442 protein-coding genes, 21 tRNA genes, 7 rRNA genes, 1 other RNA gene and 7 pseudogenes (2 of these 478 only partly in view) are annotated in these 461373 nt (G+C 30.2%); 248 read left to right on the top strand and 230 right to left on the bottom strand.

What is annotated here, in order from left to right; translation table 11 throughout:
• Positions 1–840 carry the 5' portion of a methyl coenzyme M reductase-arginine methyltransferase Mmp10 gene (gene mmp10 / locus METOK_RS04900; protein ID WP_048058051.1) on the bottom strand. It extends 438 nt beyond the left edge of the window, so the window shows 840 of its 1278 coding nt (coding positions 1–840); it begins with the start codon at positions 838–840; the stop codon falls past the left edge of the window.
• Positions 841–1245: 405 nt separating this feature from the next.
• Here mmp10 and mcrB point away from each other — a divergent pair, with 405 nt between their 5' ends.
• The 13 genes from mcrB (at position 1246) to mtrH (ending at position 11878) form a co-directional block, all read left to right on the top strand.
• Entirely contained in the window at positions 1246–2577 is a 1332-nt protein-coding gene (gene mcrB / locus METOK_RS04895; protein WP_013867114.1) for a coenzyme-B sulfoethylthiotransferase subunit beta, read from the top strand.
• 110 nt (positions 2578–2687) lie between these two features.
• Positions 2688–3194, top strand: a complete 507-nt coding sequence (mcrD, locus tag METOK_RS04890; RefSeq protein ID WP_013867113.1) for a methyl-coenzyme M reductase operon protein D — start codon at positions 2688–2690, stop codon at positions 3192–3194.
• 21 nt (positions 3195–3215) lie between these two features.
• A complete protein-coding gene (mcrC, locus tag METOK_RS04885) occupies positions 3216–3812 on the top strand; it encodes a methyl-coenzyme M reductase I operon protein C (protein WP_013867112.1) in 597 nt (198 codons plus the stop codon).
• Positions 3813–3823: 11 nt separating this feature from the next.
• The gene (gene mcrG, locus METOK_RS04880) at positions 3824–4606 is read left to right on the top strand and encodes a coenzyme-B sulfoethylthiotransferase subunit gamma (protein ID WP_013867111.1); all 783 of its coding nucleotides are present in this window, start codon (positions 3824–3826) and stop codon (positions 4604–4606) included.
• A 98-nt stretch (positions 4607–4704) separates the two neighbouring features.
• Positions 4705–6363, top strand: a complete 1659-nt coding sequence (gene mcrA, locus METOK_RS04875; protein ID WP_013867110.1) for a coenzyme-B sulfoethylthiotransferase subunit alpha — start codon at positions 4705–4707, stop codon at positions 6361–6363.
• 359 nt (positions 6364–6722) lie between these two features.
• On the top strand, positions 6723–7625 hold the full coding sequence (mtrE, locus tag METOK_RS04870) for a tetrahydromethanopterin S-methyltransferase subunit E (protein ID WP_013867109.1): 903 nt from the start codon (positions 6723–6725) through the stop codon (positions 7623–7625).
• A 43-nt stretch (positions 7626–7668) separates the two neighbouring features.
• Positions 7669–8376, top strand: a complete 708-nt coding sequence (gene mtrD, locus METOK_RS04865; protein ID WP_013867108.1) for a tetrahydromethanopterin S-methyltransferase subunit D — start codon at positions 7669–7671, stop codon at positions 8374–8376.
• A 104-nt stretch (positions 8377–8480) separates the two neighbouring features.
• Complete coding sequence (gene mtrC, locus METOK_RS04860) at positions 8481–9272, top strand: tetrahydromethanopterin S-methyltransferase subunit MtrC (RefSeq protein WP_013867107.1); 792 nt, start codon at positions 8481–8483, stop codon at positions 9270–9272.
• 106 nt (positions 9273–9378) lie between these two features.
• Positions 9379–9687 (top strand): tetrahydromethanopterin S-methyltransferase subunit B, encoded by a 309-nt coding sequence (locus tag METOK_RS04855; RefSeq protein ID WP_013867106.1) that lies wholly within the window; start codon positions 9379–9381, stop codon positions 9685–9687.
• Positions 9688–9698: 11 nt separating this feature from the next.
• The gene (mtrA, locus tag METOK_RS04850) at positions 9699–10424 is read left to right on the top strand and encodes a tetrahydromethanopterin S-methyltransferase subunit A (RefSeq protein WP_013867105.1); all 726 of its coding nucleotides are present in this window, start codon (positions 9699–9701) and stop codon (positions 10422–10424) included.
• A gap of 10 nt (positions 10425–10434) precedes the next feature.
• Positions 10435–10638 (top strand): tetrahydromethanopterin S-methyltransferase subunit F, encoded by a 204-nt coding sequence (locus METOK_RS04845; RefSeq protein WP_013867104.1) that lies wholly within the window; start codon positions 10435–10437, stop codon positions 10636–10638.
• 20 nt (positions 10639–10658) lie between these two features.
• Positions 10659–10907, top strand: a complete 249-nt coding sequence (gene mtrG, locus METOK_RS04840; protein ID WP_013867103.1) for a tetrahydromethanopterin S-methyltransferase subunit MtrG — start codon at positions 10659–10661, stop codon at positions 10905–10907.
• An 11-nt stretch (positions 10908–10918) separates the two neighbouring features.
• Positions 10919–11878: a tetrahydromethanopterin S-methyltransferase subunit H gene (mtrH, locus tag METOK_RS04835; RefSeq protein WP_013867102.1), complete on the top strand. Its 960-nt coding sequence runs from the start codon at positions 10919–10921 to the stop codon at positions 11876–11878.
• Positions 11879–12020: 142 nt separating this feature from the next.
• Here the strand turns inward: mtrH and METOK_RS04830 are convergent, their stop codons facing one another.
• From METOK_RS04830 to METOK_RS04815, 4 genes are read right to left on the bottom strand one after another with little or no spacing between them, the layout of a single operon-like run.
• Positions 12021–12548, bottom strand: a complete 528-nt coding sequence (locus tag METOK_RS04830) for a DUF2096 domain-containing protein (protein ID WP_013867101.1) — start codon at positions 12546–12548, stop codon at positions 12021–12023.
• A gap of 12 nt (positions 12549–12560) precedes the next feature.
• Positions 12561–12857, bottom strand: a complete 297-nt coding sequence (locus METOK_RS04825; protein ID WP_013867100.1) for a DUF749 domain-containing protein — start codon at positions 12855–12857, stop codon at positions 12561–12563.
• A 59-nt stretch (positions 12858–12916) separates the two neighbouring features.
• Positions 12917–13675 (bottom strand): YchF/TatD family DNA exonuclease, encoded by a 759-nt coding sequence (locus METOK_RS04820; protein ID WP_013867099.1) that lies wholly within the window; start codon positions 13673–13675, stop codon positions 12917–12919.
• A gap of 42 nt (positions 13676–13717) precedes the next feature.
• Complete coding sequence (locus METOK_RS04815; protein WP_013867098.1) at positions 13718–14185, bottom strand: RNA-binding domain-containing protein; 468 nt, start codon at positions 14183–14185, stop codon at positions 13718–13720.
• Between the two features lie 464 nt (positions 14186–14649).
• Between METOK_RS04815 and METOK_RS04810 the strand changes: the two genes are divergently transcribed.
• The 8 genes from METOK_RS04810 (at position 14650) to METOK_RS04775 (ending at position 22063) form a co-directional block, all read left to right on the top strand.
• Entirely contained in the window at positions 14650–15180 is a 531-nt protein-coding gene (locus METOK_RS04810; protein ID WP_013867097.1) for a pyruvate ferredoxin oxidoreductase subunit gamma, read from the top strand.
• An 89-nt stretch (positions 15181–15269) separates the two neighbouring features.
• On the top strand, positions 15270–15527 hold the full coding sequence (gene porD / locus METOK_RS04805) for a pyruvate synthase subunit PorD (protein WP_013867096.1): 258 nt from the start codon (positions 15270–15272) through the stop codon (positions 15525–15527).
• 175 nt (positions 15528–15702) lie between these two features.
• Positions 15703–16866: a pyruvate synthase subunit PorA gene (gene porA / locus METOK_RS04800; protein ID WP_013867095.1), complete on the top strand. Its 1164-nt coding sequence runs from the start codon at positions 15703–15705 to the stop codon at positions 16864–16866.
• A 124-nt stretch (positions 16867–16990) separates the two neighbouring features.
• Positions 16991–17887 (top strand): pyruvate synthase subunit PorB, encoded by an 897-nt coding sequence (gene porB / locus METOK_RS04795; protein WP_013867094.1) that lies wholly within the window; start codon positions 16991–16993, stop codon positions 17885–17887.
• A gap of 112 nt (positions 17888–17999) precedes the next feature.
• Entirely contained in the window at positions 18000–18512 is a 513-nt protein-coding gene (locus tag METOK_RS04790; RefSeq protein ID WP_013867093.1) for a 4Fe-4S dicluster domain-containing protein, read from the top strand.
• Between the two features lie 52 nt (positions 18513–18564).
• Positions 18565–18981 (top strand): 4Fe-4S dicluster domain-containing protein, encoded by a 417-nt coding sequence (locus METOK_RS04785; protein ID WP_013867092.1) that lies wholly within the window; start codon positions 18565–18567, stop codon positions 18979–18981.
• Between the two features lie 258 nt (positions 18982–19239).
• The gene (locus METOK_RS04780) at positions 19240–20631 is read left to right on the top strand and encodes a TldD/PmbA family protein (RefSeq protein WP_048057888.1); all 1392 of its coding nucleotides are present in this window, start codon (positions 19240–19242) and stop codon (positions 20629–20631) included.
• Between the two features lie 157 nt (positions 20632–20788).
• On the top strand, positions 20789–22063 hold the full coding sequence (locus tag METOK_RS04775) for an amidohydrolase (RefSeq protein ID WP_013867090.1): 1275 nt from the start codon (positions 20789–20791) through the stop codon (positions 22061–22063).
• A gap of 97 nt (positions 22064–22160) precedes the next feature.
• Here METOK_RS04775 and METOK_RS08460 read toward each other — a convergent pair whose 3' ends face one another.
• The 3 genes from METOK_RS08460 to METOK_RS04765 form a co-directional block, all read right to left on the bottom strand.
• A complete protein-coding gene (locus METOK_RS08460) occupies positions 22161–22502 on the bottom strand; it encodes an ABC transporter substrate-binding protein (RefSeq protein ID WP_269595619.1) in 342 nt (113 codons plus the stop codon).
• 18 nt (positions 22503–22520) lie between these two features.
• On the bottom strand, positions 22521–23432 hold the full coding sequence (locus tag METOK_RS04770) for a hypothetical protein (RefSeq protein WP_083810050.1): 912 nt from the start codon (positions 23430–23432) through the stop codon (positions 22521–22523).
• A gap of 81 nt (positions 23433–23513) precedes the next feature.
• Positions 23514–24782 carry an ABC transporter substrate-binding protein gene (locus tag METOK_RS04765; protein ID WP_013867089.1) on the bottom strand — a complete coding sequence of 423 codons (1269 nt, stop codon included), beginning with the start codon at positions 24780–24782 and terminating at the stop codon, positions 23514–23516.
• A gap of 335 nt (positions 24783–25117) precedes the next feature.
• Between METOK_RS04765 and wtpB the strand changes: the two genes are divergently transcribed.
• Together wtpB and METOK_RS04755 are read left to right on the top strand one after the other, a co-directional pair.
• The gene (gene wtpB, locus METOK_RS04760) at positions 25118–25918 is read left to right on the top strand and encodes a tungstate ABC transporter permease WtpB (protein ID WP_048057887.1); all 801 of its coding nucleotides are present in this window, start codon (positions 25118–25120) and stop codon (positions 25916–25918) included.
• Positions 25919–25949: 31 nt separating this feature from the next.
• Positions 25950–26891 (top strand): ATP-binding cassette domain-containing protein, encoded by a 942-nt coding sequence (locus tag METOK_RS04755; RefSeq protein ID WP_013867087.1) that lies wholly within the window; start codon positions 25950–25952, stop codon positions 26889–26891.
• Between the two features lie 57 nt (positions 26892–26948).
• On the opposite strand, the gene wtpA is transcribed toward METOK_RS04755, so the two are convergent.
• The 6 genes from wtpA to METOK_RS04725 all read right to left on the bottom strand — a co-directional run bounded on the left by wtpA (position 26949) and on the right by METOK_RS04725 (position 32283).
• Entirely contained in the window at positions 26949–28022 is a 1074-nt protein-coding gene (gene wtpA, locus METOK_RS04750; RefSeq protein ID WP_013867086.1) for a tungstate ABC transporter substrate-binding protein WtpA, read from the bottom strand.
• Positions 28023–28223: 201 nt separating this feature from the next.
• Positions 28224–28508, bottom strand: a complete 285-nt coding sequence (locus METOK_RS04745; RefSeq protein ID WP_013867085.1) for an MTH1187 family thiamine-binding protein — start codon at positions 28506–28508, stop codon at positions 28224–28226.
• A gap of 17 nt (positions 28509–28525) precedes the next feature.
• Positions 28526–29197: a 2-phospho-L-lactate guanylyltransferase gene (gene cofC / locus METOK_RS04740; RefSeq protein WP_013867084.1), complete on the bottom strand. Its 672-nt coding sequence runs from the start codon at positions 29195–29197 to the stop codon at positions 28526–28528.
• A gap of 76 nt (positions 29198–29273) precedes the next feature.
• Complete coding sequence (locus METOK_RS04735) at positions 29274–29891, bottom strand: MBL fold metallo-hydrolase (protein WP_013867083.1); 618 nt, start codon at positions 29889–29891, stop codon at positions 29274–29276.
• A gap of 100 nt (positions 29892–29991) precedes the next feature.
• Complete coding sequence (locus METOK_RS04730) at positions 29992–30798, bottom strand: biotin--[acetyl-CoA-carboxylase] ligase (protein ID WP_013867082.1); 807 nt, start codon at positions 30796–30798, stop codon at positions 29992–29994.
• A gap of 87 nt (positions 30799–30885) precedes the next feature.
• A complete protein-coding gene (locus METOK_RS04725; RefSeq protein WP_013867081.1) occupies positions 30886–32283 on the bottom strand; it encodes a lactaldehyde dehydrogenase in 1398 nt (465 codons plus the stop codon).
• Positions 32284–32542: 259 nt separating this feature from the next.
• On the opposite strand from METOK_RS04725, the gene METOK_RS04720 reads away from it, so the two are divergent.
• The gene (locus METOK_RS04720) at positions 32543–33352 is read left to right on the top strand and encodes an isopentenyl phosphate kinase (protein WP_013867079.1); all 810 of its coding nucleotides are present in this window, start codon (positions 32543–32545) and stop codon (positions 33350–33352) included.
• Between the two features lie 118 nt (positions 33353–33470).
• On the opposite strand, the gene METOK_RS04715 is transcribed toward METOK_RS04720, so the two are convergent.
• Positions 33471–33950 (bottom strand): multiprotein bridging factor aMBF1, encoded by a 480-nt coding sequence (locus METOK_RS04715; protein ID WP_013867078.1) that lies wholly within the window; start codon positions 33948–33950, stop codon positions 33471–33473.
• Between the two features lie 362 nt (positions 33951–34312).
• On the opposite strand from METOK_RS04715, the gene METOK_RS04710 reads away from it, so the two are divergent.
• The 3 genes from METOK_RS04710 to METOK_RS04700 all read left to right on the top strand — a co-directional run bounded on the left by METOK_RS04710 (position 34313) and on the right by METOK_RS04700 (position 37970).
• A complete protein-coding gene (locus METOK_RS04710) occupies positions 34313–35539 on the top strand; it encodes a proteasome-activating nucleotidase (protein WP_013867077.1) in 1227 nt (408 codons plus the stop codon).
• Positions 35540–35643: 104 nt separating this feature from the next.
• Entirely contained in the window at positions 35644–36858 is a 1215-nt protein-coding gene (locus tag METOK_RS04705; RefSeq protein WP_013867076.1) for an NAD(P)-binding protein, read from the top strand.
• A gap of 137 nt (positions 36859–36995) precedes the next feature.
• On the top strand, positions 36996–37970 hold the full coding sequence (locus tag METOK_RS04700) for a radical SAM protein (RefSeq protein ID WP_013867075.1): 975 nt from the start codon (positions 36996–36998) through the stop codon (positions 37968–37970).
• A 75-nt stretch (positions 37971–38045) separates the two neighbouring features.
• Here METOK_RS04700 and flaJ read toward each other — a convergent pair whose 3' ends face one another.
• The 12 genes and pseudogenes from flaJ to METOK_RS09040 all read right to left on the bottom strand — a co-directional run.
• Entirely contained in the window at positions 38046–39725 is a 1680-nt protein-coding gene (gene flaJ, locus METOK_RS04695) for an archaellar assembly protein FlaJ (protein ID WP_013867074.1), read from the bottom strand.
• A gap of 18 nt (positions 39726–39743) precedes the next feature.
• Positions 39744–41378 (bottom strand): type II/IV secretion system ATPase subunit, encoded by a 1635-nt coding sequence (locus tag METOK_RS04690; protein ID WP_013867073.1) that lies wholly within the window; start codon positions 41376–41378, stop codon positions 39744–39746.
• Between the two features lie 65 nt (positions 41379–41443).
• Positions 41444–42136, bottom strand: a complete 693-nt coding sequence (locus METOK_RS04685; protein ID WP_048057886.1) for an ATPase domain-containing protein — start codon at positions 42134–42136, stop codon at positions 41444–41446.
• Between the two features lie 21 nt (positions 42137–42157).
• Complete coding sequence (locus tag METOK_RS04680) at positions 42158–42616, bottom strand: flagellar protein G (RefSeq protein ID WP_048057885.1); 459 nt, start codon at positions 42614–42616, stop codon at positions 42158–42160.
• Positions 42617–42686: 70 nt separating this feature from the next.
• Positions 42687–43094 (bottom strand): flagellar protein F, encoded by a 408-nt coding sequence (locus tag METOK_RS04675; RefSeq protein WP_013867070.1) that lies wholly within the window; start codon positions 43092–43094, stop codon positions 42687–42689.
• Positions 43084–43491, bottom strand: a complete 408-nt coding sequence (locus tag METOK_RS04670; RefSeq protein WP_013867069.1) for a FlaD/FlaE family flagellar protein — start codon at positions 43489–43491, stop codon at positions 43084–43086. Before METOK_RS04670 ends, METOK_RS04675 begins: the two co-directional genes overlap by 11 nt.
• Before the next feature lie 31 nt (positions 43492–43522).
• The gene (locus METOK_RS04665; RefSeq protein WP_013867068.1) at positions 43523–44545 is read right to left on the bottom strand and encodes a FlaD/FlaE family flagellar protein; all 1023 of its coding nucleotides are present in this window, start codon (positions 44543–44545) and stop codon (positions 43523–43525) included.
• Positions 44538–44726 carry a hypothetical protein gene (locus METOK_RS08910; protein WP_232210886.1) on the bottom strand — a complete coding sequence of 63 codons (189 nt, stop codon included), beginning with the start codon at positions 44724–44726 and terminating at the stop codon, positions 44538–44540. Before METOK_RS08910 ends, METOK_RS04665 begins: the two co-directional genes overlap by 8 nt.
• Before the next feature lie 96 nt (positions 44727–44822).
• Positions 44823–44885: pseudogene (locus METOK_RS08905) on the bottom strand (flagella accessory protein C); the annotation flags it as partial.
• Positions 44886–45102: 217 nt separating this feature from the next.
• Positions 45103–45960, bottom strand: coding sequence for a flagellin (locus METOK_RS04655; protein ID WP_013867067.1), 858 nt, complete (start codon positions 45958–45960; stop codon positions 45103–45105).
• A 41-nt stretch (positions 45961–46001) separates the two neighbouring features.
• Complete coding sequence (locus METOK_RS04650; RefSeq protein WP_048058049.1) at positions 46002–46652, bottom strand: flagellin; 651 nt, start codon at positions 46650–46652, stop codon at positions 46002–46004.
• A gap of 867 nt (positions 46653–47519) precedes the next feature.
• A pseudogene (locus METOK_RS09040) lies at positions 47520–47993 on the bottom strand (archaellin/type IV pilin N-terminal domain-containing protein); the annotation flags it as partial.
• A 351-nt stretch (positions 47994–48344) separates the two neighbouring features.
• On the opposite strand from METOK_RS09040, the gene METOK_RS04640 reads away from it, so the two are divergent.
• The gene (locus METOK_RS04640) at positions 48345–50000 is read left to right on the top strand and encodes a HEAT repeat domain-containing protein (RefSeq protein ID WP_013867064.1); all 1656 of its coding nucleotides are present in this window, start codon (positions 48345–48347) and stop codon (positions 49998–50000) included.
• Positions 50001–50295: 295 nt separating this feature from the next.
• Here METOK_RS04640 and nrdD read toward each other — a convergent pair whose 3' ends face one another.
• The 4 genes from nrdD to METOK_RS04620 all read right to left on the bottom strand — a co-directional run bounded on the left by nrdD (position 50296) and on the right by METOK_RS04620 (position 55674).
• Positions 50296–52602, bottom strand: coding sequence for an anaerobic ribonucleoside-triphosphate reductase (nrdD, locus tag METOK_RS04635; RefSeq protein ID WP_013867063.1), 2307 nt, complete (start codon positions 52600–52602; stop codon positions 50296–50298).
• 326 nt (positions 52603–52928) lie between these two features.
• Complete coding sequence (locus METOK_RS04630; RefSeq protein ID WP_013867062.1) at positions 52929–53693, bottom strand: sugar phosphate isomerase/epimerase family protein; 765 nt, start codon at positions 53691–53693, stop codon at positions 52929–52931.
• Positions 53693–54601, bottom strand: a complete 909-nt coding sequence (locus METOK_RS04625) for a radical SAM protein (RefSeq protein WP_013867061.1) — start codon at positions 54599–54601, stop codon at positions 53693–53695. Before METOK_RS04625 ends, METOK_RS04630 begins: the two co-directional genes overlap by 1 nt.
• Before the next feature lie 122 nt (positions 54602–54723).
• Positions 54724–55674, bottom strand: a complete 951-nt coding sequence (locus METOK_RS04620) for a nucleoside recognition domain-containing protein (RefSeq protein WP_048057883.1) — start codon at positions 55672–55674, stop codon at positions 54724–54726.
• A 230-nt stretch (positions 55675–55904) separates the two neighbouring features.
• Here METOK_RS04620 and METOK_RS04615 point away from each other — a divergent pair, with 230 nt between their 5' ends.
• The 3 genes from METOK_RS04615 (at position 55905) to METOK_RS04605 (ending at position 58413) form a co-directional block, all read left to right on the top strand.
• Complete coding sequence (locus METOK_RS04615) at positions 55905–56423, top strand: PadR family transcriptional regulator (RefSeq protein WP_013867059.1); 519 nt, start codon at positions 55905–55907, stop codon at positions 56421–56423.
• A 154-nt stretch (positions 56424–56577) separates the two neighbouring features.
• Positions 56578–57798 carry a bis-aminopropyl spermidine synthase family protein gene (locus tag METOK_RS04610; RefSeq protein ID WP_013867058.1) on the top strand — a complete coding sequence of 407 codons (1221 nt, stop codon included), beginning with the start codon at positions 56578–56580 and terminating at the stop codon, positions 57796–57798.
• Positions 57799–57960: 162 nt separating this feature from the next.
• The gene (locus tag METOK_RS04605) at positions 57961–58413 is read left to right on the top strand and encodes a universal stress protein (RefSeq protein ID WP_013867057.1); all 453 of its coding nucleotides are present in this window, start codon (positions 57961–57963) and stop codon (positions 58411–58413) included.
• Between the two features lie 132 nt (positions 58414–58545).
• Here METOK_RS04605 and frhB read toward each other — a convergent pair whose 3' ends face one another.
• The 6 genes from frhB to METOK_RS04575 all read right to left on the bottom strand — a co-directional run bounded on the left by frhB (position 58546) and on the right by METOK_RS04575 (position 64984).
• Entirely contained in the window at positions 58546–59394 is an 849-nt protein-coding gene (frhB, locus tag METOK_RS04600) for a coenzyme F420 hydrogenase subunit beta (protein WP_013866356.1), read from the bottom strand.
• Positions 59395–59414: 20 nt separating this feature from the next.
• Positions 59415–60101, bottom strand: a complete 687-nt coding sequence (frhG, locus tag METOK_RS04595) for a coenzyme F420 hydrogenase subunit gamma (protein ID WP_013867056.1) — start codon at positions 60099–60101, stop codon at positions 59415–59417.
• A gap of 62 nt (positions 60102–60163) precedes the next feature.
• Positions 60164–60718: a coenzyme F420-reducing hydrogenase, FrhD protein gene (gene frhD, locus METOK_RS04590; RefSeq protein ID WP_048058047.1), complete on the bottom strand. Its 555-nt coding sequence runs from the start codon at positions 60716–60718 to the stop codon at positions 60164–60166.
• Between the two features lie 173 nt (positions 60719–60891).
• Complete coding sequence (gene frhA, locus METOK_RS04585) at positions 60892–62121, bottom strand: coenzyme F420 hydrogenase subunit alpha (RefSeq protein WP_157198879.1); 1230 nt, start codon at positions 62119–62121, stop codon at positions 60892–60894.
• Positions 62122–62408: 287 nt separating this feature from the next.
• Positions 62409–63677, bottom strand: a complete 1269-nt coding sequence (locus tag METOK_RS04580; RefSeq protein ID WP_013867053.1) for an MBL fold metallo-hydrolase — start codon at positions 63675–63677, stop codon at positions 62409–62411.
• A gap of 95 nt (positions 63678–63772) precedes the next feature.
• Positions 63773–64984: an amidohydrolase family protein gene (locus METOK_RS04575; protein WP_013867052.1), complete on the bottom strand. Its 1212-nt coding sequence runs from the start codon at positions 64982–64984 to the stop codon at positions 63773–63775.
• Positions 64985–65224: 240 nt separating this feature from the next.
• Between METOK_RS04575 and METOK_RS04570 the strand changes: the two genes are divergently transcribed.
• The 3 genes from METOK_RS04570 to METOK_RS04560 are packed head-to-tail and all read left to right on the top strand — an operon-like array spanning position 65225 to position 68588.
• Positions 65225–65896 (top strand): thymidylate synthase, encoded by a 672-nt coding sequence (locus METOK_RS04570; RefSeq protein ID WP_013867051.1) that lies wholly within the window; start codon positions 65225–65227, stop codon positions 65894–65896.
• Positions 65897–65919: 23 nt separating this feature from the next.
• Complete coding sequence (locus METOK_RS04565; RefSeq protein WP_013867050.1) at positions 65920–67497, top strand: pentapeptide repeat-containing protein; 1578 nt, start codon at positions 65920–65922, stop codon at positions 67495–67497.
• A gap of 26 nt (positions 67498–67523) precedes the next feature.
• Entirely contained in the window at positions 67524–68588 is a 1065-nt protein-coding gene (locus METOK_RS04560) for a hypothetical protein (protein ID WP_013867049.1), read from the top strand.
• A gap of 1 nt (position 68589) precedes the next feature.
• Here the strand turns inward: METOK_RS04560 and METOK_RS04555 are convergent, their stop codons facing one another.
• The 3 genes from METOK_RS04555 to METOK_RS04545 all read right to left on the bottom strand — a co-directional run bounded on the left by METOK_RS04555 (position 68590) and on the right by METOK_RS04545 (position 70953).
• Positions 68590–70164, bottom strand: coding sequence for a carbamoyltransferase C-terminal domain-containing protein (locus METOK_RS04555; protein WP_013867048.1), 1575 nt, complete (start codon positions 70162–70164; stop codon positions 68590–68592).
• A gap of 168 nt (positions 70165–70332) precedes the next feature.
• On the bottom strand, positions 70333–70536 hold the full coding sequence (locus METOK_RS04550; protein ID WP_013867047.1) for a TOBE domain-containing protein: 204 nt from the start codon (positions 70534–70536) through the stop codon (positions 70333–70335).
• 198 nt (positions 70537–70734) lie between these two features.
• Positions 70735–70953 carry a hypothetical protein gene (locus tag METOK_RS04545; RefSeq protein ID WP_013867046.1) on the bottom strand — a complete coding sequence of 73 codons (219 nt, stop codon included), beginning with the start codon at positions 70951–70953 and terminating at the stop codon, positions 70735–70737.
• Between the two features lie 236 nt (positions 70954–71189).
• Here METOK_RS04545 and METOK_RS04540 point away from each other — a divergent pair, with 236 nt between their 5' ends.
• Both METOK_RS04540 and METOK_RS04535 read left to right on the top strand, forming a co-directional pair.
• A complete protein-coding gene (locus METOK_RS04540; RefSeq protein WP_013867045.1) occupies positions 71190–72131 on the top strand; it encodes a malate dehydrogenase in 942 nt (313 codons plus the stop codon).
• A 209-nt stretch (positions 72132–72340) separates the two neighbouring features.
• Positions 72341–72973 (top strand): HoxN/HupN/NixA family nickel/cobalt transporter, encoded by a 633-nt coding sequence (locus METOK_RS04535; RefSeq protein WP_013867044.1) that lies wholly within the window; start codon positions 72341–72343, stop codon positions 72971–72973.
• Between the two features lie 299 nt (positions 72974–73272).
• Here METOK_RS04535 and METOK_RS04530 read toward each other — a convergent pair whose 3' ends face one another.
• Both METOK_RS04530 and mfnF read right to left on the bottom strand, forming a co-directional pair.
• Positions 73273–74472 (bottom strand): argininosuccinate synthase, encoded by a 1200-nt coding sequence (locus METOK_RS04530; protein WP_048057881.1) that lies wholly within the window; start codon positions 74470–74472, stop codon positions 73273–73275.
• A 133-nt stretch (positions 74473–74605) separates the two neighbouring features.
• A complete protein-coding gene (mfnF, locus tag METOK_RS04525) occupies positions 74606–75601 on the bottom strand; it encodes a (4-{4-[2-(gamma-L-glutamylamino)ethyl]phenoxymethyl}furan-2-yl)methanamine synthase (RefSeq protein ID WP_048057880.1) in 996 nt (331 codons plus the stop codon).
• A 163-nt stretch (positions 75602–75764) separates the two neighbouring features.
• Here mfnF and METOK_RS04520 point away from each other — a divergent pair, with 163 nt between their 5' ends.
• The 6 genes from METOK_RS04520 (at position 75765) to METOK_RS04495 (ending at position 82188) form a co-directional block, all read left to right on the top strand.
• The gene (locus METOK_RS04520; RefSeq protein WP_013867041.1) at positions 75765–76901 is read left to right on the top strand and encodes a tRNA (guanine(10)-N(2))-dimethyltransferase; all 1137 of its coding nucleotides are present in this window, start codon (positions 75765–75767) and stop codon (positions 76899–76901) included.
• 261 nt (positions 76902–77162) lie between these two features.
• On the top strand, positions 77163–78020 hold the full coding sequence (locus METOK_RS04515; RefSeq protein WP_013867040.1) for a zinc metalloprotease HtpX: 858 nt from the start codon (positions 77163–77165) through the stop codon (positions 78018–78020).
• 65 nt (positions 78021–78085) lie between these two features.
• A complete protein-coding gene (locus tag METOK_RS04510; RefSeq protein WP_013867039.1) occupies positions 78086–78745 on the top strand; it encodes a DUF5612 domain-containing protein in 660 nt (219 codons plus the stop codon).
• A gap of 327 nt (positions 78746–79072) precedes the next feature.
• Positions 79073–80095 (top strand): type II glyceraldehyde-3-phosphate dehydrogenase, encoded by a 1023-nt coding sequence (locus METOK_RS04505; RefSeq protein ID WP_013867038.1) that lies wholly within the window; start codon positions 79073–79075, stop codon positions 80093–80095.
• A gap of 167 nt (positions 80096–80262) precedes the next feature.
• Positions 80263–80811, top strand: a complete 549-nt coding sequence (locus METOK_RS04500) for a hypothetical protein (protein WP_013867037.1) — start codon at positions 80263–80265, stop codon at positions 80809–80811.
• A gap of 183 nt (positions 80812–80994) precedes the next feature.
• Positions 80995–82188, top strand: coding sequence for a DUF123 domain-containing protein (locus tag METOK_RS04495; protein ID WP_013867036.1), 1194 nt, complete (start codon positions 80995–80997; stop codon positions 82186–82188).
• Positions 82189–82217: 29 nt separating this feature from the next.
• Here the strand turns inward: METOK_RS04495 and METOK_RS04490 are convergent, their stop codons facing one another.
• From METOK_RS04490 to METOK_RS04440, 11 genes are all read right to left on the bottom strand, one after another.
• Positions 82218–83084 carry a fumarate hydratase gene (locus METOK_RS04490; protein ID WP_157198877.1) on the bottom strand — a complete coding sequence of 289 codons (867 nt, stop codon included), beginning with the start codon at positions 83082–83084 and terminating at the stop codon, positions 82218–82220.
• A 96-nt stretch (positions 83085–83180) separates the two neighbouring features.
• Entirely contained in the window at positions 83181–84017 is an 837-nt protein-coding gene (locus tag METOK_RS04485; RefSeq protein ID WP_013867034.1) for a CBS domain-containing protein, read from the bottom strand.
• A gap of 227 nt (positions 84018–84244) precedes the next feature.
• On the bottom strand, positions 84245–85117 hold the full coding sequence (locus METOK_RS04480; protein ID WP_013867033.1) for a hypothetical protein: 873 nt from the start codon (positions 85115–85117) through the stop codon (positions 84245–84247).
• A gap of 112 nt (positions 85118–85229) precedes the next feature.
• The gene (locus METOK_RS04475; RefSeq protein WP_013867032.1) at positions 85230–85799 is read right to left on the bottom strand and encodes a CBS domain-containing protein; all 570 of its coding nucleotides are present in this window, start codon (positions 85797–85799) and stop codon (positions 85230–85232) included.
• A 157-nt stretch (positions 85800–85956) separates the two neighbouring features.
• Positions 85957–86460, bottom strand: coding sequence for a 6-carboxytetrahydropterin synthase QueD (locus tag METOK_RS04470; RefSeq protein WP_013867031.1), 504 nt, complete (start codon positions 86458–86460; stop codon positions 85957–85959).
• Positions 86461–86706: 246 nt separating this feature from the next.
• Positions 86707–87522, bottom strand: a complete 816-nt coding sequence (fwdC, locus tag METOK_RS04465) for a tungsten-dependent formylmethanofuran dehydrogenase subunit FwdC (RefSeq protein WP_013867030.1) — start codon at positions 87520–87522, stop codon at positions 86707–86709.
• 208 nt (positions 87523–87730) lie between these two features.
• Positions 87731–89434 (bottom strand): tungsten-dependent formylmethanofuran dehydrogenase subunit FwdA, encoded by a 1704-nt coding sequence (gene fwdA / locus METOK_RS04460; RefSeq protein WP_013867029.1) that lies wholly within the window; start codon positions 89432–89434, stop codon positions 87731–87733.
• A 28-nt stretch (positions 89435–89462) separates the two neighbouring features.
• Positions 89463–89852, bottom strand: a complete 390-nt coding sequence (fwdD, locus tag METOK_RS04455) for a tungsten-dependent formylmethanofuran dehydrogenase subunit FwdD (RefSeq protein WP_013867028.1) — start codon at positions 89850–89852, stop codon at positions 89463–89465.
• 133 nt (positions 89853–89985) lie between these two features.
• Positions 89986–90225, bottom strand: coding sequence for a 4Fe-4S binding protein (locus tag METOK_RS04450; RefSeq protein ID WP_013867027.1), 240 nt, complete (start codon positions 90223–90225; stop codon positions 89986–89988).
• A 110-nt stretch (positions 90226–90335) separates the two neighbouring features.
• Positions 90336–91403: a tungsten-dependent formylmethanofuran dehydrogenase subunit FwdF gene (fwdF, locus tag METOK_RS04445; protein WP_013867026.1), complete on the bottom strand. Its 1068-nt coding sequence runs from the start codon at positions 91401–91403 to the stop codon at positions 90336–90338.
• 2 nt (positions 91404–91405) lie between these two features.
• A complete protein-coding gene (locus tag METOK_RS04440; protein ID WP_013867025.1) occupies positions 91406–91870 on the bottom strand; it encodes a 4Fe-4S binding protein in 465 nt (154 codons plus the stop codon).
• Positions 91871–92200: 330 nt separating this feature from the next.
• Here METOK_RS04440 and METOK_RS04435 point away from each other — a divergent pair, with 330 nt between their 5' ends.
• The 4 genes from METOK_RS04435 to METOK_RS04420 all read left to right on the top strand — a co-directional run bounded on the left by METOK_RS04435 (position 92201) and on the right by METOK_RS04420 (position 95552).
• The gene (locus METOK_RS04435; protein WP_013867024.1) at positions 92201–92572 is read left to right on the top strand and encodes a 4Fe-4S dicluster domain-containing protein; all 372 of its coding nucleotides are present in this window, start codon (positions 92201–92203) and stop codon (positions 92570–92572) included.
• Positions 92573–92687: 115 nt separating this feature from the next.
• On the top strand, positions 92688–93314 hold the full coding sequence (locus METOK_RS04430; protein WP_013867023.1) for an OsmC family protein: 627 nt from the start codon (positions 92688–92690) through the stop codon (positions 93312–93314).
• A 139-nt stretch (positions 93315–93453) separates the two neighbouring features.
• Positions 93454–94854, top strand: coding sequence for a radical SAM/SPASM domain-containing protein (locus tag METOK_RS04425; RefSeq protein ID WP_013867022.1), 1401 nt, complete (start codon positions 93454–93456; stop codon positions 94852–94854).
• Positions 94855–94862: 8 nt separating this feature from the next.
• Positions 94863–95552 carry a DUF166 domain-containing protein gene (locus METOK_RS04420; RefSeq protein ID WP_013867021.1) on the top strand — a complete coding sequence of 230 codons (690 nt, stop codon included), beginning with the start codon at positions 94863–94865 and terminating at the stop codon, positions 95550–95552.
• A gap of 62 nt (positions 95553–95614) precedes the next feature.
• Here the strand turns inward: METOK_RS04420 and taw2 are convergent, their stop codons facing one another.
• Positions 95615–96373: a tRNA(Phe) (4-demethylwyosine(37)-C(7)) aminocarboxypropyltransferase Taw2 gene (gene taw2, locus METOK_RS04415; protein WP_013867020.1), complete on the bottom strand. Its 759-nt coding sequence runs from the start codon at positions 96371–96373 to the stop codon at positions 95615–95617.
• A 239-nt stretch (positions 96374–96612) separates the two neighbouring features.
• Here taw2 and METOK_RS04410 point away from each other — a divergent pair, with 239 nt between their 5' ends.
• Entirely contained in the window at positions 96613–97038 is a 426-nt protein-coding gene (locus METOK_RS04410) for a UPF0146 family protein (protein WP_013867019.1), read from the top strand.
• 36 nt (positions 97039–97074) lie between these two features.
• Positions 97075–97920, top strand: coding sequence for a TatD family hydrolase (locus METOK_RS04405; protein ID WP_013867018.1), 846 nt, complete (start codon positions 97075–97077; stop codon positions 97918–97920).
• 26 nt (positions 97921–97946) lie between these two features.
• Here the strand turns inward: METOK_RS04405 and flaK are convergent, their stop codons facing one another.
• Positions 97947–98642, bottom strand: coding sequence for a preflagellin peptidase FlaK (gene flaK / locus METOK_RS04400; RefSeq protein WP_013867017.1), 696 nt, complete (start codon positions 98640–98642; stop codon positions 97947–97949).
• 28 nt (positions 98643–98670) lie between these two features.
• Positions 98671–99276, bottom strand: a complete 606-nt coding sequence (locus METOK_RS04395; protein WP_013867016.1) for a class I SAM-dependent methyltransferase — start codon at positions 99274–99276, stop codon at positions 98671–98673.
• A gap of 312 nt (positions 99277–99588) precedes the next feature.
• Here METOK_RS04395 and METOK_RS04390 point away from each other — a divergent pair, with 312 nt between their 5' ends.
• Positions 99589–100764, top strand: coding sequence for an acetylornithine transaminase (locus tag METOK_RS04390; protein ID WP_394295980.1), 1176 nt, complete (start codon positions 99589–99591; stop codon positions 100762–100764).
• 122 nt (positions 100765–100886) lie between these two features.
• Here the strand turns inward: METOK_RS04390 and glmU are convergent, their stop codons facing one another.
• Positions 100887–102113, bottom strand: a complete 1227-nt coding sequence (glmU, locus tag METOK_RS04385; protein WP_013867014.1) for a bifunctional sugar-1-phosphate nucleotidylyltransferase/acetyltransferase — start codon at positions 102111–102113, stop codon at positions 100887–100889.
• Between the two features lie 331 nt (positions 102114–102444).
• On the opposite strand from glmU, the gene METOK_RS04380 reads away from it, so the two are divergent.
• Complete coding sequence (locus tag METOK_RS04380; protein WP_013867013.1) at positions 102445–103506, top strand: DHH family phosphoesterase; 1062 nt, start codon at positions 102445–102447, stop codon at positions 103504–103506.
• A 47-nt stretch (positions 103507–103553) separates the two neighbouring features.
• Positions 103554–103922, top strand: coding sequence for a dihydroneopterin aldolase family protein (locus tag METOK_RS04375; protein WP_013867012.1), 369 nt, complete (start codon positions 103554–103556; stop codon positions 103920–103922).
• On the opposite strand, the gene METOK_RS04370 is transcribed toward METOK_RS04375, so the two are convergent.
• The gene (locus METOK_RS04370) at positions 103917–104456 is read right to left on the bottom strand and encodes a hypothetical protein (RefSeq protein WP_013867011.1); all 540 of its coding nucleotides are present in this window, start codon (positions 104454–104456) and stop codon (positions 103917–103919) included. The two genes, METOK_RS04375 and METOK_RS04370, sit on opposite strands and share 6 nt — an antisense overlap.
• Before the next feature lie 195 nt (positions 104457–104651).
• On the opposite strand from METOK_RS04370, the gene METOK_RS04365 reads away from it, so the two are divergent.
• The 3 genes and pseudogenes from METOK_RS04365 to METOK_RS04360 all read left to right on the top strand — a co-directional run bounded on the left by METOK_RS04365 (position 104652) and on the right by METOK_RS04360 (position 108939).
• Positions 104652–105938, top strand: coding sequence for a tRNA (N(6)-L-threonylcarbamoyladenosine(37)-C(2))-methylthiotransferase (locus METOK_RS04365; protein WP_013867010.1), 1287 nt, complete (start codon positions 104652–104654; stop codon positions 105936–105938).
• A gap of 586 nt (positions 105939–106524) precedes the next feature.
• Positions 106525–106869: pseudogene (locus METOK_RS09025) on the top strand (ArsR/SmtB family transcription factor).
• Position 106870: 1 nt separating this feature from the next.
• Positions 106871–108939: pseudogene (locus METOK_RS04360) on the top strand (heavy metal translocating P-type ATPase).
• A gap of 176 nt (positions 108940–109115) precedes the next feature.
• Here METOK_RS04360 and METOK_RS04355 read toward each other — a convergent pair.
• The gene (locus tag METOK_RS04355) at positions 109116–111011 is read right to left on the bottom strand and encodes a threonine--tRNA ligase (RefSeq protein ID WP_013867008.1); all 1896 of its coding nucleotides are present in this window, start codon (positions 111009–111011) and stop codon (positions 109116–109118) included.
• A 296-nt stretch (positions 111012–111307) separates the two neighbouring features.
• On the opposite strand from METOK_RS04355, the gene METOK_RS04350 reads away from it, so the two are divergent.
• Positions 111308–112426 (top strand): APC family permease, encoded by a 1119-nt coding sequence (locus tag METOK_RS04350; RefSeq protein WP_013867007.1) that lies wholly within the window; start codon positions 111308–111310, stop codon positions 112424–112426.
• A 41-nt stretch (positions 112427–112467) separates the two neighbouring features.
• On the opposite strand, the gene METOK_RS04345 is transcribed toward METOK_RS04350, so the two are convergent.
• Both METOK_RS04345 and METOK_RS04340 read right to left on the bottom strand, forming a co-directional pair.
• Complete coding sequence (locus METOK_RS04345; protein ID WP_013867006.1) at positions 112468–112719, bottom strand: DUF4040 domain-containing protein; 252 nt, start codon at positions 112717–112719, stop codon at positions 112468–112470.
• A gap of 151 nt (positions 112720–112870) precedes the next feature.
• On the bottom strand, positions 112871–113146 hold the full coding sequence (locus METOK_RS04340; RefSeq protein ID WP_013867005.1) for a cation:proton antiporter: 276 nt from the start codon (positions 113144–113146) through the stop codon (positions 112871–112873).
• Between the two features lie 383 nt (positions 113147–113529).
• On the opposite strand from METOK_RS04340, the gene METOK_RS04335 reads away from it, so the two are divergent.
• The 4 genes from METOK_RS04335 (at position 113530) to ilvE (ending at position 117536) form a co-directional block, all read left to right on the top strand.
• Positions 113530–114654, top strand: a complete 1125-nt coding sequence (locus METOK_RS04335) for a pyridoxal phosphate-dependent aminotransferase (protein WP_013867004.1) — start codon at positions 113530–113532, stop codon at positions 114652–114654.
• A gap of 77 nt (positions 114655–114731) precedes the next feature.
• A complete protein-coding gene (locus tag METOK_RS04330; RefSeq protein WP_013867003.1) occupies positions 114732–115160 on the top strand; it encodes an RNA-binding domain-containing protein in 429 nt (142 codons plus the stop codon).
• 162 nt (positions 115161–115322) lie between these two features.
• Positions 115323–116474, top strand: a complete 1152-nt coding sequence (locus METOK_RS04325) for a GTPase (protein WP_013867002.1) — start codon at positions 115323–115325, stop codon at positions 116472–116474.
• Positions 116475–116672: 198 nt separating this feature from the next.
• Positions 116673–117536 (top strand): branched-chain-amino-acid transaminase, encoded by an 864-nt coding sequence (gene ilvE / locus METOK_RS04320; protein ID WP_013867001.1) that lies wholly within the window; start codon positions 116673–116675, stop codon positions 117534–117536.
• A gap of 67 nt (positions 117537–117603) precedes the next feature.
• On the opposite strand, the gene METOK_RS04315 is transcribed toward ilvE, so the two are convergent.
• Positions 117604–117891 (bottom strand): TIGR00304 family membrane protein, encoded by a 288-nt coding sequence (locus METOK_RS04315; RefSeq protein ID WP_013867000.1) that lies wholly within the window; start codon positions 117889–117891, stop codon positions 117604–117606.
• A gap of 143 nt (positions 117892–118034) precedes the next feature.
• On the opposite strand from METOK_RS04315, the gene METOK_RS04310 reads away from it, so the two are divergent.
• A complete protein-coding gene (locus tag METOK_RS04310) occupies positions 118035–118751 on the top strand; it encodes an SWIM zinc finger family protein (protein WP_013866999.1) in 717 nt (238 codons plus the stop codon).
• Positions 118752–118817: 66 nt separating this feature from the next.
• Here the strand turns inward: METOK_RS04310 and guaB are convergent, their stop codons facing one another.
• Entirely contained in the window at positions 118818–120296 is a 1479-nt protein-coding gene (guaB, locus tag METOK_RS04305; RefSeq protein WP_013866998.1) for an IMP dehydrogenase, read from the bottom strand.
• Positions 120297–120667: 371 nt separating this feature from the next.
• Between guaB and METOK_RS04300 the strand changes: the two genes are divergently transcribed.
• The 13 genes and pseudogenes from METOK_RS04300 to hemL all read left to right on the top strand — a co-directional run bounded on the left by METOK_RS04300 (position 120668) and on the right by hemL (position 131620).
• Positions 120668–122446 carry a bifunctional N(6)-L-threonylcarbamoyladenine synthase/serine/threonine protein kinase gene (locus METOK_RS04300; protein ID WP_013866997.1) on the top strand — a complete coding sequence of 593 codons (1779 nt, stop codon included), beginning with the start codon at positions 120668–120670 and terminating at the stop codon, positions 122444–122446.
• A 73-nt stretch (positions 122447–122519) separates the two neighbouring features.
• Positions 122520–123161 carry a MarC family protein gene (locus METOK_RS04295; protein ID WP_013866996.1) on the top strand — a complete coding sequence of 214 codons (642 nt, stop codon included), beginning with the start codon at positions 122520–122522 and terminating at the stop codon, positions 123159–123161.
• 92 nt (positions 123162–123253) lie between these two features.
• Entirely contained in the window at positions 123254–123970 is a 717-nt protein-coding gene (gene hisA / locus METOK_RS04290; protein WP_013866995.1) for a 1-(5-phosphoribosyl)-5-[(5-phosphoribosylamino)methylideneamino]imidazole-4-carboxamide isomerase, read from the top strand.
• Between the two features lie 5 nt (positions 123971–123975).
• A complete protein-coding gene (locus METOK_RS04285) occupies positions 123976–124929 on the top strand; it encodes a carbohydrate kinase family protein (protein WP_013866994.1) in 954 nt (317 codons plus the stop codon).
• 39 nt (positions 124930–124968) lie between these two features.
• A pseudogene (locus METOK_RS04280) lies at positions 124969–126464 on the top strand (sodium-dependent transporter).
• Positions 126465–126476: 12 nt separating this feature from the next.
• Positions 126477–126572 (top strand): MetS family NSS transporter small subunit, encoded by a 96-nt coding sequence (locus METOK_RS08640; protein ID WP_157198876.1) that lies wholly within the window; start codon positions 126477–126479, stop codon positions 126570–126572.
• Positions 126573–126917: 345 nt separating this feature from the next.
• Positions 126918–127262 carry a CBS domain-containing protein gene (locus METOK_RS08895; protein WP_232210785.1) on the top strand — a complete coding sequence of 115 codons (345 nt, stop codon included), beginning with the start codon at positions 126918–126920 and terminating at the stop codon, positions 127260–127262.
• Complete coding sequence (locus METOK_RS08890; RefSeq protein WP_232210783.1) at positions 127262–127870, top strand: CBS domain-containing protein; 609 nt, start codon at positions 127262–127264, stop codon at positions 127868–127870. Before METOK_RS08895 ends, METOK_RS08890 begins: the two co-directional genes overlap by 1 nt.
• A gap of 172 nt (positions 127871–128042) precedes the next feature.
• A complete protein-coding gene (locus METOK_RS04270) occupies positions 128043–128945 on the top strand; it encodes a methanogenesis marker 7 protein (RefSeq protein WP_013866993.1) in 903 nt (300 codons plus the stop codon).
• A gap of 131 nt (positions 128946–129076) precedes the next feature.
• On the top strand, positions 129077–129517 hold the full coding sequence (locus tag METOK_RS04265) for a hypothetical protein (RefSeq protein WP_013866992.1): 441 nt from the start codon (positions 129077–129079) through the stop codon (positions 129515–129517).
• A gap of 8 nt (positions 129518–129525) precedes the next feature.
• Positions 129526–129768: a hypothetical protein gene (locus METOK_RS04260; protein ID WP_013866991.1), complete on the top strand. Its 243-nt coding sequence runs from the start codon at positions 129526–129528 to the stop codon at positions 129766–129768.
• Between the two features lie 133 nt (positions 129769–129901).
• Positions 129902–130180 (top strand): EMC6-like membrane protein, encoded by a 279-nt coding sequence (locus METOK_RS04255; RefSeq protein WP_013866990.1) that lies wholly within the window; start codon positions 129902–129904, stop codon positions 130178–130180.
• A gap of 153 nt (positions 130181–130333) precedes the next feature.
• Positions 130334–131620: a glutamate-1-semialdehyde 2,1-aminomutase gene (hemL, locus tag METOK_RS04250; protein ID WP_083810067.1), complete on the top strand. Its 1287-nt coding sequence runs from the start codon at positions 130334–130336 to the stop codon at positions 131618–131620.
• A 45-nt stretch (positions 131621–131665) separates the two neighbouring features.
• Here hemL and METOK_RS04245 read toward each other — a convergent pair whose 3' ends face one another.
• The 3 genes from METOK_RS04245 to METOK_RS04235 form a co-directional block, all read right to left on the bottom strand.
• Complete coding sequence (locus tag METOK_RS04245) at positions 131666–132679, bottom strand: homoserine dehydrogenase (protein WP_013866988.1); 1014 nt, start codon at positions 132677–132679, stop codon at positions 131666–131668.
• A gap of 39 nt (positions 132680–132718) precedes the next feature.
• Positions 132719–133195 carry a hypothetical protein gene (locus METOK_RS04240; protein ID WP_013866987.1) on the bottom strand — a complete coding sequence of 159 codons (477 nt, stop codon included), beginning with the start codon at positions 133193–133195 and terminating at the stop codon, positions 132719–132721.
• Between the two features lie 109 nt (positions 133196–133304).
• Positions 133305–133841 carry a CDP-2,3-bis-(O-geranylgeranyl)-sn-glycerol synthase gene (locus METOK_RS04235; RefSeq protein ID WP_048057878.1) on the bottom strand — a complete coding sequence of 179 codons (537 nt, stop codon included), beginning with the start codon at positions 133839–133841 and terminating at the stop codon, positions 133305–133307.
• A 672-nt stretch (positions 133842–134513) separates the two neighbouring features.
• On the opposite strand from METOK_RS04235, the gene METOK_RS04230 reads away from it, so the two are divergent.
• The 10 genes from METOK_RS04230 to comE all read left to right on the top strand — a co-directional run bounded on the left by METOK_RS04230 (position 134514) and on the right by comE (position 145943).
• The gene (locus METOK_RS04230; RefSeq protein WP_013866985.1) at positions 134514–136490 is read left to right on the top strand and encodes a CoB--CoM heterodisulfide reductase iron-sulfur subunit A family protein; all 1977 of its coding nucleotides are present in this window, start codon (positions 134514–134516) and stop codon (positions 136488–136490) included.
• A 312-nt stretch (positions 136491–136802) separates the two neighbouring features.
• Positions 136803–137207 (top strand): F420-non-reducing hydrogenase iron-sulfur subunit VhuD, encoded by a 405-nt coding sequence (gene vhuD / locus METOK_RS04225; protein WP_157198875.1) that lies wholly within the window; start codon positions 136803–136805, stop codon positions 137205–137207.
• A 127-nt stretch (positions 137208–137334) separates the two neighbouring features.
• Positions 137335–138201, top strand: a complete 867-nt coding sequence (vhuG, locus tag METOK_RS04220; protein WP_013866984.1) for a F420-non-reducing hydrogenase subunit VhuG — start codon at positions 137335–137337, stop codon at positions 138199–138201.
• Positions 138202–138270: 69 nt separating this feature from the next.
• Positions 138271–139527 (top strand): F420-non-reducing hydrogenase Vhu subunit A, encoded by a 1257-nt coding sequence (vhuA, locus tag METOK_RS04215; RefSeq protein ID WP_013866983.1) that lies wholly within the window; start codon positions 138271–138273, stop codon positions 139525–139527.
• Between the two features lie 88 nt (positions 139528–139615).
• A complete protein-coding gene (gene vhuU / locus METOK_RS08885; RefSeq protein WP_083810048.1) occupies positions 139616–139753 on the top strand; it encodes a F420-non-reducing hydrogenase selenoprotein subunit VhuU in 138 nt (45 codons plus the stop codon).
• A gap of 235 nt (positions 139754–139988) precedes the next feature.
• A complete protein-coding gene (gene vhuB / locus METOK_RS04210) occupies positions 139989–141149 on the top strand; it encodes a F420-non-reducing hydrogenase associated-polyferredoxin VhuB (protein WP_013866982.1) in 1161 nt (386 codons plus the stop codon).
• Between the two features lie 81 nt (positions 141150–141230).
• Complete coding sequence (locus METOK_RS04205) at positions 141231–142538, top strand: formylmethanofuran dehydrogenase subunit B (protein WP_083810047.1); 1308 nt, start codon at positions 141231–141233, stop codon at positions 142536–142538.
• A gap of 336 nt (positions 142539–142874) precedes the next feature.
• Positions 142875–144104 carry an FIST signal transduction protein gene (locus tag METOK_RS04200; protein WP_013866980.1) on the top strand — a complete coding sequence of 410 codons (1230 nt, stop codon included), beginning with the start codon at positions 142875–142877 and terminating at the stop codon, positions 144102–144104.
• Between the two features lie 492 nt (positions 144105–144596).
• Positions 144597–145268, top strand: coding sequence for a HisA/HisF family protein (locus tag METOK_RS04195; RefSeq protein ID WP_013866979.1), 672 nt, complete (start codon positions 144597–144599; stop codon positions 145266–145268).
• 114 nt (positions 145269–145382) lie between these two features.
• A complete protein-coding gene (comE, locus tag METOK_RS04190; RefSeq protein WP_013866978.1) occupies positions 145383–145943 on the top strand; it encodes a sulfopyruvate decarboxylase subunit beta in 561 nt (186 codons plus the stop codon).
• Here comE and METOK_RS04185 read toward each other — a convergent pair.
• The 5 genes from METOK_RS04185 to METOK_RS04165 all read right to left on the bottom strand — a co-directional run bounded on the left by METOK_RS04185 (position 145933) and on the right by METOK_RS04165 (position 149624).
• Complete coding sequence (locus tag METOK_RS04185; protein ID WP_013866977.1) at positions 145933–146616, bottom strand: hypothetical protein; 684 nt, start codon at positions 146614–146616, stop codon at positions 145933–145935. The genes comE and METOK_RS04185 overlap by 11 nt on opposite strands.
• 98 nt (positions 146617–146714) lie before the next feature.
• Positions 146715–146924 (bottom strand): 4Fe-4S dicluster domain-containing protein, encoded by a 210-nt coding sequence (locus METOK_RS04180; protein WP_013866976.1) that lies wholly within the window; start codon positions 146922–146924, stop codon positions 146715–146717.
• Positions 146925–147098: 174 nt separating this feature from the next.
• The gene (locus tag METOK_RS04175) at positions 147099–148193 is read right to left on the bottom strand and encodes an ATP-binding protein (RefSeq protein ID WP_013866975.1); all 1095 of its coding nucleotides are present in this window, start codon (positions 148191–148193) and stop codon (positions 147099–147101) included.
• Between the two features lie 163 nt (positions 148194–148356).
• Entirely contained in the window at positions 148357–149346 is a 990-nt protein-coding gene (locus tag METOK_RS04170) for an RNA-guided pseudouridylation complex pseudouridine synthase subunit Cbf5 (RefSeq protein WP_013866974.1), read from the bottom strand.
• Positions 149347–149441: 95 nt separating this feature from the next.
• Complete coding sequence (locus METOK_RS04165; protein WP_013866973.1) at positions 149442–149624, bottom strand: AtpZ/AtpI family protein; 183 nt, start codon at positions 149622–149624, stop codon at positions 149442–149444.
• A gap of 299 nt (positions 149625–149923) precedes the next feature.
• Here METOK_RS04165 and METOK_RS04160 point away from each other — a divergent pair, with 299 nt between their 5' ends.
• Positions 149924–150976, top strand: a complete 1053-nt coding sequence (locus tag METOK_RS04160) for a FecCD family ABC transporter permease (protein WP_013866972.1) — start codon at positions 149924–149926, stop codon at positions 150974–150976.
• On the top strand, positions 150976–152103 hold the full coding sequence (locus METOK_RS04155; RefSeq protein WP_013866971.1) for a FecCD family ABC transporter permease: 1128 nt from the start codon (positions 150976–150978) through the stop codon (positions 152101–152103). Before METOK_RS04160 ends, METOK_RS04155 begins: the two co-directional genes overlap by 1 nt.
• Before the next feature lie 155 nt (positions 152104–152258).
• On the opposite strand, the gene METOK_RS04150 is transcribed toward METOK_RS04155, so the two are convergent.
• The 5 genes from METOK_RS04150 to METOK_RS04130 form a co-directional block, all read right to left on the bottom strand.
• On the bottom strand, positions 152259–153410 hold the full coding sequence (locus METOK_RS04150) for an ABC transporter ATP-binding protein (RefSeq protein WP_048057877.1): 1152 nt from the start codon (positions 153408–153410) through the stop codon (positions 152259–152261).
• A 192-nt stretch (positions 153411–153602) separates the two neighbouring features.
• Entirely contained in the window at positions 153603–154445 is an 843-nt protein-coding gene (gene nifH, locus METOK_RS04145) for a nitrogenase iron protein (RefSeq protein WP_013866969.1), read from the bottom strand.
• A gap of 79 nt (positions 154446–154524) precedes the next feature.
• Positions 154525–154983, bottom strand: a complete 459-nt coding sequence (locus METOK_RS04140) for a DUF5402 family protein (RefSeq protein ID WP_013866968.1) — start codon at positions 154981–154983, stop codon at positions 154525–154527.
• Positions 154980–156017, bottom strand: a complete 1038-nt coding sequence (locus tag METOK_RS04135; protein ID WP_013866967.1) for a peptidase U32 family protein — start codon at positions 156015–156017, stop codon at positions 154980–154982. Before METOK_RS04135 ends, METOK_RS04140 begins: the two co-directional genes overlap by 4 nt.
• Before the next feature lie 91 nt (positions 156018–156108).
• Entirely contained in the window at positions 156109–156561 is a 453-nt protein-coding gene (locus METOK_RS04130) for an ATP-binding protein (protein WP_157198874.1), read from the bottom strand.
• Between the two features lie 141 nt (positions 156562–156702).
• On the opposite strand from METOK_RS04130, the gene cobN reads away from it, so the two are divergent.
• Positions 156703–160425 carry a cobaltochelatase subunit CobN gene (cobN, locus tag METOK_RS04125; protein WP_013866965.1) on the top strand — a complete coding sequence of 1241 codons (3723 nt, stop codon included), beginning with the start codon at positions 156703–156705 and terminating at the stop codon, positions 160423–160425.
• Positions 160426–160543: 118 nt separating this feature from the next.
• Here the strand turns inward: cobN and METOK_RS04120 are convergent.
• Positions 160544–160617, bottom strand: a tRNA-Phe gene (locus tag METOK_RS04120).
• Between the two features lie 115 nt (positions 160618–160732).
• Between METOK_RS04120 and METOK_RS04115 the strand changes: the two genes are divergently transcribed.
• From METOK_RS04115 to METOK_RS04095, 5 genes are all read left to right on the top strand, one after another.
• A tRNA-Asn gene (locus tag METOK_RS04115) sits at positions 160733–160808 on the top strand.
• Between the two features lie 42 nt (positions 160809–160850).
• Positions 160851–160925: transfer RNA gene (locus METOK_RS04110), tRNA-Ile, on the top strand.
• Positions 160926–160935: 10 nt separating this feature from the next.
• A tRNA-Glu gene (locus METOK_RS04105) sits at positions 160936–161010 on the top strand.
• Between the two features lie 14 nt (positions 161011–161024).
• A tRNA-Leu gene (locus tag METOK_RS04100) sits at positions 161025–161109 on the top strand.
• A 72-nt stretch (positions 161110–161181) separates the two neighbouring features.
• A tRNA-His gene (locus METOK_RS04095) sits at positions 161182–161253 on the top strand.
• 596 nt (positions 161254–161849) lie between these two features.
• Here the strand turns inward: METOK_RS04095 and METOK_RS08730 are convergent.
• The 5 genes from METOK_RS08730 to METOK_RS04070 form a co-directional block, all read right to left on the bottom strand.
• Positions 161850–162026, bottom strand: coding sequence for a hypothetical protein (locus METOK_RS08730; RefSeq protein ID WP_013866964.1), 177 nt, complete (start codon positions 162024–162026; stop codon positions 161850–161852).
• A gap of 180 nt (positions 162027–162206) precedes the next feature.
• Positions 162207–162815: a CRISPR-associated CARF protein Csa3 gene (gene csa3, locus METOK_RS04085; protein WP_013866963.1), complete on the bottom strand. Its 609-nt coding sequence runs from the start codon at positions 162813–162815 to the stop codon at positions 162207–162209.
• 278 nt (positions 162816–163093) lie between these two features.
• Positions 163094–163342: a phosphoribosylformylglycinamidine synthase subunit PurS gene (gene purS / locus METOK_RS04080; protein WP_013866962.1), complete on the bottom strand. Its 249-nt coding sequence runs from the start codon at positions 163340–163342 to the stop codon at positions 163094–163096.
• A 25-nt stretch (positions 163343–163367) separates the two neighbouring features.
• Entirely contained in the window at positions 163368–164099 is a 732-nt protein-coding gene (gene purC / locus METOK_RS04075; protein WP_013866961.1) for a phosphoribosylaminoimidazolesuccinocarboxamide synthase, read from the bottom strand.
• Between the two features lie 154 nt (positions 164100–164253).
• Complete coding sequence (locus METOK_RS04070; RefSeq protein WP_048057875.1) at positions 164254–165246, bottom strand: 3-isopropylmalate dehydrogenase; 993 nt, start codon at positions 165244–165246, stop codon at positions 164254–164256.
• A 257-nt stretch (positions 165247–165503) separates the two neighbouring features.
• On the opposite strand from METOK_RS04070, the gene METOK_RS04065 reads away from it, so the two are divergent.
• Positions 165504–166172 (top strand): histidinol phosphate phosphatase domain-containing protein, encoded by a 669-nt coding sequence (locus METOK_RS04065; protein WP_013866959.1) that lies wholly within the window; start codon positions 165504–165506, stop codon positions 166170–166172.
• Between the two features lie 122 nt (positions 166173–166294).
• Positions 166295–167599 (top strand): coenzyme F430 synthase, encoded by a 1305-nt coding sequence (cfbE, locus tag METOK_RS04060; RefSeq protein ID WP_013866958.1) that lies wholly within the window; start codon positions 166295–166297, stop codon positions 167597–167599.
• Between the two features lie 55 nt (positions 167600–167654).
• Here cfbE and METOK_RS04055 read toward each other — a convergent pair whose 3' ends face one another.
• The 5 genes from METOK_RS04055 to METOK_RS04035 form a co-directional block, all read right to left on the bottom strand.
• Positions 167655–167819 carry a preprotein translocase subunit Sec61beta gene (locus METOK_RS04055; protein WP_013866957.1) on the bottom strand — a complete coding sequence of 55 codons (165 nt, stop codon included), beginning with the start codon at positions 167817–167819 and terminating at the stop codon, positions 167655–167657.
• A gap of 83 nt (positions 167820–167902) precedes the next feature.
• Positions 167903–169279 (bottom strand): PFL family protein, encoded by a 1377-nt coding sequence (locus METOK_RS04050; protein ID WP_013866956.1) that lies wholly within the window; start codon positions 169277–169279, stop codon positions 167903–167905.
• 200 nt (positions 169280–169479) lie between these two features.
• Positions 169480–170097, bottom strand: coding sequence for a dCTP deaminase (gene dcd, locus METOK_RS04045; RefSeq protein ID WP_048057873.1), 618 nt, complete (start codon positions 170095–170097; stop codon positions 169480–169482).
• A 131-nt stretch (positions 170098–170228) separates the two neighbouring features.
• The gene (locus tag METOK_RS04040; RefSeq protein WP_013866954.1) at positions 170229–170768 is read right to left on the bottom strand and encodes a tRNA (cytidine(56)-2'-O)-methyltransferase; all 540 of its coding nucleotides are present in this window, start codon (positions 170766–170768) and stop codon (positions 170229–170231) included.
• 140 nt (positions 170769–170908) lie between these two features.
• Complete coding sequence (locus tag METOK_RS04035; protein ID WP_013866953.1) at positions 170909–173515, bottom strand: STT3 domain-containing protein; 2607 nt, start codon at positions 173513–173515, stop codon at positions 170909–170911.
• A gap of 183 nt (positions 173516–173698) precedes the next feature.
• On the opposite strand from METOK_RS04035, the gene METOK_RS04030 reads away from it, so the two are divergent.
• Positions 173699–174610 carry an MraY family glycosyltransferase gene (locus METOK_RS04030; protein WP_013866952.1) on the top strand — a complete coding sequence of 304 codons (912 nt, stop codon included), beginning with the start codon at positions 173699–173701 and terminating at the stop codon, positions 174608–174610.
• Positions 174611–174667: 57 nt separating this feature from the next.
• On the opposite strand, the gene secY is transcribed toward METOK_RS04030, so the two are convergent.
• From secY to mfnE, 24 genes are all read right to left on the bottom strand, one after another.
• The gene (gene secY / locus METOK_RS04025; RefSeq protein ID WP_013866951.1) at positions 174668–176008 is read right to left on the bottom strand and encodes a preprotein translocase subunit SecY; all 1341 of its coding nucleotides are present in this window, start codon (positions 176006–176008) and stop codon (positions 174668–174670) included.
• A gap of 722 nt (positions 176009–176730) precedes the next feature.
• Positions 176731–177162 carry an uL15 family ribosomal protein gene (locus tag METOK_RS04020; RefSeq protein WP_013866950.1) on the bottom strand — a complete coding sequence of 144 codons (432 nt, stop codon included), beginning with the start codon at positions 177160–177162 and terminating at the stop codon, positions 176731–176733.
• A gap of 23 nt (positions 177163–177185) precedes the next feature.
• Positions 177186–177650 (bottom strand): 50S ribosomal protein L30, encoded by a 465-nt coding sequence (locus METOK_RS04015; RefSeq protein WP_013866949.1) that lies wholly within the window; start codon positions 177648–177650, stop codon positions 177186–177188.
• Between the two features lie 64 nt (positions 177651–177714).
• Complete coding sequence (locus METOK_RS04010) at positions 177715–178380, bottom strand: 30S ribosomal protein S5 (protein ID WP_013866948.1); 666 nt, start codon at positions 178378–178380, stop codon at positions 177715–177717.
• 22 nt (positions 178381–178402) lie between these two features.
• The gene (locus METOK_RS04005; RefSeq protein ID WP_013866947.1) at positions 178403–178987 is read right to left on the bottom strand and encodes a 50S ribosomal protein L18; all 585 of its coding nucleotides are present in this window, start codon (positions 178985–178987) and stop codon (positions 178403–178405) included.
• Positions 178988–179054: 67 nt separating this feature from the next.
• Positions 179055–179504, bottom strand: coding sequence for a 50S ribosomal protein L19e (locus METOK_RS04000; protein WP_013866946.1), 450 nt, complete (start codon positions 179502–179504; stop codon positions 179055–179057).
• Positions 179505–179543: 39 nt separating this feature from the next.
• Positions 179544–180005: a 50S ribosomal protein L32e gene (locus tag METOK_RS03995; RefSeq protein WP_013866945.1), complete on the bottom strand. Its 462-nt coding sequence runs from the start codon at positions 180003–180005 to the stop codon at positions 179544–179546.
• 9 nt (positions 180006–180014) lie between these two features.
• Entirely contained in the window at positions 180015–180563 is a 549-nt protein-coding gene (locus tag METOK_RS03990; RefSeq protein ID WP_013866944.1) for a 50S ribosomal protein L6, read from the bottom strand.
• Between the two features lie 78 nt (positions 180564–180641).
• Positions 180642–181034, bottom strand: a complete 393-nt coding sequence (locus tag METOK_RS03985) for a 30S ribosomal protein S8 (RefSeq protein WP_013866943.1) — start codon at positions 181032–181034, stop codon at positions 180642–180644.
• A gap of 25 nt (positions 181035–181059) precedes the next feature.
• A complete protein-coding gene (locus tag METOK_RS03980; RefSeq protein ID WP_013866942.1) occupies positions 181060–181221 on the bottom strand; it encodes a 30S ribosomal protein S14 in 162 nt (53 codons plus the stop codon).
• Between the two features lie 163 nt (positions 181222–181384).
• Positions 181385–181933, bottom strand: coding sequence for a 50S ribosomal protein L5 (locus tag METOK_RS03975; RefSeq protein WP_013866941.1), 549 nt, complete (start codon positions 181931–181933; stop codon positions 181385–181387).
• Between the two features lie 122 nt (positions 181934–182055).
• A complete protein-coding gene (locus METOK_RS03970; protein WP_013866940.1) occupies positions 182056–182799 on the bottom strand; it encodes a 30S ribosomal protein S4e in 744 nt (247 codons plus the stop codon).
• A 13-nt stretch (positions 182800–182812) separates the two neighbouring features.
• A complete protein-coding gene (gene rplX / locus METOK_RS03965) occupies positions 182813–183175 on the bottom strand; it encodes a 50S ribosomal protein L24 (protein ID WP_013866939.1) in 363 nt (120 codons plus the stop codon).
• A 49-nt stretch (positions 183176–183224) separates the two neighbouring features.
• Positions 183225–183623, bottom strand: a complete 399-nt coding sequence (locus tag METOK_RS03960; protein ID WP_013866938.1) for a 50S ribosomal protein L14 — start codon at positions 183621–183623, stop codon at positions 183225–183227.
• Positions 183624–183632: 9 nt separating this feature from the next.
• Entirely contained in the window at positions 183633–183962 is a 330-nt protein-coding gene (locus METOK_RS03955) for a 30S ribosomal protein S17 (protein ID WP_048057871.1), read from the bottom strand.
• Between the two features lie 186 nt (positions 183963–184148).
• The gene (rnp1, locus tag METOK_RS03950; protein WP_048058035.1) at positions 184149–184439 is read right to left on the bottom strand and encodes a ribonuclease P protein component 1; all 291 of its coding nucleotides are present in this window, start codon (positions 184437–184439) and stop codon (positions 184149–184151) included.
• Between the two features lie 196 nt (positions 184440–184635).
• Entirely contained in the window at positions 184636–184944 is a 309-nt protein-coding gene (yciH, locus tag METOK_RS03945; RefSeq protein WP_013866935.1) for a stress response translation initiation inhibitor YciH, read from the bottom strand.
• 149 nt (positions 184945–185093) lie between these two features.
• Positions 185094–185306, bottom strand: a complete 213-nt coding sequence (gene rpmC, locus METOK_RS03940) for a 50S ribosomal protein L29 (RefSeq protein ID WP_013866934.1) — start codon at positions 185304–185306, stop codon at positions 185094–185096.
• Positions 185307–185329: 23 nt separating this feature from the next.
• Entirely contained in the window at positions 185330–185989 is a 660-nt protein-coding gene (locus METOK_RS03935) for a 30S ribosomal protein S3 (protein WP_013866933.1), read from the bottom strand.
• Positions 185990–186075: 86 nt separating this feature from the next.
• Entirely contained in the window at positions 186076–186537 is a 462-nt protein-coding gene (locus tag METOK_RS03930; protein ID WP_013866932.1) for a 50S ribosomal protein L22, read from the bottom strand.
• Between the two features lie 106 nt (positions 186538–186643).
• Positions 186644–186868 carry a hypothetical protein gene (locus METOK_RS03925; protein WP_013866931.1) on the bottom strand — a complete coding sequence of 75 codons (225 nt, stop codon included), beginning with the start codon at positions 186866–186868 and terminating at the stop codon, positions 186644–186646.
• Positions 186869–186956: 88 nt separating this feature from the next.
• Positions 186957–187226: an elongation factor 1-beta gene (locus METOK_RS03920; RefSeq protein WP_013866930.1), complete on the bottom strand. Its 270-nt coding sequence runs from the start codon at positions 187224–187226 to the stop codon at positions 186957–186959.
• Positions 187227–187286: 60 nt separating this feature from the next.
• Entirely contained in the window at positions 187287–187451 is a 165-nt protein-coding gene (locus tag METOK_RS03915; protein ID WP_013866929.1) for a zinc finger domain-containing protein, read from the bottom strand.
• A 90-nt stretch (positions 187452–187541) separates the two neighbouring features.
• Positions 187542–188183 (bottom strand): [5-(aminomethyl)furan-3-yl]methyl phosphate kinase, encoded by a 642-nt coding sequence (mfnE, locus tag METOK_RS03910; RefSeq protein ID WP_013866928.1) that lies wholly within the window; start codon positions 188181–188183, stop codon positions 187542–187544.
• Between the two features lie 105 nt (positions 188184–188288).
• On the opposite strand from mfnE, the gene METOK_RS03905 reads away from it, so the two are divergent.
• The 7 genes from METOK_RS03905 to comD all read left to right on the top strand — a co-directional run bounded on the left by METOK_RS03905 (position 188289) and on the right by comD (position 192517).
• Positions 188289–188403, top strand: a tRNA-Trp gene (locus tag METOK_RS03905).
• 180 nt (positions 188404–188583) lie between these two features.
• Positions 188584–189129: a hypothetical protein gene (locus tag METOK_RS03900; protein WP_013866927.1), complete on the top strand. Its 546-nt coding sequence runs from the start codon at positions 188584–188586 to the stop codon at positions 189127–189129.
• Positions 189122–189397 carry a transcriptional regulator gene (locus METOK_RS03895; protein ID WP_048057870.1) on the top strand — a complete coding sequence of 92 codons (276 nt, stop codon included), beginning with the start codon at positions 189122–189124 and terminating at the stop codon, positions 189395–189397. Before METOK_RS03900 ends, METOK_RS03895 begins: the two co-directional genes overlap by 8 nt.
• A gap of 126 nt (positions 189398–189523) precedes the next feature.
• The gene (locus METOK_RS03890) at positions 189524–189742 is read left to right on the top strand and encodes a class III signal peptide-containing protein (protein ID WP_198005247.1); all 219 of its coding nucleotides are present in this window, start codon (positions 189524–189526) and stop codon (positions 189740–189742) included.
• Between the two features lie 66 nt (positions 189743–189808).
• A complete protein-coding gene (locus METOK_RS03885; RefSeq protein ID WP_013866924.1) occupies positions 189809–190027 on the top strand; it encodes a class III signal peptide-containing protein in 219 nt (72 codons plus the stop codon).
• Between the two features lie 28 nt (positions 190028–190055).
• Positions 190056–191885, top strand: coding sequence for a DUF6541 family protein (locus METOK_RS03880; RefSeq protein ID WP_013866923.1), 1830 nt, complete (start codon positions 190056–190058; stop codon positions 191883–191885).
• A 104-nt stretch (positions 191886–191989) separates the two neighbouring features.
• Positions 191990–192517 carry a sulfopyruvate decarboxylase subunit alpha gene (comD, locus tag METOK_RS03875; RefSeq protein ID WP_013866922.1) on the top strand — a complete coding sequence of 176 codons (528 nt, stop codon included), beginning with the start codon at positions 191990–191992 and terminating at the stop codon, positions 192515–192517.
• Positions 192518–192628: 111 nt separating this feature from the next.
• On the opposite strand, the gene METOK_RS03870 is transcribed toward comD, so the two are convergent.
• The 3 genes from METOK_RS03870 to fni all read right to left on the bottom strand — a co-directional run bounded on the left by METOK_RS03870 (position 192629) and on the right by fni (position 196301).
• A complete protein-coding gene (locus METOK_RS03870; protein WP_013866921.1) occupies positions 192629–193588 on the bottom strand; it encodes a polyprenyl synthetase family protein in 960 nt (319 codons plus the stop codon).
• 184 nt (positions 193589–193772) lie between these two features.
• Positions 193773–195119, bottom strand: a complete 1347-nt coding sequence (locus tag METOK_RS03865) for an RNase J family beta-CASP ribonuclease (RefSeq protein WP_048058033.1) — start codon at positions 195117–195119, stop codon at positions 193773–193775.
• A gap of 114 nt (positions 195120–195233) precedes the next feature.
• On the bottom strand, positions 195234–196301 hold the full coding sequence (gene fni, locus METOK_RS03860) for a type 2 isopentenyl-diphosphate Delta-isomerase (protein WP_013866919.1): 1068 nt from the start codon (positions 196299–196301) through the stop codon (positions 195234–195236).
• Positions 196302–196570: 269 nt separating this feature from the next.
• On the opposite strand from fni, the gene METOK_RS09015 reads away from it, so the two are divergent.
• On the top strand, positions 196571–197068 hold the full coding sequence (locus METOK_RS09015; RefSeq protein ID WP_013866918.1) for a helix-turn-helix domain-containing protein: 498 nt from the start codon (positions 196571–196573) through the stop codon (positions 197066–197068).
• 340 nt (positions 197069–197408) lie between these two features.
• Here the strand turns inward: METOK_RS09015 and nikR are convergent, their stop codons facing one another.
• Positions 197409–197834: a nickel-responsive transcriptional regulator NikR gene (gene nikR / locus METOK_RS03850; RefSeq protein ID WP_013866917.1), complete on the bottom strand. Its 426-nt coding sequence runs from the start codon at positions 197832–197834 to the stop codon at positions 197409–197411.
• A 428-nt stretch (positions 197835–198262) separates the two neighbouring features.
• On the opposite strand from nikR, the gene METOK_RS03845 reads away from it, so the two are divergent.
• Positions 198263–199138 carry a DUF2121 family protein gene (locus METOK_RS03845; RefSeq protein WP_013866916.1) on the top strand — a complete coding sequence of 292 codons (876 nt, stop codon included), beginning with the start codon at positions 198263–198265 and terminating at the stop codon, positions 199136–199138.
• A gap of 122 nt (positions 199139–199260) precedes the next feature.
• On the opposite strand, the gene cobS is transcribed toward METOK_RS03845, so the two are convergent.
• The 6 genes from cobS to ilvC form a co-directional block, all read right to left on the bottom strand.
• A complete protein-coding gene (cobS, locus tag METOK_RS03840; RefSeq protein WP_013866915.1) occupies positions 199261–200061 on the bottom strand; it encodes an adenosylcobinamide-GDP ribazoletransferase in 801 nt (266 codons plus the stop codon).
• 44 nt (positions 200062–200105) lie between these two features.
• Positions 200106–200786, bottom strand: coding sequence for a TIGR02253 family HAD-type hydrolase (locus tag METOK_RS03835; protein WP_013866914.1), 681 nt, complete (start codon positions 200784–200786; stop codon positions 200106–200108).
• Between the two features lie 113 nt (positions 200787–200899).
• Positions 200900–201181, bottom strand: a complete 282-nt coding sequence (locus METOK_RS03830; protein WP_013866913.1) for an energy-converting hydrogenase B subunit P — start codon at positions 201179–201181, stop codon at positions 200900–200902.
• A 191-nt stretch (positions 201182–201372) separates the two neighbouring features.
• Positions 201373–202848, bottom strand: a complete 1476-nt coding sequence (locus METOK_RS03825; RefSeq protein ID WP_013866912.1) for a phosphoadenosine phosphosulfate reductase domain-containing protein — start codon at positions 202846–202848, stop codon at positions 201373–201375.
• A 119-nt stretch (positions 202849–202967) separates the two neighbouring features.
• Entirely contained in the window at positions 202968–203795 is an 828-nt protein-coding gene (locus tag METOK_RS03820) for a sulfite exporter TauE/SafE family protein (protein WP_013866911.1), read from the bottom strand.
• Between the two features lie 319 nt (positions 203796–204114).
• Complete coding sequence (gene ilvC / locus METOK_RS03815) at positions 204115–205104, bottom strand: ketol-acid reductoisomerase (protein WP_013866910.1); 990 nt, start codon at positions 205102–205104, stop codon at positions 204115–204117.
• Between the two features lie 315 nt (positions 205105–205419).
• Between ilvC and cdhA the strand changes: the two genes are divergently transcribed.
• From cdhA to cdhC, 5 genes and pseudogenes are all read left to right on the top strand, one after another.
• Positions 205420–207744, top strand: a complete 2325-nt coding sequence (gene cdhA, locus METOK_RS03810) for a CO dehydrogenase/acetyl-CoA synthase complex subunit alpha (RefSeq protein ID WP_013866909.1) — start codon at positions 205420–205422, stop codon at positions 207742–207744.
• Between the two features lie 126 nt (positions 207745–207870).
• Positions 207871–208308, top strand: coding sequence for a carbon monoxide dehydrogenase beta subunit family protein (locus METOK_RS03805; RefSeq protein WP_013866908.1), 438 nt, complete (start codon positions 207871–207873; stop codon positions 208306–208308).
• A gap of 17 nt (positions 208309–208325) precedes the next feature.
• Positions 208326–208781 carry a 4Fe-4S dicluster domain-containing protein gene (locus METOK_RS03800; RefSeq protein WP_013866907.1) on the top strand — a complete coding sequence of 152 codons (456 nt, stop codon included), beginning with the start codon at positions 208326–208328 and terminating at the stop codon, positions 208779–208781.
• Between the two features lie 223 nt (positions 208782–209004).
• Positions 209005–211265: pseudogene (gene acsB, locus METOK_RS03795) on the top strand (acetyl-CoA decarbonylase/synthase complex subunit alpha/beta).
• A gap of 223 nt (positions 211266–211488) precedes the next feature.
• Positions 211489–212904 (top strand): CO dehydrogenase/CO-methylating acetyl-CoA synthase complex subunit beta, encoded by a 1416-nt coding sequence (gene cdhC, locus METOK_RS03790; RefSeq protein WP_013866904.1) that lies wholly within the window; start codon positions 211489–211491, stop codon positions 212902–212904.
• 281 nt (positions 212905–213185) lie between these two features.
• On the opposite strand, the gene METOK_RS03785 is transcribed toward cdhC, so the two are convergent.
• The 3 genes from METOK_RS03785 to METOK_RS03775 all read right to left on the bottom strand — a co-directional run bounded on the left by METOK_RS03785 (position 213186) and on the right by METOK_RS03775 (position 217847).
• A 23S ribosomal RNA gene (locus tag METOK_RS03785) occupies positions 213186–216163 on the bottom strand.
• A gap of 93 nt (positions 216164–216256) precedes the next feature.
• A tRNA-Ala gene (locus METOK_RS03780) sits at positions 216257–216329 on the bottom strand.
• A 49-nt stretch (positions 216330–216378) separates the two neighbouring features.
• A 16S ribosomal RNA gene (locus METOK_RS03775) occupies positions 216379–217847 on the bottom strand.
• A gap of 260 nt (positions 217848–218107) precedes the next feature.
• Between METOK_RS03775 and METOK_RS03770 the strand changes: the two genes are divergently transcribed.
• Positions 218108–218389 (top strand): DUF2098 domain-containing protein, encoded by a 282-nt coding sequence (locus METOK_RS03770; RefSeq protein ID WP_013866903.1) that lies wholly within the window; start codon positions 218108–218110, stop codon positions 218387–218389.
• 167 nt (positions 218390–218556) lie between these two features.
• Positions 218557–219624 (top strand): TIGR03576 family pyridoxal phosphate-dependent enzyme, encoded by a 1068-nt coding sequence (locus tag METOK_RS03765; protein ID WP_048057869.1) that lies wholly within the window; start codon positions 218557–218559, stop codon positions 219622–219624.
• 135 nt (positions 219625–219759) lie between these two features.
• Here the strand turns inward: METOK_RS03765 and argH are convergent, their stop codons facing one another.
• Entirely contained in the window at positions 219760–221223 is a 1464-nt protein-coding gene (gene argH / locus METOK_RS03760; protein WP_048057868.1) for an argininosuccinate lyase, read from the bottom strand.
• A gap of 157 nt (positions 221224–221380) precedes the next feature.
• Here argH and METOK_RS03755 point away from each other — a divergent pair, with 157 nt between their 5' ends.
• Together METOK_RS03755 and METOK_RS03750 are read left to right on the top strand one after the other, a co-directional pair.
• Entirely contained in the window at positions 221381–222466 is a 1086-nt protein-coding gene (locus tag METOK_RS03755) for a hypothetical protein (protein ID WP_013866900.1), read from the top strand.
• Positions 222467–222726: 260 nt separating this feature from the next.
• Positions 222727–224514: a DNA-directed DNA polymerase II small subunit gene (locus tag METOK_RS03750; protein ID WP_013866899.1), complete on the top strand. Its 1788-nt coding sequence runs from the start codon at positions 222727–222729 to the stop codon at positions 224512–224514.
• A 54-nt stretch (positions 224515–224568) separates the two neighbouring features.
• Here METOK_RS03750 and METOK_RS03745 read toward each other — a convergent pair whose 3' ends face one another.
• From METOK_RS03745 to METOK_RS03735, 3 genes are all read right to left on the bottom strand, one after another.
• The gene (locus METOK_RS03745) at positions 224569–225339 is read right to left on the bottom strand and encodes a geranylgeranylglyceryl/heptaprenylglyceryl phosphate synthase (protein ID WP_394295979.1); all 771 of its coding nucleotides are present in this window, start codon (positions 225337–225339) and stop codon (positions 224569–224571) included.
• 105 nt (positions 225340–225444) lie between these two features.
• Positions 225445–226530 carry a 3-dehydroquinate synthase II gene (locus METOK_RS03740; RefSeq protein WP_048057867.1) on the bottom strand — a complete coding sequence of 362 codons (1086 nt, stop codon included), beginning with the start codon at positions 226528–226530 and terminating at the stop codon, positions 225445–225447.
• A gap of 172 nt (positions 226531–226702) precedes the next feature.
• Positions 226703–227341: an SIS domain-containing protein gene (locus METOK_RS03735; protein ID WP_232210846.1), complete on the bottom strand. Its 639-nt coding sequence runs from the start codon at positions 227339–227341 to the stop codon at positions 226703–226705.
• A gap of 247 nt (positions 227342–227588) precedes the next feature.
• On the opposite strand from METOK_RS03735, the gene METOK_RS03730 reads away from it, so the two are divergent.
• The 3 genes from METOK_RS03730 (at position 227589) to METOK_RS08345 (ending at position 230482) form a co-directional block, all read left to right on the top strand.
• Complete coding sequence (locus tag METOK_RS03730; RefSeq protein WP_013866895.1) at positions 227589–228476, top strand: RIO1 family regulatory kinase/ATPase domain-containing protein; 888 nt, start codon at positions 227589–227591, stop codon at positions 228474–228476.
• Positions 228477–228610: 134 nt separating this feature from the next.
• Positions 228611–229708 carry a 2-oxoacid:acceptor oxidoreductase subunit alpha gene (locus METOK_RS03725; protein ID WP_013866894.1) on the top strand — a complete coding sequence of 366 codons (1098 nt, stop codon included), beginning with the start codon at positions 228611–228613 and terminating at the stop codon, positions 229706–229708.
• A 90-nt stretch (positions 229709–229798) separates the two neighbouring features.
• Positions 229799–230482, top strand: a complete 684-nt coding sequence (locus METOK_RS08345; protein WP_013866893.1) for a hypothetical protein — start codon at positions 229799–229801, stop codon at positions 230480–230482.
• Positions 230483–230525: 43 nt separating this feature from the next.
• Here the strand turns inward: METOK_RS08345 and truD are convergent, their stop codons facing one another.
• Positions 230526–231779, bottom strand: a complete 1254-nt coding sequence (gene truD / locus METOK_RS03715; RefSeq protein ID WP_013866892.1) for a tRNA pseudouridine(13) synthase TruD — start codon at positions 231777–231779, stop codon at positions 230526–230528.
• A gap of 533 nt (positions 231780–232312) precedes the next feature.
• On the opposite strand from truD, the gene METOK_RS03710 reads away from it, so the two are divergent.
• The 7 genes from METOK_RS03710 to METOK_RS03680 are packed head-to-tail and all read left to right on the top strand — an operon-like array spanning position 232313 to position 238262.
• On the top strand, positions 232313–232654 hold the full coding sequence (locus METOK_RS03710; RefSeq protein WP_013866891.1) for a hypothetical protein: 342 nt from the start codon (positions 232313–232315) through the stop codon (positions 232652–232654).
• 48 nt (positions 232655–232702) lie between these two features.
• A complete protein-coding gene (locus METOK_RS03705) occupies positions 232703–233257 on the top strand; it encodes a stage II sporulation protein M (RefSeq protein ID WP_013866890.1) in 555 nt (184 codons plus the stop codon).
• A 16-nt stretch (positions 233258–233273) separates the two neighbouring features.
• A complete protein-coding gene (locus METOK_RS03700) occupies positions 233274–233804 on the top strand; it encodes a YIP1 family protein (protein WP_013866889.1) in 531 nt (176 codons plus the stop codon).
• A gap of 4 nt (positions 233805–233808) precedes the next feature.
• On the top strand, positions 233809–235323 hold the full coding sequence (locus METOK_RS03695; protein ID WP_013866888.1) for a COG1361 S-layer family protein: 1515 nt from the start codon (positions 233809–233811) through the stop codon (positions 235321–235323).
• 21 nt (positions 235324–235344) lie between these two features.
• Positions 235345–236022: an ABC transporter ATP-binding protein gene (locus tag METOK_RS03690; protein ID WP_013866621.1), complete on the top strand. Its 678-nt coding sequence runs from the start codon at positions 235345–235347 to the stop codon at positions 236020–236022.
• A 1-nt stretch (position 236023) separates the two neighbouring features.
• Positions 236024–237112 carry an ABC transporter permease gene (locus tag METOK_RS03685; protein ID WP_013866887.1) on the top strand — a complete coding sequence of 363 codons (1089 nt, stop codon included), beginning with the start codon at positions 236024–236026 and terminating at the stop codon, positions 237110–237112.
• Between the two features lie 28 nt (positions 237113–237140).
• The gene (locus tag METOK_RS03680) at positions 237141–238262 is read left to right on the top strand and encodes an ABC transporter permease (RefSeq protein WP_013866886.1); all 1122 of its coding nucleotides are present in this window, start codon (positions 237141–237143) and stop codon (positions 238260–238262) included.
• A gap of 518 nt (positions 238263–238780) precedes the next feature.
• Here METOK_RS03680 and METOK_RS03675 read toward each other — a convergent pair.
• The 4 genes from METOK_RS03675 to rbcL all read right to left on the bottom strand — a co-directional run bounded on the left by METOK_RS03675 (position 238781) and on the right by rbcL (position 242648).
• Entirely contained in the window at positions 238781–239593 is an 813-nt protein-coding gene (locus tag METOK_RS03675; protein ID WP_013866885.1) for a hypothetical protein, read from the bottom strand.
• A gap of 34 nt (positions 239594–239627) precedes the next feature.
• Entirely contained in the window at positions 239628–240158 is a 531-nt protein-coding gene (locus tag METOK_RS03670) for a PUA domain-containing protein (protein WP_013866884.1), read from the bottom strand.
• A gap of 9 nt (positions 240159–240167) precedes the next feature.
• Complete coding sequence (locus METOK_RS03665) at positions 240168–241226, bottom strand: radical SAM protein (RefSeq protein ID WP_013866883.1); 1059 nt, start codon at positions 241224–241226, stop codon at positions 240168–240170.
• A gap of 144 nt (positions 241227–241370) precedes the next feature.
• A complete protein-coding gene (gene rbcL / locus METOK_RS03660) occupies positions 241371–242648 on the bottom strand; it encodes a type III ribulose-bisphosphate carboxylase (protein ID WP_013866882.1) in 1278 nt (425 codons plus the stop codon).
• 289 nt (positions 242649–242937) lie between these two features.
• Between rbcL and METOK_RS03655 the strand changes: the two genes are divergently transcribed.
• The 5 genes from METOK_RS03655 (at position 242938) to METOK_RS03635 (ending at position 248902) form a co-directional block, all read left to right on the top strand.
• Positions 242938–243213 (top strand): Gar1/Naf1 family protein, encoded by a 276-nt coding sequence (locus METOK_RS03655; RefSeq protein ID WP_013866881.1) that lies wholly within the window; start codon positions 242938–242940, stop codon positions 243211–243213.
• A gap of 165 nt (positions 243214–243378) precedes the next feature.
• Positions 243379–244389, top strand: a complete 1011-nt coding sequence (locus METOK_RS03650; protein ID WP_013866880.1) for a transcription initiation factor IIB — start codon at positions 243379–243381, stop codon at positions 244387–244389.
• Between the two features lie 16 nt (positions 244390–244405).
• On the top strand, positions 244406–246841 hold the full coding sequence (locus METOK_RS03645; protein ID WP_013866879.1) for an ATPase, T2SS/T4P/T4SS family: 2436 nt from the start codon (positions 244406–244408) through the stop codon (positions 246839–246841).
• 14 nt (positions 246842–246855) lie between these two features.
• Entirely contained in the window at positions 246856–248010 is a 1155-nt protein-coding gene (locus METOK_RS03640) for a type II secretion system F family protein (RefSeq protein ID WP_013866878.1), read from the top strand.
• A 4-nt stretch (positions 248011–248014) separates the two neighbouring features.
• Positions 248015–248902, top strand: a complete 888-nt coding sequence (locus METOK_RS03635) for a type II secretion system F family protein (RefSeq protein ID WP_013866877.1) — start codon at positions 248015–248017, stop codon at positions 248900–248902.
• On the opposite strand, the gene METOK_RS03630 is transcribed toward METOK_RS03635, so the two are convergent.
• From METOK_RS03630 to METOK_RS03610, 5 genes are all read right to left on the bottom strand, one after another.
• Positions 248899–249513, bottom strand: coding sequence for a TIGR00295 family protein (locus METOK_RS03630; protein ID WP_157198904.1), 615 nt, complete (start codon positions 249511–249513; stop codon positions 248899–248901). The two genes, METOK_RS03635 and METOK_RS03630, sit on opposite strands and share 4 nt — an antisense overlap.
• A gap of 197 nt (positions 249514–249710) precedes the next feature.
• Positions 249711–250310 carry a transcription factor E gene (tfe, locus tag METOK_RS03625; RefSeq protein ID WP_013866875.1) on the bottom strand — a complete coding sequence of 200 codons (600 nt, stop codon included), beginning with the start codon at positions 250308–250310 and terminating at the stop codon, positions 249711–249713.
• Entirely contained in the window at positions 250307–251521 is a 1215-nt protein-coding gene (locus METOK_RS03620; RefSeq protein ID WP_013866874.1) for an ATP-grasp domain-containing protein, read from the bottom strand. The genes tfe and METOK_RS03620 overlap by 4 nt, the downstream gene beginning before the upstream one ends.
• Positions 251522–251674: 153 nt before the next feature.
• Positions 251675–252616 (bottom strand): GTP cyclohydrolase MptA, encoded by a 942-nt coding sequence (gene mptA, locus METOK_RS03615; protein WP_013866873.1) that lies wholly within the window; start codon positions 252614–252616, stop codon positions 251675–251677.
• Positions 252617–252734: 118 nt separating this feature from the next.
• On the bottom strand, positions 252735–253967 hold the full coding sequence (locus METOK_RS03610; RefSeq protein WP_013866872.1) for an AAA family ATPase: 1233 nt from the start codon (positions 253965–253967) through the stop codon (positions 252735–252737).
• Between the two features lie 690 nt (positions 253968–254657).
• Between METOK_RS03610 and METOK_RS03605 the strand changes: the two genes are divergently transcribed.
• Positions 254658–255176, top strand: a complete 519-nt coding sequence (locus tag METOK_RS03605; RefSeq protein ID WP_013866871.1) for a MarR family winged helix-turn-helix transcriptional regulator — start codon at positions 254658–254660, stop codon at positions 255174–255176.
• Between the two features lie 522 nt (positions 255177–255698).
• On the opposite strand, the gene METOK_RS03600 is transcribed toward METOK_RS03605, so the two are convergent.
• From METOK_RS03600 to METOK_RS03590, 3 genes are all read right to left on the bottom strand, one after another.
• The gene (locus tag METOK_RS03600; protein WP_013866870.1) at positions 255699–256748 is read right to left on the bottom strand and encodes a helix-turn-helix domain-containing protein; all 1050 of its coding nucleotides are present in this window, start codon (positions 256746–256748) and stop codon (positions 255699–255701) included.
• 121 nt (positions 256749–256869) lie between these two features.
• On the bottom strand, positions 256870–258891 hold the full coding sequence (locus METOK_RS03595; protein ID WP_013866869.1) for an ATP-binding protein: 2022 nt from the start codon (positions 258889–258891) through the stop codon (positions 256870–256872).
• A gap of 31 nt (positions 258892–258922) precedes the next feature.
• Complete coding sequence (locus METOK_RS03590; RefSeq protein ID WP_048057866.1) at positions 258923–260443, bottom strand: cobyrinic acid a,c-diamide synthase; 1521 nt, start codon at positions 260441–260443, stop codon at positions 258923–258925.
• A 175-nt stretch (positions 260444–260618) separates the two neighbouring features.
• On the opposite strand from METOK_RS03590, the gene METOK_RS03585 reads away from it, so the two are divergent.
• The 7 genes from METOK_RS03585 (at position 260619) to METOK_RS03560 (ending at position 272413) form a co-directional block, all read left to right on the top strand.
• On the top strand, positions 260619–261635 hold the full coding sequence (locus METOK_RS03585; protein ID WP_013866867.1) for a potassium channel family protein: 1017 nt from the start codon (positions 260619–260621) through the stop codon (positions 261633–261635).
• A 348-nt stretch (positions 261636–261983) separates the two neighbouring features.
• Positions 261984–263452 (top strand): 16S ribosomal RNA (locus METOK_RS03580).
• Positions 263453–263501: 49 nt separating this feature from the next.
• Positions 263502–263574: transfer RNA gene (locus tag METOK_RS03575), tRNA-Ala, on the top strand.
• A gap of 93 nt (positions 263575–263667) precedes the next feature.
• Positions 263668–266645 (top strand): 23S ribosomal RNA (locus tag METOK_RS03570).
• A 52-nt stretch (positions 266646–266697) separates the two neighbouring features.
• Positions 266698–266812: ribosomal RNA gene (gene rrf, locus METOK_RS03565) — 5S ribosomal RNA — on the top strand.
• Positions 266813–266959: 147 nt separating this feature from the next.
• Positions 266960–267197, top strand: an RNA gene (gene rnpB, locus METOK_RS08360) — RNase P RNA component.
• A 125-nt stretch (positions 267198–267322) separates the two neighbouring features.
• The gene (locus METOK_RS03560) at positions 267323–272413 is read left to right on the top strand and encodes a DNA-directed DNA polymerase II large subunit (RefSeq protein WP_013866866.1); all 5091 of its coding nucleotides are present in this window, start codon (positions 267323–267325) and stop codon (positions 272411–272413) included.
• A gap of 90 nt (positions 272414–272503) precedes the next feature.
• On the opposite strand, the gene METOK_RS03555 is transcribed toward METOK_RS03560, so the two are convergent.
• Positions 272504–273622, bottom strand: a complete 1119-nt coding sequence (locus METOK_RS03555; RefSeq protein WP_013866865.1) for an AAA family ATPase — start codon at positions 273620–273622, stop codon at positions 272504–272506.
• Between the two features lie 315 nt (positions 273623–273937).
• Between METOK_RS03555 and METOK_RS03550 the strand changes: the two genes are divergently transcribed.
• The 6 genes from METOK_RS03550 (at position 273938) to METOK_RS03525 (ending at position 278341) form a co-directional block, all read left to right on the top strand.
• Positions 273938–274777, top strand: coding sequence for an SDH family Clp fold serine proteinase (locus METOK_RS03550; protein ID WP_013866864.1), 840 nt, complete (start codon positions 273938–273940; stop codon positions 274775–274777).
• Positions 274755–275093 carry a DUF192 domain-containing protein gene (locus METOK_RS03545; protein ID WP_013866863.1) on the top strand — a complete coding sequence of 113 codons (339 nt, stop codon included), beginning with the start codon at positions 274755–274757 and terminating at the stop codon, positions 275091–275093. The genes METOK_RS03550 and METOK_RS03545 overlap by 23 nt, the downstream gene beginning before the upstream one ends.
• Positions 275094–275176: 83 nt before the next feature.
• Entirely contained in the window at positions 275177–275989 is an 813-nt protein-coding gene (gene mtxX, locus METOK_RS03540) for a methanogenesis marker protein Mmp4/MtxX (protein ID WP_013866862.1), read from the top strand.
• 35 nt (positions 275990–276024) lie between these two features.
• A complete protein-coding gene (gene uppS / locus METOK_RS03535) occupies positions 276025–276816 on the top strand; it encodes a polyprenyl diphosphate synthase (RefSeq protein ID WP_013866861.1) in 792 nt (263 codons plus the stop codon).
• A gap of 9 nt (positions 276817–276825) precedes the next feature.
• Complete coding sequence (locus METOK_RS03530; RefSeq protein WP_013866860.1) at positions 276826–277368, top strand: hypothetical protein; 543 nt, start codon at positions 276826–276828, stop codon at positions 277366–277368.
• A gap of 166 nt (positions 277369–277534) precedes the next feature.
• Positions 277535–278341 (top strand): MBL fold metallo-hydrolase, encoded by an 807-nt coding sequence (locus tag METOK_RS03525; protein WP_048057865.1) that lies wholly within the window; start codon positions 277535–277537, stop codon positions 278339–278341.
• Between the two features lie 16 nt (positions 278342–278357).
• On the opposite strand, the gene METOK_RS03520 is transcribed toward METOK_RS03525, so the two are convergent.
• The 5 genes from METOK_RS03520 to gatE form a co-directional block, all read right to left on the bottom strand.
• Positions 278358–278927 (bottom strand): zinc ribbon domain-containing protein, encoded by a 570-nt coding sequence (locus tag METOK_RS03520; RefSeq protein ID WP_013866858.1) that lies wholly within the window; start codon positions 278925–278927, stop codon positions 278358–278360.
• Positions 278902–279420, bottom strand: coding sequence for a hypothetical protein (locus METOK_RS03515; protein ID WP_013866857.1), 519 nt, complete (start codon positions 279418–279420; stop codon positions 278902–278904). Before METOK_RS03515 ends, METOK_RS03520 begins: the two co-directional genes overlap by 26 nt.
• Before the next feature lie 18 nt (positions 279421–279438).
• A complete protein-coding gene (locus tag METOK_RS03510; RefSeq protein ID WP_013866856.1) occupies positions 279439–280269 on the bottom strand; it encodes a YkgJ family cysteine cluster protein in 831 nt (276 codons plus the stop codon).
• A 113-nt stretch (positions 280270–280382) separates the two neighbouring features.
• Positions 280383–281879: a helicase HerA domain-containing protein gene (locus tag METOK_RS03505; RefSeq protein WP_013866855.1), complete on the bottom strand. Its 1497-nt coding sequence runs from the start codon at positions 281877–281879 to the stop codon at positions 280383–280385.
• A 180-nt stretch (positions 281880–282059) separates the two neighbouring features.
• Complete coding sequence (gatE, locus tag METOK_RS03500) at positions 282060–283979, bottom strand: Glu-tRNA(Gln) amidotransferase subunit GatE (RefSeq protein WP_013866854.1); 1920 nt, start codon at positions 283977–283979, stop codon at positions 282060–282062.
• A 260-nt stretch (positions 283980–284239) separates the two neighbouring features.
• Here gatE and METOK_RS03495 point away from each other — a divergent pair, with 260 nt between their 5' ends.
• The 4 genes from METOK_RS03495 (at position 284240) to METOK_RS03480 (ending at position 286336) form a co-directional block, all read left to right on the top strand.
• The gene (locus tag METOK_RS03495) at positions 284240–284674 is read left to right on the top strand and encodes an Sjogren's syndrome/scleroderma autoantigen 1 family protein (RefSeq protein ID WP_013866853.1); all 435 of its coding nucleotides are present in this window, start codon (positions 284240–284242) and stop codon (positions 284672–284674) included.
• A gap of 213 nt (positions 284675–284887) precedes the next feature.
• Entirely contained in the window at positions 284888–285466 is a 579-nt protein-coding gene (locus METOK_RS03490) for an adenylate kinase (RefSeq protein WP_013866852.1), read from the top strand.
• A 93-nt stretch (positions 285467–285559) separates the two neighbouring features.
• Complete coding sequence (locus METOK_RS03485) at positions 285560–286156, top strand: EMC3/TMCO1 family protein (protein WP_013866851.1); 597 nt, start codon at positions 285560–285562, stop codon at positions 286154–286156.
• Positions 286157–286249: 93 nt separating this feature from the next.
• Positions 286250–286336, top strand: a tRNA-Ser gene (locus METOK_RS03480).
• Between the two features lie 500 nt (positions 286337–286836).
• Here the strand turns inward: METOK_RS03480 and METOK_RS03475 are convergent.
• Positions 286837–287298, bottom strand: coding sequence for an acylphosphatase (locus tag METOK_RS03475; RefSeq protein ID WP_013866850.1), 462 nt, complete (start codon positions 287296–287298; stop codon positions 286837–286839).
• Between the two features lie 320 nt (positions 287299–287618).
• On the opposite strand from METOK_RS03475, the gene METOK_RS03470 reads away from it, so the two are divergent.
• The 3 genes from METOK_RS03470 to METOK_RS03460 all read left to right on the top strand — a co-directional run bounded on the left by METOK_RS03470 (position 287619) and on the right by METOK_RS03460 (position 288813).
• Entirely contained in the window at positions 287619–287888 is a 270-nt protein-coding gene (locus METOK_RS03470) for a 50S ribosomal protein L34e (protein ID WP_013866849.1), read from the top strand.
• A gap of 28 nt (positions 287889–287916) precedes the next feature.
• Positions 287917–288456: a (d)CMP kinase gene (gene cmk, locus METOK_RS03465; RefSeq protein ID WP_013866848.1), complete on the top strand. Its 540-nt coding sequence runs from the start codon at positions 287917–287919 to the stop codon at positions 288454–288456.
• A gap of 123 nt (positions 288457–288579) precedes the next feature.
• Positions 288580–288813 carry a 50S ribosomal protein L14e gene (locus METOK_RS03460; RefSeq protein WP_013866847.1) on the top strand — a complete coding sequence of 78 codons (234 nt, stop codon included), beginning with the start codon at positions 288580–288582 and terminating at the stop codon, positions 288811–288813.
• Positions 288814–288942: 129 nt separating this feature from the next.
• Here the strand turns inward: METOK_RS03460 and METOK_RS03455 are convergent, their stop codons facing one another.
• From METOK_RS03455 to METOK_RS08875, 6 genes are all read right to left on the bottom strand, one after another.
• Positions 288943–289344: a pyridoxamine 5'-phosphate oxidase family protein gene (locus METOK_RS03455; RefSeq protein ID WP_013866846.1), complete on the bottom strand. Its 402-nt coding sequence runs from the start codon at positions 289342–289344 to the stop codon at positions 288943–288945.
• A gap of 99 nt (positions 289345–289443) precedes the next feature.
• A complete protein-coding gene (locus tag METOK_RS03450; protein WP_269595617.1) occupies positions 289444–289698 on the bottom strand; it encodes an AIM24 family protein in 255 nt (84 codons plus the stop codon).
• Between the two features lie 173 nt (positions 289699–289871).
• Positions 289872–290552 carry an ABC transporter ATP-binding protein gene (locus METOK_RS03445; protein WP_013866845.1) on the bottom strand — a complete coding sequence of 227 codons (681 nt, stop codon included), beginning with the start codon at positions 290550–290552 and terminating at the stop codon, positions 289872–289874.
• Positions 290552–291742, bottom strand: a complete 1191-nt coding sequence (locus tag METOK_RS03440; protein ID WP_048057864.1) for an ABC transporter permease — start codon at positions 291740–291742, stop codon at positions 290552–290554. The genes METOK_RS03445 and METOK_RS03440 overlap by 1 nt, the downstream gene beginning before the upstream one ends.
• A gap of 86 nt (positions 291743–291828) precedes the next feature.
• Positions 291829–292404: a hypothetical protein gene (locus tag METOK_RS08635; protein ID WP_013866843.1), complete on the bottom strand. Its 576-nt coding sequence runs from the start codon at positions 292402–292404 to the stop codon at positions 291829–291831.
• A 186-nt stretch (positions 292405–292590) separates the two neighbouring features.
• The gene (locus tag METOK_RS08875) at positions 292591–292845 is read right to left on the bottom strand and encodes a hypothetical protein (protein ID WP_232210793.1); all 255 of its coding nucleotides are present in this window, start codon (positions 292843–292845) and stop codon (positions 292591–292593) included.
• Positions 292846–293152: 307 nt separating this feature from the next.
• On the opposite strand from METOK_RS08875, the gene METOK_RS03430 reads away from it, so the two are divergent.
• Positions 293153–294382, top strand: coding sequence for a COG1361 S-layer family protein (locus METOK_RS03430; RefSeq protein ID WP_013866842.1), 1230 nt, complete (start codon positions 293153–293155; stop codon positions 294380–294382).
• 93 nt (positions 294383–294475) lie between these two features.
• Here METOK_RS03430 and METOK_RS03425 read toward each other — a convergent pair whose 3' ends face one another.
• Together METOK_RS03425 and pyrB are read right to left on the bottom strand one after the other, a co-directional pair.
• Entirely contained in the window at positions 294476–294874 is a 399-nt protein-coding gene (locus tag METOK_RS03425; protein WP_013866841.1) for a 30S ribosomal protein S8e, read from the bottom strand.
• Between the two features lie 255 nt (positions 294875–295129).
• Positions 295130–296035: an aspartate carbamoyltransferase gene (gene pyrB / locus METOK_RS03420; protein WP_048058022.1), complete on the bottom strand. Its 906-nt coding sequence runs from the start codon at positions 296033–296035 to the stop codon at positions 295130–295132.
• 147 nt (positions 296036–296182) lie between these two features.
• Between pyrB and METOK_RS03415 the strand changes: the two genes are divergently transcribed.
• Complete coding sequence (locus tag METOK_RS03415; protein ID WP_013866839.1) at positions 296183–296542, top strand: DUF2304 domain-containing protein; 360 nt, start codon at positions 296183–296185, stop codon at positions 296540–296542.
• Positions 296543–296563: 21 nt separating this feature from the next.
• Entirely contained in the window at positions 296564–296758 is a 195-nt protein-coding gene (locus METOK_RS03410) for a hypothetical protein (protein WP_013866838.1), read from the top strand.
• A 70-nt stretch (positions 296759–296828) separates the two neighbouring features.
• Here the strand turns inward: METOK_RS03410 and cobM are convergent, their stop codons facing one another.
• The 4 genes from cobM to METOK_RS03390 form a co-directional block, all read right to left on the bottom strand.
• Positions 296829–297602 carry a precorrin-4 C(11)-methyltransferase gene (gene cobM / locus METOK_RS03405; protein WP_013866837.1) on the bottom strand — a complete coding sequence of 258 codons (774 nt, stop codon included), beginning with the start codon at positions 297600–297602 and terminating at the stop codon, positions 296829–296831.
• 97 nt (positions 297603–297699) lie between these two features.
• Positions 297700–299010, bottom strand: coding sequence for a phosphoadenosine phosphosulfate reductase domain-containing protein (locus tag METOK_RS03400; protein WP_232210842.1), 1311 nt, complete (start codon positions 299008–299010; stop codon positions 297700–297702).
• Positions 299011–299103: 93 nt separating this feature from the next.
• On the bottom strand, positions 299104–300519 hold the full coding sequence (gene recJ, locus METOK_RS03395; protein WP_048057863.1) for a single-stranded-DNA-specific exonuclease RecJ: 1416 nt from the start codon (positions 300517–300519) through the stop codon (positions 299104–299106).
• 107 nt (positions 300520–300626) lie between these two features.
• A complete protein-coding gene (locus tag METOK_RS03390) occupies positions 300627–301361 on the bottom strand; it encodes an acyl-CoA dehydratase activase (RefSeq protein WP_013866834.1) in 735 nt (244 codons plus the stop codon).
• A 291-nt stretch (positions 301362–301652) separates the two neighbouring features.
• On the opposite strand from METOK_RS03390, the gene METOK_RS03385 reads away from it, so the two are divergent.
• Entirely contained in the window at positions 301653–302867 is a 1215-nt protein-coding gene (locus METOK_RS03385; RefSeq protein ID WP_013866833.1) for a cation diffusion facilitator family transporter, read from the top strand.
• A gap of 103 nt (positions 302868–302970) precedes the next feature.
• Here the strand turns inward: METOK_RS03385 and METOK_RS03380 are convergent, their stop codons facing one another.
• Together METOK_RS03380 and METOK_RS03375 are read right to left on the bottom strand one after the other, a co-directional pair.
• On the bottom strand, positions 302971–303804 hold the full coding sequence (locus METOK_RS03380) for a F420-dependent methylenetetrahydromethanopterin dehydrogenase (RefSeq protein WP_013866832.1): 834 nt from the start codon (positions 303802–303804) through the stop codon (positions 302971–302973).
• A gap of 270 nt (positions 303805–304074) precedes the next feature.
• Entirely contained in the window at positions 304075–305271 is a 1197-nt protein-coding gene (locus tag METOK_RS03375) for a methanogenesis marker 16 metalloprotein (RefSeq protein ID WP_013866831.1), read from the bottom strand.
• A 214-nt stretch (positions 305272–305485) separates the two neighbouring features.
• Between METOK_RS03375 and asd the strand changes: the two genes are divergently transcribed.
• On the top strand, positions 305486–306532 hold the full coding sequence (gene asd / locus METOK_RS03370; protein WP_013866830.1) for an aspartate-semialdehyde dehydrogenase: 1047 nt from the start codon (positions 305486–305488) through the stop codon (positions 306530–306532).
• Positions 306533–306656: 124 nt separating this feature from the next.
• Positions 306657–307952, top strand: coding sequence for a Glu-tRNA(Gln) amidotransferase subunit GatD (gene gatD / locus METOK_RS03365; RefSeq protein ID WP_013866829.1), 1296 nt, complete (start codon positions 306657–306659; stop codon positions 307950–307952).
• Positions 307953–307995: 43 nt separating this feature from the next.
• Here the strand turns inward: gatD and METOK_RS03360 are convergent, their stop codons facing one another.
• The 8 genes from METOK_RS03360 to cysS all read right to left on the bottom strand — a co-directional run bounded on the left by METOK_RS03360 (position 307996) and on the right by cysS (position 318102).
• Positions 307996–308472, bottom strand: a complete 477-nt coding sequence (locus METOK_RS03360) for a deoxyuridine 5'-triphosphate nucleotidohydrolase (protein WP_048057862.1) — start codon at positions 308470–308472, stop codon at positions 307996–307998.
• 61 nt (positions 308473–308533) lie between these two features.
• Entirely contained in the window at positions 308534–309319 is a 786-nt protein-coding gene (locus METOK_RS03355; RefSeq protein WP_013866827.1) for a dihydroorotate dehydrogenase electron transfer subunit, read from the bottom strand.
• Between the two features lie 136 nt (positions 309320–309455).
• Positions 309456–309737, bottom strand: coding sequence for a hypothetical protein (locus tag METOK_RS08870; protein WP_232210840.1), 282 nt, complete (start codon positions 309735–309737; stop codon positions 309456–309458).
• A gap of 83 nt (positions 309738–309820) precedes the next feature.
• The gene (locus METOK_RS03350; protein ID WP_013866825.1) at positions 309821–311443 is read right to left on the bottom strand and encodes a S16 family serine protease; all 1623 of its coding nucleotides are present in this window, start codon (positions 311441–311443) and stop codon (positions 309821–309823) included.
• Positions 311444–311615: 172 nt separating this feature from the next.
• Positions 311616–314969, bottom strand: a complete 3354-nt coding sequence (rgy, locus tag METOK_RS03345) for a reverse gyrase (RefSeq protein WP_013866824.1) — start codon at positions 314967–314969, stop codon at positions 311616–311618.
• Positions 314970–315168: 199 nt separating this feature from the next.
• A complete protein-coding gene (locus METOK_RS03340; protein ID WP_013866823.1) occupies positions 315169–315660 on the bottom strand; it encodes a hypothetical protein in 492 nt (163 codons plus the stop codon).
• A 144-nt stretch (positions 315661–315804) separates the two neighbouring features.
• Positions 315805–316533 carry a KaiC domain-containing protein gene (locus tag METOK_RS03335; protein WP_013866822.1) on the bottom strand — a complete coding sequence of 243 codons (729 nt, stop codon included), beginning with the start codon at positions 316531–316533 and terminating at the stop codon, positions 315805–315807.
• Positions 316534–316671: 138 nt separating this feature from the next.
• The gene (gene cysS / locus METOK_RS03330) at positions 316672–318102 is read right to left on the bottom strand and encodes a cysteine--tRNA ligase (protein WP_013866821.1); all 1431 of its coding nucleotides are present in this window, start codon (positions 318100–318102) and stop codon (positions 316672–316674) included.
• Between the two features lie 377 nt (positions 318103–318479).
• Here cysS and pheT point away from each other — a divergent pair, with 377 nt between their 5' ends.
• On the top strand, positions 318480–320156 hold the full coding sequence (gene pheT, locus METOK_RS03325; protein ID WP_013866820.1) for a phenylalanine--tRNA ligase subunit beta: 1677 nt from the start codon (positions 318480–318482) through the stop codon (positions 320154–320156).
• A gap of 33 nt (positions 320157–320189) precedes the next feature.
• Here pheT and METOK_RS03320 read toward each other — a convergent pair whose 3' ends face one another.
• The 4 genes from METOK_RS03320 to METOK_RS08725 all read right to left on the bottom strand — a co-directional run bounded on the left by METOK_RS03320 (position 320190) and on the right by METOK_RS08725 (position 324152).
• Complete coding sequence (locus METOK_RS03320; protein WP_013866819.1) at positions 320190–320924, bottom strand: ABC transporter permease; 735 nt, start codon at positions 320922–320924, stop codon at positions 320190–320192.
• A 146-nt stretch (positions 320925–321070) separates the two neighbouring features.
• The gene (cofF, locus tag METOK_RS03315) at positions 321071–321934 is read right to left on the bottom strand and encodes a coenzyme gamma-F420-2:alpha-L-glutamate ligase (RefSeq protein WP_013866818.1); all 864 of its coding nucleotides are present in this window, start codon (positions 321932–321934) and stop codon (positions 321071–321073) included.
• Positions 321935–322096: 162 nt separating this feature from the next.
• Positions 322097–323221 carry a site-2 protease family protein gene (locus METOK_RS03310; protein WP_048057861.1) on the bottom strand — a complete coding sequence of 375 codons (1125 nt, stop codon included), beginning with the start codon at positions 323219–323221 and terminating at the stop codon, positions 322097–322099.
• Between the two features lie 331 nt (positions 323222–323552).
• Complete coding sequence (locus METOK_RS08725) at positions 323553–324152, bottom strand: arsenic resistance protein (RefSeq protein ID WP_198005241.1); 600 nt, start codon at positions 324150–324152, stop codon at positions 323553–323555.
• 790 nt (positions 324153–324942) lie between these two features.
• Between METOK_RS08725 and cfbA the strand changes: the two are divergent.
• Positions 324943–325388, top strand: a pseudogene (gene cfbA, locus METOK_RS03300) (sirohydrochlorin nickelochelatase).
• 83 nt (positions 325389–325471) lie between these two features.
• Here the strand turns inward: cfbA and METOK_RS03295 are convergent.
• On the bottom strand, positions 325472–326545 hold the full coding sequence (locus METOK_RS03295) for a TRC40/GET3/ArsA family transport-energizing ATPase (protein WP_013866814.1): 1074 nt from the start codon (positions 326543–326545) through the stop codon (positions 325472–325474).
• Between the two features lie 377 nt (positions 326546–326922).
• Positions 326923–327585 (bottom strand): DUF116 domain-containing protein, encoded by a 663-nt coding sequence (locus tag METOK_RS03290; RefSeq protein ID WP_013866813.1) that lies wholly within the window; start codon positions 327583–327585, stop codon positions 326923–326925.
• Between the two features lie 127 nt (positions 327586–327712).
• Between METOK_RS03290 and comB the strand changes: the two genes are divergently transcribed.
• On the top strand, positions 327713–328525 hold the full coding sequence (gene comB, locus METOK_RS03285; protein WP_048057860.1) for a 2-phosphosulfolactate phosphatase: 813 nt from the start codon (positions 327713–327715) through the stop codon (positions 328523–328525).
• Positions 328526–328594: 69 nt separating this feature from the next.
• On the opposite strand, the gene METOK_RS03280 is transcribed toward comB, so the two are convergent.
• The 5 genes from METOK_RS03280 to yhbY all read right to left on the bottom strand — a co-directional run bounded on the left by METOK_RS03280 (position 328595) and on the right by yhbY (position 331098).
• Positions 328595–328750, bottom strand: a complete 156-nt coding sequence (locus METOK_RS03280; RefSeq protein WP_013866811.1) for a 50S ribosomal protein L39e — start codon at positions 328748–328750, stop codon at positions 328595–328597.
• Between the two features lie 114 nt (positions 328751–328864).
• Positions 328865–329461: a DUF7411 family protein gene (locus METOK_RS03275; protein WP_013866810.1), complete on the bottom strand. Its 597-nt coding sequence runs from the start codon at positions 329459–329461 to the stop codon at positions 328865–328867.
• A 63-nt stretch (positions 329462–329524) separates the two neighbouring features.
• The gene (locus METOK_RS03270) at positions 329525–329869 is read right to left on the bottom strand and encodes a DNA-binding protein (RefSeq protein ID WP_013866809.1); all 345 of its coding nucleotides are present in this window, start codon (positions 329867–329869) and stop codon (positions 329525–329527) included.
• A gap of 51 nt (positions 329870–329920) precedes the next feature.
• Positions 329921–330367: a 30S ribosomal protein S19e gene (locus METOK_RS03265; protein WP_013866808.1), complete on the bottom strand. Its 447-nt coding sequence runs from the start codon at positions 330365–330367 to the stop codon at positions 329921–329923.
• Between the two features lie 323 nt (positions 330368–330690).
• Positions 330691–331098: a ribosome assembly RNA-binding protein YhbY gene (yhbY, locus tag METOK_RS03260; RefSeq protein ID WP_013866807.1), complete on the bottom strand. Its 408-nt coding sequence runs from the start codon at positions 331096–331098 to the stop codon at positions 330691–330693.
• 314 nt (positions 331099–331412) lie between these two features.
• Between yhbY and mmp3 the strand changes: the two genes are divergently transcribed.
• The 5 genes from mmp3 to METOK_RS03235 all read left to right on the top strand — a co-directional run bounded on the left by mmp3 (position 331413) and on the right by METOK_RS03235 (position 337099).
• Positions 331413–332918: a methyl-coenzyme M reductase-associated protein Mmp3 gene (mmp3, locus tag METOK_RS03255; protein ID WP_013866806.1), complete on the top strand. Its 1506-nt coding sequence runs from the start codon at positions 331413–331415 to the stop codon at positions 332916–332918.
• A gap of 295 nt (positions 332919–333213) precedes the next feature.
• Positions 333214–334386: a homocitrate synthase family protein gene (locus METOK_RS03250; protein ID WP_013866805.1), complete on the top strand. Its 1173-nt coding sequence runs from the start codon at positions 333214–333216 to the stop codon at positions 334384–334386.
• Between the two features lie 121 nt (positions 334387–334507).
• Positions 334508–335071 carry a hypothetical protein gene (locus METOK_RS03245; RefSeq protein WP_013866804.1) on the top strand — a complete coding sequence of 188 codons (564 nt, stop codon included), beginning with the start codon at positions 334508–334510 and terminating at the stop codon, positions 335069–335071.
• Positions 335072–335342: 271 nt separating this feature from the next.
• The gene (locus METOK_RS03240; protein ID WP_013866803.1) at positions 335343–336116 is read left to right on the top strand and encodes an ABC transporter permease; all 774 of its coding nucleotides are present in this window, start codon (positions 335343–335345) and stop codon (positions 336114–336116) included.
• Positions 336117–336322: 206 nt separating this feature from the next.
• Positions 336323–337099: an ABC transporter ATP-binding protein gene (locus METOK_RS03235; RefSeq protein WP_013866802.1), complete on the top strand. Its 777-nt coding sequence runs from the start codon at positions 336323–336325 to the stop codon at positions 337097–337099.
• Between the two features lie 40 nt (positions 337100–337139).
• On the opposite strand, the gene METOK_RS03230 is transcribed toward METOK_RS03235, so the two are convergent.
• Complete coding sequence (locus tag METOK_RS03230) at positions 337140–337691, bottom strand: CRISPR-associated endonuclease Cas6 (RefSeq protein WP_332247755.1); 552 nt, start codon at positions 337689–337691, stop codon at positions 337140–337142.
• 513 nt (positions 337692–338204) lie between these two features.
• On the opposite strand from METOK_RS03230, the gene METOK_RS03225 reads away from it, so the two are divergent.
• From METOK_RS03225 to METOK_RS03155, 15 genes are all read left to right on the top strand, one after another.
• The gene (locus METOK_RS03225; RefSeq protein WP_013866801.1) at positions 338205–339056 is read left to right on the top strand and encodes a PhoU domain-containing protein; all 852 of its coding nucleotides are present in this window, start codon (positions 338205–338207) and stop codon (positions 339054–339056) included.
• Positions 339057–339097: 41 nt separating this feature from the next.
• On the top strand, positions 339098–339505 hold the full coding sequence (locus METOK_RS03220; RefSeq protein WP_013866800.1) for a CopG family ribbon-helix-helix protein: 408 nt from the start codon (positions 339098–339100) through the stop codon (positions 339503–339505).
• Between the two features lie 20 nt (positions 339506–339525).
• Positions 339526–339789 carry an ATP-binding protein gene (locus METOK_RS03215; protein WP_013866799.1) on the top strand — a complete coding sequence of 88 codons (264 nt, stop codon included), beginning with the start codon at positions 339526–339528 and terminating at the stop codon, positions 339787–339789.
• Positions 339790–340239: 450 nt separating this feature from the next.
• Positions 340240–341901, top strand: coding sequence for a hydroxylamine reductase (gene hcp, locus METOK_RS03210; protein ID WP_048058021.1), 1662 nt, complete (start codon positions 340240–340242; stop codon positions 341899–341901).
• A 99-nt stretch (positions 341902–342000) separates the two neighbouring features.
• Positions 342001–342354, top strand: coding sequence for a cupin domain-containing protein (locus METOK_RS03205; RefSeq protein WP_013866797.1), 354 nt, complete (start codon positions 342001–342003; stop codon positions 342352–342354).
• Positions 342355–342413: 59 nt separating this feature from the next.
• The gene (locus METOK_RS03200) at positions 342414–342608 is read left to right on the top strand and encodes a 4Fe-4S dicluster domain-containing protein (RefSeq protein WP_013866796.1); all 195 of its coding nucleotides are present in this window, start codon (positions 342414–342416) and stop codon (positions 342606–342608) included.
• Between the two features lie 146 nt (positions 342609–342754).
• A complete protein-coding gene (locus METOK_RS03195) occupies positions 342755–343102 on the top strand; it encodes a hypothetical protein (protein ID WP_013866795.1) in 348 nt (115 codons plus the stop codon).
• Between the two features lie 76 nt (positions 343103–343178).
• Complete coding sequence (locus METOK_RS03190; RefSeq protein WP_013866794.1) at positions 343179–343937, top strand: TatD family hydrolase; 759 nt, start codon at positions 343179–343181, stop codon at positions 343935–343937.
• Positions 343938–344122: 185 nt separating this feature from the next.
• The gene (locus tag METOK_RS03185; RefSeq protein ID WP_013866793.1) at positions 344123–344713 is read left to right on the top strand and encodes a V4R domain-containing protein; all 591 of its coding nucleotides are present in this window, start codon (positions 344123–344125) and stop codon (positions 344711–344713) included.
• Between the two features lie 17 nt (positions 344714–344730).
• Positions 344731–345111: an arsenate reductase/protein-tyrosine-phosphatase family protein gene (locus METOK_RS03180; protein ID WP_013866792.1), complete on the top strand. Its 381-nt coding sequence runs from the start codon at positions 344731–344733 to the stop codon at positions 345109–345111.
• 210 nt (positions 345112–345321) lie between these two features.
• The gene (locus METOK_RS03175) at positions 345322–346119 is read left to right on the top strand and encodes a DUF166 domain-containing protein (RefSeq protein ID WP_013866791.1); all 798 of its coding nucleotides are present in this window, start codon (positions 345322–345324) and stop codon (positions 346117–346119) included.
• 83 nt (positions 346120–346202) lie between these two features.
• Positions 346203–346880 carry a 4Fe-4S binding protein gene (locus tag METOK_RS03170; RefSeq protein ID WP_048057859.1) on the top strand — a complete coding sequence of 226 codons (678 nt, stop codon included), beginning with the start codon at positions 346203–346205 and terminating at the stop codon, positions 346878–346880.
• A gap of 181 nt (positions 346881–347061) precedes the next feature.
• Positions 347062–348288 carry an FprA family A-type flavoprotein gene (locus METOK_RS03165; RefSeq protein ID WP_013866789.1) on the top strand — a complete coding sequence of 409 codons (1227 nt, stop codon included), beginning with the start codon at positions 347062–347064 and terminating at the stop codon, positions 348286–348288.
• Between the two features lie 172 nt (positions 348289–348460).
• Positions 348461–348889, top strand: a complete 429-nt coding sequence (locus METOK_RS03160; protein ID WP_013866788.1) for a ferritin-like domain-containing protein — start codon at positions 348461–348463, stop codon at positions 348887–348889.
• A 150-nt stretch (positions 348890–349039) separates the two neighbouring features.
• Complete coding sequence (locus METOK_RS03155; protein WP_013866787.1) at positions 349040–349483, top strand: bacteriohemerythrin; 444 nt, start codon at positions 349040–349042, stop codon at positions 349481–349483.
• A gap of 59 nt (positions 349484–349542) precedes the next feature.
• Here the strand turns inward: METOK_RS03155 and METOK_RS03150 are convergent, their stop codons facing one another.
• Positions 349543–349965 carry a winged helix-turn-helix transcriptional regulator gene (locus tag METOK_RS03150; protein WP_013866786.1) on the bottom strand — a complete coding sequence of 141 codons (423 nt, stop codon included), beginning with the start codon at positions 349963–349965 and terminating at the stop codon, positions 349543–349545.
• A gap of 130 nt (positions 349966–350095) precedes the next feature.
• On the opposite strand from METOK_RS03150, the gene METOK_RS03145 reads away from it, so the two are divergent.
• The 3 genes from METOK_RS03145 (at position 350096) to METOK_RS08865 (ending at position 351996) form a co-directional block, all read left to right on the top strand.
• Positions 350096–350299, top strand: coding sequence for a 4Fe-4S binding protein (locus tag METOK_RS03145; protein WP_013866785.1), 204 nt, complete (start codon positions 350096–350098; stop codon positions 350297–350299).
• 209 nt (positions 350300–350508) lie between these two features.
• A complete protein-coding gene (locus METOK_RS03140) occupies positions 350509–350817 on the top strand; it encodes a winged helix-turn-helix domain-containing protein (protein ID WP_013866784.1) in 309 nt (102 codons plus the stop codon).
• 30 nt (positions 350818–350847) lie between these two features.
• The gene (locus METOK_RS08865; RefSeq protein WP_013866783.1) at positions 350848–351996 is read left to right on the top strand and encodes a H(2)-dependent methylenetetrahydromethanopterin dehydrogenase-related protein; all 1149 of its coding nucleotides are present in this window, start codon (positions 350848–350850) and stop codon (positions 351994–351996) included.
• Between the two features lie 81 nt (positions 351997–352077).
• Here the strand turns inward: METOK_RS08865 and glyS are convergent, their stop codons facing one another.
• From glyS to METOK_RS03110, 5 genes are all read right to left on the bottom strand, one after another.
• Complete coding sequence (glyS, locus tag METOK_RS03130; RefSeq protein WP_013866782.1) at positions 352078–353808, bottom strand: glycine--tRNA ligase; 1731 nt, start codon at positions 353806–353808, stop codon at positions 352078–352080.
• A 153-nt stretch (positions 353809–353961) separates the two neighbouring features.
• On the bottom strand, positions 353962–354846 hold the full coding sequence (locus tag METOK_RS03125; RefSeq protein WP_048057858.1) for a triphosphoribosyl-dephospho-CoA synthase: 885 nt from the start codon (positions 354844–354846) through the stop codon (positions 353962–353964).
• 210 nt (positions 354847–355056) lie between these two features.
• Complete coding sequence (locus METOK_RS03120; RefSeq protein ID WP_013866780.1) at positions 355057–356703, bottom strand: COG1361 S-layer family protein; 1647 nt, start codon at positions 356701–356703, stop codon at positions 355057–355059.
• 127 nt (positions 356704–356830) lie between these two features.
• Entirely contained in the window at positions 356831–357985 is a 1155-nt protein-coding gene (locus METOK_RS03115; protein WP_013866778.1) for an efflux RND transporter permease subunit, read from the bottom strand.
• A 34-nt stretch (positions 357986–358019) separates the two neighbouring features.
• Entirely contained in the window at positions 358020–358472 is a 453-nt protein-coding gene (locus METOK_RS03110) for a GbsR/MarR family transcriptional regulator (RefSeq protein WP_013866777.1), read from the bottom strand.
• A gap of 351 nt (positions 358473–358823) precedes the next feature.
• Between METOK_RS03110 and METOK_RS03105 the strand changes: the two genes are divergently transcribed.
• The 6 genes from METOK_RS03105 to METOK_RS03080 all read left to right on the top strand — a co-directional run bounded on the left by METOK_RS03105 (position 358824) and on the right by METOK_RS03080 (position 365319).
• Positions 358824–359438 (top strand): orotate phosphoribosyltransferase-like protein, encoded by a 615-nt coding sequence (locus METOK_RS03105; RefSeq protein WP_048057857.1) that lies wholly within the window; start codon positions 358824–358826, stop codon positions 359436–359438.
• A gap of 223 nt (positions 359439–359661) precedes the next feature.
• Positions 359662–360747: a class II glutamine amidotransferase gene (locus METOK_RS03100; protein ID WP_013866775.1), complete on the top strand. Its 1086-nt coding sequence runs from the start codon at positions 359662–359664 to the stop codon at positions 360745–360747.
• A 210-nt stretch (positions 360748–360957) separates the two neighbouring features.
• Complete coding sequence (locus tag METOK_RS03095; protein ID WP_013866774.1) at positions 360958–362490, top strand: glutamate synthase-related protein; 1533 nt, start codon at positions 360958–360960, stop codon at positions 362488–362490.
• Positions 362491–362580: 90 nt separating this feature from the next.
• A complete protein-coding gene (locus tag METOK_RS03090) occupies positions 362581–363354 on the top strand; it encodes a GltB/FmdC/FwdC-like GXGXG domain-containing protein (protein ID WP_048058016.1) in 774 nt (257 codons plus the stop codon).
• Positions 363355–363488: 134 nt separating this feature from the next.
• Positions 363489–364568, top strand: coding sequence for a Coenzyme F420 hydrogenase/dehydrogenase, beta subunit C-terminal domain (locus METOK_RS03085; protein ID WP_013866772.1), 1080 nt, complete (start codon positions 363489–363491; stop codon positions 364566–364568).
• A 169-nt stretch (positions 364569–364737) separates the two neighbouring features.
• The gene (locus METOK_RS03080) at positions 364738–365319 is read left to right on the top strand and encodes an RraA family protein (RefSeq protein ID WP_013866771.1); all 582 of its coding nucleotides are present in this window, start codon (positions 364738–364740) and stop codon (positions 365317–365319) included.
• A gap of 40 nt (positions 365320–365359) precedes the next feature.
• On the opposite strand, the gene METOK_RS03075 is transcribed toward METOK_RS03080, so the two are convergent.
• Positions 365360–367264: a molybdopterin biosynthesis protein gene (locus METOK_RS03075; RefSeq protein WP_013866770.1), complete on the bottom strand. Its 1905-nt coding sequence runs from the start codon at positions 367262–367264 to the stop codon at positions 365360–365362.
• A 329-nt stretch (positions 367265–367593) separates the two neighbouring features.
• On the opposite strand from METOK_RS03075, the gene METOK_RS03070 reads away from it, so the two are divergent.
• The 4 genes from METOK_RS03070 to METOK_RS03055 all read left to right on the top strand — a co-directional run bounded on the left by METOK_RS03070 (position 367594) and on the right by METOK_RS03055 (position 371124).
• A complete protein-coding gene (locus METOK_RS03070) occupies positions 367594–368592 on the top strand; it encodes an ADP-ribosylglycohydrolase family protein (RefSeq protein ID WP_013866769.1) in 999 nt (332 codons plus the stop codon).
• 95 nt (positions 368593–368687) lie between these two features.
• Entirely contained in the window at positions 368688–369830 is a 1143-nt protein-coding gene (locus METOK_RS03065) for a DUF515 domain-containing protein (RefSeq protein ID WP_013866768.1), read from the top strand.
• A gap of 112 nt (positions 369831–369942) precedes the next feature.
• Complete coding sequence (locus tag METOK_RS03060) at positions 369943–370683, top strand: hypothetical protein (protein WP_052293967.1); 741 nt, start codon at positions 369943–369945, stop codon at positions 370681–370683.
• A gap of 39 nt (positions 370684–370722) precedes the next feature.
• Positions 370723–371124 carry a class III signal peptide-containing protein gene (locus tag METOK_RS03055; RefSeq protein WP_013866766.1) on the top strand — a complete coding sequence of 134 codons (402 nt, stop codon included), beginning with the start codon at positions 370723–370725 and terminating at the stop codon, positions 371122–371124.
• A gap of 24 nt (positions 371125–371148) precedes the next feature.
• Here METOK_RS03055 and METOK_RS03050 read toward each other — a convergent pair whose 3' ends face one another.
• Positions 371149–372063 (bottom strand): AEC family transporter, encoded by a 915-nt coding sequence (locus METOK_RS03050; RefSeq protein ID WP_048057856.1) that lies wholly within the window; start codon positions 372061–372063, stop codon positions 371149–371151.
• Between the two features lie 64 nt (positions 372064–372127).
• Complete coding sequence (locus METOK_RS03045) at positions 372128–372583, bottom strand: phosphopantetheine adenylyltransferase (RefSeq protein ID WP_013866764.1); 456 nt, start codon at positions 372581–372583, stop codon at positions 372128–372130.
• A 185-nt stretch (positions 372584–372768) separates the two neighbouring features.
• Between METOK_RS03045 and METOK_RS03040 the strand changes: the two genes are divergently transcribed.
• The 3 genes from METOK_RS03040 (at position 372769) to METOK_RS03030 (ending at position 375156) form a co-directional block, all read left to right on the top strand.
• Positions 372769–373224 (top strand): FKBP-type peptidyl-prolyl cis-trans isomerase, encoded by a 456-nt coding sequence (locus tag METOK_RS03040; protein ID WP_013866763.1) that lies wholly within the window; start codon positions 372769–372771, stop codon positions 373222–373224.
• A gap of 119 nt (positions 373225–373343) precedes the next feature.
• Positions 373344–373910 carry an FKBP-type peptidyl-prolyl cis-trans isomerase gene (locus METOK_RS03035; RefSeq protein ID WP_013866762.1) on the top strand — a complete coding sequence of 189 codons (567 nt, stop codon included), beginning with the start codon at positions 373344–373346 and terminating at the stop codon, positions 373908–373910.
• A 160-nt stretch (positions 373911–374070) separates the two neighbouring features.
• Positions 374071–375156 carry a formate--phosphoribosylaminoimidazolecarboxamide ligase gene (locus METOK_RS03030; RefSeq protein WP_013866761.1) on the top strand — a complete coding sequence of 362 codons (1086 nt, stop codon included), beginning with the start codon at positions 374071–374073 and terminating at the stop codon, positions 375154–375156.
• Positions 375157–375234: 78 nt separating this feature from the next.
• Here METOK_RS03030 and METOK_RS03025 read toward each other — a convergent pair whose 3' ends face one another.
• The 5 genes from METOK_RS03025 to purD all read right to left on the bottom strand — a co-directional run bounded on the left by METOK_RS03025 (position 375235) and on the right by purD (position 379714).
• A complete protein-coding gene (locus METOK_RS03025) occupies positions 375235–375417 on the bottom strand; it encodes a hypothetical protein (RefSeq protein WP_013866760.1) in 183 nt (60 codons plus the stop codon).
• A 195-nt stretch (positions 375418–375612) separates the two neighbouring features.
• On the bottom strand, positions 375613–375882 hold the full coding sequence (gene albA / locus METOK_RS03020) for a DNA-binding protein Alba (protein WP_013866759.1): 270 nt from the start codon (positions 375880–375882) through the stop codon (positions 375613–375615).
• 128 nt (positions 375883–376010) lie between these two features.
• Positions 376011–376946, bottom strand: a complete 936-nt coding sequence (gene hemC / locus METOK_RS03015) for a hydroxymethylbilane synthase (RefSeq protein WP_013866758.1) — start codon at positions 376944–376946, stop codon at positions 376011–376013.
• Positions 376947–377017: 71 nt separating this feature from the next.
• On the bottom strand, positions 377018–378166 hold the full coding sequence (locus METOK_RS03010; RefSeq protein WP_013866757.1) for a pyridoxal-phosphate-dependent aminotransferase family protein: 1149 nt from the start codon (positions 378164–378166) through the stop codon (positions 377018–377020).
• 216 nt (positions 378167–378382) lie between these two features.
• Positions 378383–379714: a phosphoribosylamine--glycine ligase gene (gene purD / locus METOK_RS03005; protein ID WP_013866756.1), complete on the bottom strand. Its 1332-nt coding sequence runs from the start codon at positions 379712–379714 to the stop codon at positions 378383–378385.
• 282 nt (positions 379715–379996) lie between these two features.
• On the opposite strand from purD, the gene METOK_RS03000 reads away from it, so the two are divergent.
• The 25 genes from METOK_RS03000 (at position 379997) to METOK_RS02880 (ending at position 396936) form a co-directional block, all read left to right on the top strand.
• Positions 379997–380389 carry a DUF2111 domain-containing protein gene (locus METOK_RS03000; RefSeq protein ID WP_013866755.1) on the top strand — a complete coding sequence of 131 codons (393 nt, stop codon included), beginning with the start codon at positions 379997–379999 and terminating at the stop codon, positions 380387–380389.
• A gap of 82 nt (positions 380390–380471) precedes the next feature.
• Positions 380472–380909, top strand: coding sequence for a methanogenesis marker 5 protein (locus METOK_RS02995; RefSeq protein ID WP_013866754.1), 438 nt, complete (start codon positions 380472–380474; stop codon positions 380907–380909).
• A 186-nt stretch (positions 380910–381095) separates the two neighbouring features.
• Complete coding sequence (locus tag METOK_RS02990) at positions 381096–382277, top strand: TIGR00375 family protein (RefSeq protein ID WP_013866753.1); 1182 nt, start codon at positions 381096–381098, stop codon at positions 382275–382277.
• Between the two features lie 185 nt (positions 382278–382462).
• The gene (locus tag METOK_RS02985) at positions 382463–383704 is read left to right on the top strand and encodes an MFS transporter (protein WP_013866752.1); all 1242 of its coding nucleotides are present in this window, start codon (positions 382463–382465) and stop codon (positions 383702–383704) included.
• 159 nt (positions 383705–383863) lie between these two features.
• Positions 383864–384499: a protein-L-isoaspartate O-methyltransferase gene (locus METOK_RS02980; protein ID WP_013866751.1), complete on the top strand. Its 636-nt coding sequence runs from the start codon at positions 383864–383866 to the stop codon at positions 384497–384499.
• 211 nt (positions 384500–384710) lie between these two features.
• Entirely contained in the window at positions 384711–385610 is a 900-nt protein-coding gene (gene pdxS / locus METOK_RS02975; RefSeq protein WP_013866750.1) for a pyridoxal 5'-phosphate synthase lyase subunit PdxS, read from the top strand.
• Positions 385611–385716: 106 nt separating this feature from the next.
• Positions 385717–385790: transfer RNA gene (locus tag METOK_RS02970), tRNA-Thr, on the top strand.
• 27 nt (positions 385791–385817) lie between these two features.
• A tRNA-Pro gene (locus METOK_RS02965) sits at positions 385818–385895 on the top strand.
• 19 nt (positions 385896–385914) lie between these two features.
• Positions 385915–385988, top strand: a tRNA-Tyr gene (locus METOK_RS02960).
• A gap of 10 nt (positions 385989–385998) precedes the next feature.
• Positions 385999–386072, top strand: a tRNA-Lys gene (locus METOK_RS02955).
• A gap of 27 nt (positions 386073–386099) precedes the next feature.
• A 5S ribosomal RNA gene (gene rrf, locus METOK_RS02950) occupies positions 386100–386214 on the top strand.
• Between the two features lie 23 nt (positions 386215–386237).
• Positions 386238–386312, top strand: a tRNA-Asp gene (locus METOK_RS02945).
• 50 nt (positions 386313–386362) lie between these two features.
• Positions 386363–386436: transfer RNA gene (locus tag METOK_RS02940), tRNA-Lys, on the top strand.
• 27 nt (positions 386437–386463) lie between these two features.
• Positions 386464–386578 (top strand): 5S ribosomal RNA (gene rrf, locus METOK_RS02935).
• A 24-nt stretch (positions 386579–386602) separates the two neighbouring features.
• Positions 386603–386677, top strand: a tRNA-Asp gene (locus METOK_RS02930).
• Between the two features lie 117 nt (positions 386678–386794).
• The gene (locus METOK_RS02925) at positions 386795–387400 is read left to right on the top strand and encodes a 4Fe-4S binding protein (protein WP_013866749.1); all 606 of its coding nucleotides are present in this window, start codon (positions 386795–386797) and stop codon (positions 387398–387400) included.
• Positions 387382–388020 (top strand): DUF434 domain-containing protein, encoded by a 639-nt coding sequence (locus METOK_RS02920; protein ID WP_013866748.1) that lies wholly within the window; start codon positions 387382–387384, stop codon positions 388018–388020. Before METOK_RS02925 ends, METOK_RS02920 begins: the two co-directional genes overlap by 19 nt.
• A gap of 125 nt (positions 388021–388145) precedes the next feature.
• Entirely contained in the window at positions 388146–389174 is a 1029-nt protein-coding gene (gene argC, locus METOK_RS02915) for an N-acetyl-gamma-glutamyl-phosphate reductase (RefSeq protein WP_013866747.1), read from the top strand.
• 132 nt (positions 389175–389306) lie between these two features.
• Positions 389307–390527 (top strand): Ni-sirohydrochlorin a,c-diamide reductive cyclase catalytic subunit, encoded by a 1221-nt coding sequence (gene cfbD / locus METOK_RS02910; RefSeq protein ID WP_013866746.1) that lies wholly within the window; start codon positions 389307–389309, stop codon positions 390525–390527.
• Positions 390528–390666: 139 nt separating this feature from the next.
• Positions 390667–393318, top strand: coding sequence for a replication factor C small subunit (locus METOK_RS02905; RefSeq protein ID WP_013866745.1), 2652 nt, complete (start codon positions 390667–390669; stop codon positions 393316–393318).
• Positions 393319–393493: 175 nt separating this feature from the next.
• Complete coding sequence (locus METOK_RS02900) at positions 393494–393793, top strand: DUF211 domain-containing protein (protein ID WP_013866744.1); 300 nt, start codon at positions 393494–393496, stop codon at positions 393791–393793.
• Between the two features lie 153 nt (positions 393794–393946).
• Complete coding sequence (gene rnp3, locus METOK_RS02895; protein WP_013866743.1) at positions 393947–394666, top strand: ribonuclease P protein component 3; 720 nt, start codon at positions 393947–393949, stop codon at positions 394664–394666.
• Between the two features lie 61 nt (positions 394667–394727).
• On the top strand, positions 394728–395387 hold the full coding sequence (gene yjjX / locus METOK_RS02890) for an inosine/xanthosine triphosphatase (protein WP_048057855.1): 660 nt from the start codon (positions 394728–394730) through the stop codon (positions 395385–395387).
• A gap of 204 nt (positions 395388–395591) precedes the next feature.
• Positions 395592–395756, top strand: a complete 165-nt coding sequence (locus tag METOK_RS02885; protein ID WP_013866741.1) for a 4Fe-4S binding protein — start codon at positions 395592–395594, stop codon at positions 395754–395756.
• Position 395757: 1 nt separating this feature from the next.
• On the top strand, positions 395758–396936 hold the full coding sequence (locus tag METOK_RS02880) for an NAD(P)/FAD-dependent oxidoreductase (protein WP_013866740.1): 1179 nt from the start codon (positions 395758–395760) through the stop codon (positions 396934–396936).
• 50 nt (positions 396937–396986) lie between these two features.
• Here METOK_RS02880 and METOK_RS02875 read toward each other — a convergent pair whose 3' ends face one another.
• Positions 396987–397583, bottom strand: a complete 597-nt coding sequence (locus tag METOK_RS02875) for a S26 family signal peptidase (protein ID WP_013866739.1) — start codon at positions 397581–397583, stop codon at positions 396987–396989.
• 214 nt (positions 397584–397797) lie between these two features.
• Here METOK_RS02875 and METOK_RS02870 point away from each other — a divergent pair, with 214 nt between their 5' ends.
• The 4 genes from METOK_RS02870 to METOK_RS02855 all read left to right on the top strand — a co-directional run bounded on the left by METOK_RS02870 (position 397798) and on the right by METOK_RS02855 (position 399230).
• Positions 397798–398001, top strand: a complete 204-nt coding sequence (locus tag METOK_RS02870) for a histone family protein (protein ID WP_013866738.1) — start codon at positions 397798–397800, stop codon at positions 397999–398001.
• Positions 398002–398183: 182 nt separating this feature from the next.
• Positions 398184–398864, top strand: a complete 681-nt coding sequence (gene pyrH, locus METOK_RS02865; RefSeq protein WP_013866737.1) for a UMP kinase — start codon at positions 398184–398186, stop codon at positions 398862–398864.
• A 22-nt stretch (positions 398865–398886) separates the two neighbouring features.
• Entirely contained in the window at positions 398887–399072 is a 186-nt protein-coding gene (locus tag METOK_RS02860) for a DUF2116 family Zn-ribbon domain-containing protein (RefSeq protein WP_013866736.1), read from the top strand.
• Between the two features lie 82 nt (positions 399073–399154).
• Positions 399155–399230: transfer RNA gene (locus tag METOK_RS02855), tRNA-Met, on the top strand.
• Between the two features lie 297 nt (positions 399231–399527).
• On the opposite strand, the gene METOK_RS02845 is transcribed toward METOK_RS02855, so the two are convergent.
• From METOK_RS02845 to hacB, 3 genes are all read right to left on the bottom strand, one after another.
• Positions 399528–401219 carry an S-layer protein gene (locus METOK_RS02845; RefSeq protein ID WP_013866735.1) on the bottom strand — a complete coding sequence of 564 codons (1692 nt, stop codon included), beginning with the start codon at positions 401217–401219 and terminating at the stop codon, positions 399528–399530.
• A 335-nt stretch (positions 401220–401554) separates the two neighbouring features.
• Entirely contained in the window at positions 401555–403339 is a 1785-nt protein-coding gene (locus tag METOK_RS02840) for a ribosome biogenesis/translation initiation ATPase RLI (protein ID WP_013866734.1), read from the bottom strand.
• 147 nt (positions 403340–403486) lie between these two features.
• The gene (hacB, locus tag METOK_RS02835; RefSeq protein ID WP_013866733.1) at positions 403487–403972 is read right to left on the bottom strand and encodes a homoaconitase small subunit; all 486 of its coding nucleotides are present in this window, start codon (positions 403970–403972) and stop codon (positions 403487–403489) included.
• 329 nt (positions 403973–404301) lie between these two features.
• Here hacB and METOK_RS02830 point away from each other — a divergent pair, with 329 nt between their 5' ends.
• The 5 genes from METOK_RS02830 (at position 404302) to METOK_RS02810 (ending at position 410460) form a co-directional block, all read left to right on the top strand.
• Positions 404302–406734, top strand: coding sequence for a DNA-directed DNA polymerase (locus METOK_RS02830; RefSeq protein ID WP_013866732.1), 2433 nt, complete (start codon positions 404302–404304; stop codon positions 406732–406734).
• A gap of 65 nt (positions 406735–406799) precedes the next feature.
• On the top strand, positions 406800–407120 hold the full coding sequence (locus METOK_RS02825) for a gamma-glutamylcyclotransferase family protein (RefSeq protein WP_013866731.1): 321 nt from the start codon (positions 406800–406802) through the stop codon (positions 407118–407120).
• Between the two features lie 91 nt (positions 407121–407211).
• Positions 407212–408525, top strand: coding sequence for an amidohydrolase (locus METOK_RS02820; protein ID WP_013866730.1), 1314 nt, complete (start codon positions 407212–407214; stop codon positions 408523–408525).
• Complete coding sequence (locus tag METOK_RS02815; protein WP_013866729.1) at positions 408526–409197, top strand: PHP domain-containing protein; 672 nt, start codon at positions 408526–408528, stop codon at positions 409195–409197.
• A 72-nt stretch (positions 409198–409269) separates the two neighbouring features.
• Entirely contained in the window at positions 409270–410460 is a 1191-nt protein-coding gene (locus tag METOK_RS02810; protein ID WP_013866728.1) for an RNA ligase, read from the top strand.
• 168 nt (positions 410461–410628) lie between these two features.
• Here the strand turns inward: METOK_RS02810 and hmdC are convergent, their stop codons facing one another.
• The 5 genes from hmdC to METOK_RS02785 all read right to left on the bottom strand — a co-directional run bounded on the left by hmdC (position 410629) and on the right by METOK_RS02785 (position 415239).
• The gene (hmdC, locus tag METOK_RS02805) at positions 410629–412164 is read right to left on the bottom strand and encodes a 5,10-methenyltetrahydromethanopterin hydrogenase cofactor biosynthesis protein HmdC (protein WP_013866727.1); all 1536 of its coding nucleotides are present in this window, start codon (positions 412162–412164) and stop codon (positions 410629–410631) included.
• Complete coding sequence (locus METOK_RS02800) at positions 412164–412739, bottom strand: hypothetical protein (protein WP_013866726.1); 576 nt, start codon at positions 412737–412739, stop codon at positions 412164–412166. The genes hmdC and METOK_RS02800 overlap by 1 nt, the downstream gene beginning before the upstream one ends.
• 17 nt (positions 412740–412756) lie before the next feature.
• Positions 412757–413800: a 5,10-methenyltetrahydromethanopterin hydrogenase cofactor biosynthesis protein HmdB gene (hmdB, locus tag METOK_RS02795; RefSeq protein ID WP_013866725.1), complete on the bottom strand. Its 1044-nt coding sequence runs from the start codon at positions 413798–413800 to the stop codon at positions 412757–412759.
• An 82-nt stretch (positions 413801–413882) separates the two neighbouring features.
• Positions 413883–414947 (bottom strand): 5,10-methenyltetrahydromethanopterin hydrogenase, encoded by a 1065-nt coding sequence (hmd, locus tag METOK_RS02790; protein WP_013866724.1) that lies wholly within the window; start codon positions 414945–414947, stop codon positions 413883–413885.
• 218 nt (positions 414948–415165) lie between these two features.
• Positions 415166–415239, bottom strand: a tRNA-Cys gene (locus METOK_RS02785).
• A 229-nt stretch (positions 415240–415468) separates the two neighbouring features.
• Here METOK_RS02785 and METOK_RS02780 point away from each other — a divergent pair.
• Positions 415469–416794, top strand: coding sequence for a prephenate dehydrogenase (locus METOK_RS02780; RefSeq protein ID WP_013866723.1), 1326 nt, complete (start codon positions 415469–415471; stop codon positions 416792–416794).
• A 115-nt stretch (positions 416795–416909) separates the two neighbouring features.
• On the opposite strand, the gene thsA is transcribed toward METOK_RS02780, so the two are convergent.
• From thsA to METOK_RS02760, 4 genes are all read right to left on the bottom strand, one after another.
• A complete protein-coding gene (thsA, locus tag METOK_RS02775; protein WP_013866722.1) occupies positions 416910–418547 on the bottom strand; it encodes a thermosome subunit alpha in 1638 nt (545 codons plus the stop codon).
• A gap of 220 nt (positions 418548–418767) precedes the next feature.
• Positions 418768–419499 carry a segregation/condensation protein A gene (locus tag METOK_RS02770; protein WP_013866721.1) on the bottom strand — a complete coding sequence of 244 codons (732 nt, stop codon included), beginning with the start codon at positions 419497–419499 and terminating at the stop codon, positions 418768–418770.
• Positions 419500–419529: 30 nt separating this feature from the next.
• Positions 419530–420105 carry a rhomboid family intramembrane serine protease gene (locus METOK_RS02765; protein ID WP_013866720.1) on the bottom strand — a complete coding sequence of 192 codons (576 nt, stop codon included), beginning with the start codon at positions 420103–420105 and terminating at the stop codon, positions 419530–419532.
• A 145-nt stretch (positions 420106–420250) separates the two neighbouring features.
• A complete protein-coding gene (locus METOK_RS02760; RefSeq protein ID WP_013866719.1) occupies positions 420251–420844 on the bottom strand; it encodes a zinc protease in 594 nt (197 codons plus the stop codon).
• Positions 420845–421347: 503 nt separating this feature from the next.
• On the opposite strand from METOK_RS02760, the gene METOK_RS02755 reads away from it, so the two are divergent.
• Both METOK_RS02755 and hypB read left to right on the top strand, forming a co-directional pair.
• A complete protein-coding gene (locus METOK_RS02755; protein ID WP_013866718.1) occupies positions 421348–422553 on the top strand; it encodes an RNA-guided endonuclease InsQ/TnpB family protein in 1206 nt (401 codons plus the stop codon).
• Between the two features lie 52 nt (positions 422554–422605).
• Entirely contained in the window at positions 422606–423283 is a 678-nt protein-coding gene (gene hypB / locus METOK_RS02750; protein WP_013866717.1) for a hydrogenase nickel incorporation protein HypB, read from the top strand.
• Positions 423284–423381: 98 nt separating this feature from the next.
• Here the strand turns inward: hypB and METOK_RS02745 are convergent, their stop codons facing one another.
• The 7 genes from METOK_RS02745 to METOK_RS02715 form a co-directional block, all read right to left on the bottom strand.
• Complete coding sequence (locus METOK_RS02745; RefSeq protein WP_013866716.1) at positions 423382–423804, bottom strand: DUF2120 family protein; 423 nt, start codon at positions 423802–423804, stop codon at positions 423382–423384.
• A gap of 18 nt (positions 423805–423822) precedes the next feature.
• Complete coding sequence (locus tag METOK_RS02740) at positions 423823–424818, bottom strand: UPF0104 family protein (protein WP_013866715.1); 996 nt, start codon at positions 424816–424818, stop codon at positions 423823–423825.
• Between the two features lie 229 nt (positions 424819–425047).
• Positions 425048–426217: a preprotein translocase subunit SecD gene (locus METOK_RS02735; RefSeq protein ID WP_013866714.1), complete on the bottom strand. Its 1170-nt coding sequence runs from the start codon at positions 426215–426217 to the stop codon at positions 425048–425050.
• A gap of 74 nt (positions 426218–426291) precedes the next feature.
• Positions 426292–427143, bottom strand: a complete 852-nt coding sequence (locus METOK_RS02730; protein ID WP_013866713.1) for a protein translocase subunit SecF — start codon at positions 427141–427143, stop codon at positions 426292–426294.
• Between the two features lie 102 nt (positions 427144–427245).
• Entirely contained in the window at positions 427246–428277 is a 1032-nt protein-coding gene (gene comC / locus METOK_RS02725; protein ID WP_013866712.1) for an L-sulfolactate dehydrogenase, read from the bottom strand.
• Between the two features lie 172 nt (positions 428278–428449).
• Positions 428450–428977, bottom strand: a complete 528-nt coding sequence (gene endA, locus METOK_RS02720) for a tRNA-intron lyase (protein ID WP_198005245.1) — start codon at positions 428975–428977, stop codon at positions 428450–428452.
• 89 nt (positions 428978–429066) lie between these two features.
• Positions 429067–430164, bottom strand: coding sequence for a DNA topoisomerase IV subunit A (locus METOK_RS02715; protein WP_013866710.1), 1098 nt, complete (start codon positions 430162–430164; stop codon positions 429067–429069).
• A 279-nt stretch (positions 430165–430443) separates the two neighbouring features.
• Between METOK_RS02715 and ftsZ the strand changes: the two genes are divergently transcribed.
• The 4 genes from ftsZ (at position 430444) to METOK_RS02695 (ending at position 433174) form a co-directional block, all read left to right on the top strand.
• Positions 430444–431535, top strand: coding sequence for a cell division protein FtsZ (ftsZ, locus tag METOK_RS02710; RefSeq protein ID WP_013866709.1), 1092 nt, complete (start codon positions 430444–430446; stop codon positions 431533–431535).
• A 66-nt stretch (positions 431536–431601) separates the two neighbouring features.
• Positions 431602–431847: a protein translocase SEC61 complex subunit gamma gene (locus tag METOK_RS02705; RefSeq protein WP_013866708.1), complete on the top strand. Its 246-nt coding sequence runs from the start codon at positions 431602–431604 to the stop codon at positions 431845–431847.
• A gap of 255 nt (positions 431848–432102) precedes the next feature.
• Positions 432103–432543 carry a transcription elongation factor Spt5 gene (locus tag METOK_RS02700; RefSeq protein WP_013866707.1) on the top strand — a complete coding sequence of 147 codons (441 nt, stop codon included), beginning with the start codon at positions 432103–432105 and terminating at the stop codon, positions 432541–432543.
• Positions 432544–432691: 148 nt separating this feature from the next.
• Complete coding sequence (locus METOK_RS02695; RefSeq protein WP_013866706.1) at positions 432692–433174, top strand: 50S ribosomal protein L11; 483 nt, start codon at positions 432692–432694, stop codon at positions 433172–433174.
• 89 nt (positions 433175–433263) lie between these two features.
• Here METOK_RS02695 and mfnA read toward each other — a convergent pair whose 3' ends face one another.
• The 6 genes from mfnA to METOK_RS02665 form a co-directional block, all read right to left on the bottom strand.
• A complete protein-coding gene (mfnA, locus tag METOK_RS02690; RefSeq protein ID WP_048058012.1) occupies positions 433264–434430 on the bottom strand; it encodes a tyrosine decarboxylase MfnA in 1167 nt (388 codons plus the stop codon).
• Between the two features lie 126 nt (positions 434431–434556).
• The gene (gene gatA, locus METOK_RS02685) at positions 434557–435852 is read right to left on the bottom strand and encodes an Asp-tRNA(Asn)/Glu-tRNA(Gln) amidotransferase subunit GatA (RefSeq protein WP_013866704.1); all 1296 of its coding nucleotides are present in this window, start codon (positions 435850–435852) and stop codon (positions 434557–434559) included.
• 230 nt (positions 435853–436082) lie between these two features.
• Positions 436083–437606 (bottom strand): acetyl-CoA carboxylase biotin carboxylase subunit, encoded by a 1524-nt coding sequence (locus METOK_RS02680; RefSeq protein WP_013866703.1) that lies wholly within the window; start codon positions 437604–437606, stop codon positions 436083–436085.
• A 253-nt stretch (positions 437607–437859) separates the two neighbouring features.
• The gene (gene oadA, locus METOK_RS02675; RefSeq protein ID WP_013866702.1) at positions 437860–439563 is read right to left on the bottom strand and encodes a sodium-extruding oxaloacetate decarboxylase subunit alpha; all 1704 of its coding nucleotides are present in this window, start codon (positions 439561–439563) and stop codon (positions 437860–437862) included.
• A 463-nt stretch (positions 439564–440026) separates the two neighbouring features.
• A tRNA-Glu gene (locus tag METOK_RS02670) sits at positions 440027–440101 on the bottom strand.
• A gap of 81 nt (positions 440102–440182) precedes the next feature.
• Positions 440183–440257: transfer RNA gene (locus tag METOK_RS02665), tRNA-Arg, on the bottom strand.
• A 140-nt stretch (positions 440258–440397) separates the two neighbouring features.
• Here METOK_RS02665 and METOK_RS02660 point away from each other — a divergent pair.
• The 6 genes from METOK_RS02660 (at position 440398) to cbiB (ending at position 446353) form a co-directional block, all read left to right on the top strand.
• The gene (locus METOK_RS02660; protein ID WP_013866701.1) at positions 440398–441438 is read left to right on the top strand and encodes a TIGR00341 family protein; all 1041 of its coding nucleotides are present in this window, start codon (positions 440398–440400) and stop codon (positions 441436–441438) included.
• Positions 441439–441579: 141 nt separating this feature from the next.
• Entirely contained in the window at positions 441580–442431 is an 852-nt protein-coding gene (locus tag METOK_RS02655) for an MEMO1 family protein (RefSeq protein WP_048058011.1), read from the top strand.
• Between the two features lie 449 nt (positions 442432–442880).
• Positions 442881–443672, top strand: coding sequence for a translation initiation factor IF-2 subunit alpha (locus tag METOK_RS02650; RefSeq protein WP_048057851.1), 792 nt, complete (start codon positions 442881–442883; stop codon positions 443670–443672).
• A gap of 39 nt (positions 443673–443711) precedes the next feature.
• The gene (locus METOK_RS02645) at positions 443712–443870 is read left to right on the top strand and encodes an RNA-protein complex protein Nop10 (RefSeq protein WP_048057850.1); all 159 of its coding nucleotides are present in this window, start codon (positions 443712–443714) and stop codon (positions 443868–443870) included.
• A 67-nt stretch (positions 443871–443937) separates the two neighbouring features.
• On the top strand, positions 443938–445386 hold the full coding sequence (locus METOK_RS02640; protein WP_013866697.1) for a DUF530 family protein: 1449 nt from the start codon (positions 443938–443940) through the stop codon (positions 445384–445386).
• 13 nt (positions 445387–445399) lie between these two features.
• Entirely contained in the window at positions 445400–446353 is a 954-nt protein-coding gene (gene cbiB, locus METOK_RS02635) for an adenosylcobinamide-phosphate synthase CbiB (protein ID WP_048057849.1), read from the top strand.
• Positions 446354–446468: 115 nt separating this feature from the next.
• On the opposite strand, the gene METOK_RS02630 is transcribed toward cbiB, so the two are convergent.
• A complete protein-coding gene (locus METOK_RS02630; protein WP_013866695.1) occupies positions 446469–446864 on the bottom strand; it encodes a translation initiation factor IF-5A in 396 nt (131 codons plus the stop codon).
• Between the two features lie 195 nt (positions 446865–447059).
• Positions 447060–448034 (bottom strand): porphobilinogen synthase, encoded by a 975-nt coding sequence (gene hemB, locus METOK_RS02625; protein ID WP_013866694.1) that lies wholly within the window; start codon positions 448032–448034, stop codon positions 447060–447062.
• Between the two features lie 188 nt (positions 448035–448222).
• Between hemB and METOK_RS02620 the strand changes: the two genes are divergently transcribed.
• The 6 genes from METOK_RS02620 to METOK_RS02590 all read left to right on the top strand — a co-directional run bounded on the left by METOK_RS02620 (position 448223) and on the right by METOK_RS02590 (position 455656).
• Complete coding sequence (locus METOK_RS02620; protein WP_157198872.1) at positions 448223–448759, top strand: phosphoesterase PA-phosphatase; 537 nt, start codon at positions 448223–448225, stop codon at positions 448757–448759.
• Positions 448760–448864: 105 nt separating this feature from the next.
• Complete coding sequence (locus METOK_RS02615) at positions 448865–449506, top strand: FumA C-terminus/TtdB family hydratase beta subunit (protein ID WP_013866692.1); 642 nt, start codon at positions 448865–448867, stop codon at positions 449504–449506.
• Between the two features lie 118 nt (positions 449507–449624).
• Complete coding sequence (locus METOK_RS02610; RefSeq protein WP_013866691.1) at positions 449625–449978, top strand: hypothetical protein; 354 nt, start codon at positions 449625–449627, stop codon at positions 449976–449978.
• A gap of 207 nt (positions 449979–450185) precedes the next feature.
• Positions 450186–452378, top strand: coding sequence for a CDC48 family AAA ATPase (locus METOK_RS02605; protein WP_048057848.1), 2193 nt, complete (start codon positions 450186–450188; stop codon positions 452376–452378).
• A gap of 1176 nt (positions 452379–453554) precedes the next feature.
• On the top strand, positions 453555–454943 hold the full coding sequence (locus METOK_RS02595; RefSeq protein ID WP_013866688.1) for an HD domain-containing protein: 1389 nt from the start codon (positions 453555–453557) through the stop codon (positions 454941–454943).
• Positions 454944–455044: 101 nt separating this feature from the next.
• On the top strand, positions 455045–455656 hold the full coding sequence (locus METOK_RS02590; protein WP_013866687.1) for a DUF1643 domain-containing protein: 612 nt from the start codon (positions 455045–455047) through the stop codon (positions 455654–455656).
• A 26-nt stretch (positions 455657–455682) separates the two neighbouring features.
• Here the strand turns inward: METOK_RS02590 and ribC are convergent, their stop codons facing one another.
• The 3 genes from ribC to ribK form a co-directional block, all read right to left on the bottom strand.
• Positions 455683–456153, bottom strand: coding sequence for a riboflavin synthase (gene ribC / locus METOK_RS02585; protein WP_013866686.1), 471 nt, complete (start codon positions 456151–456153; stop codon positions 455683–455685).
• Positions 456154–456321: 168 nt separating this feature from the next.
• Positions 456322–457005 (bottom strand): 3,4-dihydroxy-2-butanone-4-phosphate synthase, encoded by a 684-nt coding sequence (gene ribB / locus METOK_RS02580; protein WP_013866685.1) that lies wholly within the window; start codon positions 457003–457005, stop codon positions 456322–456324.
• A complete protein-coding gene (gene ribK / locus METOK_RS02575; protein WP_013866684.1) occupies positions 457002–457403 on the bottom strand; it encodes a CTP-dependent riboflavin kinase in 402 nt (133 codons plus the stop codon). Before ribK ends, ribB begins: the two co-directional genes overlap by 4 nt.
• Before the next feature lie 567 nt (positions 457404–457970).
• Here ribK and METOK_RS02570 point away from each other — a divergent pair.
• Both METOK_RS02570 and METOK_RS02565 read left to right on the top strand, forming a co-directional pair.
• Positions 457971–458732, top strand: a complete 762-nt coding sequence (locus METOK_RS02570; protein ID WP_013866683.1) for an MTAP family purine nucleoside phosphorylase — start codon at positions 457971–457973, stop codon at positions 458730–458732.
• Between the two features lie 4 nt (positions 458733–458736).
• Positions 458737–459447 carry an L-threonylcarbamoyladenylate synthase gene (locus METOK_RS02565; protein WP_013866682.1) on the top strand — a complete coding sequence of 237 codons (711 nt, stop codon included), beginning with the start codon at positions 458737–458739 and terminating at the stop codon, positions 459445–459447.
• Here the strand turns inward: METOK_RS02565 and METOK_RS02560 are convergent.
• From METOK_RS02560 to argJ, 3 genes are all read right to left on the bottom strand, one after another.
• Entirely contained in the window at positions 459385–460035 is a 651-nt protein-coding gene (locus tag METOK_RS02560; RefSeq protein WP_013866681.1) for a selenouridine synthase SelU-like subunit, read from the bottom strand. The genes METOK_RS02565 and METOK_RS02560 overlap by 63 nt on opposite strands.
• A gap of 27 nt (positions 460036–460062) precedes the next feature.
• Positions 460063–460722 carry a selenouridine synthase SelU-like subunit gene (locus tag METOK_RS02555; RefSeq protein WP_013866680.1) on the bottom strand — a complete coding sequence of 220 codons (660 nt, stop codon included), beginning with the start codon at positions 460720–460722 and terminating at the stop codon, positions 460063–460065.
• 200 nt (positions 460723–460922) lie between these two features.
• Positions 460923–461373, bottom strand: the end of a protein-coding gene (argJ, locus tag METOK_RS02550; protein WP_013866679.1) for a bifunctional ornithine acetyltransferase/N-acetylglutamate synthase. Its footprint extends 767 nt past the window's final position; the window shows 451 of its 1218 coding nt (coding positions 768–1218); the start codon falls outside the window, past its right edge — the gene reads right to left on this strand; the stop codon is at positions 460923–460925.

Raw genomic sequence — 461373 nt, 5'->3', positions numbered from 1 at the left:
TGTCAAAGGGTCATAAAGCGGTGTGCCTGTAATTCTTATTTTATCTCCAAATTCCTCAAAAGTTTTCTTTACAATTTCTTTAAATTCTTCAATATTGTGAGTTTCAATTCCTTCTACTATTGGGGCATTTTCAAGAATAAGTCCTTGCTCGGTTTTATTTGCAAACCTCATTAATATTACTGCATGAGCTCCCCACTCTATCAAATCATTAATGGTTTTTCTAAGCTCTTCACCGTCATTTATTCCAGGAACTAATATAATGGCACAATGGACATCGCAGTTTTCACAGAAGTATTTTAAACATTTTAATGATTCTTCTGCGTTTTTATCATATAACCACTCTTTTCTAAGTTTCGGATTTGTAGAAAATACTGAAAATGTAACTTCATCGACCCCATAATCAACAAGATTTTTGGCAGTTTCAATAGAATTAAAACCTTTTCCAGAGGTATATCCAAGATGAATCTTTAAGCCCATATTACCTATATATTTACAGAGCTCCTCTAAATTGGGATAAAAACTAACATCCCCACCACTTGTAATATTTACCTTATCGTATTTTTGGAAAAATAATGCATTTTGAATTTGCTGGATAGCAAGAGGTAATGGTATAAAATCTCCATTAATTTCCCTTACAGAATAGGTGCAGTAATCACAACCTATATTAAATGTGCAGTTTTTACACCCGAATGGTGTTGGATTGGAATTATCCACTTTTTTAAAGTAGCAAAATTTGCAAAATCCTCCGCAATTTTTACCAGGCTCTCCTTTTAAATCAACCAAAAGTTGAGATTGAGATTTTAAGATATCATTGTCATGTTTTGAATCATCAAAACCCATGCTAAATATATCAAGATTGGAATTAACATCTAAATCATTATTAATATTGAAATTCATAAATATCCTCTAATGTTTTATTTTGGTTATTTTAGTATCCTTAGTATCTCATAGTTTTATGAATAAAAATAAAATAATATAATATAAAAAATAATATAATTATAAATATAATAAAATAAATATAAAATTTTGCTAAAACTCTCAAAAAACCATATATTGTAAAGAATAATTAAAAATAAATAAAATTAAATTAAAATAATAAATTTAAATATATGAATAAATTTTTTATAATATTCCTTTAAAAAATATCTCCTATATATAGTTTTCGATTTGAATTCAATGGAAAAAGGAATATATAAATAAAAATATAGGATGTAGTGCATATATCAAATAATAGGAGTGGTTCCTATGGTAAAGTATGAAGATAAGATAAATTTGTATGATGCGAAAGGTAATCTTGCAGCAGAAAATGTACCGTTGGAGGCTATAAGCCCATTGTACAACCCAGTTGTAAAGAAGATAGTATCCGATGTTAAGAGAACAGTAGCAGTTAATTTAGCAGGTATAGAAAACAGTTTAAAAACCGGAGCTCTCGGAGGCAAAGGTTGCAAAATTCCAGGAAGAACCTTGGATTTGCCAATAGTAGAAAATGCTGACGCTATTATGGAAGAAGTTGAAAAAACATTAAGAATTTCACCAGATGATGATACAAATATTAGAACAATTAACGGTGGAAAACAGGCAGTTGTTCAGTTGCCATCCAGAAGATTAGAGGTAGCAGCAGAATATTCAGTATCTATGTTAAACACAGCAATGGCTTTGAAAGAAGCTATTATTAAAACATTTGACATAGATATGTTTGAAGGTTCAACAGTGCATGCCGCAATTATCGGAAGATACCCACAAGTTATGGATTATATGGGAGGAAACATTGCTTCATTATTAGGAGCTCCTTCAAACATGGAAGGTTTAGGCTACGCATTGAGAAACATTATGGTAAACCACTATGTAGCCACAACAAAGAAAAACATCATGAACGCTATTGCATTTGCATCAATCATGGAACAAACAGCAATGTTTGAAATGGGAGATGCAATAGGTGAATTTGAAAGAATGCACTTGTTAGGTCTTGGATACCAAGGTTTAAATGCAGATAACATAGTAATTGACCTTGTAAAAGCAAACGGTAAAGGTACAGTTGGTACAGTTGTTGCTTCATTAGTTGAAAGAGCTCTTGAAGATAATGTAATTGTAGAAGATAAAACACTAGATTCAGGATTTACAATGTATAAACCAGTAGATGTTGCTAAGTGGAATGCTTATGCAGCAGCAGGTTTAGCAGCAGCAGCTATTGTAAATTGTGGTGCAGCAAGAGCTGCTCAAAATGTTGCTTCAACAATCTTATACTACAACGATATAATAGAATATGAAACTGGTTTGCCAGGTGTTGATTTCGGTAGAGCAGAAGGTACTGCGGTAGGATTCAGTTTCTTCTCACACTCCATCTATGGTGGTGGTGGTCCAGGTATATTCACAGGAAACCACATCGTTACAAGACACTCCAAAGGATTTGCTATTCCACCAGTATGTGCCGCATTATGTGTAGATGCAGGAACTCAGATGTTTTCACCTGAAAAAACATCAGCATTAGTTGGTGCAGTATACAGTGCTATTGATGAATTTAGAGAACCTTTGAAGCATGTAATTGAAGGTGCTATTGAAATAAAAGATAAATTATAATAAATTATAAGTTAATAACTTTTATGCTTAATGATACTCAATATATTGATTATAATAATTAATAATAATTTATCAATCATGCCAATTAACTAAACTAAATAGGTAATAAAATGATAGAAATAGAAGTCTTCCCCCATAGGTATTTAAAAGCTAAAACTACCGAAAAATTCCTTAATAAAGCTTATTCATTAGATACTGTGGAAAGAATTATAATCCACGGCGAACCTTTGCCAAAAACCGTATATTACGGTCCTGCAAAAGGAACTCCCGTAAATCATCCTGAGAGAAAGGAAATTAATGTTCATGGAGTTCCTGTTGAGCTCACAGTAATGGCAGGAAGATTTTGGATAACATTAAAGGATGACAGTGAAGTAGATAAAATTGAAGAAATCTGTAAATCACTGTTTCCGTATGGATACAATATATCGGTCGGCAAATTTACTAGGGATAAAGCAACCGTAACAGATTATATAAAATACGGTGAGAAGCTGGTAAATATGATGGACAAAAATATGATAGGTTTGACCGACCCAAGGAGTAAATATGAATCCGCAGTGAAAATTATTCCAAAAGATGAAGAAGACAATAAAACAGAAAAGGATGAAAAAGAAAAGTAAAAAGAAATTTAAAGTGATTATATGCCAGTAGGTAGAAGAGAACAAATTGTGGATTGCAGGTCCGTAATGGGATTGGGCGAAGGTGGTGGATTAGCTCAAAGAGGAACCTTCGCAGAAGGTTTGAAAAATGATGTTGTAGTTGTAGCTATGTCTCCTGGAAGGAGGCATATTACAAAACCAGTTTGTGAAATTACCTATGGAATAAGGGAAGCAGGAATCCAAACAAGTGTTCTTGTATTGGATGCAGGTACTGGTATTCCTCATGATGCCCCTCATGGGAGCCTCGGTTCAACATTTGGGTTAAAACCAAAAGAAGCCGAGCAGGTAAATAGGCATAAACTTTGCGTTATTCACTTTGGGAATGTTAAGAGCCATATCGTATATAAGGCAAGATTATTTTTAAGGTATGTGCATATACCTACGATAGTAGTCTGCCAAACGCCTGTGGATATGGAAGATTTTGCCAAAGTGGGTGTTAAAACCAAAGAGGTTATGCCTATTGAACCTAAAACAGGAGGCATGATTGTAGATATTATTACAGGGGTTGTTAGGGGTGAATCAGCTCCACAATCAAAAATTGATGAAGTAATTGAAAAAATTAAGAAGCATTTAATTTAAGAGGTGATTTTATGGCATACAAGCCTCAATATTACCCTGGTGCAACAAAAATTGCACAGAACAGAAGAAATCACATGAACCCAGAAATTGAATTGGAAAAATTAAGAGAAATTCCAGATGATGAAGTTGTAAAAGTCATGGGACACAGGCAACCTGGTGAAGATTATAAAACAGTTCACCCTCCATTGGAAGAAATGGACTTGCCAGAAGATTATGTAAGAGACTTAGTTGAACCTATTACAGGAGCTAAGGAAGGACATAGAATCAGGTATATACAGTTTGCAGATTCCATGTATAATGCACCTGCTCAACCTTATGACAGAGCAAGAACTTACATGTGGAGATTCAGAGGAGTAGATACTGGAACACTTTCAGGAAGACAGGTTATTGAAATGAGAGAAAGTAACCTTGAAGAAGTTTCAAAGAATTTCTGTATTGATACAGCATTCTTTGACCCTGCAACCTGTGGTATGAGAGGAGCTACTGTGCATGGGCACTCATTAAGATTGGATGAGAATGGATTAATGTTTGATGCTCTTCAAAGATATGTATATGATGAAAAGACAGGTCATGTTTTGTATGTAAAAGACCAGGTTGGAAGACCATTGGATGAGCCTGTTGATGTTGGAGAACCATTACCTGCTGAAAAGTTAGCAGAAATTACAACAATATATAGAAAAGATGGAACTCCGATGAGAGATGACGAAGAAGTTATTGCAGTAGTTAAAAGAATCCATAGAGCAAGGACATTAGGAGGATATATGCCTTCTGAGAAAATATTTGAAGGATTGTAATTAAAATAACTAAATAATTAAATATAACTTTCTTAATTAATTTATTTAATTAACTTATTAATTATTATTACCTCTATAAACTTTTGAGGTGAATATTTATGGAAGCTGAAAAGAAATTGTTCTTAAAAGCATTGAAAGAAAAATTTGAAGAAGATCCAAAAGAAAAATATACAAAATTCTACACCTTTGGTGGATGGAGACAGTCTAAAAGAAAAACTGAGTTTGTTGAACATGCGAAAGAATTATCTGAGAAAAGAGGAGGTATTCCTGGATATAACCCAGATATTGGAGTTCCATTAGGACAGAGAAAATTAATGCCTTACAAAATCTCAAATACTGATGCCATTGTAGAAGGAGATGACTTACACTTCATGAACAATGCTGCTATCCAGCAAATGTGGGATGATATCAGAAGAACAGTTATTGTTGGTATGGATACAGGACACGCTGTTCTTGAAAAAAGGCTTGGTGTAGAGGTTACACCAGAAACAATAAATGAATATATGGAAACAATAAACCACGCATTACCTGGTGGTGCTGTTGTTCAGGAACACATGGTTGAGGTAGACCCTGCATTAGCATGGGATTCCTACGCTAAGATATTCACTGGGGATGATGAATTAGCAGATGAGCTCGACAAAAGAGTATTAATTGACATTAACAAATTGTTCCCAGAAGAACAAGCAGAACAGTTAAAAGCTGCTATTGGTAAAAGAACCTATCAGGTATCAAGAGTTCCTACATTAGTAGGTAGGGTATGTGATGGAGGTACCATAGCAAGATGGTCTGCTATGCAGATTGGAATGTCATTCATTACAGCATACAAACTCTGTGCAGGAGAAGCTGCAATTGCTGATTTCTCATATGCTGCAAAACACGCTGATGTTATTGGAATGGGTACTGCACTTCCAGCAAGAAGGTCAAGAGGAGCAAACGAGCCAGGAGGTATTCCATTTGGGGTATTGGCAGATGTAGTGCAAACAACAAGAGTAAGTGATGACCCAGTAGAACAGTCATTAGAAGTAGTTGCAATGGGCTGTATGTTATACGACCAGATATGGCTCGGTTCATACATGTCAGGAGGAGTAGGATTCACACAATATGCAAGTGCAACATACACTGATGACATCTTGGATGATTTCTCATACTATGGATATGACTATGTAGAGAAAAAATACGGAATAAATGGTACAAAACCAACAATGGATGTTGTAGAGGATATTGCAACAGAAGTTACACTCTATGGATTAGAACAGTATGATGAGTTCCCAGCATTATTGGAAGACCACTTTGGAGGTTCTCAAAGAGCTGGTGTTGTAGCAGCTGCATCTGGTATCTCAGTATGTATGGCAACAGGAAACTCAAATGCTGGGGTTAATGGATGGTATTTAAGCCAGATATTACACAAAGAATACCACAGCAGATTAGGATTCTATGGATACGACTTGCAAGACCAGTGTGGTGCTTCAAACTCACTTTCAATTAGAAACGATGAATCATCACCATTAGAATTGAGAGGTCCAAACTATCCAAACTATGCAATGAATGTAGGTCACCAGGGAGAATACGCAGGTATTACCCAGGCAGCTCACTCAGCAAGAAGAGATGCGTTTGCAACGAACCCATTAATTAAAATTGCATTTGCAGACCCTTCATTGGTATTTGACTTTGCTCACCCAAGAAAAGAATGTGCAAGAGGAGCTCTAAGAGAATTCGAACCAGCAGGAGAAAGAGACCCAATCATTCCTGCACATTAAATTATTTTATATTTTATAATTTTATTTATATTTTATACATTATATACCTATTATTACCCATATTTAACAAAAAACCTATTTTAATTAAAATTATTTATTTTATTTATTTTAATAACTTATTATTAATTGGCCATACTTAATCTATCAACATTATAATGTTTATAAATATAAATGTTAAATATGCCTTAATTGGTAAATATAGTGATAATTTAGAGATATGATTATAAGAATACAATTAAAGAATTTTTTATTTAAAATAAAGGATATTTATATATTATTTGCCAAATTAAATAGAAAATAATATATATTATTAATGTTGTTATATAATATGTGGATTATCGTATTAATGAGGTGAAACAATGGACCCAACAATAATTACACTTGGAGCATTGGCACTTGCAGGAGCTGCTGCTACTGTTTCTGGATGTGCCGAAGATTTGGAATCTGATGTAGGTTCTCAATCAAACCCTAATTCTCAGGTTCAGTTAGGGCCACAGATGGGTAATATTCACAGATACTTTAATAAAGCTATATCTGGGGAACCTGTAGCTTATGGATTATATGTTGCTGTTGCAGGTTCAGTAGCATGGGCTATTATGCATATTGGATTAAACCCCATTCTTGCATTGATTATAGGGGCAGGAGTAGCTGCATTTGTTCATGGAGCATATGCTGTTAGTGCATATTTGGGAAGAATTGTAGGTCAATCAAAGAATTTTGGTCAACCTGTATATATGGATGTTATTTTAAGTCATGTTGGACCTATTGTTGGTCATGGTTTTATAGCTGTATTTTGTATGCTTTTTGTCGCATATTTGGCAACCACTATTTTAGGAAATCCATTCCCATTACCATTGGTAGCATTTATATTTGGTATTACAGTAGGTGCTATCGGTTCATCAACAGGGGATGTACATTATGGTGCTGAAAGGGAATATCAAAAATACCCATTTGGTGGAGGTATTCCTGTTGCCAATCAAGGTGATATTGACATTAAAGCAGAATATGGTTTAAGAAATGGTATAGATTCATCCTATTTCTGTTCAAAATTAGGAGGTCCATTAACAGGTCTTTGTTTTGGAGGAATAGTATTTTTGGATGGATGGAGAGGATTAATGGGAGATATATTAGGTGGTGATTTGGTAACAAAATCATCAATTGCCATTGTAATCGGAATAATATTCGTAGCAATAGCTGCATATATAAATAGAGTAATTGAAGTATATGCAAGAAAAAAATATGGTCCATATACGGATAGGTAAAAATATTATAACAATAATTTAAATTATAAATTTGGTGATAATTATGGATGCTGTAAGCTTGATAATACCCATTGCAGAGATTACAGTTGCAGGTGCTATAATTAATGCAAGTGTGCATTTTGTTCCAGTAGGAGGAGCTCCTGCGGCAATGGCTACATCAACTGGGGTAGGAACAGGAACTACTCAGTTGGCAGCAGGTGCTGGATTTACTGGTTTAATGGCTGCTGCGGTAATGGCCGCTCAAAGTGGTATTTCACTTTCAAATCCTGTGCATTTAACCTTGATATTGTTATCAGGAGCAGTAGGCTCTATGATAATGCTTGGATTAACAATGTTAATTGGTCAATTGATTTATGTCTATGGTGTAGGTGTTGTTCCAGCTGCTGATAAATGTGATAAAGACCCAATTACCGGAGATTATCAAAAATCATATATAACTCCTGGAACTACTGGGCATGGAATACCAACTGTATGTTTTATTAGTGGTTTAATTGGAGCAGCATTAGGTGGTATCGGTGGAGGATTGGCTTATGTTGCATTTAAATTGTTAGGGTTTAGTTCAGAGGTTGCAGGTATTATTGCTGTTGGATTTTTCTTCATGAATGCAGTTCTTGCATCATACAACATAGGAGGAACAATAGAAGGATTCCACGACCCAAAATTCAAAAAAATACCAAATGGAATTATAGCTTCAACAGTAGGTTCAGTAATAGCTGGTATTGTTATAGCAGGAATGTCTCTTGGAATTTAATAAATAGGAAGTTTAACTTTCTTAGTTAAAATTAGTTGAATTAAAAATGGGTATATTTGAAATATATATGAAATAATGTTATGAAATAAATATGAGGTGTAATCATGAGTCATGGTGGTGGAGGTCACGCCGCTGAACTTTATCCTGAAAATCAGGTTTTAATAGCAGGTGTTGTTCTCTCAATTATTGGTATGTATATTTCACAATATGTGCCTCAAATATCTATGTTAATTGGAGGATTATTGGCAGTAGCAGCTACCGTAGCAGGAGCAAATGTTACAAGGAAGGTAGCAGCATACGGATTAGGGACTGGTGTCCCATCCATAGGTATGGTTAGTTTAGGTATGGGTACTATCTCCGCAATTGCAGGGGTATTATTACCAAAAGCATTTGGAATCCCTAATGTTACTATACCAATAGTAGCAGCAGTTGTGGCTGTTATATTAGGTTTAATCGTTGGTAAATTAACAGTAAAACCAATAGGTATGAAGATTCCAATTATGGTTCAATCCATGACAAAACTTTCACTTATGGGAACACTCTCAATACTTGGTTTCTGTTCAGCATATGCTGGTGGATTTTCCCCAGACATAATTATACCAGGAGCAATAAAAAACGGAATTATAGCCTTGGCATTTATAGCACCAGGTATGGCTATATTACATCCATTTAACGCTTGTTTAGGTCCAAACGAAAGTCATAAAAGAACATTTATTAATGCAATAGCCTGTGGATTATTAACCTGGTTTATATTTTCAATGGCAAAATTAGATGCAATATCTATTGTGGTATCATTAATATTGTTTGCAATAGCATACTACAAATTCGTAAAACAATCACTTAACGATGCATGTTGTGTATTATACACCCCAGAATTACCTAAAAAAGAGGAATAATCCCGTAGTAGTATATCATTAATAGAATATAATAATTGGTGAAATTATCGGATGAAATAAAAAATTTCATTAAATTTCACCTAAAAAAACATAAATCGGTGAAATTATGGCAATATTGTATATCGATAAAGAAATTCCTCTGGTTTATAACATTGAAAATGGGAAGATTACAAAAGGATTGGGAGATGTAATATTTGTAGATACTGACCCTATTAACCAGCAAATAGATAGATTGGAAGAATATGTATCATCCTATGAACAATCATTAGACCCAAGATATAAACCATTAAAATCTTATGATAACCGTGAAGGAGTTTATTGTATTGCAGGATATTTTAAACCTATGTTTTTTGGAGTATGGATTACATTAGGTATTGGTGCGATATTAGCATTACTAATGGGTATAAAATTTTAAGGTGATAATTTATGGCAGATAAAAAAGAACCAGCAGCAGGATGGCCAATAGTAAGTGGTGAATATGTGGTAGGGAATCCTGAAAGTTGTGTTGGGGTTGTTACCCTTGGGTCACATGGATTGGATGATGCAGCTATTTCAGCAGGAGCTGCCATATCAGGACCATGCCACACTGAAAACTTGGGAATTGAAAAGGTTGTAGCAAATTATATTTCCAATCCAAATATACGATTTATGGTATTATGTGGTTCTGAGGTGCAGGGACATATTACAGGACAGTGTTTTAAAGCACTTCATGAAAATGGAATTGGAGATGATGGAGGAATTATTGGGGCAAAAGGAGCAATTCCATTTCTTGAAAACGCAGGAAAAGATGCAATAGATAGATTTAGAAGGCAAATAGTTGAAATTGTAGATTTGATAGATTGTGAAGATACAGGGAAAATAAGTTCAGCAGTTAAAGAGTGTATCTCAAAAGACCCTGGTGCAATAGATGAAGACCCTTTCATCATAGAGTTAGAAGGAGGAGCAGGCGGTGAAGAAGAAGAAGGAACTGCAATAAAACCCATAACTCCTGAAATGGCAATTGTTGAAAGTAGGTTAAGAATAATTTCAGAGGCTATTAACTACAATGCCCTCTTAGCAAAATGGCAATCTGGATATTACAATGGAAAAATTCAAGGTATATCTATTGGATTGTTTATGTCAATATTAGTATTAGGCATATTAATGTTCTAATGGTGAAAACATGAGTTTAGAAATATCAAATAAACCAAACACTAAATCCATAGAATCTATTATGGATAAATTAGAGTATAAAGTAGGATTAATTACAAGAAATAGAGGATTAGAGTCAGGTATAGAATCTTCTTCAGTTAAAGGATTAGCAATAGGCGTTATATTTGGAATTGTCTTATTGGCAATACCTATTATTATTAGACTATATCAATAATTGGTTTTTGAGGTGAAATTATGGGAGAAGATGAAAAAACGCCTGTTCCTCAGGTGATAATGGACCCCAAAGATTATGAGGCATTGATGCAACGGTTGGATGAGCTCGAAACAAAAGTAGAAAATACAAATGCAGAAGTATATCAAACAGCTGGTAGAAAAGTAGGAAGGGATACTGGTATATTATATGGTTTAACGATAGGTCTTATATTATACAACATATTCCCATTAATTATAAAATTAATCGATTATCTATCAATGTTAAAATGAGGTGATTATACATGTGGGCATACGATAAAGAACAGGCAGTATTTGAAATTGCAGGCAGAAAAGTAGGCGGACAGCCAGGAGAATACCCAACAGGATTATCAGGAACAATATTCTATGCAAGACATAAAATTGTAGAGGATGAAAGAAAGGGAATATTTGACAAAGCCGCAGCAGAAGAGTTAATAAATATTCAGGCAGAGATGGAAGATATTACTGGAAATGCAGCATTTGTCCAGATATTTGGAGGAAACCCCGAGGCATTAACAAAATATATTGATTTTGTTGCTGAAGTATGGGATGGACCAATGTTGTTGGACTCTACATCAGGAGAGGCTAGAATGGCTGCTGCAAGAAGAGCAACAGAAGCAGGATATGCAGACCAGTGTATATATAACTCTATCAATGTTTCCATGGATGATGCAGAATTCCAAAACTTAGTAGATAGTGATTTAGAAGCATCTATTGTATTATGTTTTGACCCTATGGACCCATCAGTCCAAGGTAAATTAAATGTTTTAGAAAATGGTGGTAAAACAGCCGATACAGGTATGCTTGAATTAGCAGAAAAAGCAGGTATCAAATATCCATTAGTAGATGTTGCAGTTACTCCATTAGGTAATGGAGCAGGTCCAGCAGTTAGAGCAGCATTTGCTGAAAAAGCCACCTACGGATATCCTGTTGGAAGTGGGGTCCATAATATCCCATCTGCATGGGACTGGTTAAGAGAATTTAGAAAAGGATTAAGAGAAAAAGGAGAAACACAACTCTCAAAAGATGTTCATCATGTTTGTGATATTGGAGCAAACATTGTTCAAACAATGACCTCAGCAGATTTTGTTCTTTATGGACCAATTGATAATGCAAGACTGGCATTCCCAGCAGTAGCAATGACAGATGCAGTTATTGCAGAAGCTGCAAAAGAAATGGGCGTTACTCCTGTGGATAATCACCCAATTAATAAATTAGTATAAACCAGAGTATTAAATAAAATTCTTTTTTAATTTTATATTTATTTAAATAATTGTAATACATCTCTTTTTAGTATTTTAAGTAGGAGCTCCTATCACATATACTCTCACCACCTACACATTACAATATAACATCTAAAAATTTTTAATATTTCCAAATTATAGAAAAATCCTTTAATGCATTTTTTATTTTGTCTTTATTGCCCTCAATTACAACAGTATCGTCCAATTCATTACTAAATTCAAAAATAACCCCATACCATTCACTTAAATCCCCCAATATTTCTGTTTGGAGTTCTTTATTTAATTTTATTCGTATGGATTCAATATTCTTTCTTTTTTTGACTTCTGGACTAAATGATGATTTTTTAAGTGGAAATTCCACATTTAACTCATTTCTTACAGCCTTAGCCATTTTATCTAAATATTCTTTTGCGAGCTCATCATCACATAAACCAAAAAGTATCATCTGCACCTTTGAGAGCTCCTTTTCAGCATCTGTTAAAACCTCAAAAGATGAATGTTCATCGAGAAGATAATATGTAATAATATTGTTTGCCAATCTCAATCTAAAAAAAGCTTCTTCTGGAACCATCTCCCCCTGACTAGCCAATACAGATGCGAGCTCTGCTAAGACCACCCACTGTTTATCTATACCTCGTGCATCTTTCATATTATCACTTTTTTAAAGTCTTTCAACATATTTTTTTAATATTTCTTCCGAATCATGATTTAATAAAGTTCCCATCTCATCCAATTTTGACTTAATGTAAGATATACTTTCCTTTCCATCCATAAAAAAAGCTTGATAACTTGTAGTTCCTATAATATTAAGTATTGCTACTTTATCATTTTTATTTAATTCTCTTTTATCTAAGTGAGCTCTTATTTTTATACAATCTGCTAACTCACTTTTTAGCCCTTCCTCGACACTTATTATACTTATTAATTTTGCTGTAAATGTATTTTCATTACATTCCATAAATATCACCAAAAAAATAATTATAACATTATATTTTTCACCGATTTACATTAAATAAATTAAATATTAAATAATTTTTTTGTGTTATGATATATAATATTAACAATTTCATCATAACTGTATGTGCCATCACCCTTTTTTATATCATATATCTTTTCTACAACTTTTATCACATTTACAGGCTGGTTTTTTTCTCCTTTTATGGGGGATAAATAGGGGCTATCGGTTTCAACCACGATATTTTCCAAATCCAAATGCTTAACAAGTTCTTGATGATGAGTTGAAAAACAGATAAGCGTAGATATAGAAATATAATGGTTATTATCTATCAATTCCTTTGCGAGCTCTATATCGCCACTATAACAGTGAAACATAGATATTACCCTGTTATTTACTAAGTTATAACATTCCCTTTCAAGACCTCTACCATGGATTATGATAGGTTTATTTAATTCCTCTGCTAAATTTATGAATTTATTGAATATTTCCTTTTGACGACCGATATTATGAACATTTGCATCAAGCCCTACCTCACCAACCCCTAAAATTTCTTTTTCGTGCTGTTTTATAAGATTATATACCTTATCTATTATTTTATCCTCTGCATTTACATTACCCGGATGAAAACCTAGCGTTAGATAAATATTATATTCTTTTTTAAATTTCAATGCCCTTATGCATCCTCCAAAATTTGCACCACTTGTTATCATCTCTACATTATTATTTTTTGCAGTTTCTACAACTTCCCCTCTATTTTTGTTAAATCCTTTATCTTCAATATGGCAGTGAGCATCGATATATTTATATTTGAATTTCACATTTTTCACCAACTATTATTTTTATTATTTTATTATTATATTTTACTTTTTTAGTTCATTCAATATGAGCTCCTTTACCTTTTGTTCTTTATTTTTTGGCATATAAATTTTAAAATTTATAACAATTCTTACAACATCATCCCCATCTATTAATTTACATTCTCCAAGATATGCCTTTTGCTTATCGAATCTTAAATAAATCTTGCTTTTTTCTAATCTTAAATCAATGTCTTTCTTTAATTTATTTATATTTCTCTCATCAGATTTTATAAGTTTCACAATATGGTTAAATACTTCTTTGGCTATTTTATTTTTATCGATTGTAATTTTATGGATAAAGATAGGATTCCCAAAACATCCTTCTGAATTTAATGTTTCAATCTCTAAGTCTTCCTCATCAATACTTTCTGGTAAAAAATATATCATTGCCTCTAAAACCTTATCTTCGTCCTCTGTGGCGTGAGAAATTGAAGAGATAGTTATATTATTTATTTCAATATTATCCGTCATAAATACACCTTTTTTATTATATCATTGTGATATTATAATATTTTATGTCAATTTATATTATATCATTTTATGCCATTGTATAAGGCATTATATTATTTTATTAATAAATTAACTTTATAAATTTTATATTAATTATAATTATTAATCAATATCAAAATAAAATAGAAATTATAATAATATAAATAATTGTAATCATAAATTATAAACTATTTCCCACTGTAATATCATTAAATTATTTACATTTTTTATTATTGTTAATTATATATCTACATTGACATATGCTATAAAATAATTAATAAACTAAAATAATTAATTAAATGTTAAATATTTTTCGACATTTGTAGTATAATAAAAACCTTTATATAATATAATTTATAACGATTAATAATGATGATTAGATTTACTGAATAATTAACGCATATAAAAACATTTTATAATATATTCTGTCGTAATGAGGTGAATTAATGATTGAAATTAGATTTCATGGAAGAGGCGGTCAAGGAGCTGTTACTGCTGCTCAGATTTTAGCAAAAGCTGCTTTTTATGATGGAAAGTTCTCCCAAGCTTTTCCATTTTTTGGTGTTGAAAGAAGAGGAGCTCCGGTAATGGCATTCACAAGAATCGATGATAAAAAAATAAGATTGAGGAGTCAGATATATGAGCCCGATTATGTTATAGTTCAGGACCCTACCCTTTTAGATATTATCGATATTAAGGGAGGTTTAAAAAAAGGTGGAAAAATTGTGGTAAATACCCATAATAACTTACAATTTTCTGACTGTGAGGTATATACAATCGATGCAACAGGCATAGCTCTTGAAGTATTGGGGCTTCCCATTGTAAATACTGCTATGTTAGGAGCATTTACAGGAGTTACAGGCGAAGTCACCATTGAATCACTTAAAAAGGCAATTATGGATACATTTCCAAAAAAACTTGGAGAAAAAAATGCAAAAGTTGCAGAAGTTGCCTATAATATGGTTAAAGGAAAATAACCCTTATTACACCATATATTGCTTAAATATAACAAATAATTGATAAAAATAAAAACGATTAGAAAATTAAAAGTATTTAAGGTGATGTGATGGTTACTATTGGAGCCATAATATACGAACCAGGTAATTCCATTAATAACAAAACAGGTAGTTGGAGAGTATTCAAGCCTATAATGGATAAAGATAAGTGCGTAATGTGTGAAAATTGTTTTATATTTTGTCCAGAAGGGTGTATCAAAGAAAAAGATGGAAAATTTGAAATAGACTATGATTACTGCAAAGGATGCCTTATATGTGTAGAAGAATGTCCAGTTAATGCAATAACCAGTATTAGGGAAGAAAAATAATGAGCTTAGAGAGTAAATAAGAAATTAGAGAATAAATAAGAAAATAGGACACATATATAATCTAAATAATTTAGGGAAATTGAATATAATGTAATTAAATCATATAATTAGATATGGAATAAACATTTGCTTTTGCTTTTTTAATTAAAATAGAGATAAAAAAGGTGGATAACACATGAGTAAAGTTAAAATTATTACTGGAACATCTGCTGCTGCGGAGGCTGCAAGGTTATGTGATGTAGATGTTGTTTCAGCTTATCCAATAACTCCCCAAACAACATGTGTAGAAAAATTAGCGGATTTTGTTGCAAATGGGGAGTTGGATGCAGAGTTCATTAAAGTAGAAAGTGAGCACTCGGCAATAAGTGCATGTGTTGGTGCAAGTGCAACAGGTGCAAGGACTTTCACTGCAACTTCATCACAGGGGCTGGCTTTAATGCATGAGGTGTTGTTTATAGCATCTGGCATGAGATTGCCAATAGTCATGATGAATGCAAATAGGGCATTGTCTGCTCCGATAAATATTTGGAATGACCAGCAAGATAGTATATCTCAGAGAGATACAGGATGGATTCAAATATATGTTGAGGATAACCAAGAAACACTTGATTCAATAATTCAAGCATTCAAAATTGCCGAAAATGAAAATGTATTATTGCCAGTGATGGTTAATTTGGATGGTTTTATATTAACTCATACCGTTGAACCTGTGGAATTACCAGATGAAGAAGAAGTAAGGAATTTTGTAGGGATTTATAACCCAAAACATGCATATTTAGACCCAGATAAGCCAATAACCCAAGGACCTGTTGGTGTCCCAAGTTGTTATATGGAATCCAAACATGATGTTCAGTTAGCTATGGATAATGCTGAAAAAGTTATAATAGATGTTAATGAAGAATTTGCAAAGAAATTTGGAAGAAAATATGGTAATGGGTTAATAGAAACATACAACATAGAAAATGCAGAAACTGTAATTGTTGCCATGGGTTCAATTTGCGGAACAATTAAAGAAGTTATTGATAATTTAAAACAGAACGGAAAAGAATATGGTCTTTTAAGAATAAGGACATACAGACCATTACCTACAAACCACATAAGAGAGGCATTAAAGAATGCTAAAAATGTTGCCATTCTTGATAAAAACATAACTATTGGATTAAATAAGGGTGCATTATACACTGATTTAGCAGGCATTTTAAAGGATAAAAAAACTACCAATTATATCGTTGGTTTAGGTGGAAGAGACATCAAACCAGAAGATATTGAAGAAATTATAAAACATGCTGAAAAAGCAGAGGATGGAGAAACCAAATGGATAGGTCTAAACAAACAGTAAATAATAAAATAAAATTAATAAATTCCAATAAATTAAAAAAATAATAAATTAAAAAATATAATAAGAATAATAAATATATTAATGTATAAATTAATATTAAAAAGAAGAGCTAATTGGTGATAAAATGGCTGAAAAACAGTTTCCAAGAGAAGAATATCTTGCTTCTGGACATAGAGGCTGTGCTGGATGTGGGGCGGCAATTGTTGTTAGGCAGGCATTAAAAGCTGCTGGAAAGGATACAATAGTAGCAAATGCCACGGGATGTTTAGAGGTTATGACTACACCATATCCTGAAACAGCTTGGAGAGTGCCATGGATACATGTTGCTTTTGAAAATGCTGCTGCCGCTGCAAGTGGTGTAGAATCCGCAGTAAAGGTTTTGCAAAGAAAGAGAAAAAAATATGCCGATAAAAAAATAAATATCATAGCATTTGGTGGAGATGGTGGAACTTCAGATATTGGTTTTCAGTCTTTGAGCGGTGCCATGGAAAGAGGGCACAATATGCTATATATTATGTATGACAACGAGGCATATATGAACACAGGTATTCAAAGAAGTAGCTCCACACCATTACTTGCATCAACAACAACATCTCCTGCGGGAAGTGTTATAAAAGGAGAAGACAGGCCTAAAAAAGATATGGCTATGATTATAGCAGCACATGGTGTTCCTTATGTTGCTACTGCATGTTTAAGTTATCCCGAGGATTTCATGAAAAAGGTTAAAAAAGCATGTGAAATAGAGGGTCCGGCATTTATTCATGTATTGCAACCATGCACCACAGGATGGGGATATAATCCAAAAAATACTGTAAAAATGGGTAGATTAGCAGTAGAGACTGGTGTATTTCCTCTTTATGAAATCGAGAATGGAGAATTTAGAATAACATACAAACCAATAAAAAGAAAACCAATTAAAGAATATACCCAATTACAAAAAAGATACAGACATTTAACGGATGAGGATATTGAAATATTGCAAAAATATATAGATGAAAAATGTAAATTGCTTGGATTGTAAATTATATTTATACATATGTTACCATAAATTTTATAAATTAAATATATTTAAAATTGTAAATTTTTATTAAAATTCATACCATAGAGCTATATTCATACCGTTTGGTGGTATCATGAAAAAAATAATAATGGTTAATGATAAGTGCGATAATTGTGGAGATTGTGTTAAAGCATGCATGGAAGTTCATGAAGTAAGTAGAATTGGCATATTGGAACACAAGGGTAGGTATTTACCCGTGGTGTGCCAACATTGTGCATCGGCACCCTGTAAAGAGGTATGCCCTGTTGAAGCCATTGAAAATAAAGATGGAGTTATCTACTTAGATGAATCCAAATGTATTGGCTGTGGATTGTGTGCTATGGCTTGTCCATTTGGTGCCATTACTATGACCGAGGTTGCACATAAATGTTCATTATGTATAGAATCAGAAGGTGACTGTGCCTGTGTTAAAGCATGTTCAAAGAGATGTTTGGATGTAGTAGGTATATCTGATATTATATTTGATAAAAGAGATAAGAACCTTGAAAATATATATAAATTATATGGAAGCTCCGATAAAAAAGCAAGTGGCACACTTTTATCAAAAATTACCAGTTCTGCAAAAGTAGGTAATCCATTAAAATAATTTTATTTTAATACTTATTTTAATTTAGTTTTTAATTCTAATGGTGAGTTGTATGAAATTAATGCCTAATGTCAAGCTCTGTATAGATTGCAAAAGGTGCGAGAGGATTTGCCCCAATAATGGAATATTCGTTGTTGAAGGCATTCCTATAAAATGTATGCACTGTGAAGATGCACCATGTATGAATGCCTGTCCAGAAAATGCATTGATTAGATTAAACGGTAAAGTTGTAGTAGATAAAAAGAAATGTGTAGGCTGTGGTTTGTGTATTGAAGCCTGTCCATTTGGTGCTATTAGGATGGATTATAGCTCTGGAAAAATATCCAAATGCAATGGATGTGCAAAGAAAGATGTGGAGTTATGCAAATTGGTATGTCCAACAGGAGCTCTTGATTATAGTGAAAAAACAGTGGAAAATAAACAGAAAGAACTTGTATCAAAGCTTAAAAAAATATACTCTTATATTTAATTTAAATTAATTTATTCTTTAAACCAATAATATACTTTATTTTTTTATATACTATTTTTATTATCTTAATTTTATTTTACACTCATCATATTTTTTTAAGTAATAATAATATTTATGAATATATCATTTATTTATTATAATATAATAAATGTAGTAAATGTAATTAACTGTAATAAAGTAAAATGTGATAAATAGACAATAATAGCAAAATATGTAAATAATATGCACATATATAACACACATAAAAATGGTGAAATAATGGAAGATTTACGATATATTGATTTAGAAAAGCTAGAAAAAATGTTTATAGGAACCTATTGTGATATTAGGGCAGGTTTTGGAGAATCTAACAATATAGTTCTAAAAGATGGCAATATCGACGAAATTTCGTCTGGTATGGGTGCTGGGGTATCTGTTAGGGTGCTTTATAAAAATGGATGGGGGTATGCTACCTCAAACAAAATAGATTTAGATGAAATAAAAGAATTAATACAAAAAGCATATAAAATTGCAAAAATTTCCAATGAAAACTCCAAAAAAACAGTGATTTTAAAGGATGTAAAAACTTATGAGGACTATGTAATATCCAATGCAAAAATAAATCCTAAAAATGTTGAAATAGAAGAAAAAAAGGAATATTTAATGCTTGCTCATAAGTATATGACTGATGATAATAACAATCCCAACAATAAAAATAAAATAGTTAGCACCTCGGTGGCATATTCTGATGCTGTTGGACATTCTTTGTTTATTAATAGTGAAGGAACAAGGATTGAAAAAGAGAATATACGCGTTTTGATGTATATGACAGCAGTTGCCAAGGATTCCACATTACAGTATGCATCTGAAAGGCTTGGTGGGGACGGTTTTGAGGTTATAAAAGAAGGAAATGTTACTCAAAAAGCAAAATATGCAAAAGATAGAGCATTAAGATTACTTGGTGCTAAACCATGTCCAAAGGGAGAGTTCAATGTAATACTTGACCCAGAGCTCGCAGGGGTATTTATTCATGAGGCTGTTGGTCATGCCTCAGAGGCTGATTTAGTTTTGCAGAATGATAGCGTATTTAAGGATAAAATTGGAGAAGTTGTTGGAAGCCAGTATGTATCTGTAATTGACAATCCATTGATAGAAGATTCATTTGGATATTACAAATATGATGATGAAGGAGTAAAAGGAAGAGAAACCAAAATAATTGAAGATGGAGTTTTAAAAAATTACCTACATACACGAGAAACTGCGGGAAGACTAAATATGGAAATAACTGGAAATGCAAGAGCTCAGGGATTAAACAAACCTCTTGTTAGAATGAGCAACACTTATATAAAACCAGGAGATTGGAAATTTGACGAGCTCCTACAAGATACAAAAAATGGCATATTCTTAAAAGGTTCAAGAGGGGGACAGGTCGATACTGGAAAAGGGCTATTCCAATTTAATGCAGTTGAGGCATTTTTAATTGAAAATGGTGAATTAACTACACCTCTAAGGGACGCGGGGCTCAGTGGGGAAATATTAAATATTCTCCATAATATAGATGCAGTATCCGATGAATTTAAATTAAGCGTTGGATATTGCGGTAAAAATGGTCAAAGTGTTCCAGTTGGAGATGGCGGAGGAAGCGTAAGAACTAAAACGGTATTGAGTTAAATTAATATGAATAAATATATTTTAAAAATTTATAAATTACTTAGATAAGTTAAAAAACTAAAACTAATTAAAAATAAAAAATAAATAACTAAATCTAAAAATTAAAAATTAAAGAACTAAATCTAAAAAAAACCAAAATTAAAAATGAGGCATAGTCATGATTTTGATAGAAGGAGCTCTGATAAATAACAACATACAGGACTTATTAATTGAAGGAAATAAGATAAAAAGAATAGGAAAAAATTTAATTGATAAAGAACACCTAAATAAAAAAGACTTAAAGATAATAGATGGTAAAAATAAAATAGCAATTCCAGGACTTATAAATACCCATACCCATATACCAATGACTCTTTTTAGAGGGGTTGCCGATGATTTACCACTTATGGAATGGTTAAACGATTATATCTGGAAAATGGAAGCAAAATTAAATAAAGATATTGTTTATGCCGGAGCCCTACTTGGATGCGTTGAGATGATTAAAAGTGGAACAACGACATTCAATGATATGTATTTTTATTTGGATGGCATAATTAAAGCGGTAAAAGAAACTGGTATTAGAGGCTTTTTATCCTATGGGATGATTGATTTATTTGATGAGGAAAAGAGAGAAAAAGAGCTTAAAACCAGTGAAAAAACCATTAAACAAATAAAAAAATTAAATGATTCAAAAATAAATCCTGTATTGGGACCTCATGCACCATATACCTGTTCAAAGGAGCTCCTAATGGAAACCCATAATATGGCTAAGGAATATAATGTTCCCATACATATACATATGAATGAAACTCTTGACGAGATAAAAAATATAAAGGAAAAAACCAGCATGCGACCTTTTGAATATTTAAATTCCTTTGGGTTCTTTGACGATGTAAGGGTAATATCAGCCCACTGCGTTCATCTTTCAGAAAATGAGATAAATATTATAAAAAATAAAAACATAGCAGTATCCCACAATCCAATAAGCAATTTAAAGTTAGCCTCAGGAATAGCTCCAATTCCAAAACTTATGGATAATAATATTTTAATTACCCTTGGAACAGATGGATGTGGAAGCAACAACAATTTAAACCTTTTTGAAGAAATAAAAGCGGCTTCTCTTATTCATAAAGGTGTATCGTTAAATCCAACAGTAGTTAATGCCGAAGACTCATTTAATTTTGCCACAAAAAACGGAGCTCATACCCTTGGTTTAAATGCTGGTGAGCTATTAGAAGGAGCTCTGGCTGATATTGTATTGATAGATTTGGATAAACCTTACCTAATACCTAAGGAAAATATGAGCTCCCATTTAGTTTATTCATTTAATGGGAATGTAGATATTGTTATAATTGACGGTAATATTGTTTTAAATGATGGAAAAATGGTAAATATTGATGAGAAAAAAGTTTATGAAATGGCAGAAAAGGCATATTTTAAATTAATCTGCTGATTTTATTTTTTTAGTATATTTTATTATTTTATAATATATATTATTATTTTTATCATTTTTATCCATAATTATTTTTTATTGTTTTTATTTTATTATACTACTGAGTATTTATTTTTATCAAATATTTCAAATTCTCACCAAATACCTCTGGATGAATAGTCTTGGCATAATCAAACATGATATTCTTTGGGTCAATTACCTCTTTTTTTGAATTATCATAGGAGATGGCATAAAACCTATTATTTTTAAATGCTTTGAAGTTGGCAAAGTCAGGATTTAAATTAAGTAATTGTTCTTTTGTAGTTATATTCTTACCCATAGTATGCAATATAACAATATCTGCATTCATTGCCCTTCCATAAAAAGTCTCTTTATCCATATATTCCCCACCAGTTCCGGGCATATCGTTAAATACATACTCACCTTTAACATCATTTATCCATTTGTTCCTAAAATTCTAAGCTCCCCATACATAAGGACCTTTTGATGATGACCAATAAAAACATGCCACTTTTGGATATGTATTGATATTCCTAACTTTTCTAATGACATTATTCCTTGATTTCCAAGTTTCTTGGAAGTAATTATTTACTTTTTTATAATCATTTACACCATAAAACACTGCAAAGAATTTAATCCATTCGATTTTTCCCAGAAAACTATCTTCCGTATATGCTCCTGTTCTTGAATAGGTAATGCCCAATTCATCAAGTTTTGCTACCATCGGCTCAGTTCGTTTAATTTTATGAATAAATACCATATCTGGACTTGCATTTATAATATTATCATATTTAGGGTTTCCCCAGGTGCCTGCGTCTAAAATTTCTCCATTCTGATACCTTTTATAAAGTGTAGGTAGCTCATTTTTCCATTTTGGTGCTGTGTATCTTAAATATTGCATGGTATTTACACTATTTGTAATATTCTCATCCTTTGTTATGTATGCTGTTCCCAATAATATTTGGTCTCCACATACAACACTTTTTAGAGGAATTTTAATTATTTTAGCATCTGGAATATTAGGGGCTGTTATTCCTTCTTTTAATGCTATAAATTTATTTCCATCGGCATCTTCTATATAACAGTATCCTTCATCCCTGTGAGGTTCTAATTTTAGGTTTTTAGCAAATATAACCGGTTCTCTAAATTTATCGTAGTTTTTGAATAGATATACAACATCTGCAATATCTACGGAATTATCACAGTTTAAATCTCCATCATCCAATGGAACATTTCTATGTTTAAATAGATATACAACATCTGCAATATCTACGGAACCATCATTATTTATATCGCCTATTTCTGCTCCCATTACTGATGGAACAAGTGATAATAATGCCAAAATAGGAAATATAAAGATTTTTTTCATATTATCACTTATATTAATTGTTATCATTTCCATGACTAAATAAGATATTTCATAGAGGATGAAAAAATGAAAAAGATAGGTTTATTGAAGTTTTACAAAATGTTTCAAATCATTATCGCCATTAGGAAATAATTCTGGATGAATCATCTTCGCGTAGTCTTCCATAGTTCCGATAGGGTCTCTTGCCTCCCAAGTATAATAATCAGATTTTGAGATATAGAATCTTCCTTCCTTAAATGCTTTAAGGTTTTCAAATCCTGAATTTGGATATACTTTTAATAAATCGTCTTTTGTTTTAATAGTTTTGCTGCTCTGTCTTAGTATTACTACATCTGCATTCCTCGCCCTTTCCATAAATGTCTCAGTATCTATCTTTTCATTGCCCGTTCCAGGTAGATCACTAAATACATAATCTCCTCTAAATCCATTTATTAATTTAATATAATAATTCTGAGACTCTGGGATGTAAATAGAGCCGATGTCACTAGATTTCCAGAAATTAACAACTTTTGGATAGGTTTTTGCATTTCTTGTAATTCTTAATAAATCATTTCTCTTTTTCCATGCATTTTGGAAGAAATTATTTGCTTTATTATATTTATCTTCCCCCCAGAAAGCTGCTGCATATTTTACCCACTCTATCCTTCCCATATATGTTGGCTCTTTGTAGCTAAATGCCCTTGACACAGTAATCCCTAATTCATTTAATTTAGCTTCTATTTTATCATGCTGAGGCCATTCTGCTAAGAATACAATATCTGGACTTATATTAATTATTACATCGTAATCAACATTAGATGACGAACCAATATCTGCAACTTTGCCTTCATCATATCTTTTTGAGAGCTCAGGTGAATATTTCAAAGTATATTTAGTAACTCCTTTTATACTATCATAACATGAGGAATCATTTAATATATCGGCTGTTGAAACGATTGGATAATACCATCCTGAAACAATTCTCTTAACAGGAACATTAATTATCTTAGCATCTGGTATATTTGGTACTGTTGCATTTTTGTCTAATAAAACAAATTTGTGCCCTTTTGAATCTACTATATAACAGTATCCTTCATCCCAGTGAGGTTCTAATTTTAGGTTTTTAGCAAATATAACCGGTTCTCTAAATTTATCGTAGTTTTTGAATAGATATACAACATCTGCAATATCTACGGAATTATCACAGTTTAAATCTCCATCATCCAATGGAACATTTCTATGTTTAAATAGATATACAACATCTGCAATATCTACGGAACCATCATTATTTATATCGCCTATTTCTGCTCCCATTACTGATGGAACAAGTGATAATAATGCCAAAATAGGAAATATAAAGATTTTTTTCATATTATCACCTTAAATTACTTAAAATTACTTTATATATTTTAAATATATTTTTAATTATATAAATTTTACCATTAAATCTTATTTCATAAAATTATTAAAATTAAATAAAATATAAATTAAGAAAACTTAAAAAACATTAAAAATTAAAATCAAAAAAGATAATATAAATTATATTTTAAATTTTCATTATTCTATTTTTATTCCTGCATGTTATATTCGTATTAATCTATTGTAATTAACATAATATTTATATAGTAATATATTACATAAAATAAACATAATTTGTATTTATGCCTATAAAAAGTTATATTCATAATATTTTATATATTGATAACATGTTTAAAAATATATTAAATAAAAATACGGCAAATTATTGGTTTATATCATCTTTTTTAATAATATCCGCAATGATATTTTTATTCGTATTTATACCAATAATTACCATGTTATTAAACCCCGGGGATATTTCAACAGCCATTAGAGATAAAGAAGTTATAGGCGCTATAATGGTTAGTTTAAAGGCAGCTTTTACAGCAACACTGATGGCCTTAATATTTGGGGTACCTCTATCTTACATTTTTTCAAGATATGAATTTAAAGGTAAAAATATAATTGAAGCCATAATAGACATGCCTATGGCAATACCTCACTCTGTAATAGGTATTATGCTATTAACTGTAATTTGTGGAACGCCTATTGGAGAATTATTAAAAAACTATGGGGTTGTGCTTGTAGATAATTTTTGGGGGATAGTTATTGTAATGTTATATGTTGGTATTCCATTTATGATAAATTCTGCTAAAAATGGTTTTTTCATGATTGATGAGGAGCTTGAAAATGTTTCCCGAACTTTGGGAGCTTCGCAAATAAGAACATTTTTTAGTATATCCTTACCCTTAATAAAAAATAATCTGATTTCTGGCAGTATCCTTGCATTTGCCCGGGGAATAAGTGAAGTTGGGGCAATTTTAATCATGGCATATTTTCCAAAAACTGCTCCTGTGCTTATATTGGATAGATTCAATGAATATGGACTTAATGAATCAAAACCTATTGCTGCAATTATGATAATTATAAGTATATTATTATTTGCTACATTAAGGATATTTCAATCTAAAAATAAGAGAGAGTCGTAAAAAACTATTAATCTGGCGTATTGTGGTTTGCATGATTGAATTAAAAAATATAAGCAAAATTTGGAAGGAATTCCAATTAAAAAATATAAATCTTAAATTAAATAATGAATACACCATATTACTTGGTCCAAGTGGTGCAGGAAAATCCATAATTCTTAAATGTATTGCAGGAATTTTAAAGCCAAATTCTGGAAGGATATATTACAATGAAGAAGATATTACTGATATACCTCCTGAAAAAAGGAATTTCGGATATGTTCCTCAAAATTATGGATTATTTCCTCACATGACAGTTTATAAAAATATAGAGTATGGATTAAAATTAAAAAAACTTGGAAAATTGGAGCGTGAAAAAAGGATTAATGAGATATCTGAATTTTTAAATATCGATAAATTATTATCCCGCAATCCTACAACATTAAGTGGTGGGGAGCAACAGAGGGTAGCCATTGCTCGGGCTTTGATATTAAATCCCAAAATACTGCTTTTAGATGAACCTACCTCTGCCCTTGATATACATAATAAAGAAAATATTATCAATGAATTAAAAAAGATAGGGGAGCTCCTACCAATAATCCATATAACCCATGATTTTTTAGAGGCTAAGATGCTTGGGAAAAATATTGTATTTATAAGTAATGGGGAGATTATAGATTATGGGGATAAAAATTATATATTTAACAATCCAAAAAATGAAAAAGTTGCAAAATTCTTTGGATATAATATAATAAAATACAATGGTAGATTATACGGAGTAGAACCCCATAATATAATTGTTAAAAAATATAATTCCAACGATAAATATGAGGATGAGCTCCGTGGTGAAATTGTTGGAATGTATGATTTTGGACATTACAAAACATTAACTATTTTGTTGGATGATTTTACCATTAAATCTATTTATTATAAGGATGATTTGAACATTGGAGATAAAGTTTTGATTTCTTTTAAAAAATATGTGATATTAAAATAAAATAAAAATAAAATAATAAAAATAAAAGAACACATATTTAATTTATTGAGTATATTATTATTTATTTTCTATTTTAACAAGTCCTTTGAGTTCATCTGGGACATTTCCAAATCCAACAGCGGGTTTAATTACAGGTTGTCCTGCATTTTCAAACACTTCCGGATGTTCCAATATTGTTTTAACAAATTCAATTGCTTCTTTTGGATGTTTTGCATTTTTAGGAACTGTAATTCCATAAACAATAGGTTTTCCAGTTTTAATCTTCCCATCGCCTGTAATTACTTTAACTTTTTTGTAGTTATCTGCATACTTATAATGTCCAAGATTTATTTCCTTTGGGAGCTCCACATATTTTAGGTGGTGTTGATTGGCAACACTTTTATATATAATCAAATAATCAAAAGCCCCAGCTTCAAGAGGTCCCAATAAATCAGTTTCTTTACTCCTTAAAAATATTTTATCAGTATTTACATTAGGTTCTTTTGGGATTATTATGTTGTAAGTCCCATTTTCTTCTTTAACTTTAAAATTTGAATTTTTTAATACCAAATCATCGTATATATTAGGATTATTGTAATACATTTCTGCAAGTTGAATAACCATCTGACTTCTATATCCACATGGGTCTTCGTTTGGATTGGAGAATCCAAATTTAACATCCGATTTATTTAATATATTATACCAATTTGTAGAATTTATCTCGTTGTGATATTTACTTTTATTTGTATAAGCTATTACTAGCTCATTCCTTGCAATCATTAAATACCAATCTGCATATTTTGGCACCATCATGTTTGGAATAAGAGAATAATCCGCTGATGCCAAAACATCTGCTGTTTTATTTAAATCTATTATTTTCCTAACGCAAGCTACACTTCCAGCTGCTTCTCTTTGAACATCTACATTTGGATGCTCTTTTTCATACATCTTCTCATATTCTTCAAAAGGAACGGATAAACTTCCTGCGTGGAATATTTTTAACACGATAGGTTTGGATGAGCTGGTTGTTTCTGCCTGAGCTCCGCTACCACTGGATTTTTCCGTTGCACCTGTGGAGCTATTGGAATTTACACATCCTGCCATCATACCAATGACCAGCAAAGGTATAAGACATAATATAACTTTTTTCACCTTATCACTCTCTTTATAGTTATAGTTATAAATTTTATATTGGATATATTTACTATATATAATTTTTGTTAATTATATACAATTACTAATATTTTTTAATTAAATAATTAGATTAATAGATTATGGGTAGATAAATAAAAATATAAACTACATGCTCAAAAATAACTAAAATAAAAAATTAAAATAAAGAAATAAAAAAATTTAAATTTTAATGGCATTTAACTTTCTTTCTATTGTATTTTCTTTATCTTTTCTTTCATCAATTTTTAAGGAGCTCACCACTCTTGTGGTGTCATTTAAAACTTCCTTATGAGCTTCTTTAAATGCTTTTAATATCTCATCTAAATCTCCTTCCAGTACTGTTCCCATTGCACAAGGTTCTATTTTTAAGTTATACTTTTTAAAAACCTCCAATGCTTTTTTAACATATTTGGATACACTAGGTCCTTCACCTAATGGTATTATTGTTATTTCTGCAACTACCATATTGCCACCTCTTCAAGTTATCGTATAATCTCAAATCTTCCAGCAGATGAATGTTTTGGAAAAACAGATATTCCCAAACTCTTTAAATACTTATAGGTGTGGGTATCTTTTCCGTGAATAAAAATTTCCCCCAAATCTTCAATAGTATTTATATCTATTGAAATATAAAAGGATGGATATATTATAGCCTCTAAATTATGTTTTTTGCATTCCTCAATATGCTTTAAAAAACTGAATCCCTCATATCGTGTTTTAATAATATCTTTTGGATTTAAAAAAAGTAAGTTCGTTCCACCTCCCCTCGATGGACATATTACCACGGAGCTCCTATCCAATTTATTGTTATTTATTATTTCCTTTAAATCACTCTCTTTAATCAATGGAACATCAGCAGGAACTATCATTACAGCATTTTCTTTTATGTGTTCAAATGCATAAGCTATTGCCTCATTAAGTCCCTTAATGTCTTTTTTTTCAGGTATGGTTATCATTCCATGTTCTTTTGAGAATTTTAGTATTTCCTCATCCCTGCTTACAACATATATAGAATCACATATTGTTTTAACACTACTATAAACATCCAAAAGCATATTTTTTATTAATTCTACCCTTTCTTCTGGTGTTAAAAAGTTTTTTAGTCGTGATTTTACGGTATTTAAAGGTGAAACTGGTATTAGCACTGAAAACATTATATCACTTTAAATGGTTATTGGTTTATTTATTCATTTTTTATTAATTTTATTTTTTTAATTTATTATTTTTTAACTATAAGAACAATTTTGCGTTTGAAAATGCACTTAAATTTCCATTTTCTCCATGTCCAGGCAATATATTTACAATATTTCTTTCATAAGCTATTCTTTCAAGTTTTGATATAGAGCTCCGCAAATCTACCAAACTTCCAGTTGGAAAATCCCATCTCCCTACACCGTAGGCAAATAATGTATCTCCTGTAATAAGATTATCCTTATATATTATGCTTATACTTCCCCTCGTATGCCCCGGGGTTTCTATTATTTCAATATCCCATTTTTTTAATTCCTCAGATATTTCATTAATAGGGATTATTTCCTTTGGAGATATTAATTCTTTACCAAACAAACCTGATACTGTGGTATTAGTATTATTCTTTAAATCATCAACCTCTAAATTATGAATTATCACGGGTGCATTAAAATATTCCTCATAAAGATAATCGCTTCCAGTGTGGTCATAATGACAGTGCGTGTTTATTACATAATCTATATCCTTTGCAATATTACTAATTTTATCCTTTAACAGCTTAAAGGTATTTGGAGTTCCCGGGTCTATCAATATGTTCTTTTTTCCAACCATTAAATAGGTATTTGAATCATAGCCTATACCATTTAGTTTATAAATCATAGGAGCTCACCTAACTTAAATACACATAATTTTATATATGGCATTTATTAGCATTTATTTTTATTATAGTATTATATCCAATATTTCTTTATTTCTTACTTTATCTCAAATGAATACAGTCTCCAACAGATATATGTTCAATTTCATTGTGATTTTCTAAATAAATACCGTTATAGTCTATATTAAGGACTTTTCCTTTAATCTCTTTATTTGGTGTGATTATCTTAACATATTTACCAATAGTTAGGGAATATCTTTTATATTTTTTTAAAATTTTATCGTCATCTAAAAAATAGTTATTTTCAAAATTACAAATATACTTATCAAGGATATTAAACCTATCAAACTCTTTTCCCCCTAATTCTTTTAATGATATGGCAATATCTTTTATTTCGTTAGGTATGCTATTATTGATATTTACACCTACACCCAAAACTAAAAATCCATAATTCATATTTACTTCACTCAATATCCCAGACAATTTTTTGTCGTTATTATTTATCCTTACAATTACATCATTTGGAAATTTTATGCCTAAATTATTATTGTTATTATATTTTGCACTATTAACCTTATTGTTATCATTAATATTATTATCAATATCATTATAAGTATTATTACCATTTTTCAAATAACATTTTAATGTTTCAACAACCGATAATGAACCTAAAAAGTTTAATTTACCAATATTGTTATTACTGCATCTTTTTTTAAATTCTTCTAAATCTAAAAGCATAGAAAAATAAAGTCCTCCAAAATTAGAATACCATTTTCTTTCAAGTCTTCCTACTCCTCCTGTTTGAATATCTGAAACTACAATTAAGTTTCTTTTTCCTTTCTTTCCAAGTTTATAACAGTATTTATTTGTAGAATCAATTTCTTTCAATTTAATTATATCAAATTCCATAATACCCCTGTAAAATATGTAATTATAAAATTATTAGTTTAATGGTTTTTTTTATAGTTTTTTATAGCTTATTAGGTCATCTACATTTTACCTATTGTTTATAACAATTGTTTTTATCTCACTCATCTCTTCAACGGCATATTTTATACCCTCCCTACCAATTCCACTCCTTTTAGTTCCACCGAATGGTATATTGTCCCTTCTGAATGTTGGGCTGTTATTTATAAGAACCCCTCCATATTCAAGACTATCTGCGATTTTAAATGCTTTATTTATATCGTTGGTAAATACCCCAGCTTGAAGACCATATTTTGTATTATTTGCATGATATAATGCTTCATCCATGTTTTTTACTCTAATTATGGGTAAAACTGGTGCGAAAATCTCTATTTTTGATAGTATGTTATCTGGATTTACCTCCATAACTGTTGGATAAATGACAGATTTTTCTTTTTTTCCACCATATAGTATCCTTCCCCCTTCTTCAACAGATTGCTTTATTAAATTTTCTACCCTCTCAGCACTTTCTGGAGTTATCAGAGCTCCGATATCCGTATCATTATCAAGTGGATTACCAACCTTTAATTTTGCTGTTTCATTAATAACTTCACTAATAAACTCATCTGCAACATCTTCTTCAACAAGCACTCGCCCAACAGATATACAAACCTGCCCAGAATTTAAAAATTTTCCTTTGACGCATGATTTAACTGCTTTTTTTATATCTCCATCCTTTAAAATTATCATGGGATTATTTCCTCCAAGCTCCAACAATATCCTTTTAAATCCTGCATTTTTTGTAATGGATTCCCCCACCTCTACACTTCCAGTAAATGAAACCATATTTATTCTATCGTTTTTTACTATTTCATCACCTACAACATCCCCCATTCCAGTTAGTAAGTTAAATACCCCCAATGGAATATTTTTATTCTTTAAAACCTTTTCTATAATTTTTGTTAATTCAATTGACGCCATAGGAGCTTTTGCAGATGGATGAAGAACCAAGCTATTGCCCGTAGCTATTGCTGGAGCTATTTTATGAGCTACTGTGCTTAGTGGGTAATTAAATGGTGCAATTGCTCCGACAAGTCCCACAGGTTCCCTTTTTGTTAATATGATGCCATTTTCCAATGGTATTGTTTCTCCCTTGAGCTCCTTTGCATAAAATGCTGCAAGTTTAAATGTGCCAATAGTTCTATCCACTTCAATTATAGATTGCCTTATAGGTTTTCCAGCATCTATTGAGATGATTTTAGCCATTTTTTCCTTATTTTTCTGTATTTCAGATGCTATTTTCATAAGAATACCGTATTTAGTTGAAGGAGATAAATTCTTCATAACTGATTTATGCTCCTCTGCTATCTTAATAGCTTCTCTTGTTTCTTCTCTGCTTAGTGAAGTAATATATCCAATGGTTTCAAGAGAATATGGATTCACTACTTTTAAATCATCCCTCAAAATCCACTCTCCGTTTATAAACATGTTTTCACCATTTTTGCCACTTTGCTATCTTATTATTTTTACTATCTGCTATATAGTGTCTTACTTGCAATTTTACTATAACTATATTATACATCACATTATAAATAACAATTTTACCAAAAAATACAATTAACATATATTATTTACATATATGTTATTAGTATCGTATTATAATATACACATTATCAATAATCATGTCTATCATATCTCATTATAAGTATTATCAAAATTATAATTATTATCATAAAAAAGTGATAACATGCTTGCGATTCTTAAACTTGGTGGAAGTATTTTATGTAATAAAAATATTCCTTTTTCTATTAAATGGGATAATTTGGATAGAATTTCAATGGAAATAAGAAATGCTATTGATAAATATAACAATAACAATGAACATGGCGAGTATAATAATAACGATAATAGCGAATTAAGTTTAATTATCATACATGGCGGAGGCTCTTTTGGACATCCAGTAGCTAAAAAGTATCTAAACGATAAAAAAGATTCAAATCAATTCTACAATATGAAGAAGGGGTTTTGGGATATCCAAAAAGCTATGAGAAGGTTCAACAATATAGTTATCGATGAATTACATAATTACGATATTCCAGCAGTTTCAATACAACCCTCTTCATTTATAGCATTTAACAAAGAGAAAATCCATTTTGATACTTATGTAATTGAAGGAATGCTTAAACGAGGATTAGTTCCTGTAATTCATGGTGATATAGTATTGGATGGTGAAAGAAATTATAGAATATTTTCAGGAGACCATGCCTTACCTTATTTAACAAAAAAATTAAAACCAAATTTAAGCCTGCATGCCTCTGATGTAGATGGAGTCCTTGATTCAGACAAAAATGTAATTGAGAAAATCAACTCAGAAAATATTAAAGAAGTCTTAAAATATTTAAAACCATCTGATAAAAATGACATTACAGGTGGAATGTATCTAAAAGTCATGGAATCTTATAAATTAGGTATCAAAACATTAATATTTAACGGAAATATAAAAGGGAATATTTACAATGCTTTACTTGGCAATGTAAAAGGCACAGAAATTAATTAAAAAATTTTCTTAATCATTATTATATTAAAATATAAAATAACATAAAAAATAAATAATAAAATAAAAAACCTAAAAATAATTAATATAATAAAGGGAATAAAAATTAATTAAATAGTTATTACTTCCTTCTTTTAACTTTTATGAAATCTCCTAAGGTAAATTCATCTCTTGAAGTATTATCCTTATATTCCTCGTCACCCTCTTCATATAATGATATATTTAACTCTTTTTCTAATCTTTTTACATACTTTTCTTCGGGTTCTAGCTCATTTCTTTCAATTTTGTGTAGTGTTGATTCTTTAATACCTACCCTTTTTGCGAGCTCCTTTAAATCCATTCCTTTTTTCATCCTAGCTTCTTTTATAATAGTTCCATAATCTTCCACTAATTCTTTTAAATTATCAAATAAATCTCTTCTGGGTTTTTTGATAATCTTTTTTTGGGGAGCTCCCCTTCCAAGAACTCTCTTGGGTTTTCTTGAATAACTCTTTGGGGATACGCCAAATTTAGCACATTCTTCGCATACTTGCATTTCTACGCCTTCTATTCTTACCGTTATAAGTTTATTAACTTCTTTTCCACATAATTCACACTGCATAATATTCACCTAATAAATATGATAAAATAAAATAATAATATAGGATATATAGAAATATTGTAATAAATAAAATAAAAAATTATAATAATTAATATAATGTGGTAATAATAATTATATAAGTTAAATGTTATAGATATTTAATTATAAATACTTATTTATCAATTTTTTTATCAATTTATTAAAATAGGATAATCATAAAGATAAAACTTAAAAAAATAATAAAACTAAAATAAAAACATTCCATGAACTTTACCATTACATATATATATCTTTATTGATTTATTAATAACTATAATTATAATTTATCTATCATCATTAATTTAAATTATTACATTACGATTAATTTACATGGAGGTATATTTATGGTATTTCCAAGCTATGAGAACGACGATGTTGAAGAGAAAAATAAAGTAAATATCGAAGAATTTAAGGAAAAAACCTATGTTGCAGAGTTAGAAAGTAAAGTATTGAGGATGGAATTAGAAAATAGAGACTTAAATAGGGAAAATGCACAGTTAAAAAAAGAAAATGAAATTCTCAAAAGAGAATTGGATAAACTTAGAATTCCACCGTTAATACTTGGAACGGTAATTGACAGAGTAGAGGACAGAAAAGTAGTTGTAAAGAGCTCTACTGGACCTAGTTTTTTGGTAACTATCTCAAACTTTGTAAATAAAGATGAGATTGTTCCAGGTGCTAGGGTATGTTTAAATCAGCAAACTCTGGCTATTGTGGATATTTTGCCTAAGGAAAAAGATTATAGAGCAATGGCTATGGAAGTTGATGAAAGACCAAATATATCATTTAGTGATATTGGGGGATTGGAGGAACAAATAAAAGAAGTTAAGGAAGTTGTAGAGCTCCCATTAACACACCCTGAATTGTTCGAAAAAGTAGGCATTGAACCACCGAAAGGGGTTTTATTGTATGGACCCCCAGGAACAGGTAAAACACTTCTTGCAAAGGCAGTTGCACATGAAACTAATGCATCCTTTATAAAAATTGTTGGTTCAGAGCTCGTCAAAAAATTCATAGGGGAAGGGGCAAAACTTGTAAAGGATGTATTTAAATTGGCTAAGGAAAAGGCACCTTGTATTATATTTATTGATGAAATTGATGCCGTGGCAAGCAGAAGAACTGAATCATTAACTGGTGGAGATAGGGAAGTTCAGAGGACACTCATGCAGTTGCTTGCTGAAATGGATGGGTTTGAATCAAAAGGAGATGTAAAGATTATAGCTGCCACAAACAGACCTGATATATTAGACCCGGCTATATTGAGACCAGGTAGATTCGATAGAATCATCGAGGTTCCTGCACCAAGCGAAGAGGGAAGATTGGAGATATTAAAAATCCATACAAAAAACATGAATTTAAAGCATGTGGATTTAAAAAAGATAGCAAAAATGACAGAAGGCTGTGTTGGTGCAGATTTAAAAGCTATATGCACAGAAGCAGGTATGTTTGCCATAAGGGACGGAAGGGAATATGTAACAATGGATGACTTTTTAGCTGCTATTGAAAAAGTATGGGCTAAAAAGAGAGATAATAAAACAGACAGGCCAACATTACATGTTATGTATGGTTAAATGAAGGTATAATGTGTATATAATATATTTTCTATTTTTTACTTTTTATTTTGCTTTTTATTATTTTTAATTTTATTTATATTATTTTTAAATTAGGCGATAATATGAAAATAGGAATAGTAGGAGCAGGATTAGGCGGTTTATTAGCAGGAGCTCTACTCTCAAAAGAAAATGAAGTAGTTATTTATGAAAAATTACCCATTGTTGGTGGGAGATTCACAAATATTGGATATAAAGGATATCAACTTACCACCGGAGCTCTACACATGATACCACATGGGGCTAATGGATATTTGGCACAATTACTCAAAAAAGCTGGATGTAACATATATATTGAAAATTCCAATCCTGATGGGCTTTTTAGGATAAATAAAAAAAATCATACCTATAAAAATATATTTAATCTTGTTGGATTGAAGGATAAAATAAAAGGTCTAAAAATGGCAGCCAATTTAAAAATTGGAAATGTGGATAAAAATATATCTTTTGGAGAATTTTTGGAAGATATACCTTTGGCATTGGATATTGGGAACTCATTTACAGGCTGGGCTTTAAGTTTAAATGCCTATGACACTCCAATGGAAGAGATACTTAAAATAGCTCAAAATTACTATAAATTTGGAGGTCCAGGCATACCAATTGGAGGCTGTAAAGGAGTAATAGATGAGCTCGTCAGGGTAATAAAAAATAACAATGGAAAAATAATTACAAATTACAATGTTAAGAGGATAGAAATTGATGATAATAAAGGATATATAAATCCAGAAGAAAATGAAGAAGAATTCGATATAATAATAAGTAATTTATCTCCAAAATTAACTGAAAACCTATCTAATATGAAAATAATAAAAGAAAAGGTACCTATTCCATCAAAAGGTATAAAGGTATCCATAGGATGCAGAGAAAAACTTATAGAACATAACGGAGTTTTATTTACGCCAGAGAGTGAGAGAATAAATGGTTTAAACTGTCCTTCAAATGTTGATAAAAACCTTGCAAAAGAAGGATATAATTTAATAATGGTTCATGCTACCCAGATTAAAGATAATGTTAAAAATGAGATAGATAGGGTTTTAAGCGATATTGATAATTTATTTGGTGAAAATAACATTAAAGATTATGAAATTCTACACATACAGTCATATAGGGATGAAATACCTGTAAATCATGCTTCAAATGGCACAGATTTAAATCCTGTTGTTAATAATAGATTTTATCTTGTTGGCGATGGAGTTAAGGGAAAAGGTGGAATTGAGGTTGAAGGTGTTGCTTTAAGCGTATTAAATGCTATTGAATATATTAATAAAAGATATAACTAAATATAATTATATAACTAAATATATGAAATATAAGATAAGTAAATTAAATATAAAAAATAAAAATATTTGAAATATAAAATTTATATGAAAATAAAAGATATGAAAATAAAATATAAAATATTAAAAAAGGAAGAACCATGGGATATTTCAAAGCAGATAAGGATAAAATAGCATTTGGACCTGTTCCATCAAGAAGACTTGGAAAAAGTTTGGGAATAAACAACATACCAAACAAATATTGTAGCTATGATTGTATATATTGTCAGGTAGGAAGAACAATAAATAAAACCATTAAAAGACAGGAATTTTATAAAGTGGAAGATATTGTTTCATCCGTTAAAAAGAAGGTGCATAATTTAAAAAATAATAATGAAAAAATTGATTATATTACCTATGTTCCAGATGGAGAACCTACTCTTGATATTAACTTAAAAAAGGAAGTTGAAGAATTAAAGAAGTTGGATATTCCTATCGCCATAATTACAAATACTTCTTTAATGTATAGGGAGGATGTAAGAAACGATTTAATGGATTTTAACCTTGTTTCTCTAAAAGTAAATACTGTTGAGGAGGAGTTCTGGAAAATCATTGATAGACCACATGATGAGTTAAACTTAAAGGATATATTGGAAGGAATTTTAACATTTAAAGAAAGTTTTAAGGGAAAAATAATAACTGAAACCATGCTGTTGGATGGAATTAACTACACAGATGAAGTAATAGAAGATACTGCAAAATTTTTAAAGAGATTATCTCCAAATAAATGTTATATAAGTATTCCTATAAGACCACCTGCTGAAAAAATCAAACCTGCCAGTGAAGAAATCATAAACAAAGTATTTCAGATATTTTCAAATGTCATAGGACTTGATAAAGTCGAATATTTGATAGGTTATGAAGGTAATGAATTCGCATATTCGGGAAATATTGAAGAGGATTTGTTATCAATCACATCGGTTCATCCTATGAGAAAGGAAGGCGTTGAAGAATTGCTAAAAAAAGCCAATGCTAACTGGGATATTGTAGATAAATTGATAAAAGAAAATAAATTGATAAAACTAAAATATGGCAACAATACATTTTATATGAGGAAATTAAAAAGTAGGTTATAAATTATATCCTATAATCTATAATATAGTGATATAATGATTGAAATAATTTTAAGTATATAATAATTAATAAAATATTTAAAACAATGGAATACCTACCCCCAATATTTTATTTATTATGAGCTCGGTGATATAGGATACAATAGAAATTATCCAAAGTATTATTATAAAATGCATTAATAAAACCTGCGGATGTCCGCCATCCATTATTTTTATCATGTATCCTGAAATTAAAGCATATATTGCCATGCATGCATACATTAAATAGGATATTATTGATAAATCTCCGGGGGCTATAACATTTATAACAGTAATCATTGCCTCTGGGATTTCAAGGGATGTGTATAAATTATTTACCATGTGGGCTACACCATAAGATGTATATAATGCAAGGGCAAGACCTCCTCCCAATCCATACATTATACCTGCAAATTGTTCTACGCTTTGATACTTTGATTTCCTTAAATTAATTATTTTACGAAAATTATTGCCTATGATTTCAGAAGCTTTTCCAGGGTCACCCCCCAAAAATGTACATCTTTCAAACATTTCTGAAAATAACTGTATCAGATAACTACATGTTTCAAAACCAAAAAGTCTCCATGCTTTATTATTATCGATTCTTATTGATACTCTCTTATAAAGTTGTTCTAAATCTTTTGTCAATGGACCAAAATCATGAGACGATAAATATTTTAAGGAATCTTCCATACCTCCTCCTTTTGCACTAACCGAATCTCCCAAGGACCTTAAAAAATCTGGAAAATTATATTCTTTTCTTATAACTAAACTCTCCTCTCTTTTGGCAACATATCCTCCGATTAAGAGAGGCGTAAATCCAGTAGCAAATAATATTTGATATGGAATTTCAGACACTTTGGGAATTTCTGCGACATATTTTCCCCAAATAAGAAAGCCTGTGGTAATTATAGTTAAAATTATTGAGGCTATCAAATATCTCCTAAGTTTTAAATCTACACGAGTAGGTTTTTCACCAGTATGCCATAGCCTATCTGTGGGCATTTTACTTTTGATAACATATACCAAACATATCTCCACCAAAACAAATCCGATTAATGCCACAGTAACTGTGGTTACAAAATTATAGTGTGCTATGAATGGAGCTATAACTGCAAAAGTTACAAAAAATGCAAGAGATGTGACTGCACTAATATACATCTCTTTAAACATATCCAATGAATACAACGCTCGCTTATAAAATGCAGCATAATCATTCATAACTATTGATTGCTCCTTAGCTAAGAAATCTTTGAGTTCTTCACCACTATCTATTGAATATGCCATTCTATCTAAAAAATCTGCAAATTCACTGCTTGGAGTTCTCTGTGCTAAAAATCTGCAAGCTTCAGCAAGTGATTGATTCCACCTTTTTATCAATACATATATTTTTTTGGATTCATTGGCTAATTGTCCGAGCTCCTCCTTTTCCTGTGCAAGAATTTTCATGAGTTCTTTTCTATCTAAATCGGTTATTGACAAAACACCAAATTTTGTTATAAATATGTGTAGTTTTTCGTTTATCTGATTTTTTTGACTATCTAATTCTATGTATGGATAACCTATGGCACTACCTAAAATCAATATTGAAATAACCAACATTAATAATTTTATATATCCTGAAAAATAAGTCATCCCCATAATCACTAAACCAATTGAAAGAATAATTGAAGGTAGTATATATTTTAATAAATAATCTCTGGGTTTTAATCCAACACGGGATAAAATATTTAAGAACATAAAATCACCTCAATTACCTCAGATAGGGAATGGAAGACCTTCCAATCCTTTTTCATAAAAACTCCATATTACATCTAAAACCTCATAATATCCAAACATCCCTCTTGCTATCATTTCTTCAAGTATTCTAGTCCTTAAATTTAATTCATTATATATCTCCCTGGGATCATCATAACCTGCCACATTTGCAATTTTATCTTCAAGAATATAACTGTTGTTAAGCCCTGTAAAATTATGTTTATCCTTTTGAGGGTCCCATTCAAACACTCCTCTTGTAATTACTCCATCTACTTCTTTATAATACCCCTCAATTTCTTCAACACCTACAACCCTCCTTAAAAACTTGCCCCTGCTATACACCGCAAGCTGAAATAATGCCACATTGAGGTTATCCATGAAAGTTAGGGGAATGTTAATTGGCTCACCATTTAATCTTTGAATCATTTTTTTAACATTTGCAGCGTGGAATGTAGATAACACAGGGTGTCCTGTCTGCATTGCTTGAAATGCCACTGCACCTTCAACACTCCTTATTTCTCCAACAATAATATAATTAGGTCTAGACCTCAGTGCAGCCCTTAATAAATCAAAAAGTGTAACCCTACTTTCCTCAGGTCCTCTCTCCCTTGTTAATAACTGTTGCCATACTGGCTGAGGAGGTTTTACCTCAGAAGTATCCTCACAAGAAAACACCTTAGATTTTGGTTTAATAAATGGCAATATGGCATTTAAAGTTGTGGTTTTTCCTGATGCCGTTTCTCCACAAATAAATATACTCATACCATACTCTAAACAAAGCCACAAATATGCCGCAGTTTGAGCTGACATTGTCCCCCAACTAATAAGTTGAGTAATACTTATCGGAACATCTGTAAATTTCCTAATGGTAAATGAAGGACCCTTTAATGAAACATCAGTTGAATAAATAATATTTATCCTGGAACCATCAGGAAGAGAACCATCAACCACAGGATTTGCATCAGAAACTGGCCTGCCTATCCTTTCACACATATTTTTTAAATAATTTGAAAGTTCAATGTCATTCTCCCATCTAATATTTGTAGGAAGCATATCAAATATTTTATGAACGAGCTGACAACCATTTGAACCTATTACGTGTATATCCTCTATATAAGGGTCTCGTTTAATAGGTTCAAGCACACCCAATCCTACTAAATCCCTTTTTAACAAATATAGGTATTTGTCCCTTTCATATTTTGTAATTTCAACTTTTCCAGGATTTAAAAAATTAAAGAGTTTTTTTCTACTTTTTTTATTATCGACAACCTTGGTAATTTTGTTAAATAAGTCGGTTAGTATTTTTCCAAATTCTTCATCATTTTCAGGAGAATCGGCATAAGGAGCATATTCCAAAAGTTTATCCATTATCATTTTATAAGTTAATCTTTCATCAGAAGTTTCCAACCTGGGTTCTATAACTATATACTTTGTATTAACATCCTGAGTTCCAAATATATGGACAAATAAGGGATCACCAATCGGATAAAGAATATTTGGATATTTAAGTTCTTTTAAATCTCTCGATAAACCAGTCATGAATTCTGGCATTTTTAAATAGGTTTTTTTGAACTTGTCCACATACTTACGCAAATGAGGGTTTCTTTCCATAGCGGTTTTAAACTCATCTGCCATTTCTATCACCTTATATTTTATAAAATTCTCTGTGCTGCTGTGTTGTTGTATATCTAATTCATATTTTATGCTACGGATGATATTTCCACTGCAATACCTAAATTAGGCTCTACTCTAAATACCATGGTTTTTTGATATGGGCCCCTTGCTAAATTATATTTTTCAATCCTTACAAGGTTCTTAACACTCCCTCCAAATGTGTAAATTTCAGTTTTTAATACCATTGTAGCAGCTGTTCTAAATAATGTTAAAACAGATTCTGGTAGTTCTTTTGGATTGATGGTGTAAATTACAATCTTATTCATGGCTGCTATCCTTTTAAAAAAAGCTATTAAATCATTAACTTTAACATCGCTTGCATCATTTATTATGAGGGAGGATATGGTATCATATATTATGATATCTTTTTCATAAAATATCCTTGTTTCCATAAGTTTTTTTATAAAATCTTCCTTTTGAAGATTATCAGATATTAATGGATATACCGGGATATACAATAAAACTCCACTCAAAAGTTTTTTATTTATATTATATTTTAATGACATCATCTGCTTTACAAACTCCAACGTTGTTAGTTGTGTTGAAACATAGGTAACTGAATGAGCATTTTGTAAGAAGCCGTAGGCTAATCTTTGAGCAATTATTGATTTTCCAGTTGATTCTTCACCTTCTATAAGAATTATACTCCCATATGGAATACCTCCACCCAATCTTTTATGAACATCATCCCTACTAAGTTCGATTTTTGCCAACTTCATAAAATCACCAGACATATGCCGTCATTGAATGTCTACCTTCAATGTCCTAGCCACCCCATTCTCAGAAACCACTTTTATTCGGTGGTATCCTGTTGTGTTGTAGTTAACATCAATTTTACCAACTTTCGATGGATTTAACAATTCATTTGATGAACTATCATCTACCACTGTTGTAGAATTTATAGATTTAATATCTCCATCAATTAAAACTGTCAAAACCCCTTTATTAAATGTTATTGGCGTTTTTCCAGTATTTTTTATATATACCGAAATAATACCCGTTGATTGATTCCTTGGAATATCCGCAGGGTCATTGATAATTTCAAAATCCTGGGATAATTTTGACGAAAGTATGTCTCCTTTATTATTTATTCCGATAGATAATTTATGGGTGCTAGTTGCTAAAATCCCAGAAACAGACGCAGCAATTATCAAAACACTGACGAATATAATTATTTCTGAGAATACGTTGGATGCCATTAAATCACCTAAAATCAACACTAAAAACATAAAAAATTAAAAATATTCTTATATTTTAACTTAATTTAATCTAATTTAGATTATAATAATATTTATTTCCATATTCTGAAACTACACATATTCTTGCAGGAGCGGTGGCATTTATGATAATTGTAATATTATTCAATGGCGTTAAATACACTATATTTGGGCTAATTTCAAAGTTCTTTGGTGTGCCATTATACAGTACCGTCCATTTATCGGGTTCATGAGTTAATGAACCATTATTTAAAAGTGTGATATTTATAGTATCGCTTGAATTTACCGCAGATAATATTATCAATTTTTCATGTGCTTTATTATTCAAACAATTTATGTAGTCAGAATATGCATTATCCATCTTAACAATGTTTAAATCTACTGAACTATATAGATATATGGAACAAACCAATACTGTTGATAGTATAACTATTAAACCAGCAGTTGAACTAAATCCCATAGTATTGTTCAACCCCCTTTTTTATTCTCCTTATTTCCCATTCTATCTTATCAAGCAATTCGCTAGAAATTTTTTTACCATTTAATCTTTCTATAAATAACAGTGAAACTAAATGGTCCGCAATCGTAAGATTGCCAGAAGCTTCATCTATATCTTCATTTCCTGGTTTAATACCTTTTAAATATTTTAACAAACTCAATACTGCTTTATCTGATAACCATCCTAAATTATAGTAAAATTCCATCGTATCGGCAATATTTGAATAACCTACTCTTTCAGATAAATATTCCAACCATTTAAAAGTAAATATTATTGATATTGGGTCCTCTGGAATTTCCTCTAATTTAGCTGGTTTATGTGCTTCAAATAATATTGAAGATAATGTTGATGTATCCATAATAATCCCTCCTTGCAATATCTCTTAGTAATTATATACTTTGCAATTCTTCCGCCCATTTTCTTATTCTATTTATCTCCCGATCCATACTTTCTAACTCATCTATGGGTATTGGCCTACCAGCTAATTTTTCAATATAAAGTAATGAAACTATATGATCTTCCGATATCATCTTATCCATAGGTTTTCTAAATTCTTCATTGAGGTATTTCATGTTTTTTGAGATTTTTATCAACCTATTGGCAACTTTTTCAGATATCCACCCTAAGCTATTATAATAATCTAAAATATCTATTAAATTGCTTAATCCAACTCTACTTATTAAAAATTCAAGCCATTTAAAGACCAACATTGTAGATATGGTGTCCTCAGGTAATTCTTCGAGATTATATTTTTTATCATGCATGCCCGTTAAATCTGTTGGCATATTAATGACCTCCTCTTCAATAATAGGAACATTTTTTGAATTTTCAGTTTTTTCCTCTTCGATGTGCTCTTTCTCTTCAAATTTTTTTTCCTCTTTTTTTTCAGTTTCAGAGGTTTCTAATTCTCCATGGGCCTGTTCTTCCTCATCTAAATCTTCTGTAATTAATTTGCATTCATCATCTTTTTCCATCACATCAGTTTTTTCATTAACATTATCAGTTTTTTCATTATCTTCTACCATATCCTCCAAGTTCTCCGTCTTCACCTCTTCGTCTCCTTCTATGTCAGTAAGTTCTTTTTTGATATCCTCAGACACTTTTGTTGCAGAAGATATTGCCGCAACTTTCATAAGTGCATCCAATTTATTACTCAAATCATTGATTTTAGCAGTTAATTCCTCTGCTTTTTTATCTTCTGGTTTTTTACCCAAGTAAAGATCAGTAACTCTATGTACTATCCTATCCAGTTGATTCTTAGTCAATCTTCTGTTTTTCAAATTATTTTTTAATAATTCAACAATAAATGAAGGAATTTTGGTTTTTAAATTCTCCAAATATTCCTCCAACTCATCCTCAGTTAAGTAATCTTCCAATGTGGAAGATGAATATAATTCTGTTTCACTAACCATTTGAATCCTCTCCCAATATTACTTTGGAGACTTCTTCTTCTGCAAGTACATCATTGATAACATCATCTAAATCGATATCATATTGCTGTCTTAGATATATATCTGCAAGAATTACAACATCTTTTTGTAATTCATCAACTTTTTTTCTAAGAGTATTTGCTTCATATTCTAACCTTTCCATTTTTTCTATGCTGGTTGCAGTAATTTTAGAAATCCCTATAAATGGATTTACTTGATTTGAGACTACTTCATAAAGTGCCATTATGTCCTGAAAATTTTCATTTATTTTGTTTATATTTTCCCTTAAAGTCTCATTTTCCTTTCTTAAATTTGTAATCATCATTTCTATTTTTGGAAATCTTGATTCAAGCTCTCCAATTTTAGCAAGAAGCTCCTCATTTGCAGCCGCTAATTCATCCCCCGATTCAATCTCCTCCTCTTCATCAAGTATAAATTCATCTTCCAGATTTCCTTCATTATCATCTTTCTTCTTACCAAATGCTATTTTTTTTTTATTTCATCAATTATTTCAGATATATTTGGCATTTTTTCACCCATTATTGAAGAGCTACCACTTTACCACCATATACTGATGGCGTTCTAAACTCGATTATTCCTGATGCACCATATTCTGGAATTACCTCACCAGATATTTTTTCTCTTATTCCAACACCGGGTTTAAATATCTCACCAGTATTTACCGTAAGTACTACCTTGTCACCATAATTTATGGTAGGGTGAGCTCCGTATGTGGATTGGTCAGCATCTTGTAAAACAATTATTCCAAATTTAGGCATATTGTTTAATACCCATCCATCTTTTCCTACTACAATACCATCTGAATTTCTTATTACTACATAACTTCCATTGATATGTTTCCCATCGGTAGTATTAACCTCAGTAGTATTAACTGAATCGTTAGCACCTTCAAGGACTAATCCTTTAAATATATTTTCAGTACCATTTGTATCCACATGTTCAATGATTCCTGAATATACCAATGACACTTTTTTATCTTCATCCGATATTGTAATTATGGTGGAGGATAAATCTATATCATCACCAATATTTGGTTCTACAAATATAGCAATGCCTTTTATATGGTCGTATTGAGAACTATCCGATATACTTCGATATGCAGAATTATTTATTATTGTTTTATTGGATGTCGTGTTTATAATTATGAATGAATCCGTAGAATTAACATCTGCATACCCTGCAACTTTTAGAACCTGAATACCACTTGCCACCTGTTTAGTACTTTCCTGACCAACAGTGGATGCTTTATGTTGCAATTTCCCAGCTGTGTTTATAATTACAGCAGCTGCAACAGCTGCAACTAATACTAATGCAATGAATATAATCAAAGTCCCAATACCGATAGCTCCCCTTTTATTTTTAAGGAATTTTAACATAAATTCACCTCAAAAAAGAGAATTAAAAAATTAATATGTATTTATTGAAGTTGTACTACCTTTGAATTATTCAAATATGTTGCTGGGGTTGTGAATGAAATCACACCAGGAGCTCCGAACTCTGGCTGTACTGTACCTGAGATATCTGACCTTGGACCCATATTTAATCCGGTAGTATTCAATGCAATTGCTACTATATCTCCCTTGTTGATAACAGGGGTAGTACTTTTACATGAACCATCTGCATCTTGAATTACTATAATACCAAATTCTGTTTCAGATATGTTACTCCATATGTTATTGTTAAATATTGAACCACCATCTGTTAAACTAACATGGTCAGGAGAACTTGAATTATATTTTGCTACTAATTTAGTAGAACCATCGCTTACCATAACAACGGCCTGGCTCAAATCAATTGGAGCACTTCCGGCGTTTGGTGAAATATATATTGCTGTTTTGTTGATATTTGTGGTATTATGCATACCCATGACTTCCAATACCTGTAAGCCACTTGCAACTTGTTCTGTGCTTTGCTTACCAGTAGTTGATGCCTTTTGTTGCAAGAATCCACTTGTATTGATTAATACACTTGCTGCAACTGCTGCAACTAATACCATAGCAATAAATACAATTAAGGTTCCAATTCCCGAAGCACCTTTTTTATTCTTTAAAAATTCAAGTATTTTTATTTTCATAATATCTACCTCCTAATATTAAGGTAATTATTGTAATTCCATAACTTCTTTGGTGTATGCAACAGGTGTTGTGAAATCTACAACAGCTGGAGCTCCGAACTCTGGCTGTAATTTGCCTGAAATGTCTGTTCTTTCACTAATTTCTGAATCAAATGCTGCCTGTGAGTTCACCAGAACAGCTACTAAATCCCCTTTATTGATAACTCCTGTATTTACTACTGAACCGTCGTTGTCTTGTAATGGAGCTATTAAGAACTGTTTATCGTTTGCTCCTCCCCATACTGCTGTTCCGTTAAGATATACCCAGTCTGATGTGCCTAATGTTTTATCAGCAGATATTATACTATAATTTGCGAAATTCATAGTAATTGTAAATGTAGTGCCATCGTATGAAGTACTGTTCACAGTAGTTGTATTTTCTGAAGTTATTGTATTATTGGACAATACAGTTACAGTATTACCAACTGATAATCCTTTCAATACTGCTATTAACTTTGAATTGGTTGTAGAAATTTTAATTTTATCCACATATACTGATCCATTGAGTTTTACCCAATCATTATCTCCCAATGTTGTTGTAGTGGTTGTATCACTTACCACGTTACTTGAGAAATTCATAATAACTTCATAATCTCCTGAATTAAGTTTTGTTACGCTATCTACGGTAGCACTGGCAGGATGTGTTGTTAATGCGGTATTGTTTGTATCCACAGTTACTGTATCTCCTACCCTTAGACCTTTAAATATATTTATTAAATTGGCATTATTTGATGTTATGTTAATCTGATCAGTAGTGCCGTTTATGAGTTTTGTAGTTGTTGTTGAGTAAGTTGCACCAGTATAGTTTATTTCAAAAGCAGACGACTTATCATTCTCAAGGTATGTATTTGTTACAGGATTACTTTCATTTGAATAGTTTATAGAAAATGCATGTGTTAAACTGAATACATCTTGACTTCCAGCAACAGCTCCTATGGTACCGCCATATTTCAATACTACGCTTTTACCATCGTATGTTAAAAATAATTTAGCTTGTTTTAAGTCTATTGGAGCACTTCCAGCATTTGGTGAGACATACATCACCATCTTATCTAAATCGTAGAATGTATCCCCATATTTGTAGATATGTCCGCTTACTCCATTGCACAACAATCCACTTGCAACTTGTTCTGTGCTTTCTTTACCTGTGGATGATGCCTTTTGTTGCAGGAATCCACTTGTATTGATTAATACACTTGCTGCAACTGCTGCAACTAATACCATAGCAATAAATACAATTAAGGTTCCAATTCCCGAAGCACCTTTTTTATTCTTTAAAAATTCAAGTATTTTTATTTTCATAATATCTACCTCCTATAAGTATTTCATTATCGCAAGTCTTGGCAATAATTATAATTCAATAGGTCTATGCTAATAGGACTATTTTGCTCTCACCTCGTCTTAATTATTTCAATGTATTATGTTTATTTCATTAAATAAAAGCTTTTTTTGTATCCTTTACTGCATACGGTTTTGCATCTCTTTGTGTAGGTAAATAAAATGTAATATGTCATTTTAAATCACATAGAACCTACATAACAATCGGCAAATTGACATACCCTCTAAGATTAATATACCATTGCCACGGTAATTATTTTAAAGAATGGATAAGGTAAAACCTAATCTAAAAGTTAAATAGGCGACATTATGGCGAAAAAATTAATTAATGGGCAGGAAAGGTTTGAATATCTAAGCAAACAAAATTCCAATTTTTTTAATGACCCAAATACTTATCAATTAATATCAAAATTTAAAAAAACAGTTAATAATGAGGATTTTAAAGTGAAATTATTGTTACTTGATTCATTATCCTCAATTTCAATATCAAATCCACAAATCCTTAAAGACATTATGCCCGATATAATTGTATTGTTGGAGGATAAAGACTGGAGAATTAGAAAAAGTGTTTTAGATATCCTTGGAAATATTGGATTAATAAGTTTCGGCATGATTGAAAACCATATTGACGATATATTGCACAAATTAGAAGATTCCAATCCTATGGTGGTATGCTCAGCAGCGTATTCAATTACAAAAATTACATTAAATCCGCAATGTAAAAACAAATTAAAATTAATGGATTATATCATAAAAAAAATAACAAACAAATACCTATTAGTAGAAATTATTAAAAATATGAGTGAAATACAGCCAAATATCGTGAAAAACTATTTAGATGAGATATTAAAATTCCTTGGTGATGACAGTGATGTTATAAAAATTAATGTTCTTAAAATATTGGGAAATATTGAAGATATAAAACTCAATAAAGAAATTGCATATAAAATTATTAAAAATCTAAATGGAAGTTTAGAGCTCAGAAAATATTGTGCATATGCTATATGGAAATTGGGCAAAAAAAATACTGAGCATTTTAAAGACTCAATAGACTATTTGATAAAAAATCTAAATTCAAAGGACGCTGTATTAAAATCATATTCACTACTGGCATTGGGAAGACTATGTTATTTAGAGCCTAAAAAGTTTGAAGGTTTAAAAATGGATGAGCTCCTAAACAATGAAAATACCAAAAAATCAGCAATATATTTATTTTGCAATTTATCAATAGTTAATCCATTTGCTATTGTTCCTTTTATAGATAAAATCTACAACTTACTTAATGAAAACGATAATTGGGTCGTTAAAAATGCAATAAATATTATTGGAAATATGGGGCGGTATAACCAAAAATATATTACAAAATGTTTAGGTCTAATCAACGAAAAATTAAACAACTATGAACTATGCCGTGAAGCTGCATTAGCCTTAATAAAAGGTAGATACATAGATAAAAAAGTATTAAATGTAGTTTTAAACGCAGTGAAAAATCTAAATGATGCAAATAATATGAATTTTCTAAAAGAAGTTATAGAATATTATCCACCCGAACTATTAGATGGATTATACCTCGAAATCAAAAAATTAAATTCATTCAACGATATTAATAAAAAAAATATGCTTGACCTATTGAATTTAATCAATGAAAAAAAGAAGGAAGTTATCCAAAATATTAATGTAAATGGAATTAAAAGACCTGATATAAAAATAGAAGGCTATACTGAACCCCCAGTGATTGTAGCTTTGAAATCAGAATGTGTTGAAGTTGAACTGGAAGATGGTAAAAAAGTATATATCCTGCCTAAGAACTGCTGCATGGAAACTCCATTATCCAATGAGCTATTACATATTGTTGAGTCATATAACAAAAATGAGATGGAAGTGTATAAATTGTCCCATGAAATTATGATAAAATCTCTTATTGATGATATATTGAGAGATAAGAAAAAAAATACAAAATATTAAACTTCTAAAACATTTGCTATCCTCAGGAGATGGATTTTCTTTGAACCCTTCAATTTCTTCTATTAATTTATCGTATAATCTGTTTATATATTCTTTATCATCTGCAATATACACTATCGACATATATCTGCTTTTTTTAATAATTTCTGAAATTTTATCTCTTACAAGTTTTATATGGGGTGGTTTTTTCATATTTTTTCCTTATATTGATTATATGTTAAAATAAAATAGTTTTAACTTAAATATAAAAAATAAGTATAAAAAATAGATATAATCAAAAAATAAGTATAAAAACTTAAATTCTAGGAATATTGCTCTTCCTATCTATTAACTCCTGCCTTTTTGCATTATTCCAATTTGAAACATTTTGTAAATATCCTGTGATTCTACTGAATTTTTGAATCTCCGAGCTCCCACAACAATCACAACTATCTCTCAATCCAGGCATACCTTTACCGCATTTTTCACAGATACTGAGATTTTTTGTATAAGTCCAGAATCCAATATTAGATTTTTCAGCTATTTTCTTTGTTATATCCATCAAAACCTCGGGGTCTGCATAAGCCTCGGCATTCCAGAAATGCCCTATATGACCACCATTACATAAAGGATGGAATTTTTCTTCAATTCTTATTTTTTCACCTAATGTGGTTGGTGAATTAACTCTAACATGTGATGAATTTGTATAGTATAATGAGCTCGCATCTGTTAAATCACCATTTACCACAGATTTTGTTTCATCCTTGTAGTATTTATAATCCAATCTTGCAAAGCGACCTGCTGTGCTTTCAGCTGGAGTTTGGGTAACTGTCCATCTTAAACCAGTTTCTTTTTTGAGATTATCGGCATAATCTCTAATATGCTGTATAACCTTTTCTCCAAATGCAAGTGCTTCTTTTGATGTGTGGAGCTCCTCTCCCAAATGGTATTTTAACAATTCATTTAAACCGACAAATCCAAAGGTTTTCGTGGTGTTGTCGTATCTATAATATTGCTCATCGCCGAATTTCTGAGTCATAAAAGGCATTATTCTATTACTTAGTATTTTCAAGGTAACATTATGTTTTATATTCAGAGCTTCGGTAAGTATTGCCAATTTTTCATCCATTATTTCAAACAACCTATCGTCATCCCCTCCTGCCTCATAGGCTATCCTTGGAAGGTTAAGTGTATACCACTGCATATTTCCAGTTCTTAGTGTATCATTTTCAGTGTTGCCTGTCCAATCACCACTTAATCGAGTCCTGCATCCCATGGCATTTGTGTTATTTGCCTGCCACTCTGGAAGCATATTTATAAAGTAAGGCAATCCCCATTTACTGCTTAATTTATGAAGTTTTATCATTAATTCTTTATTTTCATCGCTAAATGCTTTTTCTCTTAATTTTACAATAAAGTTTGGGAATAAAAATGGTTTTCCAAATGCATCCCCTTCCATCGTTACATCGACCAATGCCTCCAATATCATCTTAACTTCTTCTTCGTATTCTCCATAAGTTCCTCTTGTTGTTCCCGCAATTACTGCTGGTTTATCTTTTAAGAAATCTGGAACTTCCAATTCTAAGTTTATACTACTAAATACAACTTGTCCTCCCCTGGCAGCGTAAATTTGGTTCATTTCATAAATAAACATTTGCATAAGCTGTTTTATTCTATCGTATGGCAATCCTCTCATATATGGTGCAAGCCAGATATTAAATTCATCTATGGATTGACCACCACTCATTTCGCACTGTGCCGCACTTAAAACCTTAGCAGCATGCTGTATTGCTACCTCGGCATGTTTTGCAGGTTTTGAAACACTCGTATGTCTTCCAGTTCCATCAACCTTTAAACCATACATAAAGAAATTTCTTAAATCATGCTGACAGCAAACGGGTCTTATTGCAGCATATTCTAAATCATGCAAATGAATGTCCCCTTTCATGTGCGCATCGGCTATATGCTTTGGAAATACCTCCAATAATGCATATTGCTTCATTGTTTCGTCTGCTACCCATTTATGAATCGATTCTGGATTATGCATTAAATTTGCATTTTCTCTACTTCCGCTATTTATAAGTTTTTTAATATCGTATATAGGAATGCCCAATCTCGTATGTTTTTGCCTGAATTCCTCCAATCCATGCTCAATTAATTTTGCATTTACGAGCTCCCTTATCATCGGTGCAGTTAAATATTTCAAATTTAATTTTTTTATCTCCTTTTCAATTTCATTGCTTATTTTTTCAGCGGTTTTTATATCCAAACCTGTTTCATCCACAAGTGTATTCATTATTTTGTATTTATCAAATGGTTGAAATTCATTTTTTGAGGTTCTTACCTTTAAGACATTTTTGAACTGATAGTTTTTTGCATATTTTGTTCCTTTTTGATTATCTATTTCTTTAAGGACTTCACACACAATACGCTTTATTCCATCCGTAGAGATTTTATCGTAAATCTTACTACAAACTACACTAACAATTGAATCTATATATTCATAATCTACCTCAGAATTCAAAAGGGATTTAACAAGTTTGTTGATATTAAAATTTTCCCTAGCCCCGTCTTTTTTAACGACTTCTATTTTAAAATTGCCATGTTTTTTACTGCTTATCATTCAACCACCAACTAATATATTTAAAATAAAATAAAAAATAAAAGATAAAATTATAACTATTAAACCTAACATATAATACCTATTAAAACTGACATATAACGATTATGGTTTAATTTTCGCAATTTTTTATTATAAAAGGTGCGAATCTCGTAAAGTAACGATATGTTATTACTACATGTTATTAATGCAATAATTATAACCTTAAATATTATGCTTAGTAGAAAGTTATAGCTAATAGTTTTTATCATTTTTTACTTTATTTAATCCAATATATAATTTAATTTAAATTTGAATAATGGAATATAATATATTTAAAGAGATGGATATTAAACTAATAAATTTTTTAATCGTGTAATGCATAAATCCAAATCATTAATACTCTTATTCTGCATTTCAACAAGTTTTATTCCTTTTATTTTTTTAATATTACCTTTATATTTTTCAAAATCAATTCTTCCTTTTCCGATAGCTAAATGCTCATCAAACTCGCCGTTATTATCGTGAATATGAATATGAGATATTTTTTTAATTAATTCATCATTATCTAAAAATTTACCCATATTTTTGTTTAAAAAAGAATGACCTATATCAAAAGTGATGCCCAAATCTCCTAAATTATTTATAATTTCATCCGTAGGTTCTCTAAACATAAACATACTATATGACGGCATATTTTCAATGGTTATTTTTATAGAATATTCCTTTTGAATATTATTTAAATCCTTTAAAGATTGTATCAATGCATTTAATGACTTTTTATAATCATATTTAAAAACACAATAACCAGGATGCAGAACAACCAAATTTGCATTAACTTTATCAGCAGTTTTTAAAATATCTTCAACAAAATCTAAACTGACTTTCCTTATTTTATCTCTAAAAGATGAAAGATTTAAGTCGGTTAATGGACAGTGTAATGTATAGTTTAAATCATAAGAGTTAGGAATATCCATATTTTCTTTTTCCATAACATTGATATTACCATCACAATTTAATTCAACATACCTAACCTTTTTCTCCAAATATTCCAAAGCATATTTTAAATCCTTGTCGCTATCTAAAAAAATACTGCTCGATATGCCAATTCTCATTATTTCACCAAATTAATCAATTTATTGATAAGAAACCTTCTTGCAAAACAGTAATTACATTTAATTTTAAATAATTTTAATTTTTCTTTATTGATACTATGTATATTTCCCATATAAAGATGACCTTCCAATGTTGGACATGGATAAATATCCCCCAACTCATTAACAAATAACAAATCCCCACTATTTAGATAACAGTATCTATCATTAGGTCTTTTTTGCAGATTTTTTATATATATAGGATAATTTTTTAATTCCATCAATATTCTGTTAAATTCATCTTCATTGGGGAGTAATTGTAAATGTTCTTTTTTCTTTGGTTTTAATAAATCGAAACTTATACTATTAACACCCAATGCCATAAGATATTCAACAAAATCCTTAATATATGGTAAATTTTTATTGGTTATAACTGAGGTTATACCAAATGGAATGTTGTTATTTTTTAATAAATATATCCCTCTTAAAGTATCCAATGTAGATGAGTTCCCATCTTTATAAGGTCTCAATATGTTATCATGTATGTCTATTGTATCGAGACTTATGCCAATAGCCACATTTAATTTTTTAAGTTTTTTAATAATATTTTCATCAGTCAAAGTTCCATTTGTTTGAATTGCAAAAGATATATTTTTACCACTATATGATTTATTGCAGTAATTTACTGTATCCTCAATCAATTTAAAGTTTAATAGTGGTTCTCCCCCTGTAAATTGGATTTTTAGATTATCATCAATTTCTAAAATATAATCGATAGCTTTTTTTGCAGTTTTAAATGCCATATCTTTATTTTTTTTATTTTTATGTATATTATCTTTAATATTGCGATTAATATTATAATTATTTGCATAGCAATAAATGCAGTTTAAATTGCATCTATTTGTTATTTTTAATATCAAATACTTCATACTATCACATAAAATCAGTAAAAATTATAAATAAATATGTAGTAAATATAAATTTAATAATTAAATATAATATAATAATAATTACAGTTTAATAGATATTTAGTAATTATAATATAACATAGTTATAATATCAGCAACCCTATTATTATAATAATATCAAGTAATAATGTAATTGCAGCGTTAATCATTACAATTTTTGTTCCAAGTTTTGTTCCAAATAGGGAAACATGTAAAGGTAAGGAATGCTTAACATACCTTGTTGAAAATGTCAATACATTTCCAATAATAAGACCTATTAATACCTCCTTTGAACTCAGCATATTTTCGTTTAGAAATCCACCTGCCATTACAATAGCAGCCTGAACATTGACTATTTCAGTTAAAGATAATAACCCAACATTTGGATTTAAACCAAGAATATTAGTTATTGGACTGACTAAATTATTTAAATAATCAAAAACTCCAATTTTAGATAAGTAAACAACCAAAAACATGGTAATAAGCATAATAGGAATTAATCGTTTTGAAAATCTTAAAGTGCTTTTTAATGATTTTTCTAAATTTTCCTTTTTATCCATTTTATTAATCTCTGGCACTTCAAAATCAACCTTTTTTGAAATAATGCTCAAATATATAGCACCAATTAAACTTTTTACAAGTGATGCTCCCAATCTAATCAATACAAATAATAATCCAGTCAATCCTAATATTGGAATAACAACAGGTATAAAAAAAGTAAAGGTATGGGACAAAACAGATGGAAATGAATTTGCAAGTGATGTTCCAATTATTTCCTTTTCATTTAATTTTTTATCCCTTAATCCTTCTGCAAGTATAGAATATCCAACCGTTGGGCTAAAAAAACATACTAAAATCGAAGATATCGAAAGGGGATTTACATTTAAATGCTTTGTAATAGGCTCCATGAGCTCCGAAAATCTTTTCATTATACCTGTGTTTATAGTATAATTCATTGCAAACATTGAAATTAACACAATAATGGATATTTTTATGGTATATGTTAGAGCTATTTTAGCGGAGCTCCATATAATATCAATATCAGTAAATATCATGCTCTCACCAATATTTAACATTAAAACCTATAAAAAAAATATTTAAAACATTTAAAATTGCATAATATAAGATATATCAATATGTTATATGATATGTTATATAATATGTTTATAGATATAACGTATAGATATAATAGCTAAATATATAATTAGACATATCATAAAACATATTAGTAAATATATAGTTTTACCAAATATATAATTTTTTATATAATATTTATGGTGATATTATGAAACATCTTGAAAAATTTAGGGGTTCATTAAAGCTTTTAATACTCTATCTTTTGGATAAAGAGGATTTACATGGTTATGCTTTGATGCAAAAATTAAGTGAATTATTTATAAATTATAAACCGAGCTCAGGTGTAATATATCCAACACTTCAAGGTTTAAAAAGAAGTGGATATATTGAATATGTCAAGTTCGAAGCAGATGAAAAAAGCAGAAATGAAAATAAAAATAACGAAAATGAAAATGAAAATAAAAAAAATAATCATTCTAAAAAATTATACCGAATTACAGATAAGGGGAGGGAATATTTAAAAGAAAATGACAAGAAATTAAAAAGAATTTTTGAGCACATCAACAACATAAACGAGTTTTATGATTTAGGTGGAAAATCATTAAAGGAAGCCATGACAATAGTTATTAAGGAAATTCCTAATCTAAGTGAAAAACAGAAAAAAGAACTTAAAACTGTTATGACAGAATCCTCAAAAAAAATTAAAATGATTTTGTTAGGGGATTAGTATGAATTATGCCGTTAAAGTGAAAAAATTTAAAAAATGGATATTTATTGTTAAAGAGATATGAATTAAAAGGATAGTAAAATAAATAATAATGAAAAATTAAACTAAACACTAAAAAATAAAATAAAAATAAAAAATTAAATTAGGTAATATCATGAAAATAATTGGAAAAATAGGAAAAAATGCAAGGGAAACAGAAGAAACAAAAGGAACAGAAAAAGAAACAGAACCATTGGATAAAATTGAATTTAAATCATTTTTAACAAAAGTAGCTAATGATACAAAAATAGCAGAGGGAGAAAAAGCTGTTGAAGATATATTAAGATGCATATATAGAAATCAGCCAATATCCACAAAAAAAATAGCTCAATATACAAAATTACCTTTACCAATAATTGCAAAGGTAAGAACAATTTTAGAGAGAAATAGAATATTAACAAGAGATAAAAGGGGAGCCCTGTATTCAGAAAATGGGTTAAATATTATTGAAAAAAATTTAAAATTCAAATTAAATCATGATTTAAAATGTCCCGTATGTAATGGAAGAGGTATAGTTCTCGATGAATATTTTGAAAACATACTTAAAAAGCATAAAAAATATGCAAAAAAGAGACCTACAGTTAATACATCGATAGACCAATCCTTTGCAACTCCTGAAACTGCCACATATAGAGCAGCGTTTATGGCAGATAGGGGGGATTTAGAAGGAAAAAGAATATTATTTGTTGGGGATGACGATTTAACATCAATACCTACGGCAATAAGTGGTTTATGCGATGAAGTTGTTGTTATGGACATAGACGATAGGCTGTTAAATTTAATAGATGAAATCTCAAAAAAGGAGGATTTAAACATCAAAACAGTTAAACAAGATTTTAGAAATCCTATAAAAAATGAATATATGGGAACCTTTGATACAATTTTTACAGACCCGCCATATACCATAGAAGGATTAAAATTATTCCTATCTCGTGGTGTTGAAGGATTAGGGGAAGGTGGGGAAGGAGCTCTATATCTTGCATACTCCCACAAACCAATAGATGAATATTTGGAACTTCAAAGGATTATAAACAGCATGGGGTTTGTAATATATGAGCTCATACCAGGATTTAATATATATGAAGGTTCTGAGATAATAGGCAATACTACATTTTTAGCCAGATTAATCGGAAAGAACTTAAAAAAATTTGAAGAGGGTGAAATAGACCTCAATAAGTTATACACTGGCGAGGTAAAACCAATAGTCAGACACTACAAATGCTTAAATTGTGGTAAAATTTATGAAATTGACGGTAAAACAGTTAGAATAGAGAATTTAACCTGTGAATGTGGTGGAAAAAAATTCAAAATGATTAAAAGGAGAAAAATAAGATAAAATATATAAAATATACAATAAAAATATAAAATATAACTAAATTATAAAATAACTAAAAATATAAAATATAACTAAATTATAAAAATCGGAAATAATATAACATATAGATAAAAATAAATATATGCTATGTAAATATTTAGTTAAAATAAAAAGGTGTGATATATGGTTTATAGAAAAATCTTAATACCAACAGATAGTTCAGAAGTGTCATTGGAAGCTGCAAGACATGCTCTTGAAATAGCAAAGGCTATGAATTCCCGAGTATATGCCGTATATGTTGTAGATATTGTTCCATTTATTGGACTTCCAACAGAAGGCTTGTGGGAAAGTATGAAGGTAATTTTAGAGGAAGAGGGTAAAGAAGCCCTAAAAAAAATAGAAGATATGGCAAAAGAAAGGGGTGTGGAAATAAAAACTGAAATTCTTGAAGGCACTCCTGCAAAGGAAATCGTAGATTATGCCAAAAGAAAAGATGTGGATTTAATAGTGATGGGGACTACTGGAAAAACTGGTCTTGATAAATTGTTGTTGGGTAGTGTTGCTGAGAAAGTAAGTAAGAGAGCTCACTGTCCAGTGCTTCTTGTAAAAAAGATAGAAAAAAATGAAGAGGAATAGTAATAAAACTTTTTATCCCCATATATTTTTTATAAATATAATTTTAAAAATATAATTAAAAACTAAATAAAAATAAATAAAGTAAAAATAAAAAAATATAAAATAATTAAAAAAATAAAACTAAAATAATAATTAATAAGGAACAGGTAATCCTATCTCTTTTCTATGTTCAATTTCTTTGGAATTATTAGTTTTCTTAGTTAATGCAAGTTTTTCAAGGATTCCTAAACCAAATTTACCTTCATCTATTGGTTTGGTTTCTAAGTATCCTTCATCAACCATCTTGTTGAAGAATTCTTCACCTTTTGATGTTCTTATAAATACCGAGCTCCAACCATCAGGACTGCCTACTGAACCTGTTGAGATATCTGCCAATTCTGCTGTATAGTCTGTGCATACATGGCATGCTTTTTGTTCGTAGGGATGGGTTTCTTTTAACTTTATAGATTTTGCCTCTCCCCATTTTGTATATACCCAGAATTTACCTTTTCCTATATCCAATTTAGCAACATCGTCTATTTTTACACCGCAGTGTTCTTCAATTATGGTTTTCATACCATTATATGGGAAGTTTTCCATACAGAATATACCCATAATCAATGCAATTTTATCTGGCATGTGTCTGAATCCTACTGGATATTTCATGGCTTTTCTTGTAGCTATTACCTGACATGGAGTTCCTACAACTCCAAGTTTTTCACAGCCGTATTCTCTAATAGCACTTTTTAAAACGCTTATATTTGGACATACTGTATATTTTGTTCCTCCTGCTTTTAAAACCTCTTCTGGTGTTGTGGCAACCTTGGGAACTGGCTTACAACCTTCACCTTTATCTGCTACTATTACACCATCTAAAAGGTTATTTTCCAACCCATATATAAATGCGCTAGATACTATCCCACCATCTTGGGATTTTTTTAATATCTTTTTATCCGTAGCTCTTGCGGATATTATTGTCTTATAATTTCCAAAAGCATCCATTTAATCACCCCTAAGGATTTTTATTGTTCTATCTCTTTAACCTGTTCTGGAATTCTTATTCTTGGGCATTGGAATGAACATGCTCCACATTTTATACATACTTCATTTAAAATATTAGGTCTTCCTTCAACCATTTCAATAGCTCTTGTTGGACATGCAGAGGCACAGGAACCACATCCCATGCAGAGGGATTTATTTACTACATTTGTAATTAAATCACATCCACAGGCTTCTGTGCTATTCTGAGCAAACTCTGCAAATGGTTGTAAATACTCCATATCCCCATTTAATGCAGCTAAAACTACATTAACTATTATTTCTGGTGATGGTGGGCATCCAGGAATTGCCAAATCACATTTTACTACTTCGGTCAGCGGAGAGAATGAACCATGAACAGGTTTTGACATCTGTCCTCCTCTGGAAAACCTTGTAACTCCACCAGTTGCTGCACATGCTCCCAATGCTACCAAAATTTTCCCTTTTTTTCTAGCCTCCTGAGCTACCTCCATAGCATGGTGGTCATCTAAACATACAGAACCTTCCAATAAAACAATATCTGCCTCAGGGATTTCCCTTACATCAGCCAATGTTTGACAATATACTAAATCAATAGCTCCTAAAACATCCAAAAGCTTTTCGTAGGTGTCGGATAATGAAATTAAACACCCACAGCAACTACTTAACTGCACATGTGCCACAGTTACCATGATTTCTCCTCCTCTATTTTTTAAGACATTTATTTTTATTATTTTTTATTGTTGTACATATTTTATTTCTTTTCAATATCTCCTCTTATTTCATCCAATATGATATTTACTGCCTTATCCACCGCTTCCTCAACTTCTTTACTTAATTCAAGCACTACATCAGGTTCAGAAACATACTTTGCCTGACATCCTACGACTTTTAATTCAATATCGTAATTATCGCATACCTCCCTCAGAGCTCTGGATAATGGCCAGTCATGAATATCCAATCTACTATGGTCAGGGTCTGGTAAGTAATCCTTTTCAAGTATCTTTATTTCTCCGGGTTTTAAACCGTAATCAATTATATCTACAACGATAATTTTTCTTGTTTTTGAATTTTCATCCATTAATGACAGAACTTGTTGGGGAGCTCCTGCACCAGCATCTACAAGAGATACTTTTTCCTTTTCCTCATCAGTTAATAGTTCATTAAGTCTTTCAATAACATGAACACTAAATCCATCGTCTGCAAATAGGATATTTCCGCATGCCAAAACCATTATCTCCTTAAAGTAGGAAAGGGTTAAATCACATTCTGGTATGTCCTTATTATTATCAATACTATTATTTTCCATGTTTTTAATATCTAAATCCTCCATATAACCAACCATAAAGATAACTTCGATATAATATATTTTATTATATATTTCGTTTATTATGCTTTATTTATTATTTCACTTTTATTTTAATATTGTAATTTGCTCTCAGGTCCCTATGGGTTCCCTTTGAGCTTTTCTTTTTTATTTATTTAAATTCTTCTTACTTCGATTAATTCTTTTGTTTCGTCATCTTTTACGATGACATGTGTTGCACATGAAGCTCATATATCATAGGCACGCATTATAACTTCCGCATATTGATGAGGGTATTTTTCAATCGCCTTTTCAACTATTGGGAAGTTCCATGTTGATGCCGCTATGATATTATAAGATTTAATTTTTCCGTCTTTTCCAACTTCTGCCATATGAGTATTCATTGCCCTTGGTGCTTCATGAACTCCAATTCCATATCCATCTTTATATTCAGGAATTACTCTTGATTTTCCGTTGATATTTAATTCATCAAGTATTTCCAATGCCCTGTATACTGCTCCAAAGTTTTCCTGAGCCCTTGCAATATTTATATCCATGGCACTTCCGCCTTCTCTAAAATCTCCAAATCTAACCATTCTAGCTCTTGGACCCCCCTCGGTTGGAACGCCTGCATAAAATGGTATCTGGTTTGTAGCAGTTTGAGCTATTTCTGAATTTTCATAGTATCTTTGAGCAGGTATCTCTGTAACATCATTCCAATTTATGGCATCCCTATTTCCAAATGTTGTATGGGATGCTATGTATGGATACTCGTGAGCTCCTAAATCAGGTATTCCTATTTCTTCAAGATATCTTTCGATTAATCCTGTGTAGGTTTCATACATTGTGTGGGCATCCTTCTCAAATTGCCTGCATGCATAGTATAATTTTGATTTAGCCCTTTCGGTAATATTCGTTTTCATACCACCTATTACGATATTTGGTGGGTGTATCCCTTCCCCTCCAACAACATCTACTATTAGCTGGCCTGCCTTTCTCATTCTTTGAACTAACTTAATAAATTCAACTCTTAAATCTGACTCATCAGGTTTTAAAAAATCATCTACGGTTAATAGGTGATGTAATACATGAGAATGCATTCTATTTCCTAAACCTACGAGCTCCCTTAATAACTTACCATCATCAGGTATTTCACAGTCAATGGCATTTTCAATTGCCTCACATGATGCTATACCATGTGTTGCCTGACAAATACCGCAAATCCTCATAACTGCAATAGGTGCAAAACTTGCAGGTCTTCCTTTCAACATTGTTTCAAATCCCCTTACTGGGGTTGTATTTGGATAATATGCTTTACTTACAATTCCTTCATCATTTACTTCCAATATCAATTTAGCATGTCCTTCATGTCTTGTGGTCGGGGTAATTCTTACTGTTTCTGCCACATGAGTCACCTCCAAAAATAAAATAGTTATAATATATTCTTTTAATGGCATTATATAAAGAAATATCTTTTTAAATATCCAAATAAGGGGTTTTAGATTTTTAAATCCTAAAAAAAATTGGTTAAGTATTATTTAATTAATAACAATAAGAAAAATAGTGATAACATGTTAAAATAATATATAAAAAAATAACTTTAAAATTTGAATAATTAAAATATAATTTAAAAATAAAATATGATTTAAAAAAAATATAAAAGACATATTTAAAGTTGGAGATATATAATATATTAAAACAACGGCAATACACTACCCACTGTTGGGGCTGTTGAAGGAATTTTAAAGTTCTTCCATATAGTCATAGCAAGGGATAATGCTTGATATCTTTCACCGTGCATTACAAAGACTTTTTTTGGTTTTGGTATCTTTTTTAAATATCTTATCAATGAATTGTAATCTCCATGAGCAGAAAACTCTATTTTAACTACTTCTCCATTTATAGGCAATTTATTTTTAAATGGGGTTATTTCCTTCGCTCCCTCTTCAAGTTGCCGTCCCAATGTGTCCTCTGCTTGATATCCCGTTAATATAATTTTATTTTTTGGGTCTTTTAAAAGTTTTAAATATTGAAGAACAGGACCTCCCTGAACCATTCCTGATGTAGATATGACTATACAGGAATCTTCTTTATCAATTATCTGTCTATTTGCCTTTTTTACATCACCAAAAGGGTTTATTCTATTTTCAAGTCCATTCCTTATCTTTGGATTTAACCACTCTGAATAACTTAGATATACTCCTGTGGCGTGAATCAATGAACCATCCACATAAACAGGCACATTTTTTAATAGCCCACTTCTCATGTAATTGCTTATTATAGCCATAATCTCCTGAGCTCTTCCAACTGCAAATACGGGAATAATTACCTTCCCCCCTTTCTCGATAGTTTTTGAAATCTCATCTACAAGCTGTTTTTCTAAAACCTTCCTTGCAGGCTTTATATCCATTGGAGAACCATAAGTCGATTCTATAATTAATGTATCTATTTCATCAATGTCAGTATCAGCAGGACGAAGTGTTTTAGTTTCTATCTCATTAATATCTCCTGTGTATAACACTTTTTTTCCATCCACATCCAAATATATGGAGGAGCTCCCAAGAATATGACCTGCATCATATAACTTCATAGATATATCCTTTGTTATTTTTTTCTCTTCTCGATAATTTAATGTCTCGATAGATTCCATAGCTTGTTTTATATCTTTTTCACCATAGGTTTTTGAAAGTTTTGATATATCCTTCCAAACGATATACATCAAATCAACAGTAGGCACTGTGCAGTATATCTTTTTAAAATTAAAATAGGGAACTGCTCCACAATGGTCTAAATGGGCATGCGACACCACCACTGCATCCATGTCAGACGGATTTATACTTGGCAATCTGTTATCCGATGGATTCATTCCACAATCAAGCAATATTTTTGATTTTTTTGTATCTATCTCTACACAGGACATTCCTATTTGATGACATCCTCCGTGAAATCTAATTATTGTCATATTATCATCTTAAATATTTTAATTTTTTAATGTTTTTGTTTATGTTTTTATTTTATTTTAATTTTTTAACTATTACGGCTATTTATTATGCTATATTATGTCATTTTTATGATTTTAATATCTCCATTTTCACATCGAGTTATAATTGATGCTACGATATTTTTAGAGTATTTTATTGAATGTGATTTTTTAATAAATGTAAATGTGGCTTTATAGCCCTCATCAATCAATCCAATATCTTTAAGTCCTAAAATCTTAGCATTGTTTATTGTAGCAAATTTTAATATCTCTTTTGGGTCTATGTGATATAATTTATAGATAAAATCCATTTCCTTAAATAAAGATGGGGAGTTAGCCATAAAATTATCTGTTCCAAGACCAGCAAGCACTTTATTTTTTAAAAGCATGGGTATATTAGGCAATCCCACATTAAATGATGCATTTGCCCTTGGACAGACTACAACAGGTATGTTATATTCATATAGGAGCTCTGCCTCATGGGATGTTGCATGGGTTGCATGTATTATAAAATTTGGATTAAGCTTTAAGTCAATTATTCTTTCTATTTCGGTTTTTCCGTAGGTTTCCTTTGAATACTCAACAGAACCTTTATGCTCATTTGCATGTATTGAAAAAATCTTATAATCATTATTTCTAATAAATTTTAAGTCTTTGTCGCTGTATTCATTACATCCACTTAATCCTATCCCATCAGAATTTTTTAAAATATCCCTTATCTCTTTTTTTAATTCCTTATCGTTGGATTTAGGTCTTCCCAAGATTATAGGTTTTGGGGTAATATCGCTATTTTTAATATTTTTAATATTTTTTTTAATATTCTTAGTATCTCCAATATGTTCAGTATTTCCAATATCTTGGGCAATTGATTTTTTAAATAATTCATAAGATTCTTTAAAAATATTTATGCCTCTTAATCCATTCTCCCTAAAATCACAGAAATATTTTATTCCATTGTTACGGAGTTCATGCAATCCATCCAACATCCCATGTATTAAATGTTTATCATCACAGGTATTTAAAAATTTATGCTTCAATCCATTTGGTGGTTTCACAAGCTCATCAAGGGTTTTGTTTATACCGATGTCTTTTATGATATTATCGCCAATATGGGTGTGAGCATTTATTAAGGGGGGCATTATTACTCCATCATATTTTATATAATTTTTAATGTCTTCGTTTGTAAATCCTTTTATTATACCATCTTCAATTACTAAAATACCTTTTTTATATTCAAATTCACTACCATATAGAAAATGTGATTTTAAATATATATTTGGTTTGTCCATGAGTTCACCTCAAAATATAATATAATAAATAAAATAATAAAATAAAAAATAAGATGATAAATAATAGAATTAGAAGATAAAGCTAAAAATATATGATAATAATTTTTTTATGTTGATATATAATAGATAATAAAAAAGATATAAAAATAAAACGTAAATTGAGATAAGTTAAAAAATTAAATTAAAAATTAAAATTATTAAAAATTATAATAAATTTATTAAAAAATTTAAAGTGATACAATGGCAATTTATATTAAAAAACCATCAGTGAGAGTAGCTTATGAATATTTAGTTGAGAAGATATTAAAAGATGGAGAGGACATGATAACAGAGGACGGGCAACGATGTAGAGAACTTAGAAATACAGTAATAGAAATTACAAATCCAAAATTAAAAAGTATAAGCCCCAAATATCCGCTTGGAAAAAAAGCAGTAGAACAATATACAAATAATTTATTATATGGTAGTAAAAATATATTTTCTTACGATTATCATGAGCGTTTATTCAAATATCCTGTAAATAATAATGAAATAAATCAAATAGAATATATTATTGATAAATTAAAGGAACAACCAAATTCAAGGCGTTGTGTGGCAATTACTTGGCAACCCGATATAGATATCGAAGTTAGTAAAAAAGATTATGGTTCTGTTCCCTGCTTGCAGTTTGTCCAGTTTCTTATTAGAGATAACAAATTGCATCAAACGGTATTATTCAGAAGCAACGATTTAATGGTGGCTTTTGTAAGTAACGCATTAGGATTAATTGCATTGGGCGAAAAAGTAGCAGAAGAAGTTGGAGTTGATTATGGGACATATACACACCACAGCGTTTCAATGCATATTTACATAGATAGGGATAAAGATTATATTAAAAAGTATTTTCCAGATTGTTTAAAATATTTAGAATAATTTTTTATTTTTAGGGGGTAATTATGGGAGCTCCTACGATACATTATAAAGATGGAACTACGGAAGATTTTTATGATAAATTTATAGAATGCTTAAAAGAAAATAAAGAATTTAAATTAGAAAATGCCACAGTTGAAGGAGTAGTTTCTATTGCTGATATTTATGATAAAATAAAAGATGATGAGAAATTAAAAGATTTAATTGAGGAAAAAGAAGATGGTATTTATGTTAAAATTAATTTTATCATAACTATTAAAAATATTGAATTTAATGATAAATTTATAATGAAAGGGGCTTTTTTAACCAATTATATTTATAAAAATTACGTTGCATTATTTAAATACATTAGAATAGTGTTTAATGGGAATGTTGAATTTTATAATGTTTTATTTAAAAAAGAAGCCAACTTTAAAGATGCAATATTTGATGGAAGTGTTGATTTTAGGAGCTCCGAGTTTAATGGAGAAGCAGATTTTGAAAATACTTTATTCAATAAATATTTAGAATCAAACAGTGGATATGTGGGTTCTTATTATACTGATTTTTCAGGAGTAGTATTTAAAAATTCATGCAATTTTAACAATGCAATTTTTTACGGAAGCACTGATTTTTCATGCAGCACACATATAAACGATAACCTAAAACAAACTAAATTTCAACAAGAAGCTTCTTTTAGTAAAGTTAAATTTTTTGGAGAAGTTGAATTCAATGCAGTGTTTGGAAAAAAAGAAGATGGGGGTACTTTTAAAAATGTTAATTTTAAAGATGCAGAATTTCATAATAAAACTTCTTTTAATTATTCAGAATTTAACATAAGGGTATTTTTTGAAGAATGTAACTTCAATGGAGAAACATATTTTCAAAATATGGAATTTAAAAGTATCGTTAGTTTTGATAAAACACATTTTAATGAACATGTTGAATATGGTTTTACAAAATTAGAATTTAGAGAATTAGCATCTTTTAAAGAAACAGAGTTTAATGATGGTGTTAATTTTACGAGTATAGAGTTTAACGATGTTATTTTTGAAAATACAAAATTTAAAAATGTGGTATTTGATAGTGTTGAATTTAGAAAAGGTACCAAGTTTGATAATGTAAAATTTCAGGAGGGCGTAGGAATTTTTAACTCTAAATTTCATGGTAAAATGTATTTTGAACATTGTAAATTTAAGGGCATCATAATATGTGAAAACAAATCTTTATATATAAGTAACAATGAAACGCCAAAGAATATATTCTATGAAGATGTTAATTTTTCAACTTGCACTTTTGAAAAAGAAGTTTATTTTATTGGCTCCATTTTTAAAGGAAAAGCTAATTTTTTAGATACTACTTTTAATGGGTATGTTGATTTTAAGGAAGTCATGTTTAATGAATTGAATTGTTATGGATTAACTTTTAAATCTTGTGCAGATTTTAGAGATATTTATTTTGTATTATTAGCCGTTATTGATTGCGTATTTGAGGATTTAGCATTATTCAGAAAAGGTAAATTTAAATCAAAAAAAGATAAAATTGAATTTATAAATAATAAAATTGGATTCAAAAAATTTCAAAAAAATAATAATATTAGTTTAAAAAACCAGATAAACGATTAATATATAATATAACCAATATATTTGAGGTGATTAATAATATAATTAATGATAACTACTTAGCAATATTTAACAATGCTCAATTTTTAAACAAAAATACAAAAATAGAAAACTTTTCACTATCAAAAACATCATTTTTAAAAACAGATGTTAGAGAAGTAATGCTACTATGCGGTATAAAAAAAGAAGAGATTTTAAGCCATAAATTGCTGAAATTTAAGGAATATTTATTACTTAAAGATGTTGATGAAGAATTGAGCAATATATACTCTGGAAAATATAACGATGATTCCAATCTTAATTTTAAAATTCAAAAATTATTGTTAGAAATTGGAAATGACAAACCTCATGATTTTACAATAAAAATTGTAACTTGGATATTACCTAAACTAAAAATGCCACTGAAAACGACCATATCTGTCATAATATCTATTTTGTTAGTGTTATTCATCATAACACCATTATTGATTACGATAGGCTTTAAGATGATTTATGATGATATTATATTAATATCAATAGAATTAATTTTTTTTGTGTTTTTATATCCTTATTTAAAAATTTATAATGCCCTAAAAAAGTTAAAAGATAATATGGATATATATTATTCAGCATATGGTGTTATTTCTGAAGATTTAAATTATAAATCAGTTCTTGCAGAATATAGGAATTTAAGGCTATCTATTGAGAATAATAGAACATATATTGAAGCATCAGAATTATTTAAAAAAGAAATGGAGTTGATAAAAGAAAAGTCTGGGATTTTTGAATATATTGTTATTTTTTTATATGGATTAATATCTGACTATGGAGAATCCATAAAAAAGCCGATAATTGGATTAATTATTTTAATATTTATAACACCACTTATTTTAACAGCTGTTTATTATATAAATCCAGTTATTGAAAATATTAAATTTCCAGATTACTTAATAATATACGCGGGATACTTAAAATCAGTATTGGGAGACAAGTTTTACATAGGAAATGGTAAATCTTTATTGGATACATTAATATATTGTCTATACAGCATAGCTTCAATGATTGTAATAGGTAATCTCTATATCGCACTTAGGAGAAGATTAAGCAGAAAATAAATTAAATCTTCTCGATTAACCAATTTCCTAATAATAAGGCATTACCAACAGATTTAAAGGATTTTAAAGCATCTTGTTCATTGCAAACGATAGGCTCGCCGTGTAGATTGAAACTTGTATTTAAAACCATTGGAATATTCGTATTTTCATAAACATGATTTATTATATCGTAATAGGTTTTATTAAATTCTCTTTTTAATGTCTGAGCTCTGGTAGTATTATCCACATGAACAACGCCATCTATTTTATTTTTATTCTCATGTTTTATATCGAATAATAAGGTCATAAATGGACTGTATGAAGGATTAATAATATAATCGTCAATATGCTCATAAAGTATGGTAGGTGCAAAAGGCATAAAATTATCCCTATTAAGCATTTTATTAATCTTTTCTGAGTTTTCCTTAGTAGGTAGTGATATTATGCTTCTATTTCCCAACGCCCTAGGTCCAAATTCCATTTTACCTCTACAAAGACATACAATTTTATTATTTACTATAAGATTTCCAATAGTTTCTGGGAGCTCCTCTTCTTCCACATAGGTTATTTTATAATTTTTGTGGATATTACTATCATTATTGTATAGGAGCTCCATATCTTCATTTTTAATTTCATATCCCAAATAGGTATTTTTTAAGGTTATCTCCTTATTTTTGGTTTTTTTATTTTTTTTATTATTAAATAGTAATGCAGAACCAACAGAAAGTCCCTCATCCCCCATAAACGGCGGGACATATAGGTTATAATTTTCGGCTATTTTTTTATTTAATTTAACATTTTGTGCCACTCCGCCGCTGAAAACTATATTATTTATTCCAGTTTCTTTTGAAAAATCATTTATCATTTTTAAAACAACATCTTCAAGGGTTTTTTGAGCATATTTTGAAATCAACACCTTATTTTTGAAATCTACATTTTTATTTAAATTAAAAATCCTCTTTAATGCCTTTGTAGCTTCATATCCAACAATACCAAGGTAATTCTCAAAGGATTTTCTTTTACTATCGTAATCAATAACTTTTAAATTGATAGGTGATTCATCTACGCAGTCATAACTGGATAAACTCATAACTTTTCCTTCATCTTCCATAGGTTTAAATCCTAAAACCTCTGTAATGGAGGCGTAGAAATCACCAACAGAATCTATTAAATCATTCTGTGCCAATAGCTCCAAACCTTTTTTATTTCCAATTGATACGGTTGAAGAGAGAGCATCTCCTCCACCATCCATTGTAATTATCAAACATTCCTTAAAATTGGATAATTTATACAATGAAGCATGGCACAAATGATGGTTAAAATATACCATAGGAACATTTACTTCTTTTTGAAAATTTTTTAATGCTTTTAACCGATTTCCTTTTCTAAAAATGCCTCCTACGGTTATTATATCTATTGTGCTTTCTTTATCTAATTTTTTTATCTCATTCAATATATAATTTACAGAATATTTTGGAAATCCTCTCTGATTTTTCTTTCTTGTAAATCTCTCCTCACTTATGGCATACCTTATATTATTGTTATTATCTATTAAACAGGCACTTGCATTATGTCCATCGTGGATTCCTAATATCATAACATCACATTAATAATAAATTTAAATTAAAAAGCTCAAAATTTTAATAAAAAATAGAAACATAATTATTGTTAAAAAATTATTAAAAATTATTAAAAAATAAATATAATAAAAAATTATTTTGTAGTTAAAATAAATAGAAAATAAATATATAAATATAATATTTATTTATTTTCCAATTGCAACAGATGTTGATTTGATTAAAGCCACTACTTCATCCCCTACTTTAATATCCAAATCATCCAAAGCATCTTTTGTAATTACTGAAACTATCCTTTGGTCCCCTACTTTAACAAAAACTTCCGCCATAACCTGACCCACTTTAATATCTTCCACAGTTCCTTTTAATTTATTTCTAACACTCACTTTCACATTCCCACCTCATATTATATTTTTACAATATTTTATTTTAAATATTTAACATAAAATGCTAATTACTGATATATGCCTAAGTTATATATATAATTATCGATGAAATTGGATATTATGAGATAAAGCAAATTTAAATATTTTCGGAGCTCCGACTCCAATAATCCAAAATATTGTATTATAAATATAAAATAAAAAAATTTAAGATTTCATCGAAATTGTGTAAGCTTTATTTGCCCAATAATCCAATATATCATTTATTTTTCGTTTATTATTCTTTTTTTTCTTTGCTATTATTTTTAATTTATTTACTGCATATTTCATTTCATGTTCTGACATCAAAGGGGCATTTATTAATATATCTATTGCCATTTTATCTGTTTCATCCATTTCATCAATATCTTCCATGAATTTAACCATAGCAATGACCTCAATAAATTCTTAATTATTAATTAAAATAAATTTTATATTTATTAAAATAAATCTTAATAGAGTATAATTCATATTTATAATTTTTTATTTTAAATTTAGTAATAATATAATATATTTTATAACATTTATTAATAATAACTTTGTTATAAATATTAACAATCTTAACATATATATAGATTATGGTTTAATATTTAATCAAAAATTTTTAATTATAAGGTGAGATTATGAAGGTGTCTGTAATTGGGGCTTCTGGAAGAATTGGGTCAATGGTATCATTTCTACTTGCAAAGGAACCGTATATAAACCATATAAATTTAATATCAAGAGAAAAATCACTAAACAAGTTAAAAGGAATAAAAATGGATATATATGATGCCCTTGCAGCTGAGGGTAGGGATGCTGAAATTGAAGTTCATAGTGAAAAAGACCTTTCAGTGGTGGATGGGAGTGAAATTACCATTATTCCAGCAGGTGTTCCAAGAAATGATAAAATGTCAAGACTTGATTTAGCAAAAGAAAATGCAAAAATTGTTAAAAATTATGTAAGAAATTTATCTAAAACCTGCGATACAAAATTGTTTATGATAACAAATCCCGTAGATGTAATGACCCAAAAGGCATTGGTTGAAAGTGGATATGAAAAAAATCAGGTTTTTGGACTTGGAACTCATTTAGATTCTATGAGGTTTAAAGTGGCAATTGCAAAATATTTCGGAGTGCATATCGATGATGTTAGAACAAGGATAATTGGAGAACATGGGGATACCATGGTTCCATTACTAAGTGCCACGGCAATTGGAGGCATTCCTATAAATCGATTACCCGGTTTTGAAAACTTGCCATATCAAAAAATAGTTGATTTTGTAAAAAATGGGGGGAAAAGAATAATAGAGTTAAAAGGAGGTTCTGAATATGGACCAGCCTCTGCCATAGTAAATGTTGTTAAGTGCATAATCCATAACGATAAACGACTATTAACACTTTCTGCCTATTTAGATGGGGAGATAGATGGAATAAAAGATGTATGTATCGGAGCTCCTGTTGTAGTAGGAAAAAATGGAATAGAGGAAGTAGTCCCTATAAAAATAAGCGATGATGAATTTAAAGCATTTAAACACTCTGTTGAAGTTGTAAAAAATTGTTGGAATGAAGTTAAAGATATTTAATTTCTATTTTCCAATTTTAAAGTTATTGAGTAATACCATTTTTTTATTTTTCATATTATTTATTAAAATTTTCAATTAAAGACATTTTTAATATTTAACAATTTACTTTTTTTAGTAATAACTTATTTATATATTAATTACAATTTAGTATTATTAGGTAATAATATATTTAAGTTATTTAAATATTAAATATTACGATGGTGATATTTATGGAGCTCCTATGGATATTAACTGCATTCACACTTGGCTTTATACATGCCCTTGAACCAGGGCATGGCAAATCAGTTATGGCAGCCTATGTTCTGGGAACTGAGGCAAGTTTAAAAGATGCATTGCTTCTTGGTCTCACAGTGGTTATTTCTCACACTTCAACTGTTTTTTTATTGGGTATTTTTTCGATATACTTAATTGAAAGCATGAGCTCAGAGATGACCCACGATATAATGAGTGTAATTGGTGGTGGGATATTGATAACCATAGGATTTTGGATTTTAAAAAATAATTATTTCCATCCTCATGAGCATAAACTAAATATAAAAAAAGGAGTTTTGGCAATAGGTCTTTCTGCGGGACTTGTTCCATGCCCTGCGGCTCTTGCGGTATTGTTATTCAGCATATCAAGTGGCAATCTATACGATGGACTTATTTATGTGTTTATATTTAGTTTGGGACTTTCACTAAGTATATCTTTGCTATCGGTATTGTTTGTAAAGGGAAAACAGTTTATAGAAAAATATATTCAAAGTAAAAACATAAATAAACTTCCATTAATAAGTGGTATTGTAATCATGTTAATTGGCATATATACCATAAGTCATCCATTATTGGAGCATTTTATTTAGATTAAAAAATAAAAGATAAGATATAACGATAGGATATAATAGGATATGATTAAAATATAGTTAAATGTTTATGGTTATATAATATATTCAACCATAATTATCAAATCTATTTATTTTTTTATTATTCCTTCTTGATATTGGTTATAACATTAATTATTAAAAACTAAAAAAATAATTAAAAATAAATTAGAAATATTAAAATTTAAAGGCAGGAAAATTTATTTTATTTATTTTATTATTTAGGTTATTAGGCTAATTTTTATATTATTATCTTTATTTATATATTTATTTCTTTCTTTTTATTTATTTTTATTTTTCACAGTTTCATAAAGTGCTGCTTGCAAACCATGGAATTTAACCATTCCAACAATTTCCCTCTGGTCTAAATCTTTATCTTCAAATGATATGAGCTCCTGACTGTATAATGCATAGGGACTTTCTCTTCCTACAACTTTAATTGAACCAGCGTATAATTTTACTCTGACATTTCCACATACTCTTTTCTGGGTTTTATCTACAAATGCATCCAAATCTTCTCTTAATGGCTCATGCCAAAGCCCTTTGTAAATTAAATCTGCATAAATGGAATCCACCATTTCCTTAAACTTCAATTCTTCTCTTGTTAAAACCAAATGTTCCAGTGCCTTGTGTGCCGTTATAAGCATTACAGCACCTGGACATTCATAGTTTTCTCTTGATTTTAAGCCCAATATTCTATCTTCGATTATATCTATTCTCCCAACACCGTTTCTCCCTGCTATTTTATTTGCTTCTCTTATTATATCAACTGGACTTAATTTTTTTCCATTTATTTTAACAGGAACTCCATTTTCAAATTCTATTTCAACATACTCTTCTTCTTTACATTCTTTTGGGTTTTTTGTCCATGCAAATGCATCTTCTGGTGTCTCAAACATTGGGTCTTCTAAAACTCCTCCTTCAATACTCCTTCCCCAAAGATTCTCATCAATACTGTATTTTTTACTTTCAGTAGGTATTGGAATACCATTTTGTTTAGCGTATTCGATTTCTTCATTTCTTGTTAAGTTTAAATCCCTAATTGGTGCTATTACTTCCATATCAGGTGCTTTTGCCCTAATTATTGTTTCAAATCTAAATTGGTCATTTCCTTTTCCCGTGCATCCATGTGCTATTGCGTCGGCATTTAATTCCCTTGCTAATTCAACCAATTTTAAGGCTATAAGTGGTCTAGCTAATGATGTAGATAATGGATAGCCTTCATACATTGCATTTGCTTTTATTGCTCTAAATATATAATCCCTTGCAAATTCTTCCTTAGCATCTATTGTATAATGTGCATAAACGCCGTATTTTTTCGCTTTTTCCTCCGGCTCTTTTAAGTCTTCCTCAGGCTGTCCAACATCTACACATGCTGAAACTACCTTATAATTATATTTATCCTCCAACAATTTTAAACAGCAACTTGTATCAAGACCACCCGAATATGCTAAAACTGCTATTTTTTCCTTTTCTGCCATCATATCACCTTTTATTAATAAAAATATAATATTAATATAATAATTCCTTATCATTTCTTTTATTAGAGTATATTATATTTCATCTTTTTATTTTTTATTATTATTTTTTATTTTATTAATTATTACTTTCTTATTACTTTTTATTTCTATTGCTGAGTAATTTAGCTACGGCAAAACTTGGAGTGGCAAGAGACACATCTTTACCATATTTTTCTTTAATTGATACAATATTGTAATTATAATCCTTCAATGCATCCTTTAAAACCTCTTCTCCAAGTCCTGTAATTACAATATTATTTAAATTATATTTTTTGGAAACTTTATTTACATTATAAGTTATAAGATTTAAAAGTTTTCCATAAAATTGGTTAGCTATGCTAATTATATCATGCTTATTTATTTGCTCCAAATCACCACACAACATCCTTGATAACCTTACCATGCTACTTTTTTTATCAGGAGGAGCTCCGTCTGGTGTATCACAAGTATATTGTTCCGATGAAATTTTATCCAAAATAATATGTATATCTCCTGTAATTGCAAAGTATTCAGATGATATGTTTGTTTCCTTTTCTTTGTATAATATGGTATTTCCTAAAAATGATAGCGGAGTTCTAAGTGTTCCAACATAAACCAACTCATTATTCATTAACCTATCTAAATCAGTTTTATTTGCCATTATATTTCCATCTTTTATAGGAATTATATCCGTTGTTGTAGAACCCATATCAACAAGTATGCAGTTATTGTTTATGCTGTTGCACACAAAATTTGCCGTAGCTGTCCAATTAGATGCAGAAACTTTTAAATATTCTTTCTTTGCTTCATCAGTTGTTAAAAAATTCCCATCAACATCAAAAACATAAATCTCTTTGTTTGGGAAGGCATTTTCAACAGAATCCAATATATCATTTACTCCTTCCTTTTTAGTTTCATAAGCATCCGCGAGCTCAGCCGTCATTACAACTGCTACTTTTTTTATGTCTTTATTGTTATATGTTTGTAGGAGCTCCGTAAGTTTTTCATTAGTTTTCCACATTGGAAAGTAAATATGATGAATTTTATAATCGCCTTCCTTTAACTCAGTTATTTTTGTGTTTGCACCGCCTATATCTATTCCAAGTATCATCATCTCACCAGAATATGCGTAATATTGCTATATATAAAAATACAATAAAGGTTATTTATTTAATCTAATACTATATTATATAATACTTATATGCATTCCATCTTCCTAATATTTTATTTTACAGATATTTAAAGGAATATAAATATATATTAGTGGTGAGCTCATGAAAATCATTACCGAGGGAAACACAAAATTAAAGGTTCCAAAAGATAGGACATTATCTAAAAAGGATAAGATATTTTACAATCCAATAATGGAGATTAACCGAGATATTTCTGTTTCAGTAATTCAGAGCTTCTTAAACCATTACAAAAGGGACGAATTTATAATATGCGACCCCCTATGTGGAAGTGGTGCAAGAGGATTAAGATATGCTAAGGAATTAAAAAACCCTTCTGGAACTGTAAAAGTTATAATTGGAGATATAAACCCAAATGCTGTAAAATTGGCTAAGGAAAATCTAAAAGTAAATGAACTGGATAATGTGGAAATCATACATAAGGATGCCAATGTTCTTCTCTCAGAGAATTTCAGAACATTCAATGTTGTAGATTTAGACCCATTTGGTTCTCCAAACCCCTATATCGACAGTGCCATAAGGAGTTGCATTACAAAAAACGGTATTTTATGCATGACTGCTACGGATACAGCGGTTTTATGCGGAGCTTACAAAAAGGCATGTATTAGAAATTATGACGCTATTCCTATTAAAGGAGATAAGGAACTGGCTATAAGGCTACTAATAGGATATGCCATAAGAGTGGCATCAAAATACGATATAGGACTTAGACCTATATTCTCACATATCACTGACCATTATGCAAGAACCTTTTTGATTACTGAGAGGGGGGCAAATAGGGCTGATAATGCCATTAAAAAATTAGGATATATCAAGGCTGTTAATGAAGAAAAGATTGTAAAAAATCGTGATGAGGGATTTGAAAAAGGATTTAGAGGGTTGTTTTATTTGGATAAAATAAATGATTTGGATATTGTAAATGGAACGTTAAAAGTTGCAGAAGATAGAAATTACTCTGAAAGAAGCAGAAAAATAATAAAAACTATATCTGAGGAATGCCAAATAAATCAAATTGGGTGTTATGATATTCACAAAATTTGTAGTATTATAAAGGAGCTCGTGCCACCAATGAACGAATTAATTACTAAATTAAAGGAGCTTGGATTTAAAGTATCTAGGGTTCATTATAACCCAAATGGTATTAAAACTGATGGAAAAATCGTTGATATTGTAGAATGTATTTGTAAATATAATAATAAAATAAATAATAATATAATTTAATAAAATAATATGTAATAATAAAATACCAATAAATATAATCAAATGATAATAGAAATTATAATAATACAGTATGATGATGCTATAATGATTGATATTAAAATCAAAATGAATATGCTTAGCTAATGAGCTAAAATGATATAATAAAAAAATAGTTAATTACGCATATATAACATTTAAACATTTATAAATATACATAAAATGTAAAATGGTAAATACGATAATAAAATAAAATAAAAACTATAAAAGGCTTTGGTGGTCTATATGTTATCCACATTAAAAACAGTCTTTCTATTAGCATTATTGACAGGTTTGCTGTATGGTGCATGTTTGGTCTTTCATATTCATCCATTAATTGCCATAATAATTGCATTAATTCCAAACCTTATAGCTTATTTTTTTAGTGATAAAATCGTGTTGATGAGTTATGGCGCAAAAATTGTAGATGAAAGGGAAGCCCCCACTCTTCATAGGATTGTCGAGAAAGTGGCAAAACGAGCAGGCATCCCAAAACCAAAGGTTGCAATAGTAGATACGCCTACACCAAATGCATTTGCAACAGGTAGAGACCCAAAACATGCAGTGGTTGCAGTCACAACTGGCATATTAAATCTACTAACACCACAGGAGCTCGAAGGTGTAATTGCCCACGAGATAAGCCATGTAAGGCATAGGGATATATTGATAAGCTCTATTGTTGCAGTAATTGCTGGTGCTATTATGTATTTAGCAAACATACTACAATGGGGTATGATATTTGGATTCGGAAGAGATGAAGAGGAGAGCCCTTGGGAGTTCATAGGTTCTATATTATTTGTAATACTTGCCCCTATTGCTGCAACCATTATACAGCTTGCAATTTCTCGACAAAGGGAATTTTATGCCGATGAAGGAGGTGCAAAATATTCGAACCCCATATATCTTGCAAATGCCCTTGCAAAACTTGAAAGGGGTGTAAGTCTATATCCACTGGAACACGGAAATCCTGCAACAGAACACATGTTTATTGTAAATCCATTTAGAGGAGAAAGTTTTATGAAGTTATTTTCAACACACCCGCCAACAGAGGAAAGAATAGAAAGATTAATGGAAATGGCTAAAAATCCAAAATATTTAAGATAAAAATGAAATAATAAAAAATTAAAAAATAACAATATAAATAAAAAAGGTAATAATAAGGTAATAATATGGAAGTTGGATTGACTGTTATAGCAGACAATAAAATAGGGGTTTTACACAAATTAACTGGTATTATTTCAAAATTGGGGGGAAATATACTATACACTCAGCAGTTTATAAAGGGCGATAATACAGGGTTAATCTATATGGAAATAGAGATAGAAACTGAAAAGGATGAAGAACTGCTACTAAACGCAGTAAAATCAATGGAATGTATAAAAGAGGTAGAGCTCCATAACACACTTAAAAAAATATTCGGTAAAAGAATAATTATAATAGGTGGAGGAGCTCAGGTTTCACAGGTTGCACTTGGAGCAATAAGTGAAGCAGACAGGCACAATATAAGGGGAGAAAGAATAAGTATCGACACAATGCCTGTCGTTGGAGAGGATAATTTAGCAGATGCCGTAGCTTCCGTTGAAAAACTTCCAAGAGTGGGATTGTTGGTCCTTGCAGGTTCATTAATGGGGGGAAAGATAACAGAAGCAGTGAAAAAACTTAAAGAAAAAACAGGGCTATATGTAATATCATTAAACATGTTTGGAAGTGTTCCAAGGGTAGCTGATTTGGTTGTTACTGACCCTATTCAAGCTGGGGTGCTTGCAGTTATGACAATTGCAGATACGGCAAAATTTGATATAAATAGAGTTAAAGGAAGGATTATTTAATATATATCTTTATAACATACTTATGATTAAAAGCTTCTATCATTATCTTTTTTATTTTTATATTTTTATTACTCATTTTGGTAAATAAGTTAATAATTATGATGTTAAGTTGTAATAAAATTAATTTTACCAACCATATTATATACTTGAAAATAATAGATAATTATTTATATTTTTATGTATATATTTTATCACATACTAATACACTAAATTTCCGTATAAGATAAAATATTAATGGAATAATTATTATATTTAATAGATAATTAGCATGATACTTATAAGATACTTATAATTATTGTCTAAAATAAAAATTTGGGAGTGATATTAATGGCAAAGGTCTTAATAAATGGTTATGGTTCAATAGGTAAAAGAGTAGCTGACGCAGTGTCTAAACAGAAAGATATGGAAGTAATTGGAGTTACAAAAACAAAACCTGATTTTGAAGCTAAAATGGCTGTCGATAAAGGCTATAAGCTATACGCTGCCATACCTGAAAGAAAATCACTGTTCGAGGAAAAGGGGGTAGATATTGAAGGAACAATTTTTGATGTAATAGAAGATGCAGATATAGTTGTAGATTGTGCTCCGGGAGGGATAGGAAAGGAAAATTTAGAAAATATCTATAAAAAATACAATGTAAAAGCAATACTTCAAGGCGGTGAAAAGGCACAGTATGTGGAGGATAATTTTAACGCCCTTTGGAGCTACGACAGGTGTTATGGTAAGGACTATATAAGAACTGTGTCCTGTAATACCACTGGATTATGTAGGACATTATATGCCATAAACTCAGCCACTGACATTGTAAAAGCAAGGGTTGTGTTAATAAGAAGAGGGGCTGACCCCAATGATGCAAAAAGAGGTCCAATAAATGCAATAGTCCCAAATCCACCAACTATCCCATCCCACCATGGACCCGATGTATGTTCCGTAGTGCCAGAGCTCGAAGGTAAAATAATCACTTCCGCAGTAATAGTGCCTACAACATTGATGCACATGCATTCTTTAATGGTAGAAACCACTGGAACAACAAAAGATGATATAATTGATGCCATTGAGAAAACTCCAAGGATATTTACAGTAAGTGCAGAGGATGGTTTAAATTCAACAGCTACAATTATTGAATTTGCAAGGGATTTAGGTAGAGTAAGGTATGATTTAAATGAAATAGCAATATGGAAAGAAAGCATAAATGTAGTAGATAATGAAGTGTTTTTAATGCAGGCAGTTCATCAGGAAAGCGATGTAATTCCTGAAAATGTAGATTGTATAAGGGCTATGTTGCAGATGGAAGATGACAACATGAAATCAATTGAAATGACAAATAAAGCCATGGGATTGATGAAATAATTACATTTTATTTTTTATTAATTTTAAAAATCTAGATTACATATATATTTATTTAATCTACCTCCAAATACTTATTATAATAGTAATATATGTGGTATGTGGTTTTATACATATTACAATAACACGTATTTCAAAATAAATGTAAAAAAAATATTTTGTGATAACCTATGAAAGTTCTCGACCACGATGAGATAAATAAGATTATCAATAGTAATGTATCGCCTCATCAGTTTATATGTGCTTCATTACTTGGCATGATTGCAGAATTCATAAGTGACCCGCAGGAGATTATAGATGTGGTGGCAAAAGTAATTGGACCTAATTTATACGAAGTATTAAAATCTGGTGGCTATATAAAGGACAGATATTTAGATTTCGAAGATTTTATTAATGATGTTAATAAAGCGTTGGGTATCAGCGATAGGATAGGGGTAATTTCAAATAATGGGGGAGCTCTTGAAATATATATTCACCATGAAGTTATGGGTTGCAGGTGTTGTCCAAAAAATATTGGAGGGGCTGAGCTGGATGGGGATGGATGCCCATTAGCACTATTATTTGAAGTTATGGGAAGAAAAGCAGGTTTCAATTATATGGCAGTTAAGGGAAAAAATGGGTATTTAAACAAAGATGGTGGAGTATGCAAAATAAAATATCATATAGTAAATTATGGTGAATATGAACAAGTGTTAAAAAAAATAAGGGCATATAAGTAAATTAATTAAATTTTTATGTTATTTATTTTATATTATTATTTATATGTATTTAATATTTTTAATTCATTTTTATTCTACGCTTTTTTACATGTATTAACTTATATCTTCTCTGCATATGTTATTTATGAATTGTTATAATTATACTTAATAATTTATTAAAATTAAATAAAAAAGGGACAGGCAATGGATAATAACCACAATAGTAGATATGAATGGAATACTCCAAAAAATAACCTTTTAAATTGTAATACCGATGGGAATATCAATAATATCAATAAGGATGAGCTCGGTAAATCAGCAATATCATGCACCAAATTTAACCATTTTCTAAGATTTTTGGATATACTGCATAAAAACTTAAACAAAGATTCTGCTGTTGAGGAAATATCAAAAGTTGGGAATGAAGAAATTAGAGCATTTAAGGTGCTTATATCTACGGTATTAAGTGCAAGAACAAAGGACGAAACCACATCAGAGGTTTCAAAGCGGCTGTTTAAAAGGATAAAAAATATAGATGATTTAGTTACTATAAACCAAAGCGAATTGGAAAAACATATATATCCTGTTGGATTTTACAAAACTAAGGCTAAACATTTAAAAGAGTTAGCTAAAATTGTTAAGAATGACTATAATGGAAAAATACCCAATAGATTGGAAGATTTAATAAAACTTCCAGGCGTTGGGAGAAAAACAGCCAATTTGGTAATTACACTTGCATTTGATGATTACGGAATATGTGTAGATACCCATGTCCATAGAATCTGCAATAGGTGGGAATATGTTGATACTGAAAATCCCAACGAAACAGAGGCGGAGCTCCGAAAAAAACTTCCAAAAAAATACTGGAAAATCATAAATAATTTATTGGTGGTGTATGGAAGGGAAGTTTGTTCTCCTATTCCAAAATGCGACAAATGTTTTGATGAAATTAAAGAAATCTGCCCATATTATAAAAAATTAAGGTATTTTAGTGAAATTTTAAACAAATACAATTTTAGAAAGGTTTCAAAAAATAATATTCCAAACGAAAAAGGCACTTACATTTTAAAAATAAAATTAAATAATTCAAAAAATATAACCTTTGGGAAGAATAAAACAGAACGATTTAAAAAAGGATATTATTTTTATGTTGGTTCTGCAATGGGGAATTCCAATAATTTAAAAAATAGAATAGGAAGGCATTTAAGGGATGATAAGAAAATGCACTGGCATATAGATTATTTACTAAAACATGGAAATATAAAAGAGATTTATATATCAAATAAACCTGTTGAGTCTGAGGTATCAAAAGATTTAATAAAAATGATAAATTTTGTTGAGGGTTTTGGGAGCTCCGATTGTAAATGCAAAAGCCATCTATTTTATTTAAAACCTTGATTAAATTAATTATTTTTTAATTTTATTTTTTATTTTTGTAATTTTATTCTTCTATGAGCTCGCCTATTGGCCCAGCATTGAATACATATACCCACAGGCAATGATGCAGTATGACATCCCATCACTTCAATAAATACATCGAGTGCTGTAATATTCCCACCAAGTCCCATGGCTCCAATACCTAATTTATTTATATCAGTTAGGAGCTCTACCTCCAACTTTGCTATATCTTTTTCCTTATGTCTTTCACCTATTTTTCTTAAAAGTGCCTTTTTTGCGAGTTTTAACGAAATATCAGCAGTCCCACCAATACCTACCCCTAAAATTATTGGAGGACATGGTTTTCCACCTGCATTGGCAACAGTTTCAAGGATAAAGTTTTTTATACCATTTATTCCCTCAGCAGGTGTTAGCATCTTTAAAGCACTCATGTTTTCGCTCCCTGCTCCTTTTGGAAAAACCGTTATTTCTATCTCTCTATCTAAATTTTCATCAAATTCAATATTTATAAACGGAGCTCCAAGACCAACATTTGTTTTTAGGTTTTCTCTGCTAAGTGGATTAACCACATTAGGCCTTAAAGGAACCTCCTCAGTTGCTTTTTTTACTCCGTCCTTTATTTTGTCGATTATATATATAATATCCGATGAATTAATATTTTTACCTATCTTTAAAAATATTATTGGAACGCCAGTATCTTGACACATCGGGATATTTTTTTCCTCTGCAATTTCTATATTTTTTACAATAGCCTTTAAGGTATTTTTAGACAGTTCATTTTCTTCCTTTTCAACTGATTCAATTAAAGCATTTTTAACATCCTTGGGAAGGGTTATTGCTGCCTCTTTAAATAGTTCAACTACAATATTGGAAATTTTTTCAATATTATCCTTCATAAAATCACCATATATATAACATAATATCATTGGAAATAAAATAAAATGGCATAATAAAAAAAGAAAAATTATTTTAATTCTATTTTTATTTATAATTTATTCTTTAAAATAAGATACTGCATCTTTTTCGGTTATTATACCTATAACTTTTCCATCTTCAACTACTGGCAGAGCTCCTATATCGTTAGTAGTCATTGTATCCACAGCATCATAAAGTGAAGCATCTTTATTAACGGTCAATACATCTTTAACCATTATATCCTTTATTCTAACATTTGTTATTTCTCTTACATTTCCTGTTTTCATATGATTAAATGCCCAATCACTACCCAATAATTTTATAAAATCAGTAGATGTTATCATACCAACCAGTCTATCCTCAGAAATTACCGGTAATCTTCTAAACCCATTTCTTAACATAGTTCTTGCCACATCCTTTAATCTTTCCCCCGATGTAGCTACTACGGGTTTTTCAGTCATATAATCAATTACCTTCTCAGACTTATCTACATTATCTTTTAAGAATCTAATTATATCTCTTTCAGTTATTGTGGATATCAATTTATAGTCTTTATCCACAACAGGCACTCCACCCACATTTTTTTCTATAAATAATTCTATAACTTCTTTCAACAATGCATTTTCTTTTATACATACAGCCTCATTGGTCATAATTTCTTTTACAGGTTCGTTAATTGCCGCTAAAAGATTATGGTTATGTTTCGATTTTACAAGGTTATATTTTGAACCTCCTCCCATAAAATCTACTATATCCATGGAAGTTATAATTCCCACTACTCTGTTTGTTCCAGCATCTACAACGGTAATCCTTCTTGTACCGCTGTTATTCATTGTAATCAACGCATCCCTTATAGTTGTTGTTGGATATACCTTAACAGATTCTTTTCCTTCAATTATATTTTTTATTTTCAAATTATCCCTCTGAGGATGATGATTATAAATATATTGGAAAAAATTTATTATATATATTATGAATATTACATTATTAATTATGATAATTTTATTATTTATATGTTATGATATTTTTTATGTTAATAATTATGTTGCAAAAATCGTAAAATAAAAAATTAAAATAAAAAGTAATAAAAAGGTAAAAAAGTAAAATTGTAATTAAAAAAAGTAAATAAATTAAAATAAAGTTAATTTAAGGATATATCATATACATAATTAGTATCTATCGTGCAGGTGAATTTTAGGTTATTTAATTGTGAAGGTTTATCAAATAACCAATATCCGCCCTTAACTGAGTTGATACCTATTTTAGTTTCGTCGGGTAATGTTCCATAATCCGATAAATAGTAATTGTTATATCCATCGGTTAAATGAATATTTTTAGGGCTAAATACCAACTCATCCTTCCTTAAATTTTTAACCTCTAAATCTAATCTAACTACTTTTTTTATGGTATTTGTATTATTATCATATACTTTATACCATCCGTATTTTATAATATGTATTTGAACATCATTTCTAATCTGTGTTTTATCAACTGATATGGCATTTTTATTATATTCCTCATCAAATTTCTTCTTCATTTCTTCTTGGGTATATACATTCAATTTTATATAATTATTACTGGTTAATTTAATATTATTGTAGCTATATGTAATATATGCAGAACCATCCTTGCTAAATCCTTTTAATTTTTCAGATGGGAGCGTTATAATATAATAATCATCTTTTTTAAGATTGTTTAGGGAGTAATTTTTCGAATATACCAATTCATTATATTTATCGTATATTTTTAAATTAATATTTCCATTATTTGGGGTTATTATACTTCCACTATTATCTGCAAAGCTAAATTTAAAAATCGTAGTATTTTCTGAATTCATTACCAAAAAATACTTTATCTTTGAAGGTATTTGATTAGCCATATTTGTATTATCATTTGTTATTTGATTATTACTATTAGCATTACTGCCATTATTAATTTGATTATTGGATTGCTCAGTGCATCCACAAAATAGTAATAAAAAGGATATACAAAAAATAGAAATAATTTTTTTCATAATATCACCAACTTATTATTGGTATAATATCTAATAATATCGTCATATATCCATCTATACCATGTATATAATAATTATTATTTTTCTATTAAAAAATGGAAAAATTTATAATTTAGAGATTTTCTTCTTCATCTAAGCAGTTATCGCAGATATATCTTCCATTGATATATCTTACCCTACCCTGAGCTCCGCATACTTCACATATGCCTTCAATGTATTCATCTTCATTGGTTGTATTTGCTTGATAGGTGTTTCCCGCTCCTTTTATATTGGAAAACTCCACAATTATATCAAATAGCTTAGGAGATATTGAAGTTATATCGCTAACAGTGATTATGCCCAATAATTCATCATTTTCAATTACTGGAAGTCTTTTAATCTTTTTTTCTGCCATTATTTTTGCAGCATCCATTAGAGTAGCCTTAGGTGATACATATATAAGTTTTGTAGATGCAATATCTTTAACCAATACCTCTTTTGATTTTAGATTTCTTGCAACGATTTTTAAAACAAAATCTCTTTCAGTAATGAGACCTACTGGCTTCATTAAATCATTCACAACAACTAAGCAACCAATCCCCTTTGTTTTTAAAATATTGGCTGCATCATATGCCGTAGCATTTAAATTCACTGTTTCCACAGGACTGCTCATTGCTTCACTTACACTTATATTGAGTTCCATAATATCACCGATAAAAGTATAATCATTTTATCTATCATATATAATAATTATATTTATTTCATAATATAAATAATTATATTTTATTTATTTTTATTTAATTTTATCATTATTTATTTTTATTTTATATTTATTTTAGATTTAATTTATATTTATCTTATTATTTTTTCAAAATAGCTCTATATGTTGCTCCTTGTCCTATTCCTTCATTTACAGTGGCTTCTATCCAATCAATACTATTTTCTAAATTTAATGTGCATAACTCCATTTTAATATGTTCTGCAAAATACTTTGAGAGCTCCTCTGCTGTGGTGCTCAATATTGGTAAAAGAACAACATCTTCCAATGGAATTTTATATTCTTTTATCTTATCTCCTTTGCAAAATGTGAAGTTTATAGCATTATTCTCTATATTATATTTTAAATTTGGATGATTTTCTGGAATTAGAAGCTTATGGTCTAATTTTCCGCATATATTTTTCACTATCTTTTTTAATATCTTAAAATCACATACAAAACCAAACTCTCCAGAAGGAGCTCCGCATACCTTAACATCCACATAATATGAATGTCCATGAATTACTCCGCAACTATCATGCCCAAACACGATATGAGCTGATGAAAATCTTAATCCTGCATACATACCATTTAACTCTAAAATCATTGTTTTCCTCTTTTTATATTTATAGATAATAATAATAAAATAAACAATATGTATAATGACTCATTTTTTATATAAATTTATAACTATTTTATAAAAAATTAAAAAGAAAAGAAAGATAAAAAAGGAAAATAGGAATTATAATATTTAGGTATAAATATAACCAATATAAAAATAATAGAATAAAATAATAGAATAAAATTAAAATTAATAAGTTAAAAATTTAAAAAATTAAAATAAATAAATTATTTATCTTAAATTGGGATTGTTTTCAACTGATATATACAGTTGTCCTTTTGGTTTGTTCTTTGCATAATCTCCTATGAATTTATAATATTTACCTGTTATAGGTGTTCCAGCATCTTTTTTAGACAATTTTATAACAGGATTTTCAACAATTCCTTCAAATTTAAATGATGGCATTAAATCCTTTACTTTTCCATTTATAACTATTGCTCCTTTTACCATTTCTCCGCCTGCTCTTCCATCGGCATCTCCATCGATTATTATTATTCCTCCACTCTGATGGATTCCTGCATGGATATCTACATTTCCTTTTATATGGATTAGCCCACCTTTCATAAATTCCCCGAGCTCACTTCCTGCATTTCCTTCAACAGTTATAGTTCCACCACTCATACCTCTCCAATCTCCCCTATATGCAGAACCAACATAATCCTTAGCATCTCCTTTAATTATTATTTCTCCGCCTTTCATATTCTGTCCAACCCAGCTATCGGCATTTCCATTAACTACTATCTTTCCGCCTTTCATCTCTGCACCCACATACATTCCTGCATCCCCTTCAACGACTATTTCACCAGAGGTCATTTTTTCTCCAATTCTTTTTAATTTAGGGGTTGAATTTTTTATAACTACCCTTGGAGTTTCACTTTCTTTTACCTCAATATTAAAGAGCTCCTCTACTGTAATTGTTGTTCTTCCCTGAGGCAATTCAATATTTTTTATTTCGTCTTTGGATAAATCCTGGACTTTTTCTGGAAGAATTTTATCCATCTCCACAGGAACCATAATATTTTTCTTTAATGTAAGAATAAGTTCCATTTTATCACCTAAAATATAGATTTTAAAGATATTTTAATAATAAAAAATTAAATAAAATATTAAATATTAATAACTATTAAATTAACTTATTAAGTTATCCTGTTATTATTGAATTATTTTAAATGCAATAAGATATAGGAATAATTTTATTGTAATAACTCTATATTAATACTATTTCGCATTATTTATTATTATTTCTTATTATTTATTATTTAATGTCCGTTGCATCGATATTAATTGGTTTCCAGTTGTTTGCATAATGGTCAGAAACTGGATAGTTGTCAATATTAACTGAGTAGTATTTTTTGAATTTTGCCCTAAGGTCTTTCATGAGCTCCTCTTCAAGAGCATCATCTACTTTTGCATTTACATATATCGTATTACTTGGCAACTCTTTTACTACATTTCCAGTTTTTACCACCAATTCTCCGCCTTTTAATACATATTTTGCATATCTAAATGCTTTTTCAATTACTTTTCCATCTTTTTCTTCTGGATTTATTTCATAGATTGCAATATCTGCATCAGCCCCAACACCTAAATGGCCTTTTTCTTCACTTAAACCCAATACCTTTGCCTGATTTGCTCTTGTTACTTTTGCTATCTCATACATTGAATATTCTTTATCGCTGTCTGCAACAGAGGTTCTTTGTTTAGCCCAGGCATGAACCTTATTGTTTAACCAGTCATCTCTGTATTCTTTACTCATCAACCATGCTATTATTCTTGAATATCTTGTAAATGGTCCTGCATTTGGATTATCAGTTGTTAATATTATTTTATTAGTATCAGTATTTAGGAATATTTCTAATCCAATACCCCACTGAACTGAATAAACTGGTCCTTTTGGTTTGTAAATAAATGGAACGACTCCTGAACCTGTTTCAAGCTCAACATCACAGTTTGCCCATTTCAAACCATTTGTCATGTGAAGGTCGTATTCCATTGGACCATCTGCTGTCATTGTTGTTGTTTCATCAAGCGTTATTTGTCCAACATCTACAATTACATGGCTTGATTTATTTATATATTCAGCAATTTCAATACCTTTACTTACAAAGTCCTTCCATGAAGTCCCGCCATAAGAATGGAACTGCACGTGTGTGTTGTAATATACTGTATCCCTCTCACCATATTTAGGTTTTGCCTCAATGTCCTTAACACAATCCATTGTAGCTATTGTAGTTTCCCAGTTTCCAGGGTGTCCCAAATCGTTTGGATGAACATGTATTGAATGAGGTAATCCAAGCATTTCATTTACTTTGGCTAACCCTCTTACTATTTCCCTACCTGTAATTCCGAAATATGGAACTGGGTCATCAATACCATGAACATTCTTTCCCCAGCCCCATGCTTCTGTTCCACCGGGATTAACGATTTTTATAGCATATCCTCTTGTAGCTCTTAAAAGCCATGCTACATATGCTGCACACATTTCATAATTTTCTTCTTTTAAATATTCCATTATCATCCAATTATTTCCCATTACAGGCATTGCTGCCATATCAAGTTGGGGGGTATCTATAATCTCCTCATGGGTGTGTCTTGCTAACAACGGAGGAACAGCTGCCTCAACTACTGTGGTATATCCCATTTCAGAATACTCATATCCTGTCTTGAATGTAGAAGGTACTGAAAATCCACTTCCACTTCTAAGTCCTTTTTTGTTATATATGTCCTTTTTACTATCCTCAGGTCTCATTACCCTACCAGTATTTACCTTCGGACCAGCGACATGGGTGTGGGAATCTATACCGCCGGGCATTACCACACATCCATTTGCATCAATTTCCACAGCATTGCCTGAAACAGATTCTACAATTTTTCCATCCTTTACGCAGATATCCATTTTTTCTCCATCGACCCCATTTAATGGGTCATATACAATCCCATTTTTTATAATATATTCCATGAAATCACCTCAATATTAGATATAGCTATTAACACTCAATATATTTTTTTCTCATTAAATCCATCATTATTGGAACTTCTTCATCTGTTTTTTCAATTTCAACTTCAAGGGGTCCTTTAAAAGAAGGCATTGCTGTACTCTTAGTTTCAGGCAATACCACACAGTTTGCCCAAGGTCCCATTGGGATAAATACCATACCCTCTGGCATTGTTTGAGTTGTCTTTTTTGCTTTAACAACTACATCCCCATATTCTGACTTAACCTTAACGGAATCTCCTTCTTTTATTCCTAATTTAAACATATCTTCTTCATTAAAATAACAAACTCCTGCGGCTTTTCTATACATTTCAAGATTTTTACCTGCTTCGATTGCCTCACCCTGCCATATAGTCCTACCAGTGTTTAATTTAAATTTCATTATATCACCGAATCCGTTATTCTTTTTTATTCTTTTATTCCTATTTTTTATTTTAAATTTTAATTTATTTTATTTATTTTTACTTTTAGTTTTACTTTTTTTCGTTCTTTTACTTTATTTTTATTTTTTTAATTTATTTTATAACAAGTTTTATAGCACCTACTGGACAGGATTCGACACATGCACCACATCCACCGCATAAATCGCCGTTTATAATATTAACTACTCCATTTATAACTCTAAGAATTACGATACTTTCATCTTCCGGTCCTTTTCCACCATAGGTATTTGGGTCTCTTGCATTTACAGGACATGAAACCACACAATTTCCGCATCCATGGCACTTTTCAGGATATACTTCCAATTTATACATTTAACCACCTATTTTGGTTTATTCGTTATTATTCTATTACTTTTTTACCCTTTTCTTTTTTATTTTATTTTTTATGTTTTTTATGTCTTTATACACTATCTATATTTTATTTATTTTAGCAATTTTTCAAATGCTTCATTCCATGCAGGTGCATTTACTTTTGTCATGTTTATTTTTGTCCTTTTAACTTTCAGTGCATTTACAGGACATGCATGAGTGCATGCTCCACATAATATACATACATTTGGATTTACTGCAATTTTTGGAGCTATCTGTGCTTGACCCTCTGATTTTGGGAATACAAGTGCATTACATGGACATATTGCAATACATGCACCACAGGCATTACATGCATCCTCATCTATAATTAATTCCCCTTCAAATGGTTTTTCAACAGACAATGCATCAGCTGGACATACATTTTCACACCAACTGCATGATACACATAGATTTTTGTTAATTGTTGTTTTTCCAGTGATTTCTTTATACAATTCTGGTTTTTTGATTCTGTTTGCAAGAGGACATTTATAACAGATTACCTCAATTGCATTGTGAGGACATGCCTTTTCACAGACCTTACAATATACACAGGCATCAGTATCTACTACAATATCACTATATGGATTTAGATTTAAAGCATTCATTTCACCAGGCACGAGCTCTATAGCATCAGCTGGACAATAATCTGCACAGATACCACACAATACGCAGGTTTCTTTATTTATGTTTATTTCCCCCAATACCAATGTTTTTCTTTCAGGGAGTTCTCTTTCAACCTCTATTGCACATTGGGGACATACCATTTCACACTGCTCACATAAAACACATTTGTCCTGATTTAATGTAATATCCCTTTTTATCTTTGGATACTGTGGGAGCTCCTTTATAGAAGTTCCATCTATCTTCAAATCCATAGCACCAAATGGACATGCAGAGGCACACATTCCACACAATACACATTTTTTATTATCAATATCCAATTTTGGAGCTTCAATATCTCCTTTAAAAATAGCTCCCAATGGACCCATTTCAATTGCTCCAACAGGACATATATCGCTACAAATACCGCATCCAACACACATATTGTCGTTCCAGTTTAAAACTCTATTCTCCACAGTTCCATCCCTTACTATTTGGACAGCACTATCGCATCTTTCTTTTTTTGCATCTATTGTCATTTTTATTCCTCCAATTCATTTGGTAAGAATTTATTTAATTTTAAAGCATTTACTGGGCAAATAGCTATGCAGTCTCCACATAACATGCATTTGTTATTATCTATTTCTATTAAATGCCCATTCTTAAAAATAGCATTATAAGGACATTCGAGACATTCTCCGCAGAGAATACATTTATTCCTATCTATTTCAATTTTTACATGATATAGATTATCTATAATTTTCTTTGTAAGCTCTCTATCTTCACTCATTGAATTTATAATCCTAATGCCGTATTCCGCTGGTAAATCCACTATCTCTTCTGAAACTCTCATAACTCTATCTGATGGGTGTCTTCCATGTAAATAATGAGAAATTATTGACCTATCCATTTTTAGATACTCTGCTATCTCTCTCTGCAATTTTCCTTCCTTTTTTAGTTTCATTGCCACTATTGCTTTAATCCCTGATAATATATGTTCTGGCATGATGTCATCTTATTATATATGATTATATATGTTAGTCATTATCACATTTGTTTTAATATTATATATAGTATTCTTCTAACATCAAGTCAAAACTTATATATAGCATAGTTAGTATTGCTCACATAATATTATACAACAACATATAATGCCATGACTATGAATATATTGTTATATTTATATATTTAAAAATACTTAAAATATATTAAAATTAATCAATATATCGAAAGGTTTAAATATAATGATTTCCATTAATATATTTGTAAATATCAATTAAAAATAAAAAATTAAGGTTAAAAAAATAAAATAAATAAAATAAAAAAAGGTGAAATAATGAAAGATTTACCTGTAATTGGTAAAGACCCATTGGGAAGGACAATAAAAGATTTTACAGTAATGCCATGGTGGGGCATCGATAGAAAAGACATAGAATGGTATCCTACAATAGACTACGATGCATGCACAGGTTGTGGAATATGTTTTATTACATGTGGAAATAGAATAGTATTTGATTGGGATAAAGACATGAAAAAACCAGTGGTTGCAAGACCATATAACTGTGTAGTTTCATGCAGCACCTGTGGTAATCTATGCCCTCATAATGCCTTAACGTTCCCGGATAAAGAATATATGCAAGAAATAATTATTAAAGAAAAAATCCTTAAAAAAGCCGCCGATAAATTAAAAGAACATGATTTAATATAAATAATTATAAATAATTAAAAAATATATGAATATTAATATATCTAATTAATCCAATGAACTAATAAATTAATAATTTTATTTTAATTAATTTTATCATTATTTTTGGTGAGCTCCTATGAAAGAGATGATGTGTGAAATGATGAAAAACATGAAACCTGAATTCATGATAGAAATGATGGATGAAATGATAAATTCAGACATGGCAGAAAAATTTGCACCTAAGATGATGCCTAAGATGATGCCAAAATGTCTAAATAATTTTTTATCAAAGATACCTGAAAAAGAGAGGGAAGAATTAATAAAAAAAATCGTTGATATTATAACATCCAAATATTACAATGAAGGTATTGATGCAAAATATGTAAAAGGATTTGAAACTGATATAAATATCAAAGGATTAAAAATAGCATCAAAAGGTGGAAAAGGTTCAGTAGGGGATAAAATAAACCCTATGGATTTGTTCCTATCTGGATTGTGTGGTTGCATATCCATTGCAGTAGGGAAGACTTTGGAAGACCTAAATATAAAAGGAGAAGTTAAAGTAAATGGAACAGTTAAAAAAAGTTTTGAAAAGGGATGTATTGAACAGGTTGTATTGAATATAAATGTGGAAGTAAATAACTGCAATAAATCCGAAGAAGAATTGAGAGAAATTATATTGGAAGGTTCAAAGAAATGTTTAATAAGCAATTCTTTGAAATGTGAGCTCATAAAAAATGTGATTTTGAAGAGAAATATTTAAGTTTTAAATATTACATTATCTTATAATATATATTACTATAAAATTAATTTCTTATTAATTAGCCATTAAAGATTATTATTCTATTTATTTTTTATTTATTTTTTATTTTTTATTTTATAAATATTTGTGTCGTGGTATTATGAAAACAGAAGACATGGCGTTAGTATTTTCAAAGTTGATTTTAAATCCAATTACCAAAAGACAGATTTTAAACCTTTTTAAAAAAGATGACAATGGAAATCTTATCATTGAAAATTATATCGATGCTTATATGAAGGGGGAAGATATCAATTCATTAGGCTATAAAACCTTAAAAAGTGTTTTAGACAATGGATTAAAAACCTTCGCAGGTGAAATTTATAAAGAAAACTTTAAAGACTTCTTAAAAGACCCACTATTTAAAAAGGGATTGATAAGTGTTGTAAGGGGGTTAGGATATTTCGGTGTAAAAAGACCTTTTGTTTCCGGAGCTCCGTTTTTAGTGGTGTGGGATGTTACTTATGCATGTAATTTGAGATGCAAACACTGCTATGCAAATGCAGGAAAACCACTGGAAGATGAATTGAATACAGAAGAGGCTTTAAAAACCATCGACATATTAGCAAATAGTGGCGTTGTAGCCATTGCCTTTTCTGGGGGAGAACCATTGATGAGAAAAGATTTATTTGAATTGATAGATAGGGCAAAGGATTACAATATGCAGGTATCAATAGCCAGCAACGGAACAATGTTAAATAAAACAAATGCAAAAAAATTAAAAGAACACAAAGTGGATTTTGTGCAGATTAGTTTGGATGGAACCAAAGAAACCCATGAAAAATTTAGAGGAATAAAAGGTATTTATGATAAAACTATTGAAGGAATTAAAAATGTTGTTGATGAGGATATATTCTGTGCAATAGCAACTACGGCAACAAAGTTAAATTATAGGGATGTTCCAAAGGTCATGGATTTAGCCGAAGAACTTAATGTAAATTATTTTATGTTATATAACTACATTCCAGTTGGCGTTGGAGATTATGATATTGATTTATCCCCCGAAGAGAGAGAAGAGTTATTAAATTTATTATGGGAAAAATTAAATAATGATACTGGAAAAAAATACAGAACTGCCTTCTTATCAACAGCTCCATATTATTCAAGAACTGCATTGGAGCATAATAAATATTATTTAGCATCACACTTTGCAAATGTTGATTTAGGAGAAAATGAACGATTAAAAAGTTTGGCTAATTTTATTGGAGGATGCGGATGTGGAAGATTTTATTTAAGTTTAAGGGCTAATGGGGATATACAACCATGTGTATTCTTCCCATTAAAATTGGGGAATATCAAATCATTCAAGGATGAAAATGACTTCTTAGAATTTTGGAGAAATAATAAAATATTAAATGATTTAAGGGATAGGGATAAATTAAAGATATGTGGAAGTTGCATGTATAAATATGTTTGTGGAGGTTGCAGAGCTCGTGCTTATTCCTACTATGATGATTATTTAAGAGAAGACCCAGGATGTATTTTGACCAAAAATCTAAAATGAGGGAAAATATGGCAAAAATATTGGTAATAACCGACGGAGCTTATGGATATAGAATTCAAGGGACTGTAAATTCTTTTGGAAAGAAAAATGAATTTATGGGAATATGTAAAATAGATAGACCCACAGATTTTATTGTTGATGAAATAGAACTACCTAATGAAGTAGTGGATAAATTCAAAGAAGCTGATGTTTTGCTGTTATATACTCAGCATCCAGATAATACATACGAGGTTTGCAGAACTGCTAAGGAAAAAAACCCCAATGTAGTTATAATTGTTGCTACATGGGGTGGAGAAGGGCAGAAAAAAGAATTAAGTAAATTTGATGCTATATGTCCAGATGAGATGTGTTTATTGGATGAAAAAGATGCGGGAGATTTAATTAACAAGTATCCAAAATTAAAGGAATTTTTAGAAGAATTCGGAACTCCAAAGGTTGAGGTTTATATAAAAGATAATAAAGTTGAAGATGTCAAAGTCATTAGGAGCTCTATATGTGGAAGCACATTATTCATGGCTAAATCTATGAAAGGTCTCGATGCAAGAGATATAGAAGATTTAAGCAAAAAATCTGCAATGATGATTCAGCGATACCCGTGTGTAGCTGGAAAAATAAAAATATTTAGAAAAGAATGTAAAAAACAAAAAGCACTGGGCATTCATAAAGAAGCCGTGTTAAATGGTATTAAAACTGAATAAAAGCTAAAAAAATATAATACATTTATTTAATTCTTTCTTATTTTTATTTTAATTTTTATTATTTATTTATTATATTTAATGAGCTCGGCATCTACTACAATATGCCATACACCAGGAGCGTATTTTTTTACCTTATGAATTTCGTGGGAAAGGATGTTATATTCATATTTTTCAGCATATTTTTTTATTTCATTAATTGGTTCAGTATTCATTATTTTTTCAGCCAATGTGTCGTGATAGTGAATGGTGCATATTTTTCCTTCCTTTAAAAATTCAAATGCCTTATCTAAAAAGAACCGTGTTTTTAAAACATAACCCATAATTACCCTATCTGCTATATTTTTTAACGCCACATCCCTATTATCGCTTAATATTGGAACTACATTAGTTAATTTGTTTAATTTTATATTTTCTACCATATAATGATAAGAATCAGGATTTATCTCAATAGCATATATTTTTTTAGGTTTTGAATATTTTGCCATTGGTATGGTGAAGTATCCTATTCCTGCAAACATATCTACAACAGTTTCATCAGAATTTGAAATATATGCCATTCGTTTTCTTTCCTCGATATTTCCCATACTCCACATGACCTTTGAAACATCAATTTTAAATAAACATCCATGTTCTTTATGAATTGTTTCTGTTTCAGTGCCGTATAACAACTTTACTTTTGGTTTTCTCATATCTCCATTTATATAATTATATTTAAGTATTGTTTTGCATTTTGTTTTATTTATTAGATAGTTTATTTCATCGCCTGTTAAATCTTTTTTTACAAGTAATATGTCTCCAACTTTTTGATATTTTATCGTCATATCTATCATATCCAATCTTTAAGTAAAAAATAAAAAAGAATAATAAAAAATAAGGTTAATAAGAATAATAAAAATAAGAAGAAAATAAAATAATTTTAATCTATTTATAATTATCACATTATTATCATTTTAATTTTTTTATAATATTTATTTATTTTTAAATTTATTTTATATTTATTTTTCATCCTCTGAATAATAATATTATGATATTTTATAATATAATATGATATGGTGATGTTATGGATTATATATGTGATTATATTAAAAATTATATCGAAAATAAAAATAAAAATAGTAAAAATGAGTCATTTAAAATTATTGAAATAGGAATCGGCTACTATTACAATGTGGCAAAATCCCTAAATATTCATGAAAATATAAATTTAATCGTAATAGATGCCAATAAAGATGCTGTAAATAATGCAAAAAAAGAAGGATTAAATGCTTTTGTTGATGATTTATTTAATCCAAAATTAAATATTTATGAAAATGTGGATTTAATATATTCTATAAGACCTCCAAGAGATTTACAACCATTTATACTAAATATATGCAAAAAATACGATATTCCTTTAATAATAAAACCTCTTTATGGTGAAACCCCTATAAATTATTTAAAATTGATTAATTATAAAGGAAATGCATTATATGGATGGAATATATAACATTAATAATTAAAAAATATAAATTAAAGTGAAACTATGGAAAATATAAAAGATATTCCAATTACTGACAACCACATTCATGTTGATGATATAAATGGATATGGTGCTGAAAAGGTTGCAAAAATCTTTAAAAATGCAGGTGGAAAAGTAATGATAGTATTAAATAAACCTGCATTTGATGGCAACTTAAAAAAGCCCATGGATGTGTTGTTAAAAGACATTGAAACCATAAATAAAAATGTAGATGATGTGAGAGCTTATGGTTTAGTAGGAGCTCACCCAGCAGAATTAACAGTAATGGTAAATAACGGTATAGCATTAAATGATGCAAAAAACAGAATGATTGATGCATTAAATTATGCAAAGGAGCTCGTTGAGAAAAATGATTATTTGGTCGGCATCGGTGAAGTTGGAAGACCTCACTATCCAGTTAATGATGAGATATGGGAAGCTTCAAATGAGATATTATTATACGCCATGGAACTTGCAAAGGATTTGGACTGTGCCATTCAAATCCATGCTGAAAGTGCATCAGAAAATCAGTTTAAAGAATTTAGAGATATGGCAAAATCTGTTAATTTAAATCCTGAAAGAGTTATAAAACACCACTGTGGGGATATGGTTTTAGAAGGAGAAAAATATGGTATATTTCCGTCAATAGTGGCATCTAAACCTGTTGTGGAAGCTGTAAAAAAATCTCTTAGATTTGTTATGGAAACCGATTATATAGATGATTTAAAAAGACCTGGCGTTGTTTTAGGAATAAAAACAGTCCCTAGAAGAACAAGAAAACTTATGGACTTAGGATTACTTGATGAAGAAGGAGCTCATATAATACATAAAGAAAATATTGAGAAATTATATAATATTGAATTGGATTAATCGTTATAATATATTTTATATTTATTTTATTTAAAAGGAATTAACATATAAATCAGGTAATCTCCAATAAATGGAGTAATTAAATAAGATAATGTGATGGGAATTATTAATGGAATCATGGGGGTTACATAAATATATTCATTATCATCATATTTTGAAAAATCATCTTCTTCTGATGAAGGAAAAAATTTAAAATTATTTTCATGTCCCATTATTAATCTATTTTTATTTTTTGCATCTTTAACTTTCATTTTTTCTCCAAAGCATAATATAATAAATTGTTTAATGCTTTTGGGTTTAGCTCCATTTATAAGATTCTTTAAAAGAATAATTATTGGCAAAAAAATCATAAAAAACATACCATTTACAAAAACCATTATTGGAAATGTAGGGACATAATTAATATTCAAAATACTTCCAAAAGTGGAATAAATAGGCATATTATACTTGGGAGTAAGAGCTCCCATACCCATCAATACCTTGCCGTCTCCTCCACCTACCCCACATAAAAACATTAAGTAGCCCAGTATAAAGCATACTACTAACCCAGATACAGAACTAATTAAATAATAATAATTTCCAGTGGTAATTGATAAATATGTATGATATCCCAATCCAAAAACTACCATAGATACCCAAATATAATCCTCAATTTCCCTGCTTCTAAAATCCTGTATGGATGCCAAAAGAAGTCCCATTAAACCAAATATATAATTTATCACAGTATCCCTTAAATTATCTTTTTATCTTTTATCCTTTTTTATCATTTTTAGACATTAATACTCTATATCCTCCTTTTATAGTGACCACTTCCACATTTCCAAAAACCTCTTCCATAAATTTTGTAAGTGATTTTGCCCCATGTTTTGTCTGAATAACTAACCAAATACTACCATTATCCTTTAAAAGTTCCTTTCCTTCTTTTATTATTCTATGGATTGTTTCTTTCCCTGCCTTTATTGGAGGATTTGAAATAATCATATCGTAGTTTTTATCCTTAACATTTTCATACAAATCCCCCTGAACAACCCTTATATTTTTATCCTTACTTGTATCATTTAATTTTATATTTTCTTTTGCCAATCTCACTGCCCTTTTGTTTATATCAGTCATTGTTATGGAATTTACCTCATCGGCTATTGCTATGCCCACAACACCATATCCACACCCAATATCAAGCACATCGTAGTTTTTATTTAATTTTAGTGCTTCAACCAATATTTTAGTACCTTTATCTATTTTCTTAGGGGAAAATATTCCTGTATCTGTTTTAAAAGTAAGTTTTTTGTTTCTTAAAATTCCTTCAATTGTTATTTCTTTATGTGCCGATTCTGGTTTTTCAGAAAAATAGTGCATAATTCCCACAGTTTTAGTTTTATCTTTTTCCTTTTTAGGTTTTATCCTTATTTTATATTATTTTTTATTTTATTTATTTATTATTTTATTTTATTAATTTATATAATTTATTTTATTAATTATTTCTACCTTTATTTATATATTTCCAATTTATAATATACTATTAGATAATTTTATATTAGTAAATATGCAATTATTATAATTATTATAATTATAATTTTAAACTCTATTATAAACTCATATTAAATTTATGGTGGTTTAATGACTAAATTTTTTGATGAAATATATGATAATATAGACGAAAAAAGTATAATGGAAGAAGATGGAATATATATAATGAAAACTTATGGAAGACTTCCTGTTGTCCTTATTAAAGGTAATGGAATGTATGTTGAAGATATAAACGGCAAAAAATATTTGGATTTCCTTGCAGGAATTAGCGTAAATAATGTTGGACATTGCCATCCAGATGTGGTAGAAACTATAAAAAAACAGGCTGAAACACTTATACATACTTCAAATATATATTATATAGTTCCACAGGTAAAATTGGCAAAAAAACTTGTTGAATTGAGCGGATTAGATAGGGCTTTTTTCTCAAATAGCGGTGCGGAGGCAAACGAAGCTGCAATAAAACTTGCAAGAAGATATGGAAAAAATAACAACATTGGAGAAGGAGAAATTATTACAATGGAACATGGTTTCCACGGGAGGACTTTAACCACTGTAACAGCCACGGCAAAACCAAAATATCAAGAGGGATACGGGCCACTTCCAAAAGGATTTAAATATGTTCCATTTAACGATTTAGAAGCTTTGAAGGAAAATATAACCAATAAAACTACTGCCATAATGCTTGAACCAGTTCAAGGAGAGGGCGGAATACATGTTGCAGATAAAGATTATTTAAAAGGCGTTAGGGAGCTCTGTGATGATACGAATATTGTATTGATATTTGACGAAGTTCAGTGTGGAATGGGAAGAACTGGGAAGATGTTTGCCTGTGAAAATTACAATATAAAACCAGATATAATGACGCTTGCAAAGGCTCTCGGCGGTGGATTCCCAATAGGTGCCACACTTGCAAAGGAAAAAATAGCTGATGCATTTACTCCCGGAGCTCATGGTACGACATTTGGTGGAAACCCATTGGCATGTGCAAGTGCCTATGCATCAGTTAGCATCATAGAAAACCTATTGGAAAACGCCCAAAAAATGGGAGAGTATTTTACAAATAAATTGAAGGCTCTTAAAGATAAATATCCATTTATAAAGGAAGTTAGAGGATTAGGATTAATGGTAGGAATGGAATTATCATTCAACGGAGGAGATATAGTTAAAAAAATGCTTGAAAAGGGGTATTTAATAAACTGCACATCGGATACTGTTTTAAGATTCCTACCACCACTTATTGTGAAAAAAGAACATATTGATGAATTGGTTAATGCATTGGATGAGGTATTTTCGGAGATGAATAAAAATAAATAATAGATATAAAATAAAAATAATGAAAATAATAAATATGAAATAATAGCAAAATAAAATAAAAATAAAAAAGTATAAAATAGATAATAGAATAAATAATGGAATAAATAGAAATATAAAAAATATTATCTTTTATCGATTATTATTTTCTCCTCTTTTTTATAAACAAAACTGTTTGATTCCACATCTTTATCAATTAAGCAGTTTGCTCCAAGCCAACATGAGCTCCCAATTTTAACCCCCGGCATAAACGAAACCTGAACCCCTGTTTTTACATTATCTCCCATTATTACCCCAAGTTTTCTAACGCTTTTAACGATTTTTCCCTTTATATTTACTTTAACAGGCTTATCATCAAATCTTAAATTTGCCGTAATGGTATTGCAGGCTATATTGCAGTTTTCTCCAATTATACTATCACCAATGTATGAAAGATGAGGTATTTTAGTATTTTTCATTATAATGCTCCCTTTTATCTCGGATGAATTTCCAACCCCTGTATTCTCCATTAAAACGGTATTTGGTCTAATATATGCTAGGGGTCCAACTATTGCACCAGATTTTATTATTGCAGGACCTTCAATTACGCTATTATGTTTTACCTCTGCACTCTCCTCTATTATCACATTTCCATCAATTACCACATTTTTTCCGATTTTTCCTTTTATATCAGTTTTAATATTTTTTAAAAGATGTTTATTTGCATCCAGTAAGTCCCAAGGTCTTCCAGTATCATTCCAATATCCATTTAATTTTATACCTTTCATATTTCCATTTTGGATGAGCTCCGATATAGCATCGGTGAGCTCGACTTCTCCCCTTTTCGATGGTTTTAAATTTTCCAATATGTCAAATATGTTTTTTTCAAATTTATATATGCCTGCATTTATAAGGTTAGATTTTGGATTTTTAGGCTTTTCCTGTAATTCTATTATATTATTTTCATCATCTAAAACCACAACTCCAAAATTTTCAGGATTACTTACCTCAGTTAGTGCCATTGCATTTTTATAATCTACAATATTTTTTAAATCGTCATCAAATACAATATCGCCGTTTATTACTAAAAAATCATCCTTTATATATTCCTTTGCCATTAAAACAGCATATCCTGTTCCATCAATTTCTTTCTGTTCTATAAAGGTTATTTTTGGATGGTTTTTGAAGTGGTTTATTATTATCTCCTTTTTATACTTCACAATCAAATAGATATTATCTACAAAACCTTCAATTTTATTAATTATATGCTCCAAAATAGGCTTTCCTGCGATTGGAATCATTGGTTTTGGTCTATTTTCAGTTAATGGCATTAATCTTGTTCCTTTCCCAGCACATAATATTACCGCATCCATTATTTCCCTCAATTTAATTAATAAAATTAATTAATAAGCTACTTTAAAGAATATCATTTAAATAATTTTTCACTCATATTCTTATATCGGTTAGTCATTATTAGATAATAATTATATATATTTATCACTTAGATAGGAGCTCCAATAAAGTCTTTATTTTTTATATATTTCCATTATTTACGGTAAATAATATATAATTATAGGAATATAATATTTAACCGATTATATAGATGAGGGTATAATAATTATATTTATTCTACTTCTATTTTTCTTAATTTTAAGGAGCTCCAAATTTAATTTAATTTTATATTTTATAATTAGCGGTGTAATTATGTGTGAGACTAAAATTAACGAAAATAATAATAAAGGTAATAATGACAGTAATAACAGTGAAAATATTATAATCCAACTAAAAAAGATATTTAGAGATGAGAACGATATTTTATTTTTATGTCATCACAATGCAGACCCCGATGCAGTTGGTGCAGCTATTGGATTAAAATATCTTGCAGATACATTGAATAAATCAAAAAATAAAAACATTAGAATCTCGGCAAATTCTGTAAGCAAATTATCAAAATCCATATTGGAAGACTTAAACGAAGATATTGAGATTGTATATTCCCCAAAACTATCAAAAGTGGTTTTTTTTGTAGATACATCCAGCTTAAACCAAGTATCTGTTGATGAAAATAAATTAAAGGATTCAAAGATAATATTAATAGACCACCACAGAAAAACAGATTTAATAAATTTATGCGATTTATATATAGTTAATGAAAAATCCCCCTCTACATGCGAAATAGTTTCTAATATATTTAGAGAGATGAATATATACCCTCCAAAGAACATCAGAACAGCTTTGCTATGCGGAATAGTATATGATACAAAGCATTTGAAACTTGCAAATGAAGGAACATTCAATACAATAGCATGGCTTATAAAAGGGATAAGCTTCCAGAAGATTTTATACCTTCTTACTCAGGAAAGTGATGAAAGTAAGAGGATAGCTCATTTAAAGGCTTGTAGTAGAATGGAATTAAGGGAATTAAATAAATGTATTATTGCACTATCTCATGTGAGCTCCCATGAGGCTTCCTGTGCAAAAACGATAGTATCAATTGGTGCAGATGTATCTTTTGTGGTTGCAGTTAGGAAGAAAGACCGAGAAATAAGAATAAGTGCAAGATGCAGGAAATCCATTTCAAAAAAAGTTCATCTTGGAAGTTTAATGGAAAAGATTGCAAAGAAACTTGGTGGAAAAGGTGGAGGTCATGCAGAAGCCGCAGGTTTAAATGCAAAATATGAAAAAGGAAGAAATAAAGAGGAAGTTATAAAAGAAGTTTTAAATGTATGTTATGGGGTGTTTAAGGAAGAATATATAAATAATTGATATAAAATATAGATAAAAATAATAAAATAATAAAATACGGTGAAATTATGAAACTTGAAGAAAATGAAATATTTAACAGCTACTTTAAAAATTTATCAGATAGGGAAAGGGCAGTTTTTGAAGGTGGTATTACATTGGGTGCATTGTTTCATCAATTTGTCGGAGCTCCTGTAAGTTTAAAAAATAAGGAATTACTTGAAAAATCTATTGAAGAGTCTATGAAAAACCAGCCCTGTGTTGAGGATATCAAGGTGGAAATTGTTGGAGATTTAAAAGAGGATAAATATGTTTCATTGGATGGCAATATGTTAAATGTTAAATTAAAGATAAAAGTAAATAACACCATAGCATTGTTAAGATTAAAATACATAAAAGAGCTAAATTATCCATTAATGTATGTTGAAGAGATTTTATAATTCATTTTTATATTTATATTTAAACATTATAAAAATCATTGTTAAAACTCCAATAACTATTGCAGGAGTCGGAATTGGTGCTTTTGCCGTTGAAGTATTACTTGAAGTAGAATTAGTTGAAGTGTTGGTATTATTTACAATTAAAATTATATCTTTAAGTTTATAATAGGTATATTTTTTGATTGGTCCATTTGATTCCAATTTTAGTGTATTGTTTCCAATATTAAAATTAGATTTATCCACAACAATACTTTTAGACTTCTTATTCCAGCCTAGCCCACTATTATTCTTATCAAATGTAGATATATCATGATTATTTAAGTATAAGGTTATAGATGGTGTTATTGTCCAGTTTATATTTCCATAATGAGTAAATTTTAACATATACTTATTTCCATTTAAATTTAACTTAAAAGTTAAATTGTCAGAAGGAGAAGAATTTTTTACTTCTAAATCCCCAATATTTATCGTTTCACCATAAACCATTCCCAATAAACTAAAAACCACTATTAAAATGATAATTTTTTTAAACATATTACCCCTAAATCTAAATTATTATTTAACATACATCCATATATATTTATTTTATATAATCCTTATTATCTAATACATTATTATATAATCTTTTAATAACTCTTTAACATTAAAATATAAAATTTATAATTATCAAATTCAATTTAAAATTAATATAATTTAAACTTTTATAAAATAATTAAATGTGAGGAAAATATGAAAAAAATATATATTGAAGGATATGGATGCACACTTAATGCCGCAGATACCATTATTATAAAAAATTCAATAGTAACTTTTAAAGATTTCCAAATAGTTCAGAATCCAGAAGATGCAGATGTTGTAATTATAAATACATGTGCAGTTAGGTTAGAAACAGAGCATAAAATGATTTCAAGAATAAAACATTTCAAATCCTTAAACAAAAAAGTTGTTGTAGCGGGATGTATGCCAAAGGCTTTGAGGGAAAAGGTAGAGGATATAGGCGATGTTTTAATAATGCCAAAAGAAGCACATCTATCTGGAAAAATAGTTCATGATTATACAACCTATAATCACTGCAATATAGGTGGTAATAATAATTCTAATGTAGATATAGATGATAAATTAAAATACTTAACGCCTACGAACCCTGAAAACTCTTTAATTATGCCGTTGCCTATTTCGGAGGGTTGTATTGGAAAATGCACCTACTGTATAGTTAAGGTTGCCCGTGGAAGATTAATATCCTATAATAGAAATTTACTAATTAAAAAGGCAGAGGAATTTATAAACAAAGGAGTAAAACATATTCTTATAACTTCACAGGACACAGCATGCTATGGATTTGATAAAAACGATACCTTACCGAATTTAATAAATGATATTGCCTCTATCGATGGAGAATTCGATATGAGAATTGGAATGATGCATGCGAAAAATGTTACTCAGATTATGGATGAGCTCATAGCATCATATCAAAATGACAAGGTTTCAAAATTCTTACATCTGCCTATTCAAAGTGGAGATGACAAAGTTTTAAAGGATATGAAAAGAGGATATACCGTAGATGAATTTATTGATATAGTAAATGAATTTAAAAGAAAAGTAAAAGATTTAAACTTTAATACCGATGTAATTGTTGGATTCCCTACTGAAAAAGAAGAAAACTTTGAAAATACCCTTGAAGTTTTGAAAAAACTAAATCCCGATTATATTCATGGTGCAAAATACACTCAGAGAAGGCATACAGAAGCGGCTAAATTAAAACAGGTCGATACAAAAGTTAGAAAAAAAAGGTCTGAGATACTAGATAAATTAAGAAGAGAGCTCAGCTATAAAAACAATAAAAACTATATTGGAAAAACATTAAAGGTTTTAATCACCGAAAATAATAAAGGAATTGCTCATAACTGCAAAGTTGTTAAATTTAATAGCGATAAAAACATAAAAATTGGAGAATTTAGAAAAATAAAAATAACCGATGCAAAAACCTTTGGCTTATTTGGAGAGATTTTGGATTAAGTAATTATTGGTGTTATTTATATCGCAGTATTTATCGGAGCTCCGATTTATTCAATTATTCTTTAATTATTGCTTTTATAGTTTCTCTCATAGTTTCACCATACATAGTGTAATATAATGTTTCACTATATATAGTGAAAGTTATTCAAATGTATGCATTGAATAACATAATATTAGGATTAAATAAATAAAAAAATAAAAAGATAATGAAATAAAAATAAAAAATAGTGTGAGTCATAATAATTCGTTTCCATTAACTTTTTAATTTTCATATATGGGAACGATTAAATTTGTTTTAATATTTAGTGTTGATATTTAAAGAATATGCAAAATGACCTGCCCTAAATATAACATAACTATATACTCCCCCAATAAACCAACCTACATGGAGCATGCGGATTACCTTGCTGTGATAGAGGGTTCAAAATCAATCTATTTAATATATTTACATATATTACATAATTTTTGTTATCAATATTCAAATTTTCGAGTGTAGTGTGTGATTATTTTTATACTTTATGTATGTAAAAATACACAATAATTATAAATAACATTTGAACAAATGTTCAATTGAACTGATGGTATAATATCGTATATTTGTGAAGTTTACAAAGAACATCGGGAAAAAATAAAAAAAGTAAATAAAAATCTTCCAGAAAACGACACAATTAAAGAACTTTCAAACTTCTTTAATGCATTTGGGAATCCAACAAGACTTAAAATTTTACTTGCCCTTAAAGAAGAGGAACTTTGCACCTGTGACCTATCAAATATTACTGGGCTCTCGGTTTCGGCAATTTCACATCAGCTTAGGGTTTTGAAGGGCAGAAAAAATGTCAATTATAGAGGGGATGGAAAATGTATTCTATCATTTGGAGGATGAACACCTTAGGAGATCTTGAAAGTTGCACTAGAGCATTTAGGTGAGTAAAATGTCAAAAAAACTTAAATTGAAAGGTTTAGATTGTGCAAACTGTGCATATATGATTGAAAATGCCTTAAAAAGAGGGGTTTGAGTCTGCATCAGTTAACTTCACTACCGGTGAGCTCACCATTGAAGGAGACATTGAAAAAGCCAAAAATATAGTAATGAAGTTGATTCAGGGGTTGAAATGATGGAAAAAGAAGAACATCACCATGACCACCATAATCATGGTGAAGATCCAAAGAAAATGCTTTACTTCATAGTCCCATCGTTAATTTTTTTGTAATTGGGATACTACTTAGGTACTACTACAACTACAACAATATTTTTGTTTTTGGAATATTTGTCGTAAGCTATATGTTAGTGGGGTGGAAAGTTCTAAGGAACGCTGTTGTAAACTCCATTCATGGAAATATCTTTGATGAGAATTTTCTTATGACAATAGCCACTTTAGGGGCCTTTGCTATTGGAGAATATCCTGAAGCCGTAGGTGTTATGCTCTTCTATATGGTGGGTGAGTTCTTCCAGAACTTATCAATAAATCGTTCTAGAAAATCAATAAAAGGGTTGTTAGCATTAAAGGCAGACTACGCAAACTTAAAGATTGGAAATAAGACAATTAAAGTTAAACCTGAAGATGTTAAAGTTGGTGATCTAATTTTAGTAAAACCTGGAGAACGGGTACCATTGGATGGATTGGTGATTGAAGGTTCATCTACTGTTGACTCCTCGGCCCTAACAGGCGAAAGTATACCTAAGGTAATCAAAGAAGGGGATGAGCTCCTATCAGGAATGTTAAACTTAAATGGTCTTTTAACAGTTAAGGTTACAAAGGAGCTCAAAGAATCGACAATTTCAAGAATCTTTGAACTAGTTGAGAATGCAAGTACAAGAAAAACAAAAACAGAGCGTTTTATTACCAGATTTTCCAGATACTATACTCCAATAATCGTAGGTTTAGCAATACTCATAGCCTCAATCCCACCCCTGGTTTTTGGAGAACCTTTATTCAATTGGGTGTATAGGGCATTGGTACTATTGGTTATATCCTGTCCATGTGCATTGGTACTTTCAATTCCGTTAGGCTACTTCGGAGGAATTGGAAAGTCCGCCAAAGAAGGAATACTCGTCAAAGGTTCAAACTTTCTCGATGCACTGAGCAAAGCTAGAATTGTGGCATTTGACAAAACAGGAACTTTAACAAAAGGAGTATTTAAAACAGTACTGATAGTCGCAAAGAACAGCTTTAACAAAGATGAAATCTTAAAGTTTACGGCATTGGCTGAAGCTCATTCAAGTCATCCAATTGCAAATGCAATAAAAGAGACTTATGGAAAAGAAATTAATGAAAACGAGATTAAAGAACATGAGGAAATACCAGGGTATGGAGTTAGAATTAAAATTAATGGAAAAGAAATTATGGTTGGAAACGATAGGCTTTTGCATAAATTTAACATCAAACATAACACCTGTCATGTAAAAGGTACTGTTGTTCATGTGGTTGTTGATGGGGAGTATGCAGGTTACATAATAATATCCGACGAGATAAAAAAAGACGCTTTAGAAACCATACAGGAGCTCAGAAAACTTGGAGTTAAAAAGATTGTAATGCTTACGGGTGACAAGAAAGATGTTGCAGAAGAGATAGCAAAAAAAATCGGCTTAGATGAGATTTACGCTGAATTACTACCAGAGGATAAAGTAAATATTATCGAAAAGCTTGAAGCGGAGAAAGAAAATGGTACCGTTGTTTTCGTTGGGGATGGAATAAACGATGCTCCAGTTATTGCAAGGTCAGAATTGGGTGTTGCAATGGGAGCACTGGGAAGTGACGTTGCTATAGAAACAGCGGATATAGTTATAATGGACGATAAACCTTCGAAGCTACCTTTAGGAATTAAAATATCAAAGAAGGTACAGAATATAGTTATGAAGAATATAATCTTAATTTTAACTGTTAAGCTGTCATTTGTACTACTCGGAGTTCTTGGGCAGGTCACAATATGGGAAGCCATATTTGCAGATGTTGGAGTTGCACTACTCGCAGTTTTTAACTCAATGAGAATATTAAAATAGAGAAACCTAAATTATTTAGATAACTATTTTTATTCTAGGGCAGGTCATTTTGCATATTCTTTAAATATCAACACTAAATATTAAAACAAATTTAATCGTTCCCATATATGAAAATTAAAAAGTTAATGGAAACGAATTATTATGACCCACAATAAATAATTATTATAATTATTTAATTATCTAAATATTGGCTGTAATGAGCAGTATAATGGCAAACTTAAAGGTCGGTATGGGAATCCTTTTGATTCTTCTTTTATCCTTTCGATTAATTCATCAACAGTCATTTTTTCTTTAACTGGTTTTTTTAATGCGGATTTCTCCCTTACTGTAATGGTTAATATGTTGTTTTTAACTTCTTCATCACCAATTACCACAACATAAGGTATCCAGTCCTTTCCTGCATTCCTTATCTTTTTACCTACGCTTTCTTCCCTATCGTCATAATCCACTCTTATATTATTTTCTCTGAGTTTTTTAGCAATATTTAAAGCATAATCGTTGTGTGCATCTGAGACAGGTATTACCCTTACCTGTATTGGAGATAACCAAACTGGCAACATTGGAGGAGCTCCTGCTTCAGCATCCATAGAAGCCTTTTCTAACAGACCACATAATACCCTCTCTACACTTCCTGTTGGTGAGCAGTGAAGTATAATTGGATAAATTTTTTCATTTCCATCATGAACAACGATATTAAACCTTTTTGCACTTTCTACATCTATCTGCACTGTTGGATTTTCAATAGGTCTTCCAAAGCTATCTATAACAGCCATATCTACCTTTCCTACCCAATAATGCTTTCTCTTAGGTAATAATTCGAGAATTACATCTTTTCCATATTTTTCTTTATATTCTTTTGCTATTTTAAAGAACCATTCTTTGTTTTCATCAAAAAAGTCCTTAGTATATCTAAATATTATTGAATAAGGTGTATTAAGGTCATCTCCTGTTTTTAAGCACATCCAAAACTGATTTTCAAATTCTTCCATAGCCTGTTTTATATCATAACATACCGTATGCATATCAGGCATAGTGAATGCCCTTAATCTCTTCAACCCTACGAGCTCACCTCTTTGTTCATATCTAAAACTGTATGTTGAGAGCTCATATAACTTTAAAGGCAGGTGTTTTGGAAGAATATACATATCCTTTTTCATCATAAACTGCCCAAAGCATGCCGCAAACCTAAGCATTAACTCCTTATTTCCTTGTTTAAACCTATACTGCCTTTCTCCAAATTTATCGGCATGTTCCCTTATGGCTTTGTTTCCTAAATCATACATTACAGGTGTTTCAACAGGCATACCGTTGTTTTCAACCACCATATTGTAAACATAATCTTCTAAAAGGTCTCTTATAAGTTTTCCCTTTGGATACCATCTAAAATGACCTGCATCTGATGATGGCTCATAGTCGCAGATTTCTTTTTCCCTAATATATTTAACATGAGGAGGTTCTGTTTCACCTTTTTTTTCATGTTTTATGCCCATTTCATGCATTGCTATTGCTTTAAGCCCTTCATCATCCAATTTTTTTACATTTTTCTCATTTAATTCTATTAATTCTTTTGTCTCTCCATTGAGTAAATAGAATTTTGATTTTTCTTCATTTTTCGCTTCTTCTTTTTCTATTTCTTTTCCTTCTTTTTCTCCCTTATCTGCGGTTATTTTTCTCGATAATTCACTTAATGGATGACCTTTACAGCTTATTTTAAATGCCTTATACCATCCAAAAGGAGCTCTTAATACATTGTAATCTCTTTCTTTTAAATATTCTTCTATGCCTTTTAAAACATCCTTAGCAACTTTTGGAGATGATAGCTCGCTTGACAAATGTGCATAAGGATAAACTACTATATTCTTTACCTTTAAATTTTCCGCAGTTTTTACAATCTCATCCACAGTATTCTTTATCACATTTTCAGGATTTTCCTCATCTTCTTTTTCAACTGCCATAAATGCAGTTAAACATTCATCCATTTTTCCATTTAGTATATCGGTGTCTTCTGCAATCTTTGTTTTCTGTTTTGCCTCAAATTCCAGATAATCGGAATGAATTAACAATACTTTCACTATATCCCTCATTTTATATAAATTAATTAAAGTATAATAATGCAGTATTTATCTTTTTCTTTTACTTTTATTTTAGATATATTTTAAATTATTCTTTCTTAATGTATCATTTTTTATATTTAGTTATTATACCATTATAAAATCATATCCATTTATGCATTGTTAAATATATAATCATCCCTATTGTTTTACTTGATATTCTACTTAATATTTTAATATTTTATTTAAAATATTTACTTAATGTTTTACTTATTTTTTTAATTCTATATATTTTATATATTTTATTGGTTGGTGGTATGAGATACTTAACTTTAAAAGATGCTGTGTTTTTAACTATTACCTCTATTGTGGGCGGAGGGATTTTTGTTCTTTCACCCTTAACATATACGATAGCAGGAAAATGTGCAATATACGGTTGGATTATAGATTTAGTTATAAGTTTGATAATGGCAACACCCTTTGCCTATGCCTCAACAAAGATAACAAAAAGTGGAGGCCCATATAAATACATTCAAAAAATATTTGGTATAAAAATCGGAAAAATCTTTGGGTATATGCTATGGTTTTCAGGAGTAGTATCCATATCTGCGGTAGTTTCATTTTTTGAGGTAATTTTCAATGTCTATTTTGACTTTAAATATATTGGTATCGTGTTAATCATAATTATAACAGCTCTTGTATTATCAGGAATTAAAGTAATTAAAAATATTTTAAGGCTTTTTGCCATTATTACCATATTAATTCTTATTTTTATCATATGCTCCAACGGCTTGGATTTAAATATATTTTCCACGGCAAAATTTGATATTTCAAAGATATTTATGGCAAGTTATTTTGGACTATGGACTATGACTGGATGGGAAGGTATAGTCATACCATCAGAATCCTTTAAAAACCCAAAAAAAGACATCAGTTATGGACTTATTATTGGAACTTTTATTGTAGGCATTTTATATTTGTTTTATGCATGGAGTATTTCTTCAAATGCGATTTATGGTAATTTAGAAATAGTCATTAAATCATTGATAAAAAATAACATGGTTGTTTGGCTTGGAATGTTGATGATTATAGCGGGATGTATATTTAGCTGGACATTTACACTTAGCTGGATGCCAAAATCTTTATTTCCAAAAATATTTGAATTAAAACCAATAAAGCATTTGGAAAACTCAAAAAAAGATATATCAATAATTGGAGTTTTATTAAATGCATTTATCATTGCATTTTTTTCCATGAGCTCATCTAAAACACTTGTAGATATAAGTTTATTTATGGTATTGGTATCCTATTTTGGTGTGTATTTTGCAGTATTTAAAGGTGCTGATAGTGCCATATATAAATATTTTGCTTTTATATCATGCTTAGTGGTTTTAATTATATTAATATTTAGAATTGCCTATTTTATTATTTATTAAATTTTTACTGAACACATCTATATATCACATGTTATATCTAATTAATCAATCTCATCAAGTCTTTGAGTCCTTCTAACCGTAAATGCAAAGAATGCAGGAAGCACAGCACCACCCAATATAGCCTCAGTAAGTGCAACATCGGGGGCTAAAAGCGAGCTGAATATATATGCCAAACCCAATCCCCCTAATCCTGTTAATACCACACATTTAATTAAATCCTTCTGAACCAGAGCTCCGATATATGACATAACAATTAATGCCAATACAGCAAAATCAACAATGGTTAAATACATAACACCACCAATTTTAGTTTATGCAGTAGCTTTATTTTAATTTTATTTATATATTCTATTTATTTATCTTATTATTTATTATTTTATTTTATTATTTTATCTATTACATCCACTAGTATATTATTTATTTTTATTTTTAATTATCTTTACATTAATCAGCTTTTTCTTTCAATTCGTCGTAATAATCAGCGTTGGCAATGGCATGTGCTGCAAAAGGACAGAGAACCAAATATATCAATGCCAATAATGGTTGATTCAAGACAAGCAGTATAATTATACAGGCAATATCTATCACCCCTGCAATATGAAGACGAGCATACACCATGTTTTTACTATCCTTTTGAATCCATAGTCGAATTGATGCCAACAATATACCTATTGAAACCACTACCAACACAATATCCTTAATTATTGAAATATCATACATATTTCCACCCAATAATCCATATTATAGCAAATAATAGTAATAATGTAGTTATAATAAATAATAGTATAATAGCCAATAACATAACGATTATAATAGAAATTAATATCATATTATAAAAATAATATATATTATAATGATTAATCATTATAGTTTTTACATATAAATATTTAATGGAATAAAAAATTTAAATATCAATATTAATCAATAACTAATAAATAACTAATAAAAATAAAATTATAAGTGATAAAATATATATTTTTATTTTCTATTTATTATCTAAACATAACACTATCATTCCATTACATTATTATTTTTATAAATATTATTATTTTATTAGTTATTAGCATGATAATTATATATATAATCAATACGGTGAGAGATTTATGATTTCCAACAGATGTAAAAATATAAAACCTTCGGAAATAAGAAAAATATTCAACATGGCTACAAAAGATTCCATAAATTTAGGCATAGGGGAGCCAGATTTTGACACCCCCCAACATATAATAGATGCTGCAAAAAAGGCACTTGATAATGGCAAAACCCACTACACACCAAATAGCGGAATACCTGAGCTCCGAGAAAGTATAAGTAATAAATTAAAAAAGGATAATAACCTAAATATTAACCCTGATAATATTATTACAACCTGCGGAGCTTCTGAGGCATTAATGCTATCTTTAATGGCTATAGTAAATAAAGGCGATGAGGTTTTAATACCAAACCCTGGATTTGTATCCTATATGAGTTTAACCCAAATGTGCGAGGCTAAACCCATCTCTATGAAATTTGACGATGACTTTAATATAGATATAGAGGGAGTAAAAAACAGCATTACAGATAAAACAAAATGTATTATATTAAATTCCCCTTCAAACCCAACTGGAAAGGTAATGGATAAAAAAGAGATAAAAGCTATATGCGATATAGCAGATGACAATAATATCATTATAATATCCGATGAAATCTATGAAAAAATAATATATGATAAAAAACACCATTCTCCAATGGAATTTACAGATAACTGTATATTAATAAATGGATTTTCAAAATCTTATGCCATGACAGGTTGGAGAATCGGATATTTAGCAGTTAATGATAATCTAAACAAAAAATATAACTTAATAGATAATATGATAAAGATACATCAATACGGTTTTGCCTGTGCTACTTCTTTTGCTCAATATGGAGCATTGGAAGCATTAAATGGAGACCAAAGCTGTGTTTATAAAATGGTTAATGAATTTAGAAGAAGGAGGGATTTAATAGTTAAAGGAATGAAAAAATTATTTAAATTAACCACACCAGATGGTGCATTTTATGTATTTCCAAATGTTGAAGAATATGGAAATGGAACAGAAGTTGCTCAAAAACTAATAAAAAATAATATATTATGCGTTCCAGGTGTTGCATTTGGAGAATGTGGAGAAAATAACATAAGATTTTCCTATGCTACAAAATATGAGGATATAGAAAAGGCTTTGGAAATGATGGAAAACATCTTTTAAAAGAATTTTATCAATATATTTGTAAAAATAAATTATATAATAAAATTATACATACAATACTATAATATAGGGATATAATGATAATCAAGTTAAAATCTAAAATTAAACCAACAGAAGATGAAAATAAAGTAATAAAAGCAGTAAAAAACATATTTAAGGATGCAAAAATTGTTGTAGAAGATAACTATTTAGTTGGAGAATCTAAGGACATAAGTAGATTTAAGGAGCTCCTACGAAGTCAGGCAATACTGGACACTGCAAGGATGGTTCTTGAAAGAGGCATAAATGGCAATTTAACAAAATTCTACCTAAATAAACAGGCAGCTTTTGCAGGCCTTGTCAATTTTGATAGAGATATACACGGTGGAATATTTGTAAAATTAATAGCTGAGGAAGATGAGGATTTGATGAAAATAATAAAAGATATTGCACCAAAAACAAAGAATGGAAAGATTATTGACGAAGATGAGGATACTGATGAATCGGAAATAAATAAAAAAAATTAAAATACCAATAACTAACAAAGATTCATTTTTATGTTATTATTTTAGGGATTTATCTTTAATTTTATTTAAATTCTATTTATATATTTTTTATATATGATTTATATTTTAGTTAATGGTTTATTAAATGTTTCATTAATTTAAATTCTATTTTATGGTGATTTAATGAGTGGTAAGAAAATTAAAAGGGTGCCTGCAAAAAAGATAGCCCAAAAAATTATAAATGAGTGCCATATTATTTTAGCAGTATTAGATGCAAGAAATCCCGAAGGCACAAGAAATAAAAATTTAGAGGATAAAATAAAGAAAGAAAATAAAAAACTTATTTATGTGCTGAATAAAGCGGATTTAGTCCCTGTAAAAATACTCGAAAAATGGAAGGACATAATTAAAAGTGAAAATCCCGAGGCATCTGTGGTTTTTGTGAGCTCCAAATATAAAAATGGAACAAAGATATTAAGGGACAATATTAAAAAATACCTTCAATTAATGGGAATAAAGGAAGGAAAAGTTGGAGTTGTGGGCTATCCCAATGTTGGAAAATCTTCACTAATAAACGCCTTAACTGGAAAGAAAAGTGCTGCCAGTGGACTTGTTGCTGGACTTACTAAGGGGGAGCAGTGGATAAGACTAACCAAAAACATAAAATTATTGGATACTCCTGGTGTTATCGAACCTAAGGATGAGGATGAGCTCGTGATGATAGGAGCTCTGAGGTATGAAAAAATCGAAAATCCCATTGAACCTGCTATAAAGATATTAAGAAATTTATATGCATTTGATGAAAATATTATCAAAAAATACTATGGTATTGAAATAAATGATATAAATGACATATCGGATATAAACGAAGAATTTATAGAAAAAATAGGCAAAAAATTAAATTATTTGGGGAAAAACGGGATAATCGATATGAAACGAACAGCAAAATCCATAATAAAAGACTATCAAGACGGAAAACTTAACTACTATCCTATGAAAATAAAAAAATACAGCCAAAAAAGAGGAAAAGATATAGAATTTATTGCCAAATATTTGAAAGATTTTCCATTTATCGACGATGCTAATGCCATTATATCCCATCTAAGCGATATAAGCGAATTATGCAATATAAAATTAAAATATCCAATAATTGGCTCTAAAAATATAGATGATGTAATTGTAGTGATATCCTTTGGAGAGAAAACAGCCGATGGAGGAAGAAAAAAAGTGGAAGAATACGCGAAAAATAATAATATATTCTTGTATTCTACTGGTAAAGGAAGATGCGGTGGGAATAGATTGTTTATTGGAGTTGGGAATAAAATAAATGAATAATAATATAAAACGAATAAATATATAATGAATTAAAAGATAAAATAAGAAATAAATACTGGAAAAACTAAAAAAATAAAATAAATAAAAAAAACAAAATATTAACATATTTAATCATCTAATCCAATGAATTGAAAACCTTTATATCTAAATAATTTAAATATTTTTGAAATAAAAATATATGTTATTTGAGGTGAATTCATGAAAATTTATTTAAACGGTGAATTTGTTGAAAAAGAGGATGCAAAGATTTCAGTTTATGACCATGGTCTTTTATATGGTGATGGGATATTTGAAGGTATAAGGGCTTATGATGGTGTTGTTTTTAAATTAAAAGAACATATAGATAGATTGTATGATTCTGCAAAATCCATTACTTTGGAAATACCTTTGACAAAGGAAGAAATGGAAAAGGTTGTTGTTGATACCCTTAAAATAAACAATTTAAAGGATGCATATATTAGGCTGGTAATCACAAGAGGAGTTGGCGATTTGGGACTTGACCCTAAAAAATGTTCAAAACCAACAATATTCTGTATTGCAGAACCAATGAATCCATTGCTTGGAGAAGATGGCATAAAGGTAATTACTTCATCGGTTAGAAGGTTGCCTGTTGATGTGTTAAATCCTGCTGTAAAATCCTTAAACTACTTAAACAGTATTTTGGCAAAAATCCAAGCAAATTATGCAGGAGTTAATGAGGCTTTTTTACTTGATAGAGAAGGATATGTTGCAGAAGGAACTGGGGATAATATATTTGTAGTTAAAAACGGCATTATAAAAACCCCACCACTATCATCAAGTGTTTTAAGAGGAATTACAAGAGACACAGTAATTGAGCTCGCAAAAGAAATGGGATATAAAGTTGTGGAAGAGAGGCTCACATTACATGAGCTCTATGTTGCAGATGAATTATTCATCACAGGAACAGCAGCTGAGCTCGTGCCTGTTGTTGAAATAGATGGAAGAACCATAAATAATGGAAAAATAGGAGAAACTACAAAAAAACTAAGTGAAGAATTTAAGAAAATAAGAAAGACCATGGGAACAAAGGTTTATGAATAAATAAATTCTTTTTATTTCTTATTTTATCTTACATTTATAATTTTATTATTTTATATTAGTTTTATTTTTATTTTTGAATTATAACATTACTGTAAAATAAAAACATCCAAATCATCATGGCTATAACTATTAAAACAGATAATATTGCCAATGATGGGGAATTTCCAAATACTATTGGAATAGGACCTATCATTACAACTCCCGAAACCTTAACATCCTGCTTTTCGTTGGATTCATTGGATTCATCCTGTTGATGATATTCACTATATTTATTTGGATATACCATTCCAAGAGTTAGCACAAATAATCCTATGGTTATTAAAATCATACCAAATATTACAAGAATAGGTCTCATAATAAACCCTTTTTTAATATTTTAATTTTTGATTATATTATTGTATATTGATTACAACATAAATATATAAAAATAAAAATTTAAAATAAATAATAAAACTCTAAATTCTAAATAATATATAATATAGGTAATTAGTGATATTTATGGATTATGAAAACATATACAACAAAAAGATTATAGAAAGGGGTAAATATTATTATAAAAATAATCTTGTTATATTTTGCGTAAAATTTGAAAATAAATTATATGGAAAGGTAATGGGGGGAGATGAATATAATACAGTTGTAGATTTAAGTGATTGGACAGGAATTTGTTCCTGTCCATATAGATATAACTGCAAACATGCCTATGCCCTAATTGAAGCCTATAAAAACAACAATTATATTAATGGAGATGAATTATTTAACAATTTAAAAAATAAATCAAAAGATGACATAATTAATGTTTTAAAGAACATAATTTTAAAATACAATTTATGGGATGAGCTCATCCAAAATAAAAATAGTCTTGTAGAAAAAGGGAAATCTATTTTAAAACTTATACCTATTGAAAGAAAAAATATATTTACATTTAAATCATTTTTAAGAAACAATTTTTTAAAAAATTCCAAGGATGATGAATTATTGGAGCTCCTAAATGAAGTTGGAAAGTCCGAATATTTAGATGCCGATGATGTTGATACTATCGATATAGTGGAAATGATAGCCTCTGAAATATTTGAGAGAAAAAATAAGGATTTAGCTGAGAAAACATTGGAACTCTCAAAGAAATATAAAAATAAGTTGTGGATAGTTAATGAATATTATTATGATTATTACGATTATTATGGAGAATTATCAAAAAAAGAGGATAAAAGTTAAAACTTTAATTTTATATTTTTTAGCTTTATATACCCCATATCTCAATTTATTAATTTATTAATTGATTTATTTATTTATTGGATAATTTGGAGCTTCATTTGTAATAAGCACATCATGAGGATGACTTTCCTTTTGACCGCTCTGAGTAATTTTTACAAATCTTGCCTTTTCATGCATCTCTTTTATATTTTTAGCACCACAGTATCCCATAGATGACCTTAAACCACCTATTAATTGGAAAACCACATCTTTTACAGAGCCTTTATATGGAACTGCCCCTTCAATTCCTTCTGGAACGAGTTTAACATGCTTCATGTGGCTTTGGAAGTATCTATCTGCTCCTGCACCAACACCGCCTGACATAGCACCGAGGGAACCCATTCCCCTGTATTGTTTGTATTTTCTTCCATTAATTGTAATTAATTGTCCCGGAGCTTCTTCTGTTCCAGCCAGCAAGCTTCCAAGCATTACGGCATCAGCTCCCGCAGCTATTGCCTTTGCTATATCTCCACTGTATTTTATACCACCATCTGCAATTACTGGAATATCATGCTCTTTTGCTATATCTGCAACTTCTGCAACTGCTGTTAATTGTGGAACACCTACCCCTGCAACTATCCTTGTAGTGCAAATACTACCCGGACCTATTCCCACTTTTAAAGCATCAGCTCCCGCATTTATCAAATCAATTGCTGCTTCTTTCGTAGCTATATTTCCTACGATTAATTTTATACCTGTGCCTTCGAGCTCTTTTTTAAGTATCTTAATATTATTTACAACATTCATGTTATGGGCATGGGCACAGTCAATAGCTATTGCATCAACTTCTGCTTTTATAAGTGCCTGAGCTCTGGCTAAGTCATTTGGACCACATGCCGCAGCTACTAAAAGTCTTCCCTCATTATCCCTTGCAGCATTTGGATATTGTCTTCTTTTTAAAATATCCCTTAATGTAATCATACCTATTAATTTATTATTTTTATCCAAAATTGGAAGTCTCTCTATTCTATTTTCATACATAATATTCATTGCATCTTCATGGTTTATATCCTCCTTGCCATAAACCACATTTTTTGTCATGGCATCCTTTACAAGAGTATCTTTATTACTTATGTATTTTACATCCCTTGTTGTGATTATCCCTAAGAGCTCATCATTTTTATCAACAACGGGAAGTCCGCTAATTCCATATTCCTCCATAATCCTTTCAGCGTCCCCTATATTATAATCGGGAGATATTGTGATTACATCTCTAACGATTATATCTTCCGCCTTTTTAACTGCCATTACCTGATTTACCTGCTCCTCTATGGTCATATTTCTATGAATTACGCCAATTCCCCCTTTCCTTGCAAGTGCTATTGCCATCTCCTTTTCGGATACTGTATCCATTGCAGCAGAAATAATGGGAATGTTCAATTTCAATCCTGCTATATCTGTGGATATATCGGTATCTTTTGGTTCTACATAGGAAGCATTAGGCACCAACAAAACATCATCAAAAGTATAAGCTTTTTTAGCATTATCAATTTTATCCAAAAACAAAATCTCACCTTCAAACCTTTTTTAATATATTATTTGAATTAATATATATAGTTTAACCAAGATTATAAAATGTGCTAATAGATATGATTTATAGTTATAGTTATAATTATAATAATATAAATTTATCAATATAAATTATTTAAAAATAAAAATAATTAAATTATTTAAATCAAATATTTAAATACTTATATTATTCAACCCATATAATGTATTAAATTTTATCGCATTATACTCACTTTATTTATTATATATTTATTATATTAGATTTATTTATTATTCTATTTATTCATTACAATATTATTTAATCACTCTATTATTTATTTTTAAATTTTATTATAAACTTTATAACAATTAGCATATTTGGTGAGAGGATGATTTGTTTAGGTTTAGAGGGAACAGCAGAGAAAACAGGTGTTGGATTAGTAGATTCGGATGGGAATGTTTTATATAATAAAACCATAATATATAAACCTCCTGTTCAAGGTATAAACCCACGAGAGGCAGCAGACCATCATGCAGAAACATTTCCAAAATTAATAAAAGAGGCATTTAATAAAGTTCCAAAAGAAAAAATAGATTTAATATCCTTTTCCCAAGGTCCTGGATTAGGTCCAAGTTTAAGAGTAACAGCCACTGCTGCAAGAGCTCTATCATTGTCATTAAAAAAACCTATTATTGGGGTTAATCATTGCATAGGTCATGTAGAAATCGGGAAACTAACCACAGGGGCAAAAGACCCATTAACTTTATATGTAAGCGGTGGAAATACCCAGATATTAGGATATACCTGTGGTAGATATAGAGTTTTTGGAGAGACTCTTGATATTGCCATAGGGAATTGTTTAGACCAGTTTGCAAGAAACTGTGCTCTTCCACATCCCGGAGGTGTTTATGTTGAAAAACTTGCAAAAGATGGAAAAAAATTAATAAAATTGCCATATAGTGTTAAAGGAATGGATGTCACATTTTCAGGACTTCTTACATCGGCAATAAAAAGCTACGAAAAAGGAGAAAAACTGGAAGATGTATGTTATTCTATTCAAGAAACTGCATTTTCCATGATAACAGAAATTACTGAACGAGCTCTTGCCCATACAAATAAACCTGAGGTCATGCTTGTAGGCGGTGTTGCTGCAAACAATCGATTAAGGGAAATGCTCAATATTATGTGTAAGGAACAGAATGTAAAATTCTATGTTCCTGAAAAACAATTCTGTGGAGATAATGGGGCAATGATAGCATGGTTAGGGCTTTTAATGTATATAAATGGAAAAAGAATGAGTATTGATGAAACAAAACCAATTCCAAATTATAGAAGCGACATGGTAGAGGTAAATTGGATTAAAAATATTCCCTGTGAAAAAAGAAGGATACCTGAACATTTAATTGGAAAAGGTGCAGAGGCAGATATTAAAAAAGCCTCCTATTTGGGATGGGATGTTATTAAAAAGGAGAGAATAGCAAAAAGTTATAGAATACCTGAGCTCGACAAAATAATAAGACACCAAAGAACTGTTAAAGAAGCTCGATTTTTAGCACTAGTTAAGGACTTTAATATTAATGCACCTTGCATATTTGATATAGATAAAGATAACAATATTATAACTATGGAATATATAGCGGGAAAACTTGCAAAGGAAGAAATAGAAAGAGATAATGGGAATTTAGACTGTTGTTATGAGATAGGAGCTATTGTTGGAAAACTTCATGAAAATGATATCATACATAATGACCTTACAACATCGAATTTTATAATTAGGAGGGATGATAATGTGGATAATAACAATAATAAAAAGCATATTCAAAATAGTAAAGTATATTCCCAAGATAATAGCGGTAATAAAAATAATTATGAAAATAAAAAAATTAATATCGAAGGTAAAAATAATTTAAATAATAATAAAAGTAATAATAAGAATAATAAAAATAATAAAGTATATATTATAGATTTTGGACTTGGAAAATTCTCAAATCTTGTAGAAGATAAGGCTGTGGATTTAATTGTGCTAAAAAAATCCATTTTAAGTATCCATTTTGACAGATTTGAGGAAATATGGAATAGAATTCTGGAAGGCTATAAAATATATCCCCAGTGGAAAACTGTAATAAATCATATAGCGGATGTTGAAAAAAGGGCAAGGTATTTGTAAATTATATTTACCTATAATTCTATTATATATATGACGTATATTGGGATTTTATATATAAGTTATTGGTGAAAAAATGGGATTTAATCTTAGTTTCTTTATTTATGCCTTTACCTCCCTATTTATTATTATGAATCCAATAGGTCTTGTGCCTTTATTTTATATATGGACATCGAATAATACTGAAAAAGAGAGGATAAAACTACTAAAAAAATCAACTATTGTGGTTATACTTACATTGATAATCTTTGGATTTTTTGGAAAATGGATATTTGAATTTTTTGGGATTACCATAGATTCATTTAAAGTTGCAGGGGGGTTATTGATATTAAAAATATCATGGGATATGCTTCATGCTCAGGTCTCAAAAACTCGACAAACTCCAAAAGAAAAAGAAGAAATGGTGCAGTTGGATGATATTGCAGTAGTGCCATTAGCAATACCTTTACTGGCAGGTCCTGGGACTATTACAACGAGTATCATATTAATGGAACACAGCTATACAATATATGATAAAATAATAGTGCTATTTTCGATAATACTGGCAGCACTGGTATCTGGGGTGATATTATACTCATCCGATAAAATTGCCCATATTCTAAAAACCTCAGGCATTAAGGCAATAGTAAGACTTATGGGTCTGATATTAAGTGCAATCTCCATTGAAATTATATCAAGTGGTATTTTTGGATTAATACATTCATCAGGATTGTCCTAAATGATTTTCCTAAATATCATAATGTTAATTCCAAATTATTCGAAATTATTATATAATATTAATTATTTAGAAAGTATTTTCATGGTGAAATAATGATGGTAATTCCAGCGGTAGATATAAAAGACAAAAAATGTGTTCAGCTTATACAGGGAAACCCAAACAAGAAACATTTAGAGCTCGAAAATCCATTGGAAATTGCAAAAAAATGGGTAAGTAAAGGAGCTCCGATGATTCATTTAGTTGATTTAGATAAAGCCATATACCAAACAAATACCAATGAAGAAATAATAAAGAAAATTATAAAATCCATTCCTGTTCCTGTTCAGATTGGGGGAGGCATAAGAACGGTCAATGATGCATTGAATCTTATAGATATTGGAGCAGCACGGGTTATATTAGGCACATCAGCAGTTGAAAATCCTAATATTATTAAAGAGTTATCAAAAAAGGTTGAAAAAGAAAAAATAATGGTAGCTCTTGATGCAAAAGATGGAAAAGTTGTAATAAAAGGATGGAAAGAAAAAACTAAATATTCTCCTGTTGAAATTGGGAAAGTATTGGAAGAAAAAGGAGCTGGAAGTATTTTATTTACAAATGTAGATGTCGAAGGTCTTTTAAAGGGCATAACTATTAAACCTATTAAGGAGCTTGTAGATTCCCTTAATATACCAATTATAGCCTCAGGAGGAATAACCACCTATGATGACCTTTTAAAATTAAAAGAAATAGGTGTAGAGGGCGTAGTTATAGGCTCTGCAATTTATAAAAATATTATAGACCTGAGTAAAGCCATTAAAATTTGTAGGTGATAGTTATGGGTGAATATATAGATGCAGATGAAGCTATTGTTGAAAAAATAAACAACAAAAAAATAATTTCTGTTGGGCATATAGCCCTTGATTATATATTTAATGTTGAAAAATTTCCAGAACCTAACACATCTGTTCAGATACCATCCGCTAAAAAATATTACGGAGGAGCTGCCTGTAATGTTTCCGTAGGGGTGGCTAAATTAGGATTGAAATCAGGCATAGTTTCATGCGTAGGTTATGATTTTATAAATTCAGGGTATCATAGTTATCTAAAACATTTAAACATTGATATATCTGGTGTTTATCATTCGGATGAAGAAGAAACACCAAAAGCATGGATTTTTACAGATCCCAACAATAACCAGATAACCTTTTTTTTATGGGGTGCTGCTAAACATTACAAAGAGTTAAACCCTCCAACTTTTGATGTGGATATTGTCCATTTAGCAACAGGTGACCCGAAATTTAATATGAAATGTGCGGAAAAAGCAAAAGATTCCCGAACTCTTGTATCTTTTGACCCGGGTCAGGACTTACCATTGTATAGTAAGGAAGACATGGAATCAATGATAAAATATGTGGATTTCATGTTTATGAACAATCATGAATACGAAAGGGTTTTGAAGCTATTGGATGTAAAACAGGATAAATTTATAGAAAAAATAAATACCTTAATAATAACCTATGGCAAGGACGGAAGCATTATTTATCACGATGGCAATAGTATAAAAGTTCCTGCAATTCCTACAAATGTTATAGACCCAACAGGAGCAGGCGACAGTTATAGAGCAGGATTTTTAACGGCATACTTAAAAGGATACGATTTAAAGGATTGTGGAATTATTGCATCATGCGTAGCTTCCTTTGTTGTAGAAAAAAGGGGCTGTCAAACCAATCTTCCATCATGGGATAGTGTGATAGGTAGGCTTAAAGAAAACGGCATTTTAATACAGTAAAAAGTAATATTATAAGGTAATACAGTAAAAGGTGGTATAGTGGCAAGAGAATTATGGAATTCTAAATTGGGGTTTATATTGGCAGCAGTAGGTTCTGCAATAGGTCTCGGTAATATTTGGAGATTTCCCTATATGGTATATAGTAAGGGGGCGGTGCATTTCTAATACCTTATTTTATAGCCTTGTTCTGTGTAGGTATTCCATTATTGCTTCTTGAATTCTCTGTTGGGCATTCTACAAGAGGTTCTGCTCCGTTAGCGTTCAAAAGAATAAGTGAAAAAAATGAATGGGTAGGCTGGCTTGCAGTATTTTCTGGATTTACCATAACTACATATTATATTGTTATTATTGGCTGGTGTTTATACTATCTGTATAATATAATATTAAATGGATTTCCCCTTGATTTTAAAAATTATTTCTTTGGAAGTATTCTTTCTATTTCACCAAATGTCGGTAGTATTGGGGGTTTCTCAACAGGCGTTTTAATATCTACAATAGTTTTATGGTTAATAAACTACGGTATAATAAGATTGGGTGTTAAAAATGGTCTTGAAAAGGCAAACAAGATTTTCATGCCTGCATTATTTATTCTTACATTGATATTACTTGTAAGAGGACTAACATTACCCGGAGCTCTTGAGGGATTGAATTGGTATTTAACACCAAACTTCGGAGCTCTGTTAAATTTTAATGTTTGGATTAGTGCATTCTCTCAAATATTTTACTCATTAACTCTGGGTTTTGGTGTTATGATAGTTTATGCTAGTTATTTGCCTAAAAAAGTAGATTTGACCACAAGTGCTTTTAGCGTAGCCCTTTTAAATTGCGGTTATTCTTTTTTAGCAGGTTTGGCAGTTTTTAGCACATTGGGGTATATGGCATATAGCACAGGTCTTCCGTTAAATGAAGTGATAAATAAGGGTATAGTTTTGGCATTTGTGGTATTCCCAAAGGCATTATCAATGATACCTTATGTGGGATGGATACTTGCAATAATATTCTTCTTGGCACTTATATTGGCAGGTCTTTCCTCATCTATTTCTCTTGTAGAGGCAGTAACTGCATCTATTATGGATAAATTTGAGATAAGCAGAAAAAAAGCCACTACTGCTGTAGTATCGCTTGGATTAGTAGGCAGTTTATTATTCACAACAAAAGCAGGTCTTTACTGGCTTGATATTATAGACCATTTTGCATCTGGGTATTTATTACCCATTGTTGGATGTGCAGAGGCCTTAGTGGCATTATGGGTATTTAAAGGTGATAAATTATTAAATTATTTAAATAACCTTTCAGATATAAAATTAGGTAAATATTGGAAATTATTTGTGGGTGTTTTAACACCATTATTATTAATAGCCATTATAGGTTTAGATATTATGAACTTATTAAAAGCACCATACGGCGGATACCCTTGGAAATATTTAGATATTGGAGCTTCTATTGTAGGAATAGGATTCTTAATATCCATTATACTCTCAAAAGTTTCATGGAGTAAAAAAATAGAATCATGGGATGAATTCATAAAAAAATAAAAAGGTGATTATATGAATATCTCTGCAATAGTGATGTTCCTATTTGGTGCAATAACGCTGTGGGGAGGTTCAGCATATTTTTTATGGAAATCCCTAAAAAAGCAATAATTATATATATTAATTTTATATTTAATATTTATATTAATTCTTATTAATATGGATTATAATTATTTATTTTAGTTAAAATTAAGAATAATTTTAAAATTGCCTCATATTTATTCTATTTTTATTTTTTTATTTTTTAATACACATTATTCATATTATTTCGATAATTTTTAATAGCTATATCTAATTGATTATTATGTGTATTTATATATTTACCTTATTATACATTCATTATGCAAATATATTTTTATTATTTATCATCAATATAACTAAATTTAAATATTAATATTACCATATTATTTTACATAATTGGGAGGATTAATTATTTTTACAAAATCGGTGGTTAATATGTTGTTTAAGAAACTTTCAACAGTAGAAAGAGTATATAATATCGGATTGGAGCAGAATTCACTATCCCACATATTTGACAATATTAATATCTTTGTAAAAGAAGCAGAAGAGGACTTAATAAAACTTTATGATTTAAGAATTTTAGAAAAGATACCTGTAAAGGACATTATGACTAAAAATATTATTACAATCAGTAAAAATGACAATATAACTAAATTAAAAGATTTTATTGAGAAATATAGACATATGGGATATCCTGTTGTAGATGAAAATGGAAAATTGGTAGGTGTTGTTACATTTAAAGATTTAGAAAAGAAAAACAAAAAACCATTAAGGATATAATGACTCCAAAAGAGGAGCTCATATTAATATCTCCTGAAACTTCTGCATCAGAATCTCAAAAAATAATGGCTAAAAATGACATTGGAAGGCTTTTAGTAGTGGATAGCAATGGAAATCTTATGGGTATTGTAACCAAGGGGGATATTGTAAAAACATACTTAGTATATGGGGAGAAAACTTCAAAAATCCAAGAATGTTCAAGAATAACAAATTTTTATTTTTATGACAGAGATAAGAACTCAAAATTAAAAAAACTTACAGATGATTTAATAGTGCTGCTTGGTGCAAAGGATTATGTTGTATCTGAAAAAGACTATTATATAGAGATACTAACGAAAGATTGGGAACCTCTGGCTAAAATAATGAAAAAAGATGATTGTATAGACCATATCTCTCTAACAACCAAATCAATAAATATCCTTCAAATGAATATCATTGATAAAATTTTAAAAACCATGGATAAATACGACTTCGAAGAAATTATAATGGTGGATCATATAACACTTATTGATGAGAGGTCAGCAATTCAAAGAATTATAACTGATGTAACATCATTTAGGGATAGTAAAAAGACTTTTGGAACTATTACTGTTCGTTCTGATTTCTAAATAATAAAAATTTATATTATGATTTAGAAGTTTTTTATATTTAATATTGGGATAATAAAAATATGACATGAGATATAACATAAAATATAGTATAAAACAAAAAATAATTAAAAATAACAAAAAATATAAACCGTAGCTAAATATATAATCTAAATAATACTTTGGTGGAAAAATGTATGAAATTATTAGATACGAAGGTGGAGTTTATAAAAATAATATACTTAAAGAATGGATTGAGGATGTGGGAGGATTTATAATACAGGAACATGTTATGCAGTTGGATGTATATATGACAATTGCATTGCCACAAAATGAAATAGAAAACTTTAAAATAGAATCCAAAAAGTATAAGGGAAAGGTCGTTGAAACTCCTCTCGCTGGAACAGAAATTGCAATAGTAGCTCCTAGTTTATCGAGACATCATTTACCACATACGGCATGTGATATTTCAGAGTTCGTCAGAAGGTTTGGAGCAAAACCAAATATGATAGGATTATCTCATGGTGCAGGAAAAGATATTAGTTTAATAAAAGAAAAAGAAAAAAGATTAATTGAAGAACATGACATTGCTGTTTATGTCATGGGAAATTTTGAAAGTTGTTTATTGGATAAAACCCACTTATTTGAGGTGGATATTCCTGTTGTAATAACGGGAGGTCCTGAAACATTGGGTATACCTTATCCATATGTGGGGAACTTAGGAAGAAGAGCTCATAGGTTAAGACATAGTGAAGAGAGACAGGCATTAAAAAAGATGGTGAATGAAATTACAAGATTGATAGATAGAAAAAGAGAGGAGCTCTCCTATGACCCACCCATAATACCACCTGTTGTGTTGAAGGATGAGTTGGAAAAACAAGTTGATGAAATATTTAATATACTTTCTCCAATGCCTATTGTAACCCAATTAGATGGTCTAAGAATAAAACTAAATTACGATACATATCATGAAAAAATAGAAAATGTTAAAGTTGGAAAATACCTATTAAAAGATATAGCCTATATCTCGAAATCTGAAATGAAAGATTATATACTGGTTAAAATAAAACCTACCTCTGAGGTTATAGAAAATTAAATATAGAAATATATTGCAATAAAAGTTTAATAAATAAAGGTTAATAAAGTTTAAATACTATTTTATTTTTTCTACCTATTTTCATTTATATTTAATAATAGTTTAATTAATTTAATTAAGGAGGAATATCCATGAAAACTATGAATACCGATGATAATTTTAATAATACATCCAATAGAACGGAGCTCCCAATTCCACCGGGAATTCCACAATCCATTATTATTAGGGTAATAGAAACATGCGGGGTTAATTATGAGATAAAAAAGGATGAATTATTTGACAAAGAATATCCTGTGCTTTACGGTGATAAAGACAATATAGAAAACGCAAAAAGCTATTTGATATTATTCACAGAGGCAAAATTAGCATTGCGGGATATTGCAAGACTTGCCAGAAGGTTTAAAAAAGAAGTTAAAGTATATACCAATGATGAAGATTTAAAACATGCAATAGAGTTGGTATTAAACGATATTACAAATAAGGATAAGATTGAAATCCTAAATGAGAAATTAGATTCAGAAGATTTTGAAACCATAAATATCTGCGGAAAAACGCTTTATGTATTCGTTTAAGGGATATTATGCACTATTCAATAATAAAACCTATTGTAGATGAAGAAAAGTTGTTAATCGACAGAGGTTCTTTAAAAACAAAACGGAAATTCGCTTTTTTGCTTGAAAAAGGGGATATTATTTTAGTAAATAAAACCTTGGAAGTAAATGAAGAAGTTGAAGTATTGGTGGATTATACTTATACGGAAAAAAGTAAAAGACCAAAGGAATCAATTAAAATATACAAGATTAAAGAATTAATAAAAGAATGAGGTTAAAAATAAATTTTATAATATTTATTAATTATTTAAATATGGTAATATAAATATAAATGGAGATATAAAAAATATAAATATAAATTATTATATAAAAAAATAACAAAAATTACATTAAAAAGGTGTTATCATGGATTTAGAAGGAAAAACAGCAATAATCCATACTATTGGAGGAATATTATTTGGATTATTGGCGAATTATATATATACAGCAGGTCTTGGAACTTTAAGCGGTATTGTAACATTGTTGTTTTTATTTGTGGGGCTTATTATAACGGGGCATATCACTGCAATGATAGTTGGCAAGGGAAGCCTAAGTCAAAAACAGTGGTTGGGAAGTGGAGGTGTTTCTTACTTCTTTACATCGGTGGTTTTTTGGGTTTTAGTGTATAATGGTGTATTGTTATAATAATACCGAAATAGAATAGAATATGATTATATAAATTAATATTAAAATTAATTAACACGGTAATAATCTCATATTACCATAATAATGTGAGCAATAATAACAATAATAAAATTAACAAATGATTTAAAAAATAAAGGGATTAATATGAGCAACATGTTTAAAAACATAAATCTATCAAAATCAAAGAAATTATTTGAGGAAGCTCAGAAATATCTTGTAAAAGGAGTAAATAGTCCAGTAAGATACTTCAAACCATTTCCATTTTTTGTTGAAAAGGCAAAAGATTGCTATTTATTTGATGTAGATGGCAATAGATATATCGACTACTGCTTAGCTTATGGTCCTATGGTGTTGGGGCATGCCAATGACAATATAATAAACACTGTAAAAGAACAGCTTGAACTGGGAACTGCCTATGGATGCCCTACTGAAAAGGAAATTGTCCTTGCAAAAGAAATAGTAAATAGAATGCCCTGTGCAGAGATGGTAAGATTTGTAAATTCTGGAACTGAGGCTACAATGAGTGCCATTAGACTTGCAAGAGGCATTACTAAAAAAAATAAAATTATAAAATTTGATGGTGCATACCACGGAGCTCATGACTATGTGCTTGTGAAAAGTGGAAGCGGAGCTCTCACACATGGATCTCCTAACTCACCAGGTATCCCTGAGGAAACTACAAAAAATACATTATTAGTTCCTTTTAATAATGAGGATGCCATTAAAAAAACCATTGCTGAAAATAAAGATGAAATTGCCTGCATTATTGTTGAACCAGTGATGGGCAATATTGGATGCATTCCTCCAAAAGAAGGATATTTAAAATTTTTAAGAGAAATTACTGAGGAAAATGATATAATATTGATATTTGATGAGGTAATTACAGGATTTAGAATAGCACCAGGGGGAGCTCAGGAATACTATAATGTTGTTCCCGACTTAGCAACAGTCGGAAAAATAATAGGTGGCGGTTTTCCAATTGGTGCAATTGTTGGTAAGAAGGAGCTCATGGAAAATTTTTCACCAAATGGAAATATTTATCAGGCAGGCACATTTAACGGAAATCCAATTTCAGTTAGTGCAGGTATTGAAACCTTAAAAAACCTTGATAACGAGTTTTACACACAAACTTCAAAAACTGCCAAAAAAATAAGCGATTTTATAGGAGAAACTGCTGAAAAATATAAAATACCTAATAAGATATATAATGTGAGCTCGATGTTTCAGATATACTTCAATGAAAATGAAGTAGTGGATTATGAAACTGCCAAAAAAAGCAATACAGAAAGATTTATGAAGTATTTTTATGGTCTTTTGGACAATGGCGTATTTATAGCACCATCACAATTTGAATGCTGTTTCACATCCATTAAACATGATGATGAAGTTGTTGAAAAAACATTAAATGCTATTGAAGAAGTATTTAAATCGCTTAAATAAATTTTATATTTTATTTTTTTATTATTTATTATTATTTTATTTTTATTATCTTTTAGTTCTCAAATATACGCTTATAATATCACTCAAAATAGCAGATGAAGTTTCTATATCTCCTGCTCCCCTACCAACTACAACAATTTCCTTTGCCAAGTCAGTATTTAACATTGCAACATTCAAAGAACCTTTCACATTCATAGGGCTATCGATGGGTATTAATTTTGGACATACTTCAAGCTTGTTTTTACTTACTTCTCCAATAAGTTTTATAGTATATCCACTTTTATTAGCCATTGTCAGTGCCTCAGGCGTAATTCTTGTAATACCTTCCAATTTAACATCTTTTATACTAACATTTCTATTCATAATTGAATTTGCAAGTATTACTATTTTCGCAGCAGTATCAAGTCCGCTTATATCTTGGTGAGGGTTGGTCTCTGCTATACCGAGCTCCTGTGCCTCTTTCAATACAGTATCAAAATCGAGTTTTTCTTTTTCCATTTTTGTTAATATATAGTTCGTAGTTCCATTTAATATTCCTTTTATTTCGGTTATTTCATTTCCAGCGAGTGTTTCCTTTGCCAAATTTATTATAGGCATTGCTCCTCCAACGGATGCCTCATACCTAAATATTTTATTATATTTTTCAGCATAAGAGGTTAATTCATTAAAATATAATGCAAGAGGTCCTTTATTTGCAGTAATTACATGTTTTCCATTTTTAAATGCCTCAATTATATGGGTTTTTGCAGGTTCTCCTGTTTCTATGTTGGTTGGTGTGGCTTCAACAATGGCATCGGCATTAACTGTTTTTATAACCTCAACAATGGACATACCTGTTCCTTTTTCAGGATAATTAGATATTTTTTTAGTTCCTTCCTTAACATTTAATGCAGTTTTTAAATCCAAACCATTTTCATCTATTGCTGCACCGCTCCTATCACATATAGCCACAACTTTTAAATCCAAACCATATTTGTTTTTTAAATACTCTTTTTTTTCTTCTATAACTTTTGCTACACCTTTACCGATTACTCCAAAACCGACCAATATTACCTTCATGTTTTCTCCTCAATTAACTATATATCGTTATATCCTTTCTTAAAATGATTTAATAAATAACAAATTTTTTTCCTTTGATATTCTGTCGAGCTCATTGCAAAAATCTTCTAATTTATTGATGTCTATTATTACCTTCATTCTTGCAGAAGATTCTTTAAATGGGTCAGGCATTGAAAGGTCTAAATCTACAACAAGACCATATTCATTTAATCTGTCGATTGTATCCCTTACATCAGTATCGACTACATGACCAACAACGACCATATCAATATCTGTTTTTCGGACTGTTTCATTTACTTTTGTAATAATTATATCCATTTCTTCAAGTTTTTTTATTACATCATTTAATTTGTTTTCTACATCATCAATAACTACCCTAACAGGAACCCTACCATCTGTTTTCTTTTCTCTTAAATGTATTACACTAAATATATTAACACCCATATTTGAGATTGGTGTCAGAGCTCTTATTAATTCACCGGGAACATCTTTTAACTCCAAATCAAGAGTAATCATATTTTCACCATATATAATTATTATATCATTCGTTATTTTATTGTTATTATAATTTATATATTATATTTATTTTAATTAATTATTTAATTTATTTTTTTAAATGTTAATTTCACCACCATACTTTTTTGACACCCAATAGGTATGCCACAATATTACCCAACAAATGAACTGCTGGTGTTATAATCAATAATACAATTATCATTTCAATAGATATGGGAGCAATAGGATAGGCAAATAATATGGCAAACACTACAAAACCAATTTGGTCAAGAATCGGAGCAGGTTTTCCTTGTGCAATTCCAATTCTTCTTTTAATAAAACTTCCCAACATGTCACCAAACAGAGCTCCGAGCGATAATAAAAAACCAATATATACCCATTCAAATATATTAAAATAAAATGCAATATTATTAACAATGTTTAAATTTACAATCATACCTTCTAAAACAGCTACAATAATTCCACATAAAATTCCAAAAAAAGTTCCCCTATATGTTACCCCATTTCCAACTATTCTCTTGCCATCAACAAATTTTTTCCCCATATCCAAAGGTGTGCCTCCACCAAATATGCATGCAGAAGCATTTGCAACATATGCAGGTAATATATATATCAATGAATTATATATTAATTGAATTATACTCATAAAATCCCTCGTATAATATTTAACAACATCTAACATCCAAATTAATACCTTGGATAATAACATTAAAAATATTATTAAAAACATTCTTGCAGAATTATTTTTTAAATGGTATTTAAATATATCTTATAGCGTTGAAAGAATATATATAATTTATATATATAATTACAATATTCAGTATTGATTATATATTTTTATATATTTAAATATAAGAATATAACATGAAAAAATAATAAAAACAAAAAAGATTTAATCATTGAAAAATAAAAGGGGGGTAAAATAAAATGGGGAGGGGTTTAAAATTAATTAAAATTTTATAAAATATATTCCGTTAAATCCTAACCATTCATTTCCGTATTTATTTGGGGGTATGAGGGGGTGGGAATGGGATTTAGGAGACTTCTCCTATACACGGTGTTATCAGCAGCTATATATGGGGGGTGTAAAATAACTTAATGCCACTGTCCCACACCGTGCATCTTTAACATATACCTTTCGAATATATATACTTTTCGCTAATTAAATTAACTTACTATATTTAAAATATATTAACTATATATAATATTTTTAATATGCAATATTAAGAAATTTAAGAATATATATTTTTATAATAATATAGAGCTAATAATATATGCATATTATACTTATGAATGAAATACACCAGGAGGTGAATACATGAGTAACCCCAAAATAGGGGTATTTGTCTGCTACTGTGGTGCCAATATTAACGGTGTCGTGGATTGTGAAGGAGTAAGAGACGCCGTAGAAAAATTAGACGGTGTCGTAGTTGCAAAAACATACCCATTTATGTGTTCTGACCCAGGTCAGAATTTAATAAAAGACTGTATTAAAGAATACGGTCTTGAAAGGGTTGTAGTTGCAGCATGCACACCAAAAATCCACGAGCCAACATTTAGAAAATGTATTTCAGAAGCAGGCTTGTCCCCTTATTACTTAGAATTCGTAAATATAAGAGAACACGACTCATTTGTTCATATGAGTGAAAAGGAAGAGGCTACTAAAAAAGCCATTGAATTAATCGCAGGAGGAGTGGAGAGAGCTAAAAAATTAGAGGATGTTCCTCAAAAAGTTGTTGATGTTGAAAAATCATGTCTTATTATAGGGGCAGGTATTGCTGGAATAAATGCCGCTCTTGATTTAGGAGACCAAGGATATAAGGTATATCTTGTTGAAAAAGAACCATCTATTGGAGGAAGGATGGCTCAAATTGACAAGACATTCCCTACTGATGATTGTGCGATGTGAATTCTCGCGCCAAAGATGGTTACAGTTGCTAGCCATCCAAATGTTGAATTAATCACTTATGCCGAAATAAAAGATGTACAAGGATATATTGGTAATTTTGAAGTTACTGTGGAGAAAAAACCAAGATATGTGGATGAAGATACCTGCACCGGGTGTGGTGCCTGTGCAGGAGCTTGTCCTATTGAAGTGCCTAATGGATTTGATTTAGGGTTAGGTACTAGAAAAGCCATATATGTGCCATTCGCTCAAGCCGTGCCTTTGGTATATACCATTGACATGGAACACTGTATTCACTGTGGATTGTGTGAAAAAGCCTGTGGTCCTGGAGCCATAAGATATAATCAAAAACCAAAAGAAATTAAATTCAAAGTTGGTACAATAATTGTTTCCAATGGATTTAATGAATTTGATGCCACTAAAAAAGAAGAATATGGATATGGCATATATGATAATGTAATTACAACTCTTGAATTGGAAAGGATGGTAAATCCATCTGGACCAACAGGCGGTCATGTAGTTAGATTAAGCGATGGAAAGCATCCTAAAAACATTGTATTCATACAGTGTGTAGGGTCAAGGGATTTAAAAGTTGGAAATCCATACTGTTCCAGAGTATGCTGTATGTTTGCCCTTAAAAACGCACAGCTTATTAAATCAGAATATCCTGATGTAAATATCTACATATGTTATATGGATATTAGGGCATTTGGTAAAGGTTATGAGGAATACTACCAGAGAGCTCAGGAACAGTTTGGAGTCAGGTTTGTAAGAGGAAGACCAGGATGTATAATTGAAGACCCTAAAACCAAAAATTTAACAGTTAGAGTTGAAGAAACATTGATGGGAGAAGTGCTTGACATTGATGCAGACCTTGTAGTTCTCTCAGCAGGATTAGTTGCCAGAACTGAAAACAAAGATATTGCAAAAATGTTGGGTCTTGAATTAAGTCCTGATGGATTTTTCAAAGAATTGCATCCAAAATTAGCACCAGTAAATACAAAAGTCGATGGTATAGCCATTGCAGGAGTTGCCCAGGGTCCAAAAGATATACCTGATACAGTATCTCAGGCAAAAGGTGCAGCAAGTGCAGTATCTATACCCATGGCACAGGGACAGTTTAAAATTGAAATGATAAGAGCCTGTGTTGATGAAAATGTATGTGGTGGATGTGAAATTTGTGGAAAAATGTGCCCATATCACGCTATATCTTACAAAGAGATTGATGGTCATTTAATAGCCCAAGTGGATGATGTTGCATGTAAAGGCTGTGGTGCCTGTGCAGGAGCTTGTCCAAGTGGTGCTATGCAGTTAAGATATTACAGAGATGAGCAGATACTTGCCACAATAGATGGAATATTGGATGCAGAAAAAATAATTAATGGATAAACTTAAATTAAGAGCGAATGGTCACAGTTTATAAATAAATCATTACCAATATTCAATATATATATTAAAATAACTAAAAAAATAACTAAATAATTAATAACTAAAATAAAAAAACTCGGCATAAGTGATTTAGCCATTACAGATGAGGCATTACCCGAAGGCATAGCCAGGATAATGCTGATGTGAGCTATGTAGCTCGGCAAAGTTAAAAAAGTAAAAATTTAAAAATTTCTTATATTTAAGTTCCTCCAAAACTTATTATAAATAATTTATAAGTTAAATAAAAATAAAAAGTTTAAAAAAAGTGATATTATGGCTGAACCCACAATCATGGCATTTGTATGCTACCAGTGAGGATATGGTGCAGCAGATTTAGCAGGCACCAGTAGGCTTCAATATCCAGCATCAGTAAGGATTGTAAGAATGCCATGCACTGGAAAATTCGATATTACCTATGCATTAAGAGCTTTCCAGAAAGGTGCTGATGCAGTATTCGTAGCTGGATGAAAGCCTCATGAATGTGCCTTTGAAACAGGGAACTTCAAAGCTGAAGAGAGGGTTAAACTTACAAAACAGATTTTAGATGAGCTCGGTATAGGTGGAGAAAGAATTGAAATGTTCTTCATGAGTAGTGCCGAGGCTGATAAATTCGCTTCCGCAGTAAAAGAAATGACTGAAAGAGTTAAAAAATTAGGTCCAAACCCTCTGAAAGCTTAAATAAAAAAGGATGAATTCCACGGGGAACCGAAAGGACCTGTGGAAGGACTGCCTCCAATGTAGGAGGTAATTACTTTTTTAAATTTATTCTTATTATTTCTATTATTCCTAATAATTAGGTGGTTAGATGGCAGATAAAGTTAAAGTAGGACTGATACAGTTATGCGGATGTTCTGGATGCCACATGTCATTATTGGATTTACATGAAAAACTACTCGATGTCCTTCCAAACTTGGAAATAGTTTATGCTCCTATTATTGCAGATGTAAAAGAAATACCTGAGGGCATCGATGTATTCCTTGTTGAGGGCGGCATAAGAAACGAACACGACAAACATCTCGTTGAAGAAATCAGAGAAAAATCAAAAATAGTAGTTGCATGGGGAAGCTGTGCAGCTTTTGGTGGCATACCAGGACTTGGTAATCTATACACCAAAGAAGAGTTTTTAAATACGATATATAGCACAGCATCAACAGATAATCCCGGTGAAATTCCAAGCGAAGATATACCACCATTGGAGGAAGAAGTTAAACCTATAAGCAAGGTAGTAAAAGTTGATTTAGTATTACCTGGATGTCCTCCAAGACCAGAACATAACGCAGAAGCTATTGTTGCACTATTGGAAGGTAGAGAACCACAATTATCTTCAAAAATCGTATGTGATGACTGTCCAAGGAAAAAAGAAGGAACTTATCCTGAGAAATTTAAAAGGTCATATGAAGGAACTCCTGACCCTGAAAAATGTCTATTTGAACAGGGATATACCTGTTTAGGTATGGCTACAAAATCAGGATGTGGAGCAATGTGCCCAAGAGCAGGTATGCCATGCAGAGGATGCTTTGGAAAAGCACCTGCGGTTATTGACCAAGGTGCAGCAGCAGCAAATGCTTATGCAGCATCAGGAGATGCATCTTTGGAAATTATGGACAAAGTAGCGTTATTTAATAGGTTTTCATTAGCCGCTGCATTAATACCTAATAAAATAAAAAAATAAATAAATTATAAAGATTTAAATTTAAAATTAAGTTTAAGATTCATAATAAATTAAATATGGTGACTCTAAATGGGCAAAATTACAATCGAACCGCTAAGCCGTGTTGAAGGGCATGGAAAAGTTACAATTACATTGGATGAGTCAGGAAAACCAAAAGATGTTAAATTGCATATTACTGCACTGAGAGGCTTTGAACAATTTGTTATAGGGCGACCTGCTGAGGAAGTTCCAAGAATTGTTCCAAGAATTTGTGGTATATGTCAAACAGCTCATCACCTTGCAAGTGTTAAAGCTGTTGATGCAGCATGGGGAGCTGAGGTACCAAGTGCAGCCAGCAAACTTAGAGAGTTAATGCTTATGGGTAATATGATACACAGCCATGCATTGCACTTTTACTATTTGGCAGCTCCTGACTTAGTAGTTGGTCCAGATGCAGACCCTGCTGTTAGAAATATAATCGGCATTATTGATAAGGCTCCCGAAGTAGCCAAAAAGGCAATAGCATTGAGAAAATTCGGTCAAACATTGGTTGAAAAAACCGGAGGAAGACCCATTCATCCAGTTTCTGGGATACCCGGAGGAATTTCTAAATCACTTAAAGAAGAAGAAAGAGATGAATTGTTAAAAGAAATAGATACAGTAGTGGAATATGCAAAGGATGGTATTGATTTAATAAAATCATTAAACGAGCAATATATGGATGTTGCAAAATCATTAGGTGTTATTGATACATGGTATTTGGGATTGGTAAAGGATGGAAAACATAACTTCTACGACGATACTTTGAGATTTTTATCACCAGATGGTAAAGAAAAGATGGAGTTTAAGCCCGCTGAATACTTGGATTACATTGGAGAACATGTAGTTTCACATAACTATGTAAAATATCCTTACAACAAAAAAGTTGGATATCCAGAAGGGCTTTACAGAGTAGGTCCTTTGGCAATGGTTAATGTATGTGATTCCATGGCAACACCATTAGCAGAAGAGGCTAGAAAAGAATTTATGGATACATTCGGAAGTCCTGCAAACCAGTCCTTGGCATACAACCATGCAAGATTAATAGAATTACTTGCAGCATGTGAAAGGGCAAAAGAATTATTAAACGACAGCGAAATTACATCGACAGACACAAGAGCCGAAGTTCAGCCAAAAGCAGGAAATGGAGTTGGAGTAGTAGAGGCTCCAAGGGGTGTATTGATTCATAACTATGAGACTGATGATAGAGGAGTTGTCGTAAAGGCAAACATGATTGTAGCAACAACACACAATGTTCCTACAATGGAAAAAGCTATTCAGCAGGCTGCAACGGAAATATTCAAATAATTTAAATTTTAATAAAATAATAATAAAATAAATTTGAATTAAATAATATATAAATTAATAAAAATTCCCTATTCCTTTGGTGATAGGTATGGAAATAGATGAGAAAAAACTAAATTTAATAGAGCTCGTATTGAGAGCTTATGACCCTTGATACTCATGTGCTGCCCACATGATAGTTAAAGATGAAAAGGGCAAAGTGCTATTTGAATTAGTCAAAGATGAATAAACTCTTCAACCGAACCCTTTGGGAGGTTGTAGGGAATACCTTCTATGCAGAAGGTGAATAATAAATAGAAATAATAGATATAATGAATAAAAATATATAGAATAAAATGTATGATAATGAATAAAATAGAGATTAATAAAATAGAGATTACAACAATAAATAAATCAATACTCCTCGTATAGCCGAATAATATATAATTCGGTTTTAATAATAAAAAATCAACGGGGGTTTTACATTGGAAGGAATAAAAATTCAAGAGGATGCATGCTTGGTATGTAATGCATGTAAGGCTGTCTGTCCAACAGACGCCATAGAGATAGCCCCCTTTAAAACATGCACACTCTGTATGCAGTGTGTGGAAGTATGTCCAACTGGGGCTTTATCAGAAATAGATGGTAAGATAGACTATAATCCAGTTAAATGCATGAAATGTGGAAAATGTGCAGAGGCCTGTCCTACAAAAATAAAAAGAGTAGATAATATATACCCATATTCAAAGGGACATTGTGTTTTATGTCAAAAATGTGTAGATGTCTGTCCAATTGAAATTATATCAATACCTGGACTTGTAGAAAAACCTAAGAAACAAATTACAATACCCGACGAACCAATAGCTGTAATGGATAACTGCGTTGGATGTGGAGTATGTGTTCCAGAATGTCCTGTGGAGGCTATTACAATTGAGGACAACAAGGCAGTTATAGATAAAACAAAATGTATATACTGCTCTATATGTGGTCAAACCTGCCCATGGAATGCAATTGCAGTATCTGGAAAGATACCTAAAAAGAGAAAAAAAGAAGTTATATCCTTTAATGTTGATAGAAACACCTGCATAGGATGTTTCAAATGTGCTGAGATATGTCCAGGAAATATGATTAAAGTGGATAAAAATAATTTGATAGTAATGCCTCCAAAGGCTTGTCCAGCATGTAGTTTATGTGTCAATGTCTGTCCAGTAAATTCCTTAACACTGAATGTAAAATATGACAGTGCTCATCCAATTACAGACGAAGGTCTCGTAATCATCGATGAAGATTACGAAACCCTTAAAGAATGTGCAGAAGTCTGTCCTACACGAGCTATAAAGGTAGATGAAAAATCAAAAACTGTAAAAATGTGTATAGTTTGTGGAGCCTGCACAGTAGCTTGTCCTACTGGTGCCTTAAAAATGGGCACAATAAACCATAATGGAAAGGATTATAATAGAATAGAATTTAACCCTTCCCTATGTGATAAATGTGGAAAATGTGTAGAAGTTTGTCCAATGAAGGTTTTAGAGATAGATGAAAATGATGAACACCTTCCTTTAAAGGGATACTGTGTAATGTGTCTTTTATGTTTAAGCTGTGCAGAGCAGATAAAGGGAAAAGGTAAAGTCATTGATTTAAAATAGATTTGATGATTAAACTAAAACTAAAATTAATTTTAAATTAAAATTTATGATAAAAATATACCCTTATGTGGGGTGATTTACTTGGTAAAAATAGTAAAGGATGTTGTATGTCCTTTCTGCGGCACCCTATGTGATGACTTGGAAATTATGGTTGAAGATGGACACATAGTTGGAACAAAAAATGCTTGCAGAATAGGAAATGCAAAATTCATGCATTTTGAAGGTGCTGTAAGATATACAGAACCTTTAATGAGAGAAAATAAAAAAGACGACTTCAAAAAAACAGATTATGAAACTGCAATAGAAGAAACTGCAAGATTATTGGTAGAATCAAAATTACCTTTAATGTATGGATTCTCAGCAACAGAGTGTCATGCTCATCAGGTAGCTGTCGAGCTCGGTGAAAAAATAGGAGCAGTATTGGATAACACGGCAAGTGTTTGACACGGGCCTTCTGTATTGGCTTTACAAGATGTAGGATACCCAGTTTGCACCCTTGGAGAAGTTAAAAACAGAGCTGATGTTGTTATATTTTGGGGCTCAAACCCAATGCATGCTCACCCAAGACATATGAGTAGATATTCAATATTTTCCAGAGGATTTTTCAGAGAAAGGGGAAGACACGACAGAACAATGATTGTTGTAGACCCAAGAAAAACCGACACTGCAAAATTGGCAGATATTCATTTACAGGTTGAACCTCATAAGGATTATGAATTAATAAGTGCTATGAGGGCTGTATTAAAAGGCTTTGAATTGGAAGTGGATGAAGTTGCAGGTGTTCCATCTGAAACCATCTACGAAGCTGTGGATATCTGTAAAAATGCCCAGTTCGGACAATTGTTCTTCGCTATGGGCGTTACGATGACAAAAGGAAAACACAGAAACATTGACAATGCCATTGAACTTGTTATTGACTTAAATGCTCATACAAAATTTGGTTTAATGCCAATGAGAGGGCACTACAATGTAAATGGGTTCAACCAAGTTTCCACATGGGTTACTGGATACCCATTTGGTGTTGATTTCTCAAGAGGATATCCAAGATACAACCCTGGGGAAACCTGTGCAAATGACCTTCTCCAAAGAGGAGAAACTGACATGATGCTAAACATAGCCTCTGACCCAGGAGCTCACTTCCCACAAAAAGCTGTTAAACACATGGCAAAAATCCCTCTGGTATGTATTGACCCTCACCAAACACCAACATCAGAATTGGCAAACATTATAATTCCTCCTGCAATAGCAGGTGTTGAGGTTGATGGAACAGCATATAGGATGGATGGAGTTCCAATAGAACTTAGAAAAGTAATTGATGCACCAGAAGGTGTATTACCAGATAGTGAAATCCTAAAAATGTTGATGAAAAAAGTCGATGAAATGATGTAATTATCATAATAATTATGTAATAAAATATTATAAAACTATAAAATTATTTTTTGCAAACTGGTATCCTACATTTAGAGTTAAATGTTTTGCTTTGAAGAGGAACCCTTTTGGGACTCTTCAAATTTTTTTAACCATTTATAATTTATTTTTCGAATAATTTTAATATATAAATATATTTATATAATTAAATACATGGTTATATAAAATTATCTTGTTATATTGCTGTATAAATTTATATATGAGTATTAATCATATTATAATCATATAATTATACAGTAAATTATTACTAAAAATATATTAAAAATATTATAACCTATATTTTGCAGAGGTGAGCTATTGAATAGACAAGTATTAAAAGTTGGGGCGGGTCAGTCAAAAGACCCAGAAGAAGCCATAAAAATGGCAATGCAAAAAACAAAAAATCCGACCTTAACCATTGTTTTTGCTTCTTCAAATTTAAATCCTAATGAAGTGTATGATTCTATTAAAAAAGAAGTTGGAAATTCTCATATAATAGGTGGAACAACAGCAGGTGAGTTTTCGAGTGCTGTTGAACATCCATTAAACGATAGTGTTGCGGTGATGACTATTGAAAGTCCATATCTAAAAGTAGGTGTTGGTATTGGGAATGATTTATCTCAAAAGCCTTTTGAATGTGGAAAAGAAGCTGTAAAACAGGCCTATACTTCATTAAAAAATAACCCTACCGCATCTGCGTTGATATCTGTTGCATTTATGAATAAAAACAGTTCAGATATTCTAAAAATGAAACCTTTCATGAATATTATAATACCCGACGGATTGGCAGGGCATGAGGAAGAATTTTTAAGGGGAGTAATTTCAGAAATTGGAAGTAGTATCCCAATTGTTGGAGGTTCCACAGGTGATGATTTAAAATTTGAAAAAACATACCAATTTGCAAATGGCGTGTATTCAAACACAGGCATAGTTGCTACATTAAGCAGTGCATTAAAAATAGGTGTTGGATATGGCCATCCATATTTTCCAACTAAAAAAGGAGCCATTATCACGAAATCGAAAGGAAGAACAGTTTATGAACTTGACCATAGACCCGCAGTAGATGTTATGAAAGAACTGCTTAATGTGGATGAGCTCACCCCAGAGATATTTGCTCAAAGACCAATGGGGGTTAAATCTTCTGATGTTTTTGGTGAATATACTATAAAAAGTGCTATGTGTGCAAATAACGATGGAAGCATAACATTCTATGCAGAAGTTAATGAAGGAAATTATTTAACAGTAATGGACACAGATAGAGAATATGCCATAAATTCATTTAAGAACGCATTAATTAATGCCATAAATAATGCAGGAAATCCAAAAAAGATAGGGGCAATTATAATATTTAACTGTATATTAAGATATTTACTCAAAGAACGGTTAAATATAAATGACCTTGACATAATAAAAGAAATAGTGGGGGATGTTCCAGTAATTGGATTTAATACCTATGGGGAACAGGGAGCTACACTTGGAGGTTCCATTGGACATTATAACCAAACTTCAACAATATTGGTAATTGGTAATGAAACAATATCCCAATAAAATATTAATTCTTCTATATTTTTGCAGTTAATATTGTAATATCTATATATTCTAAAAACATTATAGTAAAAGAAACAAAATGTTTAGCTCAGGATATGATGCCTGTTATTTTAAAATATTAGACCCTGATAATGATTTTGAATAAAAATAATATCATAATCTAAAAAATTATCTAAAAATCATTTATTATATGGCAAGATAGATATTACATTATCAAAATATAATATTTTGGTGTAGTCATTTATAATTCTTTAAAATATCACATAATAGATTTTTTATATAAAATTTAAAAATTGGACTTTTTTATTTTTTATTTTCTTTTTAATAAAAAACGCTGTTTTTACTATTTTCTTGATATATATAATAATTAGAAGAATATATATTTATGAATAATATAAAAATTGGTAATAAATACCAAAAATCAAAATAATAAAAAGAAAAATTATATCTCTTTAAAAAGCTCATTAAATTGTAATAAAAGAGGTCATACTTATGGAAATTATCCCAGTAATAGATATAATGAAAGGTATCGCAGTTCATGGAAAAAGCGGAAATAGGGAAACTTACAAACCTCTAAAAACTGTTTTGTGCAATTCGTCAAATCCCATTGATATAATAGAAAAATATAAAAAAAATGGGGCTGAAAAGGTATATATTGCTGATTTGGATGCCATAATGAAAAAGGGAGATAATTTTGATGTTATTAGGGAGCTCCCATTGTATAAAATTGTAGATGTAGGGGTAAGCACTAAAAAAGATATAGAACATATAAAAAATTTAAATATATGTAATAAACTAATTGTAGGCACAGAAACATTGAATGATTTAGATTTATTAAGAGAAAATGACATTATTTTAAGTTTGGATTTCAAAGACGGGAGGCTATTAAATTATGAATTAGAAGATATATTGAATAATATAAATAATAATACTCCATTAATTATATTGGATATCTCTTCCGTTGGGACTCAAAAAGGCATTAACAAAAATTTAATAACGCATATAATTGATAAAACCAATAACCCAATATATATTGGTGGGGGGATAAAAGACGAAAAAGACTTAAAAGATGCTTATGATTTAGGAGCTCATGGTGTGCTTATAGCCACTGCAATTCATAAAGGAATTTTAAATTTAAAAGAAATTATTGAAAAATATAGATGATTAAAAGAATAATGTCAGTAAAATAATAAAAAATAATAGATAAAGTAAAATATAAAATAAAATAATAAACTAAAAAAATGATAAGTATATAAATTTTTATAAACTGGTGATAATTTGCAAAAATTAAGAAGAATCGATATAATAAGAATCTTAATGGAGTATGTTAAAGATGAGCTCATAATATGTAATATAGGATGTCCATGTAAGGAACTCTGCTGTGTAAAAGATAGGGCTGAAAATTTCTACATGTTAGGTTCTATGGGCTTATGTTCTTCCATAGGTTTAGGATTGGCACTATCCACAGATAAAAAGGTAATATCAATAGATGGAGATGGTTCTGTTCTTATGAATTTAGGTTCTTTATCTACCATAGGACATGAAAAACCAGATAATTTTATATTGTTGATTGTGGATAATTCAGCCTATGGCTCAACAGGAAACCAGCCAACCCATACGAACAATACAAATCTATGTAAAATAGCACAGGCATGCGGTATTGATGCCGTAGAAGTGTCCGATGAAAAAGAATTAAGGGAAGCAATTAAAAAATCATTAAATGAAAATAAAACAAAGGTAATTGTTGCTAAGGCAATACCATATAACGAAAAAACAGAAAATATAAAGATTCATCCAATTGTTATAAAAGATAGGTTTATGAAAGCTGTTAAAAATTAAAATATTTTTTAAAATTAAAAATATTATTGTTATTTATTGGATAGCCTATTATTATATCATTTTTATTTTTTAATTCCTTTATTTTTACATGATTATTTAGTGAAAGTATAAAATCCTCGTAATTTCCAATATAATTTTTTCTTCTTTTTAGATAGTTTTCCATAGTATCTAATGTATTTCTATCAATTTTCTCAGTATATGGAACATAAACAGCCTTTTTTGAATCATAATCAGGAAATTTACCCCCATAAACATAATAGGCAATTAAATCATTCTCTTCAACAATATTCTTTACAATATCTTCGACTCCTTCTGTGCCTACCCATATTTTATTATTACATATATCCAATGCCCTATCAATTACCTTTAAAATTACATCTTTTGGTTTTGGTTTTTCATTAGTTAAATAAAAATTACTTCCAAGAACAACACATATATCAACATTATATGAAGAATACAATTCAAGTAGTTCAAAGGCGTTCTTCCTTTTGCTTTGGACTGTTAAAACAAGCTTTTTAGATTTAGATTTTAAAATATTTTCATCGGTAATCGGCAGGAGCTCGGCATCAATCACATGATAATCAAAATTAGAACTAATTATTTTATTTAATTCCAATAGTTTAGAATAATCATTATTTATCTTGCTTAATTTTGTGGCTATCCCGTATTTCATGTTTTTTCCTTTTTTTTAAATTTCTATTTTTATTACTTATTATTTTTATCTTATTATTCTATTATATTACTATATGATAAATACATTCTACATTATCCTTATTCTTCATCAACTTCAACAGATACTGCCTGGTCTGGACATTCTAAAACACATAATTGACAGTTTGTGCATTTTTCAGGATGTTCTGCAACAGGTGGATAAACTCCTTTTTTGTTCAATTTATCGGATTTTACAAAAACATCCCTTGGGCATACATATATGCAAATATCACAGCCTTTACAGTACTTTTCATTTATCTCTATTTTCATAATATCACCATTATTTTTAGTTTCAAGACTTTATATCATCATATGATAAAACTTATATATGGATTCCAGGTTTCTACACAATAAATGAAACAGCATAAGTCATAAGATATCCATTGTTTAAATTTGTTATTATATTTTATGGGAGCTCTCCTAAATACACTACTATATGAAAAATCAAACGACCTTCTTAATGGCATTCCATACTAAAAATGACTGTGGTTTCAATATTCCTTTTTGTGGATTTAGGAATAATATGTTCTCGTTAATCAGATAAACATAAACATGTTTTGGAATATCATGTAATTTCACAATATACTTTTTTTTAAATAATTCCAGTGCTTCCCTTATTTCTTTTTTATTTACTTCAATCATTTGTCCTCTAATATTAACTTCTGGTTTAATGTAATTCAAATCCCGTAGAAATTCTTCCATTATATTAACTTCGTTGAGTAATTTTTCTTCCAATACATCTCGTAAGTTTTTATGGGCTGTTTTAATTATTATGTCGTAAATATCTTTGGCCTTTCCCCCAACATAAGAATATATTAGTTCTTTTTCATCATTTGATAATTTTCTGTTTAGTTTTTCCCGAGCTAAGAATTCCATAAATTTTAATGCAATTTTTTTATCAAAATCATCCACAAAAATATATTCCACTCGTCCTCGGAGCTCTCCTGTATTATATACATACTCAACAAATAAACTATCTGATGTTAAACATAAACAATGTGCTAAATGTTGTTCTTTTGTTAAGGACACTAAAAACTGAAATATTTCTTTTAAAAGGTATTTTTGTCCATTAGCAGTTATTTCTTTAATCATCTGCAACTCGTCAAATATTATAATTGGTCTCTTACCGCACTTTTTAGTTTCCAATAATATATCATTAAGATATTGAAAAGCATCATTTATTCTAGCTTCAAATAAGTTATTTAATTCCACTTCAGGAATCGGAATTCCTGTAACTATCCCTACTCCCTTTGTAAGTATGTTAATTACTTCAGACTTATCTTTTATTTTTTCCAAAATCCCCTCTTTTTTTGTAGTAAATATCGCTTCAATAAAATCTCTTTTTTCAGATATTAGCAATGTTCTAAAATTTATATAAAATACCTTATACCCATCATTTAACTTATTGTTTATAATATGATTAATTAAAGTAGTTTTCCCACTGTTTATGGGACCATAAATAAAATAAATATTATTTGGTTCTTCATCCAATACAGATAATATTTCAAATATTTCTTTTTCTCTGTTGAAAAATTTCATGGTTTCACCATATAAACCGCTAATGTGTAGTTATAGTCAAAGACAGAACTTTTTGACTATATCCACATCTCAATACTGAGTAGAGCTCACAGTTTCCTACGTAAAAATAAAATAATATTAGGTTAATAAATTTCCACTGTTTAAATTACATCAAACACCATAATTATTTTTTCCTATTTTTACCTTTTTTACCTTTCCACATTCTTGGATATGTTCCAGGTTTCATCAATACTCTTTCGGTATCTACTATTGGATTAGTATATTCTGTCTCTTTTAATATATTTTTTGTGCTTAATAATGCCTTACCTATTGCTACAGCCTCTCCCTTTAAAGTTTCTATTAAAACAATTTCATCAATACCTATTCCTTTACTAAGTTTTGCAATACCATTTAAATACACATCTGCACCATGGCAAATTGCATCCACAGCACTGTCTTTTATTACTATCTTTTTTAAATGTCGAAGCCCATATTCCATAGGTTTTACTATCTTTCTTAACTCCTCCTCATTTCCCTCCTCTTTCCAAAATACATAGGCATCAGTTAAATCCTGTAAATAAACAGCCTCCTCCTCTCCAAATGGTCCGCTTTTAGTTCGCCTGAGCTCCTGCATATGTGCCGATGTTCCAAGTGCCTCTCCAATATCTTCTGCAAGTGTTCTTATATATGTCCCAGATTGGCATTTAACTTTAAACAGAACATCCCTTCCATCCATTTCAAGAAGTTCCAGTTTGTGTATCTTTCTTATTCTTAAACTTCTTTTCACTGCTGCTTTTAATGGGGGTCTTTGGAATATTCTTCCCTCAAACTCCTTAAAAATACGGATAATATCCTCCTCTGTTGCATCCCTATGAAGATGCATTAAACACACATACTCCTTTGGAAGCATGTGCCAAACTTGTATGCACTTTGTTGTATTTTCCAGTGCAACAGGCAAAACACCAGTTACCTTTGGGTCAAGTGTTCCAGCATGTCCTGCAAGATTTAAATGCAATATCTTTTTTACCCATGATGAAACCTCATGAGATGTGGGTCCAGATGGTTTGTCAATTACCACAAGACCATATTGTAGGAGCTCAGCTATTGGTCTATTATATGGATTAAATCCATACTCATAATTTGTTTTTGATTCTTCCCTTGTAATTAATTCCAAAGTATCACCGATTTTATTACAGTAGTATATATTAAGTCCTTTTTATTTTTATTACTTTTTAACTTTTCTTTTTATAAACCTTATTTTTCATTTTATTAATTCCTATCCTTTATTAATTTAATTACTCTTAAAAAAGCCATTAAAACTCCAAATAAAAATCCTATTACAATAAATATGTTATTATTATAATAATTTGATAAAAAATATCCGATAATAAAGCCCATAATTATATATAAAACAAATTCATACGCCAATTGAATTGAATTTACTGAGCTCATATAATCCCAAATATTTAATATTAAAATATGCTGTTCATGTATTTATATATATTAAATATATCTTTTATGTTAAAATCCTATTTAGTATTATCGAATCGATATTATATCATTATATTATATCATTATATCATAATTATATGGTATTCATTTATTAATATATTATTTTATTCATATATAATTAATTTTCACTATAAAGTTATTGTTAATATAGTTAAAAAAATATTTATATTATTAATTATTATTTTTCTATAAATTTTAATAATTATAAAATATAATATACATAAAAATTTGGTGAAATTTTGAAAGTTAAAAAACGATTTTTAGGATTATTTACATTATCCTTAATTTTATTGTTGGTGTTGTCTTATTTTAGTATTGTTGAAGGGACCATTGGAATAAAAGATGAACAGTTAAAAAAATATTTATTTGAAGGCACCACAGGAAATAATACTATGGACTTAATTATAGAAAAATTACGACTTCCAAGGACAGTTGGGGCAATTATTGTTGGTTTAGGTATTGCCGTAGCTGGAATTTTAATGCAGGGATATTTTAGAAATCCTTTGGCAGACCCATATTTAATGGGAGTAGCAAGTGGAGCATCCCTTGGTGTTGTTCTATATATATTTACATCATTGCTATTTAATATGGGCATTCCTCATTCTATATATGGATTCATTATTTCTGCATACATTGGCTCGTTAATTACCATGTTTATAGTCATAAGTATAGCAAGAATTATAAGGCAAACTGCAACTTTATTAATTTGCGGTATTATGATAGGAGCCATAGCATCAGGATTAACCACCCTTGTTGTATATACTGGGGATTATATTGGCGAAGAAAACTCCAAACTTGCAGGATATTTTATGTGGGGCATGGGCTCAGTCAATAATTTAACATGGACCCAAATTAATTTAATGGCAGTTATACTTATTCCAATAGTTATTTTAGCATATATATTTCTCTCAAAAAAACTTGATGCTAATCTTCTTGGGGAAAAATATGCCATAAGCGTTGGTGTAGATGTAAAAAATCTAAAAAAATGGTTAATAATCTTGTCCTGTATATTAACGGCAACTGTTGTGGCATTTGCTGGTCCAATTGCCTTTGTAGGATTGGTATGTCCTATTATTGCAAGAATGCTATGCAATACATCAAAACATATGTATGTAATACCAATGACTGCGATATTGGGCTCTGTATTTGTATTATTTGCAGATATACTAACACGACCCGGGGTTATTGTGCCACAGTCCTCAAACAATCTTCCGCTTTTATGTCCCTTGTCAATAGTAGGAGCTCCTATTGCTATAGTTATATATTTAAAAGTTAGAAAAATGGGGGTATAATGAATTACCGATATGCTATAATCTTAGCGTTAATTGTTTCGATATTTGGATTGTCCATTGCAGGTATGTATTTTGGTGGAAATGCCAAATCAATTACCTTAGAGGATACCACAAATTTTGTTATATATCAATCAAAAATTACAGTGGATAACATCTGTTATAAAATTACCAAACACCATATTTTTCATCAGCAGAGCTTGGATGAAACCACTGCATTTAAATATATGTTATTAAAAAAAGTTCGTCTTCCACCTATTATTGGAGCAATTCTTGTAGGTTTAACATTATCGGCCTGTGGATTGATGTTACAGACATTATTTAGGAACCTTCTTGCATCACCATACACAACAGGTATATCAAGTGGCGTATTATTTGCCGTTGTGCTTGTAATATTCATAAATAGTTTTGCAGAATTACTTTCAGCCTTTGGAACAGATACAGTCATGATAGCAGGATGGTGTGGAGGGCTACTCTCAATAATCATGCTTATAATTATAGCCCTTAGAATTAAAGAGGTAAATGGCGTCTTAATTGTTGCCCTATTGATGAGTTATCTATTTGGAGGAATAAGAGCTTATTTAATAGCAAATGGAACAGATGTGGCTATTCAAGACTATTTTAATTTTGTTGTTGGAAATGTAACTAAAATTCATTTGAATGATATACTTCCAATGACTATATGCACCATAATATTTATAATTGGGAGTATTTTTTTAATAAAACCTCTAAACGCCTTATTATTTGGAGAAAAATATGCAAAAAGTTTTGGTTTAAATATAAAAAATATTAGAGTATTAATCTTATTACTAACTTCATTTATCGTAGGTGCCATAGTGCCTTATGTTGGATTAATGGCATTTGTGGGCATTGCATCACCCTATTTGGCAAGACCCCTTATAAAAACCTCAGACCACAGATGGTTACTGCCAACAACCATGTTTGTAGGTGTGGTGTTAATGCTTATGTGTCATATAATCTCATTAAAATACTGGGTCCCTATATTTTATATATATGGATTAAACCGTCCAGCTCAGGTATTGCCAATAGGCTCCATTCTTGATGTATTGGGGGGTATAATTGTAATATATCTTGTATATAAAAGCGAAAAAAAGATAAAAATGTATTAAATAATTATAAATAAAATAAAAATAATAGAAATAAATAAAATAATTAAAAATTAAATAAGGATAAAAAAAGATTAAAACTAAAAATAAAAAAAATAAAAATAATTAAATGGTAATAAATAAAATTAACAATAAAAAATATAAAAATTTAATTAATATTAATCCAATATATCATCCAACATATTCTTTAAAGATGTTATTTTACCATTATATTCTATCACTTTTTTATTATGGGTTTTTGCATATTCTACAAGTTTTTTATTTATAATATTAATTTCTCCAACTGGAAAATCCGTATATATAACTATATCTGATAACCGGAGCTCACGCAATGCCTCTTCAAATTTTTCATTTGATATGGGATTGAAAGGTTCTTCTACTATTGCATCCAATTCCATAGTCTTTGCTACGATATAATCCACATCATTTTTATGTAGTATTCCCACAACGACATTATATTCATTTTTAGTAAGAAATCTTAACACATCAACCCCCGTTCCAGCTCCACAAATCAAAAAAATCCTATTGCCAGATTTTAAGTTTGATTTATTGTTTTTTAGTTCAAAATAGCCTATTATCTCATTATAATTTGCATTATCTAAATCGTAAAGATTATTAACGATTTCTTTTTTCATAACATCCTCTGGATGCCCATAAGCTATGACTTTATGATTTTTTATCAATGCCATTTTATCGGCTATCCTTAAAGCGAGCTCTATATCATGAAGTGTAACTACTATTGCCAAGTTATTCTTTGTTGCAAGATTTCTAAGTAAAAGGGTTAATTCAATTTTATGTTTTGCATCCAAAAAACTTGTAGGTTCATCAAGTATAAGAACATCTGGTTCTTGGGCAAGAGCTCTTGCTATCATTATCTTTTGTCTCTCTCCATCACTCATTTCAAAAAAGTTTTTATTCAATAGATACTCTGCATTTACAGACTTTGCAGCATTTATTATTATTTCATTGTCCTTTTCAGTTAATCTCCCAAATAAATCTGTATATGGGTGTCTTCCAATAGCCACAATATCATATCCAGTCATATTTCCAGGATTTACCCTTTCAGTCAATACAACAGCCATTTCTTTTGCAAGTTTTTTTGGCGTTAAATCGTGTATAATTTGACTATTTAAATAAACTACTCCCTTTTTAGGTTTTAAATATGTAGCTATGGTTTTTAAAAGCGTGGATTTACCTGCACCGTTTGGACCTATGATACACAATATTTCCCTTTCTTTAACATGTAAATTTACATTTTCAACTACAACATAATCTTTATATCCAACAGTTAAATTTTCAGTTTTTAACATGGTATCACAATTTAAATTTATTATTTTACAATACATCATTTATTTATATAATTAATTAAATTTCTTTTAATAATGTTATATATATCTTTAAATTATATAATTAATAGAATGGATAAAAAAGAAAATAAAATTAAAATAATGATAAAAATTAAAATTAAAATTAAATAAACATAATAATCTGTTAAACATTTATTATACAATAACTATCTTTTCTTTTAATAAATCGTCTATCTTTTCCGTAATCTCGTCAATTTCTTCCTCAGATAAAGGAGTTGGAATAACCCTCTTATCGTTTTTATAAATGGCATCTGCGAGCTCCCTAAAAACATCTGCAATCTCGCTATCTGGTGCATATTCTATTACGGTTTTTTTGTAAATTTCTGCCTTTGTGATGATATTACTCATTGGAACATTTCCCATAACATTTGTTCCAATTTTTGAAGCAAACTCCTCTACAATGGAAGGCTCGTTTATTACGCTTCTTCCATTATATATAATTCCTCCCAATGCCACTTTTCCTCTTTTTGCATATCTTTTTATTCCCTTACATATATTATTTGCAGCATAAATTGCCATTGGGTCGCATGTTGTAACGATATAAACATCATCTGCAAGGTGTTTTTGTAATGGCATGGCAAATCCACCACAAACAACATCCCCCAATATATCATAGATAATTACATCAGGATTTAATGTTTCAAATGCCCCTAACCTATTCAATACCTCTATTGCCGTAATTACTCCCCTTCCTGCACATCCTACACCAGGTTCAGGACCCCCACTTTCAATACAGTAAGTTCCACAAAATCCCTCAAAAACAATATCTTCAAGTTTAATAGCATTACCCTTTTTTCTAAAAACATCCAAAACTGTTGGTATTTTCCTACCCATCAAATTTCTTGTTGAATCTGCCTTTGGGTCGCATCCTATGACCATTACTTTTTTACCAGATTCAGCCAGAGCTCCGGCTATATTGGATACGGTTGTGGATTTTCCAATACCTCCCTTTCCATAGATACAAAATTTTCTAACCATCCTATCACCAAAAAGTAAAAGAATTAAAAATATTTAATAAAATAAAAAAATAAAAATAATAAATAATATAATAAAATATTTAATCATATTTTAATGTAATTAAATCAGGTCTTGGTTTATTTGCATTGTATTCTTCCCTACACATATTGCAGAGCTCCCTTACTCCAAATGATATTACATCCTCACTTGACGGAATTATTCTTATAAATATCCAATTGGCATTTATACCATAATTATTTGCTATTTCTTCAAGTTTTTTTATAATCCTATCTTTAAATACATCCACTTCATCGAATAAAACCCCCCTTGTCATAATCATTATACCATAACAACCACATTTTGATGAAAAAACATCCATTTCAGGAACAAAGATATTTTTTCCAAAAGAATTTGATAAAAATTCCTCAAAATATCTCCTATCGTTTTTTATAAGTTCTTTAATAGGTTTATTGTTGCCCATATTATTTCTACTTTTATTAATTTTATTACTATTTTTATTACTTATATTATTATTTTCATTATTAATGGATTCACTCATTTTTTCACCTTAACTACCTTTTCCTCCAAATCCTTACAGTAATTACATCTATTACAGAATTTATCGCAGGTTTTCCATTTTTCAATAGCTCCATCAAGTAATTTATTATCGATATAGTAATGACTTTCGAGTTCCCTTGGGCAGTCTAAAAGTTCCATAAGATTACCATCATAGTTTCTATTTAAATAAGCATTTAAAACTCTTCTTATCCATCCAATAGGATGACTTCTTCCAGATAATTTATAAATATCCACGAGTTTATCATAAACTCCTAAATCCTCGGGTCTAATAAATGGGCTTTTTATTATTAATGACTTATCCCTAACTCTCATACTTATACATCTATTATAATAGTAATCATCTAAAACAGGAACATTCTGTATATTTGCATGGGAAAAGAAATTAAAGTGCTGAGCTCTCATAGGGCATTTATATAAACATGCCTCATTAACAAGAATCTTCAATTTACAAGATACCGAATCCCTTATATTTTCAATAATATCAAAATGCCTATTTATTGAGCTATCAAGGGTAATGGCATAAACTTCCTTACTGTCATAGAATTCTGCCTTTTGGGGACTATCCACCAATGCTATGCAAGATACATTTGCCTTTAATCCACAATCATTTGCCAAATCAATTAAATATGGGTCTGCAAGGGTTACACTATCTAAATTCATATCCGAAAATATACTAAATAATTTTTTTATATAGTTTATACCATTGGGTGTTAAATGCAGAGCTCCCATGCATGCGGAATTTATAGTAACTTCAAACCTTATCTTATTTTTATGGGCGTATTCTATCTGTCTTTTTATATCTTCAAGTGGTGGTTTATAAAGCGTAGCTCTTCCAGTTCCTATAAAATCGGCGTATCCCATATATACTTCAAATTTATCGTTCATTTTCTTATTATTTATTTTTCTTATGTTTTTATCAGTTTTGCAGTTTTTACAATTTTTTTGATATTTTTTTATCTCATTAACTATAATTCTTAAACTTTCAAAATTTCCAGGATGGGGAATTGAGAACATAACAACACCTTAATATAAATATACGAATATATAAATAATAATATAGATAAATATAAATTAATATAAATTACAATTTTATATATTTTTAATTTTAATCATATTTATTAATTTTTTTCTCTGGAAATACTATGGCATTATTTTCACAGCATAAGCAGGAACAGGCATTACAGTTTATTATGCAATTAAATGGATATTTAACAACAACTTTACCATTTTCCCATTCATAAACTCCTTTTGGGCAGAAATCTATACATTTTTTGCATTTTTTGCAGTTTGTATAATTAATTGTTGGAAACCATACTATATCCTTTCTTTTTTTGCGATATTCTTCATAGTAAATTTCCTTTCCAGCATTATAAAATTTTTTATATATTAGTTTATTTGGCTCTCTAACCATTTTTGTTATATTCTCATAGGTATTATATATTTCCCTATCAACATCCAATTCATTCATAAGCTTTTTTATCTCTATATTTAATATCATAAATTCCCTAATTTTTATTAATAGTTCTTTTTGTTTTAATTGTTTTAATTGGTTGTCCATTTTTTTCACCAAATTAATATGTTTTTTATTATTTTTAATAAAAAATTTTAAATATATCATATTTATTAACATTGTTATTAAAAATATATTTATTATTTAATTATTATTCTTTAATTTATTTTAATTAAGCTTGGTGAGATTATGATTAAAATAGGTTTTGTATCTACTGTTGATAGTGATGATTTGGTTTTTGAAGAGGTATATAAAGAAGTTAAAAAGTATGGCATAAAATTTAAGATATTGGATTATAACTGCTCTGAAATGGAATTTAATGAGTTCTTAGAATTTATTAAAGATGCAAATATTGTATTTACAAAACTTATGGGTGGAAAAAGTGCTTTTAAATATTTTGATGAATTAAAAGCATTTACATTAAAAAATGATATCCCATTTTTACCTCTACCTACCTTAAATGAGATTCATCCAGATTTAGATGAAGCTACAACAGTTAGCAGTGATGTTAAATTAAAGGTTATTAAATATTTAGGATATGAAGGTGTTGAAAATTACAAAAATCTCCTTTTATATTTAGCAAATACCTTTGGAAACTTAAATTCAAATATAAAATATGAAGAACCAAAACTCATGCCATGGCAGGGTATTTATTATAAAAACAAATATTTTGAGACTCTTGATGATTATATCAACTATCTAATTAAAAATGGAAAAGAAATACAAATAAATAACAATTATAAACATAATTATAAACCAGTTATTGGAATACTATTTTACAGAAATTGGTTTATTGCAAATAATGTAGATTATGTAGATGATTTAATAAATATAATAGAGGATAAAGGAGCTCTACCTATTGCCGTATTTACATCACATTTAGAAAATGAATTGGGTGCTATTGGAACACTAAAAACCTTTGAAAAATTCTTTTATAAAAATAACAAGCCAATTATCCACAGTTTAATTAATACAACATTATTCACCTTGTCGATGGGTGTTAAACCAGATTTATTAAAGGATGAACCAGAATTCTTAAAAAAACTCAATGTTCCAATATTGCAGGCAATTGTATCCACAGGATATATTGAGGACTGGAAAAAATCAATAGCAGGAATAAATCCAATTGATTTAGTAATTGGAATGGCTATGCCTGAATTTGATGGGACTATAATACATTTTCCAATAGGTGGAAAAGAAAAAATAAAAGATGGAGAAGTAGGAGCTCCTATTATAAAATATAAATCAATAAAAGATAGAGTAGAAAAGATTGTTGATTTATCTTTAAAGTATGCCAATTTAAAATTAAAAGAAAATAAAGATAAAAGAATAGCAATAATATTCCATAACTATCCACCAAGAAACGATAAAATAGCAAGTGCTTTTGGTTTAGATAGTCCAGAAAGTGTTTTAAATATTTTAAAAGAACTAAAAAACAGAGGATTTGATGTAAATCCAGATTTATATAAAAATGGAACAGATTTAATAAAACATATGCTGAACTATGCTACAAACGATAAAAGATTCTTAACAGAGGAACTCATAAAAAAAGCCGTAGGAAATGTAAAAAAAGAGGATTATGAAAAATGGTTTAACAATCTATCGGAAAAGGTAAAATATGAATTAATAAAAGATTGGGGCGAAATTCCAGGAGATGTAATGAATTTTGATGGTAAATTAATTATTCCCGGAATTATAAATGGAAATATCTTTATATCTGTTCAAGCACCAAGAGGTTTTGGGGAAAATCCATCTGCAATATACCACTCTCCCGACTTATCTCCGCCACATTATTACATTGCATTTTATAAATGGATTAAAAATGTTTTTAAAGCAGATGCAGTTATGCATATAGGAAAACATGGCAATTTGGAATGGCTTCCAGGAAAATGTGTAGGTCTTTCAAGAGATTGCTATCCAGATGTAAATATGGAGCTCCCAAATATATATCCCTACATTGTAAATAATCCAGGAGAGGGAACACAGGCAAAGAGAAGAAGTTATGCAACAATTATAAGTCATTTAATTCCACCTATGACAATATCAGATTTATACGCTGAATTATCTGAATTAGAAAAGGATATAGATGAATATTATGAAGTAGAAGGAGTAGAAAAAAAAGACTTTTTAAAGAAAAATATATTGAATAAAATTAAGGAGTTAAAACTTGATGAGGATTTAATGGATGGAAATACAATAAATAAAAAAATGGACAATACCAATTTTGAAAATCTTTTAAATAAAATCCATGATTATTTGGAGGAATTAAAAAATAGACAAATAAATGAAGGACTGCATATAATGGGCGTTCCACTTTGTGATGATAAATTAATAAATATGATTTTTATGATAATTAGGTATCAATTTAATTATTTAGAGATAATTTCCAATATATTGGGTTATGATTGGGATAAATTAAACGAAAATATGGGGCAAAATCACAAAATTATTGATAAAATAAACGAAATTGCCATAAATCTACTTAATGAATATAAAAAATACGATTTTAATGAGAATGAAATAAAAAACCTAAAAACCATTAAAATAAACTCTAATTTAAAGGAAATTTTAAAAACAGTATCTATTATCTACAAAAGCTTGATGAGAGTAGATGATGAGATAAAACATGCTGTTGATGCATTGGAAGGTAAGTATGTTCCACCAAGAATAGCCGGAGCTCCGACAAAAGACATAAATTGCCTTCCAACTGGAAGAAACTTTTACTCATGCAATCCACAGGAAATACCTACAAAAACCGCCTATGAAATGGGGAAGAGGCTTGCAGATGATTTAGTTAATAAATATTTAGACGAAGAAGGCAAATATCCAGAATATTTGGGAGTTATAGTATGGGGTTCTCCAACGATGAGGACCAAAGGGGATGATATTGGGGAGATTTTATATCTTTTGGGAGTTAAACCTATTTGGAACAAAATGGGGAGGGTAATAGGCACTGAGGTAATACCACTAAGTGAGCTCAGACGCCCAAGAATAGATTTAACATTAAGAGTAAGTGGTTTGTTTAGGGATACATTTCCACAGGTTATTGATTTAATCGATGATGCAGTTAGAAAAGTGGCAAATCTTAATGAGCCCGACGAAATGAATTATATTAAAAAGCATTATAAACAGGATGTTGAGGAAAAATTAAAAAACGGTATTGATGAGAAAATTGCAAGAGAAACGAGTTTATATAGGATATTTAGCGATAAGCCCGGCACTTATGGTGCAGGGGTAGCCAATTTGATTGATGAAAAGAACTGGGAATCAATTGAAGATTTAGCAAAGGTATTTGTTGAATGGGGTGGCTATGCCTACGGTAAAAATATCTACGGAATTGATGCAAAAAAGGAGTTCGTAAATCGACTGTCAAAGATAGAATTAACGGTTAAAAATGAAGATTCTCAGGAATGGGACATCTTTGAAGGGGACGATTTTAACAGTTATCATGGAGGACTTATTGCAGCTGTTACTCATTACTCCAAAAAACAGCCGAAAAGTTATATTGGAGATACATCAAATCCAAATAAAATAAAAACAAAACATCTAAAAGAGGAAGGAAAGCAGATATTTAGAACAAAAATATTAAATCCAAAATGGATTGAAGGTCTGAAAAAACATGGGTATAAAGGAGCGGGAGATTTCTCAAAATATATTGACCATATGTTTGCATGGGATTGCACATCCAATATAATTGATGATTGGATGTATGAAAAAATAGCTGAAAAATATGTGTTTGACAAAGAAATGGAAGAATTTTTTAAGGAGAATAATCCTTATGCTTTAATGAATATTACAGAACGATTATTGGAGGCAATAGAAAGAGAAAAATGGAATGTAAATAACGAGATGAAAGAAAAATTAAGGAAAAAATATTTGGATATAGAAGGCATGATTGAAGAAAAACTTTAAGCTTCATGCCTTTTTTAACTAAAATTATCAAAATTATTTTTATCAAAAATATCTAAAAATAGAGATTTAAACTAATTTTTAAATTTAAATATATGAATTAATATGTTCAAAATAAATATGCCGTGGGGGTGATTCGAACACCCGACAACTGGATCTTCAGTCCAGCGTTCTCCCGGGCTGAACTACCACGGCAATATCGCTTACAATTCCAAACTAAACAATGTATTCATCATATATATACTTTTCGCCGAAAAGTTTATATAGTAGAAGTTTAATTGTTATTGTGCAAACAAGATAAATAGCAAGAGCCCCCATAGCTTAGTAGGTAGAGCGACGGACTGTTAATCCGTAGGTCGCAGGTTCGAGTCCTGCTGGGGGCGCCATTTTTTTATATGATATTATTATACAGTTATATTATAGATTATGGGACCGTAGCTCAGCCTGGTTGGAGCGCTCGGCTCATAACCGAGTGGTCAAGGGTTCAAATCCCTTCGGTCCCATATTAGTAATGCTCCAGTGGTGTAGTCCGGCCAATCATGCGGGCCTTTCGAGCCCGCGACTCGGGTTCAAATCCCGGCTGGAGCACTTTAATTCTCTATGCAGGGGTTGTCGAGCCTGGCCAAAGACGCAGGACTTAGAATCCTGTCCAGTAGTGGTTCCAGGGTTCAAATCCCTGCCCCTGCACTATTTATATGGGGTAGGGATAGGACTTATAATGATATATGCCCTACATAAAATAAATTACATTTCACTGTGGCCGGGGTAGGGTAGTGGCTATCCTGGGGGACTGTGGATCCCCTGACCCGGGTTCAATTCCCGGTCCCGGCCCTTTTACTTTTTTAACGATTTTAAGAGTTATTTGGTCTTTTTTTATATAAATTTTTTTTGATTTTTTTAGTCCCCTTACCTTACATAGTCCCCCTATCTAAGTCCTTTTATTTCTTTCTTATTATTCAAATATATCAATATAATTTATACATTAATGTGTTATAAACACTTATAATTAGTTGTAATATTACTGCATGTCTTTAAAAATTAAATTTACAACTCCTCCTGCTTTTTTTGCCTCTGTTCCAAATTTTACCATCTCATCGCAAAATTCTTCATGACTCATTTTATTTATCCTATCCTCTGCCCTTCTTATCCATGTTGGGAGCTCATCATAATCAACATATTTTATTTTTCTTACCCTATGATTTTTAATTCTCTTTATATTTCTTTGGTTTTTTATAGCTCATAATTTTTCACCAAATATATAATTTATACCTTATTTACCCTCTTGACTTTTATTTTTTCTAGGAGGGTGTAATGCAATATATAATGATGAATTAAAAACTTAAATTATTTGATTATTATTTGGTGTAAAAAAAGATTAATATTTACTTTTTTCTTATCTTAAACTTTTAAAATATTTTAAGGGAAAATTATAATTTCATTTGTTTTGCCCATCTCTTACCCTCTTCAACTAACCTATTTATTCTTTTAATTCTATATTCTGGTATATCTCCTGTGGGTGTTTCAATTAAATCCTTCAAAAATTTATCTGCTACTTTTTTATCTTTTATTACTATAATATTTCCTTCTTCCATTATTGATGCCATAATGCCACCTAAATTTTTTTAATAGTATATTTTTTATATCTTATTTCATATTAATAATTAATTCCTCTAAAAAATAATATGTTAAATTTTTTTATTTTTCTTCTAAAAAATATAATATTTAAAATTTTAGCTAGTTTTATAAAAAAAGAATTTAATGATTTTAAAAAATTAAAAAAAATTTTAAACTATATTTACAATTCTCTTTCTTCCTATTTTATATGTTTTTACCAGTTTTTTCTGTTCTAAGGAATTTACATATTTAATAATTGCAGGAAGTGATACATCAAATTCCTTTGCTAAATCAGTAATTGTCTTTTCTCCTTCATTTAATGAAGCCAGTATTTTCCGCTCAAATTTTGTTAAATTATATGGATGTGCTATTTTTGGAAATTCTATTATTCTTTTATCATGGACATACACAATTTTGTTAATTTTATGAAATTCATAAAGAGAGGCATACAACAACGCAAAAGAAGTTATCTTCCTTCCACCAGTTAAATTTACAATAATATTATTATCTTCTTCTTTTTTTATAATTTCCCTAAATATTTCTACATTTTTTTCAAATTCAATGCCATTTACTTTTACTTTTTCATGTTCAATGCCGAGCATATTGCATAAATCTTCTGCCTTTTTAACTGCGTCATCTATTATTTTATGGTCTTCTTCTGTAAGATAATCTTCATTGTCTTTTGCATATATTATTATAACCTTTTTTGCTCCAAATTCGGCAATTGGTTTATATACATGCTCTATATGGTAGCCTATATTTATTATATGGGTGGTCATGTTCTCACGATTTAATATATTATATGTAATTTTTAATAATTATAATTATTTATCATCATTTATCATTTTCAAATATATATAATTTAAGTTAATATCATATAACTAAATATATAAATGTTAGCTTGAAAAATTATGATATTATATCTTAAAATAAAAATATAAAATAGATAATATGGATGATTTTTATTAGAATAAAAAATATATAATAAAATTGGAGATTTTACAGTATAGAAAGAATAGAATAGAATTTACCTAAATCCAACAATATCCATACTAAGTTACATCTTTTCTATTTTAATATCATAATCATGAATCACGGGATTTGCCAATAGCTTTTTACACATTTCTTCTACTCTTTCCATCACCTTATGTTCATCATCCCCTTCGACCATGAGCTCTATACATTTAAAAGTTTTTGCATCCTTTACCTCATTATATCCTAAAAAGTTTAGAGCTCTCAAAACTGTTCTACCCTCGGGGTTTAAAACTCCCTTTTTTAATTTGATTATAATCGTTGCTTTATACATAATATTGACTCCTCCTTAATTATCCTTAATCTATGCAACCTATTCTTTTTGCTACAACTTCGTATTTTCTAACAACATCTCCCATGTCTTTCCTATAAACATCCTTATCAAGAACATCTTTTGTTTCTTTGTCCCATAATCTCATGGTGTCAGGACTTATCTCATCTGCAACTACCAATTTCCCATCTTTTGTTCTTCCAATTTCGATTTTGAAATCTACAAGAATTATGCCTTTTTCATCAAAGAATTTTTTCAATATTTCATTTACATTTAGTGCCAATTTTTTTAGTTCTTTTAATTCCTCTTCTGTTGCAATATTTAAAGCAAGAGCTATGTCATTGTTTAACATTGGGTCTCCATAGTTGTCGTTTTTATAATCAAACTGCACAATAGGGGTTGTTAATTCTTTACCCTCCTCAAAGGGGTATCTTCTGCACAAACTTCCTGCTGCAATATTTCTAACTATTACCTCAATTGGTATAATTTTTACATTTTTAGCAATTATGTGGGTTGGTTCAATATATTCTAAAAAATGAGTAGGTATCCCATTTTCATTTAACAGTTTAAATAATTTTGAAGATATTAAAGCATTTAAGTGCCCTTTTCCTTTTTTCACATCGTGCTTTGCACCATTTCCTGCTGTAATATCATCTCTAAATTTAATTAAAACCTTATCATCATCTATTTTATATATTGATTTTGCCTTTCCACTATATATTGGTTCTTTTTTTAATATTTCGTCGATATTTATATCCATTGTATCACTACATCCACTGTATTTATTTATCTTAATTATCTATCTAAATTATGCTGTAATTATAATTATATTTTTTAATAATTAATTACTTGTTTAGTTAAAAATGAATATTTAAAAATTCTTTAAAAAATTAATATTTAATATATTAAAGTATTTACACTCTTTTAGCAACTTCTTCTGCCATCTCAAATGTTGTTAATGTGCCCCCTAAATCCGGTGTTGTTAATTTGTTTTCAAGAACCTCTTCAAGTGCTTTTTCTACCCTATCAGCAGCTTTATTTTCTCCCAAATATCTCAGCATTAAAACTCCTGTTAATATTGTTGCTGTTGGATTTGCTATGCCTTTTCCAGCAATATCTGGTGCTGAACCATGGACAGGTTCAAATAATCCATATTCATCCCCAATATTTGCAGAAGGAGCCATTCCAAGACCTCCCACTGTTCCTGCTGCACCATCTGATAATATATCACCAAATAAATTTGAGGTAACAACAACATCAAAGGTTTCAGGTCTTAATACTGCATACATATTCATAGCATCTATATAGAAGTCGTTTGTTTTTATCTCTGGATAATTCTTTGCAACTTCGTAGAATATACTTTTAAATGCCCCATCTGATAATTTTAAAACATTTGCCTTATGTGTGCATGTAACCTTTCCTTCTTTACCTTGTTTTTTTCTGTCCTTTGCCATCTCAAAGGCGAATTTAAATATTTTTTCACAGGCTTCTCTTGTGATTACCCTTGTTGCCGTATATACTCCATCGGTTATTTCTGCCTCTATACCTTTGTATAATCCTTCTGTATTTTCCCTAACTATTACATAATCGATATTGTCCTTTAAGCAGTTTATTCCCTTATAAGCCTTAACAGGTCTAACATTTGCATAGGTATTTAATATTTTTCTTAATTTTACAATTACATCAGCTGCGGTCTCCCCTGCTGCACCAAATAATACTGCATCACATTCTTTTGCAGTGTTTATGGTTTCTTCTGGAAGTGCTACGCCAGTTTTTTCAAAAACCTCATCTCCTGCCTCAGCATGAACAAATTCAAAATCAACGCCTGTGGCTTTTAAAACATTAACTGTTGCTGGAACTACTTCTCTTCCTATTCCATCTCCTTCAATTACACATATTTTATACATATCTTTCACCGTTTTATTTTTAAGATACATCTGATTTATATATTTTTATATGATGTTATATAATTATAATTTATATTTAAGATTATATTTGCAATATTATATAATATAAATAAATCGCATAAATAATATAAATTAAATAGTTAAAACTTAATCGTTAAAAATAATATATATGACTTTTTATTTTTATTTTTGTTTCTATTTTTATTTATTATTTAATTATTTAAGTTATTAACATTATAAAATAGATTGGTGATAATTTGAGATTTAGATATGACTTCCATACGCATACAGTTTTTAGCGACGGGGAGTTAATACCATCCGAGCTCGTAAGAAGGGCAAAAGTTTTGAACCATAAGGCAATAGCAATTACAGACCATGGCGATGCCAGCAATTATAAGGAGCTCATATATAAAACCACCCTTGCAAAAGAAGAATTGAAAAATTACTGGGACATCCAACTTATAGTAGGTATAGAGCTCACCCATATTCCTGCAAAATCCATACCAAAGATGGCTAAAAAATGCAAGGATATTGGTGCTGAAATCGTGGTTGTTCATGGTGAAACAATCGTAGAACCTGTTGAAGAAAAAACAAACTACTACACATCATTATCCGAAGATGTGGATATATTGGCGCATCCTGGATTAATAGATGATGAAACTGCTCAAAATATTAAGGAAAATAATAATATATTTTTAGAAATTACTTCAAGAAATGGGCATTCTTTAACAAATGGACATGTTTTAAACATTGCAAGGAAATACGATATTCCAACATTGATAAATACCGATACCCATGCACCTTCTGATTTAATAGATATCGATTTTGCAAAAATGGTTGGTTTGGGATGTGGTATGACTGAAATAGAACTAAAAAATAGCCTATCAACATACCCAAAGAAATTGCTCCAAAGGATTGAAAAATAATAAATTAAAAGGTTATAATATATAATAATAAAAAACAATATGATAATAATAAAATAATAAAATGTAATGTGATAAAATAAAATAATAAAATAATTAATTAAAGAAATAAAATTGGAGAGATTATGCTTATAATCGATGTAAATCATGGTGCATTGGATATTGCAAAAGAATATATTAACTTAGGATATAATGTATCTGTTTGGGACATCTACGGGAAATTGGAAAAGGATAAAGATATTTTAAAAAATTTAAATTATTCTATGGAACATATAAATTTAATATCATCAAAAGAAAAACCAGATTTTGAAAAATACGATAATATCATTGCTCCAATACACTGCCCAATTGACTGTAATTTTATCTCCTTTCATGATGCTATCTCTGAGCTCCTATATAAAAAATATGGAAATATACATAAAAAGTTCATAGAGATTACAGGTGTAAAAGGAAAAACCACAACAACGGAGCTCCTATATTATATATTAAAGGATGAATATAATATATTTCTAAATAATAGTAATAGTGGTTCTATCACCCCAGTTTCGGTATTAAATCATATTAATAGATTAAATGAAGAAAATAAACTTGATTTATACAATTTATTTATATTTGAAGTATCATTGGGAATTACCTCATGCAAATACGGAGCTCTTACAAATGTCGTTGAAAACTACCCTATCGGTAAAGGCAGACGAAACGCACTTAATGCCAAATTATACACTTTAAAAAACGCCGATAGGATATACATCAATAAAAATATTTTAGATAATTACGGTTATGATAATAATAATCTTGATTTAGTTAATAATAATATTAAATATAAATATATTGATAATAAGTATGTTGATAATAAGAATAATGATAATTTAAAAAAATTAACTGCCATAAGCCCAGAAGATGCTGAAATTATATCAAAATATCCTCTAAAATATAAATATAATAACAAAATCATCGAGTTTAGTAAATACATATTCGGAGCTCATTATATAGAAGATTCTCTATTTGCTTTAAATATATGTAAAAATTTTGTTAATTGTGAATATATTATCGATAAAATAAAAACTTTTGAAATAAAAAATAGAATGAATATCAAAGAGATAAATAACCGCTATATGATTGAAAATATAAACCCTGGTCTTAATGTTAAATCTATTGATTATGCCATTAAAGATTTTTCAGAGATTTTTGATGGAATTGTAATAATTGGAGGAGACTTTGGATGCACATGCGAAGAGCTAAATGTAAGAAGATTATCAAATATTATTAATAAATATAAAAATAAAAGTAATATTAAATTTATACTCACAGGAGCTCTTGGAAAAAAACTGAAAAAATATGTTAATTATCCTTATGTCGAGAACTATAACTTTAAATCTACTGAGCTCGATAAAAATATATTGATAATATATAGAAAAGCTATAAATTAAAAAAAATATTCAATAAAATAATTATTTAATAATAAAATATGCTAAAAAATTAAGTTTAGATAAATATGCCGTAGTTTAAAATAGCCTCTAAAACCATTATTGCAACGGTAATGCCAAGAACTTTCTCAGGAGCTATTTTAATTTTAGATATATCTTCATCCATATATCTAACAAGCCCTGCACTTGTGCTAAGTCCAACATCTTCATTTTTTCTAGCCATATTACCACATCATATTATTTTATTCTTTATTATTTTATTTAATAATAATATTTTATGTTTAGTATATAAATATATTTTCTTTTTTAATTCAGCATAGATTGTAATGGTGAAGGTATTCTTCCTCCTCTGTTTATAAATTCTTCCGATGAATATTCATTTACAGGCATAATCGGAGCTCTTCCCAACAATCCACCATATTCCACATAGTCTCCAACATCCTTATTTGGAACTGGTATAATTCTAACTGCTGTGGTTTTTTTGTTGATTACACCTATTGCCATTTCATCGGCTATTATTGCAGATATTGTTGAAGCAGGAGTTTTTCCAGGTATCGCTATCATATCGAGACCTACGGAACATACACAGGTCATGGCTTCAAGTTTTTCTAATCGCAATGCACCATCCTCAACAGCCCTTATCATCCCTGCATCTTCACTAACTGGGATAAATGAACCGCTTAATCCCCCTACATAGCTTGCTGCCATAGCTCCACCTTTTTTAACGGCATCGTTTAATAAAGCTAATGCAGCGGTTGTTCCGTGTGTTCCACATCTTTCAAGGCCAATAGCCTCCAAAATATTAGCTATACTGTCCCCCTCAGCAGGAGTTGGTGCAAGGGATAAATCCACAATTCCAAATGGAACATTTAATTCTTTTGATACTTCTCTTCCTATGAGCTCACCCACTCTTGTGATTTTAAATGCAGTTTTTTTAATCTCGTTGCATACTGTTCCTATATCAGCACCTTTGAGTTTTTCAATAGCTGACCTTACAACACCAGGTCCTGAAACTCCAACATTTATTACGGCGTCTCCTTCTCCAACTCCATGGAATGCCCCAGCCATAAATGGATTATCCTCAGGAGCATTTGCAAATACAACAAGTTTTGCACATCCCAATGCATCTTTTGTCATTTCAGAGGTTTTCTTTATTACTTCCCCCATTCTTTTAACGGCATCCATGTTTATTCCAGCTTTTGTTGTGGCAACATTTACCGATGAACATACGGTATCGGTTTCCTTCATCATATATGGTATGGAATCAATTAACATTGCTTCGCTTCTTGTGATGCCCTTTTGAACAAGTGCAGAATAGCCTCCAATAAAATCTATATTTATATCCTTTGCAGCATTATCAAGTGTCTTCCCGACTTCTACACATGCCTTAATTGCTTCCTCTTTATCCATGTTTTTTATGGCACTTCCAATAATAGAACCAATTGGCGTAACTGAAACCCTCTTTGTAACTATTGGAATACCGTATTTTTTAGATATTCTCTCAGCAGTTTCTACGAGATTCTCTGCGTTTGTTGTGATTTTGTTATATATATTTTCCTTTAAGGTATCTATATCTTCACAGGCACAATCCCTTAAATTTATACCCATTGTAGTTGCTCTAATATCTAAATTCTCATGCTCTATCATTCTAATAGTTTCTATAATTTCTTCTGGAACATACATAATATCATCTTTTTTATTTAATTTTTTAATCGTTTCTTTTTTTATTTTTATTTATATTATTATATATTCATTTTTAATTTCTTTATTATTTCACTATTTTATTTATTATTTTATTATTATCATATTGTTATTTTTTATTATTATATTATTTTTATCTTAGAGTATTTAGTATTATGATTAACAACCTATTTTTATTAATATTACTTTTTTAAAGCATTTAGCTCTTTACATATTAATGATGGCATTACAGAATCCTGACCTCCATATTTAGAGCTCACCCTATCACAGTAACCTACATTTGCAGGACTAAGTGTTTTGGTAAATATCAACTGTCCAATCCTTTGATTTTTATAGAGTATTACTGGTTTATCATAAGCCACAATCTCCAATGTAATTTTCCCCATAAATCCGGCATCAATCCATCCTGCTGTTTGATGAGATTGTAAAAATACCCTTCCAAAGGAACTCCTACCCTGATACTGAGCACATACATCATTTGATAATTTTATATATTCATTTGTAGTTCCAAGTAATCCTCCATCAACCACAGTATCTACTTTATATGTTTCCTTATAATAATCTATTATATCATCATCTAATTTATGATATAGTGGACATACCATTATTGAATTTTTTATTTTAAATTTTTCGTGGTTAAGCTTTTCCTTTAAATCATAAACCTCATCGTTATATACGATAAACTCATCTCCAAGTGTAACATCATAAGAACACGGCCCAACAAAATCCATATTAAATGGTTCAATAAATAATTTACCCGATTCTACATATTCAAGAATATCTCTATCACTCAATATCATTATTTTCACCATTATGATGCATATTATCAAAAAAAGATTATTTTATATGGACTATTTATTATTATACTTTATCATTTATCTTTTAATTTAGTTATTATTTATCATTTTATTTTATCTTTTTTAATTTTTAATTATTTTTTTTCAGTTATTACAACCTTTTCTTTTTTTGAAGGCATGACCTTTATTTTTGCATCTTTATAATCTCTATAAAGCGTTTTTCCTTCAAACAGCCTATCTAAAAATATGGCAATTGCTGCAACTTCTGAGTGTGGTTGATTTCCAATAGATATGTTATAATCTGCCAACTCATAGGCTTCTTTTGGAACCTTTTCTGCACCGATTATTATTAAAATATTTTTGCCTGTGTTTATATCCTCCTTGATGTTATTTATTGCCTCATTTATATTTTCACCATACATGGTTAAATGGACTACAACTCCATTATTTTCTTTAAATCTTTTTATATAAGATTTCCATGAATCTATTACTTCAAATTTAAAATCTCCACCCCAGTTTTCCACTATTCTATTTACACTTTCTCTTACATGATTATCATCACAGATAAATAATATCCTATCCGCACCCAGAGCTCGTGCAGTTAATGCCACATGTGTAGAAATTCTCTTATCTCGTTCTCCTCTATGACCCACTCTTAAAACTTCAACAGTCATTAAATCACCTAAAAAAGTATAAATTATAATATAAAAGTATAATATAAAAAATAATTTTAAAATAATTTAAATGGTGTATAAAAATAAAAATTAATTATTTTATTATTTATTTAATAATTTTTTATTTAGTTATTTATTATTTAATTTAAATATTTATTTCCATAATCTACCTTATAAACCTTAAATCCTGGCTGAATTCCATAGTTTGTAGGGTCTAAGGATGCTTTAACCAATTTTATATGTTTTAAACCATATCCATCAAGGAAATGAAGCTTTGTATATACGCTATCTTCGAGATTTCTTGTTGATATCCATACATAGGCATAATACTGACCATTTCCTACTGGTTCCAACCTAACAATTTCGCTCATAACCCCATTTTTATTGTATGTATCTTCATAAATATTATTTTCATCCTTAACAATTACCTTATGGAATCCTGTGATATTTTCACTTATCAATGTATTTGTTTTGGTGTTGTATGTAATATCATAACTTGCCATGGTTGAATTTTTTACCATGATAAGATTCATAACCATATAATCCTTTGTTTTTTGTAGTGGGACTCTTATAACAAGTGTTCCATTAGTTAAAAATCCTTCTCCTCTTAATTTTTGATAATATCCTTTTTCTCTTTTATCATCCGGTGTATTTGGTGAAAGATTGAAGTTCCACATACCAAACATACTCCAAACTGGAGCAATGTCTGTCATTCTATTGTATGTAATTAAATAATCAGGATTTGGATGTTCTGGATGAGTTGCATTTAATACATTATATGCTTCTTTACCTGTTAGTCCATATTTGTTGGTTAATACCGTATATGCATCGGTTCTATCCAGAGGCAATATCTCATTCAATATCTTTACAGTTTTAGCCACGCTGTGGTTTGTTTTATTCATTAAAATACTATTTTCTTCAAATGCACTATCTCCACTGGTGGCAAGCATTCTAAGTATTCCAATGGAAAGATTTTCATCTGATGTGGAAAATGCTCTTCCAACCCAGTATGCCCTTGGTGAGTTTTGGCTACCTCCATCAAATGTTACCATTTTTCTTGTAGCCCAGGTATAAATATGCCCATTATCCCACCAACAGGTGATTACAGAGTTATTTGGAGTTTCTGTTTTTATCCAATTTAAACTCTCCAACCACCCATTATTCAATGTTGGTGCCGAGCTCAGTGGCACTGCATTTGCAAGCGGTGGAAGAACCAAAGTTAATGCAAGCAATATACTGATAGTCTTTTTTATTTGCATCTCTTTATTTGAAGAGATTATATCAATTATCTTATACACTGCAAGTATTGCAATAGTTAAAATCATAATATATTCTGCAATAGGCACATAGGTTGTAGGTATCAATATCTTAGGTATCTTTTGTGCTGTAATTTTGAGTGCCACCAAAAATAAAATACCAATTATTGGGTATAATGTCCATTTTGTTAAATCATCGTTTCTTCTTTTTATTATATTTGCCATCTGTCCAGCAAATATACCTACACCTATGGATAATGGCGGAACCATCAAACCTATAAACCTAACACCTTTTGTAGCTGCATAGAATGTTGCAAATAACCAAAGTGTTAATAATATAGCATATTTTGCATCAAATTTAATACTCATCTCCTTGTATCTCATTGAAATGAATGACAGTAAAGCACCAATTATACCCAATACAAAGAGATATGCATTACCAAGTGAGCCACTTATAATATCATTGATAGATGGAGTGGCGAGCTCCGATACAGTCGTATATACATTTGGCCATCCTGATGCATGGGAAACTGCCTTTATTGTTGTAAAGCCAATGGGTGCAAGAGCTCCATTTATGAAATTATTTATTCCATATATAGCAGATATCAGTAGAACTCCGCCCGCAGTAAATATACCTATAATGGAAAGTATATTTTTTATGTTTCCAACTTCTACAACAACAGTTTTTTTATAACTATTTTTGATGATATAACTATATATCAAATATATAACTAAAAATCCACTTACAATATCGTATCCATACCACCAACCTGCCCACATTCTCGGAGCCAATGCCATAACTATTGTTGCCAATGTGGCAAATATTAAGGATTTTTTTAGGTTTTCCTGGTGATGTATGGCCTCCATAATAAACCATACTATAAATAATATGGGCAAAACCTCAAATATTGGGGTGTCTGCAAAACCTGCTGAAGTTTTATACAATAGTGCAGGACTTGATATTATCGTTAATGCCCCTACAATTCCTCCAATATTGCTTAATGTGGTTCTTCTAACTATGAAAAATACAGGAATTCCCAACAATATACCCATTATAGCAGGAACCCAATATGCTGCATTCATTAAGGTTACAGTAGCATCATACGAATGCCATATATCGTATATTGCAATTGTGGTTAAACATATTACAGGAACTGGTTCTGTTATTGGATGTCCTGGTGGTGCATACTGACAGGTATCATAAGGCACCAATTTTCCATTAACTTCTTTTAGTGTTTCCCCAAGATATCCATGATAATAGTAATTTTCAGTTAATCTTAGATAGTAATAAGGGTCTAATGCCACCAAATACATTCTTCCATGTTCATCTGCGAACATACTTTTCAATTGTGGGTTATCTGTAAATCCCATATCTGCTGGCTGAGCTCTTAGCTGAAAGCTTATGAGCCCTATAACCAAAACTATTAAAAATAGTTTTATGTATTTATGTTTGTTAAAGAGCTCAGAGATTTTATTTATTAAATTCCCCATATTATGCCTCCAATATTGTTATATTATCATATTATTAATAGTTAGAGATGCATATTTCATATTAAAATAATATATTTATAAATAGTTTATGAATTTAATATTTATTGATATATGGTACACATACTTTAAAATATTCGCCGAAAAAGTTTAATATTATTGGTTAGGATTATTAAGGGTGAAAAAATGCTTGAACATTGTTTAAATATTTATTTTTTAGGTGTTTTATGTTTATTATGTTTTATATGCTCATACATTTTCACAAGAATTTATATCTCTAAGATGATTAATTACAAATACGGTATTGATTTACACAAGAGAGAAAAAACCAAAGTGCCTGAAATGGGGGGAATTGTCCCTGTATCTTTAAGCGCTCTGATAATATCTATTTTTAACCCCATAATATCATCGGTTTTATTAATGTCTGGAATCATAGGCATATATGATGATTTATATAAATTATCTCCTTATAAAAAGCTTATACTGCTTGGATTAATTGGTATTCCCATAGGTTATTTATTATTTGGTTTTAACATATTTAAGATAATACTACTTGTTTTAGCCATATCGATATCTTCAAATCTAACAAATATGTTGGCTGGATTTAATGGATTAGAAATAGGTTTAGGTGTGATTTCAGCATTTTTTTTAGGTATTGTTTTGCTGTTAAATGGAGATTATTATGGTTTTGAGATTGTTATGATATTTTTATCGTCATATTTTGGATTTTTCATACTCAATAGATACCCTGCAAAGATATTCCCAGGGGATGTTGGGACATTATCTATTGGAGCATTTTTAGCTACAATAGCTATATGGAGAAATGTTATTTTAGAATTCATTATCATTATGCTACCATATATTATTGATGCTTTTCTGAAATATTATTCAGCAGGAGTCACTAAGAGAGAAAACCATACTCCAACAGTATTGGGAGAAGATGGGAAGCTCCATGTTAAAGGTGGCTATTTATCACTTCCCAGAATTATATTAAAGAAAAAACCTATGAAAGAGTATAATATTGTAATTGTATTGTGGAGTATATCTATATTTTTTGGGATATTGGCGGTTTTATTCAATAGAATAATTAATTATTAATTAATTTATTTATTTTTTTATTTTTAATTATTTTATTTTTATCAATCATTTCCTATCCTATTTTTTTAACAACTTTGCAAGTGCAGGATGCAACTCTGAAACCTGTTCTTGAACAAGCTGTTCATACATTCTATAAACTATGGAAACTGTAAGCAAAACCCCAGTTCCTCCACCAAGAGCTCCTGTGAAATTAGCACCTGCTGCAAGTAGTCCTATAAATACTGAGCTCATAACAGTAATAGGTTTTATATATCTTTTTAATCTCTGCTCTATAGATTTTGTGCTTTTTCTAAATCCTTTAATTGCCATGTCAAGACTTCCAAGTCTTTTTGCCATAGATTTTGCATCAAGACCTGATGTTTCAACCCAGAATATCCCAAAAATTACACAAAATACCATCATCATTATTGTGTAAAATATGGCATGTAATGGGTCAGAAATTACGCTTGTTAATCCATAAGGTGTGGAGAAATAATATGCTAAACCATCTGCTGCCCTACCATTTACATAATGTCCCAATATTGGGAATCCCATTTTTTCAAGGAACATGCCCCATAATTGGATATTTGCAAATAATGCTACTGTAAGAATAACAGGTAGGTTTGATACATATACAAATTTTATAGGGTATTTACCTACGGCACCTCTTACTCTTCCATGTGCAAGTGGAATCTCTACCCTCATACTTTCAGCATATACTACTATAAAGAATACCACTATTGTTCCCAGTATTGGCAGTATGAATTCCAATGCAGTTCCCAAAGAACCTTGCATAAGGGCATTGAAGAATTTCCACAGGTATCCATCTGGACCAAAAGTCCCTACGAATATTGTTTGGGAAACTCCCGCAGCAATGAAAAGACCAATACCTGAACCAATACCATACCTTGAAACTATCTCATCAAGATATATTAAGAGTATGGCTCCTATTGCCAATTGAAGAACCAATACCAACATTAGAAGTGGCGATAATGGACCAAATGCACCTGCACCAACAAACATTATGGCTTCTATGAAACACATAAATATTGCAAATAATTTTTGAAGTCCCTGAAACATTGCCCTATTGGTTGGAATGGATAAATCCAATTTTATAATTTCAGAGCCGACCAAAAGCTGCATGATAATTCCTGCGGTAACAATAGGCCCAATACCTAATGTAATCAATGTTCCCATTTTAGATGCAGTCACAGTTTGCCAGAATTCAAAGACTGGTGGAATCTGAGCTCCTCCTGTATATACATCAATTGTTCCCATAATAAAATACAATACAAGAACCATTCCTGTCCATTTCAACTTTTCTTTAAATGTTATGTCCCTTTCAGGTCTCTTCACTTCTGGGATATATTCAAGTATAGGTCTTATTTTATGAAGAAATTCCTCCAAATGTATCACCATGTATTTTTAATATTAAAAATAAGTGAAATTTACTCCCAAATATTTCTTATTATTATTTTAATGAGATATATAACAATTAATAAAGATTGTTGTTTATAAAATCATTAAATTTTAACTTATTAACTTATTTCGGCGAGAAGTCCCCTTCCGTAAGGGATTAAACAAAAATCCTTCGGATTTCGCTTACGAAGTAAGCGAGCAACAAAAACCGAAGGTTTTTCTAATTGTAGCCCTCCGCTTCGCTACGGGAGGATGAAAGCCGAAAATTATTTATATAACTATTCCCACAATATTTATTGCTACCGAAAAGAAAAGGTAGCCTAGGGCTGGGACAGTCCGAAGTGACGCCTGTGGAGACTACGGGTCGGAAGCAGGAAGCTCCGTCCGTAAGGTCGGGGTAGTTCACTATAAAGAAATTATCAACTTATTAATTTTTATTTTTTCGATTTTACCTTATTGGTTTATCTTTATTATTTTTATTTCATTATCATATTATAAATTTTATTTATCCCATCATCCATATACACGATTCCAAAACTATAAAACATAAAAAACATAACTATTGATAAAAAACTATAAAAAATAGGAATATTTATTAAAAAATATTATTATATTTAAATGCATTAAAATTGTTTTTAGATGTAAGATTTAGACTAACATCATCATATTTATTAAAAATAAGAAAGAGCAATAATATAATCAAAAGATTTGTTTTAATTGAATTACAATTCAACAAACTCTCCACCAGCAGATTCTATTTTTTCTTTTGCTCCTTCTGAGAATTCCACTGCTTTTATAATCATTGGACAGGATAATTTACCTTTTCCAAGAACTTTTTCATATTCAAATGCTGTTACATCAACAACAATTTTTCCATCTTCAACTTCAAATGCATCCTTGTTTTTGGATACTAATTCGTCAATATCTCCCAAGTTAATGGTATTTAATTTTTTAACCAAACTTGGATGTCTTTTAAATCCATATTTTCCAAAGTGGTCTGGCATGTATTTGACTATGTGAAGCCATTTGTGTTTATGACCTCCTGCCAAACCTCTACCTCCTCTATGACCTGCGCCTCTGTGCTTTTTAGCAGCACCGTATCCACAGGTTCTACTTCCTCTTAACTTTGTGATTTTTCTACTTTTTCTTATCATCCAATCACCTTAAATGTAATTGCTTACATCATTTTCTCTAATAATGTGTTTATCTCATCTCCTCTGTACCCCAGAGCTCCGCCTACTGAGAAAGGTCTTTTAATACCAGCTTTGTCATATCCCTTTCTTGGAGGGTGAAGTCTAAATACTGGTTTCAATGGAGTATTTTTTAAGAGGATTTCATCATTTACGATTTTTTCAGCTAACTCTTCTACTGATAAATCCATCAATTCCTTAACTTTTTCTTCATTTAGTCTTTTATTTCCGGGCAATCTTCCTCTTTTCAATATCAATTTTACAAGGGTATCTTTATCTATTTCACCGTAGGTAATATAATCCTTTACCTTATTTATCATACCTTTGTATGTCTCGGTGTTTGGAACTATTACACAGTGATTTACCCTATGTAATCTTAACATTTTAAGGGTATCTGCAATGTCTCCTCTGACACCTACGCTACCTCTAACCCTTACAACTGCGTAAGCCATGTTTCATCACCTATTTTATTAAAAATATTGGTAGAATATTATTTATTTATTAATTTATTATTAATTACAATACCTTACCTTCGTTAATTCCAAGTGTTTCTTTGTGTTCTGGCAGATATCTAACAAAATTCAAGTTTTTAAGTGCATCAAATGTAGCCATTGCAAAGTTGTATGTTGTTCTTGTGTCTCCAAATGTTTTTGTCCAGATATCTTTTATACCTGCAAGACCCAATACTGCCTTTGCAACATCTCCTGCCACTAAACCTACTCCCCTTGGTGCAGGTAATAACTCAATTTTTACACTTGCACAGGAACCTTTTGCAGTAAATGGAATTGAATGAGGTGCTCCACAACCGCATTCCCATGAACCGCATCCTAATCTTATTCTAATCAATGATAATTTTGCATGAGCAATAGCTTTTCTAATTGCAGGCCCTACTTCTTTTGCTTTACCCATTCCTACGCCAACATAACCGTTTTTATTTCCTACTGCAACGGTAGCTCTAAATCTTGCTCTTCTTCCTGATTTGTGCATTCTCTGAACAAGTGAAACATCTAAAACCTGTTCTGTAATATCAGGAAGTAATGCATCTACAATTTCAGGCTCTAATAGAGGAAGACCATTATCTAAAATATAATCCATATCAGTAATGGTCCCCTCTTTTACCATTTTTCCTACCTGGGTTTTAGGTTCCCAAGCTTCTACATTAAATCTTTTTTCAGCTGCCATGATTTCACCTTTATATCTCAAATTATAAACTGAGAACCTTCTCCTTTATTTCTTCAAAGTGTTCTGGCAAATTTTCAGGATTCAATCCTTTCTCTAAATACTTTGAAAACTGTTTTTTGTATTTTTCTTCATCTTCTTCTTTTAGGAGCTTGGCATATTGCTTTACATGAGAACCATTAATTCTCTCATCTTCTGGAAGAATGTCATCACTGTGTGGTATATCCATTCCTGCATCAACTGCTCCCTTCAATATAGCAAAAACAGCTGCTCCTTTTGTAGCACTTTGCAATCCTAAATCAAGAACTGCTTCTTCATAACCTTCTTTAAGTGCCTTTTTACCCAGTAAAAGTCCTGTTAAGTATGCAGCGGGTATGTTTCCACAGTGTCCTTTGTATCCCATTTTTACGAGCTCTCTTGAATGAGCTGAAACCAATATTTTATCTCCAATCTCGTCATAAGCTACAAGCTGAGCTACTATATTGTTTAAAGATTTTCTAACAACCAATCTTGGTTTTTTTGATAAAAGCAATTTTAATCTTAATCTATAATTCGTTTTTCCTTCCCTTCTTCTTCTAAAAGGGACCCTATATTTAGCACTATGTGCCATGATTATACCTCCTATATAATTTTAATATGGAATAAAGCGAATTTAAAAATCTAAAAAGATTTTTTATTTATTCCGCAAGAAGCCCATGGTCTTTCATATACATCTTCATGTGGTTTTTACTTCTGAATGCTCCACCTTTTGCCATTCTATATAATTTTCTATATGTGCTTCTTTCAATTGTTTCATCTTCCCTGAGCTCCTTTAACATACTTCTCAAAGGCCTTATGGTGTTTATCCATTTTCTTTTTTTAGGAGTTCTAGAGCCTTTTGCCCCTCTTCTTGAACCTGGGCCTTTTCTTTTACCTTTTCTTTTCTGTTCTTTTAATTTCTGAGTTCTAGCCCTGCTTATTCCTTTTTTCTGTTTTTTTACAATAATACCTTCTTTAATTAACATCCTGATGTCATCTTTGGTAATAGCCATTTTGACCTTATCCAAATTTTCAGGGTCAATCCATACTCTATCAATACCACAGTCCAGCACATCTGCGGCAATTCTCCTCTGGGTTGATATATCCATTATATCACCTAACATAAATAAATATATAAAATTATTATATTATTCTTCTGTTTCTTTTTCGGTTTCTTCTTTTATTTCCTCTTCTGAAACTTCCTTAGTAATATTTAAAAGTTCTTCCTGTTTCTCGTTGGAAATATTTAATAATCTGATACCTAATTCATTAGCTCTTTTTACTATTTCTATCTTTTTTCTTCTGCCAACAGTTGAAGCCACCCTAGCTCCTTGTGTTTCAGGATTTAATGCTTCCAACTCTTTTACATTATGGATGAGAACATCTTCTAAACCTGATGGATGCAATCCTCTTACAAGAGCCGGAGCTCTGTATCCTATCTTAACAATAGCTGGTCTGTGTTTCAACTGTTTTCTCATCCCACTGTGAAGTCCTATGGGTCTTCTCCAACTTGTGCCTATTCTTTTACACTTGAACCATTCCTGCCTTTTAAAGTCAGGTTTTTTTTGTTTCATTTTGAGTTTTAATCTCAATAACCTTTTTTTACTCATGAAACCACCTTATAACACTTTCCCTGCTTTTTCTACAATATAGATACCGTCTTGGAATACTCTGGTATCTCTTCCTTTAACTCTTGTTGCCTGTTCAATGTTTGCGGCGGTCTGTCCTGTTTTTTCTTTATCTATTCCGCTAACTATAATATCTTCACCGCTCACTTTGACATTCACTCCTTCCATAATTCTTGCTTTTCTTGGGTGTTTCTCACCTAAAAAGTTGTCTATAATTACTTCATTACCTTTAACACTAATTTTCATAGGGAAGTGAGCATATCTTATTTTCAATTTATATTCAAATCCATCAACTACGCCCTTTATCATGTTGTTGATGTGGGATGCAAATGTTCCGATAATTGCTGCCTGTTTTTTTCTTGGATATAAACTTTCAATAACTATTTTATTATCTTCTTTTTTAATGCTTACATTTGGGAAGGAAAGTGTTCTTTTAAGTTCTTTTCCGCCTGATTTAACAACAACTTCGTTGCCATTTATCTCAACAGAAACATTGTCAGGTATTTCAATCTCTTCCCTCATTATAGCGGCAACTGGCATAACCATACCTCCATTTATCGTGTTTAAATAATTATAATTTAACTTAGAATATCTATATAATATCTTAGAATATCTATCTTAGAAAATATATGATATCAATCTTCCACCCAAGCCTTGCTCCTTAGCTTCATCATGGGTCATTAATCCTTTTGGTGTGCTTACAATCAATAAACCAAAACCTTTTGCAGGCAAATATCTTTTTTCAAATTTCTCAAATTCATGCTTTTTAACAGCATATCTTGGCTTAACTGCTCCACATTTGTTTATATGTCCTGTCAGTTCTACTTTATAGATTCCTGCTTTACCATCTTCTATGTATTCAAAGTTTCCTATGTATCCCTTATCCTGCATAACTTTCAATACTCTTCCTATGAGTTTTGAGGCGGGCTTTATGTATGCCACATTCTTTCCCACTCTTTCACAGTTGGATAGATGGTTCAATGCATTCGCAAGTGGGTCCATTAGACTCATGTTGATACCTCCTTAATCCTTATCCTTAATCATATTTTTTAAATCCTAATTTTGGTGCTAATTCTCTAAAACACTGTCTGCATAAGTTCAATCCATATTTTCTAATGATTCCAGGTCCTTTCCTTCCACATCTTGAACATACCTTAGAACCGTATCCGTATTTTTTCTTATATGGTGCTTTTGTCATTTTTTTCGACCTCCAAGCAAAATCCGAAAGTTACTATATCCAGTATAATTATAAATATTACATCTATTTCGTTATTTTGCACTCGTTATTTAATTAAAATAAGTTATATATCGTAGAAACTTAACTTAATTTAATTATTAGTTTAATTAATTTAATTTATAAGTTATTCTTCCTCTACTACATCAACACCAAAGTTCAATTTTATGTATTCAATAGCTTCATCTTTTTTAACTTGGTGTTTTTCAGGAAGGCTGTTTCTTTTTACTTTTCTTCTTTTAACTCTGTATCCTGGTTTTTCAAAGGTTACACATACATCCATACCATAGATTCCGACATCTGGCTCATATTTTTGGCCTGGGAAGTCAATATGCTCTGGAATACCGAATGAAAAGTTTCCCCTTTTATCAAATGAATAGGAATATAATGTTTTCCCAGATGCTTTAAATGCTATAAATGCATTTTTTAAAAATTCTTCTGCTTTTTTTCCTCTCAATGTGACTTTTAAACCAATTGGAAGTTTTTTTCTAATACCAAATGCAGGGTTAGTTTGTTTAGCCAGTGTTCTTACAGGTTTTTGACCAGTAATTTCTTCAATAACTTTTGCACCGGTAAGCAACCTATCTCCACTTTCGCCTACACCCATATTGATGGTAACCTTCTCTATCTTAGGTTTTCTCATAGGCTGTTTTTCCCATGTTTCTTGGAATGTCATTTTTCCACCATGTTTAGTTATTCAATTACTTAAATTTATCTTTATGATTTGCTATTATTTGCTATCATTTACTCTTATCTCACTTAATTATCATTATATTATTAAGTATATTAATTATTAAATTATTCCTTTAATGATGGTAAAACAGGTTCTTCATCGCCAACTACAAATACATAGTCTTTAATGGTTTTAAACTGTTCTCCATCTTTTGTTTCAAGGGTAATAATATCAGGATATAATTTTCTCTTTTCTATTTCAATGATTTTTGCAAAATCTCCTGCGTGTTTTCCACCAGTAATATATGCCAATTTTCCTTCACCAAACTGGACATGACCTACTATTTCTTGTTCAGGGATTGAGATAAGAACACAATCTCCGGTTTTATAGATATCCTCTTCTGCCTTTGTAGCATCTGAAACCTTTACAATCTGGTTTCTACCATCATGAAGGTTTAATTGAATATGTCCGCCTTTAATCACAGTTTTATTTTTAATTTTGCATAATTTTACATCATTCTTATCTGTTTTCTTCAAGGTAATTCTACCTTTTTCATCAAGCAATACTAAAAAGTTTTCATTTGTATCAGGTATGGAAATTACATCCATTAATCCTGCTGGATATCTGTGTTCTTTTCTTTTTACGCCATCAACTAATATTTTACCCATTTTAATGATTTTTTTAGCTTCTCTTGCATTATCTGCATAGCCTAAAATATCCCTAACTATCAACAATAATGGCAATGAATTATCCATTGAATGTGGTCCTGGCAGAGCTCTGGTAGTAAATTTTTTAACTTTTCTTGGAAGTTGCCAATTTGTTGGAGCGGGTAATCTTTTTAGATGTCTTTTAGGTCCCTTACTTGCCATATTCGCACCTCAGTTATTCATTTTTTAAAAATTTAAATCTCCTTTCGTCTGAGTCATCCAATTTAACAATCATAACATTTGATGGATGAATTGGATATGGAGATTCTTTTCCATCCTGTTTTCTATTTACTGCTCCTTCTACATATATTTTGTAAGATTTATAATCAACTTTTGATACTTCTCCTTCTATATTTTTGAAGTTTCCTCTCATTATCTTTACAACATCTCCTTTTCTAACAGGAAGTGCATTTTTATTGTATTTTTCCTTTAACTCCTTTGAGAGCGTTGATGACATCAATCTATTTCTCAAATGATGTGGAGCGTTGTAAAGTGCTTTTCTTTGTTTCCTTGGCTGTTTTGAGTTTGTCAAAACCATATTATTCACCTTTTATTTTTACAACATATTTTATTATTAGTGAATTTTATTAGTGAATTATTTTAGCTAGCCTTGATACACCAGGCCATCTTTCAGCTGCCTCTTTTGCAACAGGTCCTTTTATTTCCGAACCTTTTGGATTTCCGTCTGGTGTTACAATTACCGCAGCATTATCTTCAAATTTAACTCTTGAACCATCTGGTCTTCTATATTCCTTTTTCTGTCTTATGATAATAGCAGGCAATACCTGTTTTCTCATTTCAGGCGTTCCTTTCTTAACAGAAACAAAAACCATGCTCCCTACTCCACCAGCAGGCAGTCTTCTAGTAACTCCTTTGTAGTTTTTAACTGCAATTACTTCAAGTTCTTTTGCCCCGGTGTTATCCGCACAGACTAGCCTAGCTCCATTTGGCAGAGCTCTTATTACTTTTGAACCAAATCCCTTCATGAAATCACCTTATTCTGTAAGTTCTGTTTTTTCAACAACTACAAATGACTTAGTTTTGCTTATAGGCCTGCACTCTGCAATTTTTACCTTATCTCCAACCTTTGCACCTATGCATGATGGATTGTGAGCAACCATTGTAGCTGTTCTTTTTTCGTATCTTTCATATTTTGGTATATAGCTTACAATCTCCCTTTTAATTACAACGGTATTGTGTCCTTTATCACTTACCACAATACCTTCAAATACCTGTCCTCTTACTGGCAAATTGCCATGGAATGGACAGTCTTTATCATTACATGTATTTTCAGGAGATTTAACATCAATTCCTATATTTCTCATAATAATACCTCCTAAATTTACTTCAAGTGCACATACCACATTAACGATTAAAATAAATATATATTTGCTTATTTATTTTTCGATAATAGTAAATGTGGCATATATGCAAGGTAGAAATAATATCAAACTTAATATAAGTTTTTATATGCCATTCTTTTCTTTGGGGACTTTAAAATAGATAATGAATTAGTATGGATAAATAGTTTTTATTTTCCTCTTCAATCTATCCTCTGGTCTTCCGATTAAAAGGCTTCCTATCACATCAACAGATTTATCTTTTAATTCAAATCTAAATACTGCAACATCCTTTGGAATTCTTATCTCTTTGCCACTGCCAAATCTTTCAATAATTAGGGTATTTCTTGTTTCATCAACAACTTTGCCTTTTATTCCAACCAGGGATAGATTTGGAGATTTTACAATCTCAACATTTAATCCAATTAATTCATGTCTCAATATATTTTGTGGAGTTATCATTTGGGTGTCCCCCGACCCATAAGGACATAAGGGTGTGCCAACAGGCATCCTTATTTCCTTGATTTTTATAATCTAAATATAATATTATGATATTAATAATTAATTACTTCATAATGTAATGATTATGTGGTATATAAAGATTATTATTAATATGATTTATCTTTTTTATTTTTTTATTAGTTTATCATATATATTTTTATCTAACTTCAATAGTATCCTTCGAGAATCCCATCTTTACCAGAGCTTCTTCAACTTTTCTCCTGTGGTCTCCCTGCAATTCAATGGAATCCTTTTTTACAGTTCCTCCACATGCACATATATCTTTTAATTTCTTTGCAAGGTCTTTTACATCAATTAAATCTGTATCAAAACCTTCAATTACAGTCATTAATTTTCCAAATCTTCTTTTTGCAACATATATTTTTATTTTTTGTTCTTCTTTTGCAATTTCTTCGCATACACATAATTCTTTTGGTAGCCCACATCTTGGACAAATTTCAGGCATTACTGCACCTCTTGGTTTAAATTAATCCTATTTCTTTTTTAATATATAATTTAACATATAATTGAAGTTAATTTAATAATAGATTGAAATAAATTATATTTATAAGTTTTGTTAAATTTTAATTTTTATTATTATAATAGTTATTTAGATTATGCCTCAGCTTCTCCTTTCTTCTCATTCATTATTGTATATATTCTTGCAATTGTCCTTTTTATCTCTTTAATCTTACCAGGATTTGATGGAGAGCCTCCAGTGGCTTTATTTGCATTTTCTTTCATGAGCTCCTTTTTCAACTCAGCTAATTTTTCATTCATTTCAGAAATATTCATTTCTCTTATATCACTAGCTTTTAATATAGCCATTTTCTATCACCTTTAATAATAATTTATTCTTCTGATACTTCTCCTACTACTGCTGCTGATTCATTTACTGCTACCTCTTGAACTTCCCCAGCACCGTCTCTTATAACAATTTCATCAGGTAATACAATCTCTGGGGGCATGATTTTTACAGTAACACCAATTATCCCAAGTTTTAATTTTGCAAGTTTATGTGCTTTTTTAACAAGAACTTCTGATGGTTCTCCGCAGTGTTTCATATATCCTTCCATGAATTTTTCTGTTCTTGACCTTTCACCAGTTAATTTTCCTGAGATAATTATAACAATACCTTTTGCACCTGCTCCCATAACCCTTCTAACTGCTGAGTGAGCAACTCTTCTGAAATGCATACCCCTTTCAAGAGATGAGGCTATTTTTTGGGCTACAACCTCTGGGTCTAAATCAGGATTTTGGATTTGTTTAACTTCAATTTGAGGATTTTCTACGCCATATTTATTTGCAATGGTTTCGGTTAATTCTTTTACCATTCTACCCTTTCTTCCAATTACAAAACCTGGTTTTTCAGCGAATACTGTTATTCTTGTTCCTACTGGTGTCTTTTTTATATCCATGTGGCTGTATCCTGCTCTTGGTAACTTGTTTTTGAGATACTCATCAACTAATGTTTCTACAACATTCTCTTTTACAAATGCTCTTTCAATCATTTATTTTCACCCATATATTAATTAGTTCTTAATCTTATTTCTTATTTTTATTTTATTCTCATTTTTTATTCTAATAGTTTATATTATTAATGGAATTCTTCCAATATTACTTGAATATGAACTGTTTCTTGGAATTTAGGTGATGCTCTACCAAATGCCCTTGGCATATATCTCTTTATTGTAAATCCTTTGTTTGAGGATATATGTTTTATTCTCAATTTGTCGGTGTTAAGCCCTTTGTATTCTGCATTTTTCTTTGCATTGTCGAGAACTTTCAATATTTCACTTGATGCTTTTTGTGGGAATCTTCCTGCTGTCCAACCATATTTTCCTTTTCTGTGAGGAACATCTTTTCCATGTCTTTTAAATGGAACAACCTGTTTCAACTCAATTACTCTATTTAAGTATGCAATAGCATCATTTAGCTTCATACCATTTATCTCTCTGCAAATTTCAACTGCATGCTTTCTTGAAATTCTTAGAGCTCTACCCATAGCTCTTGCGGTTTTGCTTGGGTCTGCTTCTACTTTATAATTTAACTTACTCATCGTTTATTCACCTTTTTTTCTTTTTTTTCTTTCTTATTTTTTTATTTAGGTAAATATATCTTAATTTTTATTTTTATTTTTATTTATTTAATAACTCTACTAAAAATTATGATTTTAATAGCTCAATGCCTATTTTTGCTATTAATTTGGTGGTGTTTATGTAGTGAATTTTCACATCACCAACTGTGTTTTTTAATAAGTAATTGGATTTTTTAGTCCCGACTTCCAAAATAGGTTTATCTTTATGATGAATATAAACAGAATATCCACTATCTTCAATACATTTGACAAATTCCTTCATTTGCTTAAACTTGTTTATATAGTTTATCATGCTATCATTAATAATATATATTATATTCCATCATAAAGATATATAATCATAATTAAATATTAAAAGAATAGATATTTAGTTAATATTATTAAACTAATGAAACCTCTACTGCCTCTACACTTTCTACATCGTCCAATTGAGATATTGCATTTTCAATAGGTTCTGTTCCGCCTTCCCTTTCTTCCATCTCTATAAGAACATATATTGCATATAAACCAAATGCCAATGGCTCATCAGATATATTTCTGCATATTGTATCCATTTTTTCTACGGTTTCTTTTACTTTTTTCTTTAAATTTTCTTTATCCACTTCTGGACTTACAGGCATTACTTTTAATTTCGCCATAACCTTTGCCATGCTTTTCACCCATTATTATTTGAATATAAAATGATTTAAATTATTAAGTTATTTATTTAATTATGGTCCCTCATATCCACAGTTTGGACATTTGTAGGGGTTGCTCAATTTTCTGCATTTTTCACATCTTACTATCTCTGCCTTTCCGCAGTTTGGACATAAAAATTTTGTAGCATGCTCTCTTGGAGCTATTTCTGCATTGCATGATGTGCATCTATATTTCATATTATCACCAATTATTTATTATTTAATATTGTCTTTTATATTATTTTTATATTTTTATATTAATTATTATTCCCATTTTAAATATTCCGATTATTGTAAGTTAATTTTGGTATATATATCATTGTTGTTTTTTAAAATACTTATTATTCTATCGGGATATTTCCCATTAACCACAAAACATTCGATATTGTGTTTTAATAATAATTTTGGTAAATAACTATCAACCGATGTGAAACCTTTAATGGATTTTGCATTTATAGTATTTAATAGTTTTCCTTCTGGATAGTTATCATATATGCCATCAACATCAGTGGCAATTATAATACTATTCAAATTCAAAAGTCTGGCAATATGAGCTCCTATTGAATCCGATGTAACATCCCATGAACAGGGGAGCTCATCCGTTGATAATACAATTTTTGATGGAAGTAGTATAACAATATTATCATTCTTTAATATATATTTTGCGTCGTATAAATTATCGGCTGTTTTAATGTTAGAAATTTCAGAGAAATAAATACCCATCATATCCATAGACATGGTGGCAAGTTTATGTGAGCTCCTATTATTCAATCCACCCTTTTCATTTAATTCTCTAACAACATTGGCAAATGCTCCACCACCGGGCACTACAATTATTTTTTCTTCATACTCATCGCTAAAACGCTTTAATTTATTTAATAGTGGTTTTGCATAATATGTTAAACTTCCTCCTATCTTTATCAGATGCATAATATCATTTCCGAAAAGTATATATATTACTTTATAATTTGTATATTTATCACATTCTAAGTATTGAGTTTTATTTTAGTGATGTTTATATTTTATATATATTTCGGGGATATGGTGTAGTCTGGCCTATCATCGGGGACTCCAAGTGCCTATATGGACCTGGACTAAATCCCGATGCAGGAGAAATCCCTGGACCTGGGTTCGAATCCCAGTATCCCCACTTTATTTTTTATATGTTTTTTAATTATTTATTAATTTTTTAGTAATATTTAACCAATATATTTATTTAGTAATATTAGTATCCAAATATGCAAATATTTTTATATAATATATGTTCATATATCATTTTTATAATAGATTATAGATATATTATAGCTATTAATATTATCTGGTGGGTATGATGGATATAAAAGAAATCTTAGAATTAGTTGAAGAAGGCTATACCTCAGAAAACACCACTTATAAAAATAAAGTCTATGCCATATCCTATTTTTTAAGTGCATTGATATTTATATTGATACATATAGCCATAAACTACAATTCACCAAATATACTATTTGTAATATCTTTTTTAATGTTGGTTGGGGGCATATTGATAATTAAACAAAAAATCATCTATAAAAAATTTAAATGCTATTTTGATAAAATCTTTGAAAAAATTATGATATATGGATTATTTGCAATTATATTGTCCTCCATAATTTCGTTGTATGTATTTCCTGAAATTTCATGCGTTTTTATATCTCTTATATTAGGTTTTTTAATTTGCATTGACGGAGCTCTGTTTAATTCAAAAGGTAGAAAAATTTTAGGAGTAATTGTAATGTTATCATCCATCCCTATTATAATGTATATCCAGTATCAATTTTTGATTTTGGCTTTTGTTCAGTTTTTAGTATCTTTTTATTTTTTAATAAGGAGTATAAAATGTGGGAGCAATGAATAAGTTATTTAATTCTGCGGTTAGGGTAAAGATATTGGCATTACTATACGGTATGGAATGTTGTGAATTTGGATATTTAAAAGAAAGATTAAAATTAACGGATGGAAATTTAGAGCATCATCTAAATAAATTGGAAAATTACGAATTAATAACGCAGAAAAAAACAGTAATAAGAAACAAACTTAAAACAGAAGTTAAAATAACCAAAAAAGGAAAAGATGAATTTAAAAATTATTTGGAAGAAATTCTAAGGTTATCAAAATCTGAATAAAAAAATAGATATAAAAATAAAATATAAATTAACTCTGTAATACAAAGCAATAAAAAAATATTTATAATATAATAATAAGAACATATATGCAGTAAAATAATATGTTAAAACCTAATGGGTGATATTATGAAAATGTTAAAAAAATTAACCTCCAAAAAAGGACAAGTTTCAATGGAAATTGGTATTTTAGTTGCCGCCGCAGTTGCCGTAGCTGCAATAGCTGCATACTTCTATGCAAAAAACGTTAAAGGTGCTGCAAAACATTCAGGAGAGGCAGCAAATAGTAGCATAGGAAATATGAGTACTGCAGCAAATAACTATGCTAATAAACTGAGCAATATATAAAACAGATAATTAGAACTCTAATTTTTTCTATTATATTTTATCTTTATAATATCAATTGGTAATAAAATGGGCATTAAAAAGCTTTTTTCCAAAAAAGGACAGATTTCAATGGAAATTGCTATTTTAGTTTTTGGTTCTATTTTAGTTTCTACTATATCAATTTATTACTATATATCTAACTATTTAGATTCACATCCTGAAAATGTTGGAAAAGTAGCAAATAACACCACATCTTCATTTGGCAATGTTTCTATAAAATATGCAAATTCAATTAAAAGCATATAAATACATAACTAAAATATTAGGTAAAATTATGGACATAATTTATTTTATAATATTGTTAATATTAATTTACATGATTAATCCATTAAAAAATGAAGAAAAACTCATTACAACACCTTTTTTAACGGTTTCTTATATAGTAATAACATCTTATATATTATCAGTGTTAAATATTCCAATGTATAAGATTTTATATTTTTTACCGTTGATAATTCTTATTTTATATCGTATTAATTTTAAACTAAACAATTTAAAATCAATAATCCAGATTCACTATTCAAAATCATATTCTATTTTATTTTTAATTGTTGCCATATCTCTTTTTGTAGGATATATAATATTTCCATCAAATCCAGCAACTACAACGGATATTCAATTTCATTCCTATAAAACAAAGGCTATGATGGAAGATAAAACGATATTCTATAAAATAGATGAGATACCTTATAAATATTATGTAAATTACCCAGCAGGTCTTCACTCAGTTTTATATTTTTTATCGTCAAAAATTAGCGATATATTAAATGCTGTGCAGTTTATGAAATTTTATATCATTTTATTATTTGTTTTAGGATTTTATTTGATAGGTAATGAAATAAAAAAAGGAATGGGATATTTTGTAGCTATTTTTGTACCTACAATGAATATATATTATAGTTTTATATCGGTAATTCTTCCGAATTATTTGGGATATTCAATGATGCTTATTGTAATGTATTTTGCTATAAGATATTTAAAAACTAAGGAAAAGATATATCTTTTATTGATGGCGTTTGTGGTATCATCCTTAACTCTAACACATACCTTTCCAATATTGATATTAAGTTTATATTTACTATCTCTTACAATAACCCACAACTTAAAAACAAAAAATTTATGGATTTCATTTATTTCAGGCGGTTTATTTTCAATATTATTGATATTTAATAAAATGTCAAAAAGTATAGTAAATTATGCATCATCAAAAAATTTTAGTCCTGAGCCTATTTCAACTATTTCCCATAATATATTAGCAGCATTTGGTATTATGTTTTTATATATATCCCATAAACATGCAGTGGATAACGAAAATACCTTTTTAATATCCTTAATATTTACATTTCTTTTAATATGTGGAACCTATTTTCTTTCAAAGTTAAAATATGGAAAACAGTTTATATTGCTTGTTATTTTTTTGGTATTAAATATTATAAATATAAAATTTATACATCTACAAATTCCATTTTTCTCAAATCAATACGATAGTTTAAGGATGGCTATAAATATTCAAATTATCATGCCAATATTTTATGGTGCAGGTTTATATGGCATATACACAGTAATAGAACGCTCTAAAAAAACCAATATAAGTATATATAACATAATAAAACCACTTTTCATAACTTTTATATTGTTATTTTCTACGATTTCAATATATACAAATTATGGAATAATCTCAGAAAAACAGAAAAATACATTTGTAATACACCAAAATGACTTAAAAGTCTTTGAATATATGAATAACCATAATATAACAAATCAAAAAATATTAAATTTTTGTGAAGATGCTGGTCAATACTTACCAATATATACAAATAATACCCCATTCTTTACATATTACTCATTTCAATTAAATAGTGGCAGTATAGATAATGTTTCATTTGATAAGTTCATACAATCCGTAGATGATAAAAATTACACGCTCTTTTTAAAGATATGTAAAGATGAAAATATATCCTACATATATATGTCGGATTATTTAGGAAAATATGACGGAGGATTTTTTAATAATAGCAAATATTTTAAGATAGTATATAGTGTTGGAAATGCAAAATTGGTAAAAGTAAAAAATAATTATACTACGGAAAATATAACAACATAAACAAAATATAAAACTCTAAAAAAGTTAGAATAATTTATAAAAAAATTATTGTAAAAAAGTGTAAAATTATAAAAATTATAAAAACTACAAAAAAGAGGCAAATCATGAAAGCAAGCAAAGGTGTATATGATGCAATTAAAAAATCAAAAATAGATTTTATTGTAGGAGTTCCATGTGCAAATTTAAAAAACGTTATAAATTTAATCAGCGATAATGGTAAAGATAATAATAAAAATAACAACCAAATAAAGTATATCCCCGCCACAAGGGAGGAAGAAGCTATTGGGATATGTACCGGAGCTCACCTGGCTGGAAGAAAAACCTGCCTATTAATGCAAAATTCAGGACTTGGAAACTCAATTAATGCAATAGGCTCCCTATGTAAAGTATATCAAATACCAATATTAATTATTATAAGCCATAGAGGAGAACTAAAAGAGAAAATACCTGCCCAAATCCCAATGGGTAGATGGACTAAAAAATTACTTGAAACCGCTGAAATTCCATATTACTGTCCAAAAACACCAGAAGAAGCATATAAAATAATACCTTATGCATCTGAATATTCTGAAACTATGGGTTATCCTGTTGCAGTATTGTTGGATGCATTATATTGGGAATATGATGGATAATTTTTTATAATTCATTACATATTCATTCTCTTCTTTTAATTTTCCTAATAATCCTAAATTCTATTATTTATTTTCCCTAAAAATATTATAAAAATTATTATTTAAATATACTTAATAAACCCTGTCCATTATAAAATCAGCAATAGCTTCTAATCTTTTTCTTTTTTCAGCGTCAAATATTTTTAAATAATTCTTAGCCTCTTCCGTAGCATTCTTCATAATATTTTTTGCATAATTTATAGAATCGCCCAGTATATCTATTGCCTCTTTAATTTCTTCATCTGTGGCATTATTATTCCCCAATATTTTTAACAGTCTTTCTTTTTTATTATTTGGAAGATTTTCAAGAGCATGTAATACAATAACAGTTTTTTTACCTTCTCTTATATCACTTCCCACAGGCTTTCCAATCTTTTTATTATCTCCAATTAAATCCAAAACATCGTCCTGTATTTGGAATGTCATACCTATTCTTTTGGCATATTCATATAGTGCATTTCTTTCCTCATCGGTGCATTCTGCCATTATTGCACCAATTTCAATAGGAGCTATAATCAACGCCCCAGTTTTCTTTGAAATCATTTCAAAATAATCATCCAAACTTATTTTATCCCTATCCTCAAACTCCATATCCATTGCCTGACCTTCACATACCTCCACACAAGCTTTTGACAATGCCTTTAAAACTTCGTGGGCTTTTTTTGGGTCTTTAATATTTGATATTGCTTCAAAGGCTTTTGCATATAGTAAATCACCGGCAAGTATAGCGATTGGCTCCCCATACTCAACATGAACCGTTGTTCTTCCTCTTCTCTCATCATCATTATCCATAATGTCATCATGTATAAGGGTATAATTATGAATTAATTCTACTGCAACAGCAGGGGGCAATATCTCATCAAGATTGTCTTTTTTTAGCATGTATGTTAAAGTTGCCAAATAAGGTCTTATTCTTTTACCGCCGGCAAATAAAAGATGTTTTGAAGCATTATACAATGTGTTATCTTTTTCAACATATTTATTTAATTCATTATCTATTTTTGACAATAATTCTTTATCGAATATTTCCATAATTTCACCAAAAGAAGATATATAATTATAAGTAGATATAATAAAAATATGGTAATTTAAATAATTACTCCAATAAAATAAAAAATAATTTATATATAATTAATTATAATTAATAATAATGAACATCTCCCTTTTTAAATTTTTTGTTTAATATCTTATTTAGATATATTTATTACTTCAAATCTTAAATAATTCTTTCAAATTTCAAACTCTGACCATTTCTTAGAAGATGAACATCCTCTCCAAGCCTGTATCCCTCTTCCTCTGCAAGTTTTGCATAGGTTGCTGTGAGATTGAAATCTCCATGAGCAGGAATTATATGTTCTGGATTTAACCATCTTATCATGTCCCTGTGGTCTTCCTTAGCAGCATGTCCTGAAACATGAGCTCCTTTAAAAAGTCTTACTCCAGCCAATTTTAAACGAGCTTCCAACATATATCTCTGTGCTGCATTCATTGGATTTGGGATTACATCAGCTGAAAATACCACTTGGTCGTGCCTTTCAAATCTAAAAGGAGTTTTATTTGTAGCCATTCTTGATAAAACTGCTCCTTCTTCCCCTTGGTGTCCAGTAACTACAAGCATGTATTTTTCTTTGCCTTCTTTCATTACTTGATGGAATATTCTATCAACAGAAGTTGGGTCTCCTGCCATCTTTGTATTTTTTGGAAATTCTACAAGACCTATATCCTCTGCTATTCCACAGTATTTAGCCATAGACCTTCCTATTAACACAGGGATTCTTCCCATTCGCTCTGCAATTTCAGTAATAGATTTTATCCTTGCAATGTGGGATGAAAATGTTGTAATTACCACGCCGTTATTTTCATTATCGGTTCCAAGCAAATCATTTTTCAAAAGACTTGCTGCTACACCTTCTGATGGGGTTTTTCCTTCAAAATTCACTCTTGTGCTCTCAGAAATCATGCAGATTACGCCTTTTTTACCAACTTTTTTTATTGCTCGGTAATCTGGTTTTTCACCTACAATAGGTATATTGTCAAATTTAAAGTCATTCCCATATACAATGGCACCATAAGGTGTATGAAGAACTGGAAGAACAGCATCTGGAATACTGTGGGTTATTTTTATGAATTCCAAAGATAAATTTGGAGTTAAATCCATCGTTTCTTTTGCATTCAATGTAATCAATGGATTTCTCACATCGAATTTTTTTTCACTTAATATTTCCCTTTTCACGAGTTCTAAGGTATATGGTGTTCCGATAATAGGAGCATTGTATCTATGGGCAAGCTTTGTAATAGCCCCTATGTGGTCAAGGTGTCCATGAGAAACCACAATAGCCTTAACCTCTCCTTCTATATTCTTCATTACAGTATCATCAGGAATTACACCCATTTCTATTAAATTTAAGCTATGCATTTTTGAAACATCGCTGTCTTCATGTATCATAACTCTATCAAGTCTTAATCCCATATCAAATATGATTATTTCTCCATCCACATTAACAGCAGTCATATTCCTTCCGACTTCTTCATATCCGCCAATAGCTACTACTTCTAATTGCAAAATATCACTTCCTTTTACTTTATTTTTTATTTTATTTTTCATTCTAAATTTTTTCGCTAAATACAATAATATAAATATCATAAACAATAATAAAACAACAACAAGACTATTAATTTACTTACTACTAATCCATTCCTTCAACTCATTTTTTATAATATAACGAGATTTTTTTAAATCCTCTATACTATCACAGCCCACTAAAAACATGACTGTTTTTAATTCTTTTATCATTTTTTCAAGAACATTTATTACTTCATCGGAGCTCCGCAATGCAGCTTTTAATATAGGTAGTGCCACACCGCAACAATCTGCCCCTATTGCCATGGATTTTGCAATATCCATTCCAGACCTTATACCTCCTGTTCCAATTACTGTGCCGTCAAAAACACTTCTAACTTCCAATATAGATGCTGCTGTTGGAATCCCCCACTCCAAAAATTGTTTTGAGAAATTTTTAAGATTTTCATCTTTTATCCTATGGTATTCAACAGCTGCCCATGATGTGCCTCCACTTCCCCCAACATCAATCCCATCAAATCCTATGTTCTTTAAAATCTCTGCATCCTCTCTTGAAAAGCCTTCTCCAACCTGTTTTGCTATAAATGGGATATTTTTATATTTTTTCTTATAATCCTCTATAGTATTTTTTAATATATATATCCCTTTAAAATTAACATCCCCTTCTGGCTGGATTGCCTCTTGAAGTGGGTTAAAATGGATTGCCATGGCATTTGCATCTACCATATTTACAGATTTATCAATTATATCTTCATCCCAACCATCTTCTATAAAATTAACTGCCCCAAGATTGCCAATAACAAGTGATGAGGTATAATCTCTTACAACTGAATAGGTATCTATCAAACTACTGTTTAACAATCCTGCCCTTTGAGAGCCTACGCCCATACCTAAGTTAAGTTCTTCCACAGCCTTTGCTATATTTTTGTTAATCTCCCTAGCCTTTGAATGACCACCAGTTATTGCAGCTACAATCAATGGAGCATCTAATTTTTTTCCAAAAAGTTCAATTGAGGTATCGATATTATTTAAATCACAATTGGATATTCCTCTGTGGATTAATTCAACATCATCAAGAAGTGTTCCTTTTTTATATTCAACATCACAGTAATTGCACACCAAAAGGTGTTCAAGTTTCCGAAATTCTATACTATTATTATTCATTAAACCACCTGATATATAAGATTACCTATTTTATAGCCCAATATAATAGCCAATATAATAATCCATAAATTTAAATACAATATTATAACAATGGTAATAATATAGATATAATATATAAAAATTCCCACTTAATTCAAATAATAAAAAATAACTAATAGTATATATAATTTTAAATTAACATTTTAGATATATCACACTTTATATTATCACATTGGATATTATTATCACATTAATACCATAATGTATACTATAATATTATAGGTAATATTATGCCAAACTTAACCACAACACTTAATATAAAATACAATAATAAATCCATAACCGAAAAACAAATAGAAATACTTAAATTAATCTCTGAAAATAAATCTCAAAACAAAGTTGCAAAAATATTAAATATACCTCCATCTTCTGTAAATATCCAAATAAAAAGGCTTGAAAAAAAACTTGGTGTAAAGCTTATATATTCTTCAACATCTGGCACAATATTGACTGAATCTGCTCAAAATATAGTAAAATATTACGAATCTGTGCAGAAAAGGATATCTAAAAACCCATTTATCGCCTGTGGATATATAAGTGGGGAGTTGGGCAAAATACTATTTGATGATGTGGTGATATCCTCATTTGATAACATAATAAAACTTCATGAGATGGATTTAACGAGTATTATAGGCATAGATGACCCATATTGGAGTTTTAGACTTGGAGAGCCTATACCTGTGGCTTATGACCATTTTATTATGGCGTATAAAAAAAATTTGATGTAAAAAATCTTATAGGGATAAGGTATTCCTCACAAAGAATAATCTGGAATATATTAAAAAACCAAAATATAGATTTTAAAATAACAAAGGTTGTTAAAAATCCATTCTACGCTATTGATTTAATTGAAGATGGATACAGTTTATTTTTAAATGAAAGTTTTGTAAAATATCTAAAAAAAGACTACATTATTAAAAAACCTCATTTTTATGAAAAAACAAAGCATACTTTAAATTTTATAGCCTCAAACGAAAGCTATGAAAAATTAATTAACCATATTGTTAGCAGTAAGAAAAAAGAGATAGAAAATAGAGGATTTGAACTTGTTGAATATTATTAATTTTCTTATTCTGGAATATTTCCCCCCGGAACCATAACGGTTAATTTTACCTGTTTTACTCCTTTTTGAGAGGTTAATTTATCAGTTAATTCCCTTATTTTCTTAGCATCCCCCTTCACAAGCACAACTTCCATACAATGGTCATGGTCTAAATGCATGTGGAGCGTTGCCACGATTAAATCCATATATTCATGCTGTATTTCCGTTATTTTCTCCATTAAGTCAGAAGCATGGTGGTCATATATTACAGTAATAGTTCCTGCTCTTTCTCCTTCTAAACTATGTATCCATTTGTGCTTTATAATATAATCCCTTATAGCATCCCTAATTGCTTCACTTCTGCTTGCATAACCTCTATCGGCAATTATTTCATCAAATTCTCCAAGTAATTTAGTAGGCAAAGATATGCTAATCCTATCCATATCTACCATATTATCTACCCCTTAATTTTTTATAATATATTCTTAATTATTTTTAATTATTTTCAAGTATTATTAATTATTATTTTTCATTATATTTATTTATTTTTTATGATATTTGTTATTATTTTTTATTATTATTTTTGATATATTACAGATTATATTTTTATTACTTTCACTTTTTTAATAATTAATAATATTTAGTTATGAGTATTTAAATATTGCGTAATATACCAATCTAATAAAAATCTATATATATCATTAATAATAATTACATATTAAGGAATATTTTATATATATTAAATTAAAATTTAATAAGTGGTATATATTTTAACAATAATCTATTTAAAATAATAATTTATTCAATATTTACTAAATTTATTAAAAAAATTCTTAATCAATAGCAGTGCATTTAAAAGTTTAAGATTTAAGGTGATAATATGAGTATTGTAATAGGCTATTATGGAAATAATGGGGCAGTGGTAGCAGGAGATAGACGAAATATAATGTTTAGGGGCAATCCTGAAAAAAGAGCAGAGCTCGAAAAAGACCTATATTGTGGAAAAATAAAAAATGAAGAAGAATTAAAAAATAGGGCAGAGGAATTAGGCGTTAAAATATTTATAGAAGATGAAAGAACAAAAGTAAAAAAGATAGGCGATGTCCTTGTTGGTGAAGTTAAATCCATAGGGGCAGACTCCAAAAGACGAAAAATGTATCTAACAAAGGGGAATTGTGCAATTGTAGATATATTGAATGATACAATTACAAATAAATCTATCAAAAATGGAAGTAGTATAATAATCTTTGGAAATAAATATCTAAAAGATATTGTCCAAAAAGAATTAAAAAAATATATGAATAATTTTGGAAAAATGGATATCTTGGATGTAAAAAATACCATTGAAAATGCCTTGAAAAAATGCGATGGTCCTACACTATCTCCTGAGCTCGACATTTTACATACCAATAAAAAGGTATTTAACCTCGAAGAAATTATTGAAAAAGATTTAAATGACTTAAAAGAATACAGAAATGACTTAAAACAAAAGATGATAGATTTTAAAAAAGTAATGATTATAGCAGATAAAATAGAAAATAACGGGGAAGTTGGAATTATTAAAAATGGAAAACTTGTTTTGGATGATAACCATATTGCAATAGACAAGGTATGTCCAAATCCAAAACTGTTTAACGAAATAGAAATTGAAGGAGATGTCGAAGATGGAGATGTCGTATTAATCGAAGATGGAAGCTTAAAAATAAAAGGAAAGGATATACCATTGGCAATAAATCATATTATATGCAAAAAATAAAAAAATAAAATAAAAAAAATAATAAATGAATGTCAATAAAATAATAAATAAAAATAATCTTTTTCTTTTCTTTTTTTACTTATTTTTAGAAATATTACAGTTATAACAGTTTTAATATATATTTAATAAATATATAATGAAAATATAAGGACTATATATACCAGAGCTCTGGTTAATTCGGTGGATGCCCCTAATACATCACCTGTAACGCATTTTAGAGATTTATTTGAATTCCATGCCATAAACACGCCAAAAAACACCGTAAATGTAGAGCATATCACCCCTATTTTTGGAATATTCATAACAAATGAAAGTATCATCAATATCAAATATCCTATAAATAAATGATACTCATCAGTGTTCTTAACAAAATATCTACCTGTGCCGTCTTTTGAAGGTATTCCACAGCATGCACAAGTCAATAATCCTAATCTTGAACAGGATTCCACCAATATAATAAATTTCGCAAATAGTAAAAAATTCGAATATGTTATTTCATACAGATATCCTATTGAGGCCACCGATATGAGCTCTGTAAAAAATATAAACATAAATGCCCCAACACCCATATTTTTATCTCTCATTACCTCCAACTTCTTTCTTGCAATTCCCATAACCATCCAGGCATCGCCATAATCACCCAATCCATCAACATGATGAAATCCTTGAATATATAACATAACAAACAATACAAGAGCTCCTATAAGCATATAGGATTTAATACCCAAATAAAAAAATGGATATGCTACAATTGAACCTATAAAACCAATAAACATACCTATGAATATAACAAATACAAAATATTTGGATATCTCCTCAAAACCACTTTTAAAATTTCCCATAGGTATTCTTGTCATGAACGATATTAACCCCCTTATACCATCCACTGCACCGTTTATTTTAATTAATATGTTTTTGAACATGATAATCCCATAATTTATATCAATAGGTTATTTTAAGTGTATAATTAGCTTTTTTTAAGTTTTTTTATAATATCGACTACTTCAAACAAATTATTTACCTCATAGGCACAATTACCGTCTAAATTTTTATATTTTCCCTTTAATATCCTTACAGCATGCATGCCAACATCATTGGCAGGAATTATATCCTTATCCACCCTATCTCCAACATATACTGCCTCATCTGGATTTAAATCCATCTTTTTAATACCGTATTCAAAGAACTCTTTATTGGGCTTTCCTAATCCAAATTCTTCCGAGGTTATTACTTCATCAAAAAAATCCACAATACCCAATCGTATAAGTTTTTCCCATTGCTTTATTGTGATACCATCGGTAATTACACCTAATTTTAATCCCATTTTTTTTAAGGCTATAAGTGTTTTTATAGTATCGGGATATGGTCTTAAAAGGGCAAATTTTACATTATGGTATGTAATTATCCCCATGGTTATTATCTTTGGTTCGTAATGTCCCATAATAGCTTTCACAAGGTCATCAAAATGTTTGTTATAATTAGAACCTTTTTGTTTTATTATTCTTTGAAGGACATTATAAGCCTCCTCCTCTGTGGCTTTTAATCCTGCATCTATCATCATTTTTATTGCTTCCCTCCGAGCTCTATCTGCAAAACTCGAAGAGTCGTAGAGTGTGTCATCTAAGTCAAATAACACTCCTTTTATCATAAAATCCACCAAATTTAAAAAATTATTTTATTATTTTTATTATTTATTTTTATTATTACATTACTTTTTACTACTACCTAATAAATTATTATTAAATTATTTGATTATTATAATTAAGCTTTTTTTACCCTTTCCTGCACCATTTTGTATAAACCTACAAAATCGTCTTCAACACTTACTGGAACTACTATTAAACCAAGTTTTTTATGCCTCTCTACCCACTCATCATCATATACAGGCACATCTATCTTTATAGGTTCATCCGTAGGATTACCAACAATTACATTTCTATAAGGAAATGGTTTTGCCTCATCCTCACCATAAGGCATTACTGTTTCCCTTATATATCCTCCAAGAGCCATTGTAAGTTTTGGAAGTAAAACCATCTTTGGCATTTTATCAACTCCTGAGTTTATATTTTATTTTTTATATTATTTAGAATTAGATATGTCAATTGTTTTTTATATTTTTTATCATAATCTAATTTAAAATATTTATAAGATTATTTTTTATTTTTAATTTTTATTTTTAATAATATTTAATTTATTTTTTATTTATTATTTTTATTTTATTTAATATTTTATCCTTAATTTTTATATTTCCATCTCCAACCGCTTTTTACCCATTTCTCATCTAAATTATTTCTCTTTGCATAATTTATTAAAAAATCTTCCCATTTTTTCCAGAGCTCAGGATATAATTTTTTAATCAATTCAATTTCTCCGAGCTCCATAGCAGGACACATATAGCATCCTACTCTATCAAAACATTTTTCATATAACTTATTATAAGGTGCTTTGTTTTTAAATAAATATATCCATACATGCATAGCAGACCAATTTAATATTGGAGCAGAAAGCATTTGCTTTTCAATGTGGGGACTTTTCCAAATTCTCGGCTTTTTTGAACGGTTCATAGATTCATACTTCCTTAAACCTACAAATGTTAAACAACCATTTGGATATATATTATTTATTATCTTTTCAAGGGGCTTCATCTTACATACTTCACTGCACCATCTGTAATCCCTTCCAGGAGGTCCATATTCTTCAAGTTTCTCCCAAAAATCGTCTGATTTTGCTTTAATTATATTTATATTATATTTGGTTTCAACATCATTTATATTTTTTAAAGTTTCAGGGAGCTCCAATGTTGTATCTGTAAATAATACCTCAAAATTTATATTTTCATTATTAAATGCCTTAAATGCAAGTAAAAGCACTACAAGACTATCTTTTCCACCAGAATACGCAACTACGGGTGGCATATTTGTTCTATCTTTTATAGTATTCCTCATAAAACCTACTGAATTACTTTCAAATTTATTTATTGCATCCTCATTTGCTTCAATCATTTTATTTATGGACTCTTCGAAATTTCCTGTCTCTTTTAGGTAATTTGCCTCTTTCGGTGTTTCGGCATGCCTGACCTTTGCCACCATACCTTTTTCTGAATTGATTATTTCGTTATAATTCATTCTGGCTCTTCCAACCCCTAACACATGTATATCTTTAAAATTATTTTTTTCTTCATTTTCAACCAAAATGATTATATCATCATCTTTTGCTATATCTTCAGATACCTTTAAAACCCCAGGTCTTAAAACCGATGCATGTTTTTTTAGAATGAATGGAACAACATCTTTTTTTATAACAATTATTTTTTTATTAGCTCCTGCATTTATTATTCTCCGAGCTCCTTCAACAGTAGGTATTATTGACCACTTTTTTTCATTGTCATTGTCTTCTTTAATTTCTTCATTATACTTCAAAATCCCAAAAACTAATCCATCGTATATTATCTCCTTCATATAGTCTTTTCCTGGGATTTTATTTATTAAAACTATTTTATTTTTAAAAATATTTTCATTAACTCCAAAATTATTTTTTAATATATTGTTAATCATAAATATATCTTCTTTAAATGCAGGTCTTGCATCGGCGGGGGGCGTTAATTTTACAGGTGTTGTATCATTTCCACAAATTCCACATTTTTTATCAAGAACAGGCACATTGCAATTTTTACACCATTTTAAATGAATCTTTCCAAGTATTGTTTTCATAAATTCACCGGATATTATATTTATACTATTACATATTGTTATAGTTATATTTTTTATATTTATATATCTATATTTATAATTTTTTATTATTCTTTTTCATTTATTTTTAAACTAAATTATCATACTATCATTTTAATACCAACAATCATCAGTATAATTGACAACACGATCCTTAAACTTTCTGATTTTGTTTTATAAGCAATTTTTGCTCCATATTTAGAAAATATCATGGCAGTAGGTGATATAATTAATCCCGTAAGTAGCGAAACATAACCTATATTATAAATATTCTGGTTAAATGGACAGGAGCTAAACATATATCCCAACAACCCAACAAATGAAACGATTATCATCATGCCAAGAGATGTTCCAATTGCCGATTTTATTGGAAATTTTAAAAAAATATTTAGGAATGGAACAATTATTATTCCACCACCTATTCCAAAAACAGACGATAAAAAGCCCGTTAAAAAACCTACAACACCAATATCTTTACATTTACATTTGATATCGGAAATATTTCTGTTTTCAATTATACTCAAATTATTCTTATTTTTAAAATTACTATACAATATGTGCAATGAAACAAAAATCAAAAATATACCAAATAACATTTTATGTAAATTTCCACTCAAATAACCTACAACAATATTAACACCTACAATTGAACCAAATATCCCAAATAATCCGAGAATTAAAGAATATTTCCATATCACATTTTTGTTCAAACTATGTTTATGAGCTCCTGCAAGCGATGTCAAAAAGATTACAAATAAACTTGTTCCTACTGCCATTTTTACAGAAATATCCGTAGGAATGCCTATAAAATCAAATAGATATATCAATACAGGCACAATTATAAAACCGCCACCTATTCCTAATAAGCCTGATATAAAACCAATGAACATTCCCAAAATAACCAGTGAAAAGATAATGATTAAATCCATAATTTCACTAAAATTAATATTAACACTAATAAAATTAATAAAAACTAAGAACCTTACATTTTGCAAATAAATAACCAATAATTAACTATTAACTAAATAATTAACTAAATAATTAAATAAACAATAAACATTTAAAGGTATGAATAAAAAATAATAATTAAATAATTAATATTATAATTTTAATCTTAGCGTGGGTCATAATAATTCGTTTCCATTAACTTTTTAATTTTCATTTATATAATAACGATTAAATTTGTTTTAATATTTAGTGTTGATATTTAAAGAATATACAAAATGACCCACCCTAATATTAATCTTCTTAATCTTTTTCTAATCCACACATTTTTCTTAATTTTTTACCTGTTGTTTCGAGTAAATGTTCATTTTCCAATCTTCTCATAGCATTTAAATGAGGTCTGCCACTTATATTTTCTAATGCCCATTCTCTTGCAAATCTTCCATCCTGTATTTCTTTTAAGATTTCTTTCATTGCTTTTCTTGATTCTTCATTTACAACTCTTTCTCTTCTGGATATTCCACCATATTCAGCGGTGTTTGAAACATCATGCCACATTCCAGCAAGTCCTTTTTGGTATATTAAATCAACGATTAATTTCAACTCGTTGCAGGTTTCAAAGTATGCCATTTCAGGAGCATATCCTGCCTCAACAAGTGTTTCAAATCCTGCTTTTATGAGCTCTGTTACTCCACCACATAATACAGCCTGTTCTCCAAAGAGGTCTGTTTCTGTTTCTTCTCTAAATGTTGTTTTAATTACTCCTGCTCTTGTTAAACCTTCTGCCTTAGCCATTCCAAGAGCTATATCCAATGCATCTCCTGTTTCGTCCTTTTCAACACATACTAAACCTGGAACACCAAAACCTTCTTCGTATGTTTTTCTAACCATAGCACCTGGTGATTTTGGAGCAACCATAATTACATTTACTCCTTCTGGTGGAACAATATATCCGTAGTGTATGTTGTATCCATGTGAAAATCCTAATGTTTTTCCTTCTGTTAAATACTGTTTTATCTGTTTGTTATAAACATCTGCCTGAACTTCATCAGGTATAAGTATATGTATTACATCTGCCTTTTCTGCGGCTTCTTCTATTGTCATTACAGTATGTCCATCTGCTTTTGCCTTTTCCCATGAAGCTCCGTTTGGTCTCAAACCTACTATTACATTTAAACCGCTATCTTTCATGTTTAAAGCCTGAGCTCTACCTTGGCTACCGTATCCAATTACTGCTATTGTTTTATCTTTTACTGCATCAAGATTTGTATCTTGGTCATAATATACTTTCATTTTCACACCTCAGTTTATTATAAGTTAGTATATGTTATTTCTCAATATATATCTTTTTATTATTATGTGTTTCCGTAATTTATTGTTATATATTATACAATATAAAATATACTATTAAGTGTATCTATTTATTACCTTTAAATATTTATTTTATTTATTTTTTTAAATTATACTCAAAATTAACAATAATACTATTTTTTTATAAAATAATAAAAAGGTATATATATCTTATTTATGTGTAAATTATAATGATTAATAATGATAATTGATTATTTTTTATAATAATATTCATAACAGTTACTACTTGGTGGAATCATGAAAGTAGAAGGAGATATAAAAAAAATAGTATCACCATTATTAAAATCTAAAAACCTTAAAATAACAGGTAGTATAAAAATAGGAGATAATGAAGAATTCCATGAAGATTGGGAGCCTATGGGACCTACCCCTAAACCAAAAATACCTGATTTAAGAAAATGGGATTTCAAACTTTTAAAAAGATATCCTCCATTTTACATGCCAATCTGTGATATGTGCTGTTTATGCACCTTTGGAAAGTGTGATTTAAGTAGGGGAAAAAAGGGAGCCTGCGGTATCAATATAAAAGCCCAACAGTCAAGAATAGTATTGATAGCCTGCTGTATAGGGGCAGCATGTCATGCTGGTCATAGTAGGCATGTTTTACATTCATTAATAGAACGATTAGGAAAAGATTACCCAATAGACTTAGGAAACAGCATAGATGTAGAAGCTCCAATTACCAGAACCGTTATGGGCATAAAACCAAAAACACTTGGAGACTTAGAAAAGGTATTGGACTACTGTGAAGAACAGATTACCCATTTACTTTCAGCTGCACACACAGGTCAAGAAGGTAGCTATTTAGATTTTGAAAGTAAATCCTTACATGCTGGTATGATAGATGATTTAGCACGGGAAGTTGGAGACCTCGCTCAAATCGTTGGATATAATATGCCGAAAGGAGACATAGACGCTCCACTTATAGAAATGGGGCTTAAATGCGTTAATAAAAATAAACCTGTAATATTGTGCATAGGGCATAATGTCGTTCCTGGTGCCGAGATAATGGATTATATAGAAAACAATAATTTAGAAGATGAAATAGAGGTATGTGGAATATGCTGCACTGCAATAGATGTAAGTAGATACAATGACAGGGCAAAAGTGATAGGTCCTCTTTCAAGACAGTTAATGTTTGTTAGAAGTGGGGTGGCAGATGTTGTGGTAGTGGATGAACAGTGCATAAGAACTGATATTCTTGAAGAATCCATTAATACGGGGGCTGTTTTAATAGCCACCAATGAAAAAATGTGTTTAGGGCTGGAAGATTTATCCCATTTAAGCGAAGATGAAATAATAGCCAAAATATTGAGAGATAGGGCTGGTTTGATACTTGACGAATATAAAGTTGGAAAAGTGGCAACTGAGCTCGCAAGAATTATATCAAAAGAGAGAAAGGATAAAAAAGATAAATGTCTGCCTACATTAGAAGAGGTTAGAGTTCTTGCAAACAAATGTACAGAATGTGGATGGTGTGATAGAGTATGTCCAAACTCCTTCGAGGTAATGAATGCCATGATAGGGGCAAAAGAAGGTAATTTCGATAAATTTAAAGAATTATATAGAAAATGTTATGGCTGTGGAAGATGTGAATGTGAATGTGAAAGAAAACTTCCAATTGTATCCATGACTACAAAGGTTGGAGATTACTTCTTTAAGGATTGGGACTTTAAAATGAGGGCAGGTAGAGGACCTGTTCAAGATGTTGAAATAAGAAACGTAGGAGCTCCGATTGTATTTGGTGATATTCCAGGAATTGTGGCATTGGTAGGATGTTCCAATCATCCAAATGGTGAAGAAGAGGTTGCAATGATTGCCAAAGAGTTCTTAGAGAGAAAATACATAGTTGTAACAACGGGATGTGCAGCAATGGCAATAGGAATGTGGAAAGATAAAGATGGCAAAACATTATACGATAAATATCCGGGGGAATTTAAAGCAGGCGGTCTTGTAAATTGTGGAAGCTGTTTAAGTAATTGCCATGTTACCGGAGCTGCCATAAAAGTGGCAAACATATTTGCAAGACTTCCATTAAGGGGCAATTATGAAGAAGTTGCAGATTATATATTAAACAAAGTTGGAGCTGTTGGTGTAGCGTGGGGTGCTATGTCCCAAAAAGCTGCTTCAATTGCCACAGGGGCAAATAGGTGGGGAGTTCCTGTTATTACAGGACCCCACTCAACAAAATATAGAAGGATGTATTTAAGTGATGGAAAGGACTTTGAGGTATTTGACAAAGCCAGCAAAGAATATATGAAAATAGGTCCTGTGCCAGAACATCTTATAACATCTGCTGAAAATATGAAAGAATGCATCTGTATGATTCCAAAACTTTGTATGAGGGCATCAGATGGACCAAAGGGACGAGGTATGAAAGTATATCATTATGTAAGCGTATATGAAAAATATTTCGGATGCATGCCACCAGATTTAGAAAAATTCGTTAGAACAGAAGCAGATATACCATTTATGATGAAAGACAAAATATTAAATTATTTAAAAGAGAAAAATTGGAAACCTAGGGAAAAAATACCAAAAGACCCAACCTTAATATATTAATTCATTAATTTATTTAATTTTTATTATTTATTTTAATTTATATTAATTTATCTTAATTTACCTTTAAACAATATACTATACGATTAAGCAATATATAATGTCAAATATTTATTATCTGGTGAAAATATGCTTGGAAAAACTACACCTTATCAGCCTACTGCTGGTTCAAATTTAAACCATGCCGAAATTGTGAGCACAAAAATAGCCGTTAGTATGATTAAAAGAAGTAAAAATCCAATATTGATATTGGGACCTAAGGAGGAAGAGCTCGAATATTTAGAACATCTTAATATTGAAAAAATATATACTCCACGAGATATGAACTTATTAGATGCTATAAAAAAGATTTCTGATGAAAAAAAACATGATTTGGTAATATTTTCAGGTATAACATATTATTATCTTGCTCAGGCACTAACTCATCTAAAACATTTTTCAGATTCAATTACATTAACCATTGATAGAAAATATCACCCAAATGCCAAATATTCTTTTCCAAATATGGAAAAAGAAGAACATTTGGAGGCCATAAAACGGCTTGTAATGTTATTAAATAATCCATAAAATATATTGGTGGTAAAATGAACCCAAAGCTAATAGTTCTTGACCCTTCAAAATGCACAGGATGTAATGATTGTATCAATAAATGTAAAGAAATCCACGGTATAAGCAGAGTTAAAAAAGCAGGAAATATTCCAATATTCTGTATGCAGTGTGAAAATGCTCCTTGTATGAACATTTGCCCAGTCAATGCCATATATTTAAAAGAAAATATTCCTATTGTAAATAAAGAGAGATGCATAGGATGTGGAATGTGTGAAATTGCCTGTCCTATTGGGGCAATATTTATCGAGGAAAAGGTAGCACATAAATGCACATTGTGTTTAGATACAGACAGAATTACTCCTGCATGTGTGGAGGCTTGTAAGGATAATGCCTTAAAATTAATATGTGATGAGTGTCTTGATATGATAAAAGACGATAGAAGAAATAAATTAATAAAAATAATATCCGAAGAATGGAGGCAGGAAATTTAATTAAATGTCTAAATATTTATTCCATATCCGTCCTATATTTTATTACATTATATTTTATTACAAAAAATATTATATTATTTTATTTTTTATTAAATGTTATTATTATCTTGTTTTATGTATTAAACAATTATTTATATTATTTTTGGAAATTTAAGTGTATTAATTATTGGCTGTGTCATAACCAAATCATGAATACCTATATAAAAATGAAATTGGTGAGATAATGGTGGTTAAAAATATAATATCTGGTGGAAAATCAGTATTAAATTTAACTAAGGAACTTTTAACTGATAAAGAAAATAAAAATGTTGGATATCCTTCAACAAATTACAATCTTCCAATAATATATGGTTTATTGGGAAAAAAATTGAAAATATTGAGCAGTTAAAAGGGTTAATTAATTCTCTTGAAATCAGCGAAGATGAAACATTAGATAATGCCCTTGATGTGGGGGTTAAAACATTATTATGTGCTGAAGCCATTGAGGCATTAAAATATGCAGAAAATGAAACGCCATATAAACCTCCATATACAGGATTTATTCCTGATGAAATTATAAGGGATTTAGGTGTTCCACTTGTTGAAGGCAAAATTCCTGCTGTACTTGTAGTTGTAGGTAAAGTAGGAGATAAAGAAAAATTAAAAAAATTAATTGAAGATATTCAGAAAAGAAATATATTGGGCTTATTTATTGGAGATATTGTTAAAGAAATGGAAGAGGCTAAATTAGAGTTTGGATTGGATAAACTTCTTGTTCCAGTGGGGGATAGCATTACATCTGCTGCACATGCCGCAAACCTTGCAGTTCGTGTTCCACTTATATATGGTGGCATTGAACCTGGTAAAACGGATGAAATTATTGAATATATCACAAATAGGGTTCCTGCTATTGTAGTTGCATTAGGGCCTGTTGATGATATTACACTTGCAGCAGGTGCAGGATGCATTAAAGCGGGGGTTCCTGTAATTACTAATAATCCAGTGCCTGAAATAAAAGGTTCATTGGAGAGCTCCGATATAGAGGACATTGTAGAAAATGCCTTGAAAATGAAAGGAGTCGAAGTAAAAGTTGCAGAAATCGATATCCCAGTATCAGTAGGACCAATGAATGAAGGAGAAAGAGTTAGAGGTCCAGATATGCAGGTGGAATTGGCTGGACCGAAATCTTATGGTTGTGAAATTGTTCTTGTTAATGAAAATGCCAAAAATGGTGTTGAAATTATAGGTAATGATATTGATGGAATAGAAGAAGGAAGTAGAATACCATTTGCAATAGTCATTGAAATAAGTGGAAAAGGTCTTGAAAGCGATATTGAAGGAGTTTTAGAACGAAGAGTGCATGAATTTTTAAACTATATAGAAGGTGTTATGCACTTAAACCAGAGAGACCAAGTTTGGATTAGAATTAATAAAGATGCATACAATAAAGGACTAAGGTTAAGACATATTGGAGAAGTTTTAATAAATCTATTTAAAGAGAGTTTCCCAATAATCGAAAACTGCAATGTTAAACTTATCACCGAACCTGAAAAGGTTAAAGAAGCTATTGAAATGGCACAAAGTAGATACAAAGAAAGAGATGCAAGAGCTCGGGCATTAAGTGAAGATGATGTTGATACATTCTACGGCTGTGTTATGTGTCAGAGTTTTGCTCCAACGCATGTATGTATCATTACACCGGATAGACCATCACTTTGTGGTAGTATAAGTTACTTCGATGCAAGAGCTGCGGCTAAAATAGACCCTGAGGGACCAATATTTGAAGTTCCAAAAGGAGAATGTTTAGATGAAAAACTTGGCATATACGATGGTGTCAATAAAGTTGTTCAGGAAAAGTCCGGAGGAGCTGTTGAAGAATTTGCCCTTCACAGTGCTATGATAAAACCATGCACATCCTGTGGTTGTTTCGAGGCTATTGTTTTTTATATTCCTGAGGTAGATGGTTTTGGTGTAGTTCATAGGCACTTTAAAGGAGAAACTCCATATGGACTACCATTCTCTGCAATTGCCGGACAATGCAGTGGTGGAAAACAGGTTGAAGGATTTGTTGGTATATCAGTTGAATATATGAGGTCTCCAAGATTCTTAAAAGGAGATGGGGGCTGGAATAAAATTGTCTGGCTTCCAGAAGAACTAAAAGAAAAAGTTAAGGATGCTATTCCAAAAAAATTAAGGGATAAAATAGCAACAGAAAAGGATATTTCAAATACTGAGGAGTTAAAAAAATACCTAATGGATAAAAAACATCCAGTAATAGAGAAACTTGAAGAACATGATAAAATTGAAGATAAAATAGAAACAGAAGAAAAACCTGTTGATATATCAAAATCTAAAACCGAATTAACTGTTCCTACAATAAGCCTACCTGCTGGGTTTGGCGGTTTGCCATCTAATATGAAGATAATATTAAAAAATGTAGTTATAAAAGCGGAGGAATTGGTAATTACAAGAGAAGATTTAAAAACCAAATCTAAAAAAATATAAAAATATAAATAAATTTTAGTATTAATATTATTAAATTTTATTATTAAATATTAATCAGTTCAATTGATATTATTTAAGTTATTTAGCTTTTTTAACTTTTATTTTATTGAGTAATACAATTTTTAATTTTTTTCACAATAAGGTATATATATTTAGTTATTAAATATTCAAATTATAATGATTAATAATGATAATTTAGTATTATATTGGTAATGGTGAAAAGATGGCTGAAAATATTGAAATTCCTGTTTCAGTAGGTCCAATGAATGAAGGAGAAAGAGTTAGAGGTCCAGATATGCAAGTGGAATTGGCTGGACCGAAATCTTATGGATTTGAATTGGTTAAGGTTGTAGATGGTGCATCGGACAAAATTGAAGTTATCGGAAAGGATATTGATGAAATGGAGGAAGGCAGTAGAACACCATTTGCAGTAATAATAAATGTTAGCGGTGACTCCTTAGAAGAAGATTTGGAAGGAGTATTGGAAAGAAGGGTTCATGAAATATTTAACTACATAGAAGGAGTTATGCATTTAAATCAAAGAGATAGTGTTTGGATTAGAATAAATAAAGATGCTTACAATAAAGGATTAAGATTAAAACATATCGGTAAGGTAATTCAAGATATATATAAGGCAGAATTCCCATTCATAAAACATGTGGATGTTAGGCTAATAACTGAACCAGATGTAGTTAAGGAAGAATTGGAAAAAGCAAGAGAAATATATAATAAAAGAGACGAAAAAACAAAAAACTTACATGAGGAGGATGTTGATACATTCTACGGTTGTATCATGTGTCAGAGTTTTGCTCCAACGCATGTATGCGTAATTACACCCGATAAACCTGCATTGTGTGGTGGTATAAATTATTTCGATGCAAGAGCTGCGGCTAAAATAGACCCTGAGGGACCAATATTTGAAATTCCAAAAGGAAATTGTTTAGATGAAATTAAGGGGATATATGATAATGTGAATGAAGTAGTTTATGAAAAGTCCGGAGGTGCTATCAAGGAGATAACATTACACAGTGTTATGGATAGACCTTCTACATCATGTGGCTGTTTTGAGGCTATTACATTTTATATTCCAGAAGTTGATGGATTTGGAATAGTTGATAGGAGTTATAAAGGAGAAACTCCAATAGGGGTACCATTTTCAGCACTTGCTGGGCAGTGCAGTGGTGGAAGGCAGGTTGAAGGATTTTGTGGTATAAGTGTAGCCTACATGAAATCGCCTAAATTCTTTCAGGCCGATGGAGGTTGGAAAAGGGTAGTTTGGCTACCCAGGGAATTAAAAGAAAAAGTAAAAGATGGAATTTTAGAAGAAATGGTTGATAAGATAGCAACAGAAGAAGATGTCTCAAATATAGGTGAATTACAGGAATTCTTAAAAAATAAAAACCATCCTGTTGTTGAGAACTGGGGAGCTGTGGAAGAAGAAATTGTAATGGATAAAGAAGAAGTTGAAGGAGAAGAATCCTATGAAAGTGAAGAAACTGGAATATCACTCCCTACCATGACAATGCCTGCTGGATTTGGTGGGCTACCATCAAATGTAAAAATAATCTTAAAAAATGCAACTATAAAAGCTGAAAAGATAATAATAATGAGAGAAGATAAAAAATCTAAGAAAAAATAATGATTTATCTTCTTTCCTTTTTATCCTCTATTTTATACTTTTTTCTTTTAGTATTTTTAATATTTTTAAAATAGCATGTATAGCATAATGTTGCTGAACAAATTTTAACATTTCATTAAAGAGTTTTTAAAATAAAATTAAACATGAAAAAAATAGCAAAATTTACAAACTTTATAGATTTTATAAACATTATATTATTATATTTAGATACATGGATTATATATTTAAAAAAATATAATTTCCAAACGCATAAGCCCCCATATCTTTAAGTGTCCAAGTATCCTAAATATCCCTCGGGCGATTAGTACTAGCGAACTAAACACCTCGGGCGAACCCTCGGTGCTTACATCCCTAGCCTATCAAACCCGTCTTCTACGGGAGCCCTCGTCCCCGAAGGGACTGGCTGCCTGTTTTCAGGATGGGTTTCGGGCTTAGATGCTTTCAGCCCTTATCCCTTGGTGCGTGGCTGCTCGGCAATGCCCTGTCGGACAACCGATAGACTAGAGGCACCGGCGGTTCGTTCCTCTCGTACTAGAACCACCTTTCCCTCAGGCAGCCAACACCTCCAGCAGATAGCAACCAACCTGTCTCACGACGGTCTAAACCCAGCTCATGATCCCCTTTAATGGGCGAACAGCCCCACCCTTGGATCCTGCTGCAGATCCAGGATGGGAAAAACCGACATCGAGGTAGCAAGCCGCGGGGTCGATATGGGCTCTTGCCCGCGACAACTCTGTTATCCCCGGGGTAGCTTTTCTGTCATCCCTGGCCCCCATCGGTGAGGCACAGGGGTTCGTTAGGCCCGGCTTTCGCCTCTTGGTTGCGTATTTTGGGCAACCAAGTCAGGCCGGCTTTTGCCCTTACACTCAACAGCGGAGTCCTGACCCGCCTGAGCCGACCTTTGGGCCCTCCTGATGCATTTTTAGGAGGGTACCGCCCCAGCCAAACTGCCCACCTACCGGTGTCCCCATACTTGGGTGAGGGACATGGTCATGGGAGGGTGGTGTCCCATGGTTGCCTCCACCTCCCCTGGCGAGGAGGTTTCGACGGCTCCCACCTACACTGTACACCCACAACCATGCCCCAACGGCAGGCTGCAGTAAAGCTCCACGGGGTCTTCGCTTCCCACTGGAGGTCTCCGGCCTTTGCACCGGAATGGTAGGTTCACCGGATTCTAGTCGGGGACAGTGGAGGTCTCGTTACGCCATTCATGCAGGTCGGAACTTACCCGACAAGGAATTTCGCTACCTTAAGAGGGTTATAGTTACCCCCGCCGTTTACTGGCGCTTCGCCCGGTTGAACCCGGGGTTCACGTACCAGCACTGGGCAGGCGTCGGCCTTAGTACACATCTTTTCAGACTAGCTAAGACCTATGTTTGTATTAAACAGTCGGACCTCCCTGGTCACTGCGACCAGCAACCCCACTTATAAGTAAGGTCGCTGGCACCCCTTCTCCCGAAGTTACGGGGCCATTTTGCCGACTTCCCTCGACTAGATTCATCCGATACGCCTTAGGATACTCACCTAGGGGCACCAGTGTCGGTTCTGGGTACGGTCATCTAAAATCCATGTCAGTTCCCTTTTCACGGGCTCCAGAGCTCGACCAAACCGTCCTAACGGACAGCTCATCGTGCTTTCATCCGGTTCTCGTTATTACAACTCTCCCCGGACTTATACACTTGACTACCCTGACAAAGGCAGTTAGCCTACCCTGAAGCGTCAGAAACTGACCTTGCGTTGCCGCGTGTATTTAGATGGCACAGGAATATTAACCTGTTTCCCTTTCCTTCCAAAGGAGTTACCTCGGAAGTTAGGACCGGCTTACCCACAGCTGACGAACATTGCTGTGGAACCCTTGCCCCTTCGGCGGTGGGGATTCTCACCCCACTTATGCTGTTACTACTACCGGGATCTTCATTTCTACGAGGTCCACTTGACTTCACAGCCAAGCTTCTGCCCTCGCAGAACGCCCCCCTACCGGATCACCTTTCGGTGCCCTCAGGTCTCGGTGGCCGATTTAGCCCCGTCCATTTTCGGGGCCCCTGACCTCGACAGGTGAGCTGTTACGCACTCTTTTAAGGATGGCTGCTTCTAAGCCAACCTCCCTGCTGTCTTAGGCCAAGGACGCCCTTCGTGTTCACACTTAACCGGCACTTAGGGACCTTAACCTGAGTCACGGCTATTCCCGTCTCGGACATACAGCTTACCCGTATGCCCTTACTCAGAGGCTGCGGCGACAACAGGTTCGGAGTTTGACAGAGTGGCGAGGGCTTTCGCCCCCTAACCACCCTATCAGTGCTCTACCCTGCTATCTACCTAACCTCCGGCTAACCTTAGGGTTACTTCGGGGGGAACCAGCTATCTCCGGGCTCGATTGGCCTTTCACCCCTAGACCGAGGTCAGAAGAGCGCTTCGAACGGCAGCACCTCTGCAGGCCTCCATCCCTCTGATGAGGGACTTCACCTTGCCCCGGCCTAGATCGCCCGGTTTCGGGTCGTATGGCTGTGACTCCGGGCCCTTAAGACCCCGTCCCTCGGCAAAGCCTGCGGACTTGTTGGTTTCCCTACGCCTCCGACCTTTAAGGTCTTAGGCTCGCCACAACCATACACTCCCCGGCCCGTTTTTCGAAACGGACGGCACAACCCTGGACTCTGTTCCTCGTACTGCCCTTTTGCAAGGGGTTCCTTCGGAACAGTTGCCTTTGGAGCCATGCCATTCCATCCCTATCTGGTTTCAGGCTCTTTTCACACCCGATTAAGGGTGCTTTTCAGCTTTCCCTCACGGTACTAGTACGCTATCGGTCTTGGAACGTATTTAGGGTTGGAAGTCGATGCCTCCCATATTCCCGCGCGATATCCAACGCACGGTACTCAGGGACACCTCAAACTTAGGTTGGTTATACCTACGGGACTTTCACCCTCTATGGTGTGCCATTCCAGGCAACTTCGGCATCCCTTCCTAAGTTTTGAAGAGGGCCCATAACACCACATCTCCCTTGCGGGATTCAGTTTGCCCTGTTCCGCTTTCAGTCGCCCCTACTAACGGAATCTCTGTTGATTTCTTTTCCTGCGGGTACTAAGATGCTTCAATCCCCCGCGTTCCCGATCCTCACGGATCGCCCAAAAGGGCAGGAAGTCCCATTCGGAAATCCCATGTTCCACGGCTGTATGCGCCTCGCATGGGCTTATCGCAGCTTACCACGTCCTTCATCGGCGTTCCAAGCCAAGCCATTCCCCAGATAGGATATCGGATATATAGGATACTTGGATATCACCAGATACAGAGGCTTATACAAACCATCATCTAAAATCAGGTTTTCAGTTCATAACCCTATGGATTATGAACCTCGCTATGGACCCGGCGGGATTTGAACCCACGGCCTCCGCCTTGCAAGGGCGGCGCTCTCCCAACTGAGCTACGGGCCCAGTCCTCAGCCCGCAACCATTTAGTGCTTAGTAACGACCTTTTTTTCTTAGGAGGTGATCCAGCCGCAGGTTCCCCTACGGCTACCTTGTTACGACTTCACCCCCCTTGCTGAGCCCAGGTTCGACCCTAGCCAAAGGCTAGGGCCTCACCTCAACCCAACTCGGGTGGTGTGACGGGCGGTGTGTGCAAGGAGCAGGGACACATTCACCGCAGTATGTTGAACTGCGATTACTACGGATTCCAGCTTCACGTGGGCGAGTTACAGCCCACGATCCGAACTACGATTGGGTTTAGGAGATTTGCTTCCCCTTTCAGGGTTGCATCCCATTGTCCCAACCATTGTAGCCCGCGTGTAGCCCAGGGGATTCGGGGCATGCGGACCTATCGTTGCCCGCTCCTTCCTCTGGTTTAACACCAGCGGTCCCCTATGAGTGCCTTCTCCCCGGAGGAAGAAGTCGCAACATAGGGCACGGGTCTCGCTCGTTACCTGACTTAACAGGACGCCTCGCGGTACGAGCTGACGATGGCCATGCACCACCTCTCAGCGCTTCAGGTAAGGTCGTCAACCTGACCGTCATCATGCTGTCGCCCCTGGTGAGATGCCCGGCGTTGAATCCAATTAAACCGCAGGCTCCACCCGTTGTGGTGCTCCCCCGCCAATTCCTTTAAGTTTCAGTCTTGCGACCGTACTCCCCAGGCGGCGGACTTAATGGCTTCCCTTCGGCACCACCTGGGCCCAAGGCCCAGGTGACACCTAGTCCGCAGAGTTTACGGCCAGGACTACCCGGGTATCTAATCCGGTTCGCGCCCCTGGCTTTCGTCCCTCACCGTCGGACCCGTTCCAGACGAGTGCCTTCGCCATAGGTGGTCCTCCAGGGATCAACGCATTTCACCGCTACCCCTGGAGTACCCTCGTCCTCTCCCGGTCCCAAGTCCAGCAGTATCCCTGCCAGCCCTACGGTTGAGCCGTAGGATTTAAACAGGGACTTACTGGACCGGCTACGGACGCTTTAGGCCCAATAAGAGTGGCCACCACTCGGGCCGCCGGTGTTACCGCGGCTGCTGGCACCGGACTTGCCCAGCCCTTATTCCCCAAGCTATTTACACTTGGGAAAAGCCTATGCTGTGCATAGGCACTTGGGGTCCCCCCATCGCACTTTCGTGCATTGTGGAGGTTTCGCGCCTGCTGCGCCCCGTAGGGCCTGGGGCCGTGTCTCAGTCCCCATCTCCGGGCTTCCTCTCTCAAGGCCCGTACCGATCGTAGGCTTGGTGGGCCATTACCCCACCAACTACCTAATCGGACGCAGCCCCATCCTCAGGCGGATGTCCTTTCAAGGAAGGATCATTCCAGACCTCTTCCCCTATGGGGTATTATCCTCAGTTTCCCAAGGTTATCCCCCACCTGAGGGCAGGTTAGCCACGTGTTACTGAGCCGTCCGCCATGGACCGAAGTCCATAGACTCGCATGGCTTAGTCGAACCCCAATAGCAGTGGCCTCCGGCGGGATCAACCGGAATTATTTGCTAAGCATAGCTTAGCAAACACTCTTTGGAGTCGGTCAAAAAGTTTTGGAATTGACTAGGTCGTTACTAAGTATCACTTGGTTGCGGGCTTACATCAAACCTGAGCTCCTATATTTTTCTATCTTTTCTCAGGCTATCATTGACTGCATAATATGATGGTGGTTTGGATAATGTATTGTTTTTAGGTTTGGAACAATATTATTTATTATTTAAATTATAATATATTATTTAGTTTATTTAGAATTGGTGATATTATGGCACTTGACATAAACCATAAAGAGATTACAGTAGGTTCTTATGTAAAATATATTAACACTGGAACCAAGGGTATTGTCAAAGACATAAAAAAAGAAGATGACACGGAGTGGGTCTTATTAGACAATGATTTGATGTATAAACCACATACATTAGAAATCATAGAATTTAAAGAGAAAAAAGAAGAAAAAGAAATTAATGAAGAAGAAGTAGAAGACCTACTCAAAAGAGAAGAAATATCTGGCGTTGATACAAACATAGATGCCTGTGGTGCAGGTTAATATAATCATTTTTATTATATTTTTTATTTTACAATATATTATCAAAATTTTTTTATAAAATTATTAATATTTTTAATTTATTTTTATATTAATTTTACTATGTTAAATTTTCAGTGCAATTATATTATATTACATTATATAATTAAATGATATACGTTGGTGATGTTATGAACAATAATACATCTGAATTAAATAGATTGGAAAAAGCCAGAAAAATAATCCGTGACATAATAAAAGAAAAGGGACGGGAATATTTATATGATTTAACAGGTATTGCAGGAGGATTTATTATTCACAAAACAGATTTGGAATTATTAGAAACTTATGTTGGTCCAGCCATATTTTCAGAAAAATTAAATGAAGTAGGAGTTTTACACTTTGGAGGAGCTCCTTCAATTCATAAGGCTGTGGGATTTAACAGAACATCTGCGGCAATTTTCTCCACAATAATGGCTTTATCAAATGATATAACTAATGTAATTCATTATGTTCCAAAAAAACCATCTCATCCATCAATTCCAAGAAGTTGCAAAATATTTAACCTCTATTACTTTGAAAGCGATAATGTGGATGAAATATTAAATAGAATAAATGAAAAAACCTTAACTATTATTACAGGAGCTACGATGGACCATAAAATCGTAGAGTTAGAAAATTTAAAGAAAATAATAAACTCATGTAATGAAAAAAATAGCATTGTATTTATAGACGACGCCTCAGGTGCAAGATTGAGATTATTATACAATCAGCCCCCAGCACTTAAAATTAATGCTGATTTAGCGGTTACAAGCACCGATAAATTAATGGATGGTCCAAGGGCTGGTTTGTTGTGTGGAAAAAAGGATTTAGTTGATAAAATATATAACGAAGGTTTAAAATTTGGCTTAGAGGCTCAGGCACCCATTTTAGCAGCTATGGTAAATGCATTAAAAAGCTTCAAATTGGACAATTTAAAAGAGGCTTTAAAAAGAACAGAAAATATTGATTTAAGCCCATTAATTAATGCAGGTTTTGAATGTGAAAAAACCCCCACTGGATTTATTATAAAAAATCTTTCAGAAGAGGAATATATCAATGTTGCTTTGAAAATGCTTGAAAACTATGGAATAATTACAATCACCGCAGCAGGAATGCCCGGTGCAAGCAAAACATTAAGAATAGACTTCTGTTCAAAAGATGCCAAAAGACTAACTGATGATTATATAATTAATGCCATTATCAATTCAAGAATATAATGTATTAAATAAAATAAAAATATGGAAATAATAATGAGAATAAATATAATAGATAATAAATAAAAATTAATTAAAAATATAAATTTAATTTTTTATTTTAATGATATAATTAATGATGATGGAATTACACCATTATTATTCATTAAATATACTTAATAATTCTTTTTTAACCCTTTCAATTTTTTCAATTTTTTCATTTATCTCGTTCTCATAATTGGATACCCTTTCTTTGTAGGAATATATAGCTCTTTCAACTTCCTCAGGAGCTGGACCTCCAATAACCTTTCTCATTTTTACATTTTCCATAGGATTAAGTGCCTTTTCTATCATGGATTTATCGAGCTCTAAACCATACCTATTCAAAACCTCATCAATTACTTCATCCATATTTTTATTCCTTTCAATAGCTATCCTTACAACCTCTCCAACAATTCCATGGGCTGTTCTAAATGGAATACCGCACTCTCTAACAAGAGTATCTGCGAGCTCCGTTGCTGTGGAATAATTCTTCTCTGCAAGTTCTTTCATTCTATCAGTATTTACCTTCAATGTTGAAATCATTCCATCGATTATGTTTATCGTATCACTTACTGTATAAACGCTTTTCCATAAATGAGGACTTATTTCCTGTAAATCCCTATTGTAAGTATTTGGAAGTGCCTTCAATATGGTTAAAACACTAACTAAATTTCCGTTTAAGGTTGATAACTTTGCCCTTGCAATCTCTGCCACATCTGGATTCTTTTTTTGAGGCATTATTGATGAGGTTGAAGTATATTCATTTGCCAAGGTTATAGTTCCAAATTCATAGGTTGAAAAAAGCACCAATTCTTCACAAATTTTTGACAGATTTATTCCCAATATTGATAGGTTAGACATTGTTTCCACTATAAAATCCCTTGAAGAAACCCCATCCATTGAATTTTCTATAAGGGCATCAAATCCCAAAAGTTCCATTGTTCTTTTCCTATCTATATCAAAACCTGTTGTTGCCATTGCACCGCATCCAAGTGGTGAAATGTTTATTCTTTTGTATGCATCCAATAACCTTAAAATATCCCTTTCTATTGCTGAAACATAGCTTAAAAGATGATGTGCATAGGTTGTAGGTTGTGCATGTTGTAAATGGGTGTATCCTATTGTAAGCGTCTCCTTATGTTCCATTGCAAGATTTAAAATATTTTTCTCCATATTTATTAGTTGTTTTAATATTTGAAGTATCTTTTCTCTAAGTGCCATTCTTAAATCTGTTGCAACCTCATCATTTCTACTTCTTCCTGTATGCATTCTTCCTGCAATATCTTCCCCAAGTTTTTTTATGAGCTCACTTTCAATCACCATATGTATATCATCGAGAGAAGGGTCTAAATTCAAAGATTCCATTCCATTTTTAAATATATTTATTAATTCTTTTATTATTTCTTTTCCATCCTCTTCTGAAACAATGTTTTTTTCCATTAACATCTTTGTATGGGCAATATCACAAAGTATATCGCTTTCAAATATCTCTTTATCGAAATTTAGACTTGTTGTATATAGCATTACATCCTCTTTTACGGAGCTCCCAAGTCTTCCCCTTCTTAAAATATTATTGTTCATAAATATCACCGTAATCTTCATAAATAAAAAATAAGAAATAAACAATAAATAAAAAATTATTGAATTTTAATAGATTATTATAAACTTATAAAATTAAATTATAAATAGTTATAAAATATAAATTATATAATAATATTATTCATTTGGTGTAGTATTTATGTTTTGGGAAAATCTTAATAAAATAAAGGATTTAGACTTTTTTGATGAAATTACCGATAATCATAACATAAAATTAATTAAATACTTTTTAAAATACATATTTAAAGATGACGATTCATATCACGAACTTTTAAATGCATATATCGGCATAGATAAGGAATTTAAAAATATATTAATCAATTATTTAACACTTATAATTATAGCAAATACGAAATATTACAATTTATATATTAAGAAATATGCTGAAAAAAACTATAAAGATGTTATGAACAAATTACCAAATGAAATTTCTATATGGGAATTTATAGATACTGCATCACTATCCCGAAACAATGACCTACATCTCGAAAGAATGGATTTGGATAAGGGATTTGTAAATATATACCGTGTAAAAAAAACCTATGCCATAGAGCTCATAAGGGTAAAACTTAAAGAGATGGTTGAAAGAATAAAATCATATGAGCTCCCAAAGGAAGTAAAAAATAACGAAAAAATAAAAGATATTATAACCTTTATAGGAAGTATCGTTAAATTTGAAGGAATAGCCGAAGGAATAAAAATATCAGGATTTAAGGGAGATATACCAAAGGAATGGCATCCACCATGTATTAGAGGCATATTGGAAGATATACTAAGTGGAGGTTCTCCATCCCATTATGCAAGAAGAAGTTTTGTAGTTTATTGGTTCTGTGCAAAATTCAATCCAAATTTAAGACCTATTGAAAATGGAGAATTGGTAAATATTGGTGCATTGGATATTGCAAAGGACAATGAAATAGAGGACTTTTTAAATGAAATTGTTGCAATGTTTAACACAGTAGGGGATTTTGATGCAGATAAAACAAAATACTATATAAGCCATAACATAGGATACAAGGTAGCAAACCACATTACCCATTGCGAATACTGCAAAAATTGGAAAGAGGATGGCGGAAAAGGGCTTAGTTATTACTGCAAACCAGATGATATATGCAGAATGAAAAATAAAAATGGAAAACCTGTAATAATTCATCCCTTGGATTATCTGTGTTATAATATAAATAAATATCAGAATAGCAAAAAAGAAAAGAAAGAGAAAAAATAAAAATAAATTAAAAATAATAATAACAGCATATTAAATTAAATAAATTAAAAATATATATAAATACATACATAAATCATAAGCATTATTTAAAGAGATACAGTTAATATAGTAAAAACTAATTAAAATAAAAATAATTCCTTTAATTTTTTAAAGTAAGTTTTAGTTTTAATATTTACATACACTATTTAAAAAACAATAAAAGAAAAGAAAAGAGATACTAAGTATAAGATATAAATATTATAATTTTTAAAAGGGAAAATATGATTAATGACTTTTTAAATATTGAAGTTCTTTTATCACCGAGCTCATACAATAGGATTAAAAAACTCCCTGAAAATGAAAGGAACAATTTAGTAAATAAAATCGAAGAATTTAAAAATACAAATGATAAATTTATACTGCTGGATGCCCATTTTTTAGATATTTTTTTAAATCATAGTTTGGACGAAATTAAAAAAAATTATGAAGATTTTGACTTTTTAGCATATTATACATCAGATGTTAATTTAGAAGTAGATAATCACCATAATGAATTTGAAAATAATAAAAAAGTAAAATCCCAAAATATTCAAAAAGAAGAAACTATAGTATGTAATAATAAAAATATAGATATAAGTAAGAATGATAAAAATATATGTAATAATAAAATTGAAGAATTAACATCTAAAAATTCGGAAGAAATGGAAAAGTTAAATAATTTAATAAAAGAAAGAGAAAAACGATTAAATGAGATAAAATCCATAAAAAATAGCATAAATAAAAAAATAAACTATATATCTAAGGATATTGAATCTAAAATTAAGGTATATGATGAATGGGATATATCGGGAAAATCCACCTGTGAAGGAACTATTGATGACTTTGTAAAATATTTTAGAGATAGATATAACAAAATCAAGGCAATGATTGAAAGAAAGGTAAATAGAAAAGCATATCCATTAAACAAAGTTTATAAACTGAAAAAAGAAAGTGATGTATTTGTTGTGGGTATTGTATCGGATGTGAGCTCTACAAAAAAAGGTCATAAAAGGGTAGAGATAGAAGATGAAAACACAACTTTTACAGTAATTATGATGAAGGACAAAATTGCAAGTAATGAGTTGCCCGATGATATATTATTAGATGAGGTCGTGGGATTTAGTGGATTTATACCAGATAGTGGGAATGTAATGTTTGCAAATGAATGTATAAGACCAGACATAACCCCAAAAAAACCAAAATGTATTGATGAGAAAATATATACTGCATTTTTATCAGATATTCACATTGGGAGTTATGAGTTTTTAGATAAATCATTTAAAAAATTTGTAGAATTCTTAAATGGAAATGTAAATAATGGATTAGAGGAAAAAATAGTTAGTAGATTAAAGTATATATCCATTGCCGGAGATTTAGTAGATGGTGTTGGTATATACCCTGGTCAAGAGTATGATTTATACGATGTAGATATTATATCCCAATATAAAGAAATTGCAACATATTTAGAACAGATTCCTGAACATATTCATATAATAATATCTCCTGGAAACCACGATGCCCTTAGACCTGCTGAACCTCAGCCTATTTTTCCAGAAAGAATTTTAAAATTATTTAACGGCATGGATAATATTACATTTTTAAGTAATCCCGGATTTGTGAATGTTCATGGATTGGATTTTTTATTGTATCATGGTAGAAGCTTTGACGATGTAATAGGACAAATTTCTTCGGCAAAATATAGCGAACCTACATCCATCATGAAGGAGCTCCTAAAAAGAAGGCACCTATGTCCAACCTATGGTGGAAGATGCCCTATTGCTCCTGAACAGGAGGATTATTTGGTAATCCATAATGAGCCAGACATATTTCACACAGGACATATCCATATAAACGGGCATGGTGTCTATAAAGGAACTGTAATGATAAACAGTGGAACATTCCAAGAACAGACTGATTTCCAGAAAAGAATGGGTATTCATCCAACACCTGCAAGAGTGCCTATATTGGATTTATCAAAACCAGGTAGTCAATATATAGAATGGAATAATGGAAAAATAGAGGTTAGATAAAGATATTTTTTTATTTTTTATTATGTTATTTTAATTTTTTATTTAATTATTTTTTTATTTATTTTCTTTCATTTTTATTTTTTCCATACCTGCCTTTTTTATGGCATCCCTCATTTCTTTTACCATATTTGGGTTATCCTCAATAAGCGTTCCAGTTACAATTGCATCGGCACCACTTATAACCTTTTTATATGCCACTTCTGGCGTTCTTATACCACCGCCTACGATGATATTTATATCACTTAATCTTTTTGATACTGCTACCATTTCATTGCTTACAGGAAACTCGGCACCACTTCCTGCCTCTAAATATGCCCATCTCATACCAAAGTATTTAGCAGATAAACAGTATAATGCAGCTATTTCTGGCTTTCTCTGAGGTATTTCATTTACTTCACCTACAAAACCAACCGCAGTTCTTTTAATAGGCTCTATTCCTAAATATGCCATAGGTATTGCTTCCAAGTTATATTTTTTAATAGTAATTGCTCCCAATGTAGGTGCCATAGTTGTCCAATAGGTATTGTTTGAGTTCATCAAAGACATGAAAAAAACAGCATCTGCATAGGGGGTCAAACCATCCACATTACCGGGAAATAAAATAATTGGCATATCTCCAATAATTTCTTTAATCTCTTTTGTAATTTCATTTAAATTAGTAATACCTATGCTACCTCCCATTATTATAGCATCGGCGTAATCCTTTACCTTCTTTACTATATCAATACAATTTTTTTCATCGGGGTCTATTAGTATAAAATATAGAGCTCCTTCTTTTTCAAGAATTTTGTTCAATCTCTTTTCAACATCTCCAATGACCATCATTACACCACACATATATTATAATTATATAAAAATATTATAACTTATAAAATAGAAAAAAATATTAAAATATTTAATTAATTAAAATTAATATATTATACTTTATAGTCATTTCTCAATAATTGTTTCTTTTATTGCCATTCCAAAGTGTCTCGCATTTTCATCTGCTTTTATTAAAACTTTATCGCCTTCTTTTAAATCAACCACTGATATTGGTTTTCCATCTTCACCAACAAGCCTAATAGTTTCAGCATTCTGCAATATTGTTCTTATTATATCTCCGTTATATTCTGCCTCTATGAGCATTAATGGTCTTTTTTCTATTTTTACTCTACCAACAATTCCTTCTCTTGTCATTCCTTCCTTATCTACTATCAATACGCTATCTCCTGCCTTTAACTCACTTAAATATCTTGTTCTATTTCCAGGACATAATATGTAAGCATGAACAGGTCCTGCATTTACTCTAAATGGTCTTGTGGCAACATAAGGGTTTTCTACTGTTTCTGAATGCACTAAAAATAAACCTCTTGAATATGAACCTATTAACATGCCTTCTCCGAGCTCCATCATTGAGCATGTATCAATACATACTCTATCACCACTACCAACAGGTTCAACCTTCTTTATAACAGCATAATCCAATTTTAATTTCTCGGAATTCATTTTTTCTATTAATCTTGAAAAGTCCTTAACATCGTTGGTATCGTTTGGAATTAAAAGAACTCCATCCACACCTTTTTCAAGTATTTCGTATGCTGTTTTTGCATCTTCAATACTGTTTGCCACAGATACAATTTTCACATTTTCATTGAATAAATCTGCTATAAGATTTTCCAACGGAATAATTGTCCAATCCTTTCCCTCTAAAATAATATAATCTATATAATCGTATTTACTAACATCCGAAGCATATTCTTCATCCTCTTTACTCTCTATTGGCACATAAACACCAGTTTCCTTTCCAAGCTTTTTTGCGTTGAGTAGGATGTCCAAATCCTCGTCTTTATTTATTACCACAATATCTGCGTCTAAATCATTTGAAATAATTTTTATATTTCCGAGCTCCTTTACTTTTTCTATATCATCCTTTGGAACCATAACAGCAGGAATTGAGCTTTCAAGAGCATCTTTTACAGTTTCTTTTCTTTCTTCCCAATCTTCATCGTTTGCCAATATCCATCCAAATTTCATAAAATTCACCATTCCTTTTTTTAGCATTAATACTATAAAATAAATATATTAAATAGTAAAATACATATAAAATTATATTACAGTATTACATGAGGTATTTAACATTTTTTTAATTTATTTAATTTATTTACTTTTATTTATATTAATTTTTATCTTATTTTTATTTTTATAATTACTGCAAATTGCAATGTCTTTTTTTCATTTCATTTTCAGAAATATTTAATCTTTCCATCAATAAATATATAATTCCATCTAAAAATATAAAAGCCATCTCTTCAAATAAAGTCCCCATTGGAAAGCATTTATTATTATGAGTTCCTAAATGGATATGTATATCAGAAAGTTCTTTTACAGTATTTTCCTTTTTACAAGTAATGGATATTATTTTTAAATTATTATATTTATTATTCTTATTATTCTTATTATATTTATTATTACTATTATCTTTGTTATTTTTATTATTATCTTTATTTTCATCCATTTTAAGTTCATTTGCCCTTTTTAATACATTAACCACTGAGCATGTTTCACCACTCCCCGATATAACTATCAACAAATCATTATCTTCAATAGCTGGACAGGTGGGTTCTCCAATAAAATGTGAATTAAATCCTAAATGCATCAATCTCATAGCAAAAGCCATTCCAACATATCCGCTTCTCCCAACCCCGTATATAAATATCTTAGAATTGTTATATTTGGTAGATATAATAGCATTTATAAAAATAGTTATTAACTCCTCATCAAATTTCTTCAAAACCTCCAAATTTTTTATCAGATGATTCACAAATTTAGAAAACAATTTAACCACCAGGGTCTATATTTTAAAGAAATATTCTTTCTTATTTTTTATGTTTTTCATATTTTATTATAAATATATTTATAAAATAAAAATTACATTAAAAACATTAAAAGTATTATATTATTTTTAATAGATTAAGGTTAAAATTAATATTGTTAAGTGTATAACCGATATATTTAGCATATAATATAAAATTATTACATAGATTTATGGAGGTGCAATCATTATAGAAAAACTAATCAGCACATTGCATGAGATGAAAGAAGAGGATTGGAGAGTTTTAAAAATCATTGAGATATCTATGAGGTATTATGAATGGGTGCCAATGCCTGAAATAATCAAAAAAACAAAACTCGATAAAAAAGAGATATTATATAGATTAAAAATATTGGATAAATTCAAACTCATAAATAGAAGCAGTTATGGATATAGACTCTCCCATAGGGGATATGATGCATTGGCATTAAATGCCTTTGTAAAAAAAGGAATTATTACTGCGATAGGTGGTAAATTAGGCGTTGGAAAAGAAGGCGATGTTTATAATATACTATTAAGCAACAATAGAGAAGCAGTTTTAAAATTCCATAATTTAGGAAGAACATGCTTTACAAGAGGAAAGAGATACAGAAGTTATTTAGCAGATAAGCGACATATCAGTTGGTTATATGCTTCAAGATTAACGGCGGAAAAGGAATTTGAAGTATTAACTGATTTATTTCCAATTGTGAAAGTTCCAGAACCAATTGAACAAAACAGGCACGCCATTATTATGGGAAAACTAAAGGGGGATGAATTAAAAAGAGTGGATTTAAAACAATTGGATATAGATATTAATAAATTATTTTGGGGCATAATTAATGAAGTAAAGAAAATGTATGAGCTCGGATATATTCATGGGGATTTAAGTGAATTCAACATATTAATTGATGAAGATGGAAATTTCACTATAATTGATTTCCCACAGGCTATAAAAATAAAAGAAGATAAAGATGAAAAATTAAAACTAAATAAATTACCAGGAGAGTTTAAGGTAGATATAGAATTTTATTTAAAGAGGGATTTAGAAAACCTATTGAGATACTTCAAAAAATATGGAATAAATGAAAATTTAGATGCTATATATAAGTATATAGTGGAAAAATAAAAAAGATAGGTAAAAAATTAAAATAAATAGTGATATAATAAATAAATTAAAATAAGTCAAAAATTTAATTAAGTTAAAATAAAAATTAAAATATAATATGATAATACGATAAAAAATATAAATAAGGTGATATTTTGGCTGATATAAATTTTATCCAGGGTAATTTAGCATGTGTAAAAGGAGCTCTAAAAGCAGGTTGTAGATTTTTTGGAGGTTATCCTATCACACCATCAACAGAGATAGCCGAGGGCATGGCAAGGGAACTCCCAAAGGTTGGAGGATACTATATCCAGATGGAGGATGAGCTCGGTAGTATGGCAAGTATAATAGGCGCTAGTTGGGGCGGTTTAAAATCTATGACAGCAACATCAGGTCCAGGATTGAGTCTAATGATGGAAAATATAGGATATGCCTTTATGACTGAAACTCCATGTGTCATAGTTGATGTTCAGAGGGGGGGACCATCAACCGGTCAGCCAACATCTGCAAGTCAGGGGGACATGATGCAGATAAGATGGGGAAGCCATGGTGATTACGAACCAATAGCATTAGCTCCATCATCTGTTCAAGAGATGTACGATTATACTATTATGGCATTTAACTATGCAGAAAAATACAGAATTCCTGTATTTGTTATGGCTGATGAAATTGTTGGACATATGAGGGAAAAGGTAATTTTCCACGATAACATACCTATAATAAACAGAGTTCTTCCAGATGAAAAGCCATGTAAAAAACCATATCCCTTTGATAAGGAAGTTCCTGAAATGCCCATATTTGGAGAAGGGTATAATGTCCATGTTACAGGTTTAACTCATGACGAAAGAGGATATCCCGATGTATCCTCTGAAACCCATGAAAAATTAATTAAAAGAATCTGCAATAAAATACTGAATAATAAGAATGACATTATAAAATACGAGGCAAAATATATTAACAGCGAAACGATGTTTGTATGTTATGGAACTCCTTCAAGAACGGTAAAGCATGTAGTTGAGGAAATGAGAAAAGAAGGTTATGATGTAGGATATATTAGACTAATTACGGTTTATCCATTCCCTGATGAGCTCATAAAAAACTTAAAGGCTTCTAAAATTATAGTGCCTGAAATGAATTTAGGACAGATTGTTGGGGAAGTAATGAAATATGCCAAATGCGATGTGGTGCTTAGCGATAAAATCGGTGGTGAGCTCCACAGACCTGAGGAATTAAAGGCCTTAGTTTTGGAATAAATATTTATTAATAAATTTATATTTTTTATTAAATAATATTAATATTATGTAATTATGTAATTATCCTTAATTTTTACGATGTGATAGTATATGGTTATGCCATCATCAAAAGATATTACTATTATTATGCTTTTATCGATTGTTTTACTGTTGGGGGGGTATATTGTATATGATAAACTATATACAACAACCAATAACCAAAATAATAACCAAAATATCCATTTAAATAATTTAGACTATAACAATACATCGGTTAATAACTGTTCAAGCTACAAGGGGGAGCTCCTAATAAATAATATAACAAATACTAACAATTACACCAACAATTCAATAGGCTATGAATATAACAATACATCCAACAATAATTCAAATTACTATGTGGATTATTCAAAAACTGTGGCTTTGGATGACTTATTTATGGATTTGCCCTATTCAAATGCAATAGATATATCAGAAGGAAATAAAAAGGGAGAAATAAAAACATACATCAAAAATAGTATTAAAATAAATTTTGATGTTAGAAATTATAAACCTAATTTAGACAACCCGGAGTATATAAAAGTTTCAAAAACCAAATTACACTTTAAATATGGAAATTATTACAAATACACCTACACATCGGAATATGCCAACAGCACAAAAATAAGTTATTGCTATTATAGAAATATAGGCAATTATCATATTACCATGGGATTTAACGAAACAAATGAATGTATAAACAATATGTGGTTAAAGTGGAATGAATACATCTATAACCTATATAAATCCAAATAAACATAAATAAAACTAAAATAAATGAATGAAATGGATAAATTATTTATATTAAATTAAATATTCTTTTTATTATTATTGTAGCATAACTGCCTTTATTTAATTCAAACTCAACAGTTATTTTATATTTACCACTGTTCAATTCATCTTTTTTAAATGTCCCGTAGTTGATATTTTTTGGAATGGATAGTATATATCTTTCAGAATAGGATAATTTTCCCAATTCATTTAGTTTATTAAAATCATTTAAATTAACTCCTTCCTTTTTTAAAACTTTTGAAATTATAGCCTTATATTCTTCATTAAATTTATTATAATTAATATCTGGTGCAATGGTGGGAAATGTTTTATTCTTTAATTCATTTAGCAAATTATCATCAATTTTTTTATAAAATAGAAATGTTCCACAACTATAATCTAAATAAATTCTTTCATCCTTTGGAATGTAATTTTTTAGGAGCTCCTTTACACACTCGTTCCATAGATAACTCTGGTAAGCAGATATAAAAAGCTTTTTTAATCTATCATCTACATATTTAAGGGCTTCTTTATAATTTACCTGATTGTTTTCATAAGCTAAGTATTTTATTATATTTACAAACATTTTGCTTTTTATTCTGTTGTCTTTGATATATTTTAAAATCTTTTCCCAATTGTTCCAATTATTTTTTATATATCTTTTTAAATCCTTTATTCTCTTATTTTCGCTTTTTTTATAATTTGTAAGCAGTATATTTAATATATTCTCATAATTTCCTTTTAAATACTCTTTTGCTATAAATTTATTATGAAATACGCTTCCAAACCTTTGCTCATCATAATAATTCGGAGCTCCGATATATAAATTTCTTAAATTTTCGCCTATTTTTAAAAAATCATTTTTATCTATATCCCTAACTGTAATTTCAAACCTGTTTCCCTTTAAATCCCCTATTTTTAGTGGCTTTTTTATGGTTTTAATATACTTTAATTCTAAATTTTTTTCATTAATGGATAATACACCATAGTTTGATGGAATGGTGATATACTGTTTAGTAATAGCATGTCTATCCTTTAAACCACAGTATCCTATGTTCTTCAACGGGATATTGAATTCTTTTGAAACATAGGATAACGCCTTCAAATTTTCAATATTTGTTTTTTTTAAAGTATATAAGTTAAAATTTGTATCATCAATATTTTTAGTATTTTTAGTATCTTTAATACTATTATCTATATCATTTAATACCTCATTACATAAAATATCATCATCCAAAATCTCATCAACAGTAAAATCCTCTGGAAGTTGTCTAATTTTCATAATATGCCCTATTATATAGTTTATTATATATAGTTCAGACAGAACTAATGAAATTACTAATTTAATATGTCCTATCTAATCATATAATATAATATTTGATTATAATTATAATCTTAAATAGTTAAGGGTCATAAAATTTCGTCTTTGGTTATATTTAATAGGAGCTCTGGTTTGGTTATTTCTCATTTTAAATTAATTTTATGTATTTTAATTAATAAAAATATCAATTGACAAAATTTCATAAATTAAACTTATTTTAAATACTTTTCTATTTAATTTAAATCATAATATATATATATATATATATATATATAGGAGTTTTGCATATATAATAATTACGAAAAAAGTAAAAATTAATTACGATATTAAAAACATTATTAAATGATTGTTTAAAAACATTGAAGAAAAAATGAAAAGTCGGCGATGATGAATAGGTGGGAACTATTCGGAGCCGACCTTGGCGATGATAAACCCAAAGGGTTCTGAGCCTTAGAGAAAATTACTCCCTTAAAATTAAAGGAGGTGAATAAACCATGAACTTAAATATACTTAAAGGTTTCGCTGCTGTGGCTATGCTATGTATGGTAGGAGCGGTATTTGCTACACCTGCAAGTATTTCAAGCGAAACATCTGTATCAACTATATCCAAAGATACAGGGGATGCAATATACATATTAATTGCTAAGGGATATGTAGATATGGACACGGGACTTGCAGTTATAGATTTCTTAAAATATTTAAAAGAAGAGGGCTATAAAACACTAAATGATATATCAAAAGCAAAACTCCCAACAAAATACGGGAGAATTATATCTATGGCAGCAAAATATATTTCATATATATGGAACCCATCCATAAATGCACTAATATGGTAAAAATATTTTAGTTTTTATTTTTTATTTTTTAGAGGCAAGGGTAAAAATATGGACATATATGGTAAATATAAAGTTTCAATTCCAATTATTATCGCAATATTAAGTTTTACCTTCGGAATATTTATGGGGCATGTATTATATATATCATCATCCCACAATTTTCCAATAAACGAATCATCTATCAATTATATGCATTTGAATTCGTTAACAACATTATCTTTTTGGGATATATTATATAATAACATTACGGTATATATAAAACTCATATCTGGTGTGTTAGTATTTGGCATATTGGATATTTATCTATTGTTTATAAATGGATTTTATGTATCATTTATCGCTTCTGGAACAAAAATAACATATATTATTGCAGGTATTCTTCCACATGGTATATTGGAATTTGCAGGATTTATTTTAGCTGGTGCAGTAGGGTTAAAAATACCATCTAACCTAATATTATATCTATTGGATAAAAAAGAAAAATTAATGACAAAAGAAGACATTTGTGAAATTTTTTGCATGTCCCTACTTTCATTATCATTAATTATAATAGCCGCATTTATAGAAGCATATATAACACCAACATTGCTGTCATTAACATAAATAACTGAGGTATACCATGAAGATAATAGATTTAATAATAAATCCAGATAAATTCTTTCAAAATGTAGGGGTTAGACCTTATAATCGTTATGTCCCATTAATTGCAATATTATTAAATACATTTGCATCTGCGTTATCCCTACTTACCCTTAAAGGAAATTGCCAACCTACAACAACAATAATCGTTGTAATTATTTCAATTATGGTGTTATTATTACTTATATTGTTAGATACAATGATAATAGATGTATTATTATATGTTACAAAATTAAAAGATATTTCATTTAAAAAGATATTTGAAATTATTGCATATGGTTACATAATAACAGCATTTAGTGATATCATAATAGATATGTTGAATTATATAAATGGGGGTTCACCAATGCCTCAATGGCTGAATTATTTAATATATATTATATTTACAATATGGGCATGCTTAATATGGGCAAAAGGCATTCAATATACCTATTCTCTAAAATTTAACAAATCACTAATTCTAGCGATAGTGGTTGGTATAATTAATTTAGTATTATATACTATAAGGTGAAATAATGAAAAAATCCTTTTTTATTTTTTTATCTATCTTATCTTTATTTTTAATTTTAAACACAATAGATGCAGTGGAATTTACAAGCATTGACTATAAAAATCAATATTTGGAACCATCAAAGACCTATGATTTATGGGTGGTAATCACACCAGAAAAGGAGATAAACAACACCGTAATAGGCATATATCCTTATGGGGAAAGTAAGAATTACATACAAATAATTAAAGGAAAGGATTATGAGGGGCAATTATTTCCATCTGAAAAAGGAGTAGGTCATTTTATAATAAAAATTAAAGATAATACTCCGTCAAAGGACTATAAAATTGTGGCATATTGCAACTATACAGAGGATAATAAACAACATTCAGAAAATAGAATATTTACTATTCCAATTAGGGGAAAACCAATACTTACAATTGAAAATCCACCAACAATAAAAGAAGGCGAAAATACCATCTATTTAAAAATAACAAATGAGGGAACAGGGGTAGCAAAAAACATAAAGATGCAATTTAACAACGATAATAGTAATATTTTTTCATTATCGGAGGGTTATATAGACGGCTTAAAACCACACCAAACAAAATTGATGGAGATTAAAATTTATGCAAGTGGAGATGGTATTTTAAAACTACCCTATGAACTAACATATAATAATCCATATGATAATTTACAACTAATGGATAAAACAGAAACAGAACAGGGGCATTCCAATACAATCACATACAACTACAAAAATCAAAAAATTGTTGAAGAGAAAGGAAATTTAGTATTTAAAGTAATTCCAGATAATGCCGTTGATTTAAATGTAATTAACTACACTTATCCCGTTGGAGAGGTGAATAATTTCACATTATCCCTAAAAAACAATTACAAGGATGCTAATTTTATTATATCTATTGAAAAATATTATTTAGGAAATAATCAAAAAACTATCTTTATACCTTATGGAAAAACCAAAAATGTTTCATTTAAAATAAAGGTAAATGAGATAGGAGTTAAAGAAATCCCCATAAAAATAATTTTTGATGGAAATGAAGTGGATAAAAATATCTCTGTAAATGTTATAGGAAGGGCTGATTTAGTTTTAACTGGAATAAATATAGAGGGAATAACCGAAAAAACAATTACTGGGGATTTATCCAATATAGGAACTACCAAGGCAAAAAGTGTATTGGTTAGCATTAAAAGAACAAAGAATATTATCCCAAAAAGACCATACGAAAATTATTTTGTAGGAACATTAAATGCAGATGATTATGGAAGTTTTGAATTGCACTGTGTGATAAATGGAAATGTAAGTGAAATTCCAATTGTAATTACATACAGGGATGAAAACAACAATTTAATAACAATAAACAAGGAGATAAAAATAGATAATGGTCAGGTAGTATCGTATAATGATTATAATGGAAAAAAAGAGGGAATTAATTATGCAGTTATTGGAATAGGTCTTTTATTTTGTATTGGAGTGATTTATTTAATTTATAGGGGATTTATAAGAAAAAAGGAATAAAAATAATAATAAAGGGGAATTATGATTATATTAAAAAATGTTGTAAAATCCTACAAAATGGGGGAAGAAGTAATATACGCACTAAATAATGTAAATCTAAGAATAGAAGAGGGAGAATTTGTCTCAATTATGGGACCAAGTGGAAGTGGGAAATCTACACTTTTAAATATTATTGGTTGTTTGGATAGACCAGATAATGGAGAGGTATATATAGATAGTGTAAAAGCAAGTGATTTAAACGATAACCAATTAACGGAAATTAGGAGAATGAAAATTGGATTTGTATTTCAACAGTTTAATCTTATTCCATTGTTGAGTGCATTAGAAAATGTAGAGCTCCCCCTAATATTTAAATATCGAAGTAATATGAGCTCGGAAGAAAAACGAAAAAGAGCATTGGAATGTTTAAAAATGGCTGAATTGGATGAAAAATTTGCAAATCACAAACCCAATCAATTAAGTGGGGGTCAGCAACAGAGGGTGGCAATAGCACGAGCTCTTGCAAATGACCCACCTATTTTATTATGCGATGAACCAACAGGGTCATTGGATTCAAAGACTGGTGCTAAAATTATGGAGCTCCTAAAAAAATTAAACAAATCTGGAAAAACGGTTGTTATGGTTACCCACGATATAAATGTTGGAAAGGTTGCCGATAGGATAATAAATATTAGGGATGGAGAATTAGTTGAGGAATAATATGTATTTTGAAATGGCTAAGAGGAATTTAAAAAGACATAAACTTATGAGCTTTTTAGCATTTATGGGTATTGTAATTGGAGTAGTTTCATTGTCTATTTTTGGAATAATTGGGGAAAGTGTAAAAAATGGTCTAAATGAGCAAAATGGTAAAATATCATATATTGAGATAATACCTAATAAAAAACAAGGTTATTTTTATTTTTCAGAAAAGGATGTTAAAAAACTTGAAATTAAAAAATTCAACTGTGAAATAATTCCTATATTATCCAGCGATGAGGTTATGAAATATAATAGAGGACGAAATGAAACGATAATAACAGTATATGGATTAAACAAAATCAATATGAAAAAATTAACAAATAAAGAAATATCTGATACATCAATTGGCATAAACTCATATTGCCTAAAAAATCTCGGTTTAAAAAATGGGGACTATATTAAATTAAAAAATTCAAAATTAAGGATAATAAAACTAAAGAATAACAATAATATATTAAGTAATTTGGGGTTGGATTATATTATTTCAGATAATACATTTAAACAAATATGTGGAAATGCAGGTTATTCAAAAATAATAATAAAAACCAGTAAAAATTCGAAATCGAAAATAAAAAATGAATCTATAAAATTGTTAAATAACAAAGAAAACAAAGCAGTGGTGTATAATTCTTTAACCATGCTTTCTTCAATAATAGATAAATTATCATTATTTTTGTCTGCCATTGGGGGAGTTTCATTAATTGTAGCATCTGTCTGCATAGGAAATGTGATGATAATGAATGTGGTGGAAAGAACAAGAGAAATTGGAATTATGAAAAGTATTGGAGCTTCAAAAAAAGATATTATGATGCTATTTCTATATGAGGCATTTATTTTAGGATTAATTGGTTGTATTATTGGGACTATTGTAAGTTATGCTACTGGATATATTATAGTTAAATATATAATTGGCTTGGATATGCCCTTATTTGCACTAAAATATGCCGTTTATGGAATTTCCATTGGACTATTACTAACTTTAATTTCGGCAATATATCCTGCATACAAGGCATCTAAATTAAACCCAATAGGAGCTCTTAGAAAATAAGTGTATAGTAAGGATAGTTGGGATAACTATGAAAATATATCTAAAAATGGCAGTAAGAAACTTAAAGAGTAATAGGTTAAGAACCACTTTGGCAGTGTTAGGGGTTATAATAGGAATTTTTATGGTTACCATTTTTGGAATTATTGGAACAAGTGTTAATAAAAATGTTTCAAATGAAAACTTTGCTAATAATATACTTATTTTATCATCTTTGGATAATCAAGGATTTACAAAAAAGGATATTGAAATCATAAATAAATTATCAGATAAATCAATTCCGATATATTCCACAGATAACATAATTTGCTTAAGAAATGGGACAAAACTATACATAAAAATCTCTGGAATTAAAAAAGGAGATATGTATATATTGGAAAAATCAGAAAACATCAAAAATGATAAAAGCAACGAAATACCAAAATTAACGGACACATCAATCATATTTAACAATATCACTGCAAAAAGATATGGACTAAAAAAAGGAGATATGGTGTATATAAATAATATATCTTTTAGAATTGCTGGAATATGCCACTTAACAATTCCATATAGTGATGCTATCTTATCACAAAAAACATACAATAGATTCTATGGCAGGAGTAATTGTTCTAATATCGTAGTAATTGTAAATGATAAGCATAAAATCAACAACACAATATTTAAATTGAAAAAAGCAATGGACAAAAATAATAATAAAATATCGATAATAACAATGAAAGATTTATTTAAAGTTATGAGCTCTACACTAAATACCATAACTAATTTCTTATCGTCAATAGGTGCAATATCTTTAATAATTTCAGGAATGGGTATTGCAAATATAACAATCATGGGAACAATCGAACGAACAAAAGAGATTGGAATTATGAAAAGTATTGGGGCGTCTAAAATGGACATTATAGTTTTGTTTCTTTATGAATCAGCAATACTAGGGGCAGTTGGTAGTTTAATTGGTATAATACTTAGTTTAATTGTTGGTCAAATTGTATTATATTACTATGGCAATGGTATGATATTACCTATGATAGATTTAATTTATATCTTAATAAAAAGTGTAATAATTGGTATAAGTATTTCTATAATATCTGCACTATATCCTGCATATAAAGCATCCAAGTTAAACCCTATAGAAGCTCTTAAATATGAATAATTATGCTTATATAACTATTTATTATTACTGCAATAATAATCTATTATTATCATATAAACGCACAATGGCAAGAGTTTGGACAATATTAAATTTATTAAAAAAATAGTTATTAATAAAATAGTGTAGGTCACAATAATTAATACTAATATCATTTATATAAACATAGCATTATTTATTGTTAGGGGTGTGAGGTAAATGAGAAAATTTAATATTTTATGGACACTTTTAGCATTTTGTGTAGGTTATTTACTGATATATGGTTTTATAAAAGGATATTCCCTATATTTGACAATATTAATATTATATCGGTAAATATTTTAGTAATATTTTATTATATCTTAGCATTATTGGTAGTTTTAGGCAATAATAACCACTATTGTAAGAATAATATCCAAAAATCTTAAAAAATAAAAGATTAAAAAAAATAAATAAATAAAGATTAAATTTAATTTTTAAAAAATCTAAGGAAATTAATAAGATTTAGATTTCTATTTTTATTTATTTTTAATGATTATAAATTAAATAAATTCCATCTCTTTAAGCTCTTCAATAACCTTTTTATCATTTCTTTTTATTGCTATTTCCTTTATTTTATCCAATATCTTTAAATTTTTACTGCAAAGCTTTTTATATTCTTTACAGTATTCTATAATATCTTTATAGAACATTTCCAATATATTTTTATTATATTTTGAGAGCTCATATGCAATAATTCCTTTTACCACATTATTGTCCGAAAATATAAACAGAGGATGTATCCAAATCATTACCATATTTCCTTCCTTTTCAGTAATGTTCTTAATAATTTCTAAATCCATAAATACATCCACATACACTACAAAATTATTATTGTCAATGCATCCTATCTTTTTTAAAATATCCTCAGTTATTGCGTCTATTTTCATATCAAAATCTGCAAGTTTTTCATCGAGCTCCTCTTCGGTGAGCTCATTCCACATCAATATTCTTTCCTTATGTTCATAATTTATAAATACCATAGGTTCAACAACCTTATAATTACTATCCACTTCAAAAGAATAACCATCTTTTGATTTTCTCGATGATAGGTATAATATTATAACCTCATCAATTATTTTTTCTAAACTGACTTTTTTAACTCTATATATCCTATTTTGAGCCTCAAATAATGGAATATCTTCACAATCCATTAAATTTCTTATATAATATTTTTTTCCTGTCATATCATCTGTAATATACAAATTTTTAAATTGAACATCAAAATTGCAAGCTCTTATTAAATCTTTTGAATATTCGTCTAAATTCTTATAAATATCATTTAAAATCTTATTTACTAATGTTTTTGAATCCATATTTTTCACATCTATTCTTTTTTTAAAATAATAATTATCCTCCTTTTCTTAAATACCATCCTTTATCTATAATATTTTTTATCATATCTCCGCCACCATAGTTACCAATACCCAAGAGCTCCCTATTCTTATTAAATACTGCAACCTTTCCTCCACCATTCATCTCCAAAATTGATGATTTAAATATATCCCTACCATATAAAAATAAAGTTTCGCCTTTTTTATTTACAATTATATAGTTTTTTACAATATCTTTTGAAATCAAAGACATGCCTTCTAACGATATTGAAAATTTAATTTTATTTATTTTATTTATTTTATTTCCACTATTAGAATGTTTAATTTCAAAATTTCCAAATGATATACCTACACCGTAGATATTTTTGGCAAAATTTTTAAGAATTTCGAGAACTTCTTTATTTGCATATATTACATCATATTTATCTTTATCCTCTAAAACATATAAGTTCTCAAATTTAAAATTTTCTATATTATTTCCAAGATAAGTTATAAGATGATTTTTAACAGATTTTATTTCTTCCCTATTTAAAGGTCTATGTTTCATAAATATCCCTTATTTTAAGTTTTTTAATGTCTTCCTGACATAGCTATCTATCTTATTATTTATTCTACTTTCAAGAAACCTTAATCTTTCAATGTTTTTATCACTTATTTCTATATCTTCATCAACATAAGGAGAGCGTTTTAAATCCCTTAAATCCTTTTTTCCTTCCAAAGCTTCAATATCTGAAAAAGTCCCTAGAAGTTCTCTCCCAGTGGATTTTATTTCATTTTCTACGGTAATTCCTTCCTTTTTTCCAAATATACTAAATAGTGGAAATTTTGTAATGGTGTTTGAACCGCTCATTATTAACGGACCTATATTTGTAAGTTTATCCACCCATGTTCCTGTGATTATTTCCATCTTTGGAAAATTCAATCTAACCGACGAAACCCAATTCATATACTCCAATGTGGCAATAGATGGTTTTCCTTCAAATATGGTTTCTTTTTGTGGATTTAGTGAATAGAATGTAATCCTATTTAGGTCGAGTTCTTCAATCAAATTTAAAAGTTTTTCGATATCTTCTTCCTTTTCACCCATGCCCAATATTATGGTAATTCCAGTTTTTAAATTATACTCCTTTGCTTTTAAAAGCATTTCCTTTGTTTTATCAATAGGTTTTTGTGGGCATAGGTAATCGTGGAGCTCATCATTTACTGTTTCTACTGCTCCAACTACTCCCTCAATTACATTTAAATTTAAGTTCTCAAAACCCACTATTCCAACATTTAAATACTGCTTTGATTTTTGAACATAGGAAACCATTTCAAGAATATCATTTAATTCCTCCACAGTATATCCATACCCGCCAGAGATAAACTCTAATTTCCAACCTATTCTCTTCATCAATACAGCCTCTGCAAGTATGGATTCTATTCTTCTTCTCGCAGATTTTGGGTTTTTTATTTTTGACTTTTGAGATGACATATAGCAAAATTTGCAAGGTTTGGTTAAATTACAATACCATCCTAAAAATAGAGCTCTCTTTAAATCAGTGAAATTTCCATGATATTTTGTTGTTAATTTATATGCTTTAATTGAGTTTTCCAATACTTCTACGACATCCATTTTAATCTCCTAAATATTTTATTAAAATAATATTCTTTTATAGTATAAATTAATAACGAAAATAAAAATAAAAGATATAAAAATTAAAATATAAGAAATAAAATAATAAAATAATAAATATAATAACCATAGGGATATTAAAAATTATTTCCAATATTCTAATGCTTTTTTAAGTTCTGAAACTTCTTCTGCTTTTTCACTCAGTGGGATACCTTCAATAGATGCCTCAACAGATGCCCTCATTGCCCGAGCTCCTGCAACAGTGCCCTCTGGATGTCCATGGATACCACCTCCTGCCTGAATAATTACATCCTTTCCAAAGATATTTACAATTTCTGGAACTAATTTAGGATAAACCCCTCCTGATGATACTGGAAATGTATTATTTAACCCATGCCATTTTTGGTTAAAGAATTTATTTTTATTATCCTCTTTAACATCTTCCAATACTATTTCATCCCTTATACTGCATACCTCATCTTTGCCTCCTTCCATCTTCCCAACAACTGTTCCAATATGAAGTTGGTCAACACCCAACAATCTGTATATTTTTGCAAGTGCAAGCATTGATATACCCCATTCTCTGGAACGAGTAATTGCCGCATGCATTGCCCTATGGGCATGAATTGCAAAATTAAAACCTTCCTCCCTAATCTGCTGAACTGCTGAAAATCCAAGCACCACAACATCAATCATAGCATACTCACATCCTGCATCCTCTACGAGCTCAGCCCGCCTTACCATTTCCCTATATGGTGCTGTGATGTTTGGCATGTATATTTTCTTTTCACCAGTTTCAGACTCTGCCTTATCCCTACACTCCAACACTTTATGCAATCTGCCTTCAAATTTGTTAAAATCCTGTGAAACAAGATTTTCATCGTCCTTTACTATATCGCAACCACCAATCCATGAGTTGTATGCCACTTTTGCATGTTCTTCGGAATTCAATCCAACTTTTGGTTTAACTATTGTTCCAACCAAGGGTCTTTCCATTACATTCAATAGCTTTCTTATGCCTTTTATTCCATATTTTGGTCCAGAATAACATTTTATAAATTCTTTTGGAAACCTGAAATCTAATATCCTTAATCCATTTAATGACTTCATTCCAAAAATATTTCCTGCTATTCCTGCAAGAGTTCCCGGCATGTTATTTGGTTCAAATGTATCTAATGGATAGGCTATTTTTATCAATCCAATATTAGTATCCCCCTCTTTTCCCATCTCATTTATTTCATATACCCTTGGTTTAAGTTTTTTATATATTTCGCTTTTCATTGTTTTTAATTCGGTCCATGTTCCAATAGAGCTCTCACCTGCAATATCATTCGCAGCTTTTTTAAGATTTTCAGCTTTTACAACCATGCATGAAAGTAGTTCGTTGTCTTTTGGTTCATATCCTAGTTCTAAATAATCCATAATATCCCTTTTTATGTTTTAACCTTAATTTCTATTATAATGATATTATATAGATAAATAATATTGTATTAATATATGATATATTATTTACTAATATATATTTTATTTTTACATTATTATATTGTTCATTATATATGAATTAATTGTCAAATTTAGAAATTCATTTATATATTTTTCGAAACCTTTAAATAGTAGTAATGATTGCATATTATTATAAAAATAGTATATATAATGATAAATTAATTATTTTAAATACATGATTTAAGTAAAGGAGCTCGGAGGAGTTATTTTGAAAAAAATAAAGATATTACATAAAACTCCTAAGGGGAGAATAATCGGAAGAACAGACCGCCAACCTCCTTTAAATGCTATCGTTTTTTTAAAAACTGGTGATAAGACTAAGCTTGGGAAGATTTATGATGTTTTTGGACCTGTTAATAAACCTTATGTAGAGATAATACCATTTAACAGCAAAGTTGGCAGTAGAGCTCTTGAAGTTGGGGAAGCTATTATTTCAGATGCTAAGAGAGGGCAAAAGAAGAGATATAAAAAACGGTCGAGATAATGTCAATAAAATTTAGTCATATTGATTATTATTAGTTTAGTAGTTATAATATTGGTTATTATTTAATTATCAATTATTTAACCAGATTTATTAGTCATATAGATTATATTATAATATATAAAATCATTATGATTCCATGATGGTGTAATTATGGAAATGAAATTAATGTCAAAACAAAAAAAGAGCGAAGAAAAAAAAGAGGAAAGGAAAATAATGGAAAGACCTCCAATTAATGAAGATTCCTCTAAAAATGTTATTGTCGAAAAAGAAGAAGAATTAATATGTCCAATCTGTGGAAGCAAAAATGTTATTAAAGATTATGAAAGGGCTGAAATCGTCTGTGCAGATTGTGGATGTGTTTTACAGCAAAATTTATTTGATGTAGGTCCTGAATGGAGAGCATTTGACCATGAACAAAGAGTTAAAAGGAGTAGAGTCGGAGCTCCGATGACATACACGATACACGACAAAGGTTTATCCACAGTAATCGATTGGAGAAATAAAGACAGTTATGGTAAAGATATATCAGCAGATAAGAGAGCTCAATTATATAGATTGAGAAAATGGCAGAGAAGAATAAGGGTTTCAGATGCTTCTGAAAGAAATTTAGCATTTGCCCTCTCTGAATTGGATAGAATAGCTTCAAAATTGGGACTTCCAAGAAATGTTAGAGAAAATGCCGCAGTTCTATATAGGGGCGCCGTAGAAAAAGGATTAATAAGGGGTAGAAGTATTGAGGGGGTAGCCGCCGCAGCTCTGTATGCTGCATGTAGAAGATGTAAAGTTCCAAGAACCCTTGACGAAATTGCAGAAATATCCAGAGTGGATAGAAAAGAAATTGGTAGAACGTACAGGTTTATTTCAAGAGAATTGAAAATAAGACTTGCTCCAACAAATCCGATAGATTATGTTCCAAGATTTGCATCCGAACTTAAATTACCTGGGGAAGTAGAGTCAAAAGCAATTGCAATACTTCAAAAAGCCAATGAAAAAGGCTTAACAAGTGGTAGAGGACCAACAGGAGTTGCAGCTGCTGCCATATATATCGCAAGTGTTTTGCATGGCACGAGAAGGACTCAGAGAGAAGTTGCAGATGTTGCAGGTGTTACTGAGGTAACTATTAGAAATAGATACAAAGAACTAACGGAACATTTGGATATTGATGTAACCTTATAATAAATGGGGCGGTATAATGAGTCTTTTTGATAGAATTAAAAATAAAGATGTTAAATCCGTCTCTAAACCCAGCAGTAAAAAAAATGAAAAAATAGAAAAGGAGAGTGCAAAAACTGAGCCCAATATAGTTCTTCGAAATCTTGCTTCAAAGAGTGAAACTCAGAAAGTTTCATATGATAAGAAAATTACCAATCAAACTATTAAAATTATGCCATCTAATGTATTTGATAATTATTTTTTGAATATTGATGGGGTTGTATTTAACATAATTATAGGGAAAAAAGAGGGGCAAATATACTACAATATTCCAGAAGTTAGCCAGATGATAGATGCACTTTCCAAACTTTCTGATAAAAATATATCTGAGATAAAAGCTGATATTTCAAATGGAGGTTTTCAAAAAATCGAAGAAATTCAGAGGTATTTACTAAATTACTCTGAAAAGAATAATCTGATGCTCAAAAATATTGAAATTCAAAATTTGGCCAAATATTTTTATTTAACTATTGGAAAACTCGGATTCTTAGAAGTTCCATTACATGATGATAACTTAGAAGAAATCATGGTAAATGGGGTTAATCAGCCTACTTTTGTATTTCATAAAAAATACCAAATGTGCAAGACGAATATCAAACTTGATGATAGTGAACTAACAAGAATTATTGAAAATATTGCTATGCTTGCTGGAAGAACGATAGATGCCAGAACGCCAATGTTGGATGCCTTTTTACCCGATGGCAGCAGGGTTAATGCCACGACAAAAGATGTTACATTAAATGGTAGCACATTAACAATTCGTAAGTTTTCAGCTGACCCATTAACTGTTGTTGATTTAATTAAATACCGAACTTTTGACCTTGAACTTGCAGCGTTCTTATGGCAGGCTGTTGAAGGATATTTCGGAGCTAAACCTGCTAATACTCTGATTGTAGGGGGGACTGGTTCAGGAAAGACCACCACTCTTAATGTTATTTCAATGTTTTCGATGTATACCGACAGGATTGTAACTATTGAAGATACTCCTGAATTGCAAATTCCTCATGACCATGTAATAAAAATGATTACAAGGCCTCCGAGACCTGGAATTCCAGAGTATGAAATCACAATGGATGATTTAATTAAAAATGCTTTAAGGATGAGGCCTGACCGAATATTTGTTGGAGAGGTTAGAGGTAAAGAGGCCCATTCTCTTTTAGTTGCTATGAATACAGGTCATGATGGTGCATTGGTGAAAGATGAACCAATATATTTAGCTAATGGAAATATCATTAACATTGGAAAATTTGTAGATAACTTTTTTAAAAAATATAATTTAATAAGAATTAAAGAAAATAATGGATTTGAATGGATAGATATATCTGATGAAAACATATTCATCAAAAGTTTTAATAAAACTACATTAAAAATTGAAGATAAATTAATATCAAGAGTTTGGAGAAAAGAATATTCTGGAAAATTAATAAAAATAAAAACAAAAAGCGGTAAAGAAATAACCCTTACTCATGACCATCCTGTATATATTATAAAAAATAGTAGGATATTTGAAATTAATTCTGAAATGATAAATATTAATGATTATATTGCACTACCTAGATTAGATGTTAATAGCAATAAATACCAAGATAATAAAATAATCATTGAAGAACATAGTAAGGACAGTAGTAGTAATGATTTAGAAATTATACCCAATATTGGAAAATTGATAAAATATTATAGATTAAAAAATAAACTAACACAGGAAGAGTTGTTGGATGAGCTCGGATTAAAAACCAAAAGTTTAATAAGAGATTATGAATTAGGGGTAAATAATCCTCCAAGAACAATATTAAATAAAATAGCAGAAATATTGAATGCCGAAGATTTAAAGGTTATTGCAAATTCAGATATGCAATGGGACAAAGTTGTAAGTGTTGAGGAAATTAATTACAACGGATATCTATATGATTTGACAGTTAATGATAACCATACATATATTGCAGGTAAATATGGTGGATTCATTGTTTCAAACTGCTCCGGAACACTTCACGCAAATAGTGCAGATGAGGCAATAATCAGACTAATAAATCCTCCCATGAATGTTCCAAAAGTTATGATTTCTTCCCTGGATTTTATTATAAATCAGCAAAGAATCAAAAGAAATAGAAAAACTGTGAGAAGAGTATTGGGTGTTATGGAAATTACAGGTTCTGGGGAAGATATTTCAAAAACAGGCATATTTAAGTATGAGGGTGTTACTGACAGCATTAAAAAAGAAGGAATATGTATGTGGGAAGAAGAAGCTTGCAATATTGCAGGCATATCAAGGGATGAGCTCATAGAAGATAGATTAAATAGAATAGAAGTGCTCAAATATGCTGTTAAAAACAATATAAGGGATGTAAATGGTGTAGGGAATTTAATTAGGCAGTATCAAGAAAATCCAGAAAATTTATTAAAAAATATAATATTATAATATCTGGTGATTTTATGAAAAAATCAACCCACAAATCACTGCGAGAATCATATAAACAATTGAGGTTAAAAAGGACATTATTATTTAGAAAAATACATACCTCAATGTTAAAATATTATGATGAATTAAGGAAATTAATAGATAATATATTATATATGGATTTAAAAATTGGTGGCAGAAGGAGGAGAATACAAAAAAGAAGAGTGTCAATAACACATGTAAAAAAACTAATAGAGGCTCATAAGGAACAGGATATTGGACTTACGGAATTTTATGATGTATATGTTGAAAAAAAACCAGATGTGAAGGTTGATGTAGATATTGATTTGGATGAACTAATTGAAAAAAGTTATTTTAATATGCTTAATGAGTATTCTAAAAATCTTTCATATTTTGTGACCCATACTAAATATTTACCTTCAAAAATAGACTTTCAATATGCAGGAATTAGGGATGTAAAAGTATATTTTCTAAAATTAATGTTTGTATCCATGGGTGTTGGAGTAATATATTTTGTAAATGGAGTATATGATGAAAATATATTATATGGTATTATTAATGGAGTATTTGCAAGTGCTATTTTATTCATTGCAGGTATATTTTATCCAAAAATAAAATTATTATTGTTATCTCGTGGGGAAATAAAGATTCAGATATTAATATCAATATTGCATATGATTTCCTCATTAAATTCTGGTATGTCATTGCAAGAAGCCATGAAAAATATTTCAGAAAATCCTGAATATGGTATAGCCTCTTTTGAATTCAAAAATATAATTTATGATATTAATAGGGGAGGGTATAGTTTTAAAGAATCACTTGAAAGGGCTAAAATAAGAACTAAAATACCATTGATGAAAAAATTATACGCCCAACTTATAATATCTGCAAATAAGGGGGGAGCCCAATTACTTTTAAAAAATTTATATAATGAGGTTATTAGAGAATCGATATCCAAAATTGATTCATCAAAATTTCAAATATCAAATCTAGGGAATCTTGTATTTGGGGTTGGAATGATACTTCCATTTGCAGGTATGCTATTATCCTCCCTTCAAGGTGGCATGGGATTTAGCGGGATAATCAATACCACTAATTTATTATTAACAAAAATAGCTCCAATGGCTACTATAGTATTTACTATATTTATCAAAATGAAAATAGAGTGAAATTATGGTGAATATTCACGAAATATACAATTATACTATAAAACGTAATATCATAATATTAAAACGGGCAGGTATAAATTTAAATGAAAAATCTTATTTTATAATAGTGGTATTTCTCTCATTCATACTGCCAATCGTATTAAAATATATTATGCATCTTAGTTCAAAAAGCACTGTTATATTAATTGTATTATATAGTCTTTCCATATTATCCATTCCTAGTATAATGTATGAGTCTAAAATAGAAAAATTCGAACGTAATTTACCAAAAGCCCTTTATGTAATGATACTATCATTAGAATCGGGTCGTTCAGTAATTGATGCAATTAACGAAGTTATAAATAGTGGTATTAAAGAAGTAGATGTTATTTTTTTAAAGATTGTTGCATTAATGACTGAAAAAAAACTAAGCTTTGAAGATTCTATAATACTGGTTTCAAACAGTATTGACTCAAAAATATTTCGGCAAATTGGAAGATTAATTATAGAAAATAGAAAACATGGCGGAGAATTAGCAGAGGTTCTTAAAACGCTTGCAAAAACGCTTGAAGATTTGCAAAATTTGAAAAATCAATTACTTAGTGTTACGGCAAATGGTCTTGCAGTGGGATTAATAATAATATGTGGCGTTATTCCAGCAACAGCTGGTATCATAGGTGGGTATCTAAATGCAATCTCCCAGGTAGCTCCAAATATCGCTGCGGTTACGCCGGAACAGCTTGCAAAATGCATGGAAAATGTCCAGATAGGTACAGGAATTTTTGGTATTTTATTTGCCGTGCCAATATTTGGTTTAAAGGTAAATAGGATGATAATAACTTGTGCTTTCTGCATGACCTTTGGTTTAGCCTCATTCTATGGTGTATATTACCTTGCTAAAATACTGTTTTAAATTAATAAATTATTTATTTCATTATTTAAATTCAAAATACGGATTATAACAGGAGGTAAATGTTGATTCTTATTATTTTTATTATTTTTTATATTATTAAGTCCTTCACCATCAACACCCATCCTATTTTTAAATTTATTTACTACAAAATCTATATCCACTCGTTTTGTTCCACTTATTAGATTATCACAGTGTGCTACAAGCTTTTCTTCCAAAGTAAGAGGTATATAATCCTTCTCTGGAAGTCCCAATTCAGCAGCTTCATTTTTTGGAATTCCTGCACCAATATGTCTTTCAGCAATTAAGGCAAGCCTTTCATCAAAATTATATTGCCTTAATATATGCCCCCCCTCTATACCATGCCTTATATCATGTGTTTTACTTCTCCCTATATCATGCAGAAGAGCTCCTATAACTGCCAATTCAAGATTGATATTATGTCCCTTATTTTTTATTTTAGAACCGAGCTCATATACATATACAGATACCGCCAAACAATGCATAACTACATTTTTTTCACATAATTTTGATAAAAGATTATAGGATTTTATGAATTCAGGACTATTGAATATAGGAATATCAGAAATTAATAATTTTTCACCATCATCCATTTTTGAGGAATTAAATATATATTTAATATCATTGGGGAGCCCCTCCAATATATTAAAAAAAGAGTTATCCATATAATCACCAAAAAAATTATTCTCTTTGCCATAGTGGTGTATCTATATACTTATTATTGTAAAAATAACATAAAAAATAATTTTCGCAAATTTAAATTATAATTATAAATTTATACATTACTTAATTAAACGACTGCTACTTTATCTCGTTTCTGGTTTTTTATCCCTTCTGAAGTAGAAAATAATGGATTTAATCGTAATTCATCTTCTAAGAATTTTATCTGTTCCTTAATTATCTTTATATCATTTTTATTATTATATTCTTTAAGAATCCCACCACATTGAGGACATCTAAATCCATAATCCATGGCTTCTTCAAAGGTATATTTAAATTCGCAGTTTGGACAGTAAAAAAACATGTTATTTTCTTCAACAATTAACTGCTCTTTAAGTTCTTTTAATACATGTTGAGTCTTCTTCCTAACAAGTGAAGGTAGTTTTTCAAGGGCTGGTTTCCATGTATAGGTATACCAGTTTGTTTCTTCATCTTTTTCTCGGTCGTAATCCACAAGTCTCGCATCATATAGCTTATACAACAACTTTCTAACAGTATTTAATTTTAAATCCAACTGCCTTGAAATCTCATCATCGGTAACTTCTTCCAATTCTATAAGCACAGCCAAAACATCAAATCCACTTGTATCATCATTTAATATTTCAAGTAAAACTTGCTGAACTAATGGATTATCAAGCATGTTGTATATGTCTTCTTTGTTTAATTTCATATAACCACCATCTTTGAGATACTATCAATCGCCTTGCTTATTTCATTACTATTATTTTTTCCAATTACTGTTGCTATTGGTTCATTTTTTTCAATTGTTGCACCATACATTGGAATATCAAAAATATTTTGCTGTTTTTTAATATAGCTTATAAGTCTTTTTTCTGCAAACAGTATTCTTTTTATGTATTGAACCTTTGGCTTTATTATTTCACTATATTTTATATTACCCTGTGAAACTCCTTGGTTTTTTGAATTTGAATGCTCTAATATATATTTTACAAGATTTTTATTTGACGACAATTCTATTGTTTCAAAAGTTCCCAATATCCTAGGATTTATTTCAATGATAATGGGAGCTCCGTTTTTAATCATAAAATCAATACCATTCATTCCAGATAACTCAAAAGATTCTATAATTTCTTGAAATGAATTTATAATATGAGCTCCGTTATCATGGCTATTACATTTATTACTATTACTATTATTATACTTACTACTATTGCCGTTTTTACCATATTTACTATTTTTATCTATTTTTAAAGTTGGGACATAAGGAGTTATATTTCCAATATACATGTTATTTTTAATAATCTGTTTATTAAATGTAATAAAATCTGAACCTACGAATGAGGCACTATAACTATCTGAATTTATCATTTCTTGAACAATTACAGGATATTCTAAATTTTTCAGCAAATAATATATTTTGTCATTAAAAGTATTTAAAGATATAGTATGAACATTTATACCTCCACTTCCACAGGGTGGTTTTACAACAATGGATTTTAAATTATATAGATATTTTTCAAGTTGAGTGTAATTATGGGCAAGATATGTTGTAGGAACATTATACCCTAAATTTTTTAGTTTTTTTGTAATGTAATATTTATCACTCATCCTTTTAATCTTTTTTGGGGAATTTCCAACAACATCCCAATCTGGTGTTTTTGAATACTTACCCTCAAATATACCTGAACAAAGGAATATATAATCTACATCATCCACATAATTATTGGCTATGGATATTAATTTTCTCTCATCATAATTATCCTTAAAATGCCCATGATATTTATCATTTATGAGGTATTCGCATTTATCTGCCTTTAAATCAGCTGGGTGATAATATGAAACAGAATAGACCTCATATCCTAATTTTTTAGCAGAATTTACAACAGGTCTGGTATTTACTCCAACAACAAGCACTTTCATAATACCACATTAAATTAAATATTAAATAAAATTAATAAAATGTATAAAATAAAAATAAATAATATGCTAAAATAATATAATGTAGATAAATAGATAGAAAAATAAGATTAAATAAAATAATGTATAAATATATGAATATAACCATTATTACTATTATTTATTATTTAATTTTAATTCAGCCCTTAAATCACCCATTTTGGAGTATCTCTCTGCAAAAGCATCATGTCTATGAATACTTTCTTTATTTACCTGCCTAACCAAAACCTCAGTATCATCTGGAAGGTAGCTAAATTCATCAACAACCTGCTTAATCATCGCCCTTGCACAATCTTCAACAAATTTTGGATTTTTATGTGCCATCTCCACAACATAACCTTCATCAACCCTTTTTAATAATTCATACACTTCTCCACTCATGGATTTTTTGATAATATCTATAATTGTGCTTATGCTTATATCATAACCATCAGGTACTTCAATCATTATAGTTCCAATACCCCTTTGATTATGGGTTGCAATGGCAACTGAATCCAATATTTTAGCAATATCCTCATCTGAAAATCCTTTTTCCTTTAAATTATTGACTGCTTTTTCTTTTAAAAGATTCTGAGCACAGGGACATGCGGTAATACCAACAACTTCTGCACCCACCATTTTTTTGATAACAATGTTGCCTTCTGAATCCTTTATACCGTATGCTCTCCCAATAATCTTACAGATTTCCTGAGATTTTTTCTTAGTTATCGGCGATTTTTCTTCCATCATATAGTCGCTGTGCATTAGAACTTCAGCCCTGCTGGCATATTCATGCCTTTCAAAAAGTTTTTTTACAATATCCACTGAGAGCTCCTCTATACCATAGGTTTCTTTATTGACAAGATTTTCTATTACCTCCTCAATTACCTCAGGACTTCTCGACATATGTATTCCTTTTTGGGAGCTCGGTAAATCCACAAAAACTTCAAAAGTTGGTAGTAATATTATGGGTCTTTTAGACTCTCTCGTTATTTTAACAAGTTTTTTCAGATTGGTTACACCAACCCTTGTAAGAGAAACTTTTATATCTGGTTCTGTTGCTTGAACATCACAAAACATAGACTCACCATTTTTTAATATTTAATATTACTGTTTATAATTTGATTTATTTATGATATAATATATAATATCTTAGGTATATCTTAGGATTTTTTATTTTATATTATACTAATAAGGATTAATCCAAATCCTCATTATCCTTATCTATTAAAACATCATTTAATTCTTTTGATAACATATAATATACATTATTTCCAGAGCGTTCTTTATAGATATATCCCATTTCATATATATCTGAAAGATGGGTTCCCACAGTACCTGGTGAATTATTTAAAACTTTTGCGAGCTCAGTTACTGTTGATTTTCCTCCAAAACTTGCCAGTGCTTTAACGATTTTTGATTGAGCTGGTGTTAAATGATTTAGGATTTGATGGCCTACACTTATTCCCAATTTTTTCATAGCCATTTTAACAATATCCTCGTCTATCTCATTCAATCCTTTTTTCAGACCTATGGATATGGCCTCTGAGCAGGTCATAATTATCTTCCTTGGGATACCATCACATTCTTCAACAATCACATCCACTGCATTTTCTGTGAATGGTTCATAATCTTTCGCTTTGGGAATTTGAGCATCTTTCAATCTTCTCAGTATTAAATCATAAGATTCTTCGTTTGATAATGGAGGCATGTTTATTATTTTAGGTAATCTATCCCTCATTGCAGGTGATACCTTAGTTAAATTTTCCATAAGTGTAGGAGAACCAGCAAAAAACGCCAAAATACCATCTTCATACAAAAATGAGTGGAAAAATTGTAAAAGTCTTAAACATCCTTTTCTAGCAAATTGGTCTGCTTCATCAATTAATATTATACATAATTTACCATCTTCTTTTACATTATTTAGGAGATAATCCAAATCCCTTTCTATTTTTTCCCTTGGGTAATGAACAGGAGTTTTATCAGAATATGAATCCAATCTTCTATATATATCTATTATCTTTTGAGAGTGTTCCAAATAATCCGTTGATAATGTGCCATCCATAGTAAATAAATTGTCCCTTATAATTCCATGCATTAATTGTATTAAAAATTGTCTCGGTGTAATTTGGGATGCTTCCAATTCCACAGCCCAGTGATTCTGTCGCTTTGCTGCATAGTATATTACATTCAAAAGTGAACTCTTCCCAATTCCCTTTGTCCCTACTATGGCTGCATTGGCAACACTACCATACTGAGCAGCACCCAATATATCAGCAATTTCCATCAATTCTGTGGTCCTACCTACAAAGAACTTAGTATTGCCTCTTATGGGTTTTTCGGAAAAAGGATTAGCCTTTAATTTTAATCTATTCATTGATTTTTTTGTTATTGATGAAGCATTTTGTATAAATTCAATAGGGTCCAACATAATACCACCAATATTAGAGTATATCATCTTAGTGCATAACCTGTTTTTATACTTTTCGGATATTTCTAATATTTTGAGCATTTATTTATTCGAAAACTCCGAAATTCCGAAACTCCTTAGTAGTATATATATCTATTATTATATATATCTAATTATATGAATATATGAATACTATCCCTAAATTAATTAAAATGTGAATAAAAAGATTAAAATAAATTAAAATGTGAATATATTATTAAAATTAAAAAATATTTAAAATACATTCTCAAAAATGCTATAAAAATAACTTTAATAAAAATTTAAAAAGTATATAAACTATCACTATGATTATAAAGTTTTTTTTAATTGTATTTTTAGTATATATACTAAAATTAAAATCGTGAATACAATATTTATAATATAAATAACTATGAATAAATAATATAATACAATATAAAACATAATATATATTATAAAATAAAAAAATAAAAAATATAAATTGCTAATAAATTAAAATATTAAATAAAAACTTAGATACAAACTAATAATCCAATAAAAAAATATATATAGGATGGAATTTTATAATAAATCACGATGTAAAAAAATCGTTAAATGAATCTAATGATATAATATAGTAAATAGCATTTAACAATTTATTAAATTATAAATTATAAATTATTAGCACTTAATTTATAAAAAAAGGGTGATATAATGGAATACATCATAAATAAAACAGTATCTACTCCCCTAAGAAAGTTGATTTTGCATTATGTGTTAATTCGTGGCACAGCCTATCCCCAGCAAATAACCGAAAACCTAAAAGTATCTAAGGGCATTCCATCACAATTTTTAAGACTTTGTACTGCTTTAAATTTAAGTAAAAGGGATAGAAATGGTCATAAAGTATTATACTCATTAACTACAAAAGGAATTGCAATTTTAAAGAGAGTATGCCCTGAAATATTTGACCTTAGTTTTTCGGGTCTTTTCGAAAGTCTCTCGAAAAAGAAATTTAGAACTAAGTATTACCCTGTGAATAGAATAGGTTTTGAAATAAAGAAATTAACCGATGAATTTGGTGGAATCTCATTTAAATTTTACGATGAAGACGGAAAAGAGATATCAACAGTTTTTAAATCAAAAACTGGTACATGGTGGTGTGTAGCATGCCAATCCTCTGATTGTAGGCATATTAACTATCTGAAAAAGTATTATGATAATCAAAAATAGTAGTAATTCGGGTTTTCGAGCGTAATGTATGTATAGGTTTGGAAAGTGTCTAAGAAAATTATAATTTTTAATTATTCGTAGAAAATTATTCGATGAAAAACGCTTATATTTTGGATAAGTAGCAATATATTAAACCAACATAAAAAATAGTAGTTTTTATCAGTTATTTTAGTTATTTATGATGTATTTATTTAATTTATGATATATAATAATTTATAAAATTATATTACATCATATAGCAAATTTTTTATTAATAATAACCACATTAAGAGCAGAAAAATAATATAATATAAAACATTTGGAATAATTTTGTTTTTTTATTTTTGGATATACATTTTTATTTTTCATATATACATTAAGCTCGAAAACTCGAAACACTTTTAAGAAAATTATTTATATACTTAATTTCTTATTATATAATTTTAGAACCATATTGTAAAAATAATGTTATGCCACAAATATGCACAAAACACATTTTTTAATAAAAAAACAATGTTATTTATTATTCGATAAAATAGCACATCATCCGAAAAGTCGAAACTTATAATTTTGCTGAGATTCTAAAAAGACACTATAATGTAAGTCCTTATAATCGATGTTTTTTATTATTTGGAATAACTCTTCTTTATCAAGATTTAATTTATATACTAAGTTTTTCCCGATTCTTCTCTTTTTTAGAAGTTTCATATCCACTAAATCACTTAAATAAGCGTATATTGTTGGTATCTTTAAATCTAAATAGTTATTAATACAGTTTATGTTAAATTTTTTTATATTGCATGCTATTTCCATTATTTTTTTATATTTTTTTGGAACAATTGATGGAATTATTTTTAACCAAGGTATTTTTAAATCACGCAATGTTTTTAAATCTCTTTTTGAATACCTCAATATTAATTTTAAAATATTTATATTTCCATTGGATATTTTTAATAGATATTCTGCCACTTTTGTTGAAATATTATATCCATTTGATTTTCCGTAGTATTTCATCACAGCAATATTATTTATTTTAATGTTTTCAAAAGTTTTTTTTACATAGTTTGTGGATTCAACAGGGCATCTTATTATAATATTTATATTATGCTTGCGGAGCGTGTTTATAAATTTTTTAAAACCTTCTATATGATTCCATTTTGATACATCATGAACATCAAATACCAACAGTGGTTTTAATATTTTAAGTAATATTATTGTTTTAGACATTACCTTTTTAAAATTCCAATTGTTGATATCTTCAAATAAATCTCCAATGAATCGATACCATGCTTTTTTTGCTCTATAATAATTTTTGTTTGGTGTATTAAAATATATTTTATTTAAATATTTAAATATGTTTAAATTAATATCTTCCTCTTTATTTTTAAATAAAACCATTTTATCTTTTATAGTATAAACTAACCTACTAATTGTTTTTTTTAAAGATGGTGTTGCAAGCACCCTTAAAACTGGAATGTTGTTGGATGCTTTAAGTTCCCCACTTTCATCCAATTCAAGTATATTCCTATCTGTTGGCATAACCCATAAATCATTTGTTAAAAAATCCGATGCAGTTTGATATATTATGTCCATTATTATCCCAGTTATTCTTATATGTATATATGTAATAGATTTAATACATGATTTAATTTAATCTATTTTATTATTTATTGTATATTATTATTTATTATATTTTTTTAATTTTTATATATGATTATATAATCCGATATTTTCCATTTCTTGGTTCGTCAATATCTCCTCTTTTCAATAATTTTTTAATAATATTTTCTGTTTCCTCCTCATCCATTCCCTTCTTTTTGGTTTCTTCTAATATGTCTTCAAATAACACCAATCCTTCACTGTTCTTTTCTGAAAGTTTTTTGATAATCGAATATAGTTCTTTCATTTTATTTCTGTCTTTGTTTGATTCTCCTGTAATCTTACCTATATCAATCATACCAGTTTCTGGGTCATAAGCTATCTCTTTTAGTGATTCCATTATTATATTTATAGCCTCTTTTGCATCCTCTTCATCTACAACATCTTTTAATTTCACCTTTGCATGAGCTTCGGCAAGTCGAATTGCAGCTTCGAGCTGTCTTGCTGTTATTTGTATAGAACTCCTCCTCATATTTGTGTAATACTCTATCAATATGTCCTCTGCATTTTTTGATATAATTGGTTTTTTTTGTCTGGCGTATAATATATATTTTATGATAAATTCATCGTCAATTTCTACACCGTTGATTTTGGTTTTTTCACTTTTTGCCTCGCCTTTATCCTCTTTTAAGTATTTCCTATGGATATTTATAATATGTTTTGCTATGTCTTTGTCCTTTGCTCTATCCACCTCATCCTTTATTGGAAATATTATGTCAAATCTGCTCAACATAGGTGCAGGTATATTTATCTGTTCAGGTATTGAAACATTTGGGTCAAATTTTCCCCATCTAGGATTACACGCAGCAAGAATTGCACATTCTGCTGGAAGTTTTGTATTTATGCCCCCCTTATTGATGTGGATTGTCTGACTTTCCATAGCCTCCAACACAAAACTTTGAAGGTCTTTATTAACGGTGAGCTCGTCAATACATGCAGTCCCTTTATTTGCCTTAACCAATAAACCTGGTTTTATAACCCAGGTATCATCTCCAATTTCTGTTCTTTCTCGTACAACTGCTGCGGTTAAACCAACTCCCGACGCCGTGGTTACAGAACCATATAAGTTTCCCGGGAGCTCAGCTATTTTTCTTAACATAACACTTTTTCCAATACCTGGGTCTGTAATTAAAAGTATATGGCTATCGGCCCTTTTATTACCTTTTTTAACCCCTTTTATCTGCTGTAAAAATATGGCCTTTTTTATAATATCGTATCCTTTTATCTCAGATATGAGCTCATTTGATAATATATCCAATACCTTTGGATGTTTGGCAACTTTTTTTATATTTTCAATATCCTCTTCACTGAGCTCACTTTCCAATCTGTTATCTATTATTTCACAATTTAATCCTCTTATATGTATATCATAAATAGGTAGTTTTTTGCTACTTTGATATTTGATGGGAATTCCTATTATTTTTACCCTTCCACAGAATATGCCTGGTGAATTTTCTAAAAATACTGATATGTATTTCGGAGGTTCTTCTGGGTCATCCATTAAATCTAACGGCTGTTGGACTTTTAATTCTTGAAAATCTATATATTCTGATTCATTTTCTACCAATTGAAGTGTCCCATTGCATTTTTCATTATTACAAGGTTTGGATTCTGGATTATATTCATAAGGATTGTCAATATTTATAACAACCCTATTTCCACAGTTATTGCATACATATACTGCTTTTTTTAATATTGATTTTATCTTGGTAGCTAAAACAATAATTCCTTCAAATTCTATGAGTTTTCCTAATGTGCTACTTTTAATGTCTTTAATTGTTAGGGATTTGTTGTTGTATTTTTTGAATACATTAGGTATATTATTTATTGATATGGAGCAGTTTGGATTTTCGTTTTTTAGTGCATAGTATGCTTCTGAATATGCCTCTTCTATAATTTTTAATCCGCCGTATGGATTTTCACAGATGTATTCTACAAAATCCACTATCCCATAGTTGTATAATTTTTCTAAATCTATTACTACCCTTTCTTTTTCCGATATAATATCGTCACTATGGAAGTTTCTTATATAATTGACAATATAGGGCCTTAACTGCTCTATCTTTTTTTCATCCATTCTATCCCTTTTAGTAATAATACCATTTTAATTATTTTAAATGATTAACCCATTTTTTTAAATAATATTCAAAGTCTTTATAATTATTTTTATTATTATTTTTATTAGTATTATCGTATCTTTTATTGATGGTTTCAAGTTTCGGAATTTCGAGCCCTATGTCTATATTCATGGCATTTTTACAGAAATTTTCATAATCTATTTCAACCTCTGGCATTAAACCTCTTTTATTCATATTTGCCTTTCCAACTCCTAATATAGATAATCCAATTTCATTTCCTATTTTTTTTACCTTTTCAAATACTTCAAAATTATATACCTTATTTAATATTATTCCCTTAACATTAACCCCCATTTCCTTTAACAAGGTATAATATCCAAAACTCTCTACAAATGCTCCTTCAATACCGCTTTTACTACATGATGCTACTATATATACTGGGAATTTCAATGTTTTCGATATTTCGGCTCCACTGTAATTTTTTTTATTTAATGCTCCTGTAAATGCACCCATTACTCCTTCAATGATATAATAAGTATAATCTGAATCTTTAACAAATTTTAGAAACTCCTCAGCATCACACCAACCCCTATCTGCGATTTTTATACTGCTGTATTTTAACATAGGTTCTCTTAACATATATAGTGATGGAACAATATCCCTTACATCAGGACCTATTTTTGCAACAAAAGTTTTTTTATCTAATTTTGAAACTATACTTGTTGTTAAAAAGGTTTTTCCACTTTCAGAGCCTGTTGCTAATAAAATTAATCCTTTTTTTTCATCACTTTCTTTTAAAGGTGATTGGAAGGAGCTCCTATTATTAATATTGGTGGTATTGGTATCATTAGTATTATTGGCGTTAGTATTTATTATGGATTTAGCTTTTAATCTATGGGTTATATCATTATTTTTTTTTAATATGAGCTCCTTTTCATTTTCATCAATATTCAATGAATTAAATATATTTTCCTTAATATTTTTGTTATCTAAAAATCCATGCACCATTGTTCCAAAGATATTTTTATAATAAACACCAGATATAATATCTACATCTCCAACTATTTTGTAGTTTAATTTTTTGATTTTTGAGGTGCATAGTTCTTTTGTTTTTTTATTTGTTATCTTTATATTGCCGTATGTGTGGCAGTGGAAGCCATTTCCAACATCATGGGGTTTTCCAAATATGCTTTCATTTTTTAATTCAAATTCAACCCTGTCTGTGCAAATAAGTGGTGAAAATTCAACATTTAATAGCCCTAAACCTTCTTTAATAATGGGGACTGGACTTTTTCTGCCAACATCTATTTTCTCAGATAATATTTGAAATCCACTGCATATTCCAACTATTATTCCATCATATTCTAATATGTGCTTTTTTAAGTTTTCGTTTAATGAACCGCTTTCAACTAAACTTCCTCCTGGTATAATTAACATATTCAAGTCTTTAATTTCTGAAAAATTATTTTCATCTATTATCTTTGTAGGTAGATTTCCAAAACTTTCAAAACAAGGTAATGAACCTTTTATATCCAATATGCCTATTTCCATAATTATCATCTTCATTTTATAGTTCATGGTTTTAGATATATTATAGAGTTAAATAAATTAAAAATTAAATAAATTTAGAGTAAAACGAAATTACATATTATACAGCATTATATTTACATTTATATTATCACACCATCTATATATTATTTATATTTTAATGTAAATATGTGGTAAAATGGAAGTTATCGATAGAATAAAATTAAGCGTAGCTGTATTAGGGGCTTCAATTATAATTTATTCAATAATTATGATGGACATAGAAGGATTAAATCCATTAGATGCATTGTATTTTTCAATAGTTACAATTTCCACAGTAGGTTATGGAGATTATGTGCCAAAGACTGAATTGGGGAAACTCCTTTCAGCCATGTATATATTATTTGGCGTAGGAGTAGGATTTTATACCTTTGGAAGTATTGCTGAATTTTTTATAGGTGGTTATTTTAAAAAAATAAATCAGATGAATGATATGGAGAAAAGAATAAAACATTTAAAAAATCATTATATTATCTGTGGATATGGTAAAAGTGGAAAAGTTGTTGCAAATAAATTAGAAAAATCCGGAGCAAAATATATAGTTATAGATATCAATGCAGAACTTTTAGAGAATGAGCTCGAAAATAATCCTAATTTTAATTATATAGTTGGGGATGCCACGCTTGATGATATACTATTAAAGGCCAAGATAAAAGAAGCAAAAGGTTTAATTTCCACAGTTTCAAGGGATTCAGACAATGTATATATTACTTTGTCTGCAAAACGAATTAATCCAAATATATATATTGTAGCAAAAGCTGATGAAAGGGTTGCTATGGATAAACTTTTAATTGCAGGGGCTGATAGAGTAGTGTCTCCTTATGTGATTGGTGGATTAAGAATGGCCGAACTTGCATTGAAGCCAGATATTCTTGATTTTGTATCTACCTTTATGTCCATAGCTAAATATGAATATGATGAAAATTTAGAGATAAGAAAGATAAAGATTGAAAAAGATTCTCCATTGGCAGGAAAGCTGTTATCTGAAACTAAAATAAGACAGGAATATTATGTTAATGTTATTGGTATCAAAAAGAATGATGAATTAATAACAAATCCTCCTCCAAATACTGTAATTTTACCAGACGATGTGCTTTATGCATTTGGAACTACTGAACAACTTGATAATTTAGAAAAGATTGCAAAAGGAAGTTAATTTTAATTTATATAACTACATACATTTTTTATATTTTAGTTAATATTTTATAATTTTTAATTTAATTTTGGTATTTGACTATATTTCATTATTTTTGTGATTTTATTATGTGATTCAAGCATGAATATATAAAATAATAAATAATATTGTTCCAAACCTAAAAACAATACATTATCCAAACCACCATCATATTATGCAGTCAATGATAGTCTGAGAAAAGATAGAAAAATATAGGAGCTCAGGTTTGATGTAAGCCCGCAACCAAGTGATACTTAGTAACGACCGAGTCAATTCCAAAACTTTTTGACCGACTCCAAAGAGTGTTTGCTAAGCTATGCTTAGCAAATAATTCCGGTTGATCCCGCCGGAGGCCACTGCTATTGGGGTTCGACTAAGCCATGCGAGTCTATGGACTTCGGTCCATGGCGGACGGCTCAGTAACACGTGGCTAACCTACCCTCAGGTGGGGGATAACCTTGGGAAACTGAGGATAATACCCCATAGGGGAAGAGGTCTGGAATGATCCTTCCTTGAAAGGACATCCGCCTGAGGATGGGGCTGCGTCCGATTAGGTAGTTGGTGGGGTAATGGCCCACCAAGCCTACGATCGGTACGGGCCTTGAGAGAGGAAGCCCGGAGATGGGGACTGAGACACGGCCCCAGGCCCTACGGGGCGCAGCAGGCGCGAAACCTCCACAATGCACGAAAGTGCGATGGGGGGACCCCAAGTGCCTATGCACAGCATAGGCTTTTCCCAAGTGTAAATAGCTTGGGGAATAAGGGCTGGGCAAGTCCGGTGCCAGCAGCCGCGGTAACACCGGCGGCCCGAGTGGTGGCCACTCTTATTGGGCCTAAAGCGTCCGTAGCCGGTCCAGTAAGTCCCTGTTTAAATCCTACGGCTCAACCGTAGGGCTGGCAGGGATACTGCTGGACTTGGGACCGGGAGAGGACGAGGGTACTCCAGGGGTAGCGGTGAAATGCGTTGATCCCTGGAGGACCACCTATGGCGAAGGCACTCGTCTGGAACGGGTCCGACGGTGAGGGACGAAAGCCAGGGGCGCGAACCGGATTAGATACCCGGGTAGTCCTGGCCGTAAACTCTGCGGACTAGGTGTCACCTGGGCCTTGGGCCCAGGTGGTGCCGAAGGGAAGCCATTAAGTCCGCCGCCTGGGGAGTACGGTCGCAAGACTGAAACTTAAAGGAATTGGCGGGGGAGCACCACAACGGGTGGAGCCTGCGGTTTAATTGGATTCAACGCCGGGCATCTCACCAGGGGCGACAGCATGATGACGGTCAGGTTGACGACCTTACCTGAAGCGCTGAGAGGTGGTGCATGGCCATCGTCAGCTCGTACCGCGAGGCGTCCTGTTAAGTCAGGTAACGAGCGAGACCCGTGCCCTATGTTGCGACTTCTTCCTCCGGGGAGAAGGCACTCATAGGGGACCGCTGGTGTTAAACCAGAGGAAGGAGCGGGCAACGATAGGTCCGCATGCCCCGAATCCCCTGGGCTACACGCGGGCTACAATGGTTGGGACAATGGGATGCAACCCTGAAAGGGGAAGCAAATCTCCTAAACCCAATCGTAGTTCGGATCGTGGGCTGTAACTCGCCCACGTGAAGCTGGAATCCGTAGTAATCGCAGTTCAACATACTGCGGTGAATGTGTCCCTGCTCCTTGCACACACCGCCCGTCACACCACCCGAGTTGGGTTGAGGTGAGGCCCTAGCCTTTGGCTAGGGTCGAACCTGGGCTCAGCAAGGGGGGTGAAGTCGTAACAAGGTAGCCGTAGGGGAACCTGCGGCTGGATCACCTCCTAAGAAAAAAAGGTCGTTACTAAGCACTAAATGGTTGCGGGCTGAGGACTGGGCCCGTAGCTCAGTTGGGAGAGCGCCGCCCTTGCAAGGCGGAGGCCGTGGGTTCAAATCCCGCCGGGTCCATAGCGAGGTTCATAATCCATAGGGTTATGAACTGAAAACCTGATTTTAGATGATGGTTTGTATAAGCCTCTGTATCTGGTGATATCCAAGTATCCTATATATCCGATATCCTATCTGGGGAATGGCTTGGCTTGGAACGCCGATGAAGGACGTGGTAAGCTGCGATAAGCCCATGCGAGGCGCATACAGCCGTGGAACATGGGATTTCCGAATGGGACTTCCTGCCCTTTTGGGCGATCCGTGAGGATCGGGAACGCGGGGGATTGAAGCATCTTAGTACCCGCAGGAAAAGAAATCAACAGAGATTCCGTTAGTAGGGGCGACTGAAAGCGGAACAGGGCAAACTGAATCCCGCAAGGGAGATGTGGTGTTATGGGCCCTCTTCAAAACTTAGGAAGGGATGCCGAAGTTGCCTGGAATGGCACACCATAGAGGGTGAAAGTCCCGTAGGTATAACCAACCTAAGTTTGAGGTGTCCCTGAGTACCGTGCGTTGGATATCGCGCGGGAATATGGGAGGCATCGACTTCCAACCCTAAATACGTTCCAAGACCGATAGCGTACTAGTACCGTGAGGGAAAGCTGAAAAGCACCCTTAATCGGGTGTGAAAAGAGCCTGAAACCAGATAGGGATGGAATGGCATGGCTCCAAAGGCAACTGTTCCGAAGGAACCCCTTGCAAAAGGGCAGTACGAGGAACAGAGTCCAGGGTTGTGCCGTCCGTTTCGAAAAACGGGCCGGGGAGTGTATGGTTGTGGCGAGCCTAAGACCTTAAAGGTCGGAGGCGTAGGGAAACCAACAAGTCCGCAGGCTTTGCCGAGGGACGGGGTCTTAAGGGCCCGGAGTCACAGCCATACGACCCGAAACCGGGCGATCTAGGCCGGGGCAAGGTGAAGTCCCTCATCAGAGGGATGGAGGCCTGCAGAGGTGCTGCCGTTCGAAGCGCTCTTCTGACCTCGGTCTAGGGGTGAAAGGCCAATCGAGCCCGGAGATAGCTGGTTCCCCCCGAAGTAACCCTAAGGTTAGCCGGAGGTTAGGTAGATAGCAGGGTAGAGCACTGATAGGGTGGTTAGGGGGCGAAAGCCCTCGCCACTCTGTCAAACTCCGAACCTGTTGTCGCCGCAGCCTCTGAGTAAGGGCATACGGGTAAGCTGTATGTCCGAGACGGGAATAGCCGTGACTCAGGTTAAGGTCCCTAAGTGCCGGTTAAGTGTGAACACGAAGGGCGTCCTTGGCCTAAGACAGCAGGGAGGTTGGCTTAGAAGCAGCCATCCTTAAAAGAGTGCGTAACAGCTCACCTGTCGAGGTCAGGGGCCCCGAAAATGGACGGGGCTAAATCGGCCACCGAGACCTGAGGGCACCGAAAGGTGATCCGGTAGGGGGGCGTTCTGCGAGGGCAGAAGCTTGGCTGTGAAGTCAAGTGGACCTCGTAGAAATGAAGATCCCGGTAGTAGTAACAGCATAAGTGGGGTGAGAATCCCCACCGCCGAAGGGGCAAGGGTTCCACAGCAATGTTCGTCAGCTGTGGGTAAGCCGGTCCTAACTTCCGAGGTAACTCCTTTGGAAGGAAAGGGAAACAGGTTAATATTCCTGTGCCATCTAAATACACGCGGCAACGCAAGGTCAGTTTCTGACGCTTCAGGGTAGGCTAACTGCCTTTGTCAGGGTAGTCAAGTGTATAAGTCCGGGGAGAGTTGTAATAACGAGAACCGGATGAAAGCACGATGAGCTGTCCGTTAGGACGGTTTGGTCGAGCTCTGGAGCCCGTGAAAAGGGAACTGACATGGATTTTAGATGACCGTACCCAGAACCGACACTGGTGCCCCTAGGTGAGTATCCTAAGGCGTATCGGATGAATCTAGTCGAGGGAAGTCGGCAAAATGGCCCCGTAACTTCGGGAGAAGGGGTGCCAGCGACCTTACTTATAAGTGGGGTTGCTGGTCGCAGTGACCAGGGAGGTCCGACTGTTTAATACAAACATAGGTCTTAGCTAGTCTGAAAAGATGTGTACTAAGGCCGACGCCTGCCCAGTGCTGGTACGTGAACCCCGGGTTCAACCGGGCGAAGCGCCAGTAAACGGCGGGGGTAACTATAACCCTCTTAAGGTAGCGAAATTCCTTGTCGGGTAAGTTCCGACCTGCATGAATGGCGTAACGAGACCTCCACTGTCCCCGACTAGAATCCGGTGAACCTACCATTCCGGTGCAAAGGCCGGAGACCTCCAGTGGGAAGCGAAGACCCCGTGGAGCTTTACTGCAGCCTGCCGTTGGGGCATGGTTGTGGGTGTACAGTGTAGGTGGGAGCCGTCGAAACCTCCTCGCCAGGGGAGGTGGAGGCAACCATGGGACACCACCCTCCCATGACCATGTCCCTCACCCAAGTATGGGGACACCGGTAGGTGGGCAGTTTGGCTGGGGCGGTACCCTCCTAAAAATGCATCAGGAGGGCCCAAAGGTCGGCTCAGGCGGGTCAGGACTCCGCTGTTGAGTGTAAGGGCAAAAGCCGGCCTGACTTGGTTGCCCAAAATACGCAACCAAGAGGCGAAAGCCGGGCCTAACGAACCCCTGTGCCTCACCGATGGGGGCCAGGGATGACAGAAAAGCTACCCCGGGGATAACAGAGTTGTCGCGGGCAAGAGCCCATATCGACCCCGCGGCTTGCTACCTCGATGTCGGTTTTTCCCATCCTGGATCTGCAGCAGGATCCAAGGGTGGGGCTGTTCGCCCATTAAAGGGGATCATGAGCTGGGTTTAGACCGTCGTGAGACAGGTTGGTTGCTATCTGCTGGAGGTGTTGGCTGCCTGAGGGAAAGGTGGTTCTAGTACGAGAGGAACGAACCGCCGGTGCCTCTAGTCTATCGGTTGTCCGACAGGGCATTGCCGAGCAGCCACGCACCAAGGGATAAGGGCTGAAAGCATCTAAGCCCGAAACCCATCCTGAAAACAGGCAGCCAGTCCCTTCGGGGACGAGGGCTCCCGTAGAAGACGGGTTTGATAGGCTAGGGATGTAAGCACCGAGGGTTCGCCCGAGGTGTTTAGTTCGCTAGTACTAATCGCCCGAGGGATATTTAGGATACTTGGACACTTAAAGATATGGGGGCTTATGCCTGCTTTATTTTTTCTGGCATAACGGTCATAGCGAAGGTGTAACATCCGATCCCGTTCCGATCTCGGAAATTAAGCCCTTCAGCGATACCCTAAGTACTGCCTTCCGGTGGAAACAGGGTGACGCTGTTAGCCATTTTTTATTTATAATTATATAATTTCGAGTTTTCGAGTATAATGTGTTTTTTACAACATTTGGCATTTTTTATTCTTTATTTTTATTTTTCATTTTTATTCTTTGGTTTTTTATATATGATTACGATATATTAATTATCAATATTGGCAAGAGGATTGGCGACTCCCATTAGGAGGAAGCTCCGCCCACCCCTTATGTGCATAAAATCCTGAGAAGGATTGAATGGTATATAGAAACGACACGGCCTTGAAACAGATGACAATGATATGTAAATTGAGGAGTTTCAAGGAAACGGTGAAACGATACCATTCTGCACGGGTGCAAGCATTTAGCGCTTAGCCGAATGTCGTCGAAATTACAGAAGGCGGGCTATAATCCTCATGCCAATTATTTTTTACAAATATATATTTATATATTTAGATTTATACACTTACTTTAATATTATATATTTGATGGATATATTATTTTACTAAATTTACAATTTTATAATTTTATAATATGGTGAAGATATGTTTCATGTGAGCTCCTCTAAGGATATGGAATGTTATTTTAAAAATATTTTAGATAATGTTAAAAAAATTTACGATATTGCAGAGGAATGCAGAAAAAAAGGATATGACCCCACAGATTTTGTAGAGGTGCCTCTTGCAAAAGATATGGCTGATAGGGTAGAAGGGCTTGTAGGTCCAAAAGGGGTATCTGGAAGAATAAGAGAACTTGTTTCAGAACTTGGTAAAGAACCTGCTGCATTGGAGATTGCCAAAGAAATAGTTGAAGGAAAATTTGGAAATGAAGGAACTATGGAAGAATTAGCAGAACAGGCTGTAAGAACAGCATTAGCCATAATTACAGAAGGGATTGTAGCAGCTCCTCTTGAAGGAATTGCCCATGTTAAAATAAAAAATAATAGAGATGGTAGTAAATATTTGGCAATATATTTTGCTGGACCCATTAGAAGTGCAGGTGGGACAGCTCAGGCATTATCTGTTCTTGTTGGTGATTATGTCAGAAAAAATATGAATTTAAATAGATATATGCCCAATGAGGATGAAGTAGAACGGTATGTGGAAGAAGTTGATTTGTATCAATCAGAAGTTGGTAGTTTCCAATATTCTCCAAAACCCGATGAAATAAGAACCGCTGTAAAAAATATACCCATAGAAATTACAGGAGAAGCTACGGACGATGTGGAAGTTAGCGGACATAGAGATTTGGATAGGGTAGAGACCAACCAAATAAGAGGGGGAGCTCTGCTTGCACTGGTAGAAGGTGTGCTTTTAAAAGCTCCAAAAATTTTAAGGCATGTCGATAAACTTGGAATTGAAGGATGGGATTGGCTAAAAGAATTAAAGGGAAAAAAAGCAAAAGAAAATGAAAATGAAAACGAAGAGGATAATTTAGAAGATAACGATAATAATGACATAGATGAAGAAGAGTTTGAAGAATACAGTAAATTGTATGATGATATTGAAATTGAAGCAATTACAAAATATATAGGTGAAGTTATTGCAGGAAGACCTGTCTTTGCCCACCCTTCAAAAGAGGGAGGTTTCAGGTTAAGGTATGGCAGAAGTAGAAATACGGGGTTTGCAACAGATGGTTTTCACCCAGCACTTATGTATTTAGTGGATGACTTCATGGCTGTCGGAACTCAGTTAAAAACTGAAAGACCTGGAAAGGCAACCTGTGTTGTTCCAGTAGATAGTATAGAACCTCCTATTGTAAAGTTAAAAAATGGAAATGTAATGAGAATTGATACTATTGAGAAGGCATTGGAATATAGGGATTCCGTAGAGGAAATATTATTTTTAGGAGATATTTTAATTAATTTTGGAGATTTTCTTGAAAATAACCATCCAATACTCCCAAGTAGTTGGTGTGAAGAATGGTATGAAAAAATACTTATTTCAAAAAATATTGAATACAATAAAGAATATATAAACAATCCTGACCCAAAAAAAGCTGTAAAATTTGCTATAAAAACTGGAACGCCACTACATCCAAGATATACATATTATTGGCATGATGTGTCAAAAGAGGATATATTGTTGTTAAGAAATTGGCTTTTAAGCGGATATCTTAAAAGAGAAGAAGGGCATGATATATGGGTGGTTCCTTATAATTCAAAGGATGAAAAACACATAAAATCTAAAAGAATATTGGAGCTCATAGGGTGCTGTCATAAAGTTATAACTAATAAGAATATAACAGACACAGATAAAATTAATAATAAAGAAAAAACTAATAACAAAGGTAATATCAATAATATATTCAATAAATTTATCGTAATAAACGAATATTATCCTTTACTGTATTCATTGGGTTTTGATGTTGAAAAAAATCAAGATTTAGCTAATACAAATAATATAAACAACACAAACAATAATACAAATAATACAAATAATATAAAAAATAATAACATAAACAATATAGATGAAATATTTAATAAATCAAAAAACAGCATGCATTTTATAAATCTATTGGCACCATTTGAGATTAAAAGGAAAGCATACATATATGTAGGAGCTCGTATGGGAAGACCTGAAAAAGCTGCTCCAAGAAAAATGAAACCACCAGTAAATGGGTTATTTCCAATAGGTAATGCAGGAAATGTTGTTAGATTGATAAATAAAGCTGTTGAAGAAGGTAAAACTGATACAATTGATATATCTTATGGAAAATGCCCAAAATGTGGAAAGATAAGTTTATACAATAGGTGTCCATTTTGCGGAACTCCTGTGAAATTATCAGGACCTAATAGAATAGAACTTCCGCTGAAAGACTACTGGTATAAGGCACTTGAAAATTTAAAGATAAACAAACCGGGGGATGTAAAGTGTATTAAGGGTATGACGTCAAAGGATAAAGTAGTGGAACCACTTGAAAAGGCTATATTAAGGGCAATGAATAATGTATTTGTATTTAAAGATGGAACTATGAGGTTTGACTGCACGGATGTGCCAATTACTCATTTTAAACCTTGTGAAATAAATGTATCCGTTGAAAAATTAAAAGAACTAGGTTATGACAAGGATATATATGGAAATCCAATAACTAATGAAAATCAGGTTATAGAACTAAAAGTGCAGGATATAATTATCCCAACATCTTGTGCAGAATATTTTGTAAATGCAACTAAATTTATCGATGATTTACTTGAAAAATTCTATAAAACAGATAGATTTTATAATGTAAAAAATAAAGAGGATTTAATTGGTCATTTAGTAATAGGAATGGCCCCACACACTTCTGCGGGAATGGTTGGTAGGATTATAGGATACTGTAAGGCAAATGTGGGATATGCTCATCCATATTTCCATGCTTCAAAGAGGAGAAACTGCTTTCCACCAAATACAACCGTATTGGTAAATATAAATGGAGAAGTGAAAAGAATCACAATTGAGGAACTCTACAATTTATACGATAATGAATACTATGAAAATAATGCCTATATCAAAAATAAACCAAAAAATAATCTAAATATTAAGGTTTATTCCTTCGATACATTAAATAAAAAAATGGTTTTAACAGACATTGAGGAAGTTTTAAAAATACCCTCTCCAAATCATCTCATAAATATAGAGCTCGACACAGGAAGAAGTTTTGAAACTACACCAGACCATCCAGTAATGATATACAATGAAAAAGAGGATAAATTTATAAAAAAGAATGCAATGGATGTTGAAGAAAACGACTTAATGCTAATTCCAAAATTGGATTTTGGGGAAGAAAATATAGAATATATTGATTTATTGGAGGAACTCTCAAAGGATGAGTATAAAAATATATGGGAGCTCATAAGGGTTAGAGGGATATCGGATTGGATAATAAATAATATTCCAAAAGACTGTTTAAAAGAAAGAGAAAAAGAAAAAACCAATAAAGGAAAAGAAAAACTGATTAAAAATATTACTAAATACATAAAACAGGACACAATACCACTGGATTCACTGTTAAAAATTTTAAAAAATGCAGAATTGAATATATCTGCTGTTCCAAAGGATATATTTATTGCAGTTAAGCGGGATAGGGTAAATATAAAAAGAATTATTAAAATTGAACCTCTATTAAAAATAATTGGCTATTATTTGGCAGAAGGATATGTAAGAAAAACCAGTAGTGTTTATCAACTAAACTTCTCAAATTACGATGAGGAGGTAAATAAGGATATTAAAAATTCATTAATTGAAGCATTTGGAGATGGATTTGGTATATATGAAAGAGACGGAAAAATAACCGTTGGTTCAAGAATAATCTATTTACTATTCACTGAGATATTAAAGACAGGAACAAATGCACACAATAAAAGAGTGCCTTCATTTATATTCAAACTTCCAAAGGAAAAGGTTAAATTGATGCTTTCAGCATATTTCACAGGAGATGGAAGTGCCATAAAAACAAGACCTATTGTAGTAATATATAGTGCAAATAAAAAATTATTGGAAGATGTTGATACCTTAATGATATCAAAATTTGGATTATATGGAAACTGGGGCGTAGATAAAAATGCAAATGGAAGAAATGGAAATGTTGTAATGAAATATCATGAAAAAAGAGGAACTGAAATTCCAAAATCAACAGTTTATAGAATTGATTATAATGGAATACAGGCAATGAAATATTTTGAAAATATAGGCTTTACATCTTCTAAAAAACAAAATATCTATGAGTTACATCTACATAGAAATTTTAAGATTAAAAAAGGCTTAAAAAAACATGGTTTCATTGTTAAGGTTAGAAATAAAACCATCATCAAGGCAAAGGATGAATTTGTATATTCACTAAACGCAAAGAAGTATCACAATTTAGTTATAAATTTAAATATTCAAATACATAATTGTGACGGGGACGAAGACGGAATATTCTTGCTTTTAGACGCATTTTTGAACTTTTCCAAACGATTTTTGCCAGATAAAAGAGGTGGGCAAATGGATGCCCCGCTGGTATTAACCACACTTCTTGACCCAAAAGAGGTTGATGGAGAAGTTCATAACATGGATACTGTTTGGGAATATCCATTAGAATTTTACGAAAAAACACTTGAAATGCCTTCTCCAAAAGAGGTAAAGGAACTAATAGAAACCGTTGAGGATAGATTAGGAAAACCATCTCAATATGAGGGTATTGGATATACCCACGAAACTTCAAGAGTTGATGCTGGACCTCTTGTTTGTGCTTATAAAACATTAGGTTCTATGCTGGAAAAAACAGAGGCTCAGTTAGCAGTAGCAAAGAAAATAAGAGCTACTGATGAAAGAGATGTTGCTGAAAAGGTAATTCAATCCCATTTTGTTCCTGATTTAATTGGGAATTTAAGGGCATTTTCAAGACAAGGGGTTAGATGCAAATGCGGTGCAAAATTTAGAAGAGTTCCATTAAGAGGAGTATGTCCAAAATGTGGAAGTAAATTAATATTAACAGTTTCAAAAGGAGCTGTGGAAAAATATATGAAAGTTTCTCAAAAAATGGCTGAAAAATACAATGCAAGCGATTATATAAAACAGAGATTGGAATTAATCAAAGAAGGTATAGATAATCTATTTGAAAATGATAAAAATAAACAGGTTAAAATAGAAGATTTCTTTAAAGTAAATAAATAACTTTTATTTATTATTCTATTTATTATTTTATTTAATTATAAATTTTAAATTTACTATATATTTTAAATTTTAATTTATGTATTATATTATTTATCCATATAAATTTAAAGGCGTTTCTTTTTTATTTCCCTTTAATTTATTCAATACATCATCCAAATCTTTTTCTTCAATAAATTTTTTATCTTCCAATATTGCCTTATGAAGTGCAGGTTTTAAGAATTTTTCTTTTAGGTCTCTTCCGCTCATGCCTTTTGTTTTTTCAACATATTTTTTTAGATTTGCCTTAACTTTTATTGGCATCTTTTTTGTATAGAGCTCTATTATTTTTAATCTCTCATCATCATTTGGGAGTTCGAATTTTATCTCTTCTTCAAATCTACTTCTTACAGCATTATCAAGCATTTCAGGATTATTTGTTGCTGCAATTGTAACAATACCATCATTGTTATGTATTCCATCTAATTCTGTTAATAGTGCATTTACAATCTCTGAAACATCCCCCCTTAATGATTGATATTGCCTACTAAGTGCTATGGCATCGAGCTCATCTATAAATATAATACAGGGTCTATCATTTAATGCTTTGTTGTACAGGTCTTGGATTTGTTTTGAACCATCACCTACATGTTCCCCTATGAGCTCTGTGGCTTTTATAAGATAAAGTGGAACATCTGTTTCAGTTGCAAGAGCTCTTGCTAAAAGCGTTTTTCCAGTTCCAGGTGGTCCATAAAATAATATATTTTTTGGGGCCCATTCTCCAAACAATTCTGGACATTTTAAATATTTTATAATTATTTTGCATTTTTTCTTTGCATTTTCCTGACCAATTACCTCGTCAAATCTCGCTTTTTTAAAGTCTATATTGTTGTGGGTTCTCGCTGCTTTTAACTTAAATAGAGTATCTCGCGTTACAATTCCTCCCTCTTTGGGATATGTTGAGATTACTTTAAATGCATAATCTGGGATAATTGTAGTATCAAATATATAATCTCCTTCTTTTACAGTCTCACCTTCCCACTGGTCTCGCGCATATACATTGAATAATTTTGGGTCATCAATGGTAATTTTCAAATTCTCGCCGTTTAATTTAATAGGAAATCCAGCAGGTTCTATAATTACATATTTTAAAGCCATAATATCATCAGATAATTTTGAAGATTCTGATACTAATGGCTTTATTTTGATGGTGTTTATGTTTATTCTGTTCATTAGAACACCTCATTTTAAAATATTCGATGTAAAATATATAATTCTAATAATATTAATAAAAAATCAATAATAAAATATTTAATAATAAGATATATATTTAATGTAGGTTTAATTTATATTTAATTATACCTAATGCATATTTGCATTAGCTATATGCAAGTGTGTATTTAGTATATATATTTATAGTATATCTAACATGTAAAATATATAAATATATTTAAAGTATATTTATATTTCATTATTTAAATATGATTATAAATGTATATAAACATTTTGAGTTATATATTATAATTATTAACTATATATGGTGTGATAATGGACCCGTCAAGTCTTTTTTGGTTATTTCTTCTACTTTTATTTATGTATCCTCAATTCATGTTTAGATTGAAATTATTGCAGAGATATAATTGCATTAAAGAATTGGAAAGAGAGCGAAAAACCCGAGTAATAGTAATGATACATAGGCAAGAGCAACTGGCTCTTTTTGGAATACCCATATATAGATTTATAAATATCGAGGACAGTGAAGAGGTTTTAAGGGCAATCAGAATGACGCCTGAGGATATGCCTATTGATTTAATACTTCACACACCAGGTGGTTTGGTTCTTGCCAGCGAGCAAATAGCTATGGCATTAAAGGAACATAAGGCAAAAACAACGGTAATAATACCACATTATGCAATGAGTGGAGGTAGTTTGATATCATTGGCAGTGGATGAAATTATAATGGATAAAAATGCAGTGATGGGACCAGTAGACCCCCAAATAGGGCAATATCCAGCAGCTTCTATTATAAATACAGTGAATTCTAAATATATAGATGAGCTCGATGATGAAACATTAATACTTGCAGATGTTTCTAAAAAAGCAATAAACCAAGTTAAAGAATTTGTATTTGATTTATTAAGGGATAAGATGCCCGAAGAAAGAGCAAAAGAACTTGCTGAGACACTTTCAACAGGTAAATGGACTCATGACTATCCGCTAACTGTTAAAAAATTAAATGAATTGGGAATATCGGTAAATACAAAAGTTCCAGATAAGGTGTATAAATTATTTGATTTATACAAACAACCTGTGGGACAAAGACCTTCTGTTCAATATATACCTACCCCTTATAAAAAGGTGAATCATGTTAAAGGTAAAATTGAATAATAAAATATATCATTTAAATGTGGCGGATAATTTCATAAAACGAGCGTTTGGTTTGATGTTTAGAGATATAGGGCATGACGAGGGGCTTATATTTTACTACCATAAAAGAAAGCTCCATATACACACATGTTTTATGAAATACCCAATAGATGTTGTATTTCTAATGGATAATTCCGTTGTAGGTATTGTAAAGAATTTAAAACCATGGAAAACCTATAAATCAAATGTTTATTCAAATGCAATGATTGAAATAAAAAGCTGTGGTTTAGATTTAAAGATAGGGGATAAATTGAATATAATTGATGAAAAAGAATAATAAAATAAAAAATAATTAAAAATTAAAATAAAAAATAAAAATAAAAAAATTAAAATAGATTAAAACATAGATTAAGGGAAATCATGGTATATTTGATGGGAATTGGGAAGACCAACAATGAAGAGCTCTTAAAGGCATATCATAAATTAATAGATGAAGGTATAGAAGTTAAATTAGTAGATGACCCAAAGGAGCTCATATCATTGACTGTAAATAGGGAAGTTCAGGGTTCTATAAGGGGCACACTGTCTTCTTCTGAGGTTATACCTTATTTAAAAAAATATATCGGAAAATTTTATAGAGCATCTATTTTAAAAAATCCATTTACAAATAATTATTTTTTATTATCTCCTGTTGGTATTGATGAGGTGGATGATGAAAATGGTTTTAATGATAAAATAAATATAATAAATTATGCTATAAAGTTTTTAAATAATATAAATAATACTAATGATAATATCAATAATAATGATAATAATACTAAATGCAACCCTTATCCAAAGATTGGAATTTTATCATCAGGAAGACTTTCAGATTACGGAAGAAGTAAAAAGATAGACAAATCAATAGATGAAGGCGAAAATATTGTAAAATACATCAGTAATAGTAATAAATATAATGCTAAACATACCAATAACTTAGTAATAAAACACAAAGGTATATTGATAGAGGAATACCTAAAAGAAGGATATAATATTATTATAGCTCCTGATGGAATATCTGGAAATCTAATTTTTAGATGCTTGGGATTGGTATGTGGTATTGAAGGATGTGGTGCAGTAGTTTTAAATAACAATAATGTAAAATTTATAGACACAAGCAGGAATGGGAATTGGAAAAGGTATTATAATGCAGTAAAATTTTTAACAGGAGAGATATTAAACTCTATTAAATAACTTTAATTTAAGGATTTAAAGATTCGGTGGTGGATTTGTTCTTTAAAATTTACAATTTTTTCAATAGGTTCTGGACATTTAAGTTTTATGAAAAGATACTTGAAGGGGAAATCAATAAAAAAAAGGTTCCAAAACATATAGGAGTTATAATGGATGGTAATAGAAGAATGGCAAGAATAATGGGTGAAAAATCTACAAAAGGTCATTATATTGGTGCAAAAAAGGTCAGGGAGTTTATAGGTTGGTGTGTTGATTTAAATATAAAAATAATAACATTATATTCATTTTCTTTGGAAAACTTCAATAGACCAAAGGAAGAAGTTGATGCATTGATGAAGTTATTTGAAAGAGAATTTAGGGCTGTTGCAGAAGATAGGAATGTTCATAAATATAAAATACATATAAAGGCTATAGGTAGAATAGAGCTCCTACCTGAAAATGTTAGGGAGGCAATAGCTTATGCAGAAAATAAAACAAAGGATTATGATAACTATTATGTAAATGTTGCAATTGCATATGGGGGTCAGCAGGAGCTCGTGGATGCTATAAAAAGGATTGGGCAAAAGATAAAAAATAATGAGATGGATGTTAATGATATATCTGTGGAAACCATATCTAAACATTTGTACACTGCTCATTTACCATATCAAAATCCCGATTTAATAATAAGGACTTCTGGTGAGGAGAGGATAAGTAATTTTTTAATATGGCAGTCAAGCTATTCTGAACTTTACTTCTGCGAAACATACTGGCCTAATTTTAGAAAAATAGATTTTTTAAGGGCAATTAGGGATTATCAAAGAAGAAAAAGAAGGTTTGGAAAATAATGGGGTATTATGAAAAGTTTAAAAAATAAATTATTATTGTTATTTTCAATTTTTGCAATATTGTTGATGGTTAGTTTATCGTCGTGTTTAGATTTTTTTAATGATGATGTAAATATCCATAAAACTATAAACAATAAAAATATCACCATAAAAAATAGTAGCAATTTTGGATATAACAGAGCTCTGAATGGTAATAAAAATGTGGATAAGAATAATAAAAATAAGGATACATACAGTAATTGTAATAACTTACCCATACCTATTAACTATACGATATTAGAATATGGGCAATATGGGAAATATGATAAAAAATATTATTGTAGTTATATAGATAACCGAAAAAATACAACCATTATATGTGTTTATGGTGGTAAAAAACCCAATTATTACAGCATCAAAATAGCAAAAATAATTAAAAATAGCAATGAGGATATAACTGTTTATGTATCCAGCACTGTTCAAAATAATAATAGTATAGTAATTACTTCCCCTTATGAAATTGTAGAGGTAAATGGCATATATAAAAATGTTAAATTTATAGATACAAGATAGATATAAAAAATTATAATTTTATATATTTTAATAGGATGATATAATTTTTATATTTAATATTACTATATTTTAATATATTTTAATATTTAGTATATTTTTAATGTAATATTATTTATATTTTGAAATGCTATTTTTTATTATTAATAATTTTAAGGATGTGGTAATTTTGCGTGTTGAAATAATTTTTTTAGGTGCAGGTGGAGGAAGATGGGAAACTATTTCACAGAATAAAGGAACGGGCGGTTTTAGAATACATACTGAAAAAACAAGATTACACATAGACCCAGGTCCCGGAGCTCTTGTAAGGATGAATGAGTTAAAAATATCGCCATGGAGCACAAACGCCTTATTTGTATCTCATGACCATCCAGACCATTATACCGATGCTGAGATTATTATAGAGGCTATGACAAACGGTATGATAAAAAAAAGAGGTTATGTAATAAGCAATATTTCAGTTTTGGAAGGATTTGGGATTTACGAAAATGCAATATCAAAATATCACCAATCAAAACCTGAAAGGGTTTATTTGTTAAACCCAAAGGATTCTGTGGATATTTTAGATGTTAATTTAACGGCAACAAAGACAAAACATGGGGACCCTTTTGGAATTGGCGTAAGGGTAAAAACCAATAAGGGAGATATCGGATATACCAGCGATACGGAATATATGGAGTCATTAATTGAAGATTTTAATGGAGTAAGGGTGCTTATAGCAAATGTTGTTAGGAAAAAAAATGAGCGTATAAAAGGACATTTATGTTCAAACGATTTGATAGATTTATTGAACGAAATGAGTAATAAACCAGAAATTGCAGTTATGAATCATATGGGTTTGAAAATGACCAATCCTATTAAAGAGTGCGAATATATATCAAAAAATACAAATGTTAATGTAATTCCTGCAAAAATAGGATTAAAAATTGAACTTTTAGAAGAATCATGTGCTGTATCAAATGTTCTAAAAAATTAAAAAGATATTTTATTTTTTATTTTATCTTTTTGAGCCTGTAACCACAATATGGGCAAACCATCCATGAAGGGTCAACAGGTCTTCTACAATTGGGACATACTAAATTTTTTTCTTCTTTTTCCTTTAATAAAACTCCGCAGTGGGCACAATATGTCCATTCTTCAGAAATATGTTTATTACAATTTTTACATCTTTCTATACCTTCAAATTCCATGTTGGTGATATTGGCTCCACAGTTTGCACAGTATTCCCATCCCAAATCTATGATTTCACCACAATTTTTGCAAGTTATTAAATCTCGGGTAAATTTGGCCCCTAAGGCCTTTTTTATTTTTTCAAGAGAGATTAACGCTTCTCTTTTTAATACGGCATCCGTATCTATATTAATTATCCTTTCAACTGAACTTATTATTTCCTGTAATGTTCTTTTATCATCCATATCCATATATTGCAATGATTCAGGGTGCATATCTGCAATATCTGAAATTTTTTTTAAAGTTATTAATTTTGTAGCAGGAACACGACTTCTAAGTCCTGCCAATATACTCATTTTCTCTTCTTCATTGATTGGTGTTATTGTAGCCATAAACTCTCCTCCAATATGGAATATTTACATCTTTAACTTTTAGCACTCCTAGTTTAATTATTTTACGGTAATAATAATACATATTTGATGATATATCCGCGTCAGAGATATTTAAAAGCCCCGATATTTCAGCAGCATTTCTATCAATTTTAAATTTATAATATTCCTTTAATTTACCTGTATCATTGTAATATGCTATTATTTGAACTTCATCGATATTATGGTAATGATTGAACATATACCATGTAATATAACATATTTCAGCTTTGGTTTTAGAGTCTATATTGTTTAGATGCTCATATGGAGATGGGTTTTTGATTTGATATACAATAGACACGTTTTTATTATCTATTTTTTTGGTTTCTATACTATATACATCATACTTTTTTAAATCTGAGTTATTTGCATCACTATGTTGAATAACCCATAAAATTGGTAATATTACTAAGATGGTAGTTATTAGTATAATAATTACTTCTTTTTTCATCATCATATTTTCACTAAAAATATATTATTTATGGTAATTTAAGATTTTTGAATCGATAACCCCTTCACCTTTGAATATGTCACTATATTTACTCAATTCTTTTCCAATATTTAACAGGTAGTATATCTCTTTTTTAAAACTTAGTTTTCTAAAATGTTCTCTTCTATTAAGTTCTCCTAAATATCTTATTATCTCTTCTTCATTTTTAATAAATATTTCGCTATCATGATTTAATTTTTTCATATCTTTAAATATATCAATATTCAAAACCTCTTTACATTTTTCAGAGAGCTCCTCCAAATTACTACTGTCAAAAATATATCTTCCGAGCTCCTCTCGCTCTTCCCATGAGATTAATGTATTATTGTTTAGTCTGGTTTTTGTGGAATGTTCCATCCCCATATTTATTATTTCATCCATTTCATCAAGATATAATTCTTCACAACATTCTATGGCATGTTTAATTATTTTATCATCGCATTTTCCTTTTTTAATACCGTTGCAGTAATGCTTAATTATTAAAAGCAAATCTCCATTCCATTTTACCATAAAACTAAATGGAAATAATTTACACATAATAGGTTTAAATTCATACCCTTTTTTAAGTTGAATATTGCATAAATTGTTACTGTTTAAAAGAACGCAGCCCCTATTGTTTGTTTTGAGTCGTTTAGTGAATCCCAACCCTGTAATATCTTCTTTTATTTCTTCGATATATTCTTCATATTCCTTTAACTTCAAAGTATCAAAATATGATAAATATATTCTCCAATCCTTACAGCTACAACAATATCCACAGTTGATACATTCATAAGTTATACCATCAAATGTTATCTCCCAATTCGTAGAGCTCACCTCTTTATATATTAATATAGGAGCTCATATAATAAAAGCTTTTTAATTAATAAAAAGTACATCAATAGGATTATTTTTTATATTTTTTATTATTATTTTTATTTTACATTTTTTTAATCCAGTCCTCCAAACATATCATCGGATGAGAGCCGTTTTTCGTTGTTGTAATTATTGCTGTTATTATTCCATATATTTACGATATTTAAATCCTTTCCCCCATAATCTCCATTAAATCTATTTATTTTAACTATTGCAGGGATATTTAATGCAGGACCAAGTATTACAGCCTCACCAACATTTAACCCGGGGAGTTGTTTAAGTAAGTCCTCACTTAGATTTTCAGAGGCATGTTGCACATGTGCTTGGTCAGAAGGCTCTATCAATTTTGAAATTATTAAATTATTACACTGGGATAATGACTCCTGGTCAAGTGTCTTTGGTCTTTGGGATACAAGGCATATTCCAACCCCAAATTTTCTTCCTTCTCGGGCTATTCTCGATATATATAATTTTGATTTTGTATATCTGTTCTGTGGAACGATAAGATGAGCCTCTTCAAATATTATAAATATAGGTTTCGGAGCTCCGTTTCTTAAAGAGTCCTTTCTATCTTTCAATATTTCCTTTGAAAAGTATGAAACAATAACATCCATATCGTTTTCATCCAAGCTTTCAAGTGAAAGTATATTTATATGGTTATCCCTTATCTCCTCTATTGGATTATAATGAAGAGCTATTAAATGCTTTTTAAATTGTAGCATATCTTCCAATCTAAAAATTGCGGTTTGAATGCTATCGGCATCTTTTTTATTGATTTCCATAAATGATTCAAGTTCTATTATTACTTCATTTATATAATCCTCCGCAGAGTTAAAATCGCTTTCTCTATATCGATTTTTTACATTTTTAATGGCTTTTCTAATATAAGGTCTTTGTTTTGTAGCTTGGGCATCTACGCCAGCTAAATCTGCTAAACTACCGCTACCAATATTGTATATATTTATTTTAGGTTTTATAATATGAGTTTTTAATTTATTATCTGAGTCGTAGGATTCAATGCCTTTATACTCCCCATGCACATCACACACAAGCACGGTGGCATTTAATTTACTGAGCTCCGATAGTAGCACGGCAACGGTATTTGATTTTCCCATACCTGTAATTGCAAGTATTGCCAAATGCCTTGAACATAATTTATTTACATCCAATTTAACAGGAATATCCTTTGAAATAAGCTTCCCTATCTCAATATCTCCATTCGAAAACATCCTTTTTAATGTATTTTCATCAGCGGCATATACCTCAGTTCCGGGTTTTGGAGGAACCCTTGGAATTTTCTTGTAATTTATATCTCCTAAAACCTTTATTTTACCCATAATGTAAAATGAATCCTCAATTTCCAATTTTTTTAACTTTAATAGGTCTTTTACATTTAGCACTTCATCAAAAACAGGGCATCCTTGCATTACCCCTTCAATCATTCCAAGAATCTCCATTCCATCGTCGTATTTTATAGAAACATAACTACCAATTTCTGGAATTTTATCTGATAAAAATGAGAGCTCAGTAGTTGTGGTTTCTCCAACTACATATCCTATAATTTCTTTCATAGTATATCCCCTAATTTAGCTGATTTAACTAATCTAATTTAACATATAATGATATTGATATATCGAATTATAAATTAAAATTTGAAAATTTAAAAAATAAATAAAAATACATGAAAAATAAAAGGTATATAATATATATTAAAATTATATATAAAAATAAATAAAAATACATACTAAAATTTATTGCATATTTGTTAGTTTATCCTTCAATATGCTGTTTATTAATTTTCCATCGGCTTTACCCCTAAGAACTGCCATACATCTACCCATTAACATTCCCATAGCACCCATACCTTTGCTTTTTACAATATCTATATTTTGATTTATTATATCGGTTATTATATCCTCAACCTCTTCTTTTGATAGTGATTTAAGACCTTTTATTTCCAAAATCTCATTCAAATCCTTTTCAGGATATTCTGCAAATCCTTTTAATACCTCAATAACAGCCTCTTTTGACATTTTTTTATTGGATAATCCATCAAATACCTCATTAAAGTGTCTTTCAGTTAAAACATCCACATTATAGCCTTCCCTTTTAATTTCTCTCAATGTTCCCTCCAATGTTGTGGCAATTAGCGTTGGTTTTATGTTTTTATCCTTATATTTTTTACATAATTTTTCGAATAATTCAACACGATGAGACATTACCATAATTTCTGCCAAATCCTTATTTAAATTATACTCTTTCATAAATCTTTCCAATTTTTCCTCAGGCATCTCTGGTAAATTGTTTTTTATGTCTTCGATAACTTTTTTATTTATTTTTATGGCGGGAATATCGGTTTCTGGATACATTCTTGCAGAGCCAGGAAGCGGTCTTAAATAGGAAGTATTTCCATTTTCAAGTGCTTTTCTAGTTTCCTCAGGAACTCCCTTAATGGCCTCCTGAGCTCTTTCAATGATTGCATTTAATGCCCTATCCACCTTATGTTCTTCATCAGCTACGAGAACTATGGCATCTTTTTCGGTAATTTCTGTTTTAAGCTGTTCTTTAACATATTCCTTTAACATATTCACCTCTTCCTGAGTAATGCCGTAATTTGGGAGCTCGTCCGTGTGAAACAATCCACCTACTCCTGCAATCACCTTTGCCCTGTCTGATAATTCAGTTCCGAGTCTTCTACCTGGTTGAATTTCTTTTCCAACAAGCCCTCCAAATCCTTTTAACAATACAGCTTTTATTTTTCCATTTTTCTTTTTTAAGGCATTTTTAATAACTTTTGATTTTGTGTTTTTTAGGAGCTCCGTTATATCAATTATATTATCTACAATTTTGGCATCCCTTTCCTTTAATGCACCTGCTATTTCCAATAGATTAATCTGCCTAATTACTTCATTTTCAATTATTTTCTCAATTAAATCAAGATTTTGAACCCCTTTAACCTCTATCCTTGCCCCATTTTTAATCGATATATTTACATCCTGTCTTATCGTCCCAAGACCTCTTTTTACCTTACCAGTAGCCCTTAATATCATACCTATTCGTCTTGCAGCTTCTTTCCCCATCTTTGGAGATGTAATGTCTGGTTCTGTGGTAATTTCCAATAGTGGTATTCCCAATCTGTCAAGACGATATATTATGTAATCTTTCCCATCTTCTATTTTTCTACAAGCGTCTTCCTCCAAACATAAACTTGTAATACCCACTTTTCCGTATTCTGTTTCAATGTATCCATCATTGGAAATAAACATGGTTCTTTGAAATCCTGATGTATTTGAACCATCAATTACTATTTTTCTCATAGTATGAATTTCATCGACTATATTCATGTTCATTAAACAAGATACCTGCAATGCAGTTTTTATGGCTTCTTCTGATGGTGGATGTGGTGGTTCTTCATCCAATTCAACTAAACATGTTGTATCGTTGTAGTATTGATATATAAATGTTTTACCTTTTTTAGATTCGATAAGTGCAGCTTTATCAATTTCCCCCATCTCACTTTGGGATGTTCTTAATATCCTTCTAATCTCACCATCGGGTTTATCATCCCTTATTGTAGTGGGACAGTTGCAAAAAAGCTTCCTCTTTGTATTTAATTGCTGGTGTATCTCTAAACCTACCTTTAATCCTAAATTTTTATAATCCACTTCCATTTTATCACCAATCTGAATAATATCTAATCATATCAATAGTAATATAATAAATTATAAATTAATACATTATTTTAAATGCCTTATATTAAATTATTTTAAAATGTTTGTTTATTATATTATTTATTATATGGATTTATATAGAATAATATATAATTAAACCAGATTTTTAAGTAAATAAAATATAAGATAGTAATATAAAGCATTTATAATTAAGTATGATTTGTTATTTATTTTAAGTAATTTAAGTTTTTGGTGAGCTCATGCAACATGGGAGTAAATATGAAAAAGAGAACGATGTTGTAAAAATTGCATCCAAGGAAATGTTAAAGGGTTCTAAAATGCTTGGAAAACACTGCAAAAAATGTGGTTTTCCATTATTTGAAGATAAAAAAGGGAATGTATATTGCCCAAATTGTGAGTATAAAAGAATTATCAATAAAGACACCAATAATAAAATAGAAAATGAAATGAAAAAAGAAGCGATTTTTAAACAATCTCCAAGTGAAACTAAGGAAAAAGAGATAAATAATATAAATAATATGAATAATGTAAATATAAATAATATTATAAATAAAAAAATAAATTATTTATTTAAAAAATTGGATGATGAATATGAAGTAGGTAGGATAGTTGAAATAGGAATAGCTATCGAAATGCTGATTAAATTAAACAATGATTTAAATAATAGTAGGTAAAATATAATAGTAAAGATAACAATAATAAAAGATAATACTGATATATAATAGATAATGTATTAATTATGCGTTTTTAACATCAATGAAGTTTAAAGTATAAATTAAAGTAATATATAACAAATGTATATATATGCAACTGTAATAATTTTTTATAAGATTTAATTTATAAGATTTTAAACCTTAATGTTTATTAATAAATAAAAAGGTGATATTATGAAAAATAAATTAGTAGTTATTACAGGAGTTCCCGGTGTAGGGGGCACTACAATTACGCAGAAGGCAATTGATGTATTGAAAGAAGAAGGTATTAACTATAAAATGGTTAATTTTGGAACTGTGATGTTTGAAGTAGCAAAAGCTGAAAATCTTGTAGAGGACAGGGACCAAATGAGAAAATTAGACCCTGATACTCAAAAAAGAATCCAAAAAATGGCTGGAAGAAAAATAGCAGAAATGGCTATGCAATCTCCCGTTGCAGTAGACACCCACAGCACAGTTAAAACACCTAAGGGATACTTACCAGGTCTTCCAATATGGGTATTGGATGAGCTCCAACCCGATATAATTGTGGTTGTTGAGACAACAGGCGATGAGATTTTAATGAGAAGATTAGGCGATGAAACAAGAAATAGGGATTTAGAAATGACTAAAAATATAGAGGAACACCAGTTCATGAATAGATGTGCTGCAATGGCTTATGGGGTATTAACAGGAGCTACTGTCAAAATAGTTAAAAACAGGAACAAATTATTGGATGATGCTATTGAGGAATTGGTTTCAGTTTTAAGATAATTTTATATATTATCATTTAACTTTTTTAATGGTTAATTAAAATTATTTAATTTATTCTATAAAAAACTAAATAAAAATAATACGGGGATAAAAATGTTTGGATCTATTTTCAATATATTTTACAATTCATTAGATGCAGTATTTATGCCACTTATTAAATATATGGCTCCATCTATTGCCATATTCATAATAGCGTTTATTGTTTCATTTATAATAAATTTAGCTACAAAATTACTTGTTAATCAAGAAAGGATGGCAGAATTAAAAAAAGAAGTTCAAGAATTCCAAGTTAAAGCAAAAAAAGCAGCAAAAGATCCCGAGCTCATGAAACAATTGCAGGAAGAACAGCAAAAAATGATGGCAATGCAGATGGAAATGATGAAGATGAGTTTCAAACCTATGATATATACATGGGTTCCAATTATAGCCATATTTGCATATTTAAGACATGTTTATGGTTTTGGAGGTGTTTTCCATCATTTAGTACCTGGATGGGATGGAATAGTGGTTCATCTTCCAATAATCTTATCAAAAATATTATTTGTATCAGCTTTCCACTGGCTCGGAGGTATGTTTTATCATGGCGGATTTGGTGTAGTTTCCAATGAAGCACTTGGATGGCTTGGATGGTATATTCTATGTTCAATGGCCACATCCATGACACTAAGAAAAGTAATGGGTATAAAATAATATTGTTGAAATATTTACATATTATATTATTTATATATTTTTTTAACCAAAAAGTATATATATTACTTTATTCATTTAATAAATAGGTTAAGTGCGGAGGTGGTCGAGCCTGGACTATGGCGCCGGACTTGAAATCCGGTGAGGCTTTGCCTCGCAAGGGTTCAAATCCCTTCCTCCGCGCCTTTTATTTTAGAAAGGTATATCTATTAATTTATATACACTACATTTTTAGGTTCCAAAACGAACGAAGTGAGTTTTGGACTTTGGGTAGCATCCTTTTTTAAAGGATGCGTTCAAATCCCTTCCTCCGCGCCTTTTATTTTAGAAAGGTATATCTATTAATTTATATACACTACATTTTTAGGTTCCAAAACGAACGAAGTGAGTTTTGGACTTTGGGTAGCATCCTTTTTTAAAGGATGCGTTCAAATCCCTTCCTCCGCGCCTTTTATTTTAGAAAGGTATATCTATTAATTTATATACACTACATTTTTAGGTTCCAAAACGAACGAAGTGAGTTTTGGACTTTGGGTAGCATCCTTTTTTAAAGGATGCGTTCAAATCCCTTCCTCCGCGCCTTTTATTTTAGAAAATAATATTTATATATTTACATGTAATATTTTAATGAAGATATACTATCGAAGCAATAAACATGTTAAATCCAAAAAAAGAAATAAATCTTAATTTTTATTTCTTAGTTCATCCCTAATCTCTTTTAAAATTTCCTTCATTTCCTCTTGACCTCTTATTATTGTATCCTGCCCTTTTTTAACATCATCCAAAACCCCAAATATCATTTTAATATATTTAACTCCTTCATCGAGTTTTTTATTAAGTTCTATTAAATCATCTGCGGATATTCTGTTTATACCTTTTGGAAATTCAATATATGATTTTAATTCCCTCTCTTCGATTTTGTCAATACTTATTAGGTTGTCATCCTCTTCCAATTCTTTTATTACTTCTTTAAATAATCTTTTCTTTTTTTCAGAGTTGAAGTTTGCTAAAATCCTTACAGTTTCATCCTTATAATTATACACTATCCCATTTATACCCAAACCTCTTCCGATATCTTCTATTCTATTTCTAAAACCAACATGCTGAACTTTTCCATATATTTTTAATTCATAGGTTGTAGCCATATTTTCACCTTTTACAATAATATATTTAGAATAACTTCTATATATTTTATTCTATATTGCAAGTATCACCTAAGTATAATAAGGAGCTCCGATGATAATTTATAAATAGATAAATAACTTTAACAGCATATTCTATTCTAAACAATATTTAATAGATACCGTAATAAATTATTTTCATAAACGCTTCTTTACTTAACAAAAATTTTATATACTATAAATGCATAGTTAATCTACTATTTTATAGATATCATATATTTAATGATAAAATATATGGTTATGAAATTAGTTATATATATTTATTAAAAACAGGAGGTAATAATATGCCTGCTCCAAGATATAAATCAGGTTCATTTAAAAAAATATCAAGGAGAGCTCCTGGAAACAAGACTGTATTGCATTACAGAAGAGAAAAACCTTCAAATGCAAGATGTGCATGTTGTGGAGCTCTTTTGAATGGTGTTCCAAAAGGAAGAGCATATCAAATAGCAAAACTATCAAAGACCGAAAAAAGACCTGAAAGACCTTATGGTGGCTATTTGTGCCCTAAATGTCTTAAAAGGTTAATAATTGAAAAAGCAAGAAATTTATAAGAAGGATGAAAGTTCATAAGGTGTTGTAATGATAATAACCATTGGAGGACTGCCAGGAACAGGAACTACAACGATGTCAAAGCTAATAGCTGAAAAATATAACCTCAAACATGTATGTGCAGGTTTTATATTTAGAGATATGGCAAAAGAGAAAAACATGACATTGCAAGAATTCAGCAAATATGCAGAAGAACATCCTGAAATTGATAAAGAAATAGATAAGAAACAGGTAGAATTGGCAAAAAAAGGAAATATAGTTCTTGAAGGCAGGCTTGCAGCATGGATGCTTAAAAATAACAATATAAATCCAACATTATCGATATGGTTGAGAGCTCCTCCAATGGTAAGATGTGAAAGAATAAGTGAAAGAGAAAACGAAGACATCAACACCGCATTAACTAAAATGATAAATAGAGAAAATAGTGAGAAGAAGAGATACAAAGAAATATACAATATCGATATAGATGATTTGTCAATATATGATATTGTAATCGATTCTTCAACATGGAATATAAACGGAGTGTTTAATATCATCTGTGAAGCAATAGATAATTTAGAAAATAAATAAAATAAACTAAAATATAAAAATATAATAAATTAAAACAGATGATATATAAATAACTCCTCCCCTTTTAAAGGATGAATTGTAATTGGCGACAATTACAACAACAAAAACTGAGGTGAGGTATTTATGTCAGCAATAGAAGTAGGAAGAGTATGCATTAAAACATTAGGTAGAGAAGCAGGAAAAACCTGCGTTGTTGTAGATATATTGGATAAAAACTTTGTTGTAATAGATGGAAATGTTAAAAGAAGAAGATGCAATATAAAACACATCGAACCAACAGATAAAAAAGTTGAAATTGAAAAAGGAGCTTCAACAGAAGAAGTAAAATTAGCATTAGATACAGCAGGCTTATTATAACCTCTTTTTAATTATTTCTAATTATTTTTTACTTATAAATTTTAATTTTTAGTTTTTTGAAAGTTATTATCTAAATATAACTATAACTTATATTAATTATAAAACATTTAAAAAATAGAATATTTAAAATTATTCATCTTTTGCTATTAATTTTCCAGCATCTTCTCCTGATTTTATATTGTATATCTCTTTTATTTTTATTACAACTGCTCCTTTTGGAACTTTATCAAATGGTTTATCTATTTCTTTTGCAACTTCGAACCATTCTCCTTCGGTATAGTATTCTGCAACACCTTTGTATTGGAATGGATTGTCCCTACAATCTGATGTTGCAATAGCTACATTTGGATTTTCTTTGATATTTTTTAAGGTTTTGTGCATAAAATTATCGCATATTACAACAGTTTCATCATCTACAACTTTAAGAGCTTTCATAGGAACAACATTTGGTATTCCATCTTTTGAGGATGTTGCAAGAAATACAATAGCTTCATTTATTGATTTTTTCATTTCTTCTGTGAGTTTTACCATGGATATCACCACTTATGTGTTAAATATGTTATATTCCATATTTTTTTCTTACTATTTATTTTTATCTATTACTTTTTATAATATTTATTTTCCATGTTTTTATTTTTTATCAATTGGCAAATATTTCATTAAAAAATCTGCAAAACTATCCATGTTTCTTGTTTGGATATACACCTTTCCAGTTCCTTTAAATTCATAAACTACACCTTCCCCACCAAGTAATGATGATTTTAATCTTCCAATTCTTCTTAATGAATAGGATAATCCCTCTGTGAATCCAACAAGATTACCGTTATCAACTATTAAACTTTCATCATTTAATTCCACAGTTTCAAGAGTTCCGAAGAATGATATTCTATTTTAAAGTCATATTCTGCCATATTATCCCCCTAAATTTTTGGTTAAGTAATATGTAATGTAGTTGATAATGTAATATTAATTTTTTATATTATATGATATATAGATTCAGATTATTTATAACCAAATTTTTAATTCACCGATTTATAAACTCCTAATGTTTAATATGTCTAATGTTCCACAATATCTATAATTTCGCCATCTTTCATTTTTACAACTTTTGTGGCATATCTTGTGTATTCCAACTCATGAGTGACCATTATTATAGTAATACCATTATCGTGGAGCTCCCTTAACATGTTCATAACTTGATTTCCACTTTTACTATCTAAATTTCCCGTAGGTTCATCTGCAAATATTATTTTTGGTTTATTTGCAAGAGCTCGTGCTATTGCAACTCTCTGCATCTGACCCCCACTCAACTGATTTGGATAGTGATTTGCCCGTTTTTCGAGACCAACAGATTTTAACAGTTTTTTTGCCCTTTTTATTCGATAACTTTTATCCATTTCATTGAGCATCATGGGGAGTTCTACATTTTCCAATGCTGTTAAGGTATTTATCAGATGAAACTGCTGAAATACAAAACCGCTTATTTTTCTTCTAAATATGGCTCTTTCATTCTCACTCATAAGCGTAGTTTTTTTACCATTGATATAAACCATGCCTTTATTAGGAACATCCAATAGACCAAGAATATTTAAAAATGTGGATTTTCCACATCCACTTGGACCTGTTATTATTACAAATTCTCCCTTATCTATTTTTAAATTTAATCCTTTTAAAACTACGGTTTTAGCTTCTCCTTTTCCATATATTTTCCACAGATTTTTCACTTCTATAAATGTCATTATAGCCCTCTTAATGTATCGATAGGATTTAATTTAGCCCCGCTTCTTGCAGGGAAGTATCCGCTAATTACACCTATGATAAACGAAAATACCAACACACCAACTATGAGTTCCCATGAAATCCATGCCTGAATCATACCATACCCCATATTATGGGCGACTATCTCAACCGATTTGGCAATAATTAAACCTATAATTAAACCTACAATTCCGCCCAATAAACCTAAAAATCCTGCTTCAAATACAAATATTGATAGTATCGTCGTGGTTTCTGCACCAAGTGCTTTTAAAATCCCAATGTCCTTCCTTCTTTCAAGTATGCTCATATGCATTGTGTTGGATATACCAATGGCACCAACCAATAAGGATATTCCAGCAACTCCTGCCACAAACATGGTTAATACTCCCAATATGCTACCAATAGATTTTGCCATCTGTTCCGCAGTTAAAATACTAAAATCATCAGTTCCCATGGACTTTTTTAAATTATTTTTTATATTGTTAGATACTTTTTTAACATTTGCACCATTTTTTATTTTCACCATGATATAGTTGTATTCTCCTTTTTTATTAAATAGTTCTTCACCTGAACTCATGGGTATTATCACCATATTGTCATCCTGCTGATTTCCAACTTGGGACATGATTCCAACAATTTTAAATTTTTTTCCGTTGAGATATATTGCATCCCCCACACCCAATTCTTTTTTAAATAAATTATGTGCTACCCCATAACCTATTATGCATTTGTATTTATCGTTATTTGATAACCACCTGCCTTTTTCAATTCCATACCCCCCTACATCAGAATAAACAGATTTTATAGTGGAAGGTTCTGCGTAAAATAGACTTGTAAAATACTTTTCATCCCTATGCTCAATACTAACTCCACCATACCACCCATATAATACTTCATCCACTCCATTTGTATTTTTAATGGCTTTAACATCTTTATCTTCAAAAAGTTTAGTTGGTGGAATCCCAAATTGTTTCATTGGTAAAATTTGTATTTTGTTTGCACCTAACTTTCCAGTTTCTTCCTGTATGTAATTTTGAACACCATAACCCAAAGAAATAAGGCTTACAACTGCCACAATACCTATTACGATACCAATAATTGTTAGCAAACTCTGGGTTCTTTTCTGGGTTATGTTTTTTCCTGCAAAGGATATTATATCCATAGGCTTCATTGTTTCACCAAACTGATAGTATATTTTAACATATATCATGTATAATACTCCTAATATCAATAGTATAATAATAACTGACAGTGTGATTACGGTATTCCTCTCTTTATTAGTTCTTTACTACACGATTTAACCACTTCATAAAATGATAAACCATATTTATGGCTTAAATATTCTATGCAATTTGAAACTATTGCTAAAAATCTAATAAACCCTATATTACTATTTTTAGATGTTAAATAGTTCCCTTCAATTTTTAAAACTGATTTATCCCTTCGATGCTTTTCTTCTATCATAGGTCTCTTGATATATTCCCCTATTATATTTTCTGCCTTCTTTTTATGGTCTATACATACCAAATACTTGGGTTCCTCCTGGTTTCGAAGCGAATCTGAAAGATTCGCTGACTTACAAAAACCCCTTGGGTTTTTGTTAAGTTTCATTAGCACTGCAACGATTTTAACCCTACCTACATTAGGGATATTAACCACTTTATGATATAGTTTAACTTCTGTTTCGTTAATTGTCCTTAATTTAAACTTATTTTCTTCCAAATCCTTCTTAAATAGTTTTTCTATTTGGACTTTCTTACCAAAATACTCAACTATGATGTTTTTCTTAATTTTCCCAATGTAACATAGACCCAATTTCTTAGACTCCTTCATAACATCCTTTGTAGTTATAAAAGCGTCTCCTATTACCGTCCTGATATCGGTGTTGGATAAGAACCCAAGAATATCTATAAATATATTTGTAGATTTTTTGTTTAAAGGTTTTGTTGTAGTATAAATTGAGTATATCCCTTTTTATTATGATAAATACAGCAATTTATTTGTTCTTGATATAATTTTCTATTGTTCTTCGATGTAATTATATCTAATAATACATCCATAAACCTTTTCACTCCATCTCCTTATGAATGTTGAATCAATTATTGCAGTGAATCTAAACCTTTTATCATTCAAGATATCGGGAAGGCTTGCTAATTGGTTATATACGCAAATCTCATTTTTTGATAGTTTTTGAATGTTTTTGATGATGGTAGTTCTGTGGATTTTTGAAATACTCTCTGAAAATGCTTTAATGGTCTTTATTGGGGTTAGCACTCTAACCTGTGCAAACCTGGATAACTCATCTGAACAGTTAAATCCTAAACTATTTATAGAATTAGTGAGTACATTATTAAGTGTTTCTAACCTGTTATCACTAAACTTTTTTATTTGAGTATATTGCTTTTAACTATTTTTATTTTTTGATGTTAAGGTTGATATCGTTAAATCACACTATCAGTTTATAAAATAATAATATGGAAAATAGTATAAAATAAATTAAAATACAATAATATATCCATATAATTAATATAATAAGTAAGTAGCTATATAAATTAATTAAAAATAAGAAAATGGCGAAATTATGAAAAAAATATTTTCTATTTTGGTTTTAATATTTTTAGCAACATCTATAAGTTATGGATTAACTATTGATAATCCCCAGTATCGTGTGGATAAAATATCACCAACTGAAAAATCCCCAAATATAATCCATCCGGGAGACGATGTAGATTTGTGGTTTAAAATAACCAATAACAAATACAACAAAGAGGTAAAAGATGTAAGGGTATCAATTACACCACATTATCCATTTGAAATAAAACAGGTAAATCCTATAAAAGGAACAGCCACTATATCTCATTTAAATATTGGTGAAAGTGATACAACATATTTTAAGCTTCATGTAAATGAGGACGCACCATCGGGATATTACAGAATAGATGTAAATGTTGAAGCAACAGAATACAGCAAAAATAGTGGAGAATATCAGGTAAATTTCACAAAAATATACTATCTACCAGTTTATGGTATTGCAAATTTTGAGATTTATACAAACAATGATAATATAAACCCTGCTAAGACAAAAAATATGTCTATAATACTTAAAAATAGAGGTACAGGAATTGCCAAATACCTAACGCTCAATTTAAAAGGGTCTGAAAATGTCAATATCGTAGGTCCTACAACATTCTATTTAAAATCTGTAAAACCCAATGAAAATATAAGGATTCCAACAATAAAGATTTATGCACTTACCAAAGCAAATGATGGTATTTATCCAATAACAGCAACAATGCACTGGATTGGAGAAGATGGAAATACATACAGTTCAACAATCCCAATAAACATTAAGGTCGTAAAAAAGATATATAATAACAGTGTTTTTGTATATTTAGATGAATATGAATATAATCCAGAAGGTTCTGAGATAGACATTGGAGTAGCAAATAGAGGTTCTACTCCCATAAAACACTGCGTTTTAAAAATGAGTGGAATAACCGACTTAAATAATAATTATATTAAATATATTGGGGATTTAGATGAGGATGATTATGATACTGTAACCTATACAGTATGTGGGAAATTAAATGAAACAGTGCCTGTAAAAGTAGATTTAACATATTTTGACGACTATCACAATGAATATCATATTTCAAAAACATTTAATATAACATTTAAGGAAAATACAGAGGCTAAGTCATATACTAACTATTATTACTTGATAATAGGTTTAGTTATAATAATAATTGTATATTATATATATAAAAAGAGAAGAAAAAAGGAAATATACGAATATGAAGAGGAAGAATAAATATTTAATCTATTTTATATTTTATTATTTTTTATTTTTTCTTTTTAGTTATTTTACTAATTATATTTTTATATTTTATTTTTTTAGTTATTATTATTTTACTTCTTCTTCTGTAATTAAAACAGCATTAACTACACCATCTTGACCAGGTCTTGATGTAACTTTTGCCTTACCAATTTCTGTTTCAATAATGGCTCCTTTTGTAATAATATTTCTTCTAATGTAGTGTTTATTTGCATCATTTCCAACTACATTTGATATACTAACCTTTTTACAGGCATTGCTTTTGGGGTCTATTACATTGGCATAGTTTGTTTTTAACAATTTAACTTTTTTATTTCCACCAGCAACTCTTACTATTTTTGTTTTTATTTCATCAGTTAAGTGAGTTTCTGCTGGTTCTCTTCCCATCTCTTTTTTATGTTTTTTAACAACCAATCTGTATTTACCGCCAGTAGGTTTTCTTTTACTTTTTCCTTGCCAAATTCCCATTTTATCACCAATTAATCATTTTTATATTTTTTTTATATATTTTTATATATTATTATAATTTTTTTAATAATTCCTTATATTTTAATTAAATAAAATCGATAATTAAGAAAAAGCGAGAGACCATGCGAGCATTTATTTAATATCATTAATGGTATAAAAAATTAACTATTTTATGAAAATATTATTATTTATATTTTGATTATTTTATTATTCTATATATTATTTTTAATTTTTTATATATTTTAATTTTACATTTTATTTTTCCAAAAGCATCTTTAATATTGCCATTCTAACAGGAACACCATAAAAAGATTGCTTAAAATATTTAGCCTGCGGGAGCTCATCCACATTTGAATCTATTTCATCAACTCTTGGGAGGGGATGCATAACAATTAAATTTTTATTATATATGAGCTCTCTTGTAAGTTTGTATATTCCCTTTACCTTTTGATATTCATTTAAATCTGGAAACCTTTCCTTTTGAATTCTTGTCATATATACAACATCAATACCTGTTAAGTCTATATTGGATTTTTCAGAATATTTAATATTTTCTTTTTTATTCAAATCTTCAATTATTTCTCTTGGTATTTTAAGTTCTTCTGGTGAAATGAATACTATTTCTACATCATCAAATAAGGACAGGGCATAGCATAAAGAATGAACTGTTCTTCCATATTTTAAATCCCCAACAAATGCAATCTTTATTCCGTCTATCTTTCCTATTTCTCTTTTTATGGTATATAAATCAAGCAATGTTTGCGTGGGGTGTTGGTTTGAACCATCTCCTGCATTTATTACAGGAATTGTTGCATATTCACTTGCTAATCTTGCAGAACCTTCTGATGGGTGTCTTATGGCTATTATATCGGCATATCCACTAATAACCCGTATTGTATCCGCCAAACTTTCTCCTTTCATAACAGAGGTATTTTTTATATCTGTAAATCCTATCACATTTCCCCCAAGTCTCTTCATAGCAGTTTCAAAGGATAACCTTGTTCGTGTGGATGGTTCGTAAAATAATGTAGCAAGTATTTTTCCATTCAAAATATCTATTACTTTTTTGGATTTTAATAATTCTTCCATTTTTTCCGATTCATCCAATATCTTTAAAATTTCTTTTTTTCCTATATCTTTTATAGATATCAAATGCTTCATCTTCATTAAATCACCAAAATAATATATATTAAATGATTATTAAATAATTAATATAAATTATATCATACTTTTATTTATATTTCAATATTCTAATGTTTTATATTAATTTATATTAATTTATGTGATTATATAACAGAGGGGTGAAATATGCATTTAATTCAGATACTTGCTATTATATTTGCAATCTTTGCAATATCTCGGGTAGTATTACAGGTAAAATCAAATAGCATGAGCAGAGATTCTGCTCTATTTTGGATATTTGTTTGGATAACCGTTATTTTAGCAGTGGTTTTTCCGAATACTTTGGGATATTTGGCAACCTTAACTGGTGTTGGAAGGGGTGTAGATGTTCTTATATATTTTGCAATAATAGTATTATTTTATTTGATATATAGAATATATGTTAAGATGGAAAATATTGAAAGGGAAATAACAACAGTTGTAAGAGAAGTTGCAATAATAGAGCGGGAGAAAAAAGAAAAAGAAGGAAAAAATAAAATAAAATAAAAAAATAAGTAAGGTGAAATTATGAATATGGATGAAAAAAATAATATACTGATGGAAATAGGCCCTTATGTTTCGGATATAGAATTTTTAAAAGAATTACTGAATAATTCCAATGATATAGAAGATTTAAAGAATAAATTAAAAGAATTACTCGAAATAGAAAAGGATATTATAAAAAGAACAGATATAAAAATAATACTGGATAAATTAAAATAAAAAATTCTTTTTCTGTTATGGAAGATATATAAAAATTATATAAAAAATATAAAAAAGGAATAAAAAATAATTAATCGTTAGTTTTAATCTTTCTATACTCAGTTTCAAAATTTTTGTCGTATAATTTAGAATATTCATAATATTTTGGGTTTAAAACATCCCCCACAATAATCAGTGCAGTTTTTTTAATACCCTCGTCTTTAACTTTATTAGATATATCTTTTAAAGTGCCTCTGATGATTTTTTCGTCTTTCCAAGATGCATGATAAACCACAGCTACGGCGGTGTTATCGTTATAACCTCCTTCAATCAAATCATTTACAACTTTATCAATCATACCCGCCCCCAAATATATTGCCATAGTAGCTTGGTGTTTTGCTAAATCCTTTATTTTTTCTTTTTTGGGTTTTGGTGTTCTTCCCTCAGGTCTTGTAATTATTATAGTCTGAGAAACTTCTGGAAGGGTTAATTCTGTTTTTAATGAACTGGTAGCTGCAAATAAGGAGGTAACCCCTGGAATAATATCAACATCAATATTGTATTTTTTTAGTTCATCAATTTGTTCTTTTATTGCCCCATATATAGATGGGTCACCTGTATGCACCCTTACAACATTTAGCCCATTTTCTACACCATCAACAATTACCTTTATAATTTCCCCCAAATCCATTGTAGCACTGTTGTATATCTTTGCATTTTTTTTGTTGTAGTTTAAAACTTCCCTATTAACAAGAGAACCGGCATAAATTAGTATATCTGCATTTTCTATTGCTTTTTTTCCTTTTAAGGTTATTAGTTCAGGGTCTCCGGGACCTGCTCCAACAATGGTTATTTTTTTATCCACAACATCACCAGCTATTATTTTATTAACTATTATTAAATAATACTTTTTATTATATTTTATTAATTAATATTATTTATTACTAATTTTTATATTTTTATTATAATATGGTATTATATTTTAAATTTCTCTTAATTTCCCTCATCTTTGGGGGGAGCTCATCCCATCTCCAAAATCCTCTCAATATCTCATCCTCTGAATAATATTTTTTTAAATAATTAACCCATTTTTTCCATAGGTTGGGGTAGAGCTCCTTCACTCTTAAAAATTCGCTGTTAAGTGCAGAAGGGCACATATAGCATCCTATCCTTTCAAATCCTTTATCATACATCGGATTGTAAAGAACATCATTTAAATAAATATAACTCCACACATCGATGGCATTCCAATCAAGTATTGGAAATACATTTGTTTGAAACTCTATAAATCCACTTTTTCTAACATAATCCAAGTTTGCCCGTGCAAAGCTTTCGAATTTTCTCGAACCATCGATTGTTAGTATTTTTTTATTTGGATAATGTTCTATAAAGAAATTTTTCAATGGCATCAACTTACAAACACTGTTGCACCATCTATTATCTTTTGTAGGAATGCCTTCTTTATCCAGTTCATCCAAGAAGTAATCGCCGTTTATTGTGTGTAAATTCAAGTCGTATTTTTTTGCAAAATCTTTAACATATCTTATGGTTTCAGGATATTCCAAACCTGTATCGATAAATAAAACATCTATATCTTCTATTATTTCTTTTGCCAAAAGCGTAGAAACTGCACTGTCCTTTCCTCCACTAAATGACACATTTATTACATATCCTTTATTTTTGTATTTGTTGATGTATTTTTTAAGAATGTTTTTTGATGTATTTACTAAATAATCTATTCTTTTTTTATTTTCATCTAAATAATCGTTTATTTTTTTAATATTAATTTCTTCTTTTTTCCTTTTTAAATCTTTTAATTTTATCCGATTATCTCTTTTTATTCCAACTCCTAAAAATTCCTCCATTTCTATACCAACAAAGTAATCCACACTTTTTATTATGTCGTTATATTCTTCAATATTTTTAATATATTCCTCTTTTAAGTATTTACCCTTCAATCTCCTTTTTGTAGGTTTTAGAATTATTTTCTTTTCATTCACTAACTGATAATAATAAGGATATGGAGTGAATTTCCAATTTAATTCAATTAAGTCAAATTCAAGAATTCCAATTTGTGTTTTGTCCAAATAAACCTTTTTTCTATAATCGTCTCCCGCAAGTTTTTCAAGTAGTATTAAATCATCATAGGCAAAATTTAATCCCGTTAATTTATTAATTATATCGATTTCGTATTTTGATGCAAATTTGGTATCCTCTTTGAATGTATTTTTAAATTTATTATAATTATTTATATTATCCATAAAATCATCCATAACATCACTTTTTTAAATATATTATTATTTTAATCTTATTTTATAATATCCGATAATGTCTTTTATTGTTTTATATTTCTCTTTATCTTCATTTTATAATTTATTTTCAAGATATTTTATAAAATCCCTTTTTTCTGGGATATATGCACCGCAGGCAAATTTATGTCCTCCACCACTTCCTCCAACTTTTTTAGATGCATAGCTTATGGCATCGGCAAGGTTTATATCCTCAGCAAAGGATAAAAGCTTTGGACATCTGGCAGATACTTTATAGCCATTATCCAGTTCTCCTAATGCAAATATGGGTTTTTTCCAATCTACATCCTCTATTGAATAACTCATACCTGCCACAATACCTATTATATTACCTTCTATTGCACCGTTTTTAACTTCAAAATATTGAAATTTATCTCTTTGTATTATTTCAACATTATCTTTAATATATTGGAGAGATTTTGAAAGGTTTCTTTTATGGGCATTTAATCGGGATTTCATCTTATCGTAATATTTATCTCTATCTCCTTTTAAAACTTTGAGTGGGGTTTCGTAGTCTTCATATCGAGAACAGGCATTTATGCAGGTTGAAAATTCCTCTAAATTTCTAAATGGTGTTTTTATTTCTTCTTTTTTAAATTCATAACTTTCCCCAAATATTACCTTTGGAAGAAATCTTGCCCAATTTGGTGGGACATATCTATTGCATTTACTTAAAAATTCGCTTCCAAGAATTCTCTTTTCATCAAAAGACAACTCACATAAATTTTCCTTTGGTATTATATCTAAATCATGTTTTTTATTTATTTGATTTATAAAATTTATAATTCTTGAATCGTTGTTCATTAAATCGGTTCTTACATCTGTAAAATACTTAATAGATGCAAAAATAGGTTTTGTATGTTTTCCGTAAAATTGAAGGTCTGGAAATGCTACAACCTCCCCCGATTTTACCGCATCATTTAATATACTCCTATTTAATCCTATAAGTTTTCCCTCCAAATTTTGAATGTCTCCAACTGCACCGAGAACGGCATATTTAGCCAAGTCTATATTTCTTGGATTGCACATTTTAGCAAATAAATAGGATACTCCAGCACCACAGATTTCTTTTCCTCCGTCGATATTGTTATTCCAAGGATTTACATTTATTATATTTTTAGGAATATTTATATTTGCAGGTATGTGGTGGTCTAATATAATTATATTTTTATCCGTTTTATCCAATAAGTTATATTCTTCCATTTTTCCTTTTATAAGGTCAAGTTGCCCGCTTCCTAAATCTCCAAAAATTATTAAATCGTAGTCCTTAAATGGAATATCCTCGATGGAATTAGTGCCAATACCTTTTAAAAATCTAAATTCTGCCTCTATGTTTAATCTATTTAGGAGCTCCTCCAAAATTACCCTCGTAGTGATGCCATCCGTATCTATATGTGTATATATTAATATATTATTTTTTCTGTTTTTTCGAAGGGTTTTAACAGCTCTCTTTAAATTGGGCATATATTCCATTTTAACACCAAAAAAGTAAAGTATGAATTAAATAAAGCATATAAAATTACTTCAATAGCATTAATAATATATTATAATAAGATATAAAGTTTTGGATTTTATATTTTTTAAACCATTAAACTGGCACCAACGCAACAAACTATTTGAGGCTCTTTTGGGACTAATAATTTTTTATTTAATCTTTTTTCTAAGGATTCAATCAATACGCTATTTTTTGCAACACCGCCACTAAATACGATATTATTTAGCTTTAATTTATTAACCATTGGGACAATCCTATTTGAAATACTCTCATAAACGCCCATTAATATATCTTCCTTTGGAGTTTTTTTAGATAAAAGGGATATTATTTCACTTTCTGCAAATACTGCACACATTGAAGATATTTTTGCTATATTATCCGATTTATAGTTATTTAAATCATCGTCTATTTTTAAAATATCTATGCATTTTTCTAAGAATTTTCCAGTGCCTGCTGCACATTTGTCGGATAGTATAAAATCTAAAACATCTCCTTTATCATTTATTTTCAATACCTTGCTGTCTTGACCGCCAATATCTATCACTCCACGAGCTCCTTCAAAAAAATAGTGAGCTCCTTTTCCAAGTGCTATGACTTCTGGAACTACTTTATCTACAAAGGATAATTTATGTCTGCCATAACCTGTTGCTACCATTTTGTCTATATTGTAGTTTTTCTCGAATTCTTTAACTATATTTAATATATCTTCCTCTTCAATAACCACACCTACATTTTTTATTACATAATCCTGTATATTATGTTTATCATCCATTATAACCATTTTTGTTGTAGTAGAACCAATATCTATGCTCAAAATCATATTATCACCATAATAAGTCTATCTTATTATATTTAATGTAATATATAGCTATAATAACTCTATAATTAATTGTAAAGTAAATAGGTTAGAATTAATTAAAATTTAAAATAAATTAAGTAAATTAATTAAATTAAAATTAAAAACTAAATAATAGCGACATATAATAGCAAAATATTGATAAATTATTTTAATGTAAAATTATGTAATTATTAATGTAAAATTGATTAAATCATTATTTTTAATATAGTATTATTTAATAGTTATTATTAGATTCTCTAATATAGTGAAAAAATGAATATTGAAAAAGGAAAGAATGTCATGGTTGTTAGTGCCATATTGACATTATTGGTTGCAGTGTTGAAAGGTATTGTGGGGTATATTTCAGGAAGTGTAGCCCTTACAGCTGATGCTTTGCATTCATTGTCTGATGTGTTAGGACCTATTGCAGTATATTTTGGATTAAAACTTGCTCAAAAAGAGCCGAATACTAAATTTCCATATGGATATAGTAGGGCAGAATCTCTTGCATCTCTCGCAGTATCATTTATCATTTTTATAACGGGGATTGAAATATTAAAACAATCTATCGAGAAATTTGATAATCCTACGCCAATACACCACCACTTTGCAGCAATTTTTGTAATGGTAGTTTCCCTTGTAATTACTTATTATTTATATTGGTATAAGGCCAAGGTTGGAAAGGAAATAGGCTCCGATGCAATGATTGGGGAGGGAGCTCACTCGCTGGTAGATTTCTATACTACAATTGCAGTGTTATTTGCAGTGATAGGCTCTTATTTTGGATATTATATTGTAGAACCAATCGTTGGGGGAATAATAAGCTTAATTGTAATTATTTTAGGGTTAAAAATGATTAAAAAAGATATATACATGTTAATGGATTATTGTGATGAGGAAACAGCTGAGAAAATAAAAAATATAACATTAAGTGTAAGGGGAGTTGAAGGAGCTCACCATTTAAAGGCTAGAAAATCTGGACCCTATTTATTTTGTGATATACATATTGAGGTAGATGAAAATTTACCGTTTAAATCTGCCCATAAAATTTCAGAAGAGGTTGTTGATAAAATAAAAGAAAATATAAAAAATATATCTGATATAACCGTTCATATCGACCCTGTAAAAAAGAGATATATTAAAGTAGCAATTCCAACTGATGAGATAAATGGAAATATAATGGATTTTGGGATAGCACCTTGGTTTTCTGTTGCAAAATATTTTGTATTTACAAATATCGACACTTATAAACAAATTATAAACAATATTGAAATTAAAGAAAACCCTGCAAAAAACTTGAATAAGAAAAGAGGTATAAAAATTACGGATTTCTTAATTAACAACGGCGTCGATGGTGTTATTGTTAAGGCTATTGGGGCAGGAACATACAATGCTCTTGGAAATAATTATATCAAAATAATTAAAACAGATAAAAACACTATAAAGGAAGCTATCGAGGAGTTTATAAGTATTTTAAAATCCGATTAAACTAAAAATTATAAATTAAAATGAAAATAGAATTAAAAAATAAAAAATAAATAAAAATAATATAAAAAATTAGAAAAATGGGATAAATAGAATAATAATTATTTTATTCGGGTTTTTCCATTAATTTTGTTTTGTTTAATCTTTTACCATCTGCTGCATGTGGTTTTCTGCTTACGGTATCCATAGCTTTTTCTAATTCTCTTGCTTCATCTACCAATTTAGCAGCGTATCTTATTAATTCATGTGATGCTGCTACCATAGGTATATAATTTTCCATGCCTTTTGTCATGAAGCATGCTTTAACATCTATATCAGCAACCTTTTCAGCCATTGCAAATGCTGCCATTGCTTTGGATTTTGCGTATGGATTTGAGAAATTAGCAGCTTCTACTGCTTTTTTATCTGTAACTACTATTTGTGGCAATTCTGGTTTGTTTCCAGCCTCTATCGCTTCAATCATATCATCTATTGCATTCTGAACAACTCTTAATGCACCTGTTCCAGCAAGCACTCTTAATACATCAGCGTTAAACATAGCCATTTCAACAGGGTCTAAAAACTGCCTTCTTGCTCCAATCATTGGGTCGCATTTTATTAATATATAGCCCAGTCCTTCTTCAGTCATTTTATCTTTTTCCCTAATTCCAGGAGCATCTCCAACAATTACAGAAGGAATACCTGATTTACTTAAAATCTCTCTTGCTTTTTTTGGACCTGGTGCTGTTGGGTTTGGTCCGATATATATTACAAAATCAGGTTTTATTTCTTCTACCATTTTTGTAGTTACTTCTTCTACCTGTTCAGGTCCCATTTTTGCCCCACTACCTAAAACTCTAACATCTATATTTCCTCTATCTGCCCTTTCATCCAATGCCAAATCAATTACTGGGGACATTCCAATATTTCCACATTTTATAATTCCTATTTTTACAACCATTTTACCACCGATGTTATTAGTTATTATTTAACTACTTATAATCATTTTATTTAATGATATTATATTTAAGAATTACTATTTTAAATTATTATTACAGATATTAGTTAATTTAGTAATATGTTAATACTAAAATATATGCATATATCATACTAATTATAAATATATCACACAAATAATAATACAATACTATTACAAAAATAATAAATAATAAGATAAAAAATATATGAAATAAATAAATTAAACAGAAATAAAAAATGATTATAGATTAAATTATAATTTAAATTCTCCTTTTTCTATCCTTCTTTTTAAATCCTTAGCAAGTTTTAGAGCTCGCTCTCTATCTGACTGTCTGCATGTAAGGGGGATGTTTAATATACTGTTTCTCTTCATCTGGTATATTCCATAAGGACATGCCTCTACACAAACCCCGCATCCAAAGCAGTTTTCATTTGGAAGACGCCTTCCACCTAAATGTGGAATTCTTTTTATTGCCTTTGTAGGGCATAACTGCTCTGCAATACATGTATCGCAGTTTCTACAACGATAGATATTAACGTTAGGTCTCAACTCTGCATCTTTCCATACCTCTGAATATCTTCCAGTTCCCACAGGAGCTCTGCCGATTATGTTTGTTAATGGGAGCTCTATATCTTCGTCAAGTGTTTTTAAATATTCTTTGTTTTTTTCATTTACTTCCACTGGAATAGCTATGGTGTTAAATACTTCCACACCCGCAGATGTAATAAACCCTCCTAAGTAATATGCATCCATATTATGCATATCTGCTGATATCATTATATTTGGTTTATTTTGAGAATGTCTTGTGCCGTATCCAAGTATGATTCCTTCTGCACCGTTTAATAAAACTTTTTTTCCAAACAGTTCTTTTTCATCACATTTCATATTTTGAAGAGGATTTATTTCTCCACAACCTGAAAATGATGCTTCTCCTTTTTTTAACCTTCTTCTATGAAATATGGTTTTTATAGATTCATCACTTAAATTTGTAATGGCAACATAATTTTTAAATGCCATTCTTGTGCCTATCATTTTTGCCGTTGGCATATCATCCAATGATAATGTTTTTTTGTAAGTTTTTCCTTCACTTTCTACAACAATTTCTATATCTTTTCCAGATACTAAATCTTTAAATAAGAATCCTCCTCCATATTCGCCAGTATAGTTTGTTCCATAAACTACTGCATCGACACTTCCCAAATATTCATTTGGACAAGGTCCCACATAACCTTCTATACCGTTTAAATATATCTTTTCAGCCTTCCTAAAAGTTCCGCTATCTGCAACAGGAATATGAAAAACAGCCATAGTTCCAGACATTATTCCACATGTTGCGGTAGTTACTATATCTATTTCATCTATTTTGTCTTCTTCATTATTTCTAATCATTTTTTTTAATTCATTTGCAGTAATTACCACTTTATCATTATTGTCCTTACCTATATCCATTATAACACCTAAATCCACATGTTTTATATTGTTATAATTTTATATTGTCAGTGCATAAATTAGTTAAATATAAATTTAATTTTAAATTAAAATAATATTAAATATATATAAGAAAAATCCTTATATTATAAACTATACTAAATCATGTTAATCTTTGATATGAGTCCTTATAACATTAATATACATATTATTATAACATATAATCGGTGAAAAAATGAATATAAAGGTAGGTATTTTAGGAGCAACAGGTAATGTTGGGCAGAGATTTATTCAAATGCTTGAAAATCATCCAATATTTGATTTAGAAGTTTTAGCGGCATCTCATAGAAGTGCAGGAAAAAAATATGCCGAAGCTTGTTATTGGTATCAGTCAGAACCAATTCCAGAAGAGTTAGCAAATAAAATTGTAGTTCCAACAGATGCAAACCACAAGGCATTTGAAGATGTAGATATTGTATTTTCAGCATTACCCTCAGATTTGGCAAAAAAATTGGAGCCAGAATTTGCAAAAGCTGGAAAACTTGTTTTCTCAAATGCCTCGGCTATGAGAATGGAAAAGGATGTTCCACTTGTTATTCCAGAGGTAAATCCTGAACATTTTGAAATGATTGATGTTCAGAGAGAAAACAGAAATTGGGATGGTGCAATAATTACAAACCCGAACTGTTCCACAATAGGGGCAGTAATCACATTAAAGCCAATAATGGATGAATTTGGGATTGATTTGGTAAATATTACCACAATGCAGGCAATCAGTGGAGCAGGTTATAATGGAGTTCCATCCATGGCAATACTGGATAATGTAATTCCATATATTGGAAATGAAGAAGAGAAAATGCAAACTGAAAGTTTAAAATTACTTGGTAAATTTGAAAACAATAATTTTGTAAATGGGGATTTTAAAATTGGAGTTTCATGCAATAGGGTTCCTGTAATTGACGGACATACTGAAAGTATATTTGTTAAGACCAGAGAGGAAGCAGAACCCGAAGAAATTAAAAATGTTATGGATAAATTTGACCCTTTAAAAGAATATAACCTTCCAACTTATGCAAAACCTATTGTTATTAGGGATGAGCTCGACAGACCTCAACCAAGATTGGACAGAAATACAGGAAAAGGTATGTCCATATCTGTTGGAAGAATTAGAAAAGACCCAATATTTACAGTTAAATATACTGCTCTTGAACACAACACCATTAGAGGAGCTGCTGGTGCAAGTGTTTTAAATGCTGAGTTTTATGTTAAGAAATATTTATAATATTTTGATTAATATAGTAAAATATAATGAAATAATGAAATAAATAATTATTTTTGATGATAAATTATTTTTTATTCTAATTTTTTATAATTTATATTTTATAATTTAATTTATTGGTGAGATTATGGATAATTGTAATATTGGAGATTTAATATCTATAAAAACGGAAAATACAACTTACACTGGAACAATAATGCCGTCCTTGGATGATAATGTTATAGTTATTAAAATGAAAAATGGATACAATGTTGGTATTTTGAGAGATAACATTAAATCAATAGATGTATTAAAAAAAGGTAAAAAACCAACATACGAGCTTCCACCATTGAAAATCGAAAAGAAAAATGATTTAAAAAATATAGCTATTTTATCAACTGGGGGGACAGTAGCTTCAAGAGTGGATTACAATACAGGAGCAGTGCACCCAGCTTTTACAGCAGATGATTTAATAAGGGCTATTCCAGAATTGCTTGATATTGCAAATATTAAGGGAAAGGCTGTTTTAAATATATTAAGCGAAAATATGACGCCAGCCTATTGGAAGATTATTGCAGAAGAGATTAAAAAGGAGATTGAAAATGGTGCCGATGGAATTGTAATAGCCCATGGAACCGATACGATGCATTATACTGCAAGTGCCTTGTCCTTCATGATTGATGCAGATATTCCAATAGTTCTTGTAGGAGCTCAGAGAAGTAGCGATAGACCTTCCTCAGATGCATCGTTAAATCTTATAAGTGCAGTAATTGCAAGCACTCAACCAATTAAAGGTGTTTATGTTGTGATGCATGGAGAAAGCGGGGATACGTTCTGCTATTTGCATGAAGGGGCAAAGGTTAGAAAATTACATTCATCAAGAAGGAATGCCTTTAAATCAGTAAATAATATACCTATTGCAAAAATAAATCCATTCACAAAAGATATTGAATATTTAAGAAAACCAAATAAAGTCAATGAAGGAAATAAAATTAATAAAGAAAGTGAAAGCAATAAAAAAATTAGCATAAATACAAATTTAGAGGAAAAGGTAGCTTTAATAAAAATATATCCTGGAATTGACGGCAATATTATAAACTATTATGTGGATAATGGATATAAAGGTATAGTAATTGAAGGAACTGGGCTTGGTCATGCTCCTGAGACAATATTCGAAAATATAAAGTATGCAACAGACAAGGGTGTTTTAGTTGCTATGACTACACAAACCATTAATGGAAGAGTAAATATGAATGTATATTCTAATGGAAGGGAGCTCCAAAAATTGGGAGTAATTGGATGTGAAGACATGCTTCCAGAGGTTGCATTGGTTAAAATGATGTATTTACTAGGAAACTATGACACAGAAAAGGCAAAAGAGTTGATAAATAAAAATTTAGTAGGTGAAATTACAGAAATTAGCCGATTTGATGCATATTATTAAATTTTTATTATTATATATTTATTTTTATTATTATTTTTATCTTTTATTTATTTCTTTCGTTATATATTCCTTCATATTCTCCATTTACTTCACTGCATTCAATATATACTATTTGGGCAATTCTAGCATCTTTATAAATTGTAATTGGGTTTAAAACATGCATTAAATAGGTAGGATAACCTTCATATCCAGGGTCATGAACTGCGGTATATAATGTACATCCCATCCTTAATAAACTGCTTCTTGGATAGGTAAAACCAGCCATATTATGGGGAATTTTTACTCTATCTGCTATTTGGACGGTATATATACCAACATTTAAGTGGATTTTTTCATCCTTTTCAGAGTTAAATATTTCAATATATTTAGGGAGCTCCCTTTTTTCATTGGTATAATCGAGAGCTCCGTTTCCTTTTAGACTATATATTTTCCCAACTCTTAAATCAATACCGCACTGCTGTATCTGTATGTCTTTTTTTATATTTACAAAGTTTTTTGAAACCTGAGCTCCGATAATAATAATATCACCATTAAATATTATTTCATATCTTCTTATTTTTTTATTTCTTTATTTTTTCAATTTAAATAATTTTACCGCTTGCGTCCCTTCTGTATTTTCCAAATTCAGATATATATTTTAATTTATCTCCCCAAAATACAGGACCGTCCTTACATACGCATAGTCCTTCGTCATCAACGGCACACTGTCCGCAAATACCAATACCACATTTCATATATCTTTCCAATGAAGCCTGAACAGGAATATTATATTTATCTGCAATATCTACAACCTTTTTCATCATTATTTCAGGTCCGCAGGTGATTATTAAATCGAATTTTTCATTTTTATTATTTTTATTATTATTTAATATTTCTTCCATTTTATCCGTAGTAAAACCATGATATCCAAAACTTCCATCATCTGTGCATGGGTAGAGCTCACCACATTTTCCAAATCTTTCCATAAATAATAATTCATCTTTTGTCCTTCCTCCAAGTATTGTGGTAATCTCAATACCTTTTTTTGAAAATTCCTCCACAGCACTTACAATTGGTGCAGCTCCAATACCTCCCGCAACTGCAAGGATTTTATCCCCTAATGGTTCAAAAGAGGTTCCATAGGGACCCCTAACTCCTATCAAATCTCCTTCTTTTAAATTATGCATAATTTCGGTAAATCTTCCAACCTTTGCTACGCTAAAACCTGTTTTTATGGAAAATCCCAATGGTTTTTCATCCACATCTGGAATCCATACCATGGCAAATTGTCCAGCTTTGAAATCAAACTCTTTATCAATTATAAATGTTTTCACCGTCGGACTTTCTTTTATTATTTCTTTTATTTCGCAAATAATAGGTTTTTCCATGTTATCACATTTTTATTATATTTTATTTTATTTCTTTTTCCATTTTAATCTTATTTATCTTTTTTTAATCATTTATCTTTTATATTATCTTTTATCCATTTTAATTTTTAATTTTTATCCTTTTATTTTTTTTATTTTAATTTTTACTTATCCTACCTCTTAAAATATATCCTATCAATGCTCCACAGGATAATCCAAAGGCTAAGAATAATATATTGGATATTAAATTATATTTATAAAGATATACGGCATTTTCAGAATTATTGCATATATTGGTATTTTGATTGTTATCTATAAAAGTAGAGCCCCTATTGTTACACTTTATTTCTTTTGAAATATTTCCATTTAATTCATTCAATATATCGATATCCATTTGAGCATAGGCTATACTGTATTTGTAATATAAGATTTTTGACATTTTATCGTTAAGTGTATTGGCATATTCGTAGTATCCAAGTGCCGATACAGGAATACTTTCATCATCACAATTTTCTGCTAAATTTATCTTTTTTCTGCAAGTTTTTTTAAGTAGCTTATGTCCTCCATATAATTAAGTGAAGTGGTGGCATATACATAGGCATCAATACTTTTTGAAATTGACAGCAAATATTCCTTTTCATTGTAGTATCTCTTTGCATCATCCAAATTTTTCATGGCACTGGTAGTCAATGTTGTTGGCAATACCATGGAAGAATAAAGCACAACAACCTCTGAATTGTCGAGATATTCCTGAGCAAGATATTTTAAATTGGACTCATTTATTAGTCCATTTTTGGTATGTTTATTATTTTTAATTATTTTAATGTTATTTTTATTATTTGCATAACTACCATAATTGTTATTACTTTCTTTCCCTAAATTTAGCCACCATATTGCACTTTTTCCCCTAAATTTTGCATAAGTCCCACTATCTATTGCAGATAATGGTTTATTGTTATAATAGTCCTTCCATGCACTATCAATAAGCTCCTCTGCCTCATATATTCGGCTTTTAGAAGCTACAATGTATTCTATACTGTTTTTTGATAAACTTTCATTATCTACTAATTTTTTTTCACTGTCAAGTTCATTCTGGACATCTATAAGGTACTGTTTCACATACTGATTTCCATCATCGCTATCGACATAATTTAAAGTTGTATTAACACTTTCAAGAGTTATCAAGGCTCCAAAAGCCTTTGAAGTTGAGGCATAATATGAATTATTTAGATAATGGGCATTCGCTGAGTCCAAATAGGTTTTTGAAGTTTTTAATTTAGAGTCTAATTCATTTTTTAAATTGTAGTTTATTCGTGTGTTGTATTTATATTCATAATTTAGTCTATTTTCTACATAGTTATAGTTATTTCTGGTTTCTTTTAGAACTTTTGTGGAGAGATTCTTCATCATATTGTTATATATTTTATTAACCTCTGGATTTGGCTCATAATGCCTTTCAGTGATTTTATGATTTGTAAAATAATAAACTGCTTCGTATATGCTTTTAACCTCTATAACTTTTATTCCCAAATTTTTACCATATTCTACTGCATCCACGGTATTATTGCCTGTTCCGGTTAAGTCATTTGCTGGAACATATCTTTCCCCAGAAGGAATTAAAAAATATTCTACATTCCTTGATTTTGCAGCTTTTATTTTTTCCAATATGCCACCAACTGGACCTATGCTACCATCGGGATTAATCATTCCAGTCATCATAACATTGTTATTTAAGCTCCAATTGTTTAAATCTGCTATTGTAGCCACACACAATGTAGCTCCTGCTGATGGTCCCCCTATTACTGGAACATCTGACCTAACAACATAGTATGTATCATAATTCTTTTGATTTTTTCCACAAATATCAAATGCCACCTTTGAAGCTATTCTTGCCGAACCCTGCATATCAAGCTGTGTCATAGGCATGGTGTCCATATATACATGTCCATGTCCTTCTGAAACTTTCACATCGATATTTATCGGAGCTCCGACATATCCATAATCTGTCTCAGCAACTGCTGGTGCTACAATCGAAACATCTGCAACGCTTATTGGAATTGCCAACAGTAAAAATAATAAAAAATATTTTTTCATGTTATCATCCAAATGTTTTATTTTATTTTTTGGTGTTTTATCTCCTTTCAATTAGTCATAATATTTTTTTCTTTGTAGTATATTTTAATTTATATTTTAAATTTATTTTTATTATTTCTATGTTATTATTTATTTTATTTTTTTTATTTAATTTATTGTTTTTTATTTTTATTATATTTCGTATTTATTATCCTACCTTTCTTTTATTTTTTATTTTTTTAATTTAGTTTATACATAAAATTTCATTATGCAACTCTTTTAAAACTTCTAAATAATCGACTTTTCCATTTTCAATTTTATCCATGGTTTCTTCCAGAGCTCTTGTTCTTTCTTCGGATATTAAACTAAAATAATTAGTTATTAAATAATCATAAACTTCAATTCCAAGTTTTGTTGGTATTAATTTATTTTCTGCTCTGCTTTTTATAATATAGCCTTTATCCAACAACTTTTTAATAATTGTAGCATAAGTTGATGGTCTTCCAATACATTTTTCTTTCATCAATTTAACAATATCCCCTTCATTATACAATGGCACTTTTGGTATTTTTTTAACTTTTTTATCCAATATTTTTAATGAATTTTTTTCAATTTTTGGCAGTTTTTTCAATCTTAAATTGTAAATATTACTCCATCCTTCAAATTTTATATCGATATAACCTTCGATTTTTTCATCTAAATCTTTTATATATATCTCTTCATATTCAACAACAGCTTTTTTCATCTGAGAAGCAATAAATCTTCTAAATATTAAATCATAAATCTTTATATGGTTTTTACTCAATTTTATGTTATTTTCTTTTAAATACTCTATAAGTTCATAGGTATCCATTGGTTTTGTAGGTCTTATACATTCATGAGCTCCTTCCATGAAGTATTCCCTATTTTTCAAGTAATCCTCTAAATTGTTTAATTTTAAATATTCTCTCGCCACCCTCATACCATCAAATGAGACTCTTGTTGAGGATGTTCTGTGATATGTGGATAGACCCAATTCAAATAATTCTTGTGATATATTCATTACTTCATCGGAACTTATTTTAAATCTCTTTGTGGCTTCTTCCAATAAGGTATCTGTTGTAAATGGTGGCAATGGATGGAATTCTTTCTCATAAACTTTAACTTCAACTTTAACCTCCTTTTTATCAAATTCTTTTTCCCAAACCTTTCCAATAAATATATCATTTTCCAGTTTTAAAGATAAGTAAGGGACTTTTATTTTATGTTCATTGTATCTGTCTATAATCCAGCCCAATACTGGTGTTTGAATTCTGCCTGCTGAGAGATAATGTTTATTAAATACTTCCCATAATTTTTGACTCAATCTAAATCCAATCCATCTATCTTCTACCCTTCTAACTATTTGACCTTTAACTTTATTTTCATTTAAATTTAATTTATCTCCTTTTTTAAATGATTCTAATGCGTTTAATATGGCTCTCTTTGTAATTTCGTTAAATCCTACTCTATAAATATTTTTATTAAATGGAAGAACATTTAAGAATATATCATAACCTATTTTTTCTCCTTCTGTGTCAATATCTGTTGCTATGAATATGGCATCAACTTCATCTGCAATTTCTCTAATAATGTATATGTTATCCTTTGAATCCATTATATTTGTTTCTTCTACTTTTTTAACTGATAATAGCTCTTCCAAATCTTTCTGGTCTATAAACTGTTTTCCATTTACTTTTTTAATTGATGAGTATATCGGGATGGATATATTATTTATTATAACACCGTAAAATCCCTCTTTTGTAACTAAATCAAATACATGCCCTCCACTTGCAGTTATAATTAAATTTAAATCTCCAACACAAACCTCATAAATATTCCTATTGTTCATCCTTCTGATAGAAGGTTTCCCAAAGAAATTAGCGATAGTCCTCGCCTTATTTGGACTTTCAACAACCATTAATATAGATTTTAATAAATCTGGAACACCACCCTGAGCTCTGCCTAACTTTATTTTTTCCCTAATTTTATCAATTTTTTTAATTAATTCCTTAATATCTATATTATCGATACTTGTAAATTCACTTTCATATGCAAACAACATATACTTTTCAAGATATTCAAAAATTTCTTTTTCATCCACTAATACAATACTAACCCCCTTAGTTAAACCAAATTCTGTCATTCTTGATGTTCGCCCAGAAGCTTGAATATATGTTTTTATATCAGGAATTAATAAGTTATATTCATTATTATTGTTATCTTTCCTTAACGAGAAATTTTTTATTTTTAATTTTTCAATTAATATCTGCTTAATTTCCTCTTTTGTCTTCCCCTCAATATCGACATCTTCTTTTAATTTTCCTTTATTCTTTAAATCATCAATATATTCTTTCAATTTAATTTTGAATTTTGGAATTCCATAAAATAGTGCATATCTTACCCTTTCAGGCATATCCAAACCCCTGACCAAAATACCGTAGTAGGAGGCCATGCCTATCAATACACCTATATTTCCATTTTTAAACTCATCAAATCCTTTTTTATCCTTAGAATGAATTAATTTTGCATTAATACCTTTTTTTAATAAAAATTTCTCAATTTCTTGTGCCTTTTCAATTCCATAATCCTTGGAAACATATACAATTCCGCCTTTTCCAAGTAATTTTATATATTCTAAAATTTTCTCCTTACTAAATTCTTCATCATAGGCATCTATAACATCCCTAAGTTTGTTCATTCCAAATCCTATTTCAAAATCCAAAATTTCCCTGTATAATTTAACCTTTCTCCCATAACTTTTTCCAGTGGCGGAAGCAATTACTAAACAGCCATGTTTTATTTTAGATATTTTATTCTTCAAGGTTTTTCTCTTTTTTAATGCATCATTTAACCTACCAATTTTTATTAAGCGTATAATGTCGTATGCCTCATTTATAATGTCTTCATTAAAGCCCAACAACTTCAAGGTTTTATCAATGTTATTTGACGCCTTTAAAAGAGCATCGACATCATCCACAAAAATAAAGTCAAATGCTGTATTTGGAATATTTTTTACTAAAAAATTGGATGTTGTTATCAATAGGTCGTAATTATTATTTTTAATATTTTCTTTGGCTTTCTTCTTTTCTTTTGCAGATAATTCTGAATGATATGCAATTATATTTATGTTTAATTTATTTTCTATTAGTGATAAAATTTTTTCGTAATTCTGTCTGACTAAAATTGTTGTAGGGAGGATTATGTAACATTTCTTTCCTTTTTTAGCTAAAAATAGGCTTATTAATATACCAAAAAAGCTTTTTCCAACGCCAGTAGGTGCAACTATTGAGAAACTTTTGTTTTTTAATATTCTTTTTGCCCACATCTTTTGTAGGCTTAGGAGCTCATATCCTAAACTCTTGGTGAATTTATTAAATTCCTTAAATTCCTTCCAAGTATTGCAATAATTTTTTAAATTGTTTAAAGTATGTTCTTCCCTAAGTTTTTTACATAATTCCAATTTTTCAAAAACTTTTTCCTCCTTTAAACATCTTTCACAAACACCAATTTCTAATCTTTCACTTGTTATTTCGCCATTACAGTTAGGACACATTTCTTTGTATATAATCGGTATCACAATAACACCACATCGGAGCTCTGGGTAATTAATAGGTAATTACTAATTTTAATTAGATAGTTAGATAGTTATTACCAATATTATTTACTAATTCTAATTATAAGATAATAAAAACAGAAAAATTAAAACAGAAAAAATTATATTAACATATTATTAAATCATTACTAACCTATTTAAAATTTAAGAAAAAATAGAAAAATTATTCCAACTCAGTTAATAATTTTTTTAAGGCATCTTTAACATTTTCTAACTTGCTATTTAAGAGCTCATTTTCTTTTTTAAGATTGTTAATTTCTTCTTCTAATGACTTAATAGAGGATAGCTTTTTCTCCAATTCTTCTTTTCTAACCATGGTTTCCAAAAATTTCTCAACCTCTTCAATATTCAATTCTCCTCTTTTTATCATATTGTATGTTTCTATAACTAATTTTCCAGCTTTTGTTTCCCCCTTTAAGTGCTTTCTAATGGTTTGTTCAGTTCTACCCAATTCATCGGCAATCTCTCCCACAGTATAACCAGACTTTTCTCTTGCCAGAGCTCCTGCTGCAATGGCTAATGAATCGACCCATGTAACTTTTTCCACAGGGTCCTTTATTAATTCCAAGATTTCTGGCCTGAATAATGTTCCAAGTATTAAAACATGTTCTAATTTATCTATTTCTGTCTTTGATGTTGGTACTATTGGTATCATTTTCCCTCACCCCTTTTTTAATTATTCTTCCTAATTTAGTTTATTATTATTTATTTTTATTTATTATTTATTCAATGTATTGTCCATAATGTATATACTATTAAACATTATTTAAATTTTTTGTAGATTATAAGGATGATAAGTTTATTTAATCTTTAAAACCTTATCAGGATATACCACGATTCCTTTATTTGTTATGTCGAACGGATGCCTTTTTAATGAATGGCTTGTGCCTCTCATCTTCCATACTATTAAACTTCTATTTAATTCACCATTAATTTCATCCAAATCTAATTTTATAATTCCATCAACGGCATGTTCAACCCCTGGACCTCCAAATCCTCTTTCTCCAACGGATATTTGGGATGTAAATATGGCGGTGCATCCTAATCCTGCTATAACTCTTTTTAATAAAAAAACAGTTTTTCTTGCCATCATAGGCTTATTTATATACAATGTGGTTACCGAGTCAAGCCCTATTCTTTTAGCCCCAATATCGTTTATTGCTATTTTTAAGATATCTATTAATTCTCTCTCGTCATTTGGGTCATTTACTACATATTTTTCTTTTTTTGCAGAACTTCCAATTCCATAGGTAAATGCATCAATTATAGCAAATTTGCCTTCATCTTCAAATTTTTTAATATCCCATCCAAACTGTTTCATATTTTCTCTAATCTGAACTGGATGTTCTTCCAATGCCACTAAGATACCCGGTTCATTATAATCCACAACCCCCTTATATAAAAATTGCTGACAAAATATGGATTTTCCAGTTCCTGGCCCTCCTGACAGTAATACTACATTTCTTTCAGGTATTCCACCATGCAATACCTCATCCATTCCGGGAATTCCAGTATTTACTCTTTTCATAGTATTGCCCCCTTTTATGATTTTTAGACATAAAATATCTCAATATATTTATTTTATATGATTAGTTATATGTTTATACAATATATTTATTTTATCCTTATATTTTATCTCACCATATATTTTATTTATATCTTATTATTATAATTTTTTCCAAATGGTGCCTTTTGGGCTATCCTCCAATTGAATACCGATATTTTTTAATTCACTCCTTATCTCATCAGCCAATTTATAATTTTTCTCCTCTTTTAATTTTGCACGGATATTTATTAAAATATCTATCAAATGACCTTCCATATTTTTATCTTCATTATTTTTATTATTAATAATGTTATGGAATATTCCGAATATTTCCCCTATCATCTTAAAGAATTCATTGGTCATTATCAACAGGCTTTTGTTTGGGTTATTTGATTCATTCATATATTTATTTATTACACTCGAAACTTCGAAAACATATTTGAGTGCTTCGGGTGTATTGAAATCATCGTCCATGGCATTGTAAAAGTTTATCCATGCATTTTTAATGGTTTCATAGGTTTTTATATCGATTTCATTTAATTTATGTTTTACATGTGAGTTCCTACAAATAGCATCGATATTTTTTAATGTATTGTATAATTTTTCTAAACTGATTTTTGCATCGAGTAATCCTTCTTCTGAATAATCAAGAGGAGAACGATAATGTCTTTGTAATAAAAACAATCTAATTACTTCAAAATCATATTTATCAAGTAAATCTTTTAGTTCTACAAAATTTCCAAGACTTTTGCTCATTTTTTCTTTATCCATCATCACAAATCCTGTATGTATCCAGTATTTTACCCATGGTTTTTTATCGGTATAAACCTCACTTTGAGCTATTTCATTTTCGTGGTGGGGGAATATCAAATCATTTCCTCCGCCGTGAATATCGAATTGCTCCCCCAAGTATTTTATACCCATTGCAGAGCATTCTATATGCCATGCAGGTCGCCCTTCTCCCCAAGGGCTATCCCATTTTGGTTCATTAGGTTTTGCAAATTTCCACAATGCAAAATCTTCTGGATTTCTCTTTGTTAAGTTTGTTTCTATCCTATAACCTGTCCTAATCTCATCTAAATTAATATTGCTAAGTTTTCCATAATCTTTAAATTTTCTTACATCAAAATATATACCATCATCCGCCACATAGGCATATCCTTTTTTTATAAGAACCTCTATAAATCTTATTATATCTTTTATATGTTCTGAAACCCTTGGATAAACATATGCTGGTTTGATATTCAGTTTTTCCATATCCTCTAAAAACGATTTTATGAATTTATCTGCGAGCTCCGTTGGAGGTATGTTTTCTTCATTTGCACGCTTTATGATTTTATCGTCAATATCTGTAAAATTTATAACCAACTTGACAATGTAATTTTTGTGTTCAAGGTATCGTCTGATAGTATCAAATACCACATAGGTTCTTCCATGACCTAAATGGGCATAATCATAAACCGTAGGTCCGCAAACATACATTTTAACCTCATGCTCATCTATTGAATTAAACTCTTCCTTCTTTTTTGTTAATGTGTTGTAAATTTTCATTTTATCACCAATTATAAATATTATCCCTAATGTTCCTTATTATCTCATATTTATGTTATCTTTTATGTAAAATTTTTATGTAATTCTATCTTTTTTATATATCTTTAAATTATAATACTTTAAAATATTTATTAAAATTTAATTTAATCAATAGTTACATACTGCTATATTTGATATTAATATTAATTAAATTTAATCATGACCTTAAAAAATGAAAGGAAGAAAAGAAATAATAAAAGAAAAAATAATAAAATAATAAAAAAAATGGCAAAAATACTTTAATCTTTAAATGTTATATTTTTATAAAAAATAAAGTGGTGAAAAATACTTAAAATCTTTTAGGATTTTATATATTTTAAAGAGAAAAAGGTGAAAACATGCCAACAATCAATGTATATAAAAGAGACCTTGAAAATCTAGTTAATATGAGTTTATCTGATAAAACTATTGAAGATAAATTTCCAATGATGGGTGTTGAAGTTGAGGAAATATTCGAAGAAATTAAAAATAATAAAAAAGAAAAAATTATCCAATTTTCAGTAAATCCAGATAGACCAGATTATTTAAGTGTTGAAGGATTGGCGCGAGGATTCAGAGGATTTATAGGCATAGATAAAGGAATACCTAAATATGAAGTTAAAGAATCAAATGTTGAGGTATATGTTGAAGATGTAGAGCTCCGACCATATTGTGCATTTGCAATTGTAAGAAATGTTATTGTTGATGATATGGTTTTGGATAGCATAATAAACCTTCAAGAGAAGCTTCACTGGACTATTGGAAGGGATAGAAAAAAGATAGCCATAGGTATTCATGACTTTGATAAGGTAAATCCTCCATTTTGTTATAAGGAGATAGGAGGAAATGAATTGAAATTTGAACCATTGGGCTATGATGTAGAAATGACACCAGAAGAAATCCTTCAAAAACACGAAAAAGGTATAAAATATGCCCATTTAATTACTAACAATAGATATCCAATAATACTTGATAAAGATGGGAATGTTCTTTCAATGCCACCGATAATAAACGGTAATTTAACAAAAATAACAACCAACACAAGAAACTTATTAATTGACATTACTGGAACAGATAAAAATGCTGTGGAAAATACCCTAAATATATTGGTTAGTGCATTTGCAGATAGAGGGGGGACAATATATAAGGTAATTGTAAAAGACAAAAAAGATATAAAGATTTATCCAGATTTAACACCAAAAACAGATGAAGTTGATTTGGAATTCATAAATAAAAGACTTGGGTTGGATTTAAACCCCGGTGAAGTAATAAATGCTTTAAGAAAGGCAAGAATGGATGCAGAATATAACTATGAAAAAAATAATATAATTGTGAAAATTCCAGCATATAGGGTGGATATTCTCCATAAAGTAGATTTCACAGAGGAAGTGGCAATACATTATGGATATGATAAGTTCACTGGAAAATTCCCACATGTTGCTACAATCGGTGAAAAGCATACTTTGGAAAAGAAATTTGATTTTATAAGAAATATTATGATTGGTTATGGCTTCTTTGAGGTAATGAATTTAACATTATCAAATCAAGAAGTGCTTTTCAAAAAAATGAAGATTGATATGGATGATAATAAATATGTTGAAGTTTTAAAACCTGCATCACTAGAGCATAGGGTTGTTAGACCATCGATACTTCCTTTACTTTTGGAGACATTATATACCAATAAACATAACGAGCTCCCACAGAAAATATTTGAAGTAGGGGATTGTGTTGTAATTGATGAAAACGATAAACATTTATATACAAAATGCAAAAATGTTGGAAAAGTGGCATTTGCTATAATTCATCCAAATGCAAACTTTAATGAATTAAAAAGCTATGCAGAAGGTCTTTTAAGAGAAATAGATATAGATTATACCTTGGAGAATTATCATCACCCATCATTTATAGATGGAAGATGTGCTAAGATAATATCCAATGAAGGCAAAACAATAGGTTATTTTGGTGAGCTCCACCCAGAAGTTATATTGAACTTTGATTTGGAATATCCTATTGTTGGATTTGAAATGGAATTGTAAATTTTATTTTTAAATATATTATTATATTATACATTATATCTTAACGAGCTCCTTATACATAAGATAGCATATAGCTATTCCAGAAATTACAGCGCCGCTTAAAATCATCCACATAATTACTATTTGAATCTCTGCTGCATATATAGGGTCAGCACCGCTTAAAATCATACCAGTCATAGCTCCGGGGATAAATATTATGCCTACGGATTTTGTCCTGTTCATTTGAGGGATTACTGCTGAATTAACGGCATTTTTTGTAAATGGTTTTAGTGCCTGAAATTCTGTTGCCCCTAATGATAAATATCCCCATAATTCATCCCTATTTGATTTAATAAGGTCCATAATCTTATTTAAAGTTAGATGAACGGTGTTCATGGAATTTCCTATTACCATTCCCATAAGTGGAATTATGTATCTTGGTTCATACGGCACAATATTTGAAAATATTAAAATTAGAATAGAAACAATGGCAGTTGTGAGGTATGTGATAAATAAAGAGAGAAATAACTTTTTTTTATTATGCAATTTAACCTTTTTATTTACCATATATGATGCAACAAAAATCATTATTAACATTAACAAATATGCAAAGCCCATGCCATATGCAAAAATATATACAAGTATATAACCCAATATAAGCAACTGAACAAGAGCCAAAAATGAGGCAAACAATATTTCCTTTTCTATTCCTAATTTTTCCCTAAATGCAATAATCATTGCTACAATTACAAAAGCAAAACCATATATGAGATTTTCAATTATTGTCATAATATCCCCAATATAAAAAAAATTAAAATTTTAATTATTTTTTATTTTTTTATTATTTTTAGCTTATTGATTTATTCATTTATTTTATTTTATCATTTTATTTTTTTGTTATGTCCTTTTATTTATTATTATTCTTTTTTTCTTTTTTATTTTTTATTTTTTTTATAATTTATTAGGCATTTTGCAATTTCTTCATCTGCTTTTATGCCAAGACTCCTAAATCCCTTTGTTCCAGGTGCGGTGTTGGTTTCAATTACATAATATTCATCCTTTGAGGGCAATATATCGACTCCCATAATGTATCCATTCATAGATTCTGCACATTTTAATGCGAGCTCCGATAAGTCATCATTTAATTTTAAAGGTTCTACGATATTCCCAAGATGTAGGTTTGTAATAAAGTTATTGCTTACTCTCCTATATCCCCCAATTACTTCCCCATCAACCACAAGAATTCTAATATCTTTGTATTTTCCATTTTCTCCAAAATTAATATATTCCTGTAATATAGTTCCTTCCCATATTGCATTTTTTGTATATTTTTTTAATTCTTCATCGGATTTTGCCATTTTTACACTTAATCCACATTTTGAGAACGAATTTTTTAATATTATGGGATATTCTAAATTGTATTTTTCCATAAATCTTTTGGCATCTTCATAGTCCCTAATAAGAGCAGTTTTTGGAGTTTTTATATGGTTTTTTGAAAGTATCTTAATGGTTTTGAATTTATCCGATGAATTATGTATTGTTTCAAGGGGATTGATAAATTTATGTTCTTCTATTTCCAAAATATTTAAAACCTGCCATGAAAAAAGGGTTAATCTATCCAAATAATCCCCAATACCACATCTTGAATGAATTAAATCCGTGTTGATATTGAATTCTTTTTCTACAAGTAGGTTGTTATTTGATAGTAATAATATTTCACATTTTTCTCCTAAATCATTTAGGGCATTTTTTAAGGCATATATGGTTGAACCGCCTTCTGCACATACTATCGTTATCATAATTCACCAGATTTATGTTTTGAATTTTTTTTGAAGTTTTAAATTATATGTAAAGTTATATTATAATATATTAAAACCATTAATCTAAATAAAAATATAATATAATAATTATGAAACTATGAAGGATATACAACATAAAAATAAAAAAATAAGATAAATGATTTATACAAATGAATATATTACAGAGGCAAATATAATCATCCAAACCATTAAGCTTATAGATGCTAAATTTTTTTCATTTATTAAATATTCCATATACTCTGAAATTCTTTTTAATTTTTTACTATTTCTTTTTATATCGCGCATGAGCTCAGGTAATGCATTCCATACATGAAAACCATCCAATGGCAATGCAGGCAATAGGTTGAAGAATCCAAGCATAAGATTTAACATACTAGTCCAATATAATGTTTGGAGAACAAATAGTAGGTTTTTTGAAGGTTCTGCAATTATTCCTATTTTACCATCCTTTGAAGTGGTTAATTCAACAGTTTTTAACTCGTTATTTCTTAAAATACTTATTTTTATGTTTTCGTTTGGTTTTATGCCCTTTACAGAGTTATAAAACTCAGATAGTGAATTTATTCTTTTCTCATCAATGGAATATAATATATCTCCTTTCATAAGCACCCCATTTGCTGGATGGTCTGGTAATACTTGCGTAATGGTTAATGATGTAGGAGCTCCGTAGAAGTAAGGTGTTATAAATAATGCCATTAGGAATATTATAATATTTGCCACAGGTCCTGCTGATGCTACGGCACCCCTTACCTTTTTACTGGCATTTTTAAAATCATCCCCCATCTCAACAAAAGCACCAAGGGGAATTCCCAAGGCAAGAAGTAATCCTGTGCTTTTTATATTTAAATTAAATGAGCGTGCTACAATACCATGTGCAAGTTCATGAAATGTAATTCCAATTACAAGTGCCAAAATTCCGGGAATCCACGGAATGGTATTTCCAAATAAAAATATAATAGGTTTTGAAGTCTCTTTTGGCACTGTTCCATTGAATAGTTGGATTGTAGAATTTACAAGCATATAAAATGTAATAATACTCACAGCAATACATATTGGAATTAATAAGATGGATATTTTTTGCCATATCTTGTATTTTCCAAGTTTACTTATGGTTTTTATACCTAATGAAGTTCTTAATATTCCAAATATTCCATAGTATGTTTTTAATCCAGTATTACTATTGTTTGGTCTGTTTCCATACACTACATATAGTATTGTCCAGAGTAGTGCAAATAATAATATTACCTTTAAGGAAGATATTTCCACAATTTCACCTAAGTTTAACATAATTGATAATCCCGCAGTTAATTAGAAATTATATTATTTTAATTTTAATTTATATAAATTTGTTATAGCATATATCACTATTAATTAATTAAATTATAATATAAAAATAATTATATAAAATAAATGTAAAATATGTATTAAAATGTAAGTTGAAAAAGTTCTATATAGTTACAGATCCATCAAATTATTGATTAAACCTACTTCTCATATTCACTTCTAATGACCATTTGGTGCAATACTCATCAGACATGGCGTTTGAGGATTATTGCAAGAGGATAATAACTCCAATCTTAGGAATTTTTATAATCATTCACCCATGTTTTCTTATATATTCAAAAAATTTTACAAGAAGTATCATATGAAATATCAATGCAAAAGGTCCCCCAATAACAGTCCCAACTGCAGCCATAGGTCCAAAAGTAGCAATACCTATGGCAGTTGAAATAGTCATATTGTAAGTAGATGAATAGGTTAAAGCTATATTTTGTTCCAGGGGAAATTTGAGAAACTTTCCTACAATATAAACCAAACCCCACCTTAGCAAAACGTAAATGTTCATTATTGCCATTCCATACAATATAATTTGTGGCTCTTTTGTAATTACTATTCCATTAATTCCAAAAATAATACTTACCATAATAAAAACTCCAGCAAGACTAAGAGCCTCAAGAGGAGTTTTTAACTTTTCTAATGTTTGCACGCCTTTGTATTTTAAAACAACGTACTTAGTGAGCTGACCTATTACCAAAGGAGTTATAATATATATTACTAGCGATTTTAATAATAACATTATTGGTACTTTAACAACTTGTTCAAGAATTAGTTTTGAACCAAGAGGTATAATGAGTAGTGACAGAAAGAATGTATAAATTACTCCAACAAGAGTTAACTGTACTTTTCCTTTAGCCATTCCTACAAAAGCAGGAGTAGAACTGGCTATTGGGATAATGTAAGTATTACCAAACCGGCAACTAAATTATGGTCAATATTTGGTAGAACTAAGAGAATAAATTTCATCAAAAGATAAGAGGATATAGGAAAAATTACTGTATAAAAAACTGTTAAAATAATGAGATATTTTTTCTTGATATCAGTTTTCTTTGTGAAAGCTTCATTAAGTCCAAGGTATATCATCGGTTTATAAAGCATGAGGAACAATGCTAATGGCAAAAATATTTTTAGATTTACAAAAAAATTATGATAACATCTGCCTAAAATTACTGAAAAGACCATTAATACAAAAACTACCAATATAAGATTTTTTTGTAAAAAATTAATGATTTTGTTCATATTTTCCACCACCCTTTTTTATTTCTCTTTCTATTGTAGGATATATTGCATATAATATAGTGCATTTATATCGGACTGCTGGAATAAATATTCGTTTGTTAAGTTGCTTTAATGGAAAAAATGCAGAGCTCTATATAATGAATATATTTCACGAGAACTTTTCCACATAATATTCCAATGGGTTAATCTAATGTCAAAGTTAATCATGTAATTTATATATAAACATATATGGTTGTTATATATAAAGATGAGGGGCATATGTTTGAAACGTTAAAAACCTTGCTAAAATTTTTTATTTTGTGGTGGAAATAAATTAACAGAATTCGAAAACTATAAATATGTTTATGAATAATATTAACAAAAGTATTAATATAAAAAAGTAAATGTAAGAAATAAACGAGGTATATAGAATGGAAGCATTGGTTTTAATAGGTCATGGAAGTAGATTACCTTATTCAAAGGAAATAGTTTCTGAAATTGCTGAAAAGATAAAGGAAAAAACATATACCCTATTGTAGAAGTTGGTATGATGGAATTCAATGAGCCTACCATACCTCAGGCAATAAATAAGGTCATTGAAAAAGGAGCTAAAAAAATCATCGTTGTTCCTGTTTTTCTGGCTCATGGAAACCATACAAAAAGGGATATTCCAAAGATTTTAGGAATTTACGAAGGAGGAGATGAAGAAGAACATCACCATCATCATGAGCATGGAGAAGAACATCACCATCATCACCATCACCACGACACCGAAAAAGTAGAGCTTCCAGAAGGTGTGGAGATAATTTATAGAGAACCTATGGGTGCAGATGATAGAATTGTTGATATTGTTTTAGATAGAGCTCAGGGAAATTAAAAAAAACTAAATATTAAAAATAGAAATAAAATAATAAAAAAATAAATAAAAAAATAATATATATTAAAATTAATTATTTACTATTAATTATTTACTGTCATTTCTTCTTTTTTACTATTTTCATCTTTTTCTATTTTTATATTTTTATCTTCTTCTTTTTTATCGCCATAAAGTATTTTTGATATTTGTTTTAACACTTCAAGACCTTTGGCTTCTGTTCTTAATAATGGAACTTGTGCAATAACCTTATCTCCAAATTTCTCTTTAATAAGTTCTAATCTTTTCTGTTGAAGCTTCCTTCTAGCCCTACAAAAATCACATTCAACATCTGCTGGTATAACTTGATTTACTATTACGGCATCTACTGGAATTTTATATTTTTCAAGTGCCTTCATAGCTCTTTCACTTTCTAAAATACTCATTTCTTCTGGAATAACTACAATTCTAAATGATGTTTTTTCTGGATTTGCCAATATTTTTCTTGCCTTTGTTATTTTCTCTTTCATAACTTCCATTTCTTCCAATGCCTTATCGTAATCTATATCCTTGTCTTTGCCACCAAACGGCATTATCTTCTTCATCATCTTCATCATTCCGCTCATCTGCTTTTTGAACTTAATCATTTTTGACATGTATTTGTCCATGAGCTCAGGAAGTCCCAAAAATCTTAGGGTGTGACCTGTTGGAGCGGTATCAAATATAACAACATCAAATTCGTTGTTATCCATATATTTTAAAAATACATCGAATGCTGCACTTTCATCAGTTCCAGGAGATAAAGATGCCATTTCCAACTGTTCTTCCATCATTCCCCCGAGCATAGGGTTTTCATCAATTTGACCTTTTAATTTTTCCTTATATTCTTCCATAGCTTTTTGAGGGTCAATTTCTACAACATATAAATTTTCAATACCATTAACCTTTGTAGGCTCATGTCCGAATTCCTGTTCAAAGCTATCTCTTAAAGAATGTGCCGGGTCAGTTGAAACCACAACAGTTTTTAAACCCTGTTCTGCACAATATACACCTGTCGCTGCACTCATGGTAGTTTTACCTACACCACCTTTTCCACCAAACATAATATATTTTGTTCCATTGTCCTGTTCTAATTTCTGTTTTGTTATGCCTTTTAATGTGTTTTTTATCTTTGATAGCATCTTATCACCATTTAAATTTAAAAATAATTTATAATAAATTGCTAAATTCGTTATATATTATTCTACATATTTTTATGTATAGTTATAGTTTAATGATATTATCAATAATATTACCAATAAATCCTATTTATAATAAGCTGTATAATTTAGAATATATTAAAGTTTTTATATGTATTTATGTTTTTAATTCTTATTTTTTAATGTATTTTAATTTATAATAATTTAATAATTTAAGATATATATCAAAGATATATGCTATATAATATTAAAAGATTTTTATATGTTTATATATTTTTATTTTTTTATTATTCTTTTTATTATTCTTTTTTATTTTATTTTTTATTTATTATTTTCAATCTCCTATTTAGATATATCCCCTACTTTTTCTTATTATTGTCCTTTAATCGTCTCAATAACTCCTCAACATCAACAGATGTATTTATACATCCATCCTTTAATAATGGCTGACTTTGTGTGGCAATGCTCTTTCTTGAAAGGTAGTTCATACCGTGAAATGCATCGCTATAACAGGCTACTCCAAACACTCCATCGGGTCTTTTTTCCTTCAATATTCTTTTTAAGAATGTTGAGCCTGGAACTACATATACATCGTAGTTGTTTTCTTTTGCAGTTTTTATTATATCGCCTAGGGGACATTTACCACAAAACACGCACTGAATTCCATCAGCTCCTAACTTTGCAGGACATTTTAAATCCCTTAAACAATGCGGTAAAATTAAAACCTTATTTTTTGCTTTTTTAAATTTATCGTAATAATATTTATTGTAAAAATCCAATCCAATTTTATAAAATGTATCCTCTGTTCCAACCAAAAGGAATATTTTTAAAAGTATGGAATAGAAATTATCCATAATATATAAAAACAATTTTGGAAATATTAACCTATCTTTTTTTACAAGAAAATAGCTTAAAATTATGGCAGTTAATAATATTAATATACCTAATGCAATAAATATTAAAAAAATAACACCTAATAATTCAAAAATACCATTGAATATTGCCAATCCATCAAATACCATGAGTTATCACAATTATATTTTAATTTATATTTTAATTTATATTTTAATTTATATTTGCAGTTTATATTTATATATGATTTATATTAAATATCTTAATTTTAATAATGTTAATAATTTTGGTGATATTGTGAATATAAATATATCTCATAACTTTTATGGAGCTCCTATAACTACTTCATCACAGGATAATCTAATGCAAAATTTAGTCTATGATTTTAGAAACTTCTGTGTAATTGTTGTGGATGTTCTTAGAGCTTCTACAACGATTACAACTTTGCTGGAAATTTGCAATGAAATATATATAACCGATAGTATTGAAGATATTGAATTTAACCATAATAGTAATAATAGCAATATTAATAATAACAGTAATAACAACAGTAATAATTTTGTTAAGATAGGGGAAAGAAATGGGAAGAAAATTGAAGATTTCGATTTTGGAAATTCTCCATTTGAAATAAGATTGAATAAAGATTATATAATATCTCAAATAAACAATGGAAAAGATATTTTATTGACAACTACAAATGGAACAAGGATTTTGAAAAGTATTTTATCAGATAATATATTGATGGGTTCCATAACAAATGCAAAATATGTTGCAGAAGTTGCCTACAATATGGCAAAAGAAAATAAAAAGGATATATTAATAATACCATGCCATAGAAAAGGTACTTTTGCTATTGAAGATTATGTGGGTGCTGGAATTATTACAAAATATATTTTAAAACATTTAAATGAAACAAAACCCTATTATAATGAAGAGCTCATCCCTGTTTTAAATTTGGTTAAGTCAGATTGGAAATCCTTGATCTTCAATGGGAGCTCCGCAAATAATTTGAAAAATTTAGGATATTCAAAAGATTTGATATTCTGCACATCCGAAAATATCCAAAAAACCGTTGGAATATATAAGAGTGGTAAAATAGTCAAATATTAAAAATAATATTATATAATTATATATAAAATGGTATTATCTTTTATTTTTTAATTAATTTTCCTTATATTTTTATTTTTTAAGGTTATTTCTTCTCCAATTTCTCATTTTTGGGTGATTTCTTACTTTACCTTTGGTTTTTGCAACGGCAAATAAGGGAACTCTTCTGTTCTGTTTTAATGCTTTACCTAATCTTAATTTTTTAGCATGTGGTTTAATTGATGACATATATACACCTCTTTTTTATTTTTATCTTTTTATATTTTTTATGTTTTCATCGTTTATTTTATTATATTTTTATATTTTTATATTTTTTATTTTAATTAATTATTTATTTTATTATTATATTTTTTCTTTAAGACCTACAACTCTTGATTGTATATGTTTTGGGAAGTAATTTAGCGGATTTTCTCCTCTTAATTTTATCAATTCTCTTATCTCAGTTTCATAATCAGATTTTAATAAATCTTCACTTTCTTTTTCAGAGATGATAAAATAGCTATTAACAAGAGACCTGATGGTTTTATGACCAAATCCCATTAATGGAGTTATGTATTGAATTTTTTTTCTCATTTCAATACTTTGAATTTCTGAGTAGGATAATTTTGGAACCCTGTCATCTCTTCTTGTCCCATCTGCAATAATCTTATATTTATCGGATAATAGCTCTATAACAGTTTTATGGATATATTGAATGCCGTTTGATGGAAAACCATCTTTTAAGATGATATCTACGGATTTTTCAAGTATTTCTTGGTCTAAATATTCTACATTATGGGGAAGTGCCAATATTTTTGCGGTTTCTTGGGCATACCTGTAAGAATCAAGTATTCCAAAATTTACGGTTATAAGTTCAGGTTCATAACCAAGTTTTTTTAAAAGTATGGCAGATAATGAGCTATCTTTACCACCACTGAATAGAACATGAACCTTTTCCATATCAAAACCTTATTTAAATTTATATATCTTTATATATTTATGTTATTTATCTGTTTTAAATATCTATTTTCTAATAAATTTAATATCTTTCTTCTTAGACTTGCCCATTTCATATATTTTATCCAAAAGTAGTTTTAACTGCTCATCAGATACTGGAATTTGTAATCTTCCCATCTGAGCTAGCTGAATAAGTTGTAGTTCAACCTGTTCTGCGAATTCAGGTTTTACCATTCTAATTCTTGATAATCTCGCCCTTGCAGCTTCGGATAGAATCTGTTTAAGTATTTTTCTTTTTTGGAGCTCATATTGTTGTTGCTGTTGAAGTGCCTGTTCATCAACTCCGGCATTAGCAGCGGCTCTTTGCTGCATTTCTAACATTTTTCTTCTTTTTATTTCTTCAGGGTCCATAATTTCCCTCAGATGCTAAATAGTTTAGTTATACGAATATTTATTTAGTAATCAGTATTTTGACAATGCAGGAATTTCGCCAATTATCTCGTCTTTAACTTCTTTTGCAGTATTATTTAATAATGACTGTCCTTTTGCAGTAATTGCCCTACCCTCTCTTGTTCTTTTAACGAGCTCTAATTTTTCCAATGCCTGCAATGCAGTTCTCACAACATTACCGCTACCTTTTACGAATTTCTCAGGTTTGTGTCCTCTGTTCTTTTTTCCACCATAGGCACTTCTTAATTTTTCAACACCAACTGGTCCATTTGTATATATTTTTCTTAGAACAGAAGCACATCTTATATACCACCAGTCATCATTGTCAGGTTGTCTTTCTTTATGAGCTCCTGTTTTAACAAATGCTGTCCAAGAAGGTTCTTCGATATTCATTTCTTTTAATTTTTCTGCCAATTTTTCAATCAATTTTGTTGGGGGAACATCATATACTGTTGTCATTTAAACACCTCAATAAATTTTTATTCTTTTTTATTATTTCCTATTTTAGTTTTTATTATATTTTCATTATTTTTTATAATATTTTATAAGTTTTATAATAATATTTTTATATCCATTTAGATTAAATTATTTAATGATAAAACCTTTATTAAAATCGAGGCAATAGGTCTATTGTTATATATTATATCTCAAAATTTTTAAAATCCATAACCGGGCAATCTTTATTATAATTTTACAAACCACTATATATTATTTTCTATTATTATTATACTTTTCCCTTATTTTCAATTTATAATCATCGATATATTATATTTTATTATTTTCTATTTTCTAAGCTTTCGTCCTATTCTAAATTTTTCAAATTCTTCTATATATTTTTCTTTTTTTGGTTTTTTGGTAGTAGTATATTTTTTCCAGCCTTCTCTTGGTTTAAACAGTGTAATTACATTACCTACCAAACTTACTATTTCAGAGTTTGTTTCAATGGCTATTTTTTCTGCAATTTCTTTTTTATCGCTATGTTCTAATGCACCTTTCCTAATTTTGACTTTTATAAGTCCTCTATCTTTTATCTGCCTCTTGACTTCCATTATTACCTTACCCACTCCTTCTTTACCAACCCACACTACGGGGGTTATATTATGTGACTGAGCTCTGAGCATTTTTTTAGCTTTGGATGTTAGTCTTTTTTCATTGCTGTTTTTATCATTTATAGGCTCTTCTATTGTCATATTATATCCCTTATCTTTCTTATGTTAAGTCTTTCTTATATTAAGTATATCTATGTTAAAAGATAATTATTTGAAATATGTAAAATTAATATTAAAATACATAAAATATAAGTTAAAACATTTTTAAAATTATAAAAATAATTATGATGATTTTATATCCATTAAATTAAAATTAATTAAATAAGTATTATGATAATAATTTTATAACACATATTACATATATAATTTTTACATAAATCTTTTATATTGTATTAAGTTCTAATTATATTTAGTTAATTATATAAATATATGTTGGTTTATTGGAGTTGATAAAAATGGCTGAGGTATTAGTTAATAATACTAAGAAATCTGGAAAATTTCTTAAAGATGTGATAGCAGGAGAACCATACAAGATGGGGGCAAATATAGTAATTATAAAAGGAATAAAAAAAGAGGAAGAGAAAGAATCAAAAAAATATAAGATTACCACCACAAAAGGTTCTATGATAGTCGGTATCACGGAGAGCTCCGATACAGTGGAATTTTGGAATAAAAATTATAAAAAATTCAATGGAAAACACATAGGCTGGAAAAGTGTTTCTGATGTATCCTTTGGAAATATAACAATTGATTTGCCGATGAGCAATAAGGCTGAAAAATTCAAAAAATGGGATGTAATATTGGGTATTTCTGGATTTGATAAGACAGAAGGTTATATTATATTTATTAAAAAAGATACTCAAGAGGTTTATGGTATTGAAAATCCAAAAATTGGTATATTAATTGCTGGAAAAAGGGTTTTATCCGAATTAACCTCCGAGGATTATATAATATCCATTGAGCCAATAAGGGAATCAAGAGAAAAAATAGATTATTTAACAACAACAGACCTAAATATGGAGTTAGAGGACGGATGGAAAATATGGACATACTGTGAAGCAGAATTTGAAGGACCTTCAAAAACTGTGGAGCATGCCCTTGCATTAATGGAAGATGGTTATTTTGAAATTACAGAATTTACAAATACATTTATTGCAGATTGCAGATTGCAGACTCTAAGTATTGATGAGGATAATCTTGAAGATAGGAAAAGAGGAGCAATTACCGTTAGAAATATTGGGGCGGGAGTTGGTAAAGTATACATATACAAGGAGAATAGGGCATCTTCGTTATCCCACACCGTAGTGGGTAAAATAACCAAAGGTATAGAGCTCGCAGACTTTTCAGATACTGGTATCATATCTGTGGTATCAAAACCAGAACGATTAAATGCCATAGGAAAAACTCAAAAAGAAGCATCTGAATTATTTAAAAAGCATGGTATTACTCACAAAATGGAAGGTAATACCGATGAAAATGCCATAATAATAGAACAAAGTCCAGAATATACTTTGGATGTTTTGAAATCGAAAGAGGTAATTACAAAAGGTATATCCCCCGATGAATTATTGTATATTGAGATATACGATGATAAGGCACCTAATACGGCATGGTATTTTAGAAAAACTACGGGACTTACAACAAAAAATATAGGAACTTTAAAGGTATATTTCAAAACTGGGGATATGGTTATGTTTGAAAGAAATGATGAATATTCAAAAGGCTTATTGCCAGAAAATACCCCATCTGAAAGTCTTGAAGGAGGAGTTATTGGAGTAACCAATATGGTTAAAAGATATAAGGGATATATTGGTATAAGGTTAAGTCCAAATGATAAATATGGACCTACGGGAGAAACATTTGAAGGAACAAATATCGTAGGTAAAATTGTTAAAAATGGGGATATTATTAAAAAACTTAAAGCTAAGGATACACTGTATATATTGGAGGTAAAAAAATAAATCTAAGATTATATTATTAATGTTATATTATTATATTATTTATTATTAATTAAAATTTTATTTTATTATACTAATATTAATTATATTTACAATGACATTATTTTTTAATATTATTTATATATCTTATATGCATTGTATTTTTCATATTCTTTTTAATATTTCTTAGATTAAGATTAATATGATAAATAAATAAAACAAAGAGAAATAATATAAGAAATTTAAAAAATTTAAAAAATTAAGAATTGAGAAATATATCTTATATAATATTAATTTTATTTAATTATGGTGAAATAAAATGAAATGGAAAGAAGTATGCCCATATAATCCAAAATTAAATCTAAGAGACGCCTATATATATGATACCACATTGCGAGATGGGGAACAAACACCGGGCGTATGTTTTACAAAGGAACAAAAATTAAACATTGCAAGAAAATTGGATGAGCTTGGTATCAAACAAATTGAAGCTGGGTTTCCTGCGGTGTCAAAAAAAGAGAGGGAGATAGTAAAATGTATATCTAATGAAGGATTGAATGCAAAAATATTGGCACTATCGCGAGCTCTAAAAGATGACATTGATAAAGCCCTAAATTGTGATGTAGATGGAATAATTACCTTTATAGCTACATCTCCCCTTCATTTGAAATATAAACTTCATAAATCCATAGATGAAGTTGAGGAAATGGGAATGAATGCTGTGGAATATGCAAAAGACCACGGTCTTTTTGTAGCATTTTCAGCAGAGGACGCTACAAGAACACCTATTGAGGATTTAATAAGAATCCACAAGAATGCAGAAGAACATGGGGCAGATAGAGTCCATATTGCAGATACCGTAGGTGCAGGGACGCCTCAATCAATATATTATATATGTTCAGAATTAAGCAAAAATTTAAAAAAAGCACATATTGGGGTTCATTGCCACAATGATTTTGGTTTTGCAGTAATAAATTCAATTTATGGGCTTTTGGGCGGTGCAAAAGCTGTATCTACCACAGTAAATGGCATAGGTGAGAGGGCAGGAAATGCATCATTGGAGGAGCTCGTCATGGCATTGATGGTTTTATATGATGTTGATATGGAGCTCAATATATCTGTAATAAAAGAACTATCCAAAATGGTGGAAGAATATTCCAACATGCCAGTTCCTGTAAATAAACCAATAGTAGGGGACAGAGTATTTTATCATGAAAGCGGTATTCATGTTGATGCTGTGCTTGAAAATCCACTAACTTATGAGCCTTTTCTTCCTGAAAAAATTGGTCAAAAAAGAGAAATCGTGCTTGGAAAACATTCTGGATGTAAAGCTGTGGAATCTAAATTAAAGGAAATGGGTATTGAAGTATCCAGAGATAAATTATGGGAAATTGTTAAAAAGGTAAAGGAAACAAGAGAAGGCGGGGAGTATATAGATGATAAAACATTTAAGAAGATAGTTAATGAGTTATTAATAAATAATAGGCAATAATAAAATTATACTAAATTATAATTTATAAAATAATAAAAATATAATAAATAAATGTAATAAATTAAATTAAAATTATGATAAAACAGGGTATATTGTAATATAACTAAAATAGGTAGATTTTATGAAAAAGATTAAAATAATATTACTCACCTGTTCTGTGATATTGGCAGTTAGTTTATGTTCTTGTGTCGATAAACAGAGCTCAGGCCATTATAATAATGACAACTATTATAACAAATATATCTTTGTAAATATTAACAATACAACCATTACAGTGCCACTAAGAACAACATTGGGTGAGGCATTATCTACACAATTGATAAACACGACTAATAAAGATATACGGAATTATTATCTCAGTCATAAAATAATATATCTCCAATATAATGAATCTCTCCCAAGCGATGAAGGCGGCGTATCAATTGCTGATTTAGTATTTAAACTTAAAGCTCTTAATCAATATTATCCACATATAATTGTAGATAAAAATATATTTAATAATAGCACTGAGGCTTATATGGTAAAAAATAGCAATAAAACTATGGTTATTAATATTATAAGAGGAAACCGTAATGCAACAATTGAAAAATATAATAATATTTATATTATAGAGGGAAATTCATTAAAAGAACTTGATAAGGCAGAATCAAGGTTTGTTATTATTTTATATGGCTATCATAATTAATATTTATATTAATTTTTTATTTTATGTAGGATATTATATATAGTTATAAATATAATATCATGGTTATTTTTTGCTATTTATGATAATATAAATTTATATTTTAATAAAGTTTTTAAGTAATGATTATATTATACGACAACTATAATGTATAAAAAATAATAAAATATTAATAAAAATATTAAAAATTATAATAAAAACCTAATTTAATATTTTATTGCATGTATATTCTTCTAAAATATAAAATTGATATTAAATAATTGGGAGGTATCTTATGAAACTTCTAAAAATTCTAAAAAATTTAATTTTACCTATATTTGGTTTAGTTTTGTGGGAAGGGTTGGCGATATGGTTAAATAATCCCGTAGTATTGCCGAGATTGGAAGATGTTTTCAATGTTTTAATACATCCTCAGAATCCAATATTGGGAACAGGGGTTAATCTTGTAAGTAATACAATTATTAGTATTAAGAGAGTTTTATCGGGCTTTTTAATAGCAGGAATTGTAGCTGTTCCACTTGGTATATTAATGGGGTATTTCTCAATAATCCATGATTTATTTGATACATTCATAGAGCTCCTAAGACCAATACCACCACTTGCATGGGTTCCACTGGCTCTTGCATGGTTTGGAATAGGTGAAACATCCATGCTTTTTATTATATTTATCGGTGCGTTCTTTCCAATATTGATAAATACAATTGCAGGCGTAAAAAGTGTTCCAAAGATACTTATAGAATCAGTTCAGACCCTCGGTGCTAAGGAAAAGGACATACTTTTAAAAGTTATTATTCCTGCATCATCACCTGGAATTTTAACTGGATTGAGGGTTGGGGCAGGTATAGCTTGGATGTGTGTTGTAGCAGCTGAGATGCTACCAGGAAGCGATGCTGGTTTAGGATATTTAATTATGTATGCCTATTCACTCAGTAGGATGGATATTGTCGTGGCTTCAATGGTAATAATTGGTATAATTGGGTTATCCCTTGATAGGGGGTTGAGATATGTTGAGGATAGATACTTTAAATGGAAAACCATGATGAAATAATAATAAAATAATAATAAAATAATAAAAGATACTAATGATGAAAATGGATGTAATAAACGATAGATATATGGGTAATATGGATATAGTGAATAATAGTGATAATATATAGAAAGTAAATAACTAATGAATAGTTAATAAAAGAACCTATTATTATGTTATTTATAATTTATACATATTTTTGCATTAATACATAAATTGGTGTTTTTATGGCTGCTATATTGGAAATAAAAAATGTTGTTAAAAAGTTTATTACAGAAAAAAAGGAAGTTTTAGCAGTAGATAATGTGAGTTTTGAAGTTAAAAATAATGAATTTTTATCTATTGTAGGTCCAAGTGGTTGTGGAAAATCCACATTATTGAGAATGATTGCAGGGCTTGAAAAGCCTACATCTGGGGAGATGTTTATTGAAGGGAAAAAAATCGAAAAACCTGGTGCAGAAAGGAGTATGGTGTTTCAGCAATATACATTATTACCTTGGAGGACTGTTTTGGAAAATGTAGGTTTTGGTTTGGAAATAAAAGGAGTTCCAAAGGCAGAACGAAATGAAATATCAAAAAAGTTTATAAGGATGATAGGTTTGGAAGGCTTTGAAGATGCCTATCCCTATGAGCTCAGTGGAGGTATGCAACAGCGAGTGGCAATTGCAAGAACATTAGCAAATGACCCAAAAATTGTGCTTATGGATGAACCCTTCGGAGCTCTGGATGCCCAAACAAGAACAATACTTCAAAATGAACTTTTAAAGATATGGGAGAAGGATAAAAAAACAGTAGTTTTCATAACCCACAGTGTTGAAGAAGCCGTTTATTTATCAGATAGGGTAATTATAATGACTGCAAGACCTGGAAGGGTAAAGGATATTGTAGATATTAATCTTGATAGACCTCGAAAAAGAAGTAGTATGGAGTTTATTGAATATAAAAAAGAAATAGTTGATAAATTAAAGGATGAAGTGCTTAAATCGTATACCTATAAGGTATAAATATATAATGTAAATTCGATGTAAATTATTAAGATATATATTATTCAGACATACGCACCACTGAGCCAAATCCTTTTGATACCTTCCCTCCAATCCCAAAAAGATTTGGAATATCAAAATTAACTTCAAATTTTCCAAAAAATCCAATAAATTTTGTTTTTTTATAATTGACTGGAATTTCGTTATATTCTAATATATTAGCCTCTATTTTCTTATCAACGGTATAATTTAGATATTTGCTCATGGATAGTATATTTCCAATTATTATCCTTTCAAGCTTTTCTTTTCGCTTATTCTCATTTAATTTTTTATAACTTGAATAATTCTTTTCATTTAAAGCAATCCATGGAGATACAAATCTATATCTTTTTAAATTATCGCATACTCCAAAATCCTCAGATTTTACATAGATATAACCATCAACAACCTTATAAGTTTCATGATTTAGTTCTAATGTGCTGAGCTCTAATACTATATTTCCTAAGATATTTGCTCCCTCATTTAGTCCTATTATGTTGGCATTACCTCCTAATATTTTATACTGAATTTTAGGATATGAATATATAAAGCCCCCTCCACTGTGATTGTGCAATTCTTTATAATCATATTTATCAATTTATTTAAAATGTATCCTCTCAAATAAGGAGTTTGAGATTTTTTCAATGGTTTATCTGTTTTTAATTTATAATACATCGTCTTTAATTTCATATTTCCCCTCAATTAGATTATAATTATTAATTATTACAATATTATCATATTATCATCAACAACTTTAAATCCAGTTTCTATATCATAATATGTCTTATCAATTACATTTTATCCTTATTTTCATCTATTAAAATATCTTTTCCTTTCATACGTGGTATGGATATTACATATCGGTAAAATTCTTTTTTTATTTTCAAAATATATACTTTGAATAGCTATATTACAATAATAATGTATAATAAAAAAATAATATAATCATAATATATTATAATAAGAAAAAGATTTAAAAAAATAATAAAATAATAAAATTAAAATAATATAATAGGAATAAAAGAAATAAAAAAAGAGTTTTTATAAAAAATAAAAATAAAATAAAAAAATAAAAATTTGTGGTATAATGTTAAGAGGAAAAGAAGCCACGCTGGCGGCAATTATCAAAATTATAATTAAAGATGAACCAGAGACACAGGATGAAATTGCCCAAAAACTTAATATAAGCAGAAGATATGTTGCAAAACTTTTAAAACCATTAATGGAAAAAGGAGTTGTAATGCATCCTTATGTTGTTAATATGGATAAGTTATCGGAGCTCGGCATATACCAAGATATAGATGAACCGTTAAATAATATTATCGAAATGTTTGAAAAAATGGGCAATAATGTATTATTTAATTTGGATAAAGTGGTTAATGCACTAAAAACCCACAATTTAGAAGATGCAAAATGTATAATATTTCAAGACTATGCATTAAATAAAATGGAAGAAGAAATTCATTTATCTATTAAAATGGATAGTTTAAAATATTTGCCGATGGAACAGGCAATGCTGTTATCCTTAATTGCTTCAAATATTGAAAGATGCGGGGATTACATATCGAATATTGCCGAAGAAATTACAAATGGATTAACAATAAAGGATTATTTAACCAATAATGTTGATGAGATATTTGATATTATCAAAGAAATGTTTATAATTGCCATGGATATGGTGAAAAATAAAAAAATGAGTTTTAAAATATACGAATTAGAGGAAAATTTACATAAAAAATTGGATGAGATTATGAAAAATATTTCAGATAAGGGATGTAAATCAGAGGATATAAATTATTATATTCAATTTGGAATGTTTTTGAAGGATGTTGAAAGATTTGGAGATAGATGCATAAAAATTTTTGAGGCTTCAAGGGAATTTTATTATGGTGTTCCACATGATAATACACCAGAATATGTAAAAAATATAAAAATATAAAATTGTAAGAAAAATAAATTAATTAAGAAATAGGTAATAACATGGTAAATGTTGAAAGAATTAGCCTATCCTTTCCAAAGTTTCTTTTGAAGGAGATAGATGAAGTTGCAAAAACAAAGGGGTATTCAAGTAGAAGTGAGCTCATAAGAGATGCCACAAGAAAGCATATCTTGGAAAGTAATCAGTTAAATAAGGAGGGCACTATTAGTGGTATTATTATAATTGTATATACGCCGACAAAAAAGGCAATGGAATATATGAGTAAGGCATATTTTGAACATAATGATATAGTGAAATCAATAAATCAATCATATATAACCACATCTTGTGGAAAAAATAAAAAAGTAGAGATTTTTATTGTAGAGGGGAATTCGAAAGATGTTTCTAAATTTTATGATAAAATAAATAAAATAGATGGAAAAATATATGATAAAGTAGTTATTTTTTAAATGATTAAAAAGGCGATGTTATGTTTTCAAAAATAAAACATATAATATTTGGTGGGGATAATAAAAAAACTGAAAAAACTGAAAAGGAATTTAAAAAAGATAATGTATGGGGACCTACAATAGATTATACGAAATGCAAAAACTGCACATTATGTTATAAAGTCTGTGAAAATGGAGTGTTTGGCATTGTAAATGGGAGGGTAACAGTCATAAATAAATCCAACTGTGTAAAAGGATGTTCAAAATGTTTAAGCGTATGTAGATATGGGGCTTTGAGTTTTTAAAATCTTAAATAACATTATTTTTAATTTATTTCAATGATTGTACACTTCTATTTACTATTAACTATTTATTATTATCTTGATTAGTTTTAGGTGTTATCATATTTTATTTATTATCAATTTCATTACCTTTTAATATATTTTATTAACTTTTTTTATTATATTCATAATAATTATATCAAATATCTTATAAAAAAGAACAATAATTATACCTTCTTTTGGTATAATATAGTCAAAAATCTTTTTATATTATTAAATGCATCTTTAAAATGTTAATATAATCTAAATGTAATTAATAAATGAAAAATAATAATTATATCAAAAATAACGATTTTTTATTATAAATAGTAGTTATTATATATTAAAAAATAAATAATTATACAGGTGAATAAATTGAATGAGATACAAAATAAAATAAAATCAATTGTAGATAAAATATTGGAGGGTAAAACTATGGAATCAAACAATACAAGACCAACAAAGATGTTCTGCTATCAGTGCCAGGAAACTGCAAGGAACACTGGATGTACAGTAATTGGAGTATGCGGTAAAAAGGATAATGTGGCTAATCTTCAAGACCTTTTAATATATATCTTAAAAGGTTTGGCATATGTATGCGAAAAAACAGGAAAATCTAATGAAGAAATAGACGAATTTATTGTAGATGCACTTTTCACAACAATTACAAATGTGAATTTCGACGATGAAGACATTATAAGGAAAATTAAAAAAGGTTTGGAACTTAGAGAAGAATTAAAGTCAAAATACGCATGTTCAGAATGCTGTGGTGAGCTCCCAGATTATGCAGCATGGATGCCAAAAAATGATGAGGACATTATAGCAAAGGCCTATTCAAAAGAGGTATCTGTCCAAGCAACAGAAAATGAAGATATAAGGTCTTTAAGGGAATTAATAACCTATGGACTTAAAGGTATTGGGGCTTATATGTGCCATGCTATGGCATTAGGTTATAACGATGAGAATGTTCATAAATTCATAAAAAAAGCACTAGTTGCTACAAAGGATGACAGTCTGTCTGCTGATGATTTGACGGCTCTTGTGCTTGAAACTGGTAAATACGCAGTAGATACAATGGCTTTATTGGATAAGGCAAATACTGAAACTTACGGTCATCCTGAAATAACAGAGGTGGATATAGGGGTTAGGAATAATCCTGGTATATTGATAAGTGGTCATGATTTAAAAGATATGGAGCAATTATTGGAACAGACAAAAGGAACAGGGGTAGATGTATATACCCATGGGGAAATGTTGCCTGCAAATTATTATCCTGCATTTAAAAAATATGAGCACTTTGTAGGTAATTATGGAGGAGCTTGGCATGCTCAATTAACAGAGTTTGAAGCATTCAATGGTCCTATTGTAATGACAACAAACTGTCTCGTTCCACCAAAGGACAGCTACAAAGATAGAATATATATGACAGGTGCAGTAGGATTCCCAGGTCTTAAAAGAATTCCAGAAGATGAAAATGGAAATAAAGACTTTTCAGAAGTAATCGAACATGCTAAAAAATGTGCTCCACCAAAAAGACTTGAAACAGGTAAGATTGTAGGTGGATTTGCACATAATCAAGTATTGGCATTAGCTGACAAAGTTGTTGAAGCTGTAAAATCAGGAGCCATAAGAAAATTCGTTGTAATGGCTGGATGTGATGGAAGACACAATACAAGAAAGTATTATACAGAATTTGCTAAGGCATTGCCAAAAGACACTGTAATCCTTACAGCAGGATGTGCAAAATATAGATATATTAAATTAAATTTAGGAGATATAGGGGGAATACCAAGAGTATTGGATGCAGGACAGTGCAACGATAGCTATTCACTTGCTGTAATCGCTCTTAAATTAAAAGAAGTATTTGGATTGGAAGATATAAATGAACTGCCAATAGCATACAATATAGCTTGGTATGAACAGAAAGCTGTCGCTGTATTGCTTGCATTACTTTATTTAGGTGTGAAAGATATAGTTCTTGGACCTACACTGCCTGCATTCTTATCACCAAATGTTGCAAAGGTTCTTGTGGATAAATTTGGAATAAGCACCATTTCAACAGTGGAAGAAGATATTGAAAGATTGATAAACAAATAATTGCAAAAATAAATAATGGTTATTAACTATAATGTCCATCTATAACCGTTATAATTATTAACTATTAACTATTAACTATCCATTTTTTAAGGAGATATTGTGATAGAAACAGTATATAATTTTACAACAGAATCTGATTCAAAACTCGTGGAAAAAATAGTCAATACCGACGAAGTTCAAATTATTCATATGATATTTCCAAAAGGGGAAGGCACACCTAAGCACTTTACAAACTCAAAGGTTCATTTAATAGTTGTAAAGGGGGAGATGACGTTAACTCTGGAAGACCAAGAGCCAAAAGTGTATCCTGCTGGAACAATAATCCATTTGCCGTTTAATACAAAGATGATTGCTCAAAATTTAACATGTGATGTTCTTGAATTCTTTGTAATCAAAGCACCGCACCCTTCAAAAATAGGCGGTCCAGAAGAACCAATTAAAATTAACGAATAACTTAAAATATAATAAAATAAAAAATAAATAAATATAAATAATCATTTTTTGGTGATGGGATGCCAAGCGTAACAATTAACTACGATATATGCAGAGGAGCAAAAGAATGCGGAGAATGTGAAAAAAACTGTCCAATGGAAGTTTTTGAAATTGATGGAGAAAAGGTTGTTGTAGCTCATGAAGAGGAATGTACAGGCTGTGGAGTTTGTGAAGATGTATGTCCAACAGGAGCTGTGAAAGTTAAATTTGACTAATTTATTAAAATTTATTATTTATAATTTTAATAGTATTACTCCATTATTACTCTATTATTATTTTATTATTATTTTATATGTTATTATAAAATTAACATTATATTGGAATTTATTAAATTAATCTATTTTAATATTCGGGTGAAACGATGGAACATTTAAAAGAAAATGTGGTGAAAATAATAGCCAATAAAATAAAACTGTCAATAATAGCCAAACTATCTTCAATCGAACAATATAATAACGAATTGTTAAACGATTTTTCTAAGGCTCAAATGAATAGTGCGGAGCTCCTATATGAAAAATATATAATATACTACCATGAGAAACCTGCGATAAACATAAACAACGATGGCGATATTGTAGAGATTTTAAAGGAAACTATCGATATAGAAAAGCAGTTCGTTAAAAAAGTTGGAACAAATTTTGGAATTAGACAGGCAACAATTCACTGCCTTGCAGATGATGAGAAGTTTTATTATCATTTAACCAAATAATTTTTTATTTTAAAATTTAATCATGTTCAAATTATTATTATCTTATTATTATTTTATTTATTTTTTAGGTGATATTATGATAGATGCCCATACTCATTTGGATGTAAGAAGTTTTGAAGATTTGGAAAAAATGGCTTTATGTGGGATTGAAACAATAATTACCTGTGCCCATGACCCTTACAAAATGAGCGTTCCAGAGGTTTGTTTAGACCATTGGGATAGGTTAGTTAAGTTAGAGACTAAACGAGGAAAAATGGCCGGGGTTAATGTTAAGGTTGCAGTGGGGGCTCACCCTATGGGGTATCCTAAACATTGGGATGAGCTCCTAAAAAAATTACCTGATTATTTTGAAAATGAAAATGTTGTGGCTATTGGAGAAACTGGACTACATTATTTAACCGATGATGAGAAAAACCTTTTAAAAGAGCAGTTATATTTGGCAAAGGATTACAATATGCCAATAATTATTCATACCCCAGAAAAGAATAAAAAAGAGGCATTACTTGAAATCTTAAAAATTTTGGATGATGTGAAAATAAAGGATGATTTAGTGATGATTGACCACATAAATAAAGATACTGTGGATATTATAGATAAGGATGTTTATATTGGTTTAACAGTTCAGCCAAGCATGAAAATAAGCCATATTGAAGCATCTGAGATAATAAAAAATTATAATAAAAAATTTATCCTAAGCAGTGATTTGGGAAGTTTAAAGGCTGATATTTATGCCTTGCCAAGAACAAAATTGTATATGAAAAAAATAGGTGTTGAAGAGGACAAAATAGTGAGCTCCACATATAAAAATGCAAAGAAATTTTATAGATTATTATAAATTACAATACTCCAAATTTATAATAGTAATATTATTTTTCTTAATTTTATTATTATCTTATTAATATCCTTATTTTCCGTTTTTCGTCTCTTTTTTAGACTATTTAACCGTTATTCGCACCATTATAGTTATATGTAGGTTATATATTAAATATAAGTATATAAAAAAATAGTTGAAGAGATAGCATGAAAATGGAGCTAAAAACAAGAAATATGGATGACTTTTTTACAATATTGGGAAAGAATAATAGTGGTGCGACAAATGGTGGAGGCATATATATTTCAAACGACGATGACCTTATAAAAGAAACTGTTGAGCATTTAAAAAAGGGATATGATAAAGAAAAGGGTATATTTATTGAAGAAAAATACACCAGCAGACAGAAAGAATATATTCCACTAGAAATATTAAGACTCATGATTATGGTTATGATGAAAAAAATTAAAGAGTTAAACTCTGAAATTACACTGTATGATATTGGATATGAGTTTGGGCGATATATTAATCCAAAAAATTATAGGGAATTGAAAAAATTTTTCAGAAAAAATAATTTGGGAATGTTAAAAATTGAAAGTAAAAAACCGCTTGTTGTTAAGGTAAATGATTGTGCATTATGCGATGGGTTAAAATCCGATGAACCCATATGTTATTTTGATGCAGGAGTGCTTGCTGGTGCCTATGAATGTATATTAAATAAAACTGTGGTGGTGGATGAGATAAAATGTATGGCACAAGGAGCAGATGCCTGCTATTTTAAAATAGAACCAGTTAAATAATAATAAGATGTGATAATATGAAAATTTTATTTGTTTGCGTACACAACAAAAGAAGAAGTGTTATGGCTGAGGCATTTGGGAGAAAATTCGGACTTGATGCATACAGTGCAGGGGTAGAAAAAACTGAAAATATTGATGACATGGTTTTTAAAGTAATGAGTGAGAAAAACTTAAAAATTAAAAAGAGACCTCAGACAATAGATGGAGTGGTTAAAGAAGTGGGAAATTTCGATATTGTAGTTACTATGGGATGTTTAGGCGCCTGCCCTCTTGTTCCAGCTAAAAAACACATTGCCTGGAATATTGAAGACCCAGCAGATAAAGACATTGAATTTTATAGGAAAGTAAGGGATGAGATTGAGGACAAGGTAAGAGAGCTCGCCAATAGTTTAAAATAAATAATAGTCCAAAAATTTAAAAACAATAATAATAAGAATAATAAAAATTAAAAATTTTTTAATAAAAATTATATCTTATTTTTTAAAATGGTAGTCAAAAATGTTTTTATGTATTGAATACCCCATTAAAATATATAAAATAACTTTTTTAAAGTAATTTGAAACAGTATAAGGGATTTTAATTCATCTTTAACTTTTAGGTGATATATTATGAAAGCTACATTTATATACCACAAGGGAAACCAGAGAATGGAGAAATTTTATAAAAACCTTCTGAATGAACCAGATTTTTGTAGAATATGTGAAGATTGTTATAACTGCCGAGGGGATTGGAGCTATAAAGACGATGTAAAGGAGGTAGTTTTGGAACCTATTGATGAGGATGAATTTATAGAGGATGCTTCCGATTATATGCCTGAGATCCCACAAGGTGATGTGGCAATAGCCCAACTTCATGAGGATTTACTATATGAGCTCCCAAATATGCTCGCAGAAAAAAATTACAAATTATTAATTGTTCCATCAGAAACCCCATCCGATTTATCAATAGCTATGAGAAACAGTTTAAAAGAAATCTGTGAAAAAAATGGGATTGATTTTGAAAATCCAAAGCCATTTTGTGCTTTGAAAAAGAAATATAATAAGGATGTTTTAAATGAATTTATCGATTACTTTAAAATAGGATTTCCACAACTAGAAATTAAATCATCTGATGGACATAAAATAGATGATGTTAAGGTAATTATATCGGCACCATGTGGTGAAACATACTATATAGCCAAAAGGATTAAAGGAAAAATTATAAATGAGTTAAAGGATGAAATAGCTAATGCCCATCATAACTACCCATGTTTAGGAAGTATGGAATATGATAAGGAGCTCGAAGATACCATGCTTCATGAAGCAGGATATATAGCATTGGATGCCATAAGAAAAGCACTTTTGCCTTATAAATGTAAAAATAAATTTTGCGGTAGATGTGGGATTTTTGGTCAAAATTCTTTGTAATATACTATAATGAGTTTTAACATTTATTATCAGTTTTTAACATATCATTAAGTTTTTAACATTTTATTATGATGGTGAATTTAATGGATAAGCTTCAAATATTAAGAAAAATATCCCAAACAGCAGTTTTTATAAAATTTATTCTGTCAGGAAGTTATGTTTTAATGCTTATAGGGCTTATGGATAAATTTATGTTATCCGGTTTTGCTGGGAAAAATTTTATTATTATATTTTTAGCAGTTATTGTTTTAACGCTGATTTTTGGGAGGGTTTATTGTGGATGGTTATGCCCATGGGGGTTTTTGTTTGAACTTAGCTACATATTAAGGGTCAAATTATTTAAGTTAAAAAAACTTCCGGAGCTCCCAGAAAACATTCATAATAAGTTGATATATTTAAAATACATTGTGTTGTTTTTATTTATAATAATAACCGTTTTCCAGTTAAATCTATATGCTTTGTTAGGTTTATCTAAAAATGCAATGGCACTTGTCGTATTGACAGTATTTACAATAATTTCATTTTTTAACCCTCGAGCTTTTTGTAAATACTTCTGTCCAGTTGGGGCATTATTATCTATACTTTCAATAAAACCATTATTCAAGTTAAAACTAAATAATAACTGTGTAAGGTGTAAATTATGCGAAAGAAAATGTCCAATGCAGATAAAACTAACTAATGATGTCAATCAGAAGGAATGTGTAAGATGTTTTGAATGTAAAAGTGCCTGCAAAAAGGATGCTATTGATTTTAAAATATAAACTTAAATAAAAAATAAAAAGATAAAACTTTAAATATAAACATTATTTTTTTGATTCGAATTTCGTATAATTAGTGGTATAATTAACCGAAATACGCACGGTTAATTTATTATATTAAATAATCCATATTATAGCGTGTAAAAAAACTATCAATTAATAAAGCCATAAAAAAGGTGATATAATGAAAGCCGATGCTTTTAAAATAGCAGATGGAGTATATTGGGTAGGAGTAATGGACTGGGATATTAGAATGTACCATGGATATACATTAAAAGGAACCACATACAATGCATATTTGGTATTTGGGGAGGACAAAACTGCATTGATTGACAATACATACCCAGGAACATCCGCTCAATTGTGGGGAAGAATAAAAGATGCTTTTGAAAAAGAAGGAAAAGAATTTAAAATAGATGTAATTGTTCAAAACCATGTTGAGAAAGACCATTCAGGAGCTCTAACTGAAATCCATAAAAAATTCCCAGAAGCTCCTATATACTGTACAGAGGTAGCAGTTGAAGGATTAAAAAAACACTATTCTTCCTTAAAGAATGCACCATTTAAAGTCGTTAAATCATTGGATAAAATAGACTTAGGCGGAAAAACTTTGGTATTCCTTGAAGCACCATTATTACATTGGCCAGACAGTATGTTCACATTCTATGCAGAAGAAGGAATTTTATTCTCAAACGATGCCTTTGGTCAGCACTTATGTTTCCCACAGAGATATGACTACGAAATTCCAGAGCCTATATTAATGGATGCAAACCAGAAATTCTATGCAAATTTAATTACGCCATTGTCAAAACTTGTATTGAAGAAATTCAATGAAGTTATAGAGCTCGGATTGTTGGAAAAAATAAAAATGATAGCACCATCTCATGGGCAGATATGGACAAACCCAATGAAAGTAATTGAAGCATACCAAAACTTTGCAACAGGAAAATGTAAAAATAAGGCTACAATTGTCTATGACACAATGCATTACTCAACTCAAAAAATGGCACATGCATTTGCAGAAGGTCTTATGAGTGAAGGTGTGGATGTTGCTATGTATTACCTCCACTATGATGAAAGAAGTGAAATTGTCAAAGATATATTAGACAGTAAAGCAGTTCTCTTTGGAATACCTACAATATACGATGAACCTTATCCATCCATTGGGGATATAATATATTACTTAAAAGGTTTAAAATTCAATAGAACAGGATTAAAAAGACTTGCTCTTTCATTTGGTTCCATGGGTGGAGAAGGAGGAGCAGTTGATAAAATTGCAAAAGAATTAGAGGAATGTGGATTTAATGTATTGGATGAGTATGAGTTATACTATGTTCCAACAGAGGATGAATTGGAGAAATGCTACAACATGGGTAAGAGATTGGCAGTTAGAATAAAAGAAATGGAATAATTTAAATTATAATATTATAATTAATTATAAATTATATTTTTTAAAAACTTATTATTTTATTATAATGTATATTTATTTCTTAATTTTTATTGCATAAATTTAATAAAATAAAAAATTATAATTGTAAATATATAGCTACAAATAAAAAATAAAAATAAAAAAAGGTGAGCTCATGGTAGAAGTAGAGGTAATAAATGAACACAAAATTGGAGTAACAAAAGGAACAGATTTGGAAAAAGAAGTTGAAGCAAACTTCAAAGGAGAATGTGCAGAAGTTGGTATGTATCTGGCAATGGCAAGACTTGCACAAAGAGAGGGACTTCCAGAAGTAGCAGAAGTCTTAAAAAGAATAGCATTCGAAGAAGCTGAACATGCAGCTCATTTTGCTGAGATGAACGGCGTAATTTCAGACAACTTAAAAGAGAATCTTGAAATGATGCTAAAAGGAGAATGCATGGCAAACAAAGAGAAAAAGGCTGCTGCAACAAAGGCAAAAGAATTAGATATCGACCCAGCTCATGATTTCTTTGATGAATCAAGCAGAGATGAAGCAAGGCATGCAAAAATGTTAAAAGGATTACTTGATAGATACTTTAAATAATTTTTATTCTTTTTTTTAAAGATATGTGTAAATTATTGAATATTGAATAATAATTAATATAAAAAGCCGGGGGTTTATCATATTTTTAGATTATTCATTTATTAAATTTAAATATATTTATAATTATATTATTAATATCATGGCGAGATTATGGAAATAATAAAATGGTCAAAAGATTTAGAATCGGATGTTCAGGCCTTTAATGGAGAACATAAATTCCTTGTTGATACAATAAATAACATATACACCTTATTAAAAGAAGGTAAAAAGGACGAAGCAAAAAAATTATTGGTGGAAAAAGCAGTATCTTACACAGATAAACACTTCAAACATGAGGAAGAAGTAATGGAAAGATATGGTTATCCAAAGGAAGAATTAGAAAAACATAAAAAGATACATAGATTTTTTGTGAGATATGTTGTGGAAACATTAGCTCCAAAGATTGAGAATGGGGGAGATAAGGAATTTAGAGATGCTTTGAATTTTATTATTGGATGGTTGGTTATGCATATTAAAAATATGGATGTAAAAGGTTATGGAAAATGGTTCAAAGAAAAGGGGATTGAAGTTCCAGATAAAATGGTTGAAATTTAATAAAATTATAAAAAATATGTAAATATATCTAATATACACATTAAAAATAAAATATAATATTATTTCAGCTGTTCCAGAATAATGGCCGGACATACTTTCTTAATACCTTCAATCTTCCCAATTTTGTTAAATAAAATATTGGATAATTCTCTACCGTCTTTTGCCCATATTTCTGTCATTATCATATGGTCACCTGTTGAGGTCCATACCTTTTTGACCTCTTCAAATTCACATAATTTATTTGCAACCGTTAGAAAATCTTCGGGATTGGTGTCAAAACCGGTTAATGCCACAACATTATAACCGATTTTGGAAGGTTCTATATTTATATTGTATCCCTTAATAATACCTTCTTCTTCCATCTTTCTAACTCTCTTTCTGACGGAGCTCTCACTTGTTCTAAGTTCCTTGGCAATTTCAGTATAAGGTTTTCTTCCTTCCCTCATCAATATGTTTAATATTTTCATATCCTTTTCATCCATAATATGCCTCCGATTTTCGTATATATTATAAAATACTTCGTATTATATTATATAATTTTTACTATCATATATTTTACCAATATGTATTATTTTGGAATATTATTATATTTATTATTAATAAAGGTGGAATATGTCTGTGGAAATAATTGTAGATAGGGAAAAATGTATAGGATGTGGAAAATGCTATGATGTATGTCCAAAAGCTCCAAAGATATGGAATATTGATAAAAATGGAAAATATTATGCATATAATACATTATATTGTCATAACTGCAAATTATGTGCTGGTAGATGTCCTACAAGTGCTATTTTAATTAAAAAAATGAGTAAATGATAATTATTATTTTCCAAAACTTAACTAAAATGGTTAGTAGTTAAAAATATATACTATGAAAATTATATAAAATATAGTTAATTTTAGAAGTTACAAAACTGCGAACATTTATATTTTTTTAATTATCTTAATTACCTGCATAAATATGAACACAAACATGAGATTAATATATGCATAATTAAATACATAGAATTAATTGGAGGGAAAATGTGAAAAAAGTTCAAATGTTTTATTCTATGCAAATTTATGGTTTAAATGGGAATAGAAGGGACAAAATGGATATAATATTTGGTATTCTAAATGCTATCAATATGGGGGGATGTAAAAAAACATGGATAATGTATTACGCAAACTTGGATTGGAAGGTATTTAAGAGATATATGGAATTTTTAGAACGACATGGTTTTGTTGAAAAAGATGGGAATGAAGGGTTTGTTCTAACAAATAAAGGAAATGCCCTTCTTGAAAAACTCAACGAAGTTAAAGACATCCTCAATGTCGGTCCTGAACATGCTTAAATATTAAAAATAAAATGGGGCGGGTGATATATGAAAATTTCAGTATACGGTGCAGGAAACCAAAATCTATATGTGAATAAATTAAATCTACCTAAAAATTATGGAGGAGAACCTCCATACGGTGGTAGCAGAATGGCTATGGAGTTTGCAGAAGCTGGACATGATGTTATACTTGCAGAACCTAACAAAAACATATTAACGGAGGAGATGTGGAAGAAAGTTGAAGAATCAGGGGTTAAAGTAGTTTCAGATGATATTGAAGCTGCAAAACATGGTGAAATATGTATATTTTTTACACCTTTTGGAAAAAGAACCATTGAAATAGCAAAGAATATACTTCCTCATCTTCCTGAAAATGGTATTATAGCAAATACATGCACGATATCCCCTGTTGTTTTATACACTGCACTTGAAGTGCAACTTAGAACAAAGAGAAAAGATGTAGGTATATCTTCAATGCATCCTGCTGCTGTTCCTGGAACTCCACAGCATAGTCATTATGTAATAAGCGGAGCTTCAACAGATGGAACACATTATGCCACCGAGGAACAGATTAAAAAATGTGTTGAACTTGCAGAAAGTGCCAATAAAAAGGCTTATGTGGTGCCTGCTGATGTTTCATCCACTGTTGCGGGTATAGACCCCTGTTTTGGTGCCATTATGGTTGCAGGCGTTATTGATGCATGCAAATTAAATAAAAGATTTAAACTTCCCGAAGGAGTATTTAATGAGGCCCTATTAGATAGTGTTAGGGCGATTAAGAATGTAATTAAAGAATATGAAAAAATTTCAATAAACACCCTATCTATTGAAAAATTTTTAGAACAAATTGCATATAATCTACCTAAAAATATAGATAGCACGTTATCCTCTAATCTATCATCACCTGATGCAATTATAACACATTACTTTGCAATTATCACATCAGCAGGCCTTATTAACGCATGTAAATTTAGTAGTAAATTAGGTGTCTCTGAATATACTATCAGAGAAAATATAATAAATACCTTTGAGGAACTAGACTATTTGATAAATAGGAATAGTATTGATAAGATTTTGGAGCAGATACCCATGGATATTTTGGCAAAATCTGCAAGATACTACATAATGAATGACGAATATGATAATAATGGTATTGTCTATTCAGCATTAAAAACTTTGAAAAATTATAAAATATAAAAGGTAGCGATTTAAAATTTTATATCTATTGATAATTATTATGATTAAATTTATTATATAATATTATTTTTATTATTTTTATTATTTAATATTATTTTTAATATAATTTATAACTTCGTCAATTTTAATTCTTATCTGTTCCCTTGTGTCCCTATATCTTATGGTGATAGTTCCATCCTCCAATGTTCTACCATCAACAGTAATACAGAATGGAGTTCCCACCTCATCCATTCTCATATATCTTCTTCCTATTGCTCCACTATCATCATATTCAGCAATTATTCCGTTTTTTCGTAAGTTATCTTTTATTCTCATGGCGATTTCTGCCATGCCTTCTTTATTAACTAATGGAAATACTCCAACTTTTATGGGGGCTACCTGCGGTTTTAACTTTAAATAGGTTCTATCTTCTTCTTCATTGTAGGCATGCTCTAAAAGACAGTAGGTTATCCTGTCAATGCCGTAGGAGGGTTCAATTACATGAGGTAATACTTTTTCTCCTGAGATTTTCTTTTTAGTTTTATTTATTTTCAAATAGTCGCTTAGTATTTCAAATTCCTTATCTTCTATTTTTAAAATATATTTTCCATTTTCATTTAATTCTTTTACTAATTTTTCTATTTCGGTGTTGTTCATGTTATTTAATGCATTTTCAACGAGCTTCATGTCTTTTTTAAATACCTTTCCAACGACCTTATAGTTTAATTCGATATCGTATGTTTCAATTTCTTTTGGTTCATCATATTCTACGAAAACACTTAAATCCACACCGCTATGATTCATATGTGCCTTTAAGTCATAATCTGTCCTATCTGCAATACCTACGCATTCAATCCAGCCAAACCTGTCAGTATATATCTCTGCGTCCCAACAATCAATAGCATAATGTGCCATTTCATCGGGAAGGTGCTGTCTAAATCTCAATTTAGTTATATCAATACCTATATCCATTAAAAATCTCTTTGTAATTGCTACAAAATATGCAATGGTTTCATGCCTTATTATGCCCTTTTCCACGGCGTCCTTTAATGACATATTTATTACTTTTTCCTCTGAGCTCAGTGTTTCATCCATCTGTCTATCTGCTGGAAGAAGTGGTATTATATCATTTTCTACATCTTTAAATCTCTTATGATTCTTTATATTTGGATGAACAAAAAATTCCGCCTCAGCCTGTGTAAATTCCCTTAATCTAATAACCCCCTGTCTTGGAGAAATTTCATTCCTATACGATTTACCAATTTGTGCCACTCCAAAGGGAAGCTTATTTCTAAAAAAACTTGCCAATCTTCTAAACTGGATAAATATGCCCTGGGCAGTTTCTGGTCTCATATATCCTGTCCTTTTTCCACCAGGACCTATTGAAGTCAAAAACATTAAATTGTATTTTTTAACATCTCCGAACTCACCACCACATTTTGGGCATCTTATATTATATTTTTTTATGAGCTCATCTAATTCTTCAAGGGTTTTTCCTTCTGTATCTATGTCGATGTTTTCCTCGATAATATGGTCTGCCCTAAATGATTCTAAACATTCTTTACATTCTACCATTGGGTCTGTGAAGTTATCGACATGCCCAGATGCTTTTAAAACCTCGTATGGTGTAATGGTTGGGCTTTCTATTTCGTAGAATTCTTCATTTACAATATAGTGCTTTCTCCATGTGTTAATTATATTATTTTTTAACATAGTTCCAAGGGGTGCATAATCTACAAAGCCTGCTATACCACCATATATTTCAAAGGAGCTCCATAGATAACCTCTTCTTCTAGCTAAATCCATTACTTTTTCATACTTATCTTCGCTCATTCAATCACCGTATAAAATTTATTAAATTAAAAATAATAAATTAAAAATAATTAAAATAGATTGCATATATAATTTACTATGTAGTAGAGCTCTGATGATATTTATATAAGAAATATAAAATAATAACAAAATAATATAATAATAAATAATTACCTACCATAATACCGTGTCATTTGTACTAATCCTATTTAGTAAGAATATCATCAAGGAAGAAGCCACTAAATCTGCTGTTGTTCCTGGATTTAATTTATTCCCATCTTTTGATAAGAATTTGTCGAATTCCACAATATCCTCTTTTTTAAATCCGTTGTCAAGTATGTTTTTTGCCATTTCTGAGACCATTTTTGAAGTATCTAAATCCTTTTTTCTTGCTATCAATGTATCGGGATGATTTGAAAGTATATTTAAAAATGTTTTTGTTATAGCTAAATTTATGTTGTTATATTCGTTATAATATTCATTTAATAGGTTGTATCCCTTAAAAGATATATTAAATCCTTCTGTCCATTCCTTTGAGATACTATCCCATGAGGAAGATATTTTAAAAACATCGTATAATGTTAAATTTTTTTCTATTAATTCCTGTTTTGCATCATTTTTCTGAGCATCGGGACCTTCTTTTGGCGGGTTTATATTGGGCATTGCTATTTCAATAGCCTCATAAACAGCGATAGCATCATTTACTGTGGTGTTTTTTGTTATATTTGTTATTTCTTTTTTTAATTTACTTTCATTAAATTCCTCAATTTTACCTGAACTCATGGCAATAGGTATATGCAACATTATTATACCTAAGTTTGCATTGGTTGGAGACCATTTTTTAGACTCAATTACAGCCAATTTTATGTATTTTCCTATATCCTTGTTATCTTGACATGCCTCATAAACCACATTTCCAAATGCTATACCGGAGCTCAGGAAATGATGGTATTTTATATCATCGTATTCTCTATTTCTATGCACATTTCCAGGTTTAAAACTACTAACCTCTAAACAACAGGCTATCTGTGAAGCTTTCATTATATCATAGGGATTCATTCTTTCACCATTGTAATAAATACTTGATAAATAAAGATAAATGGGCATTTATAAACCTTATAATTAAAATTTAATTAAAATTAAATAAAAAAATTAAAAGAAGTAATATATTACAAAAAAAGAAAAAAGTTTTTTATTTTATATATCTTCTATTTTTATTTATTCAGTTAATTTATTTTATGTATTTATATTTTTATTTTATATTTTAATTTACTGGTTATTATATTTATTATCGTTTTTCTTTTTTCTTTTATAGTAATATACTCCAACAATTACAAGAATAACTATCAATCCAATTCCAACTGTTAAAGTTGAATCCTCTGGGTTATTTTCAACCTTTACTTTAATGGATTTTTGAGTGATATATACATTATCATCCCCTTCTTCCCTATCTCCAACTGACCTTATCTCAACAGTGATAATATAATCCTTAGCTACTGCGTTTTTATCCACATCAATAACAATAGCCCCAGTTCCATTTTCCCCGGGTTTTAAAGTTCCTACTGTATCACTTTTTGTTGGATAATCAAATGGCTGAGCTGAATTTTTAATAGCACTAACCTTTACATTTTCAGCCTTTTCGTTTCCTGTGTTTTTAACATGGATTAATATAGTATTTTCAGTCCCTGCTTTTACAGTATATTCTTCTGGAATAATATTTAGTATTGGTTTTGGTTTAATATATATGTCGATTGTTTTTGTAATATTGTGCTTTTTATTAAAAATATCTAAATATTCCATATATATGGGAACCTTATAATGTTTTGGCGGTGCATTTTTGTCAATGTCAATGGTAAAACTTGCCACTTTACTTTCACAGCCTGATAATGTTCCAATGTCTTTATAGTTTGCATTGCTCCAACTGTCTTTAAATGGATATGTTGCATTAAGATGGACTTTTATATCCTTAGCCTCACCGTGTCCGTTGTTTGTAATGGTTGTGTCTATTCTTACATAGGTGTTTCCAGGTTTAATCTCTTTTGGTGTTGTAATTACATTAGATATCCCCAATAAAACATCCCCTTGAACTAAAAGACCAATATTTATATTTTCAATTTTCGGAGCTCCGTCTTCATCAATCCATGATATTGTAGCAGGAATCAAATAAGAACCTTCTGGTGTTTTTTCGTTTGTATATAATTCTAAATTTATGTTTTTTCCTTCATTTGATTTGATACTTCCAATGTAGAATTTTGTAGTATCTATTGGGGATATATATTTATTTCCACCTATTGTTAAGGTGCATTGTTTTGCAGTTCCTGTTCCTTTATTGTATAATGTAATTGGAATAATTTTTGTTTTTGCAGGAGTTAGTGAAATATCATTTTTTGTATTTATCTCAAAATTGGCAGTTCCATATACTGGTAAATAATATATCTTTGTCCATTCGTGGTGAGTAGTTATATCTTCTCCATTTTCATGTTCAACTTCATCATAGGATACTTTTACATCAATTCTATAATCCCGAGATGGTGCGTCTTCATTTACATGAAGTTTAAAATACGCAGTATCGCTTTCACCAATATTTAAATGAGATATAGTTGCTGTTCCTTTTATAGGATTTACCTGTTTTATTTCAAAGGGATAATGTGGTGTAATTGATACCCTTATATCTTTTATCTCGTCGTTGTAGTTGTTATTAGTTATTTTGAACCACAAATCTACATCATCTCCTGGATGGATTATATTGGGGGAAGTTTCATTAGGTATTAATTTATCCACTCGATATTGGGGGTCATCAACCTGTAAAGCACAGGCACTTGATATTAATAAGGATAGTAATATTGATGAAAATACTGTCATAGTGATATATTTTTTAATGTTTGTTTTAATGTTCAAGTTTATTTTACTTTTCATATTACTTTTTATTTTTTATTTTTAATTTTAGTTTTTAATTTACTTTCAGTTTTATTTTTCATTTTACTTTTTATTTTATTTTTAATTTTTGACAATCCCATATTTTCACCTTTTAAATTGAATTATTTTACCTTTTATTTTTAATTTTTTTAAAAAATGGCATAACATATCGTTCTTCAATTATAATCAGTGCTGGAAGTAGTGTAATTACAGAAACCATACAGAAGAATATACCAAGAGCACACACCTTTCCCAAATTAGCCATCATAGGTAGGGGGGCAAATACAAGTGCAAGAAAACCAACTACTGTTGTGGCTGTTGTAGCAAATACTGCTGTTCCAGTGCTTACAACGGCTGTTTCTATGGCTTTATCCATAGGTTCATTCTTTTTTTTCCTCTCTTCTTCATATCTATGCATCAGGTGAATACCATAATCTATACCCATACCAAGAAGCAATGAGCCAATACCTGCTGTTGCCATATCCAATGGAATTCCAAATATTCCCATAATACCCCCAGTCCATATAACCGCAATTATCACTGGCATAAGTGGCATAACCGCGGAAATCGGTTTTCTGAAATACAAAAATAATATAAGCAATACGCCAATACCACCAAGGGCTGTTGTAAATGACTGACTTTCTTTCATAAGATTATCCATCAATTTTCTCATTGGAGGGGTTCCTGTGCATATAACCTCAACACCTGGGGGCGTTGGAGAATCATCAATTCTTTCATTTACATTATCCATTACCCTCAAAAGTTTGTTTTGGTCACCTCCTGCATCGGTAAATGCATTAATTGTTACCATAGAGTATTCGGAATTAAAAATTCGGCTTTTCTCCTTATCAGGTAGCGAGTCATATATTTCTTTTACAGTATTTAGGTCATTTGGAACTTTTCCGCCGTTTTTTTGAATAATTATATCTGCTGGCGAATTTATACTTGTAATTCCATCAATTCCATTTAAATCTTCTTCTAAGAATTTTATATAACGCAAAACTCGAGGGTCTCGTATATCATTTACTTTATCAAAACTGTCTGAGGGTTTTAACTTTATACAAATTGTAATTACATCGGTCCCTCCAAAGTTATCCCTAACTTCATATAGCGTTTTTATAATGGGGTCATCCTGTGGAAGCATTTTTTCAAATGAAGTTTGGGATTTTATGTTCGTTGCAGCCAATCCCGCAAGAACTGTAATTATCAGGACAATAGTTACCATTACAAAAGGCTTTTTTTCTGAAAAACGGGCAGTTCTTCTTAAAATCTTTTCAAGCATATGTTACCACCGAAAACTAATATTTATCACTTATTTATTCCATATCCACACTTTCAAGCATATCCAATATTTTTTTTGAAATATCCCTCATTTTTTCAATATTCCTGAGTTTTTTAGATAGGAGCTCCTTCTCATTTTCATCGGATTTTTCTTTTAATTCTATCAATTTATCGTAGACTTTTGATATGATATTGTATTTTTTCTTTGCTATGTCTTTGATGGAAGAAAACCCATCTATGGATTCATAATAGTTTTTTCTTTCTCCTTTAATCCATACTTTTTTTATAAATCCTAATTTTTCAAGTTTATTTAAATTCATGCTGACATTCCCCTTGCTTATGCCTAACTCATTCATTATGTCATCTATGCATAAGGGTTTGTCTGCTAAATAAATCACTGCATAAACTTCTCCAACAGACTTACTAAGTCCGTGAATTTTTGCAATCTCTGAAAATAATTCTATCATTGTTTTTTTTAATTCCTCCATGAGCTCACCTATGCTGGAATTTTAATATTTTATATAGTTCATAAGATATTTAGTATTCATTTAATTCAAAAATTTTTGAACATATTGAACGATATAATTATAATAAAAAATTACTATATATACATTTTGAACCGTAATGAAAAATAAAAAAATAAAAAATAAAAATTGAAATAAATAAATAAGTAAATTAATATTAGTTAATAGCTATATTTAATTATACTTAATCAATAATATTTATATCTAAAATGAAATATTTGGAAATAAAAGAAATTATTAGAATGCAAAATTAAATAAATGATAAATTATAAAGTAACTATAAGATATACGGCTAAATGGGAATATGGTGATGTTATGAAAAAAGACCTTATAATAAAGGCACTTAAATTAAGGGATGTTGGATTTACAACCGCAGATATTGCAGAGGAATTAAACATATCAGTAGATACTGCACTTTATTTAGTGTTAAATGGTGAAAAACTTTTAAAAGAGCCAGAAAAACAAATTGAAAAAGATAAAAATATAGATATATATGTAGAGTGGGACAATGTTAAAATCTCATCAAAACGATTAAAAAATATAGCTTTGATAATGTGTGATATGTTGAAAGATGTAGAATTTGATACTGTTATTGGCATCTCCACAGGTGGGGTGCCATTGGCAACATTAATATCTGAGGAAATGGATAAAAATTTCTCAATATATATCCCTAAAAAACATTTACACAGCAAAGATAGTAGCACAGGATTTATAGGTCATAATTACCCAAGCACCGAGGGCAAAGGTGTTGTAGTTGTGGATGATGTAATGACCTCTGGAAATACTATGAAGGAAACTATAAAATATTTAAAAAATATAGGGGTTCCTAAAAAAGCCGTTGTAATAATCGATAAAAGTGGAATAAAAGAAATAGATGGTGTTCCAATAAAAGCTTTATTTAGAGTAGGAACCGTTGAATTAGAAAAATAATTGGGTTATCATATTTATTAATTATTTATATTTATTCATATTTATTTATATATTTTTACTCCAATAGTTTATTATTATAAATTGGTTATATCTTAAAATGGTAAAATATATAAAAATAATAGTTATATACCTATTTAAATTTTTAAAATTTTTTAATGATTATTTGATAATCTATATAAATAACTTTTTTTATATTAGTATAACTTACAAACGGAGGATTACCATGTGCGGAATTATTGGTTTTATGAGTAGAAAAAAAAGATTAATAAGTGGAGATAAGATAGCTATAGCACTGGATAGCTTAAAAGAAAGAGGAAATGGTCAAGGTTCAGGTTATGTAGGGTATGGAATATACCCAAAGTATAAAGACAGTTATGCCATACATGTTTTTTTGGATAATGAACCACATTATAATGAGATAAAAGAGAATGTAAAAAAAACACTGGAAAAATATGGATATGTCCTTAAAGATGAAGAAATTCCAACAAAAGAAGGAGTATTGGAAAAAGAGCATATTCCATGGAGATTCTTTTACGATTTTGATGAGAAATATAGGGATGTTGAAGAAGACACAATGGTAAAAATTGTCATGGAAATTAACGATAAAATAGATGGAGCATTTGTATTTTCAAGTGGTAAGAATTTAGGTGTGTTTAAGGCATCAGGATGGCCAAAAGAGGTAGCGGAATTTTACAAATTAGATGAATATAAAGGTTATATGTGGTTATCCCATGCAAGATACCCCACAAATACAAGAGGATGGTGGGGAGGAGCTCACCCATTTAACCTATTGAATTGGTCAGTAGTGCATAACGGAGAGATTACAAGTTATGGAACAAACAAAAGATATGTTGAAAGTTTTGGATATAAATGCAGACTATTAACAGATACCGAAGTTGTGTCATATATATTTGATTTATTAATAAGAAAACACAAATTACCTGTTGAATATGCATTAAGTGCCATAGCCCCAAGATTCTGGAAAGAAATAGACAATATGCCAGAAGAGGAGAGAAAAATCCATGAGGCTATAAGAATGACATACGGCAGTGCAACATTAAATGGTCCTTTTGCAATTATTGTTGGCACCCATGAAGGAATGATGTTCATGAATGGAGATATTGAAAAGGAAAATGCCATGGTAGGTTTAACTGATAGGATAAAGCTTAGACCACTTGTTGCTGCTGAAAAAGATGATTTAACATTTGTATCAAGTGAAGAAGCAGCTATAAGAAAGATATGTCCTGAATTGGATAGGGTATGGATGCCCGATGCAGGAATACCTGTAATAGCAAGGGTTGAAAAATAAGATAATATTAATTTTAAATCTATTTTTTAAGTATATGAGCTGGAAAAATAAGAATAAAATTAAATTTAAAAATAAAATACGAATAAGATAAATAAAATAAGATAAATAACGAATAACTGCCAACAAACATGAAATATGGATAATACGGATAATATAAACATAAATAAAATAATAAGCTAAATAATAATAAAATAATAAAGGAGTGAAATCATGATACCTTCAACAGTTCCACCAAAGTATAGGGTTGAAGTTAATCCCGAGAGATGCATGCTTTGTGAAAGATGTGTAAATCAATGTTCATGGGGAGTTTTTAGAAGAGATGGAAACAGAATTATAACCTACTCAAATAGATGTGGTGCATGTCAAAGATGTGTTTCAATGTGTCCAAGGGATGCAATAACAATTCATGAGAATCCGATATGTTGGAGAGAACATCCTTTATGGACAAAAGAAGCCAGAGAAGATATAATAAACCAATCCAGAACAGGATGTATATTGTTAAGCGGTATGGGAAATGCAAAGGAATATCCAATATATTATGATAAAATTGTTTTAGATGCTTGTCAGGTTACAAATCCATCCATAGACCCATTAAGAGAACCTATGGAATTAAGAACTTACATCGGCAAGAAACCTAAAAAATTAGAATTTGATTTTGTTGAAGAAGAAATTGATGGTAAAAAAATTAAAAAGGCAAAATTAAAAACCAAAATAGCTCCAAACTTAAAGTTGGAAACACCGATAATGATAGCCCACATGTCATACGGAGCTCTGTCATTAAATGCCCATAAGGCAATGGCAAAGGCAGTTAAAGAATGTGGAACATATATGGGAACAGGAGAAGGAGGATTACATAGAGCTCTTTATCCCTATGCTGACCATATCATTACCCAGATAGCAAGTGGTAGATTTGGGGTTAATGAGGAGTATCTTTCAAAAGGGGCAGCAATTGAAATAAAAATAGGTCAAGGAGCAAAACCTGGAATTGGAGGACACCTTCCAGGAGAAAAGGTATCGGCTGAGGTTTCAATGACAAGAATGATTCCAGAAGGTAGCGATGCTATTTCTCCAGCTCCTCACCATGATATTTATTCAATTGAGGATTTAGCACAGCTTGTAAGGAGTTTGAAAGAAGCTACAAGATGGAAAGTTCCAGTATTTGTTAAAATTGCTGCGGTTCATAATGTTGCAGCTATTGCAAATGGTATAGCAACATCTGATGCTGATGCCGTTGTAATAGATGGATTTAAAGGAGGAACAGGTGCTGCTCCTAAGGTATTTAGGGATAATGTTGGAATACCAATAGAAATGGCTATTGCAGCAGTTGATAAGAGACTTAGAGAAGAAGGCGTAAGAAACGAAATAAGTATTATAGCAAGTGGAGGAATTAGAAATTCCGCCGATGTATTTAAATCAATAGCACTTGGTGCAGATGCCGTTTATATTGGAACAGCAGTAATGATTGCAATGGGATGTAGGGTATGCGGTAGATGCTATACGGGACAGTGTGCTTGGGGTATAGCAACCCAAAAACCTGAGCTCGTAAAAAGGTTAGATGTTGAAGAGGCTTCTAAGAGGGTAGCTAATCTTATAAATGCTTGGACTCTTGAAATTAAAGAATTGCTTGGTGCCGCAGGAATTAACTCCATTGAAAGTTTAAGGGGAAACAGAGATAGATTAAGAGGTGTAGGATTAAGTGAAGTGGAATTAAAAGCACTTGGAATTAAGCAGGCAGGACTATAACTAAACTAAAATAGTTAAACTAAATCCATTTATCATTATTACTTTAACTTATAAAAGGTGAAAAAAATGGAAAAAGAAAGGGTCAATAATATGGAAGTGATAGTGGATGCAAAAGACCTTGAATATCGGGAATTAAACGAAAAAATCCATGAAATATTGAATAAAAACCCAAATATAAAAAAAATTATTTTAAAAAATGTTTTAGGTCAAAGATTTATAGGAAATGGTATCCAAAAAAAAGATTTAATTATTGAAATACATGGAATCCCTGGCGGAGACCTTGGAATGTTTATGAATGGTCCCACAATTATAGTTTATGGCAATACAGACCATGCCCCTGGAAATACCATGGATGATGGTAAGATTGTTATACATGGAAGTGGAGGAGATGTAACAGGACATTCAATGAGAGGGGGGCGGATATTTGTAAGAGATAATGTTGGTTATAGAAGCGGTATTCACATGAAGGAATATAACGATAAATTCCCAGTATTAGTAGTTGGAGGAACTGCTAAGGACTTTTTGGGAGAGTATATGGCAGGAGGAATTGTTATTATATTGAATATTGATAATAAAGGAAATGATTTGGGTAAAATTAAAGGAAAAATGATTGGAACAGGTATTCACGGTGGGAGCATATATATTAGAGGAAATGTAGATAAATCACAGCTTGGAGTAGCTGCCGATATTAAAGAATTTACAGAAGAAGATAAAAAAAGAATTACTCCATATATAGAGGAATTTTGTAAAGAATTTGGTTTAAGTGATGAATTAAAAAATAAATTGATAAATTCAAAATATACTAAAATAGCTCCAATATCGAAAAGACCGTTTGAAAAATTATATACTCCTGATTTGAGGTAATAAAGCTGAATATAAATAAATAATAATGATATACCATTAAAAATAAAAAAAGCAAGATAGAGAGATGATGGATAGTAGATAATAATAGAGAATAAAAAGGGTAATGTAAGTAAGAAATAAAAAACGGTGGAATCATGAAATCATATTTGAATTTAAAAGAGGAAGTATGGGATAAAAATACATGTTCTGGATGTGGTGCTTGTGTGGCAGTCTGTCCCGTGGATAATATATATTTCAAAGAGGATAGCCCTGTAAAATTTGTATGTGATGAATGTGCCTGTATTATAGCTCCTGTGGAAGAAATAGAACATCCTGTTTCTGCTGAATTCTGTAAGGTTACTCTTTACGATGTTCCATGCGGTGCCTGTTATGATGCCTGCCCAAGAACAGAAAAACCGCTTATTCCTTCAATTAAAAAAGGACTTGGCAGAATATTGGAAAAGTTAAAGGCAAAATCAAAAATTGAAGTGAAAAATCCTCAAAGTGGTGGAGTTGTTACTGCAATTTTAGCAAATGCCTTTGATGAGGGCATTATTGACGGAGCTCTTGTAATGATGGAAGACAAATGGACTATGGAACCAAAGTCATATTTAGCAACATCAAAAGATGAAGTTTTAAAAGCCTCTGGAAGTAGATATAACTGGAATGTTCCAATATTGAAGGCATTAAAAGAGGCAGTAATGGTTAAAAAATTAAATAGAATAGCAGTAGTTGGAACACCCTGTGTAATGAATGCAGTTTATCAAATAATGGCATCAGAAAATGACCTCTTAAAACCATTTAAAAATGCCATAAGGTTAAAAATAGGTCTTTTCTGTTTTGAAACCTACGATTACGATAAAATGATGGAAATATTGGAAAAACATAATATAAATCCATGGGATGTTCAAAAGATGGATATAGAAAAAGGTAAATTGATAGTCAAACTTATGAATGGAAATTCCATTGAATTCAAATTAAAAGATGTAGAACATGCTATGAGGGCAGGATGCAAAGTATGTGGTGATTTCACAGGTATTGCATCCGACATATCAGTAGGCAATGTTGGAACACCTGAGGGATATTCAACAGTTTTGGTAAGAAATGAATGGGGTAAAGGATTTATTGATAGAGCTCAGGATAATGGATATATTGAAGTTGAAGATAATGTTGATATAGAAGCAGTAGAAAAACTTGTGAAATTAAAAAAGAGTAGAATATGTAATAAAAAATAAATAATAGCAGAAATAATAAATAAAATAATAATAAAATAATAATAAAATAATAATAGCAAATAACTAAAAAAAGGTTAAACTAAAAATAAATAAATATATGGATATAAGAGATAGTTAAAAAATTATATATTTATTCTAATTTTTTTAATAATAGTTAAAAAATGATACTATGAGATTTTTAAAAGAAGTATCTGTTCCAAATCTATGTGATGCTGGTGCAAGGGTGTTAAAAGATATTAAACCGATAAATCAGTATCAAAAAATCGTTTTTGGAGAGGCTCTCACTGTAAGAACCACAGCAAATGAGTGGGGAACTACTGTGAAGGCTATAAGCTATGGAAGAAATAAGGTAATAGTTATTGATGCAGAAGGAGCTAAAACTGCGATATGGGGCGGATTGGCAACTTTAAATGCAAAACTAAAAGGAGTAATAGCTGTTGTAGTTGATGGGAGTGTAAGGGATATTGAGGACATACATTATTTAAAATTTCCCGTATTTTCAAGATACAATGTTCCAAATGCAGGAAAACCATTGGATAATGGAGAGATTAATATTCCCATTGTATGTGGGGGTGAGCTCATACATCCAGGGGACATTATTGTTGGAGATTGCAACGGTGTTGCAGTTATTGAAAGGAATAAAATAAATGAAGTAATAGAAAATGTAAAGGCCATAAAAAAGAAAGAAGAGAACATAAAAAATAAAATAATGAGAGGAATAGATTTAAAAGATATTTTAAATTTAAAATAAAAATAATATTTATAGAAATAAGATTTAAAATAAAAATAGTTTAGCATCTAAATATAATCTCTCCACAATTATCGGGTTTTTTAAACGGTAGCTCAACTTTTTTAAGAGTTTCAATAAATTTAACTACATCCTTATCATTTAGCTTATCCGATTTAATAAGGAAATCGTAATGTTCATCACCAACAGGAATAAATTTTAACCCATATTTTTTGGCTATTGTTTCAATACCCATACCAATATCAGCTTTGCCCATGGCAACAGCTGCACCAACAGCGGAATGAGTTTTAGCCTCGATTTCGTAGCCATTTATATCGTTCTTATTGATATTATTTTCCTTTAAAAATTTATCAAACAATATTCTTGTTCCAGCCCCCTTATTCCTATTTATAAATTTGTATTTTTTGATATGTTTTACAATATCATCTATGCTATTTAGGGGGAGCTCCTTTTTAAACATAAATCCCTGTTTCCTTATATAGCCTCTAAAAAGAACAGCGTTTTTAACCTTATATTTTTTAATAAACGGAATATTATATGTTCCATCATCTGCAAGTAAGTGCATACCTGCAATATCCGCTTCTCCTCTTTTAATAGCCATTAATCCCCCAAGAGAACCTGCATTTATCGTCTTTGCAAAAATATTTCCTTTCCTAAGTATCTCATCTATTCCTATGCAATGACTGCCTATTATGGTTAATCCATATAATATATTTCCAAATAAATGAACCTCTACATTTTCATCTTCTAATATCTCTTTATTCTCATCTATAACAATATAGCCATCGGCGTAGGTTAAGGATGTAATGGCACCACTTCCCTTTGTAATGGGGTAAATAACATAGCCCTCATTTCCCTTAATAACAGATACAGGTAAATATTCTGTTCTTCCCTTAGCGGACATATATCTAACTGGAAAATGACCTGTTATAGTCTTTCCTTTTTTATTAAATAGCACATCAAAAATTGTTAAACAGGATGTTGGATAGCCCGGAAGACCCACAATTAGTTTTTTTCTATTTTCACCTGATTTGTTATTTAAATTATTATTTATTTTATGATTTATAACCCCTATAATCGTAGGTTTTCCCGGCTTTATCTTAATGCCATGAACAAGAACCTCCCCTCCGAGCTCCTCTATTACACTTGCAGTTAAATCTCCAACTCCTGCTGAGGTTCCACCACTTAATATTATTATGTCGTTGTTATCATCAATTGCATCTTTTATAGAGTTCATTAAATCTTTTTTGCTGTCTTTTACAATGCCATAATATTTAAAATTCCATCCCTTTTCCAATAGGGATGATGCAATGGTGTAAGTATTTACATCATAAATTTTATAAGATTTTAAAGGTTCATTGGGACTTATTAACTCATTCCCTGTTGATATTAATCCAATATTAAGACCCCTTTTAACATTTATATTATTTTTTCCGATTGCAGATAATGCACCGATATCTCTTGGTGAAAGAACACTACCTTTTCTCAATACGAGCTCACCTGCCATTATATCGCTACCGCAGTATTGGATATTTTCATGTGGTGAAACAGGTTTATAGATTTTTACAGTATTATTCTTCTCTTTTTCAGTATATTCTACCATAACAACGGCATTAGCTCCCTTTGGAATAGGAGCTCCTGTGGCTATTTCTATACATTCCCCATTTTTAATTTCAACATCCGAATATCCCCCAGCTTTTATACTATCTACAATTTTTAATGTTATTGGATGGTCTTCCTCTGCCTCATAGGTATCCTCAGATTTTACAGCATAACCATCCATTTTAGACCTATCAAATGGGGGAACATCCACATTAGAAATTACATCTTCCGCCAAAATCCTATTTGTAGCATTGAATAAATTAACAGTTTCACATCCATACGATTCTATAAATTCATTTACAATATTTTTTGCATATTCAATATTGCAGAGCTCTAAGTATCTCAATGTATCACCATATAACTTGTTAGTTATTAATTAAATAATATTAAATTATAGTTAGGAGTTATACCGAATATAATAATATTAACTAAATAACATTGGGTTAATTAATTGCATAAATAGATAACTATTTTGATTACATATATTTTATAAATATTTAATAGTATAAATATAATTAATACCAAATATATTAAAAAATAATAATATTTAAAAAATATAAAAAATAAAAAATAATGATATTATTAATTATATATATCTAAATAAATAATATGTAAATAAAATAATAATATGCAAAAATAAATTATAAAATGTTTATAAATTATCATGGTGTTTTTATGGGTATTAATCCTGTTAAATATGGTATTTATAAAAATAAAGTGTTAGGTTGTGTATTGGGAACTGCAATAGGGGATGCATTGGGTATGCCAGCAGAGGGCATGACTAAAAATGAAATAATATCAAACTATGGTAGAATTGAGGAGTATCTACCCCCTAAAAATCATTTTAAAAATATATTAAACGCTGGAGATTATACCGATGATACAGAACAGACAATATGTTTGATAAGGTCCATAACAAAAGAGGGGTTTGATAAAAACCTATTTGTAAAGGAGCTCATAAAATGGTATAAAAATAATCCCATTGGTATTGGACCTACAAGTAAAAAAGCCATTGAAAAATTAATAAATGGTGATTATAGCGGTATAGATTCAAAAACCTGCGGTGCAGCTATGAGAATATCTCCTTTGGGAATTTTTTATTATGACAATCCTAAAATGTTAAAGGAGGCCATAATTGAGGCTTCCAAGATAACCCATAATAACAGTGAGGCAATAGCCGGAGCTCTAACAGTAGGTTTTTTAGTTTCATGGTGTTTAAACAATAGTAGTTACAATAATAATATAAATATAAATAATTCATCAGAATCCAGTAAAACTTTTCTATATAATCACCCTAAAAATTTTATATCAGAACTTGTAAAATTTATAAGGGATATTTCAGAAGTATTTGCGGAAAAGATATTACTTATAAAAAAGATAAGGACATTAGATGAAGGATATGAATTATTTGGAACTGGAATGGATGCCATTGAATGTGTTCCTTCTGCTATTTTAACCTTCTATTTAACTGATGATTTTAAAACTGGAATGATTAATGCCATAAATGCAGGAGGAGATACGGATAGTTTGGGTTCTATATATGGTGCTATTGCTGGCACATATTATGGCATCAATCATATACCTGAAAAATGGGTAATGAATATTAACAATAGGCATTATTTAACAGAATTGGGAAATTATCTTTTTAATTTAAAATTCCAAACATTTAAATGATTATAGTGGAAAATATTATAATATTGTTAAACATAAAAATAATTGGTCATATATTTTATTTTTCATACCATTAATAATTGGAGGGGCAGATATTTATGGTTAATGAAGATTTTGGCAATAAATTAAAAAAATTGAAATCAAAAACCAAAAGGTCATCCGGAGATAAATCTAAATATATAAAATATGTTGCGTTGTTTATAATTATTGCAGGTATATCATTTGTGGCATATAACATGTATAACGCTAATCATTCTAAGCAGATTCAAAAAGAAAAAGCCTTTGAAAATAGCAAAAATATGGCAATAAATAATATAAATCAAATATTTTCCAAATATCCCAATGACCCCAATAAAGTCATTTATATATCTCAAATTCAAAACAGTAATACTCATGAAGAATTAAGTAAAATATTAATTAGTGCAAAGAATTATGTGGATTTTAAGAATTATAAAGAAGAGATGATTAATTCAATAAAAACTACTTATGGAAAATATTATGATGGAAGTTTCTATGCTAAATCATTGGTTAGCCAGATAGAATCTGCTAACTCACGAAGTGAGGTTGATAAGATTCTTAGAAATAGCAATATTGAAGAAAATGCCAGGGAATATTATTTAAAGGGAATTACTAGTGAATTAACTGTTGGAAATTATTTTAGTGTTAAAATAGGCAATAGAGAATACCTTATGTCAAGAGCTGAAATATTAGAACATGTAAAAAAATTGAGTTTATCGGAGCTCAAAGGTATTAAAATAATACCTGTATCATTCGATAAAATTACAATTGTAGTATCTGCAATGCAATGTGGTAAGATACCCTATGAAGGGGATAAAATACTAATATACGATAAAAGCAATGCAAGCAAAAATCCTATTGAAGGAGTTGTAAATGCCTCATATGTTGTCCTCAAAGATATATCTTATTCAGAAACAAAGAGTGTTTCAAGTAGTTTAAATGATAACGGAGATTCTGCATCAGCTTCAAGTTCATCGTCGATATCCTATTCGTTGAATAATCTTCCAGGGGTGCTATATGCAACTGCTGCCAATAAACTTGATTATAATAAGATTAATGAGAAATTTGGTAGATACGGAGAAAAACTAAATAAAATACAATCAGATACTCAGATATTCGATGGTAATGTTAAATATCTATTAATATTATCCATTCCATCAGATTCTGTATCGAAAATTATCTCAATGAAAAGTAGCAATGCCTATATTGTAAAGGCAGGGTGATATTTATGATGAGGAAATATCTCATTAAATATATAATTCCCATAATTTTTTTATTACTATTATCTCAACGGGATTTGCAGAAACAATAGCTACAATGAATGGTTATTGGACATTGACTGGTGAAATTACCAACACCAACCCATATACGGTATTTGTGGCTGTGCCAGATAAAATAGAATTTACTGATAAATCCTTGATATCATCAAAAGATTTTTTAAAGGTTAGTTTATCAGATAATATTGAGAATAATACTCGGGGTGTGGTTTTTTACAATGCTGTATTGAATGGAAAAAAAGGATTTTGGATTCCACCATATACAACGATGAAAATAAATACTGTGGGGCTATTGGATTATACCTTAAATGTTGATGAATCTCAAACTAATTATGATATTGCAGGACCTGCATTGGTAGATACTACAAAGATTTTAAATTTAAAAAAAGTATTTCCCATATACAAAAAAGGAGTGATGCTTGATGATTTTAAACTCTATGTTAGAGGCTCTATAAAAAAACAGAATTCCGAAGTTATAAGCATGGTGGTTCCAGCACCACTAGTTTTAAAAGATTACTACCAATTTAATAAAGTTCTTGGAAGACATGATATAGATGTTTGGGTGGATTCCTATAACAGCTATATACACAAGCACAAGGAAATGACTTATAAACAAAATCCTGATTTATACAATAATGTAGATGATGCATTAGTTCCCAATATGGGTGATGATTTAGGGAATGAAAACATCAATTTAAAATTGTTTGATGTGCCTGCAATGGTATTTACCACATCAGATAACCACAATATAGATTATGCATATGTTATATATTGGGATAAAAAATATAGTGATGATTAACATTATTACTTATTTATTACTTATTTATTAGGTGTTTATATGAAAAGGGGACAGATTTCTTTGGAATTTTCTATATTATTTTTAGCACTGCTGATTGTTATTATAATATCTACAATGACCCCTGGAATGTATGGATATAAAAAGACAATAGAAACATCATCTGCAAGTTTAGGCCATGCTGCATTATCTAAACTAAAAACCAATATCGATATACTCTCTGCTGCGGATGAAGGTTCTAAAAAGATAATATATATAAAATCACCACCTGCAATATGGGAAATTAATGGAAGGAATATTACATTGGCAGGCAATGGCTATAATATAACAACAACATGCGATATAGATTTAACCTCTAATAACTACAACTATAAAACAAATATGACAGTTATTGCTGTTACATTGAGCAGAAATGAGAATAATATTTATATAAATTGGTCATAAACATTTTTTTAATTATTTTTTTCTTTACATTAAATTATGTATTATCGGCAATAGTATTAAAGAAAGCACCGTGGTTATAAAACATGCCGAAGCTACGAGCTTTACATCCAATCCATAAAGAACGGCAAATACAAGAGACATCATTGCAGAAGGCATTGCAGATTCAAGTATTAAAACATTTTTATCAAGCCCATTTATTAAAAACATGGATGAAAAAATAAATACTAATAATGGTGCAATTCCCATTCTGACAATGGAAGCTATAATTCCATAAATTGCACCAAATTTCGCCGAGCTCGGTGATAATGACAATCCAAGGGAAAGCATAATTAAAGGTATTGTAGCATTTGATAGATAATTTAATGTTTTTACAAGGAAATCAGGGAAATTACTAATGGATACCCCAAAAAATACAAGAATTATGCTTATGACCCCAGTCATCAGTGGTGGGAATTTTAGGAGCTCCTTTATTATGGATGTATCACTATTTTCATTTTTTCCAAATTTTATACCTATATAGGTTCCTAATAATAAACTGGCAAAAACACTCCCCATATCACAAAATATTGCTCTTGTAAGTCCTTCTGTTCCATAAAACCCATATATTACAGGATAACCTAAAAATCCAGTGTTTCCCAATGCACAAACTAATATTAACCCGCCCAATGATTGTTTATTTAGCTTTAAAAGTTTTCCTATAATATATCCTATAATTCCACACATAATAAATGTTAAAAATATCAAAAAAGGAAGTTTTAAAAATTGAGGTAAATCCACAGGTGAAACATTTTTCATAATTGTTAAAAATATCGTTGAAGGCATTGCCATATATACCACAATATTGTTGAGAATCACCCTATCATTTTCTTTTAGAATATTGAGATATTTGGATAAATAACCCGTCAATATTAAAAGAACGATTACAATCATTATATCCATACTATTGCACCGTATTATTTTATTATTTATATTTTATTATTTTTTATTTTAATTTTTTTCTTTGTTATTTCTTATTTTTTAATAATCTCCCCTTTTCATCTATTTCCTTATTCCTTATCCTTGTTGTAGATATGGGTTTTTTATCCTCACTTAATATATAGTTATAAACTATTATTTTTAATGGTTTCAAATTATTTTTAACTCTTATTTCATTTATTTTTTTAGCATTTTTTTCTGTTTCAGGCGTGACTACAATTATATCATAATCCTCTGTTATAGCATCCCCATAGGCATCGTCTATAATTGATATTTCGTATTTAATCTTATTTTCATCCAAATACTTTTTTAAATTTTTTAACCTAACACTCAGTGGATTTATATTGTGAGTTTTATATGTTTTTGCAAATTCATCGGATGTTATACCTATACGGAGCTCCCCAAATTGTGAAGCATATTTTAAAAGTTTCTTATGACCTTCATGAAGTATATCAAAAGTTCCGCCAACAACTACCTTGGACATCTAAACACCAATCTTTTTTAATATATCTTATTATTGCTTAAAATGCTAAATATTGCAATATATCATATATGATTATAGTATAAATAAATAAAATTGTAAAAATAATATAAAATAGGAACAAAAAATATATATAGTATGTTATTTTAGTTAATTGTATAAACATTAAAACATAGGATGTGATTTTTTTGGTAAAAAAAGGCGATAAAGTAAAAGTTGATTACATAGGTAAATTAGAAAATGGAGAAGTTTTTGATACCTCTATTGAAAGTGTTGCTAAGGAAGAAGGTATTTACACACCTGAAAGACCATACGAACCTTTGGAATTTACAGTTGGAGAAGGACAACTTATTGAAGGATTCGAAGAGGCAGTTCTTGATATGAATAAGGGGGATGAAAAAACAGTAAATATCCCAGCAGAAAAGGCTTATGGACAGAGAGATGAAAAATTAATTCAAAAAGTTCCAAAAGATGCATTTGAAGGAGCAGATTTTGAACCAGAAGAAGGTATGATAATCCTTGCAGGCGGTGTTCCTGCTACAATTATTGAAGTTAGTGATAACGAAGTAGCTTTGGACTTCAATCATCAATTGGCAGGAAAGAATTTAATATTTACAATAAAGCTTGTAGATGTTAAGGAATAAGTTAATTTTATTTTCTTTTTATTTTAATTTTTTAAAATATCAATAAGTATATTAATCATTATTTATTATTAATATTACATTTATTATTTATTCCAATATTTGGATTATTTGGTGAAACAATGAAATTAAGGTTATGCACTTTTACAAAATTATCCATTATTTTTGGTAGTTTAATAATCTTATCAACTGCATTATCAGGATGTGTGAGCTCCTCCAATACATCCAGTATGGTAGTTAAAAATGGAACAACAGTATCTGTGGATTATATCGGTAAATTTGAAAATGGCACTGTTTTTGACACATCAATTAAAAGCGTTGCAATAAAAAACGGGATATATAATCCCAACAGAGACTATAAACCCTTAAATTTCACCGTTGGAGATGGTAGATTAATTAAGGGTTTTGAAAATGCAGTAATCGGAATGCATGTGGGAGAGAATAAAACTGTTACTATTCCACCAGAAGATGCTTATGGTCTTAGAAACGATAAATTGATAATACCTGTACCAACAGAGGCATTTAAAAAAGCAAATATAACACCAATAGTTGGTAAGTATATATATGTTAGGGGAGCTCCGGCTAAAATTATAAAGGTAAATGATACACATGTAGTTTTAGATTTTAATTCCCCGATGGCTGGAAAAACGCTAATATTCACGATAAAAGTTGTCAGCATTGAAAAATAATTATTTATAATTTTATTTTTATTTAAATATTAATATATAATATAATTCTTTTTATTTTTATTTTTATAATGAATAATAATGATAAAATATATATAAATGAACTTTTAAAGATATATTATCTATTTTTTTAGTGCATTGCATATAAATTTCTGGTGAAAAAATGATTTCAAAGGAAGAAATTTTAAGCATATTTGATGGATACAACAGGGATGAAATAACCATAGCCACAGTTGGTAGCCATTCTTCACTCCATATATTGAAAGGAGCAAAATTGGAAGGTTTTTCAACAGCAGTAATTACAACAAAAGATAGGGATGTTCCATATAAAAGATTTAATGTTGCAGATAAGTTTATTTATGTGGATAATTTTTCAGACATATCAAATGAAGAAATTCAGGAAAAATTAAGAGAAATGAATGCCATAATTGTTCCGCACGGTTCCTTTATTGCATACTGCGGACTAGATAATGTAGAGAATGACTTTAAGGTTCCAATGTTTGGGAACAGAAAGATATTGAGATGGGAAGCTGAGAGGGATTTAGAAGGAAAACTTTTAAAAGAAAGTGGTTTAAGAATCCCTAAAAAATATAATAGTCCTGATGAGATAGACGGACCTGTTATGGTTAAATTTCCTGGTGCAAGAGGGGGAAGAGGATATTTCCCATGTTCAACAACAGAGGAATTTTGGAAAAAAGCAGAATATTTTAAATCAAAAGGTATATTAACAGATGAAGATATTGGAAATGCCCATATAGAGGAGTATGTTGTAGGGACAAATTACTGCATTCACTATTTCCATTCTCCATTAAAAAACCAGGTAGAATTAATGGGAATGGATAGGAGGTATGAAAGCAATATCGATGGAATTGTTAGGGTGCCTGCAAAAGACCAAACTGAGCTCGACATAGACCCATCCTATGTTATAAGTGGAAATTTTCCCGTAGTAATAAGGGAGAGTCTTCTTCCAAAAGTATTTGAAATGGGTGATAAATTAGTAGCCAAAGCAGGAGAACTTGTATCTCCGGGAATGATTGGTCCATTCTGCCTTCAAACACTGTGTAATGAAAACTTGGAAATTGTGGTATTTGAAATGAGTGCAAGAATAGATGGCGGAACAAACTCCTTTATGAATGGAAGCCCATACTCATTTTTATACCATGGAGAACCACTTAGTATGGGTCAGAGAATAGCAAGGGAGATAAAATTGGCTTTGGAGCTAAATATGATGGATAAAATACTGTCCTAATTAATATGATAATTAATTAATATACTAATATATTAAAAATAGTGAAATAATATTTATATGTTATAATATATTTTTTTATTATTCCAATTTTTCTTTTAATTTTTTATTTTCCTCTTTTAATTTTTCATACAATTCTTTATAAGTTTCTGGATTTAAACCACAATTTTCAATGGATGATATGAGCTCCTCTAAATGTTCTTCGGTGTGCTTTAAATTATGAAGTAACCTCTTAATCTTTTTTTCATTTTCATTTATTCCCATAATATTACCTCCCATATTTTAATGTATTTTAATGTAGTTATATCTTATAATATATTTAGTATAATTTTATGCCATAGTATTATTTAAATGTTATTAATAAATAATATATATTTCAAAAAAGTAATAAAATTATATAGAAAATTATAGAAAATTATAAAAAATAAACTAAACTATATAAAATTAATATGATATAAATTATTTGGACAATACTATTTCAATTGTGGATATATTAACATCTTTGCCATCTTCATTTTTCACTTTATCTGTGCCAAGATTTATCTCTTCCACTTTAATATCTGGCAAAAATCTATTTCTGACCATTTCTTCTACATCTACGGCTCTGCTAATAGCTCTGCCTCTTGCTTTAATTCTGACTTTATCTGCGTTTTCTGTGTTAAACTGTGTAATTACTGCAAGAACATAGTTCATTACACCTTTATTTCCCACATATACGGTGTTATTCATTATATCCCTCCTTATGATATCCTAAATATAATATAATAATATATATAGTTATCGATGGAATGATTATCCATTGTATGAAATTAAATAGTGATTATTGTTAATTATTAGATAGGTTATAATATATTCAATTATAATATATGTTTTTCTGATTTTTCTGATTCTGCCTCTTTTATCTCTTTTCCAAGTTTAATACCTATTTTTTTGGCTAAATGTATATCTTCAATATCACATTGGATTTTATCCTCTTTTGAGATAATATTATTTTTACCATTTAGAGTATAAACAACATCACATGTTAAATACAGTTCATTGTTTTTAGTATCATATTTAGATAGAGCTCCGAAGGGTGCTTGACATCCACCGCCATATTCCCTTAATGCGTATCTCTCTGCGATGGATTCTAAATATGTTTTGTTATCGTTTATTTTTTTAAGAATATCTATTATTTCTTTATCATCCTTTCTTGAAGCAACACCTATAACCCCCTGAGCAGGAGCTGGAAGTATTTTTAATCTTTTATAATTAAATTCTGATAAATCAATTTTTAATCTATTCAATCCAGCTTCTGCCAAAATAATAGCATCGTAGTTATTTTCTCTTAATTTCCTTAACCTTGTATCAATATTTCCCCTCAATAGTTTTGTCTTTAAATTGGGATATTTAATAGATAAAAAAGCCTTTCTTCTGATGCTGGAAGTCCCCACTATTAAATTATCCTTCTCAATGTCTATATCGTTATTTTTATTCCATATTATTAAATCATGGTAGCTTTCTCTTTTAGGAGTTGCAGATATTGTTAAATTTTCATTCCATACCGTAGGAACATCCTTTAAACTATGGACAGCTATATCTATTTCATTATTTAACATTTTAGTATCCAATTCTTTTGTGAAGACCCCCAACCCGAGCTCCGATAATTTTGATTTTTGATTTTTATCCCCTGTTGTTTTTATAATTTTTACATCTATACTTAGATTTTCATTTAAATTTTCCAAAAGATTTTTTATATAATATGTTTGGGCAAGTGCTAATTTGCTTCCTCTTGTTCCAATAATTATTTTCAAGATTTCACCTAAAAAAATACTAAAATATAAAAACAAAAAAATAGAGTAAAATAATATTATAGTATATGTAGTTATATTTTTAATATTTCTTTTGCAGCATCAATTCCGCTATCTACATCACATCCCAATTCTTTAAATGCCATTTCAATAGCAGCCAATGTTCCCAAGATATGATGTTCCTTAGCCATTCCCATATGGCCTACTCTGAATATCTTTCCGCTTACCTGAGCTTGACCACCTGCTACAAGTATGCCGTATTTATCTGCAAGCAAACCTCTGAATTCTGAATCTTTTATCCCTTCTGGGTATTTTGCAGAGGTTACAGTTACTGACCTTGCCCCTTCTTTTGCAAATAATTCAATGCCCATAGCTTCTAATCCTGCTCTTGTAGCTTTTGCAAGTTTTTCGTGCCTTTTAAATCTATTTTCGAGACCTTCATTAAGCACCAATTCAAGAGCTTCATTCATAGCGTAGGTTAATGTAACTGATGGGGTATATGGAGTTTCTTTTTTACTTTCATATCTCTTTTTATATGCGTTAATATCTAAGTAGAATGATTTTGTTTCTGTTTTATTGATTACATCCCATGCCTTTTCACTTACCGATATTGCTGCCATTCCTGGCGGAGCTGCGATACATTTTTGTGAGCCTGTAACACAGATATCGATGTTAAATTTATCCACATCTACATAATCCCCACCAAGTGATGAAACGGTATCTACGACATATAATGCATCATAGTCTTTAACGATATTTCCTATTTCTTCAATAGGGTTCCTTACACCTGTTGAGGTCTCATTGTGAATTATGGTTACTACCTTAATATCTGGGTTCTCATCCAAAATCTCTTTTACCTGTTCAGGTTTTGCACAATCGCCCCATTCATTTTCTAATCTAATAATATCTGCTTTATATACCTTAGCTATATTGTAGAATCTTTCTCCAAAGTTTCCATTTGTAATTGTTAATACTTTATCCCCTTTATCAACAGTATTTGAAATAGCCATGTCCATTGCTGAGGTCCCTGAACCTGTAATGAAATAGGTATCATTTTTTGTCATGAAGACCTTTTTCATTTTTTCTACGGTATCTTCCAATAATTCGCTGTACTGTTTTGTTCTATGTCCAATTATTGGATTTGCCATTGAGGTTAAAACGGTATTTGGAACCATTGTAGGTCCTGGAATCATTAAAAGCTTTTCATAATCTAACTTTTTCATCTTATCCACTCTTTTTATTTTATTGAATGAATATATTTTTTATATTTTCTTTTTTATATTTTCTAATGATTATGGTATATTATTACTTATAAAGTTTAGTATTTCTTATTTTAGATATTAATATTTCCATATATTCATGTATCAAATTTTTACATATAATTAGTATATATTAAACTATGATAATCAGTCATATATCTTATATATTTTGCTACTTATTCATTTTCTAAGATTATTCATTTTTTCTATTCTTTTATTTATTAAATTTAGTGTTCCAATATCTTTTCTATAAAATACATCTCCCTTTATGTATTGTATAGCATTTTCTGCTATTTTTTCTGCTTCTTCAATGGTATCTGCCACCCCAACAACTGCTGCACTTCTTGAACCTGTAATATATAATTTCCCATCATTCTCGTTTATAGATGCATAGAATAATATTGCACCAATTTCATTTATTTTATCTTCATCAACAAATATTTCTTTATTTTTTACGGGATTCAATGGATATCCTTCTGGAACTACATATTTACAAACCGTTGCTTTGTTTTCAAATTCTATGTTTAATTTATCCAATTCACCATTTGCTATGGCATTACATACCTCTAAAAAGTCAGTTTTTAATATAGGTAGCAAATTCATAGCCTCAGGGTCTCCAAATCTTGCATTATATTCTATAATTTTTGGTCCATCTGCTGTGAGCATGAATTGACCATATAAAAATCCTTGATATGGCCCTACTTCTTTTTTAATGGCATCTACTGTATTTTTCATTATTTCCTTTGCTTCATTTAAATCATCTTCTGTTAAGAAGGGTAGGCTATGATTGGGGCAAGAGTATGAACCCATACCCCCCGTGATAGGACCTTTATCATTTTCGTATGCATGAGGATGGTCTTGAACTGCGGGCATAAATGTTATTGTTTTTCCATCAACAAAACCATGTAATGTAAATTCAACACCGACGAGTTTTTCTTCAATAATTAATTTTCCACCGCCAATGCTTTTTTCAAATATTTCCTTTGCATATTTCTTAGCCTCTTCATTGTCCTTTAACTGCTCACCAACAACTTTGACTCCTTTTCCTCCTGTTAATCCAACAGGTTTAACAACAACATCTATATCTAAATTTGTCATTTCATCTATAAACTTTTCCACTCCATCGTAGCTGTCAAATGCAGCGTATTTTAATGAACCTTTTATATTATATTTTTTGAACAGGTTTCTCATAAATTCTTTGCTTGTTTCAATTTGTGCAGGGAGTTTTTTAGGTCCCACTGTTGGAATGTCCATATCCCATAACATGTCTGCAACGCCCACACCCAAAGGAGCTTCTGGACCTATTACTGCCAAATCGGGCTTTATTTCTTCTGCAAATTTTTTCACTGCATCTAAATCAGTTTCGGCATTTAATGAAACCTTTTCTGAGATTCTAGATATTCCCGGGTTTTTGTTTTTCATAAGGGTATATAGTTTTACAGAATTATTTTTTTTAAGAGCTCCTGCTATGGCATGCTCCCGAGCTCCTCCACCTATTAATAATACCTTCACATTATCACCATGATTAAGTTAGTATATATCAGTTATATACTTATAAATAATTAATAATATATAAGTCATAATTGCAGTTTATTTTAGTTTTATCCGTTATGTTTTATATTATATGTTTGACATTATGCTGTATATATAAATTCTATTTATACTTATTTTTTTATAATTTACATCTACTATTATTATATCTATTATTATATCTATTTTAATTATCTGTTATTTTTAAATATTAATAAATGATATATATAATTACTAAAAATATATCAAAAAGATGGTGAAATTATGTTAAAGGAAAGCTTAAAAAAAGGGGAAGCTAAGGAAATTCTACCAATAGCTTATGCTGTGCATTTATTGGTAAATAAAGTCCCAGTGACTATGAGGTCTAAGGAAAAACCCGGAGTAAGGATTGAAAAGGGAGAAATTGTAGATGATAATTATGAAGGTTATGTTATGAAACTTGCCATAAAATTGGGGAAGACATTAAGGGTAAGTGCTACAATGGGGCCATATACAGGACTACCAGTAATTGTTGTGCCTATAAAAGATGGTGATGAAGTATTGGGTGCAATAGGTGTTGTTGATGTAACCGCTGGAATTTTTGAGGATGTTCTGGCTCTTTCAAGACGACCTGAATTATACAAATTTCTACCAGATGATGCCTATCCAAAAATGTAAAAATAAAAATTAATAATGTAAATCAAATATAAATTTAAATATAAAATTAAATATATATTCCATAGAATTAATTGGTGATATTGTGAAAAAAATATTTATTTACCCACCAAATAGTCTTATATTGGGAGATTTAGTGGAGCGATTCGGACATAAGCCATTAATGTTAAATAATGTAATTGGTGAAAAAGTAAGAACTGCGGAAATTGACAGTCCGCCTTTGAATATGACTGATGAAGACCCTAAAAAAGGGCTTAAATATGCGGCAATTGAAGTTCCATCAGGAGTTAGGGGAAGAATGTCCTTAATAGGTCCTTTAATTGAAGAGGCAGATGCTGCAATTATTATGAATGAGGCACCCATAGCCTTTGGATGTGTGGGATGTGCAAGAACAAATGAGCTCTCAAAATATCTTATAAGAAGAAGGGAAATACCAAGATTGAACCTAATATATCCAAAAAATGAGGAAGAAGCAAAAGTTGTGGTTCAAAAAATAGCTTCATTTTTAAAGGAGCTCGAATAAATTTTTATTTTTAATATTTTATTATGTTATCTATTTTATAATTATTTTTAATTATTCTTAGTTTTATAGTATATTTTGTTATATTTGGTTATTTGTATATCATTATTTTATATCTTTTGTCTTTCATACATCATGGTTTATAACTATTATCTTTTTCTTATCTTTATTTTTAAAAAGGTGGTTATAATGATTATAAATGCAGATTTGCACATTCATTCAAGATTTGCAAAGGGAACCTCAAAGTATATGGATATTGAGCATATATTAAAATATGGAAAACTAAAAGGACTTGATATTATTGGCACAGGGGATTGCCTTCATCCGAAATACCTTGAAGAGATTAAAAAATATAAGGATAGCAACCACTTGCTTTTAACTACTGAAATAGAAGATAAAAACCGTGTTCATCATTTAGTTTTTTTGCCAAATATCCCAAAAGTTGAGGAACTAAGAAATATCTTAAAAAAATATTCTAAAAATATTGATACTGAGGGAAGACCAAGGATTGTTTTAGGGGGCAAAGAACTTCTAGAAATAGTCAGGGATGTGGGAGGATTAATCGGACCAGCTCATGCTTTTACACCATATACAAGTTTGTATAAATCATTCAATTCAATATATGATTGTTATGAAAAAAAACCTGATTTCTTAGAGCTCGGTTTATCAGCAGATACTGACATGGCAGACATGGTGGAGGAGCTCCGCGACATTCCATTTTTAAGCAATTCAGATGCTCATTCTTACCATCCACATAGGCTTGGAAGGGAATTTAACCAAGTTGAAATAGAAAATCTTGGAGATTTTGAAGAAAATTTTGAAGAGATAAAAACAGCTATAAAAAATAATAAGATTGTTGCGAATTATGGTCTTGACCCTGCACTTGGAAAGTATCATTTAACGGCATGTTCAAGCTGCTATTTAAGATACCATATTGAAGATGCCATAAAGTTAAATTTTAAATGTGCTGAATGCGGCGGAAGAATTAAAAAAGGTGTGTATGATAGAACTTTGGAGTTATCCAAGGATAAAAAAATTATCCATCCAGATTTTAGACCGCCGTATTATAAGATAATACCTCTATCTCAAATTATAGCCCTTTCAATTGGAAAAAATATAGAAACAAAAGCTGTGGAATCTCTCTGGTATGAGTATATTAATTTATACCATAATGAGATTAATATCCTTACAAATGTTGATATATCGGATTTAGTAAAAATAAACGAAAAGGTTGGAAAAACAGTTGATTTGTTTAGAAGAAACAAAATATATATTTATCCAGGAGGCGGTGGGGAATATGGAAAGATAATGAAAACTCCACCAAAAATAAGATGGTATGAACCCAAATTAACGCTGGATGGCTGGTTGTAAATAATAAAAATATAATAAATTATAAAATAGGGTATATTACCTTATATTATAGCATATCAATTTATTATTGTATCAATTATAATTTATTATTGTATCAATTATAACATTAATTAGATATAATAAATGCAAAATATGAAAATATAAAAATGTAAAATTAGGGACAGTGTAAAAAATAGGGATAAATAATGAGTAATGCTAAGAGTGAGGGTAATTGTGCCTCTATGAAAGATGGTGGTAAAGTAAATCCAATGGATATTGTAATTGTATTGTGGATTACCACATTTGTAACAATGCTTGGAATTGGTTTGATAGCCCCACTTATGTCAATTTATGCAAAACAGTTGGGAGCATCAAATTTTGAAGTGGGGCTTATTTTTGGTTCTTTTGCAATTGCAAGAACCATAGCTCAAATTCCTATTGGAAGTTTATCCGATAAATACGGTAAAAAAATATTTATTGTAATTGGAACATTTTTTTGCAGTATATTTACAGTGATGTATGCATTTGTGAGCTCAGTAATTGGATTGGTAGTTGTTAGGACGTTTAATGGGGTATTTTCTTCATTTATTACACCTGTTGCCGGTGCCTATGTTGCAACCGTTGCTCCCCGAGAAAAACTTGGGGAATATATGGGAATATTTAGTTCGGCAATTACACTTGGATTTGCCATGGGTCCTCTTATAGGAGGATTTCTTGCAGCGTGGTATGGCATAAGAACACCATTTTATTTTTGCGGAGCTCTGGCATTTATTGCATTTTTAGTTAGCTATTTTAAATTAAAAAATGTAGTAGTCGATAGGACTGGAAAATGTAAGTATATTTCCAACAATATAATCAGGGGAAACAGTTTTAATAAGAAATTAATCTCATTAGAATTTTTAAAAAATAAGAATTTTTCAGTATCCTATATCGTAAATACATTATACATGGCTATAAATGCAGGTATTGCAAGCTATTTGGCAGTTTATGCTTCTGATTACCATATTGGAGTAGCCTCCATTGGATTTTTAATATCCTCATCCAATTTAATTTCAAGTGTTCTTCAAAGAAAATTTGGAAAAATTTACGATACAGCAGGGATTTCCATTATGTATGTGGGGTTGATTGTAGGAGCTCTGGGGGTCTATGCCCTTTCATTATCTCATTCATTTTTAAGCATGTTGGTATCCTTAGTAGTTATGTCTATTGGGGGAGCCATGACTTCTCCAAGTATAAATGCATTGGCTATGAAGGATATCCCGCATTATAAAAAAGGAGAAGCCATGGGATTTTTTACCACAAGTTTGAACATTGGCATGGTTATTGGTGCATTAGCTCTTGGATTTGTTGCAGACTGTATTGGATTGTCTAATATGTATAAGTTTTCCGCCATTATTTCATTTATAGTATGTGTCGGGGCGTATCTTGCCATGAGGAAAGTGGAATAAATAATAGTAAATAATGGATAAAACAATAAATAAAAAAATAAAAATAATAATAAAAATAAAAATAGTAGTAGAAAATAAAGTTAATAAAATTAATAATATAATTAATAAAAAAATCATCATCATCAAATTAAATAATAAGTTAAGATAGGGGGTAATTCAATGATAATAAAAGAGATGATTCCAATAGTGGAAAGATTGGAGAGGGAAGGATATATAAAAGATAAAAAGGTAGCTGAGGCTCTTTTAAAAGTTCCAAGAGATAAGTTTGTTCCAGAGGAGCTCAGGGATTATGCATATATTGATACACCATTAAGTATCGGTTATGGTCAAACAATTTCGGCTATTCACATGGTGGCTATGATGTGCGGAGCTCTTGATTTAAAAGAAGGTCATAGGGTTCTTGAAGTTGGAACAGGTTCTGGTTATCATGCCGCAGTTGTAGCCGAGATTGTTGGAAAAAATGGACAGGTAATTACAATAGAGAGAATTCCAAAACTGGCTGAAAGGGCTGAAAATGTATTGAGGGAGTTAGGATATGATAATGTGATAGTAATTTGTGGGGATGGGACATTGGGATATGAACCTCTTGCACCCTATGATAGAATATACATAACAGCAGCAGGTCCAGACATTCCAAAACCATTAATTGAACAGCTAAAAGATGGGGGAAAATTAGTAGCTCCTGTTGGGCAGTACTTTCAAAATTTGATTTTATTGGAAAAAAAAGGTAATAAACTAATAAAAAAGAATTTAGGCGAAGTAGCATTTGTTCCATTAATTGGAAAGGAAGGATAGTATATTGAATAAGATTAACGGTAATTATAAAATAATACCATAATAAATAAAATTAAATATAAACTAAGGAACAATATTTAATTCGATAATGTTAAATATAAAAAAATAATTAAAATGAATGTAAAAATTTATGTTAAATTATATTAAAAATTAATTATATTAGATATATTATTAAATAGTATTAAGAAATAAAAAATAAAAGAGGCATATTATGAAAAAAGTTGGAACAGACATTTTAAAAAGAGGATTTGCAAAAATGGTAAAACATGGCGTTGTGATGGATGTTACAAATGTTGAACAGGCTCAGATTGCTGAGGAAGCAGGAGCTACTGCGGTAATGGCTTTGGAAAGAGTCCCAGCAGATATAAGAGCTCAGGGTGGAGTGGCAAGAATGTCAGACCCTGAAATGATATTGGAAATAAAGGATGCTGTATCAATTCCTGTAATGGCTAAGGCAAGAATAGGTCATTTTGTTGAAGCACAGGTTTTAGAGGCAATCGGCGTTGATATGATTGATGAGAGTGAGGTATTAACTCCTGCTGATGATGTAAATCATATCGATAAAAAAGCATTTAAAGTTCCATTTGTATGCGGTGCAAGAAATCTTGGAGAGGCTTTAAGGAGAATAGATGAAGGAGCTGCAATGATAAGGACAAAAGGGGAAGCAGGAACAGGAAATGTTGTTGAAGCTGTAAAACACATGAGAGCTGTAAATGAAGGTATTGCAAGAGTTGTTGGATATTATGAAATGGGACTTGATAGGGAGCTCGTCCAAATGGCAAGAAATGAATTGAAAGTTCCATTAGATTTGGTATATGAAGTGGCAAAATTAAAAAGATTACCCGTGGTTAATTTCGCAGCAGGAGGTATTGCAACACCAGCAGATGCTGCATTGATGATGCAAATGGGATGTGACGGTGTATTTGTAGGTTCAGGCATTTTCAAATCAGGAAATCCAGCAGAGAGAGCAAAAGCTATTGTTGAAGCAACATACAACTATGATAAACCTGATGTAGTGGCAGAAGTAAGTAAAAACCTTGGAGAGGCAATGGTTGGAATTAACATTGAAGACATTCCTGAGAAGGAGCTCCTTGCAAAAAGAGGGGATTAAATTTAATTTATATATTTTATTTTTATAAGATTTATTAATTAATTTAAATTATTGAAATCAAAAGGTTTATATAGTAGAATATCATTATTCAGTTTGCAAACAAAATGCCTCGGTGGCTCAGCCTGGTAGAGCGCCTGACTTGTAATCAGGTGGTCGGGGGTTCGAATCCCCCCCGGGGCTTGATGTTTAGAATGCTTATGTTTAATAGGGCCTGTGGGGTAGCCTGGTCCATCCTTTGGGATTTGGGATCCTGAGACCCCAGTTCGAATCTGGGCAGGCCCACCACTTATTAATTAATAACTATCCGGCGGTAGTTCAGCGTGGTAGAACGGCGGACTGTAGATCCGCATGTCGCTGGTTCAAATCCGGCCCGCCGGACTTTACGCATGGGCCCGTAGCTTAGTCTGGTAGAGCGCCTGGCTTTTAACCAGGCGGTCGAGGGTTCGAATCCCTTCGGGCCCGCTTTAAGCTTTAATTGGCATTTTTTGGCATGACGGTCATAGCGGAGGTGCCACATCCGATCCCGTTCCGATCTCGGAAATTAAGCCCTCCAGCGATATCCTAAGTACTGCCTTTCGGTGGGAACAGGATGACGCTGTCAGCCTTTTTTATATATTTAATACATTTGCCCTGGTGGTGTAGCTCGGCCTATCATACAGGACTGTCACTCCTGTGACTCGGGTTCAAATCCCGGCCAGGGCGTTTAATAATATATTATCAATAAAATACAATAATGGGAGTTTAAGAATTTTGGGCCCGTAGCTTAGTCTGGTAGAGCGCCTGGCTTTTAACCAGGCGGTCGAGGGTTCGAATCCCTTCGGGCCCGCTTTAAGCTTTAATTGGCATTTTTTGGCATGACGGTCATAGCGGAGGTGCCACATCCGATCCCGTTCCGATCTCGGAAATTAAGCCCTCCAGCGATATCCTAAGTACTGCCTTTCGGTGGGAACAGGATGACGCTGTCAGCCTTTTTTTATATATTTAATACATTTGCCCTGGTGGTGTAGCTCGGCCTATCATACAGGACTGTCACTCCTGTGACTCGGGTTCAAATCCCGGCCAGGGCGTTTTGTTTTATAAATATTAATTTATATATTTAAATATATTTAAATTAAATTTAAATTCTATTAATAATATATATTAAGAAAGGAAAAATTAAGTAATAAAATAAATGATGGGCAAATATGGTAATAAATAAGGGAAATTTATTAAAAAAGATTTTTAAAAATGTATTTAAAAAAAATGAATTTCAAGAACTTAAAAAAACAGAACATCCGATATTAGATAACTGTATAGCTTGTAGCTTGTGTGTCAAGGTATGTCCAACAAATGCTATAAAAATATTTAAATTTAGAAATATAATATGTTCTCATTGCGGGGCTTGTATGAATGTCTGCCCAAACAATGCTATTTTATTGGATAGATTTACAATTGATAAGGATAAATGCACAAAATGTGGATACTGTGCATTGGTATGTTCCATACCCATTATAAAAAATGAAATTCCAATGCCTAACACCCCCGTTATCACAAATGAATGCAATAATTGTGGTTTATGTATTACAAAATGTCCTAATAAAGCTATCTACTTTGAGAATGATGAAAAAGGAAACTGCAAGATTTCAATAAATCCTGAAAAATGTGAAAATTGCTCAATTTGTATAGATTTTTGTCCGATGCATGCAATGTTATCCCCAGCTGATTATGTAAAATCCTGTATAATTAAAGTTGATATAGATTCCTGTATATTTTGCAAAGAATGTGAGGAAATATGTCCAATGAAAAAATAAACGAGGCTAAAAAGGATTTCAAATATTTGATAAATAGAGGCTATAAAAAGGATTATGCTCTAAATGTTGTTTGTAATCATTATAAAATCCCAAAAAGAGACAGGTTAAAAATTATTAGGACTATACATACCGATGAGGAAATAAAAACTGTAAAAAGTAAATTAATAGATATTGAGAAATTATCAAATGGGGAAATAAATATTGATGGCTATAATGTATTAATTGGAATTGAAGCATTTCTAAAAAATAAGATTGTTTTATGTGATGATGGGATATATAGAGATTTTATGGGGATTTATGGAAACTATAAAATTAATACATATACCGAAAAAGCTATAAATTTACTTTTTAAACTATTTAAATATTACAACATAAAACCAATATTTTATTTTGATGCCCAAGTATCAAAAAGTGGTGAGCTCTCCAAAAAAATAAGAACCTTGATGGAAAAATACAATATAGATGGTGAAGTTTTCTGTGTAAAAAATTGTGATTATATTTTGATGAATAAAGAAATAGTGGCAACATCCGATAGCATAATTATAAAAAATAAAAAAGTTAAATATGTAGTTGATTTAGTAAGGGAGATAAAAGATAAATTTTTAGTATTAAATGAATAAAGTTAATAATATTAATATAATAATATTAAAAATAACAATTATAAGAATAAATATGAAAAAATTAAAAACAAAAAACATAGAATAATAATAAAAAAATAATATAAGATAATATATAGGGTGATTATATGATAACAGTTTCAATAATTGGAGGAACAGGATATACAGGGAGCGAGTTATTGCGGATACTTTCAAATCATCCAGAGGTTGAAATAAAATATATTACTTCACGAAAAATGGATGGAGTGAAAATAACAAAACTACATCCAAATTTAAAAGGCATTAAAAACCTTGACAATACAACATTTAAAAATATCTTTCCTGCTGATATTGATTCCGACTTTGTATTTTGTGCAACACCACATGGTGCTTCAATGCATATAGTGCCTGAATTATATGAAAAAGGCATGAAGATTATTGATTTAAGTGGGGATTACAGATTTGAAGATATTAGCACATATGAAGAATGGTATAACCTAAAACATACGGGAAAACTTGATGCAGTATATGGATTACCTGAGCTCCACAGAGAAGATATTAAAAAAACAAAACTTGTGGCAAATCCTGGGTGCTTCCCAACTGGTGCAATTTTGGCATTGGCACCACTTGTAAAGGAGGATTTAATAGAAGATAGAATAATTGTTGATTCAAAAACTGGTGTTAGTGGTGCAGGGGTTAATCCATCAGAAACTACTCATTTTCCAAATGTAAATGAGAATATAAAACCCTATAAACTTACAACACATAGACACAGCCCAGAGATAGAAAAAGAACTGGAAAAATTAACCAACAAAAACATAAAATTATCATTTACGCCACATCTTGCACCAATTACTAGGGGAATATTGACAACTACTCATACCTTTTTAAAAGAAAATGTTAAGAGGGCTGAGGTAATTGATATTTATAAAAAATTCTACAAAAATGAACCATTTGTAAGAATATTTGATGAAGGAGCTCCTACATTGACGGGGGTTAGGGGTTCAAATTTCTGTGATATTGGAGGATTTGAAGTGGATAAATATGGAAGACTTGTTATGGTTTCTGCAATAGATAACCTTGTAAAGGGGGCTAGTGGTCAGGCAATCCAAAATATGAATTTAATGGCTGGATTTAATGAAACCGAGGCATTGTTATATGGTGGATTAAAACCATGATATAATTAATTTTATTTAGTTATTTTATTATTTATCAATTATTTTAATTTTATTAATTATTCCATTTATTTTATAGATTTTTAATTTATATTTATTCGTATATTTAGTATTTAGAAAGATAAGGATGATAAAATGATAATGCACCCTAGACCATCACCAATAGCCGCATCAATGTATCAGCTAAGGGATATTGGGGTTGATGCTATAATTATGCATGGACCAAGTGGTTGCTGTTTTAGAACCGCAAGACTTTTAGAATTGGATGGAGTTAGAGTTTTCACAACTGCCATGGATGAGAATGATTTTATATTCGGAGCTCAGGAAAAATTAAGTAATACAATAGCTGATGTAATAGATTATTTAAAGAAAAACAAATCCGAGAAAAATAAATATCTCATAGGTATTGTTGGGACCTGTGTAAGTATGATAATTGGTGAGGATTTGTATGCACCAGTTGATGATTATAATGACAATAGGGATGTAGTGATTATTCCAGTTGAAGTCCATAGTGGAATGAACGATAATACTATTGGAGCCATTAAAACCATGGAAAGTTGTTTAAATTTGGGAATAATTGATGAAAAAGAATTTAATAGGCAAAAAGAAATGCTTATAAAAGCCACAGAAGTTGAAAAAACCAGAGGCATGGCTAAAAGTAAATATATAAAACCAACCTATGAAGATGATTTAGACGAGGTAATAAATTTAATAACTGAATATATAAATAAATATAATAATATTAATAATAGTAGCAATAATATTAATAACAATAATAATAACAACAGTAATAATAATTTAAAAATCGCCTGTGTTTTAAATGCTAAAAAGGAGACTGCATATTTATTTGCTCATCCACTTGTTGAGATTAATAAAATAATTAATAAAATAAAAAATAATATTGATAAAAATAAAAAGAACATAAATATCGAAAATATTGATATAATAAATATAGTCAATTTGGATAAAAATATAGGATTTAAAAAGGTTAGAAAAGATGCAGAAAATATATTAAATGAATATTCAAAAAATAATATAAATATAGATTATATTACTGGTGGATTAGATGAATACCCAATTACTGGAAAAAGGGCTGTAAATATATTAAAGGAAATTAACCCAGATATTGTAATAGTTTCAGGAGTTCCCCATGCACTGCCTATTGAAGAGTTAAAGGAAATAAATAAAGATGTAATAACTATTGGGATAAGCGATGGTCCAAGGTTATATTATCCGATAAAAGAGATTTACGATTATGCCATTATTGAATTGGATGCTCATGCAAAAGTTTTAGGTAAAAGAGCTATTGTAAAATCAAGATTTGGTGAAGTTCTAAATTATGCTCTAAATAAATAATTAAAAAATTATTAAATTAATTAAATTAAAGTATAAAGATAAATAAAATAAATAAAGCAATAATAAAAAAATAATAGTATAAAGTAATAATAAAATAATTAAAAATAATAAAACGATAAATATAACCATTGGTGAAAATATGGAAAAGCCATGGGTGGAGAAATACCGTCCAAAAACATTGGATGAAATTACTGGACATGATGAAATCATAAAACGACTTAAAAGTTATGTAAAAAAGAAATCCATGCCTCATATGTTATTTAGCGGTCCTCCTGGTGTTGGTAAATGCTTAACTGGAGATACAAAAGTAATTGTAAATAATAAAATTGAGAATTTAGGAGATATTGTAGAAAAAATTAGTAATGGAAGATTTGGAGCTACCCTTGTAAGTAATCCAAAAGATTTAAATGTTTTAGGTATTGATGAGGATGGGAATATTAAAAGATTCAATGTGCAGTATGTTTATAAGGATAAAACCAATAAGATAATAAAAATAAAAACTAAATATGGAAGAGAGTTAAAAATAACAACATATCATCCACTGTTAGTAAATAAAAAAGATGGAACTATAAAATGGGAGAAAGCCGAGAATCTGAAAATTGGAGATAAATTGGCTACTTCAAGGTATATATCACTTGATGATAATAATTCAGATAATTTAATCAATGAACATAAGTATAAATATGAAAACATGATGTTAGAGTGGCTTGGTTATTTTATAGGCAATAGCTATGCTGGTATGAGTAGTAATGATGGCATAACCAATGATAACATAATTATATTTATAAACAACAATTACACGCTTAGAAAGAGATTTGCAGAGCTCACCCAAAAATTATTTGATGATGCAGAAATAAAAGAAAGAATTCACAAAGACAACACACCATCCGTCTATGTAAATTCAAAAAAAGCAATTAATATAATTACTGATTTTAGGGGAAAAAAATCTCAAATAAAAATACCTAATTATGTGATGAATAGCTTATCCTTAAAATACTTTATTAAGGCATATTTTGATTGTAATGCAATTATAAAAGATGATTCTATTGTATTATATACTGCAAGCAAAAATATGGCTGAGGATTTATGCTATGCACTTGCAAAATATGAAATAATATCAAAATTAAAAACAGAACATGATAAAAAACATGATAAGGATTATTATTGTGTTATAATATCTGATTCATCTAATATTGGAAAATTTTTAGAAGAAATTGGATTCTATGATAAAGATAAATATAATAGAGCAAAAACATTATTAAAAAACGAAAACCCAAACCTTGATGTAATTGCAGTTGATAAATCAAAAATAAGATATATTGCAGATAGATTAAGAATACAACTTGATAATGACTATAAAAAAATATTGGGGTATGCTGAGACTAAAAAAACAAGTTTTGAGATATCCAAAAAAGTTTATTATAAATTGGAGGAGTTAAAAACTATTAAAAAGTTAATTGATAAATCCATATTAATTGATTGGGATGAAGTTGAAAAAAGAAAAAAACATATCTCAGAAAAGACAGGAATACAAAGCGATATAATTTTAGAGTATATCAACGGTAAAAGAAAACCAAGTTTAAAGGACTATCTTAAAATTGCTAAATGTCTTAATATAAATATTGAAGATACCATTGAGGCAATGAGATATTTTGCTAAACATTATGTTGGTTATGCGGAGCTCAGTATGGGCACATGGAATTCAAGTATCCAATCCTATCTTGAAGAAAAAACTTATGATAATATTGATATAACTAAATTGGAAGAGATAAGAGCTGTTGAACTTAAAATACTAAATGAGACACTAAATGATGAAAAATTAATGGATGCCATAGCTTATGTGTTATTCTTAACAACAAATAATCTATATTGGGATGAAATCACAGATGTAAAAACATCGGAAGGGGATTTTACAATATATGATTTACATGTGCCGAAATATCATAACTTCATAGGGGGAAATTTACCAACAGTATTGCACAATACAACTGCGGCGTTATGTCTTGCAAGGGATTTGTATGGTGAAAATTGGAGAGACAATTTTTTGGAGTTAAACAGCTCAGATGAAAGAGGTATTGATGTAATAAGAACAAAAGTAAAAGATTTTGCACGAACAAAACCTATTGGAGATGCACCATTTAAAATAATATTTTTAGATGAAAGCGATGCACTTACAAGCGATGCTCAGAATGCATTAAGGAGAACTATGGAGAAATACTCGGATATATGTAGATTTATCTTGAGTTGCAACTATCCAAGCCGTATTATTCCTCCGATACAATCAAGATGTGCCATATTTAGATTTTCGCCATTAAAACGAGAAGATATTATAAAAAAAATTAAAGAAATTGCAGAAAATGAGGGAATTACTATTGATGAAAGTGGTATCGATGCTATAATCTATGTATCAGAGGGGGATTTGAGAAAAGCCATAAATGTATTACAAACCGCTGCAACCGTTTCAAAAAATATCAACGACGAAATCATTTATAAGGTATCATCGAAGGCACGACCTGATGAGATTATAAAAATGTTAGAGCTCGCACTAAACAATAAATTCATTGAGGCAAGGGAGCTCCTATATAATTTGATGATAGATTGGGGAATGAGTGGTGAAGATATATTATTGCAGATGTTTAGGGAAATCCCTAATTTAGACATTGAAGAAAGAAAAAAGGTATCCCTTGTTGAAGCAATTGGGGAATGTGATTTTAGGATTGTTGAAGGAGCAAATGAGAGGATACAGCTTAGTGCATTGCTTGCTAAAATTGGAATGATGAAAGGCGATTAGATATTAAATATTTTATATTTTCTTTAGATGTATTTATTATATATTATACATTCTGTTTTTATAATTTAATATTTTTTATTATGCCTTATTATATCTACCTTAACTATAATTAACTATATATATCAAATTAAATATTTTATTAATGAAAAATATATAACTAATTGGAGGAGTAAAATTGCCGGGACTGAGAAGAATAGTGTTGGATGTTCTAAAAACACATGAGCCCAAATTAACGGATTTAGCTGTAAAATTATGTGCATTAGATTATGTGGATGGAGTAAATATTACAGTTTATGAAATCGATAAATCCACAGAGAATATTAAAATTACCATAGAAGGAATGGATTTACAATATGAGCCTATAAAAGATATAATTGAATCAATGAATGGAGTAATCCATAGTATAGATGAAGTAGCCGCAGGAAAAAGAATAATTGAAGAGGTAAGAACTCCACAGGATAGAGTGAAATATTAATATAAGTATTATGTTTAAATATTGAGTATTAAGTATTGCACTACATATTCTTATTTATTAATGGATTATTTATTACTATTAAAACCTTATTTTTTACAATTTATCTTTTTCTTTTTTATGTTTTTAATTTTATTTAAATTTAAAGAGGATAGTATGATAACTAAACCCGTAGATATTAACCACATATTTGATGAAGAAGGTATTGAACTGATTAAAGAATTAGGATGGTATGGTTCTGTATTTATTCAGTATCACAATGAATACGATAATGAAAAACTAAAATGTGCTAAGGAATATGGCGAGAAATATGGATTAAAAATATATTCTGGGATAAAAATATCATCAAAATCATCAAAAGAAATGCTAAAAACTGTTAAAAAATATAGGGATAAAGTTGATATGGTTCTTGTAGAAGGAGGCATTATAAAAATTAGTAGAAAGGCATTAGAAATGCACGATGTTGATATATTATCCACACCCGAGTTAAATCGAAGGGATAATGGTATTGACCATATTCTTGCGAGGTTAGGAAGTACCCACAGGGTAGCAATTGAATTAAATTTTAAGAGTTTATTGGAAAAGAAATACTATGAGAGAGCTCGGATTATATGGGCATTTAGAAGAAATTTGTCTCTTGCAAAAAAGTATAATACCCCTGTTGTGATTTCAAGTAGTGCAAAGGATATATACGATATAAAATCACCAAATGATTTAAAAAGTTTTTTAAACACCATTACAATGGATGCCAATTATTCAAAAGCCATAATGGAAATGTCTTATAAAATTGCAGAATATAGAACATATTTAAGAAGTAGTAATGTAGTAAGGTATGGCGTTGAAATAGTTGAGGATAGTAATAAGGAGTTAAAATAATAGATTAATATAAAAATATAAAAATATAACTAACATGAGGCAAGTAATAAAAAGTGATAAAATGTTCAAAGGTAAAAAATGTGAAATATGCGGAGCTCCTGCTACAACTTATCTTTTTGGTAGGTTTTTATGTGGTAGTGCTAAATGTGCTGAGAAGGCAAGATTATTAAGAGGAGGTCCCGCAGGACATAAATTAAGAGTAATTTCAGTTGGAAGTAAAAATCCCGTTAAAGTTAAAGCTGTTGAAATGGCAATGGAAAAATCGATAGGAAGCACCCTTGTGGTAGAGGTCGATGCAAATAGTGGAGTATCCAAACAGCCAATAGGATTTGATGAAACAACAGAAGGGGCAAAAAACAGGGCAAAATATGCATTTGAAGCTAAATCTTCATTATATGGAGTTGGTATAGAGGCAGGTCTTGTTGAAATCGGCAGAAAATATTTGGATGTTCATGTCTGTGCCATTTATGATGGGTTGGATTATACCATTGGAACTTCTCAGGGATTTCAAGTGCCTACTGAGCTCGTAAAAGAAATGAAACATGGGGAGGAATGTGGGGTTGTAGCAGAAAAAATATATAATATAAAAGATATAGGAAAAAAAGAGGGGATAATAGGATACTTAACCAATGGAGGCATTAACAGACTAAATTTGTGTGAAAGTGCGGTTTTAATGGCAATGGTTCCGCGATTGGTAAGTAATAAAGATATAAAATTTTAAATTAAAATAATAAAAATATAAAATAATAAAAGAATAATAAGAAAATAAAGTAATAATTAACAAGAAAAATTTTTAATATAATTTATAATAATTAGAAATAACTACATAATTATCTACATAAATATAATAAAAATTATTTAAATATCATTAGTATCTTTTATATATAATTCAAGATGATAGTAATTTAATATTTAAAGTGATATTATGAAAGTGAATCATGAAAAATGTGGATACTGTGGAGCTTGTGTAGGAGTATGTAAGGAGCTCGCAATAGAATTGGTAGAAAACATGATTGTTATAGATAACAAAAAATGCAATAATTGTAAATTGTGTATGATAGTATGTCCCTTAAATGCATTGGAGGAGTAATATGAGAGAGTTAATAAATAATGCTGAATATGATGTGGTCGTAGTTGGTGCAGGTCCAGGAGGAAGCATGGCTTCATATTATGCATCTAAAAATGGAGCAAAGACTTTATTAATTGAAAAATCTCAGGAGATTGGAGAACCTGTAAGGTGTGCAGAAGCTGTTCCAAAGATGGAGGATTTTGGAATAACACCAGACCCGCAATTTGTAAGGAGTCATATAAAAGGTGGATATTTAGTAGCTCCAAATGGTAAAATAATAGAGGTAAGCGGAGGAAAAACGGATGGGTATGTTGTGGAAAGAAAGATATTTGATAAATACCTTGCAGTAAGAAGTGCAAGGGTAGGAACAAAGGTGGCAGTTAAAAGTAGGGTTGTTGATTTGGAACATAACGGAAATGGATATGATGTAATAGTCAGTCATCTTGGTGAGGAATATATTATAAAGGCAAAAATTGTTATAGCAGCAGATGGGGTAGAAAGTTCTGTTGCTGAAATGGCAGGGTTAAAGTCTAAAAAAATTCCCACCCAAGTGTGTTCCTGTGCAGAATATGAGATGACGAATGTTAAATTACTTGATAACGAAATGATGGAATTCTATTTTGGAGATATATCCCCAAAAGGATATGCTTGGATATTTCCAAAGGGAGATACTGCAAATGTTGGTTTAGGCGTAATTGATAAACATAAAAAGGCAATTGATTATTTGAATGAATTTATAGAGCATCCTATTTTGGAAGGAAGATTAAAAGATGCCACACCAATAGAATTTAAATGTGGAGGAGCTCCGGTTGGAGGACCAATAGAAAAAACTGTGGATGATAATATAATAGTTGTTGGAGATGCCGCAGGACAAATAAGTCCTTTATCTGGTGGAGGAATCTATTTATCCATGAGTTGCGGTTCTATGGCTGGTGAAGTAGCGGCAAAATGTATCAAAAATAACAATTGTAGCGTAGATGCATTAATTGAATATGAAAATAAATGGAAGGAAAAGTATTATGATACCTTAATGACTGAGCTCAGATATAAGAATATTCTTCAAAAATTAACTGAAAAAGAATTAAATGCACTGGCTGATGCAATGGATGATAAGTTAGAAGAAGTGGATGTAAAAAAGATAGCATTTAAGGCTGTTAAAAATGCTCCTTCATTATTGAAATATTTTAAAGAGATTATATAAGTTTTTTCTTTTTTATTATTTTTAACATGTATTATTATTTTTATTTTTTATTATTTTTTAGATAAATCTTCCTTTTCTTTCTTACCTTTTTTTAAATAATCATACACATACCATAATACGATAAGTAATATTACCAACCATACATATTCTTTTAGAAGTATTGAGATATAACCAACATGGGGAATTACCAATGGTTTTCCATTTATAGTTACAACCCTTTGTTTTATTTGATTTGTGGATATGAGCTCTGGGTCATAGGTGGGATTATTGTCTCCTTTTGTTATGATGTAATTACTGTTATTAATTTTTACTTTTTCAATAACTCTATGTATTACAGGTTCAACTTTATTTCCACTAAATACAATTAAGGTTTTATTATTTATTTTAACCATATAATCCATATAATTTTCCTTATACTTTGGCCAATGTGCTTTATATACAACAATATCTCCAACCTGCACATTATTTGGGTTAAATTCCCAATTTGCATTTTCTACAATTACAAAATCTCCTCTTTCCATTATTGGATACATACTGTTTGATACGACAACATTTACATGGCTCCAAACCGTTAATAGCACGATTAAAAAAACCGCCCATTCAATGATATCCTTTTTGTTAAATCTTTTATTGTTAATGTTTATCACCAAATTTATTTTTTTATTATATTTTTTTATTATTTATTATATAATTATCACTTATAAATATTAAACATTTTATCTAATTTTTCAAATTTTCAGATGATATAATATATAATAGTCTCCCTTGTATTTAGATATAAAAGATGTATATAGATTATTTCCGAAAGATTTATATATATCTTAGTCCAAAGATAAATCCATAAAATCATGAGGTGATATAATGGCAGAACTTCCAGTTGCACCAGTAGTAAGAATATTAAAAAAAGCAGGTGCTGAAAGAGTAAGTGAAGAAGCAGCTAAGGTATTAGTTGAAGCCTTAGAAGATATTGCAATGGATATTGCAAAAGAATCCGCAGAATTAGCAAAACATGCTGGTAGAAAAACAGTAAAAGCTGAAGATGTAAAAATGGCATTAAAAATGTAAGATATTTACATTATAATTATTATTCTATTTTATTATTTTTTAAGAATTTAATTTTTATAATTTTGTAATTTTGCATTATATATAATTTTTTATATGATAATGGTTTATAGAATTTTTAGAATAATTTAACTTTAATTATGTGAAAATTATAGCTGCTTTATAAAATTAATTGAGGTCTAAATATGAAGATAGTTTTTGCATTGGGCGGTTCTGTTGTAATGCCAAAAGAAGGTGCATCAGTAGATAAGTTAAAAGAATACGCTGAGGTATTTAAAAAGATAAAGGATATGGGCAATGAATTGGGTATAGTGGTAGGTGGAGGAAATACTGCAAGAAATTACATTTCTATTGCAAGAGAATTTACAAATGAGGCTTTCTGTGATGAAATAGGCATACTTGCCACAAGAATGAACAGCATGCTTTTGATGTCTGCCCTTGGAAACTATGTTGTAAAGAAGGTTCCTGAAAACTTTAAAGAAGCTGAAATGATTTTAAATTTAAATAAAATCGTTGTTATGGGTGGAACTCATCCTGCACATACAACAGATGCAGTAGCAGCTTCACTTGCTGAATATATTAATGCAGATTTATTGGTTATAGCTACAAATGTTGATGGCGTTTATGATAAAGACCCGAGAAAATATAATGATGCAAAAAAACTTACTAAAATGACTACAAAGGAGCTCTTAAATATTACATGTAATTCTTCAATAGCAGCAGGTTCTTCATCTATAATTGACCCACTTGCATCTAAAATTATAGATAGAGCAAAATTAAAAACTTTGGTAATTGAAGGAGCTCCGGAGGAAATACTAAATGCTATAACTGGTGAGCATCATGGAACTGTTATAGTTCCAAAGTAAAAAATAATTTTGGTGATATTTTATGGAAAAACATAAACATTGTTTGAATTGTGGAATATCCATCCCACCTGATGAAGTATTTTGCTCTGAGAAATGCAGAGAAGAATATTTAAAAAAGAGAAAAAAAATAGTTAGGAATCAGCAAATGTTTTTTATTATGATGATTGCAATATTGGCAATTTATGTTGTTATGATGTTTTTTAAATAATGCAGTTGTGATTGATTATAACACATAACAACAAACTTTATATACTATATATTACTTCTTTATTTTGCGACTAAGTTAAAGAAGCGGGGTAGGGTAGCCAGGCCCATCCCGCCGGGCTCATAACCCGGAGATCCGAAGTTCAAATCTTCGCCCCGCTACCTATTTTTAATGATTAGTTTAATTGTAGTTATTTTTAGGCTCCAACCGAAGCGAAGCGAGGTTGGATTTTTGATGCAACTTTTTCTAAAAGTTGCGTTTGAATCTTCGCCCCGCTACCTATTTTTAATGATTAGTTATTTGGGTAATGATTATAAGCTTATTATCGGAGCTCCGATAAAGTTTTTTATATTTCCATTATTATTTGCTAAATATTGTAATATTATTTTTTATTCTTTTTAATCTATAAATCTAAATTAATAAATATAATCTAATGAAAAAAAAGAAAAAGAAAGAATTTAGTAGTTTTTAATTAAGTCTAATGCAGCTTCTCTTGTTTTGTCTCTGTCTCCACCTGCAACAACTAAAACATCATTTCCATTTGCTGCGTTATCAACAACAGCCAATGTTGCTGGGCTGTTGTTGTCGATTGAAACTTTACCTTCATCCTGGAGCTCTTTTGTTAATTTGTTTACAACTGGGCCTCCAACTAAGATTAAGTTTTTGTCTGCACTGTCTAATGATACTTCTGTATCTAATTTTGCAATTGGTGCTGTTACTGGAACTGCTTGCTGTGCATTTGCTTTAAGGTCATTTAATGTAATGTCTGCATTTAATACTGATGTTTTTTGTCCAACATCTAATGTAGCGTCTTTTGATACATCCATTTCGTATTCTGTAAATAATTTACCTGCTGTATCGTCGTCGGTGAATTTTAAACTTGCATAATCACTTACGAAGTCAACAACACTTCCGTCTTTTAATGAATCTTTTTTATCTCCTGTATATTTTAATGCTAAACCGTATAATGGTATTCCTGTGTTTTTGTCAGATATTGGTTTTTCTTTTGCACCGGCTGGAACAGCTCCTTCTGATAAGTCATTATCTGTTAAAACTAATTTAGTAGCTGCTGCACCTGCTGCATCAGTAGTTAATCCATATATTTTCCAATCTTTTGTGAATTCTTTACCTAATTCGTAACCTTTTACATCTTTTGTAATTATTAATGATGCGTATCCATAGTTTCCACCAACATCTTGATATGCATCATATACATCTACTCCAACATCTCCGCTTCTTAATTCAAATGGTGCTCGGTCATCTTTGGATGCAACTTCTTTTCCATCTTTTAATATTGCAACATCTACTTGTGGATTTCCTCCTCCGATTGGTATTAATACACTTTTAACTTTTACGGTGTATCCATTTCCTAAATCGTAGGATTCTCCTTCTTTGATATTGCCAGAGTATGCTTCTTTACCTAAATATATTTTATTATCATCTGTATCTACAATTCTGTAGTTTTCACCTAATAATGGGATTTCCATACCGATTGATAATTGTTGTAATTTTGTTATTGTTGACTGTCCATCTTGGAATGCCAATGTACCATATACCAAGTCTCCTGTATCTACGGTATAGTCGTCTTTTCCGTTTTTAAGAACTGATGCTAATAAGAACTCTGCTGCATCTGCGGATGTATCTGTGCTAATATCATCAGGGTCTATGTCTTTATTTCTTATCAATGTTGGTAATCTTGATAATGGTTGAATTGCTTTAGTAGGTGCATCATCAACAATCCCACCTAATATTGCATTTGTTCCCAATCCTGTTGTGTAATCTCTTTTTGGAGTAGTAAATACTAAAAATTTGTCACCAGCAGCATATACTGCATTTAAATCCTGGGTTAAATCAGTTTCAGATGAAACATGAACACCTAAATCAGCACTACCGTCTTCAACAGCTCCTGTTTTGTAGCACATTGAACCGATTTTTGCTGCAATATCAGCTGCTGAAACAACATCCATTGCTGCTGCGTTTGAACCTACTACAACATCTACATTTGGTTGTCCGTCTTTAACTGCATTTTTCATAAATCCTGCAACATCTCCTGATGTTGTAGCTGCTGCCATTGCACCGCTTGCTAATGCGGAAGCTACCATAGCTCCTCCAATAGCCATTGCTCCAATTTTCTTTAAACTCATAGCCATATTTTTTCACCCTAAAATTTTTTGAGTATTTAATTTTTTACAAATAACACTTTGTATTTTTACTATATATACTTTATCATCTGAAACAGTTTTAACAATAGTTTCAGGTCTAAGAAGTTAATTATATCTTATGTATATATCTAATATTATGTAAAAACAGATATTTTTAAAAAATAATTAGTTGCAAATATTTGCAACCTTTTTAAAGAATTTAAAACAAATATCTATTGATTAATATATAAAGTTATTTTGGTGTTTAAGTTTTTCTTTAAATATCTCCAATAATATAAAATCTACTATTTATATATTTTTAAATATATTTAATATTTTTATAATTACTCATCCACATAGTAGTATTCTCCAATTTCTTTTTGATATAAATCCCTCTGACTTCCCTCTTTATTGACCCTTGGTCTTCCTGTGTCGGGGTCTCTTCTAAATGTTATATTCATTTCCTTTAAGAATTTATTTGCACCGCTTCTTTTATCCAATGGTGAAGAACCTTTTCCAATTTTACCGACCTCACCGCTGAATACTATATATCTATCCGATATATAGTCTTGGAATAATATATCGTGGTCCACTACAAACATTGCTGCATCCTTTTCATCTGCCATTCTCCTTATTGTCCTTGATACATTTAACCTCTGCTCCACATCCAAAAATGCCGAAGGTTCATCTATTAAATATATATCGGCATCCCTACTTAAACATGCTGCAATTGCCACCCTTTGGAGCTCACCCCCAGATAAATCTTTCACATCAAAGTCCATTATTTTTTCCAAACTCAACGGTTTTATTATCTCAGATTTATAAAATGAAGTATTTATATTTGTTATACTCATCAATAGGTCTCTAACCGTTCCATCGTAATCGGATGAGATATACTGCGGTTTATACGATACTTTTATATCTCCACTTGAAACATTACCTTCATCAGGTTTGATAATTTTAGCAAGTATTTTTACAAATGTTGTTTTACCTATACCATTTGGTCCTAATATCCCCATTACCTCCCCTCTGTGTATTGTTCCGCCTTCAACAGACAGCTTAAACTCACCAAGGGTTTTTGTAACCTTTGAATATTCCAAAAGCAATGGTCTATTTGAATAATTTGCAGGAGGTCTTTTTTCAAATACAATAGGATTTTTTCTAAATCTTATATTTTCCTCTCTTAAAAATCCATTTAAATATGTATTTATTCCAACCCTTGTTCCTCTTGGATGGGTTACAACCCCATAGGCGGAAGGAATACCATACATAATATGTATATAGTCGGAGAGATAATCCAAAACTATTAAGTCGTGTTCTACTGCAACAACCTTTTTACCTTCTTCTTCAGATATTTTTCTAATTACTTTTGCAGCATTAAATCTCTGTCTTACATCAAGCCATGACGAAGGTTCATCAAAGTAATAAATATCACCTTCTCTTAAACATGCTGCGGCAATTGCCACCCTTTGGAGCTCACCCCCGGAGAGATTATCTAATGTTCTATTGAGTATGTTTTTTATTTCCAAAACATCTATTATTTCGTTAAATAATCCCTTTTCATCTACCTTTTTTAATAATTCTCCAACAGTTCCTTTTACAACCTTTGGAAGGACATCGATATACTGTGGTTTATGGACAGGTTTAATATTTCCATTTTTTAAATCTTCAAAATATTTTTGGAGCTCGGTCCCTGAGAAGTATTTTATTACCTTGTCATAATTCGGCTCTTCATTGAAATCATTTAAATTTGGTATAAGAGCTCCGCTTAATATATTAAGTATTGTGGATTTACCAACACCGTTTGGTCCCAATATACCAACTACTCCTTCTCTTGGAGCTATTAACCCATATAGTCTAAACCTATTTTTACCGTAGGAATGCACTATCTTATCTTCGGTGAGCTCCTCTGGAAGACCTATAATTGTGATGGCTTCAAAGGGGCATCTTTTTACACATATACCACATCCGCTACATAATTCTTCTGAAATCACTGGTTTTCCAAGGTCTTCATCCATAACTATGGTTTCTTCCCCCATTCTAACGCCGGGGCAGTATTTTATACATTCTAAGGAACATCTTCTCGGCTGACATCTATCATAATCTAAAATGGCCAATCTATCTGCCATTACATCACCATTTATCGTTTAATATTATTAATTATTAATTTATTGACCCTATTTGATTTTTTTATTTCTCCATTTTTTTTATTTTTTATATGCTCTTTTTTTAATTTTCTTTTAATTTTTATCTTATTTTCTTTTGTTTTTATATTTTTATTCCTTATTCATTTTAGCATAATTTACCAATCCACCAGCACTTAATATTTCCCATTCTATACCTTTTGGAACATTGCAATTTAGCTTTTTACCATTAACTGTTATTTTTTTATTTTCCAAATCAATTTCTATACTATCTCCGTTCTGTATCTCCTTATTTATGCCTTTACATGTAATTGGAATAAGTCCTATATTTATACAGTTTCTATAAAATATCCTTGCAAAACTCTCGGCAACAATAGCCTTAATGCCTGTATATTTTATGGAAATTGGAGCCTGTTCTCTACTACTACCACAGCCAAAATTTTCACCAGCAACTATTATATCCCCTTCCTTAACTTTTTTTGGAAAGTTTTCATCAATACCAGCCATGCAGTGTGATGCGAGCTCATAGGGGTCTGTTGTTTTTAAATATGCTCCTGGAATTATAGCATCGGTATCTACATCATCGCCAAATAAATGAACATTTCCTTTTATTATCATAAAATCACCTATATTTAAAAATCATAACTTTTGGATTACTTAAAGTGATATAAATTTATAATATAAAAATGTATAAAGAATATATAAAAATAATATATAATAATATATTAATTATTAATAATTTAATAATTTAAATAAAATAAAAAATAGAAAAAATAAAAAAATCATAGAAATAAAAGTATTATCAAATTTTAATTTTAGGAAGGAATATTTAATTACTTATATTAAATTCAATATTCAATTTATTATGAACAGATTATTATAACCTTATTATTATTAATACAGGTATTTATTTTTTATTATTATTTATATTATTTATTGGTGTAAGCATGGATGCCCTTATTGATGTAAATTATGATTCAGAAGATAAATGTATTTACTTATATTTAATAAACAAAGTTTTGAAGGAAAGAGATTTTAAACCATATTTTTATGTAGATGCCACTACAAAAGAGATAAATGATTTTTTAAGTAATGATGATAATAAAAATCTCTTAAATTATGTCGAAAATCTTGAAAGTGTAAGAAAAATAATTATAAACAGCAATCTCAACGACTCAAAAAATCGGATAATCGAAAGAAACTTTACAAAAATCACAGTGAGATATCCAAAAGATGTCCCAAAACTGAGGGTATTAAAGGAGCTCGGAGAGATATATGAACATGACATTCCATTTACAAAGAGATATTTAATAGATAGTGATATAATTCCAACGACTTATTATAACAATTTTGAGGATAAAAATAGAAGGACAATAATAAATAATAACCTTCCAGAATTAAAAACTATTTCCTTTGATATGGAGGTGTATTGCGAAGGTAGAGAACCCAATCCAGAGAAAAATCCCATTTTAATGACAAGTTTTTGTTCAAAGGACTTAAAAAAAGTAATAACCTACAAACCTTTTAAGCATAAATATATGGAATTGGTAAAGGATGAATCGGAGCTCATAAAAAGAACTATTGACATACTAAAAGATTACGATATAATTTACACCTATAACGGAGATAACTTTGATTTTCCTTATTTAAAGAGAAGGGCTGAGAATCTTGGAATAAATGTATTTTTTGACAAAACAGGTAATGATGATAAAAAGACAGAAATAGGAAAAAAAACAAAAACACAGAAACATAAACAAAAAATAAAGATTTCACGAGGAGGAATCCATTTAAGAAGCTACATTCCAGGAAAGGTGCATATTGATTTATATCCAATAGCAAGAAGGACGTTAAATCTAACAACTTATAAATTGGAGGATGTGAGTTATGAGCTCTTTGGGGTGCATAAGTTAGAAGTGGGGCATCAAAATATATCAAATCTTTGGAATAATATGGATAAAAATCTCGTTGAATACTCATTCCAAGATGCCTATTACACCTATAAAATTGGGGAGTATTTTTTGCCGTTGGAAGTGATGTTTTCAAGAATTGTAAATCAGACGCTATTTGAAGTTAGCAGGATGGGAAGTAGTCAAATGGTTGAATATCTTTTATTAAAACATTCATTTAAAAATAACTTTTTAGCTCCAAATAGACCTTCAAATAGAGAATATCAAAAGAGATTAAGGGAATATTATGAAGGAGGTTATGTGAAAGAACCAATTAAAGGCATGCATGAAAATATTGTTAGCATGGATTTCAGAGCTCTGTATCCCTCCATTATAATAAGCTACAACATAAGCCCAGACACCATAGATTGTAAATGCTGTGAGGATATGTCTGAAAAGATACTTGGACACTGGTTTTGTAAAAAAAGAATTGGACTTATCCCTATGGTATTGAGGAACTTAATTGAAAGGAGAAAAACAATTAAAAAAATATTAAAGGAAAAAGATACCGAAAAGAAAGAACTTAACAGCAAGAATAACAAATATTATAACGAATATTATAAACTACTTAATTATGAACAAAAATCATTGAAGATACTTGCAAATAGTCATTATGGATATATGGCTTATCCGCGAGCTCGGTGGTATTCAAAAGAATGTGCGGAGGTAATCACACATTTAGGCAGAACTTATATTCAAAAAACCATTGAGGAGGCAGAAAAATACGGATTTAAAGTAATTTATGCCGATACTGATGGTTTATACGCTGTATTGAATGAAAATAGCGATAAAAAGACATTATTAAATAAAACCTATGAATTTTTAAATAAAATAAATGAAAAACTACCAAAAGATATGGAGTTAGAATTCGAAGGATACTATAAAAGAGGCATATTTATCACAAAAAAGAGATATGCACTTATCGATGAAAACGATAAAATAACTATAAAAGGATTGGAATTTGTAAGAAGAGATTGGTCTAATATTGCAAAGAAAACTCAAAAAGCAGTTTTAGAAATCTTATTAAAAGAAGGGAATGTTGAAAAGGCTAAAAATATTATAAAAAATATAATAACTGATTTAAAAAATGGAAAAATTGATAAAAAGGATTTGATAATATACACTCAGCTTACAAAGGATATTAACGAATATAAAACCACAGCACCGCATGTTGAAGTAGCCAAAAAAATATTAAAAAAAGGCGGGAGATTAAATATAGGTGATGTAATCGGTTATATAATAACCAGCGGCAATAAATCCATAAGTGAAAGGGCTGTTCTTCCAGAGGATGCAAAGGATTACGATACATCCTATTATATAGATAATCAAATTTTACCGCCTGTATTGCGAATAATGGAATCATTGGGAATCTCAAAGGATGAGCTCAGGAATGTTGATAAACAAATTACATTGGAAGGATTTTTAATGGAATAATTTATATAAATTTATAGATATAATGATAATGATAATAATAATTTAAGGATAATTTAAGGGATAATATGAATGTATTTGCCTATGGAGAATTGATGAAAAAGGATAGGTTAAAGGAATTGATAAATAGGGTTCCAAAAATGAAAAAAGGAAAAATAATTGGGTATGAAAAATTTTTTGATAAAAATATAGGGTATTATGGGGTAAAAGAAGAAATAAAAGAAAAAAGAAAAACTGTTGATGGCATTATTCTTTTTGATATATCCGAGGATGAATTAAAGATATTTGATGACTACGAAGATGAAGGGGTATATTATCTTAGAAGAAAAACCCACGCCTACGATGATGAAGGAAATAAATATGAAGTATGTGTATATATAAGAAATTAATGTTTTTATATTTTATTTTATAACTTTAACTTATTATATTTATATTTCATAATTTATTTTATTATTTATTCTTTTTTAATTTAGTGATAGCATGACGATATTGGTAGAAAATTTAGATTATGTGGTTGATAAAAAGCTAAATGTATATAAAAATGTTGATATTCTAATAAAAAAAGAGTATGAAAATGAAAATGAAAACATAACTAAAATTATAATTGGAAAAAACTTAGTTAAAAAGGAAAACCTAAATAAGAATGATTTAAAAATAATAAATGGAAAAAATAAATGTGCAATGCCTGGATTAACAAATACTCACACTCACATACCAATGACACTTTTAAGAGGAATTGCCGATGATATGATTTTGCAAAATTGGTTAAATGAAAAAATATGGCCTAATGAAGCAAAATTAACAGAAGAAGATGTTTATTATGGTTCCCTTTTGGGATGCCTTGAAATGTTGAGGTTTGGTATTACCTCATTTAATGAGATGTATTTTTTTTCAGAAGAGATTATGAATGCCACAAAACAGATAGGGTTAAAGGGAGTAATAGGTTTTCCGATAATAGATTTTGGAACTCCTGAAAGTAAAGACCTAAACAAACTTTTGAAGATGGCTGAGAATTTTATAAAAAAACATAAGAATGAAAAGATAGTTAAACCAGCGATAGCTCCACATGCTCCATATACCTGCTCTAAGGAAACATATATTAAATGTAAAGAGATAGCCGATGAATACAATATATTATTGCACACTCATATATCTGAAACAAGATATGAAGTAGTTGAGATGGAAAATAACATAAAAATGAGGCCCGTTGAATACTTGGAAAATATTGGGGTATTGGATAGCAATGTAATAGGAGCTCACCTTGTATGGATTACGAAGGATGAGGTAAAAAAACTTGCAAGGCATAATGTGAAGGTATCTCACTGTCCTGGAAGTAATATGAAACTTGCCAGCGGGGGTGTTATGCCACTTGTGGAGATGTTAAATGAGGGCGTAAATGTTTCTATTGGAACAGATGGACCTGCAAGCAACAACAATTTAGATATTTTGGAAGAGATGAAAATTACCGCATTACTTCACAAGGCACACAGATGGGACCCAACAGTAGGGGATGTTGATACTGTTTTAAATATGGTTTTTAATAGTGAAATATTGGGATTTGAAAATAATGACATTGTATTGTTGGATATCAATTCACCACATTTAAGACCTGTGAATAATATAAAATCAAATATTGTATATTCTGCAAATGGAAATGATGTAGATACCGTAATAGTAAATGGAGAGGTATTACTAAAAAACAAAAAATTCATATTCGGGGATAAATTTTTAAATGATGTTTATAAGAAAATAGATAAAATAATAAAGGAAAAATTCAACATTGGTGAAAACTAAATGAAAGTTGATATGCATGTCCATACAATTTGTTCAAACTGTTCAATAAATCCTATAAAAGTTCTGAAAAAGGTATGTTCTGTAAAAAAAATATTTCCAATTATAGCAGACCACAATTTATTAACAAAGGTGGATTTTGGGATTCCTGGTGAAGAGATAGCCACAGAAAAAGGAGAATTTATTGGAGCATTTTTAAACGAACAGGTAAATGAAAAGGATATCTTTGAGGCTATGGACAGGGTAAAAGAGCAGGGTGGATTGATTTATTTACCTCATCCATTTGATGGTAGGAGAAGAAGGGCATTATGTAGATTTGATATATTGAATAATAAGGATTTTATTAAAAAGGTGGATATTGTTGAGGTTTTTAACAGTAGATGCATAGAGGAAGAACCAAATATTATGGCTTATGAATATGCTAAAATAAACAATTTATTAATGGGTGTTGGTAGCGATTCCCATTTTCCATGGGAGCTCGGCAATGCATATATGGAAGTCGATGAATTTGATAAAGATAATCCAAAGGAGTTTTTAAGGGTATTAAAAAAGAACAATAATATTGGGGATGGATTAAACTATTATGCAAAATTGGGAACTCCATTAAATATCCTGTTTTTTAGCAAATTATCTAAAAAATTGAGGAAATGGGGTGTTATAAAAAATAAAATATAAAACAGTATAAAGATATATGGAGAAAGATAGGCCATAATATGTTATATTATAAAATATATTATTGTGATTTTTATGGATATTGATATTTTAAAAGTCTCGGAAAGGTTAAAGTTGGATGAAGTGGATATAAAAAAGGCATTTGAAAGAAAAATAATTTCTTTTGATATGTATCATAACAAAAAATATCTATTATTTAAAAAGAAACTAAGACATATTGAAAGGGGGACTGTTTTATTTTTAAATAATAATATGGATATTGTAATGGGATATCCAAAAATAAGGCGTGCTATGATGCTTTATCCTACATTAAAAAATTATTTTATTAATAAAATCGTTGTAGAAGAAAAATTAGATGGATACAATGTTAGAATAACAAAAATTGACAATAAAGTTATGGCGATTACGAGAGGAGGTCGAATTTGCCCATTTACTACAAAAAAGGCGTTAAAATTTTTAAATGTTAATATATTGGATGATTATCCTAATTTAATGCTTTGCGGTGAGATGATAGGGTTAAATAATCCCTATGTTCCCCATTATTATCCAGAAGTAAATAATATATTAATTAAAAGTGATAAAAATAATAATAAAAAAACTAAAATTATTGAGAATTTAGGATTTTATATATTTGATGTAAGATATAGGGAAACAAATAAACCACTTTCAATAAGTGAAAAGGAGGAGCTCCTACAAAAATATGAGCTCCCATATGTGAAACCTATTGGTATATTTAATAAAGAAGATATTGAACATATAAAAAAAATAATACTGACTTTGAATGATAAAAAAAGGGAAGGAGTAGTTTTAAAAGACCCTGACATGATTATAAACCCCATAAAATACACAACTCATTATACCCAATGTAACGATTTATCCGTGGCATTTAGGTATATGTATGACTTAGGTATTGATTTTATGTTTAGCCGACTTGTGAGGGAAGGTTATCAATCGTTTGAATTTAACGAGGATGAAAAAGAAATGGAAAAAAGGGCAAAAAACATAGGAAAATCAATACTTTATCCAATGGTAAATAGTATAAAAAATATTTCAAAAGGAGAGTTGATTACAGAGGATTTTGAAATATATTTGGATAGTGAAGAGGATTTAAATGAATTTTTGGATTATCTAAAAAAACTTCATATAGCATTTGTTGTAAAGGAAAATCAAAAATTTGAAAATGGGATGCATAAGGTTAAAATAGGAAGAATATATAATTCAACCAACGACAAAATAAAAAGCCATTTGGATGGAAATCTTTGGTAAATAAATTTAATTAAAATAATAATAAATAAAAACTAATATGAAATAAATAAAAAAAGAAAAAAAATTATAAAAACAAAAAAGAAATAAATAAAAAAATAACATCCGATGATGAGAGTCATCCCTGCTGATGCTGTATAAGATGAGACCTGGGGTAGCTGAGGATGTTTTTTAAATTAAACTTTCTGCATCAATTTTATTTTTTATTCTTAAAACTATCTCAGGAATAAATGAAGTAATAATCGATTTATCGGCATTTTCCATTACTTTTTTATCATTTCCATTGCATCCATAGGCATTTATTTTAGCATCATTCAATATCTTTACAGTGGCTTTTTCCACCCATTTATTGGCATCGCTTATATATACCTCATCTGGTTTTAATGCCTTTGCTATTCCCCATGCTATGTATCTACCCCCTAAAAGACCTAATTTACTGCAATTGTCTATATCATCGATGGTTTTGTTATATATATTATTTATATTGTTATATAAATTGCTATTTTTAGCTGCTACCCAATGAGCATCGCCAATAAAGTGACCTCCTAAACTGTTTGGATAAATTAGGCTCTCATTTTTGTAGTTTAAAAATTTACTTCCCAATGCTATTGCCTTTAATATATTTCTATTCAATATATGGGTATCCAATTTATTATTTTTAATCTCTTCCTTGATAATTCTTAAAACTCTTGGAACCCCAAAATTTCCCCTTTTGGCAGTTTTTGGCGAATAACCACACATATAACCGTGATGATTTCCTCTAAAACCACTTAGTATTACATTTAAGCCGCTTCTAAGACCTATTCTGCATTCATCCTCATATGCCCCATTGGTAGCAACCACTCCACCTTTTACCAATATACGGGATACTGCAACTGCCTTTGCAAATGCTTTTAACCTATCCTTTGCCCTATTAAACGGAGCTCCTTCAACAACAAACACATCCACATCTAAATCTATGCAAGATTTTAAACCTGTGATTAAATCATCATATCCATCCCCAACATAAAATATACCTTCCAAGCCCTTACCATACTTTTTAGCAGCTTCTGCAACGATTTCCATTTCATCCAGTGGTGCAGCATGTTCCTCTCCCCCCTGTTCTCTTACAACATTAACGCATACCGTAGAGGATAATTTTATCCAGTCATCGAATTCATAGGAATATTTTTTTTCTTTGTCAATAAGTCGTTTATGTATTCTATCTTTTGGACATCCTTTAAATGGGGGTCCATTATAATAACAATCCCCCATACAATGTGTTATTTCTTTTGGAAATCTCATTGCTCCGTATTTTCCAAAATGGTCTAAATCAATTGGAACTTCAATTGCATTATGAATTGTTTTAAAAACCTCCAATGGAGTCATGCCTTCTTTTTCCGCTATATCGCCAAGTGCATAGGCACATATATGTATTGGAAATCCTATATAATCCGATAATATACAGTTCTCTATGAGCTCAGTTAAAGTCAATGATGAAGAACATGGACCTATGCCCATTTCCACTAAATCGCATCCAAGTGGGAATTTTCTAAAATTACTTCCAAGTTTTTGTATTTCTTCAATACTTAAATCATCCACTGCATCCACTATTTCTATTATTTCCTTTTCAGATAGTTTATTTTTTGTTATTTTTTCAATAACATCCTTTCTCAGTTCTAAACAGATATCCAAATCATTTACTGCATTTTTTATTATATCTTTCATTATTCCACCGATAATTTATTAATGGACTTTATAATAGATAAATACCTATCTTCAATTCTTTCAAGAGTATTTAAATCATATCTATGAGTATTTAGCATTATATAGGTTTTTTTACCATTTTCATCGATAGTTGTAATAGTTATATTTTTATCAACCATATAATCAGGAATTATTAAAATGCCATCATCTGAGATATTAAGCCCCAAATCAGCTATAATTTTTTTTATAAATTCCGTTTTTGAGTTGATTTTTACATTTTTAGGGTATTTTAGGGATTTAATCTCATTTTTCTTTTTTTGGATTGTTTCAATATATTTATCTATTTTATTAGGAGCTCCGATATTCAATCTTTTTAGTCCATTTAAGCTATCAATTAAATCATCAAAAGTGGCGGATTTTATTTCAAAAATGGGATAAGGATTTAATTTTTTCACCCTTTCTTTATACCCCTTTGAAATAATAAGTAAGTCATAATATTCTGTTAATTTGTTGTTGTATGGATTGACTACATCGTAGTTTTCAATGCCAATTATTTTTGCAATATCTGCATACATCTTAGTTATGCCCACTTTCATAATATCCCAGCTTTTTATTAATTTCTCGCCATATCCTTCTTTAATTTAGGCGTTAATCCAAGTTCTTTAATCATTTTAATTACCTCTTTTAAATTTCCCGTTTTTGGATTACCCACCCCTTTTATATTCATGGGATGGTTATCAGGTATAACTGTTGCTATATTACTTGCTCCTCCAAATAGTGCAAACTGCATGAGCTCAGCCCCTATTGTTGGAGTTGGTGATGTGATTCGTATATTTGGAAACATCAATCTTACAATTGCGATAGTTTTTGCCTGTTCCAATGAGGAACATCTTGGATGATTTTCCATAGGTGTGCCCTTATAGGGATTAAAACCCATTATAGGTATTTCATCTACACCGAGGTCCTTTAAAAATAGTAGGTGATTTACTCTATCCTCATAACTTTCCCCAACCCCTACCAATAAACCTGATGATAGTTCTATATTGTATTTTTTAACCAGCTTACAAACCTTTATTCTATTTTCCAACTCTTCCCCAGGTTTTATTTTTTCAAATAGTTCATTGTTTGTAGTTTCTAAATTACAGCAAATGGTGTCTATGCAGTATTTTTTCATTTCCACTATTGATTCCTCTGTTAAATCTGCTCCTGCATTTACTAATACCTCCAAATTAGTATTTTCTTTAACTATTTTTAGAGCTCTTAATACCTCTTCCCCTTCATAACCATGGGCAGATGAGCAGCTTACACGACATATCCCGCTTTTTTCTATTGCAATGGCAGATTTTTTTATATCCTCATCGGATATTCTAAATGGTGTGTAGTATCCCTCTTTTGAAGTTCCAGCGGCAAAACCGCAGTATAAACATTTTGGATTAACCTTGCAGATGTTCGTAATATGTATCGTTGATGTAATTTCTATCTCTTTTTTAAAATAATCCCTTACTTCTGAGGCTATACTGAATAATTTTAAATAATCATTCCAATGTGCAATATTAAATAAATTTAAAGCATCTTCTTTTGATATTAAACCCTGTTTTGCATCAATCTTTCCATCCTTTAAATCTTGAAAATTGCTTTTTATTTTTGAAAAATCCATTACATCACCAAATTGTAAATTATGGTTATATCAAATAAAAAAGGAAAAAATAAAAAAAGTTATTGTAGGTATCCATTATAAATTATGGTTTTATACTACATTCGCATTCGCATTTGTTATCCTTACCATGTTTTTCAAGAACATTAAGCACTGCTGGAAGGATGTCTGCCAATGGGCCAAAGCACATACTGTCTGCTGTTCCAGTTAGAGCTCTTGGGTCTAATTTATCTTCCATGTTTCTAATACCTTCTTTTCTCATCAATTCCAATATTTGGGCAATAGCTTCATCAGCCATCATCTGAGCGAAGTCAGCAGGAGCTCCCAATATTTTTGTAACTGCATCTCTATATGCCAATATTCCTGCATAAACTGCTGCTGTAACTGCTGAACCCATATCACATACAGGGCTGATTAAATTTGCAGGCATTTTATATGCAGTTCCTCTTGCAGTTTTTGCCATACAGTAAAGTTTTTCGACAGCTTCATCTGATGCATAACCTTCTGCAATATATACCTGTCCTTTCATTTCAGGAACACATCCTGGGTGGTATGAAGTAATGTTTAAATCATCCCTTCCTAAGTCTTTGAAGATTTTTGCGAATTTAGGTGTTGGAATGGTGCATGCATGTGTTACAATAGCCCCTTCTTTTATAGCGTCTGCAAATTTTTTAATGATATCTGGCTGTTTTCCCCCTTTTGGCAACCATGTAATTACAATATCTGCATCTGCTACTGCCTCCCTATCATCAGCGGTTACTTTTAACCCAACTTTTTCTGGATGAACTAAATGAATGTTTGCTTTTGGTGGTTTTGGAAGTTCTTTTGCCTTAGCCTTAACAGCTTCCCTAATTTTTGGCATTACCTTTTCAGGTTCTCCTGCCAAGTGAGCTTCCATAACTTCTTTTGGGTCAAATTCGTCAATTACAACCAATCCTGGCTCTTCTGCAAAGCATGGGTCAGAGATTACTACCTCATCGATTTCTGGAATAAGATGTAAAAGCTCTGCACCATAAGTAATTGATGAATGCGTTAAGGCAATTTCTGGTATTCCTACTTCTTTTGCAACTTCTGCTGCTCTTGAAAAGTTTGTAATTCCAGCTGCGGCATGTGTTCTATAACAACCTGCTCCTAATATAGCAACTTTCAATATATCACCTCAGATTTTGTAATAAATATGTTGTATAAAATAATATAAAAACTTATCTATCTAATTTAAAGTATTACGATATCTAAAAAAATTATTATAGCTGGTATTAAATTAATTAATATTGAAATATATAATATAAAATTACATAAAATATAAAAAATATTAACCCAATATTAAAATATTCAAAAATAATATCCATAAAACCTAAAAAAGCAAAAAGCCAGGGAAGGGATTTGAACCCTTCTGAAGCGGATCTGCAGTCCGCTGCCTCGCCGGACTAGACTACCCTGGCACAGTATTATATTAACTCTATAAATTAAGAATACAATTCTAATATATAAACTTTTTGGTAATGCTATTATAAATGTAAGATATAGATATATACATTTATCATGGACATTAGTGAGTATTATTTACATATTATTTATTATGGTATTATATATCATTATTTTTTATTATTTTTATGAATATCATCAACATTATTTAAAATTATAAAAAATTAAAAATATGAAGGAATTATTATGATAATCTCAATAATTGGCGGAACTGATGGATTAGGAAAATGGTTTGCAAGATTTTTAAAAAATAAAGGTTTTGATGTAGTTGTTACTGGAAGAGATACAATAAAAGGCAAAAAAGTCGAAAAAGAAATAGGAGTAAGATATACCAATAACAATATTGAAGCTTCTAAAATTGGAGATATTGTAATGGTTGCAGTCCCTATAAATATCACTGAAAAGGTTATTAAAGAAATAGCCCCATATGTGCGGGAAAATTGTGTTTTAATGGATATTACCTCTATAAAAGAAATTCCAGCAAGAGCCATGGAAAGATATGCAAAAGATGGTGTTTGTGTAATTCCCACCCATCCAATGTTTGGACCATCCACTCCCTCTTTAAAAAGACAGGTTGTAATACTAACTCCCTCTGAAAAGCATAAAAATAACCCATGGTTTGATAAAATAAAAATGTTTCTTGAAAAAGAAGGAGCTCGGGTTATAGTGATACCCCCTGAAAAACACGATAGAATTATGGGTGTTGTTCAGGGTTTAACCCATTATGCCTATATAGCTCTTGGTGCAACTTTAAAAGACTTAAATATAAATATCAAAGAATCGAGAAAATATGCCTCACCCATATATGAGCTCATGCTAAATATTATAGCAAGGATTATTGGGCAAAATCCATACCTATATGCTGATATTCAGATGCATAATCCACAAATAAAACATATTCATGAAACATTTATAAAAGAATGCAATACCATAAAACAAATTGTAGAGAAAAAAGATAGGGAGTCATTTGCAGAAATAATGAAAGAAGCTGCTAAACACTTTGGAAATGAAACCATTAGGGGTATGAATTATTCAAACAAGGCTGTTGGTGCAATTACAGAAGAAATCGAAAGAATTAAAAAATCAATAGGTAAAGAAATTGGATTAAGGCATGTATATTCCAATAAAGTCCATTTTGGAATTGTAAAAAATGTTGTTGATGATTTTATAATTTTAAATAAAAATGGAAAGGATTTAAAGCTTAATATAGCAAATGTAATGCTAATGAGTAATGAAGAGTTAAAAGAATGGAAGGAGCAAAATTTAAAAAAGTATTATTATGATATATCCATATTATTTAAAAAGGAGATAAATTTAGACATTATTTTAAAATTGCTTAACTGTATGTTTGATATTGAAATTATAGATATATATGAAGGTAGTAATGTTAAAAATGGGTTTAAAAGCGTTACATTTAGGATATATTCATATAAAAAAGATGATTTAAAGATATTGAAAAAATCATTTTTAGAAGTTATAAAAAATATTGGTGGAATTAATAGGTATAATTAATAATTATTTATTTTAAGTATTATTTTCATTATTTTATTTTTATATCCATCTTTAATCAATAATTTAGATTTATAGATATATATTTCTAAAAAAGAAAGTAATGAGAGTGACGGGCTTACATCATTCCGCCCATACCTCCCATACCTCCCATTCCGCCCATGTCGCCACCGGCTTCTTTACCGCTTAATTTTTCAGCAGCTATTACATCATCTATTCTTAATAACATTTCTGATGACTCAGTAGCTGATTGTATAGCTTGTGTTTTAACTCTTAATGGCTCTACAACTCCATTTTCACTCATATCTTCAACTTCTCCTGAAAATACATTTAATCCGTATCTTGCATTGCCTTCTGTTGCGTGTTTAGCTCTAAGATTTACGAGCATTTCGATAGCATCTAAACCAGCATTTTCTGCCAAGGTTCTTGGAATTACTTCTAATGCATCTGCAAATCCTCTAACTGCTAACTGTTCTCTTCCGCTTACTGTGTCTGCGTAGTCTCTTAATCTCATAGCTAATTCTATTTCTGCTGCTCCACCACCAGCAACAATTTTACCATCTTCTATGGTGCATGCTACAACTCCTATTGCATCGTCGATAGCTCTTGCTACTTCATCTACAACATGTTCTGTTGTGCCTCTTGCCAATATTGTTACCGCTTTTGGATGTTTGCATTCTTTAACAAATATCATTGCGTCGCCAGCAACCTTTTCTTCGGATACAAGTCCAGCTTCTCCTAAGTCTTCTGCTGTTAAGTCTTTAATGTTTGTAATAATATTTGCTCCTGTTGCTTTTGAAAGTTTTTCTATGTCTGACTTTTTAACTCTTCTTACTGCTAAGATGCCAGCTTTTGCAAGATAGTGCTGAGCTAAATCATCAATTCCTTTTTGACAGAATACAACATTTGCACCAGATGCTTTTATTTCATCAACCATGTCTTTTAACATTTTTTCTTCTTGTTCGATGAATTCCATCATCTTTGAAGGGTCGGTTATGCTTATTTTAGCATCTGTTTCTGTTTCTTTAACTTCAATTGGGCAGTTCAATAATGCGATTTTTGCATTTTCTACTTTCTTAGGCATCTGTGGATTTACTCTTTCTTTATCTATTACTACTCCCCTGATTAATTCTGTTTCATCAACTGATGTTCCTTCTTTTTTCTCTACTTTTATTAAATCTTTATCGATTTTACCGTTTTCATCAACAACTGCTGTAACTGCTTCAACAATAATATCGCCCAATTTTTCCTTAGCTTTTTCAGCACCTTTTCCTGTGATTGATGTCATTGCTATTTTCTTTAACATTTCTTTGTCATCAGCTTTTACATCAACAGCTATTTCTTTTAATATTTCCTGAACTTTTTCAAGTGCTAACTGGTATCCTTTGATAACAATTGTTGGATGAACATTCTGGTCGAGTAATTCCTCAGCTTTTCTTAATAATTCACCAGCTATAACTACTGCTGTTGTTGTTCCATCCCCTACCTCTTTTTCTTGGGTTTTTGCAACTTCGATTAACATTTTTGCAGCTGGATGTTCTACACTCATTTCTTTTAATATTGTTACACCGTCATTTGTAACTACAATGTCCCCCAAATCATCAACTAACATTTTGTCCATTCCCTTTGGTCCTAGTGTGGACCTTACGGTTTCAGCTATGATTCTTCCTGCTAATATGTTCATTCTTTGAGCATCTCTTCCCATATATCTTTTTACATTTTCTGGTAATACAACTACTGGCTGACCTGCTGCCATGCCATCACCTCGATTTTTTTATTTTTTATTTTAAACTTTTATTTTTTACATTATTATATATTATATTTTATAAATTTGATTTATCTATTTCCAATGTAATCTACTTTAACGGTATGTATATGATTATGAACTTCTATATAAACCTTACTGATATGTGCTGTTTTAAATCACTACCATGTATAACTATAAAAATATAATAATATATAGTAATAAAATAATATTAATTTTTATATCTTAGGAGTATATCCTTGAAGAGCTCCTCCTGAAAAATTTCAATTTTTCCATCATTTGCAAGATAAAGGGAAGGTAGAAAATTTTTTACAACCTCTTTTTTCTCGTAAAATTTATTTTGGAATACAAATTCACCTTCTTTTTCAAGTTCAGATATTAAATTTTCCATTAAATCGGAAATGTCGTATTCTTCTTCCATTTCTTCTATTATATTATAAATTGGAGTTCCTTCTTTATTTTTCTGTTTTTTTCGGGTTTTTTTAACCTTTTTAAGCTCTGATTTTAAAGTATTGATTAAATCGTTAAATGTTATCTGCTTACTTCCAATATTGTTATTCTTATTTTTATTTATATTTTTATTTTCGTTTTCTTTTATATTATTGGCAATATTTTCGATATTATTATCATTGTATTCAATATATTCAGTATTTACATATTCGTCCTCATGCCCTTGGAGCTCATCCCCTATCATATCTTCAAACTCTTCATCTTCCTCATTAAATGTATTTTCACATTCTCCATAAAGTATCTGGGATTTCATACGCAACAATATGCCCCCAACCAATATAACATCTGCGGATAATCTTATATCAAATTTTTTAAGTTCTTTAATGGTTTTGATATATTCATTGGTTATTTCTGCAATATTGATATTCCAAGGTTCTATGTTCCTTTTATCTATGCTCTCTTTAATAATCTTTATCCAAAGTTCAAATTCCATATTATCCCTTAAATGAGTATATCAATAATATTAATAATAATACGATATATATCTTTTATTTAATAATTTTCCACAGAGCATGCCAGTAAATAAGCCTCCAAGATGAGCTGCATGCCCTATTGTGGGCATTATTGAGAATATAAGACATAATATTTCAAATCCTGCAAATAATATTGTTGCATATTTTAGTTTTATAGGAATTGGAAATGGAAATATCATAATTTCCATATTTGGGTCTAATATTGTTAGAGCTCCTATGATACCACTTATTGCACCTGATGCACCCACCGCTGGAATATATTGATTGGTACTATAAGAATACAGAAGATATGCAATATTACCGGCAATGCCTGATATAAAAAATATTTTTAAAAAATTAGCCCCTCCTATCCATTTTTCAAGTCTTAGTCCAAAGAAGAATAACACAAACATATTAAGGAATAAATGCGTGAAACTTCCATGGATAAATATACTTGTTATAAACTGCCACGGCATATTTAATGCATACTGTGGATTAAATGACAATAGATTTACTAAACTGTTGGAAAATAATTCAAATAAAAATACTACGACACATACCCCAATAATTGTAATGGTATATCTCATATTTTCAACCCCTTTTTATAAGATTTAAATAAATTTAGAATATTAATATTTAATACATTATATTATATAAAAAACTTAATAAAATATAATTTATAACTTATAACTTTAATAAAAAAATATAAAACTTAAAAATATAAAACTTAAACTAAAATAAATTGATATTAAATAAACCCAACACCCATAAGAATAAAGGAATGGATATTATGCCCCATACCAAAGGATTCCAGCTTATAATTTTACTACCATCAAGTGGATATACTGGTATCATGTTAAATGCTGCAAGGTATAAATTGACATTAAAGCCTAAGTCAGATATTAAAGGAATATGCAACATATAAAATACAAATGCCAATAAAATATTTGTTAAAGGTCCTGCAAGTGATATAAGTCCATTCTCTTTTGATGTTAAGTAATCCTTGTAAATATAAACTGCACCAGGGGCTATAAAAGTAAAACCCAATATTATTTTCAATACCAATGCAATTGCTAATCCCTCATACCAGGCTTTAAATTCACTCAATGCACCAAAATGACGAGCTACTGTTCTATGGGCTAATTCATGTAATATAAACCCACTCCCAACTGTGAATATTGATATTAAAAACAGAATTCCAAACCATGAATCCAGATGTGGAATGCCTCTACCATACCATGCAAATATAAGTGCTATGGCTAAGGTTGAGATAATTAAATCCCTGATTTCTTCCTGACTAAATTTAAATATATCCATATAACCCATTATTTTCACCGAGATGATAACTTATAAATTAATATTTTTAAACTTTATTTTATGTTTATGCCGTATATCTTAAAATATATTAATATATTAAAATTACTATATACATTATATCACTATTATACATTATATCTATAATTTTATATATATTTTTATATATTTTCATTAAATTAGAAAATTATTAATTATTATATTATAATTAAAATTAAAGTTCATCTTATAGTTAAGGTTAGTAATAAATAGTTTTTAACTTATTCCGCAAGAAGTCCCCTTCCGTTATACAAATCCTTTGGATTTAGATGAAAATCTTACGATTTTCATTACTCACAACTTCGTTGTGATTGTAAAATCTCCTCGCTTCGCTCGAAGATAAGGGAGGGGATGAATCCTCAAAATCCCTTCGGGATTTATACGGTTTCCTCGCTATTGCTCGGAAATGCGGGCAAAACATTTATATGGTTTTTAGTATAAACTACTATTTATAAGTAAATCAAACTGTGATGCTAATGATGAGGACTTATAAGTTCAGGATTTATCCATCCAGGAAAATCAGGGAAACAATAGAAGAGCATCTAAACATTTGTAGATACATCTATAATTACCTTTTAGAACAAAAAACTAAAAACCCAAAACTAAACAAAAAGGATACTCAAAAACTAATCACAGAGCATAAAAAGGAATATCCTGAACTTAAAAAAGTCCATTCCAAAGTTCTCCAAATGGTGAATAATAAGCTTTGGGGCAATCTCAAAGCATTAGGAAAACTAAAACAGAACGGATATAAAGTAGGTAAGTTAAGATTCAAATCATCCAAAAACCATTACAAAACATTAGAATACAATCAATCAGGTTTTAAACTTGATTGTAAAACCAAAAGACTCAAACTGTCTAAAATAGGAGAAATTCCTATAGAACTACATCAAAAAATCAAAGGAGAAATTAAAGGAGTTATTATAAAAAAAGAACTAACAGGTAAGTGGCATGCCTTCTTCCAAGTGGAAGAAGAACCTAAACCACTACCTAAAACCAATAAGGTTGTAGGTATCGATTTAGGAATCGATGGTTATGCCATCGATTCAGATGGCAATAAGTTTGAAAATCCAAAGTTTATTGACAAAACTTTGGATAAAATAAAGAAAGTCCAGAAAAACCTATCTAAAAAAGTTAGGGGTTCGAGCAACTATAAAAAGACTAAATTAAAACTTATTAAGGTATATGATAAACTAAACAATCAGAAAAATGATTTTCTACATAAACTATCAAGATACTACATAAACAATTATGATAAAATAGTTTTAGAAAACTTAAACATTAAGTCCATGGTTAAAAATAGAAAGGGTCAGAAGACTCTAAACCGTCATATTCTTGACGGTTCTTGGCGTAAATTCATAAACTTACTTCTCTACAAGGCGGAGGGTGCTGGTAGAGAAGTAATATTAATAAATCCTGCATATACTTCTAAAAAGTGTTCCAACTGCGGTTGTGTAGTTGATAACTTAAAATTATCTGATAGGGTATTTTTTTGTCCCAACTGCGGTTGGAAGATTGACAGGGATTACAACGCATCCCTAAATATACTAAAATCAGGGCTGGGAGAGTCCGCTGTGCCTGCAGAGGGGAGACCCCTACTCAGAGTTATACCTTATATAAAGGTAATCTCTGGGTTAGACTCCCCTATGAGTCAGGAAGCCCCTTCCGTAAGGGAGGGGTAATTCACTATTATTATTTTGAAGTTTAAATTAGTAAATATTTAGGTGATAATATATGCATTTTGTTAGTGTATTGGATATAGGAAAAGATTTACTTAAAGCCAACAAAAAACATGCAGATAAAAATAGAAAATTGTTAAATAAACACAATGTCGTTGCATTTGATTTTATGGGAGCAACAGGGAGTGGAAAAACCCTACTTATAGAAAAATTGATAGATAATTTAAAGGATAAATATAATATAGGCTGTATTGCAGGGGATGTGGTAGCAAAATATGATGCAGGAAGGATGAAAAAACACAATGTTCAGGTTATGCCATTAAATACTGGAAAAGAATGTCATTTGGATGCACATTTGGTTGGACATGCCTTACCAGACTTAGATTTAGACAATATTGATATATTATTTATAGAAAATGTTGGAAATTTAATATGTCCTGCTGATTTTGATTTAGGGACCCATAAAAGAATAGTAGTAGTTAGCGTTACAGAAGGGGACGATACCGTTGAAAAGCATCCTATGATATTCAAAACCGCAGATTTAACTATTATAAATAAAGTGGATATTTCAGATGCTGTTGGTGCAGACCCATTAAAAATGAAAAAAGATGCCGAGCTCCTAAATGAAAATATGGATGTGCTATTAACATCCGTAAAAAATGATGAAGGTATCGATAAAGTCATAGAATTCATTGAAAAAACAAGGGATGAAGTAATAAATAATAATAAATAAAATAACCAAATAAATAAAAATAATAGATAAATAAAAAAATAAAAATAATAACAAAAATTATGGATAAAACTAATAAAAATAATTAAATAAAAATATTATTATTGGCAACATAAAACTTCTACAAATCTCGGAGCTCCTTTAACATTCTCATGCCATAAACTTATTCCAAGCATGAGCTCCCCTTTTTTTCCAATGATATAATCGCATTTACAACCTATATTTTCAAAAGATTTTTTTATAATCTCAAATCCAAAAGTATCTGGATATATTTCGCTTTCTTTTCCAAGTTTTTCGTTGATTTTTTCCATAAACAATATTATATCCTCGCTGTCTGCGATTTCAAAACCATTTTCTTTCAATTTACTTTCAAGATATTCTTTAATTGAATTATAATTTTCAAAATTCTTATCTCTGCAAATACCCCTAACAACTAAAAGTCCGTTTTTATCATAAATAGGTTTGGAACCTTTAAATGCTTCAAGGGATTTCATCATTCTTCCAGTGGTAATATTGACTATCATGGTTTCACCATTATATCATTATTTATTTAATTTTCTTTTTATTATTTTATATGACAGAGCTCCCATTATTGTGGCTAATCCATAGGAGATTATCCTATCTAAAATCGTTCCAGCAGCAGCTTTTGAATATGGAATGTTAAATAGTGAATACATGGCAATCATTACGGCATCGGAAGTTCCGAGACTTCCAGGCAATGTAGGGATGATGCCTATAAGGAGAGATATTAAATATGTTGAAGAGATGGCTACAAGCGAAATATTACATTTAATTGCTAAAAATGATACATATATTCTTAAAATATCTAAAATCCACCAGCCAAATGATAGTATAAATGGCATAATTATTTTTCTTTTATTTTTGTTAAAAAATCTTATATTATCTTGGAATAGCCGAATGGATTCTTTTATCTTGTCCTCATTAATCGTTTTTGAAGAAAATTTTGTTATAATTTTCGCAATTTTTAATGTGATTTTAAATGCCAGTGTTTTATGCATCAATATATATAATCCTACCACTGTAAGTCCCCCAACAAGAACCCATATAAATATGAGCTCCTTTGCGTAGATAATCCCATTTATTATAAAATATACAATTACAAAAAATGTTAGTATTAAAAATACAAAAGTATCCAATACTCTCTCGACCACAACACTTGAAAATGAGATATGGTTTGGAATATGTTCTAATTTTGATAGATAATATGCTCTAAAAGGCTCACTTCCTCCTTTCATAGATGGAGTTATATTGTTTATAAATTGTCCCATCATACTTAGTAGGAATAAATTTTTGAATTTTGCATTATATTCGTTTATTTGTAATATGGATTTCCAACGCATAACAATTGTAAATATCGTTATAATATATATTAGCACAGCCAATAAAAAAAGATATATATTCATGGATGAAAATACGGCGATTATCTCATCAATACCGATATGCCATATTATCAAAAATATTATGATAATACCTATGCCATACAACAGTATATTTTTTAAAATTCTTTTTATGTTCATGCACATCCCTATAACTTATAAAATACATTATAAAACATATATATAACATTTTTGCAAAAATTAATAAATAAAATGTTAAAGAAAGTTAAATTAATAAAAATTAAAAATAAATTAAAAATTAAAAGAAGGATATATGTTAGTTGCTTATTTATTTACTTATTACTTATTTTCTATTAATTTTATTATTCTTTATTTAAATTTTTTTATTTTTGATATTTTTTAATACCTTTTATTCTTTTTTTATCACATACTGAACAATTCTTGCAAATGCAGGCCTTGTAATAAATATCCCTATTAATACACCAGCTATGGTTGTAATGGCAAATCCTTTTAACATTCCAATACTCATAGCAAACAATGGAAGCATTGCGGCAATTGTAGTCCCTGCTGATGCAAATATAATAAAGAATGCCCGTTTAATACTTTTTTTAACTCTGTTTGACTCTCTTGAAAGTGTTTCATCGGTTATAACAATCTGGTCATCTACCCCAGTTCCAACTGATGCTATAATCCCAGCAATTGAAGCCAAATCAAGTTTCCAGCCAATTGCCGATGCAAATCCAAGTATTAACAATATCTCAGATGCACAGGTTATCATTATAGGTAATACAATCATAGGTTTTTTATATCTTATTGCAACAACAGCTCCAACTGCTAAAAATGCAAACAATCCTGCTATTATAGCTCCATTAATGAATTCTTTTCCAAGTGTTGGCGATATTGAACTTATATATTCAATATGTAGTTTAACAGGTAAAGAACCAGATTTTAATGCAGTATATATTGCCCATGCTTCATCTTCATCACTTTTGGTAGGATTACTACCTGAAACTGTGATTATCTGGTCTGGATGAGGTTTTCCATCTGCCAATCCCGGTGATAAAGTAGGATTGCTTACCAACTTACCATCCATATAGAGCTCAACAGTATGACCTCCTTTTCCATATGCCACTTTTGCAAATTTATTCGCTCCTTCGGAAGTTAATTTAAAACTTACTCCATACCCCGAAGGTGTATTTCCAGGTTCTTCAACATAAGCTACATCCTGCCCAGTATATGCTGTAATATTATCTATTTTAGCTATAAAGACTCCCTGTTGGGTTAAAATCTTTTTTATTCTATCTAAATCAGCAGTTTTTGGTATTTCAACTACTATCTCATCGTTACCTCTTGGATAAACTGTGATATCACTTAAACCATTTGTATTTAACCTATTTGATAATATTGTAGTGACTACCGTCATGTTTTGTTCTGAAAGGGGCTCATTAGTTTTTAATACAATTATAGAACCCCCACTTAAATCAACCCCATAAGAAATTCCTTTAAATGAGATTAGAAGTATTGACAAAACGATACATCCTATAAGGATTAATATTCTACTATCCTTCAATAGTTTCATAACCTATCCCTCAAATAGATATCATTTTATTTTTAATTATTTTTATATTTTTTATTTTGATTTTATTTAATTATTTAATTACCTTTCTTCTTATATTCTGAAACATAATATCTTAAAATACCTGCATTAGTCATCCATGTAGTCATTAAATCTGCAATTAAACCAAATAATATAACGACTGAAATATCCTTCAATAAACTTGCAGCAGGTACGATATATGTCACCACTAAATATAGCACAAACATTGCTACAATGGTTGTTATGGACATGGTTATTCCAGTTTTCATGGATTCCCTTATTCTCTCATCCAACGTTCCAGCTCTTCTTTTTAATACTCGTGTGGTTAGCATAATATCGGTATCAACGCTGTATCCAATAAGCATAAGCAACGCTGCAACCGTAGAAGTTGATACAGGTATTCCAAATAAGCTCATACCACCAATTGCAATTATTATATCGGACATTGCCGCAAGGATAACCGCACCACTTGGAATAGGTGTTCTGAATACGAGATATACCACAATAGCCATAAATACAAACGCAAATCCAACAGCTTTAAATCCATCCGTCCAGAATTTTTCACTTAGTGACGCTCCTATTTGTTTTTGAGAATATTGGAGCTCATTTAAATCATTAACATTAAAGAATTTTCTTAGCGCTTCATCAATTTTGGAGGTATCTACATCTTTTCCAGCCCGAATAATAATAAATGTTCCAGATGCTGATTGAGATTTTTTTACTTCAACTCCTTTTGGAAGCATATTTTTTAATTTGACTATATCTACATTATTTGGGGCAGTTATTGTTATTTCGCTACCTCCACTAACATCTATGCTTTCCTTTAACCCATGGGCATATACAAAAATACCTGAAAGTATAGTCAATATTATGGGTATAATTGCTATTATTTTATAATTTATTTTCATTTAGTTCCCTCCAACTTATATCAAAGGTTTTAAAATTAAAAATGTTTAAATGGTAATATAATCATAATTATAAAAATATGAACATAATATATAAATATATTTTTAAATGTATTCAGTAATATTTAAACCATTTTTATCGCAAATGTCTTTTAATTTATTATACAATATATCATCTAACTCAAAACCATTTTTGTTTTTTTCAATATTCATTTTTTCAATTTCTCCAGGTATTAATATGTTAAATCCTTCCGCTGGTTTAGAGTTTTTTATTTCATCTATGAGATTATCGATTTTATCCATAAATTCCTCTTTATCTCCAAAGAATTCAGGATTTATAGCCATAAAAAAGTCTCCCTTGGTGCATTTGTCCCTTGGGTTTTTAGTTCCTTTCACATTTGTTCCCATCTGAGCTCCGCCAATTGCTGAAATGATTTCAATAGCTAATGCAAGACCATATCCCTTAGGTCCTCCAAATGGGAGTATAGAACCTTCTAAGGCTTTTTCAGGGTTTGTGGTTATATTTCCTTCTTTATCCACAGCACACCCTTCTGGAATTTCTTTTCCAAGTCTTAGGGCTTCGAGGATTTTACCTCTGGCAATAGAAGCAGTAGCCATATCTAAGGAATAAGTATGTCTTTTTCCTTTAATTGCTATGGCTATTGGATTTGTTCCCAAAATTTTTGTAGTTCCTCCAAAAGGAGCCATTGCAGGTTCTGTATTTGTAATAGCAATACCAATTAAATCCTCATTAAGTGCCATTTCCGAATAATGCCCCGTAATACCAAAGTGATTTGCATTAACAGTGGCAATAGCTCCAATACCTATATTTTTTGCCTTTTCAATTGCCATATTCATGGCTTTTTCACCAATTACATAACCCAATCCCATATCGCCATCGATGGTTCCTGTTGCAGGGCTTTCTTTTATAATTTTCATTTTAGGATTTGGTTTAATAACTCCTGCTTCAAGACCTGTAACTGTTTGTGGAAATCTTCCAATTCCATGTGATGTAAAACCTTTTAAATCTGCCTCAACATATACATTTGCCGTGGTTTCGGCGTCTTTTTTATTTACTCCATATTTCATAAGGATATCTATAATGAGTTTTTTTTCATTTTCTGGTGTAATTTTCATAATATCCCAAATAATATTTTTAATTTTAATTAGTTTTAAGTATTTTTTAAACTTTTAATTTATTTCATTAATTTAATTTCATTAATTTACTATTATTTATTTTTTCATTTATATCATTTATTTTTTATGTCATATGGTTTTTATTATTTCTTTATCTTTTTATTATAATTATTTAAAGCCTTAAATATCCCATGTTGTAATAAACAATATCTCCATCATCATCAACAATGGCTATTATAAGTTTTTTTCTTACAGAATGTGCTACCCTCACAAACCCGGTGAGCTCTGAAATAGCACAGGGCCTATCTTCGGAAAAAACTTTAACAAGATATTCGGAATGAATCTCATCGATGTTTTCTCTACTGTATAATCTATAATCAGAACCATATTTTAATCCCGTTTTTACAGTATAACCTCTGTTTCTTAAATCTTTATAAACAAGGTATTTTATGCACAATTTCTCATCGATATTGTGTGCGTAATCATATAATTCTTCAAAAGATAAAAATTTATCTTTTTTGGATTTAACTTTAATCCATTTCTTGGAAACTAAATATAGGGATTCAACCAATGAAATAGATAAAAAATTATCATTTAATTCACCATATCCTTTTGCATTTAATCTTGAAATACCGTCCCTGTTAAATATCAAAACTCTGTCATCTGAAAGCTTCGCTATAATTGGTTTTTTAGCCATGATTTCCCCTATAAAAAAGTCAAAACTTAATAAAAATTAGATAAACTATGTTTTAATATATTATTTTATTTAAATTTTTTAATATTATAAATTTAAGGTAACCAGGTGCTATTATCTTCAATCTTAGCTGGAAGATATTCCTCAACAACATACTTCAAACCATATTTTGCCAAAGATTGCTGTTCTGCCCTTTCTTTCATTTCAATCATCTGATTTAATGCTTTCTGCCATTCTGGGAAACTTTTTACAAAATCATCGTTTTTTAGACCGTCTTTCAATCTTTTAAGGTCATGGTCTTTCAAAGGATGGGTGGGTAGGTCATAATCGACAATGTCTTGTGGTGTAACTCCAATTAATCTTGCCGCAGGAACTGCAAGTTTATCAGCCAAATGAACAGCCTTACCGCTACCTACTTTTAATGTCCTGTAAATATTAAGATACCCATAAGGGTCACCATCTGTAAATACCAAAACTGGGAGCTCATGCTCTTCATTCAATCTTTTTATAAATCTTCTTGTAGCCCTTGCTGGGACACCTTTTAAGGATGCTAAAATACAGTTGTGTTTTTTCCAGAATTTTTCAGCGTTTAATCTTGCAAACATACCTGCTGTTTCTATTGCCAGTATAAAATCTGCATCTGTTTCAAATTCCAATTTTGTAATATCGTTTGGAATATTGTATGCTCCACTACCTAATTTCTCACAATCTACCTTTAATTCCTCTCCTTCCGCTGATTTATCTACAACTTTGAGCGGTCCAACAACAGAAGAGCCATCTTCCTCAGGTATGAATCCGAGCTCCTCCCTTAAAAAATTCAAAGCAGCTTCAAGGTCTTCTATAACACTGTTAGAAGGCTGCTGGTCATCAAATCTTGCCTCCCCCCAGTTTTTTGAAACATAATATGCTTCCCTCAGTGTTGAGAAATCATCTGTATCCAATAATTCTTTTGAAAATTCCATCATTTTTACAGTTTGTGCAAATATTTTAGCTTGATTAACTGTTAAGGTTCTTTCTTTTTCTTTGCCCATCAATACAAATGTCCCTTTTTCTTTATCGAATCTAGCATTTGCCAAACTTCTAACTGGAAATTTAAGTTTTGGTCTTTTACCATTGAGGATGCTATTATACATATGGTTTGCAACATCAATAATTTTCTTCTTAGCATCTTCTCTTGCTTTTGATGATATCATACTTCCACCGTTAAGTTTTAATAATAAATATATATTTATATATAATAATAAAAATTATAACTATGCCATAACTTATAATATTTAATTGATTTATTATGATATATCTATTATTATGTGTGTATTATAATTAAAAATATCTGTAAGATAAATTATTAAAATAAAATTTTTATATATTTATTTTTATATATTTTAGAGTTATTATTAATTTACATTATATAATATATAATATATGTTATAAATATTATATATAACTGATTATAGGATATAGGAGGTAATAACTTGAAGTTCTTAAAGAATATAGTTATGGAAGATAATCCATTGGATGACGATACGCAGAATCTTTCCGATGTAGATAAAGAACTTTTGGAGTTAATAAATGAATCAAAAGTTCGAATAACAGTAGTAGGATGCGGCGGTGCAGGAAACAATGCCATAAACAGGCTTACGATTGAAGGAATAAAAGATGCAAAAACCATAGCAGTAAATACTGATGCTCAGCAGTTGATAAAAACAAAAGCCGATGAAAAGGTATTGATAGGTAAGAATCTTACAAGAGGTTTAGGTGCTGGTGGGGACCCAACTAAGGGTGAGGAATCGGCAAAAGAGAATGCAGAAGATATAAAAAAGGCACTTCAAGATTCTGATATGGTGTTCATTACATGCGGCTTAGGTGGAGGAACTGGAACTGGTTCAGCTCCAATCGTAGCAGAAATATCACGAAAAATGGGAGCATTAACTGTTGCAGTAGTTACACTACCATTTTCAATGGAAGGAAAAGTTAGAATGGACAATGCCATTACTGGATTAAATAAATTGAGAGAGGTAGCAGATACAATTGTAATCATTCCAAATGATAAATTATTGGAGATAGTTCCAAACATGCCTTTAAGGACAGCATTTAAAGTTGCAGATGAAATTTTAATGAATTCGGTAAAAGGTATGATAGATTTAGTTCAGAATGTTGGGGATATACATGTGGATTTCGCAGATGTAAGGGCTGTAATGTGTAATGGCGGTATAGCAATGATAGGAATTGGTGAGAGCGATTCTGAGAAAAGGGCAAAAGAAGCCATAAACATGGCTCTAAATAGTCCATTATTATGCGTTGATGTGGAGGGTGCTTCTGGTGCATTAATACATGTGACGGGTCCTGAGGATATGAGTCTTGAAGAGGCAAAAGAAATAGTTTCAACAGTTTCCGAAAGATTAGACGATAATGCAAAGATAATTTGGGGAACAACCATTGACGAAAATTCTGAAAATACATTGAGGGTATTGCTTATAATTACTGGAACAAAATCTTCTGGAATATGTCCATTTAATACTCCAAAAGGCTCTAAGAAAGTATTTATTGACCTTCCAAGGATTTAAAATATATATAAATGTATAGCTATATATTAATATATAAAATATGTAGCGACATATAGAGGCGATATTGTGGTTAGAGATAAGAAGAATAATCTTAATGATAATAGCACCAATACAAAAATAAATGCTAAAATTAACGATTTAAAATCATTTCTAAATCAATGTAAAAGGGTATTAATGATTTCAAGAAAACCCACAAGGGACGAATTTTTGAATGTATCCAAGGTTACAGGTCTTGGAATATGTCTTCTTGGTGCTATTGGTTTTGTAATACATGTGCCAATTACTTATTTAAAAGGGCTACTAAAACCATAAGATATATATAATATATTAAACATTTTTTTATAAAATTTTAGTTTTTTTAACATATATATTCTTTTTAATATATTTATGTCTAAAATTAATAACTTAAATTAATAACTTAAAATTGTTTATTAATTATTTATTAATTTATTAATTATTTTTAATTATTTTATTCTATTTTGAAAGTATTTATTTAATACTTATTTAATACTTATAAAATGAAGGTTTTAATCTATATCTAATTTTTATTATAATTTGGTGATGTATATGATTTTTGCCATTAGAACTACGACAGGTCAGGAAAAAAATGTTGCAGAGTTTTTAGCCTCGAGGGCTGAAAAAGAAAAGATTGATATATATTCTATATTGGCAACGGAGGATTTAAAAGGATATATCCTTGTAGAAGCTCCTAATAAAGGGGCAGTAGAAGATTTAGTAAGAAAAACATTTAAAGTAAAGGGCATAGTTCCAGGAGAAATTTCAATTGATGAGTTAGAACATTTGTTATCTCCAACAAAGATAATAGAAAGTATCGATAAAGGTGATGTGGTAGAACTTGTTGCAGGACCATTTAAAGGTGAGAAGGCAATAGTTACAAGAGTGGATAAACATAAAGAAGAGATAACATTAGAGTTAATGGAGGCCGCAGTGCCTATACCTATAACTGTTGGAATTGAACAGGTTAAAATTGTGTCTAAAAATCAGTAATCATAATATTATTATATAGTATTATATAGATGTATAGTAAATAGATGTATAGTAAGTTTTAAATACAGATATATATAATATGATTAAAAAGTTTAATTAAAAAGTTAATAAGATTAGATAAACACGATGTAAATTTGAGGTGAATATAATGGCTACTGAAATAGTTGAAATATTGGTAACTGGTGGAAAGGCAACAGCAGGACCACCACTAGGTCCAGCAATCGGACCCCTTGGTGTAAATATTATGAATGTTGTTAAAGAAATAAACAGCAAAACAAAAGACTATGAAGGAATGAGTGTTCCAGTAAAAGTAATTGTAAATACCGATGATAAGTCCTTTGAAGTGGAAGTAGGTATTCCTCCAACATCGGCCCTTATTAAAAAAGAATTGGGACTTGATAAAGGTTCAACAGAACCAAAACACAAAATAGTAGGCAATCTATCAATGGAACAGGCTGTTAAAATAGCAAAAATGAAAAAGGATTCAATGCTGTCCTATGACTTAAAAAATGCCACAAAAGAAGTAATAGGCACCTGTGTTTCAGTTGGTGTAACTGTTGATGGTAAAGACCCTAAGGAAGTTCATAAATTAATAGATGATGGAGAATACGATGAGTCATTCAATGAATAATAAAAAATAAAATAATAGAGTAGATAGAATTAATAAAAAATAAATTATAAATTTTTAAATATAACATAATTAACTTAATACTATTTTATTTAATTCTTTTTAACACTCGCAAGAGCTCCGATAAATTCATCAATATGTTCTTTTTTAACATGCGGCATTAATATTATTCTCAGAGCTCCTACACATTTACATATGGAAACATACCATCCTATTTGTCGGAGTTTTAAACAGGTTTCTGATGGATTATCATCCTTTAAAGCTACGATATTTAGGACTGGGTTAATAACTGGTTCAAATCCATATTCCTTTGCTTTTTTTACTAAATAATGTGTATTATCCATACATTTAGATACTATATTTTTATATCCTTCTTTTCCCAATAATTTCATTACTCCCCATGCCGAAGCCACACCAATTCCTGTTCTTGTTCCAATTAATGTAGCTTGATGAGTATCTGTTAAATATGGAGCTTCAACATCTAAGTATTTCTTAAATGAACTATCTCTAAAAATTATCCCACCAGCAGGAATTGGTGCAAGTCCCATTTTGTGCGGGTCTATTGTAATAGAAGATACGGCATTTAGTGAAAAATCAAATTCATAATTGTAATTGTCCATTTTATATTTTTCCTCTAAAAATGGTATTACAAATCCACCAAATGCGGCATCTACATGAAGATATATTTTATTTTCCTCAGCGATTTTTGAAATTTCCTTTATATTGTCAATAGTTCCCAATTCTGTGCATCCAGCAATTGCTACAATCCCATCTATTTTTTTATTATCATTTTTATTATTGTCTTCAATGTAATCTTTAATATATTTTACATCCATGGTGTAGCAATTTGTTAAAGGTGGTTTTATATATTCCAAATCCATCATTTCTCTTGCCTTTTCAAATGAAAAATGTGCAGTTTCAGGAACTATTACCTTAGGTAATCTTTCCTTTTTTATTGAAAGGTTTTTTATTATCCTCATGGCGGTAATATTTGCCTCTGTTCCACCAGAAATTATATAGCCAAATGGATTATCATTATTTAAAAAATTCCCCATCATGTGTATTACTTCATCTTCTATTTTTTTTGTTCCTTTGAATAATCCTGGGTCTCCCAAGTTAGTTTCAAAGAACATTTCGCTTATTTTTCTTGAAATGGGATGGGGTTTTGTGCACATAGAACCTAATATTCTACCATCCTCATATTTTAAATCCATTTCTCTATATTTTTTCAATGCCTCTAAAACTTCTTTTTCATCCATAATCATATTTTGCCTTTTTAATTTTTTAAATAAATAATTAAATAAAAATTAAAATATAAAATAAAAAGAAAGTAAATATAGAAATATAGAAAGTAGCTATAATTTAGATAAACTGCTATAATAAAATTAATAATTCTTTTCAAATTCAATCATGGCACTTAATACCTTTTCATCATCAAATGGTTTTCCTTGAATCTGTAATCCAACAGGTATGCCGTTTATATCTCCGCATTTAACAACTCCTGCACACATACCGCATATATTTGTAGGAACTGTCAAAACATCGTAGGCATACATCTCCATTGGGGTGAGCTCCTCTCCTATTTTATGTGGAAGTTTTGGAACTGTTGGTGATGCAATAACATCGACTTCCTTAAATAGTTTTAACATCTCCATTTTCATTAATCTTCTAGCCTGTAATGCTTTTTTGTAATATTTTCCACTGAACTCTTTCTCACTTATATGTTTTCCGATTAATATTCTTCTTAAAACCTCTTCGCCACATACCTCTTCTATTGGATAACCATATCTTCTACCATCGTATTTTCTTGTTGCTGAGAAGAACTCCACATAGTTTATTAAATAGTAGGTTGGAAGTGCTAAATCTGTGTAGTTATAGTTTAATTCTACAATTTTACATCCAAGGTCTTTAAATACTTCAATGCCTTCTTCTATTTTATTTCTTATTTTTTCATCGCTAACATCCATAAATTCTTTTACAATCCCGATTTTATAATTTTCTATATTCTTTTTCTCGAATTTTGGAGTATCCACTGTTGTGCTGTCTGAAATATCCAATCCTTTGATTACATTTGTTAAAACAAAAGCATCCTCTGCATTTTTTGTTAAAGGTCCAATTTGGTCAAAACTCATAGCAAGGTCGCATAACCCTTGTCTGCTCACTACACCGTATGATGGTTTAAATCCAACTACTCCACAGTGAGATGCAGGGTTTCTTATACTTCCTCCTGTATCGCTTCCAAGTGCCATATCGCATAAATCAGCAGCTACTGCGGCGGCACTTCCAGAACTACTACCTCCTGGAATTCTATCCTCTGCATTTGGGTTTTTTGTGGCACCATAATAGGATGTTTCACCACTGCTTCCACATGCAAACTCATCCATGTTAGTCATTCCAATTACAAGCCCCCCCTGTGATTTTATTTTTTTAACCACTGTGGCATCGTAGGAGCTCACATAGTTTTCAAGGGTTTTTGAGGCACAGGATATTGTATATCCATTAACATTTATATTTGATTTAATAGCAATTAATTTTCCATAAAGGGGTTTGTTTTTTAATTTTTCATTTTTTTCTAATTCTTCTGCTTCTTTTAACACTCTATCTTTATTTATTTGAACATATGCATTTATATTCGATTTTTCTATTTTTTCAAGATATTCATGAGCTCTATCAACAATCATCCTTTCATCACCATAAACTTTAAAATTATATTATAATAAGATAAGATTAAGTTATATAAAAATATCCATTATAATCCATTCCCCTATAAATCAATAAAAAATTATAGGGTATTATACAATATATTTGATTAATTAATATTATAAATAAACTAAAAAGAAATATCCAAAAAAATATATATAAAAGATATAAAAAAGGAAAATATACATTAAATGCCCCATAACATATCTAATTAATCATTATAATCATTGGAGTATTTTTTACCTATATTGACATTTTTGCTCGCAATACTTGTGATATAGGCATTTAAGCCCCCTGCAAGTGCCACTATTTTTCTACTATCATGGAATATTTTTTCGCTGAATCGTTTTTCGTCATCTCTCGCTTCCATGGCATATTTAACAACTTTGTTTTTCAAATATTCTGCATGGTCATCTATATAGTGTGTAGATATATTTCCTTTGATAAAATCAGGTTCTTCCACAACGGCCTTATGAAATGGAATATTGGTAATTACACCAAGAATCATATATTCCGATAACGCCCTTTTCATTCTTGCTATTGCCTCGTTTCTATCCCTTCCGTATGCTATAAGTTTGGATATAAGGGAATCATAGTATGGAGGGATTTCTGCACCACCATAAACCCCACTATCCAGTCTTATCCCTGGACCACCTGGTGACCTGTAATGTTTTATTTTTCCAGGAGATGGTATAAAGTCATTTACTGCATCCTCTGCATTTATTCTACATTCTATGGCATGACCTCTAATTTCTACATCCTCCTGGGTAAATGAGAGTTTCTCCCCTGCTGCTATTTTTATCTGCTCTTTTACAATATCACAGCCTGTAATGATTTCGGTGATTGGGTGCTCCACCTGAACCCTCGTGTTCATCTCTAAGAAATAAAATTCCCCATTATTATATAAAAATTCCACAGTTCCAGCACTATGGTAATTAATAGCCTTTGCAGCTTTTACTGCGGCTTCCCCCATCTTAACCCTTAATTCTTCCGTCATTATTGGAGCAGGTGCTTCTTCAATTAATTTTTGATGCCTTCTTTGGATTGAACATTCTCTATCCCCTAAATGAACCACATTTCCATATTTATCTGCTAAAATCTGGATTTCAATATGCCTTGGCTTTTCCAAATATTTTTCAATAAATACTGTGGAATCCCCAAATGCACTTTGGGCTATTGACTTTGTGGATTCAATAGTTTCTATGAGCTCCTGTTTATTGTATGCTACGCCCATACCCATACCTCCACCACCAGCGGAGGCTTTGATTATAACAGGATATCCTATTTCCTCTGCAACCTCTATTACTTCGTTGGGGTCTTCTATTGGGTCTTCTCTACCAGGTAAAACAGGAACACCGGCATTTTTCATTATTCTCTTTGCATTTATCTTACTGCCCATGGATTCTATTGCTTCCACAGGAGGACCTATGAACACTATCCCCCTATCTTCACAAGCTTTGGCGAATTTTGGATTTTCCGATAAAAACCCATATCCTGGGTGTATAGCATCCACTCCTGTTTTTTCTGCAACTGTCATAATTCGTTCTATATTTAAATAGCTTTTTGAAGCCTGTGGAGGACCTATACAATAACATTCATCGGCAAGGGTAGTATATAGTGAATGTTCATCAGCTTCGGAATATACTGCAACAGTTTTTATTCCGAGCTCCTGACATGCCCTTATAACTCTAACGGCAATTTCGCCTCTGTTGGCTATTAACACTTTTTTAAACATGATAATCCCCATGCTTATTATTTTTTATTTTTATTTATGCCATAAATAAAAGGTATTAATATAATTTAATAATTATTTATTACTTATTCTTAAATTTTTATTTTTATTTTTAATTTATATTAATTTTATTTATTTAATTTATTTTTTAATTTATTTAATTATTTTAGTAATTTATTTAATTATTTTAGTTTAGTTTTTATTTATTCTATTTTTTTCGTTTTATTTTTTTTAATTATTTTAATTATTTAGTTATTTATTTAATTATCATAAGTATATCTCCTACATTAACGGATTGTCCTTCATGAACAATTATTTTTTCAACCTTTCCATCAACGGGACTTTCAACAGGGTTTTCCATCTTCATGGCTTCTAATATAACAATTACATCGCCTTGTTTTACTTCATCTCCTTCTTTGACTTTTATCTTAGTAATCATTCCCCTAAATGGACATGTTATTGCCCCTTCTGTTTCTGCGGTGAATTTCTCTTTTTTCTTCTTCATTTCAGTTCCATATTTTGGATTAACCTTAACTTCGTATTCTTCCCCATCGACTTCAATAATATATTCTGTTGGAATTTCCATGAATTTAGATACTTCTTCCTCCTCGGGTATTACCTCAGCTTCCAATTCTCCCCTTAGAAACTTGACTGCAATCTGTGGGTAAAGTGCATAGGTTAAGATATCTTCTTCTTTTGATACTATGCCTTTTTTCTCAGCTTCTTCTTTTGCCTTTTCATATTCTGGTTTTAACAAATCAGCAGGTCTGCATGTAATAGGTTTTTCGCCATCTTGGAGGACTCTCTTCATGAGCTCCTTACTAATTGGTGCAGGTGGTTTTCCGTAATAGCCTTTTACATAATTTGCAACTTCATTTGTGATTATTTTGTATCTCTCTTCGGTTAAAACATTCATTACAGCCTGAGTTCCTACAATCTGGGATGATGGTGTTACCAATGGTGGATACCCTAAATCCTTTCTAACATTTGGGATTTCTTTAAGCACATCCTCAAATTTATCAAGGGCTCCTTGCTCTTTTAACTGTGAAACAAGGTTTGAAAGCATACCTCCCGGGACTTGATATAATAGAATTCTTGTATCCACTCTTTCAGATATTGGATTTATTAAATACTTGTATTTTTCTCTTATTTTATCAAAATAATCTCTAATTTCGTTTAACAATTCCATATCCAATTTTGTATCAAATTTAGTTCCTTTTAAGGCTGCCACAATACTTTCAACTGGTGGCTGTGCTGTTCCCATGGATAAAGGAGACATTGCACAGTCCAATATATCAACACCAGCCTCAATTGCTGCCAAATATGTAAGTGGAGCAAGCCCACTTGTGCAGTGGCTGTGAAGATTTATTGGAACTGAAACTTCTTCTTTTAATCGCTTTATAAGTATTTTTGATTCATAAGGTTTTAAAAGCCCAGCCATGTCTTTTATAGCAATAGAATCACATCCAAGTTCTTCAAACTTTTTTGCAAGATTTACAAACTGTTCTATTGTATGGACTGGACTTGTGGTATAACATATAGCACCTTGAACATGAGCTCCGCATTTTTTTGCAACTTTTATTGGAACTTCTACATTTCTTATATCATTTAAGGCGTCAAATATTCTAAATATTTCTATCCCATTTTCGTAGGATTTTTGGACAAATTTTTCTACAATATCATCAGGATAATGTCTATATCCCACCAAGTTCTGCCCTCTTAAAAGCATCTGCAAAGGGGTATTTTGAATCCGCTTTCTCAGAGATTTTAATCTTTCCCAAGGGTCTTCATTTAAATATCTAATACAGGCATCAAATGTGGCTCCGCCCCATACTTCCATTGAAAAAAAGCCTACTTCATCCATTTTCTCTGCAATTGGTATCATATCTTCAGTTCTTAATCTTGTAGCTATTAAGGACTGGTGTGCATCTCTAAAAGTGGTATCTGTTATCTTTACCATAATATCCCTCTTACATTTGTAAAAAAAGTATATGTGTGATATATTGATAAATAAAGTAAATTATCAAAATCAATACCTATAAATTTTAATTATTTTTTCCTTATGTAAATATATCTCAATCATATTTATATTTTTTCAAAAAAATAGATATGTCTATGAATGAGATGATATAAATAAGATAATATATAATAAGTCAATTAATATAATGTCACTAGGGGGTTTTTTATATAATAAAGATACACGGATTTAGATAAATAAAATATGATAATATAATGACAATATATGTTATATATAACATATTATACATAAAGTATAATGTTAATTACATATTTAAATTAATAAATATATGATAATAAACATATAAACCTTTAAATCAATAAAATATTATTTATATTAAAAGTTCAACCTCGCTTCGCTTCGGTTGGAACCTAAAAATTAGTATAAATAATATATTTAAATAAAATGCTCCAGCCGGGATTTGAACCCGAGTCGCGGGCTCGAAAGGCCCGCATGATTGGCCGGACTACACCACTGGAGCAATAGCAATAAAAGAGATTATTATATATCTAAAAAAAGATTATATAACAATAAAAAACTGCTTTAATCAAAACTATATTAGCGGACCCGGAGGGATTTGAACCCCCGATCCCCGGCTTAGAAGGCCGGTGCCGTATCCAGACTAGGCCACGGGCCCTCATTAACTTACCAGAACATACTCTAAGATGGATATTCTAATATATAAACTTTTCGTTTAATTATATATTTATATATTTTATAAATAAATATTATAAATAGATTATAGTCATTTTAAAAATCAAAAAATAAGGGGATATTTTGAAATTAAGATATATAGAATGTTATATTCCAAAACACATTTTTTCAGGCACGGATAAAATTTTGGAAGATTGTGGGGATGTTGTATGGTATAATGTGGAAGAGATAAATAGTAATGTAATTATAAAGATACTAACAACCTTAAAAAACACCGAACTAATATTGGATAAATTAAACAAAGAATATGGGGGTTCCAAGTTTAGAATTATTGTTTTTGAACCTAAAAGCACAATTCCTGAAATAGTGGAAAAAATAGAAAAAGAAGAAATAGAAGAAAAAGAAACAACTGATAAAAATCTAAATGTTATAAAAGCACCTATAAAAAAGAATATTCAAGAATTGGAGAGGTTAAGTCGTCAAGAAATACAAGATAAAGTATCAGAGATGATATATGCTCCAAAAGAATATTATTTAATGCTAATATTATCAACAATTGTTGCAGCAATAGGCATATGGAAAAATGATGTCGCACTTATTATAGCATCCATGATTATAGCACCACTTTTAAGTCCAAATATTTCATTATCCTTTTCCATGGTGGTTGCTGACAAACAACTGGCAAAAAAATCTCTAAAAAATTTGCTTTTAGGTGTTGGATTGGTGATATTACTTTCAGTTTTCTTAGGACATTTTCTTCCATTATCCTTAAAAAATCCACAAATAGTATCGAGAATGAATTTAGGAATAACCGATATAATAATAGCTTTATGTGCAGGTATTGTTGGTGCTTTATCCACGGTTTCAGGTATATCATCTGTTGTTGTAGGAGTGATGATAGCAGTTGCATTATTACCTCCTTTGGTGGCTTTTGGACTGACATTTGGAGCAGGATACTTTGTTGAGTCTATTCCAATATTGGTTTTATTTTTAATAAATGTCATCTGCGTAAATTTAGCTTCAAGTGTTATTTTTGCATTGTATGGTATTTCGCCATATAAATGGTGGAAAAAAGAAGAAGCGAAAAAATTAACGATTTTTGCAATATTGACATGGGTTATTCTTTTGATTATTGCAGTTATTTTGGTATATTTTGGGATTTAATGAATTTAGCTTGTATTTTGTTTTATACATTATACTGATATTAATCAAGATAAAAAAATAAATATATGGTGAAAGATATAACAAATAATTATAATATAATAATATCATAACTTAATTTTTTAAAAAAGGGGTGTTATTATGATAATAAGAAATCCCGCTGTTGCAGGTGCATTTTATCCAGCAGAACCCAATAATTTAATTGAAATGATAGAATATTGTTATTTGCATAAAATAGGTCCTGGAACCCTTCCTTCAAAGGGGGTGTTTAAAAAACCTGTTGGGGTAGTTTGTCCTCATGCAGGTTATATATATTCTGGACCAGTTGCAGCACATTCTTATAATGCCATTTCAAAAAAAACAGACGGCACTATAACTGCTGTAATTATAGGTCCAAATCATACGGGCTTAGGTTCGGGAGTTTCTACAATGAAGGGTATATGGAGAACTCCATTGGGTAATATGAGCTCCGATGATGAATTTATTGATAGACTTTGGAATGAATGTGATATACTTGATTTGGATGAAACTGCCCATATTAGAGAACACTCCATAGAAGTTCAACTTCCATTTTTGCAACATCTTGAACTTCTAAATGCTGTGAAGTTTAAAATTGTTCCTATATGTATGATGATGCAGGATTATGAAACTGCTGTGGAAATTGGATATTTTATAGCAAAAATATCAAAAGAACTAAATAGACGAGTTGTTGTTATAGCGTCAAGTGATTTTACGCATTATGAACCACAAGAAATAGCTTCAAAAAAGGATGCAATAGTGATAAAAGATATATTAAATATGAATGAAAAGGAATTATACGCCGATGTAATTAACAATAACATTACAATGTGTGGGTATGGTCCAGTTATAGCCATGATTAAGGCAATGAAAGAGTTAAATGCTAAAAATTCAAGATTATTGGCTTATTCCACATCAGGGGATATTACAGGGAATTATTCATCAGTAGTTGGTTATGGTTCTTTGTTGATTGAGTAACATATTTAGTAAATATAAAAAATTAAGATAAATAAAAATAAAAAATATAAAATAAATAGACTAAAATTTAATTAAACTATATATTACTATAAAATAATTAAAATCAAACAAAAGATTAAAAATGGATAAAATAAGGTATAAAATTATAGTAAATAATATATTTTTCCGTTTTTATGTGGGAGGCATATTATATTAAAAATATGTTCTTTTTAATATTAATTTAAAATTTAAATAATTGATAAAATTAATTTATATTTCCTCTGTATTTTTATATTTTTATATTTTTATATGACTTATATTATTATTTACATTTATTGCAAAATTTGATTTATGAAAATTAGAATATATATAATTTAAAATATACATTCCCTTAGAATTCTATAAATATTATATATATGATATATACTATATCTATAAAAATTACATTTAAAATTATATTGGGTGAAATTATGAGAAAAGATTTTCCAGATGAAGGAGAAATTGTTATAGGAACTGTTATCGATGTTAAACCATTTGGTGCATTTGTAGAATTATTGGAATACCCTAAAAAAGAAGGAATGGTGCATATTTCAGAGGTATCTTCTGGATGGGTTAAAAATATAAGGGATTTTGTTAAAAAAGGACAGCGTGTAGTGGCAAAAGTAATGAGGGTAAATAAAAGAAAGGGACAGATAGACCTTTCATTAAAAAGAGTTACAGACCAGCAAAGAAAGGCAAAGGTTCAAGAATGGAAGAGACTTCAAAGGGCAGAAAAACTACTCGAATTTGCAGGAGCAAAACTTGGAAAATCCCTTGAAGAGTCTTGGGAAGAAGTTGGGCATCCTTTGGAAGAAGAATTTGGAGAGCTCTATGAGGCATTGGAATATATCATCATAGAAGGCAAGGATGTATTAACAGAACTTGGAATTTCAGAAGAGTGGGCAAATGCATTGTATGAAGTGGCAAAGGAAAATATTGAGCTAACAAATGTTAAAGTAGATGGTATTTTAACATTAACAACTACTGAGCCAAATGGCATTAAGGTAATTAAAAATGCACTTAGAAAGGCTTTAAAGGCTAATCCCTATGAGGATGTTAAGGTAGATATAAGATATATCGGAGCTCCGAAATATAGGATAGAAATTCTATCTCCTGATTATAAAAGTGGTGAAGAGGTATTGAAAACTGTTGCAAATACTGCCATAGACTATATTAAAAAATATAAAGGTGGAGAAGGTAGTTTTGTTAGAGAAAGTAATTAAAAAATAAATAACTAAAAAAATTAAAGATAAGGCGATATTTTGCGTATGAGAAAATGTCCAAAATGTGGAAAATATACATTAAAGGATTTTTGCAATAAATGCAACGAAAAAACTATTACTGTTAAACCCCCCAAATATTCAATAGAGGATAAATATGGAAAATATAGGAGAATGTTAAAAAAATCCTCATCACTATAATAATTTTATTCTTATATCCTTAGAACATTTAAAATCGCTATTAGATATTGCATATATATGTGAAAGTATGGATAGCAGTGTTTTAATAAAAAGATGCAATGAAGTTTTGGAGGAATTGTTAAAATTTAGGGAGGAAATGTGCCTGAGATTTCTAAAAAATTTATCCTTAGATGACACCACATATAAAGAATTGGTAGTATTGTTAAACAAAAATTTAGAGATTTTAGAAGATTTAAAAGAAAAAATGGAGTTGCAAGGATTTGATACACCATTTATCGGCGTTGGGAAATTAAAAGGCAGTGATGAAAGCGATATTTATGAGATAAAGACTTATTCCACATATCTTAGAAGAATGGTTGATGAAAAAAAAGGAGCTCTGGAGCGTGTAAAGTACGCCATAATATCCCATAAGATAGCATTGGGACACTTACAAGATGCTTCTGGAAATAAAAGAATAATTTATTTTTTGCCTTATGATGGTTCCCACAAGGGATTGTTGTTGAATATGCCGCCCCTTTTTGTAAATACCTATAAAAAACTTTTAAATGTTTTTGAATCCGAGGGAAGAGGAGTTTTAAGTTCTATAACTATGACTTTAATCATAATGAAAGATGGAAAAAGAAAATTTAAACGAGTTAAAATAGAAGATGAAGATTATGAGGGATATATCCGAAAAAATTATGGTGATGCCTTAATAACTTCTTTGAAAAAAAATTATTCTAAAAATAAATTGTTAAATGATAGCTATGTTAAAAAAACTCTTGCATTAGTTTATCTTATGGCATATAAAGATGAAATAGAAGCAGAAATAGAAAAAAAATTAAAAAAACTACTGTCTACTCACCAGAGGGGATTAATTACTAAATATAAAAATGTTATGGTAGATTTTGATGCAGATGAAGTCGAAGAGGGGATAATTGATGTTAGAGTTCTGGATGAGTTAAAAATAAAAAAATTAAAGATGAAAGAAGAAATGGAAAAATTAGGACTTTACAAGCATGGGAGACCAATAGAAGAACTTAAGATATCACTTGATGTAGAAAAAGCAATTTCAGAGGAATTATGTTTTAAAATTCCGATAAAACATTTTTCACAGGATTTGTTTAGATATTATTTATACAATACACCGGATGAACGAGCTCGCTCAAATATGTTTCCTTCAATACTTATTACACCCTCAAAGGTTAATTTAAAATGGATGGTAGTTGAAGGAATAGATGCTCTGGAAGTTCTCGATTTAAAATTTTTGCTTGAAAGAGAATTGCCAAAATATAACATACCACTAAAAAATATTGGTGGAGTGGCATTGTATTTAATACATGATGATTGGAATATCGTTCAAAATTTTAACTATAAAAAAGAAGATATTGAAGAAATTTTAAAAAGCATTGCTCCAATTGATAATTTAAAATCAGTTTTGAAAAATAAAGGAATAAATATTGATAAACTGGAAAAATACAATAAAATCAAAAAAGATAGGACAAAAAAATTCTTGGATGCCCTTGGAAAACTATAAAATCCGTGAGACTATGATTAATCCCATAATACTAATTTTATCTGTCTTATTTGATAGGGTATATGGTGAGCTCCCAGAGAAAATCCACCCCGTTGTGTGGATTGGAAATATTATCTATTTTTTTGAAAAATTGTTTAAATCATCCTATTCAAAAAATAAGATTAAGGATTTTGTTTTTGGAATTTTAATTACATTATTGGTTATAATTATTGTTTTTGCAGTTGTTTATGTCATTGAAATGCTCATAGATAATTTAGGTAATATTTTAAATGATAATAATATTTCCAAAAGTATAAAATATATATTATACTCTTTTTTACTTTCAACGACAATTGGCTATAAATCACTTTTGAGTTTTTCAAAAAAACCAATCGACTATTTAAAAAATAATGATTTAGAAAATGCAAGAACCGCTGTTCAATGTATTGTGAGCAGAGATGCGTCAAAGTTGGATAAAGAACATATATTATCGGCATCAATTGAAAGTGCGTCGGAAAATATCACCGATAGCATTATAGCTCCACTATTTTACGCTACATTATTTGGCCTTCCCGGTGCATTTATATACAGAGCTGTAAATACCATGGATGCCATGATGGGGTATAGAAATGAAAAATATGAATACTACGGAAAGTTTGCAGCTCGTTTAGATGATTTGCTTAATTTTATCCCCTCCCGTATTGCAGGATTACTGTTAATTATTTCTGCACCGCTATACGGTGGAAGTATAAAAAGAGCACTACATGGATTTTTAAAGGAAGGGCACAAAACACCATCTCCAAACTCTGGATATACCATGGCTACACTATCTCATGGATTAAATATGACTCTTGAAAAAATAGGATACTATAAATTAGGAACAGGTAAAATAAATATTGATAAGGCATACAATTCTTTAAAAGCAATAGATGTTGTTATAGTCATGTTTTTAATTATTTATTTGATTATCTATTATTCGCTTAAATAAATAATAATTAAAAAATAGATAAAATAAAATAAATAATACATAAAATTAAAAATAATAAAATAAAAATAATTAAAATAAAAATAATTAAAATAAAAAAGTAAATAAGAAATTATGATTATTTACTTATAACTCTTGTAATTTTGTATCTTCCAACAGCTTCGAAGTATTCTACTTCAACACCACTTTCTAATCCTTCTACATCATCAGGCATTGGAATTTCTAAGGTTTCATAGGTTTCTAAATCCATAATTTGAACTTGGTCTCCCATAATTGCTAAAACTTGTCCTTTTCTTTTGTCAATAATTGGGACCTCTATTTTATGCCTTGTAGGTCCTACTACTTCTTTTTTAACAGGTTCAAATATACCTATTGCTGTAATTCTTGCTTTTGCTTCTCCATGTTTTCCTGGTTTGGATATTGCAATATTTACTATTCTACATGGCACATCGTCTATCATTATATATTGGCCTTCTTTTAAAGAACCCATAGTAGCTTGTTTTGTTCCTGCCAAAATAATCACCTGTTTTTATTTTTAACCTTTAAATTTGTTTTTATTTTTAAGTTTTAATTTTGCATTATTTATTATTTATCTTTAAAATAGGTCTCGTATCTAATTAGATATATTTAATATATAAATATTTCTTTAAACTCTCTAAAATTAATATTTAAATAATTATTGAATTTAATTATTGGTATTGTTTGATAATTACAATAAATTAGCAACTTCTTTTGCCCAATATGTAATTATGAAATCTGCTCCTGCTCTTTTTATACAGTATAGTGCTTCCATAATTGCTTCTTCTCTGTTTAACCATCCATTTTGAGCAGCAGCCTCAATCATAGAATATTCTCCACTTACACAGTATCCTCCAACTGGCACATTGAAGTTTTCCTTAGCCATCTTTAAAATATCCAAATAAGGAAGTGCAGGTTTTACCAATACCATGTCTGCTCCTTCATTAATATCCAATTCAATTTCTCTCAGAGCCTCCCTTGAATTTCCATAATCCATTTGGTAGGTTTTCCTATCTTTTATGGATGATTTAGGTGAGCTCTCTGCGGCATCCCTAAATGGTCCATAAAATGAGGAAGCATATTTTGCAGCATAACTCATAATAGCTACATCTTTATAATCATTTTCCTCTAAAACACTTCTTATCCTCCCAACTCTTCCATCCATCATATCCGATGGAGCAACTACATCAACTCCACTCTCAGCATAGGATAAGGCTATCTTTGAAAGTATTTCAAGGGTTTCATCATTTAAAACCTTGTTATCTTTAATTAAACCGCAATGCCCATGGGAAGTATATTCACATAAACAGGTATCGGCTATAATTAGGAGCTCATCCCCGAGCTCATCTTTTATCTTTCTTATGGATTTTTGAATTACTCCATTTTTATCGTATGCCGAGGATGCAATTTCATCTTTGTATCGTGGAATCCCAAATAATATTACCGCAGGAATGCCTAAATCTGCTATCTCTTTACATTCTTCAACAACACCATCTATACTAAACCTATATTGATTTGGCATTGAAGGAATTTCTTTTTTATCTCCTGCATTTAGGTTTTCATCAATAAAAAGAGGCATTATTAAATCGTTTTTTGTTAAAACCGTTTCTCTAACTAAATCTCTTATTTTTTGATTTGCTCTTAATCTTCTTGGTCGTATTATCATAATATCTCCATATTTTCATATTATATATACGTTTAAATATATTTATCCATATATCTTTATTGCAGTTATTAGTTTAGTATTACTTTATTACTTTTTAACTATCGTTATATATTATTACATATTATTATATTAGTTATCATTAAATTATTATTATGTCATCTTTATATAGTTTATATAATTGGGATATTATGAAATCGAAATTTGCAACATTTGTATCTTATATATTTCCATTTTTGTTGGTAATCACATTAATAATTGCTATAAATAATATAATTGAATTAATAATGTTGGCTGTTGTTCCCTGCATAATATGGTTAATATCTGCAAAATTAAGTGGTCAAAACTGGGATATTGAAGATAGAAACCATAGGCTAATTCCGTTAATTATATTAACAATTTATGGGGTGGTTATAAGCTTTATTTTCAATGATTTATTCTCCAAGGCATTTTTAATAAATATTATATTTATATTAATAATTACATTATTTTGGAAAATTAGTATGCATTGTTATGGATTATCCACATTGATAATGTTGTTGATGTATTTACTAAAATATACAAATAACAACTATTACTTAATAATATCCTTGATAATAAGTTATAGCGTATTTTTGATATTGACAATATGGTCTCGTTTATATCTAAAAAAACATACAGTTTTGCAGGTTGTTATTGGAACATTTTCTGGTTTTTTAGTAAATTTAATTATGCTAAAATTTGTATAGTTATATTTTATAAAATATTAAATTCTAAGTTAAATAAAATAAATAAAAAATAAAATATATAATTTTAGCAAATAATAAGTTAATGAATTAATTCATGGTGATATTTTGAGATTGGAAACCCCCATTTCAAAGGATATTGTAAAAAAATTGAAGGTTGGAGATATTGTTTATTTAAATGGAACGATATATACCGGTAGAGATGAGGCCCACATAACCATTATAGAGGAATACATAAAGAAGAATAAAAAAAATAAGAATAATAATATTAGCGGTAAAACTATTAATGATATTGTAAAAAAATTGAAAAATGGTGTTATTTATCATGCAGGACCTATAATGAAAAAGGAAAATAATAAATGGAAATGCGTGGCAATAGGTCCAACAACATCGGCAAGGATGAATGATATAGAAGCAGAATTTATTAAAATAACAAATATATCTGCAATAGTGGGTAAAGGAGGGATGAAAACAGAATTATTGAAAACATTTGAAAAATATGGGGTAGTTTATCTTGCAGCTCCTGGGGGATGTGCCGCATTACTTGCGAGTTCCATAGTTGATGTAAAGGATGTTTATTATCCTGAGCTCGGGATGCCCGAGGCTATATGGGAGCTCGAAGTTAAAGATTTTGGACCATTAATGGTTGCAATGGATTCAAATGGAAATAGTATATATAAAAAAGTTAATAATGAAGTTTTAAAAAATTTAAATACTTTAAAATCAAAAATAAGCAATAACTGTGAGTAAATAATATGTAAATAGCAAGTAATATAAATATAATACTAAGATTTTAAAATATGATAACTATTATATATATCATCAAAGAAAGATAGTTATAATAAATAATAATATTAGGAGGGGAAATATGGATAAATGGACTTTAAAGTATAAAACAAAGTGTTATAATTGTGGAGAGGTGGCTGACCAGATAATTGAGATATATCCCAATCAGGCATTTGTAAAGTGCTCTAATTGTGGAGCTACAAGATATTATATTTTAAAAAAGGTATGGGTAGATTCGGATAATATTATAGAAATTGAAAAAAATAAAAAAGGAAAATATGATAACTGGGTTTTAGAAAAGGATGTGGAGTGTTATAACTGTGGAAAATATGCTCCCCAAGATATATTAATTACAGATTCTGGCATGTATGTGAGATGTAGAAATTGTGGATTTACAAGGTATTATACATTCCACATGATGGATGTAGGCCATTAATATATTATATATGGTAGTGCATCTATTTGCACAAAATCAAAACCTTTATATAGAAGTTCTAAGGTATATTATAATTAATTAATAAATCTAAAAAATAATATTTATTAATATTTTATAATTTAATTTTAGAATATAAATTTAAATATAAATAACTGATATATGATTATTATAATTATTACATATATCTATAATATCGGGGTGATATTTATGGTTGAATTAATAGTAGCAGAAGCATATCAAGGGGATGTGGGTAAAGGAATCGTTAGAATAGACCCTATCACCATGGAAAAATTAGGTCTAAAATCCGGAGATGTAGTAGAAATTGAAGGTAAATCAAAGGCCTATGCAACTGTATGGAGAGGTTACTTGGAAGACCAAGGAAAAAATATTATAAGAATGGATGGAATATTAAGACAGAATGCAAAGGCAGGAATTGGAGATAAGGTCAAAGTAAAAAAGGCAGAAGTTAAAGATGCCACTAAAATCGTACTTGCTCCTATGCAGGCAGTAAGATTTAGTGGGGGATTTGAAGACTATGTAAAAAGTAGATTGGCAGGACAAGTAGTAAGCAAGGGTTCAAGGGTTGTAATTGGAGTTTTAGGAACAGCATTTCCATTTATAGTTGTTGGAACTACTCCAAAAGGTGCTGTTAAAATAACAGAATATACAACTGTTGAATTGAAAACAGAACCAGTGTCAGAACTAAAAGAAACTAAAATACCTGATATCTCCTATGAAGATATTGGTGGTTTAAGGGAAGAAGTTAAGAAAATTAGGGAAATGGTAGAACTTCCAATGAGATATCCTGAATTATTCGATAAATTAGGTATTGAACCACCAAAAGGAGTTTTGCTTGCTGGGCCTCCTGGAACTGGTAAAACATTACTTGCCAAAGCTGTTGCAAATGAGGCTGGGGCAAACTTTTACACCATAAATGGTCCAGAAATAATGAGTAAATATGTTGGAGAAACCGAAGAAAATTTAAGAAAGATATTTGAAGAAGCTGAGGAAGAATCTCCATCGATAGTATTCATCGACGAAATAGATGCAATAGCTCCAAAAAGAGATGAAGCATCGGGAGAAGTTGAAAGGAGAATGGTAGCTCAGCTTCTGACACTTATGGATGGTCTTGAAAGTAGAGGACAGGTTGTAGTAATTGCCGCAACAAACAGACCAGATGCATTAGACCCTGCATTGAGAAGACCTGGAAGATTTGACAGAGAAATTACCATTGGAGTTCCAGACAGAAAAGGAAGGAAAGAAATTCTTCAAATACATACAAGAAATATGCCTCTTGCAGAAGATGTTGATTTGGACTACTTAGCAGATGTTACACACGGATTTGTTGGTGCAGATTTGGCAGCACTATGTAAAGAAGCTGCAATGAAAACCCTTAGAAGATTACTTCCAGATATTGATTTGGAGAAAGAGGAGATACCTAAGGAAATTTTAGATAAAATTGAAGTAACGATGCAGGACTTTAAAGAGGCGTTGAAGGAAGTTGAGCCATCTGCATTAAGGGAAGTTCTTGTTGAGGTTCCAAATGTAAAATGGGATGATATTGGGGGATTGGAAGAAGTAAAACAGGACTTAAAAGAAGCCGTTGAATGGCCGTTAAAATATAAAGAAGTATTTGAAAAGATGGGAATTAGACCTCCTAAGGGAGTTTTACTGTTTGGACCTCCTGGAACTGGTAAAACATTACTTGCCAAGGCTGTTGCAAATGAATCACAGGCAAACTTTATAAGTGTAAAAGGACCTGAAATATTCTCTAAATGGGTTGGAGAAAGTGAAAAGGCAATAAGAGAAATATTTAGAAAGGCAAGACAAGCTGCACCAACTGTGGTATTCTTTGATGAGATAGACAGTATTGCTCCAAGAAGGGGCTCAGATATTGGTGGAAGCGGTGTAGCTGAGAAGGTAGTTAATCAGCTATTGACGGAGCTCGATGGTCTTGAAGAACCTAAGGATGTTGTGATAATTGCCGCAACAAACAGACCAGATATACTTGACCCTGCATTGCTGAGACCTGGAAGACTTGATAGAATAGTATTAGTCCCAGTTCCTGATAAAAAGGCAAGGTATGAGATATTAAAAGTCCATACCAAAAAAATGCCTCTTGCAGAAGATGTCGATTTGAAGAAACTTGCAGAAAAAACAGAAGGCTACACAGGAGCAGATTTAGAGGCAGTATGTAGGGAAGCTGCAATGATAGCACTTAGGGAGAATTTAAAAGCCGAAAAAGTTGAGTTAAGACACTTTGAAGAAGCACTGAAAAAAGTAAGACCATCAGTTAAAAAAGAAGAAATGAACCTCTATAAAAAGTTAGCAGAGGAATATGGAAGAAGTCCCGAAGCTGAAACTCATTCAAAAAAAAGAGGAATATTCTGGATACCATAGATAAATAAAATAAATTTATTTCTTTTTTGGTTTTTATTATTCTTTAATTTATTATAATATTCCATCTATTTTTTTATATTATTATTTATTATTTATTTATTTTAGTTTATTATGCATATATTCTGTAAGATAATTTTATTGTAATAATAAATAATACAATAGAAGTCAAAATGAAATTTTGAAGTTTTTGACTCATAACGCCTCCTCTCTCTTATTAATTTTTTTAAATTCTTATAAATAGCCCGTATTATTAAACCAATTAATATCCACCAATATATGGATAGCGGAATAATTATAAAAGGGCTATAATAATCACTTCCACCCATATTTTTAGAAACAAATAATTTAACATAAATAAATAAAGGTAGTGATAAGATATTAAATAACCAGTTTGGAATCTCGAATTGTAAGAATGGAACTATTAATCCAAATATTGCCAAAAATAACAAAAATTTATTTTTTCTCAAAATATATAGTGTAGTTAAAATCATTCCTAAAAGTAAAAACAATTTAGCTATATAAACTAATAACTCCAGATTTACAGATTGATTTACAACTTGTAGTATTAATACTATAAAATATAATATGGATAATATGGATAAAATTAAAAATGACTTATCTCTTTTAATATTCCAAAATATTATTGATACAATTGATAAGCTCAAATATAAAAGAAAAAATATTATTAAAGAATCCAATTAAACCACCCTATTGGTTAAGGCCCATAATCACGAATCATATATTGTTCTCCTTAAACAGTCTTTTATTCCAGTATTGACATAGAGGCAAAATTAATTTTTCATTTTTTATGGTTATGTATTATACAAAAACTATTATATATATCGATTTAAATTAAATAGAAAATTATTTAAATTAAATTTAAATGTTTAATTATTTATTCAGTAGTATTTTTAATTATATTTAAATATATAAGATTAATTTATAGTTCTCGACAACAAACTCAATCAATGAAATATTAATTTAATAATATTTGTCATTATATGCTGAAATAGTAAGTAGTTATATGGCTATTGTCGGGTAGTTTATTAGAAATATAATAATTTTCCGTCTTTTACTATAATTTTTTAATTCTATTTTATTTTATTTATTCATTTATTTTAATATATGGATAAGATATTATAAAGATTTATATATTAGTATATCAAACTATTTTTTATGAGCGAAATAAAAATTATAAGGGACCCGATATATGCAGACATACCCCTTAATGGTAGTGAATTATCTTTAATAGATACGCCAGAGTTTCAAAGGCTGAGGAATATAAAACAAACGGGATTGACCTGTATGGTTTATCCAAGTGCTAACCATACAAGATTTGAGCATTCCATAGGAACAATGCATGTTGCGGGAGAAATTTCTAAAAATTTAGAAGATGTGGATAGGGAATTAATAAGGATTGCAGCGCTTCTTCACGATATAGGTCATCCCCCATTTTCACATACTCTTGAAATATGCGGGTATAATCATGAATATATTACAAGAAAAAAGATTAAAAAAATGGATTTTGAGAGCTATACTCCAAATGAAGTAATAGATGTTTTGCAGTCCAAAGGATTTGAAGGAGCTCTGCTTAGTGGTGATGTGGATGCTGATAGAATGGATTATCTTTTGAGGGATAGTTATCACACAGGTGTAGCTTATGGTTCTATTGATTATGCAAGATTAATAAGATGTATGGTGCTATTGGATGATATAAGACCAAAATTAGGGGTTTTGGGAAAAGGCTTAATCGCTGTGGAATCCTTATTGATTGCAAGGTATCAGATGTATCCTACGGTATATATGCACCCAACTTCAAGGATAGCTGAAATAATGTTAAAAAATGCTACAATCTATGGATTAAATGAAAAATTGTTTAATTTAAATGACCTCTCAACAATGGATGATATAGATTTAGTTGCCACCTTGAGACGGAGCTCCGATGAAGAATGCAATAAATTGATTAAAATGCTTGATAAAAGGCATTTATTTAAAAATATTTTGACATTTAGATATGATGATTTAACACCTGAGGAAAAATGGCTTTTGATAAATTTAAATGAAGAGGATGTGAAACAACTGGAAATGGAACTTTCTGAAAAATTGGGAACTACGGTGTTTTTGGATATTCCAGATTATCCAAAAATAAATGAGCATAATGTTACAGTAATAATCGATAATAAAAGATATAAGTTGGATGAAATTTCTCCTCTTGCTAAAAATTTAAAGTGGGCTTATATGAAGTCTTGGGATGTTAGGGTGTATATTCCACCAGAACATTATAAATTACTTAAAAATGAAAATAAATTTAAGGAAAACAATAAAAAAGAAGTGATTTTTGATTGTATAAGAAAAAAACATAAAAAGAGTATGATGTTGGACATTATGCAGAATGAAGGGGTTATAAAAGGTAGAGGAAGACTCTTAACAATTGCAAAAGAGATGGGTATGTCGGAATCTGAATTTTTATCGGAGCTCCAAAAATTAATATTTTGTGGATTAATAAAGGAAAATGTTGTAAAGGTTAGGGGAACTTATAGGTATGATTATGCTATAAATCTTTAATAGTAATTATTATTAAATATAGGATATATAATAATTTAGTTTATTATACTTTAATTAATATTAGTATATGGAATATAATAATAAACTTAAACAGGCAAAATATGAATACGAATATGAATCCTAGGATAGGTAGACAGGTTAAGCATTTTGAAGCCATAGATATTAAAAACATAAGTGCAGTATTTTCAGAAGATAATGTATATCGATATACTTTAGAAATGAAATATAACGATAGAGAAAATTATAGAAATACAATGACTGTAATTTTAAAAAATCCTTCATCAGCAAATGAGAAAAAAGCAGATAACACAATAAGAAGGGTAGAAAAATATGTTTATGAAAAATTCCACGATGTAAGTCATTTAAATATTTTAAACATATTTGCATATCGTGCCACAGATGCAAAAGATTTGAATAATGCTCTAATGTTATATGGTTTGGATTATGTAGTGGGCTTAGAAAATGACAAGTATATTAAATCATTTGTAAAAGAAAGCGATTATATCATCAAGGCATGGGGAGGTAATAGCGGAATCAATAAAAAATTATATAACCAGCGAATTAATCAAGTAAATAATATGCTGGCTAAAATAACTAAAAAACAGAATATTCCAGTATATAGAGTGGATGGCAACGGCAAAGGAAATGATTTTTATCCATTTCATGCCTGTTTTTGGGGATATAATATGAGATTAATAGAGTATCGCCAATAAAATAAAATTGATAATATTATTTTATATTACTCCCTTGCAGCTCCGACATCTTCGAAGCCTTGTCTTAAACCTTTTCCAGCATTTTTCTCCAAAAACTTCTGATTGAATAGTAAATAATAGACATTTTCAGCATGTTCTTCTGCCCTTCTTTTTGCAAGCCATGCGAGCTCCTTCTCATCCTTAGCCTCATCCTCATGAACAAAGACTTCAATTATATGTTTATTAGTCATGAGTTGTGCCATCATAAGACCTTGGGAAGCTTCATGGGCACATACTTTGTCTTTATCTTTGCCTCCCGGCATTCCAAGTGCCATAACTATTTCGCACCCTTCTTCTTCAATTAGTTTTTTGCAGGCTACTGGAAGGTCTTTCATTCCAGGGACTGTGTATCTAATTATTTTTATTTTAGAGGTCATTTCATTTAATTTTTTTATTGCAGCAGATGCCATATCTACTCTTGCAAAAGTGGTGTCTGCTATGCCAACTTTTATAGTCATAATTCCACCAAATTTTAAAAAATTTTAATTAATAAAAATAAAATTAATAAGAAGAAATTTATAATAAGATTTTATAGCTTATAATCATTATTTTATTATTTTTATTTATAATTTTAATATCAATTTTACATATGCTTATTATCTCTTATTATTATTTTATTATTAAAATTATTTTTCGGTATGTTCTAAGTAGTAGTTTATTAATTCTTCACCGCTTAAATGAACTAAATTATTTTTTTCGGCATATTTTTTAGTCTCGCTTTTTTTCATGGCATATCCATCGTCTCCCATCATCTCGCAAATTGTGGTAATTGGAGTTAATCCTGCCAATTCAGCAAGTGCAACTGTCATCTCTGTATGTCCTCTTCTGTTTCTTACAAGTCCTTCGGTAGCCCTCAACAATGTAACATGTCCCGGAGCTCTGAACTCTTTTCCAAAATCACCAAATCTTTTTTCATTGCAGAGCTCTGCAAATTTCTTTATAGTGTATGACCTGTCATTATCTGTAATGCCTGTGAAGGTTTTTCTATGGTTTATTGTAATAGAGAATGATGATTTTTCATCATAAGGTATATCATTTGGATAGAGCTCCTTTAATACTGGGAACTTTTCTGAGGCGTAGTCAAAAACATCCACCATAAATGGAATACCCATTGCTTTACAAAAATCTGGATGGATTGCTGTGCAAATTAATCCACCGCCATTTTTTCTCATGGTTCTTATATGGGCAGGCGTAATTTTTTCAGAGGCAACAACCATATCAGTTTCCCCTTCCCTATCATCGCTGTCATAAAGTAATATCATTTTTCCATTTTTTAAATCATTAATAGCTTTTTCTATGTCGTTCTTCATTTTTTTTCACCGTTTAATATAATCATAACAATATCATTATTTTTTAAAAATAAATACTTTCTCAATTTAATGGGCGCTATTATTTCTATTATATTATTTGAATGTTCGGTTTTTTTTGGATATACAATAGCACCTTTTACACAAAAATCTTTTGTGCATATTTTCACAGGTATTAATTTAACTCCATAGTATTTATTATTTTCATAACGAAAATCGTCAATTTCCAACGGATTAAAACGATTTAAGTCAATTGCCTTATTTAGCTTAATATTTAATGTGCCTTCATAAGGTTCATATCCAAGGATATCTTTAAATTTTTCTTTGTATGGCAATAATGACATGTAATATCTTCCTTCGCCTTTTCCAGACATTACACGACCAAATAATTTATTTAACATTTAACCATCACCAATTTTATGTAGTTATTTATAAAACACTATATTAAAAATTTTTTAAAAATTAAAAGCATAATATAATTTATTAAATTTTAGAGTTTCATTTTTATATGGGAAAACATATTTTATAAACTATTATACCTTAAAGTTATTAAATTATATATACCAATATTAAATCTTTATACTTTAATATATTTCTTCTTTTAATCTATTTAGCGTATTAAATAAACCATCATAACTTAAATTTTTTATTTTCTGCTTTTTATAATATTTTTTATATATTTTTTATCTTTTAAGTTTAATTTTTTTCATTTGGGGTAATATATAAAATTTAAAAACTTAATAATAGTTTAAAATAAAAAATAAAAGATTTTCTTATCTATTTTTACTTTTTTTAATGTAGTTTTTTTATCATATGTCATTCTAATTAATGTTTTAAAGAAAATGTAAATTACAATATATAAATTTTTTATAGTAATATTTTTTAGTATAAAGTTATAATTAGTATTATAATAAGTTATAAAATATATTTTTTACAACTCTTAAAGTAAATAAATAAAAGGTGATATTTTGATAGGGATAATCGGAGGAACTGGGGTATCATCCATACTAAATAAAGGTGAAGAGAAAATAATAAACACAAAATACGGAAAATCGAAGGTTTTAATAGATAATGAAAATGATATAGTTTTACTTTTTAGGCATGGATTAAAACATAACACCCCACCACACAGGATAAATTATAGAGCTAACATATATGCATTAAAGGAGCTCGGTGTTGATAGAATTTTGGCAATAAATTCTGTTGGTTCATTGAAGGAGCATATAAAACCAGGAACATTTTTTGTTCCAAACGATTTTATAGAATTTACAAAGATGAGGGAATGCACATTTTACGACGGAGAGGATGGCGTGGTGGTTCATATAGATGTTTCAGAACCTTATTGTCCAGAAATGACTTATATTTTAAAAGATGTACTAAACAAAAGAAGCTATGAATACAGTGAAGGAGTTTATGTATGCACAGAAGGACCGAGGTTTGAAACAAAGGCAGAAATAAACTTTTATAAAACTGTTGGAGATGTTGTTGGGATGACGGGATACCCAGAGGTTATTCTTGCAAGGGAGCTCGGAATGTGTTATGCCTCATTATGTTCAGTATCGAATTACTGCACAGGCATATCCAAGCACAAACTAACAGTTAGTGAGGTTTTTGATACAATAAAGGAAATGGAAGAGAAAATTTTAAAAATAGTTGAGGATATTATGCACTGCAATTATGAAAAAACCTGTGCTTGTAGTGATGCTTTAAAAGACGCCGTAATCAAGTGATGTTATGAAGATACTAAAATTAAATGAATTAAATGAATTGAAAGAAAATAATATGGAAAATGAAAAAACAAAAAAAGAGATAGAGAAAATTAAAAAAATGATATTGGAAGGAAAAATAATTATTTGCGGAACAGATACTCTTTACGGACTGTGTGCAAATGTACTGGACGAAAATGCAGTTAAAAAGGTTTATAAACTGAAAAAAAGGGATTTAAATAAACCAATTTCAATATTTTTAAAGGATAAGGAAGATATTGAAAAATATGCCTATGTAAATGAAATCTCCAAAAAAATAATCGATAAATTTTTACCCGGAGCTCTGACTATAATATTAAAGAAAAAGGATACAATACCAAATATCGTTTCAAAGGATTATATTGGAATAAGGATTCCAGATAGCGAAATAATTAGGGAATTGTCGATAGTTCCATTAACTGCAACCAGTGCAAATTTAAGTGGAGAAAAACCACCAACCTCTGTTAAGGAGATAAGTGATGAATTAAGGAAAAATGTGGATTTAATAATTGATACTGGCGTATGTAAATATAAAACCCCATCTACAATAATTAAGATATTAAATGATAATATAGAGCTCATACGAGAAGGGGCAATACCTTTTGATAAAATTAAAAAATTAGGTAATGTCATATTTTTATTTATTTGCCCTATAACTTTTAAATCCACCAATCAATCTTTTTACTTTAAAACCCATTAATTTTAAGATTGTGGCAATGGCTTGACTTCTCATACCGCCCCTTGCACAGAATACAACAATTGTCTTGTTCCTATCAAGATTAACTGCTGTTTTAGTTATTCTTTTTATTCCTTCTCCAATAATATCCGATGCAAGTTTTATGGCTTTATCTTTTCCTTCTTTTTTGTAAGTTTTTCCTATTAATTCGTGTTCATCGTCTAAAAATAAGGGGATATTTATAGCATTTGGTATTGTTTGTTGGGCATACTCCCTCGGAGCTCTTGCATCTACAATTATAATATTATCTTTATCCATCTCTTCAAGTTCTGAAATTGTTATAAGTTCATCTATAAGCTCTTTTCCTATGGAATTCAAATATTTTTTAATATCGATAGGTTCAAAATATAGGAGCTCATCTTCATGTTCTACAACAGTTGGTGCTTCAATATCTTTTGAATAATTCAAAATAAATGATGCGAGCTCACCACTTATTTTTCCAGCGAGTATTTTTTTTCCATCGGTTATCATTTTTTTTCCATCTTTTAATCGTATTGCCAATATTACATTATTTTTAAATGTTAATAGTCTTGAAAGTATTTCTTCATCCATTATATCCCTTTTATTATATATTTAAATTTATTTGATAATATTGTTCTCCTTTAATTTCTTATTTATAAAATCGTTTATTATTTCAACGGATTTATCAAGGTCTTCATTATAAACTACTAAATCAGGTTTAACCTTTTTTATAGAACGCATATAAGATTCTCGGTATAATTTTTCCTCAATAAGGATTGCAGCATTATAATAATCGTCCTCTTCAATTAATTTTATTATATCGCCTATGATTTTCACTCTTTCAGGTTTTTTAAATATTGTTTTAAGCATTTTAAACTTTGAAATGAGTATTTCCTTTTCTTCACTGTTTTTTGGAACATAATATGTTAAAAGTCGCTGTATTTGGCATTCATAGGGGCATTCTATCAATATATTGTAATTATAATTTTTCAGGTCGGAATATGGTTCAGGAACACTTAATTTTTCAGTTCCTCCTATTTTTCTCCCTTCAAATTCTACGATACAGTAGCCCTTTTTTTCCGCTTTTTTATGCTGTTTCTTTAATAGTTTTTCAAATTTTTCCTGGGAGTGCTGTTTTAGATGGTATAAATCACCTAATACGCTTCCCCTTGTATTTCCACACTCTTCAATATCTACAACAGGATGATATTGCTTTAACTTTTGCAAAATTTCCGTTTTTCCGCATCCTGTTTTACCAAGTAATCCAAAAATTATCATAAATTCACCATAGTCAATTATTTTAAAATAAGATAGTAATACGTTATTAAAAAAGTTAATTGATATAATTTTAAATATGTAATTTCATAAATGTAAAGAAAGAAAAGTAATAATTAAAAAAATGTAAAAAATACATAATTAAATTTATGAATTAAACCATAAAATAATAAACTAAATAAAATAAAGAATTACATAAAGAATTATGTGGTGTATTCTGAATTCAATTTTACATAATCATGTCCTAAATCACAACCATAAGATGTATTTTCGTAATTTCCAAGTTTTAAATCAACAACTATTTTTATTTTATCATTTTGCATAATCTCCTCTGCGAGTTCTAACTCTTTTGTTCCTTCGTCGGCAATAGGGATACCATCTTTAACAAGATAGGTCTCTTTATCAAAATTAGAGATTAACACATCCATTTTATCCATATCCATCTCTACGCCACTGTATCCAACTGCAGCCGTGATTCTTCCCCAGTTAGGGTCACCTCCATAAAGTGCAGTTTTTACAAGCAAAGACCTAACGATAGATTTTGATGCTTTTACTGCATCTTCCTTTGAAGCACATCCCTTTACACAAACTTCCATAAGCTTGGTGCTACCTTCTCCGTCCATTACTATCATTTTAGCCAATTCTGTGCATACA

Origin of the sequence: Methanothermococcus okinawensis IH1 (genome assembly GCF_000179575.2) — an archaeon.
Lineage (GTDB): Archaea > AGJL01 > Methanococci > Methanococcales > Methanococcaceae > Methanofervidicoccus > Methanofervidicoccus okinawensis.
Note: the sequence above shows the minus strand (reverse complement) of the source record. Positions and strands in the feature narration are given on the sequence as shown.

Coding starts and splice junctions, on each gene's coding strand:
- mcrB (WP_013867114.1), top strand. CDS start 1,246: ATGGTAAAGTATGAAGATAAGATAAATTTGTATGATGCGAAAGGTAAT.
- mcrD (WP_013867113.1), top strand. CDS start 2,688: ATGATAGAAATAGAAGTCTTCCCCCATAGGTATTTAAAAGCTAAAACT.
- mcrC (WP_013867112.1), top strand. CDS start 3,216: ATGCCAGTAGGTAGAAGAGAACAAATTGTGGATTGCAGGTCCGTAATG.
- mcrG (WP_013867111.1), top strand. CDS start 3,824: ATGGCATACAAGCCTCAATATTACCCTGGTGCAACAAAAATTGCACAG.
- mcrA (WP_013867110.1), top strand. CDS start 4,705: ATGGAAGCTGAAAAGAAATTGTTCTTAAAAGCATTGAAAGAAAAATTT.
- mtrE (WP_013867109.1), top strand. CDS start 6,723: ATGGACCCAACAATAATTACACTTGGAGCATTGGCACTTGCAGGAGCT.
- mtrD (WP_013867108.1), top strand. CDS start 7,669: ATGGATGCTGTAAGCTTGATAATACCCATTGCAGAGATTACAGTTGCA.
- mtrC (WP_013867107.1), top strand. CDS start 8,481: ATGAGTCATGGTGGTGGAGGTCACGCCGCTGAACTTTATCCTGAAAAT.
- METOK_RS04855 (WP_013867106.1), top strand. CDS start 9,379: ATGGCAATATTGTATATCGATAAAGAAATTCCTCTGGTTTATAACATT.
- mtrA (WP_013867105.1), top strand. CDS start 9,699: ATGGCAGATAAAAAAGAACCAGCAGCAGGATGGCCAATAGTAAGTGGT.
- METOK_RS04845 (WP_013867104.1), top strand. CDS start 10,435: ATGAGTTTAGAAATATCAAATAAACCAAACACTAAATCCATAGAATCT.
- mtrG (WP_013867103.1), top strand. CDS start 10,659: ATGGGAGAAGATGAAAAAACGCCTGTTCCTCAGGTGATAATGGACCCC.
- mtrH (WP_013867102.1), top strand. CDS start 10,919: ATGTGGGCATACGATAAAGAACAGGCAGTATTTGAAATTGCAGGCAGA.
- METOK_RS04830 (WP_013867101.1), bottom strand. CDS start 12,548: ATGAAAGATGCACGAGGTATAGATAAACAGTGGGTGGTCTTAGCAGAG.
- METOK_RS04825 (WP_013867100.1), bottom strand. CDS start 12,857: ATGGAATGTAATGAAAATACATTTACAGCAAAATTAATAAGTATAATA.
- METOK_RS04815 (WP_013867098.1), bottom strand. CDS start 14,185: ATGACGGATAATATTGAAATAAATAATATAACTATCTCTTCAATTTCT.
- METOK_RS04810 (WP_013867097.1), top strand. CDS start 14,650: ATGATTGAAATTAGATTTCATGGAAGAGGCGGTCAAGGAGCTGTTACT.
- porD (WP_013867096.1), top strand. CDS start 15,270: ATGGTTACTATTGGAGCCATAATATACGAACCAGGTAATTCCATTAAT.
- porA (WP_013867095.1), top strand. CDS start 15,703: ATGAGTAAAGTTAAAATTATTACTGGAACATCTGCTGCTGCGGAGGCT.
- porB (WP_013867094.1), top strand. CDS start 16,991: ATGGCTGAAAAACAGTTTCCAAGAGAAGAATATCTTGCTTCTGGACAT.
- METOK_RS04790 (WP_013867093.1), top strand. CDS start 18,000: ATGAAAAAAATAATAATGGTTAATGATAAGTGCGATAATTGTGGAGAT.
- METOK_RS04785 (WP_013867092.1), top strand. CDS start 18,565: ATGAAATTAATGCCTAATGTCAAGCTCTGTATAGATTGCAAAAGGTGC.
- METOK_RS04780 (WP_048057888.1), top strand. CDS start 19,240: ATGGAAGATTTACGATATATTGATTTAGAAAAGCTAGAAAAAATGTTT.
- METOK_RS04775 (WP_013867090.1), top strand. CDS start 20,789: ATGATTTTGATAGAAGGAGCTCTGATAAATAACAACATACAGGACTTA.
- METOK_RS04770 (WP_083810050.1), bottom strand. CDS start 23,432: ATGAAAAAAATCTTTATATTTCCTATTTTGGCATTATTATCACTTGTT.
- METOK_RS04765 (WP_013867089.1), bottom strand. CDS start 24,782: ATGAAAAAAATCTTTATATTTCCTATTTTGGCATTATTATCACTTGTT.
- wtpB (WP_048057887.1), top strand. CDS start 25,118: ATGTTTAAAAATATATTAAATAAAAATACGGCAAATTATTGGTTTATA.
- METOK_RS04755 (WP_013867087.1), top strand. CDS start 25,950: ATGATTGAATTAAAAAATATAAGCAAAATTTGGAAGGAATTCCAATTA.
- METOK_RS04745 (WP_013867085.1), bottom strand. CDS start 28,508: ATGGTAGTTGCAGAAATAACAATAATACCATTAGGTGAAGGACCTAGT.
- cofC (WP_013867084.1), bottom strand. CDS start 29,197: ATGTTTTCAGTGCTAATACCAGTTTCACCTTTAAATACCGTAAAATCA.
- METOK_RS04735 (WP_013867083.1), bottom strand. CDS start 29,891: ATGATTTATAAACTAAATGGTATAGGCTATGATTCAAATACCTATTTA.
- METOK_RS04730 (WP_013867082.1), bottom strand. CDS start 30,798: ATGGAATTTGATATAATTAAATTGAAAGAAATTGATTCTACAAATAAA.
- METOK_RS04725 (WP_013867081.1), bottom strand. CDS start 32,283: ATGTTTATAAACGGAGAGTGGATTTTGAGGGATGATTTAAAAGTAGTG.
- METOK_RS04720 (WP_013867079.1), top strand. CDS start 32,543: ATGCTTGCGATTCTTAAACTTGGTGGAAGTATTTTATGTAATAAAAAT.
- METOK_RS04715 (WP_013867078.1), bottom strand. CDS start 33,950: ATGCAGTGTGAATTATGTGGAAAAGAAGTTAATAAACTTATAACGGTA.
- METOK_RS04710 (WP_013867077.1), top strand. CDS start 34,313: ATGGTATTTCCAAGCTATGAGAACGACGATGTTGAAGAGAAAAATAAA.
- METOK_RS04705 (WP_013867076.1), top strand. CDS start 35,644: ATGAAAATAGGAATAGTAGGAGCAGGATTAGGCGGTTTATTAGCAGGA.
- METOK_RS04700 (WP_013867075.1), top strand. CDS start 36,996: ATGGGATATTTCAAAGCAGATAAGGATAAAATAGCATTTGGACCTGTT.
- flaJ (WP_013867074.1), bottom strand. CDS start 39,725: ATGTTCTTAAATATTTTATCCCGTGTTGGATTAAAACCCAGAGATTAT.
- METOK_RS04690 (WP_013867073.1), bottom strand. CDS start 41,378: ATGGCAGATGAGTTTAAAACCGCTATGGAAAGAAACCCTCATTTGCGT.
- METOK_RS04685 (WP_048057886.1), bottom strand. CDS start 42,136: ATGAAGTTGGCAAAAATCGAACTTAGTAGGGATGATGTTCATAAAAGA.
- METOK_RS04680 (WP_048057885.1), bottom strand. CDS start 42,616: ATGGCATCCAACGTATTCTCAGAAATAATTATATTCGTCAGTGTTTTG.
- METOK_RS04675 (WP_013867070.1), bottom strand. CDS start 43,094: ATGGGATTTAGTTCAACTGCTGGTTTAATAGTTATACTATCAACAGTA.
- METOK_RS04670 (WP_013867069.1), bottom strand. CDS start 43,491: ATGGATACATCAACATTATCTTCAATATTATTTGAAGCACATAAACCA.
- METOK_RS04665 (WP_013867068.1), bottom strand. CDS start 44,545: ATGGTTAGTGAAACAGAATTATATTCATCTTCCACATTGGAAGATTAC.
- METOK_RS08910 (WP_232210886.1), bottom strand. CDS start 44,726: ATGGAAAGGTTAGAATATGAAGCAAATACTCTTAGAAAAAAAGTTGAT.
- METOK_RS04655 (WP_013867067.1), bottom strand. CDS start 45,960: ATGTTAAAATTCCTTAAAAATAAAAGGGGAGCTATCGGTATTGGGACT.
- METOK_RS04640 (WP_013867064.1), top strand. CDS start 48,345: ATGGCGAAAAAATTAATTAATGGGCAGGAAAGGTTTGAATATCTAAGC.
- nrdD (WP_013867063.1), bottom strand. CDS start 52,602: ATGATAAGCAGTAAAAAACATGGCAATTTTAAAATAGAAGTCGTTAAA.
- METOK_RS04630 (WP_013867062.1), bottom strand. CDS start 53,693: ATGAGAATTGGCATATCGAGCAGTATTTTTTTAGATAGCGACAAGGAT.
- METOK_RS04625 (WP_013867061.1), bottom strand. CDS start 54,601: ATGAAGTATTTGATATTAAAAATAACAAATAGATGCAATTTAAACTGC.
- METOK_RS04620 (WP_048057883.1), bottom strand. CDS start 55,674: ATGATATTTACTGATATTGATATTATATGGAGCTCCGCTAAAATAGCT.
- METOK_RS04615 (WP_013867059.1), top strand. CDS start 55,905: ATGAAACATCTTGAAAAATTTAGGGGTTCATTAAAGCTTTTAATACTC.
- METOK_RS04610 (WP_013867058.1), top strand. CDS start 56,578: ATGAAAATAATTGGAAAAATAGGAAAAAATGCAAGGGAAACAGAAGAA.
- METOK_RS04605 (WP_013867057.1), top strand. CDS start 57,961: ATGGTTTATAGAAAAATCTTAATACCAACAGATAGTTCAGAAGTGTCA.
- frhB (WP_013866356.1), bottom strand. CDS start 59,394: ATGGATGCTTTTGGAAATTATAAGACAATAATATCCGCAAGAGCTACG.
- frhG (WP_013867056.1), bottom strand. CDS start 60,101: ATGGTAACTGTGGCACATGTGCAGTTAAGTAGTTGCTGTGGGTGTTTA.
- frhD (WP_048058047.1), bottom strand. CDS start 60,718: ATGGAAAATAATAGTATTGATAATAATAAGGACATACCAGAATGTGAT.
- METOK_RS04580 (WP_013867053.1), bottom strand. CDS start 63,677: ATGACAATAATTAGATTTCACGGAGGATGTCATCAAATAGGAATGTCC.
- METOK_RS04575 (WP_013867052.1), bottom strand. CDS start 64,984: ATGGACAAACCAAATATATATTTAAAATCACATTTTCTATATGGTAGT.
- METOK_RS04570 (WP_013867051.1), top strand. CDS start 65,225: ATGGCAATTTATATTAAAAAACCATCAGTGAGAGTAGCTTATGAATAT.
- METOK_RS04565 (WP_013867050.1), top strand. CDS start 65,920: ATGGGAGCTCCTACGATACATTATAAAGATGGAACTACGGAAGATTTT.
- METOK_RS04555 (WP_013867048.1), bottom strand. CDS start 70,164: ATGATATTAGGAATCCACGATGGACATAATGCAAGTGCCTGTTTAATA.
- METOK_RS04545 (WP_013867046.1), bottom strand. CDS start 70,953: ATGGTTAAATTCATGGAAGATATTGATGAAATGGATGAAACAGATAAA.
- METOK_RS04540 (WP_013867045.1), top strand. CDS start 71,190: ATGAAGGTGTCTGTAATTGGGGCTTCTGGAAGAATTGGGTCAATGGTA.
- METOK_RS04535 (WP_013867044.1), top strand. CDS start 72,341: ATGGAGCTCCTATGGATATTAACTGCATTCACACTTGGCTTTATACAT.
- METOK_RS04530 (WP_048057881.1), bottom strand. CDS start 74,472: ATGGCAGAAAAGGAAAAAATAGCAGTTTTAGCATATTCGGGTGGTCTT.
- mfnF (WP_048057880.1), bottom strand. CDS start 75,601: ATGATACTTGGAATAGATATAGGCGGTGCAAACACAAAAATAACTGAG.
- METOK_RS04520 (WP_013867041.1), top strand. CDS start 75,765: ATGAAAATCATTACCGAGGGAAACACAAAATTAAAGGTTCCAAAAGAT.
- METOK_RS04515 (WP_013867040.1), top strand. CDS start 77,163: ATGTTATCCACATTAAAAACAGTCTTTCTATTAGCATTATTGACAGGT.
- METOK_RS04510 (WP_013867039.1), top strand. CDS start 78,086: ATGGAAGTTGGATTGACTGTTATAGCAGACAATAAAATAGGGGTTTTA.
- METOK_RS04505 (WP_013867038.1), top strand. CDS start 79,073: ATGGCAAAGGTCTTAATAAATGGTTATGGTTCAATAGGTAAAAGAGTA.
- METOK_RS04500 (WP_013867037.1), top strand. CDS start 80,263: ATGAAAGTTCTCGACCACGATGAGATAAATAAGATTATCAATAGTAAT.
- METOK_RS04495 (WP_013867036.1), top strand. CDS start 80,995: ATGGATAATAACCACAATAGTAGATATGAATGGAATACTCCAAAAAAT.
- METOK_RS04490 (WP_157198877.1), bottom strand. CDS start 83,084: ATGAAGGATAATATTGAAAAAATTTCCAATATTGTAGTTGAACTATTT.
- METOK_RS04480 (WP_013867033.1), bottom strand. CDS start 85,117: ATGAAAAAAATTATTTCTATTTTTTGTATATCCTTTTTATTACTATTT.
- METOK_RS04475 (WP_013867032.1), bottom strand. CDS start 85,799: ATGGAACTCAATATAAGTGTAAGTGAAGCAATGAGCAGTCCTGTGGAA.
- METOK_RS04470 (WP_013867031.1), bottom strand. CDS start 86,460: ATGATTTTAGAGTTAAATGGTATGTATGCAGGATTAAGATTTTCATCA.
- fwdC (WP_013867030.1), bottom strand. CDS start 87,522: ATGGAACTTATTCTTACATTAAAGAAAAATATTATGGTTCCTGTGGAG.
- fwdA (WP_013867029.1), bottom strand. CDS start 89,434: ATGGAATATATTATAAAAAATGGGATTGTATATGACCCATTAAATGGG.
- fwdD (WP_013867028.1), bottom strand. CDS start 89,852: ATGAAATTTAAATTAAACACTGGTAGGACTATATGGCAGGGTGAGGCA.
- METOK_RS04450 (WP_013867027.1), bottom strand. CDS start 90,225: ATGTATAAATTGGAAGTATATCCTGAAAAGTGCCATGGATGCGGAAAT.
- fwdF (WP_013867026.1), bottom strand. CDS start 91,403: ATGACAATAGATGCAAAAAAAGAAAGATGCGATAGTGCTGTCCAAATA.
- METOK_RS04440 (WP_013867025.1), bottom strand. CDS start 91,870: ATGCCAGAACATATATTATCAGGGATTAAAGCAATAGTGGCAATGAAA.
- METOK_RS04435 (WP_013867024.1), top strand. CDS start 92,201: ATGAAAGATTTACCTGTAATTGGTAAAGACCCATTGGGAAGGACAATA.
- METOK_RS04430 (WP_013867023.1), top strand. CDS start 92,688: ATGAAAGAGATGATGTGTGAAATGATGAAAAACATGAAACCTGAATTC.
- METOK_RS04425 (WP_013867022.1), top strand. CDS start 93,454: ATGAAAACAGAAGACATGGCGTTAGTATTTTCAAAGTTGATTTTAAAT.
- METOK_RS04420 (WP_013867021.1), top strand. CDS start 94,863: ATGGCAAAAATATTGGTAATAACCGACGGAGCTTATGGATATAGAATT.
- taw2 (WP_013867020.1), bottom strand. CDS start 96,373: ATGACGATAAAATATCAAAAAGTTGGAGACATATTACTTGTAAAAAAA.
- METOK_RS04410 (WP_013867019.1), top strand. CDS start 96,613: ATGGATTATATATGTGATTATATTAAAAATTATATCGAAAATAAAAAT.
- METOK_RS04405 (WP_013867018.1), top strand. CDS start 97,075: ATGGAAAATATAAAAGATATTCCAATTACTGACAACCACATTCATGTT.
- METOK_RS04395 (WP_013867016.1), bottom strand. CDS start 99,276: ATGCACTATTTTTCTGAAAAACCAGAATCGGCACATAAAGAAATAACA.
- METOK_RS04390 (WP_394295980.1), top strand. CDS start 99,589: ATGGAAGAAGATGGAATATATATAATGAAAACTTATGGAAGACTTCCT.
- glmU (WP_013867014.1), bottom strand. CDS start 102,113: ATGGATGCGGTAATATTATGTGCTGGGAAAGGAACAAGATTAATGCCA.
- METOK_RS04380 (WP_013867013.1), top strand. CDS start 102,445: ATGTGTGAGACTAAAATTAACGAAAATAATAATAAAGGTAATAATGAC.
- METOK_RS04375 (WP_013867012.1), top strand. CDS start 103,554: ATGAAACTTGAAGAAAATGAAATATTTAACAGCTACTTTAAAAATTTA.
- METOK_RS04370 (WP_013867011.1), bottom strand. CDS start 104,456: ATGTTTAAAAAAATTATCATTTTAATAGTGGTTTTTAGTTTATTGGGA.
- METOK_RS04365 (WP_013867010.1), top strand. CDS start 104,652: ATGAAAAAAATATATATTGAAGGATATGGATGCACACTTAATGCCGCA.
- METOK_RS04350 (WP_013867007.1), top strand. CDS start 111,308: ATGAGATACTTAACTTTAAAAGATGCTGTGTTTTTAACTATTACCTCT.
- METOK_RS04345 (WP_013867006.1), bottom strand. CDS start 112,719: ATGTATTTAACCATTGTTGATTTTGCTGTATTGGCATTAATTGTTATG.
- METOK_RS04340 (WP_013867005.1), bottom strand. CDS start 113,146: ATGTATGATATTTCAATAATTAAGGATATTGTGTTGGTAGTGGTTTCA.
- METOK_RS04335 (WP_013867004.1), top strand. CDS start 113,530: ATGATTTCCAACAGATGTAAAAATATAAAACCTTCGGAAATAAGAAAA.
- METOK_RS04330 (WP_013867003.1), top strand. CDS start 114,732: ATGATAATCAAGTTAAAATCTAAAATTAAACCAACAGAAGATGAAAAT.
- METOK_RS04325 (WP_013867002.1), top strand. CDS start 115,323: ATGAGTGGTAAGAAAATTAAAAGGGTGCCTGCAAAAAAGATAGCCCAA.
- ilvE (WP_013867001.1), top strand. CDS start 116,673: ATGAAAATTTATTTAAACGGTGAATTTGTTGAAAAAGAGGATGCAAAG.
- METOK_RS04315 (WP_013867000.1), bottom strand. CDS start 117,891: ATGAGACCTATTCTTGTAATATTTGGTATGATTTTAATAACCATAGGA.
- METOK_RS04310 (WP_013866999.1), top strand. CDS start 118,035: ATGGATTATGAAAACATATACAACAAAAAGATTATAGAAAGGGGTAAA.
- METOK_RS04300 (WP_013866997.1), top strand. CDS start 120,668: ATGATTTGTTTAGGTTTAGAGGGAACAGCAGAGAAAACAGGTGTTGGA.
- METOK_RS04295 (WP_013866996.1), top strand. CDS start 122,520: ATGGGATTTAATCTTAGTTTCTTTATTTATGCCTTTACCTCCCTATTT.
- hisA (WP_013866995.1), top strand. CDS start 123,254: ATGATGGTAATTCCAGCGGTAGATATAAAAGACAAAAAATGTGTTCAG.
- METOK_RS04285 (WP_013866994.1), top strand. CDS start 123,976: ATGGGTGAATATATAGATGCAGATGAAGCTATTGTTGAAAAAATAAAC.
- METOK_RS08640 (WP_157198876.1), top strand. CDS start 126,477: ATGAATATCTCTGCAATAGTGATGTTCCTATTTGGTGCAATAACGCTG.
- METOK_RS08895 (WP_232210785.1), top strand. CDS start 126,918: ATGTTGTTTAAGAAACTTTCAACAGTAGAAAGAGTATATAATATCGGA.
- METOK_RS08890 (WP_232210783.1), top strand. CDS start 127,262: ATGACTCCAAAAGAGGAGCTCATATTAATATCTCCTGAAACTTCTGCA.
- METOK_RS04270 (WP_013866993.1), top strand. CDS start 128,043: ATGTATGAAATTATTAGATACGAAGGTGGAGTTTATAAAAATAATATA.
- METOK_RS04265 (WP_013866992.1), top strand. CDS start 129,077: ATGAAAACTATGAATACCGATGATAATTTTAATAATACATCCAATAGA.
- METOK_RS04260 (WP_013866991.1), top strand. CDS start 129,526: ATGCACTATTCAATAATAAAACCTATTGTAGATGAAGAAAAGTTGTTA.
- METOK_RS04255 (WP_013866990.1), top strand. CDS start 129,902: ATGGATTTAGAAGGAAAAACAGCAATAATCCATACTATTGGAGGAATA.
- hemL (WP_083810067.1), top strand. CDS start 130,334: ATGTTTAAAAACATAAATCTATCAAAATCAAAGAAATTATTTGAGGAA.
- METOK_RS04245 (WP_013866988.1), bottom strand. CDS start 132,679: ATGAAGGTAATATTGGTCGGTTTTGGAGTAATCGGTAAAGGTGTAGCA.
- METOK_RS04240 (WP_013866987.1), bottom strand. CDS start 133,195: ATGATTACTCTTGATTTGGAGTTAAAAGATGTTCCCGGTGAATTAATA.
- METOK_RS04235 (WP_048057878.1), bottom strand. CDS start 133,841: ATGAGTATAATTCAATTAATATATAATTCATTGATATATATATTACCT.
- vhuG (WP_013866984.1), top strand. CDS start 137,335: ATGGCAGATAAAGTTAAAGTAGGACTGATACAGTTATGCGGATGTTCT.
- vhuA (WP_013866983.1), top strand. CDS start 138,271: ATGGGCAAAATTACAATCGAACCGCTAAGCCGTGTTGAAGGGCATGGA.
- METOK_RS04195 (WP_013866979.1), top strand. CDS start 144,597: ATGGAAATTATCCCAGTAATAGATATAATGAAAGGTATCGCAGTTCAT.
- METOK_RS04185 (WP_013866977.1), bottom strand. CDS start 146,616: ATGAAATACGGGATAGCCACAAAATTAAGCAAGATAAATAATGATTAT.
- METOK_RS04180 (WP_013866976.1), bottom strand. CDS start 146,924: ATGAAAATAGAGATAAATGAAAAGTACTGTAAAGGCTGTGATATTTGC.
- METOK_RS04175 (WP_013866975.1), bottom strand. CDS start 148,193: ATGAAATTTTTCAACAGAGAAAAAGAAATATTTGAAATATTATCTGTA.
- METOK_RS04165 (WP_013866973.1), bottom strand. CDS start 149,624: ATGAGCTCAGTAAATTCAATTCAATTGGCGTATGAATTTGTTTTATAT.
- METOK_RS04155 (WP_013866971.1), top strand. CDS start 150,976: ATGAATTACCGATATGCTATAATCTTAGCGTTAATTGTTTCGATATTT.
- METOK_RS04150 (WP_048057877.1), bottom strand. CDS start 153,410: ATGTTAAAAACTGAAAATTTAACTGTTGGATATAAAGATTATGTTGTA.
- nifH (WP_013866969.1), bottom strand. CDS start 154,445: ATGGTTAGAAAATTTTGTATCTATGGAAAGGGAGGTATTGGAAAATCC.
- METOK_RS04140 (WP_013866968.1), bottom strand. CDS start 154,983: ATGAGTGAATCCATTAATAATGAAAATAATAATATAAGTAATAAAAAT.
- METOK_RS04135 (WP_013866967.1), bottom strand. CDS start 156,017: ATGTTCTCAATTCCCCATCCTGGAAATTTTGAAAGTTTAAGAATTATA.
- METOK_RS04130 (WP_157198874.1), bottom strand. CDS start 156,561: ATGGACAACCAATTAAAACAATTAAAACAAAAAGAACTATTAATAAAA.
- cobN (WP_013866965.1), top strand. CDS start 156,703: ATGATTAAAATAGGTTTTGTATCTACTGTTGATAGTGATGATTTGGTT.
- METOK_RS08730 (WP_013866964.1), bottom strand. CDS start 162,026: ATGGCATCAATAATGGAAGAAGGAAATATTATAGTAATAAAAGATAAA.
- csa3 (WP_013866963.1), bottom strand. CDS start 162,815: ATGACCACCCATATAATAAATATAGGCTACCATATAGAGCATGTATAT.
- purS (WP_013866962.1), bottom strand. CDS start 163,342: ATGTATAAAGCAACGATTATAATCAAATTAAAAAAGGGAGTTTTAAAC.
- purC (WP_013866961.1), bottom strand. CDS start 164,099: ATGGATATAAATATCGACGAAATATTAAAAAAAGAACCAATATATAGT.
- METOK_RS04070 (WP_048057875.1), bottom strand. CDS start 165,246: ATGTATAAAATATGTGTAATTGAAGGAGATGGAATAGGAAGAGAAGTA.
- cfbE (WP_013866958.1), top strand. CDS start 166,295: ATGCTTATAATCGATGTAAATCATGGTGCATTGGATATTGCAAAAGAA.
- METOK_RS04055 (WP_013866957.1), bottom strand. CDS start 167,819: ATGGCTAGAAAAAATGAAGATGTTGGACTTAGCACAAGTGCAGGGCTT.
- METOK_RS04050 (WP_013866956.1), bottom strand. CDS start 169,279: ATGTATGTTCCAGAAGAAATTATAGAAACTATTAGAATGATAGAGCAT.
- dcd (WP_048057873.1), bottom strand. CDS start 170,097: ATGATATTGAGTGATAGAGATATTCTTGAATATGTAGAATCGGGTAAA.
- METOK_RS04040 (WP_013866954.1), bottom strand. CDS start 170,768: ATGACTGTTGAAGTTTTAAGAGTGGGTCATAGAGGAGAACGAGATAAG.
- METOK_RS04035 (WP_013866953.1), bottom strand. CDS start 173,515: ATGGGGAATTTAATAAATAAAATCTCTGAGCTCTTTAACAAACATAAA.
- METOK_RS04030 (WP_013866952.1), top strand. CDS start 173,699: ATGCTTGAACATTGTTTAAATATTTATTTTTTAGGTGTTTTATGTTTA.
- secY (WP_013866951.1), bottom strand. CDS start 176,008: ATGGTGATACATTTGGAGGAATTTCTTCATAAAATAAGACCTATACTT.
- METOK_RS04020 (WP_013866950.1), bottom strand. CDS start 177,162: ATGATAAGAAAAAGTAGAAAAATCACAAAGTTAAGAGGAAGTAGAACC.
- METOK_RS04015 (WP_013866949.1), bottom strand. CDS start 177,650: ATGGCTTACGCAGTTGTAAGGGTTAGAGGTAGCGTAGGTGTCAGAGGA.
- METOK_RS04010 (WP_013866948.1), bottom strand. CDS start 178,380: ATGGCAGCTGAAAAAAGATTTAATGTAGAAGCTTGGGAACCTAAAACC.
- METOK_RS04005 (WP_013866947.1), bottom strand. CDS start 178,987: ATGGCACATAGTGCTAAATATAGGGTCCCTTTTAGAAGAAGAAGGGAA.
- METOK_RS04000 (WP_013866946.1), bottom strand. CDS start 179,504: ATGGATATATCAACCCAGAGGAGAATTGCCGCAGATGTGCTGGACTGT.
- METOK_RS03995 (WP_013866945.1), bottom strand. CDS start 180,005: ATGAGTAAAAAAAGGTTATTGAGATTAAAACTCAAAATGAAACAAAAA.
- METOK_RS03990 (WP_013866944.1), bottom strand. CDS start 180,563: ATGCCAGTTGCCGCTATAATGAGGGAAGAGATTGAAATACCTGACAAT.
- METOK_RS03985 (WP_013866943.1), bottom strand. CDS start 181,034: ATGAGTCTAATGGACCCACTTGCGAATGCATTGAACCATCTATCCAAC.
- METOK_RS03980 (WP_013866942.1), bottom strand. CDS start 181,221: ATGACAAAAGCACCATATAAGAAAAAATACGGATACGGTTCTAAGGTA.
- METOK_RS03975 (WP_013866941.1), bottom strand. CDS start 181,933: ATGACATTCCAAGAAACATGGGAAAAACAGCCTATGAGAAAACCTAAG.
- METOK_RS03970 (WP_013866940.1), bottom strand. CDS start 182,799: ATGGCAAGTAAGGGACCTAAAAGACATCTAAAAAGATTACCCGCTCCA.
- rplX (WP_013866939.1), bottom strand. CDS start 183,175: ATGGTTTTGACAAACTCAAAACAGCCAAGGAAACAAAGAAAAGCACTT.
- METOK_RS03960 (WP_013866938.1), bottom strand. CDS start 183,623: ATGAAGGGATTTGGTTCAAAAGTAATAAGAGCTCTGCCAAATGGAGCT.
- METOK_RS03955 (WP_048057871.1), bottom strand. CDS start 183,962: ATGAGAAATATAGGAATTGATGTTAAATCTCCTGAAAATACATGTAAT.
- rnp1 (WP_048058035.1), bottom strand. CDS start 184,439: ATGATAACTCCACAAAATATATTGAGACATGAATTAATTGGATTAAAT.
- yciH (WP_013866935.1), bottom strand. CDS start 184,944: ATGCCTGAAATTTGTCCAAGATGTGGGCTACCAAAAGAATTATGTGTA.
- rpmC (WP_013866934.1), bottom strand. CDS start 185,306: ATGGCTATATTAAAAGCTAGTGATATAAGAGAAATGAATATTTCTGAA.
- METOK_RS03935 (WP_013866933.1), bottom strand. CDS start 185,989: ATGATTGAAAGAGCATTTGTAAAAGAGAATGTTGTAGAAACATTAGTT.
- METOK_RS03930 (WP_013866932.1), bottom strand. CDS start 186,537: ATGAGTAAGTTAAATTATAAAGTAGAAGCAGACCCAAGCAAAACCGCA.
- METOK_RS03925 (WP_013866931.1), bottom strand. CDS start 186,868: ATGATAAACTATATAAACAAGTTTAAGCAAATGAAGGAATTTGTCAAA.
- METOK_RS03920 (WP_013866930.1), bottom strand. CDS start 187,226: ATGGCAAAGGTTATGGCGAAATTAAAAGTAATGCCTGTAAGTCCAGAA.
- METOK_RS03915 (WP_013866929.1), bottom strand. CDS start 187,451: ATGAAATATAGATGCACATCATGCAATGCAGAAATAGCTCCAAGAGAG.
- mfnE (WP_013866928.1), bottom strand. CDS start 188,183: ATGCATCTGATAAAGATAGGAGGAAGTTTAACATATTATGCAAAACCA.
- METOK_RS03900 (WP_013866927.1), top strand. CDS start 188,584: ATGGATATAAAAGAAATCTTAGAATTAGTTGAAGAAGGCTATACCTCA.
- METOK_RS03895 (WP_048057870.1), top strand. CDS start 189,122: ATGAATAAGTTATTTAATTCTGCGGTTAGGGTAAAGATATTGGCATTA.
- METOK_RS03890 (WP_198005247.1), top strand. CDS start 189,524: ATGAAAATGTTAAAAAAATTAACCTCCAAAAAAGGACAAGTTTCAATG.
- METOK_RS03885 (WP_013866924.1), top strand. CDS start 189,809: ATGGGCATTAAAAAGCTTTTTTCCAAAAAAGGACAGATTTCAATGGAA.
- METOK_RS03880 (WP_013866923.1), top strand. CDS start 190,056: ATGGACATAATTTATTTTATAATATTGTTAATATTAATTTACATGATT.
- comD (WP_013866922.1), top strand. CDS start 191,990: ATGAAAGCAAGCAAAGGTGTATATGATGCAATTAAAAAATCAAAAATA.
- METOK_RS03870 (WP_013866921.1), bottom strand. CDS start 193,588: ATGGAAATATTCGATAAAGAATTATTGTCAAAAATAGATAATGAATTA.
- fni (WP_013866919.1), bottom strand. CDS start 196,301: ATGAATAATAATAGTATAGAATTTCGGAAACTTGAACACCTTTTGGTG.
- METOK_RS09015 (WP_013866918.1), top strand. CDS start 196,571: ATGCCAAACTTAACCACAACACTTAATATAAAATACAATAATAAATCC.
- nikR (WP_013866917.1), bottom strand. CDS start 197,834: ATGGTAGATATGGATAGGATTAGCATATCTTTGCCTACTAAATTACTT.
- METOK_RS03845 (WP_013866916.1), top strand. CDS start 198,263: ATGAGTATTGTAATAGGCTATTATGGAAATAATGGGGCAGTGGTAGCA.
- cobS (WP_013866915.1), bottom strand. CDS start 200,061: ATGTTCAAAAACATATTAATTAAAATAAACGGTGCAGTGGATGGTATA.
- METOK_RS03835 (WP_013866914.1), bottom strand. CDS start 200,786: ATGATAAAAGGAGTGTTATTTGACTTAGATGACACACTCTACGACTCT.
- METOK_RS03830 (WP_013866913.1), bottom strand. CDS start 201,181: ATGCCAAAGATGGTTTTACTTCCAAAACTTACAATGGCTCTTGGAGGA.
- METOK_RS03825 (WP_013866912.1), bottom strand. CDS start 202,848: ATGAAAACAATACTTGGAAAGATTCATTTAAAATGGTGTAAAAATTGC.
- METOK_RS03820 (WP_013866911.1), bottom strand. CDS start 203,795: ATGGATTTAATCATTATCTTTTCACTGGTTATTTTGGGAATGTTCATT.
- ilvC (WP_013866910.1), bottom strand. CDS start 205,104: ATGAAAGTATATTATGACCAAGATACAAATCTTGATGCAGTAAAAGAT.
- cdhA (WP_013866909.1), top strand. CDS start 205,420: ATGAAAGTAGAAGGAGATATAAAAAAAATAGTATCACCATTATTAAAA.
- METOK_RS03805 (WP_013866908.1), top strand. CDS start 207,871: ATGCTTGGAAAAACTACACCTTATCAGCCTACTGCTGGTTCAAATTTA.
- METOK_RS03800 (WP_013866907.1), top strand. CDS start 208,326: ATGAACCCAAAGCTAATAGTTCTTGACCCTTCAAAATGCACAGGATGT.
- cdhC (WP_013866904.1), top strand. CDS start 211,489: ATGGCTGAAAATATTGAAATTCCTGTTTCAGTAGGTCCAATGAATGAA.
- METOK_RS03770 (WP_013866903.1), top strand. CDS start 218,108: ATGGCACTTGACATAAACCATAAAGAGATTACAGTAGGTTCTTATGTA.
- METOK_RS03765 (WP_048057869.1), top strand. CDS start 218,557: ATGAACAATAATACATCTGAATTAAATAGATTGGAAAAAGCCAGAAAA.
- argH (WP_048057868.1), bottom strand. CDS start 221,223: ATGAACAATAATATTTTAAGAAGGGGAAGACTTGGGAGCTCCGTAAAA.
- METOK_RS03755 (WP_013866900.1), top strand. CDS start 221,381: ATGTTTTGGGAAAATCTTAATAAAATAAAGGATTTAGACTTTTTTGAT.
- METOK_RS03750 (WP_013866899.1), top strand. CDS start 222,727: ATGATTAATGACTTTTTAAATATTGAAGTTCTTTTATCACCGAGCTCA.
- METOK_RS03745 (WP_394295979.1), bottom strand. CDS start 225,339: ATGATGGTCATTGGAGATGTTGAAAAGAGATTGAACAAAATTCTTGAA.
- METOK_RS03740 (WP_048057867.1), bottom strand. CDS start 226,530: ATGAAATTTGGATGGATATTGGCAAACGATGAAGATTGGGAAGAAAGA.
- METOK_RS03730 (WP_013866895.1), top strand. CDS start 227,589: ATGAAAGAAGAGGATTGGAGAGTTTTAAAAATCATTGAGATATCTATG.
- METOK_RS08345 (WP_013866893.1), top strand. CDS start 229,799: ATGGTTATGCCATCATCAAAAGATATTACTATTATTATGCTTTTATCG.
- truD (WP_013866892.1), bottom strand. CDS start 231,779: ATGAAAATTAGACAACTTCCAGAGGATTTTACTGTTGATGAGATTTTG.
- METOK_RS03710 (WP_013866891.1), top strand. CDS start 232,313: ATGAACTTAAATATACTTAAAGGTTTCGCTGCTGTGGCTATGCTATGT.
- METOK_RS03705 (WP_013866890.1), top strand. CDS start 232,703: ATGGACATATATGGTAAATATAAAGTTTCAATTCCAATTATTATCGCA.
- METOK_RS03700 (WP_013866889.1), top strand. CDS start 233,274: ATGAAGATAATAGATTTAATAATAAATCCAGATAAATTCTTTCAAAAT.
- METOK_RS03695 (WP_013866888.1), top strand. CDS start 233,809: ATGAAAAAATCCTTTTTTATTTTTTTATCTATCTTATCTTTATTTTTA.
- METOK_RS03690 (WP_013866621.1), top strand. CDS start 235,345: ATGATTATATTAAAAAATGTTGTAAAATCCTACAAAATGGGGGAAGAA.
- METOK_RS03685 (WP_013866887.1), top strand. CDS start 236,024: ATGTATTTTGAAATGGCTAAGAGGAATTTAAAAAGACATAAACTTATG.
- METOK_RS03680 (WP_013866886.1), top strand. CDS start 237,141: ATGAAAATATATCTAAAAATGGCAGTAAGAAACTTAAAGAGTAATAGG.
- METOK_RS03675 (WP_013866885.1), bottom strand. CDS start 239,593: ATGGATTCAAAAACATTAGTAAATAAGATTTTAAATGATATTTATAAG.
- METOK_RS03670 (WP_013866884.1), bottom strand. CDS start 240,158: ATGAAACATAGACCTTTAAATAGGGAAGAAATAAAATCTGTTAAAAAT.
- METOK_RS03665 (WP_013866883.1), bottom strand. CDS start 241,226: ATGGATGTCGTAGAAGTATTGGAAAACTCAATTAAAGCATATAAATTA.
- rbcL (WP_013866882.1), bottom strand. CDS start 242,648: ATGGATTATTTAGAACTAGGATATGAACCAAAAGACAACGAACTACTT.
- METOK_RS03650 (WP_013866880.1), top strand. CDS start 243,379: ATGTCAAAACAAAAAAAGAGCGAAGAAAAAAAAGAGGAAAGGAAAATA.
- METOK_RS03645 (WP_013866879.1), top strand. CDS start 244,406: ATGAGTCTTTTTGATAGAATTAAAAATAAAGATGTTAAATCCGTCTCT.
- METOK_RS03640 (WP_013866878.1), top strand. CDS start 246,856: ATGAAAAAATCAACCCACAAATCACTGCGAGAATCATATAAACAATTG.
- METOK_RS03635 (WP_013866877.1), top strand. CDS start 248,015: ATGGTGAATATTCACGAAATATACAATTATACTATAAAACGTAATATC.
- METOK_RS03630 (WP_157198904.1), bottom strand. CDS start 249,513: ATGGATGATGGTGAAAAATTATTAATTTCTGATATTCCTATATTCAAT.
- tfe (WP_013866875.1), bottom strand. CDS start 250,310: ATGAAATTAAACAAAGAAGACATATACAACATGCTTGATAATCCATTA.
- METOK_RS03620 (WP_013866874.1), bottom strand. CDS start 251,521: ATGAAAGTGCTTGTTGTTGGAGTAAATACCAGACCTGTTGTAAATTCT.
- mptA (WP_013866873.1), bottom strand. CDS start 252,616: ATGTTTTGTGATGTTCAAGCAACAGAACCAGATATAAAAGTTTCTCTT.
- METOK_RS03610 (WP_013866872.1), bottom strand. CDS start 253,967: ATGTTGGACCCTATTGAATTTATACAAAATGCTTCATCAATAACAAAA.
- METOK_RS03605 (WP_013866871.1), top strand. CDS start 254,658: ATGGAATACATCATAAATAAAACAGTATCTACTCCCCTAAGAAAGTTG.
- METOK_RS03600 (WP_013866870.1), bottom strand. CDS start 256,748: ATGGACATAATATATCAAACTGCATCGGATTTTTTAACAAATGATTTA.
- METOK_RS03595 (WP_013866869.1), bottom strand. CDS start 258,891: ATGGATGAAAAAAAGATAGAGCAGTTAAGGCCCTATATTGTCAATTAT.
- METOK_RS03590 (WP_048057866.1), bottom strand. CDS start 260,443: ATGGAAATAGGCATATTGGATATAAAAGGTTCATTACCTTGTTTTGAA.
- METOK_RS03585 (WP_013866867.1), top strand. CDS start 260,619: ATGGAAGTTATCGATAGAATAAAATTAAGCGTAGCTGTATTAGGGGCT.
- METOK_RS03560 (WP_013866866.1), top strand. CDS start 267,323: ATGTTTCATGTGAGCTCCTCTAAGGATATGGAATGTTATTTTAAAAAT.
- METOK_RS03555 (WP_013866865.1), bottom strand. CDS start 273,622: ATGAACAGAATAAACATAAACACCATCAAAATAAAGCCATTAGTATCA.
- METOK_RS03550 (WP_013866864.1), top strand. CDS start 273,938: ATGGACCCGTCAAGTCTTTTTTGGTTATTTCTTCTACTTTTATTTATG.
- METOK_RS03545 (WP_013866863.1), top strand. CDS start 274,755: ATGTTAAAGGTAAAATTGAATAATAAAATATATCATTTAAATGTGGCG.
- mtxX (WP_013866862.1), top strand. CDS start 275,177: ATGGTATATTTGATGGGAATTGGGAAGACCAACAATGAAGAGCTCTTA.
- METOK_RS03530 (WP_013866860.1), top strand. CDS start 276,826: ATGAAAAGTTTAAAAAATAAATTATTATTGTTATTTTCAATTTTTGCA.
- METOK_RS03520 (WP_013866858.1), bottom strand. CDS start 278,927: ATGGCTACAATAACACCAATCAATGAAGAAGAGAAAATGAGTATATTG.
- METOK_RS03515 (WP_013866857.1), bottom strand. CDS start 279,420: ATGATGATGAAAAAAGAAGTAATTATTATACTAATAACTACCATCTTA.
- METOK_RS03505 (WP_013866855.1), bottom strand. CDS start 281,879: ATGAAAGAAATTATAGGATATGTAGTTGGAGAAACCACAACTACTGAG.
- gatE (WP_013866854.1), bottom strand. CDS start 283,979: ATGGAAGTGGATTATAAAAATTTAGGATTAAAGGTAGGTTTAGAGATA.
- METOK_RS03495 (WP_013866853.1), top strand. CDS start 284,240: ATGCAACATGGGAGTAAATATGAAAAAGAGAACGATGTTGTAAAAATT.
- METOK_RS03490 (WP_013866852.1), top strand. CDS start 284,888: ATGAAAAATAAATTAGTAGTTATTACAGGAGTTCCCGGTGTAGGGGGC.
- METOK_RS03485 (WP_013866851.1), top strand. CDS start 285,560: ATGTTTGGATCTATTTTCAATATATTTTACAATTCATTAGATGCAGTA.
- METOK_RS03475 (WP_013866850.1), bottom strand. CDS start 287,298: ATGGCTACAACCTATGAATTAAAAATATATGGAAAAGTTCAGCATGTT.
- METOK_RS03470 (WP_013866849.1), top strand. CDS start 287,619: ATGCCTGCTCCAAGATATAAATCAGGTTCATTTAAAAAAATATCAAGG.
- cmk (WP_013866848.1), top strand. CDS start 287,917: ATGATAATAACCATTGGAGGACTGCCAGGAACAGGAACTACAACGATG.
- METOK_RS03460 (WP_013866847.1), top strand. CDS start 288,580: ATGTCAGCAATAGAAGTAGGAAGAGTATGCATTAAAACATTAGGTAGA.
- METOK_RS03455 (WP_013866846.1), bottom strand. CDS start 289,344: ATGGTAAAACTCACAGAAGAAATGAAAAAATCAATAAATGAAGCTATT.
- METOK_RS03445 (WP_013866845.1), bottom strand. CDS start 290,552: ATGACATTTATAGAAGTGAAAAATCTGTGGAAAATATATGGAAAAGGA.
- METOK_RS03440 (WP_048057864.1), bottom strand. CDS start 291,742: ATGAAGCCTATGGATATAATATCCTTTGCAGGAAAAAACATAACCCAG.
- METOK_RS08635 (WP_013866843.1), bottom strand. CDS start 292,404: ATGAAGGAGTCTAAGAAATTGGGTCTATGTTACATTGGGAAAATTAAG.
- METOK_RS03430 (WP_013866842.1), top strand. CDS start 293,153: ATGAAAAAAATATTTTCTATTTTGGTTTTAATATTTTTAGCAACATCT.
- METOK_RS03425 (WP_013866841.1), bottom strand. CDS start 294,874: ATGGGAATTTGGCAAGGAAAAAGTAAAAGAAAACCTACTGGCGGTAAA.
- pyrB (WP_048058022.1), bottom strand. CDS start 296,035: ATGAAGCATTTGATATCTATAAAAGATATAGGAAAAAAAGAAATTTTA.
- METOK_RS03415 (WP_013866839.1), top strand. CDS start 296,183: ATGCATTTAATTCAGATACTTGCTATTATATTTGCAATCTTTGCAATA.
- METOK_RS03410 (WP_013866838.1), top strand. CDS start 296,564: ATGAATATGGATGAAAAAAATAATATACTGATGGAAATAGGCCCTTAT.
- METOK_RS03400 (WP_232210842.1), bottom strand. CDS start 299,010: ATGGATGATTTTATGGATAATATAAATAATTATAATAAATTTAAAAAT.
- recJ (WP_048057863.1), bottom strand. CDS start 300,519: ATGGAATATATGCCCAATTTAAAGAGAGCTGTTAAAACCCTTCGAAAA.
- METOK_RS03390 (WP_013866834.1), bottom strand. CDS start 301,361: ATGATTTTGAGCATAGATATTGGTTCTACTACAACAAAAATGGTTATA.
- METOK_RS03385 (WP_013866833.1), top strand. CDS start 301,653: ATGAATATTGAAAAAGGAAAGAATGTCATGGTTGTTAGTGCCATATTG.
- METOK_RS03380 (WP_013866832.1), bottom strand. CDS start 303,804: ATGGTTGTAAAAATAGGAATTATAAAATGTGGAAATATTGGAATGTCC.
- METOK_RS03375 (WP_013866831.1), bottom strand. CDS start 305,271: ATGGATATAGGTAAGGACAATAATGATAAAGTGGTAATTACTGCAAAT.
- asd (WP_013866830.1), top strand. CDS start 305,486: ATGAATATAAAGGTAGGTATTTTAGGAGCAACAGGTAATGTTGGGCAG.
- gatD (WP_013866829.1), top strand. CDS start 306,657: ATGGATAATTGTAATATTGGAGATTTAATATCTATAAAAACGGAAAAT.
- METOK_RS03355 (WP_013866827.1), bottom strand. CDS start 309,319: ATGGAAAAACCTATTATTTGCGAAATAAAAGAAATAATAAAAGAAAGT.
- METOK_RS08870 (WP_232210840.1), bottom strand. CDS start 309,737: ATGTCAAAAATCTTATATTACAAATACAGTATAGCCTATGCTCAAATG.
- METOK_RS03340 (WP_013866823.1), bottom strand. CDS start 315,660: ATGATACCAATAGTACCAACATCAAAGACAGAAATAGATAAATTAGAA.
- METOK_RS03335 (WP_013866822.1), bottom strand. CDS start 316,533: ATGAAAAGAGTAAATACTGGAATTCCCGGAATGGATGAGGTATTGCAT.
- cysS (WP_013866821.1), bottom strand. CDS start 318,102: ATGAAAATTTACAACACATTAACAAAAAAGAAGGAAGAGTTTAATTCA.
- pheT (WP_013866820.1), top strand. CDS start 318,480: ATGCCAACAATCAATGTATATAAAAGAGACCTTGAAAATCTAGTTAAT.
- METOK_RS03320 (WP_013866819.1), bottom strand. CDS start 320,924: ATGACAATAATTGAAAATCTCATATATGGTTTTGCTTTTGTAATTGTA.
- cofF (WP_013866818.1), bottom strand. CDS start 321,934: ATGATAACGATAGTATGTGCAGAAGGCGGTTCAACCATATATGCCTTA.
- METOK_RS08725 (WP_198005241.1), bottom strand. CDS start 324,152: ATGGCTAAAGGAAAAGTACAGTTAACTCTTGTTGGAGTAATTTATACA.
- METOK_RS03295 (WP_013866814.1), bottom strand. CDS start 326,545: ATGCTATCAAAGATAAAAAACACATTAAAAGGCATAACAAAACAGAAA.
- METOK_RS03290 (WP_013866813.1), bottom strand. CDS start 327,585: ATGGTATTTGATGGATTGGCAATATTCAATGGTATTTTTGAATTATTA.
- METOK_RS03280 (WP_013866811.1), bottom strand. CDS start 328,750: ATGTCATCAATTAAACCACATGCTAAAAAATTAAGATTAGGTAAAGCA.
- METOK_RS03275 (WP_013866810.1), bottom strand. CDS start 329,461: ATGGAAAAGGTTCATGTTCTATTCAGTGGTGGTAAAGATAGCTCATTA.
- METOK_RS03270 (WP_013866809.1), bottom strand. CDS start 329,869: ATGGACCCTGAAGAAATAAAAAGAAGAAAAATGTTAGAAATGCAGCAA.
- METOK_RS03265 (WP_013866808.1), bottom strand. CDS start 330,367: ATGACAACAGTATATGATGTTCCCCCAACAAAATTGATTGAAAAATTG.
- yhbY (WP_013866807.1), bottom strand. CDS start 331,098: ATGACAATAGAAGAGCCTATAAATGATAAAAACAGCAATGAAAAAAGA.
- mmp3 (WP_013866806.1), top strand. CDS start 331,413: ATGGCTGAGGTATTAGTTAATAATACTAAGAAATCTGGAAAATTTCTT.
- METOK_RS03250 (WP_013866805.1), top strand. CDS start 333,214: ATGAAATGGAAAGAAGTATGCCCATATAATCCAAAATTAAATCTAAGA.
- METOK_RS03245 (WP_013866804.1), top strand. CDS start 334,508: ATGAAAAAGATTAAAATAATATTACTCACCTGTTCTGTGATATTGGCA.
- METOK_RS03240 (WP_013866803.1), top strand. CDS start 335,343: ATGAAACTTCTAAAAATTCTAAAAAATTTAATTTTACCTATATTTGGT.
- METOK_RS03235 (WP_013866802.1), top strand. CDS start 336,323: ATGGCTGCTATATTGGAAATAAAAAATGTTGTTAAAAAGTTTATTACA.
- METOK_RS03225 (WP_013866801.1), top strand. CDS start 338,205: ATGTTAAGAGGAAAAGAAGCCACGCTGGCGGCAATTATCAAAATTATA.
- METOK_RS03220 (WP_013866800.1), top strand. CDS start 339,098: ATGGTAAATGTTGAAAGAATTAGCCTATCCTTTCCAAAGTTTCTTTTG.
- METOK_RS03215 (WP_013866799.1), top strand. CDS start 339,526: ATGTTTTCAAAAATAAAACATATAATATTTGGTGGGGATAATAAAAAA.
- hcp (WP_048058021.1), top strand. CDS start 340,240: ATGGAATCAAACAATACAAGACCAACAAAGATGTTCTGCTATCAGTGC.
- METOK_RS03200 (WP_013866796.1), top strand. CDS start 342,414: ATGCCAAGCGTAACAATTAACTACGATATATGCAGAGGAGCAAAAGAA.
- METOK_RS03195 (WP_013866795.1), top strand. CDS start 342,755: ATGGAACATTTAAAAGAAAATGTGGTGAAAATAATAGCCAATAAAATA.
- METOK_RS03190 (WP_013866794.1), top strand. CDS start 343,179: ATGATAGATGCCCATACTCATTTGGATGTAAGAAGTTTTGAAGATTTG.
- METOK_RS03185 (WP_013866793.1), top strand. CDS start 344,123: ATGAAAATGGAGCTAAAAACAAGAAATATGGATGACTTTTTTACAATA.
- METOK_RS03180 (WP_013866792.1), top strand. CDS start 344,731: ATGAAAATTTTATTTGTTTGCGTACACAACAAAAGAAGAAGTGTTATG.
- METOK_RS03175 (WP_013866791.1), top strand. CDS start 345,322: ATGAAAGCTACATTTATATACCACAAGGGAAACCAGAGAATGGAGAAA.
- METOK_RS03170 (WP_048057859.1), top strand. CDS start 346,203: ATGGATAAGCTTCAAATATTAAGAAAAATATCCCAAACAGCAGTTTTT.
- METOK_RS03165 (WP_013866789.1), top strand. CDS start 347,062: ATGAAAGCCGATGCTTTTAAAATAGCAGATGGAGTATATTGGGTAGGA.
- METOK_RS03160 (WP_013866788.1), top strand. CDS start 348,461: ATGGTAGAAGTAGAGGTAATAAATGAACACAAAATTGGAGTAACAAAA.
- METOK_RS03155 (WP_013866787.1), top strand. CDS start 349,040: ATGGAAATAATAAAATGGTCAAAAGATTTAGAATCGGATGTTCAGGCC.
- METOK_RS03150 (WP_013866786.1), bottom strand. CDS start 349,965: ATGGATGAAAAGGATATGAAAATATTAAACATATTGATGAGGGAAGGA.
- METOK_RS03145 (WP_013866785.1), top strand. CDS start 350,096: ATGTCTGTGGAAATAATTGTAGATAGGGAAAAATGTATAGGATGTGGA.
- METOK_RS08865 (WP_013866783.1), top strand. CDS start 350,848: ATGAAAATTTCAGTATACGGTGCAGGAAACCAAAATCTATATGTGAAT.
- glyS (WP_013866782.1), bottom strand. CDS start 353,808: ATGAGCGAAGATAAGTATGAAAAAGTAATGGATTTAGCTAGAAGAAGA.
- METOK_RS03125 (WP_048057858.1), bottom strand. CDS start 354,846: ATGAATCCCTATGATATAATGAAAGCTTCACAGATAGCCTGTTGTTTA.
- METOK_RS03120 (WP_013866780.1), bottom strand. CDS start 356,703: ATGAAAAGTAAAATAAACTTGAACATTAAAACAAACATTAAAAAATAT.
- METOK_RS03115 (WP_013866778.1), bottom strand. CDS start 357,985: ATGCTTGAAAAGATTTTAAGAAGAACTGCCCGTTTTTCAGAAAAAAAG.
- METOK_RS03110 (WP_013866777.1), bottom strand. CDS start 358,472: ATGGAGGAATTAAAAAAAACAATGATAGAATTATTTTCAGAGATTGCA.
- METOK_RS03105 (WP_048057857.1), top strand. CDS start 358,824: ATGAAAAAAGACCTTATAATAAAGGCACTTAAATTAAGGGATGTTGGA.
- METOK_RS03100 (WP_013866775.1), top strand. CDS start 359,662: ATGTGCGGAATTATTGGTTTTATGAGTAGAAAAAAAAGATTAATAAGT.
- METOK_RS03095 (WP_013866774.1), top strand. CDS start 360,958: ATGATACCTTCAACAGTTCCACCAAAGTATAGGGTTGAAGTTAATCCC.
- METOK_RS03090 (WP_048058016.1), top strand. CDS start 362,581: ATGGAAGTGATAGTGGATGCAAAAGACCTTGAATATCGGGAATTAAAC.
- METOK_RS03085 (WP_013866772.1), top strand. CDS start 363,489: ATGAAATCATATTTGAATTTAAAAGAGGAAGTATGGGATAAAAATACA.
- METOK_RS03080 (WP_013866771.1), top strand. CDS start 364,738: ATGAGATTTTTAAAAGAAGTATCTGTTCCAAATCTATGTGATGCTGGT.
- METOK_RS03070 (WP_013866769.1), top strand. CDS start 367,594: ATGGGTATTAATCCTGTTAAATATGGTATTTATAAAAATAAAGTGTTA.
- METOK_RS03065 (WP_013866768.1), top strand. CDS start 368,688: ATGGTTAATGAAGATTTTGGCAATAAATTAAAAAAATTGAAATCAAAA.
- METOK_RS03055 (WP_013866766.1), top strand. CDS start 370,723: ATGAAAAGGGGACAGATTTCTTTGGAATTTTCTATATTATTTTTAGCA.
- METOK_RS03050 (WP_048057856.1), bottom strand. CDS start 372,063: ATGGATATAATGATTGTAATCGTTCTTTTAATATTGACGGGTTATTTA.
- METOK_RS03045 (WP_013866764.1), bottom strand. CDS start 372,583: ATGTCCAAGGTAGTTGTTGGCGGAACTTTTGATATACTTCATGAAGGT.
- METOK_RS03035 (WP_013866762.1), top strand. CDS start 373,344: ATGAAATTAAGGTTATGCACTTTTACAAAATTATCCATTATTTTTGGT.
- METOK_RS03030 (WP_013866761.1), top strand. CDS start 374,071: ATGATTTCAAAGGAAGAAATTTTAAGCATATTTGATGGATACAACAGG.
- METOK_RS03025 (WP_013866760.1), bottom strand. CDS start 375,417: ATGGGAATAAATGAAAATGAAAAAAAGATTAAGAGGTTACTTCATAAT.
- albA (WP_013866759.1), bottom strand. CDS start 375,882: ATGAATAACACCGTATATGTGGGAAATAAAGGTGTAATGAACTATGTT.
- METOK_RS03010 (WP_013866757.1), bottom strand. CDS start 378,166: ATGAAAAAGTTAGATTATGAAAAGCTTTTAATGATTCCAGGACCTACA.
- METOK_RS03000 (WP_013866755.1), top strand. CDS start 379,997: ATGTTAAAGGAAAGCTTAAAAAAAGGGGAAGCTAAGGAAATTCTACCA.
- METOK_RS02990 (WP_013866753.1), top strand. CDS start 381,096: ATGATTATAAATGCAGATTTGCACATTCATTCAAGATTTGCAAAGGGA.
- METOK_RS02985 (WP_013866752.1), top strand. CDS start 382,463: ATGAGTAATGCTAAGAGTGAGGGTAATTGTGCCTCTATGAAAGATGGT.
- METOK_RS02980 (WP_013866751.1), top strand. CDS start 383,864: ATGATAATAAAAGAGATGATTCCAATAGTGGAAAGATTGGAGAGGGAA.
- pdxS (WP_013866750.1), top strand. CDS start 384,711: ATGAAAAAAGTTGGAACAGACATTTTAAAAAGAGGATTTGCAAAAATG.
- METOK_RS02925 (WP_013866749.1), top strand. CDS start 386,795: ATGGTAATAAATAAGGGAAATTTATTAAAAAAGATTTTTAAAAATGTA.
- METOK_RS02920 (WP_013866748.1), top strand. CDS start 387,382: ATGTCCAATGAAAAAATAAACGAGGCTAAAAAGGATTTCAAATATTTG.
- argC (WP_013866747.1), top strand. CDS start 388,146: ATGATAACAGTTTCAATAATTGGAGGAACAGGATATACAGGGAGCGAG.
- cfbD (WP_013866746.1), top strand. CDS start 389,307: ATGATAATGCACCCTAGACCATCACCAATAGCCGCATCAATGTATCAG.
- METOK_RS02905 (WP_013866745.1), top strand. CDS start 390,667: ATGGAAAAGCCATGGGTGGAGAAATACCGTCCAAAAACATTGGATGAA.
- rnp3 (WP_013866743.1), top strand. CDS start 393,947: ATGATAACTAAACCCGTAGATATTAACCACATATTTGATGAAGAAGGT.
- yjjX (WP_048057855.1), top strand. CDS start 394,728: ATGTTCAAAGGTAAAAAATGTGAAATATGCGGAGCTCCTGCTACAACT.
- METOK_RS02885 (WP_013866741.1), top strand. CDS start 395,592: ATGAAAGTGAATCATGAAAAATGTGGATACTGTGGAGCTTGTGTAGGA.
- METOK_RS02880 (WP_013866740.1), top strand. CDS start 395,758: ATGAGAGAGTTAATAAATAATGCTGAATATGATGTGGTCGTAGTTGGT.
- METOK_RS02870 (WP_013866738.1), top strand. CDS start 397,798: ATGGCAGAACTTCCAGTTGCACCAGTAGTAAGAATATTAAAAAAAGCA.
- pyrH (WP_013866737.1), top strand. CDS start 398,184: ATGAAGATAGTTTTTGCATTGGGCGGTTCTGTTGTAATGCCAAAAGAA.
- METOK_RS02860 (WP_013866736.1), top strand. CDS start 398,887: ATGGAAAAACATAAACATTGTTTGAATTGTGGAATATCCATCCCACCT.
- METOK_RS02845 (WP_013866735.1), bottom strand. CDS start 401,219: ATGGCTATGAGTTTAAAGAAAATTGGAGCAATGGCTATTGGAGGAGCT.
- METOK_RS02840 (WP_013866734.1), bottom strand. CDS start 403,339: ATGGCAGATAGATTGGCCATTTTAGATTATGATAGATGTCAGCCGAGA.
- hacB (WP_013866733.1), bottom strand. CDS start 403,972: ATGATAATAAAAGGAAATGTTCATTTATTTGGCGATGATGTAGATACC.
- METOK_RS02830 (WP_013866732.1), top strand. CDS start 404,302: ATGGATGCCCTTATTGATGTAAATTATGATTCAGAAGATAAATGTATT.
- METOK_RS02825 (WP_013866731.1), top strand. CDS start 406,800: ATGAATGTATTTGCCTATGGAGAATTGATGAAAAAGGATAGGTTAAAG.
- METOK_RS02820 (WP_013866730.1), top strand. CDS start 407,212: ATGACGATATTGGTAGAAAATTTAGATTATGTGGTTGATAAAAAGCTA.
- METOK_RS02815 (WP_013866729.1), top strand. CDS start 408,526: ATGAAAGTTGATATGCATGTCCATACAATTTGTTCAAACTGTTCAATA.
- METOK_RS02810 (WP_013866728.1), top strand. CDS start 409,270: ATGGATATTGATATTTTAAAAGTCTCGGAAAGGTTAAAGTTGGATGAA.
- hmdC (WP_013866727.1), bottom strand. CDS start 412,164: ATGAAAGATATAATAAAAAATGCAGTAAATGATTTGGATATCTGTTTA.
- METOK_RS02800 (WP_013866726.1), bottom strand. CDS start 412,739: ATGAAAGTGGGCATAACTAAGATGTATGCAGATATTGCAAAAATAATT.
- hmdB (WP_013866725.1), bottom strand. CDS start 413,800: ATGGATTTTTCAAAAATAAAAAGCAATTTTCAAGATTTAAAGGATGGA.
- METOK_RS02780 (WP_013866723.1), top strand. CDS start 415,469: ATGATAATCTCAATAATTGGCGGAACTGATGGATTAGGAAAATGGTTT.
- thsA (WP_013866722.1), bottom strand. CDS start 418,547: ATGGCAGCAGGTCAGCCAGTAGTTGTATTACCAGAAAATGTAAAAAGA.
- METOK_RS02770 (WP_013866721.1), bottom strand. CDS start 419,499: ATGGAATTTGAACTTTGGATAAAGATTATTAAAGAGAGCATAGATAAA.
- METOK_RS02765 (WP_013866720.1), bottom strand. CDS start 420,105: ATGAGATATACCATTACAATTATTGGGGTATGTGTCGTAGTATTTTTA.
- METOK_RS02760 (WP_013866719.1), bottom strand. CDS start 420,844: ATGGGTTATATGGATATATTTAAATTTAGTCAGGAAGAAATCAGGGAT.
- METOK_RS02755 (WP_013866718.1), top strand. CDS start 421,348: ATGATGAGGACTTATAAGTTCAGGATTTATCCATCCAGGAAAATCAGG.
- hypB (WP_013866717.1), top strand. CDS start 422,606: ATGCATTTTGTTAGTGTATTGGATATAGGAAAAGATTTACTTAAAGCC.
- METOK_RS02745 (WP_013866716.1), bottom strand. CDS start 423,804: ATGATAGTCAATATTACCACTGGAAGAATGATGAAATCCCTTGAAGCA.
- METOK_RS02740 (WP_013866715.1), bottom strand. CDS start 424,818: ATGAACATAAAAAGAATTTTAAAAAATATACTGTTGTATGGCATAGGT.
- METOK_RS02735 (WP_013866714.1), bottom strand. CDS start 426,217: ATGAAACTATTGAAGGATAGTAGAATATTAATCCTTATAGGATGTATC.
- METOK_RS02730 (WP_013866713.1), bottom strand. CDS start 427,143: ATGAAAATAAATTATAAAATAATAGCAATTATACCCATAATATTGACT.
- comC (WP_013866712.1), bottom strand. CDS start 428,277: ATGAAAATTACACCAGAAAATGAAAAAAAACTCATTATAGATATCCTT.
- METOK_RS02715 (WP_013866710.1), bottom strand. CDS start 430,164: ATGATATCATCAAAAGCAAGAGAAGATGCTAAGAAGAAAATTATTGAT.
- METOK_RS02700 (WP_013866707.1), top strand. CDS start 432,103: ATGATTTTTGCCATTAGAACTACGACAGGTCAGGAAAAAAATGTTGCA.
- METOK_RS02695 (WP_013866706.1), top strand. CDS start 432,692: ATGGCTACTGAAATAGTTGAAATATTGGTAACTGGTGGAAAGGCAACA.
- mfnA (WP_048058012.1), bottom strand. CDS start 434,430: ATGGATGAAAAAGAAGTTTTAGAGGCATTGAAAAAATATAGAGAAATG.
- gatA (WP_013866704.1), bottom strand. CDS start 435,852: ATGATTGTTGATAGAGCTCATGAATATCTTGAAAAAATAGAAAAATCG.
- METOK_RS02680 (WP_013866703.1), bottom strand. CDS start 437,606: ATGTTTAAAAAAGTGTTAATAGCCAACAGAGGCGAAATTGCCGTTAGA.
- oadA (WP_013866702.1), bottom strand. CDS start 439,563: ATGGTAAAGATAACAGATACCACTTTTAGAGATGCACACCAGTCCTTA.
- METOK_RS02650 (WP_048057851.1), top strand. CDS start 442,881: ATGAGAAAAGATTTTCCAGATGAAGGAGAAATTGTTATAGGAACTGTT.
- METOK_RS02640 (WP_013866697.1), top strand. CDS start 443,938: ATGGATAGCAGTGTTTTAATAAAAAGATGCAATGAAGTTTTGGAGGAA.
- cbiB (WP_048057849.1), top strand. CDS start 445,400: ATGATTAATCCCATAATACTAATTTTATCTGTCTTATTTGATAGGGTA.
- hemB (WP_013866694.1), bottom strand. CDS start 448,034: ATGATAATACGACCAAGAAGATTAAGAGCAAATCAAAAAATAAGAGAT.
- METOK_RS02620 (WP_157198872.1), top strand. CDS start 448,223: ATGAAATCGAAATTTGCAACATTTGTATCTTATATATTTCCATTTTTG.
- METOK_RS02610 (WP_013866691.1), top strand. CDS start 449,625: ATGGATAAATGGACTTTAAAGTATAAAACAAAGTGTTATAATTGTGGA.
- METOK_RS02605 (WP_048057848.1), top strand. CDS start 450,186: ATGGTTGAATTAATAGTAGCAGAAGCATATCAAGGGGATGTGGGTAAA.
- METOK_RS02595 (WP_013866688.1), top strand. CDS start 453,555: ATGAGCGAAATAAAAATTATAAGGGACCCGATATATGCAGACATACCC.
- METOK_RS02590 (WP_013866687.1), top strand. CDS start 455,045: ATGAATACGAATATGAATCCTAGGATAGGTAGACAGGTTAAGCATTTT.
- ribC (WP_013866686.1), bottom strand. CDS start 456,153: ATGACTATAAAAGTTGGCATAGCAGACACCACTTTTGCAAGAGTAGAT.
- ribB (WP_013866685.1), bottom strand. CDS start 457,005: ATGAAGAACGACATAGAAAAAGCTATTAATGATTTAAAAAATGGAAAA.
- ribK (WP_013866684.1), bottom strand. CDS start 457,403: ATGTTAAATAAATTATTTGGTCGTGTAATGTCTGGAAAAGGCGAAGGA.
- METOK_RS02565 (WP_013866682.1), top strand. CDS start 458,737: ATGAAGATACTAAAATTAAATGAATTAAATGAATTGAAAGAAAATAAT.
- METOK_RS02560 (WP_013866681.1), bottom strand. CDS start 460,035: ATGGATGAAGAAATACTTTCAAGACTATTAACATTTAAAAATAATGTA.
- METOK_RS02555 (WP_013866680.1), bottom strand. CDS start 460,722: ATGATAATTTTTGGATTACTTGGTAAAACAGGATGCGGAAAAACGGAA.